Origin of the sequence: Cellulomonas sp. SLBN-39, assembly GCF_006715865.1 — a bacterium.
GTDB lineage: Bacteria > Actinomycetota > Actinomycetes > Actinomycetales > Cellulomonadaceae > Cellulomonas.
The window spans coordinates 1377776-1831223 of sequence record NZ_VFOA01000001.1; the positions used below are offsets into that span (position 1 = coordinate 1377776).

452 protein-coding genes, 3 tRNA genes, 2 pseudogenes and 3 riboswitches (2 of these 460 cut by a window edge) are annotated in these 453448 nt (G+C 75.3%); of the genes and pseudogenes, 203 read left to right on the plus strand and 254 right to left on the minus strand.

Features of this window, described 5'->3' with window-relative positions; translation table 11 throughout:
* On the minus strand, positions 1–3 hold the start of the coding sequence (locus FBY24_RS06240) for a rhomboid family intramembrane serine protease (protein ID WP_370510973.1). 903 nt of this gene lie to the left of the window's left edge; the window shows 3 of its 906 coding nt (coding positions 1–3); it begins with the start codon at positions 1–3; its stop codon lies off the left edge, out of view.
* Positions 4–32: 29 nt separating this feature from the next.
* Entirely contained in the window at positions 33–572 is a 540-nt protein-coding gene (locus FBY24_RS06245; protein WP_140458261.1) for a peptidylprolyl isomerase, read from the minus strand.
* 114 nt (positions 573–686) lie between these two features.
* Between FBY24_RS06245 and FBY24_RS06250 the strand changes: the two genes are divergently transcribed.
* Together FBY24_RS06250 and FBY24_RS06255 are read left to right on the plus strand one after the other, a co-directional pair.
* The gene (locus FBY24_RS06250) at positions 687–1601 is read left to right on the plus strand and encodes a hypothetical protein (protein ID WP_142159002.1); all 915 of its coding nucleotides are present in this window, start codon (positions 687–689) and stop codon (positions 1599–1601) included.
* A 200-nt stretch (positions 1602–1801) separates the two neighbouring features.
* The gene (locus FBY24_RS06255; protein ID WP_142159004.1) at positions 1802–4213 is read left to right on the plus strand and encodes a glycoside hydrolase family 9 protein; all 2412 of its coding nucleotides are present in this window, start codon (positions 1802–1804) and stop codon (positions 4211–4213) included.
* Between the two features lie 221 nt (positions 4214–4434).
* Here FBY24_RS06255 and FBY24_RS06260 read toward each other — a convergent pair whose 3' ends face one another.
* From FBY24_RS06260 to FBY24_RS06270, 3 genes are read right to left on the minus strand one after another with little or no spacing between them, the layout of a single operon-like run.
* Positions 4435–5253 carry an ABC transporter permease gene (locus FBY24_RS06260; RefSeq protein WP_142159006.1) on the minus strand — a complete coding sequence of 273 codons (819 nt, stop codon included), beginning with the start codon at positions 5251–5253 and terminating at the stop codon, positions 4435–4437.
* On the minus strand, positions 5250–6098 hold the full coding sequence (locus FBY24_RS06265; RefSeq protein ID WP_142159008.1) for an ABC transporter permease: 849 nt from the start codon (positions 6096–6098) through the stop codon (positions 5250–5252). The genes FBY24_RS06260 and FBY24_RS06265 overlap by 4 nt, the downstream gene beginning before the upstream one ends.
* Complete coding sequence (locus FBY24_RS06270; protein ID WP_142159009.1) at positions 6095–7033, minus strand: ABC transporter ATP-binding protein; 939 nt, start codon at positions 7031–7033, stop codon at positions 6095–6097. The genes FBY24_RS06265 and FBY24_RS06270 overlap by 4 nt, the downstream gene beginning before the upstream one ends.
* An 82-nt stretch (positions 7034–7115) precedes the next feature.
* Between FBY24_RS06270 and FBY24_RS06275 the strand changes: the two genes are divergently transcribed.
* Entirely contained in the window at positions 7116–7889 is a 774-nt protein-coding gene (locus tag FBY24_RS06275; protein WP_142159011.1) for a GNAT family N-acetyltransferase, read from the plus strand.
* Positions 7890–8020: 131 nt separating this feature from the next.
* Complete coding sequence (locus tag FBY24_RS06280; RefSeq protein ID WP_142159013.1) at positions 8021–8575, plus strand: hypothetical protein; 555 nt, start codon at positions 8021–8023, stop codon at positions 8573–8575.
* Between the two features lie 58 nt (positions 8576–8633).
* Here the strand turns inward: FBY24_RS06280 and eat are convergent, their stop codons facing one another.
* Together eat and FBY24_RS06290 are read right to left on the minus strand one after the other, a co-directional pair.
* On the minus strand, positions 8634–10067 hold the full coding sequence (gene eat / locus FBY24_RS06285) for an ethanolamine permease (protein ID WP_142159015.1): 1434 nt from the start codon (positions 10065–10067) through the stop codon (positions 8634–8636).
* A 106-nt stretch (positions 10068–10173) separates the two neighbouring features.
* On the minus strand, positions 10174–11232 hold the full coding sequence (locus FBY24_RS06290) for a phosphotransferase enzyme family protein (protein WP_142159017.1): 1059 nt from the start codon (positions 11230–11232) through the stop codon (positions 10174–10176).
* Positions 11233–11542: 310 nt separating this feature from the next.
* Between FBY24_RS06290 and FBY24_RS06295 the strand changes: the two genes are divergently transcribed.
* The gene (locus tag FBY24_RS06295) at positions 11543–12880 is read left to right on the plus strand and encodes an aspartate aminotransferase family protein (protein ID WP_142159019.1); all 1338 of its coding nucleotides are present in this window, start codon (positions 11543–11545) and stop codon (positions 12878–12880) included.
* A 53-nt stretch (positions 12881–12933) separates the two neighbouring features.
* On the opposite strand, the gene FBY24_RS06300 is transcribed toward FBY24_RS06295, so the two are convergent.
* Genes FBY24_RS06300 through FBY24_RS06310 form a run of 3 tightly spaced genes read right to left on the minus strand, consistent with a single transcriptional unit; the run spans position 12934 to position 15056 of the window.
* Positions 12934–13779: an SDR family NAD(P)-dependent oxidoreductase gene (locus FBY24_RS06300; RefSeq protein WP_142159021.1), complete on the minus strand. Its 846-nt coding sequence runs from the start codon at positions 13777–13779 to the stop codon at positions 12934–12936.
* A gap of 35 nt (positions 13780–13814) precedes the next feature.
* Entirely contained in the window at positions 13815–14180 is a 366-nt protein-coding gene (locus tag FBY24_RS06305) for a DoxX family protein (RefSeq protein WP_142159023.1), read from the minus strand.
* A 48-nt stretch (positions 14181–14228) separates the two neighbouring features.
* Positions 14229–15056 (minus strand): SDR family oxidoreductase, encoded by an 828-nt coding sequence (locus FBY24_RS06310; protein WP_142159025.1) that lies wholly within the window; start codon positions 15054–15056, stop codon positions 14229–14231.
* A gap of 87 nt (positions 15057–15143) precedes the next feature.
* Between FBY24_RS06310 and FBY24_RS06315 the strand changes: the two genes are divergently transcribed.
* Both FBY24_RS06315 and FBY24_RS06320 read left to right on the plus strand, forming a co-directional pair.
* The gene (locus FBY24_RS06315) at positions 15144–15764 is read left to right on the plus strand and encodes a TetR/AcrR family transcriptional regulator (RefSeq protein ID WP_142159027.1); all 621 of its coding nucleotides are present in this window, start codon (positions 15144–15146) and stop codon (positions 15762–15764) included.
* Between the two features lie 59 nt (positions 15765–15823).
* Positions 15824–16573 (plus strand): GntR family transcriptional regulator, encoded by a 750-nt coding sequence (locus FBY24_RS06320; protein ID WP_142159029.1) that lies wholly within the window; start codon positions 15824–15826, stop codon positions 16571–16573.
* A gap of 98 nt (positions 16574–16671) precedes the next feature.
* On the opposite strand, the gene FBY24_RS06325 is transcribed toward FBY24_RS06320, so the two are convergent.
* The 12 genes from FBY24_RS06325 to dnaA all read right to left on the minus strand — a co-directional run bounded on the left by FBY24_RS06325 (position 16672) and on the right by dnaA (position 30113).
* A complete protein-coding gene (locus tag FBY24_RS06325) occupies positions 16672–17013 on the minus strand; it encodes a hypothetical protein (protein WP_142159031.1) in 342 nt (113 codons plus the stop codon).
* A 439-nt stretch (positions 17014–17452) separates the two neighbouring features.
* Positions 17453–17525, minus strand: a tRNA-Ala gene (locus FBY24_RS06330).
* Positions 17526–17553: 28 nt separating this feature from the next.
* Positions 17554–17673, minus strand: a complete 120-nt coding sequence (locus tag FBY24_RS19220; protein ID WP_218887003.1) for a DLW-39 family protein — start codon at positions 17671–17673, stop codon at positions 17554–17556.
* Positions 17674–17715: 42 nt separating this feature from the next.
* Positions 17716–17789, minus strand: a tRNA-Ile gene (locus FBY24_RS06335).
* 112 nt (positions 17790–17901) lie between these two features.
* Positions 17902–18867: a DUF3566 domain-containing protein gene (locus FBY24_RS06340; RefSeq protein ID WP_142159033.1), complete on the minus strand. Its 966-nt coding sequence runs from the start codon at positions 18865–18867 to the stop codon at positions 17902–17904.
* Complete coding sequence (gyrA, locus tag FBY24_RS06345; RefSeq protein ID WP_142159035.1) at positions 18864–21473, minus strand: DNA gyrase subunit A; 2610 nt, start codon at positions 21471–21473, stop codon at positions 18864–18866. The genes FBY24_RS06340 and gyrA overlap by 4 nt, the downstream gene beginning before the upstream one ends.
* Before the next feature lie 71 nt (positions 21474–21544).
* Entirely contained in the window at positions 21545–23626 is a 2082-nt protein-coding gene (gyrB, locus tag FBY24_RS06350) for a DNA topoisomerase (ATP-hydrolyzing) subunit B (protein ID WP_142159037.1), read from the minus strand.
* 196 nt (positions 23627–23822) lie between these two features.
* Positions 23823–24437 (minus strand): DUF721 domain-containing protein, encoded by a 615-nt coding sequence (locus tag FBY24_RS06355; protein WP_140458245.1) that lies wholly within the window; start codon positions 24435–24437, stop codon positions 23823–23825.
* Entirely contained in the window at positions 24427–25620 is a 1194-nt protein-coding gene (recF, locus tag FBY24_RS06360; RefSeq protein ID WP_142159039.1) for a DNA replication/repair protein RecF, read from the minus strand. Before recF ends, FBY24_RS06355 begins: the two co-directional genes overlap by 11 nt.
* A 7-nt stretch (positions 25621–25627) precedes the next feature.
* Positions 25628–26557 (minus strand): phosphogluconate dehydrogenase (NAD(+)-dependent, decarboxylating), encoded by a 930-nt coding sequence (gene gnd, locus FBY24_RS06365; protein ID WP_142159042.1) that lies wholly within the window; start codon positions 26555–26557, stop codon positions 25628–25630.
* A 133-nt stretch (positions 26558–26690) separates the two neighbouring features.
* The gene (gene dnaN, locus FBY24_RS06370; RefSeq protein WP_142159044.1) at positions 26691–27821 is read right to left on the minus strand and encodes a DNA polymerase III subunit beta; all 1131 of its coding nucleotides are present in this window, start codon (positions 27819–27821) and stop codon (positions 26691–26693) included.
* Positions 27822–28505: 684 nt separating this feature from the next.
* Complete coding sequence (gene dnaA / locus FBY24_RS06375; RefSeq protein WP_142159046.1) at positions 28506–30113, minus strand: chromosomal replication initiator protein DnaA; 1608 nt, start codon at positions 30111–30113, stop codon at positions 28506–28508.
* A gap of 539 nt (positions 30114–30652) precedes the next feature.
* Here dnaA and rpmH point away from each other — a divergent pair.
* The 8 genes from rpmH (at position 30653) to FBY24_RS06420 (ending at position 37978) form a co-directional block, all read left to right on the plus strand.
* Complete coding sequence (gene rpmH, locus FBY24_RS06380; RefSeq protein WP_043601468.1) at positions 30653–30790, plus strand: 50S ribosomal protein L34; 138 nt, start codon at positions 30653–30655, stop codon at positions 30788–30790.
* Positions 30791–30801: 11 nt separating this feature from the next.
* Positions 30802–31170 carry a ribonuclease P protein component gene (gene rnpA / locus FBY24_RS06385; RefSeq protein WP_142159048.1) on the plus strand — a complete coding sequence of 123 codons (369 nt, stop codon included), beginning with the start codon at positions 30802–30804 and terminating at the stop codon, positions 31168–31170.
* A 10-nt stretch (positions 31171–31180) separates the two neighbouring features.
* Complete coding sequence (yidD, locus tag FBY24_RS06390; RefSeq protein ID WP_142163251.1) at positions 31181–31477, plus strand: membrane protein insertion efficiency factor YidD; 297 nt, start codon at positions 31181–31183, stop codon at positions 31475–31477.
* A gap of 19 nt (positions 31478–31496) precedes the next feature.
* Positions 31497–32570: a membrane protein insertase YidC gene (yidC, locus tag FBY24_RS06395; RefSeq protein WP_142159050.1), complete on the plus strand. Its 1074-nt coding sequence runs from the start codon at positions 31497–31499 to the stop codon at positions 32568–32570.
* Positions 32571–32616: 46 nt separating this feature from the next.
* Positions 32617–33120: a R3H domain-containing nucleic acid-binding protein gene (locus FBY24_RS06400; protein WP_142159052.1), complete on the plus strand. Its 504-nt coding sequence runs from the start codon at positions 32617–32619 to the stop codon at positions 33118–33120.
* Between the two features lie 499 nt (positions 33121–33619).
* Entirely contained in the window at positions 33620–34303 is a 684-nt protein-coding gene (gene rsmG, locus FBY24_RS06405) for a 16S rRNA (guanine(527)-N(7))-methyltransferase RsmG (RefSeq protein ID WP_255432260.1), read from the plus strand.
* Positions 34304–35570: 1267 nt separating this feature from the next.
* Entirely contained in the window at positions 35571–36584 is a 1014-nt protein-coding gene (locus FBY24_RS06415) for a ParA family protein (RefSeq protein WP_255432261.1), read from the plus strand.
* Positions 36581–37978, plus strand: a complete 1398-nt coding sequence (locus FBY24_RS06420; RefSeq protein ID WP_142159054.1) for a ParB/RepB/Spo0J family partition protein — start codon at positions 36581–36583, stop codon at positions 37976–37978. The genes FBY24_RS06415 and FBY24_RS06420 overlap by 4 nt, the downstream gene beginning before the upstream one ends.
* A 184-nt stretch (positions 37979–38162) precedes the next feature.
* Here the strand turns inward: FBY24_RS06420 and FBY24_RS06425 are convergent, their stop codons facing one another.
* From FBY24_RS06425 to FBY24_RS06460, 8 genes are all read right to left on the minus strand, one after another.
* Positions 38163–39131, minus strand: coding sequence for a D-alanine--D-alanine ligase (locus FBY24_RS06425; protein WP_142159057.1), 969 nt, complete (start codon positions 39129–39131; stop codon positions 38163–38165).
* 1 nt (position 39132) lies between these two features.
* Positions 39133–40479 (minus strand): PLP-dependent aminotransferase family protein, encoded by a 1347-nt coding sequence (locus tag FBY24_RS06430; protein ID WP_142159059.1) that lies wholly within the window; start codon positions 40477–40479, stop codon positions 39133–39135.
* 55 nt (positions 40480–40534) lie between these two features.
* Positions 40535–40876, minus strand: a complete 342-nt coding sequence (gene trxA, locus FBY24_RS06435) for a thioredoxin (RefSeq protein ID WP_142159061.1) — start codon at positions 40874–40876, stop codon at positions 40535–40537.
* The gene (trxB, locus tag FBY24_RS06440; protein ID WP_142159063.1) at positions 40873–41907 is read right to left on the minus strand and encodes a thioredoxin-disulfide reductase; all 1035 of its coding nucleotides are present in this window, start codon (positions 41905–41907) and stop codon (positions 40873–40875) included. The genes trxA (FBY24_RS06435) and trxB overlap by 4 nt, the downstream gene beginning before the upstream one ends.
* Positions 41908–42029: 122 nt before the next feature.
* Positions 42030–43868 (minus strand): protein kinase family protein, encoded by a 1839-nt coding sequence (locus FBY24_RS06445; protein WP_142159065.1) that lies wholly within the window; start codon positions 43866–43868, stop codon positions 42030–42032.
* 53 nt (positions 43869–43921) lie between these two features.
* Positions 43922–45580, minus strand: coding sequence for a murein biosynthesis integral membrane protein MurJ (gene murJ / locus FBY24_RS06450; protein ID WP_255432262.1), 1659 nt, complete (start codon positions 45578–45580; stop codon positions 43922–43924).
* Positions 45577–47895, minus strand: a complete 2319-nt coding sequence (locus FBY24_RS06455) for a DUF6049 family protein (RefSeq protein WP_142159067.1) — start codon at positions 47893–47895, stop codon at positions 45577–45579. Before FBY24_RS06455 ends, murJ begins: the two co-directional genes overlap by 4 nt.
* On the minus strand, positions 47892–48446 hold the full coding sequence (locus FBY24_RS06460) for an NUDIX hydrolase (RefSeq protein WP_142159069.1): 555 nt from the start codon (positions 48444–48446) through the stop codon (positions 47892–47894). The genes FBY24_RS06455 and FBY24_RS06460 overlap by 4 nt, the downstream gene beginning before the upstream one ends.
* A gap of 94 nt (positions 48447–48540) precedes the next feature.
* Between FBY24_RS06460 and FBY24_RS06465 the strand changes: the two genes are divergently transcribed.
* Positions 48541–50076, plus strand: a complete 1536-nt coding sequence (locus tag FBY24_RS06465; protein WP_255432263.1) for a CCA tRNA nucleotidyltransferase — start codon at positions 48541–48543, stop codon at positions 50074–50076.
* A 4-nt stretch (positions 50077–50080) separates the two neighbouring features.
* Here FBY24_RS06465 and FBY24_RS06470 read toward each other — a convergent pair whose 3' ends face one another.
* Entirely contained in the window at positions 50081–51799 is a 1719-nt protein-coding gene (locus FBY24_RS06470; protein WP_142159073.1) for a SpoIIE family protein phosphatase, read from the minus strand.
* Positions 51796–53109: an MFS transporter gene (locus FBY24_RS06475; RefSeq protein ID WP_142159075.1), complete on the minus strand. Its 1314-nt coding sequence runs from the start codon at positions 53107–53109 to the stop codon at positions 51796–51798. The genes FBY24_RS06470 and FBY24_RS06475 overlap by 4 nt, the downstream gene beginning before the upstream one ends.
* Before the next feature lie 14 nt (positions 53110–53123).
* Between FBY24_RS06475 and FBY24_RS06480 the strand changes: the two genes are divergently transcribed.
* From FBY24_RS06480 to FBY24_RS06495, 4 genes are all read left to right on the plus strand, one after another.
* The gene (locus FBY24_RS06480) at positions 53124–53816 is read left to right on the plus strand and encodes an RNA polymerase sigma factor (protein ID WP_255432264.1); all 693 of its coding nucleotides are present in this window, start codon (positions 53124–53126) and stop codon (positions 53814–53816) included.
* On the plus strand, positions 53809–55062 hold the full coding sequence (locus FBY24_RS06485) for a hypothetical protein (RefSeq protein WP_142159077.1): 1254 nt from the start codon (positions 53809–53811) through the stop codon (positions 55060–55062). The genes FBY24_RS06480 and FBY24_RS06485 overlap by 8 nt, the downstream gene beginning before the upstream one ends.
* Positions 55063–55147: 85 nt before the next feature.
* Positions 55148–55681 carry a sigma-70 family RNA polymerase sigma factor gene (locus tag FBY24_RS06490; protein WP_255432265.1) on the plus strand — a complete coding sequence of 178 codons (534 nt, stop codon included), beginning with the start codon at positions 55148–55150 and terminating at the stop codon, positions 55679–55681.
* The gene (locus FBY24_RS06495; protein ID WP_142159081.1) at positions 55674–57179 is read left to right on the plus strand and encodes a hypothetical protein; all 1506 of its coding nucleotides are present in this window, start codon (positions 55674–55676) and stop codon (positions 57177–57179) included. The genes FBY24_RS06490 and FBY24_RS06495 overlap by 8 nt, the downstream gene beginning before the upstream one ends.
* A 114-nt stretch (positions 57180–57293) precedes the next feature.
* Here the strand turns inward: FBY24_RS06495 and FBY24_RS06500 are convergent, their stop codons facing one another.
* Positions 57294–58388 (minus strand): inositol-3-phosphate synthase, encoded by a 1095-nt coding sequence (locus tag FBY24_RS06500; RefSeq protein WP_142159083.1) that lies wholly within the window; start codon positions 58386–58388, stop codon positions 57294–57296.
* The gene (locus tag FBY24_RS06505) at positions 58385–59023 is read right to left on the minus strand and encodes a PadR family transcriptional regulator (RefSeq protein WP_142159085.1); all 639 of its coding nucleotides are present in this window, start codon (positions 59021–59023) and stop codon (positions 58385–58387) included. The genes FBY24_RS06500 and FBY24_RS06505 overlap by 4 nt, the downstream gene beginning before the upstream one ends.
* A gap of 260 nt (positions 59024–59283) precedes the next feature.
* On the opposite strand from FBY24_RS06505, the gene FBY24_RS06510 reads away from it, so the two are divergent.
* The 13 genes from FBY24_RS06510 to FBY24_RS06570 all read left to right on the plus strand — a co-directional run bounded on the left by FBY24_RS06510 (position 59284) and on the right by FBY24_RS06570 (position 73399).
* Entirely contained in the window at positions 59284–62118 is a 2835-nt protein-coding gene (locus FBY24_RS06510) for an MMPL family transporter (protein ID WP_142159087.1), read from the plus strand.
* Positions 62115–64115, plus strand: coding sequence for a YhgE/Pip domain-containing protein (locus FBY24_RS06515; RefSeq protein ID WP_142159089.1), 2001 nt, complete (start codon positions 62115–62117; stop codon positions 64113–64115). Before FBY24_RS06510 ends, FBY24_RS06515 begins: the two co-directional genes overlap by 4 nt.
* Before the next feature lie 18 nt (positions 64116–64133).
* Positions 64134–64832 (plus strand): response regulator transcription factor, encoded by a 699-nt coding sequence (locus FBY24_RS06520; protein ID WP_142159091.1) that lies wholly within the window; start codon positions 64134–64136, stop codon positions 64830–64832.
* A gap of 1 nt (position 64833) precedes the next feature.
* Positions 64834–66210 (plus strand): cell wall metabolism sensor histidine kinase WalK, encoded by a 1377-nt coding sequence (locus FBY24_RS06525; RefSeq protein ID WP_142159094.1) that lies wholly within the window; start codon positions 64834–64836, stop codon positions 66208–66210.
* Positions 66211–66453: 243 nt separating this feature from the next.
* The gene (locus tag FBY24_RS19650; RefSeq protein ID WP_142159096.1) at positions 66454–67128 is read left to right on the plus strand and encodes a hypothetical protein; all 675 of its coding nucleotides are present in this window, start codon (positions 66454–66456) and stop codon (positions 67126–67128) included.
* 236 nt (positions 67129–67364) lie between these two features.
* The gene (locus FBY24_RS06535) at positions 67365–69833 is read left to right on the plus strand and encodes a transglycosylase domain-containing protein (RefSeq protein ID WP_142159098.1); all 2469 of its coding nucleotides are present in this window, start codon (positions 67365–67367) and stop codon (positions 69831–69833) included.
* A 256-nt stretch (positions 69834–70089) separates the two neighbouring features.
* The gene (rpsF, locus tag FBY24_RS06540; RefSeq protein WP_140458208.1) at positions 70090–70383 is read left to right on the plus strand and encodes a 30S ribosomal protein S6; all 294 of its coding nucleotides are present in this window, start codon (positions 70090–70092) and stop codon (positions 70381–70383) included.
* A 101-nt stretch (positions 70384–70484) separates the two neighbouring features.
* Positions 70485–71030 (plus strand): single-stranded DNA-binding protein, encoded by a 546-nt coding sequence (locus tag FBY24_RS06545; RefSeq protein WP_142159100.1) that lies wholly within the window; start codon positions 70485–70487, stop codon positions 71028–71030.
* Positions 71031–71102: 72 nt separating this feature from the next.
* Positions 71103–71339 (plus strand): 30S ribosomal protein S18, encoded by a 237-nt coding sequence (rpsR, locus tag FBY24_RS06550; protein WP_135972172.1) that lies wholly within the window; start codon positions 71103–71105, stop codon positions 71337–71339.
* 14 nt (positions 71340–71353) lie between these two features.
* Entirely contained in the window at positions 71354–71803 is a 450-nt protein-coding gene (gene rplI / locus FBY24_RS06555; protein ID WP_140458206.1) for a 50S ribosomal protein L9, read from the plus strand.
* A gap of 167 nt (positions 71804–71970) precedes the next feature.
* Entirely contained in the window at positions 71971–72237 is a 267-nt protein-coding gene (locus FBY24_RS06560; RefSeq protein WP_142159102.1) for a hypothetical protein, read from the plus strand.
* Between the two features lie 68 nt (positions 72238–72305).
* Positions 72306–72638: a hypothetical protein gene (locus FBY24_RS06565; protein WP_142159105.1), complete on the plus strand. Its 333-nt coding sequence runs from the start codon at positions 72306–72308 to the stop codon at positions 72636–72638.
* A 128-nt stretch (positions 72639–72766) separates the two neighbouring features.
* Positions 72767–73399: a hypothetical protein gene (locus FBY24_RS06570; RefSeq protein ID WP_142159107.1), complete on the plus strand. Its 633-nt coding sequence runs from the start codon at positions 72767–72769 to the stop codon at positions 73397–73399.
* Positions 73400–73414: 15 nt separating this feature from the next.
* On the opposite strand, the gene FBY24_RS06575 is transcribed toward FBY24_RS06570, so the two are convergent.
* Entirely contained in the window at positions 73415–74851 is a 1437-nt protein-coding gene (locus FBY24_RS06575; protein ID WP_142159109.1) for an MATE family efflux transporter, read from the minus strand.
* 356 nt (positions 74852–75207) lie between these two features.
* Here FBY24_RS06575 and dnaB point away from each other — a divergent pair, with 356 nt between their 5' ends.
* Positions 75208–77784 (plus strand): replicative DNA helicase, encoded by a 2577-nt coding sequence (dnaB, locus tag FBY24_RS06580; RefSeq protein WP_142159111.1) that lies wholly within the window; start codon positions 75208–75210, stop codon positions 77782–77784.
* A 182-nt stretch (positions 77785–77966) separates the two neighbouring features.
* On the opposite strand, the gene FBY24_RS06585 is transcribed toward dnaB, so the two are convergent.
* From FBY24_RS06585 to FBY24_RS06630, 10 genes are all read right to left on the minus strand, one after another.
* Positions 77967–79781 carry an ABC transporter ATP-binding protein gene (locus tag FBY24_RS06585; RefSeq protein WP_222117213.1) on the minus strand — a complete coding sequence of 605 codons (1815 nt, stop codon included), beginning with the start codon at positions 79779–79781 and terminating at the stop codon, positions 77967–77969.
* Complete coding sequence (locus FBY24_RS06590; RefSeq protein ID WP_142159113.1) at positions 79778–80161, minus strand: hypothetical protein; 384 nt, start codon at positions 80159–80161, stop codon at positions 79778–79780. Before FBY24_RS06590 ends, FBY24_RS06585 begins: the two co-directional genes overlap by 4 nt.
* 17 nt (positions 80162–80178) lie before the next feature.
* Positions 80179–82086: a TOMM precursor leader peptide-binding protein gene (locus FBY24_RS06595; RefSeq protein ID WP_140458199.1), complete on the minus strand. Its 1908-nt coding sequence runs from the start codon at positions 82084–82086 to the stop codon at positions 80179–80181.
* Positions 82083–83711: a hypothetical protein gene (locus FBY24_RS06600; protein WP_142159115.1), complete on the minus strand. Its 1629-nt coding sequence runs from the start codon at positions 83709–83711 to the stop codon at positions 82083–82085. The genes FBY24_RS06595 and FBY24_RS06600 overlap by 4 nt, the downstream gene beginning before the upstream one ends.
* Positions 83708–85108, minus strand: coding sequence for a SagB family peptide dehydrogenase (locus FBY24_RS06605; protein ID WP_140458197.1), 1401 nt, complete (start codon positions 85106–85108; stop codon positions 83708–83710). The genes FBY24_RS06600 and FBY24_RS06605 overlap by 4 nt, the downstream gene beginning before the upstream one ends.
* Positions 85101–86165, minus strand: coding sequence for a lantibiotic dehydratase C-terminal domain-containing protein (locus FBY24_RS06610; protein ID WP_142159117.1), 1065 nt, complete (start codon positions 86163–86165; stop codon positions 85101–85103). The genes FBY24_RS06605 and FBY24_RS06610 overlap by 8 nt, the downstream gene beginning before the upstream one ends.
* A complete protein-coding gene (locus FBY24_RS06615; RefSeq protein WP_142159119.1) occupies positions 86162–87076 on the minus strand; it encodes a lantibiotic dehydratase C-terminal domain-containing protein in 915 nt (304 codons plus the stop codon). The genes FBY24_RS06610 and FBY24_RS06615 overlap by 4 nt, the downstream gene beginning before the upstream one ends.
* On the minus strand, positions 87076–89553 hold the full coding sequence (locus tag FBY24_RS06620; protein WP_142159121.1) for a hypothetical protein: 2478 nt from the start codon (positions 89551–89553) through the stop codon (positions 87076–87078). Before FBY24_RS06620 ends, FBY24_RS06615 begins: the two co-directional genes overlap by 1 nt.
* Before the next feature lie 274 nt (positions 89554–89827).
* Entirely contained in the window at positions 89828–90001 is a 174-nt protein-coding gene (locus FBY24_RS06625; RefSeq protein ID WP_239072854.1) for a thiomuracin/GE37468 family thiazolyl RiPP peptide, read from the minus strand.
* 361 nt (positions 90002–90362) lie between these two features.
* A complete protein-coding gene (locus FBY24_RS06630) occupies positions 90363–91214 on the minus strand; it encodes a HEAT repeat domain-containing protein (RefSeq protein WP_140458193.1) in 852 nt (283 codons plus the stop codon).
* Positions 91215–91269: 55 nt separating this feature from the next.
* Here FBY24_RS06630 and FBY24_RS06635 point away from each other — a divergent pair, with 55 nt between their 5' ends.
* The 3 genes from FBY24_RS06635 to FBY24_RS06645 all read left to right on the plus strand — a co-directional run bounded on the left by FBY24_RS06635 (position 91270) and on the right by FBY24_RS06645 (position 94145).
* A complete protein-coding gene (locus tag FBY24_RS06635; RefSeq protein ID WP_160158448.1) occupies positions 91270–92025 on the plus strand; it encodes a MerR family transcriptional regulator in 756 nt (251 codons plus the stop codon).
* Between the two features lie 231 nt (positions 92026–92256).
* Positions 92257–93144, plus strand: a complete 888-nt coding sequence (locus FBY24_RS06640; protein WP_142159126.1) for an expansin EXLX1 family cellulose-binding protein — start codon at positions 92257–92259, stop codon at positions 93142–93144.
* Positions 93145–93287: 143 nt separating this feature from the next.
* A complete protein-coding gene (locus FBY24_RS06645; protein ID WP_142159128.1) occupies positions 93288–94145 on the plus strand; it encodes an NAD(P)-dependent oxidoreductase in 858 nt (285 codons plus the stop codon).
* Between the two features lie 71 nt (positions 94146–94216).
* Here the strand turns inward: FBY24_RS06645 and idi are convergent, their stop codons facing one another.
* From idi to FBY24_RS19415, 3 genes are all read right to left on the minus strand, one after another.
* Entirely contained in the window at positions 94217–94747 is a 531-nt protein-coding gene (gene idi, locus FBY24_RS06650) for an isopentenyl-diphosphate Delta-isomerase (protein ID WP_142159130.1), read from the minus strand.
* Positions 94748–94822: 75 nt separating this feature from the next.
* Positions 94823–95053, minus strand: a complete 231-nt coding sequence (locus FBY24_RS19410; RefSeq protein ID WP_255432267.1) for a hypothetical protein — start codon at positions 95051–95053, stop codon at positions 94823–94825.
* 23 nt (positions 95054–95076) lie between these two features.
* Positions 95077–95265 carry a hypothetical protein gene (locus FBY24_RS19415; protein WP_255432268.1) on the minus strand — a complete coding sequence of 63 codons (189 nt, stop codon included), beginning with the start codon at positions 95263–95265 and terminating at the stop codon, positions 95077–95079.
* 106 nt (positions 95266–95371) lie between these two features.
* Between FBY24_RS19415 and FBY24_RS06660 the strand changes: the two genes are divergently transcribed.
* Together FBY24_RS06660 and FBY24_RS06665 are read left to right on the plus strand one after the other, a co-directional pair.
* Positions 95372–95611 (plus strand): helix-turn-helix domain-containing protein, encoded by a 240-nt coding sequence (locus tag FBY24_RS06660; protein ID WP_142159132.1) that lies wholly within the window; start codon positions 95372–95374, stop codon positions 95609–95611.
* The gene (locus FBY24_RS06665; protein ID WP_142159134.1) at positions 95604–96842 is read left to right on the plus strand and encodes a type II toxin-antitoxin system HipA family toxin; all 1239 of its coding nucleotides are present in this window, start codon (positions 95604–95606) and stop codon (positions 96840–96842) included. The genes FBY24_RS06660 and FBY24_RS06665 overlap by 8 nt, the downstream gene beginning before the upstream one ends.
* 5 nt (positions 96843–96847) lie before the next feature.
* Here the strand turns inward: FBY24_RS06665 and FBY24_RS06670 are convergent, their stop codons facing one another.
* The 11 genes from FBY24_RS06670 to FBY24_RS06720 all read right to left on the minus strand — a co-directional run bounded on the left by FBY24_RS06670 (position 96848) and on the right by FBY24_RS06720 (position 105872).
* The gene (locus FBY24_RS06670; protein WP_222117214.1) at positions 96848–97345 is read right to left on the minus strand and encodes a macro domain-containing protein; all 498 of its coding nucleotides are present in this window, start codon (positions 97343–97345) and stop codon (positions 96848–96850) included.
* Positions 97346–97477: 132 nt separating this feature from the next.
* Positions 97478–99400 carry an ATP-binding cassette domain-containing protein gene (locus FBY24_RS06675; RefSeq protein ID WP_142159139.1) on the minus strand — a complete coding sequence of 641 codons (1923 nt, stop codon included), beginning with the start codon at positions 99398–99400 and terminating at the stop codon, positions 97478–97480.
* Positions 99397–100590 carry a peptidoglycan-binding domain-containing protein gene (locus tag FBY24_RS06680; RefSeq protein ID WP_142159142.1) on the minus strand — a complete coding sequence of 398 codons (1194 nt, stop codon included), beginning with the start codon at positions 100588–100590 and terminating at the stop codon, positions 99397–99399. Before FBY24_RS06680 ends, FBY24_RS06675 begins: the two co-directional genes overlap by 4 nt.
* Complete coding sequence (locus tag FBY24_RS06685; protein WP_142159144.1) at positions 100587–101480, minus strand: hypothetical protein; 894 nt, start codon at positions 101478–101480, stop codon at positions 100587–100589. The genes FBY24_RS06680 and FBY24_RS06685 overlap by 4 nt, the downstream gene beginning before the upstream one ends.
* Positions 101481–101549: 69 nt before the next feature.
* Positions 101550–102044 carry a peptidase inhibitor family I36 protein gene (locus tag FBY24_RS06690; protein ID WP_142159149.1) on the minus strand — a complete coding sequence of 165 codons (495 nt, stop codon included), beginning with the start codon at positions 102042–102044 and terminating at the stop codon, positions 101550–101552.
* A 377-nt stretch (positions 102045–102421) separates the two neighbouring features.
* The gene (locus FBY24_RS19755; RefSeq protein ID WP_142159150.1) at positions 102422–102655 is read right to left on the minus strand and encodes a hypothetical protein; all 234 of its coding nucleotides are present in this window, start codon (positions 102653–102655) and stop codon (positions 102422–102424) included.
* Between the two features lie 59 nt (positions 102656–102714).
* On the minus strand, positions 102715–102972 hold the full coding sequence (locus FBY24_RS06700) for a DUF1905 domain-containing protein (protein ID WP_142159152.1): 258 nt from the start codon (positions 102970–102972) through the stop codon (positions 102715–102717).
* 104 nt (positions 102973–103076) lie between these two features.
* Positions 103077–103685, minus strand: a complete 609-nt coding sequence (locus tag FBY24_RS06705; RefSeq protein ID WP_142159154.1) for a hypothetical protein — start codon at positions 103683–103685, stop codon at positions 103077–103079.
* A gap of 115 nt (positions 103686–103800) precedes the next feature.
* The gene (locus FBY24_RS06710; protein ID WP_142159156.1) at positions 103801–104202 is read right to left on the minus strand and encodes a cupin domain-containing protein; all 402 of its coding nucleotides are present in this window, start codon (positions 104200–104202) and stop codon (positions 103801–103803) included.
* 25 nt (positions 104203–104227) lie between these two features.
* Entirely contained in the window at positions 104228–105244 is a 1017-nt protein-coding gene (locus FBY24_RS06715; RefSeq protein ID WP_142159158.1) for a zinc-dependent alcohol dehydrogenase family protein, read from the minus strand.
* A gap of 67 nt (positions 105245–105311) precedes the next feature.
* Positions 105312–105872, minus strand: a complete 561-nt coding sequence (locus tag FBY24_RS06720) for a cyclophilin-like fold protein (protein WP_142159160.1) — start codon at positions 105870–105872, stop codon at positions 105312–105314.
* 184 nt (positions 105873–106056) lie between these two features.
* Here FBY24_RS06720 and FBY24_RS06725 point away from each other — a divergent pair, with 184 nt between their 5' ends.
* The 3 genes from FBY24_RS06725 (at position 106057) to FBY24_RS06735 (ending at position 108781) form a co-directional block, all read left to right on the plus strand.
* Positions 106057–106935: a helix-turn-helix domain-containing protein gene (locus FBY24_RS06725; RefSeq protein ID WP_142159162.1), complete on the plus strand. Its 879-nt coding sequence runs from the start codon at positions 106057–106059 to the stop codon at positions 106933–106935.
* A 225-nt stretch (positions 106936–107160) separates the two neighbouring features.
* A complete protein-coding gene (locus FBY24_RS18950; protein WP_160158450.1) occupies positions 107161–107511 on the plus strand; it encodes a helix-turn-helix domain-containing protein in 351 nt (116 codons plus the stop codon).
* Complete coding sequence (locus FBY24_RS06735; protein ID WP_142159166.1) at positions 107495–108781, plus strand: HipA domain-containing protein; 1287 nt, start codon at positions 107495–107497, stop codon at positions 108779–108781. The genes FBY24_RS18950 and FBY24_RS06735 overlap by 17 nt, the downstream gene beginning before the upstream one ends.
* Before the next feature lie 64 nt (positions 108782–108845).
* Here the strand turns inward: FBY24_RS06735 and FBY24_RS06740 are convergent, their stop codons facing one another.
* Genes FBY24_RS06740 through FBY24_RS06750 form a run of 3 tightly spaced genes read right to left on the minus strand, consistent with a single transcriptional unit; the run spans position 108846 to position 111202 of the window.
* Complete coding sequence (locus FBY24_RS06740; protein WP_142159168.1) at positions 108846–109454, minus strand: hypothetical protein; 609 nt, start codon at positions 109452–109454, stop codon at positions 108846–108848.
* A 36-nt stretch (positions 109455–109490) separates the two neighbouring features.
* A complete protein-coding gene (locus FBY24_RS06745; protein ID WP_304515636.1) occupies positions 109491–110495 on the minus strand; it encodes an alpha/beta hydrolase in 1005 nt (334 codons plus the stop codon).
* A complete protein-coding gene (locus FBY24_RS06750) occupies positions 110492–111202 on the minus strand; it encodes a TetR/AcrR family transcriptional regulator C-terminal domain-containing protein (RefSeq protein ID WP_255432269.1) in 711 nt (236 codons plus the stop codon). The genes FBY24_RS06745 and FBY24_RS06750 overlap by 4 nt, the downstream gene beginning before the upstream one ends.
* Positions 111203–111302: 100 nt before the next feature.
* Here FBY24_RS06750 and FBY24_RS06755 point away from each other — a divergent pair, with 100 nt between their 5' ends.
* Genes FBY24_RS06755 through FBY24_RS06765 form a run of 3 tightly spaced genes read left to right on the plus strand, consistent with a single transcriptional unit; the run spans position 111303 to position 114014 of the window.
* The gene (locus FBY24_RS06755) at positions 111303–112010 is read left to right on the plus strand and encodes a DUF4386 domain-containing protein (protein ID WP_142159171.1); all 708 of its coding nucleotides are present in this window, start codon (positions 111303–111305) and stop codon (positions 112008–112010) included.
* A gap of 38 nt (positions 112011–112048) precedes the next feature.
* Positions 112049–113242 (plus strand): formate-dependent phosphoribosylglycinamide formyltransferase, encoded by a 1194-nt coding sequence (gene purT / locus FBY24_RS06760; RefSeq protein WP_142159173.1) that lies wholly within the window; start codon positions 112049–112051, stop codon positions 113240–113242.
* 49 nt (positions 113243–113291) lie between these two features.
* Positions 113292–114014, plus strand: coding sequence for an aminoglycoside phosphotransferase family protein (locus FBY24_RS06765; protein ID WP_142159175.1), 723 nt, complete (start codon positions 113292–113294; stop codon positions 114012–114014).
* A 10-nt stretch (positions 114015–114024) separates the two neighbouring features.
* Here FBY24_RS06765 and FBY24_RS06770 read toward each other — a convergent pair whose 3' ends face one another.
* Both FBY24_RS06770 and FBY24_RS06775 read right to left on the minus strand, forming a co-directional pair.
* Complete coding sequence (locus FBY24_RS06770) at positions 114025–115497, minus strand: hypothetical protein (RefSeq protein ID WP_142159177.1); 1473 nt, start codon at positions 115495–115497, stop codon at positions 114025–114027.
* A gap of 136 nt (positions 115498–115633) precedes the next feature.
* A complete protein-coding gene (locus tag FBY24_RS06775; RefSeq protein WP_142159178.1) occupies positions 115634–116905 on the minus strand; it encodes an ATP-binding protein in 1272 nt (423 codons plus the stop codon).
* Between the two features lie 184 nt (positions 116906–117089).
* On the opposite strand from FBY24_RS06775, the gene FBY24_RS06780 reads away from it, so the two are divergent.
* The 4 genes from FBY24_RS06780 to FBY24_RS06795 all read left to right on the plus strand — a co-directional run bounded on the left by FBY24_RS06780 (position 117090) and on the right by FBY24_RS06795 (position 119478).
* Positions 117090–118088 carry an alpha/beta hydrolase gene (locus FBY24_RS06780; RefSeq protein WP_142159180.1) on the plus strand — a complete coding sequence of 333 codons (999 nt, stop codon included), beginning with the start codon at positions 117090–117092 and terminating at the stop codon, positions 118086–118088.
* Positions 118085–118522 carry a contact-dependent growth inhibition system immunity protein gene (locus FBY24_RS06785; RefSeq protein WP_142159182.1) on the plus strand — a complete coding sequence of 146 codons (438 nt, stop codon included), beginning with the start codon at positions 118085–118087 and terminating at the stop codon, positions 118520–118522. The genes FBY24_RS06780 and FBY24_RS06785 overlap by 4 nt, the downstream gene beginning before the upstream one ends.
* A 171-nt stretch (positions 118523–118693) precedes the next feature.
* The gene (locus FBY24_RS06790) at positions 118694–119140 is read left to right on the plus strand and encodes a hypothetical protein (RefSeq protein WP_142159184.1); all 447 of its coding nucleotides are present in this window, start codon (positions 118694–118696) and stop codon (positions 119138–119140) included.
* A 140-nt stretch (positions 119141–119280) separates the two neighbouring features.
* Positions 119281–119478, plus strand: coding sequence for a hypothetical protein (locus tag FBY24_RS06795; protein WP_142159186.1), 198 nt, complete (start codon positions 119281–119283; stop codon positions 119476–119478).
* A 31-nt stretch (positions 119479–119509) separates the two neighbouring features.
* On the opposite strand, the gene FBY24_RS06800 is transcribed toward FBY24_RS06795, so the two are convergent.
* Both FBY24_RS06800 and FBY24_RS06805 read right to left on the minus strand, forming a co-directional pair.
* On the minus strand, positions 119510–120793 hold the full coding sequence (locus FBY24_RS06800) for an MFS transporter (RefSeq protein WP_255432270.1): 1284 nt from the start codon (positions 120791–120793) through the stop codon (positions 119510–119512).
* Between the two features lie 223 nt (positions 120794–121016).
* Positions 121017–122549 (minus strand): cellulose binding domain-containing protein, encoded by a 1533-nt coding sequence (locus FBY24_RS06805; RefSeq protein ID WP_255432271.1) that lies wholly within the window; start codon positions 122547–122549, stop codon positions 121017–121019.
* A gap of 261 nt (positions 122550–122810) precedes the next feature.
* Between FBY24_RS06805 and FBY24_RS06810 the strand changes: the two genes are divergently transcribed.
* A complete protein-coding gene (locus tag FBY24_RS06810; protein WP_142159190.1) occupies positions 122811–123392 on the plus strand; it encodes a hypothetical protein in 582 nt (193 codons plus the stop codon).
* A gap of 6 nt (positions 123393–123398) precedes the next feature.
* On the opposite strand, the gene FBY24_RS06815 is transcribed toward FBY24_RS06810, so the two are convergent.
* Both FBY24_RS06815 and FBY24_RS06820 read right to left on the minus strand, forming a co-directional pair.
* The gene (locus tag FBY24_RS06815; RefSeq protein WP_160158451.1) at positions 123399–124073 is read right to left on the minus strand and encodes a GAP family protein; all 675 of its coding nucleotides are present in this window, start codon (positions 124071–124073) and stop codon (positions 123399–123401) included.
* 78 nt (positions 124074–124151) lie between these two features.
* Positions 124152–124742, minus strand: coding sequence for a hypothetical protein (locus FBY24_RS06820; protein WP_142159194.1), 591 nt, complete (start codon positions 124740–124742; stop codon positions 124152–124154).
* A gap of 54 nt (positions 124743–124796) precedes the next feature.
* Between FBY24_RS06820 and FBY24_RS06825 the strand changes: the two genes are divergently transcribed.
* Genes FBY24_RS06825 through FBY24_RS06835 form a run of 3 tightly spaced genes read left to right on the plus strand, consistent with a single transcriptional unit; the run spans position 124797 to position 126627 of the window.
* On the plus strand, positions 124797–125621 hold the full coding sequence (locus FBY24_RS06825) for a hypothetical protein (RefSeq protein ID WP_142159196.1): 825 nt from the start codon (positions 124797–124799) through the stop codon (positions 125619–125621).
* Positions 125618–126004, plus strand: coding sequence for a GntR family transcriptional regulator (locus FBY24_RS06830; protein WP_142159198.1), 387 nt, complete (start codon positions 125618–125620; stop codon positions 126002–126004). The genes FBY24_RS06825 and FBY24_RS06830 overlap by 4 nt, the downstream gene beginning before the upstream one ends.
* Positions 126001–126627 (plus strand): 4'-phosphopantetheinyl transferase superfamily protein, encoded by a 627-nt coding sequence (locus FBY24_RS06835; RefSeq protein WP_142159200.1) that lies wholly within the window; start codon positions 126001–126003, stop codon positions 126625–126627. Before FBY24_RS06830 ends, FBY24_RS06835 begins: the two co-directional genes overlap by 4 nt.
* A gap of 37 nt (positions 126628–126664) precedes the next feature.
* Here the strand turns inward: FBY24_RS06835 and FBY24_RS06840 are convergent, their stop codons facing one another.
* A complete protein-coding gene (locus FBY24_RS06840; RefSeq protein ID WP_142159202.1) occupies positions 126665–127537 on the minus strand; it encodes an LLM class F420-dependent oxidoreductase in 873 nt (290 codons plus the stop codon).
* Positions 127538–127653: 116 nt separating this feature from the next.
* Here FBY24_RS06840 and FBY24_RS06845 point away from each other — a divergent pair, with 116 nt between their 5' ends.
* Together FBY24_RS06845 and FBY24_RS06850 are read left to right on the plus strand one after the other, a co-directional pair.
* Positions 127654–128250 (plus strand): TetR/AcrR family transcriptional regulator, encoded by a 597-nt coding sequence (locus tag FBY24_RS06845; RefSeq protein WP_142159204.1) that lies wholly within the window; start codon positions 127654–127656, stop codon positions 128248–128250.
* Between the two features lie 82 nt (positions 128251–128332).
* A complete protein-coding gene (locus FBY24_RS06850) occupies positions 128333–128956 on the plus strand; it encodes a sugar O-acetyltransferase (protein ID WP_142159207.1) in 624 nt (207 codons plus the stop codon).
* 42 nt (positions 128957–128998) lie between these two features.
* On the opposite strand, the gene FBY24_RS06855 is transcribed toward FBY24_RS06850, so the two are convergent.
* Complete coding sequence (locus tag FBY24_RS06855; RefSeq protein ID WP_142159209.1) at positions 128999–129820, minus strand: alpha/beta fold hydrolase; 822 nt, start codon at positions 129818–129820, stop codon at positions 128999–129001.
* Positions 129821–130025: 205 nt separating this feature from the next.
* Here FBY24_RS06855 and FBY24_RS06860 point away from each other — a divergent pair, with 205 nt between their 5' ends.
* Positions 130026–132272 carry a helix-turn-helix domain-containing protein gene (locus FBY24_RS06860; RefSeq protein WP_160158452.1) on the plus strand — a complete coding sequence of 749 codons (2247 nt, stop codon included), beginning with the start codon at positions 130026–130028 and terminating at the stop codon, positions 132270–132272.
* A gap of 22 nt (positions 132273–132294) precedes the next feature.
* Here FBY24_RS06860 and FBY24_RS06865 read toward each other — a convergent pair whose 3' ends face one another.
* The 7 genes from FBY24_RS06865 to FBY24_RS06895 form a co-directional block, all read right to left on the minus strand.
* Positions 132295–132663 (minus strand): metalloregulator ArsR/SmtB family transcription factor, encoded by a 369-nt coding sequence (locus FBY24_RS06865; protein WP_142159213.1) that lies wholly within the window; start codon positions 132661–132663, stop codon positions 132295–132297.
* Positions 132664–132683: 20 nt separating this feature from the next.
* On the minus strand, positions 132684–133937 hold the full coding sequence (locus tag FBY24_RS06870) for an MFS transporter (protein ID WP_142159215.1): 1254 nt from the start codon (positions 133935–133937) through the stop codon (positions 132684–132686).
* A 105-nt stretch (positions 133938–134042) separates the two neighbouring features.
* Positions 134043–134465, minus strand: coding sequence for a PPOX class F420-dependent oxidoreductase (locus tag FBY24_RS06875; protein ID WP_255432272.1), 423 nt, complete (start codon positions 134463–134465; stop codon positions 134043–134045).
* A 123-nt stretch (positions 134466–134588) separates the two neighbouring features.
* Entirely contained in the window at positions 134589–136088 is a 1500-nt protein-coding gene (locus FBY24_RS06880) for an NAD(P)/FAD-dependent oxidoreductase (RefSeq protein ID WP_142159217.1), read from the minus strand.
* Positions 136085–138643, minus strand: a complete 2559-nt coding sequence (locus FBY24_RS06885; protein WP_142159219.1) for a bifunctional FO biosynthesis protein CofGH — start codon at positions 138641–138643, stop codon at positions 136085–136087. The genes FBY24_RS06880 and FBY24_RS06885 overlap by 4 nt, the downstream gene beginning before the upstream one ends.
* Positions 138644–138739: 96 nt before the next feature.
* Entirely contained in the window at positions 138740–139186 is a 447-nt protein-coding gene (locus tag FBY24_RS06890) for a YciI family protein (protein WP_142159220.1), read from the minus strand.
* A 108-nt stretch (positions 139187–139294) separates the two neighbouring features.
* Positions 139295–140308, minus strand: a complete 1014-nt coding sequence (locus FBY24_RS06895) for a LacI family DNA-binding transcriptional regulator (protein WP_142159222.1) — start codon at positions 140306–140308, stop codon at positions 139295–139297.
* A gap of 148 nt (positions 140309–140456) precedes the next feature.
* Here FBY24_RS06895 and FBY24_RS06900 point away from each other — a divergent pair, with 148 nt between their 5' ends.
* The 6 genes from FBY24_RS06900 (at position 140457) to FBY24_RS06925 (ending at position 147916) form a co-directional block, all read left to right on the plus strand.
* Positions 140457–141980 (plus strand): alpha-N-arabinofuranosidase, encoded by a 1524-nt coding sequence (locus tag FBY24_RS06900; protein WP_142159224.1) that lies wholly within the window; start codon positions 140457–140459, stop codon positions 141978–141980.
* A 331-nt stretch (positions 141981–142311) separates the two neighbouring features.
* Positions 142312–143262, plus strand: a complete 951-nt coding sequence (locus FBY24_RS06905) for a carbohydrate ABC transporter permease (protein ID WP_142159226.1) — start codon at positions 142312–142314, stop codon at positions 143260–143262.
* Positions 143259–144188, plus strand: a complete 930-nt coding sequence (locus FBY24_RS06910) for a carbohydrate ABC transporter permease (RefSeq protein ID WP_142159228.1) — start codon at positions 143259–143261, stop codon at positions 144186–144188. Before FBY24_RS06905 ends, FBY24_RS06910 begins: the two co-directional genes overlap by 4 nt.
* A 144-nt stretch (positions 144189–144332) precedes the next feature.
* Complete coding sequence (locus FBY24_RS06915; RefSeq protein WP_142159230.1) at positions 144333–145709, plus strand: ABC transporter substrate-binding protein; 1377 nt, start codon at positions 144333–144335, stop codon at positions 145707–145709.
* A complete protein-coding gene (locus FBY24_RS06920) occupies positions 145706–146530 on the plus strand; it encodes a glycerophosphodiester phosphodiesterase family protein (protein ID WP_142159232.1) in 825 nt (274 codons plus the stop codon). Before FBY24_RS06915 ends, FBY24_RS06920 begins: the two co-directional genes overlap by 4 nt.
* Before the next feature lie 123 nt (positions 146531–146653).
* The gene (locus FBY24_RS06925) at positions 146654–147916 is read left to right on the plus strand and encodes a TIGR03862 family flavoprotein (protein ID WP_142159234.1); all 1263 of its coding nucleotides are present in this window, start codon (positions 146654–146656) and stop codon (positions 147914–147916) included.
* Here FBY24_RS06925 and FBY24_RS06930 read toward each other — a convergent pair.
* The 3 genes from FBY24_RS06930 to FBY24_RS18955 all read right to left on the minus strand — a co-directional run bounded on the left by FBY24_RS06930 (position 147913) and on the right by FBY24_RS18955 (position 149185).
* Positions 147913–148578 (minus strand): hypothetical protein, encoded by a 666-nt coding sequence (locus FBY24_RS06930; RefSeq protein ID WP_142159236.1) that lies wholly within the window; start codon positions 148576–148578, stop codon positions 147913–147915. The two genes, FBY24_RS06925 and FBY24_RS06930, sit on opposite strands and share 4 nt — an antisense overlap.
* Before the next feature lie 18 nt (positions 148579–148596).
* The gene (locus FBY24_RS06935) at positions 148597–148908 is read right to left on the minus strand and encodes a hypothetical protein (protein ID WP_142159238.1); all 312 of its coding nucleotides are present in this window, start codon (positions 148906–148908) and stop codon (positions 148597–148599) included.
* Between the two features lie 124 nt (positions 148909–149032).
* Positions 149033–149185, minus strand: coding sequence for a hypothetical protein (locus tag FBY24_RS18955; protein ID WP_160158453.1), 153 nt, complete (start codon positions 149183–149185; stop codon positions 149033–149035).
* A gap of 129 nt (positions 149186–149314) precedes the next feature.
* Here FBY24_RS18955 and FBY24_RS06940 point away from each other — a divergent pair, with 129 nt between their 5' ends.
* On the plus strand, positions 149315–149824 hold the full coding sequence (locus FBY24_RS06940) for a helix-turn-helix domain-containing protein (protein ID WP_142159240.1): 510 nt from the start codon (positions 149315–149317) through the stop codon (positions 149822–149824).
* A gap of 9 nt (positions 149825–149833) precedes the next feature.
* Here the strand turns inward: FBY24_RS06940 and FBY24_RS06945 are convergent, their stop codons facing one another.
* From FBY24_RS06945 to FBY24_RS06960, 4 genes are all read right to left on the minus strand, one after another.
* Complete coding sequence (locus tag FBY24_RS06945; RefSeq protein WP_142159242.1) at positions 149834–150307, minus strand: CoA-binding protein; 474 nt, start codon at positions 150305–150307, stop codon at positions 149834–149836.
* Positions 150308–150401: 94 nt separating this feature from the next.
* Complete coding sequence (locus FBY24_RS06950) at positions 150402–152081, minus strand: ribonuclease J (RefSeq protein ID WP_255432273.1); 1680 nt, start codon at positions 152079–152081, stop codon at positions 150402–150404.
* A gap of 30 nt (positions 152082–152111) precedes the next feature.
* A complete protein-coding gene (locus FBY24_RS06955) occupies positions 152112–153689 on the minus strand; it encodes a peptide chain release factor 3 (protein ID WP_142159244.1) in 1578 nt (525 codons plus the stop codon).
* A 78-nt stretch (positions 153690–153767) separates the two neighbouring features.
* Complete coding sequence (locus FBY24_RS06960; RefSeq protein WP_142159246.1) at positions 153768–154154, minus strand: metalloregulator ArsR/SmtB family transcription factor; 387 nt, start codon at positions 154152–154154, stop codon at positions 153768–153770.
* Between the two features lie 104 nt (positions 154155–154258).
* Here FBY24_RS06960 and arsM point away from each other — a divergent pair, with 104 nt between their 5' ends.
* A complete protein-coding gene (arsM, locus tag FBY24_RS06965) occupies positions 154259–154993 on the plus strand; it encodes an arsenite methyltransferase (RefSeq protein ID WP_142159248.1) in 735 nt (244 codons plus the stop codon).
* 30 nt (positions 154994–155023) lie between these two features.
* On the opposite strand, the gene FBY24_RS06970 is transcribed toward arsM, so the two are convergent.
* The 10 genes from FBY24_RS06970 to FBY24_RS07015 form a co-directional block, all read right to left on the minus strand.
* A complete protein-coding gene (locus FBY24_RS06970; protein ID WP_142159250.1) occupies positions 155024–155401 on the minus strand; it encodes a CrcB family protein in 378 nt (125 codons plus the stop codon).
* The gene (locus tag FBY24_RS06975; RefSeq protein WP_142159252.1) at positions 155398–155832 is read right to left on the minus strand and encodes a CrcB family protein; all 435 of its coding nucleotides are present in this window, start codon (positions 155830–155832) and stop codon (positions 155398–155400) included. Before FBY24_RS06975 ends, FBY24_RS06970 begins: the two co-directional genes overlap by 4 nt.
* Positions 155829–156365 carry a universal stress protein gene (locus FBY24_RS06980; protein WP_142159254.1) on the minus strand — a complete coding sequence of 179 codons (537 nt, stop codon included), beginning with the start codon at positions 156363–156365 and terminating at the stop codon, positions 155829–155831. The genes FBY24_RS06975 and FBY24_RS06980 overlap by 4 nt, the downstream gene beginning before the upstream one ends.
* A gap of 200 nt (positions 156366–156565) precedes the next feature.
* On the minus strand, positions 156566–157033 hold the full coding sequence (locus FBY24_RS06985) for an arsenate reductase ArsC (RefSeq protein ID WP_142159256.1): 468 nt from the start codon (positions 157031–157033) through the stop codon (positions 156566–156568).
* Positions 157034–157064: 31 nt separating this feature from the next.
* Positions 157065–158132 (minus strand): metalloregulator ArsR/SmtB family transcription factor, encoded by a 1068-nt coding sequence (locus tag FBY24_RS06990; protein WP_142159258.1) that lies wholly within the window; start codon positions 158130–158132, stop codon positions 157065–157067.
* Positions 158129–159259, minus strand: a complete 1131-nt coding sequence (gene arsB, locus FBY24_RS06995; protein ID WP_142159260.1) for an ACR3 family arsenite efflux transporter — start codon at positions 159257–159259, stop codon at positions 158129–158131. The genes FBY24_RS06990 and arsB overlap by 4 nt, the downstream gene beginning before the upstream one ends.
* Entirely contained in the window at positions 159256–159609 is a 354-nt protein-coding gene (trxA, locus tag FBY24_RS07000) for a thioredoxin (RefSeq protein ID WP_142159262.1), read from the minus strand. Before trxA (FBY24_RS07000) ends, arsB begins: the two co-directional genes overlap by 4 nt.
* A 117-nt stretch (positions 159610–159726) precedes the next feature.
* Positions 159727–160485, minus strand: a complete 759-nt coding sequence (locus FBY24_RS07005) for a potassium channel family protein (RefSeq protein WP_142159264.1) — start codon at positions 160483–160485, stop codon at positions 159727–159729.
* A gap of 45 nt (positions 160486–160530) precedes the next feature.
* Positions 160531–161496 (minus strand): LLM class flavin-dependent oxidoreductase, encoded by a 966-nt coding sequence (locus tag FBY24_RS07010; RefSeq protein WP_142159266.1) that lies wholly within the window; start codon positions 161494–161496, stop codon positions 160531–160533.
* Between the two features lie 65 nt (positions 161497–161561).
* Positions 161562–162428, minus strand: coding sequence for an oxygenase MpaB family protein (locus tag FBY24_RS07015; protein WP_142159268.1), 867 nt, complete (start codon positions 162426–162428; stop codon positions 161562–161564).
* Between the two features lie 110 nt (positions 162429–162538).
* Between FBY24_RS07015 and FBY24_RS07020 the strand changes: the two genes are divergently transcribed.
* Genes FBY24_RS07020 through FBY24_RS07030 form a run of 3 tightly spaced genes read left to right on the plus strand, consistent with a single transcriptional unit; the run spans position 162539 to position 164227 of the window.
* On the plus strand, positions 162539–162898 hold the full coding sequence (locus tag FBY24_RS07020) for a helix-turn-helix transcriptional regulator (protein ID WP_142159270.1): 360 nt from the start codon (positions 162539–162541) through the stop codon (positions 162896–162898).
* Positions 162899–162902: 4 nt separating this feature from the next.
* The gene (locus FBY24_RS07025) at positions 162903–163958 is read left to right on the plus strand and encodes a permease (protein ID WP_255432274.1); all 1056 of its coding nucleotides are present in this window, start codon (positions 162903–162905) and stop codon (positions 163956–163958) included.
* Between the two features lie 23 nt (positions 163959–163981).
* On the plus strand, positions 163982–164227 hold the full coding sequence (locus FBY24_RS07030) for a thioredoxin family protein (protein WP_142159274.1): 246 nt from the start codon (positions 163982–163984) through the stop codon (positions 164225–164227).
* 39 nt (positions 164228–164266) lie between these two features.
* On the opposite strand, the gene FBY24_RS07035 is transcribed toward FBY24_RS07030, so the two are convergent.
* The 3 genes from FBY24_RS07035 to FBY24_RS07045 form a co-directional block, all read right to left on the minus strand.
* A complete protein-coding gene (locus FBY24_RS07035; protein ID WP_142159277.1) occupies positions 164267–164728 on the minus strand; it encodes a hypothetical protein in 462 nt (153 codons plus the stop codon).
* Positions 164725–165321, minus strand: coding sequence for a helix-turn-helix domain-containing protein (locus FBY24_RS07040; protein ID WP_142159279.1), 597 nt, complete (start codon positions 165319–165321; stop codon positions 164725–164727). Before FBY24_RS07040 ends, FBY24_RS07035 begins: the two co-directional genes overlap by 4 nt.
* Positions 165322–165391: 70 nt before the next feature.
* Entirely contained in the window at positions 165392–165784 is a 393-nt protein-coding gene (locus FBY24_RS07045; RefSeq protein ID WP_142159281.1) for a low molecular weight phosphatase family protein, read from the minus strand.
* 76 nt (positions 165785–165860) lie between these two features.
* Here FBY24_RS07045 and FBY24_RS07050 point away from each other — a divergent pair, with 76 nt between their 5' ends.
* Positions 165861–166475 carry a YdeI family protein gene (locus FBY24_RS07050; RefSeq protein WP_142159283.1) on the plus strand — a complete coding sequence of 205 codons (615 nt, stop codon included), beginning with the start codon at positions 165861–165863 and terminating at the stop codon, positions 166473–166475.
* Here FBY24_RS07050 and FBY24_RS07055 read toward each other — a convergent pair.
* Positions 166448–166813 (minus strand): VOC family protein, encoded by a 366-nt coding sequence (locus FBY24_RS07055; RefSeq protein ID WP_142159285.1) that lies wholly within the window; start codon positions 166811–166813, stop codon positions 166448–166450. The genes FBY24_RS07050 and FBY24_RS07055 overlap by 28 nt on opposite strands.
* Before the next feature lie 181 nt (positions 166814–166994).
* On the opposite strand from FBY24_RS07055, the gene FBY24_RS07060 reads away from it, so the two are divergent.
* Together FBY24_RS07060 and FBY24_RS07065 are read left to right on the plus strand one after the other, a co-directional pair.
* Positions 166995–167465 (plus strand): GyrI-like domain-containing protein, encoded by a 471-nt coding sequence (locus tag FBY24_RS07060; protein WP_142159287.1) that lies wholly within the window; start codon positions 166995–166997, stop codon positions 167463–167465.
* Positions 167466–167521: 56 nt separating this feature from the next.
* The gene (locus tag FBY24_RS07065; protein WP_142159289.1) at positions 167522–168445 is read left to right on the plus strand and encodes an NADP-dependent oxidoreductase; all 924 of its coding nucleotides are present in this window, start codon (positions 167522–167524) and stop codon (positions 168443–168445) included.
* 143 nt (positions 168446–168588) lie between these two features.
* On the opposite strand, the gene FBY24_RS07070 is transcribed toward FBY24_RS07065, so the two are convergent.
* Entirely contained in the window at positions 168589–169890 is a 1302-nt protein-coding gene (locus tag FBY24_RS07070) for an ABC transporter permease (protein ID WP_142159291.1), read from the minus strand.
* Positions 169887–170564 carry an ABC transporter ATP-binding protein gene (locus FBY24_RS07075; protein WP_142163268.1) on the minus strand — a complete coding sequence of 226 codons (678 nt, stop codon included), beginning with the start codon at positions 170562–170564 and terminating at the stop codon, positions 169887–169889. Before FBY24_RS07075 ends, FBY24_RS07070 begins: the two co-directional genes overlap by 4 nt.
* Before the next feature lie 231 nt (positions 170565–170795).
* On the opposite strand from FBY24_RS07075, the gene FBY24_RS07080 reads away from it, so the two are divergent.
* The gene (locus FBY24_RS07080; protein ID WP_142159293.1) at positions 170796–171920 is read left to right on the plus strand and encodes a sensor histidine kinase; all 1125 of its coding nucleotides are present in this window, start codon (positions 170796–170798) and stop codon (positions 171918–171920) included.
* On the plus strand, positions 171917–172612 hold the full coding sequence (locus FBY24_RS07085) for a response regulator transcription factor (RefSeq protein ID WP_142159295.1): 696 nt from the start codon (positions 171917–171919) through the stop codon (positions 172610–172612). The genes FBY24_RS07080 and FBY24_RS07085 overlap by 4 nt, the downstream gene beginning before the upstream one ends.
* A 78-nt stretch (positions 172613–172690) precedes the next feature.
* Here the strand turns inward: FBY24_RS07085 and FBY24_RS07090 are convergent, their stop codons facing one another.
* From FBY24_RS07090 to FBY24_RS07135, 10 genes are all read right to left on the minus strand, one after another.
* The gene (locus tag FBY24_RS07090; RefSeq protein ID WP_142159297.1) at positions 172691–174958 is read right to left on the minus strand and encodes a glycoside hydrolase family 9 protein; all 2268 of its coding nucleotides are present in this window, start codon (positions 174956–174958) and stop codon (positions 172691–172693) included.
* Positions 174959–175116: 158 nt separating this feature from the next.
* The gene (locus FBY24_RS07095; protein WP_142159299.1) at positions 175117–175848 is read right to left on the minus strand and encodes a carbon-nitrogen hydrolase family protein; all 732 of its coding nucleotides are present in this window, start codon (positions 175846–175848) and stop codon (positions 175117–175119) included.
* A gap of 202 nt (positions 175849–176050) precedes the next feature.
* Positions 176051–176731 carry a response regulator gene (locus tag FBY24_RS07100; RefSeq protein ID WP_140458120.1) on the minus strand — a complete coding sequence of 227 codons (681 nt, stop codon included), beginning with the start codon at positions 176729–176731 and terminating at the stop codon, positions 176051–176053.
* Positions 176728–179280, minus strand: coding sequence for an ATP-binding protein (locus FBY24_RS07105; RefSeq protein ID WP_370511023.1), 2553 nt, complete (start codon positions 179278–179280; stop codon positions 176728–176730). The genes FBY24_RS07100 and FBY24_RS07105 overlap by 4 nt, the downstream gene beginning before the upstream one ends.
* 50 nt (positions 179281–179330) lie before the next feature.
* Positions 179331–179906, minus strand: coding sequence for a potassium-transporting ATPase subunit KdpC (kdpC, locus tag FBY24_RS07110; protein ID WP_142159301.1), 576 nt, complete (start codon positions 179904–179906; stop codon positions 179331–179333).
* Between the two features lie 20 nt (positions 179907–179926).
* Positions 179927–182008 (minus strand): potassium-transporting ATPase subunit KdpB, encoded by a 2082-nt coding sequence (gene kdpB, locus FBY24_RS07115; protein WP_142159303.1) that lies wholly within the window; start codon positions 182006–182008, stop codon positions 179927–179929.
* Positions 182005–183621 carry a potassium-transporting ATPase subunit KdpA gene (gene kdpA, locus FBY24_RS07120; protein WP_222117280.1) on the minus strand — a complete coding sequence of 539 codons (1617 nt, stop codon included), beginning with the start codon at positions 183619–183621 and terminating at the stop codon, positions 182005–182007. Before kdpA ends, kdpB begins: the two co-directional genes overlap by 4 nt.
* A 44-nt stretch (positions 183622–183665) precedes the next feature.
* Positions 183666–183758 (minus strand): K(+)-transporting ATPase subunit F, encoded by a 93-nt coding sequence (gene kdpF / locus FBY24_RS07125; RefSeq protein ID WP_142159307.1) that lies wholly within the window; start codon positions 183756–183758, stop codon positions 183666–183668.
* 261 nt (positions 183759–184019) lie between these two features.
* Positions 184020–184238, minus strand: coding sequence for a CDGSH iron-sulfur domain-containing protein (locus FBY24_RS07130; protein ID WP_142159309.1), 219 nt, complete (start codon positions 184236–184238; stop codon positions 184020–184022).
* Positions 184231–185370: an iron-containing redox enzyme family protein gene (locus FBY24_RS07135; RefSeq protein ID WP_142159311.1), complete on the minus strand. Its 1140-nt coding sequence runs from the start codon at positions 185368–185370 to the stop codon at positions 184231–184233. Before FBY24_RS07135 ends, FBY24_RS07130 begins: the two co-directional genes overlap by 8 nt.
* A 143-nt stretch (positions 185371–185513) precedes the next feature.
* Between FBY24_RS07135 and FBY24_RS07140 the strand changes: the two genes are divergently transcribed.
* Positions 185514–185831: an Lsr2 family protein gene (locus FBY24_RS07140; RefSeq protein ID WP_142159313.1), complete on the plus strand. Its 318-nt coding sequence runs from the start codon at positions 185514–185516 to the stop codon at positions 185829–185831.
* Between the two features lie 32 nt (positions 185832–185863).
* On the opposite strand, the gene FBY24_RS07145 is transcribed toward FBY24_RS07140, so the two are convergent.
* Positions 185864–186325, minus strand: coding sequence for an ATP-binding protein (locus tag FBY24_RS07145; RefSeq protein ID WP_222117215.1), 462 nt, complete (start codon positions 186323–186325; stop codon positions 185864–185866).
* 231 nt (positions 186326–186556) lie between these two features.
* On the opposite strand from FBY24_RS07145, the gene FBY24_RS07150 reads away from it, so the two are divergent.
* The gene (locus tag FBY24_RS07150) at positions 186557–188587 is read left to right on the plus strand and encodes a SpoIIE family protein phosphatase (protein ID WP_142159315.1); all 2031 of its coding nucleotides are present in this window, start codon (positions 186557–186559) and stop codon (positions 188585–188587) included.
* Positions 188588–188612: 25 nt separating this feature from the next.
* On the opposite strand, the gene FBY24_RS07155 is transcribed toward FBY24_RS07150, so the two are convergent.
* Together FBY24_RS07155 and FBY24_RS07160 are read right to left on the minus strand one after the other, a co-directional pair.
* Positions 188613–189746 (minus strand): ATP-binding protein, encoded by a 1134-nt coding sequence (locus FBY24_RS07155; protein WP_160158454.1) that lies wholly within the window; start codon positions 189744–189746, stop codon positions 188613–188615.
* A 140-nt stretch (positions 189747–189886) separates the two neighbouring features.
* Positions 189887–190759, minus strand: a complete 873-nt coding sequence (locus tag FBY24_RS07160) for a LysR family transcriptional regulator ArgP (protein WP_142159319.1) — start codon at positions 190757–190759, stop codon at positions 189887–189889.
* A gap of 70 nt (positions 190760–190829) precedes the next feature.
* Here FBY24_RS07160 and FBY24_RS07165 point away from each other — a divergent pair, with 70 nt between their 5' ends.
* The 4 genes from FBY24_RS07165 (at position 190830) to FBY24_RS07180 (ending at position 195880) form a co-directional block, all read left to right on the plus strand.
* Complete coding sequence (locus FBY24_RS07165; protein ID WP_142159321.1) at positions 190830–191468, plus strand: LysE/ArgO family amino acid transporter; 639 nt, start codon at positions 190830–190832, stop codon at positions 191466–191468.
* Positions 191469–191574: 106 nt separating this feature from the next.
* Positions 191575–192063, plus strand: a complete 489-nt coding sequence (locus FBY24_RS07170; protein WP_142159323.1) for a YbjN domain-containing protein — start codon at positions 191575–191577, stop codon at positions 192061–192063.
* Positions 192060–193928, plus strand: coding sequence for an HSP90 family protein (locus FBY24_RS07175; protein WP_142159325.1), 1869 nt, complete (start codon positions 192060–192062; stop codon positions 193926–193928). The genes FBY24_RS07170 and FBY24_RS07175 overlap by 4 nt, the downstream gene beginning before the upstream one ends.
* Entirely contained in the window at positions 193925–195880 is a 1956-nt protein-coding gene (locus FBY24_RS07180) for a hypothetical protein (RefSeq protein ID WP_142159327.1), read from the plus strand. Before FBY24_RS07175 ends, FBY24_RS07180 begins: the two co-directional genes overlap by 4 nt.
* A 32-nt stretch (positions 195881–195912) precedes the next feature.
* Here FBY24_RS07180 and FBY24_RS07185 read toward each other — a convergent pair whose 3' ends face one another.
* Both FBY24_RS07185 and FBY24_RS07190 read right to left on the minus strand, forming a co-directional pair.
* Complete coding sequence (locus FBY24_RS07185; protein ID WP_142159329.1) at positions 195913–196233, minus strand: hypothetical protein; 321 nt, start codon at positions 196231–196233, stop codon at positions 195913–195915.
* Entirely contained in the window at positions 196230–196562 is a 333-nt protein-coding gene (locus tag FBY24_RS07190; RefSeq protein WP_142159331.1) for a PadR family transcriptional regulator, read from the minus strand. The genes FBY24_RS07185 and FBY24_RS07190 overlap by 4 nt, the downstream gene beginning before the upstream one ends.
* Positions 196563–196777: 215 nt before the next feature.
* Between FBY24_RS07190 and FBY24_RS07195 the strand changes: the two genes are divergently transcribed.
* On the plus strand, positions 196778–198550 hold the full coding sequence (locus tag FBY24_RS07195; RefSeq protein WP_304515637.1) for a carbohydrate-binding module family 20 domain-containing protein: 1773 nt from the start codon (positions 196778–196780) through the stop codon (positions 198548–198550).
* A 71-nt stretch (positions 198551–198621) separates the two neighbouring features.
* Here the strand turns inward: FBY24_RS07195 and FBY24_RS07200 are convergent, their stop codons facing one another.
* Positions 198622–199200, minus strand: a complete 579-nt coding sequence (locus FBY24_RS07200) for an NADPH-dependent F420 reductase (RefSeq protein WP_142159335.1) — start codon at positions 199198–199200, stop codon at positions 198622–198624.
* A gap of 91 nt (positions 199201–199291) precedes the next feature.
* Between FBY24_RS07200 and FBY24_RS07205 the strand changes: the two genes are divergently transcribed.
* Positions 199292–199843 (plus strand): MarR family winged helix-turn-helix transcriptional regulator, encoded by a 552-nt coding sequence (locus tag FBY24_RS07205; protein WP_142159337.1) that lies wholly within the window; start codon positions 199292–199294, stop codon positions 199841–199843.
* Here the strand turns inward: FBY24_RS07205 and FBY24_RS07210 are convergent.
* The 7 genes from FBY24_RS07210 to FBY24_RS07240 all read right to left on the minus strand — a co-directional run bounded on the left by FBY24_RS07210 (position 199827) and on the right by FBY24_RS07240 (position 205157).
* On the minus strand, positions 199827–200444 hold the full coding sequence (locus tag FBY24_RS07210) for a cysteine hydrolase family protein (RefSeq protein ID WP_142159339.1): 618 nt from the start codon (positions 200442–200444) through the stop codon (positions 199827–199829). The two genes, FBY24_RS07205 and FBY24_RS07210, sit on opposite strands and share 17 nt — an antisense overlap.
* A 49-nt stretch (positions 200445–200493) precedes the next feature.
* Positions 200494–201408, minus strand: a complete 915-nt coding sequence (locus FBY24_RS07215; protein WP_142159341.1) for an ABC transporter substrate-binding protein — start codon at positions 201406–201408, stop codon at positions 200494–200496.
* Entirely contained in the window at positions 201408–202112 is a 705-nt protein-coding gene (locus FBY24_RS07220; protein WP_370510974.1) for an ABC transporter permease, read from the minus strand. Before FBY24_RS07220 ends, FBY24_RS07215 begins: the two co-directional genes overlap by 1 nt.
* Entirely contained in the window at positions 202112–202783 is a 672-nt protein-coding gene (locus tag FBY24_RS07225; RefSeq protein ID WP_142159345.1) for an ABC transporter permease, read from the minus strand. The genes FBY24_RS07220 and FBY24_RS07225 overlap by 1 nt, the downstream gene beginning before the upstream one ends.
* The gene (locus FBY24_RS07230) at positions 202780–203595 is read right to left on the minus strand and encodes an ABC transporter ATP-binding protein (RefSeq protein WP_142159347.1); all 816 of its coding nucleotides are present in this window, start codon (positions 203593–203595) and stop codon (positions 202780–202782) included. The genes FBY24_RS07225 and FBY24_RS07230 overlap by 4 nt, the downstream gene beginning before the upstream one ends.
* Complete coding sequence (locus tag FBY24_RS07235) at positions 203592–204575, minus strand: zinc-binding dehydrogenase (RefSeq protein WP_142159349.1); 984 nt, start codon at positions 204573–204575, stop codon at positions 203592–203594. The genes FBY24_RS07230 and FBY24_RS07235 overlap by 4 nt, the downstream gene beginning before the upstream one ends.
* 147 nt (positions 204576–204722) lie before the next feature.
* Complete coding sequence (locus FBY24_RS07240; protein WP_142159351.1) at positions 204723–205157, minus strand: MarR family winged helix-turn-helix transcriptional regulator; 435 nt, start codon at positions 205155–205157, stop codon at positions 204723–204725.
* A gap of 220 nt (positions 205158–205377) precedes the next feature.
* On the opposite strand from FBY24_RS07240, the gene FBY24_RS07245 reads away from it, so the two are divergent.
* Complete coding sequence (locus tag FBY24_RS07245) at positions 205378–207204, plus strand: carbohydrate-binding module family 20 domain-containing protein (protein ID WP_142159353.1); 1827 nt, start codon at positions 205378–205380, stop codon at positions 207202–207204.
* Positions 207205–207607: 403 nt separating this feature from the next.
* Positions 207608–208180, plus strand: coding sequence for a hypothetical protein (locus FBY24_RS07250; RefSeq protein ID WP_142159355.1), 573 nt, complete (start codon positions 207608–207610; stop codon positions 208178–208180).
* 61 nt (positions 208181–208241) lie between these two features.
* On the opposite strand, the gene FBY24_RS07255 is transcribed toward FBY24_RS07250, so the two are convergent.
* Positions 208242–209375: a 6-phosphofructokinase gene (locus tag FBY24_RS07255; protein ID WP_142159357.1), complete on the minus strand. Its 1134-nt coding sequence runs from the start codon at positions 209373–209375 to the stop codon at positions 208242–208244.
* Between the two features lie 314 nt (positions 209376–209689).
* Between FBY24_RS07255 and FBY24_RS07260 the strand changes: the two genes are divergently transcribed.
* Positions 209690–209989 (plus strand): hypothetical protein, encoded by a 300-nt coding sequence (locus tag FBY24_RS07260; protein WP_142159359.1) that lies wholly within the window; start codon positions 209690–209692, stop codon positions 209987–209989.
* Between the two features lie 37 nt (positions 209990–210026).
* Here FBY24_RS07260 and FBY24_RS07265 read toward each other — a convergent pair whose 3' ends face one another.
* Positions 210027–210890, minus strand: a complete 864-nt coding sequence (locus FBY24_RS07265) for an AraC family transcriptional regulator (RefSeq protein WP_142159361.1) — start codon at positions 210888–210890, stop codon at positions 210027–210029.
* A gap of 35 nt (positions 210891–210925) precedes the next feature.
* Here FBY24_RS07265 and FBY24_RS07270 point away from each other — a divergent pair, with 35 nt between their 5' ends.
* From FBY24_RS07270 to FBY24_RS07285, 4 genes are all read left to right on the plus strand, one after another.
* Positions 210926–211510 (plus strand): maleylpyruvate isomerase family mycothiol-dependent enzyme, encoded by a 585-nt coding sequence (locus tag FBY24_RS07270; RefSeq protein ID WP_142159363.1) that lies wholly within the window; start codon positions 210926–210928, stop codon positions 211508–211510.
* Between the two features lie 135 nt (positions 211511–211645).
* Positions 211646–212179 (plus strand): Dps family protein, encoded by a 534-nt coding sequence (locus tag FBY24_RS07275; RefSeq protein WP_140458091.1) that lies wholly within the window; start codon positions 211646–211648, stop codon positions 212177–212179.
* A 42-nt stretch (positions 212180–212221) separates the two neighbouring features.
* A complete protein-coding gene (locus FBY24_RS07280) occupies positions 212222–213151 on the plus strand; it encodes a DMT family transporter (protein WP_142159365.1) in 930 nt (309 codons plus the stop codon).
* Entirely contained in the window at positions 213148–213783 is a 636-nt protein-coding gene (locus FBY24_RS07285) for a GntR family transcriptional regulator (RefSeq protein ID WP_142159367.1), read from the plus strand. The genes FBY24_RS07280 and FBY24_RS07285 overlap by 4 nt, the downstream gene beginning before the upstream one ends.
* Before the next feature lie 30 nt (positions 213784–213813).
* On the opposite strand, the gene FBY24_RS07290 is transcribed toward FBY24_RS07285, so the two are convergent.
* Positions 213814–214488, minus strand: coding sequence for a LysE family transporter (locus FBY24_RS07290; RefSeq protein ID WP_160158455.1), 675 nt, complete (start codon positions 214486–214488; stop codon positions 213814–213816).
* A gap of 148 nt (positions 214489–214636) precedes the next feature.
* Between FBY24_RS07290 and FBY24_RS18960 the strand changes: the two genes are divergently transcribed.
* Both FBY24_RS18960 and FBY24_RS07295 read left to right on the plus strand, forming a co-directional pair.
* Complete coding sequence (locus FBY24_RS18960) at positions 214637–214786, plus strand: hypothetical protein (protein ID WP_160158456.1); 150 nt, start codon at positions 214637–214639, stop codon at positions 214784–214786.
* Between the two features lie 41 nt (positions 214787–214827).
* Positions 214828–215397 carry a helix-turn-helix transcriptional regulator gene (locus FBY24_RS07295; protein WP_142159372.1) on the plus strand — a complete coding sequence of 190 codons (570 nt, stop codon included), beginning with the start codon at positions 214828–214830 and terminating at the stop codon, positions 215395–215397.
* A 22-nt stretch (positions 215398–215419) separates the two neighbouring features.
* Here the strand turns inward: FBY24_RS07295 and FBY24_RS07300 are convergent, their stop codons facing one another.
* Positions 215420–215968, minus strand: a complete 549-nt coding sequence (locus FBY24_RS07300) for a GNAT family N-acetyltransferase (protein ID WP_142159374.1) — start codon at positions 215966–215968, stop codon at positions 215420–215422.
* Between the two features lie 114 nt (positions 215969–216082).
* Here FBY24_RS07300 and FBY24_RS07305 point away from each other — a divergent pair, with 114 nt between their 5' ends.
* Complete coding sequence (locus FBY24_RS07305; protein WP_255432276.1) at positions 216083–217408, plus strand: AI-2E family transporter; 1326 nt, start codon at positions 216083–216085, stop codon at positions 217406–217408.
* A 79-nt stretch (positions 217409–217487) separates the two neighbouring features.
* Here FBY24_RS07305 and FBY24_RS07310 read toward each other — a convergent pair whose 3' ends face one another.
* From FBY24_RS07310 to FBY24_RS07320, 3 genes are all read right to left on the minus strand, one after another.
* The gene (locus FBY24_RS07310; RefSeq protein WP_142159376.1) at positions 217488–219086 is read right to left on the minus strand and encodes a non-reducing end alpha-L-arabinofuranosidase family hydrolase; all 1599 of its coding nucleotides are present in this window, start codon (positions 219084–219086) and stop codon (positions 217488–217490) included.
* Between the two features lie 67 nt (positions 219087–219153).
* Positions 219154–220668, minus strand: coding sequence for an endo-1,4-beta-xylanase (locus tag FBY24_RS07315; protein WP_142159378.1), 1515 nt, complete (start codon positions 220666–220668; stop codon positions 219154–219156).
* Between the two features lie 484 nt (positions 220669–221152).
* A complete protein-coding gene (locus FBY24_RS07320) occupies positions 221153–222691 on the minus strand; it encodes a sigma-70 family RNA polymerase sigma factor (RefSeq protein WP_142159380.1) in 1539 nt (512 codons plus the stop codon).
* A 208-nt stretch (positions 222692–222899) separates the two neighbouring features.
* Here FBY24_RS07320 and FBY24_RS07325 point away from each other — a divergent pair, with 208 nt between their 5' ends.
* Entirely contained in the window at positions 222900–223628 is a 729-nt protein-coding gene (locus FBY24_RS07325; RefSeq protein ID WP_255432277.1) for a PadR family transcriptional regulator, read from the plus strand.
* 2 nt (positions 223629–223630) lie between these two features.
* Here the strand turns inward: FBY24_RS07325 and aroD are convergent, their stop codons facing one another.
* The 3 genes from aroD to FBY24_RS07340 form a co-directional block, all read right to left on the minus strand.
* The gene (aroD, locus tag FBY24_RS07330; RefSeq protein WP_142159382.1) at positions 223631–224428 is read right to left on the minus strand and encodes a type I 3-dehydroquinate dehydratase; all 798 of its coding nucleotides are present in this window, start codon (positions 224426–224428) and stop codon (positions 223631–223633) included.
* The gene (locus FBY24_RS07335) at positions 224425–225021 is read right to left on the minus strand and encodes an ATP-binding protein (protein WP_222117216.1); all 597 of its coding nucleotides are present in this window, start codon (positions 225019–225021) and stop codon (positions 224425–224427) included. The genes aroD and FBY24_RS07335 overlap by 4 nt, the downstream gene beginning before the upstream one ends.
* A 149-nt stretch (positions 225022–225170) precedes the next feature.
* Positions 225171–226643 (minus strand): NAD(P)/FAD-dependent oxidoreductase, encoded by a 1473-nt coding sequence (locus FBY24_RS07340; protein ID WP_255432278.1) that lies wholly within the window; start codon positions 226641–226643, stop codon positions 225171–225173.
* Between the two features lie 187 nt (positions 226644–226830).
* On the opposite strand from FBY24_RS07340, the gene FBY24_RS07345 reads away from it, so the two are divergent.
* Positions 226831–227730, plus strand: coding sequence for an LLM class flavin-dependent oxidoreductase (locus tag FBY24_RS07345; RefSeq protein WP_142159384.1), 900 nt, complete (start codon positions 226831–226833; stop codon positions 227728–227730).
* Positions 227731–227850: 120 nt separating this feature from the next.
* Entirely contained in the window at positions 227851–228702 is an 852-nt protein-coding gene (locus FBY24_RS07350) for an SDR family NAD(P)-dependent oxidoreductase (RefSeq protein WP_142159386.1), read from the plus strand.
* Positions 228703–228706: 4 nt separating this feature from the next.
* On the opposite strand, the gene FBY24_RS07355 is transcribed toward FBY24_RS07350, so the two are convergent.
* The gene (locus FBY24_RS07355; protein ID WP_255432279.1) at positions 228707–229357 is read right to left on the minus strand and encodes a GNAT family N-acetyltransferase; all 651 of its coding nucleotides are present in this window, start codon (positions 229355–229357) and stop codon (positions 228707–228709) included.
* A gap of 327 nt (positions 229358–229684) precedes the next feature.
* Between FBY24_RS07355 and FBY24_RS07360 the strand changes: the two genes are divergently transcribed.
* The 6 genes from FBY24_RS07360 to FBY24_RS07380 all read left to right on the plus strand — a co-directional run bounded on the left by FBY24_RS07360 (position 229685) and on the right by FBY24_RS07380 (position 234658).
* Entirely contained in the window at positions 229685–231655 is a 1971-nt protein-coding gene (locus FBY24_RS07360) for a penicillin-binding transpeptidase domain-containing protein (RefSeq protein WP_255432280.1), read from the plus strand.
* 64 nt (positions 231656–231719) lie between these two features.
* Positions 231720–232697: an aldo/keto reductase gene (locus tag FBY24_RS07365; protein WP_142159390.1), complete on the plus strand. Its 978-nt coding sequence runs from the start codon at positions 231720–231722 to the stop codon at positions 232695–232697.
* 87 nt (positions 232698–232784) lie between these two features.
* Positions 232785–233396 (plus strand): 1-acyl-sn-glycerol-3-phosphate acyltransferase, encoded by a 612-nt coding sequence (locus tag FBY24_RS07370; protein ID WP_142159392.1) that lies wholly within the window; start codon positions 232785–232787, stop codon positions 233394–233396.
* Positions 233397–233455: 59 nt separating this feature from the next.
* Positions 233456–233626 carry a CsbD family protein gene (locus tag FBY24_RS07375; protein ID WP_142159394.1) on the plus strand — a complete coding sequence of 57 codons (171 nt, stop codon included), beginning with the start codon at positions 233456–233458 and terminating at the stop codon, positions 233624–233626.
* 196 nt (positions 233627–233822) lie between these two features.
* Positions 233823–233897, plus strand: a riboswitch (cyclic di-GMP riboswitch).
* Between the two features lie 16 nt (positions 233898–233913).
* The gene (locus FBY24_RS18965; protein ID WP_160158457.1) at positions 233914–234051 is read left to right on the plus strand and encodes a hypothetical protein; all 138 of its coding nucleotides are present in this window, start codon (positions 233914–233916) and stop codon (positions 234049–234051) included.
* A gap of 226 nt (positions 234052–234277) precedes the next feature.
* Positions 234278–234658: an SHOCT domain-containing protein gene (locus tag FBY24_RS07380; protein WP_255432281.1), complete on the plus strand. Its 381-nt coding sequence runs from the start codon at positions 234278–234280 to the stop codon at positions 234656–234658.
* A gap of 46 nt (positions 234659–234704) precedes the next feature.
* Here the strand turns inward: FBY24_RS07380 and FBY24_RS07385 are convergent, their stop codons facing one another.
* Positions 234705–237281: a lysylphosphatidylglycerol synthase transmembrane domain-containing protein gene (locus FBY24_RS07385; RefSeq protein ID WP_142159396.1), complete on the minus strand. Its 2577-nt coding sequence runs from the start codon at positions 237279–237281 to the stop codon at positions 234705–234707.
* A gap of 244 nt (positions 237282–237525) precedes the next feature.
* Between FBY24_RS07385 and FBY24_RS07390 the strand changes: the two genes are divergently transcribed.
* Complete coding sequence (locus FBY24_RS07390) at positions 237526–238110, plus strand: HdeD family acid-resistance protein (RefSeq protein WP_142159398.1); 585 nt, start codon at positions 237526–237528, stop codon at positions 238108–238110.
* Positions 238111–238117: 7 nt separating this feature from the next.
* On the opposite strand, the gene FBY24_RS07395 is transcribed toward FBY24_RS07390, so the two are convergent.
* Entirely contained in the window at positions 238118–238870 is a 753-nt protein-coding gene (locus FBY24_RS07395; protein ID WP_304515648.1) for a CPBP family intramembrane glutamic endopeptidase, read from the minus strand.
* Between the two features lie 158 nt (positions 238871–239028).
* On the opposite strand from FBY24_RS07395, the gene FBY24_RS07400 reads away from it, so the two are divergent.
* Genes FBY24_RS07400 through FBY24_RS07415 form a run of 4 tightly spaced genes read left to right on the plus strand, consistent with a single transcriptional unit; the run spans position 239029 to position 241770 of the window.
* Positions 239029–239685, plus strand: coding sequence for a hypothetical protein (locus tag FBY24_RS07400; RefSeq protein WP_142159401.1), 657 nt, complete (start codon positions 239029–239031; stop codon positions 239683–239685).
* On the plus strand, positions 239682–239987 hold the full coding sequence (locus FBY24_RS07405; RefSeq protein ID WP_142159403.1) for a transcriptional regulator: 306 nt from the start codon (positions 239682–239684) through the stop codon (positions 239985–239987). The genes FBY24_RS07400 and FBY24_RS07405 overlap by 4 nt, the downstream gene beginning before the upstream one ends.
* On the plus strand, positions 239984–240988 hold the full coding sequence (locus FBY24_RS07410) for an ABC transporter ATP-binding protein (protein ID WP_142159405.1): 1005 nt from the start codon (positions 239984–239986) through the stop codon (positions 240986–240988). Before FBY24_RS07405 ends, FBY24_RS07410 begins: the two co-directional genes overlap by 4 nt.
* Positions 240985–241770: an ABC transporter permease gene (locus FBY24_RS07415; RefSeq protein WP_142159407.1), complete on the plus strand. Its 786-nt coding sequence runs from the start codon at positions 240985–240987 to the stop codon at positions 241768–241770. The genes FBY24_RS07410 and FBY24_RS07415 overlap by 4 nt, the downstream gene beginning before the upstream one ends.
* A gap of 179 nt (positions 241771–241949) precedes the next feature.
* Here FBY24_RS07415 and FBY24_RS07420 read toward each other — a convergent pair whose 3' ends face one another.
* From FBY24_RS07420 to FBY24_RS07430, 3 genes are all read right to left on the minus strand, one after another.
* Positions 241950–244376 (minus strand): heavy metal translocating P-type ATPase, encoded by a 2427-nt coding sequence (locus FBY24_RS07420; protein ID WP_142163284.1) that lies wholly within the window; start codon positions 244374–244376, stop codon positions 241950–241952.
* 65 nt (positions 244377–244441) lie between these two features.
* Positions 244442–244675: a heavy-metal-associated domain-containing protein gene (locus FBY24_RS07425; RefSeq protein WP_140458069.1), complete on the minus strand. Its 234-nt coding sequence runs from the start codon at positions 244673–244675 to the stop codon at positions 244442–244444.
* A gap of 27 nt (positions 244676–244702) precedes the next feature.
* Positions 244703–245041 carry a metal-sensitive transcriptional regulator gene (locus FBY24_RS07430; RefSeq protein WP_140458068.1) on the minus strand — a complete coding sequence of 113 codons (339 nt, stop codon included), beginning with the start codon at positions 245039–245041 and terminating at the stop codon, positions 244703–244705.
* 87 nt (positions 245042–245128) lie between these two features.
* Here FBY24_RS07430 and FBY24_RS07435 point away from each other — a divergent pair, with 87 nt between their 5' ends.
* Complete coding sequence (locus FBY24_RS07435; RefSeq protein ID WP_142159409.1) at positions 245129–245587, plus strand: Rrf2 family transcriptional regulator; 459 nt, start codon at positions 245129–245131, stop codon at positions 245585–245587.
* A 214-nt stretch (positions 245588–245801) separates the two neighbouring features.
* The gene (locus FBY24_RS07440) at positions 245802–246800 is read left to right on the plus strand and encodes a sulfite exporter TauE/SafE family protein (protein ID WP_142159411.1); all 999 of its coding nucleotides are present in this window, start codon (positions 245802–245804) and stop codon (positions 246798–246800) included.
* Positions 246801–247499: 699 nt separating this feature from the next.
* Here FBY24_RS07440 and hemL read toward each other — a convergent pair.
* The 6 genes and pseudogenes from hemL to hemE form a co-directional block, all read right to left on the minus strand.
* Positions 247500–248843 (minus strand): annotated as a pseudogene (hemL, locus tag FBY24_RS07445) (glutamate-1-semialdehyde 2,1-aminomutase); the annotation flags it as partial.
* Positions 248840–249850 (minus strand): porphobilinogen synthase, encoded by a 1011-nt coding sequence (hemB, locus tag FBY24_RS07450; RefSeq protein WP_142159413.1) that lies wholly within the window; start codon positions 249848–249850, stop codon positions 248840–248842. The gene hemB and the pseudogene hemL, both read right to left, overlap by 4 nt.
* Entirely contained in the window at positions 249847–250866 is a 1020-nt protein-coding gene (locus FBY24_RS07455) for a uroporphyrinogen-III synthase (RefSeq protein ID WP_142159415.1), read from the minus strand. The genes hemB and FBY24_RS07455 overlap by 4 nt, the downstream gene beginning before the upstream one ends.
* Positions 250863–251876: a hydroxymethylbilane synthase gene (gene hemC, locus FBY24_RS07460; protein ID WP_142159418.1), complete on the minus strand. Its 1014-nt coding sequence runs from the start codon at positions 251874–251876 to the stop codon at positions 250863–250865. The genes FBY24_RS07455 and hemC overlap by 4 nt, the downstream gene beginning before the upstream one ends.
* A 168-nt stretch (positions 251877–252044) precedes the next feature.
* A complete protein-coding gene (locus FBY24_RS07465) occupies positions 252045–253595 on the minus strand; it encodes an NAD(P)/FAD-dependent oxidoreductase (protein ID WP_174243473.1) in 1551 nt (516 codons plus the stop codon).
* A gap of 8 nt (positions 253596–253603) precedes the next feature.
* Positions 253604–254668 carry a uroporphyrinogen decarboxylase gene (hemE, locus tag FBY24_RS07470; protein ID WP_142159420.1) on the minus strand — a complete coding sequence of 355 codons (1065 nt, stop codon included), beginning with the start codon at positions 254666–254668 and terminating at the stop codon, positions 253604–253606.
* 45 nt (positions 254669–254713) lie between these two features.
* Between hemE and FBY24_RS07475 the strand changes: the two genes are divergently transcribed.
* Positions 254714–255988, plus strand: a complete 1275-nt coding sequence (locus tag FBY24_RS07475) for a glutamyl-tRNA reductase (protein ID WP_142159422.1) — start codon at positions 254714–254716, stop codon at positions 255986–255988.
* A 346-nt stretch (positions 255989–256334) separates the two neighbouring features.
* Here FBY24_RS07475 and FBY24_RS07480 read toward each other — a convergent pair whose 3' ends face one another.
* The 3 genes from FBY24_RS07480 to FBY24_RS07490 all read right to left on the minus strand — a co-directional run bounded on the left by FBY24_RS07480 (position 256335) and on the right by FBY24_RS07490 (position 259452).
* The gene (locus FBY24_RS07480) at positions 256335–257198 is read right to left on the minus strand and encodes a hypothetical protein (protein ID WP_218886997.1); all 864 of its coding nucleotides are present in this window, start codon (positions 257196–257198) and stop codon (positions 256335–256337) included.
* A gap of 200 nt (positions 257199–257398) precedes the next feature.
* Positions 257399–258871: an adenylosuccinate lyase gene (gene purB / locus FBY24_RS07485; RefSeq protein ID WP_142159424.1), complete on the minus strand. Its 1473-nt coding sequence runs from the start codon at positions 258869–258871 to the stop codon at positions 257399–257401.
* A 62-nt stretch (positions 258872–258933) separates the two neighbouring features.
* Positions 258934–259452: a M15 family metallopeptidase gene (locus tag FBY24_RS07490; RefSeq protein WP_255432283.1), complete on the minus strand. Its 519-nt coding sequence runs from the start codon at positions 259450–259452 to the stop codon at positions 258934–258936.
* A gap of 467 nt (positions 259453–259919) precedes the next feature.
* Here FBY24_RS07490 and FBY24_RS07495 point away from each other — a divergent pair, with 467 nt between their 5' ends.
* From FBY24_RS07495 to FBY24_RS07525, 7 genes are all read left to right on the plus strand, one after another.
* Positions 259920–260768, plus strand: coding sequence for a DUF4129 domain-containing protein (locus FBY24_RS07495; RefSeq protein ID WP_142159426.1), 849 nt, complete (start codon positions 259920–259922; stop codon positions 260766–260768).
* On the plus strand, positions 260765–261283 hold the full coding sequence (locus FBY24_RS07500; RefSeq protein ID WP_142159428.1) for a hypothetical protein: 519 nt from the start codon (positions 260765–260767) through the stop codon (positions 261281–261283). Before FBY24_RS07495 ends, FBY24_RS07500 begins: the two co-directional genes overlap by 4 nt.
* Positions 261280–262266, plus strand: a complete 987-nt coding sequence (locus tag FBY24_RS07505) for a MoxR family ATPase (RefSeq protein WP_142159430.1) — start codon at positions 261280–261282, stop codon at positions 262264–262266. The genes FBY24_RS07500 and FBY24_RS07505 overlap by 4 nt, the downstream gene beginning before the upstream one ends.
* Positions 262263–263621, plus strand: a complete 1359-nt coding sequence (locus tag FBY24_RS07510) for a DUF58 domain-containing protein (RefSeq protein WP_142159433.1) — start codon at positions 262263–262265, stop codon at positions 263619–263621. The genes FBY24_RS07505 and FBY24_RS07510 overlap by 4 nt, the downstream gene beginning before the upstream one ends.
* Positions 263618–264187 (plus strand): hypothetical protein, encoded by a 570-nt coding sequence (locus FBY24_RS07515; RefSeq protein ID WP_142159435.1) that lies wholly within the window; start codon positions 263618–263620, stop codon positions 264185–264187. The genes FBY24_RS07510 and FBY24_RS07515 overlap by 4 nt, the downstream gene beginning before the upstream one ends.
* Positions 264188–264287: 100 nt before the next feature.
* Positions 264288–264605 carry a hypothetical protein gene (locus FBY24_RS07520; protein ID WP_142159437.1) on the plus strand — a complete coding sequence of 106 codons (318 nt, stop codon included), beginning with the start codon at positions 264288–264290 and terminating at the stop codon, positions 264603–264605.
* Entirely contained in the window at positions 264602–266167 is a 1566-nt protein-coding gene (locus tag FBY24_RS07525; protein WP_142159439.1) for a hypothetical protein, read from the plus strand. The genes FBY24_RS07520 and FBY24_RS07525 overlap by 4 nt, the downstream gene beginning before the upstream one ends.
* Here the strand turns inward: FBY24_RS07525 and FBY24_RS07530 are convergent.
* Entirely contained in the window at positions 266151–266525 is a 375-nt protein-coding gene (locus tag FBY24_RS07530; protein ID WP_142159441.1) for a phage holin family protein, read from the minus strand. The two genes, FBY24_RS07525 and FBY24_RS07530, sit on opposite strands and share 17 nt — an antisense overlap.
* Before the next feature lie 63 nt (positions 266526–266588).
* On the opposite strand from FBY24_RS07530, the gene FBY24_RS07535 reads away from it, so the two are divergent.
* The 6 genes from FBY24_RS07535 to FBY24_RS07560 all read left to right on the plus strand — a co-directional run bounded on the left by FBY24_RS07535 (position 266589) and on the right by FBY24_RS07560 (position 273348).
* The gene (locus FBY24_RS07535) at positions 266589–266960 is read left to right on the plus strand and encodes a tRNA-dihydrouridine synthase (RefSeq protein ID WP_142159443.1); all 372 of its coding nucleotides are present in this window, start codon (positions 266589–266591) and stop codon (positions 266958–266960) included.
* 1 nt (position 266961) lies between these two features.
* Positions 266962–268176, plus strand: coding sequence for a glutathionylspermidine synthase family protein (locus FBY24_RS07540; RefSeq protein WP_142159445.1), 1215 nt, complete (start codon positions 266962–266964; stop codon positions 268174–268176).
* A gap of 71 nt (positions 268177–268247) precedes the next feature.
* Positions 268248–269315, plus strand: coding sequence for a histidinol-phosphate transaminase (gene hisC / locus FBY24_RS07545; protein ID WP_142159447.1), 1068 nt, complete (start codon positions 268248–268250; stop codon positions 269313–269315).
* Positions 269316–269542: 227 nt separating this feature from the next.
* Positions 269543–270703, plus strand: coding sequence for a pyruvate dehydrogenase (acetyl-transferring) E1 component subunit alpha (gene pdhA, locus FBY24_RS07550; protein ID WP_142159449.1), 1161 nt, complete (start codon positions 269543–269545; stop codon positions 270701–270703).
* On the plus strand, positions 270700–271761 hold the full coding sequence (locus tag FBY24_RS07555) for an alpha-ketoacid dehydrogenase subunit beta (RefSeq protein ID WP_222117217.1): 1062 nt from the start codon (positions 270700–270702) through the stop codon (positions 271759–271761). Before pdhA ends, FBY24_RS07555 begins: the two co-directional genes overlap by 4 nt.
* A gap of 54 nt (positions 271762–271815) precedes the next feature.
* Entirely contained in the window at positions 271816–273348 is a 1533-nt protein-coding gene (locus FBY24_RS07560; protein ID WP_142159451.1) for a dihydrolipoamide acetyltransferase family protein, read from the plus strand.
* A 59-nt stretch (positions 273349–273407) separates the two neighbouring features.
* Here FBY24_RS07560 and FBY24_RS07565 read toward each other — a convergent pair whose 3' ends face one another.
* Positions 273408–274280: a helix-turn-helix domain-containing protein gene (locus tag FBY24_RS07565; protein WP_142159453.1), complete on the minus strand. Its 873-nt coding sequence runs from the start codon at positions 274278–274280 to the stop codon at positions 273408–273410.
* A 198-nt stretch (positions 274281–274478) separates the two neighbouring features.
* On the opposite strand from FBY24_RS07565, the gene FBY24_RS07570 reads away from it, so the two are divergent.
* The 8 genes from FBY24_RS07570 to FBY24_RS07605 all read left to right on the plus strand — a co-directional run bounded on the left by FBY24_RS07570 (position 274479) and on the right by FBY24_RS07605 (position 285150).
* The gene (locus tag FBY24_RS07570; RefSeq protein ID WP_160158458.1) at positions 274479–275162 is read left to right on the plus strand and encodes a copper resistance CopC family protein; all 684 of its coding nucleotides are present in this window, start codon (positions 274479–274481) and stop codon (positions 275160–275162) included.
* A 27-nt stretch (positions 275163–275189) separates the two neighbouring features.
* Positions 275190–277289: a cytochrome c oxidase assembly protein gene (locus FBY24_RS07575; RefSeq protein ID WP_142159457.1), complete on the plus strand. Its 2100-nt coding sequence runs from the start codon at positions 275190–275192 to the stop codon at positions 277287–277289.
* 149 nt (positions 277290–277438) lie between these two features.
* Positions 277439–279523, plus strand: a complete 2085-nt coding sequence (locus FBY24_RS07580) for a PhoX family phosphatase (protein ID WP_142159459.1) — start codon at positions 277439–277441, stop codon at positions 279521–279523.
* Positions 279524–279607: 84 nt separating this feature from the next.
* On the plus strand, positions 279608–281728 hold the full coding sequence (locus FBY24_RS07585) for a prolyl oligopeptidase family serine peptidase (RefSeq protein WP_142159461.1): 2121 nt from the start codon (positions 279608–279610) through the stop codon (positions 281726–281728).
* A gap of 186 nt (positions 281729–281914) precedes the next feature.
* On the plus strand, positions 281915–282145 hold the full coding sequence (locus tag FBY24_RS07590) for a DUF6458 family protein (RefSeq protein ID WP_142159463.1): 231 nt from the start codon (positions 281915–281917) through the stop codon (positions 282143–282145).
* A gap of 116 nt (positions 282146–282261) precedes the next feature.
* A complete protein-coding gene (locus FBY24_RS07595) occupies positions 282262–283281 on the plus strand; it encodes a hypothetical protein (RefSeq protein WP_142159465.1) in 1020 nt (339 codons plus the stop codon).
* 48 nt (positions 283282–283329) lie between these two features.
* Complete coding sequence (locus FBY24_RS07600; protein ID WP_142159467.1) at positions 283330–283548, plus strand: hypothetical protein; 219 nt, start codon at positions 283330–283332, stop codon at positions 283546–283548.
* A gap of 162 nt (positions 283549–283710) precedes the next feature.
* Positions 283711–285150 (plus strand): diguanylate cyclase, encoded by a 1440-nt coding sequence (locus tag FBY24_RS07605; RefSeq protein WP_255432284.1) that lies wholly within the window; start codon positions 283711–283713, stop codon positions 285148–285150.
* A 54-nt stretch (positions 285151–285204) separates the two neighbouring features.
* On the opposite strand, the gene FBY24_RS07610 is transcribed toward FBY24_RS07605, so the two are convergent.
* From FBY24_RS07610 to FBY24_RS07630, 5 genes are all read right to left on the minus strand, one after another.
* On the minus strand, positions 285205–287139 hold the full coding sequence (locus FBY24_RS07610; RefSeq protein WP_142159469.1) for an NHL domain-containing thioredoxin family protein: 1935 nt from the start codon (positions 287137–287139) through the stop codon (positions 285205–285207).
* 123 nt (positions 287140–287262) lie between these two features.
* Complete coding sequence (locus FBY24_RS07615) at positions 287263–288315, minus strand: lytic polysaccharide monooxygenase (RefSeq protein WP_142159471.1); 1053 nt, start codon at positions 288313–288315, stop codon at positions 287263–287265.
* A gap of 187 nt (positions 288316–288502) precedes the next feature.
* A complete protein-coding gene (locus FBY24_RS07620; protein ID WP_255432285.1) occupies positions 288503–289795 on the minus strand; it encodes an RNA methyltransferase in 1293 nt (430 codons plus the stop codon).
* 4 nt (positions 289796–289799) lie between these two features.
* The gene (locus FBY24_RS07625; RefSeq protein ID WP_140458035.1) at positions 289800–290408 is read right to left on the minus strand and encodes a TetR/AcrR family transcriptional regulator; all 609 of its coding nucleotides are present in this window, start codon (positions 290406–290408) and stop codon (positions 289800–289802) included.
* Between the two features lie 108 nt (positions 290409–290516).
* Positions 290517–291371 carry a DUF4190 domain-containing protein gene (locus tag FBY24_RS07630; RefSeq protein WP_142159473.1) on the minus strand — a complete coding sequence of 285 codons (855 nt, stop codon included), beginning with the start codon at positions 291369–291371 and terminating at the stop codon, positions 290517–290519.
* Between the two features lie 212 nt (positions 291372–291583).
* Here FBY24_RS07630 and FBY24_RS07635 point away from each other — a divergent pair, with 212 nt between their 5' ends.
* The 4 genes from FBY24_RS07635 to FBY24_RS07650 all read left to right on the plus strand — a co-directional run bounded on the left by FBY24_RS07635 (position 291584) and on the right by FBY24_RS07650 (position 295970).
* Positions 291584–292846, plus strand: coding sequence for a GAF domain-containing protein (locus tag FBY24_RS07635; protein ID WP_142159476.1), 1263 nt, complete (start codon positions 291584–291586; stop codon positions 292844–292846).
* Between the two features lie 241 nt (positions 292847–293087).
* Complete coding sequence (locus FBY24_RS07640) at positions 293088–293657, plus strand: DinB family protein (RefSeq protein ID WP_142159478.1); 570 nt, start codon at positions 293088–293090, stop codon at positions 293655–293657.
* Positions 293658–293831: 174 nt separating this feature from the next.
* Positions 293832–294677, plus strand: a complete 846-nt coding sequence (locus tag FBY24_RS07645) for a hypothetical protein (RefSeq protein ID WP_142159480.1) — start codon at positions 293832–293834, stop codon at positions 294675–294677.
* Between the two features lie 75 nt (positions 294678–294752).
* A complete protein-coding gene (locus FBY24_RS07650; protein WP_142159482.1) occupies positions 294753–295970 on the plus strand; it encodes an NAD(P)/FAD-dependent oxidoreductase in 1218 nt (405 codons plus the stop codon).
* A 38-nt stretch (positions 295971–296008) separates the two neighbouring features.
* On the opposite strand, the gene FBY24_RS07655 is transcribed toward FBY24_RS07650, so the two are convergent.
* Both FBY24_RS07655 and FBY24_RS07660 read right to left on the minus strand, forming a co-directional pair.
* The gene (locus FBY24_RS07655; RefSeq protein WP_142159484.1) at positions 296009–296932 is read right to left on the minus strand and encodes a transglutaminase family protein; all 924 of its coding nucleotides are present in this window, start codon (positions 296930–296932) and stop codon (positions 296009–296011) included.
* The gene (locus FBY24_RS07660) at positions 296929–299637 is read right to left on the minus strand and encodes a circularly permuted type 2 ATP-grasp protein (RefSeq protein WP_142159487.1); all 2709 of its coding nucleotides are present in this window, start codon (positions 299635–299637) and stop codon (positions 296929–296931) included. Before FBY24_RS07660 ends, FBY24_RS07655 begins: the two co-directional genes overlap by 4 nt.
* A 114-nt stretch (positions 299638–299751) precedes the next feature.
* On the opposite strand from FBY24_RS07660, the gene FBY24_RS07665 reads away from it, so the two are divergent.
* Together FBY24_RS07665 and FBY24_RS07670 are read left to right on the plus strand one after the other, a co-directional pair.
* Entirely contained in the window at positions 299752–301002 is a 1251-nt protein-coding gene (locus FBY24_RS07665) for a YibE/F family protein (protein ID WP_142159489.1), read from the plus strand.
* Positions 300999–302339: a YibE/F family protein gene (locus tag FBY24_RS07670; RefSeq protein ID WP_255432286.1), complete on the plus strand. Its 1341-nt coding sequence runs from the start codon at positions 300999–301001 to the stop codon at positions 302337–302339. The genes FBY24_RS07665 and FBY24_RS07670 overlap by 4 nt, the downstream gene beginning before the upstream one ends.
* A 12-nt stretch (positions 302340–302351) precedes the next feature.
* Here the strand turns inward: FBY24_RS07670 and FBY24_RS07675 are convergent, their stop codons facing one another.
* From FBY24_RS07675 to rpmB, 7 genes are all read right to left on the minus strand, one after another.
* Entirely contained in the window at positions 302352–303779 is a 1428-nt protein-coding gene (locus FBY24_RS07675) for an ATP-binding protein (RefSeq protein WP_142159491.1), read from the minus strand.
* 200 nt (positions 303780–303979) lie between these two features.
* Complete coding sequence (gene rpmF / locus FBY24_RS07680; protein ID WP_142159493.1) at positions 303980–304168, minus strand: 50S ribosomal protein L32; 189 nt, start codon at positions 304166–304168, stop codon at positions 303980–303982.
* Positions 304168–304290 (minus strand): type B 50S ribosomal protein L36, encoded by a 123-nt coding sequence (gene ykgO, locus FBY24_RS07685; protein ID WP_034625243.1) that lies wholly within the window; start codon positions 304288–304290, stop codon positions 304168–304170. Before ykgO ends, rpmF begins: the two co-directional genes overlap by 1 nt.
* Complete coding sequence (locus tag FBY24_RS07690; RefSeq protein ID WP_142159495.1) at positions 304287–304553, minus strand: type B 50S ribosomal protein L31; 267 nt, start codon at positions 304551–304553, stop codon at positions 304287–304289. Before FBY24_RS07690 ends, ykgO begins: the two co-directional genes overlap by 4 nt.
* A 28-nt stretch (positions 304554–304581) precedes the next feature.
* A complete protein-coding gene (rpsN, locus tag FBY24_RS07695; RefSeq protein ID WP_140458025.1) occupies positions 304582–304887 on the minus strand; it encodes a 30S ribosomal protein S14 in 306 nt (101 codons plus the stop codon).
* Between the two features lie 3 nt (positions 304888–304890).
* Positions 304891–305061, minus strand: coding sequence for a 50S ribosomal protein L33 (gene rpmG / locus FBY24_RS07700; RefSeq protein WP_142159497.1), 171 nt, complete (start codon positions 305059–305061; stop codon positions 304891–304893).
* Positions 305061–305297 carry a 50S ribosomal protein L28 gene (gene rpmB / locus FBY24_RS07705; RefSeq protein WP_140458023.1) on the minus strand — a complete coding sequence of 79 codons (237 nt, stop codon included), beginning with the start codon at positions 305295–305297 and terminating at the stop codon, positions 305061–305063. The genes rpmG and rpmB overlap by 1 nt, the downstream gene beginning before the upstream one ends.
* A gap of 106 nt (positions 305298–305403) precedes the next feature.
* Between rpmB and FBY24_RS07710 the strand changes: the two genes are divergently transcribed.
* Entirely contained in the window at positions 305404–306507 is a 1104-nt protein-coding gene (locus tag FBY24_RS07710) for a GTP-binding protein (protein ID WP_255432287.1), read from the plus strand.
* Positions 306508–306534: 27 nt separating this feature from the next.
* Here the strand turns inward: FBY24_RS07710 and FBY24_RS07715 are convergent, their stop codons facing one another.
* From FBY24_RS07715 to FBY24_RS07745, 7 genes are all read right to left on the minus strand, one after another.
* Positions 306535–308565, minus strand: a complete 2031-nt coding sequence (locus FBY24_RS07715) for a PP2C family protein-serine/threonine phosphatase (RefSeq protein ID WP_142159499.1) — start codon at positions 308563–308565, stop codon at positions 306535–306537.
* 174 nt (positions 308566–308739) lie between these two features.
* The gene (locus FBY24_RS07720) at positions 308740–309243 is read right to left on the minus strand and encodes a hypothetical protein (protein WP_142159501.1); all 504 of its coding nucleotides are present in this window, start codon (positions 309241–309243) and stop codon (positions 308740–308742) included.
* Between the two features lie 526 nt (positions 309244–309769).
* Positions 309770–310138, minus strand: a complete 369-nt coding sequence (locus tag FBY24_RS07725; RefSeq protein WP_142159503.1) for a hypothetical protein — start codon at positions 310136–310138, stop codon at positions 309770–309772.
* Positions 310139–310414: 276 nt separating this feature from the next.
* A complete protein-coding gene (locus tag FBY24_RS07730) occupies positions 310415–312067 on the minus strand; it encodes an ABC transporter permease (protein ID WP_142159505.1) in 1653 nt (550 codons plus the stop codon).
* Positions 312064–312963, minus strand: a complete 900-nt coding sequence (locus tag FBY24_RS07735) for an ABC transporter ATP-binding protein (protein ID WP_142159507.1) — start codon at positions 312961–312963, stop codon at positions 312064–312066. The genes FBY24_RS07730 and FBY24_RS07735 overlap by 4 nt, the downstream gene beginning before the upstream one ends.
* A 12-nt stretch (positions 312964–312975) precedes the next feature.
* Entirely contained in the window at positions 312976–313674 is a 699-nt protein-coding gene (locus tag FBY24_RS07740; RefSeq protein WP_142159509.1) for a TetR/AcrR family transcriptional regulator, read from the minus strand.
* Between the two features lie 84 nt (positions 313675–313758).
* Positions 313759–314217: a PASTA domain-containing protein gene (locus FBY24_RS07745; protein WP_142159511.1), complete on the minus strand. Its 459-nt coding sequence runs from the start codon at positions 314215–314217 to the stop codon at positions 313759–313761.
* Positions 314218–314857: 640 nt separating this feature from the next.
* Between FBY24_RS07745 and FBY24_RS07750 the strand changes: the two genes are divergently transcribed.
* The 5 genes from FBY24_RS07750 to FBY24_RS07770 all read left to right on the plus strand — a co-directional run bounded on the left by FBY24_RS07750 (position 314858) and on the right by FBY24_RS07770 (position 318587).
* Positions 314858–315271, plus strand: a complete 414-nt coding sequence (locus FBY24_RS07750) for a hypothetical protein (RefSeq protein ID WP_142159513.1) — start codon at positions 314858–314860, stop codon at positions 315269–315271.
* Positions 315272–315365: 94 nt separating this feature from the next.
* Positions 315366–316001, plus strand: coding sequence for a hypothetical protein (locus FBY24_RS07755; protein WP_142159515.1), 636 nt, complete (start codon positions 315366–315368; stop codon positions 315999–316001).
* A 171-nt stretch (positions 316002–316172) separates the two neighbouring features.
* On the plus strand, positions 316173–317444 hold the full coding sequence (locus FBY24_RS07760) for an aminotransferase class I/II-fold pyridoxal phosphate-dependent enzyme (protein WP_142159517.1): 1272 nt from the start codon (positions 316173–316175) through the stop codon (positions 317442–317444).
* 133 nt (positions 317445–317577) lie between these two features.
* Positions 317578–318003, plus strand: coding sequence for a hypothetical protein (locus FBY24_RS07765; RefSeq protein WP_142159518.1), 426 nt, complete (start codon positions 317578–317580; stop codon positions 318001–318003).
* Positions 318004–318098: 95 nt separating this feature from the next.
* Positions 318099–318587 carry a hypothetical protein gene (locus FBY24_RS07770; RefSeq protein ID WP_142159520.1) on the plus strand — a complete coding sequence of 163 codons (489 nt, stop codon included), beginning with the start codon at positions 318099–318101 and terminating at the stop codon, positions 318585–318587.
* A gap of 33 nt (positions 318588–318620) precedes the next feature.
* Here FBY24_RS07770 and FBY24_RS07775 read toward each other — a convergent pair.
* A tRNA-Gly gene (locus FBY24_RS07775) sits at positions 318621–318691 on the minus strand.
* A 113-nt stretch (positions 318692–318804) separates the two neighbouring features.
* On the opposite strand from FBY24_RS07775, the gene FBY24_RS07780 reads away from it, so the two are divergent.
* On the plus strand, positions 318805–319419 hold the full coding sequence (locus tag FBY24_RS07780; protein WP_370510975.1) for a GNAT family N-acetyltransferase: 615 nt from the start codon (positions 318805–318807) through the stop codon (positions 319417–319419).
* Here the strand turns inward: FBY24_RS07780 and FBY24_RS07785 are convergent.
* From FBY24_RS07785 to fepB, 4 genes are all read right to left on the minus strand, one after another.
* Complete coding sequence (locus FBY24_RS07785; RefSeq protein ID WP_142159522.1) at positions 319364–320215, minus strand: ABC transporter ATP-binding protein; 852 nt, start codon at positions 320213–320215, stop codon at positions 319364–319366. The two genes, FBY24_RS07780 and FBY24_RS07785, sit on opposite strands and share 56 nt — an antisense overlap.
* On the minus strand, positions 320212–321300 hold the full coding sequence (locus FBY24_RS07790; protein WP_255432288.1) for an iron chelate uptake ABC transporter family permease subunit: 1089 nt from the start codon (positions 321298–321300) through the stop codon (positions 320212–320214). Before FBY24_RS07790 ends, FBY24_RS07785 begins: the two co-directional genes overlap by 4 nt.
* The gene (locus FBY24_RS07795) at positions 321297–322259 is read right to left on the minus strand and encodes an iron ABC transporter permease (RefSeq protein WP_255432289.1); all 963 of its coding nucleotides are present in this window, start codon (positions 322257–322259) and stop codon (positions 321297–321299) included. The genes FBY24_RS07790 and FBY24_RS07795 overlap by 4 nt, the downstream gene beginning before the upstream one ends.
* Before the next feature lie 143 nt (positions 322260–322402).
* Positions 322403–323407, minus strand: a complete 1005-nt coding sequence (gene fepB / locus FBY24_RS07800; RefSeq protein WP_142159524.1) for a Fe2+-enterobactin ABC transporter substrate-binding protein — start codon at positions 323405–323407, stop codon at positions 322403–322405.
* A 68-nt stretch (positions 323408–323475) separates the two neighbouring features.
* On the opposite strand from fepB, the gene fes reads away from it, so the two are divergent.
* Positions 323476–324768 carry an enterochelin esterase gene (gene fes, locus FBY24_RS07805; protein ID WP_160158459.1) on the plus strand — a complete coding sequence of 431 codons (1293 nt, stop codon included), beginning with the start codon at positions 323476–323478 and terminating at the stop codon, positions 324766–324768.
* 3 nt (positions 324769–324771) lie between these two features.
* On the opposite strand, the gene FBY24_RS07810 is transcribed toward fes, so the two are convergent.
* From FBY24_RS07810 to FBY24_RS19225, 4 genes are read right to left on the minus strand one after another with little or no spacing between them, the layout of a single operon-like run.
* A complete protein-coding gene (locus FBY24_RS07810) occupies positions 324772–325902 on the minus strand; it encodes a GNAT family N-acetyltransferase (protein ID WP_142159528.1) in 1131 nt (376 codons plus the stop codon).
* A 50-nt stretch (positions 325903–325952) separates the two neighbouring features.
* Positions 325953–327062: a hypothetical protein gene (locus tag FBY24_RS07815; RefSeq protein WP_142159530.1), complete on the minus strand. Its 1110-nt coding sequence runs from the start codon at positions 327060–327062 to the stop codon at positions 325953–325955.
* Positions 327059–327673: an ABC transporter ATP-binding protein gene (locus FBY24_RS07820; RefSeq protein WP_222117218.1), complete on the minus strand. Its 615-nt coding sequence runs from the start codon at positions 327671–327673 to the stop codon at positions 327059–327061. Before FBY24_RS07820 ends, FBY24_RS07815 begins: the two co-directional genes overlap by 4 nt.
* Positions 327674–327687: 14 nt before the next feature.
* Entirely contained in the window at positions 327688–328671 is a 984-nt protein-coding gene (locus FBY24_RS19225) for a peptidoglycan-binding protein (RefSeq protein WP_142159534.1), read from the minus strand.
* 312 nt (positions 328672–328983) lie between these two features.
* On the opposite strand from FBY24_RS19225, the gene FBY24_RS07830 reads away from it, so the two are divergent.
* From FBY24_RS07830 to FBY24_RS07840, 3 genes are read left to right on the plus strand one after another with little or no spacing between them, the layout of a single operon-like run.
* The gene (locus tag FBY24_RS07830; protein ID WP_142159537.1) at positions 328984–329232 is read left to right on the plus strand and encodes a hypothetical protein; all 249 of its coding nucleotides are present in this window, start codon (positions 328984–328986) and stop codon (positions 329230–329232) included.
* Entirely contained in the window at positions 329229–329837 is a 609-nt protein-coding gene (locus FBY24_RS07835; RefSeq protein ID WP_142159539.1) for a hypothetical protein, read from the plus strand. Before FBY24_RS07830 ends, FBY24_RS07835 begins: the two co-directional genes overlap by 4 nt.
* The gene (locus tag FBY24_RS07840) at positions 329825–330301 is read left to right on the plus strand and encodes a hypothetical protein (RefSeq protein WP_142159541.1); all 477 of its coding nucleotides are present in this window, start codon (positions 329825–329827) and stop codon (positions 330299–330301) included. The genes FBY24_RS07835 and FBY24_RS07840 overlap by 13 nt, the downstream gene beginning before the upstream one ends.
* Before the next feature lie 66 nt (positions 330302–330367).
* Here the strand turns inward: FBY24_RS07840 and FBY24_RS07845 are convergent, their stop codons facing one another.
* Positions 330368–331438: an aldose 1-epimerase gene (locus FBY24_RS07845; protein WP_142159543.1), complete on the minus strand. Its 1071-nt coding sequence runs from the start codon at positions 331436–331438 to the stop codon at positions 330368–330370.
* A gap of 34 nt (positions 331439–331472) precedes the next feature.
* Positions 331473–333941 (minus strand): GH36-type glycosyl hydrolase domain-containing protein, encoded by a 2469-nt coding sequence (locus FBY24_RS07850; RefSeq protein WP_142159545.1) that lies wholly within the window; start codon positions 333939–333941, stop codon positions 331473–331475.
* Between the two features lie 300 nt (positions 333942–334241).
* On the opposite strand from FBY24_RS07850, the gene dcd reads away from it, so the two are divergent.
* From dcd to FBY24_RS07875, 5 genes are all read left to right on the plus strand, one after another.
* On the plus strand, positions 334242–334817 hold the full coding sequence (gene dcd / locus FBY24_RS07855) for a dCTP deaminase (protein WP_142159547.1): 576 nt from the start codon (positions 334242–334244) through the stop codon (positions 334815–334817).
* 2 nt (positions 334818–334819) lie between these two features.
* Positions 334820–335974, plus strand: coding sequence for a hypothetical protein (locus FBY24_RS07860; protein ID WP_142159549.1), 1155 nt, complete (start codon positions 334820–334822; stop codon positions 335972–335974).
* A gap of 61 nt (positions 335975–336035) precedes the next feature.
* Positions 336036–336491, plus strand: a complete 456-nt coding sequence (locus FBY24_RS07865) for a hypothetical protein (RefSeq protein ID WP_142159551.1) — start codon at positions 336036–336038, stop codon at positions 336489–336491.
* Positions 336492–336577: 86 nt separating this feature from the next.
* Positions 336578–337378 (plus strand): SDR family NAD(P)-dependent oxidoreductase, encoded by an 801-nt coding sequence (locus FBY24_RS07870; RefSeq protein ID WP_142159552.1) that lies wholly within the window; start codon positions 336578–336580, stop codon positions 337376–337378.
* Between the two features lie 46 nt (positions 337379–337424).
* Entirely contained in the window at positions 337425–337976 is a 552-nt protein-coding gene (locus tag FBY24_RS07875) for an NUDIX domain-containing protein (RefSeq protein ID WP_142159554.1), read from the plus strand.
* A gap of 24 nt (positions 337977–338000) precedes the next feature.
* Here the strand turns inward: FBY24_RS07875 and FBY24_RS07880 are convergent, their stop codons facing one another.
* Positions 338001–339767, minus strand: a complete 1767-nt coding sequence (locus FBY24_RS07880; RefSeq protein ID WP_255432290.1) for an ABC transporter ATP-binding protein — start codon at positions 339765–339767, stop codon at positions 338001–338003.
* A gap of 134 nt (positions 339768–339901) precedes the next feature.
* A riboswitch (guanidine-III (ykkC-III) riboswitch) is annotated at positions 339902–339967 on the plus strand.
* 13 nt (positions 339968–339980) lie between these two features.
* Between FBY24_RS07880 and FBY24_RS07885 the strand changes: the two genes are divergently transcribed.
* Positions 339981–340295 carry a multidrug efflux SMR transporter gene (locus FBY24_RS07885; RefSeq protein ID WP_140457992.1) on the plus strand — a complete coding sequence of 105 codons (315 nt, stop codon included), beginning with the start codon at positions 339981–339983 and terminating at the stop codon, positions 340293–340295.
* 69 nt (positions 340296–340364) lie between these two features.
* Here the strand turns inward: FBY24_RS07885 and FBY24_RS07890 are convergent, their stop codons facing one another.
* From FBY24_RS07890 to FBY24_RS07900, 3 genes are all read right to left on the minus strand, one after another.
* A complete protein-coding gene (locus FBY24_RS07890) occupies positions 340365–341990 on the minus strand; it encodes a methyl-accepting chemotaxis protein (RefSeq protein ID WP_142159556.1) in 1626 nt (541 codons plus the stop codon).
* A gap of 137 nt (positions 341991–342127) precedes the next feature.
* Positions 342128–343744 carry a methyl-accepting chemotaxis protein gene (locus tag FBY24_RS07895; RefSeq protein ID WP_142159558.1) on the minus strand — a complete coding sequence of 539 codons (1617 nt, stop codon included), beginning with the start codon at positions 343742–343744 and terminating at the stop codon, positions 342128–342130.
* 86 nt (positions 343745–343830) lie between these two features.
* Positions 343831–345756 carry an ABC transporter ATP-binding protein gene (locus FBY24_RS07900; protein WP_142159560.1) on the minus strand — a complete coding sequence of 642 codons (1926 nt, stop codon included), beginning with the start codon at positions 345754–345756 and terminating at the stop codon, positions 343831–343833.
* A 115-nt stretch (positions 345757–345871) separates the two neighbouring features.
* Between FBY24_RS07900 and FBY24_RS07905 the strand changes: the two genes are divergently transcribed.
* A complete protein-coding gene (locus FBY24_RS07905) occupies positions 345872–346348 on the plus strand; it encodes a MarR family winged helix-turn-helix transcriptional regulator (protein WP_222117219.1) in 477 nt (158 codons plus the stop codon).
* Between the two features lie 163 nt (positions 346349–346511).
* On the opposite strand, the gene FBY24_RS07910 is transcribed toward FBY24_RS07905, so the two are convergent.
* Positions 346512–347123: a PIN domain-containing protein gene (locus tag FBY24_RS07910; RefSeq protein WP_142159562.1), complete on the minus strand. Its 612-nt coding sequence runs from the start codon at positions 347121–347123 to the stop codon at positions 346512–346514.
* Positions 347120–347497, minus strand: a complete 378-nt coding sequence (locus tag FBY24_RS07915) for a helix-turn-helix domain-containing protein (RefSeq protein WP_142159564.1) — start codon at positions 347495–347497, stop codon at positions 347120–347122. The genes FBY24_RS07910 and FBY24_RS07915 overlap by 4 nt, the downstream gene beginning before the upstream one ends.
* An 81-nt stretch (positions 347498–347578) precedes the next feature.
* On the opposite strand from FBY24_RS07915, the gene FBY24_RS07920 reads away from it, so the two are divergent.
* Both FBY24_RS07920 and FBY24_RS07925 read left to right on the plus strand, forming a co-directional pair.
* On the plus strand, positions 347579–347995 hold the full coding sequence (locus tag FBY24_RS07920; protein WP_142159566.1) for a VOC family protein: 417 nt from the start codon (positions 347579–347581) through the stop codon (positions 347993–347995).
* A gap of 52 nt (positions 347996–348047) precedes the next feature.
* Entirely contained in the window at positions 348048–348842 is a 795-nt protein-coding gene (locus FBY24_RS07925; RefSeq protein WP_142159568.1) for an alpha/beta hydrolase family protein, read from the plus strand.
* 92 nt (positions 348843–348934) lie between these two features.
* Here FBY24_RS07925 and FBY24_RS19760 read toward each other — a convergent pair.
* Positions 348935–349285 (minus strand): annotated as a pseudogene (locus FBY24_RS19760) (GtrA family protein); the annotation flags it as partial.
* A 195-nt stretch (positions 349286–349480) separates the two neighbouring features.
* Here FBY24_RS19760 and FBY24_RS07935 point away from each other — a divergent pair.
* From FBY24_RS07935 to FBY24_RS07965, 7 genes are all read left to right on the plus strand, one after another.
* Positions 349481–350923, plus strand: coding sequence for a pyridoxal-dependent decarboxylase (locus FBY24_RS07935; RefSeq protein WP_142159570.1), 1443 nt, complete (start codon positions 349481–349483; stop codon positions 350921–350923).
* On the plus strand, positions 350920–352269 hold the full coding sequence (locus FBY24_RS07940; protein ID WP_142159572.1) for a lysine N(6)-hydroxylase/L-ornithine N(5)-oxygenase family protein: 1350 nt from the start codon (positions 350920–350922) through the stop codon (positions 352267–352269). The genes FBY24_RS07935 and FBY24_RS07940 overlap by 4 nt, the downstream gene beginning before the upstream one ends.
* Positions 352266–353171: a GNAT family N-acetyltransferase gene (locus tag FBY24_RS07945; RefSeq protein ID WP_255432292.1), complete on the plus strand. Its 906-nt coding sequence runs from the start codon at positions 352266–352268 to the stop codon at positions 353169–353171. The genes FBY24_RS07940 and FBY24_RS07945 overlap by 4 nt, the downstream gene beginning before the upstream one ends.
* Positions 353168–355060, plus strand: a complete 1893-nt coding sequence (locus tag FBY24_RS07950) for an IucA/IucC family siderophore biosynthesis protein (RefSeq protein WP_142159574.1) — start codon at positions 353168–353170, stop codon at positions 355058–355060. The genes FBY24_RS07945 and FBY24_RS07950 overlap by 4 nt, the downstream gene beginning before the upstream one ends.
* A gap of 1 nt (position 355061) precedes the next feature.
* Positions 355062–357416 carry a penicillin acylase family protein gene (locus FBY24_RS07955; RefSeq protein ID WP_142159576.1) on the plus strand — a complete coding sequence of 785 codons (2355 nt, stop codon included), beginning with the start codon at positions 355062–355064 and terminating at the stop codon, positions 357414–357416.
* The gene (locus FBY24_RS07960; protein ID WP_222117220.1) at positions 357413–358006 is read left to right on the plus strand and encodes a GNAT family N-acetyltransferase; all 594 of its coding nucleotides are present in this window, start codon (positions 357413–357415) and stop codon (positions 358004–358006) included. The genes FBY24_RS07955 and FBY24_RS07960 overlap by 4 nt, the downstream gene beginning before the upstream one ends.
* 385 nt (positions 358007–358391) lie before the next feature.
* Positions 358392–359735, plus strand: a complete 1344-nt coding sequence (locus tag FBY24_RS07965) for a hypothetical protein (RefSeq protein ID WP_142159578.1) — start codon at positions 358392–358394, stop codon at positions 359733–359735.
* A gap of 307 nt (positions 359736–360042) precedes the next feature.
* Here FBY24_RS07965 and FBY24_RS07970 read toward each other — a convergent pair whose 3' ends face one another.
* The 4 genes from FBY24_RS07970 to FBY24_RS07985 form a co-directional block, all read right to left on the minus strand.
* Positions 360043–361203, minus strand: a complete 1161-nt coding sequence (locus FBY24_RS07970; RefSeq protein ID WP_142159580.1) for a Fic family protein — start codon at positions 361201–361203, stop codon at positions 360043–360045.
* Between the two features lie 175 nt (positions 361204–361378).
* Positions 361379–363592 (minus strand): (Fe-S)-binding protein, encoded by a 2214-nt coding sequence (locus tag FBY24_RS07975; protein ID WP_142159583.1) that lies wholly within the window; start codon positions 363590–363592, stop codon positions 361379–361381.
* A 10-nt stretch (positions 363593–363602) separates the two neighbouring features.
* Complete coding sequence (locus tag FBY24_RS07980) at positions 363603–364238, minus strand: NADAR family protein (protein WP_142159585.1); 636 nt, start codon at positions 364236–364238, stop codon at positions 363603–363605.
* Positions 364239–364296: 58 nt separating this feature from the next.
* A complete protein-coding gene (locus FBY24_RS07985) occupies positions 364297–365379 on the minus strand; it encodes a fatty acid desaturase (protein WP_370510976.1) in 1083 nt (360 codons plus the stop codon).
* Between the two features lie 321 nt (positions 365380–365700).
* Between FBY24_RS07985 and FBY24_RS07990 the strand changes: the two genes are divergently transcribed.
* Genes FBY24_RS07990 through mnhG form a run of 6 tightly spaced genes read left to right on the plus strand, consistent with a single transcriptional unit; the run spans position 365701 to position 372460 of the window.
* Entirely contained in the window at positions 365701–368868 is a 3168-nt protein-coding gene (locus FBY24_RS07990) for a Na+/H+ antiporter subunit A (protein ID WP_142159587.1), read from the plus strand.
* Complete coding sequence (locus tag FBY24_RS07995) at positions 368865–369365, plus strand: Na(+)/H(+) antiporter subunit C (RefSeq protein WP_142159590.1); 501 nt, start codon at positions 368865–368867, stop codon at positions 369363–369365. The genes FBY24_RS07990 and FBY24_RS07995 overlap by 4 nt, the downstream gene beginning before the upstream one ends.
* On the plus strand, positions 369362–370942 hold the full coding sequence (locus tag FBY24_RS08000) for a Na+/H+ antiporter subunit D (RefSeq protein ID WP_142159592.1): 1581 nt from the start codon (positions 369362–369364) through the stop codon (positions 370940–370942). The genes FBY24_RS07995 and FBY24_RS08000 overlap by 4 nt, the downstream gene beginning before the upstream one ends.
* On the plus strand, positions 370939–371532 hold the full coding sequence (locus FBY24_RS08005; protein ID WP_142159594.1) for a Na+/H+ antiporter subunit E: 594 nt from the start codon (positions 370939–370941) through the stop codon (positions 371530–371532). Before FBY24_RS08000 ends, FBY24_RS08005 begins: the two co-directional genes overlap by 4 nt.
* Positions 371529–371981 carry a monovalent cation/H+ antiporter complex subunit F gene (locus tag FBY24_RS08010; protein ID WP_142159596.1) on the plus strand — a complete coding sequence of 151 codons (453 nt, stop codon included), beginning with the start codon at positions 371529–371531 and terminating at the stop codon, positions 371979–371981. The genes FBY24_RS08005 and FBY24_RS08010 overlap by 4 nt, the downstream gene beginning before the upstream one ends.
* Positions 371978–372460 (plus strand): monovalent cation/H(+) antiporter subunit G, encoded by a 483-nt coding sequence (gene mnhG / locus FBY24_RS08015; RefSeq protein WP_142159598.1) that lies wholly within the window; start codon positions 371978–371980, stop codon positions 372458–372460. Before FBY24_RS08010 ends, mnhG begins: the two co-directional genes overlap by 4 nt.
* Here mnhG and FBY24_RS08020 read toward each other — a convergent pair.
* The 5 genes from FBY24_RS08020 to FBY24_RS08040 form a co-directional block, all read right to left on the minus strand.
* Complete coding sequence (locus tag FBY24_RS08020; protein ID WP_142159600.1) at positions 372449–373717, minus strand: Dyp-type peroxidase; 1269 nt, start codon at positions 373715–373717, stop codon at positions 372449–372451. The two genes, mnhG and FBY24_RS08020, sit on opposite strands and share 12 nt — an antisense overlap.
* Positions 373714–374325 (minus strand): copper chaperone PCu(A)C, encoded by a 612-nt coding sequence (locus tag FBY24_RS08025; RefSeq protein ID WP_142159602.1) that lies wholly within the window; start codon positions 374323–374325, stop codon positions 373714–373716. Before FBY24_RS08025 ends, FBY24_RS08020 begins: the two co-directional genes overlap by 4 nt.
* Positions 374326–374372: 47 nt before the next feature.
* Positions 374373–375836: a PepSY domain-containing protein gene (locus tag FBY24_RS08030; RefSeq protein ID WP_142159604.1), complete on the minus strand. Its 1464-nt coding sequence runs from the start codon at positions 375834–375836 to the stop codon at positions 374373–374375.
* Positions 375837–375984: 148 nt separating this feature from the next.
* Positions 375985–376596, minus strand: coding sequence for a hypothetical protein (locus FBY24_RS08035; protein WP_142159606.1), 612 nt, complete (start codon positions 376594–376596; stop codon positions 375985–375987).
* Positions 376597–376651: 55 nt separating this feature from the next.
* Positions 376652–376942, minus strand: coding sequence for a DUF4235 domain-containing protein (locus FBY24_RS08040; protein ID WP_255432295.1), 291 nt, complete (start codon positions 376940–376942; stop codon positions 376652–376654).
* Between the two features lie 137 nt (positions 376943–377079).
* Here FBY24_RS08040 and FBY24_RS08045 point away from each other — a divergent pair, with 137 nt between their 5' ends.
* Positions 377080–377301 carry a helix-turn-helix domain-containing protein gene (locus tag FBY24_RS08045; protein WP_142159608.1) on the plus strand — a complete coding sequence of 74 codons (222 nt, stop codon included), beginning with the start codon at positions 377080–377082 and terminating at the stop codon, positions 377299–377301.
* Positions 377302–377308: 7 nt separating this feature from the next.
* Here the strand turns inward: FBY24_RS08045 and FBY24_RS08050 are convergent, their stop codons facing one another.
* Entirely contained in the window at positions 377309–377746 is a 438-nt protein-coding gene (locus FBY24_RS08050; protein ID WP_142159610.1) for a hypothetical protein, read from the minus strand.
* 68 nt (positions 377747–377814) lie between these two features.
* Positions 377815–377937, plus strand: a riboswitch (TPP riboswitch).
* 76 nt (positions 377938–378013) lie between these two features.
* On the opposite strand from FBY24_RS08050, the gene FBY24_RS08055 reads away from it, so the two are divergent.
* The 6 genes from FBY24_RS08055 to FBY24_RS08080 all read left to right on the plus strand — a co-directional run bounded on the left by FBY24_RS08055 (position 378014) and on the right by FBY24_RS08080 (position 384030).
* Positions 378014–379090, plus strand: a complete 1077-nt coding sequence (locus FBY24_RS08055; RefSeq protein WP_142159612.1) for a thiamine ABC transporter substrate binding subunit — start codon at positions 378014–378016, stop codon at positions 379088–379090.
* A 1-nt stretch (position 379091) separates the two neighbouring features.
* Positions 379092–380819, plus strand: a complete 1728-nt coding sequence (locus tag FBY24_RS08060; protein WP_142159614.1) for an iron ABC transporter permease — start codon at positions 379092–379094, stop codon at positions 380817–380819.
* Between the two features lie 40 nt (positions 380820–380859).
* A complete protein-coding gene (locus FBY24_RS08065) occupies positions 380860–381897 on the plus strand; it encodes an ABC transporter ATP-binding protein (protein ID WP_142159616.1) in 1038 nt (345 codons plus the stop codon).
* Positions 381898–381942: 45 nt separating this feature from the next.
* A complete protein-coding gene (locus tag FBY24_RS08070) occupies positions 381943–382689 on the plus strand; it encodes a hypothetical protein (protein ID WP_255432296.1) in 747 nt (248 codons plus the stop codon).
* A 162-nt stretch (positions 382690–382851) separates the two neighbouring features.
* Positions 382852–383634, plus strand: a complete 783-nt coding sequence (locus FBY24_RS08075; protein WP_142159618.1) for an SRPBCC domain-containing protein — start codon at positions 382852–382854, stop codon at positions 383632–383634.
* 93 nt (positions 383635–383727) lie between these two features.
* Complete coding sequence (locus tag FBY24_RS08080) at positions 383728–384030, plus strand: DUF4287 domain-containing protein (protein WP_142159620.1); 303 nt, start codon at positions 383728–383730, stop codon at positions 384028–384030.
* A gap of 6 nt (positions 384031–384036) precedes the next feature.
* On the opposite strand, the gene FBY24_RS08085 is transcribed toward FBY24_RS08080, so the two are convergent.
* Entirely contained in the window at positions 384037–385119 is a 1083-nt protein-coding gene (locus FBY24_RS08085; protein WP_142159622.1) for a GNAT family N-acetyltransferase, read from the minus strand.
* A gap of 102 nt (positions 385120–385221) precedes the next feature.
* Between FBY24_RS08085 and FBY24_RS08090 the strand changes: the two genes are divergently transcribed.
* Both FBY24_RS08090 and FBY24_RS08095 read left to right on the plus strand, forming a co-directional pair.
* A complete protein-coding gene (locus FBY24_RS08090; protein ID WP_142159624.1) occupies positions 385222–385857 on the plus strand; it encodes a YgjV family protein in 636 nt (211 codons plus the stop codon).
* Positions 385858–385965: 108 nt separating this feature from the next.
* The gene (locus tag FBY24_RS08095) at positions 385966–387246 is read left to right on the plus strand and encodes an Nramp family divalent metal transporter (RefSeq protein ID WP_142159626.1); all 1281 of its coding nucleotides are present in this window, start codon (positions 385966–385968) and stop codon (positions 387244–387246) included.
* A gap of 7 nt (positions 387247–387253) precedes the next feature.
* Here the strand turns inward: FBY24_RS08095 and FBY24_RS08100 are convergent, their stop codons facing one another.
* The 4 genes from FBY24_RS08100 to FBY24_RS08115 form a co-directional block, all read right to left on the minus strand.
* Positions 387254–388525: an RNA polymerase sigma factor gene (locus FBY24_RS08100; RefSeq protein ID WP_142159628.1), complete on the minus strand. Its 1272-nt coding sequence runs from the start codon at positions 388523–388525 to the stop codon at positions 387254–387256.
* Positions 388522–388863, minus strand: a complete 342-nt coding sequence (locus FBY24_RS08105) for a YciI family protein (protein ID WP_142159631.1) — start codon at positions 388861–388863, stop codon at positions 388522–388524. Before FBY24_RS08105 ends, FBY24_RS08100 begins: the two co-directional genes overlap by 4 nt.
* Positions 388860–389225, minus strand: coding sequence for a YciI family protein (locus FBY24_RS08110; RefSeq protein ID WP_142159633.1), 366 nt, complete (start codon positions 389223–389225; stop codon positions 388860–388862). Before FBY24_RS08110 ends, FBY24_RS08105 begins: the two co-directional genes overlap by 4 nt.
* Before the next feature lie 117 nt (positions 389226–389342).
* On the minus strand, positions 389343–390653 hold the full coding sequence (locus FBY24_RS08115) for an MFS transporter (RefSeq protein WP_142159635.1): 1311 nt from the start codon (positions 390651–390653) through the stop codon (positions 389343–389345).
* Positions 390654–390744: 91 nt separating this feature from the next.
* Here FBY24_RS08115 and FBY24_RS08120 point away from each other — a divergent pair, with 91 nt between their 5' ends.
* Together FBY24_RS08120 and FBY24_RS08125 are read left to right on the plus strand one after the other, a co-directional pair.
* A complete protein-coding gene (locus tag FBY24_RS08120) occupies positions 390745–391254 on the plus strand; it encodes an NUDIX domain-containing protein (RefSeq protein WP_174243475.1) in 510 nt (169 codons plus the stop codon).
* Complete coding sequence (locus tag FBY24_RS08125; RefSeq protein ID WP_142159637.1) at positions 391251–391856, plus strand: bifunctional 2-polyprenyl-6-hydroxyphenol methylase/3-demethylubiquinol 3-O-methyltransferase UbiG; 606 nt, start codon at positions 391251–391253, stop codon at positions 391854–391856. The genes FBY24_RS08120 and FBY24_RS08125 overlap by 4 nt, the downstream gene beginning before the upstream one ends.
* Here FBY24_RS08125 and FBY24_RS08130 read toward each other — a convergent pair.
* The gene (locus tag FBY24_RS08130; protein ID WP_142159639.1) at positions 391843–392226 is read right to left on the minus strand and encodes a hypothetical protein; all 384 of its coding nucleotides are present in this window, start codon (positions 392224–392226) and stop codon (positions 391843–391845) included. The genes FBY24_RS08125 and FBY24_RS08130 overlap by 14 nt on opposite strands.
* A gap of 172 nt (positions 392227–392398) precedes the next feature.
* On the opposite strand from FBY24_RS08130, the gene FBY24_RS08135 reads away from it, so the two are divergent.
* Positions 392399–393121: a DUF5701 family protein gene (locus tag FBY24_RS08135; RefSeq protein ID WP_142159641.1), complete on the plus strand. Its 723-nt coding sequence runs from the start codon at positions 392399–392401 to the stop codon at positions 393119–393121.
* Positions 393122–393130: 9 nt separating this feature from the next.
* Here FBY24_RS08135 and FBY24_RS08140 read toward each other — a convergent pair whose 3' ends face one another.
* The 4 genes from FBY24_RS08140 to FBY24_RS08155 all read right to left on the minus strand — a co-directional run bounded on the left by FBY24_RS08140 (position 393131) and on the right by FBY24_RS08155 (position 396934).
* Positions 393131–393775 carry a hypothetical protein gene (locus tag FBY24_RS08140; RefSeq protein WP_142159643.1) on the minus strand — a complete coding sequence of 215 codons (645 nt, stop codon included), beginning with the start codon at positions 393773–393775 and terminating at the stop codon, positions 393131–393133.
* Between the two features lie 99 nt (positions 393776–393874).
* The gene (locus FBY24_RS08145) at positions 393875–394423 is read right to left on the minus strand and encodes a DinB family protein (protein ID WP_142159645.1); all 549 of its coding nucleotides are present in this window, start codon (positions 394421–394423) and stop codon (positions 393875–393877) included.
* An 83-nt stretch (positions 394424–394506) separates the two neighbouring features.
* The gene (locus FBY24_RS08150; RefSeq protein ID WP_142159647.1) at positions 394507–395640 is read right to left on the minus strand and encodes a winged helix DNA-binding domain-containing protein; all 1134 of its coding nucleotides are present in this window, start codon (positions 395638–395640) and stop codon (positions 394507–394509) included.
* A 43-nt stretch (positions 395641–395683) separates the two neighbouring features.
* Entirely contained in the window at positions 395684–396934 is a 1251-nt protein-coding gene (locus tag FBY24_RS08155; protein WP_222117221.1) for an MFS transporter, read from the minus strand.
* 177 nt (positions 396935–397111) lie between these two features.
* Between FBY24_RS08155 and FBY24_RS08160 the strand changes: the two genes are divergently transcribed.
* Positions 397112–397456 carry a GNAT family N-acetyltransferase gene (locus tag FBY24_RS08160; protein WP_370510977.1) on the plus strand — a complete coding sequence of 115 codons (345 nt, stop codon included), beginning with the start codon at positions 397112–397114 and terminating at the stop codon, positions 397454–397456.
* Positions 397457–397465: 9 nt separating this feature from the next.
* Here FBY24_RS08160 and FBY24_RS08165 read toward each other — a convergent pair whose 3' ends face one another.
* Positions 397466–398128, minus strand: coding sequence for a DUF4241 domain-containing protein (locus FBY24_RS08165; RefSeq protein ID WP_142159652.1), 663 nt, complete (start codon positions 398126–398128; stop codon positions 397466–397468).
* Positions 398129–398166: 38 nt separating this feature from the next.
* Positions 398167–399924, minus strand: a complete 1758-nt coding sequence (locus FBY24_RS08170; protein WP_160158460.1) for a bifunctional diguanylate cyclase/phosphodiesterase — start codon at positions 399922–399924, stop codon at positions 398167–398169.
* Positions 399925–400045: 121 nt separating this feature from the next.
* On the opposite strand from FBY24_RS08170, the gene FBY24_RS08175 reads away from it, so the two are divergent.
* Positions 400046–400831, plus strand: coding sequence for an SDR family oxidoreductase (locus FBY24_RS08175; protein WP_142159656.1), 786 nt, complete (start codon positions 400046–400048; stop codon positions 400829–400831).
* A 15-nt stretch (positions 400832–400846) separates the two neighbouring features.
* On the opposite strand, the gene FBY24_RS08180 is transcribed toward FBY24_RS08175, so the two are convergent.
* From FBY24_RS08180 to FBY24_RS08190, 3 genes are all read right to left on the minus strand, one after another.
* Positions 400847–401818 carry a DUF2332 domain-containing protein gene (locus FBY24_RS08180; protein ID WP_255432297.1) on the minus strand — a complete coding sequence of 324 codons (972 nt, stop codon included), beginning with the start codon at positions 401816–401818 and terminating at the stop codon, positions 400847–400849.
* Between the two features lie 5 nt (positions 401819–401823).
* The gene (locus tag FBY24_RS08185) at positions 401824–402102 is read right to left on the minus strand and encodes a hypothetical protein (RefSeq protein ID WP_142159659.1); all 279 of its coding nucleotides are present in this window, start codon (positions 402100–402102) and stop codon (positions 401824–401826) included.
* Between the two features lie 73 nt (positions 402103–402175).
* Positions 402176–402598: a hypothetical protein gene (locus FBY24_RS08190; protein ID WP_142159661.1), complete on the minus strand. Its 423-nt coding sequence runs from the start codon at positions 402596–402598 to the stop codon at positions 402176–402178.
* Between the two features lie 49 nt (positions 402599–402647).
* Here FBY24_RS08190 and FBY24_RS08195 point away from each other — a divergent pair, with 49 nt between their 5' ends.
* On the plus strand, positions 402648–402818 hold the full coding sequence (locus FBY24_RS08195; protein ID WP_142159663.1) for an SDR family oxidoreductase: 171 nt from the start codon (positions 402648–402650) through the stop codon (positions 402816–402818).
* A gap of 20 nt (positions 402819–402838) precedes the next feature.
* On the opposite strand, the gene FBY24_RS08200 is transcribed toward FBY24_RS08195, so the two are convergent.
* The 5 genes from FBY24_RS08200 to FBY24_RS08220 form a co-directional block, all read right to left on the minus strand.
* Positions 402839–403123, minus strand: a complete 285-nt coding sequence (locus FBY24_RS08200) for a hypothetical protein (RefSeq protein ID WP_142159665.1) — start codon at positions 403121–403123, stop codon at positions 402839–402841.
* Between the two features lie 118 nt (positions 403124–403241).
* Positions 403242–403925, minus strand: coding sequence for a cation diffusion facilitator family transporter (locus FBY24_RS08205; RefSeq protein WP_142159667.1), 684 nt, complete (start codon positions 403923–403925; stop codon positions 403242–403244).
* Positions 403922–404251, minus strand: coding sequence for a helix-turn-helix transcriptional regulator (locus FBY24_RS08210; protein ID WP_142159669.1), 330 nt, complete (start codon positions 404249–404251; stop codon positions 403922–403924). Before FBY24_RS08210 ends, FBY24_RS08205 begins: the two co-directional genes overlap by 4 nt.
* Positions 404252–404331: 80 nt before the next feature.
* Positions 404332–404733, minus strand: coding sequence for a DUF2809 domain-containing protein (locus FBY24_RS08215; protein ID WP_142159671.1), 402 nt, complete (start codon positions 404731–404733; stop codon positions 404332–404334).
* Positions 404730–405272 (minus strand): hypothetical protein, encoded by a 543-nt coding sequence (locus FBY24_RS08220; protein ID WP_142159673.1) that lies wholly within the window; start codon positions 405270–405272, stop codon positions 404730–404732. The genes FBY24_RS08215 and FBY24_RS08220 overlap by 4 nt, the downstream gene beginning before the upstream one ends.
* A gap of 207 nt (positions 405273–405479) precedes the next feature.
* Here FBY24_RS08220 and FBY24_RS19230 point away from each other — a divergent pair, with 207 nt between their 5' ends.
* From FBY24_RS19230 to FBY24_RS08245, 6 genes are all read left to right on the plus strand, one after another.
* On the plus strand, positions 405480–406223 hold the full coding sequence (locus tag FBY24_RS19230; protein ID WP_222117222.1) for a hypothetical protein: 744 nt from the start codon (positions 405480–405482) through the stop codon (positions 406221–406223).
* A gap of 29 nt (positions 406224–406252) precedes the next feature.
* Positions 406253–406681 carry a hypothetical protein gene (locus FBY24_RS19235; RefSeq protein ID WP_222117223.1) on the plus strand — a complete coding sequence of 143 codons (429 nt, stop codon included), beginning with the start codon at positions 406253–406255 and terminating at the stop codon, positions 406679–406681.
* A 175-nt stretch (positions 406682–406856) separates the two neighbouring features.
* Complete coding sequence (locus tag FBY24_RS08230; protein WP_142159676.1) at positions 406857–409214, plus strand: glycoside hydrolase domain-containing protein; 2358 nt, start codon at positions 406857–406859, stop codon at positions 409212–409214.
* Positions 409211–409885 carry a hypothetical protein gene (locus tag FBY24_RS08235; RefSeq protein ID WP_142159677.1) on the plus strand — a complete coding sequence of 225 codons (675 nt, stop codon included), beginning with the start codon at positions 409211–409213 and terminating at the stop codon, positions 409883–409885. The genes FBY24_RS08230 and FBY24_RS08235 overlap by 4 nt, the downstream gene beginning before the upstream one ends.
* Before the next feature lie 142 nt (positions 409886–410027).
* Positions 410028–411284 carry a sensor histidine kinase gene (locus tag FBY24_RS08240; RefSeq protein WP_142159678.1) on the plus strand — a complete coding sequence of 419 codons (1257 nt, stop codon included), beginning with the start codon at positions 410028–410030 and terminating at the stop codon, positions 411282–411284.
* Positions 411281–411952: a response regulator transcription factor gene (locus FBY24_RS08245; RefSeq protein ID WP_142159679.1), complete on the plus strand. Its 672-nt coding sequence runs from the start codon at positions 411281–411283 to the stop codon at positions 411950–411952. Before FBY24_RS08240 ends, FBY24_RS08245 begins: the two co-directional genes overlap by 4 nt.
* A 2-nt stretch (positions 411953–411954) precedes the next feature.
* Here the strand turns inward: FBY24_RS08245 and FBY24_RS08250 are convergent, their stop codons facing one another.
* Both FBY24_RS08250 and FBY24_RS08255 read right to left on the minus strand, forming a co-directional pair.
* Positions 411955–412491 (minus strand): phosphoribosyltransferase family protein, encoded by a 537-nt coding sequence (locus FBY24_RS08250; protein WP_142159680.1) that lies wholly within the window; start codon positions 412489–412491, stop codon positions 411955–411957.
* A 9-nt stretch (positions 412492–412500) separates the two neighbouring features.
* Positions 412501–412806, minus strand: coding sequence for a hypothetical protein (locus FBY24_RS08255; RefSeq protein ID WP_186343255.1), 306 nt, complete (start codon positions 412804–412806; stop codon positions 412501–412503).
* A 188-nt stretch (positions 412807–412994) separates the two neighbouring features.
* Between FBY24_RS08255 and FBY24_RS08260 the strand changes: the two genes are divergently transcribed.
* Positions 412995–413897, plus strand: coding sequence for a LysR family transcriptional regulator (locus FBY24_RS08260; RefSeq protein ID WP_142159681.1), 903 nt, complete (start codon positions 412995–412997; stop codon positions 413895–413897).
* A 25-nt stretch (positions 413898–413922) separates the two neighbouring features.
* The gene (locus FBY24_RS08265) at positions 413923–414564 is read left to right on the plus strand and encodes a maleylpyruvate isomerase N-terminal domain-containing protein (protein ID WP_142159682.1); all 642 of its coding nucleotides are present in this window, start codon (positions 413923–413925) and stop codon (positions 414562–414564) included.
* 134 nt (positions 414565–414698) lie between these two features.
* On the opposite strand, the gene FBY24_RS08270 is transcribed toward FBY24_RS08265, so the two are convergent.
* The 6 genes from FBY24_RS08270 to FBY24_RS08295 all read right to left on the minus strand — a co-directional run bounded on the left by FBY24_RS08270 (position 414699) and on the right by FBY24_RS08295 (position 420163).
* Entirely contained in the window at positions 414699–415187 is a 489-nt protein-coding gene (locus FBY24_RS08270; protein ID WP_142159683.1) for a GNAT family N-acetyltransferase, read from the minus strand.
* A gap of 246 nt (positions 415188–415433) precedes the next feature.
* Positions 415434–416291, minus strand: coding sequence for a sulfite exporter TauE/SafE family protein (locus FBY24_RS08275; RefSeq protein WP_255432298.1), 858 nt, complete (start codon positions 416289–416291; stop codon positions 415434–415436).
* Positions 416292–416442: 151 nt separating this feature from the next.
* Entirely contained in the window at positions 416443–416670 is a 228-nt protein-coding gene (locus FBY24_RS08280) for a helix-turn-helix transcriptional regulator (RefSeq protein WP_142159684.1), read from the minus strand.
* Positions 416670–417167, minus strand: a complete 498-nt coding sequence (locus tag FBY24_RS08285) for a DUF2975 domain-containing protein (protein WP_142159685.1) — start codon at positions 417165–417167, stop codon at positions 416670–416672. The genes FBY24_RS08280 and FBY24_RS08285 overlap by 1 nt, the downstream gene beginning before the upstream one ends.
* A gap of 157 nt (positions 417168–417324) precedes the next feature.
* Entirely contained in the window at positions 417325–419022 is a 1698-nt protein-coding gene (locus FBY24_RS08290; RefSeq protein ID WP_142159686.1) for a cellulase family glycosylhydrolase, read from the minus strand.
* A gap of 157 nt (positions 419023–419179) precedes the next feature.
* A complete protein-coding gene (locus tag FBY24_RS08295) occupies positions 419180–420163 on the minus strand; it encodes a YafY family protein (protein ID WP_142159687.1) in 984 nt (327 codons plus the stop codon).
* Positions 420164–420266: 103 nt separating this feature from the next.
* Between FBY24_RS08295 and FBY24_RS08300 the strand changes: the two genes are divergently transcribed.
* The gene (locus FBY24_RS08300) at positions 420267–420689 is read left to right on the plus strand and encodes a VOC family protein (RefSeq protein WP_142159689.1); all 423 of its coding nucleotides are present in this window, start codon (positions 420267–420269) and stop codon (positions 420687–420689) included.
* A gap of 63 nt (positions 420690–420752) precedes the next feature.
* On the opposite strand, the gene FBY24_RS08305 is transcribed toward FBY24_RS08300, so the two are convergent.
* A complete protein-coding gene (locus FBY24_RS08305) occupies positions 420753–421310 on the minus strand; it encodes a hypothetical protein (protein ID WP_142159691.1) in 558 nt (185 codons plus the stop codon).
* On the opposite strand from FBY24_RS08305, the gene FBY24_RS08310 reads away from it, so the two are divergent.
* Both FBY24_RS08310 and FBY24_RS08315 read left to right on the plus strand, forming a co-directional pair.
* Positions 421311–421973 carry a hypothetical protein gene (locus tag FBY24_RS08310; RefSeq protein WP_142159693.1) on the plus strand — a complete coding sequence of 221 codons (663 nt, stop codon included), beginning with the start codon at positions 421311–421313 and terminating at the stop codon, positions 421971–421973.
* Positions 421974–422043: 70 nt separating this feature from the next.
* Positions 422044–422247, plus strand: a complete 204-nt coding sequence (locus FBY24_RS08315; RefSeq protein WP_142159695.1) for a hypothetical protein — start codon at positions 422044–422046, stop codon at positions 422245–422247.
* A 66-nt stretch (positions 422248–422313) separates the two neighbouring features.
* Here the strand turns inward: FBY24_RS08315 and FBY24_RS08320 are convergent, their stop codons facing one another.
* Positions 422314–422946, minus strand: coding sequence for a winged helix-turn-helix transcriptional regulator (locus FBY24_RS08320; protein ID WP_142159697.1), 633 nt, complete (start codon positions 422944–422946; stop codon positions 422314–422316).
* A gap of 59 nt (positions 422947–423005) precedes the next feature.
* Between FBY24_RS08320 and FBY24_RS08325 the strand changes: the two genes are divergently transcribed.
* Both FBY24_RS08325 and FBY24_RS08330 read left to right on the plus strand, forming a co-directional pair.
* Positions 423006–423899: an alpha/beta fold hydrolase gene (locus FBY24_RS08325; protein WP_142159699.1), complete on the plus strand. Its 894-nt coding sequence runs from the start codon at positions 423006–423008 to the stop codon at positions 423897–423899.
* The gene (locus tag FBY24_RS08330; protein ID WP_142159701.1) at positions 423896–424243 is read left to right on the plus strand and encodes a TfoX/Sxy family protein; all 348 of its coding nucleotides are present in this window, start codon (positions 423896–423898) and stop codon (positions 424241–424243) included. Before FBY24_RS08325 ends, FBY24_RS08330 begins: the two co-directional genes overlap by 4 nt.
* Positions 424244–424263: 20 nt before the next feature.
* Here the strand turns inward: FBY24_RS08330 and FBY24_RS08335 are convergent, their stop codons facing one another.
* Positions 424264–424815, minus strand: a complete 552-nt coding sequence (locus tag FBY24_RS08335; protein ID WP_142159703.1) for a GNAT family N-acetyltransferase — start codon at positions 424813–424815, stop codon at positions 424264–424266.
* 163 nt (positions 424816–424978) lie between these two features.
* Here FBY24_RS08335 and FBY24_RS08340 point away from each other — a divergent pair, with 163 nt between their 5' ends.
* Positions 424979–425722, plus strand: a complete 744-nt coding sequence (locus FBY24_RS08340; RefSeq protein ID WP_142159705.1) for a DinB family protein — start codon at positions 424979–424981, stop codon at positions 425720–425722.
* 16 nt (positions 425723–425738) lie between these two features.
* Positions 425739–426260: a DUF664 domain-containing protein gene (locus FBY24_RS08345; RefSeq protein ID WP_142159707.1), complete on the plus strand. Its 522-nt coding sequence runs from the start codon at positions 425739–425741 to the stop codon at positions 426258–426260.
* A gap of 22 nt (positions 426261–426282) precedes the next feature.
* Here the strand turns inward: FBY24_RS08345 and FBY24_RS08350 are convergent, their stop codons facing one another.
* From FBY24_RS08350 to FBY24_RS08355, 3 genes are all read right to left on the minus strand, one after another.
* Positions 426283–427242 carry a hypothetical protein gene (locus tag FBY24_RS08350; protein ID WP_142159709.1) on the minus strand — a complete coding sequence of 320 codons (960 nt, stop codon included), beginning with the start codon at positions 427240–427242 and terminating at the stop codon, positions 426283–426285.
* An 80-nt stretch (positions 427243–427322) separates the two neighbouring features.
* Positions 427323–427493 (minus strand): hypothetical protein, encoded by a 171-nt coding sequence (locus tag FBY24_RS18970; RefSeq protein WP_160158461.1) that lies wholly within the window; start codon positions 427491–427493, stop codon positions 427323–427325.
* Between the two features lie 148 nt (positions 427494–427641).
* Positions 427642–428241, minus strand: coding sequence for a TetR/AcrR family transcriptional regulator (locus tag FBY24_RS08355; RefSeq protein ID WP_142159711.1), 600 nt, complete (start codon positions 428239–428241; stop codon positions 427642–427644).
* A 74-nt stretch (positions 428242–428315) separates the two neighbouring features.
* Here FBY24_RS08355 and FBY24_RS08360 point away from each other — a divergent pair, with 74 nt between their 5' ends.
* Complete coding sequence (locus FBY24_RS08360; RefSeq protein WP_142159713.1) at positions 428316–429053, plus strand: DUF2306 domain-containing protein; 738 nt, start codon at positions 428316–428318, stop codon at positions 429051–429053.
* A 13-nt stretch (positions 429054–429066) separates the two neighbouring features.
* On the opposite strand, the gene FBY24_RS08365 is transcribed toward FBY24_RS08360, so the two are convergent.
* The 6 genes from FBY24_RS08365 to FBY24_RS08390 form a co-directional block, all read right to left on the minus strand.
* The gene (locus FBY24_RS08365; protein ID WP_142159715.1) at positions 429067–429897 is read right to left on the minus strand and encodes a hypothetical protein; all 831 of its coding nucleotides are present in this window, start codon (positions 429895–429897) and stop codon (positions 429067–429069) included.
* Between the two features lie 4 nt (positions 429898–429901).
* The gene (locus FBY24_RS08370) at positions 429902–430624 is read right to left on the minus strand and encodes a hypothetical protein (RefSeq protein ID WP_142159717.1); all 723 of its coding nucleotides are present in this window, start codon (positions 430622–430624) and stop codon (positions 429902–429904) included.
* Positions 430621–431256: a helix-turn-helix domain-containing protein gene (locus FBY24_RS08375; RefSeq protein ID WP_222117224.1), complete on the minus strand. Its 636-nt coding sequence runs from the start codon at positions 431254–431256 to the stop codon at positions 430621–430623. The genes FBY24_RS08370 and FBY24_RS08375 overlap by 4 nt, the downstream gene beginning before the upstream one ends.
* A gap of 62 nt (positions 431257–431318) precedes the next feature.
* On the minus strand, positions 431319–431723 hold the full coding sequence (locus FBY24_RS08380) for a GNAT family N-acetyltransferase (RefSeq protein ID WP_255432299.1): 405 nt from the start codon (positions 431721–431723) through the stop codon (positions 431319–431321).
* Between the two features lie 40 nt (positions 431724–431763).
* Complete coding sequence (locus tag FBY24_RS08385) at positions 431764–432306, minus strand: GNAT family N-acetyltransferase (protein ID WP_255432300.1); 543 nt, start codon at positions 432304–432306, stop codon at positions 431764–431766.
* Entirely contained in the window at positions 432306–433361 is a 1056-nt protein-coding gene (locus FBY24_RS08390) for a hypothetical protein (protein ID WP_142159719.1), read from the minus strand. The genes FBY24_RS08385 and FBY24_RS08390 overlap by 1 nt, the downstream gene beginning before the upstream one ends.
* Positions 433362–433518: 157 nt before the next feature.
* Between FBY24_RS08390 and FBY24_RS08395 the strand changes: the two genes are divergently transcribed.
* A complete protein-coding gene (locus tag FBY24_RS08395; RefSeq protein ID WP_142159721.1) occupies positions 433519–433857 on the plus strand; it encodes a YnfA family protein in 339 nt (112 codons plus the stop codon).
* 34 nt (positions 433858–433891) lie between these two features.
* Here FBY24_RS08395 and FBY24_RS08400 read toward each other — a convergent pair whose 3' ends face one another.
* The 4 genes from FBY24_RS08400 to FBY24_RS08415 all read right to left on the minus strand — a co-directional run bounded on the left by FBY24_RS08400 (position 433892) and on the right by FBY24_RS08415 (position 438137).
* A complete protein-coding gene (locus tag FBY24_RS08400) occupies positions 433892–434716 on the minus strand; it encodes a tryptophan-rich sensory protein (protein ID WP_142159723.1) in 825 nt (274 codons plus the stop codon).
* Positions 434717–434779: 63 nt separating this feature from the next.
* Positions 434780–436306, minus strand: a complete 1527-nt coding sequence (locus FBY24_RS08405) for an SDR family oxidoreductase (RefSeq protein ID WP_255432301.1) — start codon at positions 436304–436306, stop codon at positions 434780–434782.
* Positions 436307–436417: 111 nt separating this feature from the next.
* Positions 436418–437368 carry an SDR family oxidoreductase gene (locus FBY24_RS08410; protein ID WP_142159725.1) on the minus strand — a complete coding sequence of 317 codons (951 nt, stop codon included), beginning with the start codon at positions 437366–437368 and terminating at the stop codon, positions 436418–436420.
* Positions 437369–437393: 25 nt separating this feature from the next.
* Positions 437394–438137 (minus strand): DUF3159 domain-containing protein, encoded by a 744-nt coding sequence (locus FBY24_RS08415; protein WP_160158462.1) that lies wholly within the window; start codon positions 438135–438137, stop codon positions 437394–437396.
* Between the two features lie 186 nt (positions 438138–438323).
* Between FBY24_RS08415 and FBY24_RS08420 the strand changes: the two genes are divergently transcribed.
* Entirely contained in the window at positions 438324–439163 is an 840-nt protein-coding gene (locus FBY24_RS08420) for a helix-turn-helix transcriptional regulator (protein ID WP_142159729.1), read from the plus strand.
* Between the two features lie 27 nt (positions 439164–439190).
* Here FBY24_RS08420 and glsA read toward each other — a convergent pair whose 3' ends face one another.
* From glsA to FBY24_RS08440, 4 genes are all read right to left on the minus strand, one after another.
* Positions 439191–440129 (minus strand): glutaminase A, encoded by a 939-nt coding sequence (gene glsA / locus FBY24_RS08425; RefSeq protein WP_142159731.1) that lies wholly within the window; start codon positions 440127–440129, stop codon positions 439191–439193.
* The gene (locus FBY24_RS08430; RefSeq protein WP_255432302.1) at positions 440126–440809 is read right to left on the minus strand and encodes a hypothetical protein; all 684 of its coding nucleotides are present in this window, start codon (positions 440807–440809) and stop codon (positions 440126–440128) included. The genes glsA and FBY24_RS08430 overlap by 4 nt, the downstream gene beginning before the upstream one ends.
* 122 nt (positions 440810–440931) lie before the next feature.
* Positions 440932–441801 carry a hypothetical protein gene (locus FBY24_RS08435; RefSeq protein WP_142159733.1) on the minus strand — a complete coding sequence of 290 codons (870 nt, stop codon included), beginning with the start codon at positions 441799–441801 and terminating at the stop codon, positions 440932–440934.
* A 38-nt stretch (positions 441802–441839) separates the two neighbouring features.
* Positions 441840–442751: a hypothetical protein gene (locus FBY24_RS08440; RefSeq protein ID WP_142159735.1), complete on the minus strand. Its 912-nt coding sequence runs from the start codon at positions 442749–442751 to the stop codon at positions 441840–441842.
* 502 nt (positions 442752–443253) lie between these two features.
* Between FBY24_RS08440 and FBY24_RS08445 the strand changes: the two genes are divergently transcribed.
* Positions 443254–443676: a hypothetical protein gene (locus FBY24_RS08445; protein ID WP_142159737.1), complete on the plus strand. Its 423-nt coding sequence runs from the start codon at positions 443254–443256 to the stop codon at positions 443674–443676.
* A gap of 136 nt (positions 443677–443812) precedes the next feature.
* Here the strand turns inward: FBY24_RS08445 and FBY24_RS08450 are convergent, their stop codons facing one another.
* The 3 genes from FBY24_RS08450 to FBY24_RS08460 all read right to left on the minus strand — a co-directional run bounded on the left by FBY24_RS08450 (position 443813) and on the right by FBY24_RS08460 (position 446948).
* Positions 443813–445108, minus strand: a complete 1296-nt coding sequence (locus FBY24_RS08450; RefSeq protein WP_142159739.1) for a cellulose binding domain-containing protein — start codon at positions 445106–445108, stop codon at positions 443813–443815.
* Positions 445109–445272: 164 nt separating this feature from the next.
* Positions 445273–446601: an aspartate aminotransferase family protein gene (locus FBY24_RS08455; protein WP_142159742.1), complete on the minus strand. Its 1329-nt coding sequence runs from the start codon at positions 446599–446601 to the stop codon at positions 445273–445275.
* A gap of 47 nt (positions 446602–446648) precedes the next feature.
* Positions 446649–446948, minus strand: coding sequence for a DUF1905 domain-containing protein (locus FBY24_RS08460; protein WP_142159744.1), 300 nt, complete (start codon positions 446946–446948; stop codon positions 446649–446651).
* Between the two features lie 97 nt (positions 446949–447045).
* Here FBY24_RS08460 and FBY24_RS08465 point away from each other — a divergent pair, with 97 nt between their 5' ends.
* Together FBY24_RS08465 and FBY24_RS08470 are read left to right on the plus strand one after the other, a co-directional pair.
* The gene (locus FBY24_RS08465) at positions 447046–447759 is read left to right on the plus strand and encodes an HAD family phosphatase (RefSeq protein ID WP_142159746.1); all 714 of its coding nucleotides are present in this window, start codon (positions 447046–447048) and stop codon (positions 447757–447759) included.
* Positions 447760–447795: 36 nt separating this feature from the next.
* The gene (locus FBY24_RS08470) at positions 447796–450309 is read left to right on the plus strand and encodes a glycoside hydrolase family 65 protein (RefSeq protein ID WP_142159748.1); all 2514 of its coding nucleotides are present in this window, start codon (positions 447796–447798) and stop codon (positions 450307–450309) included.
* A gap of 27 nt (positions 450310–450336) precedes the next feature.
* On the opposite strand, the gene FBY24_RS18975 is transcribed toward FBY24_RS08470, so the two are convergent.
* From FBY24_RS18975 to FBY24_RS08490, 4 genes are all read right to left on the minus strand, one after another.
* Positions 450337–451458, minus strand: a complete 1122-nt coding sequence (locus tag FBY24_RS18975) for a signal peptidase I (RefSeq protein WP_160158463.1) — start codon at positions 451456–451458, stop codon at positions 450337–450339.
* Between the two features lie 86 nt (positions 451459–451544).
* Entirely contained in the window at positions 451545–452135 is a 591-nt protein-coding gene (locus FBY24_RS18980; RefSeq protein WP_160158464.1) for a hypothetical protein, read from the minus strand.
* A 108-nt stretch (positions 452136–452243) separates the two neighbouring features.
* Positions 452244–453035 carry an SRPBCC domain-containing protein gene (locus tag FBY24_RS08485; RefSeq protein WP_142159750.1) on the minus strand — a complete coding sequence of 264 codons (792 nt, stop codon included), beginning with the start codon at positions 453033–453035 and terminating at the stop codon, positions 452244–452246.
* Positions 453032–453448 carry the 3' portion of a helix-turn-helix domain-containing protein gene (locus FBY24_RS08490; RefSeq protein ID WP_142159752.1) on the minus strand. It continues 162 nt past the right edge of the window, so the window shows 417 of its 579 coding nt (coding positions 163–579); its start codon lies off the right edge, out of view; its stop codon occupies positions 453032–453034. The genes FBY24_RS08485 and FBY24_RS08490 overlap by 4 nt, the downstream gene beginning before the upstream one ends.

Sequence of the window (453448 nt, forward strand, 5' to 3'; positions counted from 1 at the left end):
CACGGACGGGCCCGGGGCAGGCGTGCTGATGATCAGTCCTCGACGGTGACCGACGTGAGGACGACGTCCTGGACCGGACGGTCGCCGGGGCGCACGGGCGTCGTCGCGATCGCGTCGACGACCGCACGGCTCGCGTCGTCGGCGACCTTGCCGAAGATCGTGTGCTTGCCGTTGAGCCACGTCGTGGCCGCGACGGAGACGAAGAACTGCGAGCCGTTGGTGCCGCCGACCTTGCCGGTCACGGGGTCCATGCGCTTGCCGGCGTTGGCCATCGCGAGCAGGTAGGGCTCGTTGAAGCTGAGCTCGGGGTGGATCTCGTCGTCGAAGGTGTAGCCCGGGCCGCCCCGGCCGTTCCCGAGCGGGTCGCCGCCCTGGATCATGAAGCCCTCGATGACGCGGTGGAACACGAGGTCCTTGTAGAGCGGGTCGGTGCGCGGCTGGCCGGACGTGGGGTCGGTCCACTCGATCGTGCCCTGGGCGAGACCGACGAAGTTCTCGACGGTGCGCGGGGCGTGGTTCTCGAAGAGCTCGACCCGGATGTCACCGGCGGAGGTGTGGATGGTCGCGAACATGCGCCCAGTCTCCCATCGTCGGCGTGCTGCGCGCGTGCGAAGGGCGAAGTCAGGCCCACGGTGGCAGAGTGGGAGGTCACAGCCCCAGGACCGTACGACCCGTCGGGAGTGGCCATGAGTTTCACCCATCGTCCGAAGATCGACGTCGACACCGAGCGCCTCAAGGGCCAGGCGGCGGACCTCGGCGCGACGTTCGCCGACGCCGCGTCCCACGCCCGGGAGGGCGCCAAGGACGCCGCGGTGCGCGCCTCGGACGCAGCAGGGCACGCCAAGGACTGGACGACCCCGCGCGTCGAGGCGTTCATCGACTGGTTGCTGCCCCGCATGGAGCACCTCTACAAGGAGTCCGTGAAGGCGACGGCGCCGCAGGTCGAGAAGGCCGCGCAGAAGGCGACGCCGGCGATCGACACGGCGCACGACAAGCTGGTCGACGAGCTCATCCCGAAGGTGGTCGCCGCCCTCAACGAGGCCGCGGTCAAGGCCGGGGCCACCGTGGAGCACGCGTCGGGGGCCGCCGCCGCGGCCGCGACGAAGCACTCCGGCAAGGTCGCCAAGAGCGCGAAGAAGGCCGCCAAGCGCGCCGGCAAGGAGGCCCACAAGGCCGCGAAGGCCGCGCAGAAGGCCGACCGCTCGCACTCGGGCACGAAGGTCTTCCTCGTCGTCGCGGGGATCGTCGGGGCCGGTGCCGCGGCGTTCGCGTGGGCGCGGTCGCGCTCGACGACCGACCCGTGGGCCGAGCCGTGGGAGCCCGCCGAGGGCGCCGACTCGCTGCGGGCCCGCGCCCAGCACGCCCGCGAGGACCTGACGGACGCCGTCGGTGACGCCGCGGACGCCGTGGGCGAGGCCGCCGGTGCCGCGGTGACCAAGAGCCGTGACGCCGCGAAGAAGGCCGGCGAGGCGCTGAGCACCGCGTCGGAGGACCTCGCGGAGAAGGTGCACGAGGCCAAGGACGCCGCCGAGGAGACCGCCCGCAAGGTCACCCGTCGCTCGTCGCCCAAGACCCCGGACGCCGGCACCGACGCGTCCTGACCTGCACGCCCGACGGCCCCCGACGCACCCGCGTCGGGGGCCGCCCCGTGTCCGCGGCGAGGGCCTAAACCTTTCGGGCGTTGACCCGCGGGGGTGCGCGTCGGGACGATCCGGCGAGACCTGACCGCGACGACGCCGAGGTCGCCGGCGGCAGGTGGGAGCGCTCCACGCGCTCGTCGACCGTCACGGAAGGCCCCGCCATGCCCCGTCCTGCCCCCGCCCGACGACGCCTCTGGGCCGGCACCGTCGCCGCCGCCCTGGCCGTCGCCGGCCTCGGCGTGCCGCTCGCCACCGGTGCCGCGGCCGCCCCCACGTACAACTACGCCGAGGCGCTGCAGAAGTCGATGTTCTTCTACCAGGCGCAGCGCTCCGGCGACCTGCCCGACGACTTCGCGGTGAGCTGGCGCGGGGACTCCGGCATGGCCGACGGCGCCGACGTCGGCCACGACCTGACCGGCGGCTGGTACGACGCGGGCGACCACGTGAAGTTCGGCCTGCCGATGGCGTACACCGCGACGATGCTCGCCTGGGGCGCGCTCGAGAGCCCTGCCGGCTACCAGCAGGCCGGCCAGATGGACGAGCTCAAGGACAACCTGCGCTGGGCCACCGACTACTTCGTCAAGGCGCACACCGCGCCGAACGAGCTCTACGTGCAGGTGGGCAACGGCGGCGACGACCACAAGTGGTGGGGTCCCGCCGAGGTCATGACCATGGCCCGCCCGGCGTACAAGATCACCGCGTCCTGCCCCGGCTCGGACGTCGCCGCCGAGACGGCCGCCGCGCTGGCCTCGGCGTCGATGGTCTTCAAGGCCGACGACCCGGCGTACGCGAGCACGCTGCTCACGCACGCGCGCCAGCTGTACACGTTCGCCGACACGTACCGCGGCGCCTACTCCGACTGCGTGACCGACGCGCAGTCCTACTACCGCTCGTGGTCGGGCTACCAGGACGAGCTCGTGTGGGGCGCGTACTGGCTGCACGCGGCGACGGGGGAGGCGTCGTACCTGGCCAAGGCGGAGTCCGAGTACGCCCGGCTCGGCACCGAGAACCAGAGCACCACCAAGTCCTACAAGTGGACCCTGGCCTGGGACAACAAGCAGTTCGGCACCTACGTGCTGCTGGCCCGGGCGACCGGCAAGCAGGTCTACGTGGACGACGCGAACCGGTGGCTCGACTACTGGACGGTCGGCGTCAACGGGCAGCGGGTGCCGTACTCGCCGGGCGGCCAGGCCGTGCTCGACACCTGGGGCTCCCTGCGGTACGCCGCGAACACGGCCTTCGTGGCGCTGGTCTACGCGGACTGGACGAGCGACGCGACCCGCAAGGCGCGCTACCACGACTTCGGCGTGAGCCAGATCGACTACGCGCTGGGCGACAACCCGCGCAACTCGTCCTACGTGGTCGGCTTCGGCACCAACCCGCCGAAGAACCCGCACCACCGGACCGCGCACGGCTCGTGGTCCGACGCGATCAGCACGCCCACCGACAACCGGCACGTGCTCTACGGTGCGCTCGTCGGCGGTCCCGGCTCGGCGAACGACGCCTACGTCGACGACCGGCAGGACTACGTGGCCAACGAGGTCGCGACCGACTACAACGCCGGCTTCACCGGGGCGCTCGCGCTGCTGGTCGAGGAGTACGGCGGCACGCCGCTGGCCGGGTTCCCGACGGCGGAGACGCCGGACCAGGACGAGCTGTTCGTCGAGGCCAAGCTCAACCAGCCGCAGACCGGTGCGTTCACCGAGGTCAAGGCGATCATCCGCAACCGCTCGGCCTTCCCGGCCCGGTCGCTGAGGGACGCGTCGATCCGGTACTGGTTCCGGCTCGACGGGGGTGCGGCGCCGTCGACGGTGTCCGTGTCGACGAACTACTCCGAGTGCGGTGCGCAGCCCAGCGCGGTGCGGCACGCCGGCGGTGACCTGTACTACGCCGAGATCGCCTGCGCGGGCCAGAACATCCACCCCGGTGGCCAGTCGCAGCACCGCCGGGAGATCCAGTTCCGGGTCACGGGGTCCTCGACGTGGTCGGCGGCGAACGACCCGTCGTTCACGGGCCTGCCGGCCACCGGCGACCCGGTGAAGACGGCGGCGATCACCCTCTACGAGGGCGACGACCTGGTCTGGGGCACGGAGCCCGACGGCACGGTGACCCCGACGCCCACGCCGACGCCGACCGTCACGCCGACGCCCACCCCGACGCCGACGCCGACCGTCACGCCGACGCCCACGCCCACGCCCACGCCCACCGTCACGCCGACGCCCAGCCCGACCCCGACGCCCAGCCAGACGCCGGGCACGGCGAGCTGCGCCGTCACCTACGCGACGAGCTCGTGGAACACCGGGTTCTCGGCGAACGTGAAGCTGAAGAACACCGGCACGGCGCCGGTGACCTGGACGCTGCGGTTCACGTTCCCCGCCGGTCAGCAGCTCACGCAGGGGTGGAGCGCGACGTGGTCCCAGACCGGGTCGCAGGTGACCGCCACGGGCGCGGCGTGGAACGCGACGCTGGCCCCGGGCGCTACGGTCGACCTGGGCTTCAACGGCTCGCACACCGGCCAGAACCCGTCCCCGACGGCGTTCACGGTCAACGGCTCGACCTGCACGGTCGGGTGACCTGACGGGTCCCGACCCGGCTCGACCTCCGAGTCGCCGGGTCGGGACCGATCACGCCGGGCGGCCCGTATCCGCCCGGCCGGCGTGTCCCGCGCGGGGGTGCAGGGACACGCCCGAGGGGCGTCGCGCGCGAGCGCGGCGCCCCTCGCGCACGCCCGGGCCCGCCGGGTCTCACCCGGTCGGGGTGCACCCCGTCGAGGAGCAGCCGGTCGAGGAGCCGCTCAGTCGAGGAACAGGGTGCGCAGGCGACGGGTGGTGACGACGACGCCGGCGCCGATCATCACCAGGAAGTACGCCACGTGGACGAGCAGGTCGGCGGACAGCCCGGAGAGGGTCAGGCCGCGGACCAGCTCGACGGCGTGCCAGAGCGGGAACGCCTGGATGACCACCTGCACGGGCTCGGGGTAGACCGACAGGGGGTAGAACGTGGCGGAGAAGAGGAACATCGGCAGCATGACGATCTGGATCCAGTCCATCTGCTGGAAGGTCGTCATGTAGCTGGTGACGGCCATGCCGACCGCGGCGAACCCGAAGGCGACGAGCAGCACGGCGGGGACGGCGAGCACGGCGGTCCAGGACAGGTTCAGCCCCATGACCTGCATGACCGTGAGGAACCCGGCGGCGTAGAGGCCGCCGCGCAGCAGCGCGAACGCGATCTCGCCGAGCGCGACGTCCAGCGGGCCGAGCGAGGTGGTGAGCATCGCGTCGTACAGCTTGCCGAAGTGCATCTTGAAGAAGACGTTCCACGTGGAGTCGTAGACGGCACCGTTCATGGCCGACACCGCGAGGAGCGCGGGCGCGATGTACGCCGCGTACGGCACGGGGCCGGCGGGGGTGTCGACGTCGCCGACGAACTGCCCGAGGCCGACGCCCATGGCGAGCAGGTAGAAGACGGGCTCGAAGAACCCGGACGCGATGATGACGGCGTTGTTGGTGCGGGTGGCACGGATGCCGCGGCCCACGACGGCGCCGGGGTTGCCGGCCCACAGGGCCCGGACGCCGCCGCGACGCGTCCGGGACGGGGTGGTCGTGGCGGTCATCCGCGCAGCCTCCTGCCGAACGCGCGCCGGGCGAGGACCCAGCCGCCGGCCGCCAGCACGAGGAGGACGGCGACGTGCACGCCGACGGGCCATGCCCCGGGCGGGGACCCGTAGCTGACGGAACGGCCGAGCTCGCTGGCGTGCCAGAGCGGCGAGACCCACCCGACCCACTGCAGCCAGCCCGGCAGGGAGTCCAGCGGGTAGAAGGTGCCCGAGAACAGGAACATCGGCGTGAAGACGAAGCGCTGCACGACCGCGAACTGCCCCGTGTCGTCGGCCAGGCTCGCCGTGAAGGCCAGCAGCGGCAGGCCGAAGGCGAGACCGCCGAGCACCCCGACGAGCGGCAGCGCCAGGCCGGCGACCGGGTCGCCCACGGCGCCGAACGCCACCACGAGCGCGTAGTAGACGACGACGGTGAGCAGCATGCGGGCCACGACGGCGAGGACGACGCCGGACATGAGCTGGCCGGGGGAGACCGGTGAGGCGTTGATCCCCCAGTACATGCGCCGCCACTTGAAGCCGGCCATGACGGCGTAGGTGAACTCGTCCATGGCCACGCCGACGGCCGCCGAGGCCATGAGCGCGGGGGCCACGAACCAGACGTAGCTGACGGGCCCGTCGGCGCCGTCGGCGACGGACTGGTCGAGGAACGCGGCCAGTCCGAGCCCGATGCCGAGCAGGTACACGAGCGGGCTGCCGACGGACCCGACGACGATGGTCCAGCCGTAGGCGCGCATGGACCGGATCTGATGCTCGGCGACGTACCAGGCGCCGAACCGGCGCGGCAGGACGCCGCCCGCGCGCGCGTCGGCGGCGGGGTCGTCCACGAGGGTCGGGTCGCTCACTCGATCAGGCTCCGCCCCGTGAGGCGCAGGAACACGTCCTCCAGGCTGGAGCGGCGCACCAGGCTGGTGGTGGGCTCCAGGCCGGTGCGCGCGACGTGCTCGAGCACGCCCTCGCCGTCGTCGGCGTAGAGCAGCACCCGGTCGGGCAGCACCTCGGTGCGCTGCACCTGGCCGTCGAGGGCGGTCCGCAGCCGCTCGGCCGCCTCGGCGTTGCGGGAGGCCCCGAACCGCAGCTCGACGACCTCGCGCGTGGAGTGCGCGCGGATCAGCTCCGACGGGGAGCCCTCGGCCATGACCCGGCCGTGGTCGACCACGACGAGGCGGTCGCAGAGCTGCTCGGCCTCGTCCATGTAGTGCGTGGTCAGCAGCAGGGTCGTGCCCTGCTCCTTGAGGCGGAACAGCCGGTCCCACAGCACGTGCCGGGCCTGCGGGTCGAGGCCGGTGGTCGGCTCGTCGAGCATGAGGATGCGGGGGCGGTTGATCAGCGCGCGGGCGATGGTCAACCGCCGCTTCATGCCGCCGGAGAGCTTGTCGACCTTCTCGCGGGCCTTCTCGGTGAGCTGCGCGAACTCCAGCAGCTCGTCGGCGCGCTCGGCGCAGGTGCGCCGCGGCAGGCCGAAGTAGCGGCCGTACACGAGTAGGTTGTCGCGCACGCGCAGCTCGGTGTCGAGGTTGTCCTCCTGCGGCACGACGCCCAGGCGGGAGCGGATCTCCGGCCCGTGGGTGTCGGGGTCGAGGCCGAGGACCGTCAGCTCGCCCGCCGTGCGCGACGACACGGCCCCGATCATCCGCATCGTCGTGGACTTGCCGGCGCCGTTGGGGCCGAGGAAGCCGAAGGACTCGCCGGGCGCGACGTCGACGTCGATGCCGTCGACCGCCGCGAGGTCGCCGAAGGTCTTGCGCAGGCCACGGGTGTGGACGACAGGAGCGGGCACCCGCCCACGGTAGGGCCCACCACCGACGCGCGGCTCCTTCTTTGCGGTTGACCTGCCCGGACGTCCGCGCCAGGCTGCGCGGATGACGACGGACCCCGCGCCGACCGACGCTGCACCGACCACGCCTGCGCCCAGCACGCCGGAGCCGTCCACGCCGGCGCCGACCGACGTCGCCCCGGCGGGAGCCGCCCTGACGGACGCCGAGATCTGGCCGCTGACCGGGCTGCGCGTGCGCAGCGGGGACCTCGAGCTGCGCGCGCCGGACGACCGCACCCTGCTCGACCTGGCCCGCCTGGCGGCGCAGGGCGTGCACCCGGCCGACTACATGCCGTTCGTCGTGCCGTGGACGCGCGGCACCCCCGCGCAGGTGGCACGCAGCGTGATGACGTACCAGTGGGGCCTGCGCACCCGCACGACCCCCGACGACTGGGCGATCGAGCTCGCGGTGCTGCACGACGGCGTCCCGGTCGGCACGCAGGGCATGTACGCCAAGGGCTTCGCGGTCACGCGCAGCGCCGAGACGGGCTCGTGGCTGGGCCTCGCGCACCACCACCGCGGCATCGGCACGCGCATGCGCCTGCTCATCCTGCACCTGCTGTTCGAAGGGTTCGGTGCGCAGCACGCGACGTCGTCGGCCTTCGTCGACAACCCGGGCTCGGGCGGTGTGAGCCGCAAGATCGGCTACCGCGAGAACGGCGTGCTGCACCAGGCGCGCGAGGGGCAGCCGGTCGTCAGCCAGCAGTACGTGCTGGACCGCGCCGACTGGGACGCGCGGCCGGACCACCTGCGGCTCGACGTGACGATCGACGGGCTGGACCCGGTGCTCGACCAGCTGGGGCTGGCGACGGCGGGCTGAGCACGGGGGTCGCGGCGACGTCCGACGTGGTGCGCGCCACGTCGGACTTGATCCGTACATGACCTCGACGTGGCAAGAAGCGGACCCAAGTCCCTCCCTGCCGACCGCCCGACGGGAGTAGCGTCCCGGCCATGCTTCTCGCCGACCTGCAGGCCCGTGTGCGCATCGCGCTGACCACCACGCTCGTCGACGAGTGGACGCTGTTCGCGCCCGCCGCCGGCACCAGCCGCCCCTCGGAGCGCACCGTCTCGTTCCAGCTCGGCTGGGCCCTGCGCGCGACCGTGGACCACACCTGGGACACCGACGCCGAGTACGACCGCTCCGGCATGACGCTCGAGCCCGCCGTGCGCCTGGGCGCCGACGCCGACCGGCCCCCGCACCTGATCCTGCACCGCCGCGGGCGCCTCGGCCCCGAGGACAACCTGCTGCTCGTCGAGCTGACCACCGACGCGGCCTCCGCGCCCGTCGTCCCCACCCTGGCCGCGTCGCAGGGCATCCAGCGCCGGTTCGGGTACCGGTACGCCGTGCTGCTCGACCTGCGGCTGTCCGACGAGGCCGACCAGGCCGTCGTCCACCCGCACTGGCACTGGGCGACGCTCGAGGACGGCCCGGAGACGCCGGGGCCCGTCCCCGTCTACACCGACGACGTGCTGGCCGACGTGCTGGCCCGGGCGCGGCGGCCCTGACGCACCGCACCGGTGCGCCGCGCGAGTGCGCGGCGCACCGGTGGTCGGCGGGACGGCGTCAGCGCAGGTCGGCCTCGGCCGCCGCGATCGAGTCGAACTCCTCCTCCGGCGCGTTCGCGACCAGGCGGTGCCGGCTCCAGAACCAGAAGTAGGCGAGGAACGCCACGAAGATCGCGGCCGTGATCCCCGCCGCCACCGGGTCGACGACGAACGTCGCGACGACGGCCACGACCGACAGCACGAGCGCGACCGACGTGGTGACGACGCCGCCGGGCGTCCGGTAGGCCCTCGGCAGGTCGGGCTCGCGCACGCGCAGGACGACGTGCGAGAGGTTGAGCAGCACGTACGACACCGCCGCCCCGAACACCGCGATGTTGATGAGCTGGTCGCCGTTGGCGATGACGACCGCGAGCACGAAGCCGATCGTGCCGGGCACCACCAGCGCCCACAGCGGCGTCTGCCGGGACGACGTCCGCGAGAGCCACCGCGGCAGGTACCCCGCGCGCGACAGCGCGAAGAGCTGGCGCGAGTACGCGTAGACGATCGAGAAGAACGACGCGACCAGCCCCGCGAGCCCGGCGTAGTTGACGAAGGTCGCCAGCCCGGTCTGCCCGACCGCCTCCAGCGCGTCCGGCAGCGGGCTCGCCGACGACCCCATCGCAGCGCTGCCGGCCCCTCCCGGGGCGAGCACCAGCACGAGGGCGCCGGTCACGACGAGCACGCCCATCGCCACGATGATGCCCTTCGGCATGTCCTTGGCCGGGTCCGTCGCCTCCTCGGCGGCCAGCGGGACGCCCTCGATCGCGAGGAAGAACCAGATGCCGAAGACCAGCGCGGCCATGGCCCCGGAGTACCCGAACGGCAGGAACGTCGACGCGCCGGCGGCGTCCGTCGGCACGATGTCGAAGAGGTTCGCGACGTCGAACGAGCCGATCATCCCGACGGCGAACACGACCAGCGCGACCACGGCCACCGCGGAGATGGCGAACATCGCCTTGAGCGCCTCGCCGACCCCGACGAGATGGATGCCGATGAACACCACGTAGCAGGCCAGGAACACCGGCCACGAGCTCGTCAGCCCGAACAGACCGAGCGACTCGACGTACCCGCCGATGAACACCGCGATGGCCGCCGGCGCGATCGCGTACTCGATGAGGATGGCCATGCCGGTCGCGAACCCGCCGAGTCGGCCCAGCGCGCGGCGCGCGAACCCGTAGCCCGCACCGGCCGTGGGCAGCGACGACGACATCTCGGCGAGCCCGAAGACCATGCACGTGTACATGACCCCCATCAGCACGAACGCGATCAGGAGCCCGCCCCAGCCGCCCTGGGCCAGGCCGAGGTTCCAGCCGGAGAAGTCCCCGGAGATGACGTAGGAGACGCCGAGACCGGCGAGCAGGACCCAGCCGGCCGCGCCGCGGCGCAGCCGTCGTTCGGCGAAGTAGTCCGCGTCCGCGGTGCCCGACGCCTCGGGTCGTTCGGTGACAGCCATGACGGTTCCTTCCGGGAGGGGGCACGCCGGTGGGCGGGCCGCGCAGGTGCGGGACGTGCCGTGCGGGAGGTGCAGGGGGTGCCTGTGCCGGACCTGGTGGTGCCGGTCAGTCGAGGAGCCACGTGGGGGAGACGAGGAACCGGCGGGCGACCTCGACGGTGCCGGGCAGCTGCGCGGCGTGCAGGCCGTCGGGGAGCGCGTCCGCGCGGTGGTTGGTCGTCCAGCCGAGCATCGTCAGGCGGCGCAGCATCGACAGGGCGCTCGCGTGCCGCAGGTCGTCGGCGGTCAGGGGTGCGAGCTCGGTGTAGCCGTCGACCCAGGCGCGGGCCATCGCCGGGGCGTACGGCTCGTGCTCGACGAACGACAGGGCGGCGGCGTAGTCGTACAGGTAGTACCCGAACCCGCAGTCGTCGAAGTCGATCACCGTGAGGGTCTGCCCGTCGGTCATGATGTTCGACGGCCGCAGGTCGGCGTGGATCAGGCCCCACGTGCGCTCGTCGCGCGGCAGGTCGGCGAGCAGCGCGAACGCCCGTGCCTGCGCCGCGGCGAGCAGCGCGTGCTCCTCGGGGTCGGTGACGGCGTCCTCCCACCGGCCCCAGCGGCACGTCGGGCCGACCATGTCCTCGAGGGTCCACGTGAAACGGGTGAAGCCGAACGGCGGCGTCCACGTGCGCGCGTGCTGGTGGAAGGCCGCGCTCCACCGGCCGATCACGCGGTAGAACTGCGCCGGGTCGGGCAGGTCCTCGAGCACCTCGCCGGTGATGAACCGGGTGCTGACGCACGCCCAGCCGTTGCCGCGCGTGTCCTTGACCACCGCGGTGAAGGGGCCGCGGATGGTCGGGACGGGGGAGATCAGGCTGACCTCGTCGAGCTCGTGCAGCGCACCGAGCCAGGCCAGCTCGGACGCGATCGCCTCCGGCCCGCCGACGTACCCGGGCTGGCTGACCCGCACGACACCGACGGGGGTGCCGTCGAGGTCGAGCCGGAAGGTGGCGTTCTCGGAGACGGTGATGAGCGGCATGTCGACCCTGCCCGGCTCCAGGCCCCACGCCGCGCAGACGCCGCGGTGCAGCCAGTAGGGCGCTGGCGCGCCGCGCGACAGGGCCGCGAAGGCGGCGAGCGAGACGTCCTCGCTGGGTCGTTCCGTCGTGGTCTCGATGGTCATGGGGTCCTCGCTCGGGTCCGCCGGGATGGTGCGTGCGGGTGGGGGTCGAGACGAGGGGAGCGGGCGGCTCGGGGCGAGCGTCCCGCGCCGCGCCGGGCGACGACAAGACGTCGCCAGGGCACGAAACGGGGGTTTTACACGACGGTGGGCGTGTCACCGACCGTTTACGTGCCGCTGCCCGACAGTGACCAACCGTTTACCGACGGCCCTGGGCGGGGGCCTGCCGCCCGCGCAGGATGGTGGGCCTCACGAGGCGGAGCCGGGCGGCCCTGCGCGCGAGGAGACCGGCGCACGAGGAGAGGACGGCACGGTGGCGACACGCTCGACGATCATGGACACCAACAGCTTCCGCCCCGAGGAGGCGTCGGGGCTGAGCCCCGCCACGCTCGCGATGACGCGCCGGCGCGAGGAGCTCCTGGGCTCCGCGTACCGCCTGTTCTACCGGGACCCGGTGCACCTGGTCCGAGGCCAGGGCGCGCACCTGTACGACGCCGACGGGGCCGAGTACCTCGACGTCTACAACAACGTCGCGTCCGTCGGCCACGCCCACCCCCGGGTGGTCGAGGCCGTCGCGCGGCAGGCCGCCACCCTCAACACCCACACCCGCTACCTGCACTCCGCGGTCCTCGACTACGCCGCGGACCTGCTCTCGACGATGCCGGACGAGATCGGCCGGCTGATGATGCTGTGCACCGGGTCGGAGGCCAACGACCTCGCGGTGCGGGTGGCGCAGGCGTTCACCGGCCGGCGGGGCGTGATCATCAGCGCCGAGGCGTACCACGGCAACACCGCGATGGTGTCGCAGCTCTCGCCCGCCCTGGGCAGCGCGCAGCCGCTCGCCGACTGGGTGCGCCTGGTGCCCGAGCCCGACCCGCGGCACGCGGCGGCCGCCGGGATGCCGCTCGGGGAGTGGTTCGCCGCGCAGGTGCAGACCCAGGTCGACGACCTCGAAGCCGCGGGCCACGGCTGCGCGGCGCTGCTGGCCGACTCGATCTTCTCCTCCGACGGCGTCTACCCGGACCCCGCCGGCTACCTCGCGCCCGCGGTCGAGGCCGTGCGCCGCGCGGGCGGGGTCTTCATCGCGGACGAGGTGCAGCCGGGTTTCGGGCGCACCGGGCAGGCCTTCTGGGGGTTCGCCCGGCACGGCGTCGTCCCCGACCTGGTCACGACCGGAAAGCCGATGGGCAACGGGATCCCCGTCTCGGGCATGGCCGCCCGCCCCGAGGTGCTCGCCGCGTTCGCGGACCACCTGCCGTACTTCAACACCTTCGGCGGCAACCCGGTGTCGGTCGCGGCCGCGCAGGCCGTGCTCGACGTCCTCCGTGACGAGGACCTGCAGCTGCACGCCGACCGCGTCGGCACGGACCTGCTCGCCGGGCTGCGCGGGCTCGACCACGCGGCCGTCGGCGAGGTCCGCGGCGCAGGCCTCTACATCGGTCTGGAGGTCGTGGACCCGGCCGACGGCACCCCGTCCCGGCAGGTGGCTCTCGACGTCGTCGAGGAGCTGCGCGCACGCCGCGTCCTGACCTCCGTGTGCGGCGGCGGCGGCAACGTCCTCAAGCTGCGCCCACCGCTGGTGTTCGACGACGACGACGCGGCCCGCCTGCTCACCGAGCTCGACGGGGCGCTGCGCAGCGTCGCCGGGTGATCACCCACGACGGTGCGCAGCCCCCTCGCGCGGGGCGATGTCGGCGGACGAGGTCAGACCAGGCCCGTGAGGCCGACCAGGTCCGCGCTGCGCTGCCACAGCCCTTCGGCCAGTTCCGCGTCGCGGACCTGCGGGTTCACCTTGTCGGTGAGCTTGCGCTGGTCGTAGTAGCGGCCCGAGTGCCAGGTCGTGCCGGGTTCGCCCTCGATGAACCAGGCGAGGGTGGCGCCACCCTTCTCCGGGCTGATCAGGGTCAGGTTCAGCAGCGGCGTCCGATAGGTGAACCGCATGGCACTGGTGGTCTCCGCAGCGAAGTTCGTGCGGACGACCCCCGGGTGGAAGGCGACCGCGCTGATCCCCTCGTCGCGCAGCTTGGTGTGAAGGCTCACGGTGAACAGGACGTTCGCGAGCTTGGCGTCGCCGTACGCCTTGTTCGCGTTGAAGTCACGGCGGTTGTCGAGGTCGTCCAGGTCGATCTTGCCGAAGAACCGGTGACCGATGCTGGACGTGTTGATGATGCTCGCGCCTCCCTGCCGCAGCTGCGGCAGGAGCAGGCCGGTCAGCAGGAACGGTGCGAGGTGGTTGACCTGCAGGGTCTTCTCGAACCCGTCCACGGTGGGCGTCGGGTCGCCGAAGATCCCTCCCGCGTTGTTGGCGAGCACGTCGATGCCCCCGGGGCCGACCGCCGACGCGATCTGGGCGGCAACGGCCCTGACGTCGTCCAGCCGGGCGAAGTCGGCTACGAACACCTCGGCCCCGGTCTGGCGGGCGACCGCCTCGGCCTTCTCCCTGGACCTGCCGAGCAGGATCAGCCGGTGGCCCCGGTCGGCGAGGATCCGCGCCGCAGCGGCACCGATGCCGTCCGACGCCCCGGTGATGACGATGGTCTTCTGTGTCATGGCACTCCTCGAGCGATGGTCTGACGGGGACGACCTCACGCGTGCGCGACGACCGCCAGGACGAGCGTCACCAGGGCGATCAGCAGGACGACCACGTCGGCCGTCACACCGCTGCGCTGCTGCGCACCCCCCGCCCGGAGCCTGGTGACGATGGCGCCGGCCATGAGCAGGACGACGCCGCCCGCAGCGGCGACGCCGGCCAGGGGTACCCAGATCCCGAGCACGAGGGCGGCGACGACCACACCCTCGAACGCCCCGATGGCCCTCCACCGGCCGGGCGGGACGTGCAGGCTGTCACGGATGGCGTGGGAGGAGGCGGACCCGGCGATCTTGCCCCCTCCGGTCGTGAGCAGGAGCGCCGCGAGGAGCACGCTCAGGACGATGTGGGCGACAGCAGGCATGGGGGCTCCTCGCGGCGACGGCTGGGGATGGCGGGTCGTGCGGTGAGGTCAGTGACCGTTCGACTGGAGCGAGAGCTCCTTCCAGGACTCCCAGGTGGCGAGCCGGTCCTGGTAGATGCCGGGGACGATGAGCGTGGGCATCGTGCCGAAGAAGACGCGCAGCGGCGGCTCGGGAGCGTCGACGAGCGTGAGGATCGCGCGACCTGCGGCCTCGGGGTCGCCCGTCATCTCGGGCGGCGTCCGACGGGCACCTTCCGCCATCGCCTGACGGACGCCGTCGTACTGCGGCTGGGGGTCGGCGTGCACCGCGCTGGAGCCGGACCAGTCGGTCGCGAAGCCCCCGGGCTCGACGAGGGTGACCTTGATGCCGAAGGGGGCGACCTCCTGGGCGAGCGACTCGGAGAGCCCCTCGAGCGCCCACTTCGAGGCGTGGTAGCCGCCGAGGTTGGGGAACGCGGCGACGCCGCCGACGGTCGAGATCTGCACGATGTGGCCGCTTCCCTGCGCCCGCAGGATCGGCAGCACGGCCTGCGTGACGTGCAGGACCCCGAAGAGGTTGACCTCGAGCTGGTCGCGCAGCTGCTGGGCGGAGATCTCCTCCACGGTCCCGAAGAGGCCGTAGCCCGCGTTGTTGACGACGACGTCGAGGCGGCCGAAGCGCTCGTGCGCAGCCTGCACGGCCACGGTGACGGCCTCGGCGTCGGTCACGTCGAGCGTCAGCGGGAGCACCGCCTCGCCGTGCTCCTCCACGAGGTCGTCGAGCGCGCGGATGTCGCGGGCCGTGGCGGCGACGAGATCGCCGCGCCCGAGGGCCTGCCGGGCGAACTCCTTGCCGAACCCACGGCTGGCGCCGGTGATGAACCAGGTCTTCTGCATGGTCTGCTCCTCACGTCGAGATGTGCCATCACCATACGCCACTTCTGACACTGAGTGCCACAAGTGGCGCACTGGTAGGGTCGTCACATGTCGTCGCCCACCTCCGAGAGCCTGCGGGCCCGTACGCGTCGAGCCGTGCAGAACGAGCTCCTCGACGCCGCCCAGGAGCTCTTCGCCCGGGACGGCTACGAGCACGTGACGATCGAGCAGATCGCCGAGGCCGTGGGTGTCTCGCGACGGAGCTTCTTCCGCTACTTCCGCAGCAAGGAAGCCGTCGTCCTGGGCAAGTACGAGCGCCAGGGCGAGCAGTTCGCCGAGGCGCTCGACGCCCGGCCTGCGGACGAGCACCCCTGGGTGTCCCTGCGACGGGTGTTCGACGGTCCGGTCGCCTACATGTCCGACCCGGTCCTCGGCCCGCGGGCCGAGGAGATGCAACGGATCATCGACTCGTCCGAGACCCTGCGCGCAGGGTTCCTCGAGCGCATGCAGCGTGCGCAGGACGTGCTGGTGGATCGTCTGGTCGCGCGGGCGCAGGCCCGTCGGGAGGACGTCGGTCGCCTCGAGGTCGCCGCGCTCGTCGCCGCAGCTTTCGCTGCCATGACCGTCGCGCGCAGCCACGCCCAGCGGGCCGGCATCCCCTTGGACACCGCCGTGGACGACGCGATGGACGCCGTGGCCCGAGGCGCGGTCCCCGTCGGCGTGAGCTGACCGCCGCACCCCGAGAGCCGGGGTACCTCCGGGGTCCCCGACGCCCTACGGTGTCCGCCATGAGGGTGGCGCCGCACGAGCAGACCGTCGCCGCCGCGGCGACCCTGCGGGCGATGATGCGCCGCCAGGAGCTGCGCCCCGGCGACCGGCTCGGCGACGAGCGCAGCCTGGCCGCCGAGCTCGGCATCACCCGGTCCCGGCTCCGCGAGGCCCTCGAGCTGCTGCAGGCCGCGGGCCACGTGCGCCGGCGGCTCGGACGCGGGGGAGGGGTGTTCGCCTCCGACGGGCGGATCGAGCGGAACCTCAACACCATCGAGGGGCTGCCGGACATCACCCGCGTGCAGGGCGTGCGGCTCGTCACGACGGTGCTGCGGGTCGAGCTCGTGCGTGCCGGCCCCCTCGACCGCCGCCTGCTGCGGCTGCCCGCCGGTGCCTCCGTCTACCACCTGCAGCGCCTGCGCCGCACCGACGACGGCGCCGGTCTGAGCCTGGAGGACACCCGCGCCCCCGCGTCCCTGTTCCCCGAGCTGGACGCCCAGGACCTCACCCAGCTCTACCGCTGCTTCCGCGAGACCTACGGCGTGACCCCGGCCGTCTCCGACGAGAGCATCGAGGTCGCGTACGCCACCGCGGGCCAGGCCGAGCTGCTCGACGTCGACCCCGGCACCGCGCTGGTCCGCCTGTCGCGGCTCACGCTCGACGACCAGCAGCGCCCGGTCGAGATCGGCACCGAGCTGTTCGTCGCCGACCGCATGCGCTTCCACCTGCGCCGCTACGGCGTCGTCGGCAACCCCCACCGCCCCGGCTGACCAGCCCGGTCGCCCGCGACCGGGCTCCCGCTCACGCCTCAGACCCCCGAGCCGCGCACCAGGTCCCGTTCGCCGACCGTCGGGATGGTCGACAGGCCTCAGACCCCACCGCGGGCTCGTCGCCAGATGCCCTCGAAGTCCGCTGCATCGATGACAGCGACCGTGAACTGGGGATCGGCCGCGATCTCCTCCGGTCGCGGGATCGGTACCTGGCCGAGGCCGGTGGTCTCCGTCTCGTGCTGATCGTCAGCCCACGCCAGACGACCGTCGGCGAACTCGTCGACCTTGCGCACCTCCCAGCCGTCGACGATGTGCGACCACAGCACCACGGGGTCCTCGGCGTCATCGTGGTGCCAACGAACACGCTGGAAGTAGCCGGCAGTCACCGCCTGATCGTGGCACGTCGCAGGCACCACAGCACCGAACGGGCTCTGGCTCACGGGTCAGGGCCGTGAACCGTGAGCCAGAGCCCGCTCGGCGGCGGGGGACGCTGTGAGGGCGACCGGGAACCAGGGGACCGGGGCCGGGGCCTCGGCCGAGGGTCTGGTGAGCATCCAGCGGAGGACCGCGCTCGCCTCCGCGTGGCTCGGGAGCAGGCCGCGGCTGTTCGTGCAGGTCCCGAGGGCGGTGGCGACCTCGTCGGCGTACCCGTGGCAGTGCCACGAGTGCAGGTCGAACCAGTCGTCAGCCCCGACGACCTCCCAGCCCAGGACGCGCTGCGCCGGGCCGACCGGCTCCTGCCGACGGAGGACGGCCGGGACGCAGCACCGGCGGCAGCGCGGTGGGAGTGACGAGGACCCATCCGGCAGCGACGAGCGGCGGGGCGGGCACCCGCCCATCATGGCCGGGCGAGCCGCCAGGGTCCTCCGGATTGCTGGGTGGAGCCAAGGGGACTCGAACCCCTAACCCCCTGCTTGCAAAGCAGGTGCGCTACCAATTGCGCCATGGCCCCTGGTCGCGGCGCTCGCGCCGCGGGGAGGTCACTCGAAGGTGTCGGTGACCTCGGCCCACAGGTCCCGCTCGTCGCGGTCCTGCACGTACTTCTGCCAGGCGACATATCCGACGACCGCTGCCGCCGTCAGGAGAAGGAGCTTCTTCATCGTTCTCCCGTCATCGGGGTGGTACGGCATCACCGTGCTGCGTGGGCCTAACAGGACTTGAACCTGTGACCTCTTCCTTATCAGGGAAGCGCTCTAACCGTCTGAGCTATAGGCCCGCCGTGCGCCCACCGGTGACGGTCCACCCCGAGGGGCGGCGTCCGGCGTGCGCGACGGTCGAGGGTACCGCAGGGGGCGCCGTGGTCCCAAACCGCCGGCGCCCACCGCGACTCACTCGTCCGTCATGGTGACGTGCACGCCGCCGACCAGCGACGCCACGATGTTGTAGAGGAACGCGCCGATGGTGGCCAGCGCGGTCAGCAGGAACACGTCGATGACCGCGACGAGCGTCGCCGCCGAGATCGTCTTGCGGAACGAGACGTACTCGTTGATGTCGATCGGCGTCTCGGTGCCGGCGATCTGGCGGATGAGGCCGTCGATGTCGGCGAACACCCGCAGACCGTCGAGCGTGAACCACACGACGGCCGCCGCGACGACGATCATGATGCCGATCGCGACGGAGAGCAGGAACGCGAGCTTCATGACCGACCACGGGTCGACGCGCGAGATCGCGAGCCGCACGCGTCGCGGGGCGCCGACGGCCGGCGTGCGACCGGTGGCGGGACGGACCGACGAGGTGGCACCGGTGGTCGGACGCGGGGCGGCGGCGCGCTCCTGCGTCGACGTCGGGGAGGCCGACGTGGCAGTCATCTGGGCGTCCTCGGTCCGGGGGCGTGTCACCGAAGCGTACGCCCGGCTGAGGCTCGCACCGGTGGAACTCGCCGCCTTCTTCAGCCACTCCGTCGTCCCGTCGACGGCGGTGACCAGCGGAGAGGGCTCGTCGGCTCGCGGAGCGGGGCCGCCCGTGCCCGCAGAGCCGGCGGGGAGCGGGTCCTCGACCGTGCCGATGACGCGACGGTCCTCGCCCGACGACCCCGTGGGGGTGGACGTCGTCGTCGAGGTGCCGCCCGACGAGCCGCCGGTGCTGCGTCCCGTCGTCGACGTCCGCGCCGTGTACGTCGGAGGCGTCGAGGAGCCCGACGACCACGCCCCGTCGTCGGACTTCTCCGAGGCCGCGGGACGCTCGGCGTCCTTCACGGTCTCGGTGCCCGTCGAGCCTCCGGGACGCGCCCCGGACCCACCCGCAGGCGGGGTCGGCCGCTTGCGCGGGGGGATCGAAGGGGGGGTCTCGCTCATGCGTCCTCCGCGGTTCGGTGGCCGGTGTCGTCGGTCACCGCTCCGGTCGGGGTGGTCGACGTGTCGGGGACGTCGGCTCCGTCGGTGTTCTGACCGTTCTCGCCCACGGTACCGGCATCGTCGCCCAGGTGTCGCTCACTGTTGCGGGCAACCGCGATGATCCTGTCGCCGTTGTCGGGCTTGGCGAAGATGACGCCCTGGGTGGTGCGCCCCGTGGCCTTCACCTCGGCCGTCGCGGAGCGCACGATCTTGCCGCGCTCCATGATGACGAGCACCTCGTCGTCCAGGTCCGTGACCAGGGCGCCGACCAGGTCGCCGTTCGCCTCGGGCAGGTTGGCGACCTTGATGCCCAGGCCGCCGCGGCCCTGCTGGCGGTAGTTCTCCACCGTCAGCGCGGTGCGCTTGGCGATGCCGCCCTCGGTGACCGTGAACAGGTATGCGTCCTCGCGCACGACGTCCATGGCCAGCAGGTCGTCGTCGCCACGGAACTTCATGCCGGTGACGCCGCTGGTGGCACGGCCCATCGGGCGCAGGGAGTCGTCCGAGGCGGTGAAGCGCAGCGACTGCCCCTGGCGCGAGACCAGCATGACGTCCTGGTCGGAGTCCACGAGACGGGCCGAGACGAGCTCGTCGGGCCGACCCTCCTCGTCCTCGCGCAGGTTGATCGCGATGACGCCCCCCGACCGGTTGGAGTCGTACTCGCTCAGACGCGTCTTCTTCACCAGCCCGCGGCGGGTCGCGAGCACGAGGTGCTCGGCCTGCTCGTAGTCGCGCAGGTCCAGCACCTGGGCGATCTGCTCGCCCGGCTGGAACGCCAGCAGGTTCGCCACGTGCTGGCCCTTGGCGTCGCGGCCGCCCTCCGGCAGCTCGTAGCCCTTGGCCCGGTACACGCGCCCGAGGTTGGTGAAGAACAGCAGCCAGTGGTGCGTGGTGGTGACGAAGAAGTGGTCGACGATGTCGTCCTCGCGCAGCTGGGCGCCGCGCACCCCCTTGCCGCCGCGGCGCTGGGCCCGGTAGGCGTCGACCCGCGTGCGCTTGGCGTAACCGCCGCGCGTGATCGTGACGACGACCTCCTCCTCGGCGATGAGGTCCTCGACGTTCACCTCGCCGTCGAACGGCAGGATGTGCGTGCGGCGCTCGTCGCCGAACTTGTCGACGACCGTCGCGAGCTCCTCGCTGACGATCTGGCGCTGGCGCTCCGGCGACTCGAGGATCGCGTTGAGCGCGACGATCCGGGCCTCGAGCTCGGCGTGCCGCTGCATGATCTCCTGCCGCTGCAGCGCGGCCAGGCGGCGCAGCTGCAGGTTGAGGATCGCCTGGGCCTGCTGCTCGTCGATCTCCAGCAGGTCCATCAGCCCGTTGCGCGCCGTCTCCGCGTCGGGGGAGCGGCGGATGAGGGCGATGACCTCGTCCAGCGCGTCCAGCGCCTTGAGGTAGCCGCGGTAGATGTGGATCTCTTCCTCGGCGCGACGCAGGCGGAACCGCGTCCGACGCTGGATGACCTCGATCTGGTGCGCCGTCCAGTGCCGCACGAACGCGTCGATGCTCAGCGTGCGCGGCACGCCGTCGACCAGGGCGAGCATGTTCGCGCCGAACGTGTCCTGCAGCTGCGTGTGCTTGTACAGGTTGTTGAGCACGACCTTGGCGACCGCGTCGCGCTTGAGCACGATGACCAGGCGCTGGCCCGTGCGGCCCGACGTCTCGTCGCGGATGTCGGCGATGCCCTGCACCTTGGCGTCGCGGACCAGGTCGGCGATCTTCTTCGCCAGCGAGTCCGGGTTCACCTGGTACGGCAGCTCGGTGACGACCAGGCACTGGCGGTTCTGGATCTCCTCGACCTCGACCACGGCACGCATCGTGATCGAGCCGCGGCCCGTGCGGTACGCGTCCTCGATGCCGCGCCGGCCCAGGATCGTCGCCGCCGTGGGGAAGTCGGGGCCCTTGATCCGCTCCAGGAGCGCCTCGAGCAGCTCCTCGCGGGACGCCTCGGGGTGGTCCAGGTGCCACTGCACGCCCGCGGCGACCTCGCGCAGGTTGTGCGGCGGGATGTTGGTCGCCATGCCGACCGCGATGCCGGCAGAGCCGTTGACCAGCAGGTTCGGGAACCGCGAGGGCAGGACGACGGGCTCCTGGGTGTGCCCGTCGTAGTTGTCCTGGAAGTCGACGGAGTCCTCGTCGATGTCGCGGACCATCTCCATGGCCAGCGGCGCCATCTTGCACTCGGTGTACCGCGGGGCGGCCGCCGGGTCGTCGCCGGGGGAGCCGAAGTTGCCCTGGCCCCACACCAGCGGGTAGCGCATCGACCAGTCCTGCACGAGGCGGACCAGGGCGTCGTAGATCGCCGTGTCGCCGTGCGGGTGGTACTTGCCCATGACGTCGCCGACGACGCGCGAGCACTTGGAGAACTGACGGTCGGGCCGGTAGCCGCCGTCGTACATGGCGTACAGCACGCGCCGGTGGACGGGCTTGAGGCCGTCACGCACGTCGGGCAGGGCGCGGCCCACGATCACGGCCATCGCGTAGTCCAGGTACGACCGCTGCATCTCCAGCTGCAGGTCGATCTGGTCGATGCGGCCGTGCTCGATCTCGCCGGGTGTCTCGGTCACGTGCGGGTCACTCCACTCACCAGGTCCGTCAGTTGCGCGTCGTGCGCGCCGGCCGGGGCCGGCGGCGTGCGTCAGATGTCGAGGAAGCGCACGTCCTTGGCGTTGCGCTGGATGAACGCCCGGCGGGACTCCACGTCCTCACCCATGAGCACCGAGAAGATCTCGTCGGCGGCCGCGGCCTCGTCGAGCGTCACCTGCAGCAGCGTGCGGTGCTCGGGGGCCATGGTGGTCTCCCAGAGCTCCGTGTAGTCCATCTCGCCCAGACCCTTGTACCGCTGGATCGCGTTCTCCTTGGGGAGCCGCTTGCCGTTGGCCCGGCCCTCGGTGACGAACGCGTCGCGCTCACGGTCCGAGTACACGTAGTCGTGGTCCGCGTTGGTCCACTTGATGCGGTACAGCGGCGGCTGCGCCATGTACACGTGGCCGTGGGTGATGAGCTCGGGCATGTACCGGAACAGCAGCGTGAGCAGCAGCGTGCGGATGTGCTGGCCGTCGACGTCGGCGTCGGCCATCAGCACGATCTTGTGGTAACGCAGCTTCGAGATGTCGAAGTCCTCGCCGATGCCCGTCCCGAAGGCCGTGATCAGCGCCTGGACCTCCTGGTTGCCGAGCGCGCGGTCCAGCCGCGCACGCTCGACGTTGAGGATCTTGCCGCGGATGGGCAGGATCGCCTGCGTGCGCGGGTTGCGCCCGCGCACGGCCGAGCCGCCGGCCGAGTCGCCCTCGACGATGAAGACCTCGCACTCGGCCGGGTTGTTGGACTGGCAGTCCTTGAGCTTCCCCGGCATCGAGTGCGACTCGAGCAGGCCCTTGCGACGGGTGGCCTCGCGCGCCTTGCGGGCGGCCAGGCGCGCGGCGGCCGCCTGCATGGACTTGCGGATGACGTCCTTGGCCTCGGACGGGTGCGAGTCCAGCCAGTCGCCGAGCTGCTCGTGCACCACGCGCTGCACGTACGTCTTGGCCTCGGTGTTGCCCAGCTTCGTCTTCGTCTGGCCCTCGAACTGCGGCTCGCCGAGCTTGACCGAGATCACCGCGGTCAGCCCCTCACGGATGTCGTCGCCCGTGAGGTTCTCGTCCTTGTCCTTGAGGATCCCCTTGTCGCGCCCGTAGCGGTTGATGAGCGCCGTCATCGCCGCACGGAATCCCTCCTCGTGCGTGCCGCCCTCGGTCGTCGAGATCGTGTTGGCGAAGGTGTGCACGGACTCGGAGTACGCGGTGGTCCACTGCAGCGCGATCTCGACGGCGATGCGCCGGGACGGGTCCTCGGCCTCGAAGTCGATCACGTCCGGGTGCACGAGCTCGACCTTCTTGGCCGCCACGAGGTGCTTGACGTAGTCGACGAGGCCCCCGTCGTACTTGTAGGTGATCGTGCGTGCGGCCGAGCTCGCCGTCGCGTCCGTGCCGGCGACCTCGTCCTCGGTCCCGGTGTGCTGCGGGCGCTCGTCGGTGAGCGAGATCTTCAGGCCCTTGTTGAGGAACGCGTACTGCTGGAAGCGCGAGCGCAGCGTCTCGAAGTCGTACTCGACGGTCTCGAAGATCGTGGGGTCGGCCCAGAAGGTCTGCGACGTCCCCGTCTCGTCGGTCGCCGCGCCCTTCTGCAGCTCGCCGACCGGCTTGCCGCCGTCAGCGAAGTCCTGCTGCCAGAGGAAGCCGTCCCGCTTGACGCGCGTCTCGACCCGGCGCGACAGCGCGTTGACGACCGAGATGCCGACGCCGTGCAGGCCGCCCGAGACCGCGTAGCCGGCGCCGCCGAACTTGCCGCCCGCGTGCAGGATCGTCATGACGACCTCGACCGTGGGTCGCCCCTCGGTCGGGTGCACCGCCACGGGGATGCCGCGCCCGTTGTCCGTCACGCGGACGCCGCCGTCGGCGAGCAGCGTGACCTCGATCGTGTCGCAGTAGCCGGCCAGCGCCTCGTCGACCGAGTTGTCGACGACCTCGTAGACGAGGTGGTGCAGGCCGCGCTCACCGGTCGAGCCGATGTACATGCCCGGACGCTTGCGGACGGCCTCGAGGCCCTCGAGGACGGTGATGGCGCTGGCGTCGTACGCGCCCGGCGCGGGAGAGCTGCTCGAGCCTGCGGCCGGGGCGGCGACCTCGGCGTTCCCCTCGTCCGAGTCCTGCGGTTCGCGAGAGGTGCTCTGGTCGGCCACGGGCGACGCTTCTCCTCGGTGCTGGGCGCGCGCGGGGCGCGTCGTGAGCGGCTGCGCGCCGCCGGGAGACCGGATCACCCCATGAGGCTGGAGTTCTCGTCTCTCACGGGCCCGCAGACGCCTGGAATGACCTCCCCAGTCTACCCGGTCACCACCTCGCGCACCGTTTCCCTCGCCGTGGCCTGTGCGCGGGCCGTCAGCCCCACGTGTCGCGCGGGCCCCGGCCCTGCACCCGGCGTGGGCCGCGACCGAACCCCGGTGTGCTCGGCCCGAGCACCTTGACCTCGAGCACCGTGTCCTCGCCGAACGCCTCGGAGAACCGGGCGAGCATGGTCGGGCTGTACATCCGGACGGTCGCGGCCCAGGTCGTGGAGTCCGCGCGCAGCGTCAGCAGCCCCTGCTCCAGGGAGACGAACTCGCAGTGCTCGGCCACGTCGCGACCCACGAGCTCGCGCCACCGGTGCTGCACCTCCCCGACGACCAGGCCCGGCTCCCACCCCAGGTCACGGGCCAGGGACTGCGCCGTGGCCCCCAGCAGCTGCGGGTCGCGGGCACCGGGTCGCGCACCGCTGGACACCGCCGGCGTCGCGCGGCCGCGGGGTGCTGCCCCGGGGTACAGCCCGCGGGCGCGGGCGGCGGCCTTCGCCCGTGCGAGGGCCGCACGGGCGACCTGCTCGGGCGGCGTCAGGTCGACCAGCTCGCCCACGGGCACGCCGTCGGGCACCACGGGCGGGCGGGGGATCAGCGCGCCCGACGGGTCCTCGTCCTGCGGGTCCGGCCCGCGCCGGCCCGGGCGGCCGTCAGAGGACACGGGTGACCTCGCCGCCCATGACGTCGACGCGTGCGCCGGCCAGGGGCTCGGGCACGTCCTGCGGCACGGCGGCCGTCACCAGCACCTGCCCGGCCGTCGAGACCAGCTCGGCGAGGCGGGTGCGGCGGCGCGTGTCGAGCTCGGCGAAGACGTCGTCCAGCACGAGCACCGGCTCGCCGTCCGGGCCCCAGTCGGCGGACCACGCGTCGGTCTCCTCGACGCCGTGCGTGAGCAGCCCGTAGGAGCCGAGGCGCAGCGCCAGCGCCACCGACCAGGACTCGCCGTGGCTCGCGTACCCCTTGGCGGGCAGCTCGCCCAGGCTCAGGACGAGGTCGTCACGGTGCGGGCCCACGAGGCACACGCCCCGCTCGATCTCCTTGCTGCGCAGCCGCCCCATCGCCTCGAGCAGCTGGGCCTCGACGAGCGGGGCGGGCGCCGGCTCGGCGGCCGCCCCCGGGTCGAGGTCGAGGGCCGCCTCCAGCGACGTGCGGTAGACCAGCCCGAGCTCGCTCTGCCCCGAGCTGACCTGGCGGTAGGCGTCCGTCGCGCGGGGTCGCAGCGCGGCGACGAGCGCGCGACGCGCGACGACGAGCTGGGCGCCGACCTGCGCGAGCTTGGCGTCCCAGACGTCGAGCGTGCGCAGGTCGGACCCGCTGCGCGAGCCGCGGACGGCGGCCCCGGCGCTCTTGAGCAGCGCGGACCGCTGCCGCAGGACCCGGTCGTGGTCGCCGATCACCCCGGCGATCCGCGGGGTCAGCTGGACCAGCAGGTCGTCGAGGAACCGCCGGCGGCCGTCCGGGTCGCCCTTGACGAGCGCGAGGTCCTCGGGCGCGAAGAGCACGGTGCGCAGAATGCCGAGGACGTCGCGCGCGCGCCCTGGCGAGCCGCCGTTGACACGCGCGCGGTTGGCCTTGCCCGGGGTCACCTCCACCTCGACGAGCGTGCTCCGCGCCTCGCGCACGACCTTCGCGCGCACGACCGCCCGGCTCGCGCCGTGCCGCACGAGCGCCGCGTCGCTGGGCACGCGGTGGCTGCCCAGCGTCGCGACGTACCCGACGGCCTCGACGAGGTTCGTCTTGCCCTGCCCGTTCGGGCCGACCAGCGCGGTGATCCCCGGCTCGAGCGGCAGCTCGACCTGGTGGTACGACCGGAAGTCGGTGAGCGAGAGGTGGGCGACGTGCACGGGCGGCTCAGGCCTCCGAGGTCGGCGGCGCCGTGGGCGTGACCGTGTCGGCGCCCGCGGCGCGCACCGCGTGCCCGCCGAACTGCTGGCGCAGCGCCGCGACGGCCTTCATCGCGGGGGACTCGCCCTGGCGCGACGAGAACCGGGCGAAGAGCGACGCGGCGATGACCGGCGCGGGCACGGCGAGCTCGATGGCCTCGTCGACCGTCCAGCGGCCCTCGCCGGAGTCCTCGACCCAGTCGTCGATCTCCGTGAACGCCGGGTCCTGCTCCAGGGCCTGGACGAGCAGGTCGAGCAGCCAGGAGCGCACGACGGTGCCCTTGCTCCAGGCCCGCATCGTCGCCTGCACGTCCGTCACGAGGTCCTTGGCCGCGAGCAGCTCGTAGCCCTCCGCGTAGGCCTGCATGAGCCCGTACTCGATGCCGTTGTGCACCATCTTGGCGTAGTGCCCGGCACCCACCGGGCCCGCGTGCACGAAGCCGTCGGCGCGCTCGCCCTCGGGCCGCAGGGCGTCGAACACGGGCATCGCGCGGGCCACGTCGTCGGCCGCTCCGCCGACCATGAGGCCGTACCCGTTCTCCAGGCCCCAGACGCCGCCGGAGACCCCGGCGTCGACGAAGCCGACGCCGTGCTCGGCGAGCAGCGCCGCGTGGCCCGCGTCGTCCTGGTAGTAGGAGTTGCCGCCGTCGATGACCAGGTCACCGGGGGCGAGAAGGCCGGCGAGGTCGGTGACTACCGCGTCAGTCACCGCTCCGGCGGGCACCATGACCCACACGACACGCTCGCCCTGGGGCAGGGCCTGCACGAGCGCCTCGAGCGTCGGCACGTCCGTGACGTCGGGGTTCCGGTCGAACCCGGTCACCTCGATCCCGGCGCGGCGCATCCGCTCGCGCATGTTCGCGCCCATCTTGCCCAGGCCGACCAGTCCGATGTGCATGCTTCGCCCTCTCGTCGTGCGCGGTTCCGCCGGTCGTGCGCCGTCGCACCGTGCACCACTGTGCCGCAGCCCGGGGGCGGTCGCCCGGGCGGCGAGGACTCCTCGTGCCGGCCCCGACGGACGGGGCCCGGCCTCAGCTCGCGAAGCGGATCGGGACCAGCAGGTAGCGGTAGTCCTTGAGGTCGTCGCCCTCGAGCGACTCCTGCCCCGTGAACTCCACCGGCTTGTTCGGGTGCGTGAACGACAGCCGGACGAAGGTCGTGTCCAGCGCGCCGAGCCCGTCGAGCAGGAACTGCGGGTTGAACGCCACGGAGATGTCCTCGCCGACGAGCGTCGACTCGAGCGCCTCGGACGCCTGCGCGTCGTCGCCCTGACCCGCGTCGAGCACCAGCTGCCCCTCGGCGAACGACAGGCGGATGGGCGTGTTGCGCTCCGCGACGAGAGCGACACGCTTGGCGGCCTCGGCGAGCTGCTGGCGGTGCACGATCGCGTGGATGGGCGTCTCGTCGGGGAAGAGGCGTCGCACGGCCGGGTAGTCGCCGTCGACGAGCAGGCTCGTGCTCTGCCGGCCGCCTGCCTCGAACCCGATGAGGTCGACGCCGCCGCCGGTGGACAGCGCCACCGACACCGAGCCGGCGCCGCCGAGCGACTTCGCCGCGTCGGACAGCGTGCGCGCACGGACCAGGGCCACGGCGGACAGGTCGGGGGTCGCGGGCTTCCAGGTCATCTCGCGCAGCGCGAGCCGGTACCGGTCCGTGGCGAGCAGCGTGACCTTCTCGCCCTCGATCTCCACGCGGACACCGGTGAGCAGCGGCAGGGTGTCGTCACGGCTCGCGGCGACCGAGACCTGCGCGACCGCGTGGGTCAGGTGCTCGCCGTCCACGGTGCCGGTGACGGGGGGCATCACGGGGAGCGCGGGGTAGTCCTCGACGGGCATGGTCAGCAGCGTGAAGCGGCTCGCCCCGCACGTGACCTGGACCTTGGTGCCGTCGAGGACCACGTCGACCGGCTTGGCCGGCAGCGCACGGGAGATCTCGGCCAGCAGACGCCCGGAGACCAGGACCGTGCCGGGCTCGCTGACGTCGGCAGGGAGCTGCGCACGCGCCGAGACCTCGTAGTCGAAGCTCGAGAGCTGGATGGTCCCCGTCGTGTCCGCCTCGATGCGGACACCGGCCAGCACCGGGACGGGCGGCCGTGTGGGGAGGCTGCGTGCGGTCCACGTGACGGCGTCGGCGAGCACGTCACGATCGACCCGGAACCTCATGCGTCACCCCTCGTCGTCGTCGCCCGTGCGGGGCACCGTCCCACCGCTCACCAGGCTCCTGCGAAGACTACGCGACGTCCTCTGCCCTGCAGCGCAGGTGGTCGGCACCGGCCTGCGCGTCGTCGGTCGCCGGCCCAACGTCGGTGGTCTGCCCCCTTCATCTCTCTGTCCCGTCATCGTCATAGGGGTTGTGAATCCTGTGGATCACGGGTCTTGGTGCAGGTCAGGGCCACTTTCGCTTGTGGAGCCCGCCTGTGGGTGACGAGGGGTCTGCTGGGGACGCCTGGGGACGGCGCGGAGTTCGTCCCCAACCGTCCCCAGATCGGCCCTGTGCCCTCCACAGGAACGGAGGGGGTCATCCACCGCCGTCCACAGGTCTGTGCACAGGTGTGAGTAGTCATCCCATGCCCGATTTCTGCTGGTGGCGCGTTCCTCCTGCGGACACCCGATGTTCTCGCGGGGAGGGGGTGCCGGCGTCCGCCCGCACCCGGGGGACCGGCTGGAGGGGCGCTGACGCGACGACGTCGTCGCAGGTCAGGCCCGGGGGCAGCCGGGGACGACGAAGCGCAGGATCGCGCAGGGAGCACGATCCCGGGGTGTGACCTTCGTCCCCAGGCCGTGGGGAAACCTGTGGATAAACACCCGCTCGCGGTGGACGACGGGTGAGGGCACGGAGGCGGCGGATCAGCCGCGGTGCTGCTGCTTGATCCGGTTCGTGAGCTCCGTGACCTGGTTGTAGATCGACCGTCGCTCGGCCATCAGCTCGCGGATCTTGCGGTTCGCGTGCATGACCGTGGTGTGGTCGCGGCCGCCGAACGCCTGCCCGATCTTGGGCAGCGAGAGGTCGGTCAGCTCGCGGCACAGGTACATCGCGATCTGCCGCGCGGTCACCAGGACGCGGGAGCGGCTCGACCCGCACAGGTCCTCGATGCTCAGACCGAAGTAGGCGGCGGTCTGCCCGATCACCGTCGTCGCGGTGATCTCCTGCGTCTGGTCGTCGGTGATCAGGTCCTTGAGGACGATCTCCGCCAGCGTGACGTCGACCTGCTGACGGTTGAGGTTCGCGAACGCGGTGACCCGGATGAGCGCACCCTCGAGCTCACGGATGTTGGTCGAGATCTTCGACGCGATGTACTCCAGCACGTCGTGCGGGGCCTGCAGGCGCTCGCTCGCCGCCTTCTTGCGCAGGATCGCGATGCGGGTCTCGAGGTCCGGCGGCTGGACGTCGGTGATCAGGCCCCACTCGAAGCGCGACCGCATCCGGTCCTCGAAGCCGTTCAGCTGCTTCGGCGGCACGTCGGAGGTGATCACGACCTGCTTGTTGGCGTTGTGCAGCGTGTTGAAGGTGTGGAAGAACTCCTCCATCGTCTGTTCCTTGCCCTGCAGGAACTGGATGTCGTCGATGAGGAGGACGTCCACCTCGCGGTACCGGCGCTGGAAGGCGCCCGCCCGTCCCTCGGAGATGGAGTTGATGAAGTCGTTGGTGAACTCCTCGGAGTTCACGTACCGCACGCGCACGGCCGGGTAGAGGTTCTGCGCGTAGTGGCCGATCGCGTGCAGCAGGTGCGTCTTGCCCAGCCCGGAGTCCCCGTAGATGAACAGCGGGTTGTAGGCCTTGGCCGGGGCCTCGGCCACCGCGACCGCCGCCGCGTGGGCGAAGCGGTTCGAGGATCCGATGACGAAGGTCTCGAAGAGGTACTTCGGGTTGAGCCGTGCCGGCTCGGCGGTCGCGGTGCGCCGCGCCGGGCTGAGGTCCTCGACGGCGCGCAGCGTCGCGCGGTCGCCCGGCAGGGGCCCGCGCCCGTCGTGACGGTCGTCGTCGTCGAACGCGTCGTCGCGCCCGTGCAGCGGCCGGGGCTGGCCGGCGTGCTGCTGGGGGAGGTGCGGCTGACCGTTGCGGCCGTCGTGAGAGCCGTCGTGCCCGTCGTGGCCCAGCCGGACCGGGGCCCCGCGCTCGGACGTGAGCGCGTCGGACGCGCGGACCGGTGGAGCGGGGACGACCCGCAGCGCCGGCGGGACGTCGCTGGCGATCTCAGGGTCGACGGTGATCGCGAACCGGGCCTCGCGGTCGAGCGCCTGGCTGAGCGCCCCGGTGACCTCGTCGCGCACGCGCGTCTCGAGGTACTCCTTCGTCAGGTCGTTGCCGACCGCGAGGATCATGGTGCCGTCGAGGATGCCCAGCGGGTGGGCGAGACGGACGAACGCGAGCTGGCGCGGCGTGATGTCCGGGCTCGCCTCGAGGGTCTGCACGACGTGCCCCCACACGCGGGCGGGTTCTTCGTCCTGTGACACGTCCTACCTCGGGGTGCTCGTCCAGCGGGCTGCGAGTGTGGCACCGCCCGGCGTTGTCCACAAAGTTGTCCACACCTGTGCGTTCGCCGACGAGCGCCGTTCCGGGCTGCTGCGGAGGCGCTCCGGACCGGCGGTCGGCCGGTGGCCGGCTCCGCACCGCCGACCGGTCGGGCGCCGCCCAGGGTGGCACGTCGTGCGCGGACCGCGCGAGCCCCCGGGGTGACGAGGACCGATGCTAGACCCCGCGGAGTGGGTGAAGAAGCCCGCGCACGGGTGAGTCAGCCCGGACGTCCGGGCAGGTCGTGGTGCCGTGCACGGTGGGGGAGCGCCGCAGGTCGTCCGACCGTCGACTCGGTCACACCGCCTGCGTTTGACCGGCCGCCGAAGGCTCGCGTAACGTGGCCCAGCCTCATGACGGCTCCTCTCGGCGCGCCCAGACGCCAGCCCGTGCCTCGGCAACGGGTTCCCGGAGCGGTCGACCGGCACATGGACCTGGTCGCGCACCCCTGGGCGGCCGTACCGAGACCTTGGAGACCGTCGTGACCAAGCGCACCTTCCAGCCGAACAACCGGCGCCGCGCCAAGACCCACGGCTTCCGCCTGCGCATGCGCACGCGAGCCGGCCGCGCCATCCTCGCGGCGCGCCGCCGCAAGGGGCGCGCCGAGCTCTCGGCCTGACACCCCGCCCGGTGCTCCCCGCAGCGCACCGGATGCGCCGGTCTGCCGACTTCGAGCAGACGGTGCGTCGCGGGGCGCGCGCCGGACGCGACACCCTCGTCGTGCACCTCACGACCACGACCGACCCCGGCCCGCCGGTGGTCGGTCTTGTCGTGTCCAAGGCCGTCGGCAACGCCGTCGTCCGCAACCGCGTGAAGCGCCGGCTGCGGGCACTCGTCCGGCCGCGTCTGGACGCGCTCGGCGCCGGAACACTCGTGGTCGTCCGTGCCCAGAGCGCAGCGTCGGTCGCGACCTCGGACCAGCTGGCACGTGATCTCGACGGCGGGATCGCGCGGGCGCGCGATCGCGCCACGCGGCGCGGCACGGGGCACGGTCGCTGACGTGACGGGGATGACCGGGCGCCGGGCGCTGGCCGTGGTGCGACGACTCCCCGCGGTGGTCCTGCTCGCGCTGCTCCGGGTCTACCAGGTCGTGGTGTCGCCGATGACGCCGCCGACCTGCCGCTTCTACCCCTCCTGCTCGCAGTACGCGGTCGTCGCCGTCCAGCGGCACGGCGCGCTGCGGGGCACGTGGCTGGCGACCCGCCGGCTGCTGCGCTGCCACCCCTGGAACCCCGGCGGCGTCGACGACGTTCCACCGGCGCGCCCTGCGCACCGCCACCACGACGCGGCCACGCCCGCTCACTGAGCTCCGAGGAGCCTTCTTCATGGACTGGATGGACGGCCTGCTGTTCCCGATCATGGCGGTGGTCGCCTGGATCATGGTGCAGTTCCACGACCTGCTCAGCGCCGCCGGCCTCGACCCCGCGGGCGGTGCCGCCTGGGCGCTGTCGATCGTCGGGCTCGTCATCGTGATCCGGATCCTGCTGATCCCGCTCTTCTTCAAGCAGATCAAGGCCTCGCGCGGGATGCAGCTCATCCAGCCCGAGATGCAGGCGCTGCAGAAGAAGTACAAGGGACGCACCGACCCGGCGTCCCGCGAGGCGCAGAGCCGCGAGATGATGGAGCTCTACCGCAAGCACGGCACGAACCCGTTCGCGTCCTGCCTGCCGCTGCTGCTGCAGTCCCCGATCTTCTTCGCCCTGTTCCGCGTGCTCTACGAGCTCCCGCGGCTGGCAGAGGGCACCTACCCGCGGGCCGACGCGATCGGACCGATGACGCAGGAGCTGGCGGCCCAGGCCGAGCAGGCGACGATCTTCGGAGCGCCTCTGGCCGGCACCTTCATGCAGGCGAACGGTGTCTGGCAGATCCAGCTGGTCACGGTGGTCCTCATCATCGCGATGTCGGCGACCACGTTCCTCACGCAGCGCCAGCTCACGATGAAGAACATGCCGCCTGCCGCGCTGGAGGGGCCCATGGCCCAGCAGCAGAAGGTGCTGCTCTACGTGCTGCCGCTGATCTTCGCGTTCTCTGGCGTGAACTTCCCGATCGGCGTGCTCATCTACTGGACCACCACCAACCTGTGGTCGATGGGCCAGCAGTTCTACACGATCCGGCGCATGCCGGCGCCGGGCTCCGCTGCCGAGGCGGCGCTCAAGGCCCGCAAGGCCCGCAAGGCCGCCTCCCGCGGCGAGACCCCCGAGACGGTCGAGGGCACGACCACTGCGGTGATCGAGGAGCGGCCCCGCAGCGGTCAGCGGCAGCAGCCGAAGCGCAAGGATCGTGCCAAGGGACGACCGCAGACCGGCGCCGGGCAGGCCTCCGGCACGGAGACGAACGGCAGCGACGACGCGGGACCGACCGCGGGCGACGACGGCACCACGCCCACCGGAGGGCGTTGACGTGACGACGGACCAGAGCGCGCAGGCGCGACGAAACGGAGATGAGATGGGTGCGACGCAGCCTGAGGTGGCCGCAGACGTGAAGCGCCTCGAGGAGGAGGGCGAGATCGCCGCCGACTACCTCGAGGAGCTCCTGGACATCGTCGACGTGGACGGTGACATCGAGATCGACGTGGAGCACGGTCGGGCCGCCGTCGAGATCGTCTCGGAGGAGTCGGAGGACCGCAGCCTGCGCCGTCTCGTGGGCCCGCACGGCGAGGTGCTGGACGCTCTCCAGGAGCTGACGCGTCTCGCGGTCCAGGCGCGGACGGGCGAGCGCAGCCGTCTGATGCTCGACGTCGCGGGCCACCGCGCCGCGCGGCGGACCGAGCTCGTCGCGATCGCGGAGGAGGCGATCGGCCGCGTGCGCTCCGACGGTGCCCCCGTGGCGCTGCGTCCGATGAACCCGTTCGAGCGCAAGGTCGTCCACGACACGGTGGCAGCCGCGGGCCTGGTCAGCGACTCGGACGGCGTCGAGCCTGATCGTCACGTGGTGATCCACCCGGCCTGATCGCGCACCTGAGGCTCGACGGAGGCGGGCGACCCCAGAGGGTCGCCCGCCTCCGTCGTCCATGGGGTCGGTCCGCGCCGTGGTCACTTCTCGACGCCGTTTCACGTGAAACCGTGGTCGTCGTTGCCTCGTCCGGACGCTTCGGGAGCGACACGACCCACTCGGGCTGCGGGGCAGCGCCCCGAAGCGATGCGTTCGACGCGGCCCGGGCGAGCCCGTCTCGACATGCGCAGCGCTGGGCGCGGTCCTGCTCGCGCCCGGGGACCGCGGGCGCCTGTGCGGGCTGGCCCATGTTTCACGTGCAACGGTCATCTGCCTCCTCGGAGGCCACCAGACGCCGCGGAGATCGGACCATTCGCCCACCTGCGGTTCTTCGCGCGCGTGGCGCCGGGTCCGGAGTGCGACGCGCGGTACCGTGGGCGGACGCCGAGCGGCGTCTGTCGCCCCTGGCAGAGGCGTGCGACTGCAGCGGTGTTTCACGTGGAACCGAGGAGGATGCGTGGTCGAGGCGTCGACGAACGGCGGGATCGACGACGTCGAGGTCGATCCGTGGATCGGCGACCCGCGCCTCGAGGCCTTCTTCGGAGCGGCCTGGGCAGCCGTCGACGGCTTTCACCGGATGCTGGCCACCGAGGGGGAGCTGCGTGGACTGATCGGGCCTCGTGAGGTGTCACGGCTGTGGGAGCGGCACCTGCTCAACTCCGCGGCCGTCGTGCCGTTCCTCCCGCAGCGTGGGGTGATCGTCGATGTCGGCTCGGGGGCCGGTCTGCCCGGGATCGTGGTCGCGGCGATGCTGCCCGACGCGGAGGTCGTCCTGCTGGAGCCGATGGAGCGTCGCGTCGTCTGGCTCGGAGACGTGGTTGCGGCCACGGGGCTCAAGAATGTCGAGATCCGGCGAGGGCGCGCGCAAGAGATGGAAGAGGGCGTCGCCGATGCGGTCACCGTCCGTGCCGTCGCCTCGCTCGACAAGCTCTACCGGTGGACCGCTCCGATCCTCCGGGCGGGGGGGATGCTTGTCGCGCTCAAGGGCGAGCGGGCCGACGACGAGGTGCTGGCCGCTGCGCGCGCGGCCAAGGAGACAGGCATGATCGGAGCACAGGTGCGCGCGTCGGAGACCATCCCCGGGGTCGCGGGTGCGCGTGTGGTCACCGCCGAGCGGGGGAGGCCCGGTCGTGTTCGGTAGGAAGAAGCGGCAGGAGCAGGAGCGTCTCGAGCAGGAGCGCCTGGAGCAGGAGCGCCTGGAGCAGGAGCGCCTGGATCAGGAGCGCCGGGAGCAGGTGAGGGTCGCTGACGAAGCCCGGCGCCTGCAGGAAGCACCTGAGGAGAGCGGTCCGAGCGGCGGGGCGATGTCCGCGACGGGGGATCCCCTGGCGCCGGGACGAGTGACACCGGGGCCGCCGACGGAGGTGTCCGGGCTGCAGCCTGATCCCGGGCCGGATGGCGATGGGCGAAGGCTTGGGTCCGCGTACGGACCGGCGGCAGCGTCTCGCCGGCCGGCGGTCGGCGCGGATCCGGAGGCGGGTAGCGCGGGCGAGCACGGGAGCGGGTCCGCTGAGGACGGACGGATCCGACCCGAGACGCGCGGGGGGCTCGGAGATGGACCCGTCGGGGTTGCCGATGTGGGGACGTCCGACCTCGCCGGCGGTGAGTGGCGGCCGCGCGGGGGAGCGGTGGCGCCATCGTCGACGAGCGCAGGTCAGCCGCGCGCCGGGGCGTCCTCACCCGTCGACGGCGGGAGCGAGGGCGACCCGACGCCGACGGGAGTCGACCGATGGGCGTCAGCGGCGGCTGGCGTGCGGCAAGGGGGGGAGGGCGGCGGCACCGAGACCCTCGCCGCTGCTCACGACGCTGTTTCACGTGAAACCGCGCGCGCCTGGAGCGCGCCTGACGCGGCGAGATCGGCGGGCGGCGGGTCCCAGGCTGTGGGGTACGACGCGACGCGTCCGGCAGGCTCGCCGCCGGACGGCCCCGTTGCGCCCGCAGAGACGCCCCGCGCAGCGCAGGATCCGGGCGACACCGCTGATGTTCCACGTGAAACCGCCTGGGCTGCCGCCGTCGTCGACGCGGACGCCCGCGATGTTCCACGTGAAACGGCAGCGGTCTCCGAGGCGGCGACCTCGGACGGAGAAGGGGAGAATCCCTTCGGGCACCCCGGGGAGGCTCGCCCACGACGGACCGGCGGACGACCACAGCCCGTCTCGGTGGCCCAGCTCGGAGCCGCATACGCGTGGCAGACTGAGGCAGCGCTCGACGAGTCGGAGCCGGCGGCCACGCCGCCCCCGCCGAGCGATCATGGCGGATCGCACGACGCCCCCGCTGCGCTGCAGCCCGGGCCGATCGTGGGATCGACCCCCAGCGAGACGGACAGAGGAGACGCGGCCCGCGCCGCCGAGGTCGACCGTGAGGCCGGGAGCCTGGTCGATGCGAGCGACGCCGGGCCTGTGACCAGCATGAATGCTTCGATCGACGCGGACGACGCCCGTCGGGCCGCCCTTGTGCAGAGCCTGCCTGCCGCCGACGCGGACACCCCGCTGATGGCCGAGCTGCAGCTCGACGCCCGCCGCCGGATCGAGCTGCGCGGCCGACGCTTCCCCCGCCCGCCGGCGACGCGAGTCATCACCGTGGCGAACCAGAAGGGTGGCGTGGGCAAGACCACCACGACGGTCAACCTCGCCGCCGCGCTCGCGCAGGCCGGTCTGCAGGTGCTTGTGCTCGACAACGACCCCCAGGGGAACGCGTCGACGGCGCTGGGCATCGAGCACCGGGCGGGCACCCCCTCCATCTACGAGGTGCTCGTGGACGGCGCCCCGATGCACGGTGCGGTCCAGGAGAGCCCCGAAGTGCCGGGCCTGTGGTGCCTGCCGGCGACCATCGACCTCTCGGGCGCCGAGATCGAGCTCGTCTCGATGGTGGCGCGCGAGACCCGTCTGCGCACCGCGCTCGAGCAGTACCTGCAGTGGCGCAGAGACAACGGTCACGAACCGATCGACTACGTGTTCGTCGACTGCCCCCCGAGCCTCGGGCTGCTCACCGTCAATGCGTTCGTCGTGGCGCGGGAGGTGCTCATCCCGATCCAGTGCGAGTACTACGCGCTCGAGGGGCTCTCCCAGCTGCTCAAGACGATCGACCTCATCCAGGCGCACCTCAACCCCGCGCTCGAGGTGTCGACCATCCTGCTGACCATGTACGACGCGCGCACCAACCTCGCGCAGCAGGTGGCGGACGAGGTACGGACCCACTTCCCCGAGCGGACGCTCCGGACGACGGTGCCGCGCTCGGTACGGATCTCCGAGGCGCCCAGCTACGGCCAGACCGTGATGACGTACGACGCCGGGTCGTCCGGGGCGCTCGCCTACCTGGAAGCGGCGCGCGAGCTCGCCGAGCGCGCCGCGCCGGGCACCGGCAGCACGAACGAGACCGTCGGTGCGACCGCAGCCCCGGCCGCGACGCAGGAGGACATGTGAGCGAGAAGCGCCGTGGACTGGGCCGAGGGCTCGGTGCACTGATCCCCACCGGGCTCGACGGCAGCCGGAGCACCGGCGCCGACCGGCCCGTGGATGTGTTCTTCCCCGACAACCGCAAGGCTGCGGCCGCCGCGCAGGCGGCCGAGGACCAGGCGGCCGTGGAGGCGACCGAACCGCCGGCCGACGGTGCTGTGCGCACGGACGTTCGTGCACCCGAGGCCGCCACGGCGGATGGTGTGCCGGCCACAGACGCGGAGCGGGGAGTGGCTGCGTCCACCGAGTCCGTGCCGGCAGCGAAGGACGAGGGCGTCGTCGCGGACGCGCGGACCGCGGACGCCGTCGCGCAGGAGCGCGACGGTGGACGCGCGACCGGCAGCCAGCGCGAGGACGTCGCGGCCGTCACCGGTGCGCCGGCGGTCGACCCCACGCAGGTCTCCGGCCCGAGCGGTGCATCGGCCCTGGTCAGCAGCTCGGGAGAGGCCGCGTCACCCACCGGCACCGCGTCCGGCGGCGACGGTCATGTCGCGGCTCCCGCGTCGGACGACTGGAAGGCGGACGTCGCCGATCTCGTGCCCGTGCCGGGCGCGCGCTTCGCCGAGCTGCCCGTCGACGCGATCCGGGCGAACGCACGGCAGCCGCGCCAGGTCTTTGACGACGACGCGCTCGAGGAGCTGGTCGGCTCGATCCGTGAGCTCGGCGTGCTCCAGCCGATCGTCGTCCGTGACGTGGGTGACGGGTACGAGCTGATCATGGGGGAGCGCCGCTGGCGCGCCACCCAGCAGGCCGGGCTGGAGACCATCCCGGCGATCATCCGCGAGACCGACGACGCGGACATGCTGCGGGACGCGCTCCTGGAGAACCTGCACCGGGCGCAGCTCAACCCCCTCGAGGAGGCCGCCGCCTACCAGCAGCTGCTCGACGACTTCGGGTGCACGCACGACGAGCTGGCCACCCGGATCCACCGCTCGCGGCCGCAGATCTCCAACACGCTGCGTCTGCTGCGCCTGCCTCCGCTCGTCCAGCGGCGGGTGGCGGCCGGCGTCATCTCCGCAGGTCACGCGCGGGCGCTGCTCGGGCTGAGCGACGGCGCCGCCATCGAGCGGCTGGCCCAGCGCATCGTCGCCGAGGGGCTGTCCGTGCGGGCCGTCGAGGAGATCGTCGCGCTCGGCGGGGACGAGACGGCTCCGACACGGCGGCCTCGTGCCCGCGCGGGAGTGCGCAACGAGGCGCTCGACGAGCTGGCCGGGCGCCTCTCCGACCGGTTCGAGACGCGCGTCAAGGTCGACCTGGGCAAGACGCGCGGACGCCTGACCGTCGAGTTCGCCTCGGTGCAGGACCTCAACCGGATCCTCAACACGCTCGCCCCGGACGACCCGGGGCTGCTCCGAGGCTGATCCGCGGCCCGGGCGCACGCGGTCGGCACGACGGGCGGCGGTGGGCGTCGCCTGCGGGGAGAGTGCCGCCGACCGCAGCGTGCCGCCCGTCGGCTGTGTGACCACCCGGCGGAGCGTGGCGACCAGGCGGAGCGTGGCGACCCGGCGGAGCGTGGCGACCGGTCGCAGCTCGCTGACCGACGGGTCAGTCGGTGGCGACGGGTGCTTGCACGGCGGCGTCGACCAGTGCGCGGTAGAGCGTGCCGAGCCCGTGACCTGCAGCGACGGCCGACTGGGGCAGCAGGGACGTCTCGGTCATGCCCGGCGCGACGTTGACCTCCAGGAACCAGGGCGTGCCCGCCGCGTCGACGACCAGGTCGGTACGGGAGAGCCGTTCGAGCCCGAGAGCCCGGTGCGCGCGGACGGCGACGTCCTGCACGGCCCGTGTCGTCGCCTCGTCGAGCCGCGCCGGGGCGAAGTACTGCGTCCGTCCCGCGTTGTACCGGGCGTCGTAGTCGTACGGCCCGTCGGTGACGATCTCGACCGGCGGCAGCGCGAACGGTCCGTCGCCTGTGTCGAGGACGCTGACAGCGACCTCGACGCCCACCACCGCCCGCTCGACCAGAGCCGTGTCGGTGTACGAGAAGCACGCGATCATCGCCTGCGGCAGGTCCTCGCGCCGTTCGACCAGCGTGACCCCGAGGGCGGAGCCGCCGCGTGAGGGCTTGACGACCAGAGGCAGCCCGAGGCGCGCGACGAGCATGTCGAGGACCGCCCCTGCGCCGAGCTCGCGGAACAGCGACTGCGGCAGCGTCGCGAAGTCCGGTGTCGCGATGCCGTCGCGGGCCACGACGGTCTTGGCGATCGGCTTGCTCCAGGCGACGCGCGAGGCGCGCGGACCCGTCCCGAGCACGCGCAGGCCCATCATCCGGACGACGTCGCGGACCGAACCGTCCTCGCCGCTGGCGCCGTGCAGCACGGGCCAGACGACGTCGGGGGAGAGCTGGCGCAGCGCCGGGACGAGGTCGGCGTCGACGTCGTGGACGCTGACCTCGGCACCCGTCGATCGCAGGGCCTCGGCCACGCGGCGGCCGCTGCGCAGCGAGACGTCGCGCTCGTGGGACAGGCCGCCGGCCAGGACCGCCACCCGAGGTGCGCGTGCAGGTGCGTCCACGTCAGGAGACGTCCGGTCCGGGGGTCTGCACGTCCCCGTCGGCACGGTGCGCCCCCGGGCCGAACAGGTCGACGAGCTCGCTCTCACCTGCGACGACACCGGCGAGGCGGCGCACGCCCTCCCGGATGCGCTCGGGCGTGGGGTAGCAGAACGACAGCCGCATGTGGTCGGCGCCGCGGCCGTCGAAGTAGAACGCGGTGCCCGGCACGTAGGCGACCAGGGCGGTGACCGCGCGAGGCAGCATCTCGCGCGCGTCGAGGCCGTCGGGCAGGCGGACCCACGTGTAGAAGCCGCCGTCGGGCACCGTCCACGAGGCGGTCGGCATGAGCTCGGCGAGCGCACCGACCATCGCGTCGCGCCGCTCGCGGTACATCTCGCGGTAGTCCTTGATCTGGGCGCGCCAGTCGCACGTCTGCAGGTACGTCGAGACGGTCAGCTGCGACGCGTTCGACGGGGAGAGGATCGCGGACTCGCTGGCCAGCACGAGCTTCTCGCGGACCGCGTGCGGCGCCACGACCCAGCCGACGCGGTAGCCCGGGGCGAACGTCTTGGAGAACGAGCCGAGGTACAGCACGCCCTCGTCGTCCATCGAGCGCAGCGCCGGGCGCGGGTCGCCCTCGAACCCGAGCAGGCCGTACGGGTCGTCCTCGACGACGAGGACCCCGTGCCGCCGGCAGACCTCGAGCACCCGGGGACGGCGCTCGAGGGCGAGGGAGACACCCGCGGGGTTGTGGAAGTTCGGCACGGTGTACAGCAGCTTCGCCCGACGGCCCGCAGCGGCGAGCGCCGTCAGCGTCTCGTCGAGGGCCTCGGGGACCAGCCCGTGCTCGTCGATCGGCACGTGCACGACGTCGGCCTGGTACGCCCGGAACACGCCGAGCGCACCCACGTACGACGGCGCCTCGGCGACCACGACGTCGCCCGGGTCGCAGAACACGCGGGTGACCAGGTCCAACGCCTGCTGGGAGCCCGTGGTGACGACCACGTCGTCCGGGTGCGCGTCGATGCCCTGCAGGCGCATGACCTCGAGGATCTGCTCGCGCAGCGTCGGGTCGCCCTGCCCCGAGCCGTACTGGAGCGCCACGAGCCCGCGCTGCGCGACGACCCGCTGCGCGATGTCGGCCAGCACGTCGAGGGGCAGCCGGTCGAGGTACGGCATGCCACCGGCGAGCGACACGACCTCGGGTCGGTTGGCCACGGCGAACAGGGCGCGGATCTCGGAGGCGCGCATGCCGTGCGTGCGTTCGGCGTAGGCGCCGAACCAGGGGTCGAGACGGGTGCCGGCTGCGGCCGCGGACGTGGGGGTGGGTCCCGACGTCGTGCGGTCGGGCTCGGTCACGGAGGTCATCCCCTGAGTGTGGCACGCCACACCCGCGGGATGACCGGACGTCCCACGCCCGGAGTCAGGCCGGCGGGGTCCGATCCGGGACGATCTCCTCGATCTTCTCCCGGAAAGCGGCCTTCGGGCGGGCGCCGATGACCGAGTCGACCATCTCGCCGCCCACGAAGAACCCGATGAACGGGATCGACTGCACGTGGAACTGCTCGGTGAGCGCCGGGTTGGCGTCGGTGTCGACCTTCACGACACGGACGCGACCGTCGTACTCGGCCGCCAGCTCGTCGAGCACGGGCGAGACCATGCGGCACGGGCCGCACCAGGTCGCCCAGAAGTCCACGACGACGGGCAGGTCGGACTCCAGGACCTCCGCGCCGAAGGTCGCGTCGGTGACGTCGACGACGCTCATGCGCCCGCCTCCGCGCCGGTCGTCACGAGCGCCTCGCCGGGGACCTGCGGGTCGACGACGTCCGTGACCAGGCCGGACAGGTAGTGCTGCGCGTCGAGGGCGGCGGCGCAGCCGGAGCCGGCGGCGGTGATGGCCTGCCGGTACCGGTGGTCCACCACGTCGCCCGCGGCGAACACGCCGGGGATGTTGGTCAGCGTGGTGCGCCCCTGGACGACGACGTAGCCGTTCTCGTCGAGCTCGACCTGGCCGACCAGCAGCTCGGTGCGCGGGACGTGGCCGATCGCGACGAACACACCGCCGGCCTCGATCTCGCGGGTCTCGCCCGTGACGGTGTCGCGCAGCGTGAGGCCGGTGACCTTGTCCTCGCCGTGGATCGCGACGACCTCGGAGTTCCACGCGAACTCGATCTTCGGGTCCGCGGCGGCGCGGTCCGCCATGATCTTCGAGGCCCGCAGCGTGTCGCGGCGGTGGACCATCGTGACCCGACGGCCGAAGCGCGTGAGGAACGTCGCCTCCTCGACGGCGGAGTCGCCGCCGCCGACCACGACGATCTCCTGGTCGCGGAAGAAGAACCCGTCGCAGGTGGCGCACCACGAGACGCCGTGGCCGGACAGGCGCTTCTCGTCGTCGAGGCCCAGCTCGCGGTACGCGGAGCCGGTCGACAGGATCACCGAGCGCGCGCGGTAGACGTCGCCGGAGCCGGTGGTGACGACCTTGACGTCGCCCGTGAGGTCCAGCGAGGTCGCGTCGTCCCAGAGCACCTCGGCGCCGAACTTCTCGGCCTGCTTCTGGAGGGAGTCCATGAGCTCGGGGCCCTGGACGCCGTCGGGGAAGCCGGGGAAGTTCTCGACCTCGGTGGTGTTCATGAGCGCACCGCCGGCGGTGACGGAGCCGGCCACCACGACGGGCGCGAGCCCGGCACGGGCGGCGTAGATCGCCGCGGTGTAGCCCGCGGGACCGGAGCCGACGATGACGACGTCGCGGACGACGGCGTCGGTGCGGGGGGTCTGGTCGGTCGTCTCAGCGGTCACGGGGTCCCTCGGTCGGTCGGTGCCCGCGGCGGCGGGCGGCGGTGGTCGGTGGTCCTGGCCTCGTCAACCGATGGTAGGCGCCGTGTGTTCCGGGACGGCGACGCAACGGTGGACGGCAGGCGTCAGCCGACCTTGACGTCGTTGACCTCGAGCCGGAACTTGCCCTCGGAGTTCGTCGGCAGCTCGGTGAACCACAGCACGATCGTGCTGGTGTCGACCGGCTCGTCGAAGGTCAGCACGGTCTGGGCGCCCAGCGTGCCCGAGGCCAGCAGGTCGCCCTCCGTCGGTGCGGCCATGGTGGTCGCGCGCACCTCGACGTTGCCGCCCGTGCCGTTGACGCCGAGCGTCACCGAGCTGACGGACGCCGTGTCGCGGAGCGTCACCTCGAGGCCGACGGCCGGCTTGAGGCCGCCGAAGTCCGGGCGGTTGTACGTGAACGTGTACCAGAAGGTGCTCGGGTCGTTGTCGATCGCGAGCGGGACGAGCTCTTCCTTCTCGCCCTCCGGGCTGTTCGGGTCGATCGAGCGGATCGAGGCGACGGCGGGAGGGTCCGTGGACACGGCGGGCTCGGACGGCTCCGGCGACTCCTCGGCCGACGGGCTCTCGTCCGTGCCCGGGTCCTGCGGCTGGGTCGACGTCCCGCCGGCGGGGTCGGCCGTCTGGTCGCCGGTGCCCGCGAACAGCGAGCTCGCGGCGAAGACGAGGCCGATGAGCAGCACGACGCCCACCACGACCAGGACCAGCGCGGTCGGGTCGAACTTGCGCTCGCGCGGCTGCTCGTCGTCGGCGAAGGGGAACGGGTCGCCGGTGGTCGGCGCGCCGGGACCCCAGCCCTGGCCGTCGTCGCCGCCCGGGGGGATCGCGGCCGGCGGGCCGGCGGTGCGCTGCGGGTGAGCGGGGGGGCGACCTGCCGCGACGGGCGGCAGCGACGCGGGCACCTCGGGCGGGGCGAAGGCACCCGTCTGGGTGTCCGTCCAGCTGGCGGCGGGCAAGCCCGTGCTGCGCGCAGGGGCGGCCGGCGGGGGGGTGCCGGGCCGGGCGGCCCCGGGGGGCAGCTCGTCGAACGCCGCCCGTACCGACTGGCGGGCGACGCGCACGGGCTGCGGGGGAGCGACGGGCGGCGCGATCATCGTCGCCGCCGGGTCGGTGGCCATGTACGCGGCCGTCGGCTGCTCGACGGGCTGCCCGATGCGGATCTCGCCCCACGGCTCCAGCTCGCGCACGAGCTCGGCGGGGGAGTGCGGGCCGTCCTCGTACGGGCCGAGGGTCACGCTGCACAGCGTGTCGAGGTCGTTCGGCACGCCCATGACGATCTCGGCGGGCGGCACGGGGGAGCCGTCGAGCACGGGTGCCGGCTGCAGGTCGCGCACGGGGGTCGTGTCGTCGTGGAACATCGGCCAGCGGCCGGTCAGCGCGGTGTAGAGCACGCGCACGAGGTCGACGGTGTCGGCGCGGCTGGTCGCGCGCGCGTCGCCGACCGGGCTGCCGACGAGCGCGGCGTCCAGCGCCAGGCCGGACACGAGCACGCGCCCGTCGGTGGAGACGTGCACGACCGAGGGCCGCAGCGCGAGGTGGTGGACCCCGCGGCGGCGGGCGACCTCGAGCGCGGCCGCGGCCTCGCCGACGACCGCACGCGCCTGCTCCGGCGTCAGGGGGCCCCGCTCGACGAGCTGGGCCAGCGTCACGCCGGCGATCTGCTCGGTGATGACGTAGCCGACGCCCTCGTGGGTGCCCACGTCGAGCACGCGCACGAGCCGGGGGTCGGTGACGAGCGCCGCACGGCGGGCGGCGTCCAGGGCCGGGGCGACGGCGCCGGAGCCCAGGACGCGCACGCGCACGCCGCGGTCGAGGATCTGGTCGGTCGCCTGCCACACGTCGACGCCGTCCAGGTCGGTGGGCAGCGGGTCCAGCACGCGGTACCGCCCCGCGAGCACGGTCCCCCGTCCGACGACGTCGACCACGTCCCACCTCCGTTCGAGCGACCACCGATGTGCACGGCGCGTGCGGGGCCATGCTAGACGGGTCGGGAGCCCCCACGGCCGAGCTTGCGCAGGAGCGGACCCGCGAGCAGGTCCAGCTCGCGCACCCGGAGCAGGCGCAGCACGACGAGGTAGACCAGCCCCACGACCGCGGAGACGGCCAGGCACTCGAGGGCCGCGTCGCCGACGCCGCTGCCCAGCACGTCGTCGAGCAGGCGGCGCGCACCCCACCCCGCGCCGAACGCGGCGGCCGCGGCCAGTCCCGCGAGCAGGTGCGTCTTCAGGATCGCCGGGGCGTCCACGGTGCCCAGGTGCCCGCGCAGGCGCAGCATCGCCAGCACGGTGCCGACGAGGTACGACGCGCTCATCGCCAGCCCGATCCCGACGACCCAGCTCGAGCTGGGGAGCAGTGCCCTGCCGGCGAGGGTGCCGCCGACGACGACGACGGCCATCGCGACCTGGATCGGCACCATGCCCTTGGCGTCCTCGTACGCGTAGAAGACGCGCTGGCACATCGACCACGCCCCGAAGGCGGGCAGGCCGACGGCCATGGCAGCCACGATCGGCGCCGTGGCGGCGACGCCCGCACCGCCCTCACCGACCAGCAAGATCCGGGTGACGGGCTCCGCGAGCACCACCAGCAGTGCGGCGGCGACCAGGGTGAACACGCCGACGACACGGACACCGACGGAGAACGTCGCGCGTGCGGCGTCGACGTCCTTGTCGCTCGCCTGCGCCGACAGCCGGGTGAACAGGGCTGTCGCCAGCGACACCGTCACCAGCGAGTGCGGGAGCATGAACAGCATGAACCCGAACTCGTAGGCCGCGTTGCCGGCGACGTCCCGGGCTCCCTGCGGAGCCTGCGAGGCCACCCGTGAGCCGATCAGGTAGCCGAGCTGACCGATGGTCAGGCCGGCGAAGGTCCACGTGGCGACGGACCCCGCACGGCCCAGGCCGGATCCGCGCAGCCCCCAGCGGGGTCGGTAGCTCACACCCGTCGCGCGCAGGGCGGGGATCAGCACCAGCGCCTGGGCCACGATGCCGAGGGTCGCGGCACCCGCGAGGACCCCGACCTGGAGGCCGCTCCAGCCGGTGGCGCTGATGACGTCCGGGTTCGACGCCCCGCCGAACACGGCGATGAACAGGCCGAAGCCCACGATGGAGACGACGTTGTTGACCACGGGCGCCCACATGTACGGGCCGAACGAGCCGCGCGCGTTGAGCACCTGCCCGAGCAGGCCGTAGACGCCGTAGAAGAACATCTGCGGCACGCACCAGTAGGCGAACGCGGTGGCGAGCGCGACCTGCGCGGGGTCGCCCGGGTCGGCGTAGAGGCGCACGAGCAGCGGCGAGGCGATCGTGAGGAGCAGCGTCGAGCCGGCGAGCAGGGCGAAACCCAGGGTGAGCAGCCGGTCGACGTACTCCTGCCCGGCGTCCCGCTTGTACGCGCGCACGACCTGCGGCACGAGGACCGCGTTGAGCGCCCCGCCCGCGAGCAGCATGTAGAGCACGTTCGGCAGCTTGTTGGCCACGGCGAACGCGTCCGCCGCCTGCCCGGTGACGCCGACGGCCGCGATCAGCACCATGGCCCGCACGAACCCCAGCGCGCGGGACACGGCGGTGCCCGACGCCATGAGGGCGGCACCGCGGAACAGATCGCCTCGGGGGCTCTGGGACACCGTCGCCTCGCTCACTTCTCGTCCTCCGGGGTTCCGCCGAGCACCGGCAGCGTTCGAGCCTGCGACTCGTGCACGAGCCGCGCCCCGCGGCGCGCGCTCTGCCCGCGCCGCACCGTGCGCACGATGCCCAGCACGAGGCCCACCAGCAGGAGCACACCGACCACGGCGGTGCCCACGGACTCGATGGTCGGCGTGACGCTCGCCTGGAACGTCAGGGTCGGCGACACGGGGGTGCCCGCCGACGTGGTCACGACCGCCTCGACCTGCACCTCGCAGTTGGCGACGGCGTGCAGGGGCACCGGGACGACCCGCTCGGCGCCGGGCTCGAGCGTGACGAGCTCGCTCGGCTCGGTGCTCAGGCACGCCTTGCGCGGGCTCGCGACGATGCGCACGGACGCCGGCACGTCCAGCTCGTTGCGGACCGAGAACCGCAGGTCCCCGCTCGCGCTGATGATCCGCTGCGTGCTCAGCGGGGCGATGGACAGCCCGGTGCGGCGCGCGTCGACCGCGGCGACGACCCCGTCGACGACCGTCTGACGTGCACCGACGTCCGACCGCCACGCCACCGAGAGCGGGGCGAGGACCGCGTCGTCGAGCCCGGTGAGCAGCTCGGCCGCGTCGTCGCTGACCTGGGCGAAGTCGATCGCCGCGGAGCGTGCGTCGTCGAGGCGGCGGACCTGCTCGGGCGCGAGCTCGGTCTCCGCGGTCGCCGACGCGGGCAGGGGCGTCCGCTGCTCGGTGCCCGACGTGGTGCCGAGCAGCGCGGTCAGCGGCGTCGTGCGCGACCACGGCGACTCCTGCACGCCGGTGAGCACGGCGGCGACCAGGTCGGGGTCGGCCTGCCACGTGCGGGGCGTGGTCACGAGCACGTGCGGCGGGGCCAGGGTGCCGGCACGGGCGATGACGGACAGCTCGGCCAGGGTGCGGGCGAGAGCGGTCGCCGGCGTCGCGGCGGGGTCGAGCACGGTCGGGTCGGTGAGCAGCTGCGACAGCACCGGGTCCGGTGTCAGGGTGGTCAGCGCGCCGGTGCCGGTCGTGACCTCGGACCGCGCGCCGACGGTGACGTCGCCAGTGGCGGCGAGGTCGCCCGCGGCGGTGACGAGGACCTGCGCCCCGGCCTCGGCGGCGAGCTCCGCGGTGGGCTGGTCGGTGCTGGGACCCGGCGCGAGCAGCACGTCCGTGCGGGCGCCCGCGAGCCCCAGGGCGTCGGCGCGCGCGGCGGTGGCGTCGGTCGCGGCGGCGAGCAGCGCGGTGTCGCCGGCGTGGGCGAGCGCGGCCAGGTCGGGGTCGGACCACGGCAGGGCGACGACGTCGCGTCCCGCGGCGAGCGAGCGCAGGTCGTCGGCCCAGCCGGGCGAGACGCCGCGGGCGTCTTCGGCGTCGTCCGACGCGTCGGACGTGCCCTCGTCCGGCGCGGACGTCCCCGTCGGCCCGGTCGCCGTGGGTGCGGGCGTCGTGGGCTCGGGCGTCGGGTCGGCCGTGGCGTCGTCGTCGGGGCCTGGCGCGGTCCCGACGCCGGCCGGCGGTTCCGCGACGTCCGCGAGCAGGGCCGGGTCGACGGCCAGGGCGAGGTCGTCGAAGGGCCGCACCGCGTCGAGCAGCGCCGTCAGGCGGCCGTCCGGGGCGGTGAGCTCCGCCGCGGTGGGGCCGGGACCGTCGACCTCGACGCCCTCGGGGACGGTGGCACCCCCGACGACCGGGGTGACGACGGAGACCCGGGCCTGCGTGTACTGCCCTTCGGGCGCCCACAGCACGAAGGTGCGCTGCAGGCCGACGCGGGAGCCGCCGTCGGTCGCCTCGACGGCGAGGCCCCGGGCGCCCCAGACGTCGGGCCGGTCGAGCAGGCCGACGTCCTGGGCCCGCACGGTCGCGACCAGCTCGGTCTGCGCGCCGGGGGCGAGCGGAACGTCGGACGTCGCGGACGCCGCGTACGCGCCGACCCGTCCGCCCGCGTCGGTGGGGGAGTCGAGCCACGCCTGAAGCTCCGCGCGGGTGCCGGGGCGGATCCGCTCGATCCGGACGGTGGCCCCAGGGCGCTCGATCGCGGTCGTGCCGTCGTTGGTCAGCCGGACGCGGACCACGAGGTCCTGGCCGGGCCGCAGGACGGTCGGCGCGACGTCGAGCACCTGGACCGTGACGGGCAGCGCGCGCGTCGTGCTCGCGGACGCGGCGCCCGTGGCCGTCGTGGTCGCCGCGTAGGCGGGTGCCACCGCGCCGAGCAGGCCGAACGCGAGCACCGCCGCTCCCGCGAGCAGGCGCAGGGCGGCGGGGCGCTGCCGCACCGTCGGGCGCCGCCGGGCGACGGGCCGGGCCGAGGGGGTCGGCGTCATGCGTCGTCGCCGAGCACCGTGCGGGCGGTGTCGGCCAGGCGGCGCTCGTTGGGGTAGGCCAGCCGCTCGGAAAGCGCGTGCACGGCGACCCACTCCACGTCCTCGGCCTCGCCGTCCGGGTCGTTCTCGACCGTGAGCTCGCCGTGCACGGCGCCGAGCAGGAAGTGGTGCACCACCTTGTGCACGCGGTGCTCGTCACCCGAGAACCAGTAGTCGATGACGCCGAGGCGGCGCAGGACCCGGCCGGTGATGCCGGTCTCCTCGGCGATCTCGCGGACCGCAGCCTGCTCGGGGGTCTCGTCGCCCTCGAGGTGGCCCTTGGGCAGGCACCACTCGAGGCGGCCCGCACGGTTGCGGCGGGCGATGACGGCGGCCTCGTACAGGCCGTGCCGACGGGTGACGACGAGGCCGCCCGCGGAGGTCTCGTCGACGACGGGCATGGCGGCCGGGGCGGGACGCTGGGTGAGGCGTGAGGGGTCGATCCGCAGGGCGTGACCGCCCGGGGGCGCCGGCACGCGCCCGGGCACGGGCGGGCGGGCGGCGCTGGGCATGCGGACAACTGTAACGAGTCCACCACCGCCGGATCGCCGGTGCGCGGGCCGATCTGGTGCCGGTCGGGCCGCGCACCTCTGGCACCCTGGTGCGGTGCCCACCAGCCCTGACGACCACCGTCCTGCCCTGAACCAGCTGCAGCGCCGTGCGATCGAGGTCCTCGCGACCGTCGCGCCCGACGCCCTCGCGCTGGGGGAGCGGTTCAGGGACCAGGGTCACGAGCTGGCCCTGGTCGGCGGTCCGGTGCGCGACGCCTTCCTCGGGCGGACCAGCAACGACCTGGACTTCGCGACGTCGGCGTCGCCGGACGAGGCGGAGCCGCTGCTGGCGTCGTGGGGCGACGCGCACTGGGACATCGGTCGGGAGTTCGGCACCGTCGGCGCGCGTCGGTTCGCCGGGCGGCACGGCGCCGGGTCGGCGGACGTCGTGGTCGAGGTGACGACGTACCGCACGGACGAGTACGACCCGACGTCCCGCAAGCCCGTGGTCGCCTTCGGCGACACCCTCGAGGGCGACCTGTCGCGCCGGGACTTCACGGTCAACGCGATGGCGCTGCGGGTGCCCGACCTGGTGTTCGTCGACCCGTTCGACGGGCTCGGCGACCTGGCGCGCCGGGTGCTGCGCACGCCGGTGGACCCGCGGCAGTCGTTCGACGACGACCCGCTGCGCATGATGCGCGCGGCACGGTTCGTCGCGCAGCTGGGCTTCCGGCTCGACGACGACGCGCGGGCCGCGATCGTCGACATGGCCGAGCGGATCACGATCGTGTCGGCCGAGCGGGTGCGGGACGAGCTGACCAAGCTGCTGATGGCGGAGCACCCGCGGGCGGGCCTGGAGGTGCTGGTCGACACCGGGCTGGCGGACCACGTGCTGCCCGAGCTGCCGGCCCTGCGGCTCGAGATCGACGAGCACCACCGCCACAAGGACGTGTACGAGCACTCGCTCATGGTGCTGGAGAAGGCCGTGGCGCTGGAGACGGGCCCGGACGGCGCGGTGCCGGGCCCTGACCTGGTGCTCCGCCTCGCGGCGCTGCTGCACGACATCGGCAAGCCCCGCACGCGACGGTTCGAGGAGGGCGGGGGCGTGAGCTTCCACCACCACGAGGTCGTGGGCGCCAAGATGGCGGCCAAGCGGCTCAAGGCGCTGCGGTTCGACAAGCAGACGGTGCAGGACGTCGCCCGGCTGACCGAGCTGCACCTGCGGTTCCACGGGTACGGCGAGGGGGAGTGGACCGACTCGGCGGTGCGGCGGTACGTCACGGACGCCGGACCGCTGCTCGAGCGGCTGCACCGCCTGACGCGGTCGGACTCCACCACGCGCAACCAGCGCAAGGCCCAGCGGCTGTCGCGCGCGTACGACGACCTCGAGGTGCGGATCGCCCGCCTGCGGGAGCAGGAGGAGCTGGCGTCGATCCGTCCGGACCTGGACGGCACGCAGATCATGGCCGCGCTCGGCGTCGGCCCGGGGCGCGTGGTCGGCGAGGCCTACCGGTTCCTGCTCGAGCTGCGCCTCGACCGCGGCCCGCTCGGCGAGGACGCGGCCCGCGCCCTGCTGCAGGAGTGGTGGGCGGCGCGCTCGACCGACTCGGGCGTCAGCGACGACCGACTCGACGGTCAGCCGACTGACTGAAGAGTCAGTCGGTGTGGTTCCCCCGCACCACGAGCAGGCACACGTCGTCCTCCTGCTGCCCGTCGACCAGCGCGGCGACCAGCGCGTCGCGCACCTGCGCCGCGCTCCCCCCGGCCGGGGCCGTGGCGAGCGCCGCGCGCAGGCGGGCCACGCCGTCGCGCAGCCCGCGGTCCCGGCGCTCGACCAGACCGTCGCTGTAGAGCACCAGCGTCGCACCCGGCGGGACGTCACGCCCCGCCTGCGTGCCCGCCCCGGTGCCGTGCACCCCCACGGGCGTCGTCCGCCCGCCGTCGAGGTCGACCACCGTGCCGTCGGGGAGCCGCAGCAGACCCGGCGGGTGCCCCGCCGACGCCCAGCGCAGGTGCGCGCCCCCGGCACCGTCGGGCTCCCAGCGCATCAGCACGCACGTGGCCAGGTCCGGCAGCTCGAGACCGCGGACCAGCTCGTCGAGCCGGGCCAGCGCGGCGCCCGGGCCCTGCGACGCCCACACCGCGGCGCGCAGCAGCGACCGCATCTGGCCCATCGACGCCGCCGCCCGCAGGTCGTGCCCCACCACGTCGCCGACGGCCAGGCACACCGCGCCGTCCGGCAGGGCGAACGCGTCGAACCAGTCCCCGCCCACCTGGGCCATTCGTGCCGACGGCAGGTACGTCGCCGCGACGTCCAGCCCGGCGACGTCGCCGATCACCGGCAGCAGGCTCCGCTGCAGGGTCAGGGCGGCCTCCCGCTCCGCGAGGTACAGGCGCACGTTCTCCAGCACCACGCCGGCCCGACGGCTCAGGTGCGCGGCCGTCACCTCGACGTCCCGGGTGAACCCGTCGGGGCGCTCGTGCACCAGGACGAGCACGCCGAGCGCCCGGTCGCGCGCCCGCAGCGGCACCACCAGCGCGGAGCCCAGCCCGAGGCGCTCCAGCAGCTCGAGCTGGCGCGGCGTGGTGCGCCCCGGCAGTGACGCGTGGTCCACGACGTCGACCTGTGCCACGTGGTCGGGCCCCGAGGCCAGCGCCTCCTGCACCCGGGGCGAGTAGATCAACCACTCCGGTCCGTCCTCGCCGAGGGCGCGGGCGTCGTCGGCCCGGGCCGGGTCGGCCGCCACGACGTGCACGCGCTCGAACCGGCCGTGCTCGTTCGTCACCGCGACGAACCCCCACGTCGCGGTCCGTGGCACGACGATCTCGGCGAGCGCGTCGACCGCACCCGCGTACTCCAGGTGCCGCGTCAGCTCGTCGCTCACCTCGGCGAGCAGCGCCAGGCGGGCAGCCGTCTGGCGGGCCAGGGCCAGCTCGGTGTCGCGGGCCGCGTCGCCGACGGACCGGGCCGTCGCGTCCACCTGCACGCCGACGCGGTGCGTGACCACGCCGTCCGCGTCGCGCAGCTGCGTCACCGCCAGCTGGTTCCAGAACAGCGACCCGTCCTTGCGGGCGTTGAGCAGCAGCTCGACGGCGTCCTCGCCCGCGGCGAGCGCGTCCCGCAGCCGTGCGACCGCCACCGGGTCTGTGCCCGCGCACTGCAGGAACCGGCAGTTGCGACCCACGACCTCGGCCGACGTCCAGCCCGTCATCCGCGTGAACGCGTCGTTGGCCCACACCACGGGGTCGTCCGGCAGGCGCGGGTCGGAGACGACGACGGCGAGCTGCTGGTCGAGCAGGATCCGCCGGGCGAGCTCGCCGGTGAGCACCGCCTCGCCCGTGACGGGGACCGACGGTGCGGGCGCGCGCCTCATGCGACGGGCTCGCGCGCGGCAGGCGCGGCGACCACCACCGGCTCGCGCGGGGCGAGCGCGAACAGCACGGCGCCGACCAGGTAGGCCGCCGCGAGGCCGGCGAACACCGGTCGGGACCAGCCCGTGTCGGGCAGCGTCAGCGCCGCGAGCGCCGCGGCGCCGACGAACGCCGCGTTGTACATGACGTCGTACAGCGCGAACGCCCGCCCGCGGAACGCGTCGGCGGTGTCGCGCTGCACGATCGTGTCCACCGCGATCTTCGCGCCCTGCGCCGCCAGGCCGAGCGCCCCGCCGGCCGCGAGCACCGCGACCCGGTCGACCGTCACGACGAGCAGCAGCTGGCTGACCACGGCGAGCAGCAGGCAGCCCACCACCCACGCGTGCGGCCCGACCCGCGGGACCAGCAGCGGCGTGAGCACCACCGCGAGGGCGAACCCGACGGCGCTGGCGGCCAGCACCGTGCCGAACGTCTCCAGGCCCGCCTGGGCGTCCGCGGGGTCGGCGAGCAGGTTGCGGGAGATGAGGATGCTGGCGATGAAGACCGCGCCGTAGCAGAACCGGTGCAGCGCCATGATGCCCAGGGCCTGGGCGGGGGTGCGGCGCGCGACGAGGTACCGGGCGCCCTCGCCGAGACCCCGCGCCAGCGAGACGAACGCCGCGCGCACCTGCGCCCCGTCCGCACGGTCCTCGGGCCCGAGCTGGTCACGCCCCAGCCGTGTGGCCAACGCGGACGCACCCGCCATGACCGCTGCGGCCACCAGGAGCGCCGTCGCGTCGCGCACCCGCCCGGCAGGCAGCACCAGGCCGAGCACCAGGCCGACGCCGCCGCCGACGCCGGCCGCTGCGGCCCCGAGCGTCGGCGTGACGGCGTTGGCGGTGAGCAGCAGCGGTCCGTCGACGACCTTCGGCAAAGACGCCGACAGCGCGGCCAGCAGGAACCGGTTGACCGAGAGCGTCACCAGCGCCAGCACGTAGACGGCCGGCCCGACGCCCACGGTCGCCATGAGCGCGGCGATCGTCAGCGTCAGGGCCACCCGCACGAGGTTGCCGACGAGGAGCACCTGCCGGCGGCGCCACCGATCGAGCAGCACGCCCGCCCACGGGCCGACGATCGTGAACGGCAGCAGCAGCACCGCGAACGCCGTGGCCACACCCGTCGCGGTGCTCGCGTTCTCCGGCGAGAAGAAGAACAGGGTCGCGAGCCCGACCTGGAACATGCCGTCCGCGGTCTGGCTGACCAGCCGCACGGCGAACAGGCGCCGGAAGCCGGTCAGCGGCCAGAGCGCCCGGAGGTCGGAGATCACCTGCACCGACCCAGGCTACGGTGCCCGCCACGACGCGCCCCTCGACGCCTGCGTCCGACCGGGCGACCCGGTCCCGACCCCACCCCAACCTCGTCGCCACCCACGTCGTTCTGCACCCCGACACCCGCGACGACCAGGAGGACCGCGTGCCGGACGGATGGGAACCGATGCTGGAGGCGCTGGTGCGCGAGCGCTGGCCGGCGCTGCTCGCCCGCGCGCGGATGCTCGCCCGCGACCCGCGCGACGCGGAGGACCTCGTGCAGGAGGCCCTCGTGGCCACCTTCCGCGGCCGGGCGCGGTTCGCGTCGCTGCCGGAGGCCGAGCAGTACGTGCGGCGTGCGGTTGTCTCGCGGTTCTACGACCAGGCGCGCCGGGCGCAGCGCGAGGGGGCCGCGTCGCGGCGGCTCGCCGCGCGGCCCGTGCCCGACGTGCCCGGGCCCGACGTGCGGGCCGCGGGCCTCGCCGACGAGGTCGAGGCAGCGCTCGCCGAGCTCGCGCCCCGCGAGCGGGCGTGCGTGGTGCTGCGGCACCTCGACGACGTGTCCGTGCGTGACACCGCCCACCTGCTCGGCCTGAGCGAGGGCGCCGTGAAGCGGTACACCTCCGACGGCGTGCGTGCCCTCGCCGTCCGGCTGGGCGTGCCCGCGCCGTCCGAGCCCGCCGGCGCACCCGTCCGCCTGGTCCCGACCGTGAAGGAGGCCCGCCGTGGCTGAGCGACCTGACGACCTGCACGACCTGCTGCGTGCGGCGGCGCACCAGCGGGAGACCTCGCTGGCGGCCGCGAGCCCGACCGACGGCGTGCTGCCCCGCACGGTGGCCCGGGTCCGCCGGGCCCGCCGCGGTGCCGTCGCGGCCCGGGTGCTGCTGGTCGCCGCCCTGGTGGTGGGGGTCGCCGGCGCCGCGTGGTGGGTGCCGTCCCCGCAGGTCCCGCAGCCGCCCGCGTCGCCGAGCCCGGCGACGTCGCCGACCCCCACCCCTTCGCCGGCAGGCGCCGCCACCGTCGACGTGCCCGGCCTGGGTCCGCTCGTGCAGGCCGGGCGCGGGGACGTGGAGGACGCGGCCGAGGGGGCCGTCCTCGCCCTGTGGCGTGCCCCGGCAGCCGAGGACGACGTCCGACTGCTCCTCGTCCGGCCGGACGGTGACGTCCTGCACGTGGTGCGGGCCCCGGACGGTGCCCGGGACCTGCGCGCCTGGGACGGCGGCGCCGCGGTCGTCTGGTCGTTCGGTGCGCAGGAGGCCCAGGCGTTCCGGGTCGACCTCCTGACCGGGGCCGCCCGGGAGGTCGGGTCGGACGCCGGCGCCGGGACGACCACCGACGGGCGCCCGGGCGAGCGGTCGCCCGACGGCACCGCGGTGCTGGTCCGCGGCGAGGACGGCACCGTCGTGGTGGGCGCGGACGGGGTGCGGACGCTCCAGCTGCCGGGGCCGTGGTGCCAGGTCGTCGGGTGGAGCGACGCGGCGCACCTGCTCGGCACCTGCACCGACGCGCCCGCCGCGGGCGCCGTGCCCCACGCCGCCGACGGCCCGACCGTGCACCTCCTCGACGCCACGTCGGGGCAGTCGGTCGCGCAGCAGGCGCTCGGGGCCGGCGACCCCTTCCCCGTCGGTCGCAGCGTGCTCACCGAGGTCGGGCTCGTCGTCCTCGCGGCACCCGTCGCCGCGACGTCCGCGGACGTGACCGCCACCGGTCCGGTGTGCGCGGGGTCGCTCGTGACCTTCGACGGGCTCGACCCCGCCGGCCCGCTGCCCGTCGACCGGTCCGCACGCCTCGACGGCTCGCACCTGACGTCGGCGCCGGGCCGCGTGCTCCTCGCCGGGCGTGATGCGTGCACCGACGCACCCGGGCCGACGACGCTGGAGGCCGTCGACCTCCTGACCGGCGACGTGTCGACCCTGCTGCCGGCACCGACCGACGGTGCGGAGGGCGACGGGCTGCTGTCGTGGGTCGGCCGGGGGTGAGCACAACCCCGCGCCGGGCTGCTCCGTTGTCCTCACGGCTGCTCACGACGACGGAGGAGGCGGAGTGCCACGACCATGGGAACCCGTGCTGGACGCACTGGTCCGCGATCGCTACCCGCGGCTGATCGCCCGTGCGGTGCTGGTGACGGCGACGCACGCGGACGCGGAGGACCTCGTGCAGGACGCGCTGGTGGCGACCTTCTCGAGCCGGGCGCGGTTCACGCACGTGGCCGCGGCGGAGCAGTACGTGCGCCGCGTGATCGTCACGCGCTCGGTGGACCGGGCCCGGACCGACGGCGCCGAGCGCCGGGCGCTGGCCCGGACGGCGGCCGAGCCGGTGCCGTCGGGCGAGGTCGTGCTGCAAGGGCTGGAGCGTGACGTCGTGGCGGCGCTGCGCGATCTCGCGCCACGCCAGCGGGCGTGCGTCGTGCTGCGCCACCTCGACGACCTCTCCGTCGCCGAGACCGCGCGGCTGCTCGGGATCGGCGAGGGGTCGGTCAAGCGGTACACCGCCGAGGGCGCTGCACGGCTGCAGCAGCGGCTCGGTGCGCAGGCCATGGACGAGCCGGAGCGGGTCCGCGTGGACCTGGTGGGCAGCGAGGAGGGGCGACGTGACTGATCTGGGAGACCTGCTGGCGGCGGCGGAGGACGGCGTGGAGCGTGCTCACGGCGGCGCGGCGGGCGCGGCGGGCGTGCTCGTCGGGGCCCGCCGGGCCGTCCGACGGCGACGCGCCGCCCGTCTCGCGCGCGAGGCCACGGTGGGTGCCGTCGCGACCGTCGCCATCGGGGCGGTCGCGTGGTGGGGGGTCGGGGGCGGGCCCGGCCCGACGGCGCCGGCGGCCACGGGGACGGCGACGCCCACCGCGACCGCGGCACCCACGCCCACCACCACCGCGGCCGCGCGGGGCGACGCGCTCCAGGTGGTGGACCCCGTCCCCGGGGCCGCCGACCTGCTCGCGGCGACCGGGGAGGGCTGGACCATGGTCGGCACCTGGCAGTACCGGGTGGGCATCGACGAGACCGGGGTGATCGACCCGGCCGACATGCGCTCCACGACAGCGCTGCAGGCTCCCGACGGCACGGTCACGACGCTGTTCGATGACCGGGCGTCCGCGGGGGCCTCGATCGTCGCCTGGCAGCCGGGGAGCCCGCTGGCCGTCGCGATCGCCAGCGACGCCGACGACCAGTACGTCGTCGGCACGCTGGACCTGCGCACCGGCGTGCTCGAGCCGACCGAGCTGATGTGGGACAACCAGCCGCTCGGTGCGTCGGTCACCGGCGAGACGCTCTGGGTGAGCACGCCGCTGCCCGCCGACCTCGCGGACGGCAGCAGGACGGGCAACTACCGGCCGGCCGGCCCGGGCTCACGTGTGGCCCAGGACCCGGCGCTGCTCGCCGAGGTCTACGGCGGGGACGTCGCCGAGCACTCCGGCACCCTGCTCACGCTGGGCACCGACGGCTCGGTGCGCGACCTGGGGGAGGCCACGCTGCCGAACTACCTGCACCCGCTCAGCCCCGACCGCACGTGGCTGGCGCTGCGGGGCGAGGGTGGCGGCTGGGTCGGCGTGGACGTGCGCGACGGCGCGCGGCACGACCTGCCCCGCTGGCCGGCCGACGAGAGCTGCCGGCCCGTCGGCTGGGTCGACGACGCGCAGGCCGCCGTCTCGTGCCCGCGCGCCGACGGCTCGTGGGAGCTGTGGGCCGTGGACGTGTCGCAGGACGCGGAGCCGCGGTCGCTCGCGGTCTCCGACGTGCCGCTGCGCGACGCGTGGCCGCTCGGTGACGGCCGGGTCGCGATCGGGCGGGTCGTCATGCCGGCGCCGTGCGACACCACGTCCGACCCTGCGGTGCTCGAGGGCGGGCAGATCCGCTCGCTGACCACGGGCTGGTCGCCGTCGGAGCACGGCGGGGACCTGACGGTCGTCGACGGGAAGATCCACACGTCGCTCAACCCCTGCTACGCGGGCGGGCGCTCCGACCCGCAGCGCACGGTGCTCGTCGACCCGGACACCGCCGAGGTCACGACCCTCGCGTGGCTCGAGAGCCACCGCCCCGGCCAGGTCGTCGTCGACGGTGAGTGGCGCGTCGCCACGTGGGGGTACGTGACGAACCGGTGAGCCGGTCCGCGCGCGGAGGGCGCGTCGGGCCCAGCAGGACGGCCGAGGGGCCGGTGAGCGTGTGCTCACCGGCCCCTCGGCCGCGGTCAGGCCGGGCGAGCCCGGCGCTGGGTGTCAGCGCTCGATCTCGCCGCGGATGAAGGCCTCGAGCTGCGCCCGGCCCTTCGTGTCCTCCATCTGCACCGGCGGCGACTTCATGAAGTACGTCGCGGCGGACAGGATCGGGCCGCCGACGCCGCGGTCCTTGGCGATCTTCGCGGCGCGGAGCGCGTCGATGATGACGCCGGCCGAGTTGGGGGAGTCCCAGACCTCGAGCTTGTACTCCAGGTTCAGGGGGACGTCGCCGAACGCGCGGCCCTCGAGGCGCACGTACGCCCACTTGCGGTCGTCGAGCCACGCGACGTAGTCCGACGGGCCGATGTGGACGTTGCGGTCCTCCTTCTTGCCCGCCAGCGGGCCGTCGTCGATGTTCGACGTGACGGCCTGCGTCTTGGAGAGCTTCTTGGACTCCAGGCGCTCGCGCTCGAGCATGTTCTTGAAGTCCATGTTGCCGCCGACGTTCAGCTGGTACGTGCGGTCGAGGATGACGCCGCGCTCCTCGAAGAGGCGGGCGAGCACGCGGTGCGTGATGGTCGCGCCGACCTGCGACTTGATGTCGTCGCCGACGATCGGCACACCGGCGGCCTCGAACTTCGCGGCCCACTCCGGGTCGGACGCGATGAACACGGGCAGCGCGTTGACGAACGCCACGTTGGCGTCGATCGCGGCCTGCGCGTAGAACTTGGCCGCGTCCTCCGAGCCGACGGGCAGGTAGCAGACCAGCACGTCGGCCTGCGTGTCCTTGAGGACCTGCACGACGTCGACCGGCTCGGCGTCCGACTCGTCGATCGTCGCCGAGTAGTACTTGCCGAGGCCGTCGAGGGTGTGGCCGCGCTGCACCGGGACGTCCAGCGGCGGGACGTCGGAGATCTTGATGGTGTTGTTCTCCGAGTTGAAGATCGCCTCGGAGAGGTCGAAGCCGACCTTCTTCGCGTCCACGTCGAACGCGGCGACGAACTCGATGTCGCGGACGTGGTAGTCGCCCATCTGGACGTGCATGAGGCCGGGGACCTTGGCCTGCGGGTCGGCGTCACGGTAGTAGTGCACGCCCTGGACCAGCGACGCGGCGCAGTTGCCGACGCCGACGATGGCGACGCGGATGGAGGTCATCCTCGCTCCTTCTCGGTGTGCGCCTCGGTGCGACCCTCGGCGTCGTTCTCGGGGGCGGCCGGGCGGCCACCCCCGTCGGGGCGGGCGCGGCGGATGCCGCGCTCGTTGTCGATGAGGTCGTCCAGCCAGCGCACCTCGCGCTCGACGGACTCCAGCCCGTGACGCTGCAGCTCCAGCGTGTACTCGTCCATGCGCTCACGGGTGCGCAGGAAGGACTGGCGGACCAGCTCCAGCCGCTCGGTCAGCCGCGACCGCCGGCCCTCGAGGATCCGCAGCCGCGTCTCGGCGTCGGTCTGCCCGAAGAACGCGAACCGCACGTCGAAGTTCTCGTCCTCCCAGGCCGCCGGGCCCGAGGAGGAGAGCACGTGCTGCAGGTGCTCCTTGCCCTCGGCGGTGAGCTGGTACACGATCCGGGCCCGCTTGCTGGCCACGGTGCGGTCGTCCGGCGACTCCGTGCCGACGATCAGCCCGCGGGCGACCAGGCTCTTCAGGCACGGGTACAGCGACCCGTACGACAGGGCGCGGAACGAGCCGAGCACGAGGTTGACGCGCTTGCGCAGCTCGTAGCCGTGCATGGGTGACCCGGCGAGCAGGCCGAGGATGGCCGGCTCGAGCACCTCGGTGCGTCCGCGCACGCCGTCCTCCTCACCGTCCGTCGGGCCGGGCCCGTGGCGTCCGTGCGCGTCCGACGCGCCGGCGGTGTCCGGATCCGATGTATCAACTCGATACATCCGGAGAGTAGATCGGCTGCGACGTCCGCACAACCGTGACGCGCCGGCGGGCCGCGCCCGCGGGTCGTCAGGCAACCGTCAGGCGCCCGGTCGGTGCCGCGTCAGGTCCGTGACCTGGGATCGGGGCCGGCGCGTGAGGGTCGCGCGCCCCACCCGGAGGACCCGTGTCGCTCGCCCTGTACCGCCTCGGCCACGCCGTCGGCCGCCACCGGCTCCTCGTCGTCGGCGCCTGGGCCGTCCTGCTGCTCGTCGTCCTCGGCCTGGCCCGCACCCACGGCGGGGAGTACGACGACGACTTCTCCATCCCCGGCACCGAGTCCGAGCAGGGCATGGACGTGCTGGCGCAGCGGTTCGGGTCGGCCGCCGTCGGCGCCAACGCCCAGGTGCTCTACCGCGCGGACGACGTCACGGCGCCCGACGCGTCGGCCGCCGTCGAGGCGTCGCTCGCCGCGGTCGAGGCGGTCGACGGGGTCGCGGGTGTCACCGCCGCCGACAAGGTCGACGTGACCGACGCCCACGACGCCGCCCTCGCGACCGTGCAGCTCGAGGACGCCGAGCCGTCCGACGCCACCCTCGACGCGCTGCGCGAGGCGGCCGTCGTCGACGCCGCGGGCGTGACGTCCACCGTCGGCGGCAACGCGTACGGCGGCGGCGGCGGCGCGGGCGCGAGCCACACCGCCGAGGCCGTCGGGCTCGGCGTCGCCCTCGTCGTGCTCGCCCTCACCTTCGGCTCCCTCGTCGCCGCCGGCCTGCCGATCCTCACCGCGCTGCTCGGCGTGGGCGCCACCCTCGCCGGCCTGCAGCTCGCCGCGTCGGCCGCCACGATCTCGACGACCACGCCGTCGTTCGCGTCGATGCTCGGGCTGGCCGTGGGCATCGACTACGCGCTGTTCGTGCTGTCCCGGCACCGCGCGCAGCTCGCCGACGGCATCGAGCCCCGGGAGTCCATGGCCCGCGCGCTGGGCACCGCGGGCAGCGCCGTCGTGTTCGCCGGCGCGACGGTCGTCGTGTCCCTCGTCGGGCTCGTCGTCGTCCAGATCCCCGTGCTGACCTGGATGGGGGTGGCCGGGGCGCTGGCCGTGACGCTGGCCGTGGCCGCCGCGCTGACGCTGCTCCCCGCGGTCGCGCTGCTCCTCGGCACCCGCCTGCGCCCCCGCGAGCGCCGCCCCCGTGCCCTGCGGCCGCGTCCCGACCGGCTGCGCCCCGACCGCCCCCGTCCGGCCCGCGCGGGGCGACCGGCGCTCGCGGCGCGCTGGGTCGCCCTGGTCACGCGTGTGCCGGTGCTCACCGTGGTCGTGGTCGTGCTCGGCCTGGGCGTCGCCGCCCTGCCCGCCGCGGACCTGCAGCTGTCGCTCACCGGCGGGCAGGGCGGGGCGCCCGGCACGCCCGAGCGGGCGCACGCCGACGCGGTCGCGGACGCCTTCGGCGCCGGGTCGGCCGCCCCGCTGCTGATCACCGCGGACATCCTGGCCGGCGACGACCCGCGCGGCACGGTCGAGGACCTGGCCGCGGCGGTCGGTGACGTCGAGGGCGTCGTCGAGGTCACCGCCGCGACGCCGAACGCGGCGGCCGACACCGCCCTCGTGCGGCTCGTCCCGCCCGGCGGTGCGTCCGACCCGGCGACGGTCGACCTGGTGCACCGGCTGCGCGAGGCCGCCCCGGCGATCGAGGCGCGGACGGGGGCGACCGACCTCCTCGTCACCGGCAGCACGGCGGTGACGGTCGACACGCAGGAGCTGCTCGCGGACGCGGTCGTGCCGTTCGGCGCGACCGTCGTGGGGCTCTCCCTCGTGCTGCTGGCCCTGGTCTTCCGGTCCGTGGCGGTCCCGCTCAAGGCCACGGCCGGGTTCGTGCTGTCCGTCGGGGCGTCCCTCGGGGCGATCGTCGCGGTGTTCCAGTGGGGCTGGGGCGCCGACCTCGTGGGGGTGGCCGAGCCGGGGCCGGTGGTGAGCTTCCTGCCGGTCCTCGTCATCGGCGTGCTCTTCGGCCTCGCGATGGACTACGAGATGTTCCTGGTCAGCCGCATGCGCGAGGAGTACACGCACCACGGCGACGCGCGCGCGGCGGTGCTGGCCGGGTTCACGCACTCGGCGCCCGTCGTCGCGGCCGCCGCGCTCATCATGGTCGCCGTCTTCGCGGCGTTCGTGCCCGGCGGGTCCACCACCCTCCAGGCCATCGCGTTCGGCCTGGCCGTCGGGGTGCTCGTCGACGCGTTCGTCGTCCGGATGACGCTCGTGCCGGCCGCCCTCGTGCTCCTCGGCGACCGGGCGTGGTGGATGCCCGGGTGGCTCGCCCGGCGGCTGCCCGTGGTCGACGTCGAGGGCGAGGCGGTCGTCCGGTCCCTCGCCGCCGCCCGCGCCGCGGCCGCCCCCGACGCCCCGGCGCTCCGCGCCCGCGGGCTCGTGCCCCGGCCGGGCGACACCGCCCTGGACGTCGACGCCCCGGCCGGCGCCGTCACGGTCGTCACCGTCGGCAGCGACGCCGCCGCGGACGCCGCGGCCCGCGCCCTGACCGGCCGGGCCCGGGCTACCGGCGACGTCGCCGTCGGCGGGCTCGTGCTGCCCGAGCAGCGCGAACGGGTGCGGTGCACCACCGCCGTCGTCGCCGCCGACCCGCCCCTGCGGGCCGGCACCGTCGAGCGGCACGTCGCCCGGGCGCTGGCGCTGCTCGGCACCCCGCGGCGCCGACGCCCCGCCCTCCTCGCGCGGGTCGGGCAGATCACCGGCCTGCACGGCCCCGTCGACGCCCTGACCCGGGACCAGCGGCGGCTGCTCGTCGCCGCGGTCGCGCACGTGCACGGCGCCCACGTCCTCGTCCTGCCCGGACCCCCCGACACCGACGTGGCCGCGGTGCTCGTCCGGCACGGCGCCACCGTCGTCCTGCTCACCCCGCGGGCCCCCGCACTCCCGCAGGACCACCCGTCGCCCACGGCCCCGCCCCGCCCGGCGCCGCACGTCGCGACCCCCGCCCCCGCCGTCGCCCAGGAGGCGCACCGATGACCCCGCGCACCCCGACCCGCACCCGCCGCCGCACCACCGCCCAGGTCCTCGTCACCGGCGTCCTGCTGCCCCTGCTCACCGGCGGGCTCCTCGCCTGGTCCTGGAGCGGCCGCACCGACGCCGTCGACCAGGTCCCGCTCGCGATCGTCAACGAGGACACCATCGTCACCGGCGACCAGCCCATGGCCGCCGGCCGCGCCCTGACCGCCGCGCTCGTGCACCCCGACGACGGCACACCCGCCCTCGGCTGGCAGACCACCGACGCCGCCACCGCCGAGGCCGGCCTCGCCGACGGCACCTACCACGCGGTCCTCACCATCCCCGAGGACTTCTCCGCCGCCGTCCTGTCCGCCGGCACCGACGACCCCGAGCAGGCACGCCTCGACCTGCAGACCGACCCCACCAGCACCGACGTCGCCACCCTCGCCGCGCAGGCCGTCACCACCGCCGCCGCCGACACCCTGGGCGACCAGGTCACCACCGCCTACCTGGAGAACGTCCTCGCCGGCGTCGACACCCTCGGCACCTCCCTGGGCACGGCCGCCGACGGCGCCGGCGCGCTCGTGGACGGCGCCGGCAGCCTGGCGGACGGCACCGCCACCCTCGCGGACGGCACCGCCCGCCTCACCGAGGCCACCGGCACCCTCGCCGACGGCACCGACCAGCTCACCACCGGCGCCGCCGCGCTCGCCGACGGCCTCGGCACCCTCGCCTCGTCCGCCACCACCCTGGCCGACGGCGCGACCGGCCTCGCCACCGGCACCGCCGGTCTCGTCGACGGCACCGCCGCCCTCGCCGACGGCGCCACCGCCGCCGCCACCGGAGCGACGTCCCTCACGCAGGGCGCTACCGCCGCGGCCGACGGCGCCACCGCCCTGGCCACCGGACTCGCCCAGCTCGACGCCCAGTGCCCCCTCGCCTCGCCGTCCGCCGCGTTCTGCGCCCAGCTCGACGCCGCCGCCACCGCGAGCGCCGACCTCGCCACCGGCACCCAGACCGTCGCCGACGGCACCGCCACCCTCGGCGGCAACCTCACCGGCCTCACCGACGCCACCACCCGGCTGGCCGCCGCGGCCGTCCAGGTCGACGCCGGCGCCGACCAGCTCGCGTCCGGCACCGGCGCCCTCGCCACCGGCGCCGACGGTGCCGTCGACTCCGCCCGCACCCTCGCCGACGGCACCGCGACCGTCGCCGGCGGCACCCATGACCTCGCCACCGGAACCCAGGACCTCGCCGAGGGGGCCCAGCAGCTCGCCGACGGCGCCGACGACCTCGCGAGCGGCGCCGACGACCTCGCCGACGGCCTTGCCGAGGGCGCCTACGCCGCACCCGCCACCACCACCGCGCAGCAGGAGCAGACCGCGTCCGTCGTCAGCCGCCCCGTCGGCGTCACCACCTCACCCCTCGCCCCGGTCGACGGCCGCCTCGCCGCCGCGTCCGCCGCCGTCGCCCTGTGGCTGGGCGCCCTCGCGACCCTCCTCGTCGGCCGCCGCGGCCTGCGCCCCGACGACCTCGACGCACCCACGGCCACCCCCCGGCTCCTGCGGGCCGTCCTCGCGCCCCGCCTCGCCGTCGCCGCGCTGCAGGGCGTCGTCGTCACCGGCGCCGTGGCCGCGCTCGGCGCCGACCCCGACCGTGCGCTCGCCGTGGGGGCCCTGAGCCTCCTCACCGCCCTCGCCCTGGCGCTCCTCGCCACCGGCGCCATCCTGCGCGGCGGCCGCACCGGCGTCCTCGCCCTGGCCGTCCTCACCGCGCTCCAGCTCGCCGCCCTCGGCGGCCTCGTCCCCGTCGAGACCGCACCCGCACCGCTGCGCACCCTCGCCGCCCTGCTGCCGCTGGGCGCCTACGGCGACGCGGCCACCGCCCTGTCCGACGGGCACCCCGTCGACCCCGGTGCCGTCCTCGTCGTCGTCGCCTGGGGCCTGGCCGGCCTCGCGCTCGCCGGCACCGGCCTGCGCCGCCGCCGCACCGCACCGTTCGCCGCCGTCCCGGCATGAGCGCGCGATGATGCCCGCATGAGCCCGCGCGTCCTCGTCGTCGACGACGACCCCGACGTGCGCGAGATGCTCGTCCAGGCGCTCACGTTCTCCGGCTTCGACGTCACCGACGCCCCCGACGCGGGGGCCGCGCTCGCGGTGCTCGGGTCCGACGGGACGGACGTGGTGCTGCTCGACGTGATGATGCCGGGGCTCGACGGGTTCGACCTCGTGCAGCTCGTGCGCCGCCGCGAGCCCGACCTGCCCGTGCTGTTCCTCTCGGGGCGCGACGCCGTCGACGACCGGGTGCGCGGCCTGCGGCTGGGCGCCGACGACTACGTGACCAAGCCCTTCAGCACGGTCGAGGTCGTCGCCCGCATCGAGGCCGTCCTGCGCCGCCGCACCGCACCCGGCCCGCCGCCCGACGCCGACGACGGGGTGCTGCGCTGCGCGGACCTGCTGCTCGACCCCGCGCACCACCGCGTCGAGCGCGGCGGCGCACCCGTCGCGCTGTCGCCCACGGAGTTCCGGCTGCTCGCGCTGCTGCTCGAGCACCGCGGCCGCGTCGTGTCCAAGGGGCAGATCCTCGACCAGGTCTGGGGCTACGGGTTCGGCGGCGAGACCAACGTCGTCGAGCGCTTCGTGTCGAACCTGCGGCGCAAGGTCGACGACGGGCACCCCGCCCTGATCCGCACGGTGCGCGGGTTCGGGTACGCGGTCCGCGCCCCGGAGGCCTGAGGTGGGCTCGATCCGCCGCCGCCTGACCGTCGGCATGGTCGCCGCGATGGCCGTCGTGGTGCTCGCGTTCGCCGGCGCGACCACGCTCATCGTGTCCCACGTCCTGGCCGACCGGTCCCGCGACAACCTCGCCGCCACCGCCGAACGCACCCGCGGCGCCCTCGCCGCCGTGGACGGCATCACGCTCGACGACGACGACCTGCGCGGGCTCGTCGGCGGCCAGACCGGCCTGCGGGGCGTGGTCGTCGTCGGGTCGGGCGGCACCGTGCTCGCCAGCTCCCAGGTCGACCCCGCCGACGCCGACGTGCTCGCCGCCGTCGACGCCACCGAGCCCGCGCCCGCCGCCGGGCACTACCTCGCCGTCGGCATCCCCACCGCCGACCTCGACCTCGCCCTCGAGCGCGACGGCACCGCCACCCAGGTCGTGCACGTCGTCCTCACCGTCGACACCACCGAGCAGGAGGCGGTCGTCGACGCCTTCGTCACGCTCGTCGCGGTGGGCGCCGTCGTGTCGATCGCCGTCGTCGTGGCGTCCGCCGTCGTCATCGTCGGACGCGGGCTGCAGCCGCTGCGCACCATGGCCGACCGCGCCGACGCCGTCGCGGCCGGCGACCGCACCCGCCGCCTGCCCGTCCAGGACCGCGACGACCCGGCCATCGCCCGCCTCGCCCGCACCGTCAACGCCGCGTTCGACGCCCAGCAGGACGCCGAGCACCGCGTCCGCGCGTTCGTCGCCGACGCGTCCCACGAGCTGCGCAGCCCGCTGACCGCCGCGACCGGCTGGGTCGACCTCGACCTGCAGGGAGCCCTCGACGACCCCGCCCGGCGCGAGCACGCCATGCAGCGCGTCGCCGCCCAGCTCGCCCGCATGGGCACCCTCGTCGACGAGCTCGCGACCCTGGCCCGCACCGACGCCGGCACCCCCCTCGCCGCCGAGCCCGTCGACCTGGGTGCCCTCGCCGCCGAGGTCGTCGAGGACGCGCGCGTCGTCGACCCCGACCGCCGCATCCGCCTCGTCGCCGCCCCCGCGCCCGTGCTCGGCGACCCCACCCGCCTGGCGCAGGTGCTGCGCAACCTCGTCGCCAACGCCACGACCCACACGCCCCCCGACGCCGCCGTCACGGTCACCGTCACCCCGGGCGCCCTGCGCCACCAGGTCACGGTCGCCGACACCGGCCCCGGCATCCCGCTCGCGCACCTGCCGCACCTGTTCGAACGCTTCTGGCGGGCCGACCCCGCCCGCGGGCCCGGCGGCTCCGGCCTCGGCCTGGCCATCGTCCAGTCCCTCGTCGAGGCCCACGGCGGCACCGTCGCGGTCACCAGCACCCCCGGCACAGGCACCACCGTCACCCTCACCCTCCCCACCCACACCCCCTGACCCCCCGACCCCACCCCCGCCGACCCCACCCCGCCGACCCCGTCATCGGTGCCGCCCCGCCCACCCCAGCCGTCACGGATGACGGTCTCGCCACCACCCGGCTGGGTCCCTCCCACCCGCCGACCCCGTCATCGGTGCCGCCCCGCCCACCCCGCCCGTCACAAATGACGGGGTCGGCAGGTGGGGAGGGGATCGTCAGGTGGTCGTCATCGGGGTGGCAGGTGGGGGTGGTGCGATGCGGGCATGGACGCCGCCCAGCACGTCACCGACCCCACGCACGTCCCCACCAGCCGGCGGACGTGGCGTCGGCGGACCGTCGTCGTCGCGGCCTGCGCGGGCGTCGTCCTGCTGCTCGTGGCCGCCGGAGAGGTCGCCGCCCGCGGCGCCCTCGCCGACCGCCTCGACCAGGCCCGGGACGCGCTGCCCGCCGGCGCCGACGTCCGACCCGGCCCCAGGCCCGCGCTCTGGCAGGCGCTCACCGCCACCGCCGACCTGCGCGTCACCCTCGCGCCCGACGCCCTCGCCGACGCCCTGACCTGCACCACCGGCCGCGACGACCTCCAGGTCACCACCGCCGGCGGAGTCGTGACGGTCGCCGCACCCGTCGCCGTCGGTGACCGCGAGGTGCCCGCCGAGCTCGACCTGCTCGCGACCGCCGAGGACGGGGCCCTGGTCCTGCGCGCCCAGGCCGTGCGCGTCGCCGGGTTCGACGTGCCGCCGCGGGCGCTCGCTGGGCGGGTCCCGGAGGTCGGGCGTCTCGTCGACGGTGTGCGCGTGGGTGGCCGCGACGGGCTCGTCGTCGCGTCGGTCCGCACCGCCGACGACGGCCTCGAGATGGGCGTCCAGGCGTCCGCGCCGGGCGGCGGGGCACCGCGCGCGAGCACTCCCGGGGGCGGCGCGGGCTGCCTCGGCGGCTGACCGGACGCCCGCTGTGCACCGGCTGTGCGCGGTGCCGCCGTCCTGCGACGACCGCGTCGCGGGCGGGTGCCGATGGTGTGAAGGTGCCACGAACGCGGCCGTCGAAGGAGCAGGTTCCACCCGGGCGGTCGTCCATACTGGGCCGTCGGGCACCCGTGTGCCCGCGCACCGCCTCCTCCCCAGGGCCGCGAGCCCCGCCGGGCGTGGGCGGGCGTCGTCGGCAGAAGGGCAGCTCGTTGGCAGGCACCTCACGTCGCGCGGCACCACCGCGTGCCCGTCGTGCGACCCGCGGCACGTCGTCGTCCGCAGCGGGTCGCTCGACCAGGGCTCCCGCGAAGAAGAAGTTCTTCGACTACCCGCGCTCCGGGTACACCGGCCTGCACCGCTGGCTGCCCTCGTGGCGCGTCGTGGTCGGCACGTTCATCGCCTTCCTCTTCCTCGGCGTCGGCGCGCTCGTCGGGCTGTACCAGTTCACCGAGATCCCGGACAGGCTCGCCGAGGCGGAGTTCGAGACGACGACCGTCTACTACGCGGGTGCGACCCCGGATCAGCCGGGCGAGGTGATGGGCCAGTTCGCCGAGCAGCGCCGTGAGCGCGTCGACTACGACACCCTCCCCCCGTACATCGGCCAGGCCGTGGCCGCCGGTGAGGACCGCACCTTCTTCTCCAACCGCGGGATCTCGGTCAGGGGCATCGTCCGTGCGCTCATCAACAACCTCAGCGGCGGTCAGCAGCAGGGCGCCTCGACGCTCACGCAGCAGTACGTCGAGCGCTTCTACATGAACACGACGAAGTCCTACCTGGGCAAGGCCCAGGAGGCGATCCTCGCGCTCAAGCTGACCCGGAAGGAGAGCAAGGAGGAGATCATGGAGCGGTACCTCAACACGATCTACTTCGGCCGCGACTCCTACGGCATCCAGACCGCCGCGCAGTCCTACTTCGGCAAGAACGCCGCCGACCTCACCGTCGCCGAGATTGCCGTCATCGCCGCCCTCATCCCGTCGCCCAACAACTGGGACCCGGCCGTCAACCCCGACGAGTCCGAGCAGCGCTGGAACATCATCCTCGACAAGATGGTCGAGGAGGGCTGGCTCGACGCGGGCGAGCGCGCCGGCCTGGAGTTCCCCCAGACCGTGGAGTACGAGCGCTCGCAGACGTACGCCGGCCCCAACGGGTACATCCTCGAGATGGTGCGCAAGGAGCTCATCGACTCGGGCGCCGTCAAGGAGGAGCAGCTCTCCACCGGCGGCCTGAAGATCGTCACGACCATCGAGAAGGACGTCCAGGACCAGGCCGTGGCCGCTGCCGCGGCTCTGCGCAGCGGGGAGATGTCGGGCGGGGCCACGCCCGCCGAGGGGATGAAGATCGGCATCACGTCGGTCGACCCCGCCACGGGCGCCATCGTCGCGATGTACGGCGGCGCGGACTACCTCACCGACTTCAGCAACCGGGCGACCACGGCGATCCAGGCCGGGTCGACGTTCAAGCCGTTCACGCTCGTCGCGGGCCTCGAGAACGGCGTCAGCCTGTCGAGCCGGTACGACGGGAACTCCCCGCAGCGCTTCCCGGAGTGGGAGGGCGGGCAGAAGGACGTCTCGAACTTCGGCAACGACTCGTTCGGCAACATCGACCTCGTCGACGCGACCGCCGACTCCGTGAACACGGTCTACGCCGCCCTCAACATCGAGATCGGCCCGGACAAGACCGCGGACGTCGCCAAGCGCGCCGGCGCCAAGGCCGAGCCGCTCGTCGTGCCGTCCAACGTGCTCGGCTCGGACGAGGTGCGGCCGCTCGACATGGCGGCCGCGTACGCCACGTTCGCCGCCCAGGGCATCCACCACGACCCGTACCTCGTCCACCAGGTCACGTGGCCCGAGGGTGAGGTGGCGTACACCGGGTCGTCGCAGGCCGAGCAGGTCTTCGAGGCAGACGTCATGGCCGACGCGACGTACGCGATGACGCAGGTGGTCGAGCGCGGGTCCGGCGAGGGGTGGATCAAGCCGATCGGGGTTCCCGTCGCCGGCAAGACCGGCACCTCGACGAGCAACCTCTCGGCCTGGTTCGTCGGGTACACCCCGACGCTCGCGACATCGGTGGCGCTCAGCCAGGTCGGCGCCGACGGCATCAGCTTCGAGACGATCACCCCCTTCGGCAACAACGCCCGGGGCCAGGCCCTCACGCAGGTCACGGGCTCGACGTGGCCCGCGGCGCTCTGGGCCCGGTACATGGACCCGGTGCTGGACATGCCCAAGTACGCCGCCGTGCGGGACTTCCCGCCGCGGGCGAACGTCGGGCCCACGCCCACCGCGACGGCGCGGCCGACGCAGACGGCGGAGCCCACCCAGGAGCCGACCGAGGAGGCGCCTGCCGAGGTGCAGGTGCCCGGCAACCTGGTGGGGCGCATGTCCGGCGACGCGGAGTCCGCGATCATCAACGCGGGTCTCGTGCCGGCCATCCGGACAGAGGAGTCGGAGGACGTCCCGCAGGGCCTCGTCATCCGGGTCGAGCCCGGATCGGGCTCCACGCTCCCCACGGGCCAGACGGTCACCATCGTCGTCTCCGCCGGCCCGCCCGAGCCCGAGTGGACGCCCGAGCCCGAGCCGACCCCGACGCCCACACCCACGCCGACGCCCACACCGACCCCGTCGCCGACGGTGGACGGGCAGGGGCAGGGCAACGGGAACGGCAACGGCGGGAACGGATGACCCGACGGGCCCGTCTGCCGCGCGAGCGGGCGCGGCGGGTGTGACGCAGGCGATCCCCGTGCAGCGGCCCGGCCGGTAGGCTGGGCCGCTGCCGTCTGCCAGGCGGTACCGAAAGGCCTGCACGACCAGCACGACAGCCAGCACCCTCACCCGGCACCCGCCGGGGCCGCCCTCCCGGGGTCGGCGGGTGCGGGCCGACGCACGAGACCCTCCTGCCACGGACCGACCGTGGCCGCGAAGACCAGAGGAGGTGGGTATGAGCCTGCGTCAGTACGAGATCATGATCATCCTCGACCCCGAGATCGAGGAGCGCACCGTCGCCCCGTCGCTCGACAAGTACCTGACGGTCGTCAAGACCGAGGGTGGCACCGTCGACAAGGTCGACGTCTGGGGCCGCCGTCGCCTCGCCTACGACATCCAGAAGAAGTCCGAGGGCATCTACGCCGTCGTCGACTTCTCCGCGTCGCCGGCGACCGCCAAGGAGCTCGACCGCCAGCTCGGCCTCAACGAGGTCGTCCTGCGCACGAAGGTCCTGCGCCGCGAGGCGTGAGCCCGCACCGGTTGTGGGTGAGCCCGGCTAGGTTGCGGGCAGCCCACCACCGACGCGGCTGACGCCGCAGTCGATCCGAACGAACGAGCGAGGAGGCCGTCATGGCCGGCGAGACCACGATCACGGTGATCGGGAACCTGACCGGGGACCCGGAGCTGCGCTTCACCCCGTCGGGTGCAGCGGTCGCGAACTTCACGGTCGCGTCCACCCCGCGCACGTTCGACCGCCAGAGCAACGAGTGGAAGGACGGCGACACGCTGTTCCTCCGCTGCTCGATCTGGCGTGAGGCGGCCGAGTCCGTCGCGGAGTCCCTGACCAAGGGCACCCGCGTCATCGTGACCGGACGGCTCGTGCAGCGCTCCTACGAGACCCGCGAGGGCGAGAAGCGCACCGTGTACGAGCTCCAGGTCGACGAGGTCGGCCCGTCGCTGCGCTACGCCACGGCCAAGGTCACCCGCGCCCAGCGCTCGGGCGGCGGCGGTGGCTTCAACGGTGGCGGCGGTGGCGGAGGCGGCTACTCGGGCGGGGGTGGCGGCGGAGGCTTCTCCGGCGGCTCCTCGTCCTCGGGTGGCGGCGGCCAGGCCGACGACCCGTGGGCGACGCCCGGTGGTTCGTCGGGCGGCTACTCCGACGAGCCCCCGTTCTGATCGGCACACACATCTAGCTGCACATCCCCGAGCACGGCAACGCTCGGGGCTCCACAGACAAGGAGCACCGCGATGGCCAAGCCCGTCGTCCGCAAGCCCAAGAAGAAGCAGAACCCCCTCAAGGCCGCCAAGATCGACACGGTGGACTACAAGGACACGGTCCTGCTCCGCAAGTTCATCTCCGACCGCGGGAAGATCCGCGCCCGCCGGGTCACCGGCGTGTCGGTTCAGGAGCAGCGCGCGATCGCGCGTGCCGTCAAGAACGCCCGCGAGATGGCCCTGCTGCCGTACTCGTCGTCGGCGCGCTGAGGAAGGACCGACTCATGGCGAAGATCATCCTGACCCACGAGGTCACCGGCCTCGGTGCCCCCGGCGACGTCGTCGAGGTGAAGGACGGGTACGCCCGTAACTACCTCATCCCGCGCAGCCTGGCCACGCCGTGGTCCAAGGGTGCCGAGAAGGACGTCACCGCGATCCGTCGTGCCCGCAAGGCGCGCGAGATCGCCACGCTCGACGAGGCCAAGGCCGTCCGCGACTCGCTCCAGGCGAACGTCGTGACCGTCTCGGCGACGTCCGGCGAGTCCGGCCGCCTCTTCGGCGCCGTCACCACGGCCGAGATCGCCGACGCGATCAAGGCCGCCGGTGCGCCGTCCGTCGACAAGCGCAAGATCGAGGTCGCCCAGGCGATCAAGTCGCTCGGCGAGTACACGGTGCAGGTCCGCCTGCACCCCGAGGTCTCGGCGAAGGTGACCGTCAAGGTCGTCGCCGCCTGACCGTTCGCACCCGCGAGCTCACGAGGCCCGCACCGCTCCGGCGGTGCGGGCCTCGTCGTCTCTCCGTCCCGGGACGGAGGCGCAGGATCGGTCCCGGGACGGTGGGCGCGCGGGACCGGCGTCCCTAGCCTGGTGGTGTCACCCGGACCACCAGGAGGAGATCGACGATGAGTGCCTCGCAGCCCCAGGACGCGCAGCCCCGGCAGGCCGGGACGGCGGCGGCAGCGGGTTCCTTGCTCGCGGTCGGGGCGCCGTTCCTCTCGGTGGGGACGATCTTCCTGGCGCAGGGGTCGCTCGCCCTGGGCCTGCCTTTCCTGGTGCTGGGCATGGTGTTCGTGGCCGGGTCGGCCGGCCGGTTCGCCGCGTACGCACGGCGCCGCACCGAGGCCGGTGCCGCAGGGCCGGACGCGCCCGTGGACGACGCGCAGCCGTGAACGACGGCCCGGCCGCGGGCCGACTCGACGACCAGCTCGAGGACCCACGGTCCGGCAAGGGAGCCGCCATGAGCACCGACGACAACCCCCCGCGCGACAAGGCGAAGGACGAGCGCGGCGCCTTCCTGGCGATCGGGTTCGTGTTCGTCATCCTCGGGCTGTCGGCGATGGGCTCGGACAACCGTGGCTCGCTGGTGGTGTTCTTGTCGGTCGGCGTCGTCTTCATCGCGCTGTCATGGGTCGGCGGCCAGGGGCGCCGCACGGGCGCTGTCGACGCCGCTCCCGTCGCCGACGGGTCGACCCCGACCGAGGGGACCGACGCGGGTGCCGGGCCTGCACCGGCTGTGGACGACGCGTCCCACGGCGGGAATCCCGCCCCGCGCCCCTCCCCGGAGCCGTAGCCTCGGACCTGCCGTGCGCTGAGCCCGTCCAGGGTGCGTCGCCGGCGCGAGCGCGGCCATCAGGCAGCGAGCGCGGGGGAGACGAGGGGGCGCAGCGCCCCGAGGCGTCAGAGACCCGGAGGTCGTCGGTGGACGGGCGGGACGCGGCGCTCGATCGTCGGTGGAGCGTCGGCGTGGTGGCGGCTGCGCCGGGGCTCGTGGCCGCTGTCGTGTACGCCGGGCTTGTCGTGGTCGCGGCTCGCCTCGTGCCGGACGTCCTCGCAGACGCCGTGCAGTCGAGCCGCGTGCCCCGCCCGGTGATCTTCGGCAGGGACGCCTGGGTGCAGTACCTGCTCGCGCTCGGCTGGCTGGTCCCCTGGACTCTCGCGCTCGGCGTCGTGCTGGGTGTCCTGAGCCGTGCGGGGGCGATCGCCTGGGTCCTGGTGCCAGGCTCGGCCGTCCTGCTCCTGCAGCTCGCCTGGATCGTCCTGCTGGTGGCCTTTCACGTGCTGGTCTACTCGTGGGAGGAGTCGACGCTCGCGCTCACCCTGCGCGCCGACCAGACGATGCTGCTGGCCGGCCACGCGGTCGCGCTGGTCGGGTCGAGGTACGTGTGGCGTCGGCGCACCAGCTCGACGGATCTGGAGCGGACGGACCTCCTGCGCGTGTGCACGGGAGCCCTGCTGCGGATGCTCGCCGTGCTCGGGGTCTACGCGGGTCTCGCGCTCGCCCTCTGGCTGACGACCCCCTGCACGGGCTCGGGCGGTGCGCTCTGCACCTGAGCCGGGGCTCCGCGGTCAGGCGCCCGTGACCATCCAGGCGGTGCCGCGGGCGCGCCAGCCGGTCGTGACCGCGCGGGCCGCCATGAAGACCCCGGCGAACGCGATCCACAGCCACGCCAACCCGGTCGCATCGGCCGGCGCCCAGGCGTGCACGGCGAGGGCCGCGGGCACGTAGGCGACGAGGGTGAGGACCCCGGCCCAGGCCAGGTAGCGGCCGTCACCGGCGCCGATGAGCACGCCGTCGAGCACGAACACCCAGCCGGCCATCGGCAGGGTGACCGCGGCGACGACGAGGGCGGCCGTCGCCGCGCGCTGGACGTCGGGGTCGGTGCTGAACAGGCGGACGTACGCGGGCGCGAGGGCGCCGACGAGCACGCCCATGACCGCGCCCGCGGCAACGCCCCACTGCAGGGTCCGGCGCAGCAGCGCCCGGGTGCGCGCGACGTCCGAGGCGCCGAGGGAGTGGCCGACGAGCGCCTGCGCGGCGATCGCGAGGGCGTCGAGCGCGAACGCGGTGAGCCCCCACACGGACATCGCCACCTGGTGCGCGGCCAGCGACGCACCGCCGAGACCGGTGGCGACCCAGACGGTGACGAGGATCGCCACGCGCAGCGTCGCGGTGCGTACCAGCAGCGGCACACCCGCCCGGACGTTGGCCAGGATCCCCCCGGCCGCGGGCCGCAGCTGCGCCCCGTGACGGCGTGCGCCGCGGACCACGACGACGACGAGCGCCACGGCCATCCCGATCTGCGCGACCGCCGTCCCCAGGCCCGACCCGGCGATGCCCATGCCCGCGCCGTAGACCAGGGCGACGTTGAGGACGGCGTTGGCGACGGCCCCGGCCGCGGCGACCACGAGCGGCGTGCGGGTGTCCAGGAGGCCGCGCAGGGCCCCCGTGGCGGCCAGCACGAGGAGCATGCCGGGCAGGCCCGGCAGCGACCAGCGCAGGTACGTCACGGCCTGCGCGGCGACGCCGCCGTCGGCGCCGAGCGCTCCGACCACCCACGGCGCCGCGACCCACGTGGCGGCGGCGAGCACGACGCCGAGCCCGACGGCCAGCCACAGGCCGTCGACGCCGGTCTGCAGCGCGGCACGCGTGTCACCGGCACCGAGCCGGCGGGCGACCGCGGCGGTGGTGGCGTACGCGAGGAAGACGCACAGCCCGACCATCGTGACCAGCACCGTCGAGGCCAGGGCGAGTCCGGCGAGGGGCTCGGTGCCGAGGCGTCCGACGATCGCGGAGTCGACGAGCACGAATAGCGGCTCGGCGACGAGCGCCCCCAGGGCGGGTACGGCGAGCCGGACGATCTGCCGGTCCACACCATCCACAGGTGTGGAGGAGGCGCCGTCGGTCGAGGCTGTGGACGGCTCGGTGGACCCGTGGACGGTGGGCTCCTCCGGGGGTCCGGCGGGCCCGGGGGAGGGGGTGGGCGAAGCGTCCGGACTGTCCATGGAGCGGCTCAGGCGTCCGTCTGGTGAATGGTCGGCCAAGTTTCTTCGTTCCACAGCACGTGTACAGCGTAAGGGCAGGTGAGCGGCCCGGATCGGCCGTCTCACCCACGTTGTCCACAGGCCTGTCCACCGCCTGTGCACACAGGCTCGCCGGGGATGTCCACAGGCTGTCCACCGGTCTGTGCACAGGGCCGTTTGGGGCCCGCGCCGCCGGGGCCTAGCCTGCGCCAGGCGGGGGTGGACGCGTCGTGCGCGGCGCCGGGACCCGCCCCGGAGGGTCGGCGGCCGATTGTCACCGACCCCGGGTAGAACGTCCCTCGGGGGACGGGTGCAGGACGAGCGGAGTGGGTGACGGGTTGACCATCGAGGACCTCGAGTACGGCGCACCGCCGGACGCGCGCGGCGGGTTCGACCGCACCCCTCCGCAGGACCTCGACGCGGAGCGCTCGGTGCTCGGCGGCATGATGATCAGCAAGGACGCCATCGCCGACGTCATCGAGCAGCTGCGCGGCACGGACTTCTACCGCCCCGCGCACGAGGCGATCTACGACGCGATCCTCGACCTGTACGGGCGCGGCGAGCCCGCGGACGCGATCACGGTCGCCGACGAGCTGACCAAGCGCGCGGAGATCACGCGCATCGGCGGCGCGCCCTACCTGCACACCCTCATCTCCGCCGTCCCCACGGCCGCGAACGCCGGCTACTACGCGCGGATCGTGCGCGAGCGCTCCATCCTCCGCAAGCTGGTCGAGGCCGGCACCCGCATCGTCCAGCTCGGCTACGGCACCGACGGCGGCGACGTCGACGAGCTCGTCAACAACGCGCAGGCCGAGGTCTACGCCGTCACCGAGCGGCGGGCGTCCGAGGACTACCTGCCGCTGTCGGAGATCATCGGCGGCACCGTCGACGAGATCGAGGCCGCCGGCCACCGCGGCGAGGGCATGATCGGCGTCCCCACCGGCTTCGCCGACCTCGACCGCCTCACCAACGGCCTGCACCCCGGCCAGATGATCGTCCTCGCCGCCCGGCCCGCCATCGGCAAGGCGCTCGCCCTCGACACCCCGCTGCCCACGCCGCACGGCTGGACGACGATGGGCGAGGTCCGCGTCGGCGACGAGCTGCTGGCTGCCGACGGCAGCCCGACGCGGGTCGTCGCCGCGACCGAGGTCATGCACGACCGCCCCTGCTACCGCGTCACGTTCGACGACGGCTCGACGATCGTCGCCGACGCCCAGCACCAGTGGCAGACCCGCACGCGGGCCGAGCGCCGCACGGGCGCCGAGGGGCAGGTGCGCACCACCGAGGAGCTCTCCGCCACCGTCCGCTGCGCGACCGCCGACGCGCGCGCGAACCACTCCGTCGACACCGCCGCCCCGCTCGACCTCCCGCACGCCGACCTGCTCGTCGACCCCTATGTGCTCGGCGTCTGGCTCGGCGACGGCAACTCCGCCTCCGCCCGCTTCACCAGCGCCGACCCCGAGATCGCCATGCGCGTCGAGGGCCGCGGCTACGAGGTCCGCGCCGCGGGCCACGCCGGGGCAGCTGATCTCTACTCGATCGCACTCCCGCGTCCTGCTGTCATTGCTCGGCTCTGCGAGGTCTGTGGCGTCTCGTTCGTCCCCGCCCGTTCCCAGGTACGGACGTGCGGGCGATCGTGCGGCGGCAAGGTGAAGACGCTCTCGGCACCCGTCGCCGTGCCGACGTGCCCTGACTGCGGGGTCGCGACCACGGGGCTGGTGCGCTGCCAGGAGTGCCACGACCGCGTCGGGACCGTTCAGGCGCGGCTCAGGACGATCGGTGTGCTGGGCCGCAAGCACATCCCGTCCGTGTACCTGCGGGCCAGCGAGGTGCAGCGGCGGGATCTGCTCGCCGGGCTCCTCGACACCGACGGGACCGTGAACCCGACGGGGTCGGTGCAGATCGCGCTCACCGACGAGCGGCTGGCCCGTGACGTCCGCGAGCTCGTCCACTCCCTGGGGTACCGCACGGGATGGTCGACGAGGCCGGTCCGTGGACGGTCGGCCGCGTCCTCGACGTGCTTCACGATCACCTTCACCACGGATGACGACGTGTTCGCGCTGGAGCGCAAGAAGCTCGTGCACAAGGAGCGCCGCCGCCCGAGCACGCCCCGTCTGCGGCAGCGATTCGTCGTCTCCGTCGAGCGCGTCCCGTCGGTGCCCGTGCGGTGCGTCGAGATCGCGCACCCCACGCACCTGTACCTGGCCGGCCCGGCGATGATCCCGACGCACAACTCGACCCTGGGCATCGACATCGTCCGGTCGGCCGCGATCAAGCACAACATGGGTGCTGTCGTGTTCTCGCTCGAGATGAGCCGCAACGAGATCACGATGCGTCTGCTCTCCGCCGAGGCGCGGGTGCACCTGCAGAAGCTGCGCACGGGGCAGATGGGCGAGGAGGACTGGGCCAAGATCGCCGGAACCATGGGGCGCATCTCCGAGGCGCCGCTGTTCATCGACGACTCGCCGAACATGTCGCTGATGGAGATCCGCGCCAAGTGCCGGCGCCTCAAGCAGCGCCACGACCTCAAGCTCGTCGTGATCGACTACCTCCAGCTGATGACGTCCGGCAAGCGCGTCGAGTCCCGCCAGCAGGAGGTCTCGGAGTTCTCCCGTGCCCTCAAGCTGCTCGCCAAGGAGCTCGAGGTCCCGGTCATCGCGATCTCCCAGCTGAACCGTGGCCCCGAGCAGCGCACCGACAAGCGCCCCGCGATGAGCGACCTTCGCGAATCAGGCTCGATCGAGCAGGATGCTGACATGGTGATTCTGCTGCACCGTGAGGACGCGTACGAGAAGGAATCGCCCCGAGCGGGCGAGGCCGACCTCATCGTGGCCAAGCACCGTAACGGCCCCACGGACACCATCACGGTGGCCTTCCAGGGCCACTACTCCCGCTTCGTCGACATGCAGATGTAGTGGCGCCAGCCCCGACTGGCCCCGGCCTCACCAGGCGTCGGTGAGGTCCGAGATGCGCAGGCTGCTGGCGCCCCGCCCGTCGGCCGGTGGGCGCATCGCGGTGGGCTTCTCCCTCGCGGCGGTCACCGTGACGGCCGGAGACGCGGCATCCGGCCGCCGCCCCACCGCGTGACCCGCGGCTGTCACACCAGCAGCTGGTGCTCCGCGAACGTGCGGTACAGCGCACATCGCTCCACGAGCTCAGTGTGCGTGCCGACGTCCAGGACTCTGCCGTTCTCCAGCACCACGATCTGGTCGGCGGTGACCACCGTCGACAGGCGGTGGGCCACGATGACGGTGGTCCTGCCGCGGGACACCTCGTCCAGCGCCAGCCCCAGGAGGCTCTCGGTGGCGGAGTCGACGCTCGACGTCGGCTCGTCGAACAGGAGGAGCTGCGGATCCTGCAGCAGCACGCGAGCCCACGCGAGCCGCTGACGCTCGCCCCCGGACAGCACGGAGCCGTTGTCGCCCAGGTCGAGGTCGAGGCCCGCGTCCTGGCGGGCGATCAGACCGTCGAGCCCGACCGCGCCCAGGACGCGCCGCAGGTCCTCGTCGGTCGCGTCGGTACGGACGAGGCGGAGGTTGCCCGCGAGGGTCCCGCCCAGCGCAGGAGCCCCCTGTTCGACATATGCGACGTGGCGGCGGTAGCTGTCGAGGTCGACGTCCCGCAGGTCGTGCCCCAGGCTGCGGACCACGCCGGCGTCCGGGTCCATGAATCCCTCGAGCAGCGCGAGCACCGTCGACTTGCCCGCACCGGACGGCCCGACGACCGCGGTGCGTGACCCCACGGGCACCGTCAGCGAGACGCCACGCAGGACGGGCTCGTCCCCGTAGCCGAAGTGCACGTCCTCCAGGACGACGGCCGGCTCCGACTCGGTGGGGCCGACGACGTCCGTGCTCCCGCCGGTGCGTTCGGCCGGCATATGCAGGACCTGCCGGATCCGGTCGTACGACGCGAGCCCGAGCTGGATCTGCGTGTACGCACTCATCGCCTGTGTCACCGGCATGACGAGCAGGAACAGGTACATGATGAACGCCATCAGCTCGCCGACGGTCAGCACGCCTGAAGCGACGCGCAGGCCGCCGACCGCCAGCACCAGGAGGAACGCGCCCTGGATGCACAGCGACATGACGGGCTGCACCCACGCCTGGATGCGGGCCATCCGCACGCCTGACGCCTCGGCGCGGCGCGCGTACCGGGTGACGAGCTCGACCTGCTGCTCCGTCGCCGCACTCGCGCGAATGAGCACGACCGACGACAGGGCGCGGTCCGCGGCGGACGTCATGCGCGCCACCTCGGCCTGCGTCACCTCGCTGGTGCGGCGCATGCGGGCCCCCATGAAGGTGATCCCCACCCCTCCGAGCACCACCCCGCCGAGCGTGAGAGAGAACAGGACCGGGTCGAGCGTCACCATCAGCACCACCGCGGCGCCGAACATCAGGACGGCGGAGACGAGCTCGAACAGGCCGGAGGTCACGATGGTGCGGACCTGGCTGGTGTCCGCGCCGAGCCGGCTGATCCACTCGCCCTTGGGCGTAGCCGAGTAGGCGGCCATCGGCAGCCGCAGGACGCGCGCGATGAGCGAGCGGCGCAGACCGCCGACGAACGCCTCGCCGGTGCGCTGCAGCACGAACGACTGCGCGCCGCGCAGCACCCCCTCGCCGAGGGTGACACCCACCAGCCACCACACCCACGGGTTCTCCGCGCCGCTGCTCGCGGCGTCGATCATCCGCTGCATCATCAGCGGCTGCGCGACGCCGAGGATCGTGGCGACCACGGACACGACCCCGACGAGGACCAGTCCCGTGCGGTGCTCCCGCATCGTGTGCAGGAAGCTCCGGAACGCGCCCTTCGGGACGGTGACCTGCGGGCGACCAGGTCGCTGGCGGCCGGGCGCACCGCCTGCGTCGTGCGCCGCGACCGGCTCGTGCGTCGTCGTGCTCGTCGTGGTGGTCATGCGTCCTCCGGGGTGCGCTCGCGCTGGTCGGCCGGGTCGGCCGGGTCGGACGCGGCGGCCAGGAGGTCGTCGAGGTCGGCGTCGCCCCGCACGGTCCGTTCCAGGACGTGCCACCGGACCCGGTCCGGGCGCACGCCGATCGGCCCGGTGCGGTCGCCGACGGTGCGCGGCAGCCGGTCGTCGTCGAGCGCGTGCGGGTCGGTGAGCAGGTACACCGCGCCCCAGACGTTCGCGTGGGGGTCGGAGTACCAGGACTTGAGCGCCATGCCGGGCAGGCCCTCGTACGCCACCGCGCCCGGCCCTCGCGCCCACGCGCGGAGCGTCTCGACGGGCACACCGTGCCGCTCCAGGTCCCACTCGGCCATGACGACGAACTGCATCTTGATCCGACCTCCGGTCACGGGAACGGGTGCGGCAGCACGGGCTCGTCCGGGGACCACGCCGAGGCCAGCCCGAGGCGTGCCGGCACCGTCCCGAGGCGCTCGATCCCCTCGATCCTGCGCAGGTGGTGGCCGAAGGTCATGGTCAGGCTGCCGGTGACCAGCACCTTCACGCATGACAGGCCTGCCGCACGGTGCTCGTCGGTGGTCTGGTCGACGACGATCACGTCCTGCCCCTCGGCGAGGAAGCGGTCCACCATCTCGCGGACGTCGTCGGCCATCGACGCGTGCGTGAACTGGCCGTCCCGCTCCGCCTCGGCGAACGAGACGCTCGGGCCGGCGTCGAGGAAGTCGAGGTGGTGCCGCATGCGGGGGGAGCCGAAGTACGTCGAGTGGTCCGCCATGGTGCGCACGAGCCCCGGGTCGTCCACCATGCGCTCGGCGTCCTGCGCCAGGGTCGGGAACCGGCCGATGAAGTCGTTGAGGAACGGGCCGATCTCGCTCAGCGCGTTGAGCGCGGCCTTCTCGAGCGAGGGGTGGGCGCCAGCCGCGCACACCTGGGTGGGCCGGTCGGTGACCGACGGGTCCGGGTGCCGTGCGATCGCCCACACCGACGGGATGCCGTTCTCGGTCGTCTGGTCGTGGAGCCGGACCTGGTAGCCGGTCTCCCGCTCGACCGCCCGCAGCTGCGCCGAGACGGGATGGTGCCTGGCGGTGTCGACGCGCAGACGCGGCAGGGCGAGCCGCCGGTACCAGGCCATGAGGAACGCATCGCGCTCGGCCACCTCCAGCAGTGCGTGGAAGATCGCCTCCTCCATCGCGGAGCCCAGCGCGCAGCCGTTCGATACCTCGTACAGGAACGGGCCTGGACCCTCGTCGTGCGCGACGTAGTAGTACGCCTGCTCCTGGAGCACCAGCACGGGTCGTTGCTGGGCGAACGAGTACGCCCACACCCACCAGTACGGGGTGTGGGGGTCGAAGTCGCGGTAGTGGTTGCCGGGGTCGGCGTACGTGCTCGCCGGGTGGACGCCGAACAGGCGGGGGTCGACGGCGTCGTCTCCCAGCGCGGCGAACGACGACCGGACGGTGGTCCGCCGCCCGCCGGGCTGGACGCCGCCGTAGCGTTCGAGCGCTTCGAGGATCGCCGTCGCCTCGCTCTCCTCATAGCTGCGGCTGCGGCCGAAACCCGGTTCGATCCACTCGTGCCGCCGCAGCTTCATCAGCGCACCGGCGACGGCGAGCCCGCCTTGCGTGTCACGCTGCAGCGAGTGCAGGAGGCCGCAGAACGGGTCGACGTACAGACGCTTCAGCGTCTCTAGACGCGAGACCGGGTCCTCGTACCGGTAGCTGCGAGGGTCCGGCTTGGTCCGGTGCTCCAGCACGAGATCGGCGGACTCGGGCGAGTCGTCAGGAAGCGTTCCGCACGTCGCGCACAGGGGGTCAGGCAAGAACCGGTGGGACGCGAGCTCGAGCGTGCGCGCGTCGACGCGGACGACGGTCCGGGTCGGTGTCGGCTGCTCGGCGGTCTGCGCGATGAGGGTCCGGGCGGCCGCCACGACGGTTCGTGCCAGGACGTCGGGGTCCGCCGGCTCGGAGACGACAGGGTCGAGGTCCACCCACCGCTCCTCAGCCCGCTCGATGTCGACGGACCTCGGCGTCGCCAGTCGGTGACGCGTGAGCAGGCAGGTCGGGCAGCCGGGTTGCCGCGCGTCGTGCGTCGTCACCAGTGCGGCGCCCGGGCGCAGCAGCACCACGACCTGCCCGGCGGCGGACGCTGCCTCGTCGTCGGGCGTGCCGGTGACGTGCACTCGCAGACGCCACGGGTGGACGGCCGGTGCGGCCTCGTCCCACGCGGCCCGGAGGTGCTGCTCGACGGCCCGGCAGTGAGCGGACCACGTGCGGACTTCGGACAGGACAGCGGTCACGGTCGGGAGCCTCCGGGGGCGAGCAGGACGAGGACCTGGTGGGGGAGCACCGCGTCGACGGACGGGCCGCCGGACAGCGGGACGACGAGCGGTGTGCCGTGCCGTCCGAGCAGGGCGGCGAGCGAGGTGACGTCGGGGACGCCGTCGCTCGTCGCGGCCGGTGGACGGTACGTCCGCGGCGCCGCGACCCCGTTGCCGGGGCTGCGGGACTGGTGGCGCAGCAGCGCCTGGACGACCGCCGCCTCCGCGGCGTCCCGTGGACCGTGGTCCGATGCGCCCATGACGACGGCGTCCGGTGCGACCCGCAGCGCGACGAGGTCGAAGGGCAGCCCCTGCGCGACCAGCATCTGGTCGCACTCCTGATCGGTCGCCAGGAGGTCGGCACCGGTGGTTGACGGCGGCAGCGGCGCAGGGTGCCAGGTCACCTGCGGGTCCGTCGCCGCGAGGCGCGCGGCGAGCTGGACCGCCGCCGCGTGCGCGGCGTGGTGCGCTGTCGCACCGAGCGACGCGACACCGCCGGACCCGGCCGTCGCCCGCAGGACGTCGTCACGGCGGAGCACGACGGGCGCGCCAGGGCGGCTGCCCTGTGCGAGCGGCTGAGCGGTGACGCTCGGGGACAGGCGGGAGAGGCCGTAGCGCAGGACGGCCTGCCCGACCGCGTGGCCGCGCGCGTGCTCGAGGGTCCACCCGTGGCCGAGCACCACCTCCCGGCTGCCGTCCGCGTGTCGGACCGTCGACCCGGAGAGCTGCAGCGGTAGCTGACGGAGCCCGGCTTCCGAGGGGACGCCCACGGGGCTCGTCACGTCGTCGACCAGATGCGCGCAGCGCCGCGAGATCACCAGCGGGTCGCTCAGGTCCTCGACCGCGCCGACGCCGCCCGGCACCCGGTCCCCGTCGGTCCGCACGAGGCGGTGCTCGTGCACCGCGAAGGGGTCGACGGTGAGCCGGACACAGCGGTCCGCGCCGGACGCGTCCGCGCGGGCCGTCGCGGCCAGCGTCCGGGCCACCCACGGCAGCCAGGCCTCGGCGCCGTGCGCCGCGCCCGGCAGGGCGGCGGCGCCCGACGCGCCCAGGTACCGCAACAGCTCCTGCGCCCCGGCGGCGCGGTCTGCGGCGTCGCCGCGGAAGAGGCCCAGCCACACGTCCTCGCTCCGCAGGACGAGCCGGAAGCCGACGGCGCGCTCGGGGGCGTCCGCCGGGTGCACGTCGCCGTCGACGACGGCGAGCCCGGGCGAGAGGGCCGCTGCGGGCCGGGGGAGCACCACGCCGTGACCCTCAAGGAGCGTTGCCAGCGCCTGCGCGGCGCGGTGGCCGGCGGGCCCGGTGCGCAGGCCGGCGTGCAGCGTCCTCGTCGCGGACGCGTCGGAGCGCTCCACGGTGATCGCACCCCGCGCGACGAGCGAGTCGACGAGCCGCCCCATGCGCGCGCGGTTCCCGTCGGGGAGCGGCGCCAGCAGGCTCGCCGGGTCGGTCGGCTCGGTGAGCCGCTCCCGGATCCAGGCCACGGGCCGCTCGAGCCCTGAGCCGCGGAGCTGGTGGACCCCGCGCTCGTCGTGGACGAGCACGCCCCAGTCGTGCGTGGTCACCACCGCGTCGTCCGACCATCGCAGCACGTCGGTGCTCATGCGGGACGCTCCTGGAAGGTGTCGGAGGGGTGCGGCGTGCCGAGCAGGAACTCCCCGACGGTCGTGCACTCCAGCGGGTCCAGGCCGGTCGCGCGGGAGAACAGGTCGCTGTCCCCGCTGCCGATCGCGCAGGCGGCGAGCCCCATGTCGGTGGCGACCAGGTACATCGTCTGCATGAGGACGCCGACGTGCTTGAGCATCACGGCGTAGCCCATCTGCTCGTACTTCCACAGGATCCGCCCGAACCGCGGTGCCATGAGCACCGTCACCTGCGGCGGGGTGTCGACGGTTGACGAGTGGGTGGCCTCGCGCAGCAGCGCCGCTACGTCGGGGTCTGCCAGCCCGTCGCGCACAGGGGCCAGCCCGTGCGCGGTCGGGTCGTACACCCACAGGCCCGGGTCGATCCCTTCGACGTGCCGCACGAGCAGGTACAGCTCGATCTCGTACACGGACCCGCCCGACGGGTACGGCTTGCTCGCGTACTCGACGCCGTCCACCTCCTGCGCCGCGCGGAGCCGCGCGGTCCGGTAGAGGAACTCGCCAAGGCGCTCGCTGGTCAGCGGGGCGTCGTCGTCGTGGCGCCGCGTCGAGCGGCGGTCTTCGAGGACGGTGTGCAGGCTCGACGAGCGCTCGCGCCAACGCTGCGGATCCGCGGTCACGAAGGGCACGGTGACGCCCGCGCCGGGCGGGCGCAGCGGCGGGGGCGCGAACGTGCCACGCGCCCAGAACGTGCCGCCGAACCCGCGCTCACGTCCATAGCGTCGCGACCGCTCGTGGAACCACAGCTCGTGGGCGGACCACTGGCGGTGCCGGAGCTCGGCGGCCTCTGCGTCCGGCTCGACGAGCACGCCGCACCACGCCAGCACCTGCTGCTCGAGCACGTCCACCTCGCGGCCGTCCGGGTCGAGGCACCGGCTCATCCCGGTGACGTCCGAGAACGTGACGTCTCCCCAGGAGTGCGGAGCCTCCACGCTCCACCCGTCCGCGGTCGGTACCGCGACGACGTGCCGGGACGGGGTCAGGCGTCGCCGGTGCGCGGGGACGTCGCGGGCTGCCGGCGGGCGCCGTGGGACGACGGTCATGACGTGCCCTGACGTGCGCTCGACGGTGACGGTCAACCATCCGTCGTCGAGCAGCCCGGCGAGGACGTCGTCGGTGCCGTGCCCCGTGAGCACGGCGGCATCGACCTCGACGCCCCGCGGGTCGGACAGCTGTTCGACGAGTGTCGCCGTCGGCTCGTCCCACGCGCCGAGGGAGCGGCTGCGCGGCCAGCGGACCAGGACGGCGAGCTCCGGGGACCGCGCGAGGTACACGCCGGGCGCCAGGGCGAGACGCAGCGTCGTCCCGGACGAGGGCGTGGGCGTGCGCGCGGTGGAGGGCAGGGTGAGCTCAGGCACGGTCGAGGCCTCTCACGACGTCGGCTGCGGTGGTGCTGGTCAGGTCCTGCGCCGCCCGGGTGAGCAGGTAGCAGGTGTAGAAGCGGTGATGCGGCGTCAGGCCCAGCTTCGTGAGGTGCAGGTACGCGAGGTTGAGCACGAGCCGGTACCGCGCGAACCAGGCGCTGGTGCGGACCTCGTCCTGCCACCCGCGGTTCGCGGCCAGCGCGGTGTGGAAGGCCGATCCCCGGAACAGGTCCTGCGTGGCGGGGAGCGCACTGCCCCCGAAGAGCGCGAGCGGGTCCGTGGCGTCGACGACCGAGCCGAGGGTCATGACGGTGGCCGCGGTCGCTGCCGGCGGCGTGCCCGAGGCCGCCTGCTCGGCCGACTCGGCGAGCAGCCCGGTGAGCGTGGGACGGTGGAGCTCGTATGCCCGGTCCCAGCGCTCGCGCGTGCCGACCACGGCGTCCGTGCCCAGGTAGGCCTCCGCGTGCGACGCGAACGACGGGTACGTGGCGCGCAGGTCGGAGTCGGTGAACCAGGTGGCGATGCTCGCCAGCAGATGCACTGCGTACGCCTCGACGCGCAGGCGGCCGGCCGAGATCTCCCCGAACAGGTCGCACTCGGGCACCCGCAGCGCCAGGTGGCTCGCCCGGACGGTCCGCGCGAGGGCCTCGTCGGTGCCGTCGACGTCCCGAGCCGCCAGCGGCCGCAGACCGACGCTGCCGTCCGGCAGCCACGGGAAGAGCGGCCGGGCCCGCCGCTCGTAGCGCGCGAGGCGCTCGTGCAGGTCGACGTGCTGCCCGGGCTCTACCTTCGCGCCCGGGCCGAGCGCCGCCAGGAGGTCGGACGCGCGCTCCACCAGTCCGTCGGCCTGCAGCGCGGCGACGGCTTCGTGCGACGCGCAGAAGCACATCGAGACGTGCGGTCCCCGCCACCAGTCGGTGTCGACGTAGAAGGGCCGGCGCCCCAGCAGGCGGTCGCCGGCGAGCGGCCGCACGACCTCCTCGACGACCCGTGCGGCGTCGCCGTCCCAGCGCACGAGGTACAGCTCCCACCACGGCTCCGGCGTGCTCATCGGGCCGCCCAGACGTTCGCGGGTGCCTCGTCGGTGAGCAGGTCCCAGGCGATCCGGCGGACCGTGACCTCCTGCTCGAGGGTCAGGCCGAGCCGGTTGCACAGCAGGTGGTGACACACGTCCGACCCACGGGACCGGTCGGCGGGCGGCACGTCGGCGGCGAGCAGACGCACGTGGAGGCGCTCGAGGGACGTCCGCCACTCCTCGCACCAGGGGTCGGCGCCTGAACGGGCGCGTGACAGGAGCCCGCGCAACATCTCCGCGGCGGCGCGCGGTGGCTTGCGACGGTCGAGCGGTGTCGCCGACGCCCAGCGGTCGACGAGCTCGTCGCGGGGTCGGGCCGACGGGCCGACGTCCTCCCGGACCCACCCGGTGAGCACGAGCAGGGTCGCGACGGTGAGGACCTGGGTGGGAGCGGGACGACCGAGCAGCACGCGAGCAGCGAGCGCCGAGGACTCCTCGAAGTGCTGCTCGTACGCCCGCAGCGACGCCCCGTCGCCGTACTTGTCGACCTCGGGCACGTACGGCTGCTCCCAGACGTGCCCGTGGGGCTGCCAGCCGAGCACCTCACGGTCCTCACCCTCGCGTGCCGCGAGCCGACGGGCGATCTGGTCGTAGACCTGCTCCGGGGCGGGGTACCGGGGGTCGTGCTCGGCGAGCCACGCGCCGGCCCGATCGCGCACGAGGGCCACGGCGTGCTCGCGGTCCGTCGGGCGCAGGGCCAGCCGCAGCCGCACGTGAGGGCCGCCCTCCCAGTAGCGCAGGTAGAACCAGGCGGTCCCGGGGTCGCGCTCCTGCAGATCGTCGACGACGTCGACGATCACGGTCCGCAGCAGCTCGTCGGTGTCCCCGTCGCACCGCACGTGCAGCGATGTCCAGGTGCGCTCGGCGCCGGTATCGGGGGCGGGCATCAGGCGGCCCTCCGCATCTCGTCGTCCACGAGGTGCGCGGGCACCTCGATGAGGAGCTCGACGGCAGGCGCGTCCGGGTGCCGCCCGAACGGGTCAGGCAGGGCCTCGTCCAGCACGACGAAGTCGGCACCAGCGCTGTGCCGCAGAAGCTCCCACACGGTCCACCACGAGTCGAGGTCCAGCAGCATCGGCTTGCGTGACTTCGCCTTGTCCCCGCGCAGGTCGCGACCCCAGGCGCGGGCGTAGCTCGTGGCGGGCAGGTCGCGGTCGCTGAGCCAGCCCTGCAGGTCCTCGAGGTACGTGGCGTGGGATCGGTCGGTCCGCGGGCGTGGGAAGTCCGCGGCGGGCACGATCCACCGGCGACGCTGGACGACGAGGTCCTCCACCTGCACGCGCGGGATCCTGGTGATGCCGGCCAGGCTGCCGAGCGCCAGGTCCGACGCGAACGGCGGGCTGCTCGGGTGCAGCAGGTAGGCGTCGCCGAAGACGCGTTCCATGAACCGCGCGAGGGGCGGGAGCTGGTAGTCGGCGAGCATGCCGACGTGCGTCGGCTGGACGCGTGTGCCGTCGCGGGCATCGACGAGCTCCACGAGTCCCGTCGCGCCGGTTCGCACGTGCAGCCGGCCGACCGGGAGCCGCTCCTGGCCCGGCGCGGGACCCGTGGTGCAGGGGTAGTCGATCGCTGCCGGCAGCGTGGCGCGTCGGGCGTTGAGCGACGAGCCGTGCGTCCCGGTGTACTCGGCGGGCAGCGTGTGCGTCCCGCGGGCGACGCTGACGGGTGCCGGGTCGAGCCCAGCACAGCGCATGAGGTGGTCGGTCCGCGCGCGGCCGCGCCCGTGCCCGCCGTGCACGACGTTGACGACCCACCGGGCGTCGGTGGTGCTCGCGGCCTGCAGGTACACGGCCGCGGGCCCCGTGCTCCGCAGCCGCTCCGGCCGGGTCCGCAGTTGGTCCGCGACCTGCTGGAGGCTGAGTCTCGTCACGCCGTCGCCGTGCTCGGACGGCCGCGGGACCAGCTCGGTGCACCGTTGCCGCTCATGAAGGAGCTCCAGCAGCGGTGCGGTGAGCTGGGTGGCTCGCGTCGACGGGCCCGGCTGGACGGGCACGGGTGAGAACCACGTGCGCAGGTGATCCGCGAGCGGCCCCTGGCCGCGCTGCAGCTCCTGGTGCACCGCCTGGTAGAACTGGAGCAGCGGGACCGACCGGCCCGGCGGGACGACGGCGGCGGCGTACGTGGAGACGGCGAGCCGTCCGGGCCACTTGACGTCGAGGACGGCGAGCCACGACCGCGCGGCCGAGACGGTGGCGAGGTCCGCAGCGGACGGCCGCTCCGCCGCCGGCACCGTGACGGGTTCGGTGAGCACGGCCGACTCGTGGACGAGCACCAGGTCGGGTCCGAGGTCGTCTGCCGACCGGCCGAGCATCGCGAGCAGCTCGCGGACGGCGGCGTCGAGCAACCGGTGCTCGGTGCGCAGGCGCTGCGGATCGGTCGGGGACGGGCACTCGGCGAGCACGGTCGCCAGGCGCCGGAGCGTGCCGAGGTACGGCACGTCGGAGGCGACGCCGTGCTGCTCGATCCACGCGACGAGGTCGCCGACCGGCTGGTCGACGCTCTCGGAGACGGGGCAGACGGCCTCCAGGACGCCCGAGCGCAGCAGCGTCTCCACGGTGTCCGCAGCCGGGGTGCTGTCGTCGGCGCACCCGGCGACGCGTCTCGACCAGGTCGTGGCCGCTGCGGTCCGCGAGGGAGCCTCGTGCACCAGGCGGATCGCGGGGTGGTCCGGGAAGGAGCGCAGCTGTTCCGCGGGGGGAGGCCCGAGCAGCACGAACCTCTCGAGAGCCTCGACCCAGGTGAGCGAGGGGTTGGGGCGCAGGTCCCACCTGGCGGCGACCGCGGGGCGCTCTGCCAGGTCGTGGATGAGCAGCGCCCAGATCTTGCCGTCGAGCTGGCGGACGAGGCGCGTCGAGCCGGGGTCGGGGGTCGTCGATCTGCCGGCACTGCCCTCGGCCCCGGGACGGCCGGTACAGGTGAACGTCGAGAACGGGCTGGTCTTCGCGGCGGCGCGGTAGACGAACTGGGCGACGCGTGCGGCGCGCTTGTCGGAGGCCATGCGTTGCGGCCAGTCGTCGGAGTCGACGAGGTCCTCGAGCGACGGGGCCGACTGCAGCACGCCGTTGCGCAGCAGGGGCGCCGTGACGTGCTCGGCAAGCAGCTCACGGGTCCGCGCGCGGTCCGCCGCGAAGGCGGTCTCGACCTGGACACCCTCCTGGAGATGGCGGGCGAGCGCGTCGTCGACGCGGCGCAGCGCGTCGGCCAGGGGTGCCGGCAGCGTCGTCAGGACGTCCTCGCCCGGCACCCGGCCGCGTCCGAGGGCGCGCTTGATCCGCAGGAGGTTCTTCTGGCGCTGCGGGTCGATCCCCTGAGCGCCGATCGCGCGGAAGAGCTCAGCCGCAGCCGCAGCGGTGCAGCGATCCACCTGCGCGCGGGAATCCGCGCGTGCGTCGAGTGCGGTGCGGGTGTGGGTGAAGCGCAGTTCTTTCAGGGTTCTCGCAGGCAGCGCGGAGAGGCGGACGTCGAACACGGCGTCGTCATCGGGACCGTCACCTGGAAAAGTCTGGCGAGAGTGGGTCGTGCCCATTCCTGAGTTCCTTTCCCGGAGGTCGGTCGGCTCGGTCGGTGCCGGGTCGGTGGGGTGGCCGGGCGCGTCCGCCGGCGACCACCCCACCGGTCGTCTCAGGCGCTCCTGGACGTCAAGCGCTGCTGGACGGCGCCGAGCAGGAGCAGCAGGGGTAGCAGAAGCAGTTCGTCGACGCCCCGACCTCGGTCATGCCGTGGCCGGCGGTCAGGGAGGAGACGTCCATGCTCTGGTCCTCGAGCTCGAAGACGTCCATGGGCAGGTCCCGAAGGGCGTTCTGGTTGCTCACGATTTCTCCTGTCGATCGGTGTCGAGAGCAGTGCGTGCTCGGAGCGGTCCGGAACTGGCCGAGCAATCAAACTGCCCATCGGGTGGAATACCCGACATCAAGGAAGTTGCCGGTCCCGGATGGCTCTGGCAACCTCTTCGGCGCGTCAAGAAAGTGATTGAAGAATGCACAAAAAATACCCTTCGCGAGGGTATGAAAATGGGACCGACCGGATGCTTTCCGATCGGTCTGGCACGGTGGTCGTGACGCGCTCGACGAGACGCGGCGCCGCGGCGCAGGGACGGGCTGTCGACGTCACCCCGGAGCGCCGACAGCTGCGGGACGGGCGTCGGTCCGGCGGCGGCCGCCGCCGGACCGGGCGTCACCCCCCCGCGGCGCGCCGTCGGTCGGCCAGCACCCGCGCTGCGGTGCGCCGTCCACCGGTCTGCCTCAGCCCTGCACGGCGCGCGATCTCACGGACCCGCGGGTCCTGCGTCCGCGTGTCCCGGCTGAGCGCGTCCAGCGCGGCCGGGGTGCCCAGGTCGAGCAAGGCCATCGCCGCCGACACCCGCACCGTCCCGTCCGGGTCGTCGAGCGCCTCGGAGAGCGCGTCGGTCGCACCCTCCGCACCAGGACCCATGAGGCACAGGACCTCGGCGGCGTGGCGACGGTTGTCCGTCGCGCCGCTCGCCAGGACCGCGACCAGCGCGGGCACGGCGACCGCGCCGAAGGACGCGAGGTCACGGGTCACGCCGTTGCGGACGGTGTCGTCGCCGGCCGCCAGGTGGGCCACGACCGCGGGGACTCCCCGGGGGTCCCCGAGACGGGTCAGCGCCCACCGCGCCTTCGCGGCGACGTGCGGGTCGGCGTCGGACGTCAGCGGCAGGATCGCGTCCAGCGTGGCCGGGTCGGCGACCTTGCTCAGGACGTGCAGCGCCCGCTCTCGCGTGCCGGGGTCGGTGCTTGCCAGGGCCTCGAGCAGGAGGGGCGTGGCGCTCCGGACGCGCGTGATCGCCCAGGTGAGCGTCTCCCGGACGAACGGGTCCTGCTCCGACCACAGCCGGGCCACCAGCTCCGGTGCCGCGCCCGGGTGGGCGAGCTCGCCGACCCTCAGAGCGGCGGCCTGACGCACGTCGCGGTCGAGGTGCGTCAGGGCGCCGAGAGCGTCGTCCACCTGGGCGTCGCCGGTGGGCGAGAACGTTGCCGTCATCACGAACGTCTGCTCCGGTTCCATGTCGGGCACACTAAAAGTTGACGTTGCGAGAAGGTCAACGAGGGGGTGCTCGACCGTGCGGTACTCGATCAGCCAGGTCGCCACGATCTCCGGTGTCTCGGCCCGGACCCTGCGGCACTACGACGAGATCGGGCTGCTCGCGCCGCAGGAGGTCTCCGCCAACGGGTACCGCTGGTACGGCCGGAGCCAGCTGCGCGTGCTCCAGCGGATCCTGCTGCTGCGCGACCTCGACGTCCCGCTCCCGCAGATCAAGGCGATCCTCGCAGGGGAGGACGACGAGGCCGCCGCGCTGCGCCGCCACCTCCGGCTCGTCACGGCCGAGCGCGACCGCCTGGACGCGATCGCCGGCACGATCCGCCGGACGCTGGACGATCTCGAGGGACGTCGCAGCCTGCCCGACGGCGAGTTCTTCCGCGGTCTGCAGGAGCGCCGGGCCCAGCTCGCCGCCACCCTGCGGAAGAAGTTCGGCACCGCGCTCCCCGCGCACGACCCGTGGCCGTCCGGCTGGACGAGGGACGACTACCACGAGGCCGAGTCCGAGGCCCGGGACCTCTACAGCCAGCTGTCGCGCGCCCGCCGGGCCGACCTGGACCCGACGTCCTCCGCCGCGCTCGACATCGTGGCGGCGCACTACGAGGCCGTGCGCGCCACGTGGCCGGCGAGCCCCGAGGCGTACCACGCGCTGGCGGACCTCATCGAGTCCGACCCCGCGCAGCGTGTCGTCGTCGGCGGCGACGACCCCGACCTGCCCGCCTGGCTGGCTGCGGGGGTCCGGGCGTACGCGGTGCGTCGCCTGGGCCACCGACCCTGAGCGCGCTGCCCGGCGCACCGCTGCAAGGTCGGTGGGCCGGGCGGTACGGCAGGTCGCTGTCGTCGGCGTGCGCGGCCCGCTCGTCGGGCAGCACCGCCTTGACGGCGGCGACGGACCGCTGCCAGGGTCACGTCCGACCCGGCGGCCGGCCCGCACGGTGTCCCACGCCGAGCGCGAGCCGGACGGCTCGACACCTGCACGGCGCCACCCGTCCGGCACCCGGAGGGCACGATGAACGACGTCCCGGGCGGGCGCATCGCCCGACGCTTCGCGGTCGCGGCCCTCGTGGCGGTGGCGGTCGTCCTCGGGGCGCTGACCGCGTGGTCCCTCGCCGGGCCCGACGAGCGGCCGGGTCGGCCGGCAGCGTCGCGGTCGCCTGCGGCCTCCCCGACCGCGACGACCACCCCGACGCCCATCCGCACGTCCGCACCCACCAGCACCCCGACGCCCGCACCGGCACCGACGCCGACCGCCGCCCCGGAGGCGTCGCCGAGCCCAGCGCCCCCCGCCGCACCGACGACCCTGGGCGACCCGGTCACCGGCGTCGCCACCTACTACACGGCCGCCGGGCCGGCCGGGGCGTGCATGCCCCTGACCTTCCCCGCGAACGGCTACACCGCCGCCGCGGGTCCGGCGCTGTTCGACGAGGGCCGCGGCTGCGGGTCGTGGGTCGAGGTGACGGGCGCCCGCGGGACCGTCCTGGTGAAGGTCGACAACCTCTGCCCCGAGTGCGAGGCGGGCCACCTGGACCTCAGCACCGAGGCGTTCGCCGCCGTCGACGACCCGGCGAAGGGCGTCGTCCCGATCGTCTTCCGGGTGGTGCGCGACCCCCCGGTCGCCGACGGCCTGGCGTTCAAGGTCAAGGACGGGTCCTCGCCGTGGTGGCTGGGGCTGCACGTCGACAACGTGGGCAACGCGGTGGCGTCCGTCGAGGTCGCCGACGGGGAGGGCGCCTTCCGGCCTCTCACCCGGCAGTCGTGGGGGTGGACCCTGGAGAGCAGCCCGGGCGCCGGGCCGTACCGCGTCCGCGTCACCGACGTCCACGGTCGGTCCGCCGTCGCCGACGGACTCACGCTGAGCCCGGGCGTGCTGCAGACGACCACGGTCCGGCTGTACTGACCGCCCCGACCGGCACCGGCGGTCGACCCCTGGGCCCCGGCCGGTGCCCCGCAACGGCACGTGGCCCGGTCACCCGTGGTCTGATGGGGTATGAACCTGCCCGACCACGCCCCCGGCACGCCGTCGCGCGGACGGCTCGGCGCATGACCCGCGTCGTCGTGACCGGCGGGAGCGGCAAGCTCGGACGTGCGGTCGTCGAGCACCTGGCTGCGCACGGGTACGACGTGGTCAACGTCGACACCGCGCTCCCGCCGGACGGTCAGCCGGCGGTGTTCAGCCGGGTCGACCTCACCGACCTGGGCCAGGTGACCGAGGCGCTCACCGGCATCGACGACCGGTGCGACGGCGTCGACGCCGTGGTGCACCTCGCGGCCGTCCCCGCACCGGGTCTGCGCCCGAGCGGCGCGACGTTCGCGAACAACGTCGTCGCGACCCACCACGTGTTCAGCGCCGCCCGCCGCGCGGGCATCAGGAACGTCGTCTGGGCCTCCAGCGAGACCGTCCTCGGTCTGCCCTTCGACACGCCGCCGCCGTACGTCCCGGTCGACGAGGAGTACGCCGTCCGCCCGGAGAGCACCTACTCGCTCGGCAAGGCGGTCGAGGAGGAGATGGCCCGGCACTTCGCGCGCTGGGACCCGGACCTCAAGCTCATCGGCCTGCGGTTCTCGAACGTCATGGAGCCGGGTGACTACGCCGCGTTCCCTGGTTTCGCCGCCGACCCGCGCAGCCGGATCTGGAACCTCTGGGGCTACATCGACGCCCGCGACGGTGCCCTCGCCGTCCGGCTCGCCCTCGAGAGCGACCTGCGCGGGTTCGAGGCGTTCATCATCGCCTCGCCCGACACGGTGCTCGACCGCCCGTCGGCCGAGCTCGTCGCCGAGCACCTCCCCGACGTCCCCGTGACGCGCCCGCTCCAGGGCCGGGAGACGCTCCTGTCGATCGACAAGGCCCGTCGCCTGCTGGGCTACGACCCGCAGCACACCTGGCGCGACGAGGTCTGACCGGGTCCTGCGTCGTCCCCGCTGGGGGGCAGCAGTCTCGGGGTGCAGGGCAGGTCGTCGGCGTCGGCCCCCTATGCCTCCAGGAACCCCGCGATCCGGTCGAACGAGCTCACGAGCCACGGGCTCATCGCGAACGGGGCGCCCTCGACGGCCTGGCGCAGCTGCGCGGGTGTCAGCCAGTGCAGGTCCATCACCTCGTCCGGGTTCGCCACGGGGGCCAGGCCGGTGCGCGCGACGTAGATGGGGCACATCTCGTTCTCGACGATCCCGGACGCGTCCACCGCCCGGTAGCGGAAGTCGGGGTCGACCAGCTCGACCTCGGTGAGGGCGAGCCCCAGCTCGTCGACGCCCCGCCGCCTGACCGCGTCCGCCATCGGCTCGTCCGGGGCGGGGTGCCCGCAGAAGCTGTTCGTCCACACGCCCGGCCACGTGCGTTTGTGCAACGCGCGGCGGGTCACCAGGACGCGCCCGTCGTCGTCGATCACGTGGCACGAGAACGCGAGGTGCAGCGGTGTGGCCGTGGTGTGCACCTCGGCCTTGTTCGCCACGCCGACGTGCCCGCCGGTCTCGTCGAGCAGGACGACCTTCTCCTCAGTGATCACTGATGACGTTCCTCTCCGGGCGACGTGCGCCCAGGTGCTGGTCGAGCGGTGGTCGGGCCGACGGGGTCGTGCGCCTCACGCGGGGGCCGCCCTGAGCAGCCGTCGCACCGCGATCATCGCGCCCGCCAGCACGGCAGGGATGCCGCCGCCAGGATGCACGGACGCGCCCACCCGCCACGGCCAGGGCCGCCACGGGTCGGAGTACGACGGACGGTGGAACGGTCCGCTCAGCCTCGGCGGCCGGGCCGCGCCGTACAGCGCGCGGTGCGGCTCGCCGAGGGTGCCGTAGTACCGCGGGTCGAGCACGACGTGCTCGTCGAGGTGGTCGGTCAGGGGGAGTCGAGGCCGAGGGCGGTCGAGATCCGCTCGACCTCGCGCCGCACGAACGGGTGCTCCAGAGTGTGGTGCCCGCCGTCGGCCGGGGCGGTGAGGAGCAGGCCGACGGAGGACGGCCTGGGAGCGGCGCTGCATGTGCTCGCATCGCTGGAGGTGACGAGCGGACCGCCGGGGCGGGTCATCGGGCACCAGAAGACGGATGACGCGTATTTCGTAGTCACTGTCCTTGACTACCGATAGGTAGTCGATCAGTCTGACTACTCAGACGTAGTCGAGCGGAGGTCCGGCATGGCGGTGCGAGGCAAGGTCACGAGCCCGGAGTCGCTCGGGCGGATCCTCCAGCAGGCGCGGCTGCTCAACGGGTGGAGCCAGCGCGAGCTGGCGGCCCGGATCGGCACGTCGCAGCGCTACATCTGGGAGATCGAGGCCGGCAAGCCGTCGATCTACACCGACCGCCTCTTCGCCGTCCTGCGCGAGACGGGCACCGAGCTGTCTGCGACGATCGAGCCGCGGACCGACCGTGAGTGACCTGGTGGTCGAGCTGTACGGCTCGACGATCGGGTGGCTGACCGGGCGGGGCCCGACCTTCGACTTCGTCACCTCGCCGGACGCGATCGACGAGTTCGGCCTCGACTCCCTCGTGCTCTCCGTCGCGGTGCCGTTCGCCGCCGTGCCTGCCCGGGGCGGGCGGGCGAGGCGTCAGAACTTCTTCCGCGAGCTGCTGCCCGAGGGGCAGATGCTCGTGCGGCTCGCGCAGCAGGCCGGCGTGCCGCTGTACGACGTCGTCGGGATGCTCCGCGCGTACGGTCGGGACGTCGCGGGAGCGCTGCAGATCCGGGACCCCGAGGCCCCCGGCGAGCCGCGGACCCCCGCACTCGAGCCGCTCTCGCAGGTGGAGGTCGGTGCGCTGCTGACGGACGTCGCGTCGTACCCGCTGGCCAACAAGCCGCCCACGGGCGCGTCGACGCTCGCCGGCGTGCAGGACAAGATCCTCCTGGTCCGCACGGCAGAGGGGTGGGCGCGCGCCCTCGACGGCTACCCCTCGACGCACATCCTCAAGCCCGTCTCGCGGGACCACCCGACGATCATCTACGACGAGGAGTACGGGGCCCGGCTGGCCCGCGCGCTCGGGCTCACGTCCTTCGCCACGACGATCACCGAGTTCGACGGCGTCCCGGCGCTCGTCGTCGAACGCTACGACCGTGAGGTGGCCGCCGACGGGCCGCCGCGACGGATCCATCAGGAGGACCTCAACCAGGCGCTCGGCCTGCAGGGCGACCAGAAGTACCAGCGGTACGGCGGCAAGGCGTCCCTGGCGCGGGTGGCCCACCAGCTCACCGTGCTCGGCGACCGCGCGGCCGTGCGCCGTCTGGCGCGCATGACGGTGCTCGCTGTCGCCACCGGCAACCTCGACATGCACGCCAAGAACCTGGCACTCGTCCACCGGCGCGACGGGACGGTCGACCTCGCACCCGCCTACGACGTCGTCCCCCAGACGCACCTGCCGAACGACGGCGAGCTCGCGCTCGCGGTCGACCGGACCTACCGCCACGCTGCAGTCACACGGGCGAACCTCGCCGCGGAGATCGGCGCGTGGGGCGTGCGTGACGCCGACGACCTCGTGGAAGCCACGCTCGACGAGATGCGCGACGCCGTCGCCCGCGAGGCGCCGCACCCGCGCGCCCACCCGGCCCTGCGTGACGACATCGCGCGCTTCGTCTCGAACCTCCTCGAAGGGCACGAGGCGGGACGCGGGTAGAGCGGCTACCGCGCCAACGCCCGTTCCCAGAAGCGGGCGGTCTTCAGGTCGAGCGCGACGAGCAGGCAGCGTCGGACGGTCGTGGTGGCCGATCGCAGCGCCCGGACGCTGACGTCGCAGGCCTGCATCCGCGGGTACTGGAACGCGCCGGTCGACAGCGACGGGAACGCGATGGACTCGGCGCCGACCTGGTCCGCGAGCGCCAGGCTCGCGCGGTACGCGCCGGCGAGCAGCTCCGCGGCGGGTTCGTCGACGCCGTACCGCGGGCCGACGGCATGGACGACGTGGCGCACCGGCGGCGGGAACCGGAACGCGGGCGTGATGACCGCGCCACCCACCGGGCACGGCGCCAACGGGCGCAGCGCCTTGAGCAGCTCGGGCCCCGCGACCCGGTGGACGGCGCCGTCGACACCACCCCCGCCGATGAGCGGGCTGTTCGCCGCGGTGACGACGACGTCGACCTCGACGCTGGTGATGTCCGCCTGCACGACCTCGATCTCCACGACGACACTCTGCCGGTCCCGCACAGGTCCGCGCGCCGACCGTCGAGGGCGATCGTCAGGTGGCACGGCTGAGTGCCAGGTCGAGCCCACGCGGGGCGTCGACGACCGACTCCGGGGCGCGGGACCAACCGATCAGCTACGGAGGGCCTCGCTGGGTTGGATGCGGCGCGCGCGGACGGATGCGGCGACGCCGCCGATCATGCCGACGGCGACCCCGCCGAGCAGGGCGAGGGGGATGTGTCCGACGTCGAGAACGGGCGTCCAGCGGCGGGCGATCGTGATGGCGAGGAGGGCGAGGACACCGATGGCCGCGCCCGCGGCGCCGCCGGTCGCTCCGACCAGCGCTGCCTCGGTCATCACGAGCGAGCTGACGTCGCGGGCGCGGGCGCCGATCGCTCGGCGCATGCCGAACTCGCGCGAGCGTTCGAGCACCGACATGGTCATGGTGCTGGTCAGGGACACGACTGCGGCGAGGATCGCGACACCCGTCAGGACGAGCAGGATGGTGCGGACGTCGCTCTCGACCTCGCCGCGCAGGGTCGCGGGGTCGGGCGGGACGGTGAGGACGAACGAGTCCGGGGCCTGGGGGCGAAGCACGAGCGGCGCCTGCTGGGCGACCTGGCGGGCGGCGCCGGTGGCCGTCACGAGGTAGACGTCCTGGGTGCCGGCGCGGCGGATGCCGGTGGCGACGTCGGCGGTGGTGATCACCGACTGGGCGACGTTGGTGACGCGGATCCCCAGGTCGACGATGCCGCGCACGACGTACGAGCGACCGTCGATGACGACGGCGGGCCGGGCGTCGAGGGGGCCGAGGTCGAGGGCGTCGGCCACGGTCTGCCCGAGGAGCACCTCGTCGTCGCGCAGCGCCGTCGGGGCCCCGCCCGCCCAGCGGACGTCGAGCTCGGCGGCCTGGGCGATGTCGGGCGTCGCCCCCATGAGGAACACGGAGATGCCGGTGGTCAGGCCGCCGGGCAGGGCGACGTCGACGGAGTCGTGGTGCGTGAGCAGCGCGGCGTGGTCGACGCCGGGCAGGTCCTGGAGCGCGGCGAGCGCGTCGGGCGGTACGCCCTCGGCGGTGCCGTCCGTGACGACCGGCATGCCGGCCGCGGGGTCCGGAACCTCGAGGGTGAGGGTCACCGCGCGGTTGACCCGGGCGTCGAAACGCTCGGAGACCTGTGCCTGCGCCGATCCGGCGAGCCCGACGGTCGTCAGGGCGAGTGCGACGCCGACGGCGACCGACGAGGCGAGGGCCGCCGTGCGTCCCGGGCGGGAGGTGAGCGACGCGAGTGCGTCGCGGGCGATCGAGAGCGGCGACAGACCACGCCGCGGGGCCTGGGTCGTGACCGGCTCGGGCGTCTTCCGGGGTGGGGTCGTCGGGGCGGCACCAGGCCCGGAGACGATGAGCCCGTCGCGGACCAGCACCCGCCGGGGGGCGCCGGCGGCGATCTCGGGGGAGTGCGTCACCAGCACGACCGTCGTCCCGGCCTGGTGCAGCTCGCGCAGGAGCCCCAGGATCGTCTGGCTGGTCTCGGTGTCGAGGTTGCCGGTGGGCTCGTCGGCGACGATGACACCCGATCCGACGGAGAGCGCGCGCGCGATCGCCACCCGCTGGCGCTGCCCGCCGGACAGCTCGCTCGCCCGGCGGTGCGCGGTGCTCGCCAGTCCGACACGGTCGAGGGCTGCCAGGGCGCGCTCGCGCCGGACGTCGGCCGGCACGCCCGCGTAGTACATGCCGAGCTCGACGTTGTCGACGACCGTGCGGTGGTCCATCAGGTGGAAGCCCTGGAAGACGAACCCGAAGATCTCCCCGCGCAGCCGTGCCCGGTCGCGCTCGTCGAGGTCGGCGGTGTCCTGCCCGTCGATGAGGTAGCGCCCGCCGGTGGGCGCGTCGAGCAGGGCCAGCACGTTGAGCAGCGTCGACTTGCCGCTGCCGGAGGGGCCCTCGACGACCACGAAGTCCCCCGGCGAGATCGTCAGGTCGATCCCGCGCAGCGCGTGCACGGGCTCCGCGCCGGGGTAGGTCTTGGTGATGCCGAGGAGCGTGAAGGTCGTCAACCGACCTTCACCTGGTCCCCTGCGGAGAGGGTGCCCGCGGTCACGGGCTCCACGGCGCTCGTGCCCCCGAGCCTGCCGGTCTCGCGGACCTCGACGTCGACGAACGTGCCGTCGTCCTCCTGGCGCAGGACGGTTGCCGTGCCGTCCGCGTGCAGGGTCACGGCGCGGGCCGGGACGCGCAGGGCCTCCTCGGCGACGGACGTGACGGTGATCGTGGTCAGCACGTTGGTGCCGAGCCACGCCGCGTCGATGGGCCCGGTGCTGAGGGTGATCTCGACCTCGGGCGCCTGGTCGGCGCCGGTCGGTGGTGCGGGGATCGGTCCGAGCGTGCCGTCGACGAGCGTGCCGTCGCCGCCCACGAGGGTCACGGCCATCCCTTCCGTGAGTACCGGCAGGACGGAGACGGCGACCTTGGCCTTGGCGACGATCGCGCCTTCGCCGACGGTGAGCGTGGCGTTGTCCGCGGTCAGCACCGTGCCGAGCCCGGGTGTTGCGCTGACGACGCCGGGCAGGGATCCGACGACGACGAGCTCGCTGCGCGGGACGACGACGAGCGTCTTCGGCGCCACGGGTGCGGCCGGTGCGGCCTCCCCCTCCGTGGCGGCCGCACTGTCCGTCTCGGTCGTCGCGGGGGGCGCATCGGCGGACGCCTCGCCCTCCCGCTCCAGCGGCTCGTACCCGGCGGCCCGGTAGAGCTCGCGCACGGCCCGCGCGGTCTGCGGCCCGAACGGCCCGATGCCCCCGGTGGAGAACCCCCGGCTGACCAGGAAGCGCTGCAGCTGCTCGACGTCGGGCCCGGTGTCGCCCTCGACCATGTCGCGGTAGTAGGGGAACGCACCTGTCGTCGCGATGACCGGGCGGCCGTTCACCTCGAGGGCCGACGCTCCTGCCGTGAGCTCGGACCCGGGCGGGACGCTGACCTCGGTGACCACGCTCTGCGGGTCGGCGCCCAGCGTGATGCCGACGGTCGTCGCTGACGCGCGCACGACGTCCGACCGTGCGGTGATCTGCTCGGACAGCTCCCCGAGCGTCACCGCGGCGAGGACGTCGCCCGGCGGCGGCGGGGCCGCGTTCGCGGCCACCTGCGCGGGCGACTGCAGCGTGGTCGCCGCCCACCACCCGCCGCCGAGCGCGCCGACGACCACGACCGCGACCACGAGCGCGGTCGTCCCGCGTCGACGTGCCCTCATCCCAGACCGGCCTCGCGCATGACCTCGTCGACCCGGGCGAGGTAAGCCGTCTTCTCTTCCAGCAACCTGGCGAGCGCGTCCTCGTTGTCCTCGACGATGCTCACCTGCCGGCTCCACTCGGCCTCGTAGAGAGCGTCGGCGTAACCGGAGCTCTCCTGGCACTCGGCGTCGAACGTGGCGATCCGGATCTCCTCAGCCTGCTGCTCCGGCGTCTGGGACTCCTCCATGCCGTCGGTGACCCATCCGAACGTCGCGGCCATGGCGTCGGTGGGCATCCCGCCGTCGTCGCTGTTGGGGCTGGAGGGGAGGTCGCTGAACCCGAGCGGCTGCATGCACCGGACCCACTCCTGCGCAGCCGCCACGACCTCCGGCGCACTCTTGGCGCCCGTCCATGCGGACATCCCTATGCTTGCTACGGTGCTGTCGATCCTGGCCCAGTCCTCGGGCAGCACCTCGCGCGCCTGCGCCGTGCAGGCACTGAACTGCTCGTGCTGCTCGGGCGACCAGGTCATCGCGTCGGCCTGCGCCGCTCGGATCTTGTCGACGTCCGGATCGGGCGCGCTCCCGTACCCCCACTGCGCAGCGGTCTCGGTGTTGAAGAGGCTGCGCTCGCTCGCACTCATGGTCGGGGAGCTCCGCGTGACGTCGACGTCGGGCCTGTCGTAGGCGAATCCGTTCTCACGCATGCACGGCTCGACCAGCACGTGAGTGACGTAGCCGTACTTTCCCGGGATCGTGTAGGTGTCGAGAGGCATGGACCACTGCATCCGGTTCTTCTCGACCCCGGTGCCCGCAGTCGCGGCGCTGCTGCCGGTCTCCGAGCTGTCTACGGGCCCGTCGGTGACCGTGCAGCCAGACAGGGTCGCAGCAAAGATGACCGCACCGGTCACGGCTCGGACCGACACTAATGATCTCATTCACCATCTCCTGGTGGAAATTTTCAGCGTTTCGGCCGGTGACTACTCGCAGTCGGTGTCGAACGATGCGAACCTGGCCGACGAGATCTTGTCGTTGAAATTCGCCGGAGCGTTCCCCGACGAGTCGCCCAGGTTCCCGTCGCCCGATCCATAAGGAAGCGGGAAGAAGAGGCCGCGGTACCGCGCATCTACGTAGTAGTAGGCCGGGTCATGCTGTCCCTTGTTGGAGACCGAGCTTGCACGGTCGTTGGCGGCCGAGCTCGTACCTGACCAGGTGGCGGTCTCGAGATCGCGGTAGCACTGATAGAACCTGACCAGCCGGTTCTCGACCGAGTCGGTGCGGTAGCCGGTGTCGCCCCAGAAGCACGAGTATCCCGACGGGCAGTCTGCCGTTGCTGCTGATGCTGGCGTTGCGAGACCCGTGGTGCCCAGTACGAGAATTGCCGCCGTCATGCCCGAGGCGAGCGTTCGGCGCAGGGTGCGACCAGTGTGACTTGCGGGGAAGCTCATCGTTTTTCCCGTCATCTCGAGCGTCACGCTCATTCGTGAGCGGGTCAACATCGTGTCTCACCAAGGCACCTCCCGGGGGGGGTTGAAGTGTGATGTGGGTCACCTCCAGAGGCCATTCCCGCGGGTGTGATGCAGGGCCTGTTCACCTGACGACGTTCTGCCGCCTGGACGGGCCCGGCCTGCTCGTGCTCGCCCAGGACCTGCGCTCGGATCGGGCGGTGTCTGCTGGCCAGGTTGTCGATGACCCGGCCGGGCTCGACCGGTGGTGCCGACAGTGCAGTTGCGAGGGCCGCGCGCGCGACAACGCGACGCGGCCACTGGTGCACGAGCGTTGGGCTGGCGGCCTACGACGTCCAAGGTCACGATCCGCCGCTACCAGTGCTTGCTCGCCGTCGCGTCAGGCGTCAAGACGCCTCTCGTGCCGCAGGGCCGCGCGCCAAGCTGTCCCGAACCCGCCGCGGTGGACACTGGTCGGGTTCGTCTCTCGGCATCTGACGGTCGCCCGCTTCGCCCAGGCACTTGCCGTCTGGGACCGCCAGCGACAGCAGGTCCGCTGCGGGTTCGTCGACGCCGTACCGCGGTCCGACGACGTCCACCTCGACGCTGGTGATGTCCGCCTGCACGACCTGGATCTCCACAGCGACACCCTGCCCGTCGAGGAGCGGTCCCGTCCGCCTGAGGGTGACGGGCGGGTCGGTCAGGCGGGAGTGTCGAGGGTGAGGTCGACCTCGACCTCGTCGCCCGCGGCGATCCCGGACTCCTTGCGACGGTCGCTGCTCAGGGGCAGGAGGCGGCGGCCGTCACGGGTGCCGACGGTGGTGCGGTAGGTGAAGGAGCCGATGGTGACGACGACCTTGGGTCGACCGCCACCACCGAGGGCCTGCATGACCTCCTCGGGCACGGGGATGCCCGTGGTGGTACCGCCGGTGGCCAGCACGGTCGTGCGGTAGATCATGGGTCCTCCCGGTCCGTGACTGGTGCGATCGTCGCACCGTGGCGGTCCCCTTGTCTCGTCCTGGCGGGCCGCGAGGACGCCGTCGGGTGCTGGCCCCGCCGGGATCACCCGCCGGGGCAGTCCCCGCTGGTGCCGAAGCAGACGCCCGGCTCCTCGATCGGCATCGGGACGTCGTCCGTCAGCGTCGGGATCCCCTCGACCAGCCGGTCGGCCTCTCGCTCCCCGCGGACCGGCACGACGTCGTCGGGGCACCCGACCTGCTGGGTCGTCACGGTCCCGCGTGCTCCGACGTCGCCGTCGGCGTCACCCGCGGTGGCGGTGACCTCCAGGCATGCGCCGAGGACCTCGTCGCCGTAGGAGCCGTCGGCGTCGACCTCCTCCATCGCGATCGGCGCGACGAGGTGGATCGTCCCGTCGTCGTCGGCCCAGACGTCGTGCGGCTCGACGCCGATCTCGGCCCGGAGGTCCTGGACGACCGTCGCGACGGAACCCTGGGGGTCGCGCGACCGGACCGTCAGCATGCTCCGCTGGACGCCGTGCACGACGGCGAGGAGCTGCAACCCGCCCTGGTCCTCCACGCTGCCGGCGGCCTGGCCGCCGCTGCTGGCGCCCTGCGCCGACGTGCCGGGCTCCTGCTCCGCGCAGCCGGCGACCAGGCCGCCGGTCAGCACGAGCCCGAACATCAGCGTGACGGGCACCGTCGTCCGTGCCACAGGTCCCCCCTGGTCGCCACGGCGCTCGCGGGTGCGAAGCCCTGTGGTCGGGCGACCGTACCGCGGACCCGCCGACCGGGGAGGCCGTTCGGCCCCAGGGCCGCACGCCACGTGGTCAGATCGTCGCGGTGCCGTACTCCGCGTCCGTCACGTGCTCGAGCCAGGTGACGACCTGCCCGTCGGCGTCGGCCTGGTGCAGGGCGACGTGCCCCATGAAGCGGTCGGGGGCGGCGCCGTGCCAGTGCTCCTCGCCGGGCTCGACGACCACGACGTCGCCGGGGCGGATCTCGACGGGCCCGGCCCCGCGGCGGGCGACGAGACCCACGCCGTCGGTCACGTAGAGGGTCTGCCCGAGCGGGTGGGAGTGCCAGGCGGTGCGGGCGCCGGGGGAGAAGCGCACGTGCGCGCAGCCGACGGCGGTCTGCTCGTCGGGGGTGCGGACCGTGTCGACGAGCACGTCGCCGGTGAACCAGTCGGCGGGGCCGCGGGCGGTCTGCCCGTCACGGGTGATCTTCACGGGGTCTCCTCGGGTGTCGGTCGGGTCAGGGCTGCAGCAGGACCTTGATCGCGCGGCGCTCGTCCATGGCCCGGTACGCCTCGGCGGCGTCGGCGAGGGGGAGCGTGAGGTCGAAGACCTTGCCGGGGTCGATCTGCCGGGTCCAGATGAGGTCGACGAGCTGGGGCAGGAACCGGCGGACGGGGGCGGGGCCGCCGTGCAGGTGGACGTGCGAGAAGAACAGCTCGTCGCCGGGCAGCGCGACGTCGTGCGCGACGCCCACGTAGCCGACGTGCCCGCCGGGGCGGGTCGCGCGGATCGCCTGCATCATCGACTCCTGCGTGCCGACGGCCTCGATGGTGCTGTGCGCGCCGAGCCCGCCGGTGAGCTCCTTGATCCGCGCGACGCCCTCGTCGCCGCGCTCGGCGACGACGTCGGTCGCGCCGAAGTCGCGGGCCAGGGCCTGCCGGTCGGCGTGCCGGCTCATCGCGATGATCCGCTCGGCGCCCAGCTGCCGGGCCGCCAGCACGCCGAGGAGGCCCACGGCGCCGTCGCCGACCACGGCGACGGTCTTGCCCGGTCCCGCCTCGGCGGCGACGGCGGCGAACCAGCCGGTGCCGAGCACGTCCGACGCGGCCAGCAGCGAGGGGATCAGGTCGGGGTCGGGTGTGCCGGGGGTGGCGACGAGCGTGCCGTCGGCCAGCGGCACGCGCATGAGCTCGGCCTGGGACCCGCCGACGAAGTCACGGTGCACGCACGACGTCTGGTACCCGGCGCGGCACGTCTCGCACGTGTTGTCGGACGCGAAGAACGAGCCGACGACGAAGTCGCCGACCTGCACGGTGCGCACGTCCGCGCCGATCTCCTCGACGACACCGACGTACTCGTGGCCCATCGGCCGGGGCTCGGCGAGCCGCTCGATCCCGCGGTAGGGCCACAGGTCCGACCCGCACACGCAGGCCGCGGCGAGGCGGATCACAGCGTCGGTGGGCTTCTGGATCGTCGGGCGGGGCAGCTCCTCGACGCGGACGTCGCCGGGGGCGTGCAGGACGGTGCCGAGCATGGGTTCTCCTGGTGTCGTCCCGCGGGCCCGGGGGCGGGCGCGCGGCGGGGTGGGGTGGTGGCGCCCGTCAGGGGGCGCGGTCGATCGTGACGGGGGTGCCGTCGGGCAGGTCGACGAGCGCGTCGACGCTGCCGTCGACCTGCCCGAGGACGGCGATGCCGGGGTAGTACCCGACGTCGGCGTAGTAGAGGACGACCCCGTCGGACGGCGCGTAGTAGCCGATGGTGCCGACGTCGGGGTCCGCGCCCTCGGGCATCTGCTCCATGGTCAGCGGCCGGGGCGGGCTGCCGATCTTCTCCTGCCCGCCGAAGTCGTCCATGGTGATCGTCACGGGGAGCTGGTCGAGCAGGGAGCGGGCGGCGGGGTTGTCGTCCAGGTGCGCGTCCAGCCGCAGGCCCTCGGCGACGATGACGATGCGGGTGCTGCCCACGGTGTCCTCCGGGGTCGTCGGGGTGGGGGCGGGCGGCGTGGCGGGCTGCGTCGCGGGCGCGCCGGTCGGGCCGTCGTCAGCCGTCGTCGGTGCCGTCGGCCCGGGCGCGCAGCCCGCGCCGGACACCAGGGCGGCGACCAGCACGGCCGCCGCCCGGACGGGTCGGCTCCTGCGGGTCGGGCTCTGCGCGTCGTGCACGGCTGCTCCTCGCTGCGGTCGGGTCCCCTCGATCGTGCTGCCGCCGGCCCCGCTCCCGCCAGCCGGGTGCGGGGCCCTGTCGGACCCCCCTCTGCCGCGGCCCCGGCACCTGCGCCCGTCGGTCGCAGCGGGGGGTCTGGCGCACCCCTGTCTGCCCGGGCGTCGCGTGCCTACGCTCGAGGGCATGGACCCCCGCGACGAGCTGCGCGACCTGCTCATCAGCCGGCGCGCGCGCCTGACCCCGGAGCAGGCGGGCATCACCAGCGTCGGTGCGCGGCGGGTGCCCGGGCTGCGCCGGGAGGAGGTTGCGATGCTCGCCGGCGTCTCCACGGACTACTACACGCGGCTCGAGAAGGGGAAGGTCGGCAACCCGTCGGAGTCCGTGCTCGAGGCGGTCTCGCGGGCCCTGGGGCTGGACGAGGCCGAGCACACCCACCTGCTGGACCTGGTCCGTGCCGTCACCCGGGCCCGCCCCGCCGCCCCGCGCACCCGCCCCGGCGGCCCGGCCCCGCGTCCGAGCCTGCAGTGGATGGTCGACGCGATGACGGAGGCCGTGGCCTTCGTCGGGAGCCCCTTCCTCGACGTCGTCGCGATGAACCACCTGGCCCGTGCGCTGTACTCGCCCATGCTCGACAGCGCGGGCGACCGCCGCCCGAACTTCGCGCGGTTCGCGTTCCTCGACCCCGCCGCGCGGGACTTCTACCCGGACTGGGACGGTGCCGCACGCGTCTCGGTCGCCCTGCTGCGCATGGCCGCGGGCCAGCACCCGCGCAGCCGCGCGCTCTCAGGCCTGGTCGGCGAGCTGTCCACCCGGAGCGAGGACTTCCGGGGGCTGTGGGCGGCCCACGAGGTCCGCCTGCACCACGCCGGGACCAAGGTGTTCCACCACCCCGTGGTCGGGGACGTCGAGCTCAGCTACCACCAGCTCGACCTGCCCAGCGACCCCGGGCACGCGCTGACCGTCTACAACGCCGTCCCCGGCACGGCGTCCGCCGACGCCCTGCGCCTGCTGTCCGCGTGGGCCGCGACCCGCGACGTCGCCGAGGTCCACGGGACCGCCTGACCCTGGGTGACCTCACAACGGCGCTCGACCGTGCCGCACCGGCGCAGGCTCCCTGTCGAACGCGCGCGCCGCGGGGGGCGTGGACTCCTCCGACCAGGAACGACCATCGGGGTGGGCGTCCGCGCTGACGGCGTGGCAAGGACACCGTACTGTGTCGTGAACGAGGAGCCACCGAACGGTGGCATTCTGCCTGTGGCACCGTACGGAGGCCTGAGGGGTGGCATCGTGAACATCGTGAGCGTGCGGGACCTGCAGGTTCTCGTGCGGAACCGTCGTCAGGAGCGGGGTCTGACGCAGGCCGAGCTGGCCGAGCGCACGGGCGTGTCCCGCAAGTGGGTCTACGGGTTCGAGAACGGTGCACCGGGGCGGGTCGAGCTGGCCCTCGTCCTGCGCGTGCTGGCCGCGCTCGACGTCACGATCGACGCGCGCGGTGCCGAGGACGAGCCCGTCGCGCCGGGGGTCCGGCCGGTCGCCGTCCCGGACCTGGCGGACCACCTGGCACGCGTCGCGGCCGAGGCCCGACGGGACGCCCGCTCAGGCGGAGAGGACGGCAGCAGCGATGACGAGGGCGCCTGACGAGCTCGCGGTCGTCATGGAGGGCCAGCACGCCGCAACGATCAGACGGGTGCGAGGGGCCGTGCGACTGACCTACGAGCGGGAGTACGTCGCACGGGGAGGTACGCCGATCTCGGTCGGCATGCCGCTGTCGCCGGCCCCGTACGGCAATGCGACCGTGGCGCCGTGGCTGGATGGGCTTCTCCCCGACAGCGAAGCCGTGCGCAGGTCGTGGGGGCGCAGGTTCTCCGTCAGCGCGTCGTCACCCTTCGCGCTGCTGTCGACGCCGGTCGGTGAGGAGTGCGCGGGCGCGGCGAGGTTCGTCCCGCCGGAGCGGCTCGAGGAGGCACTGGCAGGCGCCGGTGACGTCCGGTGGCTCTCGGAGGCCGAGGTGGCCCGACGGCTCCGCGACCTGCGGCAGGACGCGTCGACGTGGTTGGGCACCGAGGTCATGGGCAGGTTCTCGCTCGCGGGCGCGCAGGCCAAGACCGCGCTCCTGCGGGACGACGCGTCCGACCGTTGGGGCGTCCCGTCGGGTGCCGCAGCGACCAGCCACATCCTCAAGCCCGCGATCGCCGGTCTCGACCAGCACGACCTCAACGAGCACCTGTGCCTGCGGGCCGCAGCCCTGGCCGGGCTCGTGGCTGCTCCGACTCGCGTCGTGCGGTTCGAGGACGTGTCGGCGGTCGTGGCGACGCGCTACGACCGGGCACCAGGATCCCCGTGGCTCCGGCGCATCCATCAGGAGGACGTGTGCCAGGCCCTGGGACGCGCGCCCTCCGAGAAGTACGAGAACGAGGGCGGACCGTCGACCACGGACGTCTGCGCGCTGCTCCGGTCGGTGCTGCCGGCCGACCAGGCGCTCGAGGGGGTTCGCCGATTCTTCGACGCCGTCACCTTCAACTGGCTGATCGCGGGCACCGACGGGCATGCCAAGAACTACGCCCTGCTGCTGGCGGGGCCGCAGGTCGCGTTCGCACCCCTGTACGACGTCGCGTCCGTGCTTCCGTACGAGGACGCGACCCTGCGCAAGGTCCGCCTGGCGATGCGGTACGGCAAGGACTACTCGTTGCTGAGCCGGAGCCCGACGATGTGGCCCAAGGTCGCGGCGGAGTTCTCCCTGACCGTCGACGAGGTGCGCGACCGAGCCGCGAGCCTCATGGATCGTGTACCCGGCGCGTTCGCCGCTGCGGCCGACGACGACGACGTCCGTGCCCTCGGCAGCGACCTCCCGGAACGCCTGACCGAGCTCGTCACCCGTCGCATCCAGCGGTGCCGGCAGTCGCTCTGACGGCGGGCGACCGCAGCACGGTCCCAGTTCGGACTCGGATCGGTCGGGGTGCGGTCCGTCCCGGTCAGGCCAGCCAGGCCGCACGGGCGGCGTCCGGCGTCGGGAGGTGGATCGAGGCGAGGACCAGGCCTGGTGCGAGGGGTTGCCACCAGTGTGCGGGTGCAGGCACGTGGACGACGGTGCCGTGCAACGACGACGGGTCGACCCCGCGCTCGGCGGAGACCTGGGCCACGACGTCGGACAGGGCACCCAGATGCCGGGAACGTGCGGCGAAGGCGTCCTCGTGCGCCGCGGCGAGGTCGGAGCGGTCCACGGCCCGCGCGGCGTCCTGCAGCTCCGGGGTGCCGGCGAGGGCCGCGAACCCGTCGAGCGGCTGCCCGACGTGCCGGCGGCGTGCCTCGCGGGCGGTCGCCCACGCCATCATGGCGGCGGGGTCGTCGGGGGCGGGGTCGGCGTGGTCCTCGACGACGAGCCGGAGCAGGTCGCGCCACCAGTGCAGCCACGCGGCGGCCAGGCCGTCGGAGGGCCGCGGTGGTGCGGGCGTGGTGACCGGGGGAGGGACGTCCTCGGCGGTGACGACCAGGCCGAGGGTGTCGCGCACGAGCAGGGCGGTCGTCAGGAGCGGGTCGTCGCCCTGGCTCAGGCTCCATGACCGGTGTGCGGCAGCGTGCACGGTGACCTCACGGGGTGTGCGGGTGGCGCTCCCCGGTCACGCTACCGGTGCCGCCTCCTCGCCGGACGGGCGCGCCACGCCGAGCCGGGCAGCCAGCCAGTCCTCGGCGCGGGTGCGGTACTCGCGGGAGACCGGGGCGTCGGCGGCGAGCGACTCCAGCGCGTGCGGGCCGCCGGGCACGACGTCGAGGACGCAGGGCACCCCCGCGTCCGACAGGCGGCGCGCGTAGTCGGCGTCCTCGGCGTGGAAGAGGTCGACGTCGCCCACGCCCACCCAGGCGGGCGGCAGGCCCGACAGGTCGGTGCGCCGCGCGGGCGCCGCGTACGCCGGCACGTCGTCCCCGCCGGGTGCGTCGCCGAGGTACGCGGACCACCCCGCCCGGTTGGACGCGTTGTTCCACACGTAGTGGCGCACCGCGTCGTGCGAGCGGTCCGCGGCGGTGCGGTCGTCGAGCATCGGGCAGAACAGCCACTGCGCCGCCGGCTGCGGACCGCCCTCGTCGTGCACGCGCAGCACCAGCCCCGCGGCCAGGCCGCCGCCGGCGCTCTGCCCGCCCACGGCGACGCGCGCCGGGTCGACGCCGATCTCGTCCGCGTGCTCCAGCACCCACGTCCACGCCGCGTGGACGTCGTCGAGCGGCGCCGGGTACGGGTGCCCGGGTGCGAGGCGGTACTCCGCCGAGACGACCACGAGGTCGAGGTCGCGCGCCAGCGCCACGCACCGCGCGTGGTCCTGCGCGGCGCTGCCCACCACCATGCCGCCGCCGTGCACCCACAGCACGGCCGCGCGCGGGCGCGCTCCCGCCGGGGTGAACACGTGCACGCCCGCGCCCCGCCCGTCGGCGAGGTCGACGTACCGGTGCCCCACGCCCTGCAGCACGCGTGGCGGGCGTCGGCTGGAGCCCCCGGCCTGCATGAGCGCCAGCGTCCACCGCCGCCGCACCGGCGGGTTCGGCACCAGGCGGAACGTGCGCCGCAGCTGCGGGTGCAGGTCGGTGGCCCGCAGGCGCTGCGCGCGCGGGGGCTGCTCGGAACCGGTCACGGGGTCACCTCGGGTGCCGTCGGGGGAGGAGGGGTCCAGCCCTGCGCGTGCCGCAGCGCGATGCCGTCGAGCACCAGGTCCAGCGCGAACTCGAACTCGGCCTGGTCGTCGCAGCCCGGGCCCACCACGGTCGCGCCGTCGTGGCGGGCGGGGGCCGCGATCGCCGCGACGTTCGGGAACCGCTCCATCACCGCCCGCAGCATCTCCGGGTCCGGGGGAGCCGCCGGCGCGGGGGCGACGAACAGCTCCTGCGTGAACCCCCACACCCGGCTGCCGAGCGCGTGCATCACGTGGTGCGTCAGCTCGTCCGAGAACCCGTCACGACGCAGCACCGCGATCGTCGCGTCCAGGTACTCGAGCACCGCGGGGGTCTGCGTGGTCCGGGTCTCCAGCACCCGCCGCGCCCACGGGTGCCGCAGCAGCGCGCCGCGGGCCGACAGGGTGCGCGCGCGCAGCGCCGCCCGCCAGCCCGCGTCCGGGTCCGGGGCGTCGATCTCGGCGATCACGTGCTCGACCATGCCGTCGAGCAGCGCGTCCTTGTGCGCGACGTGCTTGTACAGCGCCATCGGCACCACGCCGAGGTGGTCCGCGAGGCGCCGCATGCTCAGCGCGTCCACGCCCTCGGCGTCGGCCAGGGCGACCGCGGCGGCGAGCACGCGCTCGCGGTTCAGACGCTCGCGGCGCGGCGACGTGCCGGGTGCTCCCACGGTCACGACCTCCGTCCCCGCCCTTGACTGGCGTACGCCGTACACCCTACGGTCCCGTGACGAAGGTGTACGCCGTACACCTCGCGATGAGGGAGCCACCATGACCCCCGACCGACGCACCGCCGCGCTCGCGGGCGCGCTCTACCTGCTGACGTTCGTCTCCTCGATCCCCGCCCTCGCGCTGCTCGCGCCCGTGCTCGTCGGCGGTGACTACCTCACCGGCCCCGACGCCGACGCGCGCGTCGTCACCGGCGCCCTGCTCGACGCGGTCAACGCGGCCGCGTGCATCGGCACCGCCGTCGTCCTGCTGCCCGTGCTGCGCCGCACCACCGAGGTGCGCGCGGTCGGGTTCGTCACGTCGCGGGTGATGGAGGCCGCGATCATCCTCGTCGGGGTGCTCAGCGTGCTCGCCGTCGTCACGCTGCGCGGCGTCGCGGCGGCCGGTGGCGCCGACCCTGCCCTCGGCGCCGTCGCCGACGGTCTCGTCGCCGTCCGCGACCAGACCTTCCTGCTCGGCCCCGGCCTGATGTCCGCGGTCAACGCGCTGCTGCTCGCGTCCGTCGTGCTGCAGGCCCGCCTCGTGCCCCGCGCGATCCCGCTGCTCGGGCTCGTCGGCGCCCCGCTCCAGATCGTCTCCGTGCTGGCCACCGCCTACGGCCTCAACGAGCAGACCTCGCCGCTGTCGATGGTCGCGGTGCTCCCGATCTTCCTCTGGGAGCTCTCGTTCGGCCTGTGGCTGCTCCTGCGCGGCTTCCGGTCGTGGTCCGCCGCCGTGCCGCTCGACCGGTCCGTGGCCCAGGCCCGGTAGAGGGTCGGGCGACGCCGGGGCCCTGCCAGGATGGCGGCATGACCGTGCGCCTCGGGACCCCGCTCACGCCCACCGCCACCCGCGTGCTGCTGCTGGGCGCCGGCGAGCTCGGCAAGGAGGTCGCGATCGAGCTGCAGCGGCTCGGGGCCGAGGTCGTCGCCGCCGACCGGTACGCCGACGCCCCGGCCATGCAGGTCGCGCACCGCGCGCACGTGCTCGACATGCTCGACCCCGTCGCGCTGCGGGCGGTGGTCGACGCCGAGCGCCCGCACGTGGTGGTGCCGGAGATCGAGGCCATCGCCACGCAGGTGCTCGCGCAGGTCGAGGAGGAGGGGCTGGCGCGGGTCGTGCCGACGGCGCGCGCGACGCGGCTGACGATGGACCGGGAGGGCATCCGCCGCCTCGCCGCCGAGGAGCTGGGCCTGCCGACGTCGCCGTACCGGTTCGTCGAGGACCTGGAGGGTCTGCGCGAGGCCGTCGCCGCGCTCGGCGTGCCGTGCGTTGTCAAGCCTGTCATGTCGTCGTCGGGCAAGGGCCAGTCGGTCGTCCGGTCGGCCGACGACGTCGACGCGGCCTGGCGCGCCGCCGTGGAGGGCGGGCGCGCGGCGGGGCGGCGCGTCATCGTCGAGGGGTTCGTGGACTTCGACGACGAGATCACGCTGCTCACCGTGCGGCACGCGGGCGGGGTCACGTTCCTGCCGCCGGTCGGGCACGTGCAGGTCGACGGCGACTACCGCGAGTCGTGGCAGCCGCACCTGCTGGGCGCCGACGTGCTCGCCGAGGCCGAGCGCGTCGCCGGTGCCGTCACGCAGGCGCTCGGCGGGTGGGGCGTCTTCGGCGTCGAGCTGTTCGTGCGCGGCGGCGAGGTGCTGTTCTCCGAGGTGTCCCCGCGCCCGCACGACACCGGGCTGGTCACGCTCGTCTCGCAGGACCTCTCGCAGTTCGCGCTGCACGCCCGCGCCATCCTCGGGCTGCCCGTGCCCGCCGTGCTGGCGCTCGGCCCGGCCGCGTCCTGCGCGGTGCTCGCCGAGGGCACCGGCGTGCCCGTCTTCGCCGGCGTCGACGCGGCCCTCGCCGAGCCGGGCACCGACCTGCGGCTGTTCGGCAAGCCCCGCGTCGACGGCCGCCGCCGGGTCGCCGTGACCCTCGCCCGCGGTGCCGACACCGCCGCCGCCCGCACCCGCGCCCGCGCGGCCGCCGCCGCGCTGCGCGTCGAGCTGGTCGAGCCGTGACGCCGGTCGGGGTGCGCGCGGGCGCCCTCGCGGGCGACGGAGGAGCGGCATGACCGACGAGGTCGAGCTCGGGGGCGGGAACGTCAACCGGGTCGTGCGGGTCGGGGACACCGTCCGCCGCACGGCCGGCCCGTGGACGCCGACGGTGCACGCGCTGCTCGCGTGGGTGCGTGCGCAGGGCGTCGACGTGGTGCCCGCACCCCTGGGTGTGGACGCCGACGGGCGCGAGGTGCTCACGTGGGTGCCCGGCGAGGTCGGCGGGTGGCCGGTGCCGGCCTGGGTGTGGGACCCGGCGGTGCTGCGGGACGCGGGGCGGACGGCGCGCCGCTGGCACGACGCCACCGTCGGGTTCGCGCCACCAGCCGCCGTGTGGAGGTCCCCGGTGCGCGAGCCCGCCGAGGTGGTCTGCCTCAACGACCTCGCCCCGTACAACATGGTCCACGCCGACGGTCGCCTCGTCGGGATCATCGACGTCGACATGGCCTCGCCCGGCCCGCGCGCGTGGGACCTGGCCTACCTCGCCTACCGCATGTGCGGCTGGTGCGAGGACATGCCCGCCCCACCGGGCCCGACCCCGGCCGAACGCCTCGGCGTGCTGCTCGACGCGTACGGCACCGACCGCGCACCCGAGCCCGCGGCGGTCCTCGTCACGATGCGCGAGCGCCTGCTGGACCTGGCCGCCTGGACCGACGCGCACGCCGACGCCACGGGCCGCCCCGAGCTGCACGACCACGCGGCGATGTACCGCCGCGACGCCACCCGCCTCCCGTGACCGCGCCCTCTCAGAGGTAGCCCCCGGCGGGCTCCTCCGACTCCTTCACCTTCGCGAGGACGCCCTTGACCAGGAGGGCCTCGCGACCCGGCGTGCGCACCGCGAGCCACGGCGTCCGCGAGATCGGGCACTGGTGGCTGGTCAGGTCGGAGTCGGCGATCGCCGGCGTCAGGCCCGCGATCTCGGGGGACGCCTCCACCAGGTGCTGCGCCAGGTACCTCTCGGTCTCGACCCCGCGCATGCCGACCGCTGCGACGCAGACGCACTCGCGCGTGTGCTTCACGCTGTCCTCGCGCAGCCGGTCCACCCACCGCGCGGACTCGCGCTCGAGGACGCGCCGTCCGAGCCGCGCCCCGCCCGCGCCTCCGAGCAGCCCGAACATCGTGGCGAGCGGCCAGGCGATGCCGTCCGCCGTCGCCGGGTTGTCCACGAAGTACGGGTACCAGGGTCCCTCCTCGATCGCGATGGCGATCGCGATGACCGAGAAGATGAAGCCCAGCACGAGCCCTCCCAGACCGAGGACGAGCTGGCGTAGTCCGGAGAACCTCGTGCCCACGTCGGGGCCGATGCCCCGGACGTCCTTCAGCACCTTCGCGTCGGCACCGTTCAGGGCCTTCTCGCGCGGCGTCGGCGAGTGCAGCCACGCGGAGCTGGCCGCCACCACGGCGACGCTCGGCAGGAGCGCGTCGATGCCGGCCGCGATGCAGTACGCCGCCACGGCGACCGCCCCCGCGGCCGCGAGGACGCGCAGCCCGACGACCCGCCACCGGGGGTGCGTGGGTGCGCGCTCGGCGAGCATCGCTCGCACACCGGTCGCGCCGGGTCGGAGCCGCGACAGCGCCTCGAGCACGAGCCACGCCCCGTCCGCGTCGCCGCGCGCCTCCAGCCGCTCGACCACGTCCCGTGTCGGGCGCAGGTCGTCCTCGGGCATCGGGACCATGTCGGCGAGGCTGCGTGCCGCCGTGCCCACGGCGGCGCCCGCGTCGCCGTCGTCGGTCGTGGACCGGTGCAGGACCGCGGCGACGCGGGCGCGTCGCTGCACGAGCATGGTCGGAGAGTCGGTCTCGGACAGGGCGCGCCACACCCCGTCGGCGAGGTCGTGCTGACCGATCTGCTCGGCGGCGCGCGCGAGGAGGTAGGCGTGCGCGACGGCCTGAGGCCCAGGCAGCCCGTGGCCCAGCCGGACGAGCGCGGCGAGCGCGTCGTGGTCGCCGTCCGCAGCCCAGGCCGCCATCGCGACGACGTCCTTCCAGGTGTGCTCGTCGGCGTCGAGGACGTCCCGGTCGACGTCCGCGAGGAGGCCGGCGGCGAGGGCCGGGCGACCGGCGAGGACCGCTGCCCGTGCGCGTGCGACGAGGAGGTCGTCGTCCGCGGCGCCCTGGGCGGCGGCCTCCAGGAGGTCCGAGACGGTGACGAACTCGTCCATGCGGGCGGCGCTGTCAGCCCATCCGCTGAGCAGTGCCTTGGGGTCGATCCTTGCCATCGCGTCCTGCCGTCGTGTCGTGCCGGGACGCGGGTCGCCCGGGCGCACAGGAATCTCTCAGGAGCCCCGGTGCGGGTGGCACCGTTTACCGCCATGTCCGATGTGAGACCCGTCACACATGCCCGGATGCCGGTGCTCAGGGGCCCAGGAGTGCGAGGGGCACCACGGCGATGCCGTCCGGGCGGCGGTACGCGAACGGCCCGGTCGTCACGACGACGCTGTCGGCCAGCCGGTCACCCAGCTGCTCACCCAGCCAGAGCAGGTGCCGCACGTCCTGGTCGCCGACCGTCGCAGCGAGCTTCACCTCCATCGCCACGGCGCGCCGGTCCGACCCCTCGACCACGAGGTCGACCTCGTGGTCGGTGCCCTTGGTGCGCAGGTGTCCTACCTGCGCATCCGCGGCCGTCGCATAGACGCGGACGCTCTGCGTCACGAGGGACTCGAAGAGCGCTCCCAACCACGTGCCGGTCTGCGCGGCGACCCGGGTGCCGTCGCCGCGCAGCAGGCCGTCCGCGCCGACGCCGACGAGGCGCGCGGCGATCGCCGGGTCGACGAGGTGGTGCTTGGGTCCGCGGGTCAGCCGCCGGAGCGGGGCGAACGTGGGGGACCACGCAGGTAGGGGGTCGAGCACGAAGAGCCGTTCCAGGTGGTCACGGTAGGTGTCGACGGTCTGCCGGGCGGGCTTCTTGGTCTCCCCCGCGGTCGCGGCGTCGAGAATGGTCGACCAGGAGGCGTCCGTCGCTGTCGCCGCGCCGTACGCGGCGAGCCAGGCGCGCAACGTCCGAGGTCGGCGGACGGCGACCCCGTTCTCAGGGAGCTCACGGTCGACGATGCGGGTCACGTAGCTGTCGAGCTGGACCTGGCGCGCGCGCTGCGGAAGGTCGCGGATCCCGGGGAAGCCCGAGCGCAGGATCTCCTCGGTGTAGGTCGCGAGGTCGACGTCCGTCGCTCCGTCGACGTCCGGCCGTCCGCCAGCGAGGAGCGCGCGCAGCGAGACGGTCGGCTCCCCGAGGCCCCTCTCGCTCACGGCGAGCGGACGCATGGGGAGGCTGACGATCCGGCCGGCTCCGGAGTGGATGCGGGTGCCGGGGGCGGGCCCGGCGGAACCTGTGAGCAAGAACCGTCCGCCCGTGCCGTCGTCGTCGACCGCGTGCCGGACCCGGTCCCAGATCGCCGGGACGAGCTGCCACTCGTCGACGAGCACGGGCGCAGGCGCGGCGGTCACGAGATCGAGATCGGCCTCCAGGACCTCGCGGCGTCGTGGGTCGGTGAGAGTGAGGATCGTGGCTGCGCGCTGGGTCGCCGTCGCGGTCTTGCCGACTCCCTTGGCGCCTTCGAGCGCGATCGCGCCGAGGTGCTCGAACAGCTCGTCGATCAGGTCGTCCACGACGCGGCGGCGATACACCATGCCGCCAATCTAACAGCTGGACGGGCTTCTATCTAACAAACGGACGCGTTCCTATCTAACAGACGGACGTCATCGGATCATGCAAACGGACGACAGCCCGCCGGTGGCAGCCGCAGCGGCCCGTCTGGCGTCGCACGTGCGACAACAAATGCTCAGCATGCTGAGCGATCGGTAGAGTGCTCGGATGACCGCCGCGCCGTCCAGCCGCCTCCCTGGCGACCAGCCCGCTCCGACCCGCTCCCTCGCCCGGCGGGCGGGCCTCGGCCTGCGCGCCCTCGTCGGTGCTGCCCTCGTCGTCGCACCCGTGGCCGTCGTCGCCAGCACCGGCGACACCGTCGCCCACCAGCACCCCGCGCTCGCGGTGCTGCTCGCCGTCAGCCTGCTGGCCGGGGTGCTCGTGCTCGTCCGCGGCGTCGTGCTGGCCCGCCGCCCGGCGCGACCTGCCGGGCGCCGCGTCCTGCGCGCCGTCGGCGCCGTCGCCGGGTACGGCGCGCTCGCCGTCCTCGCAGGCGTGGCGTGGTGGCTGCGGCCGTTCCCCGCCACGGACGTCGCGCTCGCGGCCCTGGCGCCGGACGACGCCGTGGACGTCCAGGAGACCGCCGGCTGGTACGCGTTCGTCCCGCAGGGCACCGAGCCCACCACCGGCCTCGTGTACTCCCCGGGCGCCCGCGTCGACGTCCGCGCCACCGCCGCCGTGCTCCGCCCGCTCGCCGAGGCCGGGTACCTGGTGGTCGCGCTCAAGGAGCCGCTGGGCATCGCGCTGACCTCGCCCGACCAGTCCGCGCAGGCGATGGCCGCGTTCGACGGCGTCGACCGGTGGGCCGTCGGCGGGCACTCCCTGGGCGGGGTCGCCGCCGCGCAGTTCGCCGCCGGCCACGACGACGAGGTCGACGGCCTGCTGCTGCACGCGTCGTACCCGATCGGCGACATGAGCGGCGCGGACCTGCTGGTCACGTCCGTGTGGGCGGGCGAGGACGGCCTGACGACGGCTGCGGACGTCGAGGCGTCGCGGGCGAACCTGCCCGCCACCACGCGGTTCGTCGAGGTGCCGGGCGCCGTGCACGCCTTCTTCGCGGACTACGGCCCCCAGCCGGGCGACGGCACGCCCCTCGTCCCGCGCGAGCAGGCCCAGGCCGAGATCCTCACGGCCGACCTCGCCCTCCTCGCCTCCGTCGCCGGGTGACACGCCCCGAGCACGCGTCGTGGGCCCACGGGCCGACGCTCGACGAGCTCGATCCGCCCGCCTCGCCCGCGGCGCCGCCCGACGCCACGCGGCTGGTCAGGCGTGCCCACGAGCTGCGGACCGTCCCGGTCGAGCAGCTCACGACCGAGGACCTGCGGCTGCTGCTCGGGCAGCGCGTCGCCCCGGCCGTTCTCGTCCCGCGGGCGCTCGACCTGCTCGCCGACGACCCGTGGTGCGAGGGGCACATGTACCCCGGCGACCTGCTGAGCGCCGTGCTTCGGCTGCCTGCCGACCACTGGGCCCGGCACCCGGAGGACCTCGTCCGTGTGCGGGGCGTTCTCGTGAGGGTCGACCCGGGGCACCCTGAGCACCCGGGCACGGACGGGCCGCTGGGGCAGGCGTTGGTGGCCTGGCAGGAGCCCGGCGGCCGTTGACCGGGCAGCCGTCGCAGGTCCCGGTGTTGCGGGCGGTGGTGTGACGCACGGCAGGTCAGCCCCGAGGCGGGGCGTGAGAGGGCCTCTGACCTGGGCAGACGTCGGTCGGGCCTCGTCGGGACCGGGACGATCGGCGTTCCGCGGGGCGTGCCGCGGACGTAGGCTCGGCGCGTGGCCACCTTCTCCGCTGTGACGCGTCAGCACATCCTCCAGGCGATCGCGGAGTACGACACCCGGGGCCGGGACGACTTCCTCGGGGTCTACGGCTTCACGCCCTCGACGGCGGCGACGTTCGAGCACGAGGGCCGCTCGTACGACTCCGGCGCCGTGCTCGGCGTCGCGCACCGGCACGCGACGGGCCGCCTGGCCACGTCGGACGAGTTCGCCAGCAGCGTCGACGCCGCGTCGTCCATCCTGCGCAAGCGCGGGTTCGAGGTCACCGCCCCCGCGGCCCGCCCCGCCGCGCCCGTCCGCGCCGAGCCGCGCAAGCGCACCCAGAGCGCGCAGCCCGCCAAGCCGGCGCGCAAGTCCAACGCCGCCCCCGAGGCCCCGCCGGTCCTGTGCCCGACGTGCTCGATGGTCCTGCCGGCGACGGGCTTCTGCGACTACTGCTCCTGATCGAGTCTCCGTCTACTCCTCACGGCGTAGGCAGGACGGTCCCGCGGGATGACGCGCACCGGGGTCTGCGTGGCGCACGATCGACGCAGACGCCGCGCAGCACCCTGCCCGGCACACCGCCCCCGACGACCGGAGACGCCATGAGCCACGACGTGCGCACCGCCCCGCCCCGCCTGCGGCCCGCCGTGCCCCCGGTCGCGCACCCCGTCGGCCACCCCGCCGCCGCTCCGGGCGCCGATCGCGGCACCGTCCGCTACGTGCTCGTCACGGCCCTGCTCGTCGTCGCCGCGGTGACCTCCGGCGGCCTGCTCTCCGCGGTGGCGCTGGCTCTGCCCTGACCCGACCGGCCGCCCGCGGGCGCCCGCCCGGTCAGCGGCGCGTGCGGCGCGCCCAGGCGAGGACCGGCAGGAGCAGCAGCGACAGCGCACCGCCCGCGAGGGCGAGGGCCGTCCAGCTCGTCGCCTGCATCACCAGGCCGGACGCGACCCCGCCGCCGGCGCCGCTGAGCGCCACGAGCACGTCGATCGACCCCTGCGTCCTCGCCCGGTCGGCCGGCGTGGTCGCGTCGACGACCAGCGCGGTCCCGGCGATGAGCCCGATGTTCCAGCCCAGCCCGAGCAGCGTCAGCGAGAGCAGCATCATCGGCGTCGAGCCCGTCGGCGCGAGCGCTCCGGTCACCCCCGCGAGCAGCAGCACGACCGCCGCGGAGACGGCCATCGGCGTGCGGCCCACGCGGTCGACGAGGCGACCCGTGACGAGCGACGGCAGGTACATCGCGCCGATGTGCACCGAGATGACCAGGCCGATCGTCGACAGGTCGTGGTGGTGGGTGCGCATGTGCACGGGCGTCATCGTCATGATCGCGACCATCGCGATCTGCGTGAGCACCATGACGGTGGCGCCGACGGTCGCTCCCACGCCGGCCCGGGGCGCGGCGCGGGGCGTCCCGTCGGGGTGCGCGTCCGCGTCCGTCGCGGCGGTCTGCTCGTCGAGGTGGCGGGCGACGAGGAACGGGTCGGGGCGCAGCAGCGCCAGCAGCACAGCACCCGCAGCCAGGTACGCGACGCCGGCGAGCACGAACGGGCCCGCCAGCGCGGGCAGGCCGGCGCGCTCGGCGAGCACGCCCAGCGGTCCGACGAGGTTGGGCCCCGCGACCGCGCCGAGCGTCGTCGAGACCAGGGCGACCGACACCGCCGTGCCCCGGCCCTCCGCGGGCGCGAGGTCGGCGCCCGCGTACCGGGCCTGCAGGTTGGTGGCCGACCCGGCTCCGTAGACGAGCAGCGACACCAGCAGCAGGGGCACGCTCCCGGTCGCCGCCGCGGCCACGACCCCGAACGCTCCGAGCCCGCCCGCACCGAACCCCGCGGCCAGGCCCGGGCGGCGTCCGGACCGCTGCGTCAGCCGCCCCACGCCGAACGCCGTGATCGCCGCCCCGAGCGTGAACAGCGCGATCGGCAGCCCGCTGAGCCCGGGCACGCCGAGCATCTGCTCCGCGAGCAGGGCACCGACCGTGATCCCCGCCGCGAGTCCCGCCCCGCCGAGCACCTGGCTGGCCACGACCACGGCGAGCGTCCGCCGCTGCAGCGCACCGCGCGCACCCGGGTCGGCCCGCAGGAGCTCGGCGGTGCGTGCGACGGCGTCGGGCGACGGCACGGCTGCCTCCCGGCGGTCGGGCGGCGCACGCTGCGCCGCGGGACGTGGTCTGCCCCGGAGCAGACCACGCCGCCGCCCTCCCGGTCCACCCTGGCCCCTCGTCTGCCCGGAGGTCTGCCGACGAACGGGCTCCTGCTCACGGTTCGAGACCCGCTGGCGTGAGCCGGAGCCCGGTCGTCGCCGCCCGGTCAGGGGTGGGCGGGCGCAGGCTGGGTGGGTGGGGTCACGTGGCCGCGCAGGTCACCGTGCCGGAGGTCGGGGCGGGGCCGGTGCCGAGGAAGCCGAACGCCGTCGACGCACCTGCGGCCAGGCGGCCGTTCCACGCCACGTTCCTGGCCGTGACGGTCGTGCCCGAGGTCGTGACGTCCGCCGACCACGCCTGCGCGACGGCGCCGCCCGTGGGGAGCGTGAACGTCGTCGACCAGCCGTCGACCGCCGACGTCCCGGCCGTGACGGTCACGGCCGCCTGGTAGCCCCCGGGCCAGCTGCTGACCACCTGGAGCGTCGCGCGGCACGTGGGACCGGCGGGCGTGGGCGACGGGCTCGGCGTGGGTGTCGGGGTCGGCGAGGAGGTCGGTGTGGGCGTGGGCGTCGCGGTCACCGTGGGCGTGGGCGTGGGCGTGGGCGTGGGCGTGGGCGTGGGTGTCGGGGTCGGGCCGGTGCCCAGCGGCAGGTCCGCCAGGACGTCGGTCAGGCTCGCGGCGATGCGGCGGTGGTCCGCCAGCGAGGGGTGCCAGTGGCAGCCGGTGAGGTCGAGCGGGACGGCGCTGTAGTCCCAGTGCACGACGCGGTCGTCACCGGCGGCGACCTCCGCGTCGACGACCTGCTGCACGAGCCCCGGCAGGTCCGGGCCGCCGTAGGTGGTCGAGCTGAGCACGAGGTGCGTCTGCGGGCCGTACCGCGCGCGCAGCGTGTCGACGAAGCCCGCGTAGGCGTCGAGGTACGCCGCGCGCAGCGACGCCGCGGTCCACGGCTCGCCCGCGCCCACCGGCGTGGAGAAGTCGTTGACGCCCAGGCCGACCACGACGACGTCGGGCTGCCAGCTCGCGGGCCGCTGCCACACGTCGCCCGCGACGGCCAGCAGCGCGCGGTCCGCGTACGTCCGGTAGCTGGTGCCGGGCTCGCCGCCGCCGTAGTTGCGCACCATGCCGCGGCCCGAGAACGCGTTGACCTGGTAGTCGGCCCCCAGCTCGCGCGAGGCGATCGCGCCGAACGACAGGTCCGCGTTGGTGGTGCGCTGCACCTGGTCGCCCGTGCAGTCGCGACTGGTGGACTCGTTGCCGTAGCCGGCGGTGAGCGAGTCGCCCACGAGCTCGATCTGCAGGTCCCGCGGCGCGGGCGCGGGCAGCACCTCGCCGCCCGGCACCGCGACGAACCCGCCGAACGTGCTCGTGGCCCACGGGCTCTCGCTGCGCTTGACCACCCGGATCGTGTGCGCGGTGTCCGCCAGGCCGCTGACCTGGTGCGTCGTGCTCCCGGGCGTCACCAGGGTCTCGACGCGCACACCGTCGACGACGACGTCGTAGTCGTTGACCGCGTCGTCGAGCACGATGCCGACGCCCGTGCCGCGGAACCGGCCCTCGAACGAGACCCCCGGCCAGCTGTACCGCAGCACGCCGTCGCCGGGCACGACCCGACCGGCGGTGTGCACGGTCGCGGCCAGGTCGTCGGTCGTCGCGGCGGGCGCCGCCGCCGCCGTCCCGGTGAGCAGCGCCCCCGCGGCGGCCAGCGCCGCCAGGCCCGTCGTGACGCGCACGTGTCGCACTCCCGTCTCCTCCCCGCGGGCCCCGCCCGCGCCTCGGCGGCACCGCCGCGTGCGCGACGTGCCACGGACGTCGTACCGCGCGGCGCAGTCGGGGTGCACGAGGTGAAGCGTTTCTGCCCGTCGACCGGCTGAGGCGTCCTCGTCGCGACGGGGTACCGCGAGCGCCCGCTGTCGGCCAGACTGCCGGACGGGGGCCGTGACCTGCCCCGACGCGGGCCGACGGCGGCGCCGCCGACACCGCCAGGGGGACCCGTGACCACGACCGAGCAGACCGGCACCCGCGCAGGACGCCCCGGCGCCCGCCGACGGCTCGTCGTGGGGGGAGGGGTGCTCGTCGTGCTCGCCCTCGTTGCGGCCGGCGCGTTCGCGACAGGGGTCGGCAGGCCCGCCGAGCCCGTGACCGGTGACCTGGTCCGCGTCCTGGCGACCAACGGTCGTGAGGGCTACGTCCGCAGCGACGACCTCCAGCCCCCGGAGCTCGTCCCGGCGAACCCTGAGGAGGCTGGCGCCCTCCAGGCGGCACGGGACGAGGCGTCGGGACGGGCGTTCGTCGCCTCGCTCGCCGAGGGCCTCGGCGCGGCGGTCGACGTGGAGGACGAGATTGCAGGGCGGGCGTACGACGAGACCCGTCGAGCCGTGTATCGCGGCAGCACTGCTGCCGCGCTCGCGGTGCTGGAAGACCGCCTGGGTCTCGACCCGGACCGGCTCGCGTCCGGGGACGTGCGGGCGCTGCTGGACGAGGCGGTCCTGGCGGGTGAGCGGGCGGTGCAGCGGGAGATCCCGGTGTACGACGACGACCGGACCACGCGCATCGGCGTGTTCGTCGTCGGGTAGCGGCGGTCAGCGGCCGAGGCCGTCGAGGCCGCCGCCGAGCACGTTCGCGCCGATGAGCACGAGCACGGCGGCCGTGAGGGCGGCGCTGTGCGTGACCATGAGCGCGCGCGTGCGGTCGAGCGCCGCGGCGCCGGCGGTGCCGCCGACGAGCCCCACCGCCACGGCGGCGAGCACGGTCGACGACGCGAGGAGCACGAACACCCCGACCGCGACCGCGAGCGTCGCGCCCCGCACGCCCGTCTCGACGACGGCCGCGACCGCCGCGGACGCCAGGACGAGGTTCTTGGGGTTGGCGCCGCCCAGCAGCAGGCCCGTCCGAAGGGCGCCGCCCGGGGACGCGGTGGCCAGCGAAGCCATCCACGCCGGTGGCTCCTTGGGGCCGTCGCCGGCGCGGCGCAGCCAGGTGCGCACGCCGAGCACGACGAGCGCGGCGCCGGCCAGGACGCGCGCGACGTCGACGACGGTGGCGGTGGTGCTCGCCGCGTCCGCGGCCCCGGAGAGCAGGAGCACCGCCAGCGCCGTGGCCGCACCGAGCCCGAGCAGCCACCCGAGCGCGAACGCCGGCCCGGTGCGGCGCCCGTGCGTGCCGCTGACCACCACGACGACGCCGATGACGGGGAACGGGCTCAGGGCGACCGCGAGCGCGGGCGTCAGCACCGCCCCGAGCGCCTGCAGCAGCACGGCGACCACCCCCGCGCCGACGCTACCGCCGGCCGGTGCGTACCGCCGGGAGGCCGGGTGCGGGCCGGGGCGCCGGTGTCACGCGTCCGTGCAGGCCACGGACGCGGGCGAGGCGAGATCGGGCAGCGGGGTGTCGATCGCGAGCCCGACGGCGGTGCGGATGCGGGCGACGGGTGCGACGGCCTGCTCCTGCAGAGCCGCGCAGTCGTCGACGTCCCAGAGGACGACGAGCCAGCCGCCGTCGCCGGCCTCGGAGCGGGCGGGCAGGGGTTGGGCGTCGCCGAGCGGCGAGCCGGGGGCGGGGGTGCCGGGTCCGCCCGGACCGAAGGGGTCGTCGTCGGGGGCGCCGGCGGGCGTGGTCTCGAGCCACGCACCCAGCACGCGGGCACCCGGCACGTCGTCGACGCCGAGGACGTCGACGGGGCCGACGCCGCCGCGCTCGAGCACGACGCCGACGAGGACGCGCCCGTCGCCGAGGTCGTCGGCCGCGCCGCCGCCGCTGTGCGCGTCGGTCAGCCGGGGGACGGGTGCGGTCGACCACCAGGCGCCGACGAGCAGCAGGGCGGAGAGGGCCGCGGTGAGCGCGACCGTGCGCCGGCGGGGTGCCGGGACGAGGCCGAGCACCTGCGGGTCGGCGGTCGAGCCGGGGGTGGTGGGGTCGGACGTCATTGGCCTAATGTACTGTGCCAATGGTTCGAACGGAACGACACCGGAGGTGATGGCGTGGGATCCGCCGTCCTGCTCGTCGTCCCCCTGCTGCTGCTGGCCGTCCTGGTCGCGGCCGCCGCGCGGGTCCGCCCCTCGCCGCACGACGTCGCCTGGCTCGCCGGGGGCTCCCTCGTGCCCGCCGACGAGGAGACCGTCGTGCGCCGGTACCTCGCACGGCACCGCACGCACCGGCTCGTCGGAGGGCTGCTCGGCGTCGCGCTGGCCGTTGTCGTCGGCATCCGCTGGTACGGCACCGTGCGGGTGGGCGTGGGCGACCTCAGCCCGCTGGCCGACGTGCTCTTCCTCGGCGTCGCCGGGGTGGTCGTCGGTGCCCTGGTCGCCGAGTCGTTCCGGCTGCCGCGGGTGCGAGGGCCGGTGAGCGCGTCCCTCGCGCCGCGCGAGCCGCTGCCGGGTGCGCCGCACGTGCGGGTCGCGCGCGGCGTCGCCACGGGTGCGGTCGCCGTCACGGTGCTCGCGCTCGCGCTCGGCAGCACCGGGCCGGTCGTCGCGTGCGTGCTGGGTGTCGCGGTCGTGGGGCTCGCCGAGCTCACGCGCGCCCGCGTCGTCGGACGCCGCCGGCCGGTCCTCACGCCGCGCGCGGAGCGGCTCGACGCCCGGCTGCGGGCCTTCGCGGCGGGCTCGGTCGCGCACCTCGAGCTCTCGACGGCGGTGCTCACGCTCACCTGGGTCGTCTCCACGGCCGTCACCGCCGACGCCGCGTGGTGGGGGCCCGTCCAGGTGGTGGCCGTGCTCGCCGGGCTCGTCGTGTCCGTCGTCCAGCTGCTCGCCGCGCGCCCGCGCCCGCCGCGCGGCTGGGAGCCGGGGTGGGCGCCGGCGTGATCGTCCAGGTCGACCCGGCGTCGTCCGTCCCGGTCTTCGAGCAGCTCCGCGAGCAGGTGGCGCGCCTCATCGCGTCCGGTGCGCTCCCCGTGGGCGCCCGGCTGCCGACGATCCGGCACCTGGCCGCCGACCTGGGGATCGCGCGCGGCACCGTGCAGCGCGTCTACGACGAGCTCGCGCGCGAGGGGTGGGTGCGCTCGGCCGGGCGCCACGGCACCGTCGTCGCCGACGCCCGCCCCGCACCCGACGCCGGGGCGCTCGACGAGGCGGCCGACCGGCTGGCGCTCGTCGCCCTCCAGCTCGGCGTCGCGGGCCCCGACGTGCACGCCGCGCTCGACCGCGCGCTGGGCCGGCTGGGTACCGACGACGTCCGCCCGTCGTGACCGCGACCGTCCAGGTGGTGCGGGCCGGGCGGGCGCAGGCCCGTGCGGTGCTGCACGACGTGCTCGCCCGCGTGCTCGGCGTGCCGGCCGACCAGGTCGTCGTCGAGCGGGAGCCCTGCGTCGGCTGCGGCGGGCCGCACGGGCGCCCCGTGCTCGCCGGGGGGCACGGCGACGTGCACTTCTCCCTGTCGTCGGGCGGTGGCCTGGTGCTCGTCGCGGTGGCCGACGTGCGCGTGGGGGTGGACGTCGAGGCCGTCCCGGACGCGGCGCGCGCCCGGGCGGTGGCGGAGGTGCTCCACCCGCGCGAGCGTGCGCGCCTGGCCCTGGTCCCGGAGGCCGACCACCCGGCGGCGCTGGCCCGCGCCTGGGTCCGCACCGAGGCGTACCTCAAGGGCCTCGGCACGGGGCTGCAGCGCGACCCCGGCGCCGACGACCTCGACGACCCGGCCGGCGACCCGCCGGGCTGGACCCTGCACGACGTCCCCGTCGGCCCGTCGGCCCGCGCGGCCGTCGCCCTCCACCTCCCGGGCGCCCCACTCCCGACGACCACGTGGTTCGACCCGGAGGCCACCACCCGACCCGACGTGCGCGGCGTCGGGACCGCCCCCGGGGCCCGTGGATGACGGGGTCGCGGGGCACGGACCCCGCGACCCCGACGGGTCAGCCCATCGACCGCAGCCGGGGGACGAGGTCGGTGACGACCTGCTCGGTGAACGCGACCGGGTCGCCCGCGGGCGTGACCTGGACCTCCGTCACGCCCAGCGCCGCGTACCGCTCGGCGGCCGCCAGCGTCGCGTCGACGTCCGCCAGCACGGGCCCGCCCAGCAGCACGGTCTTCGTGATCGCGTCGTAGTCGCGGCCCTCGGCGTCGCAGTGCGCGCGCAGCACGTCGAGCTTGTGCGCGACCTCCTCGGGCGAGGTGCCGAACAGGTTGCACGCGTCGCCGTACCGCGCGACCAGCAGCAGCGTCTTCTTCTCGCCGCCGCCGCCGACGAGGATCGGCGGGTGCGGCCGGGTCAGCGGCTGCGGGGAGCTGAGCGTCTCGGCGAGCTGGTAGTGGGTGCCCGTGTACGGGCCGTCGTCGTCGCTCCACATCTGCAGGCAGATCTGGAGGGTCTCCTCCAGGCGCTCGAACCGCTCCGCCACGGGCACGACCGGCACGCCGAGGCCGCGCTGCTCGCGCTCGTACCAGGACGCGCCGATCCCGAACCGGGTGCGCCCGCCGGAGAGCACGTCGACCGTGGCGACGGTCTTCGCGAGGATGCCCGGGTGGCGGTACATCACGCCCGTGACCAGCAGGCCGAGGGTCATCCGTGACGTCACGCCAGCGAGGAAGCCGAGGGTCGAGTACCCCTCGAGCATGGGCTCCTCGGCGGGCGCCATGCCGTCCATCTGGAAGAAGTGGTCCATGACGGTGAAGCTCGCGACGCCGCCGGCCTCCGCGACCTGCGCCGTGCGGGCGAGGGTGGGGGCGATCTGCGCCGTCGGGCCCGGGCTCGAGAAGCTCCAGTAGTGCACTCCGAGGTCGACCACGGCGGTCTCCGTCTCGTCGGTGGGGGCGGACCGGGCGGCCCGTCGCCACGCTAAGCGAAACCTGGACTGAGTACAAGATTGCACCGCGTCGTCCGACTCCGTGGGACAGTCCTCCCATGGAGGAGCCGACCCCCGGGCTGCGCGCGCGCAAGAAGCAGGCCACGTGGACCGCGCTGCGCCGCGCCGCCCTCGACCTGTTCCGCACGCACGGCTACGACGCCGTCACCGTCGAGCAGATCGCCGCCGCCGCCGGCGTCTCCCGCAGCACCTTCTTCAACTACTTCGCCGGCAAGGAGGCCGTCCTGTTCGACGGCGCCCCCGGCGAGCCCGCCGCCTGGCGCCCCCTCCTCGAGGCCCGGCCCGACGACGAGCCGACCTGGGACGCCCTGAGCGCCGTGCTGCTCGGCGTCAGCGAGGGCCGCGCCGACCGCATGGACCTGGTCCGCGCGCTCAAGCAGACCTCGCCCGCGCTGATCGCCTACTCCTCGGACCTGGGCGCCCGGTTCGCCGACGACCTGCGCCGCTGGGTGACCGACCGCGTCCCGCCCGCCGAGCGCCCCGCTGCCGCCCTCGCCGTGAACCTCGCGCTCGCCGCGCAGCAGACCGCGTACGAGCTGTGGGAGCCGGACGCGCCGTACGACGACTACCTCGCCGCGCTGCGCGCCTGCCTCGACCAGGTCCGCACCGGCATGGCCGGGCCGCGGCCGGGGTGAGCGCCCGCCCGCCCACGGCGGCCCGTGCCACGATGTGCTGCGCCCGCGACGCCGCGGTCGCGGCCGAGCCGAGGAGCGCTGCATGACACCCGAGCACGACGACGTCCGCGCCCGCATGAACGCCGGCGCGCTGTACCGCGACTTCGGCCCGGGCCTCGAGGCGCTCGAGGCCGAGCGGGTGCAGGGCAAGGAGCTCGCGCACGACTACAACGTGACGCGCCCCTCGCAGACCGCCGAGCGACGGGAGATCCTCGACCGGCTCTTCGGCACCCTCGGGCGCGAGGCCTGGGTCGAGCCGCCGCTGCACGTCGCCTACGGCTCGCACGTGCACGTCGGCGACGACTTCTACGCCAACTTCGGCACGACCTTCGTCGACGACGCGGACGTGCACGTCGGCGACCGCGTGATGTTCGGCCCCCACGTCACGATCACGACGGCCGGGCACCCCCTCGACCCCGACCTGCGTGCCACGCTGCAGCAGTACTCGCTGCCCGTGCGGATCGAGGACGACGTGTGGCTCGGTGCGCACGTCGTCGTGCTGCCCGGCGTGACCGTGGGGCGCGGGTCCGTCGTCGGCGCGGGGTCGGTCGTGACCCGTGACGTCCCGCCCGGCGTCGTCGCCGCCGGCGTGCCCTGCCGGGTGCTCCGCCCGCTCGGGCCCCAGGACGCCGACACCCGTCCGCGCGCACCTCGCGGGCCGGCCTGACGGCGGTGCCGCGGACCCGGGGGCCCGCGGCACCGCGGCACGTCAGTCGGCCAGGAACTCCAGGACGTCCGCGAGGAACGCCTCCTGGTACGCCCCGACGATGCCGTGCGGGGCGCCCGGGTACACGCGCAGCGTGCCCAGCCTCACCAGGTCGATCGCGCGGTACGCCGCCGCCGCGATCGGGACGATCTGGTCGTCGTCCCCGTGCGCGATCAGGATCGGCACGTCGAGCGCCTTCAGGTCCTCGGTGAAGTCCGTCTCGGAGAAGACCTTCACGCAGTCGTACGCCGCCTGCAGCCCCGCCAGCATGCCCTGCCGCCAGAAGTCGTCCCGCTGCCCCTGGGACACCGTCGACCCCTCCCGGTTCGCGCCGAAGAACGGCACCGCGAGGTCCTGGTAGAACTGCGACCGGTCGGCCAGCACCCCCGCACGGATCCCGTCGAACGCCTCGATCGGCGTGCCCTGCGGGTTGGCGGGCGACTGCAGCATCACCGGCGGCACCGCACCGGCCGTCACGACCTTCGTGACCCGGCCCGCGCCGTGGCGCGCCGCGTACCGGACGACCTCGCCGCCTCCCGTGGAGTGGCCGATCACCGCCAGGTCCGTCAGGTCGAGGGCCTCGACGAGCGTCGCGAGGTCCGCCGCGTAGGTGTCCATGTCGTGCCCGGCGCTGGTCCGGGTCGACCGGCCGTGACCGCGCCGGTCGTGCGCGATCGCGCGGTAGCCGTGGTCGGCGAGCACCTTCAGCTCGTGCTCCCAGGCGTCCGAGCACAGCGGCCAGCCGTGGCTCAGCACGACGGGGCGGCCCTGGCCGTGGTCCTGGTAGTAGATCTCGGTGCCGTCGGCCGTGGTGATCGTGGGCATGCGGGTCTCCTTCGCCAGAGAGGACGGTCGACGGGCCGACCGGCGCAGGGGCTGGAGCCGTCGCCGGGCTGGAGGTCACGGCCCCCACGGGGCCGTGTACCCCGCGTCGCCGTCCTGGCACGATCGAACCGCGCAGTGCCGCGCGCCCACCAGGAAGAACACCGGCAGGACTGGCGACGGACCTGCCCCGGCGAGAGGGGGCGGTGTGGACGAGGACCGGCTCGGCGCGCTGCTGCGCCAGCACCGGCAGGACGCGGACCTGACGATCGAGCAGCTCGCGCAGGCCTCGGGCGTCAGCGACCGCGGCATCGGCGACATCGAGCGCGGGGTCAGCCGTGGCCCCCAGCACCGGACCGTCGTCGCGCTCGCGGACGCGCTCGGCCTCGACGGCGACGCCCGGACGGTCCTCCTGCGCGCCGCCCGGGCGGGCCGGCGCCGGTCGCCCGCCCCGGCCCTGCAGGCCCTGCCGCTGCCGCGGCCCGTGGCCGACTTCACCGGGCGCGGGCGCGAGCGGCAGGTGCTGGGGACGGCGCTGCGCCGGGCCGCCCCGGGCGGGCCGTCGCCCCTCGTCGTCGTCACCGGCCCGCCCGGCTACGGCAAGACCACCCTCGGCGTGCAGGTCGCGCGGGACGTGCGGGACGGGTTCGACGACGCGCTCTTCGTCGACCTGCGCGGCGTCGACGAGCTGCCCGTGCCCGCGGACGAGGTGGTCCGCCGCGTCGGCGAGGCCCTGGCCCCCGGGACCACGCCCGTCGACCCCGTGGCCGCGGGCCGGCAGGTGCAGGCGCTGCTCACGGGCCGCCGGGTGCTCCTGGTGCTGGACAACGCCGCGTCGGAGGCGCAGGTGCGTCCCGTGGTGCCGCCCGAGGGGCCGGCGGCGGTGCTGGTCACCAGCCGGCGCACCCTCGCCGGGCTCGACGGCGTGACCCGCGTGGTGCTCGACCGGCTGGCCCCGCCGGACGCGGTGGCGCTGCTCGACCGGATCGCCCCCGGCCGCGGGGAGCCGGGCGACCTGGAGAGGCTGGCGGCGCTGTGCGACGGGGTGCCGCTCGCGCTGCGGGTGGCCGGCAACCGCGTCACCGCCCGGCCCGGGTGGGGCGTCGCGCACCTCGTGCAGCGCCTCGGCGCCGACGAGCGCCGCCTCGACGGGCTCGCCGCGGGCGACCTGCGCGTGGCCGCGGCGTTCGTCACCTCGTACGAGCAGCTCGGGTCGGGTGCGCAGCGGCTGTTCCGCCGGCTCGGGCTGCTCGACGCCCCGGACGCGGGGCCGGAGGTCGCGTCCGCGCTGGTCGGCGCCGACCTGTGGCGCACCGAGGACCTCCTCGACGAGCTGGTCGACCTCAGCCTGCTGCAGCACCGCCCCGGCGACCGCTACCAGCTGCACGACCTGCTGCGCCTGTTCGCCCGGCACGAGCTCGACCGCCAGGAGGGGCCGGACGGGACGGCGCAGGTGCGCGCGGCGCTCGACGCCCGGGTGCTCGGGGCGGTGGTCGCCCTGGGGCGGTGGTTCGAGCCCGACCTCGAGCCGGTCGCGTCGGACGACGACCTCGTCGCCGCGCGGGGCCCCGACGACGCGGGCGCGTGGCTGCGCGCCGAGGCCCCGACGTGGACGGCCGCGCTGCGCCGCGCGGCCGCGCACGGCGACCACGCCCGCGTCGTCGAGGTCGCCGACGCGCTGCACTGGTTCTCCGACCTGTGGGCCCACGGCGGGCCGTGGCTCGAGGTCTTCTCGCTCTCGGCGGCCGCCGCGCACGCGCTGGGCGACGACCGGCTCGTGGCGGTGCACGAGGGCTACCTCGCCTGGGTGCACCTGGAGTGCCGCAGCGACGTGACGACGGCGCTGGCCCACGCGGAGCGCGCCGAGCGGGCGGCGACCGGCACCGGGGACGACCGGGTGCTGGGGTGGGCGTGCCACTACCTCGCGTGGATCCGCTCGCGTGCCGGCCACCTCGAGAGCGCGGCGGTCGACGCCCGCCGCGCGGTCCACCACCTCGGCGCCGCGGGCGACCGCGAGGGTGTCCCGCAGGCGATGCTCGCCCTCGCCGGCGTGCTGGTCCGGCAGGGCGACGTCGAGGGGGGTGTCGACGTCGTGCGGCGCACGATCGTCACGCTCGAGGACCCCCGGACCCGGCCGCGCGCGCAGGTGGCGGTCTTCACGGACGGCAGCGCCCAGCTGTACCTGGCCGCGTACCTCGCGCTGCTGGGGCGGTGGGACGAGGTGCACGCCGCGGCGACGCGGGGTCTGGAGGTCGCGGCCGAGCTCGGACTGGTCCGCACGGCGGCGGGGGGCCACCTGCACCGGGGCTGGGCGGCGCTCGAGCAGGGCGACCCGGCGGCGGCCGCGGTCGACCTGCGGGCCGCGCTCGCGCTGCGCGAGCAGATGCGCGACGAGGTCGGTGCGACCCGGGCGGCCGAGCTCCTGGCGCGTGCGGAGGCCCTGCTCGGGGCGTGAGGCGCGCGGACCCGGCGGCCCGTCAGCCGGTGCGGTGGTGCGGCGGCGTCTCGTAGAGGGCGTGCTCGGTGTGCTGCAGCACGTTGGTCACGAGGGCGGCGACGTGCTCGTCGGGCTGGCCGTACCAGACGGTGGTGCCGTCGCGGCGGGCGGTGACGAGCCGGCCCGCACGCAGGCGGGCGAGGTGCTGGGAGACGGCCGGGACGGGGCGGTCGAGGGCCTCGGCGATCGCGGTCACGGACATCTCGGTGCCGTCGAGCATGGCCAGCACCGCGAGGCGGGTGCGGTCCGCGAGCAGGCGCAGCACGTCGACGGCGTGCGCGAGCTCGACGTCGGGCGGCACGGCGGCCGTCGGCGGCGGCGGCGCGGCGTCCGTGGTGTGGGTGTCCACGCCCCCATGCTGGCACGTGCTCACGCGCGGGCGGCGGCCGGGGCGTCGTCCGGCGCGGGGGCGACCGCGGGTGTGCGGGGCCACAGGGACGCGCCGAGCGCGGTCGCGGCGGCGGCCACGACCGCGGCGACCGCCGCTGCCGTGCCGGGTCCGTGCACGCCGACCCACCCGACCAGCGGGTAGGTCACCAGCCAGCAGGCGTGCGAGAGCGAGAAGTGCGCGGCGAACGTCGCCGGCAGGTCGACGGGCGCGACGCTGCGGCGCAGGATGCGCCCGGCGGGCGTCTCGACGGCGGCCCAGCCGACGCCGACCAGCGCCCAGAGCGCCCCGACGGCGACGAGCCCGGCGGGTGCGGGCGGGGCGAGCAGCACCGCGGCGGCGGCGGCCGTGGTGACGGTCAGGAGGGCCGCGCCGGTGAGCATGACGACGCGGTCGCTGCGACGGCGCAGCACGCGCGGCAGGGCCACCGCGGCGGCCATGGACCCGGCGCCGTGCACGGCGAGCAGCACGGCGACGAGCGCCTCGGGCCGCTCGAACGTGGTGCGCACGACCACGACGGTCTGCACCAGCACGAGCGCGCCGGCGGCGGCCACGGCGAGGTCGAGGGCGAGCATGGCCCGCAGCTCGGGGGTGCGGGCGAACAGCGCGACGCCGCGGCGTGCGGCCTGCCCGAACGGCACCGGCCCGCCGTCGGCGCCGCCGCCGACGCGCGGCACCGCTGTGGCGGCCACGAGCACGGCCGACGCGGCGAACCCGAGGGCGGTGCCGCCGAACAGCGCCCCGGCCGGGACCACCAGCAGGAGCGCGGCGGCGAGCACGGGGGACAGCACGGCCTCGAGGTCGTACGCGAGCCGGGACAGCGAGAGGGCGGCGGTGTAGTCGTCCTCGTCCGTCAGCACGTCGGGGATCACCGAGCGGAACGTCGGCGTGAAGGTGGCCGACGCGGCCTGGAGCACGACGATCAGCAGGTAGACGTGCCAGACCTCGGAGACGAGGGGCAGCGCGGCGGCCGCGGCCAGGCGCAGCAGGTCGGCGCCGACCATGACCGTGCGGCGGGGAACGCGGGCGAGGGCGGCCGTCGCGAGCGGCGCGACCAGCACGTACGCGACCATCTTGACGGCCAGCGCGGTGCCGAGGACGGCGCCCGCCCCGGCGGGGTCGAGCGCGTAGGCGAGCAGCCCGAGGGCGACGGTGGCCAGCCCGGTCCCGGCGAGCGCGACGACCTGGGCGACGAAGAGCCGGCGGTACACGGGGTGGGCGAGGGCGCGCAGCACCGCCCGATCATGGGCCTTGTTTGCGTCTGTGCGCAACTAGGCAATCACCGGTCGCGCGGCGGCCGGGACGTGGCCCCGCCGTGACCGGGCGCCCGCTGCCGGGTGTCAGCGCACGATGCGCAGCAGCACGCGGTCCTGGGTGCGCCCGCGCAGCCGCCCGACGGCGGAGATCGCCCGGTACCGCCACCCGTACTTGCGCGCGAGGGCCGCCTCGGCGGACGGTCCCGCCTCCTCGGGCGTCAGCACCTGCGCCCGTGCGCGGACCGCGGGCACCGCGGGGTCGACCCGGCCGCGCACCGTGCAGGGCCGCAGCTCGACCCGCGGGTCGTGGGCGAGGCGCTTGACCTTGCCGCTCTCGCCGTCGGTCGTCACGACCAGGGCGTCGCCGTCGCGGGCCACCCACACGGGCGACGGCACGCGCGTGCCGGAGCGGCGGAAGGTCACGAGCTGGACGTACGTCTCGTCGCCGAGCGCCAGGAGCGGGGCAGGGCTGGGACCGGGCACAGGATCGGGTGCGGGAGGGGGCACGGCGGGATACTTGTCTGACGTCTGCGCGGAGTCAACCCCCCTGCGACGTGTGTCGACACGGATGAGCACAGGGCGGGTGCGTGGACGTCGGAGGACCCGCTCCCACGGTCCGCCGCTCCTCGGTCACCCGACCAGGTACGGATCCGGCGAGAACGTGCCGTTGGCCTCACGGAACTCCTGGGTCGTGCCGGGCCACAGCAGCGTCAGCCGCCCGCTGCGCGGGTCCACGTACCAGGAGCGGCACCCCGTCATCCACACGGTGCCGCGGGCCATGGCGTCGATGCGCTCCGTGTACGCGGCCTCGGCCTGCGCGCTCACCTCGAGCACCGGCGCGCCCGGGGCCGTCAGGTGCCGCACCGCGCCGAGCACGTAGTCGATCTGCGCCTCGATGAGCGCGACGCCCGACGAGTGGCCCAGCGCCGCGTTCGGCCCGTCGACGAGGAACATGTTGGGGAACCCGTGCACCGCCGTGGACGCGTGCGCCGTCATGCCGTCCGCCCAGTGCTCGGCCAGGGTCCGCCCGCCGCGGCCGCGGACCCGCGGCGCGTACGGCGGGTCCGCCGCCGCGAACCCGGTCGCCAGCACCAGCACGTCCAGCGCGTGCGCCGCGCCGTCGGCCGCCACCACGTGCCCCGGCCCGACGCGGGCCAGGGGCGAGGGGTGCAGCCGCACGTGCGGGCGGCGCAGCGCCGGGTAGTAGTCGTCCGAGAGCAGCACGCGCTTGCAGCCGACCTCGTGGTCCGGGGTCAGCGCGTCCCGCAGCGGGCCGGGCGGCACCTGGGCGTGCAGGTGGTCCAGGGCGCGCCCGCGCAGCGCCGCGACCGCGTCCGGCTCCCGCCGCCGCGCCGCGTGCCCGGGCTCGAGCACCGCGGCCTCGCGCTCCCGCAGCGCCGTGATGGCCCCCGGGTCGGCCGCGAACGCCGCCCGCTCCGCCGCGCTGTACGGGCGGTCCTCGCGGGGCACCACGTACGGCGCGGACCGCTGCAGCACGACGAGCTCGCGGGCCCGGGCGGCCAGCGCCGGCACGAGCTGCACCGCCGAGGCGCCCGTCCCGACGACGCCGACCCGCGCACCGTCGACGGGCACGTCGTCGTCCCACCGCGCGGAGTGCACCACCGGCCCGCCGAACGTGTCGAGGCCGGCCACCGCCGGCAGCCGCGGCTCGGTCAGCCGGCCCGTCGCCAGCACCAGCACGCGCGCGTCGACCCGGCCCGTCGGGGTGTCCACGTGCCACCGGCGGGCGTGCGCGTCCCACGTCATCCGCTCCGCCGGGCTGCCCAGCCGCACGTGCTCCAGCACGCCCTCCTCGCGCGCGACCGTGCGCAGGTACTCCTGGATCTCCGCGCCCGGCGCGTACGTGCGCGACCACCCCGCGTGCGGCGCGAACGACAGCGCGTACAGGTGCGACGGGATGTCGCACGCGACCCCCGGGTACCGGTTGTCGCGCCACGTGCCGCCCACGTCGTCGGCGCGCTCGAGGACGACGACGTCGGTCAGGCCCGCGCGCCGCAGCCGGGTGACCAGACCGATCCCGGCGATCCCGGCCCCGACGACCACGACGTCCGTGGTCGTGGCGCGCGGGGCCGCCGTGACCGCCCGACGCTCGACCGTCGGCGCGCTCACCGGGCGGCCCCCGGCGCAGCGACCCGCGCGGCGACCGGCGCCGTCGTGGTCGTCGGCGTGCCGTACGTCGTCGACCGCCGCCGCACGCGCCGCCCCAGCGTCGCGGCCACCCGGGCCACGTCCGCCTCCGTCAGCTGCAGGCCCTGCTCCGGCCCGGCGTCCGGGCGCAGCGTCCCGTCGAGCAGCACCCCGCCCAGGTCGTCCGCGCCGCCCGCGAGGACCGCCAGCGCCCCGTCCACCCCGAGCTTGGGCCAGGCCGCCTGCACGTGGTCGACCCGCCCGTGCAGCGCGAGGCGTGCCACCGCGTGCACGGCCCGCGTCTCGCGCGGCGTCGGCCCGCCCCGGGTGAGGCGCGCCACGTGCGGCGGCGCGTCGCCCGGCACGAACGGCATGGGGATCAGCTCGGTGAACCCGCCCGTCTCGTCCTGCAGCGCCGCGAGCAGCCGCAGGTGCCGCACCACGTGCGCCGGGCCCTCCAGGTGCCCGTAGACCAGCGTCGACGTGGACCGCAGCCCCGCCCGGTGCGCGGTGGCGACCAGGTCCAGCCAGTCCGCGACCGAGACCTCCTGCCCGTCCGAGAGCACCGCCCGCAGCGCGTCGTCGAGGATCCGCGCGCCGGTGCCGGGCACGGTGTCCACCCCCGCGTCCCGCAGCGCTGCCGCGTACGCCGCCCGCGTCATTCCCGTCCGTCGGGCGCCGTCGTCGACCTCCGCCGGGCGGAACGCGTGCAGGTGCACCCCGGGCCGGGCGGCCTTCACCGCCCGGGCGAGGTCGAGGTACCCCTCGGGGCCGGCCGACGCGGGCACCGCCCCCTGCGCGCAGATCTCCGTGGCACCGAGCGACCACGCCTCCTCGACGAGCGCCGCGACCTCGGCCGGGCCCAGCGCGTCGGGCCGCTCGTCGCCGACGCCCCGCCACAGCGTCGCGTCCAGGTTCCGGTTCACCACGTACGTCAGCTCCGCACCGACGACGTCGGCCCGCACCGCGTCGGCCAGCACCGTCAGCGCGTCGAGGTCGGCGCCGTCCGCGCCCAGCAGCGTCGCGTACTGCGCGTCGGTCAGCCCCGCGGGGTCGTCCTCCGCGCGGGCGAGCGCCCGGCGCACGTCGTCGACGAGCACCGCCGTCCCGCCCGTCGCCGTCCCGTCCGGCCCCGTCCCGTCCGGCCCCGTCCCGTCCGGCCCCGTCCCGTCCGGCCCCGTCCCGTCCGGCCCCGTCCCGTCCGGCCCCGTCCCGTCCGGCCCCGTCCCGTCCGGCCCCGTCCCGTCCGCCGTTGCGGACAGCACGACCGGTCGCCACGGCACGCCCCGCACGGGCGCCTGCTCGTCGGCGAGGCCTGTCGCGTCGGCGTGCGCGGCGACGTGCGGGTGCAGCGCCGGGTCGAGCCAGCGCTCGCGGTCGCGCACGTACGGCGCGTGCACGGTCAGCCGCTGCCGCAGCGTGAACCCGCTCGCGGCGGTCAGGCGGGCGAGGTCGTCCAGGTGCGGCCAGGGCCGCTCGGGGTTGACGTGGTCGGGCGTCAGCGGGCTGACCCCGCCCCAGTCGTCGACGCCGGCGCGCAGCAGCAGCGCGAGCTCGCCGGCGTCGGTGAGGTTGGGCGGCGCCTGGACGACGGCGTCGGGGCCGAGCAGCAGGCGGGTCACCGCGACGGCGGCGACGTACTCCTGCGTGCCCAGGTCGGGCGCGCCCTGCATCGCCGTGCGGGGCTTGGCGCGGAAGTTCTGCACGATCGTCTCCTGCACGTGCCCGAACCGGGCGTGCACGTCGCGGATCGCCAGCACGGTCTGCACGCGGTCGGCGTACGTCTCCCCGATGCCCAGCAGCAGGCCGGTGCTGAACGGCACGCGCGAGCGGCCCGCGTCCTCGAGCACCCGCAGCCGCACCGCGGGGTCCTTGTCGGGGGAGCCGAAGTGCACGTTGCCGCGCACCGCCCACAGGTCGCGCGACGTCGTCTCGAGCATCATGCCCATCGACGGCGACACCGGGCGCAGCCGCTGGAGCTCGCCCCACGTCATGACGCCGGGGTTCATGTGCGGCAGCAGGCCCGTCTCGGCCAGCACCCGCGTGCCCAGGTGGTGCAGGTACTCCACCGTGGAGGCGTACCCGCGCGCGTCGAGCCAGTCCCGGGCGGCGGGCCAGCGGTCCTCGGGGCGGTCGCCGAGCGTGAACAGCGCCTCCCGGCACCCGAGCTCCGCCCCCTGCGCGGCCAGCGCGACGACCTCGTCGGCCTCCATGTAGGGCGCGATCCCGCGGCGCGCGAGCCCGCCGGGGGTGTCGACGAAGACGCAGTAGTGGCACCGGTCCCGGCACAGGTGCGTGACCGGCACGAACACCTTGCGCGAGTACGTGACCACGCCCGCGCGCCCGCGGGCGGCGAGCCCGGCGTCGCGCACGCGCCCGGCGGCGTCGAGCAGCCCGTCGAGGTCGTCGCCGCGGGCGTGCAGCAGGACCTCGGCGGTCGCGGCGTCCGGCGCGGTGCCGTCCGCGACGGCGGCCAGGGCGTCGGCCAGGGCGGCGGGCGCGGGCGGGGTGACGGGGGAGGGGAGCGGAGTGCGCACGGGCAGGCCTCGGCGGGGTCGGGGACGACGGCCGGGCCCAGTCCAGGCCCTTGCGGGGACCCAGGACCAGGCCCCATCTGCGGACTCCCGGCCATCCTAGGCGCCGCCGGTCCCCCCGCCGTCGGCGAGCCACAGGTCCATCTCCTCGGCCGTGGCGGGTGCCGTTGTCGGGAAGGGGCGCACGTGCACCGGCTGCCGGGTCGCCACGCCGCCGCGCCCGGGCACGGCGGACACGCGCGCCGCGATCTCCAGCGCCCGGGCCTCGTCGGCGACGTCGACGACGTGGAAGCCCGCCAGCCACTCGTGGACCTCGGCGAACGGGCCGTCGGAGACGTCGGTGGCGTGCCCGTCGGAGCGGACGACCCGGGCGCGGCCGGGCAGGGTCAGGACGGTCAGGGACACCAGCTCGCCGGACGCCCGCAGCTCGTCGTTGAGCGCGTCGTAGTACGCCAGGTGGGCGTCGACCTCCGCGGCCGACCAGAGGTCCATGGGCGCGGGGTCGTCACCGGGGGCGAACGTGACGCCGATCAGGTACCGGGGCATGGCCTCTCCTCCGGGGCCCGGCGGGACGGAGGCACCGTCGGGTCGGCCGGACCCTCGGGGTCATGACGCGCGGGCGCGCGCGATCTCGACAGGGCCCGCGCGGGTCCGTCAGCGGGTGCTCGCGCGCTCCAGCAGGCGGACGGGGAGCACGAGGTGCTCGGGGTCGGCGCGGTCGCCCGACGCACGCCGGTCGAGCAGGCGCAGCGCGTGCTCGACGAGCAGGTCGTGCCGCGGGTCGACGGTGGTCAGGGCGGGCCAGAGGTGCTCGCCGAGGCTCAGCGCGTCGAAGCCGACGACCTGCACGTCGCCCGGCACGGACCGCCCGTGGCTGTGCAGGGCGGCGAGCGCGCCCATCGCCACCTGGTCGGTCACCGCGAACACGGCGTCGAGCGCGAGGCCCTCGGCCAGCGCGCGGTCGACGGCGGCCCGCCCCTGCGCCATCTCCAGCGCGGGCGCGGGCAGCACCAGGCGCTCGTCGACGGGCACGCCGGCGGCCTCGTGGGCCTCGCGCCAGCCCTGGGTGCGGGTGCTGGAGACGCCGGGCTCCTCGTCGAACGCGCCGCCGACGACCGCGACGCGGCGCGCCCCCCGGGCCAGCAGGTGCGCGGTGGCCAGGCGCGCGCCCTCGACGTTGCCGAGCATCACGTGGTCGAACCGCGCGGGCATGGGCCGCTCGCCGAGCAGCACCAGCGGCAGGTCGCCCTGGAGGCGTTCGACGTCGGCGTGCTGGAGCCCGACGACCGAGAGGAGCACCCCGTCGTACATCTGCAGCCGGGCCTGCGAGAGGGCGGTGAGCTCCCCCTCCTTGGAGGCGCCCGTCTGCTCCAGGACGAGGTGGCGGCCGCCGGGTGCCAGGGCCGTGGCGAACCGGGCGGCGAGGTCCCCGAAGTACGGGTGGTCGAGGCGCGGCACGGCGAGCGCGATGGTGCCGCTGCGGCCGGCCCGCAGCCGGCGGGCCGTGAGGTTGACCTCGTAGCCGAGCGCCTCGACGGCGTCGAGGACGCGCTGCCGGGTGGCGGGCGCGACCCGGGGGCGGCCGTTGACGGCGTTCGAGGCGGTCATGACGGAGACCCCGGCGGCGGCCGCGACGTCCTTGAGCGTGGGGACGCCCCCTGCCCTCATCGCGTGCCTCCCGGTCCTGCCCGGCCTCTTGACGAGCCGGTGCGGTCCCGAGCATATTCGGACCTGCACACCGTGGTGTATCGATACAGCACGGTGTGCGCGTCCCCGGGGCGTGCACCGGCACCCCCTCGTCTAGCCAGGGAGCCCCGTGCCCACGCTCACCGCCGTCATCGACCTCGACCTGCCCGGCGCCACCATCAGCCGGCACGTCTACGGCCACTTCGCCGAGCACCTCGGCCGCTGCATCTACGGCGGCTTCTGGGTGGGGGAGGACTCGCCGGTCCCGAACGTGCGGGGCATCCGCTCCGACGTCGTCGAGGCCCTGCGCGCCCTGCAGATCCCCAACCTGCGCTGGCCGGGCGGCTGCTTCGCCGACGACTACCACTGGCGCGACGGCACCGGCCCCCGCGACCAGCGGCCCCGCATGGTCAACTCCCACTGGGGCGACGTCGTCGAGGACAACTCCTTCGGCACCCACGAGTTCATGGACCTGTGCGAGATGCTCGGCGCCGAGCCCTACGTCAACGGCAACGTCGGCTCCGGCACGGTGCGCGAGATGAGCGAGTGGGTCGAGTACCTCACGCGCGGCGACGACTCCCCGATGGCCGCGCTGCGCCGGGCGAACGGGCGCGACGAGCCGTGGCGGGTGCCGTTCTTCGGCATCGGCAACGAGCCCTGGGGCTGCGGCGGCAACATGTCCGCCGAGCACTACGCCGACCTGGCGCGCCAGTACGCCACGTACGTGCGCAACCACGGCGACAACACCGTCTACAAGATCGCCGCGGGGGCCAACTCCGACGACTACGCCTGGACCGAGGCGCTGATGAAGGTCTCGTCCAAGCTCGGCTGCGGCTGCGACCCCCGCGGGTTCTTCCAGGGCGTCTCGCTGCACTACTACACGATCAACGGCGACTGGGACGACAAGGGCGACGCCACCCGGTTCAGCACCGACGACTGGTACGTGACCATGAAGCGGGCCCGGCGCATCGAGGAGCTCGTGCGCGGCCACGCCAACGTCATGGACGCCTACGACCCCGAGCGGCGCATCGGCCTGGTCGTCGACGAGTGGGGCACCTGGTGGAACGTCGAGGAGGGCACCAACCCCGGCTTCCTGTTCCAGCAGAACACCCTGCGCGACGCCCTCGTCGCCAGCGTGCACCTCGACGTCTTCCACCGGTACGCCCACCGGGTCTCGATGGCGAACATCGCCCAGACCGTCAACGTGCTCCAGGCGATGCTCCTCACCGACCCCGAGACCGGCGCCCTCGTGCTCACCCCGACGTACCACGTGTTCGCCATGAACACGGGCCACCACGACGCGGGCGCGCTCGACGTGCGGTTCAAGGGCGAGGTCCCCACCCGCACGGTCGAGGGCGCGCAGGTGCCGCTGCTCTCGGCGTCCGCGTCGACCAAGGACGACTCCGCGCTGGTCTCGCTGTCCAACCTCGACGCCGACGAGGCGACCACCGTGGTGCTCGACCTGCGGGGCCGCGACGTCACCGGGCACACCGCCCAGGTGCTCACCGCCCCCGCCCTGCAGGCGCACAACACGGCCGAGCAACCCGACGCCGTCGCCCCCGCGCCGCACACCGGCGTGCGCCCGCACCCGCGGGGCCTCGAGGTCGACCTGCCCGCGCACTCCTACGTGACCGTGCAGCTCGCCCTCGCCTGACGTGCGGGGCGGTCCCGCGCCCCTGCGCGCGGGACCGCCCCGGCGCCCGCCGTGGGCCGGGTGACCGCGGGGTGACCGCCGCGTGGCGGTCCGGAAGGCACGGGGCGACGGGCGGCCGACGGCTCGGTGACCTGCGTGAACGTTGGTCGAACGCGTCGGCAACGTTCCCGGTGGTGGGCGATTCGTCCGGTGCGGTGTGGCTACGTTCGGCGAGGTCGGACCACCCCCGGGCAGCACCCGCAGGGCGGTCGGACCCGGTGCGCGGAGCCTCCCGCACCGCCCGCGCCGGTCAGCCGGCGCCGGATCCCCAGCCCGCACGGAAGACACACCCATGGCCGCCGTCCTCGCACCACCCGGCACCGGCGCCGTCACCCCGCCCCGCCCCGCGCCCCGGCGCACCGGCGCCACCCGGCGCCGCCGCGCGCTGGGGTGGTTCGCGCTGCTCGCCGGCCCGAACGTCGCCCTGCTCGTCCTGTTCGTCTACAAGCCGCTGGTCGAGAGCTTCTACCTGTCGACCATGCAGTGGAACCTCGGCTCGCCCGTCGCCCGGTTCGTCGGGCTCGGCAACTACGTCGAGTGGTTCACCGCGGACTCGACGGCGCAGGTGCTCACCACCACCGCCGTGTTCACGGTCGTCACCGTCGGGGGCGCGCTCGCGCTGGGCCTCGGCCTCGCGCTGCTGCTCGACCGGCGCCTGCCGGGCCGCGGCCTGGCCCGCACCGTGGCGTTCGCGCCCTACGTGCTGTCCGGGTACGCCGTCGGCATCCTCTGGCTGTTCATCTTCGACCCCCGGTACGGGCTCATGTCCACCGTGCTCGGGTGGTTCGGCGCCACCTCGCCCCAGTGGTACACGGCCGAGCCCTGGCCGCTGGTCATGATCGTCGTGGTCTACCTGTGGAAGAACCTCGGGTACGTCGCGCTCATCTACCTGGCCGGGCTGCAGGGCGTGCCGCAGGACCTGCGCGACGCGGCCGCCCTCGACGGCGCCACGCCCGCCCGCACGCTGCGCTCGATCGTGCTGCCGCTGCTCGCCCCGACCAGCTTCTTCCTGCTCGTCACCATGATGCTCGCGTCGCTGCAGTCCTTCGACGTCATCAAGGCCATGACGCAGGGCGGGCCGCTGGGCAGCACGACCACGCTGATGTACCAGATCTACCAGGAGGGCTTCGTCAACGGCCGCGCCGGGTACGCCTCGGCCGGGGCGACGATCCTGTTCGTCCTGCTCCTCGCGGTGACCGCGGTCCAGATGCGCCACCTCGAGCGGAAGGTGCACTACGCATGAGCCTGCAGACCGTCCCCCGCCCGGCCGCCGACCCGGCCGAGCCGCCCCGCCCGGCCGCACCTGCCCCGCGCCCCACGGCCCCCGGCGCCCGCCGCCGCACCCCCCGCGCGCTGCTCCTCGACGCCACCGGCTGGGTCACCATGACCCTGGCCTCGCTCGTCCTCGGCGCACCGCTGCTGTGGATGCTGCTCGCCAGCCTCAAGGCCCCCGACGAGCTGTACCGCCTGCCCCTGCAGTGGCTGCCCGAGAGCCTCGACCTGGCCAACTACGCGCAGGCCGCCGGCACCGTCCCGCTCGGCCAGCTCTTCGCCAACAGCGTCGGCCTGACCGTCGTCGGCGCGGGCCTCAAGGTCGTCCTCGGCCTGTGCTGCGCGTACGCCCTGGTGTTCCTCGACGTGCCGTTCCGGCGCACCGTGTTCTACGTCGTCATCGCGGCCCTCATGATCCCGCCGCAGATCACGATCATCCCCAACTACACGTTCGTCGCGAGCCTCGGCTGGCTCAACACCTACCAGGGGATCCTCGTGCCGGGCCTGGCCAGCGCGTTCGGCACCTTCCTGTTCCGGCAGCACTTCCTCTCGCTGCCGGCCTCGGTGCTCGAGGCCGCCGAGCTCGACGGCGCCGGGCACTGGCGGCGGCTGTGGCGCTTCGTCGTCCCGATGTCGCTGCCCACCCTCGCCGCGGTCGGGCTCGTCTCGGTCGTCAACGAGTGGAACGACTACCTGTGGCCGTTCCTCGTCGTCGACGACGCCCGCAAGATGACCCTGCCGGTGGGCCTGACCCTCCTGCAGAACATCGACGGCATGACGAACTGGGGCGTGCTGCTCGCCGCGACCGTCGTCGTGACCCTGCCGATCCTCCTCGTCTTCCTGCTCCTGCAGCGTCGGCTCGTCGCCGGCCTGACCACCGGAGCCGTCACCGGCTGACGCCGACGACCCGGGCACCCGCCCGTCCACCGACCCCGGGCCGCACGGCCCGGCAGGTCGCGCGCGCCCCCAGCCGTGCGCGACCACCCCGCAGGACCTCGTCCCGCAGTCCCACCCCGCACGACCACACCCGAGGAGACCCCCGTGTCCCACCCCGTGCCGACCCGCCGCCGCGTGCGGCGTCCGTCGACCCTCGTGCTCGGCGCGCTCGCGGCCGTCGGCGCCCTGACGCTCACGGCCTGCACCGCGCCCGGCCTCGCCTCCGACGGCGAGACCCAGGCCGGCGAGACCGAGGCCGTCGACTGGTCGCAGGTCGAGCCCGCCTCCGAGATCACCTGGTGGAGCAACCACCCGGGTGCGTCGCAGGAGGTCGAGGAGGAGCTCATCGCCCGGTTCGAGGCCGAGCACCCCGAGATCTCGGTCAACCTGGTCACCGCCGGTGCGAACTACGACGAGGTGGCCCAGCGCTTCCAGGCCGCGTCGCAGACCGACGCGCTGCCCGACCTGGTCATCTCCTCCGACGTCTGGTGGTTCCGCTACCACCTGAACGACCAGATCATGCCGCTGGACGACGTGTTCGAGCACCTGGGCTCCGACACCGACGACTACGTCTCGGCGTTCTACGGCGACTACGAGTACGAGGGCCAGCACTGGGCCGCGCCGTACGCGCGCTCCACGCCGCTCTTCTACTACAACAAGGACATGTGGGAGGCCGCCGGCCTGCCCGACCGCGGCCCCGAGACGTGGGCCGAGCTCGCCGAGTGGTCCGCGGACCTCGAGGGCCAGGTCGCCGCGGACTCCAAGCCGTTCGGCCTCTCCACCGGCCCGTCGTGGGCCGCGTGGTGGTTCGAGAACATGATCTGGGGCCAGGGCGGCCAGTACTCCGATGAGTGGGAGACGACGCTCGACACCCCCGAGGCGATCGCCGGCGGCGAGTTCCTGCGCGACCTGTTCCACGGCGACGACGCGATCGCCACGGTCTCCGAGGACTCCACGGTCGACTTCTCCGCGGGCGTGGTCGCGGCGACGATCGGCTCGACGGGCTCCCTCAAGGGCATCCTCGACGCGGCGGACTTCGAGGTCGGCACGGCGTTCCTGCCCGACGGCCCCGACGGCGGCGGTGTGCCGACCGGCGGCACCGGCCTGGCGATCCCGGCCTCGCGGACCCCGGAGCAGCAGCTCGCGGCGGCGATGTTCCTGCAGTTCATCACCGACACCGAGCAGACCGCGTACTTCTCGCAGAACACCGGCTACATGCCCGTGCGCACCTCGGCGATCGAGTCCGAGGAGATGCAGGCCGTGTACGAGACGACCCCGCAGTTCCGCACCGCGGTCGACCAGCTCGGCGAGAAGGCCCGGTCGCAGGACTGGATCCGGGTGTTCGTGCCCGGCGCAGACCAGATCCTCACCGAGGGCATCGAGGAGATCGTCCTGCGCGGCACCGACCCGAAGACGGCGTTCGAGCAGATCACGCCGGACATCGAGACGGCGTACCGTGAGAACGTGGAGCCCTACCTGTGACCCTGGTCGTCGCGCACCGCGGGAACTCGTCCGTCGCGCCGCAGAACACCCTCGTGGCGTTCGAGGCGGCGTGGGCGGCGGGCGCCGGGTCGATCGAGCTGGACGTGCAGCTGACCGCTGACGGGCACGTCGTCGTGATCCACGACGACACGCTCGACGCCACGACGGACGGCACGGGGCGCGTCGACGCCACCGACCTCGCCGCCGTGCGCGCCCTCGACGCCGGCGCGTGGTTCGCGCCCGCGTACGCGGGGCAGCGGGTGCCGACGTTCGACGAGGTCCTCGACCTGCTCCTGCACCGCCCGGGCATCGACCTGCTCATCGAGCTGAAGGACGCCTGGACGCCCGAGGACGTCCGCAAGGTCACCGACCCCGTGCTGGCCGCGGGGCTCGGCGACCGGGTGGTCGTGCAGAGCTTCTGGCCGCAGACCGTCGCCGCGCTCCGGGACGTCGCTCCCGGCCTGCGGCGCGGGCTGCTGATCGGCGAGGTGCGGGACGACCTGGTCGAGACGTGCCGCGAGCTCGACGTCATGACGTGCAACCCGCACGGGCTGCTGCTCGTGCTGCACCCGGACCTCGTGGCCCGTCTGCACGCCGCCGGCCTGCAGGTCATGGTGTGGACGCTCGACGAGCCCGACCAGTGGGAGCAGGCGCTCGAGCTGGGGGTCGACGCGATCATCACCGACCGCCCCGACCGCCTGGTCGGCTGGCTCGCGGCGCGCACCCCGGCGCTGGCCGCCGTCCCGGACGTCGTCGTGCTGGACGCGACGGACGACGAGCCGGACGCGCTCGGCCCGGACGACGTGACGGTCGTCGCGTAGCACCGCACGAGCACCGCACGACCGACGGCGCGGGCCCCGCAACGGGGTCCGCGCCGTCAGCTATGTTCACCGGGTGCCGCCCGCCCACCCCGCCCGCCCGGCCCGATGAGCACCGCGGAGCCGATGAGCACCGCGCAGCCGACGAGCACCGCGCAGCCGACGGGCACCGCGCACGTCGTCGGCGGCGGACCCGCGGGCCTCATGGCTGCGGAGGTCATGGCCCGCGCCGGGGTCGCGGTCACGGTGCACGACCGGATGCCGTCGGTGGGCCGCAAGCTGCTGGTCGCCGGCAACGGCGGCCTGAACCTCACGCACAGCGAGGACCGCGCCCGCTTCGTCACCCGCTACGGCGCGTCGGCCGGGCGCATCGCCCCGATGCTCGACGTCTTCGGCCCCGACGACCTGCGCGCGTGGTGCGAGGGCCTGGGGGAGCCGACGTTCGTCGGGTCGAGCGGCCGGGTATTCCCGCAGGCGTTCCGCGCGATCCCGCTCTACCGCGCCTGGCTGGCCCGCCTGGCCGACCTCGGGGTGCGCATCGAGACACGGCAGCGCTGGACCGGCTGGTCGCCCGACGGTGCGCTCCGGTTCACCGGCTCCGACGGCGTGCCGTTCGAGGTGACGGCCGACGCGACCGTCATCGCGCTGGGCGGTGCGTCGTGGCCGAGGCTCGGCTCGGACGGCGGCTGGGTCGAGCCGTTCACCGCGCGCGGCATCGCCGTCACGCCGCTGCGGGCCGCCAACGTGGGCGTCCGCGTGGGCTGGGGCGAGCGGTTCGCCGAGCGCTTCGCCGGCACGCCGCTGAAGAACGTGGCGCTCACCGTGCACGGCCACCCCGGCCGCGTGGCCCGCGGCGATGCCATGGTGACGACGGGCGGGGTCGAGGGCGGCCCGGTCTACGCGATCGGCGCCACGATCCGCCAGGCCCTGGACGCCGACGGCCGATGCGACCTGCGCGTCGACCTGCGCCCCGACCTGACCGCCGCCCAGCTCGAGGAACGGCTGGCCCGCCGCCGCCCCAAGGAGTCGGCGTCGACCTGGCTGCGCCGCGCCGTCGGCCTGGACCCCGTCGGCACGGCCCTGCTGTGGGAGGCCGCGGGCGCGCTGCCCGCCACCGCAGCCGAGGCCGCGGCCCTCATCAAGGCCGTCCCGGTCGAGATCACCGGCACCATGCCGATCGACCGCGCCATCTCCACCGCCGGGGGCGTCGCGTGGTCCGAGGTCGACGACGACCTCATGCTGCGCGCGCTGCCCGGCACGTTCCTCGCCGGCGAGATGCTCGACTGGGAGGCCCCCACCGGCGGCTACCTCCTCCAGGCCTCGTTCAGCACGGGCGTGGTCGCCGGCCGCGCGGCCACCCGCCACCTGGGCTGCCAGGCGCGGACCTAGGGTTGCCCGTCGGCGCGGGTGACGCGCAGGAGGTTCGCCTGCGCGGCCTCGCGGCGTGCGACGTCCTCGACGGACTCGACGACGACGGGTGGCCCGTCGCCGCGGAGGCGTTGCACGGCGCGCAGGACGTCCGCGCGTGCCGCGTCGCTCGGGGCCGCGCCGGTCGGGACGCCGGCCTCGTCCCGGGCCCGGACGGCCCGGAGGGCCAGGCCGGACCCGGCTGACAGCACGAGCGGGGGGCCAGGGGGCGCGGGCCAGGACGTGAGCAGGTACTGCTCGACAGGCTCGTCCGCGACGAGGTCGTACCCGGTGTCGCGGTGGCGGGCGTGCACCCGCAGGCGGAACGACTCCGCGTCGGGCGGGTCGATGCGCAGCGACGGGCCGGGTGCGTCGTCGTACGGCCCAGCGACCAGGACGGGCCGCTCGACGGCGAGGCAGGTGACCTCGACGATGTCCTCCCATCCGTCCTCGACCTCGGTGGGCGACCCGGCACGGACGTCGACGGTGATCCTCACCGGGCCGGCGACGACGCCGGTCCGCAGCAGGAGCCGACCATCGTGCCGACGCCCCACGACCCCGGCGACCGACGTGTCGGCGCACGGTGCTCCCGTCACGCCCCGCAGCTCCACGCACCTGTCGTCCGCGCGCGTCACGTACTCCATGTCACCACCACGCGGACGTCATCCTTCGGGCGGTTCCCAGCCGAGGTCGTCGCAGGCGGCCACGACGTCGGCGGCGAGGTCGGCCCTGTCCGCGTCGGTGGCACCGGCCAGCGCGTCGCCCGCCGCCGCGAGGGCGTCGTGCTCCGATGCCGACAGGTCCGTGGCGGCCTGCGTCACGGACCGGTCGACGAGGGCCGGGTCCTGCCCGCCGACGATCCACGCGTCGATCGTCGTGCAGGCGTCACGCTCGTCGGGGCCCAGACCGCTCGCGCAGGCGCCCAGCGTCAGCACCGCACCGAGCGCCGAGGCCGCCGCGAGTGTCCGTCGCACGATGCCGACGGTAGTCGGCCCCTCCCGCACGCCACCACCGGGGCGTGCGCCGCCATGCCCGAGGCCGGCGGCAGCCACGTCGGTGGTCCGCGCCTGCCGCGCCCGCGCACCGGGCCAGGGACGGCTACTGCGCTTTCCGGCGCCTACTCAGGATGAGCCAGACCTGCGCGGTCCCGATGATCGCCAGGGCGACGCCTGCGACTCGCGTGGCCGCGCCCTCGGCGACGATCACCATGGCAGCACCGATGAGGGCGAGGAGTACGTTGACGACCAGCATGTCGCGACTCCCTCGGCGGGCGCTCGACAGCCCGTGGGGGACGGTACGGGATCCCGCACGGCGTCGCACGTGGCCGCCAGGGCAGGGCGGAGCGAGGGCGCCCGAACGGATTCCCTGGAGGTGAGGCTGATGGGCGGTGCGCAGGTGCTGCGGGCGGCGCGGCGGCGGCCTGGCCTGACGCAGGCGGAGCTGGCCAGGCGTGCGGGCACGTCGCGCGCGACGCTGTCGGCATACGAGTCCGGCCGCAAAGCACCCACGATCACGACCGCCGAACGTGTGCTCGCGGCAGCCGGGCACGAGCTCCGCAGCGAGCCCGTGGTGCACTTCACCGACGTCGCCTCCGGCCGTGGACGGACCGTCGCCGTCCCCGACCGGCTGCCACGGCTGCCCCTCGATCGCGCCTTCGCGCGGATCACGTTGCCGTTGCACGTCAGCTGGTCCGACCCCGGCCGGGTGCTCGACCTTGCCGTCCGTCGGGAGCGTGCCCGCGCGTACGAGCTGGTGCTGTCCGAGGGGACCGCGGACGACATCCTCGGCGTGGTCGACGGCGCGCTCCTGGGGGACCTGTGGCCCGACCTGGTGCTTCCCGCGAAGGTGCGTGCGGCCTGGGCCCCGCTCGTCGAGGCGGTCGCGCCGTGACGGCGCTGGTCAGACGGTGCGGGGGACGCGGCCCAGGAGGGTGAGCAGGCGGCACATGACGCGGTGGGTGCCGTCGGCGACGTCGCCGAACATGAGCGGGCAGCCGCCGTCGATGACGGTGGCGCCGTGCTCACGCCCGTACGCGACCGCGTCGGGGTCGACGCTGCCGGCGTCGACCGAGCGGTGCATCCAGATCTTCGTGATCCCGAGGTCGACGGCCTCCGCGACGGTGGCGCCCGCGTGCCGGGGTGCGGTGGCCACGACGACGGCCTCGACACCGCCGGGGATGGACCGCAGGTCGGGGTAGGCCGGGTCACCCATCACCGTCTCGGCGTTCGGGTTGACCGCGAACACCTCGTACCCGCGGTCGCGCAGCCGCTCGTAGACGACGTCGCTGCCGTGGCTGCCGGGCGTGCGCGAGACGCCGGTGACGGCGATCCGCCGGCAGGCGAGGAAGTCGTGCGCGGCGTCGGCGGTCCTCATGGTGTCCCCCTGCGGACGGGTGCGGTGGCCGCCGCCCACGCTGCTCCGTCACCGGGCGCTGCGCACGGGACCGACGTCCCGTGCGCAGCGGGCGTCACGCCTCGACGGTGACGGCCACGACCACCGGCTGCGGCCCGCCGCGGCGGCGCAGCACGCGCTCGGCGGCGCGACGCACGAGCTGGTCGAGCGCGTCGGTGTCCGTGAGGGTGGCCGGGGTGGCCTTGGACAGCGCGGTCCGCACCGAGCGGTCCACGGCACCCTGCGCGTCGGCCGCGTGCACCACGCCGGTGCTCAGCAGCTCGACGGGCTCGGCGAGCGTGCCCGCGGTGCTGTCGATGACGGCGACCACGGTCACGACGCCCCCGTCACGCAGCGCGCGCCGCTGGGCCAGCAGGCGCTCGTCGGTGCGGCCGACGACGCCGTCCTCGACGTAGACCTCCTCGGCGGAGACCTGCCCGACGACCTTGACCTTGCCGTTCATCAGGTCGACGACGGCGCCGTCGCGGACCACCACGACGTTCTCGGGCGCCATGCCCGTGCTCAGCGCGAGGTCGCCGTTGGCCCGCAGGTGCTTGGCCTCGCCGTGGATCGGCATGACGTTGCGGGGGCGCAGCGTGTTGTAGAGGTACACGAGCTCGCCGGCACTGGCGTGGCCGGACACGTGCACGCGGGCGTTGCCGCGGTGCACGACGCGCGCGCCGCGGTCGGTGAGGCGGTTGATGACGCGGTAGATCGCGGTCTCGTTGCCCGGGATCAGCGACGACGCGAGGAGCACGGTGTCGCCCTCGCCGACGTCGATCTGGTGCTCGCCGCGCGCCATCCGCGACAGCGCGGCCAGCGGCTCGCCCTGCGAGCCCGTGCACACGAACGTCACCTGGTCGTCGGGCAGCTTGTCGAGCTTGTCGGGCTCGACGACGACGCCCTCGGGGACCGTCAGGTAGCCGAGCTCCTGCGCGATCCGCATGTTCTTGACCATCGAACGGCCCACGAAGCCGACCTTGCGGCCGTGCGCGGCGGCCGCGTCGACGACCTGCTGGATGCGGTGCACGTGGCTGGCGAAGCTCGACACGATCACGCGCCGCCGCGTCGAGGCGAAGACCTCGCCGATCGCGGGGGACAGGTCGCGCTCGGAGATGGTGAACCCGGGCACCTCGGCGTTGGTGGAGTCGACGAGGAACAGGTCGATGCCCTCGTCGGCGAGCCGCGACAGGTGCCGCACGTCGGTCAGGCGGCCGTCCAGCGGGAACTGGTCCATCTTGAAGTCGCCGGTGTCGACGATCATCCCCGCGGGGGTGCGCACCGCGACGGCCAGGCCGTCGGGGATCGAGTGGTTCACCGCGACGAACTCGAGGTCGAACGAGCCGACCTTGCGCCGGTCGCCGGCCGCGACCTCGACCGTCTTGGGCACGATCTTGTGCTCGGTGAGCTTGGACGTGATGAACGCCAGCGTCAGGCGCGAGCCGACGACGGGGATGTCGGGGCGCTCGCGCAGCAGGTACGGCACGCCGCCGATGTGGTCCTCGTGCCCGTGCGTGAGGACGATCGCGTCGATGTCCTTCCAGCGCCCGGCCAGCGACGAGAAGTCGGGCAGGATCACGTCGACGCCGGGGTGCTCCTCCTCGGGGAACAGCACGCCGCAGTCGAGGATCACGAGACGGCCGGCGTGCTCGACGACCGTCATGTTGCGGCCGATCTCGCCCAGCCCGCCGAGCGGGGTGATGCGCATGGCGCGGGGGTTGAGGGCCGGCAGGCGGCCCGGGGTGCTACGGCTCATGGGTGTACTCCTTCAGGGGGTCACGCTCCGTCAGGACGGCGTGACGAGCAGCTCGGGAAGCTCCAGTGCGGGGCGCTCGCGGCGCAGCGCCGCCAGGTGCCAGCGGTCGCGCACGAGCGCGAGCCGGGCCCCGTCGGCGCGGGTGACGACCTCGACGTTGCGGGCGCCGGCGAGCAGCTCGGCGTCCGACCCCGTGACGAGGCGGGCGATCTCGTAGGGCAGTCTCTGGGTGCGCAGCGGGGCGTTGAACTCGTGCTCCATGCGGAACCCGACGACCTCGAACTGCAGGGGGCCGACGGCGCCGAGCACGGGTTCGCCGTCGCCGCGGTCGGGCGAGATCAGCAGCTGCACGACGCCCTCGTGGGCGAGCTGGGCGATGCCCTTGCGGAACTGCTTGGCGCGGCCGGGGTCGGCGGCGCGTGCGGTGACGAAGTGCTCGGGCGCGAACGCCGGCATCGGCGGGAACCGCACGGGCGGCCCGTCGGGGTCGTGCAGCGTGTCGCCGACGGCCAACGACGTGGCGTTGACCAGGCCGACGACGTCGCCGGGGTAGGCGAGGTCGATGACCTCGCGGTCGCGGCCGAACACGGTCGCGGCGTACTTGGTGGCGAACGTGCGCCCGGTCTGCGCGTGGATCACCGGGGCGCCACGCTCGAAGACGCCGGACTGCACACGCAGGAACGCGACCTGGTCGCGGTGCTGGCGGTCCATGCCGGCCTGCACCTTGAAGATCACGCCGCTGAACGGGGCGTCGACCGCGCGGACCCCGCCGTCGGCGGTCGGTCGCGGGCCGGGCGCCGGGGCGAGCCGCACGACGTTCTCCAGCAGCTGGTGCACGCCGATGTTGGTGAGCGCGACGCCGAACATCAGCGGCGTGGTGCGCCCGGCGAGGAACGACTCCACGTCGACCTCCGGCAGCAGCCCGGCCTGGTCGCGCGCGTCCTCGACGACGTCGCCGAGCTCGGCGGTGGCCTCCTCCGGCGTCAGGTGCCGCTCCTCGGCGAGCGTCGCGCCGCCCGGGGCGCGGTGGTACGTGGTGACGGCGCCCGTGGTCGGGTCGAGCAGGCCGCGCAGGTCGCCCGCGTGCCCGACGGGCCAGGTCACCGGGGTCGCGACCAGCCCGGTGCGCTGCTCGATCTCGTCGCAGAGCTCGAGCGCCTCCTTGCCGGGGCGGTCCCACTTGTTGACGAACGTCAGCACCGGCACGCCGCGCGCCTTGCACACGGCGAACAGCTTGAGCGTCTGCGGCTCGAGGCCCTTGGCCGCGTCGAGCAGCATGACCGCGCAGTCCACCGCGGTGAGCACCCGGTAGGTGTCCTCGGAGAAGTCCGCGTGACCCGGGGTGTCGAGCAGGTTGATGACCGTGTCCTCGAACCGCAGCTGGAGCGCGGCCGAGGAGATGGAGATGCCGCGCTGCTGCTCGATCTCCTGCCAGTCGGAGACGACGCCGGCGCGGCCGGACTTGCCGTGCACGGCCCCGGCACGGCTGATCGCCCGGGCGTGCAGCGCCAGCGCCTCGGTGAGCGTGGACTTGCCGGCGTCGGGGTGGGAGATGACGGCGATGCTGCGCCGCGGCGCGGGCGCGCCCTCGTGGTCCTCGGTGCTCAACTGCCTTCTTCCGTCGCGTCGTGCCGGCGGGCGATCTCGGGTACGCAGCTCGCCGGCGAGCGCCTCGGCGGGCCGAGTCTACCGGTGCCCGTCCGTCCGGCCCGCCGCGGTCGCGGTCGGCAGGTGCGCCAGCACGTGGTCGGTGACGTCGGCGACGGCCGACGGGACCAGCGCGTAGTACGCCCAGGCGCCGCGCTTGTCACGGGTGAGGAACCCCGCGTCCGTGAGGACCTTGAGGTGGTGGGACACCGTGGGCTGGCTCAGGCCGAGCGGCTCGGTGAGGTCGCAGACGCACGCCTCGCCACCGTCGTGCGCGGCGATCAGCGAGAGCAGCCGAAGCCGGGCGGGGTCGGCGAGCGCCTTGAGGGTGCGCGCGAGACCTTCGGCCTCGTCGGCCGTGACGGGGGTGCCGGTGACGGGCGTGCAGCACCCGGGGGCGGCCAGGGGCAGGAGGGTGCGCGGCATCCGCCCATGATGACCGACGCATCCATCGATGTCGATATTGACGGATGTCGATGACCGTGCGAGGGTCAGGACATCGACATCCATCGATCCGACAGGGGAGTGCCATGGACGACATCCGCGAGCAGGTCCGGGCCCGGTACGCCGAGGCCGCACGCAGCGTCGGGGGCGGGTGCTGCGGCCCCGCCCCGCAGACGCTCACGCTCGACGGCCGGTTCGGCGCCGGCCTGTACGACGCCCAGGACGCCGACGACGTGCCGGCCGAGGCCCTCGCCGCGTCGCTGGGCTGCGGCAACCCGATGCTCGTCGCCCAGCTCGGCCCGGGGGAGCGCGTGCTCGACCTCGGCTCCGGCGGCGGCATCGACGTGCTGCTCTCGGCCCGCCGCGTCGGGCCCACCGGCTTCGCGTACGGCGTCGACATGACCGACGAGATGCTCGACCTCGCGCGCGCCAACGCCGCCCGCGCGTGTGCCGAGAACGTCGAGTTCCGCCGCGGCACCATCGAGGACCTGCCGTTCGACGACGCCTCCGTCGACGTCGTCATCTCCAACTGCGTGGTCAACCTCTCGCCCGACAAGCCCGCCGTGCTCGCCGAGGCGTTCCGCGTGCTCGTGCCCGGCGGCCGCCTCGGCATCTCCGACGTCGTCGCCGAGGACCGTCTCACGCCCGCCGACCGGGCCGAGCGGGGGTCGTACACCGGCTGCATCGCCGGGGCGCTCTCGCGCGGGGAGTACCTGGCGCACCTGGCGGACGCGGGCTTCCTCGACGCCGAGGTCGAGCTCACCCACGAGGTCGCCGACGGCATGCACGGCGCCATCGTCCGCGCCCGCAGGCCCGCCTGACCGGCTGCCCCGGGGGAGACCCCGGGGCGGTCAGCGGGCCGCGAGCGTGACCAGCGCGATCCCGGCGGCGGTCGCCGCGACGCACAGCACCAGGCTGCCCAGCGCGTTGGCCCAGGCGGCGCGCACCTCACCGGCCTGGACGAGCCGGACCGTCTCGACAGACGCGGTCGAGAACGTCGTGTACCCGCCGCACAGCCCCGTGGTCACGGCCGTGAACCACGGCGGGCCGAGACCCAGGTGCAGCTGCGCGCCCACGAGCAGGCCGATCAGCAGCGAGCCGCTCACGTTGACGACGACGGTCGCGAGCGGGAACGCCCCCGTCCAGCGGCGGCGGACCTCGCCGTCGACGACGAACCGCAGCGCGGCGCCGAGGCCGCCGAACACCGCCACGAGCAGGGCCGCCGTCACGAGGCGTCCTCCGTGGTGGCCCGGGCACGGCGTGCCGCCACGGTGATGCCGGCGAGCGCCGCGACGGCCCCCGCCGCGACGCTGACCAGCGCGTACGCGGCGGCCAGCCCCGGGCGACCCGCGGCCAGCAGCCGCTCGGTCTCCAGGGCCAGCGTGCTGTACGTCGTGAACCCGCCCAGCACACCCGTACCCAGCCCGAGGCGCACGCGGCGCGCCCAGGCGTCCTCCGGCCCGCGGCGCAGCAGCGCCTCCAGCAGCAGGCCGAGCGCGAACGCCCCGACGACGTTCTCGACCGTCGTGGCCACGGGCCACCCGTCCGACGGGCCGACGGCGCTGCTCAGCGCGTACCGGGCGCTGCTGCCGACCGCGCCCCCGGCGGCGACGAGCAGCACCAGGCCCCACCGGCGGTGCGCGGGCCGGGGAGTGCTCACCGCCACGTCCGCTCCGACCAGTCCACGACCCGCAGCGGCACCACGAGCACGGGCCGGTGCTGGTGCCGGGCCAGCCCCACGGCGACCGAGCCCTCGACCATCTCCCGCATGCGGCCCCCCGCCCCGGGTGCCCGGGTGCCGACGACGAACGCGGCGGCGTCGACGGCGCGCGCCAGGTGCGTCAGCGCCCGGTCCGGCCGGCCGGCGAGGTAGCGCACGTGCCACGTGACGCCGGTGCCGGCGAGCACCTCCTCGCAGGACGCGCGCAGGTCGGCCTCGCGGGACCGCCAGCCGTCGTCGTCCGCGTCGGCGTCGATCGGGGCGTGCCGCACCGACCCGTCGCGGTGCTCCTCCACGACGTGCCGGGAGGGGTCCGCGTACGCGCAGTGCAGCGCGCCGCCGGTGGCCGCGGCCCACGCGGCGGCGGTCCGCAGCACGAGGGCTGGCTGCCCGGGCACGACGCCCACGACGAGCGGGTGGCCCCGCGGCTCGACCATGCGCTCGTCACCGGGCTGGGGGACCTGCCGGACCATCGCCGCCTCCACGTCTCGCGCGCCCCGCCACCCTCGGAACCCGCTCGTGGCGCGTGCCCGACGATATGCCCCGCACCAGGTCGGCCCCGCGCAGCCTGCCTGACACCGCCTACTTTTGTGCGTGATCGCCTACTTTTGTGCGCGATCAGCACCGGGTCCGACCTGGGCGGGGACGCGGCGGGCCGACCGTGGTCGGTGGGTCAGATCTCGACGGGGGTCGCGCCCAGCTCGCCGAGGAGGGTGAGGATGCGGGCACGGATCTCGTCGCGGATCGGGCGGACCGCCTCGACGCCCTGGCCAGCCGGGTCCTCCAGCACCCAGTCCTCGTAGCGCTTGCCCGGGAAGAACGGGCAGGTGTCGCCGCAGCCCATGGTCACGACGACGTCGGACGCCTGGACGGCCTCGGTGGTGAGCACCTTGGGCTTCTCGGCGCGGATGTCGATGCCGAGCTCGAGCATGGCCTCGACGGCGGCGGGGTTGATCTGGTCCGCGGGTGCGGAGCCCGCGGAGCGGACCTCGACCGCACCGCCGGACAGCGCGGTGAGGAACCCGGCGGCCATCTGCGAGCGGCCCGCGTTGTGCACGCAGACGAACAGGACGCTGGGGCGGTCGGTGCCGGTGGTGGTCTCGGTGCCGGTGGACTCGGTGGTGGTCGTCGTCTCGGTCATGGTCGCTCCTCGGGTCGGGCGTCGGCGGGGGTCAGGGCTGGGGGACGGGCGTGGTGCGCAGGTCGGGCAGCAGGTCGGCCACGAGGGCGCGGATGCGGGCGTCGATGTCGTCGCGGATCGCGGCGGCGCCCTCGGCGGAGGCGAGGGCCGGGTCGCCGACCACCCAGTCCTCGTAGCGCTTGCCGGGCAGCACCGGGCAGGTGTCGCCGCAGCCCATGGTGATGACGACGTCGGCGGCCCGCACGGCGTCGTCGGTCAGGGGCTTGGGGAAGACCTCGTCGGCGTCGACCCCGAGCGCGGCCAGCAGGGGCTGCACGGTGCTGTGGACCGACCCGGCCGGGGTGGATCCGGCGGAGCGGGCGATCACACGGTCGCCCGCGTGGTGCCGCAGCAGCGCCGCGGCGAGCTGGGAGCGCCCGGCGTTGGCGACGCAGACGAACAGCACCTGCGGCACGTCGTCGGTCGTGCCGGCCTGCGTGCGGGTGGCGCGCTCGAGGTCGGTGAGCCGCTGGCGGGCGAACCGCTCGGCGGTGACGACGAGGTGCGCACCGACGCCCGCGCCGCGGGCGAGCGCCGTGTACGAGTCGCGCACGGTGCGCAGCACGAGGGCCGGGTCGAGCAGCGGGAACCGGGGGGCCAGGTCGTCCGCGACGCGGGTGAGCTGGCCGTCGACGTCGGCGAGCGCGGTCAGCACGGGCGCGGTGCCGGCGTGGGCGGCGACGGCGGCGGGGGCGAGCTGCTCCAGCAGCGCGGTGACCGCGGCCCGCATGCCCGGGACGACGCGGTAGTACACCCACGTGCCGCGGCGCTCGCCGGTGAGCACGCCGACGTCCTTGAGCACCTTGAGGTGGTGCGAGACCGTCGGCTGCGAGACGTCGGCGACGGTCGCGATGTCGCACACGCACGCCTCGCCGCTCGCGCTCGTGGTGAGGAACGAGAGCATGCGCAGCCGCAGGGGGTCGGCGAGGGCCTTGAGCACGCCGGCGACCTGCCCGGCCGCCTCGGTGCCCATCGCGTGGGTCTGCGGCGTGGGGGCGCAGGTGGCGCCGTCGGGCGTCGTCGTGACGGGCGTCGTCGTGACGGGGACGGTGGTGCTCATGCGCGGACCTCCTCCGGGTCGGCCGCCCGCGCCGGGTCCGGCAGCGGTGCCGGGGCGGGGGCGGCGTAGGGGTCGGTCGCGAACCAGCGGCGCGCGGCCCACAGTGAGACGTAGACGAGCCCGACGAGCACGGGCACCTCGATGAGCGGCCCGACGACCCCGGCCAGGGCCTGCCCGGACGTGGCGCCGAACGTGCCGATGGCGACGGCGATCGCGAGCTCGAAGTTGTTGCCGGCGGCCGTGAACGCGAGCGTGGTGGACCGGGCGTACCCGAGCCCGAGCGCCCGCCCGGTGACCATGCCCACGCCCCACATCACCGCGAAGTACACCAGCAGCGGCAGGGCGATCCGGACGACGTCGAGCGGGTTGCTCGTGACGGCCTCGCCCTGCAGCGCGAACAGCAGGACGATCGTGAACAGCAGCCCGTACAGGGCCCACGGCCCGATCCGCGGCACGAAGGTCTCCTCGTACCACTCGCGCCCGCGGGCCCGCTCGCCGACCCACCGCGACGCGAACCCGGCGGCCAGCGGCACCCCGAGGAACACCAGCACGTTGACGGCGATCTGCCCGACGGAGACGTCGAGACCCTGCGTGTCCAGGCCCAGCCAGCCGGGCAGCACGGTGAGGTAGAGCCAGCCGAGCACCGAGAACGCGACGACCTGGAACACGGAGTTGACCGCGACGAGCACCGCGGCGGCCTCGCGGTCCCCGCAGGCGAGGTCGTTCCAGATGACGACCATCGCGATGCAGCGGGCCAGGCCCACGATGATCAGGCCGGTGCGGTACTCGGGCAGGTCGGGCAGGAAGACCCAGGCGAGCGCGAACATCAGCGCGGGCCCGACGAGCCAGTTGAGCACCAGCGAGCTGACGAGCAGGCGCCGGTCGCCGGTGACGGCGGCGACCCGGTCGTACCGCACCTTGGCCAGCACCGGGTACATCATCACGAGCAGGCCGAGGCCGATCGGGATGCTGATCCCGCCGACCTCGAGGTCCGCCAGCACCTCGCCGAGGGCCGGCACGAACCGGCCGAGCACGAGGCCCGCGACCATGGCCGCGCCGATCCAGACGGGCAGCCACCGGTCGAGGGTGGACAGCCGGCGGGCCGCGACCTGCGCGGGCGCGCTCACGCGCGGTCCTGGGCGGCGGTGCCGACGGACTCGAGGACCTGCTCGATCTCGGCGGCGATGGCCGGGCGCGGCTTGGCGCCGATCAGAGAGCGGACGAGCACGCCGTCGACGTAGAAGCCGAGCGTCGGGATCGACACGATCCCCGCGGCGGTCACGGCCTCGGGGTTCGCGTCCGCGTCGACCTTGACGATGCGGACGCGCCCGGCGTACTCCTCGGCGAGCTGGTCGAGCACCGGGGCGACCTGGCGGCAGGGCCCGCACCACGTGGCCCAGTAGTCGACGACGACGGGGAGCGGGGACTGCAGCACCTCGGCGTCGAACGACGCGTCGGTGACGGCGGTGACGGGCATCGGGCTCTCCTCGGACGTGCGGGTCGTGCTGGTGATTCGACAGTCTTCTATATCGACACCCATCGAATCAAGCGAACGGCAGGTGAACGCCGCACGAGCGGGCGACGCCCCGGGAGGTCAGCCGCGGCCCGGACCCTCCGCCGTGCCCGTGCCCGTGCCCGTGCCCGTGCCCTCGAGCTCCTCGCGCAGCCGCCGGACCTCCTCGTGCAGGGCCGCCACCTGGGCGCGCGTCGCGGCCTGCTCGAGCTCGTTCTCCTCGGCCACGCGCTCCACCAGCCACGAGGCCAGCGTCGCGGTGACCGACCCGAGCAGCGCCAGCCCGCCGGTCATCAGCGTCGCAGCCACCACGCGGCCCGTCGCCGTCACGGGCACGAGGTCGCCGTAGCCGACCGAGGTGATGGTCGCCACCGCCCACCAGAGCCCGTCCCCGAGGTTCGTGATGCTCGCGCCCGGGGCGCCGCGCTCCGCGTCCGTCACCGCCAGCGCCCCCAGCAGGACGAGCAGGAGCGTCCCCCCGGACGCGTAAGCCACGACCCGCACCCGCCAGGTCGACGCCCCGACCCTGCGCACCACGGACAGCACCGTGACCAGCCGCAGCAGCCGCAGCGGGCGCAGCATCGGCACCACCAGCACCAGCAGGTCCAGCACGTGCGACCGGACGAACGCCCGGCGGTCGTCCGCCAGCGCCACGCGGACCACGTAGTCGACCCCGAACAGCGCCCACGCCCCCGCCATGAGCACCGCGCACGCCTGCACGACGTCCGGCGGCAGGTCCGGCCACGCGATCGGTGCGGCGTACCCCACGAGGAACACGACCGCGGCGACGAGGAGCGGGGTCTCCGCCCGCTGCTCCCAGGTCTGCCGCCTGCTGCGCACGAGCGCAGGCTACGGCGCGGCCCCGTGCCGCCGCGCGCGCCGCGCTCAGAGGATGCGGGCCAGCTCGACCAGGGCGTCCATCGGGTCGCCGGCGGCGGGCAGCAGCACCGACACGTCCAGGCCCGCCGCCGCGCGCGCGGCCAGCGCGGCCCGGACGTCGGACGGCGTGCCAGCGAGCGACAGGTGCGCCACCCACGCGTCCGGCATGCGTGCGGCGAACTCCTCCCGCGTCGCGCACGCCGCCCGCAGCCCGGCGAGCTCCGCGCCGAACGGCACCGGCGCCAGGTGCGGGGCCCAGTCGGGCTCGCCGATCCACGCCAGCGCGGGGCGCACCCGGGCCAGCGCCGCCGTGGCGTCGTCGTCGACCGCCGCCACGTCGTAGCCCACGAGCCGGTGCGGACCGGTCGCGCCGATCTGCGCCCGCGCCGCCTCCACGTACTCCGGTGCGCACGGCTCGGCCAGGACCGTGCCGTCGGCCACGCGGCCCGACATGGCCAGCGAGCGCGGGCCCCGCACGCCCGCGAGCAGCCGCGGCGGGGTGCCCGGCACGGCCGACGGGTCCAGCCGCACGTCCGTCAGCGGCCCCTGGCCGCCCGTGCCCTCCGTCGTCACGGCCTCCCCGCGCAGCAGCGCCGTCAGGGCGGACAGGTGCTCCTCCAGCAGGCCCAGCGGGCGCGCCGGCCACGCGCCGACCGCGCGCATCCACCCGGGCATCCCGTGCCCGACGCCGACGTCCACCCGCCCGGGGAACAGCTGGGCGAGCGTCGCGACCTCCATCGCCGCGAACGCCGGGTTGCGCACCGCCGCCGGCAGGATCCCGACGCCGACACGGATTCGCCGGGTCGCCGCGAGCACGGCCGCCGCCTGCGCGACGCCCCCGCGGAACCCCAGGTCCTCCACGACCCACAGCTCGTCGAACCCGAGCTGCTCGGCGCGCCGCGCGAACGGCAGCACCTGGTCGGCGGGCAGGTCGCGCGGCAGGAGCGCCGCGACGGCAAGAGGACGGGTCATGGCACGCTCCGGCGTCGATGCAGGTCGGACGCCCCGACCCTACGGCGCGGACGGGCTCGCGGGGATCAGCCCGTCGGCTGGCCTGCCAGGAGCCAGCGGACCGTGCGGGTCGCGCCGTCGCCCGCCCACAGGGCCGCGCGCGAGCGCACCGGACCCGGGACGCGCAGGCCCAGCTCCGTGACGGCCCAGGCGGGCAGGCTCGCGACCGCCGCCTCGGCGAGCGCCGAGTACCCGGCCCGCAGCGCCACCGGCACGGGGGGCTCGCGCAGCAGGAACGTGGCCGCGTCCAGGGCCGCGGGCGTCGCGCGCAGCACCGGCCGGTAGCCCTCGATCGTCGCCTCCAGGTCCGCGACGGTCTCCGGGACGTCCGTCGCGCCCAGCGCCCGGCCGATCCGCGCGGCCTGCGCCACGTACTCGTCCGCGCGCTCCGGCGTCAGCGGGCGCTCGCCCCAGCGGCGGTGCGCGTCGAGGAAGCTCTCGATCTCCGTCACGTGCACCCAGCGGAGCAGGTCGGGCTCGTCCGCCACGTACGGCACGCCGTCGTCCGTGGTGCCCCGGACCCGGCCGTGGATCGTGCGGACCGCGTCCACCGCCGCCTGCGCGTCGTCGGCCGTGCCGAACACCGTCACCGCGAGGAACGTGCTCGTGCGGGCCAGGCGCCCCCACGGGTCCGCGCGGTACCCCGAGTGCTGCGCGACCGCCGTCATCGCCACCGGGTGCAGCGACTGCAGCAGCAACGAGCGCAGGCCGCCGACGAACATCGACGCGTCGCCGTGCACCTCGCGGATCGCCGCGTCGGGCGCGAACCACCGCGGGCCGGGGCGGTGGTGGATCCGCTCGCGCGAGCGGATGCCGTGCGGCCCCGCCACCCGCAGGAACAGCGCGGTGCCCGCACGCGCGCGCCACTGCCGGACCGGGGTCACCAGGCTCATGCGCACACCGTACGGATCGGCACCTGAACGCCCGCTGAGAGCGGTCGGCGCCCGTGGGCCGAGGACGAAGGTCCGTGGGACCCGGCCGCTGCCGGGCGGACGCTTCAACCATGGTTGAGGCGACGGCCGTCGAGCCGACGCAGGACGGGACCGCGGCGGGCGATGCGACGCGTGCCGCGGACGCGCTCGCGGTGCTCCAGGCCGCCGCCGACCCGGTGCGGTGGACCGTGCTGGACCGTCTCGCGGCCGGGCCGGCCTGCGTGTGCCACCTCCAAGAGCACGTGACCGTCGCGGGCAACCTGCTCAGCTACCACCTGCGCGTGCTGCGCGAGGCCGGGCTGGTCACGGCGAGCCGGCGCGGTCGGTGGGTCGACTACGCGCTCGCCGAGGATGCGCCCGCACGCCTGCGGGCCGCGCTGCCGGGGTCGGGCGTGGCGGCGTCGTCCGGCGGCTGCGGGACGGGCCGGTGACGTCGTGAGCCTCGCCGAGCACCTGCGGGCCCGCACCCCCACCCGCCGGTGGGTCGGGCTGGGCGTCGCCGCGGCCGTGTGGACCGGGCTGTACGCGGCCAACGCGCCGTTCTGGGACTGGCTGCTGCTCGACGTCGTCGGCCTCGACGAGGGCACGCGCCTGGGCTCGGGCGTGCACTTCTTCGTCTACGACACCGTGAAGATCGCGCTGCTGCTGGTCGGGATCATCTTCGTGGTGACCGTGCTGCGGTCGTTCATGAGCGTGGAGCGCACGCGCGCGATGCTCGGCGGGCGGCGCGAGGGGCTGGGCAACGTCCTGGCCGCCGGGCTCGGGGTCGTCACCCCGTTCTGCTCGTGCAGCGCCGTGCCCGCGTTCATCGGGTTCGTCGCCGCCGGTGTGCCCCTCGGCGTGACGATGAGCTTCCTCGTCGCCAGCCCGCTGGTCAACGAGGTCGCGATCGCCCTGCTGCTCGGGCTGTTCGGCGTCGGGCCCACCCTCCTGTACGTCGGCGCCGGGCTGACGGTCGCGGTGGTCGCGGGCCTCGTGCTCGGGCGGATGCGCGTCGAGCGGTGGGTCGAGCCGTTCGTCTTCGAGACCCGCCTCGGCGGACGTCCCGTCGACCCCGCCCTCGGACTGACCTGGGACGACCGCATCCAGATGGGCGTCGAGGAGGTCCAGACCATCCTCCGCAAGATCTGGCCCTACCTGCTGGTCGGCATCGGACTCGGCGCGGTGATCCACGGCTGGGCGCCCGACGACCTCTTCGCCCGCTACGCCGGCGCCGACAACCCGTTCGCCGTCGTCGTGGCCGTCGCCATCGGCGTGCCCCTGTACTCCAACGCCGCGGGAGTGCTCCCGCTCGTCGAGGCCCTGCACGACAAGGGCCTGCCCATGGGCACCCTGCTCGCGTTCATGATGGCCGTCGTCGCGCTGAGCCTGCCCGAGCTGATCCTGCTGCGCCGGGTGCTCAAGCCCCGCCTGATCGCGCTGTTCGTGGCGGTCGTGGCCACCGGCATCGTCGCCACCGGCTACCTGTTCAACGCCGTCCTCGGCGTCTGACCCACCACCACGAAGGAGCTGTCATGGACATCGCGATCCTCGGACCCGGCTGCGCGAACTGCGTGAACCTCGAGCGCGTCACGCGCGAGGCCGTCGCCGACCTCGGCATCGCCGCGACCGTCGAGAAGGTCACCGACTACGGCGCGATCGCCGGCTACGGCGTCATGTCGACCCCCGCGCTGGTCGTCGACGGCGAGGTCGTCCTCTCCGGCCGCGTCCCCACCACCGCCCAGGTCGCCGACCTCCTCGCCACCCGCACCACGGCCTGACCGACGCGCCGCCCGGTCGAGGTCGACCGGAGACTGACTTCAGTACGGCGGCATGTGCCCCAGGACCTTCGCGGCCGCGTCGACGATCGCCCGGCAGAGGGGGAGGTCGGCGAGCACGTCCTCCGTCGTGGAGGTGATGTCGTCGAGGTAGTCGCCCGCGTTGCGGATCCGTCGGATCCGCGAGTACGGGGCCACCACCTTCCCGAGAGGCGGGTCGAGCTGGGCGCGAGCGGCCTCGTGCACCGCGGTGTGACCACCGGCGCGGGTCGGACGAAGCCCTTGCGCGAGGAGCACAGCCGTGAGCGCCTTGCGGTTGGCCGCGTGCAGCGCGTCGTACGCGAGGACGACGTCGCTCGGCGCCAGGGTCTCGGCGGACACCAGGTGCCGGCGCGCCTGCGCGATCATCGACGCGGCGGCGTCGGCGTTGACGGGCACACGTTCCAGCTGTCCCTGGCCGACGAGCGTGTCGACGGTCGTGATCCCTTGCGCCCAGGGGCTCACGACGCCACCTGTCCCCGACGGTGGACGTCGAGTCCCACCAGCGGACGTGAGCGGACGTGCTGCACGAAGGGGTCGGTGGCATCGGCCCAGCGGGACGGGCTGGCGTAGGTCACGTTCACCTCGCGCCCGAGCGTCGCGTCGAGGCCGTCGAGCGCATCGTCGACCTGGGCGCGGTCCGGAGCCCCGACCACGAGGACGTCCACGTCGCCGGGTGGCGGCCCGGGCTCGCCGTGGAACCGCGCGGCCCAGGAACCGTGCACGTACGCCTCGTCGATCCCGGCGATGCCCGTCAGTGCCCGCTCGACCGCCTGCGCCGGACCGTAGGTCACGACGAGGAGCTGGCGGAGTGGCTCGGTCGCGGGATTGTCCGTCGCGGGGTGCAGCACCACGGCGCGGCCGACGCGCTCGCCCCGCAGCAGACCGGCGTCGAGCAGGCGACGAACCTCCCGCGAGACCGTCGTCTCCGGTGCCCCGAGCGTGTGAGCGAGGTCTGCGGCGGTGCTGGTGCCGGGAGTGGTGAGCACATGGAGCAGGAGACGCGCCTGGAGCGCCGAGCGGAAGATCGGCATGAGAGCGGGCGCCTCAGATCTCATATGACGCACGATAACACTCGTCAAACGAGTCTTTCCCTGGTCGGCGACGATGGGCGCCGCTGCCCGGACGTCAGCGGCTGCGGAGCTCGTCGACGAGCTCGGCCACGCGGGACCGCAGGTGGTCGCGCAGGGGGCGGATGCCGTCGACGTCCCAGCCCGCGGGGTCGGGCAGCGGCCACGTGCGCACGTCCGGGTGGTCCGGCAGGTCCAGGCCGGGCTTGAGGGCGACGACGACGTCCGCCGCGGCCATCGTCGCCGGCGTCAGGAGCGTCGGCACCTGGTCGCTGCGGTCGATCCCGAGCTCGGCCAGCGACGCGAGCGCCTCGGGGGAGACCCGGCCGTCGGGCGCCGTGCCCGCCGACAGCACGCGGACGTCGTCACCGGCGTGGGCGGCGGCCAGGCCCGCGGCCAGCTGCGAGCGGCCCGCGTTGTGGACGCAGACGAACAGGACGGTCGGTGCCACGCGGATCTCCTCGTCTGGTGCCGGCGGCGCCGAGCATAGGACAGGCCGTGTCCGCGACCGCCCCTACGGTGGCCTCATGACGGGCTCCGGGGGCAGGGCGCAGGGTGCGGCGGTCGAGCCGTTCGTCGTGGCCGACGTCGGGGCGTGGCGGGCGTGGCTCGACGCGCACGAGGACGCCTCGGACGGGGTGTGGCTCGTGCTCGCGAAGAAGGGCACGGTCGAGCCGACGAGCCTGACCTACGCGCAGGCGCTCGACGAGGCGCTGTGCAGCGGGTGGATCGACGGGCAGAAGCGCAGCCACGACGCCGCGACGTTCCTGCAGCGCTTCACCCCGCGGCGGGCGCGGTCGATGTGGTCGCAGCGCAACGTCGAGCACGTCGCACGGCTCGTCGCCGAGGGGCGGATGCGCCCGCGCGGGCAGGTCGAGGTCGACCGTGCCCGGGCCGACGGCCGCTGGGACCGGGCGTACGCCGGTTCGGCGACGATCGAGGTGCCCGACGACCTGACGGCCGCGCTGGCCGCGGTGCCCGGTGCGGCGCAGGCGTTCGCGGCGCTCAGCAGCCAGGCTCGGTACTCCGTGCTGCACCCCGTGGTGACGGCGGCGACGGGCCCGACGCGGACCCGCCGCATCGAGCGCGCCGTCGCCGCCCTCGCGGCCGGCGCTCAGCCCCCGGCGGGCGCGGACTCGTAGAGGCCCACGTGGTTGCCGTCCGGGTCGACGAACACCGCCCACGCGCTGGTCTCGTCGATGGGTGCGCGCTCCATCAGCACCGTCCCACCGAGCTCGCGCACCTGGGCCAGGGTCGCCTCGATCGAGTCGACCTCGACGTAGCTGCGAGGCTGGGCGAAGCCCTCGCTGCGCGGGGCCAGGCCGCCGCCGCTGATCTTGTTGGGCGCCTGCCACATGGGGTAGCCCTCGAAGCCGGGCATCTCGGCGATCTGCCAGCCGAACAGGTTGCCGTAGAAGCGGGTGGCGGCCGCCATGTCCGCCACCGGGATGTCGATGTGGGTGATGTCTCCGTGCGCCATCGCACGCCCCCTCGGGTCGTCGGCCCGTGCGCGGCTCGCCGGGCCGTCGGCACGACGCTAGCGACGCCCGCCCGCACCGGCTACGGGCCCGGCCCGACGTTCGGCCGATGAGTCCGGGGCGCGGGACCGGTCGGTGGTGGTGAGGGGTGCACGGGGCGCCCGGCGTGACGAGGAGGACGACATGGCCGAGCAGGTGGAGCTGCCCACGACGTCGTTGGCGGCCGTCCGGCGCACGGTGCCGATGACGGAGCTGGTGACGTTCTTCGACAGCGCGTACACCGCGGTCGCGAGCGCCGCGCAGCAGGAGGGGTGGACGATCACCGGACCTGCGGTCGGATGGTTCCCGGTCAGCATGCCGACGGGCCCGACCGAGATCACCGCCGGGTTCGCGGTCGACGGCGTGCCGCCCGGGGCGTCGTCGGGGGACGTCACCGTGCTCGACCTGCCGGGCGGTCCGGCGCTCGTGGCCACGCACCTCGGCTCGTACGACGGGCTGCCGGACGCCTGGGAGAAGCTCGAGCAGGAGCGGGTCGCCCTCGGCGTCGAGGGGCGCGGGGACTTCTGGGAGGAGTACGTGTCCGAGCCTTCGCCGGGCGGCGACCCGTCGGGCAACGTCACGCGGCTCGTGCTGCCGCTGCGCGCGGCGTCCTGACCCGGCCCGGGCGGTCGGAGGGAACACCGGACCGCCCGGGCGTGGTTGCGCCTGGCATGCGAGCCATCACCTACTCCCGCTACGGCGGCAGCGACGTCCTCGAGACCACCGAGCAGCCCACCCCCAAGGTCGGCCCCGACTCGGTGCTCGTGCGCGTGCGCGCCGCGTCCGTCAACCCCGTCGACTGGAAGATCCGCGCGGGCTACCTCGACCAGGTCATGGACGTGACGTTCCCGGTGGTGCCGGGCTGGGACGTCGCCGGCGTCGTCGAGCGCGTCGGCCTCGACACCCCCGAGCTGCAGGTCGGCGACGAGGTCTTCGGGTACGTGCGCAAGGACTGGGTGCAGGGCGGCACGTTCGCCGAGCTCGTCTCCGCCCCGGTGCGCACGCTCGCCCGCAAGCCCGCCTCCCTGACGTTCGAGGAGGCCGCGGCGGTGCCGCTCGCGGGTCTGACGGCGTACCAGACGATCGAGCGCACGGAGGTGCGTGCCGGGCAGACCGTGCTCGTGCACGCCGCGGCCGGCGGCGTCGGGCAGTTCGCCGTGCAGATCGCCGCCGCGCGCGGCGCCCGCGTGATCGGCACCGCGTCCGAGGGCAACCACGCGTACCTGCGCGACCTCGGCGCCGAACCCGTGACCTACGGGGACGGCCTCGTCGAGCGGGTGCGGGCGCTGGCGCCCGAGGGCGTCGACGTCGTGCTCGACTACGGCACCCCCGACCTGGTTGCGACCACGCGTGCGCTGCTGGCCCCCGGCGGCACGGTCGCGTCGATCACGGACGCGGCCGCCCGCGACGAGCTCGGCGGCCACTACGTGTGGGTCCGCCCCTCGACGGCCGACCTCACCGCCCTGGCCGAGCTCGCCGACGCCGGCGTCCTGCGCGTCGACGTCGCGCAGGTCTTCGACCTCGCCGACGCGGCCGCCGCCCACGACGCCAGCGCCACCGGCCACGTCCGCGGCAAGGTCGTCGTCCGCGTCTGACCCGACCCTGCCCGAGGGCGGGGTCGGTGATGCCCCGGTGGGCGTGTTCGAAAACCGATACCCCTGACGGAATCTCGACAGACGGCCCTGTCCTGGCGCTCGCGCCGGTCGCACCCCGGTGAAGGGTGCGGCCGGCGGCGGGGTCACTCGTAGCGGAGGGACTCGATCGGGTCCTGGCGGGCGGCGCGCAGCGCGGGCAGGGTGCCGGCGAGGAACGCGATCGCCATGACCCCGACCACCACGGCGGCCACGGACACCGGGTCGAACGCCACCAGGGTCAGGCCCGGCAGGTCCGCGAGCAGCGTGCTCGCCAGGGCCGTGCTGATGAGCTGCGCCGCGCCCATCGCCGCGAGCACCCCGACCGCGCTGCCGACCAGCCCGATCGTCACCGCCTCCAGCGAGAACAGGGCGAACACCCGGCCGCTGGCCAGGCCCATCGCCTTCATCAGGCCGATCTCACGGGTGCGCTCCTGCACCGACATGAACAGCGTGTTGATGATGCCGATGCCCGCGGCCACCAGCGCGATGATCGCGAACCCGTTGAGCACCAGCACGATCGTGTCGATCACCGACGTGAACGTGCCGAGCTGGTCCTCCAGCGTCGTGGCCGTGTAGCCCGCGTCGTCGAGCGCCTCGACCACCGCGGCCTGGTGCTCCTCGCCCGCGGTCGCGTCGAACCACACCGACGCGGACGCGTACGTCGGCTCCTGGTCGTCCGGCACGCCGACCTGCTGCAGGTCGGCCAGCGCGAGGGTCAGCGCGTCGTTCGGCACCGCACCGGTCAGGGAGACCAGCCCGGGCGCCGCCACGCCGACGACCGTCGCGTCGAGCGTGCTCTGCGTGCCCTCGGCGTCCGTGACCGCCAGGGTGACCGTCGCCCCGACGGCGTCCTCGGCCGAGCCGAACCCGAGCGGGTCCACGTACGACTCGGGCAGCACGACCTGGGGCTCGGAGCCCTCGAGGTCCACCTGGTCGCCGGCCTCGAGCTCGACCTGCATGCCCGCGACGATCGGGGACAGCGCCAGCTCGTACCGCGTCCCGTCGTCGTGCTGCACGTAGTCGACGCCCACGGAGCGGGTCGGCTCGACCCGCTCGACGCCCTCCACGTCCCCGATCGTCGCCAGGTCGTCCTCGGTCAGCGGGTCCGCCTGCTCGGCGAACGGGTCGCCCCCCGCCCCCGGGTCCTGCGCGGCCGCGTCCGGGTCGTACTCCTGCGGTCCGTCCGTCGGGGCGCTCGCCTCGACCGTCCGGGTCACCGTCAGCACGTCGTCCGCGCCGATCGACGCCACCGTGTCGTCGATGTACGCGTTGATGCCCGTGCCGACCCCGTTGGTCAGCGACAGCGTGAACGCGCCGATCGAGATGGCCAGCACCGTCAGGCTGGTGCGGAGCTTGGCCCGGAACGTGCCGGCGACCGCCTGGGTCACCACGTCGACGGTCCTCATGCGGCCACCTGCTCCCCGGCCACCAGGCCGTCGCGGATCTGGATGCTGCGGTCGCAGCGGGCGGCGAGGTCCTCGTCGTGCGTGACCACCACGAGGGTGATGCCGCGCTCCCGGTGGAGGTCGAAGAGGATGTCCTCGACCATGCCGCCGGTCGTGGAGTCGAGGTTGCCCGTGGGCTCGTCGGCGAAGATCACGCGGGGCTCGTTGATGAGCGCCCGGGCGATGACCACGCGCTGCTTCTGCCCGCCCGACAGGTCGTTGGCCTTGTTCGACGCCTTGTCGTCCAGACCGAGCTGCGCGAGCGCCGCCATGCCACGCCGCCGCCGCTCGCCCCGCGGCACGCCCGCGATCGTCAGCGGCAGCACCACGTTGTCCAGCACGCTGGCGCGCGGGTTGAGGAAGAACTGCTGGAACACGAACCCGAACGCCCGGTTGCGGGTCGCGTTGACCTCCTTCACCTTCAGCCGGGACGTCTCGACGCCCTCCAGCGTCAGCGACCCCGCCGTGGGCCGGTCGAGCAGCGCCAGCAGGTGCATGAGCGTCGACTTGCCCGAGCCGCTCTTGCCGAGGATCGCCAGCGACTCCCCGGCCGCCACGTCCAGGTCCACGCCCCGCAGGGCCTCGAAGGCGCCGCTGCCCGACCCGTAGGTCTTGCGCAGCCCGCGCACGCTCATCAGTGGTCCGTCCACCGGGTGCCTCGTTCTCTCGTCCGTCGCCGGCCCGTCGCCGACGTGACCCACCGTCCCCCGCGGACCCCGGCCGGCGCGTCGCCCCACGGCTCGCACCCGCGTACCGCCGTCGCGGTACGCCGCCTCCCGCGCGGGGCGGACGTGCCGCCCGCCGCCCGTGCGCGATGCTGGTCGCGACGCGGGGGAGGGGCTGTGGACGACGGGCGGGGACGAGCGGTGCGGTGGCGACGGGTCGGCGGCGACGTGTTCCTCGCGTCCGTGATCGTGCTGTCCGGCAACCTCGAGCCCGGCGCCCGAGGGCACGACGTCGAGCCCCGGTTCCGACCCGACGTGCTCGTCGTCAACCTCGTCGCGATCGCCGTGCTGCTGCTCAGCCGCCGCTACCCTCGCGCGGCCCTCGGTGCGCTGCTCGGCCTCACGGTGCTGACCGTCCCCCTGGGGCTCTACAACATCGGCACCGTCACGGCCGTCGCCGTCGCCGTCTACGTGGTCAGCACCCGCACCGACCGGCGCACCGCCACGCTGCTGACGATCGGCGTGGCGGTGCTCGTCACCGGCCTGGCCCTCGTCGTGGGCGTCGCCGGGCCGCAGTTCCTGCTCGTCGTGTGCCTCGGCGGGGCGCTCGGCGACGCGATCCGCACGCAGCAGGCCGCCATGGCCGCCGTCACCGAGCGCGCCGAGCGCGCCGAACGCACCCGCGAGGCCGTCGCCCGCCAGCGGGTCGCGGAGGAGCGGCTGGCGATCGCCCGCGACCTGCACGACGTCGTCGCCCACCAGATCGCCGTCATCAACCTGCACGCCGGCGTCGCCGCGGGTGCCGTGCGCACCCGCCCCGACGACGCGGAGCGGGCGCTGGCCACGATCCGGCAGGCGTCGCGCACCGTGCTCTCCGAGATCGGCGACCTGCTGGCCACCCTCCGCGAGCCCGGCGCCGCGGCTGCCGTGGGCCTCGCGCACCTCGACGACGTGGTCCGCGGCCTGGCCGCCGACGGGCTCCAGGTCACGGTCCGCCGCGACGGCGACCTCGACGCCCTGCCCAGCGCCGTCGACGTCGTCGCGCTGCGCGTCGTGCAGGAGGCCCTGACCAACGCGCACAAGCACGGCGCCGACCGGCACGCCCACGTGCGCCTGCAGCACCACGACCAGACCCTGACCGTCACCGTCACCAACGCCTGCACCCCGCAGACCACCGGCCCCGGCACCCGGCACGGGCTGCTGGGCATGGCCGAACGCGTCGAGTCCGTGCGCGGCACCCTCACGGCCGGCCCCACGAGCGGCACCTGGACGGTCCGGGCGACCCTGCCGACCAGCACCTCCGACGTCGAGGAGCCCGCGACGTGACCACCGACCCCGCCACGGCCCCCGCGGTCCGGGTGCTCGTCGCCGACGACCAGGCCCTCATCCGCGCCGCCATCGCCGACCTCGTCACCTACGCCGACGGCCTCGAGCTCGTGGGCCAGGCCGCCGACGGGCGCGAGGCCATCGCGCTCGCGGGCCGGCTGCGCCCCGACGTCGTGCTCATGGACATCCGCATGCCCGGCGTCGACGGGATCGCCGCGACCCGCAGCATCTGCACCGACCCGGCGCTCGCGGCCGTGCGCGTGCTGGTGCTGACGACGTTCGAGGAGGACCAGTACGTCGTCGGTGCCCTGCGCGCCGGGGCCAGCGGGTTCATCGGCAAGGGCGCCGAGCCGGCCGACATCGTCGCGGCCGTGCACGCCGTGCACCGCGGCGACGCCCTGCTCTCGCCCACCGCCACCCGGGCGCTCATCGACCGGTACGTGCTGCCGGTGGCCGCGACGTCCGCCGCCCCGCACCCCGACCTCGCCGAGCTCACCGAGCGGGAGGTCGAGGTGCTCACGCTCGTCGGCACCGGCCTGTCCAACGCGGAGGTCGCCGACCGGCTGGTCATCTCCCCGCACACCGCCAAGACCCACGTGAACCGCATCATGGCCAAGCTCGGCGCCCACGACCGCGCCCAGCTCGTCATCGCCGCCTACGAGAACGCCCTGGTCCGCGCCGACCCGCGCTGACCGGTGCACGGCGACGGCCGCCGGTCACGGGGACCGACGGCCGTCGTCAGGCCCGGGTGCGTCCCGGGCGTGCACCGCTCAGGAGCAGGTCGAGCCGTTCACGGTGAACGCGGTCGGCGCGGCGTTCGTGCCGCTGTACGAGCCGTTGAACCCGATCGTCGTCGACCCGCCCGGGGCCAGCGCACCGTTCCAGGCGGCGCTCGTCGCGGTCACGGCCTTCCCCGTCTGGGCCCACGTGGCGCTCCAGCCCTGGGTGACCTGCTGGTCGCCCGGGAACGTGAAGCCCAGCCGCCACGACGACCACGCCGTGCTGCCCGTGTTGGTCACGGTGACCGCGGCGGTGAAGCCGGACGTCCACGAGCTGGCCGTGTACGTGACCTTGCAGGTCGCGGAGGACGTCGGCGTGGGCGTCGGGGTCGGCGTGACCGTGGGGCTGGGCGTGGGCGTCGGCGTCACGGTCGGCGTGGGGGTGGGCGTGACCGTCGGGGTCGGCGTGGGCGTGGGCGTCGGGGTGGGCGTCGTGCCCCCCGCCTGCTCGGCGGCCCACGCGGTCAGCCACACGAGGGCCGAGTTCCAGTTGATCGCGACCTCGTTGACCGAGTACGCCTCGATGTGGTCCACGAAGCACTTCTGCGCCGCGCACCCGGCCAGCTGGGATGCCGCCAGCGGGTCCTGCAGCTCGCTGTTGGGACCGCCGGAGAACGACCCGGGCGGGGCGGTCGGCAGCGACGCGTCGGCCTGGTTGGCCCAGAACCGGTGGTGCACGTTGCGCACGGCCTTCTCGCCGTAGCCCGCGACGTACGACTGGTTCAGCGGGTTGCGGCCCTGGAAGTAGTCGAGCGCTCCGAACACGGCCGTGCGGTACTTGGCCTCACCGGTGAAGTCGTGCGCGAGGGCCAGCACGTTCGCGTTGTTCGCGACCTGCCCGTTGGAGCCCCAGTAGTAGACGTTGCCCGCGTTGTTCGGTGCGGGGTACGCCTGCGTGGCCAGGCGGGCGAGCGCCGCGTCCGCGAACCGCACGATCGCGGCCCGGGTCGCGGTGACGTCGGCGGCGGGCAGGCCCGTCGGGACGAGCGCGAGGGTCGTGTCGCCGAGCCCGCCGGTCCAGCCCCAGTCGTACCCGCGCTCGGTGAAGCTCGTGCCCCGGTAGAACGACGAGCCCGTGACGTCGGCGCGGTACCCGGCCTCGCCGGTCGTCGCGTACAGCTCGGCCGCGGCCCAGTAGAACTCGTCGGTGACCGTCTTGTCGCCGTAGGCGCCGCCGCCGGTGCCGTCGGTGTCCGACGCGATGCGGTTCGGGTTGGCCTTCGCCGCGGCGTACGCGGTGCGCGCGGCGGCCAGCGCCCGGGTCGAGAACGCCGGGTCGTACGTCGCCCACAGGCGCGACGCCTGCGCGGCCACGGCTGCCATGTTGAGCGTCGCGGCCGTGCTCACGGGGGCCAGCACGCGGCGCTGGGCGTCCTGGGCCGGGATCGTCGGGATGCCCGTCCAGCTCTCGTCGTGCATCTTGTGGTGCACCATGCCGGCGTCGGTGCGCCCCGCGGGCACCTGCATCCGCAGCAGGAACTCCAGCTCCCAGCGGGCCTCGTCGAGCACGTCCGGCACCCCGTTGGCCTGCTCCGGGATCGCGGCCGTCCCGTCGCCGAGCGCCGCGCGGTCGGCGCCGGCCACGTGCAGGGTCCGCTCGTACGCGTTCTGCAGCTGCCACGTCGCGATGCCGCCGTTGACGACGTACTTGCCGTGGTCGCCGGCGTCGTACCAGCCGCCCCGCACGTCCAGGCTGTACCCGCACGACGTGCGGCACGGCACGCTCGTGTCGCCCTGGTTGGGTGCCACGCCCAGGTGCCCGGCCGCCCGCGCGTACGTGCTGCCGACGTACCGGGACTCGATCGCGATGCCGGAGCGCTGGTGGTAGAAGAACGCCAGCGAGTCGGCCTTCAGCCGCTCCAGCGGGTCGGCCGAGATGTCGAACGGCAGGCTGCTCGCCCCGCCCGCCGACAGCACGTACCCCGTGCCCGGGGTGTCGTACGCCGAGAAGTCCACGCGGTGCGTGCGGTCGCCGGACAGCGCGTCCGCGCCCTGCACCGTGGTCGTCCCCTCGGCGACCGTGCGGCCCGCCGCGTCGCGCAGCGTCCACGCGACCGGCGTGGTCGACGTGCTGACGAGCGTCGCGACCTTGGCGACGCCCGGCACGTACGCGACCTGGTTGACCTTGACCGCGGTGCCCGGGTCGGGCGCCGCGACGGCGGCGGGCGCGCCGACGCCCGCGACGGTGAGGGCGGTGGCGACCGCGAGACCGGCGGCCCAGCCGCGGCGCAGGGCACGCCGTGGGGTGATCGGAGACATGGCAGTCCTCGGGTGGGAGCGGACGAGGCGGCGGCGCCCGGCAGCGGCCGCCCGACGCTGGGTCGAGCCGCTGCGGCACCGCTCCCAGCACCCTAGGACGACCGCTCGTCGCCCCGACCCCCTGCGCGGCGACGGAAACGATTAGGGCGTGCGCTGCGTCAGGGAACCGGCACGACGAGGAGCTCGTCGTCACGCCCTACCGCGGTCCGCACGGCCGAGCCGTCGGGCGCCCAGACCCCCGAGCCGCCGGCGGAGCGCTGACCCAGCGGCCGGCCCGCGGTGTTGGCCGCGACGACGGTCATCGCGTGGTCACGGGCGCGTGCCGCCATGCGCCCGGCCAGGAGGGACTCCTCGCCCTGGGTGTACAGGACCGAGGTGGCATAGACGTCGGCGCCTGCCGCACGGGCGGCCGCCGCGTGCTCGGGGGCCGCCGTGTCCGCGCAGACGGCGAGCGCCACGCACCAGCCGTCGACGTCCAGCGTCGTCGGACCGGCCCCAGGGTCGAACCAGCGGACCTCCTCACCGTGGAGGTGGGTCTTCGGGGCGACGACCGTCGACCCGTCCGGCGCGAGCACCACCGAGGCCAGGTGATGCGCGGCGCCGGTGTCCACGGGCGCGCCGACGACGGTCCACACGCCCCGGTCCGCGCTCAGTGCCCGCAGGCGGTCGAGGCGTCCGTCGTCCGGCGTGAACCACAGGGTCGCGTCGGCGAGTGCCGCGAGGTCGTACCCGGTCAGCGACAGCTCGGGCAGGACGACGAGCGCCGCACCGGCGTCGGACGCCCGCGTGACGACGTCGACCGCGCGTGCGATGTTGCCCGTCACGTCGCCGACCGCGGAGTCGAGCTGCGCGACGCCCACGACGAGGGGACGGTCGGGGCGCTGCGTCATGCCGGCACCGTCCGGTCACGGGTCACGACCGACCTCCGCGTTCACCGCGTGCCGACCGTCCGGCGCGCTCCTGCGCGGCGGCCCGGCGGGGCCGTCACGACGGTCCCCAGGGTAGGCGGGACGGCCGTCCACCGGGTGCGGATCGGCCCGCCGCGTCCGGTGCCGTCGGGCGGTCGCGCAGCCGAGCGCACCGGCGCAGCGGTCAGGGCTGGAGGCGGTAGCCGAGGCCCGGTTCGGTGAGCAGGTGGCGGGGGTGGGCCGGGTCGGGCTCGAGCTTGCGGCGCAGCTGGGCCATGTAGACGCGCAGGTAGTGGGACTCGCCGTCGAGGTGGGGGCCGCGCAGCTCGGTGAGCAGCTCGCGGCGGCCGACGACCTTGCCGGCGTGCCGGGCGAGGACCTCGAGCATGTGCCACTCGGTGGGCGTGAGGCGCACCTCGGTGCCGTCGGCGGTGGTGACGACGTGCCGGCCCAGGTCGACGGTGAACGCGGAGGTGGCCACCACGGGCGGGGTCTCGTCCTGGGGGCGGCGGCGCACGGCGGCGCGGATCCGCGCCAGCAGCTCGTCCATGCCGAAGGGCTTGGTCACGTAGTCGTCGGCGCCCGCGTCGAGGGCCTCGACCTTGTCGTCGCTGGTCTGCCGGGCCGAGAGCACCACCACGGGCACGCCCGACCAGGAGCGGACGGTGCGCAGCACGTCCATGCCGTCCAGGTCGGGCAGGCCCAGGTCGAGCACCACGACGTCGGGGCGCCAGGACGCCACCGCGTCGAGGGCGGTCGCGCCGGAGTGGGCGACCGTCGCCTCGTACCGGTGGGCGCGCAGCGTCACCGCCAGCGCACGCGCCAGCGCGGGCTCGTCGTCGACGACGAGGACTCGCGTGCTCACGCCCCACCTCCCGGTCCGCGCCCCGGCAGCGGGAGCGTCAGCACCATGGTGAGGCCTCCGCCGGGGGTGTCCTCCGCCTCCAGGGTGCCGCCGTTGGCGCGGACGAACCCCTGCGCGACCGCCAGGCCCAGGCCCAGGCCGTGCCCGCGGGGCGCGTCGCCGAGACGCTGGAACGCGGCGAACATGCGGTCCTTGCGGTCGTCGGGCACGCCCGGGCCGTGGTCGACCACCCGCACCACCACGGCGTCCGGCACCTCCTGGGCCACCACGCGCACCGGGCGGCCCGGCGGGCTGTGCCGCACGGCGTTCTCCACGACGTTGGCCAGCGCGCGCTCCAGCAGGCCCGCGTCGGCGTCCACGAGCGGGAGCTCCTCGGGCACGTCGACGTCGACGGCGCCCTCCGGCACCGCCCCGAGCGCGCGCAGCACGACCTCGTCGAGCGTCACGGGGTCGGCGTGCACGGCCAGGGCGCCCGCGTCGAGGCGGCTCATGTCGAGCAGGTTGTCCACCAGGTGCTGCAGCCGGTCGCTCTGGTGGTCCACGTCCGCGAGCAGGTCGTCGCGGTCGGCGGGGGAGATGCGGTCGCCGACGCTGCGCAGCGCCGTCACGCCCGCCTTGATCGCCGCGAGCGGCGTGCGCAGGTCGTGCGAGACCGCCGCGAGCAGGGCGGTGCGCATCTCGCCGCGCTCCCGCTCCGCACGGGTCAGGCGCGCCTCCGAGCGCAGCCGGTCACGCTCGACGACGGCCCGCAGCTGCTGCCCCACCGCGGCCACGAACCGCACGTCCTGCGGCGCCAGCGTGCGTCCGCGCAGCGCCAGCAGCAGGTCGTCGTCCACGGGCACCGTCGCCGTCGCGTCGTCCGCACCCGCCGGGGCGTCGCCCGCCGACGTGCCCCGCAGCTCCCACCGCGCCGGCGGGCGCCCGTCGCCGGACCGGCCCAGCAGCGCCACGCCGTCCAGGCGCAGCGACTCCCGCAGCTGCTCCAGCACGGCCGGGACCGTCTCCGGCACGGTCAGCACCGCGCCCGCGATCGCGGTCAGCGTGTCCGCCTCCGCCCGGGCGCGGGCCGCCTCCACCGTGCGCCGCGCGGCGAGGTCCACGACCGTCGACACCCCCACCGCCACGGCCAGCAGCACCGCGATCGCCAGGGCGTTGCGCGGCTCCGCGATCGACAGCGTGTGCAGCGGCGCCACGAACAGGAAGTTGCCCAGCAGCCCGCCCAGCACCGCGCTCAGCAGCGCCGGCCGCAGCCCGCCGACCAGCGCCACCCCCACCGTCAGCGCCAGGAACAGCATGAGCACCGTCGGCAGCGTCTCGATCCCGCCCGCCGCCCGCAGCAGCGCCGCCAGCACCGGCGGACCCAGCCCCGCCAGCGCCCACGCCAGCGCGACCCGGCGCACCGACAGCACCCCCCGCGGCCCCGGCCCCCGCACCCCGCGGCCCGCCTCCTCGTGCGTCACCACCAGCACGTCCGTGTCGCCCGAGCCCTGGATCACCCGCGCCGTGATCCCCGGCGACAGCGCCGCCGCGACCCGCCGCCGCCGCGTCGCCCCCACCAGCACCTGCGTCGCGTTCACCCCGCGCGCGAAGTCCAGCACCGCCTGCGCCACGTCGTCGCCGAGCACCGTGTGCCACGACCCGCCCAGCTGCTCCACCAGCGCCCGGTGCCGCCCCAGGGAGTCCGGCGCGACCCCCGTCAGCCCGTCGCCGCGCAGCACGTGCAGCGCCAGCAGCTCCCCGCCGCTGCCGCGCTGCGCGATCCGCGCCCCGCGGCGCACCAGCGTCTCCGTCTCCGCACCGCCCGTCACCGCCACCACCACGCGCTCGCGCGCCGGCCACGCCTCGTCGATGCCCTGCTCGCGCCGGTACGCCGCCAGCGCCTCGTCCACCCGGTCCGCCGTCCACAGCAGCGCCAGCTCCCGCAGCGCCGTGAGGTTGCCCACCCGGAAGTACTGCGTCAGCGCCGCGTCGACCTTCTCCGCCGCGTACACGTTGCCGTGCGCGAGCCGGCGACGCAGCGACTCCGGGCTCATGTCGACCAGCTCGATCTGGTCCGCCCGGCGCACCACGTCGTCCGGCACCGTCTCCTGCTGACGCACCCCCGTGATCGCCTCGACCACGTCGTTCAACGACTCCAGGTGCTGCACGTTCACCGTCGTCACCACGTCGACGCCCGCCGCGAGCAGCTCCTCGACGTCCTGCCACCGCTTGGCGTGCCGCGACCCCGGCGCGTTGGTGTGCGCCAGCTCGTCCACCAGCACCAGCGCCGGGCGCCGCGCCAGCACCGCGTCGACGTCCATCTCCGTCAGCGTCGCCCCGCGGTGCAGGACCGTGCGCCGCGGCACCACCTCCAGGCCCTCCAGCAGCGCCGCCGTGTGCACCCGCCCGTGCGTCTCGACCAGCCCCACCACCACGTCGACGCCCCGCTCGGCCCGCCGGTGCCCCTCGTCGAGCATCGCGTACGTCTTGCCGACGCCCGGCGCCGCACCCAGGTACACCCGCAGCCGCCCGTGCGGGGACGACCCGTCACCGCGCGCCGCCGCCTGCACCGAGCCGACCTCCTCCGTCGTCGCCGCGCCCCGCACGGGACCGGCGCCCCTCACCCGAGCGCCGCCAGGGACGCGTTCAGCTCGACCACGTTCACGCGCGGCTCGCCCAGCACCCCCAGGTCGCGCCCCGCGGTGGCCTGCCCGACGAGCGTACGGACGGTCGCCTCGTCGAGCCCGCGCTCGCGGGCGACACGCGGGACCTGCAGCTCCGCGTACGCGGGGGACACGTGGGGGTCGAGGCCGGACGCGGACGCGGTGACGGCGTCGGCGGGCACGAGCGCGGGGTCGACACCCTCGCGCGCGGCGACCTCCGCCCGGCGGGCCTCGACCTCCGCCAGCAGGTCGGGGTTCTCCGGGCCCAGGTTCGACGCGCCCGAGGCCAGGCCGTCGTACCCGTCCCCGGCGGCGGAGGGGCGCGGGTGGAACCACCCGGGCCCGTCGACCGCCTGGCCGAGCAGGTGCGAGCCGACGACCTGCCCGTCGACCTCGATCAGGGAGCCCTCGGCCCGGTCGGGCACGAGGCGTCCGACCGCCCAGACGGCGGTCGGGTAGAGCACGCCGAGCACGAGGGTCAGCGCGAGCATCAGCCGCAGCCCCGCGAGGGACTGGCGCAGGAACGGGGTCATGGTCGCAGGCTCCAGGGGGTTCACAGGCCGGGCAGCAGGGAGACGACGAGGTCGACGGCCTTGATGCCGACGAACGGCACCATCAGCCCGCCGACGCCGTAGACGAGCAGGTTGCGCCGCAGCAGCGACGCCGCGTCCTGCGCGCGGTAGCGCACGCCCCGCAGCGCGACGGGCACGAGCGCGACGATGACGAGCGCGTTGAACACCACCGCGGAGAGCACGGCCGACTGCGGCGAGTGCAGACCCATGACGTTCAGCCGGTCGAGCTGCGGGTACAGGCCGCTGAACATCGCCGGGATGATCGCGAAGTACTTGGCGACGTCGTTGGCGATGGAGAACGTGGTGAGCGCGCCGCGCGTGATGAGCAGCTGCTTGCCGATGGCGACGATCTCGATGAGCTTGGTCGGGTCGGAGTCGAGGTCGACCATGTTCCCGGCCTCCTTGGCGGCCGAGGTGCCGGTGTTCATGGCCACCCCGACGTCCGCCTGCGCGAGCGCGGGGGCGTCGTTCGTCCCGTCGCCCGTCATCGCGACCATCCGCCCGGCCGCCTGCTCCCGGGTGATCAACGCGAGCTTGTCCTCCGGCGTGGCCTCGGCGAGGAAGTCGTCCACGCCGGCCTCGTCGGCGATCGCCCGCGCCGTGAGCGCGTTGTCGCCGGTGATCATCACCGTCCGGATGCCCATGCGGCGCAGCTCGGCGAACCGCTCGCCCAGGCCGTGCTTGACGACGTCCTTGAGGTGGATGACGCCGACGGCCCGCGCGGGCTCCCCGGGCACCTGCTCGGCGACCACGAGCGGCGTGCCGCCGGCGGCGCTGATCGCGTCGACGGTGCGGGCGACGTCGGCCGACGGCTCGCCGCCGTTCTCGCGCACCCACGCCTGCACCGCCGACGCGGCGCCCTTGCGCACGCGCCGCAGCCCGGCGTGCTCGGTCACGTCGACCCCGCTCATGCGCGTCTGGGCCGTGAACGGCACGAACGTCGCGTGCGGCAGCTGCGTGCGGAACCCCGTGCGCAGCCCGTAGCGCTCCTTGGCCAGCACGACGACCGATCGGCCCTCGGGGGTCTCGTCGGCCAGCGACGACAGCTGCGCGGCCTCGGCGAGGTCCTCCTCGCGGACGCCCTCGGCGGGCACGAGCTCGACGGCCTGCCGGTTGCCGAGCGTGATGGTGCCGGTCTTGTCGAGCAGCAGCACGTCGACGTCGCCCGCCGCCTCGACCGCGCGGCCCGAGAGCGCGAGCACGTTGCGCTGCACGAGCCGGTCCATGCCGGCGATCCCGATGGCCGACAGCAGCGCGCCGATCGTGGTCGGGATGAGGCAGACCAGCAGCGCGACCAGCACGACCAGCGGCTGCGCCTGCCCGGAGTAGACGGCGAACGGCTGCAGCGTGACGACCGCGAGCAGGAACACCAGCGTCAGCGACGCCAGCAGCAGGTTGAGGGCCACCTCGTTGGGCGTGCGCTGGCGCGCGGAGCCCTCGACGAGGCCGATCATCCGGTCGAGGAACGTCTCGCCGGCGCGCGCCGTGATCCGCACGACGACGCGGTCGGACAGCACGCGGGTGCCGCCCGTGACGGCGCAGCGGTCCCCGCCGGACTCGCGGACCACGGGCGCGGACTCGCCGGTCACGGCCGACTCGTCGACGCTCGCGACGCCCTCGACGACGTCGCCGTCGCCGGGGATCGTCTCGCCCGCCTCGACGACCACGAGGTCGCCGACCGCCAGCGCCGGGCCGGGCACCTGCTCCTGCGTGCCGTCGGGCAGCAGCCGGCGGGCGAGGGTGTCGGTGCGGGCCTTGCGCAGCGACGCGGCCTGGGCCTTGCCGCGGCCCTCCGCGACGGACTCGGCGAGGTTGGCGAAGACCACCGTGGCCCACAGCCAGGCCGCGATGGACCACGCGAACACGGAGGGGTCGAGGACGGCCAGGACCGTGGTGGCCACGGACCCGACCCACACGACGAGCATGACGGGCGTGCGGACGAGGTGCCGCGGGTCGAGCTTGCGCAGCGCGTCGGGCAGGGCCGTCAGCAGCAGCGCGGGGCGGAACGCGCCCGCGCGGACACGGGGCTCGTCGGTGGTGGGGGGCTGGTCGGTGAGCGTCACAGCAGGGCCTCCGCGACAGGGGCGAGAGCGAGAGCGGGGAAGAAGGTCAGGCCGGCGACCACGACGACGACACCGGCGAGGAGCACGGCGAACACCGGTCCGTGGGTCGGCAGGGTGCCGGGCCCGGCGGGCACGCGGTCCTGGCGGGCGAGGCTGCCCGCGAGCGCCAGCACGAGCACGATCGGCACGAACCGGCCGAGCAGCATGACCAGGCCGAGGGCCACGTTCTGGTACGGCGTCCCGGCGGAGAACCCGGCGAACGCGGAGCCGTTGTTGTTGGCCGCCGACGCGTAGGCGTAGAGGATCTCGGACAGCCCGTGCGCGCCGGGCTCCTGCACGGACGCGGCGGTCAGCGCGGGGATGCCGGCGGTGAGGGCGGCCCCCACGAGCACGAGCGTCGGCACCGCCAGCACGTACAGGGCGACGAGCGTGACCTGCCGGCGGCCGATCTTCTTGCCGAGGTACTCGGGTGTGCGGCCGACCATGAGCCCGGCGAGGAACACCGCGAGCACGGCCATGACGAGCATGCCGTAGAGCCCGGCGCCGACCCCGCCCGGGGCGACCTCGCCGAGCATCATGTTCAGCATCGCGGTGCCGCCACCGAGCGCGGTGAGCGAGTCGTGCGCGGCGTTGACGGACCCGGTGGACGTCCCGGTGGTGGAGACCGCGAACAGCGCGGACGCGGCGGGCCCGAAGCGGACCTCCTTGCCCTCGAGCGCCGCACCGGCGGCCTGCGGCACCGTGCCGAGCGCGTGCGTCTCCGCCCACGTCGTCACCGCGACGGCCGCCGCCCACAGCCCGCCCATGACGCCGAGCACGGCGAACCCCTGGCGGCGGTCGCCGACCGCGCGGCCGAAGGTCCACGGCAGGCTGAACGGGATCGCGAGCAGCAGGAACACCTCGAGCAGGTTGGTCCAGGGGCTCGGGTTCTCGAAGGGGTGCGCGGAGTTCGCGTTGAAGAACCCGCCGCCGTTGGTGCCGAGGTCCTTGATCGCCTCCTGCGACGCGACCGGTCCGAGCGGGACCTGCTGCGTGGCGCCGGAGAGCGTCGTGACCTCCTGCGGGCCGGAGAACGACTGCACGACGCCGCCGAGCAGCAGCACCACCGCGGCGACGAGCGCCAGCGGCAGCAGCACGCGCACGGTCGCGCGCACGACGTCGACCCAGAAGCTGCCGACCCGGTCGGCGGCGGAGCGGGCGAACCCGCGCACGAGCGCCGCGGCGACGGCGAGCCCCACGGCCGCGGAGACGAAGTTCTGCACGGTCAGGCCGGCGGCCTGCGCGAGGTGGCCGAGCGTCTGCTCGCCGGAGTACCACTGCCAGTTGGTGTTGGTGACGAACGAGACGGCGGTGTTCCAGGCGCCCGCGGGCTCGACGCCCGGCATGCCGAGCGCGAGCGGCAGGTACGCCTGCAGCCGCAGCAGGGCGTACAGCAGCAGCACCCCGACGGCCGAGAACGCCAGCAGCGAGCGCGCGTACACGGGCCAGGTCTGCTCGGCGTCCGGGTCGATGCCGCCGGCCCGGTAGAGCACGCGCTCGACCCGCAGGTGCCGGGGGCTGGTCCAGGTGCGCCACAGGTGGTCGCCGAGCGGCACGTGCACCGCGGCCAGCATCAGGACGAGCAGGCCGACCTGCAGCCACGCGGCCAGGGTGGCGCTCACTCGAACCGCTCCGGCGCGAGGAGGGACGCGAGCAGGTAGGCGGCGAGAACCACCGCGACGACGAGGGCGACGACGTGCTCCGCGCTCATCGCTCCCGCACCGCCGTCACGAGCAGGGCGAGCAGCGCGAAGACTGCGCAGGTCAGGGCCACGAGGGCGAGGTCGGCCACAGCAGGGGCTCCCGTCGGTTCTCACGCCGACCGGCGCGCCGGCGGCGGGCGGCCCCGCGGCCGCCGTCCGCCATTCACCTCCCGCCCGGGTGGGACCGGCGTCCGTCCTGACGCTCCCCGGACGCCCGCCGCGGTGATCCGGACGCGCCCCGGACCCCGTGCCGTCAGGGGCCGTGCGGCGTCAGCCGGAGTCCCCGCTGCGGTAGCCGTTGACCTTGTGGGTGCCGTCGCACCAGGGCGGGATCCCCGTGCCGCCGCACCGGCACAGGGCCACCGTGGCGCGGCGCCGCTCGACCTCACGGCCCTCGCCGTCGACGATGCGGGCGGGGCCGCGCACCAGCAGCGGCCCGTCGGGGCAGGCGGTCACCGTGACCGGGGCCCGGTCACGGGCGTCACCCACGGGTGCCGCCCGGGACGTCCCGCCACGGGCCCTCCAGCGCGGACCGCCCGGCGGCCCACCGCTCCAGCGCGTGGGCGGCCACGTCGCCCTCGACGGCCAGGCACACCGCGGCCCCGAGCGCCACGTCGTCGGCGAGCGCGGGCTCGTCCTCGACGAGGCCGCCGGCGAGGTCGCGGGCCGCGATCTGCTCGTGCACCGCGTCGGCCTCGACGTGCTCGTCGAAGTACCCGGTCGTCGACGCGTCGTGCCCGAGCCGGCGCAGGCCGTTGCCGTACAGCCGGCTCGGCACCGACGACGTCATCTCGAACGCGGCCAGGTGCCCCACGGCGGCGCCGCGCAGCCGGCGGTGCAGCCCGAGCAGCGACATGGTGTTCAGCGCGACCAGCACCGGGACGGGGACGACGTCGACGTACCGGCCGTAGGTGTCGTCGAGCCCTGCGCCGCGCATCGTCGCCGCGAACAGCTCGGCGTGCATGCGGCCGGCCTGCCCGCCGCCGTACTCGTCGGCCTGGATCTCCACCAGCGCCGCCTTCGGCCCGCCGGCCAGGCGCGGGACCGCCCACGTGTGCTGGTCCGCCTCGGCGAGCTGGTAGAGCGACTTCAGGACGAGCAGCTCGCGGACCTGCTCGGCGTCGGCGTGCCGGGCCACGTACCGCGACAGGCTCGGCCCGTCGTCGGCGGCCGCGAGCGCGAACAGGTGCCGGGCGACGTCGGCGGCACCCGTGGCGGGGCCGCGGGGGTGACCGGCCCGGGCGCGCAGGGCGGCCTCGAACGGGCGCTCGAGCGTGCGCCGCAGGTGCAGCAGCGCGGGCTCCCACTCCCAGGCGTCGTCGACGCCCTCGACCCCGCGGTGGTGCAGCGCGTAGAGGACGGCGAGGGCGAGCTGGACGTCCGCGTCGTGGAGGACCTCGTCACCGGCCCGTGCGGCCGTCGTGGCCAGCGTCTGCGCGGTGGCCAGCCGGTCGTGCGCGTCGTCGTCGGGCGGCCCGGCGGGCAGGACGGCGAGGAGCGCGGCGCTCAGGGGACCCCGGGGGGCGGGGACGGGCAGGCGGGGCTGGTGCCGGTCGGCGGTGCCGGCGGTGGGGCGGGTGGCGGGGCGGGTGGCGGGGTGGTCGTGCAGGGTCGAGCTCATCACGGGCTCCTCGTCGGGGGGCGGAGGCGCCCGTGCTCGACGCCCCTGCCATCGTGCGCGTCGTCCGTCCGGTCCGCGACCGGGACGGTGCCGGGGACGGGCGTCGGCGGCGGTGGTGCCCGGCGTGGGGGAGGATCCTGCGCATGGCCCAGCAGACGCGCGTGATCATCACCGACGACATCGACGGCACGGAGGGCGCCGCCACGTACCGGTTCGCCTGGCAGGACACGGTCTACGAGGTGGACCTCAACGACGAGCACCGCGACGAGCTCCTGCGCGCCCTCCAGCCGTACATCGCCGCCGGTCGCCGGGCGGAACGGCCCGGGCGGCGTGCCGCGGCCGCGACCGTGGACCGTGACCAGTCGAGGGCGGTCCGCGCCTGGGCGCGCGAGAACGGGCACAAGATCACCGACCGGGGGCGCATCCCCGCGTCCGTGCTGGAGGCGTACGAGAACCGCTGACGTCCGGCCCGCGGGTCGGGGCGGGCGGGCGGTCAGGTCAGCGGCATCAGGGCCCAGACGTGCTTGGTCGTCTCGGTCGTGTACCAGCCGACCTCCTGGGAGAGCTTGCGGGCGATCTGCAGGCCGAACCCGCCGCTGCCGACCGCCCGGTCACCGGCCGGCACCGGCCGCGTCGTCAGGTCGTGGTCGGCCACGTCGACGAGGTACGCGTCGTCGCCCGTGAAGAGGCGGACGATCGTCGGGGGGATGCCGTGCAGGAGGGCGTTCGTCGCCAGCTCGGTGGCGATGAGCACCATCCGCTCACCGATCTGGTCGAGCGCCCCCGGGGTGCGCCCCGTGGCCAGCGTGAGGTCGCGGCGCAACGACGACAGCTGCGCCGTGGTCTCCAGCCGCCAGGTCTCGACGAGCGCGTAGCCCTCGGGCATCGGTTGGGTGCGCAGGCCCGCGTCGACGTTCGGTCCGTCGGTGGCGCCTGCTGCGCTGGTCCCGGTCACACGTGCCCCTCGGTCGGTCTCGCTCGGTCTCGGTGCGGTCGACCGCTCGGCCGCACCGCTCCACGGTAGGTGCGCCCGCGGAGGTCCGCGCGTCGGGGGAGCGCACTCCGCCGGGGTGCTCCCGGACCGGTGTCCAGCGCTCCCCGTGCCGACCGCGGGCACCCCACCTACGATCGTGATCGTGATGATCGAGCGACGGACCCGCCACCAGGCCTGGGGTCGGAGCGGCCGGTGACCCCGGTGCCGCCGGCCTACGGGCCCGCCGCCGTGCTGCTCGTGGACGCGCTCACCGACGAGGTCGTCTACGCCAACGGCGTCGCCCTGCGGATGTCCGGCGCGGTGCACGTGCCGCTCGCGGCGGGGTCCTGGGTCAAGTCCGCCGGGGTGCGCCTCGCGGACGGCACGCGCCTGGACGACGCCGACCACCGGCTCGTCGACCTGCTCTCCGTCGACGGCGTGCGGCTCGTCGCCCGGCCCGACGCCACGGAGGGCGGGGCGCACGACGCGACGCTGTGGGGCATGGCGACCCGCATGGAGGGGGCACCGGGCACGCTGGACCGGCACGTGCTGGTGGTCCTCCTGCCGCAGCGCGACGACGCCGAGGACGGCGACGGCGCCGACCTGCAGCGGCGCGCGGCCCTCGCGAGCGACCTGGCGTTCACCATCAGCGACCCCCAGCTCCCGGACGACCCGATCGTGTGGGTCAACCCGTCGTTCACGGCCGTGACGGGCTACACCGCGCAGGAGGTCGTCGGACGCAACTGCCGGTTCCTCCAGGGCGAGGGCACCGACCCGGAGGCGGTCGCGCGCATCCGCACCGCGTTGTCCGCGGACGTCACGATCGGCGAGACGCTGCTCAACTACCGCAAGGACGGTTCGCCGTTCTGGAACCAGGTGGTGATCAGCCCGGTCTTCGACGAGCTCGGCAACGTCACGCACCGCGTGGGCGTCCAGGCCGAGGTCACCGCCCGCGTCGAGGCCGACGCGGCGCGGCGTCGCGAGCTCGTCGAGGTGCGGGACGAGAAGGACCGCCTCGCCATGATCGCGGGCGTGACGCGGCGGCTGAGCGAGCTGACCGAGCCCGACGCGATCCTGGCCGAGCTGCCTGCGCTGCTCGCCGCGCACTTCGGCGGCTGGGCGCACGTCGTCACGGTGGGCCGCCGCTCCAAGCCGCGGGCGGTCGTGCGCACGGCCGACGCCGGTGCGGTCGACGCCGCGGCGATGCTCTCGCGGTCGCCGGAGTGGGCGTTGGAGTCGCTGCCGGTGCTGGACGTGCTGCGCGGCGGCACCCGGTTCACGCTGGCGCCCTTCGACATCGGCGGCGACCTGCTGGCCGTGCACGGGTCGGCCGAGCAGCGGGCCGCGATGGTGCTGCTCGGGCTCGGCTCGGCGATGGTCGTGCCCCTGCGCGCCCGGCACGAGGTGCTCGGGTCGGTCGCCGTCGTCTCCGCCAGGCCGGGGGCGTTCAGCGCGGCCGACATGGCCACCCTCGCCGACATCGGTCACCGGGCAGGCCTCGCGTACGACAACGCGCGCCTCTACGTCCAGGAGCGGCAGGCGGCCACCGCGCTGCAGGACCGGATGCTCCCGCGCCTGACGCCCGTGCCGGGGCTGCAGACCGCGGCGACGTACCTGCCGGCGTCCCGCCTGGCCGCGGTCGGCGGCGACTGGTTCGACGTCATCGCCCTGCCCGACGGCAGCACGGGGCTGATGATCGGCGACGTCGTGGGCCACGACATGCACGCCGCCGCGTCGATGGGGCAGCTCCGGTCCGTGCTGCGCACGCTGGCCTGGGAGGGCCGTGAGCCGGTCGACGTCGTCGACCGCCTGGACGACCTCGTGCGGGCCCTGGACATCGGCGACCTGGCCACGCTCGTCGTCGCGCGCCTCACCGGCGAGCCCGGGACCGTGCGCCGCCTGGCGTACGCCCGCGCCGGCCACCTGCCGCCGCTGCTGCGGCTGCCCGACGGGCGGCTGCAGGTGCTCGACGGGGCCCTGCGCACCCCCGTGGGGATCCGACCGATCGACGCCCTGACCGAGCGCGTCGTCGACGTGCCGCCCGGTGCGCTGCTCGTGCTCTACACCGACGGCCTCGTCGAGCGGTACGACCGCTCGCAGCGCGACGGGCTGCACCTCCTGCAGGACGTGGTCGCCGGGCTCCCGGCCGGCGTCGACGCCGAGGAGGCCCGCCGCCTCGTCCTGGCCGCGATGGTCGGCGAGGCCCACGACGACGACCTCTGCCTCCTGGTGGTCCGCGCCTGACCCGTGCTCGTGGCCGCGGGCGTTCTCATCCTTCGCCGTGACGGCGGTTGATGTACGAGGCCATGTGCGGGACGGTGAACGCCAGCTCCGCACGGGCCGACGCGTAGATGAGGCCCTTGGAGATCAGGTCACGGCGCGCGACGGAGAGATCGGACGGCTTGCGCTTGCGCAGTCGCTCGACCAGGTCGGTCAGGAGGCTCGGTGTGTCGTGGTCGGCGGCCATGGCACGCATGAACCGCTGCTCGGCGCGCGTCGCCCGCTCCCACCGCGCTCGGAAGAACCCGGCGTCGAGAGCGTCGATGCCCGCTGACGCCGCGAGTCGTGCGTCGTCGTCCGTGATGAGGTCGGGGCCAGGGGCGAGCTGCCAGGCCTGGAAGCCCAGCTCCTGGATGAAGTAGGGGTAGCCGCCCGACGCGTCGACCAGGAGCTTGAGGGCCTCCGGGGTGAAGGAGGCGCCGGCGGTCCGGGCGGGCCCGGCGAACGCCTCGGTGGCGTCGTCCGCGCCCAGGCGGTCGATGCTGCGGTACTCGAACTGCCGCTCGGCATACGAGCGTGCTTCGGAGAGGACGGCAGGGACGCTGGGAAGGCCCGCGCCGAAGACCGAGAACGGCCAGCCCCGCTGCGCCGCCTGGTGCTGCACAGCCAGCAGCGCCGTCAGCGTCGATGCCTCGAGGTCCTGGATCTCGTCGACGAAGACCGCGAGCCCGATGCCCGCGTCGCGCAGTGCCGGCGTGAGGTCCTCCACGAGCTCGACCAGATCGAGCTCGAGCACGCCTGTGTCGGCCCGACCCCGAGCCGGCTGCAGGTTGGCGCCGAGCGTGACCCCCGCTCCCACCGAGAGGCTGAACGAGGTGAGGGTCGACAACGCCGACGCGAGGGTGTCCGACAGGCGCTCCGAGCGGCTGGCCAGGCGCCTTGCACCGGCCAGCAGCCCTCGTTCCAGCTGCTGCCGGGCGAGTGCCCGAGCATCGGGGTCCCGTTGCGCCTCGACAGCCACCGTCAGCCACCCACGACGGTCGAGCTCGTGCTGGAGCGCGCGCAGCAGGACGGTCTTCCCGACCCCGCGGAGCCCATGGAGCATCAGGCTGCGACCAGTGAGCCCGTTCCGGGTCCGCACGGCGAGCACACGCGCGGACTCGATCTCGCTCCCCCGTCCCACCAGGGCGACGGGGGTCGCCCCGGCACCAGGGGTGTAGGGGTTCGTCTCGGCGTCGATGATGACGTCCTCTCACATCAAATCATGAATTTCTTAGATCAATTCATACACTGTGAGACCTGCGGGGGCCAGCACGAGGGTCGTCAGGTCAGTGCGCCACGTGCTGCGGTGCGGACGTGGTCGGCGACGGCGTCGAGGGCCGCGGTGCGCAGCGACCACTGCTGCCAGTGCAGGGGCACGTCGATCCAGTCGTCGCCCGCGATCGGGACCAGGCGGCCCGCCGCCTCGTCGGCGCCGGACTGCTGGGCGGGGAGCATGCCCCAGCCCCAGCCGAGCCGCACGGCCGTCGCGAAGTCCGCGGACGCGGGCACCAGGTGCCGCAGAGGGGCGGCCGGGTCGACGCCCTGGGCGCGCAGCCAGCGGTCCTGCAGGCGGTCGTCGGCGTCGAACACCACGACGGGCGCGGCGGCCAGCGAGGCCGCGTCGACGCCCGCCGCGAACCACCGGGCCACGAACGCGGGCGTGGCCAGCGGCCGGTAGCGCATCGTGCCCAGGGGCTCGGCGGTGCACCCCTGCACGGCGCGCGCCTGCGTCGTCACCGCCGCCATCGCCCGGCCGTCCCGCAGCAGCTCGGCCGTGACGTCCTGGTCCTCGCGCACGATCTCGATCGCGACGTCCGCGGCCAGCGGTGCCAGGGCGGGCAGCACCCAGGTGGTGAGGGAGTCGCCGTTGACCGCGAGGGTGACGCGCGGGGTGCGGGCGGCGACCAGGTGCCGGGTCGCGTCGGCCGTGAGCGCGTCGACCTGCCGGGCCAGGCGCACGAAGGGCTCGCCGGCCGGCGTCGGGCGCACGGGCCGGTCACGGTGCAGCAGCACGGCGCCGGTCTGCTGCTCCAGGGCCTTGATCCGCTGGCTCACCGCCGACGGGGTGACGTGCAGCGCGCGGGCGGCGGCATCGAACGTGCCGAGCTCGACCGCGGCGGCGAGCGCGCGGAGCTGGCCGAGGTCCCAGTCCATGAAGCCACGCTAACGGCACGTCAGGAACTTTCGCTGGCCTGCACCCGTGGCGGCACCTAGCGTCGTCGCCATGGGAACGGGGTGGACGTCCGCGCTGGCCGGGCTCGTGTTCGGGCTCGGTCTGATCGTGGCGATCGGCGCGCAGAACGCGCACGTGCTGCGGCAGGGGCTGCGGCGCGAGCACGTCGCCGTCGTCGTGGCTGTGTGCGCGCTGTCCGACGTCGTGCTCATCGCCGTCGGCACCGCCGGGGTCGGGGCACTCGTCGCCGCCAGCCCCGTCGTCACCGCCGTCGCCACGCTGCTCGGCGCCGCCGTCCTGCTGGTCTACGGCGCACTCGCGGCGCGGCGTGCGCTGCACCCCGGTGCGCTGGTCGCCGACGACGACCGGCCGGCGGGCGCCACCGCCCCCGTCGTGCCCGTCCTGCTGGTGACGCTCGCGCTGACGTGGCTCAACCCGCACGTGTACCTCGACACCGTCGTCCTGCTCGGGGCGGTCTCCGCCGGGCACGGGGACGCCCGCTGGTGGTTCGCCGCCGGGGCCGCCGTGGGCAGCGTCGCGTGGTTCAGCGCCCTCGGCTTCGGTGCGGCCCTGCTGCGCCCGGTGTTCGCGCGCCCCGGGGCGTGGCGCGTGCTCGACGCCGGTGTCGCCGTGGTCATGGTCGCGATCGCCGCCGGCCTCGTCGTCGACCTCGTCGCCGGTGCGCACTGAGCCCGGTCCGCCGGACGTGTGAACGGGACGGACGGGACATAGCGGTCCGGGCTACTCTCGACGTCGGCCGTTCACGGCCCCTCCAGCAGCCGACGGACGAGGACCCATGGGATTCTTCAACAAGCCGACCGCCACCCCCGGCAGCGCCCTGCCGCCCCTGAGCGCCGAGCGGATCACCGCCTGCCTCGACGCGCGCGAGATGCGGTACGGCATCGACGACGACGGTGACGTCGGCGGGTACTGGGACGGTCACCTCTTCTACTTCTTCCGGATCGGCCAGGACCAGGAGTACCTCCAGGTCCGCGGGCGCTGGAACCGCCAGGTCGGCCTCGACGAGCTCGCCACCGTCAGCGCCAAGGTCAACGACTGGAACGCCGACCGCCTGTGGCCCAAGGTCTACGTGCGCGTCGAGGACGACCGCCTGGGCGTCTACGCCGAGCACACGGTCGACTACGAGCACGGCCTGACCGACGAGCAGCTCGACGTGCACCTCGCGTGCGGGATCAGCACCGCGCTCTCGTTCTTCGAGGCCCTCGACGAGGCGTACCCGGAGCAGGCCGCCGCCGCGAAGGCCGCCGAGGCCGAGCAGGAGTGAGCACCGCCCCCGCAGCGGGGGGTGACGAGCTCGGGCAGGCGTTCCAGGTCGACCTGCGCGGCGTCGTCGACCTGCTCGCCCGCCACCTGTACTCCGGGCCGCGCGTGTACGTGCGCGAGCTCCTCCAGAACGCCGTCGACGCGGTCACGGCGCGCCGGGCCCACGAGCCCGGCGCGCCGGGCCGGGTCCGGCTGCGCCCGCTCGACGGGGGTGGCCTCGAGGTCACCGACACCGGCGTCGGCCTGACGCCCGACGACGCGCGCGAGCTGCTCGCCACCGTGGGGCGCAGCTCCAAGCGGGACCTCGACCTCGGGGTCGGGCGCACCGAGTTCCTCGGGCAGTTCGGCATCGGCCTGCTGTCCGCGTTCATGGTCGCCGAGCGCATCGAGCTCGAGTCGCGCTCGGCCACCGACCCCGACGCCCCGGGCGTGCGGTGGGTCGGGCACCCCGACGGCACGTACGACCTCACCGTGCTGCCGCGCGACCCGTCCGACCCGGTCGGCTCGACCGTGCGGCTGCACCCGCGCCGCGACATGGAGCACTGGACGGCCGCCGAGACGGTCGCGGCGCTCGCCACGGAGTACGGCGCGCTGCTGCCGCTCGACGTGGCCGTCGAGGTGCCGCTCGGCAACGGCGAGACGGCCTGGCGCCGCGTCACCGAGCACGAGCTGCCGTGGCGTGCGACCTACGCGGACGACGCGGCGCGCTCGGCCGCGCTCGTGCGGTACGCGGAGCGGACCCTGGGCTTCACGCCGCTCGCGCACCTCGACCTCGACGTGCCGCTCACCGGCCTGACGGGTGTCGCGTACGTGCTGCCCGCCGCGGTGCCGCCCGGCGGCGGCAGCACCCACCGCGTGCACCTCAAGCGCATGCTGCTGGGCGAGCGCGTCGACACGCTGCTGCCCGGCTGGGCGTTCTACGTGCGCTGCGTCGTCGACGCCGACGGCCTGCGCCCCACGGCCTCGCGCGAGGCGCTGTACGACGACGAGGCGCTGCTGGTCACGCGCGACGCGCTGGCCGCGCAGGTGCGCGCCTGGACCCTGGCGACGCTGCAGGCTGGCGGCCGGCTGGCCCAGGAGTTCGTCCGCACGCACCACCTGGCGCTGCGCTCGCTCGCGCTCGTCGACGACGAGGTCCTCGACATCGCCGCGCAGGTGCTGCCGTTCGAGACGACGGACGGCACGCGCACCCTCGCCGAGGTCCGCGACGCGGTCGGCACGGTCGTGCACACCACCAGCGTCGAGGAGTTCCGCCGGGTCGCGCCCGTGGCCCGCGCGCAGGGCCTGCTCGTGGTCAACGCCGGGTACGTCTACGACGGCGACCTGCTGGCCCGACTCACCGGGCGGCGCGGCTGGGACGTGCGCGCGCTGCGCACGCAGGACGTCGCCCAGGTGCTCGGCACGCTCGAGCCCGAGCGGGAGCTCGAGCTCATCGACGTCGTCCCCGCCGCCACCGCAGCCGTGCGCGACCTCGACTGCGAGGTCGTCGTGCGGCGCTTCGAGCCCGACGACCTGCCCGCGGTGATGCTCGACGACCGCGAGGACCAGCACCGGCGCGAGGTCGAGCGGACCGTGCAGGAGGCCGACGACCTGTGGGGCGGCGTCCTCGCCGGGTTCTCCGGCACCCCCGCGGCCGCCCGCCGCCTCGTGCTCAACGACGCCAACCCCACCGTGCGCCACCTGCTGGCCGGCGCGCACCGCCCCGAGGTGTTCGCCGCGGGGCTGCGGTCGATGTACGTCACCGCGCTGCTGCTGGCCGGCGAGCCGCTGCGCGCGCGGGACGCCCAGACCATGACCACGTCGATGTCGGTCCTGCTGCAGGCGGGGCTCGGCGCGACGGACCCGGACGAGGAGGACGCGCGGTGAGCCGCACGCTGGACGAGGTCAACCGCGAGATCGCCCGGATCCGCTCGCTGCCCTACGGGGTCGCGCGCACGCAGGCCGCGGAGCTGCAGGCACGCCTGGTCGAGGCCGAGGGCCCGGACCAGGCGCGCGCGTACGCGCTGTCGGTGCTCGTGGAGTCGATGGTGTGGGCCGGCGAGGTCGACCGCGCCTACCTGCCGTTCACGCAGCTCGTGCGCTGGTGGGACGAGCACCCGGAGCACTTCGACGAGGTCGACAAGCACGCGATGTTCTGGTCGTTCAAGTGGATGGTCGGCCACCTCGGCGACTTCCCGAGCGTGCCCGCCACGCAGATCGGGGCCACGCTCGACGACATGGAGCGCCGGTACGCGCTCGCCGGGCTCGGTCGCGACGCCGTCGCCTACTCGCGGTTCGCGTGGGCCGCCCGGCGCGGCGCGCCCGACGTCGAGGACCTGTACGCCACCTGGGTGGCGACGCCGCGCGACGAGTACTCCCAGTGCGAGGTCTGCGACCCGGGCGACCGGGCGTCCTACCTGTTCGAGACCGGCCGCACGGCCGAGGGCGTCCGGCTCGTCGAGGAGACCCTCGACCGTGGCCTGACGTGCGCGACCGAGCCCGCGGACATGCTCGCCGGCCTCGCGCTGGCGTACCTGGACCTGGGCCGGCCGGCCGACGCGGTGCGGACCCACCGCCGTGCCGTCGCCGCCCTCGCCGAGACGAGCAGCGACATGGCCGCGGCGCGCGGCGAGCGCATCGAGCTGCTGGGGCGCGCGGGCCACCCCGCACGCGTCGTCCGCGCCGTCGAGCAGGACCAGCGCCTCCTGACCGGTGCCGACACCCCGCGGGCGCGCCTGGACCTGCTGCTCGGCGTCGTCGCCGGGACCGCGGCCCTGCTGCCCGCCCACGCGGACGTCGCCGTGCGTCTGGCGGACGTCCCGGCCGCGACCCTCGGCGAGCTGCACGCGTGGGCCGCGGCGCAGGCCCGGACCCTGGCGGAGGCGTTCGACGCCCGCAACGGCAGCACCCGCATGGCCGGCAAGCTCGCCGACGCGCTCGCGACGCAGGGCGAGCCCGAGCCGCTCGACCTCGACGTCGTGCGTCTTCCCGCCGCACCGGTCGAGGTCGGTCCAGGTGCGACCGCCGTGGCGGAGCCCGACGGTCCCGCTGCGGCACCCGTCCCGACCGGGGGCGCCCCCACGGACGAGCCGGCCCTGGCGCGTGCCGAGCGGCTGCTGGCCGCGGGCGACACGGAGGGCGCCGCCCAGGCGTACGTCGAGGCCGCCGGGCAGGCCGAGGCCGCCGGACTGCTGGTCGACGCCGGCTACGCGCTCGCCGAGGCGGCCGCGTGCGCGCAGGTCCTCGGCGACGAGGACACCTCCGCGCGCCTGTTCGAGCGGGGTGCGGCCCGGCTGCGGGCCGGCGGCGCGGACCCTGTCGACCTGGTCCCCGTGCTGGTGGCGTGGGCGCCGGCGGCGGGCACCACCGGTGAGGTGGACCCGTTCCTCGCGGCCGTCGACGCGACGCGCGCGACCCTCGTCGAGGAGCCCGAGGCCGACGCGGCGCCGGAGCAGGCCGCCCTGGCGGAGCGTCGCAAGGGCGACCGGCGCCGCGCGCTGGCCGACGTGGACGACGCCGCCGCCCGCGTGCTCGCCACGACCGGCGGCGACGAGCGGCTGCAGGACGCGGTGGTGCGCGCCGGCCGGGCCGCGGAGGCGTACGCCGGGGTCGGTGCCGTGGCGGACGCCGCGCACGCGTTCTGGCTGGCCGGGCGCCTGCTCGACTCCCTGGACCGCACCGAGGACGCGGCCTGGCACCTGGAGTCGGCGGTCGAGGGCTTCGGTGTCGCCCGTGCCCGCGAGCCCCGCACCCAGGCGGCCGACGACCTCGTCGCGCTCCTGCGCCGCACGGGCCATGACGACCGCGCCGAGGAGATCCTCCGCTCCCTGACCCGCTGACGGGCACGCCGGGCGGAGCCGGGCCGGAGGGCTCAGCCGAGCCCGGCGAGCAGGAGGACCAGGCCCGCGAGGAGCGTGAGGGTCAGCACCGCGGCGAGCACGACGGGTGCGCGGCCGTGCGGGCGCCGGTGGCGCAGGGCGATGGCCAGGGGTCCGATCGGTTGCACGGCTGCTCCTCGGGTGCGGGTGGTCCAGGCGGTGCGCCACGCGGCGGTGGCGACGGAGAGCGGGCTGACCTCGACCTCGGCGGCGCCGTCGACGTCCGCGAGCCACTCCTCGCGCCGTCGGGCGCGTTCGGCGGCCGGCGCGAGCGCGGCGGCGGCCCGGACGAGCGCCCGGGCGAGGCCGCTCATGCCGTCCCCTCCGCGGGTGCGGCGGCCGCGCCCGCGCGGGCGGTGCGCCCGGCGGCGACGGTGCGGGACGTGACGATCTCGAGGGCGGCGGCGGCGCCGTCCGGCGTGAAGCGGTAGAGCCGCCGCCGGGGGCCGGGCCGCGCGTCGTCCTGCTCCCAGTCCGAGGTGAGCCACCCGGCGCGCTCGAGCCGTTCCAGCACGGGGTAGACCGTCCCCGCGGGGCGCTGCGACAGCTTGACGACGCGCAGGCCCCAGACGTCGGGGCCCTCGGCCCGCAGCGCCCGGAGCACGTCGACGGTGGCGGGGGTGACTCTCGTGAGCTGCTCCACCCCTCAAATCTATCTATATAGAGATGGAGTCGCCAGAGGGCGCCCGTCCCGGGTCGACCGGCTCTCCGGGCCATCAGGGCCCCGGGCGCGCCTGGGCGGGTGGTGTGGAGGTCCTGTGGTGTCCGGTGTCCGTTACGTCCCTTCTGCGAAGATCCGGGCTTCGTGACGTGCGCCGCCCGCGGAGCGGGTCAGGACCAGCACCGAAGGAGACGACCGTGTCGTTGCAGCACCCCTCACCGCCCCCCGCCCGGCGGTCCGCCGGCCGCCTGACCGCCGCGGTCGCCGTGCTCGCCGTGGCCCTCGCCGGTGCCTTCGGCCTCGCCACCGCCGCCCCCGGCACCGCCGCGGAGCCCGGCGACGGCGAGGGCGACGTCATCCTCACCATGTTCCAGTGGACGTGGGACGCCGTCGCCGACGAGTGCGCGACGGTCGGGGAGGCCGGCTTCGGCTACGTGCAGGTCTCGCCCCCGCAGGAGAACCTGCGCGGGTCGGCGTGGTGGACGTCGTACCAGGTGGTCAGCTACCAGGTGGAGTCGAAGCTCGGCACGCGGGCCGAGTTCGCGGCGATGGTCGAGCAGTGCCGCGCGGCCGGCGTCGGCGTGATCGCCGACGCCGTCATCAACCACACCACGGGTGCCGACATGGGCTCCGGCACGGGCGTCGCGGGCTCGGCCTACGGCATCGACAGCGCCCCGGCGGTCCCGTACGGCGCCGGCGACTTCAACGCCTGCCGCACGAACGTCGCGGACTACCAGGACGCGGCCGAGGTCCAGGGGTGCCGCCTGGTCGGGCTGCAGGACCTGCGCACCGGCTCCGAGCACGTGCGCGACGCGATCGCCGCGTACCTCGACGACCTGGTGGACCTGGGTGTGGCCGGGTTCCGCATCGACGCGGCCAAGCACATCCCCGCCGCGGACCTCGCGGCGATCAAGGGACGCATGGAGCACCCAGACGTCTACTGGGTGCAGGAGGTCGTCGGCTCGTCCCCGGGCATCGCGATGTCCGACTACGCCGGCACGGGGGACGTGCACGAGTTCTCCTACGCGACCCGCCTGCGGTCGGCGTTCGAGGGCAGCCTCACCAGCCTGCGGACGATCGGCCAGGGGCTGCTGCCGTCCGCGCAGGCCGGCGTCTTCGTCGACAACCACGACACCGAGCGCAACGGCGAGACGCTGAACTACACCGATGGTGACGCGTACCTGCTGGCCAACGTCTTCATGCTCGCCCACCCGTACGGCGCCCCGGCGGTGTACACCGGCTACACGTTCACCGACAAGGACGCCGGCGCCCCCGGCGCGACCTCCACGTCGGTGCCCGACGCGAGCTGCGACGACGCCGCGTGGACGTGCACGCACCGGATCCCCGAGATCGCGGGCATCGTCGGCTTCCACGACGCGGTCGCGGGCACCGCGCTGACCGACTGGTACGACGACGGCGTGGACCTCGTCGCGTTCGGCCGCGAGGACCGCGGGCACGTCGTCATCAACGACCGCGACGGCTCCCAGGTCCGCACGTTCACCACGGCGCTGCCCGACGGCACGTACTGCGACGTCGTCGCGTCGGCCACGTGCTCGCGCACCGTCACGGTCGCCGGCGGCCGGTTCACCACCGTGGTCCCGGCGCACGGCGCGGTGGCACTGCACGTCGACGCCCGCACGGGCGCCTCCCCGATGCCGACGCCGTCCGCGACCGCCGCCACGGGCCTGGGCTTCGCCGCCGACGTGACGACGGTCTGGGGCCAGAACGTCTTCGTGGTGGGCGACGTGCCCGAGCTCGGGGCGTGGGAGCCGACGGAGGGTGTCGCGCTCTCGTCGGCGACGTACCCGGTCTGGCGGGGGAGCGTCGTCCTCGCGCCCGGGACCCGCGTCGAGTACAAGTACGTGCACCTCGACGAGACGGGGAAGGTGACCTGGGAGACGGGCGCGAACCGCGTCGTGACGGTTCCGGCGTCCGGCGTCCTCACCCTGACGGACACCTGGCGCGACTGAACGTGGCGGGGCGCGGCGGTCCTGCCGCTGCGCCCCGCCACCGTGGCCGAGGTGCCCCCGGCCGACGCTCGTCAGCGCGCGACGGCGAACCCGCCCGTCCACGGCAGCTTCTCGCCCACGGCGAGGGTGAGCTGCAGGAAGCCGATCGCCTCGAGCTCGTGGGCGCGGGAGAGCGCACCCGCGTCGACGGCCCCGACGCCGGCGGCCGTGACGGCCGCGACGAGGGTCTCCTTGGCGGCCGCGTCGTCGCCGGCGACGAGCACGGTCGTGGGTGCGTCGCCGACCTGCTTGCTCGCGAGCGTCGCGGCGAAGTTCGTGTTGAACGCCTTGAGCACCGAGCTGCTGGGGAGCTTGGCCTGGATCTGGGCGGCCGCCGAGCTGCCCGCGGGCACGACCAGCGAGTCGAACGTGCTGAAGTCGAGCGGGTTCGTGATGTCGACGACGACCTTGCCCGCCAGCTGGTCGCCGTACGCCGCGAGCACGGAGTCGACGGCCGGGTAGGGGATCGCGAGGACGACGACGTCGCCCGTCAGGGGTGCGCTGCCCACCTGGTCGTGGCTGACGTGCGTGACGTCGCTGCCGCCCGCGGCGAGGAGCCCGCCGATGGCGCTGCCCATGCTGCCTGTCCCGATGATCGTGAAGCTCGTCATGGCCAACCTCCAGATAGATGCCGAGGAATGCTTGTAGCCACAACCATACAACTTCTAGTTGAAGATGCAACTACCCCTGTAGGCTGCGGCCATGGACGGACTGGGTCGCGCCGAGCAGGCGGCCGTGGAACGGGTCAACGCGCTGCTGGAGCTCCTCCCACCGGCGCTCGACCGGCACCTCGCGCCTACGGGTCTGACCCTCTTCGAGATCACGCTCCTCGGCCGGCTCCACGCGAGCGCGCAGCGGCGGCTGCGGCTGACCGTGCTGGCTGCGCGCACCAGCGCCACGCTGCCGCGGCTGTCCCGGGTGGTCACCCGGCTGGAGCGCCGAGGCCTGGTCGTGCGTCGACCCTGCGAGGAGGACGCCCGAGCCACGAACGCGCTGCTGACGGACGCGGGCGCGGCGGCCTACGAGCGCGCACAGCTCACCTATCACGCGGTCGTCCGCGACCTGATCCTCGGGGGGCTCTCCGCCCAGGACGTCGAGCGGCTCGGGATGCTCGCCCACACCCTCGTCTCGAGGCTGGAACCCCAGGAACCCGCGCGTGCGCAGGGTGGCGCCGCACGGCAGCCCTGGGAGCCGGCCTCGGGCGGTGCGGGATCCTCCTCCCGCACCGCCCGAGGGGTCACGGGGCCGGGGTGAGCGCTGCGACGACCTCGGCGGTGGTTGCGACGGTGACGATGTTGGTCAGGGCGAAGCCGAGCGCAGCCTCCTGCCACTGCGCGTTGATCGACGACGTCGCGTCGGACACCACGACCACCTCGTACCCGAGGTCGGCCGCGTCGCGTGCGCTGTGCTCGACCGCCATGTTCGTCCACACGCCGGTGACGACCACGGTGGTCACGCCGAGGTTGCGCAGGATCGTGTCGAGGGACGTGCCGTGGAAGGCCGACATCCGGATGCGGTCGAGCACGATCTCGTCACCCACGGGCTCGGCACCCGTGATCGGGTCGGCGCCCCAGGTGCCCAGCAGCAGGGACTCCGGGCCGAGCATGCGGAAGATCGGTGCGTTCGTCCCGCCGGTCGGTCGGCCCGGGTAGACGACGATCCGGTTGTGGACCACGGGTGCGGACGCCGCGCGGGCGGCCGCGAGGATCGCGCCCACGTGCGCCACGACGTCCTGCTCGGCGGCGTGGTCGGCCGCACCCGTCGCGGCGAACGCGCCGTCGGGGTGGAGGTTGTCGTTCTGCATGTCGATCACGAGGACCGCGGTGGTGGTGGGGTCGAGCGTCAGGTCGGTCATGGGGTGTCCTTCTCCTCGGGGTGGAGACGTGCGTGCGGGCCGGCGGCGGTCAGTCCAGGCCCTTCTCGGCCAGCCAGTCGGCGGCGATGGTGGCGGCGGGGAGCTGCTCGTCGACGCTGCGGGCGTTGAGCGCGACGAGGTCGGCGGCCGACATGGCTGCGCTGACCTCGTCGATGACTGCCGCCGCGTCGTCGTCCACCCGGTCGCTGACGAGCGGGACCACGTGCGAGGCGAGGAACAGCCCGGCCGTGTCCTCCAGGGTGACCAGGTCGTTCTCGGCGATCGACGGGTCGGCGGTGTAGATGATCGCGAGCTGGACGGTGCCGTCCTGGAGCGCCTTGACGGTCAGCGGGCCGCCGCCGTCCTCGATCGGCGTGAACGCGACGTCGACGCCGTAGGCCTTCTTCAGGCCGTCCGGGCCGTTCGGCCGGTCGAGACCCTCGGAGTTGCCGCCCAGGGTCAGCGGCACGGTGACGTCGGCCAGGTCGGCGACGGTGGTCAGGTCCCACTCCTCGGCGAACGCGCGGGTGACGGTGTAGGAGTCCTGGTCGGTCGCGGGCGACTGGTCGAGCACGCGCAGCCCGTCCGGCGTCGCCTCCTGGAGCGCGGCGTACACGTCGTCGGCCAGGCGCGCCTCGGTCTCGGGCTGCCAGTACTGCAGCACGGGGCCGGTGTACTCCGGGAACACGTCGATCTCGCCGGCCTCGATCTCGGGCAGGTACGCCTCCCGCTGCCCGATCCGGAGCTCCCGGTCGACGGTGCGCCCCGACGCCTCCAGGGCCTGGGCGTAGACCTCGGCGAGGATCTCGTTCGAGTAGTAGTCCTGCGAGCCGACCACGAGCACGTCGTCGGAGCCGGTGGCGTCGCCCGTCGTGCTCAGCGGGTCCGTGGTGGCGCAGGCGACCAGGGCGAGCGCCGTCCCGGTGAGCACGGCCGTGCGTGCGAGGTGTCGTGCGGGATGCATCAGGGTTCCTCTCGTGGGGTGGCCGGGCGCTGCGCGCGCCGGCGGCCGGGGGAGCGGCGACGTGAGGTCGCCGCGCGGTGGATGCCTGCGACGAGGCCGTCGACGGCAAGGGCGAGGACGATCACCACGAGGGCGCCGGCCAGCATCTGGGGGTAGTCGCGGGACTTCAGCCCGCCCATCACGTAGCGGCCGAGCCCGACGTCCGCCACGTAGGCCACCAGGGTCGCGGTCGCGATGACCTGGAGCGTCGCGGCACGCACCGCGCCGACGACCACGGGCGCGGCGAGCGGCAGCTCGACGCGCACGACGACCTGCCCCTCGGTGAACCCGCTCGCCCGGGCGGCGTCGACCGCGACGGGGTCGACGCCGCGCACGCCCGCCGCCGTGCCGGCGAGCAGCGACGGGACGGCAAGGACGACGAGCGCGACGAGGGGTGCGCCCACGCCGATCCCGAGGGCCAGGGCCAGCAGCGTCAGCAGACCCAGCGTCGGCACGGCACGCGCCGCGCCCGCGAGGGCGACCACCACCAGCCGGCCGCGCCGGGTGTGCCCGACGGCGACGCCGACAGGCAGGGCGACGGCCGCCGCGACGAGCATCGCCACCGCCGTCACGAGCAGGTGCTCGCCCGCACGGACGGGCACGGAGCCGTCGCCGACCCACCGGGCGGGGTCGGCGAGCCACGTGAGCGCGTCGAGGAGCAGCATCACCCGGCACCGCCGTCGCGGGCCCTGGACCGGTGCGGTGCCGGACGGTCCCACCGGGTCAGCGCACGACCGACGAGCGCGCACGTGCCGTCGAGCGCCAGGCCGAGCGCGACGGTGGCGAGGATGCCGGTGACGATCTCCGCGGGGATCCCGCGCTGGAACCCGTCGGTGAACAGCGTCCCGAGCGACGGCACCCCGACGAGGGCGCCGATCGTCACGAGGCCGACCGTGCTCACGCACAGCACGCGGGCCCCGGCGACGAGCGCGGGCGTGGCCAGCGGCAGGTCGACGTGCCACCACAGCGACCACCGGGAGTGGCCCACGGCCTCGGCCGCCTGCCGCACACCCGGGTCGACCGCGGTGAAGCCGTCGGCGGCGGAGCGGACCATGAGCGCGACGCCGTAGCAGGTCAGGGCGGCGACGACGGTCGCGGACGAGCGCAGCGGCGTGCCCAGCACGACGGGTATCACGACGAGCAGGGGCAGCGCCGGGATCGCGTAGAGGACCGACATGGTCGACGTGACGGCGGCGCCGAGGCGTGGCCGACGGGCGGCGAGGTAGCCGAGCGGGACGGCGAGGACGACGCTGGCGACGACGGCCAGGGCGGACAGCGCGAGGTGCGCGCGGCCGAGGTCGAGGACCTGGGGCCACGCGTGGGTCAGCCACGTCACGTCGCGAGCACTCCCGCCGGGTGCCCGGCCCCGTCGACGAGGACCGTGACGCCGTCGACCACGGCGGTGCGCAGCGCGCGCCGGTCGTCGTCCAGGCCGACGAACCGGCGGACGAACCCGTCGGCCGGGTGCGCCATGATCTGCGTCGGCGACCCGGCCTGCGCGACCTGCGCGCGCTCGCGCAGGATGACGACGTCGTCGGCCAGGGCGAACGCCTCGTCGACGTCGTGCGTCACCAGCAGCACGGTCTTGCCCAGGTCGCGCTGGAGGCGACGCAGCTCGCCCTGGAGCTCCCGGCGCACGATGGGGTCGACCGCGCCGAACGGCTCGTCCATCAGCAGGATGTCGGGGTCTGCCGCGAGTGCCCGTGCCACGCCGACGCGCTGCTGCTGGCCGCCCGACAGCTCCCCGGGGTACGCGTCCGCACGGGCGGGGTCGATGCCGACGAGGTCGAGCACCTCGCGGGCGCGGCGCGCGACGCGGGCGCGGTCGGGGCGCCGCTCGAGGAGCGGCACCGTCATGACGTTCTCCAGCACGGTCCGGTGGGGGAGCAGCCCGCCGGCCTGCAGCACGTACCCGACGGACCGTCGGAGCCGGACCTTGTCGACCGTGGCGACGTCGACGCCGTCGATCCGCACGCTGCCGGCCGTCGGGTCGACCATGCGGTTGACCATCCGCAGCAGCGTCGTCTTGCCCGAGCCGGACGAGCCGACGAGGGCCACGGTGGTGCGCGACGGCACGGTGAGGCTGAAGCGTTCGACCGCGACGGTGCCGTCCGGGTAGGTCATCGAGACGTCGTCGAGCTCGATCACAGGAGCACCACGCCCTTGCCCCCGACGACGCCGGCCTCCATGTCGCGGTGGGCGTCGGCGATCTGGTCGAGGCGGTACACGCGTCCGAGCGGCACGCGGGCGCGCCCGGCGGCGACGGCGTCGAGGAACTCCTGCAGCACCGCGGCGGGCAGGTCGGCGGCCTCGCCGGAGTACGCCGTGAGGCGCACACCGTTGGGCAGCCAGTCCATCGGGTAGAACTCCGGGACGGTCCACCGGTCGGAGAGCATGCCCGTGAAGCAGACCGTCCCCCCGGGGCGGACCGCGCGGAGCGTGTCGTGGAGGGTGTCGACCCCGACCAGCTCGACCGCACCGTCGGCGCCGCCCGGGACGAGCTCGCGCACCTGCGCCGCCAGATGGCCGTCGTCGACGAGGACGTGGTCGGCGCCGACCTGCTCCAGGAGCCCTCGACGGGCGTGCGAGCGGGTCGTCGCGAGGACGGTGAGGCCCTGCAGCCGCCCGAGGACGATCAACGCCATGCCGACCGAGGACGTCCCGCCCCGGACGAGCAGGGTCTGCCCGGGCTCGGGTCGCACGCCGACCGCGAGCGAGCCGTGGGCGGTCTGCAGCATCTCGGGGACCGCGCCGAGGACCTCCCACGGGAGGTCGCTGACGAAGGGGATGACCTGCGTGGCCGGCACCACCACGCGCTCGGCGTAGCCGCCGTCGCGCGTGCGGCCCATCCCGCCCATCATCGTGACGACCTGGGAGCCGACGAGCTGCTCGTTCCCGGGGGCCTCCTCGACGACGCCGGTGGCCTCGATGCCGGGCACGCGCGGGAACGAGCCCGTCGAGGCCTGCCCGCGGCGGAAGTGCAGCTCGGACCGGTTCAGCCCGCTCGCGCGCACGGCGACGAGCACCTCGCCCGGTCCGGGACGCGGTGCGGGGACCTCGCGGACGGTCAGCACCTCCGGCCCGCCGGGGGCGACGACGACGGCGGCGCGCATCGTCGCGCGCGTCATCGGGCGGTCCGGGTCGGCGTCACGTCACCCGACGGGACGAGGGGGTGGGCGTCCCACGCAGCGGTGTCCATGGCCACCCTCAACCGCATGCATCAGAAGTATATTCCGCGGCATCCATCTGCGCCCGGAAGGTGGCCGGGCGGGGCGTCAGGCGGGCGTGCCGTCCAGCCGCGAGAGCAGGCGGGACAGCAGGGCGCCCGCCGCGTCGAGGCCGGGCTCGCCCGCCAGGTGCGCGGCCAGCATCGCCTCGAGCGCGGCGAGCCCTGCGCTGCGGGCCTGCGCACCGGTGCGCGTGAGCCCGACGAGCGACGAGCGGCGGTCGTGGGGGTGGGGGGTGCGGACCACGTGGCCGTCGCGCTCCAGCCGGTCGACGACCTTGCTCGCGGCCCCCACGGTGATGCCGAGGTCCTGGCGGATCTCCTGCACGCGGCACGAGCCTGCGTGCCGTCCGACGACGTCGAGCGTCATGAGCGTGGGGAGCGGGACGAGGCCCTCCGTGCGCAGCTGGGCGTCGAGCTGGTTCCACAGGCGCGTCTCGTACCGCACGAGGGTGGCGAACAGCTGCAGGTCGGAGGTGGCCATGCGGGGACCGTAGCCGCACCGCACCGCGCGTCGACGGCGTGCGGGGTCACGGCTGCGCGTGTCCGCCGTCACACCACCCCCTCGACGCGGCGCGCGCGGGTTGGTACGTTGCGTGCAAGCGCGCTGAGAACTTGCAGAGAAGCCTTGCAGTCCCGACGTGGGGACCGCGCCGACGGGCGCACGCGGGGCTCTGCGACCAGCCACCGAGAGGGAGCCGACGATGACGTCGCACCACGCACCACCGCGCCCCGGGGCGCTCACCGCACCCCGCGGCACCCGCCGCAGCACCCCCGTGATCGCCGCGCTCGCCGCGCTGGCCACGGTCCTGGCCGGGCTCGTCGGCGTCGTGAACGCCGACCGCAGCCGGGCGTCGGCCCCCGTCAAGGGTGACGGGGACGTCGTCCTCAACATGTTCCAGTGGACGTGGGACGCCGTGGCCGCCGAGTGCGCGACCATCGGCGACGCCGGGTTCGGCTACGTGCAGGTGTCGCCCCCGCAGGAGCACGTCACCGGGGCGCAGTGGTGGACCTCGTACCAACCGGTCAGCTACCGCGTGGACTCCAAGCTGGGCACGCGCGCGGAGTTCGCCGCGATGAACGCCGCCTGCGAGGCGGCCGGCGTGGGCGTCATCGCCGACGCCGTCATCAACCACACCACCGGCGCGGACCGCGGGTCGGGCACCGGCGTGGCCGGCACGGCCTTCGGCGTCGACTCGTTCCCCGGCGTGCCGTACGGGCCGAACGACTTCAACGACTGCCGCACGAACATCACGAACTACAGCGACCGCTACCAGGTGCAGAACTGCCGCCTGGTCTCCCTGCAGGACCTGCGCACGGGCTCGGACTACGTGCGCGGCAAGATCGCGGCCTACCTCAACGACCTCATCGGCCTGGGCGTCGACGGGTTCCGCATCGACGCGGCCAAGCACATGCCCGCCGCCGACCTCGCGGCCATCAAGCAGCGGCTGTCCCGGCCGGACGTCTACTGGGTGCAGGAGGTCATCGGCGCCGCGGGCGAGCCGATCCGCCCCGCCGAGTACGTGGGCAGCGGCGACGTGCACGAGTTCGACTACGCGCGTCGCCTCAAGCAGCGGTTCGACGGCAGCATCAAGGACCTGCGGACCGTCGGCGACGGTCTGCTGCCCTCCGCGCAGGCCGGCGTCTTCGTCGACAACCACGACACCGAGCGCAACGGCGAGACCATGACCTACGCGTGGGGTGCCAAGTACGTCCTGGCCAACACGTTCATGCTCGCCTACCCCTACGGCTCGCCGTCGGTCTACACCGGCTACCGGTTCACCGACAAGGACGCGGGCGCACCCGGCGCCACCGCGACGACCGTGCCCGACGCGAGCTGCGCGAACAGCCAGTGGACGTGCACGCACCGCATGACCGAGGTGCGGGGCATGGTCGGCTTCCACAACGCCGTCGCCGGCACCGACCTGACGAACTGGTGGGACGACGGCGGCAACCTCGTCGCGTTCGGCCGCGGCGCCAAGGGCCACGTGGTGCTCAACAACACCGCGTCCGCGCAGAGCCGCACCTACACGACGTCGCTGCCCGACGGCACGTACTGCGACGTCGTCGCGTCCAGCACGTGCGCGCGCACCGTCGCCGTCTCCGGCGGCCGGTTCACCGCGTCGGTGCCGGCCTACGGCGCGCTCGCGCTGCACGTCGGCGCCCGCAGCGGGTCGACGCCCACGGCGACGCCGACCGCCACGCCCACCGCGAGCCCGACCCCCTCGCCCACGGGCGCCACCGGTCTGGCGTTCGCGGTGAATGCCACGACCGTCTGGGGCCAGAACATCTACGCGGTCGGCGACCAGCCGGCTCTCGGTTCGTGGAACCCGTCGTCGGGTGTCGCGCTGTCCGCATCCACGTACCCCGTCTGGCGGGGGACCGTCACGCTCCCGCCGGGCACCCGGGTGGAGTACAAGTACGTCCGCATCGACGGCTCGGGCGGCGTCACCTGGGAGACCGGGGCCAACCGGGTGGTCACCGTGCCCGCCTCGGGCAGGCTCACGCTGAACGACACCTGGCGCGGCTGACCAGCGCCACCGCCCCCGCGCCCGGTCGCGGCCGCTCTGCACGGCGGCCGCGACCGGGCGTCGCGCGTCGCACCCCAGGGACGGAGGTCCCAGCGGGCCCGACGAACCCCTCCCGGCTGCTCCGACCGGGTGCATGACGTCCGTCACGTGCCCCTGACCTCGTGTGCTGCGCGGCCCGCGCCGATGTAACGTCCACGGGCTGCCGTCGGACCACGGTCCGCCGGCCCGGCGCCACCGCACCGCCCCACGGGCGGGCACGCGCCGCCGTGCGACGGTCCGCCGTCGCCGACCCCGTGGTCGCCCACCGTCGTGCCTCGTCCCCCCGGGGGACGGGGTCGTCGTCGTGCGTCCACGACCAGCACAGGCCACGAGCGAGGATGTCCACGAGATGCGAACGACGAGCGTGACCAGGGCCGCCACCGCGGCTGCGGTCGCCCTGGTGACCCTGACCCTGACCGCCTGCGGCGGCGACGCCGTCGCCCAGGGTTCCGACCGGCAGCCCACGGTCGCCCAGCACACGCAGAGCTCGACGGAGGCGCCCGTCACCGTCGCGCCCACGGCCGAGGAGGTCGACGCCGTCACCCGCGTCGACGCGTCCGGCCCCGGCGAGCACGCGTTCGTGCTCAGCGACGGCCGCGAGGTCCTCGTCGTCGACGGCGAGCCCCTGCCCGAGGAGGTCGTCGCCGACGTCCTCGCCCCCGTCCTCGCGGCGGAGGAGGAGCTCGGCGAGCGCCCCGACGTGAACGGCGTGCTCGAGGCCGCGGCCCGTGAGGCGGTCGCCCGCATCAACGACGGCACCGGTGTGCAGGCGGTCGTCGCGTACCACGGCGCCGACGCCGCCGGGGCGTACTACGTCGCGCTCGACGTGGCCGAGCCCACCCGCTCGCGCGGCGAGGCCCTCACCGCGGCCCGCACGTTCATCGACGGCCAGGCCGACCCGTCCGCGTGGGTCCTGCTGGACGCCACGGAGGACTGACCGGACGGGGGCCGGGCGCGCGCGGCGCGACCCGGCCCGCCCTCCGCCGTGGCGGAGGCCGTCAGTCGCCCAGGCCGGTGCCGACCTGGCGGGCGGCCTGGATCCAGGCGTGGTCCAGGGGCACGAGCTTGACCTTGCCGGCCACGTCCTCGAGCGGCACGGCCTCGGTGCTCTCGCCCCGGGCGGCGACCATGACACCGAACTCCCCGCGCGCGACGAGGTCCGCGGCGGCCGCGCCCAGGCGGGTCGCGAGCAGCCGGTCGGCGGCGCAGGGGGTGCCGCCGCGCTGCACGTAGCCGAGGATCGTCACGCGCGACTCCAGGCCCGTGGCGGCCTCGAGCTCGCGGGCGAGGCGGAACGAGTGCTCGCGCTGGGCGTCCTCGACGTGGGCGAGGTGCGCCTTGGCGGCGCGCTTGGCCTCGGGCGTCTTGGCGGCCTTCACCAGCAGCTGCGCGGCCTGGTAGTCGGACGTGTCGTCGACGTCGCGGGCGCCCTCGGCCACGGCGATCACGGAGAACGAGCTGCCGCGGGCGGTGCGGGCCTTGATCGTCTCCGCCACCGACTCCACCGTGTACGGGATCTCGGGGATGAGGACGATGTCGGCGCCGCCGGCGAGGCCCGCGGCCAGCGTCAGCCACCCGGCGCGGTGCCCCATGATCTCGGTGAGGATGATCCGGTGGTGGCTGTGCGCCGTGGAGTGCACCCGGTCCACGGCGTCCGTCGCGATCTCCGTGGCGGTCGCGAAGCCGAACGACGTGTCGGTCTCGGCGATGTCGTTGTCGATGGTCTTGGGCAGGTGCACCACGTTGAGCCCGGCGTCGAGCAGACGCTTGGCGTTCTTCGCAGTGCCGCCGCCGCCCAGCATGATCAGCGCGTCCAGGCCCAGCGCCCGGTAGTTCTCCACGACGGTCGGCACCATGTCCTGCGGCTCGCCGTCGACCGGGAAGCGGTGCACCTTGTCCCGGCTCGTGCCGAGGATCGTGCCGCCGACGGTGAGGATGCCCGACAGGGCCTTGCCGTCGAGCTCGACGTACCGGTTCTCGACCAGGCCGGTGATGCCGTCGCGGAAGCCGAACAGCTCCATGCCGTAGTGCCCGATCGCGGTCTTGCCGAACCCGCGGATCGCCGCGTTGAGGCCGGGGCTGTCCCCGCCCGCGGTGAGGATGCCCACCTTGCGGGTCGTCGTGCGTGCCATCGTGCGCCTCCGCTGCTCCGAGCGTCGGCGGTGTGCGCCGACCTGTTCGCGCACACTCTCGTGCACGCGCACCACCTGGCACAACGCGCGCGCGGACGGGCACGGGCGGCGCCCGGCGGCGTGTCGCCCGCCGGACGGCGCCCGTGCGCCGCATGATCGTGCGGGAGAGGGCCCGTGGGGCCGTCCCGGTGAACGTCTGCTTCATCCTGTGCCGAGCTCGCCCGACGGGTCTACCGTGGTCGTGCGCGGGCGGTGCCGTCCGCGTCCGGGGCCGGGCGACGACGCCCGCGACCGGCTCGCTCGGGGGGGTTCGGGTGGACACGTCGTACGAGACGCAGACCGATCCGGTGCTGGCGTCGCTGCTCCAGGAGGTCGCACGGACCGCGTCCGCGGTCGACCTCGCACGGTCGGAGGTCGAGCGCCACCAGGGCGCCGGCAGCTACTCCGAGCTGCTCGCCCTGCGCACGTTGCAGGGTGCCGAGGCCGCGCACCGCGCTGCGGTCGACAGCTACGGGCGCCAGCTCGAGAGGGTCGAGCGCGCCCGCGCGGGCGGCGCCGCGCACGCACCGGTGCGCGCGGCGGTACCGCGACGCGGCGTCACCGGGGTGGCGTAGACCTCGACGGCACGGCACCGCCGGGCCGGCGGGTCGGTCAGGCGTGCCCGCCGAATCGGGCGGAGAACGCGCCCGGCGTCATGCCGGTGACGCGGCGGAAGTCGCGGGAGAGGTGCGCCTCGTCGGCGTAGCCGAGGCGCGCGGCGACCTCGGCGAGCGTCGTGGTGCGCCCGCGCAGCGCCCCGGCGGCCTCGTGCAGCCGGCGGCGCTGCACGAGCCACCGGGGCGTGATCCCCAGCCGTCGGCGGACGAGACGCTGGAGCGTGCGCTCCGGCGTGCCGAACCGCTCGCACAGCTGCGCGACCCGGACGATCCCCGGGTCGTCCTCGACCGCGGCGACGACGGCGTTGACGAGCAGGCCCTCGTCGTCGACGGGCAGCCACCGGCGCAGGAGGTCCCCGACCAGGTCCGTCGCCGCGTGCTGGCGGACGGGGTCGGCGGGCCCCGGCGTCATCGTGGCGCGGACGGCGGCGACGCACGTCTCGAGCACGGTGCGCGGGGCGGTCGCGGCCAGCGTGTCGACGATCGGCGCGTGCCGCCCGGCCCACCCGGCGAGCGGCCCGCCGAGCAGCAGCGCACCCGCCGCGGGGCGCAGCATCACCCCGACCGCCCACCCCGTGCCGCGCAGCGTCGTCGTCGACAGGCCGGGCGTCACGCCGTACAGCCGTGCGTACGAGTCCGCCACGACGAGCAGGCACGCGGGGTGCTGGAGGACCTGCTGCTCGGCCTCCTGCCCCGCCGGCACCGACCAGGTCGGCACCCAGTAGCGACGCACCAGGTCGCGCAGGTCGTCGTCGGGGGCCCACCGGCCGATCCGGTAGGTGCGGTCCGCGGGGTCGACGAGGTGCGCGCGCTCGACGTCGTCGTGCCGCGGTGCCGTCGCGGTGTCGGGTTCGTTCAAGGCGCACCTCCTGCCACCCGCCTAGCGTGCCTGCCATGACCGGAACCGCACCCGCCCCCACGCCGCAGGCCGTCCGCGACGCGTACGCCGACCGCTCCGCCGGCCTGCAGGCCGTGCTCGACGCCGTGCGCCCCGCCGCCTGGGACGCGCCGTCGCCGTGCGACGGCTGGACCGGCCGCGACGTCGTCGCGCACGTCCTCGACACCCAGCGCGACTTCCTCGCCGGCCACGGCGTCGACCTCGGGCCCCGGCCGGACCTCGCCGACCCGGCGGACGCGTGGCGGTCGCACGCCACGGCCGTCCAGGCCCTGCTGGCCGACCCGGCGCTCGCCGCGCGCGGCTACGACGGCTTCACCGGACCCACGACCGTCGGCGCCACGCTGCACCTGTTCTACGGCTTCGACATGGTCGCGCACCGGTGGGACGTGGCTGCCGCCGACGGCCGGTCGCACGTCTTCACGGACGCGGACCTCGACGTCCTCGAGGGCATGGTCGCCGCGATGGGCGAGCACCTCTACGGCGACGGCGTGTGCGCGGCACCGCTCGACGTCCCCGCCGACGCCGACCGCCAGACCCGGGCGCTGGCCGCGCTCGGCCGGCGCGCCACGGTCCCCGCCTGAGGGGACCCGCGGACCCTGCGTCCCCGCCGTGCGGGAGCGCGCGGACAGGCCTACCGTCGGGAGGACGCGGGGCCGGCGGCCGGGCGTGGGCGGTGCCGGGACGACCCCGGCCGAGCCCACGACCAGGAGGTAGCCGTGACCAGCACCACCGACCGCCCCGACGTCCCCGTCGACGTGCCGACCGACCTGCAGAACGCCGAGAACGGCTTCACCGCCTCGACCCGGCTGGGCGACCACCTGCAGGCCGTGCTCGCCGACCTCGTCGAGCTGGCGAACCTGGGCAAGCAGGCCCACTGGAACGTGGTCGGCCCGAACTTCCGCGACACGCACCTGCACCTGGACGAGATCGTCGAGGAGGCGCGCGAGCACGCGGACGTCGTCGCCGAGCGCATGCGTGCCCTGCACTTCGTGCCCGACGGGCGCACCGCGACCGTCGCGCAGACCACGACGGTGGCGCCGTACCCGGCGGGGGAGGTGTCGACGCGGCAGACGGTGGACCTCGTCACGGCGGCAGTCGAGCGCACGGTGCAGACGATGCGCCGGGTGCACGACGACGTCGACCAGGAGGACCCGACGTCGGCCGACCTGCTGCACGCGGCGATCGCCGAGCTCGAGAAGCTCGCGTGGATGCTCGCGGCGGAGAACCGCACCCCGGACCCCGTCGAGTGACCGGCGGACGAACGCACGGCGTGATTGTGTAACAATCGCGCCGTGCGCCCCGTCCTCGCCGTCCTCCTCGCGGCGGTCTGCTTCGGCACGACCGGCACCGCCCAGGCCCTGGGCCCCGACGCGCCCGCGCTCGCGCTCGGCGCCGCCCGGATCGCCGTCGGCGGGCTCGCGCTCGGCGCCGTCGCGCTGGTCCTCGCCCGACGCCGGCCCCCTGCCGTCCCGGTGCCCGCCCCGCTGCCCGTCCCCGCGGCCGCCCGCGCGGCCGCGGTCGTCGTCGGCGCGCTCGGGGTGCTCGCGTACCAGCCCGCGTTCTTCGTCGGCACGGCCCGCAACGGCGTCGCCGTCGGCACCGTCGTCGCGCTCGGTGCGGCCCCCGTGATCACGGGACTGCTCGCCTGGGCGCTGCGCCGCGAGCGGCCCGGTGCGTCGTGGATGCTCGCCACCGCGCTCGCGACGGCCGGTGTCGCGGTGCTCGGGCTCGGCGGGGGAGAGGCCGCCGCCGCGGGCGCGGTCGACCCCGTCGGCGTCCTCGCGTCCCTGGGCGCGGGCACCGCGTACGCCGCCTACACGCTGGCCGGCAAGGCGCTCATCGACCAGGGCTGGGACGCCACCAGCAGCATGGGGACGATGTTCGGCACGGCAGGGGTGGTGAGCGTGGGCGTGCTCGCCGCGGGGGACACGTCCTGGCTGGTCGACGGCCTGGTCACGGTGCTCTGGCTCGGTCTGGTCACCACCACCGGCGCCTACGTGCTCTTCGGGTACGGCCTGGCCCGGCTCGCGGCACCGACGGTGGCCACCCTCACCCTCGCGGAGCCGCTCACGGCCACCGTCCTGGGCCTCGCGGTGCTCGGGGAGCGGCTGTCCGTGGCGTCGGTGCTCGGCCTGGGCGTCCTCGCGGCCGGCCTCGTGGTGCTCGCCCTCGGGGCGCGCCGCAGGTCGCCGCTGCCCGTCGTCGCCGGGACCGTCGCGTGAGCCCCGCCCGCGCCACGTCGGCCCGTGCGGTCGCCGAGGCCGTCCGTGCCGACGTGCTGGCCGGGCGGCTCGCTCCCGGCACGCCGCTGCGCGAGGAGGCGCTCGCCGCCGCGCACGGGGTCTCCCGCCACACGGTGCGGTCCGCGCTCGCGGTCCTCGTCGCTGAGCGCCTGGTCACCTACGAGGAGTTCCGCGGCGCCCGGGTCGCCCGGCTCGACGACGACGAGGTGCGCGCCCTGCAGGACCTGCGCGCGGCGCTCGAGTGCGAGGCCGTGCGCCTGCTCGCCACCCGGCACCCGGACGGCTGGCCGCCGTCCGTGACGCAGGTGCTGACCGCGGCGGTCGACGCGCTCGGCGCGACGGACCCGGACGACTGGCCCGCCGTCGAGCGTGCCCACGCGCAGGTGCACGTCGCGCTGGTCGAGGCCGCGGGCTCGCCGCGGATCACCGAGGCGTACCGGGCGCTGACCGCCGAGATGCACCTGCTGCTGCTGCACGCGCGCCGGCACTACGACGTGCCCGCCCTGGTCGCCGAGCACACGGCGTACCTGGCCGACGTCCGGCGCCGCGGCCCGGCGGCCGTGCGCGAGCACCTCACGCACCTGGCCGCGCTGCTGCGCACCGGCCGCTGACCGCCGCCGTCACCGGTCAGCCCGGCGCGGTCAGCCCAGCGCGGTCCGGACGGCGAGCACCAGCACCACGGCTGCACCCACCAGGCCTGTCCACCGCCGCCCGCGGGGCCCGGCCAGCAGGGTGCCACCCCACCCGCCGGCCGTGCCGAGCACGAGCTGCCACGCCGCCGACGCGACCAGGGCCCCGACGGCGAACGCCGCGCGCTGCCCACCCGTCGTCAGCGTCGTCGTCGCCGACCCCGCGGTGAGGGCGACGAAGTAGACGACCGTCGTCGGGTTGACGACCGTCGCGCCCAGGACGAGCCAGAACGCCCGGGCCGGCGTCATGGCGCGGGTCGCGACGCCTGCCGAGGGGGCGGCGCCCGGTGCGGCGGGTGCGCCGTCCGCCGGGGTGGACGGGTCGGCGGCGTCGGCCGCGGGGGAGCGCAGGAGCAGCGCCGCCACGACGACGAGGACGGCCGCCGCGAGCCACCGGACGGCGTCACCGGCCTGCAGCAGCACCGGGGCCAGCGCGGCGCCGGCCACCACCGCGACGGTCGCGTACGCGCCGTCGACGACCGCGGCCCCGAGCCCGCCCGCGCAGCCGGTGCGCCACCCGTGCCGGGCGCCGAGGAGCACGATCATCACGCTGACGGCACCGACGGGCACGGCGATCGCCCAGCCGGCGAGGAGCCCGGCGAGGGCGGCGGGGGCGAGGTCGGGCACGGCACGAGGATGGCGCCCGGCACGGGCGTGCGTCACGCGCAATGACCGTGCAACACCTCTTGCGCAACAACCATTGCGCAAGAGGTGTTGCACGCGTAGGGTCGGTCCTGCCGCCGCACCCGGCGACCAGGAACGAGAGGGGACCGCCATGCACCGCCCGCCGCGCCGCACCCGCACCGCTCGCACCACCGACCGCACGACCGACCGCCGACCCGGCTTCGACCCCGTCGCCGAGCGCGACGCCCTCCGCCGCGACCGGCTCGCCGCCGAGGCCCAGCTCCGCCACCGCCCGTTCTGACGCCCCCGCCCCGACACCCACGCCCGAGGAGCGCCCGACCCGTGGCCGACCCCGCCCGCACCCTGCAGACCTCCGACCCCGCGGTCCTCCGTGCGCTCGCCCACCCCCTGCGCGTCGAGATCCTCGAGCTCCTCGACGACGACGGCGAGCTCACGGCCAGCGACGTCGCCGCCCGCACCGGCCACACCGTCGCCAACTGCTCGTTCCACCTGCGCCAGCTCGAGAAGGCCGGCTACGTGGAGCGGGCGACGCCCCGCGGGCGCGAGAAGCCCTGGCGCGCCGCGCACGCCCAGCGCCGCATGCAGGCCGACGTGGACGACCCGGCCTCCGTGGCCGGCGTCGCCGCCGTCGCGGCGCTCGTCGTCCAGCGCGAGGCCGCCCGCCTCGTCGACCACTTCGCGCACCCCGAGGACTACGACCCCGACTGGGTCAGCGCGACCACCCTCACCACGGCCCGGTTCTGGGCCACCCGGGACGAGCTCGCGGAGCTGTGCCGGGCCGTCGAGTCGCTCACCGAGCGGTTCGCCGGCCGGTCCGACGACCCCGCGCTCCGCCCGCCCGGCGCCCGCCCCGCCCGCCTGTTCGCCGCCGCCCACCCCGAGGACGGCTGACGCATTCCAGGCGCGGCGCGCGTCAGGACGCGTCCGCGGGCGGGACCCCCGCACCCGGGCCCAGCGCGCGCTGCACCTTCGTCACGTCGCGCCACGCCCCGAGCTTCCAGCCCACCGCGCGGAACGTGCCCGCGGGCTCGAAGCCCAGCGACGCGTGCAGGCCCGCGCTCGCCGGGTTCGGCAGGGTGTAGCCCGCGACGACCTGCCGGAAGCCCCGCTCGGTCAGCCGGTCCAGCAGCGCCGTGTACAGGATCCGGCCCAGCCCCCGCCCGCGGGCCGCCGGGGCGAGGTACACGCTCGTCTCGCACGCCCACCGGTACGCCTCGCGCGCCGCGTACGGGCCCGCGTACGCGTAGCCGACCGTCACGCCGCCCACCTCCGCGACGAGGAACGCGTGCGACGCGAGCGCCGCCCCCACCCGTCGGGCCATCTCGTCGACGCCCGGCGGCTCGACCTCGAACGACACGGTCGTGCCCTCGACGTACGGCGCGTAGATCGCGGCGCACGCGGCCGCGTCGGCGGTCGTGGCGTCGCGCACCACGACGGGCTCGTGGCCTGCGGGGCTGCTCATGGGCGGCAGGGTAGCCGCCCCGGGCGCGGCACGGGCCCGCCTCCACCGGCGGTGCGGGCGCCGGTCCTAGGGTGGGCGCACCGGTCGAGGACCGGCCCGCGCGAGGAGGACCACGTGACGCCGCAGGACGACCCCCAGCACCGACCGGCCGCCGAGCCGACCGACCGGCCGGCCACCCCGCCGGCCACCCCGGGCGCGACGGGCACCGCCGTCGACGACGCCCCGGCACCCGCCCCGATGATCGGCGCCCCCGCCGCACCGGGCGACGAGGGGACCCGTCCCCTGCAGCACGACGCCCGCCGCCCGCCGCGCTGGTGGGGCAAGGGGCTGGCCATGGCCGTCGCGGCCGTGTTCGTCGGCGTGTGGGCGTGGGGCGCGGTCGCCGCGCTGCAGGGCCTGCTCGTCAACCTGCTCATCGCCGCGTTCATCGCCCTCGCGCTCGAGCCGATCGTCGTCTGGCTGGTCCGGCACGGCTGGAAGCGCGGGGCGGCCGCGGCCGTCGCGCTGCTCGGCGGCCTCGTCGCCGTCGTCGTGGTGCTCGCGCTGTTCGGCAACCTGTTCGTGCAGCAGCTCGTCCAGCTCATCCGCAACGTGCCCGACGCGTACGCGGGCGTGCAGGACCTGGTGCGCGACCGCTTCGGCGTCGAGGTGCCGCGCGTCGAGGACCTGCTGCAGCAGGCGGCCGAGGAGTGGGGCTCCGAGGTCGCCGGTCAGGCGCTGGCCATCGGGTCGAGCGTGCTGGGCGCGGTCTTCGCGTCGCTGACGATCGGCCTGGTGACGTACTACCTGCTGGCCGCGGGCCCACGGTTCCGGGCGTCGATCTGCCGCTGGCTCACCCCGAACCGGCAGCAGGAGGTGCTGCGGCTGTGGGAGATCACGCAGGTCAAGGTCTCGGACTTCATCAACACCCGCATCGTGCTGGCCGCGATCTCCACGGTCGCGACGTTCGCGTTCCTCGCCGTGCTCGGCACCCCGTACTCCGTGCCGCTCGCGGTGTTCGTCGGCCTGACCTCGCAGTTCGTGCCCACGATCGGCACGTACCTGGGCGGTGCGCTGCCCATCGTCGTCGCGCTGACCTCGCAGGGCGTGCCGCAGGCGGTGGCCGTCCTCGTGTTCGTCGTGGCGTACCAGCAGGTCGAGAACCTGTGGCTGTCGCCGAAGATCTCCGCGCGTGCCCTGGAGATGAACCCGGCGGTGTCGTTCGTGGTCGTGCTCGCGTTCGGCGCCGTGTTCGGTGCGCTCGGTGCGTTCCTGGCCCTGCCGGTCGCGGCGACGATCCAGGCCGTCGCCAACACGTACGTCCAGCGGCACGAGCTCGTCCAGTCCCACATGCTCCAGGATCCGGTGGGTGACGGGCCGCCGCGCGAGCGCGGCGACGCCGGCAAGGCGCGTGCCGCGGCCGACGAGGTCGAGCGACGCAGGACCGACGACCAGCGCTGAGCGGGCCGACCGCCGCAGGACGGACGAGCCCGCCCCGGCCGTGGAGGTCGGGGCGGGCTCGTGCGCTGCGGGGAAGGCGTCAGCAGGTGGAGTTCGTCTGCGTGAGCAGACCCATCCGCCAGGGCAGGAGCAGGTAGTCGCCCGAGGCGGACGGGCTCTGCCCCTGGTAGACGTACTGCAGCCGGCACGGGCTGATCGGCAGCGTCTGGTCGTTGCCGGACCGCACGAGCTCGCCGTGGCTGATGTCCTGCGTCCACGTGCCCTCGGGGAAGGTCACGTTGGCGCGGCCCGCGAACGGGTTGGACTCCGTGGCGGCGAGCGGCGTCCACGCGCCCGTCAGGCTCGTCGCCGTCCAGGACCGGAAGTAGCGGCGGCCGGTGGAGCCGATCGCCTCGACGACCATGAGGTACTGGTTCTTCCCGGCGACCTTGTAGACGTTGGCGCCCTCGAAGTTGTTGTTCGGCTTGTCGGTCATGACGATCTGGACGTTGCCGAAGCCGTTCGGGAAGTTCGCCAGCGCCGTCTGGGCCCGGTACGTGTGGCCGTTGTCGTCGCTGAAGAACAGGTAGCAATTCTGGGCGTCGCAGATGTTCCAGAAGTCGATCCAGGTGCCGTTGCCCTTGTTCTGCGACACGATCGCGGGCTCGTTGGCGATGAGCTTCTTCGGCGCGGACCACGACAGCGGGTCGGCGGGGTTCTTCGTCGTGGAGTAGGTCGGCGGACCGGTCTGGTAGACCATGTACCACAGGTCCTGCGGCGCGAAGTAGAACACCTGGGGAGCGGCGCGGTAGCCGGCCCCGATGCCCGAGCGGTCGAGGTACGTGTGCGTCGCGGACGACGCCTGCGACCAGTCGCTGAACGCGTAGTGCACCAGGCCCCAGCCCTTGCTGCTGGCCGTCGTGGCGTACACGTGCCACTTGTCCTGGTAGCGGATCACGGAGAAGTCCTTGACCGCGACCGCGGGGTGGCTGGCGTCGGGCTTCGGGCCGGCGAGGACGCCGCTGGAGCTCCAGCGGAAGCTCGACGGGAGCGACCCGGTGGCCGTCGGTGCGGACGCCGAGGCCGACGGGGACGGCGTCGGAGCCGGGCTGGTGGCCGTGCCGACGCGGACGAGCTGCCACTGCTGGTTGGTGCCGCCCCAGCTGTCGTACTGGACGACCGCGCCGCCGTCGGCGGTCGAGGCGCCCTGGACCTCCAGCGCCTTGCCGGAGTTCCGGTTCTGCAGCGTCACGTAGCCGTTGCTCGTGTCGACCAGCCGGAACTGCTGGTTGGTCTGGTTGCGGTCCGTGTACTGGGTGATCGCGGCGCCGTTGGCGGTCGAGAAGTTCAGGACGTCGAGGACCTTGCCCGACAGCCGCGACTTCAGCCGGTAGTAGCCGCCCCCGGAGTCCACGAACTGCCACTGCTGCTGCGTGCCGTCGTTGCGCGACCACTGCACGATCTTCGCGCCGTCGTTCGTCGCCATGTTGTACACGTCGAGGGCCTTGCCGCTGCCGCGGTTGACCAGCACGTACGACGCGGACGTGTCGACCGTCGCGGCCGAGGCGTCCTGCGCCCGCACGAGCCCCACGGCGCCCACGACCGCCACCGTCGTCACCGCCACCGCGGCCACGAACCGCCGTGACACGCGCCCCGCGTGGAACCGCGGCGGGCGGGACCTGCTCCCTGCTGAACTCATCGTCGTCTCCTCGAAGGGTGCGGGTGCCGGGTGCCGGCCGCCCCTCGCGGCCGGCACCCGGCGGGGGTCAGCCGACCTTGACCAGCTGCCACTGCTGGTTGGCGCCGCCCCAGTTCTGGTACTGGACGACGGCGCCGCCGTCGGCGGTCGACGCGCCCATGACCTCGAGGGCCTTGGTGCTGTTGCGGTTCACGAGGGTGACGTGCCCGCTGGACAGCGTGGTCAGGCGCCACTGCTGGTTGGCCTGGTTGCGGTCCGTGTACTGGGTGACCGCGGCGCTGTCGGCCGTCGAGAAGTTGGTGACGTCGAGGACCTTGCCCGACAGGCGGGACTTCAGGCGGTAGTAGCCGTCACCGGAGCTGACGAACTGCCACTGCTGCTGGGTGCCGTTGTTGCGCGACCACTGGACGATCTTGGCGCCGTCGTTGGTGGCCAGGTTGTAGACGTCGAGCGCCTTGCCGCTGCCGCGGTTGACCAGCACGTACCAGGCCGAGGTGTCGACGGCGCCGGTGCCGGGGGCCGGCGTGGTGGGCGTCGGCGTGGGGGTCGTGGTGCCGCCCGCGTTGAGGGCGTTCAGGACCGCGGTGTACGCGGCCTTCTTGTTGCCCGAGGAGTCGAACAGCAGCGGGTTCTTGCCGGTGCGCCACGAGTCGTTGTCGCGGATGCCCCACACGGTGATGCCGGTGCAGCGGCTCACGGCCAGGCACGCCTCGGTGACCTGCTTGTACGCGTTGGCCTGGTTGGAGCCCTGCTCGATGTCGAGCTCGGTGATCTGCACGTCGACGCCCAGGTCGGCGAACCGCTGCAGGTTGGCCTTGTAGTCGCCGGGGATCGTGGTGCCGAAGTGCGACTGGAAGCCGACGCAGTCGATCGGGACGCCGCGCGCCTTGAAGTCCTTGACCATGTTGTACACGGCCGTCGACTTCGGGTTGATCGAGTCGGTGTTGTAGTCGTTGTAGCAGAGCTTGGCGCCCGGGTCGGCGGCGCGGGCGGCGCGGAACGCGGCCTCGATCCAGTCGTTGCCGGTGCGCTGCAGGTTCGAGTCGCGGCGGGCGCCCAAGGTCCCGTCGGCGAACGCCTCGTTGACGACGTCCCAGGTGTGGATCTTGCCCTTGTAGTACGTCGCGACCTTGGTGACGTGGTTCATCATCGCGCTGCGCAGCGCCGTGCCGGACATGCTCTGCGCCCACGAGGGCTCCTGCGAGTGCCACAGCAGCGCGTGACCGCGGACCTTCATGCCGTTGGCCCGGGCGTGGTTCACGATCCGGTCGCCGGACGTGTAGGAGAACTGGCCCTGGCGGGGCTCGGTCGCGTCCCACTTCATCTCGTTCTCCGCCGTGACGGAGTCGAACTCGCGGTTGAGGATGCCGGTGTAGACCGGGTCGCTGAGCTTGTTCGCCGCGATGGCCGCCCCGAAGTAGCGGCCCTTGGCGGCCGCCGAGTCGTCGAGGGTGGTGGCCGCCTGGGCGGGGCCGGCGACCGAGAGCAGGGTGGCGGCGAGCGCGACCGTGGCGAGCGCACCGCCGATCTTCCGGCGTCGTCCGAGGGCGCCTCGGGCGGACCGTGACGTGCTGGTGGACATGTCGTTCCTCTCATCCGTGACACGGGTCCTGATGAGCCATCAGGTGTCCGACGAGCCGGCCGCGGGGAGCAGACGATGTGCGCCCTGACGGGGCGGCCCGGGGTTGTCGCGAATGACGCTAGACGATCCGCACGTGCCGGAAAGGATTCGTTGCAGAAGTCTCATGGAATGCATCTGCGCAGGTCGGAAGGCGCTTTTGGGCCAATGCAAGAATGCCGCCGCGCCCGTTGCGGGCCGGCGTTGCGGTGCTGCATTGTTCAATGGTCGGCGAGGGCGCGCCGGGGCGAGCGGTGCTCGTCGCGGCGGTCGTGGTGCGCGTGGCGCCTCGTCCGGGTGCTCTCCTGCTGCGTGCTCCTGCCGTGCTCGTCCTCGTGGTCGGTGGTCGGAGCCGCGTACGGCTCGTCCCCCGGAGGAGGAGACGCGCAGGAGGGGGAGGGCGTAACGAAAAGTGCGCCCGGTGCGCCGGCGGGTGCGCCGGGCCGGCTCAGGGCGCGGGAGGCGGGCGCAGCACGAAGGACGCCTCGCCGGCGGCCTCCTCCTGCGCGTCGGGCACGTCGACCCACACGCCGTCGTCGCGCACGTGCACGACGAGGTACTCGTAGTTGCTGGTCCGCAGCGTCACGGTGCCGTCCGCGGAGCCCGGCTCCGGGCAGAACGTCGCGTCCTGCCGGAAGAGCTCCGTGCCGTCGGCGGGCTCGACCCGCAGCTGCAGCTCACGGTGGCGCAGGTGCTGGCCGTCGGGCGCCGTGAACGTCGTGCACGACGGGTCCGCCAGGCCGGGGCCGGCGACGAAGGTCGCGGCCTCGCGGGTCGCGGCGTCGGACGCCGGGACGGGCTGCAGCGCCACGGCCTGGCCCGCGTCGACGAGGAAGAGGCCGGGGCTCTGCACCGACTCCAGCCACCACGTCCCCGCGGGCACCAGCCCGGTCGGCTCGGGCGACGGGGAAGGGGTCGGGGACGGCGTCGGCGGTGCCGCGGGTGCGGAGGTCCGCGGCGCCGGCGCGGGCGTCGCGGTGGGTGTCGGCGCCTCGACGACGACGGGCGGCGGCTCGGGTGCCGGCTCGACCACCTGCGGGACCACCACGCCGGCGACGACCAGCGCACCGGTGGCGGTGCTGGCGGCCGGGTGCGCCGCCACGAGCTGCGCGAGGCGGCCCAGCAGCGAGGCGGCCGGCTCGGCGGCCGAGGCCGCGGCCCCCGACGCGGCGGCGACCTGGGCGGCGGTCGCACCTTCTGCGCCCAGCCGCGCGGCCAGGGCCGCCGGGACGACCACCGGGGCGAGCCCGGCGAGCAGCCGGTCGGGAGACGTGCGCCCGGCGCTCGTGGCCAGGCACACCGGGCAGCCGCGCGCGTGGCGGTGGATCCGCTTGCGCCACACCGGCGCCGGGCGGCCGTCCCACCGGGCCAGGAGGCCGTCGAGCTCGGTGCACCGCGGCGTCGCCTCCAGCGCGGCGACCACGTCGCGCGCCACGACGAGCTGCTGGCGCACGCGCTGGCGCCGCACCCGCAGGTGCGCGCCGCTCGCACCCGCGGCCTCCGCCACCTCGGAGCGGGTCAGCCCGCCCGCCTCCTCCTGCACCCACAGGGCGAGCAGGGTGCGTGCGCCGTCGTCGAGCCAGCGCGTCGCGGCGAGCAGCTCGCGGCGCTGCTGCGCCAGGTGCAGGCGGCCGACGACGTCGCCCTCCACGTCGTCCTCGGCGGGCACGGCGTCGGCCTCGGGCAGCGGGGCCAGGGTGTCGAGCGCGCTCCGGCGCCGCCGGTGGTGGCTCGCGACCTGGCGGACCGTGATCGCGACCAGCCAGGAGCGGAACGACTCCGGCCGCCGCAGCCGCGGCAGCTCACGGACCGCCCGCACGAAGGTGTCCTGCACGACGTCGTCGACGTCCGCGTGCCCGCCGAGGGCCCGGGCGACGATGCCGTAGACCAGCGGCAGGTGCTCGGCGACGAGCCGGTCGAGCGCCTCGTCGTCGCCCGCCTGCGCCACGACGACGAGCTGCAGGGTGGCTGTGTCGGTCGTCGTCATCGCGGCCTGCTCCGCCCTGTCCGATCGGTCCCGCGGCGCCGGCGGTCGAACGGCCGGTCCGCGCGGGACTCTAGCCCACGGGGTGCGGGTGCCCCGGCTCGGCTGCGGCCCGCTCGGGTGGGGGTGGCGCACCGGAGCGAGCAGGCGTACGGTACCGATATATCGGAACGCATCACAAGGGCGCGTCCGCGACGAGAGGGCACCTCCCATGAGGGCGAACGACATGCGACACCTGCTCGGCGGCGACGGTACCCGCCGCCCCCGCCGCGGCCCCCGGCCCGGCGACGACGCACCCGGTGGCGGGGACCCGCGCGGCGGGCACGGGCACGGGCGCGGCGACCACGACGGCCTCCACCACGACGGCCCCCACCGGGGCGGTCGCGGGCGGGGCCCCGGTTTCGGACCGGGCTTCGGCCCCGGCTTCGGACCGGGCTTCGGACCGATGGGCGGCGGCCCCGGCCACGGCGGCCCGCACGGGCCGCGGGGTCGTGGACGGGCGCGCCGCGGTGACGTCCGGGCCGCGATCCTCGCGCTGCTGGCGGACGGGCCGTCCAACGGGTACGGCCTGATCAAGGGCATCGCCGAGCGCACCGGCGGGGTGTGGCGGCCCAGCCCCGGCTCGGTCTACCCCACGCTCCAGCAGCTCACCGACGAGGGCCTCGTCGCGCCCGTCGACCCGACGAGCCCGCGGACGGACCACGCGCTGACCGACGCCGGGCACGCGTACGTCGCCGAGCACCCCGACGAGCTCGAGGCCGCGTGGGGCCCGGCCGCGCAGCGCTGGGAGGAGCACGGCGAGCTGCTGGCCGCGTCCGGCAAGCTCTTCGGCGTGCTCCGCCAGGTGCAGGCCGAGGGGTCGACCGACCAGCGGGCCCGTGCGGTCGCCCAGGTCGACGCGCTGCGCCGCGAGCTGTACCGGATGCTCGGCGAGGAGTGAGCTCAGGCTCCCGGGGAGGACGGCGCGCCGTCGGCCGCCAGGGCGCCGTGCACGAGCGCGAGCACGCCGTGCAGGGCGGTCGCGTCGACCTGGCCGGGGGCGCTCGCCGCGCCCACGGACCCGAAGGTCAGCGCCGAGCCGACGACCTCGCCGGCCAGGCGCGTGACCACGCCCAGCCCGCCCATCGCCATGGTCGCCGCCGGGCGCGCGGCGTCGCGCGCGAAGTCCGCGGTCGCGCCGAGCAGCGCGAGGACGTCGTCCACGTCGCGCGGCATGACGGCGATCTTGCACAGGTCGGCGCCCGCCGTGGCCTGCTCCCGCAGCAGCGCGAGGAGCCGCTCCCGCGGGGGTGTCGCGGCGAAGTCGTGGTGCGAGAGCACGACCGCGGCACCGGCGTCGTGGGCCCGCCGCACCAGGTCGGCGCGGTGCGCTGCGGCGAGCTCGACGTCGACGGCGTCGGCCTGCCCGCCCGCGAGCACGGCCGCCACGAGGGCGGCGTAGGCGTCCTCGTCGGCGGGCTGGACGCCGCCCTCACGGACCGTGCGGAACGTCGCGAGCAGCGGGGTGCCGTCCGGCAGGGCTGCCCGCACGTCGGTGACGGCCCGCACGGCGACACCGGGGTCCGTCGCGCTGCCGGTCAGGTGGTCGAGACGCAGCTCGACGACGTCGGCGGCACCCGCCGGGAGGGCGGCGACGCCCCGGGCCGCGTCCGCGGGCGTCCGCTCGACGACGGGCACGCACACGGCCGGCCGGCCGGCGCCCAGCGTGACCGAGCGCAGCGTCAGCGTGGGGGTGCTCACCGCCGCCGGGGCCCGGAGAACGTCGCCCACACGTGCTTGAGGCCGGACTCGGTGTACCAGCCGACGTCGAGGGACAGGCGGCGGGCGATCTGCAGGCCGAACCCGCCCTCGCCCGGCCCGCGGCCCTCGGCCAGGTGCGGGTGGTGCGTCAGGTCGGAGTCCGTGACGTCGAGCAGGAAGTCGTGGCCGTGCTGCCACAGGCGCACCTGGGTCGGCGGCTCGCCGTGCGCGAGGGCGTTCGTCGCCAGCTCGGACGCGACGAGGACGACCTTCTCCTCGATGTCGCCGAGCGTGCGCGAGCCGTCGGACGTCGCCGCGGCGAGCTGCTCGCGGAGCTCGCCGCGCAGGGCGCGCAGCTCGGCGGCGCCCGCGAGGACCCACCGGCGCACCGCGACGAACTCCTCCGGGGGCCGGGCGGCGGGCAGCAGCCGGCCGCGGGGCGAGGGGACCGTCGGGTCGTCGGACGGCAGCTGGGCCGGGGCGGTCGTACCCGCCTCGGGGTCCGTCGCCGGGTCGGAGACCACGGGTGCGGGCCGGGCCAGCGTGGCGGGCGGCGCGACGGGTGCCGGTGCCGTCCGCTGGTCGTCCGTCACGCGCCGTCTCCGTCCGTTTCGGCAGGCGCCGCGGGCCCGGTGCCCACGGCTCTCCTCACGACGGTAGGCGTCCGGGTTCGATCGCACCACAGGCCGTGGTCCGCCGCCCCTGGTCTGGACGGACGTTCACCCGGAGGAACCGCCGCGGGTCATGGTGCCAGACGCGGGGTGGTGCCGACGTCGAACACCTGCCGCAGGGCGCGTCGGGCCGCGAACCAGCCGGGCATCCCGTGCACCCCCGGACCCGGCGGTGTCGCGGACGAGCACAGGTACACGCCCTCGGCGAGTCGGTAGGGGTCCGGGGCCGCCGTGGGGCGCACGACGACCTGCCGCAGGTCGACCGCGCCCGCCGAGATGTCGCCCCCGACGTAGTTCGCGTCGTGCTCGGCCATCCGTGACGCGGGGATGCAGCGGGACGCCACGACGAGGTCCCGCACGCCCGGCGCCGCGCCCTCCAGCTGGTCGAGCACCTGCTCGGTGACGTCCATGTCGGACCCCGCGGGCACGTGCGCGTACGTCCAGAGGGGGCGCAGGCCGCCGACGACGCGGCCCGGGTCGGCGACGGAGGGGTCGCTGACCAGCACCACCGGGGCCGCCGCGTGGCGCCCCGCCGCGACGTCGGCCTCGGCCGCGGCCAGCTGCGCGCGGGTGCCGCCGAGGTGCACGGTCCCCGCCAGGCCCACCTCCGGCGCCCGCCACGGCACGGGCCCCGACAGCACGAGGTCGACCTTCGCGGCGCCGTCGCCGTGCCGGAACCGGCGCAGGGCCCGGGCGGTGCGCGCGGGCAGCCGATCGCCCAGCAGGTCCGCGGCGGCACCGGCGCCGGTGCTGAGCAGGACGCAGCGGGCCGGCGGCAGGTCCGCCCACCCGCGCACGGGCCGGTCGGTGAGCACCCGGCCGCCGTGCGCCTCGAGGTCGGCGCGCAGCGCCGCCACGATCGCTCCCGAGCCCCCGCGCGGCACCGGCCAGCCGTCGCCGGCGTGCGCGAGCGACGCCAGCAGCAGGGCCGTGCCCGCGGCGGCGGGCGACGGCAGCCGGCTGATCGCGTGCGCACCCACGCCGGTCAGCAGCGCGGGGGCGACGTCGTCGACGAACCGGTGCGACCACAGCGCGGTGCCCTGCTCGAGCACCCCGCGCGCCAGGTGCAGCGCCGTGGGCACCCCGCGCGGGAGCACACCGGCCGGGACGCTGCGCTTGTCGCCCAGCGTGAGCGCCACGAGGGTGCCGACGTCGCGCACGAGCGGCCCGAGCAGGCGCCGCCACGCCGTGCCGTCGACGCCCAGGTGCTCGGCCGTGCGGTCGAGGTCGCGGTACGCGACGCCCGCCCGCCCGCCGGGCAGCGGGTGCGCGTACTGCGCCGGCGGGGTGAGCAGGTCGACGCCCCGGGCCGGCAGGTCGAACTCCTGGAAGAACGGCGACGCCCACGCCAGCGGGTGCACCGCCGAGCAGATGTCGTGCACCACCCCGTCCGCGAGGCCCAGGTCGAGCGTGCGGGCGCCGCCGCCGGCGGTGGGCTGCTCCTCCAGCACGAGCACCCCCAGCCCGGCGCGGGCGCACGTCACCGCCGCCGCGAGCCCGTTGGGCCCCGACCCGACCACCACCACGTCCACCGGTGCGCCCACCGTGCTCCTCCCGTCGGTCCGCCCCTGCCCCACCCTGCCCCACCCCGTGCCGCCCCGCCGCCGTGCCCGCCGTCCCGTCGGACCCCGCCGCGTCGTCCGGGCACGGAGGCGGGTGTCGGCGGCCCGTCCTACCGTGGCGCCAGGGGTGCGGCACGGGCGCGGCACGTGGACGACGAGGGGGACGACGGTGCGGATCGGGTTCGTCGGGAGCTTCGGCACGGTGCACGAGGTCGTGCAGATGGCGGTCGAGGCCGAGCAGCACGGCTGGGACGGGTTCTTCACGTGGGACGGCGTCGACCTCGGCGGCGCGATGGGCGACACGTCCTTCCCCGTCTGGGACCCCTGGGCGGTGCTCGCGGCGGCCGCCGTGCGGACGGAGCGGATCACCCTCGGCGCGCTCGTCTTCGCGGTGCCGCGCCGCCGCCCCTGGGTGCTGGCCAAGCAGGCCGTCACCGTCGACCACCTCTCCGGCGGGCGGCTCGTGCTGCCGGTCGGCCTGGGCGTCCCGGACGACCGCGCGGTCGCCGGCGTGCGCGGGGAGGCCGTCGGCGTGCGGGAGCGGGCGGAGCGCCTCGACGACGCGCTCGCGCTGCTCGACCGCTCGTGGGGCGGCGAGACGTTCGACCTCGACGGCACGCACCTGCACGTCGAGGGCATGCGGCTGCTGCCGCGTCCGGTCGAGCGGCCCGACGGGCGGCTCCGGATCCCGGTGTGGCCGGTCGCGGCCTTCCCCAGCGCGCGGTCCATGGGCCGGGCCGTGCGCTGGGACGGCGTCGTGCCCCAGCTGCGCGGCGACCGCGCCATGGACCCGATGAGCCCGCAGGACGTCGCCGAGGTCGTCGCGTGGTCGCAGGAGCACCGCGACCCGGCGGCCGGTCCCTTCGACGTCGTCGTGCAGGGCGTCCTGCCGGACGACCCGGCGGAGGCCGCCGACCTGGTGGGCGGGCTCGCGCAGGCCGGTGCGACGTGGTTCGTCGACTCCCGGTGGGACCCGCAGACCGCGACGCCCGAGCAGCTGCTCGCACGTCTGCGCCTCGGCCCGCCCGACCTCGGCCCGTCCGACCCCGCCCCGGTCACGTCGGGCTGAACCGCCGCGGCCGAGCCGGTCGGGGCGTGCGCGTCGGCGTGCGCCGGCCCGCGACCTCGCGCACCATCACGGCACGGCCCCGGGACCGGGGCCGGTCGGGGCACGAGGCCGGAGGCGTGGATGAGCGGCAGGACGATCGTGGTCACGGGGGCCAGCGACGGGATCGGGGCGGCGGCGGCACGGGCGCTCGCGGCGGACGGGCACACCGTCGTCGTCGTGGGCCGGTCGCCGACGCGCACCCGCCAGGTCGCCGCCGAGGTGGGCGGGCCGGCGCACGTGGCCGACTTCGCGCGCCTCGACGAGGTCCGTGGGCTGGCCGCCGACCTGCTCGCCGCGTACGAGCGCATCGACGTGCTCGTCAACAACGCGGGCGGGGTGTTCGGCGAGCGCACCGTCACCCCGGACGGCCTCGAGGCGACCTTCCAGGTCGACCACCTCGCGCACTTCCTGCTCACGAACCTGCTCATGGACCGGCTGCTGGCCTCGCGCGCGACCGTCCTCGCCACGTCGAGCGTCGCGTCACGGGCGTCCCGCATGACCGTCGAGGACGCGCGCCGGGCCGGCGAGCCCGCGCCGGAGGGCCGGTACTCGTCGCTGCGCGCGTACGCCGACGCCAAGCTGGCGAACGTCCTGCACGTGCGCGAGCTCGACCGGCGGTACGGCGACGCGGGCCTCGCCACGGCGGCCGTGCACCCCGGCGGCGTCGCCACGAGCTTCGCGGCCACGTCCGCCGACCTGTCGGGCTGGTTCTACCGCTCCCGGCTCGGGAGGCGGCTCATGCGCACGCCCGAGCAGGGTGCCGCGACGCTCGTGCGCCTCGCCCGCACCACGCCCGGCGTGGACTGGCCGACGGGCGGCTACTGGTCGGACGACCGTCCGGCCCGCGGCAACCCCCGGGCGCACGACCCGGCGCTCGCCCGCGCCCTGTGGGAGCGCAGCGAGCAGCTCGTGGCCGCGTCGGTCACGGGCTGAGCGCTCACCCGGCGGCTGTGCCGGCGGTGCCGTGCTCGTCCGCCGCGGGGCGCGTCATCGGGTAGATCCACGGGCCCTGCGACGAGATCGGCACGTGCTCGCCGATCTCGTCGTACCCGCGCGCCAGGTAGTAGCCGACGTTGTCGGGCTTGGTGGTCTCCAGGTACGACGGCTCGCGCCGCCCGTCGGCGAGCTCGCCGAACGCCCGCATGAGGACCGACCCCCGGCCCTCGCGCTGCCGGTCGGGCCGCACGCCGAACGCCTCGACGTACCAGGCGTCGCGCGGCACGCCCTTCGACGTCAGGGCACCGAACCGGATGATCCCCGGGCTGTGCTCGCGGGCGATCACCGCGATCCGCAGCACCCGGTGCGCCTGCCGCACCCACCGCCACCAGGCCATCGGGTAGGCGCCGGGGCCGTAGAGCACCAGCACGCCGGTGATCTCCCCGTCGTGGCTGGTCACGAGCACGTGCCCGTACCGCAGCGCGTCCGCGAGCGTGAGCCGGTACACCGCGCGCAGCTCGCGCTGACGGCGGGCCGGGTCGCGGAAGATGTGGCTGAACCCCGGGTCCTCACCCAGTGCCGCGGCCAGCACCGCGGCCGCCTCGGTGCGGTCCTGCGGTCTGAGCCGGCCCACCTGGTCGGGTGGTGGCATGCGTGCGCCTGCTGGGCGTCCCCCTGCGTCCATGTCCGGATCGTCGTCCGGACGTGCGTCCAGGTGCAACCGCGCGGGCGTGTCGGGGCGGGTGTCGGCCGGGTGAAATCTCCTGGTTGCCGCCCCGCGACCCCCCCTGACGGCCCGTGACGACCCGGACGACCCCGACGTGGCCTGGGGAGGACGCGTGAAGATCGGCGCGGCCCGCCCCGGGGCCCGCCCGACGCTGCCAGGCTGCATGACCGCAGGACCAGCGACGACGAGGGGGCACGGGTGCGCGACGCGACGGCACGGGCGACGGACGGACGAGCAGGCCACGCGCGGGGGGTGCCCGGCTCCCGACCGGTCCGTGGGCTGCTCGTCACGCTGACCGTCGGCGCCCTCGGCACCGTCGGCCTCACGGCCTGCACCCCCGACCGCCCCGACCCGGCGCCCGCCGTCCAGGCCCTCGCCGACGCGCTCGTCGCCGGCCAGTTCGACGACGTCCCGCTCGACGCCCGGTCCGCGGGCGCCGACGCGATCGAGGCCCGGCGCGCCGAGGTCGTCGCCGGGCTGGGCGAGGCCACGGCGGCCGTCGCGGCGGGCGACGTCACCGTCGCGGAGGAGGGCGAGAGCGCGACGGCGCCCCTCACCGTCACGTGGGACCTGCCGGGCACCGACGAGGACTGGAGCTACGAGGCGACCGCGAACGTCGTGCTCGACGACGAGGACGTGTGGCGGGTGGTGTGGCAGGACGCGCTCCTCGCGCCCGACCTCATGGACGGCGAGACCCTGCGCCTGACCCGCACGACCGCCGAGCGCGGCCGCGTGCTCGGCGCGGACGGCGCCGTGGTCGTCGAGCCGCGCGCCGTGAAGCGTGTCGGCATCGACAAGACCCGCGTCGAGGCCGGGCAGGCGGGGGCCGCGGCGACCGCGCTCGCGCAGGCCCTGGAGATCGACCCGGCCGAGTACGCGACCCGCGTCGAGGGCGCGGGCGAGCAGGCCTTCGTCGAGGCGATCGTCGTGCGCGCCGACGACCCCGCGTACGACGTGGCCGCGCTCGCGGCGCTGCCCGGGGTTCTGGTGCAGGACGACGAGCTGCCGCTGGCGCCGACGCGCACGTTCGCCCGGCCGCTGCTCGGCACCGTCGGGCTGGCGACCGCGGAGATCGTCGAGGACTCGGCCGGGGAGATCGCGGCGGGGGACCTGACCGGTCTGTCGGGCCTGCAGCGCCAGTACGACGACCTGCTGCGCGGTGCGCCCGGCGTCACGGTCGAGGCCGTGCCGGCCGAGGGCGACGCGGTCCGGCAGCTGTTCACCACGGAGCCGGTCGCGGGCGGCGACCTGCGCCTGACGCTCGACGTCGGGCTGCAGGAGCGCGCGGAGGCCGTGCTCGCGGGCGTGGCCCCCGCGTCGGCGGTCGTCGCGATCCGCCCGTCGACGGGCGAGGTCGTGGCCGCGGCCAGCGGTGCGGGCGGCGAGGGGCTGTCCACCGCGACCGTCGGGCAGTACCCGCCGGGCTCGACGTTCAAGGTCGCGTCCGCCCTGGCGTACCTGCGCGGCGGGCTCACGCCGGACGCCACGGTGAGCTGCCCGGCGACCGTGACGGTCGACGGCCGCACGTTCCAGAACTTCCCCGGGTACCCGGCCGCGGCGTCCGGCGACGTGCCGTTCCGCACGGCGTTCGCCAACTCCTGCAACACGGCCTTCATCGGCGCCCGGGACACGACGACCCCGGCCGGCATCGTCGAGGCGGCGCGCTCGCTCGGCCTGGAGCCGGACGTGCAGCTGGGCTTCCCCGCGTTCCTCGGCGAGGTCCCCGCGGACGCGTCGGGCACGGCGCTGGCGGCGACGGTCATCGGTCAGGGCCAGGTGCTCGCGTCGCCGCTCGGCATGGCGACGGTCGCGGCGTCGGTCGGCGCGGGCCGCACGGTGACGCCCGTGCTGGTCGTGGAAGCGGCCGGCGGCGCTGCGGGTGACGACGCGACGGGCGAGGCCGCGGACGCGCCCACCGAGACCGCCGCGCAGGAGGCCCCGTCGACCCCGGCCACGCCCCTGACGGAGGACGAGGCGGCCGCGCTGCGCGACATGATGCGGGCCGTCGTCACCGAGGGCGGCGCGACCCTGCTCGCCGACGTGCCCGGGGGGCCGGTGATCGCCAAGACCGGCACGGCGCAGTTCGGCACGGGCGACGACCTGCGCAACCACGTGTGGATGATCGCGGTCCAGGGTGACCTCGCGGTGTCGGTGTTCGTCGCCGAGGGCGACTACGGTTCGACGACGGCGGGCCCGCTGATGCGCGCGTTCCTCGTCGGCTGACGTCGACGGCGCGCCCGGCCGCGGGCGCAGACGGACGACGGCAGGCCCTGAGACGGAGACGACGATGCCCGTACCCCACGTGCCCGGCGGTGCCGGGTGGATGCGCCCCCTGCCCGGGACGTCCCTGACGGTCAGCGCCCTCTGCCTGGGCGGCGGGCCGCTGGGGAGCATGCCCGAGCTGTTCGGCGAGGACGTCTCCCCGGAGCGCGGCATCAGCACGGTGCTCGCGGCCCTGCGCAGCGACGTCCGCTTCGTCGACACGTCCAACGGGTACTCCGGCGGCGAGAGCGAGCGGCGGATCGGGGCCGCGCTCACGGCGCACGGCGGGCTGCCCGCGGACGTCGTGGTCGCCACCAAGGTGGACCCGGAGGGCTCGGACTACTCGGGCGAGCGCGTGCGCCGCTCCGTCGACGAGTCGCGGCGCCGCCTGGGCCTGGACCACCTGCCGCTGGTGCACCTGCACGACCCGGAGCGGCACGAGTTCGACGACCTCACGGCGCCGGACGGTGCGGTCGAGGCGCTCGTCGAGCTGCGGGAGTCCGGTGCGGTGGGGGCGATCGGCCTCGCGGGCGGGCGCGTGCAGGAGATGGCCCGGTACCTCGCACTCGGGGTGTTCGACGTGCTGCTGGTCCACAACCGCTGGACGCTGGTCGACCGGTCCGCCGACGCGCTCGTGGCCGAGGCCCGCGCGCGCGGCATGGGGGTGCTCAACGCCGCGGTGCTCGGCGGCGGCGTGCTCGCCCACCAGGAGGGCGGCCCCACCACGTACGGCTACCGCCCCGCCCCGCCCGAGGTGCTCGACGCCGTCGCGCGCATGCGTGCGGTGTGCGCCGCGCACGGCACGGACCTGCGCACGGCCGCCCTGCAGGTCTCGCTGCGCGACGACCGGTTCACGTCGACGATCGTGGGGATGTCCCGCCCGGAGCGGGTCGCCCAGACGCTCGCCGCGGCGGCGACGCCGCTGCCGCAGGAGCTGTTCGACGAGCTCGCGACGCTCCTGCCCCCGTCGCGCACGTGGCTCGACGCGCCCTTCGACGCCTGAGCGACGCGCCGGGCCGGACGACGCAAGGGGCGTCGGTCCCATCGGCTAGCGTCCCTCTCACCTGACCCCTGCTGCGACGGGACCACGATGAGCACGCGCACGACCCTGGCCCGGGCGTACTGGGCGGTCAGCCGCTGGACGCTGCGCACCGAGCGGCTGCCCCGGGACGGTGCCGGGGTGCTCCTCGGGGCGCCGCACACCTCGAACTGGGACTTCGTCCTGATGCTCGCCATCGGCGCCGAGCAGGACCTGCCGTTCCGGTGGCTCGGCAAGCACACGCTGTTCCGGGGGATCGGCGGCCCGGTCATGCGCGCGCTCGGCGGCATCCCCGTGGACCGCCGCGACCCGGCGGGGCTGGTCGACGACCTGGTCGCGCGGATCGCGTCGGGGGAGCGGTTCTACCTCGTGGTGACGCCGGAGGGCACCCGCTCGGGCAGCGGCTGGAAGTCCGGCTTCTACCGCATCGCGCGGGCGACGGGGCTGCCGGTGACGCTCGGCTACGTGGACCGTACGACCATGACGACGGGCCTGGGCCCGACGATCACGCTCACCGGCGACGTGCGGGCCGACATGGACGTGGTCCGTGCGTTCTACGCCGACAAGTCCGGGCTGGTGCCGGCGCGTCGCACGGAGCCGCGCCTGCGCGACGAGCCGTCGGGCCCGCCCGCTCCGGATGCGGACGGCGCCCCGGCCGCCTAGCGTCGTCGGGACGCGCCGCGACGACCCTCGCGCACGGCGCACCGACGAAGGAGGCCGCCATGGGACTGGACGACAAGGCGAAGCACGCTGCCGAGGAGACCGCGGGCAAGGCCAAGGAGGCCTGGGGCAAGCTCACGGACGACGAGCGCCTCGAGGCCGAGGGCAAGGCAGACCAGAGCAAGGCCAACCTCAAGCAGGCCGGCGACGACGTCAAGGACGCCGTGCGCTGAGCGCTGCCGCAGCATCCTGCGCCCCGCGGACCTGCTGGTTCGCGGGGCGCGGTGCGTCCGGGGGACCCCGGACGGACCTGTGCACGCTTCCGGCCCGGCGTGTCGGTCCCCCGTGCGGGTGAATTGGGCGGCGGTCCAGTATTTCCCCGGGTGGACTCTTCCCACGGTCGTCGCGGCCGGGCTAGGGTCGACGACGTCAGCGAAACGGCAAACCCTCCGCAAGGCGGGGACGCAAAGCCACGGGACCTACTGGGTCAGCCGGGCTACCGAACGATGAGAGGTCGATCATGGACCAGCGTGGATCTGCGGCGGACAAGTCGCGCACCGATCTCCCCACCACCCGCCTGAGCGCCTGGGCCGCCCTGGCTGCCCGCCTCGAGGCGTCCGCGACCATCCCCGTGCAGCGCGAGAGCATGGCCGCCTGAACCCAGCACCACCCGTCGAGCGCCGTCCCTGCCGGGGCGGCGCTCGACGCGTCTGAGGGCTCGTCGGGGGGCGCGTCGGACGGCACCGACGAGGTCGCCTCACGGCGTGGCGTGCCGCGACACGCCGTGATTCCGCGCGCGTCCCTGTAGTGCCGACCCCCTCGGTCCTAGTGTCGCGAGCATGGCGCCCGCCTACGGCGCGGGCGATGAGCCGGGGGGTTCGACCGTGGACACGCTGTGGGAGTGGTTCCTCGTCCTGATGTACTGGTTCTTCTTCTTCGCCTACCTCGTCATCCTGTGGCAGATCCTCGGTGACCTGTTCCGCGATCGCGAGGCGAGCGGGTGGGCGAAGGCCGGCTGGGTCGTCTTCCTCATCGTCCTGCCGTACCTGGCGGCTCTCGTGTACCTGATCGCCCGCGGCAAGGGCATGGCGGAGCGGCACGCGCAGGCCGTGCAGCAGGTCAGGGCGGAGACGGACCAGTACATCCGCACCGTGGCCGGCACGTCGCCGGCCGAGCAGATCGCCACCGCCAAGCAGCTGCTGGACTCCGGGGCGATCGACGCCGCCGAGTTCGCGCAGCTGAAGTCGCGGGCGCTGGCGGCCTGACACGACCGGCGCGGGCCCGGGCGACGCGTCCGGGCCCGCGCCGGTGTCAGAGCTCGCCGACGCGCTGCAGGTACCGCATCGCCACCCAGCCGAACGGGATGCGCAGCCAGAAGGTCATCACGCGGAACAGGATCGCGACGGTCCCCGCGACACCGGCGTTGACCCCGGCGGCCGTGGTCAGGCCCAGGGCGAGCGCCGTCTCGACCGTGCCGATGCCGCCCGGGGTGGGGATGAGCGCCCCGCCGGCGTTGCCCGCGAGGTACACCAGGGCGACCTGCACGAGGCTCGCGCTCTGGCCCAGGGCCGCGAGCGCCGCGTCGAAGGCCAGCACGTAGCCCATGGTCATGAGCACGTTGCCGCCGAGGGCCAGCGCGAGGCGCCACGGCTGTCCGAGCACCTCGATGAGCCGGGGGAGCGTCTGGCGGACCGTCGGCCCGACCTTGGCGGTGACCCACGCGCGCACCTGCGGGAACAGCAGCGAGGCCCCGACGAGCAGGGCCACGACGGCGAGCGCGACGAGCGCCGCGGGCGGGACCGTGAACGGGTCGTCGGAGCCGACGCCCGAGGTCAGCGTGAGCACGAGCAGCAGCAGCAGCGTGACGACGAACTGGCTGACCTGCACGAGGGCGACGGTCGCGGCGGCCAGCGACGACGAGACGCCGCGCCGCGTGAGCATCCGCAGGTTGAGGGCCGCCGGGCCGATCCCGGCGGGGGCGGCCAGCGCGACGAAGGTCGCGGCGGTCTGCACGAGCGTGGCGCGCCAGACGGGCAGGCGTACGGGGGAGAACGCGACGAACGCGAGCGCCGCCCCCAGGAGCGTGACCAGCCCGAACGCGAAGGACAGCGCGCTGTAGCGCCAGTCGCTCTCGGCCAGCACCTCGGTGATCGTCGCGACGTTGATGGTCGCGAGGATGATGAACACCGCGACGACGGTGACGAAGATCGTGAAGATCGTCCGCGCACCGAACCGGACGACCTGGACCGGCTCGAGGTCGGCGGCGGCGGGCAGCCGCTCGATGAGGACGGTGCGCAGGTCGGCGAGGACGTCCCGGTGCGCGCGCAGCTCGTCGCGGGTGCGGCGCGGCAGCGTGACGGTCTGCAGCAGGGGGCCGACCCCGGCGAGCTCGGTCTCGGTCAGGGCCCGCGCCGCGGACGCGACCGTGCGGGAGGCGCCGACCCGCAGCGCGAGCAGGGCCACGAGCTGGGTCACGTCGAGGCGCCGGGCCAGCTCGGAAGACGCGACGTCGCCGAGCTCCCAGCCCGTGATCCACACCTGCGGGCCGTCGGGCGTGCGCTCGACGAGCACGACGTCGCTGGTCAGGGCGCGGTGCGCGAGGCCGGCGGCGTGCGCGCGGCGCAGCTGGACCCAGATCTCGTCGAGCTCGCGGTCGTCGAGGTCGTCCAGCTCCGAGACGGGCACGGCGTCGCCGGGTCGCTCCTGCACGAGCAGCAGCGAGTCGTCGACCTCGGCGATGCGCAGCAGCTGCGGGGTGCGCACGCCCGCGGCGGCGGCCGCGTACGCGAGCAGGGCGGCGCGCTCGGTGGCCTGGCGCAGCGACAGGGCCGACCGGCCCTCGATGCCGCGCAGGCGCAGGCTGCGCCACAGGCGGGTGAGCATGCCCACGACCTGGCGGTCGCCGTCGAACGCGAGCAGGTCGAGCTCGCGCCCGTCGGCCGTGGTCAGGGCGTACAGCCGGTCGCCGGACGAGCGGGCGAGCGCGAGCCGTGCGGGGGAGGGGGTGGGGAGCGCGGCGGACCCGGGCGCGGGCTCGGCACCGGCGGGGTCGTGGACGCGGTGGATCCGCGCCGGCACGAGCCCTGCGCGCCGGACCCCGAGCACGAGGGCGTCGCCCTCGGCGCGCTCGGTGGTCACGCCCGACGCGTACCGGACGGCGAGGCCGACGGTGCGTCCGAGCAGCAGGGCGAGCGCGACGCCCGGCAGCGACACCTGCGCGGTGATGAGCAGGACGCCGATGGTCACCCAGAGCAGGTTCCACGACCACGCGACCGACCGGCGGCGGCTGCGGGGGCCGCTGAGGGTGAGCAGGGCCGCGAGCATGGCCATGTAGCTCGGGATGGTCAGGACCCACGCGCCGCCGAGCCGCACGGACAGGCCGACCTGGACGTGCGGGCTGCCGAGGGTCTGCACGACCCAGTGCACGGCGGTGGTGACGAGGATCGCGGCGGCGGCGGCGATCAGGCCCTCGAGCAGCTGGCGGCCGAGCCGGCGCACGGCGAGCTCGGTGAGCACGGCGATCGGCACGACGATCGTCGTGAACGCCTCGAGGAACGAGACGGGGACGAAGAGGATCCGGCGGAGCAGGTCGGCGAAGCCCTGGACGTCCTCGGCGACACCGGTCGTGGTGTTCTGCGCGTAGGTGGCCAGGACCACGACGAGGGCGGCGCCGAGCGCGGTGGCGACCAGCGCCAGGAGGTCGCCGGGGTGGTGGACGCGGGTCGTCGGGGTGTCGAGCACGTCGACCGGGGGCGGGACGTCGCGGACGTCGTCGGTGCCGGGCGTGCGGGTCGTGGGGTCGGCGGGGGGCTGCGCCGTGCGTCCTGCGGGGGTGCCGGGGCCCTCCTCGACGGCGCCGTCCGGCGCTGACGACGGCGGGACGGGCATGCTGGCGAGTCTAGGCAGCGTGCCCCGTCGCGCTCGTCAGCCTCGCGGTGGGGTTCGGCACGTCGTCCCCTCCGCCCTGCGACGGAGGACCGCTCGCGTCGGCGCGGGGGCCTCCGTGCGGCGGCGGCGTGGTCGACCCGTCGCGTCTCGGCGGGTGCGGGAGGTCCGGCGGCGCTACGTTCGGCGGAGGGGGTGCGTCGCACCGGGCCGTCGGCCCGCACGCACCCGCGGACGGAGGTCCCTCATGGTCGACGACGTGGCCCACGAGGTCTCGAAGGTCCTGCGGTCGGTGTGGTGGCTTCCCGTGCTGCGTGGCGTCGTGCTGCTGGTGCTCGGCATCGCCCTGCTGGCGCAGCCCACGGTCACGACGTCGGCGATCATCTGGCTGTTCGGCCTCTTCGCGGTCGTCGACGGTGTGCTCGCGGCGGCGCAGGGCCTGGCCAACCGGGGCACGCCCGGGTCGGGGTGGTGGGTCGTCGAGGGGCTGGGCGGCGTGCTGGTCGGCGCCGTCGTCATGCTGTGGCCCGGGCCGACCGTGCGTGTGCTGTTCTTCCTGCTCGCGGCCTGGCTGCTGGTGCTCGGCGTCGTGTCGATCATCGCGTCGGTGGCGATCTCCCGGTCGCGCGACGTGGGCTGGCACTGGCCGTTCGCGCTCGGGCTCGTCTCGACGCTGTTCGCCCTGCTGCTGGTGGTGCGGCCCCAGCAGTCGCTCGCGGTGTTCGCGGTGCTGCTCGGGCTGTTCGCGTTCGTCAGCGGCGCGCTCAACGTCGTCGGCGGGTTCGCCGTGCGGTCCCTGGCCCGCGAGCTGGAGAGCCGCCCGGCGGCCTAGCGGTGCGTCACCCGACGCCGATCGCCTCGAGCCACTCCTCGGGCAGCATCGCGTAGCCGACGAACGCCACGACGTCGAGCGCGGTGTGCGCGGCCACCAGGGGCATCACGCGCCGTCGGCGCACGTAGTACAGCGAGAAGACGACGCCCATCACGACGTTCCCGACGAACGGCCCCCACCCCTGGTACAGGTGGTAGGAGCCGCGCAGCAGGGCGCTCGCGGCGACGACCAGGGGCGTGCTCCAGCGCATCTCGCGCAGGCGTTCCATGAGGTATCCGACCGCGACGACCTCCTCGAGCAGCGCGTTCTGCAGCGCCGAGAGGATCAGCACGGGCACCGTCCACCACGCGGCGTTCAGCGCGGCGGCCTGCACCTCGACGGTGATGCCCAGCGCCCGCCCGGCCACGTACAGGCCGAGCCCGGGGATCCCGATGACGGCGGCCAGCCCCAGGCCGACACCGAGGTCCCGCAGGGGCCGGGCGGCGTCGAGCCCGATCCGGCGCACCGCCGAGCGGCCGTTCGCGGAGAGCAGGTACAGCGCGAGGGCCACGGGCACGAGGGCGAACCCGATGGACAGCAGCTGGTACGTCAGGTCGAGCCACGGTCGCGGCGAGCGGCTGGCGTTGAGGGTCGTGGTCTGGTCGGCGAGGGCCGGCCCCGCGGTGAGCGCGGCCAGCAGCGAGACGACGGCGTACACCGCGGACTTGCCGAGCGAGAGGCCCAGCACGATCCAGATCTCGGCGGTCAGCCGGCGGCGCACCGCGGCCTGCTCGGGGGCGGGGGCCCGCTCGGGGCGCCCGGGGGCGTCGACGTCCGGCCTGCTGTCCACGTCGGCAGCGTACGGCGCGGCGCTGGGAGCGGGCTGCGCGGCCACAGGCGCCTTGACGCGGGTGCTGCCGCGGGAGCAAAGTAGTTTGCGTGACAAAGTCGCTGCCCGACCAGCCCGCCCCCGACGCCCCGGAGGACGACGAGCCGCTCGACCTGCGCGCCGGCCTCGCGATCGTCGACGCCCAGCGGCGCGCCGTGCGCAACGCGACCGTCGACGACCGCCTGCTCTTCACCGTCTGGGGCCTGGCCTGGGTCGTCGGGTACGGCGCCCGCTGGTGGGGCGCCACGCAGGACGCCGGCGGGCCCGCCGAAGGCGTCGCCGCCGCCGTCTTCGGCGTCTGCCTCGTCACCGCGCTCGTGGTCACCCTCGTCCACGTGCTGCGCGCCACCCGCGGCGTGCGGGGCGTCAGCAGGTCCACCGGCGCCATGTACGGCTGGGCGTGGTTCCTCGGGTTCGCCGCCCAGGGCACCATCGTCGGCGGCCTCGCCCGTGCCGGCGCCGACGACGTCGTGCTCACCACCGCCGCCAACGGCATCGCGCTCCTCGTCGTCGGCCTGCTCTACCTCGCCGGCGGCGCGCTCTGGCAGGAGAAGCCCCTCTACGCCCTCGGCGCCTGGATCCTCGTCATGACCGTCGTCACCAGCCTCGTCGGCCTGCCCGCCGGGCACCTCGTCATGGCCGCCGGCGGCGGGGGCGGCCTGCTCGTCGGCGCCGCCGTGGCCGCCTGGCAGCGGCGGGCCGCATGACCGAGGCCGAGCTCGACCCCGTCATCCACTCCGCCTCCCGGCTGCGGGTCGTCGCGACCCTCGCGGCGCTCGGCACCGGCGACTCCATCGCCTTCCCCCGGCTGCAGAAGCTCCTCGACATGACGGCCGGCAACCTCTCCACCCACCTGCGCCGCCTCGAGCAGGCCGGCTACGTCACCCAGACCAAGACCCACGAGGGGCGCACCCCCGCCACCTACGTCGAGCTGACCACCGCCGGGCGCCACGCCTTCGAGCGGTACACCCAGACCCTCACCGCGCTGCTCAAGGGAGCCCAGCCATGACCGCACCCCCCGTCGCCGACCACCCGCCCGTCCTCGTCGAGCACGCCACCCGGCGGTTCGGGGACGTCGTCGCGCTCGACGACGTCAGCCTGCGCGTCGACACCGGCGAGATCGTCGGGCTGCTCGGCCCCAACGGCGCCGGCAAGACCACCCTGCTCTCCCTGCTGTCGGGGCTGCGCCGCCCCGACAGCGGCGTCGTCCGGCTCTTCGGCAACGACCCCCGCGACCCCGCGTCCCGCACCCGTCTCGGCACCACGCCGCAGGACACCGGCCTGCCCGAGACCCTCAAGGTCCGCGAGGTCGTCGACTTCGTCGCCGGCCACTACGCCGCCCCGATGCCCGCCACGGAGGTCCTCGAGCGCTTCGGCATCGCCGACCTCGCCGACCGGCAGACCGGCGGCCTGTCCGGCGGCCAGCGCCGTCGCCTCGCCGTCGCGCTGTCCCTCGTCGGCCGGCCCGGCCTCGTGCTCCTCGACGAGCCCACCACCGGTCTCGACGTCGAGGCCCGCCACGTCCTGTGGCAGGCCCTGCGCGACTACCACGCCGACGGAGCCACCGTCATCGTCACCAGCCACTACCTCGAGGAGATCGAGGCCCTCGCCGAGCGCGTCGTCGTCGTCGGGCAGGGACGCGTGCTCGCCGACGACACCCTCGACGCCGTCGTCGACCTCGTCACCGTCCGTCGCGTCACGCTCACCGTCCCCGACGCGACGGCCGGGCCCGGCAGCGCGCCCACCGCCGACGGCGACCCCGCCCTGCCGGCGCGCCTCCGGGCGCTCCCCGGCGTCCAGGACGTCCTGCCCGCCGGCCCCGGCCGCGACGGCAGCCGCTGGACCCTGCTCGCCTCCGACGCCGACGACGCCGTCCGCGCGCTCGTCGCCCACGACCTGCCGTTCCGCGACCTCGAGGTCCGCGGCGCGTCCCTCGAGGAGGCGTTCCTCGCCCTGACGGCGCGCACCGACCCCGACCCGGGGACCCCCGCCGAGGAGGCGCACCGATGACCACCGCCCACGCCCCGCGCACCGCGCTCCGGCCCGCCTGGTCGCTGACCTGGCTGCACGCCCGCTACCAGTTCCTCGAGACCACCCGGGTCCCCATCGCCGTCCTCGGCAACATGCTCTTCCCCGGACTGGCGCTGCTGTTCTTCATCGTCCCGCAGAGCGCCGTCGCCGACGACCCCGTCGCCGCCACCGCGGCCGTCGCCCAGCTCGGCACCTTCGCCATCATGTCGGCCTGCATGTTCACGCACGGCGCCGGCGTCGCGGAGGACCGCGCCAAGCCGTTCGACACCTACGTGCGCACCCTGCCCGCCCGCCCCGCGCCGCGCCTCGCCGGGCGCGTCCTCAACGGGCTGCTCTGGGCGTACCTGTCGCTCGTACCGCTCGTGCTTGCCGGCGTCCTGCTCACCGCCGCCACGCTCAGCCCCCTGCAGGTGCTCGGCGCCGTCGCGATGGTCGTCGGCGTCGCCGTGCCGTTCACCCTGCTGGGCCTGGCGATCGGGTACGGGCTCTCGGTCAAGGCGGCGCTCGCGGTCGTGCAGGCCACGCTCTTCCCGCTGGCGTTCGCCGGGGGCCTGTTCATGCCGCCGCAGTTCTTCCCCGGCTGGCTCGACGCGGTCTCGCAGTGGCTGCCGTCGCGTGCGGCCCGTGACCTGGTCGTCCAGGTGACGACGGGCGAGCCGGCGGGCGCCCTGGCCCTGCCGGTCCTCATCGGCTGGACCCTGGCCTTCGCGGCCCTGGCGGCCTGGGCCCTCCGCAACGACGAGGGCCGCCGCTTCCACTGACCCCGCCGCCCCGCTCACCACCCGCCGCCGACCCGCCATCGGTGACGTCCAGCGGCCCCGGTCCGCGACTGATGACGGGGTCGGCGGGACCGGGACGAGCGCGACCCCGTCATCCGTGGTGGGCGCCCGGGGGTGGGGCGGCACGGATGACGGGGTCGGCGGGGAGGGGTGGGGAGGGGTCAGGTGAAGCGGCGGAGGCGGAGGGAGTTCGTCACCACCAGGACCGAGGAGAAGGCCATCGCCGCACCCGCGATCATCGGGTTCAGCAGACCCAGCGCGGCCAGCGGGATCGCCGCCACGTTGTAGGCGAACGCCCAGAACAGGTTCTGCCGGATCACGCGCAGCGTGCGCCGCGCCAGCCGGATCGCCTGCGGCGCCGCCGCGAGGTCGCCGCGCACCAGCGTGAGGTCCGCGGCCTCGATCGCGACGTCCGTCCCGGTGCCCATCGCGAGCCCGAGGTCGGCGGTCGCCAGGGCGGCGGCGTCGTTCACGCCGTCACCCACCATCGCGACGCGCGTGCCGGACGCCTGCAGCCGCTCGACGTGCGCGACCTTGTCGGCCGGGAGCACCTGCGCGAGGACGTCCTCGTCGGCGATCCCGACGGCGCGGGCCGTCGCGAGCGCCGCGCCCCGGTTGTCGCCGGTCAGCAGCACCGGGCGCAGGCCCAGCGACCGCAGCTCGGCCACGGCCGCGGCCGAGGTCGGCTTGACGGGGTCGCGCAGCACGAGCACGCCGCGCGCCCGCCCGTCCCAGGCGGCGACGACGGCGGTCGCGCCGTCCGTCTCCGCGGCGTCCACAGCGGCGGTGACCGACGCGACGTCGACGCCCTGGTCGGCGAGCCAGCCGGCCCGGCCGACGAGCACGCGACGGGCCAGGCCCACGCCGGAGTGCGCGGTCCGCACCACGCCGCTCACGCCGTGCCCGGCGTCGGCGCGGAACTCCCGCACCTCGTCGGACCCGACGGGTACGCCGTCCGCACCGGTCGGGACGGCCTCGGCCCCGGCACCCTGCTCGGCCGCGGCGGCCGCGACCGCACGGGCGACGGGGTGCTCGGCGAGCGCCTCGACGGCTCCCGCCAGCTGCAGCACCTGTGCCGCGTCCTCGCCCGGCGCGGGGACGACGTCGACGAGCGCCATGCGCCCCTGGGTCACCGTGCCCGTCTTGTCGAGCACGACGGTGTCGACGCGGCGCGTCTCCTCGAGGATCTCCGGGCCCTTGATGAGCACGCCGAGCTGCGCGCCGCGGCCCGTGCCGACGAGCAGCGCCGTCGGGGTCGCCAGCCCGAGCGCGCACGGGCACGCGATGATCAGCACCGCGACGGCGGCGGTGAAGGCGGCCTGGGCCCCGCCGCCGGCGAGCAGCCACACGACCAGCGTGCCGACGGCGAGCGCCAGCACGACCGGCACGAAGACGGCCGAGATGCGGTCCGCGAGGCGCTGCACGGGCGCCTTGCCCGTCTGGGCGCGGGACACGAGCCGGCCGATCTGCGCGAGCCGGGTCTCCTCGCCCACGCGGGTGGCGCGCACGACGAGGTGCCCGGAGGTGCTCACGGTCGCGCCCGTGACCTCGTCGCCCGGGCCGACGTCGACGGGGACGGGCTCCCCGGTGAGGAGCGAGGTGTCGACGGCGCTGGTGCCCTCGACGACGACGCCGTCGGTGGCCACCTTCTCGCCCGGGCGCACCGCGAACAGGTCGCCCACGGCGAGCGCGCCGACGGGGACGCGCTGCTCGACACGCCGGCCGTCGGGGCCGGTGACGATCTGCGCCACGTCCTTGGCGCCGAGGTCGAGCAGGGCCCGCAGGGCGTCGCCCGCCCGGCGGCGCGAGCGGTGCTCGGCGTACCGGCCGAGCAGCAGGAACGTCACGACGACGGCCGCGACCTCGAAGTACAGCTCCGGCATCGACGTGCCGTGCCCCGCGCCGGCGGCGGGGAGCAGCGTCGGGGTCATGCGCATGCCGAGCATGCCCGCGCCACCGAGCAGCAGCGCCCACAGCGACCAGCCGGTCGCCGCGACGACACCGATCGACACGAGGGTGTCCATGGTCGACGCCCCGTGCCGGGCCGCACGCGCGGCCGCCCGGTGGAACGGCCACGCGGCCCAGGTGACGACGGGCAGGGCGAGCGCCGCGACGAGCCACTGCCAGCCCGTGAACTGCGTGGCCGGGACCATGCTGAGCACGACGACGGGCGGGGTGAGGACCGCGGCGACGCGCAGGCGGCGGCGCAGGTCGGCCCCGCGGGCGTCGACGGGCGAGGACGTGTCGTCCTCCGCGGGGGCGTCGGTGAGGCTCCCCGTGTCCGTGTGGTCGTGCGCGCCGTGCGCGTGCGTCGCCGGCGCGTCTGCGTCGGTGGCGTGGGCTGCGCCGTGGAGCCCGTCGTGCTGCTCGTCGGTGTGCGCGGCCGGCGCCGGGGTGCTCGTCGCGCGCGCCTCGTACCCGGCCGCGCGGACGGCGGCGAGCAGGTCGTCGACGCTCGCGAGCGTGCCCTCCTCGGCGGGGCGCAGCTCGACGTGCGCGCTCTCGAGCGCCAGGTTGACGGTCGCGCTCGCCCCCGGGACGCGGTTGAGCCGCTTCTCGACGCGGGCCACGCACGACGCGCAGGTCATGCCCTCGACGGCCAGGTCGACGGTCGCGACCTGCGGGTCCGCCGCGCCGTGCGGCGCCGGGGCGGTCACAGGAGCGACCTCGGCGGGGTCACGGCGTACCCGGCCTCGGCGACGGCGGCGCTGACCGCGGCGTCGTCGAGGGGGCCCTGCGACGTGACCGTGACGGGCGAGGCCCCGCCGGTGACGAGCTCGACCTGGACGTCCTCGACGCCGGGCAGGGCGGTGAGCTCCTCGGTGACCGAGCTGACGCAGTGGCCGCAGGTCATGCCGTCGACGCGGAAGGTGGTGGTGTGGCTCATGGTGGCTCCTCGGTGGGTGGGTGGTGGTCAGCTGCGGACGAGCCGGGCGATGGCGGCGGAGGCCTCGCGGACCTTCTCGGCGCCGTCCTCGGGCGAGCGGCGGGCGGCGTCGACGACGCAGTGGCCGAGGTGGTCCTCGACCAGGCCGATGCTCACGGCCTGCAGCGCCTTGGTGACGGCGGCGACCTGCGTGAGCACGTCGATGCAGTAGACGTCCTCCTCGACCATGCGCGCGATGCCGCGCACCTGGCCCTCGACGCGACGCAGCCGGCGCAGGTACTCGTCCTTGGCGGACGTGTACCCGTGCGGGCCCGCGTGGGCGTCGTGCTCGTCGGCGGTCGGCGGGGTCGGCTCGTCCGTGCTCATGACGCGAACATACCCCCGGGGGGTATCTGCTGCAAGCGCGCCAGCGGTCCCGCGCCGACGCCGCCCGCGGCACGGGAGAATCGGCGCATGCGGGTCTCGGCGAAGGCGGACTATGCGGTGCGCGCGTGCGCCGAGCTGGCGGCACGGACCGACGGGGAGTCGGTGCCCACCGACCTGCTCGCGTCCGGGCAGGGGATCCCGGTGAGCTTCCTCGAGCGGATCATGGGCGACCTGCGTCGGGCGGGGGTCGTGGCCAGCGTCCGGGGCCGCTCGGGCGGCTACCGCCTCGTGCGGCCTGCTGCGGAGACGACCCTGGCCGACGTCATCCGCGCCGTCGACGGGCCCCTGGTCACCGTGCGGGACGAGCGGCCGCCGAGCCTGACCTACGACGGCTCCGCGGCCGCGCTGCTGGAGGTGTGGGTCGCGCTGCGCGCCTCGGTCCGCGACGTCCTCGACGTCGTGACGCTCGCGGACCTGGTCGCCGGCCGCTTGCCGGCCTCGGTGCACGACCTGGCCGCGCGCGCCGACGCGTGGGAGAACGCCTGACGCACCCGGTCGCGCCGCCGCCGTGCGGGGCCGCACGCCCGGCCACCACCTCGGACACCTGTCCGACTCATGAGACGCGTCTCACCAGATGACACGCGTCTTGTAAACCGACTAAGCCGGTCGGAATTATCGTCGGCACAAGCTGGCCGACCGCGTGCCCCGCACGCCCGACCGACGCACGGACCCGCCGCGCGTCATCCCGAGGTGGTCCACCGTGCCCTCCCTGATCCTCCTGGCCCTCGTCGGCCTCGCCGCCCAGCTCGTGGACGGGGCCCTCGGCATGGCCTACGGCGTCACGTCCACCACGCTGCTGCTCGCCATCGGCACCAACCCCGCGGCCGCGTCGGCGACCGTGCACCTCGCCGAGATCGGCACCACGCTCGCGTCCGGCGCCGCGCACTGGCGGTTCGGCAACGTCGACTGGAAGGTCGTCCTGCGCGTCGGCGTGCCCGGCGCCATCGGCGCGTTCGTCGGCGCCACCTTCCTCACCGGGCTGTCCACCGAGCAGGCGGGCCCCGTGATGTCGCTGGTCCTGCTCGGCCTCGGCGTCTACCTGCTGGGCCGGTTCACGTTCAAGGGCCTGCGGACCGACCGGCTGCACCTGCCGCTGCGCAAGCGGTTCCTGGCACCCCTCGGGCTCGTCGCCGGGTTCGTCGACGCGACCGGCGGCGGCGGCTGGGGGCCGGTCGGCACGCCCGCGCTGCTGGCGTCCGGGCGGCTGGAGCCCCGCAAGGTCGTCGGGTCCATCGACACGTCCGAGTTCCTCGTCGCGGTCGCGGCCAGCGTCGGGTTCCTGCTGGCGCTCGGCACGGCGGGGATCAACATGGCCTGGGCGCTCGCGCTGCTCGTCGGCGGGCTGATCGCCGCCCCGATCGCCGCCTGGCTCGTGCGGCACGTGCCCGGGCGCGTGCTCGGGTCCGCGGTCGGCGGCGTCATCGTCCTCGTCAACACCCGCACGCTGCTGCGCTCGGACTGGATCGGCCTGAAGGACACCCCGCAGGAGGCGACGACGCTCGCCGTCATCGCGCTCGTCTGGGTCGCCGCCGTCACGTGGTCCGTGCGCGCCTACCGCGCCGACCTGCAGGCCGCCCGCACGGCCGACGACGCGCCGGCGGCCGGTGCCGCGGCCGGGGAGACGGACGACCCGGAGGCCGGGTCGGCGACGACCGGCGTGCCGGCAGGGACCGCCGGGGGGTCGACGACGGGGGCGTGAGCCGACCGACCGGCGCGGGGCGTGCGAGGCCCCGCACCACCCGTGCCGCCCCGACCGACAGGGGCGGGCGGCACGGACGACGGGGCCCGCGGTGCGTGAGCACCACGGGCCCCGTCGGCGTCCGTGCCCGGGTCCCGGGCCGCCGCGACCGGCGGCCCGGGACGGGCGTCAGCGCTGCTCGTCCGGCGTACCGGCTCCCGTCGGCGGCCACTGCCACGCCGTGCGCGGCTCGGGGGACTCCGACGGCGCCGGCCACGGGGTGCCGGGCTGGTGCGTCTCCTCGGCGGGCACCTCGTCGGGCTCGTCCGGCACGAGCTCGATGCGCACCGGCTCCATCACCGTCGTCGTCTCCGCCGAGGACGCCTCCTCGGTCCACGCCGCGGGCGGCGCCTGCTCCGCCTCCGGCGCCGGGGCGGGCGCGGACGGCCGCGAGAAGAACGCGGCCGCGGCGGGGACCTCGTGGTGCGCGGTGTCGCCCGGGTCCGCGACCGGCGCGGCGCCGTCGAGCGGCCCGTCCGTGACGGTCGCGTCCGGACCGCCCTCGCCCGTGCCGTCGGCGTCGGCCGCACCGTCGGCGTCGACCTCGGTGCCGACGTCGGGGTCCCCCGGCGCGTCGTCCGCGGCGGTGCCCTCCGCGTCGTCGGCCCCGGTGGCGAGGCCGGCGACCGCGATCGTCGTCGACGCGGCCTCGTCCTGCGGCGCCTGCGCCTCCGCAGCGGCCCGCGCGGCGGCCGGCAGGGCCGCGATCACCCGGTCGAGGGCGGCCTCGTCGTGCGACGCCGAGACGAACCATGCCTCGAACGCCGACGGCGGTGCCGAGACGCCCGCGTCGAGCAGCGCGTGGAAGAACGGCCCGTACCGCCAGTGCTCCGAGGCCTGCACCGCCGCGTAGTCGCGGGCCCCGCGCGTGGCGGCCTCCTCGCCGAAGACGACGGAGAACAGGCTCCCGGCCCACTGGACGGCGTGCGGCACGCCCGCCTCGGCGAGCGCACCCGTCAGGGCACGGCGCAGGTGCGCGGCGGCGGCGTCGACATGCACGTACACCTCCGTGTCGGCGGCGCGCAGCGTCGCCAGGCCCGCGGCGGTGGCCACGGGGTTCCCCGACAGCGTGCCGGCCTGGTAGACCGGGCCGCGCGGGGCGAGCAGGTCCATCACCTCGGCGCGCCCGGCGACCGCGGCGACGGGCAGCCCGCCACCGATCACCTTGCCGAAGGTCAGCAGGTCCGGCGCCCAGTCCTCGACCCGGCCCTCCAGCCCCCACCAGCCGGCGGGGCCCACGCGGAACCCGGTCATCACCTCGTCCTGCACGAGCAGCGCACCGTGCCGGCGGGTGATCTCGCGCAGCGCCTTGTTGAAGCCCGGCAGCGGCGGCACGACGCCCATGTTCGCCGGCGCCGCCTCGGTGATCAGCGCCGCGATCCGGTCGCCGTGCTCGGCGAACGCGGCCTCGACCGCGGCCAGGTCGTTGTAGGGCAGCACGATCGTCTCGGCGGCCTGGGCCGCGGTGACGCCCGCGGAGCCCGGCATCCCGAACGTCGCCAGGCCCGAGCCGGCCTGCGCGAGGAGCGCGTCGACGTGCCCGTGGTAGCAGCCCGCGAACTTCACGACGAGGTCGCGGCCCGTCGCGCCGCGCGCCAGGCGCACCGCGGTCAGCACGGCCTCGGTGCCCGTCGAGACCAGGCGCACGCGCTCGGCCGCGGCCACGCGGGCGCGGATCTCGTCGACGAGCTCGACCTCGGTGGTCGTCGGGGCGCCGAACCCGAGGCCGCGGGCGGCCGCCTCCTGCACGGCCGCGACGACCGCGGGGTGCGCGTGGCCCAGGAGCGCCGGGCCCCAGGACCCGACCAGGTCGACGTACTCGCGCCCGTCGACGTCACGGACGAAAGGTCCCTGCGCCGAGGCGATGAACCGGGGTGTGCCGCCGACCGCGCCGAACGCGCGCACCGGGGAGTTCACCCCGCCGGGGATGACCTCCTCCGCGTGCGCGAACGCCGCGGCGCTCGTCGACGACCAGGTCGTCGCGTCGGTCTCGGTCTGCGTCATCGTCGCTCCTCCACGAGCCATGCGGCCAGCTCGGTGGCCCAGTAGGTCAGCACAACATCGGCACCTGCACGTCGGATGCTGAGGACCGACTCGGTGACTGCACCCCGTCGGTCGATCCACCCCTGCGCGGCGGCGGCCTCGATCATGGCGTACTCACCGGACACCTGGTAGGCGAACACGGGCACGGATGACGTCGCCGCGACGTCCGCGAGCACGTCCAGGTAGGACATCGCGGGCTTCACCATGACGACGTCCGCGCCCTCGGCCACGTCCGCCGCGACCTCGCGGGCGGCCTCCCGGCGGTTCGCCGGGTCCATCTGGTACGTGCGCCGGTCGCCGTGCAGCTGGGACTCGACGGCCTCGCGGAACGGGCCGTAGAACGCCGACGCGTACTTCGCGGCGTAGGCGAGCAGCGCGACGTCGGTGCGCCCGGCGGCGTCCAGGGCGTCGCGCGTGGCGGCGACCTGACCGTCCATCATGCCGCTGAGGCCGACGAGGTGGGCGCCGGCGTCGGCCTGCGCGAGGGCCATCGACGCGTACCGCTCGAGCGTCGCGTCGTTGTCGACCGTGCCGCGCGGGGTCAGCACGCCGCAGTGGCCGTGGTCGGTGAACTCGTCGAGGCACAGGTCGGCCTGCACGACGAGGGCGTCGCCGACCTCGGCGACGACGTCGGCGATCGCGACGTTGAGGACGCCGTCGGGCGCATCCGCCTGCGACCCGGTGGCGTCGCGGTGCTCGGGCACGCCGAACAGCATGATCCCGCCCACGCCGGCCTGCGCGGCCTGGGCGGCGGCGCGCCGCAGCGAGTCGCGGGTGTGCTGCAGCACGCCCGGCATGGACGACAGCGGGCGCGGCTCGGTCAGGCCCTCACGGACGAAGACGGGCAGCACGAGGTCGGCGGGGTCGACGCGCGTCTGCGCGACCAGGCGGCGCATCGCCGGGGACGTGCGCAGCCGGCGCAGACGCGTGCGGCCCGGGACGGGCACGGGGCCGGGGGTGGGGGTCACGGGTGCTCCTCGGAGGGGGTGGCGACGGCGACGAGCGCCGTGACGAGGCCGGCGAGCGACTGCTCGCGGGCCACGGCGTCGACGCGCAGCCCGCTGCGACGGGCCTGGACGGCGGTGCTGGGGCCGATGACGACGACGAGGGTGCTGGCCGGCGGCGGGCCGAGGTGGTCGACGAGCGAGCGCACGCTCGACGCCGACGTCAGCAGCACCGCGCGGATCGTGCCGTCGGCCCACGCCGTCGCGACGTCGGGCGGGGGCGGCTCGGCCGGCACGGTGCGGTAGGCGACGACGTCGTCGACCTGCCAGCCCGCGGCGGCGAGACCGTCGGTGAGCGTGGGTGCGGCCAGGTCGCCGCGGGGGACCAGCACGCGGCCGGTGGTGGGCGTCGGCGCGGCGGGCCACGGGCCGCGGGTGAACGCCGACCCGGCGGGCGGCTCCGGCGCGCGGGCGGTGCCGGGGGCCGGGAACGCCGCGACGAGGTCGGCGGCGGTCGACCGCACGGGCGGCACGAGCGCCACCGGTACGTCGAGGGCCTCCAGCGCGCGCCGGGTGCCGGGGCCCACCGCGGCCACCTGGGCACCGCCGCGGCGCACGATCGCGGCCAGCGGCTCGTCGGCGTGGGCCGCGCGCTGCGCGAGCACCGCGACCGCGGCCTGGCTGGTGACGGCCAGCCACTCGTACCAGCCGGCGCCCAGCGCGAGCAGGGCGTCGTCCAGCGGTGTCGGGTCCTGCGCCGGCACGGTCCGCACCAGCGGCACGACCACGGGCACGGCCCCGACGGCCCCGAGCGCGACGACCGCCGGGCTCGCGGCCCCCCACCCGGCCGGCACCGCGCCGCCCGGCACCGCGCGCGGGGCGCCGACCGGGCTCTCGAGCACGGTCCGGGCGGTCGAGGCGTGAGCCACGTCCCCCTCGTCGGGTGCGGGCGCGGGGGCGGGATGGGGGATGAGGGCGTCGGCGGGTGGCTGGGGGACCAGGACGTGCCAGCCCGCGAGGGGGTCCGCGGGGGGTGTCACGACGACGTCCCGAGGGGGGCGAGGTCCGCGGCGCCGTCGTCGACGAGCTGCTGCGCGAGCGCGACGCCGAGGGCGTGCGCGGCCGCGTCGTCGGGCGCCGGGCCGGACGCGCTGCGGCGCAGGACGCGCGTGCCGTCGGTCGCGCAGACCACCGCGTCGAGCACGAGGGCGCCGGCCCCGTCGAACCGGCCCCAGGCGCCCACCGGTGCCGCGCAGCCCGCCTCGAGGCGCGCGAGCACCGCGCGCTCGGCGACGACGGCCCGGCGGGTGGGGGCGTCGTCGAGGGCACGCAGGGCCTGCGCGAGCGGGCTCGCGGCGTCCGCGTCGGCGGTGCGGACCTCGACGGCCAGGGCGCCCTGGCCCGGTGCTGGGGCCAGCAGGTCGGGGTCGAAGAGCTGGGTGACGGTGCCGAGCCGGCCGAGCCGGCCCAGCCCCGCCGCCGCGAGCACGACCGCGTCGAGGTCGCCGCGCGGTCCTGCGGCGGCCGCGCCGGCGTCCGGGGCGGGCGGGGCGTCGGACGCGGGGGTGACGACGAGCCCGCGCACCCGGCGCAGCCGCGTCTCGACGTTGCCCCGCACGTCGACGACGTCGAGGTCGGGGCGGGCGGCGCGCAGCTGCGCGGCCCGCCGGGGGGACCCCGTGCCGACGCGGGCCCCCGGCGGCAGCGTGGCGAGCGTCAGGCCGTCCCGCGCGCACAGGGCGTCGCGGGCGTCGGCGCGCGGGGGGACGGCGGCGACGGTCAGCCCGGGCGCCGGCTGCGTGGGCAGGTCCTTGAGCGAGTGCACCGCGACGTCGCACCGGCCGGCCAGGAGCGCGTCGCGCAGCGCGGTGACGAAGACGCCGGTGCCGCCGAGGGACGCGAGCGGTGCGGCGACGCGGTCACCCTCGGTGCGCACGCGCACGGTCTCGACGGCGAGGTCGGCCAGCGCCGCGAGGGCGTCGGCGACGTGGCCGGTCTGCGTGAGGGCGAGGGTGCTCGCACGCGTGCCGACGCGGACGGTCTGGGGCATGGGCCCCAGTCTCTCCCGTCGTGCAGGATGGCGAAAATCCGACGTCCTGACGCGGTGTCAGGAAATGCGCGGAGGCGTCGCCGACGGTCGAACTGACAATCGGTCAGAAAAGCGTCCGGGCGAGGCGGCACGGACCCGGCAGAAATGTGACCCACGCCATTGTGCGCGTCATTCTGCGCCCGCGTCGACCGCCGTGGGCGCGAGCACGGACGCGGCAGCTGCGCGCGCGTCCGGCACCACCGACGCGAGCCCGTTGCCCGCCACCCACGCGCCGCACACGGCGACCCCCGGCATCGCCGGCACCGCCGCCCGGACGCGCGCCACGGCGGCCTGGTGCGCCGCGCTCGGCCGGGGCAGGGACTGGGTCCACCGCACCACCGCGTGCGCGCGCAGCGCCTCGGCGGGGATCGTCACGCCGAGCAGCCGCGACGCGTCCCGCAGCGCCGTCCGCACCGCGTCGGGCAGGTCGTCAGGCACGTCGTCGGGCGGGGCGCCGACCGCCGTGGTCGTGGTCCCCGCGGCCGCCGTCGCCGCCACCGACGGCGCGGGGGAGGACGGCGCGGGTGCGGGGTCGCCGGCGCGGCCGTACGAGAGGCGGACCACGTGCCGGCCCGGCCCCGCGGCCTGCGCCAGCCACGCCCACTTGGCGGTCGCGTGCGTCAGTGCCTTGGCACCGACGTCGTCCGCACCGGGACCCACCAGCACCCCGGTGCCGCGCGGCGCCGCGTCCAGCGCGGGCAGGTCCAGCACCAGCGTGACCAGGCCGACCGGCATCCCGTCGTCGGGCACGACGCCGGCCAGGTCCTGCCCGTCGAGCCCGTCGAGCAGCCCGGGCACGGGGGCGGCGAGCACGAGGCGCGCGGTCCGCACCGTGCGGTCGTCGCCCGCCGCGCTGCCGCGGCGCGTGCTCTCCAGGCGCACCCGCAGCGCACCGTCGGGATCCCGGGTCACGGCCGCGGCCCGGGTGCGCGGCAGCACCACGCCGCCGTGCGCCGTGACGTGCGCGACCAGCGCGTCGACCACCCGGTGCATGCCGCCGTGCACGCCCTGCACCGCCGCGCCCGCGGGCGCCCCGGCGCGCAGCGAGCCCACCGCGCGCGCCAGCGATCCGCGGCTGCGCCCCATCGCGGCGGTCAGGCCCGGGGCGGCGGAGTCGACCGTGACGTCGTCCGGGTCGGCGGCGTGCACCCCGCCGACCACCGGGTGCACGAGGCGGTCCACCACCGCGGACCCCATGCGGGCCCGCACGAGCGCCCCCAGGGTCGGCGCACCCGCCCCGACGCGTGCGGGCAGCACGAGGTCGAGGCACGCGCGCAGCGCCCCGGCCAGGCCGAGCGTGCGCCGCACGTCCGGCGCCCACGGGCGGGCCGGGACGCCCAGCAGCCCGGTCGCCGGCAGGGGCCCGTCGCGGTCGGTCAGGTGCACCCACGAGCCGCGCGGCTCGGGGGCGACCACGTCGTCCGCGAGCCCCAGCTCGTCGAGGAGGGGCACGACCGTGCCGCCCCGGGTCGCGTACGACTCCGCGCCGGCGTCGAGCCGCAGGCCGTCGACCTCGTGCGCGCGCACCGCGCCCCCGGGGGCGTCGCGGGCGTCGAGCACCAGCGTGCGCAGCCCGGCGAGCGCCAGGTCACGGGCGGCGACGAGCCCGCCGACGCCCGCCCCCACGACGACCGCGTCCCAGGGGGTGTCGACGACCGCCTCCGACCCGTCCGCGCCCACGGTCGCGCTCAGAGCTCGTGCGCGAGCGCCACGAGGCGGGTCAGCACGTCGGGGTCGGTCTCGGGCGGCACGCCGTGCCCGAGGTTGAGCACGTGGGACGGCGCCGACCGGCCCCGCTCGAGGACGTCGCGCACGTGCGCCTCCAGCACCGGCCAGGGGGCGCCGAGCAGCGCGGGGTCCACGTTGCCCTGCAGCGGCGTCGCCCCGCCCAGGCGTGCGGACGCCTCGTCCAGCGGCACCCGGTAGTCGACGCCCACGACGTCGGCCCCGGCGTCGCGCATCGCCACCAGCAGCTCGCCGGTGCCGACGCCGAAGTGCACGACCGGCACGCCCAGGGCGCGCACCCCGGCCAGGACCTGCGACGACGCGGGCGCGCAGCCGCGCACGTAGTCGGCCTTCGAGAGCGCCCCGGCCCACGAGTCGAACAGCTGCGCCGCGCTCGCACCCGCACGCACCTGCGCCTGGAGGAACGCGCCGCTCACCTCGGCGGTCCACGCCATGAGGGCGTCCCAGGCCGCGGGGTCGGCGTGCATCAGGCGGCGGGCGGCCAGGTGGTCGCGCGACGGGCCGCCCTCGACGAGGTACGCGGCCAGCGTGAACGGCGCCCCGGCGAACCCGATCAGCGGCGTGCCGCCGAGCGCCGCGACGGTCCGCGCGACGCCCGCCGCGACGGGGGCGAGCCGCTCGTCGTCGAGCGGGCCGAGGTCGCGCAGCCGCCGCACGTCGTCGAGCGTGCGCACGGGCGTGCCGAACACGGGGCCCACGCCGGGCTTGATGTCGACGTCCACGCCCACCAGGCGCAGCGGCACGACGATGTCGGAGAAGAAGATCGCCGCGTCCACGTCGTGCCGGCGCACGGGCTGCAGCGTGATCTCGGACGCCAGCTCCGGGTCGAGGCACGAGTCGAGCATCGCGACCCCCGCACGCGAGGCCCGGTACTCCGGCAGCGACCGGCCGGCCTGTCGCATGAACCACACCGGCTGGCGCTCCGGGCGGGTGCCGGAATAGGCCGTCACCAGTGCTGAGGCGGAAGTGCGGCCGTCGACGAGCGGGTGCTGGGCGGGAAGCGTCACCGGACGATTGTGCCGGACATTTCCAGGGATGATTCAATCGGCCCCGTGGTGCTGCTGTCCCTCGTCGCCAGCCATCACGATCTCGACCTGACGGTGCTGGAGCGTCTGCAGACGGACGTGCACGCCGTCGGCCGTGAGCTCGTGGGCGCGACCTCCCCCGTGGCCGGTGCCGTCGTCCTCGCGACGTGCAACCGGTTCGAGCTGTACCTGGACGTCGACGACGCCGACCGGGCGCCGCTCGCGCGGGCCGCCGTGGCCGAGGCGATCGCGGCGCGCTCCGGGTACGCCCCGGACGAGGTCGGCGGGCACCTGCACCCGCTGCTGGGCACCGACGTCAGCGCGCACCTGTTCTCCGTCGCGTCGGGGCTCGAGTCGATGGTCGTGGGGGAGCGGGAGATCGCGGGCCAGGTGCGCCGTGCCCTGACCACGGCCCGGCGGGACGGCACGACGACGTCCGCGCTCGAGGCCCTCTTCCAGGCGGCGTCGCGGGCCTCGCGCGCCGTCGAGACGGGCACCGGCCTCGGCGGCACCGGTCGCTCGGTCGTCGGCGTCGCGCTCGACCTCGCCGAGCGCACCCTGCCGTCGCGCGACGGGCGCCCCGACTGGTGCGGCACCCGCACCGTGCTCATCGGCACCGGCTCCTACGCCGGCGCGAGCCTGGCCGCGCTGCGGGCCCGCGGCGTGCAGGACGTGCTCGTGCACTCCCCGAGCGGCCGGGCCGCGGCCTTCGCGAGCGCGCGCGGCGCCCGGGCCCTGCCGTCCGGCGACGACCTGCTGGCGGAGGTCGCCCGCGCCGACCTGGTGGTCGCGTGCAGCGGCGCGGCCGGGGCCGTGCTCGGCGTGGAGGCGCTCGCCGCCGCGCGTCCCGCCGGCGCGCAGCCGCTCACCGTGGTCGACCTGGCGCTGCGGCACGACGTGGACCCCGGGGTGCGGACCCTGCCGGGCGTCGCCCTCGTCTCGCTGCAGACGGTCGCCGACCACGCGCCCGCCGAGCACGCCGCGCTGGAGCACGCGCGCGAGATCGTGGACACGGCCGCGCGGGACTTCGAGGCGGAGCGGCGCGTGCGGGAGTGGAACCCGGCGGTCGTGGCCGAGCGGGCCCGCGTGCTCGGGGCGCTGGAGCGGTCCTTGGCGGCGGTCCCCGACGAGGTCCGCGACGAGCGGGTGGAGCGCTCGCTGCGTCGGCGCACGCGGACCGCGCTGCACGCGCCCACCGTGGCGGCACGCGAGGCCGCCCGCGCCGGTGACGCGGCGGCCTACGCGCAGGCCCTGGCGGCCCTCGCGGCGGTCGAGCACCCCCCGGTCCCGGCCTCCGCCTGACGCCGCGGTCCGACGCCCACCGCCCGGCCGCGGCTGCGACGAGAGGCCGTCGGGACCGGGTGCGACCGAGCGGCATCCGACCGACCGATGTCCGGTGGAGCCATGTCCGATCGCGTCCGCTTTGTCCCGCATCGTGAGACGGCGGGCCCGCTGCCGACCGTCGGGCCGGGACGCACGAAGGCCCCCGCCGTCCGGCGGGGGCCTTCGCACTGCTCTGACGGGCGCACCGGGCCTGGTCGGGGGGGAGGACCAGGCCCGGTGCGGTCCGTGGGGGCCACGCTCGTGCAGCGTGTCCCGTTCCCCGGCGGCGAGCGCCAGGGCCTCGAGCTAGTTCATGGGGTCGGGCTCACGAGTGGGCCCAGTACTGCTGCTGCTGCTCTGCGGCGGCCGGTCCAGGGGTCCAGGTGTGCGGCACGACCTGGTTGGTCTGGATGTCCGTCAGCTCAGCAGCGTAGACGATCGCCTCGTACACGCCAGCCTCGATGCGCTCGAGGTGCAGACGCTCCGCACGCTCGATGTCGTCACCGAGGTGCGAGATGCGCGCGACGACGTACCGCTGAGCATCCTGCCACTGATCGACGACGCGCACGGACAAACCGTTCCACCGGGCCGTCAGGTCGAGCTCGAAGAGCTCGCTGACGTCCTCCCGGGCGACGCGGCGGAACCAGCGGCCCGAGGGCGACTGCTGGAACCCGGTCTCCGCGAGCGGCGGGTTGGCGAGCGCGAGCACCACGGTCCGACCGCCGTCGACGACGTCCGCCTCGAGGTACGCCCCGTGCCACTTGGCCACGGGACCCACGCAGCGCGACAGCGACGCGAGCGACGGGCGCGGGGCCCCCAGCTGCGTCACGGTCCACCCGGAGCCGACGTCGCCGTAGCGGGCCAGCAGCGTGGAGGAGCCGTCGTCGAAGACGCGGATGAGCTCGGCACCCGGGGGGATGCGCGAGTGGCGCAACCACCACAGGGGCACGATGTACCCGGGCACGTCGCGGTACTGCAGCTGCGGCGACGACTCGAACCGCAGGATGTCGATGTACCGGTCGTAGGGGCTGAAGGGCGAGCCCGGGTAGCCCAGGCCGTGCACCTCGAAGAGCTGGGCCGGCGTGGTGGCGAACGCGACGTCCTCTGCACGGACCACGTAGCCGGCGATGCGGTCGTGACCCTGCGTGAGGTGCGCGTGCGTCAGCGACGGCGTGATCGCTTTCTGCATCAACGTCACAGGGGGTTCCTTGCCGTATCGGATGAAGGGGAGGATTCCGACGGACAGGACGATTCTTACCCCCAGCCGGGCGGCTGTCCAGGTCTCGCGGCCAGTCATCCGTGACCGGTCCCACCTGCGGGCGCACGGTTGAGCCGAACGGGTGAATCCGTGCCCCTGTCAGGGGCCGCGAGACCGGGCGAACCGGACGCTCAGTCGTCCAGACGGGTGACGAGCTCGGCCGCGAGTCCCACGTAGGTCGCCGGTGTCATGGCGGCCAGGCGTTCCGCGACGTCCCCCGGGAGGCCCAGTCCCGCCACGAACGAGCGCATCTCGTCCCCCGTCAGACGGTGCCCGCGCGTCAGCTCCTTGAGCCTCTCGTACGGGTTCTCCATGCCCGTGACCCCCGCGACCGACGCCGCGCGCATCGCCGACTGCACGGCCTCGCCCAGCACCTCCCAGTTCTGGTCGAGCTCGCGGGCCAGCAGCGCCTCGTCGACGGACAGGGCGCGCAGGCCGCGGCGCACGTTGTCGATCGCCAGCAGCGAGTGCCCGAACGCGGGGCCGATGTTGCGCTGCGTCGTGGAGTCCGTGAGGTCGCGCTGCAGGCGGCTCGTCACGAGGGTCGCGCCGAGGGTGTCGAGCAGCGCGCACGACACCTCGAGGTTCGCCTCCGCGTTCTCGAAGCGGATCGGGTTGACCTTGTGCGGCATCGTCGAGCTGCCCGTGGCCCCCGCGACGGGGATCTGCGTGAAGACGCCGCGCGAGATGTACGTCCACACGTCGGTCGCCAGGTTGTGCAGCACGCGGTTGTAGCGGGCGACGTCCGCGTAGAGCTCGGCCTGCCAGTCGTGCGACTCGATCTGCGTGGTCAGCGGGTTCCACACCAGTCCGAGGTGCTCGACGAACGTGCGGGAGACCTCCGGCCAGTCCGCGCCCGGCACGGCCGCGACGTGCGCGCCGTACGTGCCCGTGGCGCCGTTGAGCTTGCCCAGCACCTCGTCCGACGCGATGCGGCGCAGCTGGCGGCGCAGGCGGTGCGCGAGCACGGCCAGCTCCTTGCCGAGCGTGGTCGGCGTGGCCGGCTGCCCGTGCGTCAGCGCGAGCATCGGCACCTGCGCGTGCTCGCGCGCCAGGTCCGCGACGTCGTCGGCCAGCGCGGCCGCCGCCGGCAGCCACACCTCGTGCACGGCCCCGCGCACCATCAGCGCGTAGGACAGGTTGTTGACGTCCTCGCTCGTGAGCGCGAAGTGCACGAGCTCGGCGACCTGCGGCAGCACCGTGCCGGCGCGCAGCGGCTCGGGGGCGGCGGCGATCCGGCGCTTGAGGAAGTACTCGACGGCCTTCACGTCGTGCACGGTCGTGCGCTCGATCTCCGCGAGCTCGGCGATCTCGTCGGCGCCGAAGGACGCGACGACCCCTCGCAGGTACGCGACCTCGTCGTCGGCGAGCACGGGTGCACCCGGCACCACCTGGTGCGTGGTCAGGTGCACCACCCACTCGACCTCGACCGCGAGCCGGGCGCGGTTGAGCGCCGCCTCGGAGAGGTGGTCGACGAGCGGGGCGACGGTGCCCCGGTAGCGGCCGTCGAGCGGGCCGAGGGCGATCGACGGGCTGACGTCGGCGAGCCGGACGCGCTCGGCGGGCAGCGGCGACGGGGTGCGGGCGGGGTCGGGCGTGGCCATGCCCCGATCCTCCCAGAGGGTGACGGGCGCGCGGCGCCGTGTCCGACGCCGGCCGCCCGCGGTCACCGTCCTGTCGTCGAGAAGTGCTGGTAGTCCGTCGGCGACGACCAGTGCCCGCCCCACGCCCACCCGTGCGCCGCGAACGCCCGCACCACCACGTCACCGTCGTGCACCACGCCGGGCGCGTCGGGCCGGTCGACGAAGGCGGCTCCCGCCGGCGGCAGGACCGTCCCGCCCCGCACGTACGGGTTCTCGACGGGGTTCACGTCGACCGCACGCCCGTACGCGTGCTCGGACCAGCCGCTCCCGCCCGTCACGGCCCGGCAGTTGAACGCCGACGTGTTGTCCGCCGCCATCGACGCGTCGTCGTCGGCGCCGAAGTCGTCGACGAGCCGCACCGACGTCAGCGGGAACCGCGCGTCGAAGAGCGCGCGGAACACCTCGACGAGCCCGTCGGCGACGTCGGCGTGCACCACGAGCTCGCCGGTGACGACCGCGCCGGTCATGTCGTGGTGGCGGACCGTGACGTGGCGCAGGTCCTCCAGCGGGACGGGGCACCCGGGACGCCACGACGCGTGCATGCGCGCGGCCAGCTCCGGGGTGATCGGCCCGACCGACGCTTCGAACGCGGGAGGCTCCGGGCTGGGGCTGGGGCTGGGGCTGGGGCTGGGGCTGGGGCTGGGCGTCGCGGTCGGGACGGGCGGCGGGTGCGTGCGCGTCGTCGTCGGACGGGTGCCCGGACCCGACGCGGCCGGGGCGGACGCGGCGGTCGGCCCTGGCGGCGCGGCGTCACCGGGCGGCACGGCGCACCCTGCTGCCGCCCCGAGGGCGAGAGCCGTGACGAGGAGCAGGCGCCGCACCGGAGCGTGCGTCCCGGTGCGGGCCGTCCACCTGGTCCCGTGCTTCCCGCCGTCCCCGCCCACCGGACGAGCATCGCCGTGCCCGGCGGCCCGCGCCAGCGCGCGGCGCCTCGCCCGCCCGCCGCCCTGCCGGCCCCGCCGCCGCGTCCGCGCGGCTAGCCTGACGCGGACGACGACCAGGGGGTGCAGTGACGACGACGCGCACGGGCGCCGCGGTCCCGGCCGCCCTGGCCGGCGGGCTCGTCGTCCTCGCCGTCCTCGGTGCTGCGCTGGCGGGACCGCTCGACCTGCGCACGGTCGGGCGCGACGGCACGGGCCCCGACCTGCGCGCGACGGCACCGCCGGTGTCGCAGCCGCCGCTGCCGACGAGCTCCGTGCAGGGCCCCCCGCAGGTGCCCGGCGCCACCGAGATCGCCCCGTGGATCCTCGTCGTCGTCGGACTCGTCGTCGTCGGGCTGCTCGGTGCCGCGCTGGTCGCGGCGCTGCGCCGGCTCGTCGAGAGCCGCGGCGCGACCCCGCCCGAGGACGACGGGGTGGTCGCCCCGGGCGAGGACCCCGGGGGGAGCGTGGACGACGAGGCGCTCGCGGTGCTGCGGGAGGGCGTGCGCGCTGCCACCCGCGAGCTGGACGACGACGTGCCGCCGGGCGACGCGGTCGTCGCCGCGTGGGTGGCGGTCGAGCGCGCGGCGGCCGCGACCGGCGTCGAGCGGGACCGCGCGCAGACCGCCACCGAGCTGGCGCTCGCGGTGCTGGGCGCGACGCGCGCCGACCCGGGGTCGACCCGCGAGCTGCTGGGGCTGTACCTGGCGGCGCGGTACGGCGCCGAGCCGGTGTCCGGGCCGGACGTGGCCCGCGCCCGGGCGCTGCTCGCGGTCGTCGCCCAGGGCCTCGCCGCCCGCCAGGACGCGCCCGCACGGGTCGGTCCCGACGTGACTCCTCCCGACGTGCCGCGCACCGACGTCCCGCGCACCGACGTGACGTCCGCCGACGTGACGTCCGCCGACGTGCCGCGAACCGACGACGGGCCGCTGCCGTGAGCCCCGCCGCCGCGCTGCGGGCGGTCGGCGCGCGGGTGTGGCGCCCGGCGCTCGCGGCCGCGATCGTCGGCGTGCTGTCGACGGTCGCCGGCATGGCGGTCGGCGCAGCCGTGGTCCTCGCGGCGGGTGCGGCGGCGCTCGTCGTCGTGGCCGAGCACGTCGACCTGCGCGCCGAGCCCGCGCCCGAGCGGCACCGCACGGCGCGCCGCGACGGCAGCCGCGGCGAGGTGCTGGACCTCGCGTGGTCGATGGTCGGCCGCGACGGGCGGGCGGGGGAGCGGTCGTTGCGGCGGCTGCGCGCGGCCGCCGCCCGCCGCCTGGCCCGGCACGGCCTGGACCTCGCCGACGCCGCGGACGCGGACGCGGTCCGCGCCCTCGTCGGTACCCGTGCCCACGCGACGCTGACCCGCACGACCCACCCGCTGCCGTCGCTCGGCGACCTGCAGCACACGCTGACGGTCCTCGAGGGCCTCGGCGCCGACCGCCGGACCACCGGCACCGCGAGGAGCTCATGACCACCGCAGCCGACGCCGGCCCCCTGACCGTCCGCGAGGTCGCCGTGCGCGGCCAGGCCGTGCTCGACGAGGTCGCGACGGCCGTCGTCGGCATGGCCGGCCCCGTGCGCCTGGCGCTGGCCGCAGTTCTCGCCGGCGGGCACGTGCTGTTCGAGGACGTGCCCGGGCTCGGCAAGACCCTCGCGGCGCGCAGCCTGGCGACCGCGCTGGGCCTCGACTTCAGCCGCATCCAGTGCACCCCCGACCTGCTGCCGTCGGACGTCACCGGGTCCAGCGTCTACGACCCCGCGACGCAGGCGTTCACGTTCCGCCCCGGCCCGGTGTTCACCGGCCTGCTGCTGGCCGACGAGATCAACCGCACCGCCCCCAAGACGCAGTCCGCGCTGCTCGAGGCGATGGCCGAGCGGCAGGTCAGCGTCGACGGCACCACGCACGCGCTGCCCGCGCCGTTCCACGTCGTCGCCACGTCCAACCCCGTGGAGTACGAGGGCACCTACCCGCTGCCCGAGGCGCAGCTCGACCGGTTCATGGTGCGGCTCGCCGTCGGGTACCCCGAGCGGGCCGCGGAGGTCGACGTGCTCGCCCGGCGCCTGGGCCGCCGTCGGGAGGGCGCCACGGTGCGGAGGGTCGTCGACGCCGCGACGCTGCTGCGCATGCAGGCGGGCGTGGAGGACGTCGCGGTCGACGACGACGTGCTCGCGTACTGCGTGGACCTGGCCGCCGCGACCCGCGCGCACCGGGCGGTGGAGGTCGGGGCGTCGCCGCGCGGGTCGCAGGCGCTCGTGCTCGTCGCCCGCGGCCTGGCCGTGCTCGACGGGCGCGCGTACGTCACGCCGGAGGACGTCAAGGCCGTCGCGGTCCCGGCGCTCGCGCACCGGCTGTCGCTGAGCCCGCAGGCGTGGGCGGCGGGCCTGGCGCCGCAGTCCGTCGTCGAGGAGGTCCTCACCCAGGTGCCGGGCCCGACCACCGCCCGGCGCGGATGACGCCCCCCGGGCAGGGCGCGGCCGGGCACCGCCCCGCCGTCGACGCGACGCCCTGGGCACCGACCCTCGCGGTCGCCACCGGTGCCGTCGCGGGCGTGCTGGTGCTGGTGCTGGCCGTGCTCGCCGGCCGCGGCGACGTCGCCGTCGTCGTGGCCGCTCCGCTGCTCACCGCCGTCGTCGTGCGGCACCGCCGCCCCACGGGCTCGGTGCGGGCCTGGTTCGCCGGCCCGGCCGACGAGGCCGGCGACGACGGGCGCGACCTCGCCGGGCCCGACGGCACCCTGCGCGCCGCGCTCTGGCTCGACGCGCCCGCGGGCGCCGCCGCGCACGTGGCCCTCACCCGGCAGGGCCGCGCCGTCGCCGACGCGCTCGTGCACGTCGACGGCACCCGACGCCTGCCCGTCACCGCCCGCACCGTGCGCACCGGCCCGCAGGAGGTCGCGACCGCGGTCGTCCAGGGCGTCGGCCCCGGCGCCGCGTCCGTCGCCGACCCCGCCGACGCCGTCGACCGCCGCACCGTCGTGCTGCCCCGCGCCACCCCGGTGCGCGAGGTGCCCCTGCCGCCCCGGCTGCGCGGCACGACCGGCGCGCACCCCGCCCGCCGTCCCGGCGAGGGCGGCGACCTGCGCGACGTGCACCCCTGGGGCCCCGGTGACCGCCTGCGCCGCATCGACTGGCGCGTCACCGCCCGCCGCTCGCCCGACCTGCGCGATCTGTACGTCCGCCGCGAGCACACCCTCGCCGAGGCCGTCGTCGTCCTCGTCGTCGACTCCCGCGACGACGTCGGCCCCGACCCCCGCACGTGGCGCGGCCCGGTCCCGCCCGACCCTGCCGACGCGACGTCCCTCGACCGCGCCCGCGAGGCCGCCGCGACCCTGGCCCGCGCGTTCCTCGACCAGGGCGACCGCGTCGGCCTCGACGACCTCGGGGTGCGCCGCCGGCCCCTGCCGCCCGGCGGCGGGCGCCGCCAGCTCCAGCGGGTGCGGCACGCGCTGGCCGGCACCCACCCCGCCGGCGACCCGCCCGTGCGCGTCCGCGCGCCGCGCCTGCCGTCGGGTGCGCTCGCGGTGGTGTTCTCCACGTTCCTCGACGACGAGGCCGCGGCCGTGGCGACGCAGTGGCGCGCCGCCGGGCACCGCGTCGTCGCCGTGGACGTCCTGCCCGCCCTGCGCAGCGCCGACCTCTCGGTCCGTGAGCGGCTGGCCGTGCGTCTGGTGACGCTCACGCGCGAGGACCGCGTCGCCGAGCTCGCCGACCAGGGCGTCGAGGTGGTCGCGTGGCGCGACGACCCGGCCGTCGCGCTGCAGGTGCTCGCGCGCCGCGGCCGCCGGCACGCCGGGGCGGGGGTCGTGTGACCCGCGTCCCGCTGCCTGGCGCGGCCCGCGAGCCGGAGGTCGAGATCGCCACCGGGCCGGCCGTCCCCGCCCTCGTGCTGCGCGCGGCGGTGGCGCTGCTGGGCGCCGCGGTCCTGGTCCTCGCCGCCCTCGCGCCCGGGGGACCGGTGGCCCCGGGTGCCGTGCCGGTGCTCGCTCTGCTCGGGGTCGTCCCGGCGATCCGGCCCCGCGCGGGCCTGGCAGCCCTTGTCGTCGCCGGAGCCGCCGTCGCGCTGCTCGCGGCCGACCCGCTGGGCGGCTGGCACCTGGCCGGGCTCGTGCTGGCCGTGCACCTGCTGCTGTGGCTGGCGGCGGTCGCCGCGCGCACCACGCTGCGCACCCGCGTCGAGGTGGCCGTGCTGCGCGCCGACCTCCCGCTCGTCGCCGGCCTCCAGGCCGCCGCCCAGGTGCTCGCGCTGGCCGTCGGCGTCCTCGCCGGGGCCACCGCTGGCGGCGACGCGTGGCGCCTGCTCGGCCTCGCGGCGGCGGTCGGCGTCACCGCCGTCGCCCTGCGCCGCCCCGCGCAGCCCTGGTGGCAGGGCCGCTGACCTGACGAGCCGACCACAGCCCGCGGCCGTGACCTGCGGGGACGCGGGCAGGGGCGGATGGCGGACGGGTCGGCAGGGAGGCGCCTAGCGTCCCGGTCCCATGACCTTCGCCCTCGTCGACCACCACGTCGACGCCGCCCGCCAGGAGATCGCGTCGGCCGCCGCCGTGCTGGGCGGGCTCGGGGACCTGTGGTGGACCGGGCCGGCGGCGACGGCGTTCGCCGACCGGCGGGCGGAGGTCGCCGCGCTGCTCGTGCGGACGGCCCGGTCGCTCGACGACGTCGACGCCGCGTCGCGGACCGCGCGGGCGGGGGCCCTGTGCGTCGCGCCGGGGACGGGCACGGGGTGGGCGCCCGCGCCGCCCGTGCTCGCGCCCGCGCCCTCGGCCTGGCCGCCCGCGCCGGTGGCCCCCTGGTGAGCGTCGACCACGGCACGCAGGTCCGCATCGACGCCGGCGGCACCCGGGTCGTCGACACCGACGCCCTCGCCGCGGCAGCCGCCGCGCTGCGTGTCGCGGCGCGGCACCTGGATGCGGCGCACGCGGACCTGGGGGCGGCGCTGGCGGCGGCGCAGGGCGCGGCGGGGGACTCGCCGGCGGGCCCTGCGCTCGTGAGCGCGGTGCAGCAGGCGCGCTCGGGGCCGGTGGCTCCGTGGTGGGTCGCGCAGGACGTGCGCGACCTCGCCGACCGGCTGCGGGACGCGGCGACGACGTACGACGGCGCCGAGACGGCCGCGGACGGGTTCGTGCGGGGGGCCGCCGCGGGTGCGGGGTGGGCGCTCGCGCTGACGTCGCCGACGTGGCTGCTCGGGGTCGTGGGGGTGGGTGCGACGGCGCTGGCCGTCGACGCGGGTGCCGTGCTGCTGGTGCGTTCCGTGCTGTGGCTGCCGGGGGACCCGTCACCGCTGGCCGCGACCGGTGACCACGTGCAGGACCGGGTCGCGTGGTTGTCGGCGTCGGCGGCCGCGGCGCCGTTCGTGCAGCTCGTGGCCGGGGGGCTGCGCGCGTCCACCGGCGGGCTGGTGCCCTCGGCCGAGCCGGTGCCGGGGTTCGCGGGTCGGGTCGGGTCGCTGCTGCCCGTGCAGCCGACACGGCTCGTGCCCCGGCTCGACCCGCCGCAGCTGCCCGCGCCGCGCGGGGTGGCGGACCTCGTCGCGGGCGTCGGGGTGTCCTACGGTCACGACGACGCACCGGGCGCCGCGGCCACGCCCCCGGCGACGCTGACGATCCAGCGGCTCGACCACCCGGACGGCACGGTCGCGTGGGTCGTCACCGTGCCGGGCACCCAGTCGGCGGGGTTCTCGGGCGACCCGCTCACGCACAACGGCACCAACCTGCGGGCCGTCGCAGGGCTGCCGGACGCGATGTCGCAGTCGGTGCTGGCCGCCATGGCGACCGTCGGGGTCGGGGCGGACGAGCCGGTCGCGATCGTGGGGCACAGCCAGGGCGGGATGGTCGCCGCGAGCGTGGCCGCGACCGCGCTGGCGACCCGCACCTTCGACGTGCGGACGGTGGTGGCCGCCGGGTCGCCGGACGTGCCGGCCGCGCTGCCGGCCCGCGTGCCCGTCGTGCGGCTGCAGCACGACACCGACCTGGTGCCGCTGCTCGACGGGCGTCGCGAGGTCGCCCCGGCGCCGAACGTGCTCAGCGTGACCCGCGACCTGCGGGCCGACGGCACCACCCCGACCGTCTCGGGCTCGCACGGCGTCGCGGAGTACACGCGCACCGCGGCCGCGCTCGACGACGCGCTGGCCGGCGCCCCCGCCACGGACCCGCACCGGCGTGCGCTGGCCGCGGTGCTGGGCCCGGAGGGCACGACGTCGCGCACGTGGCAGCTCACGGCCGTCGTCGACGTGCCGGAGCCCGCTCCGTCCGGGGGACAGGTCGGACCCGGCCTCGGGGAGCCGGCGGCGTTCCCGCCGCCCGTCCCGGTGCTCGGGCCGGTCGCGTCGCCGTTCGCCGACGTCAGTCGCGCGAGGTGACCGCCGAGAGCACGAAGCTGACCACCGCGACGATCAGCCCGCCGAGCACCGCGGTGCCGAAGTCCTCGATGCGCAGGCCCCACGACGTCTGCTCGGTGATCCACGCGGTGAGCATGAGCATCAGCGCGTTCACGACCAGCGTGAACAGCCCGAGCGTGAGGATGTACAGCGGGATCGACAGGACGTTCACGATCGGCTTGACGATCGCGTTCACGAGCCCGAAGACGAGGGCGACGAGCAGGATCACGCCGATCTCGCCGCCGGTGGAGTCCCCGCCGATCACCGTCAGGCCGGGCAGGAGGAGCGTCGCCAGCCAGATGGCGACACCGTTGATGAGGACGCGCACGACGAATCCCATGCCCCGATCCTGCCACTGCGCACGACCGCTGACCTGGGGGCGCGCGTCTCGGTACCCTGCGCCGTGCCCACCCGCAGGTCCTCCACCGTCGTCCTCGGCGTCAGCGCCGCCCTCGCCCTCGTCCTCAGCGGGTGCTCCTCGACGAGCGACTACCAGGGGGTGTGCGTGGAGAAGGCGTCGGGCACCCGGCTCGACGACGCGGACTGCGACGACGACGACGCGGGCTACACCGGCGGCACGCACGGCTGGTACTACCTGCCGCGCGGGGCGAGCGCGCCGCCCGTCGGCGAGGCCGTCAGCGGCGGCACCACGACCGTCCCGTCCGACCGGACCGCCGTCCGCGGCGGCGTCTCGGCGGGCGGGGAGACGTCCGTCAAGGGCGGCAGCGTGTCCCGCGGCGGGTTCGGCGGCACGTCCTCGCACGTCGGCGGCTGACGTGCAGCGACTGCCCAGCACCCCGCGACCGGGGTACCGCGACCTCGTCGGCGCCCAGGGCCTGACGTACCCCGACACCCCGCTGCCCGGCGGCGGCACGGTGCCCTACTGGTCCGAGGACTCCTGCTACGTCATCTCCTCCGACGAGGCCGACCACCTCGAACGGGCCACCGAGGAGCTGCACGCCATGAGCCGTGAGGCAGCCGCGTTCCTCGCCACCGGCGCCATGGGCGACCTTGGGCTGCCCGACGGCACCTTCGCCCTGGTGCGCGACAGCCTCGCCGCGGAGCCCGTGCACCTGTACGGCCGGTTCGACCTCGCGTTCGACGGCACCGGCCCCGCCAAGCTGCTCGAGTACAACGCCGACACGCCGACCGGTCTGGTCGAGTCCGCGGTCGTGCAGTGGTTCTGGCTGATGGACACCCACCCCGACCGGGACCAGCTCAACTCCGTGCACGAGCGGCTCGTGCGCCGCTGGGCCCAGCTGGCGCCGCGGCTGCCCGGCGACCGCGTCCACGTGGCCCACGTCGACCACGACACCGCCTACGAGGAGTGGGCGACCGCCGCGTACCTGATGGACACGGCGCAGCAGGCCGGGCTGCGCACGGTCGGGCTGCGGGTCGACGAGATCGGGCTCGACCACGACCACGACGAGCTCGTCGACCTCGCGGGGGAGCGCATCGACACCTGCTTCAAGCTCTACCCCTGGGAGAACATGCTGCGCGAGCCATTCGGCGCGCACGTCATGGCCGACCCCGACGGCGTGCGGTGGGTCGAGCCGCTGTGGAAGGTCGTCGTCTCGAACAAGGCGCTGCTCGCGGCGCTGTGGCACCTGTACCCCGGGCACCCGCACCTGCTGCCCGCGTACCTCGACGACCCCGGTCCGCTGACCGCGTGGGTCGCCAAGCCGCTGCACGGCCGCGAGGGCGACGCGATCCGCGTGCACGCACCCGGCGTCGAGCTGACCACCCCCGGCACCTACGGCGGCGAGGGGCTGTGCTACCAGGCGTGGAACCCGCTGCCGGACCTCGACGGGCACAAGGCGGTGATCGGTTCGTGGGTGGTCGGCGACCACGCCGCGGGCATCGGCGTACGCGAGTCCGACGGCTGGGTCACCGACTGGTACGCGCGCTTCGTGCCCCACGTCGTCGACACGCCGGCCCCGACCGACGCCCAGCGCACCGCCTGGCTCGACGCGGACGCGCCCAGGCCCTGAGGCCGCCCGGGCGATGAGCATGGGGACGGACGGTCCGGGAGGGGTGCGGGACCGGGTGGCATGCTGGCGCCGTGGCCCGCGTCCCCCTCCGCCCTGCCGTCGCCGACCTGCCCGCCTACGTCCCCGGTGCCCGGGTGCCCGTGGGGGCGGCGGCCTACAAGCTCTCGTCCAACGAGAACCCGTACCCGCCGCTGCCGTCGGTCGTCGCCGCGATCGCTGACGCCGCCGTCGACGTCAACCGGTACCCGGACATGTACGCCACCGAGCTCGTCGAGCAGGTCGCCGAGCGCCTCGGCGTGCCCGCCGCGGGCGTCGTCGCCGGCTGCGGGTCCGTCGCCGTGCTCGGGCACGTGCTCCAGGCGGTGTGCGGGGCCGGCGACGAGGTCGTCCTGCCGTGGCGCTCGTTCGAGGCCTACCCCATCGCGATCTCCCTGGTCGGCGCCACGGGCGTGCGCGTGCCGGTGCGCCCCGACGGGCGTCTCGACCTCGAGGCGATGGCCGACGCGATCACGCCCCGCACGCGCGCCGTGCTGGTCTGCACCCCCAACAACCCGACCGGCCCGGCCGTGCACGACGACGAGCTGCGCGCCTTCCTCGCCCGCGTGCCCGGTGACGTGCTCGTCGTGCTGGACGAGGCGTACGTGGAGTTCGTGCGCGACGCCGCGGCGCCCGACGCGCTCGCGGTGCACGCCGACCACCCCAACACGGTGCTGCTGCGCACCTTCTCCAAGGCCTACGGGCTCGCGGGCCTGCGGGTCGGGTACGCGGTGGCCCGCCCGCGCCTGGCGGCGGGCATCCGTGCGGCGTCGACGCCGTTCGGGGTCTCGCACGTCGCGCAGCTCGCGGCGCTGGCGTCGCTGCGCGCCGAGGGTGAGCTGCTGACCCGGGTCGAGGCGATCGTCGCCGAGCGCTCGCGCATGATCGACGGGCTGCGCGCGCAGGGCTGGACCGTGCCGGACTCGCAGGCCAACTTCGTGTGGCTGGCGCTGGGCGACCACGCGTCGTCGTTCGCGGAGCGCTGCGCCCGCGCCGGGGTGCTGGTGCGGCCGTTCGCCGGCGACGGCGTGCGCGTCTCCGTGGGGGAGAAGGAGGCGACCGACCTGTTCCTCGAGGTCGCCGGGGAGCACGCCCCGCGCTGAGGGCGTGCGCCGGGGCGCGCGGCGGTGTGGGGTCTCCACAACCGGGGTCCGGAGCGGGTTGTGGGGGAGGGCCTTGCCTAACCTACGGTGCCGTAGCCTACGCTGACGTAGGTTCGCCGGCCCGACCGGTCGGCGGACCCGGCGGCGCGACCCCACCACGGTCGCGCCGCTCCCGGCCACCCGGACCGCACCCGGTCCCGCCCCCGGCGCCAGCGAAGGAGGACCGCGTGACCCAGCCCGGACCGCGCACCGGCGGGCCCCTCACCGACGAGGGCCTCGTCCAGCTGCTCACCCCCACCGGCGAGCGCGTCTCGCACCCCGAGTACGACGCGTACGCGGCCGACCTGGACGCGGACCGCCTGCGGGCGATGTACCGCGACATGGTGCTGACGCGCCGGTTCGACACCGAGGCCACGTCGCTCCAGCGGCAGGGCGAGCTCGCGCTGTACGCGCAGTGCCTGGGGCAGGAGGCCGCGCAGACCGGCTCCGGCCACGCGCTGGCCCCGCAGGACCACGTGTTCCCCAGCTACCGCGAGCACGGCGTCGCGCAGGCCCGCGGCCTGGAGATGACGGACGTGCTGCGCCTGTTCCGCGGCATCGACCACGGCGGCTGGGACCCCGCGGAGCACAACTTCCACCTGTTCACCCTCGTGATCGGCTCCCACGCCCTGCACGCGACGGGCTACGCCATGGGCGTGCAGCGCGACGGGCTCGTCGGCACGGGCGACCCGGACCGCGACACCGCGGTCGTCGCGTACTTCGGCGACGGCGCGACCGCGCAGGGCGACGTCAGCGAGGCCCTCGTCTTCGCGTCGGTGAACCAGGCGCCCGTCGTGCTGTTCTGCCAGAACAACCAGTGGGCGATCTCCGAGCCGACGACGAAGCAGTCGCGCGTGCCGATCGCGGACCGGGCCCCCGGGTTCGGCGTCCCCTCGGTGCGGGTCGACGGCAACGACGTGGTCGCGACGTACGCGGTGACGCGGCAGGCGCTCGAGCGGGCCCGCTCCGGCGGCGGTCCGACGTTCGTCGAGGCGTTCACCTACCGCATGGGCGCGCACACGACGTCGGACGACCCGACGCGGTACCGCTCGCGCGAGGAGGAGGAGCACTGGCGCCGCCGTGACCCCATCGAGCGCCTGCGGGTGCACCTGGAGTCGGTCGGCGAGCTGCCCGAGGTGTTCCAGGCCGAGCTCGCGGGCGAGGCCGACGCGTTCGGTGCGCACGTGCGCGACACGGTGCGCGCCATGGGCCGCCCGTCCGCGGCCAGCATGTTCGACCACGTGTACGCCACCCGGCACGGCGTCGTGGACGCCGAGCGCGAGTGGTTCGCCCGGTACGAGGCGTCGTTCACCGACGCCGGCCAGACCCCCGCAGGAGGCCACCGATGACGGTCACGAGCGAGCGCACCACCCCGGCCACCCCCGCCGAGCCGCCCGCGGCGCCGACGGGCGTGCAGCGCCTGCCCATGGCGAAGGCCCTCAACCTCGGCATGGCCCGTGCCCTGGCGGACGACCCGCGCGTGCTGCTCATGGGCGAGGACATCGGCCGCCTCGGCGGGGTGTTCCGCGTGACCGACGGGCTGCAGGCGCAGTTCGGCGAGGACCGCGTGGTCGACACCCCGCTCGCGGAGTCCGGGATCGTCGGCACCGCGATCGGCCTCGCGCTGCGCGGGTACCGCCCGGTGGTGGAGATCCAGTTCGACGGGTTCGTGTTCCCCGCGTTCGACCAGATCACCACCCAGCTGGCCAAGATGCACTACCGCTCCCGCGGCCGCCTGCAGCTGCCCGTGGTCATCCGCATCCCGTTCGGCGGCGGCATCGGCGCGGTCGAGCACCACAGCGAGTCCCCGGAGGCGCTGTTCGCGCACACCGCCGGCCTGCGCGTGGTCAGCCCGTCCACCCCGGCCGACGCGTTCACGATGATCCAGCAGGCCATCGCGTCGCCCGACCCCGTCATCTTCCTCGAGCCGAAGGGCCGCTACTGGGAGAAGGGCGACGTCGACCTCGACGCCGCGCTGCCCACCCCGCACGGCGGCCCCGGCGACCTCGACCACGCGCGTGTCGTGCGCACCGGCACGGACGTCACGCTCGTCGCGCACGGCCCCACGGTCGCGACCGCGCTGCGTGCCGCCGAGGCCGCCGCCGCCGAGGGGCGCAGCGTCGAGGTGATCGACCTGCGCACGATCTCGCCGCTGGACACGGCGACCGTCGCGGCGTCCGTGCAGCGCACCGGCCGCTGCGTCGTCGTGCACGAGGCCCCGGTGCTGTACGGCACGGGTGCCGAGGTCGCGGCGCGCATCACCGAGGAGTGCTTCTTCCACCTGCAGGCGCCCGTGCTGCGGGTCGGCGGGTTCCACACGCCGTACCCGGTCGCCAAGATCGAGCACGACTACCTGCCCGGCCTGGACCGCGTGCTCGACGCCGTGGACCGCGCGCTCGCGTTCTGAGCGGCCGCCCGCACCCCGCGCGGCAGCCCGCGCAGCACCGAGGAGGACCCGACCGTGCCCACGTACCAGCAGTTCCCGCTCCCCGACGCCGGTGAGGGCCTCACCGAGGCCGACATCGTCACGTGGCACGTGCAGGTCGGCGACGCGGTCGAGGTGAACCAGACGATCGTCGAGATCGAGACCGCGAAGTCGCTGGTCGACCTGCCGTCCCCGTGGACGGGCGTGGTCAGCCGGATCCTCGTCGAGGTCGGCACGACCGTCGACGTCGGCACCCCGATCATCGAGATCGACGTCGACCCGACGGGCGCCCCCGCCGCCGGCGACCCGGCGTCCGCGGCCGGTGCGCCGGGCGCGGGGGACGGCGTGCGCGCGCACCAGCCGCACCCCAGCCGGGCGTCCGAGGAGCCCGGCGGCGCCGACGAGGTGCACGAGGCCCGCGACGCCGACGGCGGCTCGGGCGCGGTGCTCGTGGGCTACGGCACGGCGGACGCCGGCACGGCCCGCCGTCGGCGCACGGTCCCCGCGGCGACGTCGGCACCTGCTCCCGCACCCGCCCGGGCCGCGGCACCCGCCGCAGCCCGCCCGACGGCGACCCCGGCACCCGCACCCGTCGCACCGGCGCCCGCCGCGCCGGCCCCCGTCGCCCCCGCGCCCGCCGTGACGGGCGGCCGGACAGGGGTGCCGACGCACGCGCTGGCCAAGCCGCCGGTCCGCAAGCTGGCCCGCGACCTCGGGGTCGACCTCGACTCGGTCGCCGGCACGGGCCCCGGCGGGATCGTCACGCGCGAGGACGTGCTCGCGCACACCGCCCGCGCGGGGGCGCGCGAGCTCGCGACCTACCCGGGCGACGAGCCGTGGCTCGCCAGCGGCTCCGTCACGCCCGACGGACGCCAGACGCGCGTCCCGGTGAAGTCGGTGCGCAAGCGCACCGCCGAGGCCATGGTGTCGAGCGCCTTCAGCGCCCCGCACGTGACGGTGTTCCACACGGTCGACGTGACGCGGACGATGAAGCTCGTCGAGCGGCTGCGCACCGACCGGGAGTTCGCCGACGTGCGCGTCACCCCGCTGCTGATCGCCGCGAAGGCGCTGCTGCTGGCCGTGGACCGGCACCCGGAGATCAACGCGTCCTGGGACGAGGCCGCGCAGGAGATCGTCTACAAGCACTACGTGAACCTCGGCATCGCGGCGGCCACCCCGCGGGGCCTCGTGGTGCCGAACATCAAGGACGCGCACCGCCTCGACCTGCTGGGCCTGGCGACGGCGCTCGGCGAGCTCACCGCCACCGCGCGTGCCGGGCGCACGTCCCCGGCGGACATGTCCGACGGCACGATCACGATCACGAACGTCGGCGTGTTCGGCATCGACACCGGCACCCCGATCCTCAACCCCGGCGAGGCCGCGATCCTCGCGTTCGGGGCGATCCGGCAGCAGCCGTGGGTGCACAAGGGCAAGGTCAAGCCGCGCCACGTCACGCAGCTGGCGCTGAGCTTCGACCACCGGCTCGTCGACGGCGCCCTCGGCTCGCGCCTGCTCGCCGACATCGCGGCCGTCCTGGCCGACCCGGCCCAGGCGCTCGTCTGGGGCTGAGCCCGTCCCGCGCACGCCCGGCCCGTCGTGGGCCGGGCGCGCGCAAGCTGCCGGACGGGTCAGGCCGGCTCCGGCTCGACGGGCAGCCAGAGCTCGGCGTCGGCGGTGCCGTCGTCGTGCCACTGCGTCCGCAGCAGCTCCGGCCCGGGGCGGGTGCGCCACGGGTTGGCCGGGAACCAGCCGGCGTAGGCGTCGAGCCACATCTGCTGCAGCCCCTCCGGGTAGGTGCTGCGGCGGGCGCTCAGCACGAGCCAGGCGCCCGCCGGCACGCGCAGCTCTTCCAGGTCCGCCGGCGCGGGCGCCGACGTGACGGCCGCGTGCCAGTAGTCCAGCTCGGTGCCCTCCTCGCGCGGCCCGTCCCGCACGTCCGTCACGGACACGACGCCGGCGGGCTCCTGGTCCGACAGCGCCTCGATCCGGGCGGCGACCGCGGGCGCGATGCCGTCGACGAAGTCCTCCATCGCGGCGTTGCGCCCCCGGTGCACCAGGGGGATGCGGGCCCGCAGGCCCACGACCCGCAGCTCGGGCTTGTCGATGATGCGGTACTCCATGCTGCTGCTCCCTTCGACGGTGAGGTGGAAGGAGACCCGGGGCTGGGAGACCAGGGGTGGACGGGTGCGCCGGGCCTCCCCGGCCCCCACGCCGTGGACGGCACGGAACGCCCGGCTGAACGCCTCCGTCGAGCCGTACCCGTGGCGCACCGCGACGTCGAGCAGGGGGCGCCCCCCGGCGAGCACGTCCGCGGCCGCCAGGGTCATGCGCCGTCGCCGCGCGTACTCCCCGATCGGGAACCCGGCCAGCGACGAGAACGTGCGGCGGAAGTGGTGCTCGCTCGTCCCCGCCCGTCGGCTCACCGCGGCGACGTCCACCGGCTCGCCCGCCCGCACCGCCTCCTCGACCAGGTCGAGCGCGGCGTTGAACCTCTCCAGCACCGTGGTCCTCCTTCCCGTGACACGTCCATCGTCGGCCGGTGCACGTCGTGCGGCCCGACCTTTCCGGTGCCGGTCCGGTCGTCCGGCCGCGAGTCCGCCCCGCGTGTCCGACGTCGCACGCCCGCCGCTGGGCCTGGCGCCGCCCGGGGTGGTGGGATGGTCGGGGCGGTGCACGAGGCGCCGGCCCGGGAAGGTCACATGCGCTCCTCCGCCCTGCACCCGCACCGCGCGCCCGTCGTGCGTGCCGCGGTCCTCGCCGCGCTCGCGACCGTGCTGCTCATGCTCGTCGGCACGCCGCCCGCGTCCGCGCACAACGCGCTGCGGGGCAGCGACCCCGCCGACGGCGCGACCGTCCCGGCGGCGCCTGACCGGGTCACGCTGACGTTCGACCAGCCCGCGATCGAGCTGGGCTCCGAGGTCGTCGTCACCGCGCCCGACGGCACGGTCGTCAGCGAGGGGCCTGTGCAGGTCGCCGAGAACGACGTCGTGCAGATCCTCGCCGACGAGCGGCCCGCGGGCGAGTACCAGGTGGCGTGGCGCGTGACCTCGGCCGACGGCCACCCCATCAGCGGTGCTTTCGCGTTCACCGCCGCCGAGGGGACGGGCGAGCCGGAGCCGACGATCGAGCAGACGGCCACCCCGACGCCCGGGCCGACGACGCCGCCGGCGGCCACGCCCACGGACGCCTCGACCCCGGCACCGACCGCCGCGCAGACCGCGGCCCCCGCCGAGCGGGACGTCGCCACCTCCGGGACGCCCGCGTGGCTGTGGGCCGCCGGTGCCGCCGCCGTCGTCGTGGCCGCAGCGGTCGCCGTCGTGGCCGCCCGCCGCCGCACGTCCGCGGCCCGTGGCGGCGCGACGGCCGGCGACGGGGACCGCTGACGGCCCGTGCCCGCCTACGCTGACCGGGTGGAGGCAGCGAGCACGACGACCGCACCCGCCGACGTGCGCGCCGCGGCGTCGGTCCGGACGCGCGCGCTCGTCCTGCTGCCCGTCGCCGGCGCGGTCGCGGTAGTCCTCGGCCTGACGTACACGGGGGCCGCCGCGCCCACCGTGGTCGGCGACCCCGGTGCCGTCGTCCGGTGGGGCCTGCCCGTCGTCGAGACCCTCGCCGAGCTCGCGGCGTCCCTGACGCTCGGGGCGCTCGTCCTCGCCGTCTGCCTGCTGCCGCGCCGCGCGGCGTCCACCGCCCCGGTGCGCGGCGGCACCCGCCCCCGGCCCGACGGGTCCTTCGCCCCGGCCGACGGCGGTGCGTACGCGCGCAGCCTCGTGCTCGCCGCCGCGGCAGCCGGCACCTGGACGGTCCTCGCGCTCGTGCAGCTCGTGCTCACGTACGCGTCCGTCGCGGGCCGGTCGCCGACGTCGCCGACGTTCGGCGACGAGCTCGCGCTGTTCGTCACGCAGATCGACCTGGGCCGCACCCTGCTGTCCGTCGTCGCGCTCGCGGCCGTCGTCACGGTCGTCGCGCTGCTCGTCGCCACCCCCACGGGCGCGGCGTGGGCGGCCGTGCTCGTGCTGGTGGCGCTGTGGCAGCAGGCCCAGACGGGCCACGCCGCCGGGGCTGCGAGCCACGAGGTCGCGACCCAGTCGATGGTGCTGCACCTGGTCGGCGCCGCGGTGTGGATCGGCGCGCTCGCCGCGCTCGCGGTGCTCGGCGGCCGGCTGGGCACCGACGTCGCGCCCGCCGTGGCCCGGTACTCGGTGGTGGCGGGCTGGTGCGTCGCGGGCGTCGCGCTGTCGGGCGTCGTGAACGGCGTCGTCCGCCTCGGCGGCTGGGACGGCCTGACGACGACGTACGGGCTGCTGCTGCTGGTCAAGGTGGCGCTGTTCGTGGTGCTCGCGCTGCTCGGGCTCGCGCACCGCCGCCGCACCGTGCCGCGGCTGGCGCAGGTCGCGCCCGCGGGCCGGTGGCTGCTGTGGCGGCTCGTGCTCGTCGAGGTCGCCGTCATGGGTGCCGTCTCGGGCGTGGCGGTGGCCCTCGGGTCCACGGCGCCGCCCGTGCCGGACGAGCCGCTGGCCGACACCTCGCCGGCCGTGCTGGTGACGGGCCACCCGCTGCCGCCGGAGCCGGACCTCGCGCAGTGGGTGCTGCAGTGGCGGTGGGACGTGCTGACCGCGTCCGCGGCGGCCGCGGGGCTCGTGGTCTACCTGCGCTGGGTGCACCGGCTGCGCCGCCGCGGCGACGCGTGGCCGTGGGGCCGCACGGCGTCCTGGGTCGTCGCGATGCTGACGTTCGTGTGGACGACGTCCGGCGGGCCGGCGATGTACGGGCACGTGCTGTTCAGCGCGCACATGGTGCAGCACATGGTCCTCGCCATGGTCGTGCCGATCTTCGTGGCGCTGTCGGCGCCCGTGACGCTGGCGCTGCGCGCGCTGCCGGCCCGGTCCGCGCAGGTGCGCGACGACGTCTCGCGGGGGCCGCGCGAGTGGATCCTCGTGCTCGTGCACTCCCGGTGGGGCACGTTCCTCGCCCACCCGGTGGTCGCGGCCGTGAACTTCGCCGGCTCGATGGTCGTCTTCTACTACTCGGGCGTGTTCGAGTGGGCGCTGCGCACCGAGGTCGGGCACCTGGCGATGATCGTGCACTTCTCGCTCGCCGGGTACCTGTTCGTCAACGCCCTCGTCGGCGTCGACCCCGGCCCGACCCGCCCCGCGTTCCCGATGCGGCTGCTGCTGCTGTTCGCGACCATGGCGTTCCACGCGTTCTTCGGCGTCGCGCTCGTCGGCGGGGAGTCGCTGCTCGTCGCGGACTGGTTCGGGCTCATGGGCCGCCCGTGGGGCGACTCCGCCCTGCGGGACCAGCAGGTCGGCGGGTCCGTCGCGTGGGGGATCGGGGAGATCCCGACGGTCGCGCTCGCGATCGTCGTGGCGGTGCAGTGGACGAAGGACGACGAGCGGGTGGCGCGGCGCCGCGACCGCCGGGTCGACCGGGACGGCGACACCGAGCTCGACGAGTACAACGCGATGCTCGCGGGCCTCGCCGACCGCGACGCCGGCCCGACGCGCTGACCGGCACGGCTCACCCGGTCGAGGGACCTGCGTCCCGCGGCGGGAGAGTTCGTCGGGCGTTCACCCGGTGCTCATCGTGCGTGGTCCCGCCCGGATCGTCCGGTTGCCACGCTGGTGCTCCCCCACTCGCACCGTGGAGAGAGGCACCCATGACCACCCTCGACGACCGCGACGCCGCCCCCGGCGTCGCCCGCCGCTCGCTCCTGCCCCTGCTGCCCATGGCCGGGCACGCCCGGGGCAAGCGGTCGCCCGTCACCTGCCACCTCAAGTGCGGCGACGCGTGCTCCCAGCCCGTGCCGAACACGTCCGGCAACCCGTACTTCCGCGACGTCGTCGACGCCGCGCTCTCGCGCCGCGCCGTGCTCGCCGGCGCGGCCGTCGCCGGTGCCGCCCTCGTCATCGGCAGCACCGTCGGCGACCCTCTGCCCGCCGCCGCCCACGACTCCCGCGGGGGTCGCCTGCCGTTCCGGCCGATCGCCCCCCAGCCTGCGGCGACCGACGCGTTCACGGTGCCGTCGGGGTACCGGTGGCGCCCGATCGTGCGCTGGGGCGACCCGCTGTTCTCGACGCGCGACGCGTTCGACCCCGCCACGGTCACGCCTGAGCAGGCCGCGCGCCAGCTCGGCTACAACTGCGACTACGTCGACGTGCTCGAGGACCGCGGCGGGCGCACGGGCCTGCTCGTGGTCAACCACGAGTACACCAACGAGAACCTCATGTTCCCGCCGGCGACGACGCCGGCCGAGGTCGAGCGGCAGCGGCGCGTCGGCATGGCCGCGCACGGCCTGTCCGTGGTGGCGCTGCAGCGCTCGCGCACCGGCGAGCCGTGGTCGTACCGGGTCGGTGCCCGGCAGAACCGGCGGATCACCGTGAGCACGCCGTTCGCGTTCTCCGGACCCGCGGCGGGCTCGCCCCTGCTGCGCACGGTCGACGACCCGGCGGGCACCACGCCCGTGGGCACGCTGAACAACTGCGCCGGCGGCACCACCCCCTGGGGCACGGTGCTGTCGGGCGAGGAGAACTTCAACCAGTACTTCCGCACCGCGGGCACCAGCGCCGCGGACCGCCGGTACGGGCTGGCCGACCGTGCCACCACGCGCGGCTGGGAGCAGGTCGAGCCCCGGTTCGACGCGCGCACGCCGGGCTACGAGAACGAGCCGAACCGCTTCGGGTGGATCGTCGAGGTCGACCCGCAGGACCCCACCAGCACGCCCGTGAAGCACACGGCGCTCGGCCGGTTCAAGCACGAGGGTGCCAACGTCATCGTGGGCCGCACGGGGCACGTGGTGGCGTACATGGGCGACGACGAGCGCTTCGACTACGTCTACAAGTTCGTCTCCAAGGAGCGCTACAAGGAGGGGGCGCGCCACCGCGAGCACAACAAGCGCCTGCTCTCGGCGGGCACCCTCTACGTCGCACGGTTCACCGGCGACTCGCCGGCGGCCGAGCTCGACGGCACCGGCACCCTGCCCTCGGACGGGCAGTTCGACGGCACGGGCGAGTGGATCCCGCTCGTCGTCGACGGCGTGAGCAAGGTCCCGGGCTTCACCACGGACCAGGTCCTGGTGCACACGCGCCTGGCCGCCGACGCCGTGGGCGCCACCAAGATGGACCGCCCCGAGGACGTGGAGCCCAACCCGGCGACGGGGCGCATCTACATCGCCTGCACCAACAACACCGACCGGGGCGCCGCGGGCAAGGAGGGCGCCACCGAGCCCAACCCGCGGGTGCAGAACCGGTACGGCCACGTCGTGGAGATCACCGAGTACCGCAACGACGCGACGTCGACGCGCTTCGGCTGGAGCATCCTGCTCGTCTGCGGCGACCCCGCGACGACGCAGAACACGTACTTCGCGGGCTTCCCGCCGGAGAAGGTCTCGCCGATCTCCTGCCCGGACAACGTCGCGTTCGACTCCACGGGCAACCTGTGGATCTCGACCGACGGGCAGCCCGGCACCATCGGGTACTGCGACGGCCTGTTCAAGGTGCCGCTCACGGGCCGCGAGCGCGGGCACGTGCAGCAGTTCCTCGCCGTCCCGCGCGGGGCGGAGACCTGCGGGCCGGTGGTCCGGGACCGGCAGGACATGGTCTACGTGGCCGTGCAGCACCCGGGCGAGGACGGGTCGTGGGCGGCGCAGCAGTCGTACTTCCCCGACTACGTCGCACCCGGGACGCTCGCCCGCGGACGCTGGGGCGGGCCGCGCCCGAGCGTCGTGCAGGTCTGGAAGGACTGACCGCCCGGGCCGCGTCCTGCGCTGGGCCGATCGGGTGAACCGACGCCCGCCGTCGTGGTCACCGCACCGTGGTAGACCGGTGCGGTGACCACGACGAGCACCGAACCCACCCCCGAGAAGCCCGAGACGCCGTTCCACGACCTGGACGCGTACAACGCGCTGCCGCGCACCGGCGGCCTCGTCCTCTCGCCCGACGGCACCCGCCTGGTGACGTCGGTGCAGACGCTCGACAAGGACGCGACCCGCTGGGTCACCGCCCTGTGGGAGGTGGACCCCGCCGGTGAGCGCCCCGCGCGCCGGCTGACCCGCTCCGCCAAGGGCGAGTCCGGCGCCGCGTTCACCCCCGCGGGCGACCTGCTGTTCACCAGCGCCCGCCCCGACCCCGACGCAGCCTCCGGCGACGACCCCGTGACCGCCCTGTGGCTGCTGCCGAAGGACGGCGCCGAGGCGCGCGTCGTCGCGCAGCGCACGGCCGGCCTCGGCGGTCTGCGCGTCGCGTCCGCCGCGCCCGTCGTCGTCCTCGGCTCCGCCGTCCACCCCCGGGCCGCCGACGCGGCCGACGACGACCGGCTGCGCAAGGAGCGCAAGGACAAGAAGGTCGCGGCGATCCTGCACGACACCTACCCGGTCCGGTACTGGGACCACGACCTGGGCCCGGCCGCGACGCACGCGTTCGTCGGCACCCTCACCGACGCCGTGCTCGCGCCCGCCGCCGGGGAGGCCGACGCCCGTCTCGAGCTGCGCGACGTGACCCCCGACGCGCCCGTCCCCGCGCTGGCCGAGCAGAGCCCCACGATCAGCCCCGACGGCACGACCGTCGTCACGGCGTGGTCCGCGACCCTGGCCCGCGCCGACGTGCGGGCCCACCTCGTCGCCGTCGACGTCGCCACCGGGGAGCGCCGCGTGCTGCTCGCCGAGGACGACGCCGACCTGGGTGCCCCCGTGGTCTCGCCCGACGGCACGCTGGTGGCGTACCTGCGCGAGTCCGTCGCGACGCCGCGCACCGCGCCGCGCGTCGAGCTGTGGGTCGTGCCGCTCGCCGGCGGGCAGCCGCGCCGACTCGCGGAGGGCTGGGACCGCTGGCCGCACGAGCCGGTCTGGCTGCCGGGCTCGGACGCGCTGCTGACCGTCGCCGACGACGACGGCCGGGCGCCCGTGTTCCACGTCGACCTCGCGTCGGGGCAGGTCACGCGCGTGACCGCCGACGACGCCGCGTTCTCCGACGTGCAGGTGGCCCCCGACGGCGCCACGGCCTACGCGCTGCGGACGTCCTACGCGGCCCCCGCGCACCCGGTGCGCATCGACCTCGCCGCGGCCCTCGCGGCCGGTGCGCCCGTCGAGGCCGTCGCCCTGCCCGCCCCCGCGCCGCTGCCGACCCTGTCCGGTCGGCTCGAGGAGGTCGAGGCCACCGGCACCGACGGCACCCGGGTGCGCGCCTGGCTCGCGCTGCCGCACGGCGCGAGCACCGACACCCCGGCGCCGCTGCTGCTGTGGATCCACGGCGGCCCCCTCGGCTCCTGGAACGCCTGGTCGTGGCGCTGGAACCCGTGGATCCTCGTCGCCCAGGGCTACGCCGTGCTGCTGCCCGACCCGGCCCTGTCGACCGGGTACGGCCAGGAGTTCGTCCAGCGCGGCTGGGGGGCGTGGGGAGCCGCGCCCTACACGGACCTGCTGGCCGTCACCGACGCCGCCGAGGCCCGGGCCGACGTCGACGAGACCCGCACCGCCGCCATGGGCGGCTCGTTCGGCGGGTACATGGCCAACTGGGTGGCCGGGCACACCGACCGCTTCCGTGCCGTCGTCACGCACGCGAGCCTGTGGGCCCTCGACCAGTTCGGGCCCACGACGGACGGCGCCTACTACTGGCGCCGCGAGATGACCCCGCAGATGGCCCTCGAGAACAGCCCGCACCGGTTCGTCGAGCAGATCGTCACGCCCATGCTCGTCATCCACGGCGACAAGGACTACCGGGTGCCCATCGGCGAGGGCCTGCGCCTGTGGTACGAGCTGCTCGCGCACTCCGGTCTGCCCGCCGACGACGAGGGCCGCAGCCCCCACCGGTTCCTGTACTTCCCCGACGAGAACCACTGGGTGCTCACCCCGCAGCACGCCAAGGTCTGGTACGGCACGGTGCAGGCGTTCCTCGCCACCCACGTGCTCGGCAGCACCGGCGACGACACCGCGTACCCGGAGCTGCTCGGCTGACGTCCCCCCAGGTCAGGGCCCTCCTCTGGGCTCGGCGAGGCGCGGCACCCACCCCGGGTGCCGCGCCTCGCGCGCACCCGCCCCGCGCGCCGGGCCGCCCGCGCTCGACGTGCGGGACCGCCCGACCGGCACCAGACTCGCCAGCCAGGCCGGGGCGACGGGCACCGGCAGGGACGAAGGAGCGACATGGGTATCGGTGGCGGCATCGCCCTCCTGGTGATCGGCGCGATCCTCGCGTTCGGGGTGTCCGACGTGATCGAGGGCGTCGACCTGTCGGTCATCGGCTACATCTGCATGGGCGCCGGCGCGCTCGCGCTGGTCCTCGTCCTCGCGCTCAGCAGCCGCCGGTCACGTACCGCGCACAGCGAGGTCGTCGTCGAGCGCCACGACGACCGGCTGCCCCCGCCGGCCGTCTGAACCGCCCCGCCCGGGCCGCCCCCACCGTGCGTGTGGGCGGCCCTCGGCACACTGGGCCACGCGCCGGCCGCCCGGCGCGCGACGCACGCGGCCCGGCCGCACGAAGGGGGAGGCGGATGGACCACGACGAGGCACGCCAGGCCAAGACGCACGCGCTGGGGCTCGCCCGCGAGCTCGTCGAGCGGCACGTGCGACCCGCCGGGCTCGACGACCGGCCCATGGTGCCGCTCGCGCTGGGGCTCGCCCCCCGCCCGGACGGCGGGTACGCGCTCGCCGTGCGGTACCGGCTGGGCGTCCCGCAGGTGCGGGCCCTGGCCCGCCGGGTCGCCGCGGACGCGGGTCCCGGTGCCGACGTCCGCCGCACGGGGCGTGTGCGCCCGCTCGCCGGCGGGGCCCCGCGCCTCGCGGGCGGCCCCGGCCCGCGCCCCCGCCCCCCGGTCGTCACCGCCCGGGCCGTCGGCGAGACGGGCCGCGTCCGGCCCCTGCGCCCCGGCGTCTCCGTCGCGCACGTCGACGTCACCGCCGGCACCCTCGGCGCGTTCGTCACCGTCGGCGGGGTCCTGCACGCCCTGTCGAACCACCACGTGCTCGCCGGCGCCCCCGGCGCGCGGGTCGGCGACCTCGTCCTGCAGCCCGGCCCCGCCGACGGCGGCACCGCGCCCGACGACCGGATCGGCACCCTGGCCGCCTCGGTCCCGCTGCGGGCCGGTGTCACGGCGCACGTCGACGCCGCCCTCGCCCTGCTCGACACGCAGGACGTCGACCCGACCTACCCCGTCGGCCGCGTCACCACCACGGCCACGGCCCTCGGCGGCGAGCGCGTCCTCAAGACCGGGCGCACCACCGGCACCACCCGCGGCCGGGTCACCGCGATCGAGCTCGACGACGTCGTCGTCGGGTACGGCGACGATCTCGGCGACGTGCGGTTCGACGACCAGATCGAGGTCGAGGGCCTCGGCCCCGACCCGTTCTCCCGCGGCGGCGACTCCGGCTCCCTCGTGGTCCGCGAGGACGGCGTCGCCCTGGGCCTGCTCTTTGCCGGGTCCGAGACCGGGGGGGAGAATGGTCGCGGGCTGACGTACGTCAACCCGGTCGACGCCGTCCTCACCGCCCTCGACGCCTCGCTCCTGGGCTGACGCGGTGGACGACGTGACGAGCGCACCGCACGCCCGGGAGGTGCACGCATGGCGGACCTCGAGCAGGCCCGCGCCGCCAAGCGCGAGCTCCTCGTCGCGCTCGCGGGCCGACCGGGCCTCGCGGTCGGGATCGCGCCCGACGCCGACGGGTACGGGCTGCTCGTCCGCGACACCCGCGGCGGGCCGACGCACCCCGACGTGCCCCACGACGTGGACGGGGTCCGGGTCCGCGTGGCACCGGGCGGTCCCGTCACCCCGCAGGGCTGAGCCGTGGACCCCGGGGACGGCCCGCAGGGCGTGGGGCGTCCCCCGTCGCGCCGCCGGCTCCGGGCAGACCGGACGAACGCCCAGGAATCGGTTGCCCGGGCGGGCGATCTCACGGATCTCTCACCTCCCGGGAGTCGTGCGGACGTGATCCCAGGGTCGATGATGAGCAGCGTGACGCGTGGAGGCTCTGCCACGACGGGTGCGCACCGGGAGGGCCTCTCCGCTGCGGACCTCCGTGGCGTGCGCGGGCTCGCGCTGGCGGCCTACCGGCTGGACCGGTGCCGCGACGTCGACGACGTCGTGGGGGTCGCCACCCGGCTGGGCCTGTCGGTCGTGGACGCCGACGTGTGCCTGCTCGTGCGCGTCGAGCAGGGCGCGGCACGCATCCTGCACCTGGAGCCGGCCGACGCCCCGGCACGCGAGCCGTGGGTCACGCGCACCACCACGACCGTCGACGAGCGCCCCGCGCTGCGCGCCCTGCTGCGCGACCGGCGGTCCTGGGTCGCGCACACGGTCGACGCCGACGGCACCCCGCTCGCCCCCGGAGACCCGGACGGCGGGGACCCCGCGGAGGTCGAGACGCTCCGCGCGACCGGCAGCCGCAGCGTCGTCACCGCACCCGTCGTCGTCAACGACGCCGTCTGGGGTCAGCTCACGCTCGCCCGGCGCGACCCCGCGCTGCCGCGGTTCGGCGAGGACGACATCGCGACCGCCGACGTGCTCGCCGCGCTCGTCGCCGGCGCCGTCGCGCGCGTCGACCTGGAGCGGCAGGTCCGCCACATCGTCGCCGACGACCCCCTGACGGGCCTGGCCAACCGCCGCGTCGCGGACTCCGCCGCCGACGCCGCCCTGTCCTCCGGGCAGGAGACCTGCATCGTCATGTGCGACGTCGACGGCCTCAAGCGCGTCAACGACGAGCTCGGCCACGACGCGGGCGACGACCTGCTGCGCGCCGTGGCGGACGTGCTGCGCCGTGCGGCCGACGCGCTGCCCGGCGCCACCGCCGCGCGCATCGGCGGCGACGAGTTCTGCCTCGTCACGGCCGGGCACCCGCGCCGGCTCGTCGCGGAGACCATGGCGCTGACCGTGAGCCGGTTCCCGCTGCCGCACGGCGCAGCGATCTCCTACGGCGTCGCGTCGACCGCCGTCACGGGCGCGGTGCACGCCCGCCACCTGTTCCGTCGCGCCGACCAGGCGCAGTACCGCAACAAGCGCGCCCGGGCCCGGGCGCGTGCCCGCTCGGTGCCGCTGGCGGCCGACCCCGCCGTGACCGCGGAGCGCCTGGTGTCCGCCGGGTCGGTGGCGATCGGGCAGGCGCAGACCGGTGTGGTGCCGCGCCTGTGCGCGTTCGCCGCGGCCGCGACCGAGACGCTCGGCGGCGAGGAGTGGACCGTGCTCGCCCGGCAGCCCGGCAGCGACGTCCTCGGGGCCGTCGCGCGCGGCGGCAGCCCGTCGGACGCCGGGCAGGCGACGACGACGCTCACGGTCGAGCGCGACGACTGGGTCGTCGAGATCGGGGCCGCGGAGTCCGTCGGCACCGGCCGGCAGGTCCGCACCGCGCTGGCCGCGCTCGCCGCGATCGCCGTGCTCGACGCGGGCTGACCCGCACGCCGGCCCCGCGGTGCCCGCCCGCGAGGTGCGGGCGGGCAGCCGCGCTCAGCCCAGCAGCGGCAGCGTCAGGGTGTCGGCCGCGCCGGCGGTGATGCGGACCGGCACGCCCCAGTCCTGCGCCGCCAGGTGGCACGCGGGGTGCTCGATCGCCGGGTCGCCGTCGCAGCTCGCCGCCCGGGCGGTCACGTGCAGCACGCCCTCGCCGACCGCCGGGTCGAGCCGCAGCGTCCGCACCAGGTCCACGTCCGTCCCGGCGCCGTCCAGCAGCAGCTCGGGCGGCGTCGCGGACACCTGCAGCGACGTCGACGGCCCCCACCGGGTGTCGAGCTTCTGCCCCGGGGCGGGCGTGAAGACGACCTCGAGCCGGACCTCACCGCCGGCGACGTCCGTCACCGGCCGTCGGGTGCGGTGCGCGCCACCGTCGACGTGCGTGCCGGTCGCGTCCGCGGGCAGCGCCACGCGCGTGAGCCGGTGCGCGGCGGACTCCACGACGAGCACGTGCCCGGCATCGCCCGCCGGCAGCACCAGCCCGCTCGGCTCGGCGAGGTCGGTGGCCAGCGTCGTGACCTGGCCGGCGCCGCCCTCGGGGTCCGGCGCCCACCGGCGCAGCGCCCCGTTGTACGTGTCGGCCACCAGCACGGAGCCGTCGGGCAGCACCGCGACGCCCAAGGGGTGCTGCAGGCGCGCCTCGTCGGCCGCACCGTCCCGGTGCCCGAAGTCGAAGAGCCCCTCGCCGACGACGGTGCGGACCGTGGCGTCCGCCGGGTCCGCGCCGGCGGCGTCGAGCCGGCGCAGCGCCGACGTCTCCGAGTCCGCGAGCCACACGTGCTCGCCCGCCACGGACAGGCCGGACGGCTGCGCGAACCACGCGTCCGCGGCGGGGCCGTCGACGAGGCCCTCGTTCATCGTCCCGGCGACGTGCCGCACGGTGCCCGCCACCGGGTCGAACGTCCACAGCGTGTGGTGGCCGGCCATGGCGACGACGAACACGCCCCACGGCTCGAACCAGGTCACGTCCCACGGCGACGACAGCCGCACGTCGCGGGCCGGCCCGGCGTAGGCGAACCCCGAGCGCTCGGTCCGCGGACCGTCCGCGTCGTCGGGCCGCACGTTGTCGACCGCACCGACCATGAACTGCTCGCCCGTCCCGGCGACCGTCGTCACGTGCCCGTCGGCCAGGCGCACGCCCCGCAGCGCGTGGTTGACGGTGTCGGCGACGAGCACGTCGTAGCCCACCTGCGCGCGCAGCGCCTCGGGCACCAGCGCCAGCCCGTTCGGCTCGCTCAGGCGCGCCTCGTCCGGGCCGCCGTCGACGAGCCCGCGCTCCCCGGTGCCGATCCGCCGCACCAGCGTCTCGCCGTCCGCGGCCACCTCGGTCAGCGCGTGGTGCCCCGCGTCCGCGACCAGGTACGTGCCGCCGGGCAGCTCGACGGCCTTGGCGGGGAAGCGCAGCGTCGTCGGCTGCGGCGTCGGCGGCACGTACGGGCCGTCGCCGCGGTGCAGCGTGCCCTTCGCCTCGTGCTCGGCCACGAGCTCGCGCACCAGCGCCTCGACGGCGTGCGCGTGCCCCTCGCCGGCCATCTGCGCGACGACGTACCCCTCGGGGTCGATGACGACCAGGGTCGGCCACGCGCGCGCCGTGTACGCCTGCCACGTCACCAGGTCGGGGTCGTCGAGCACCGGGTGGTGCACCTCGTACCGCTCGACCGCGGCCGCGAGGGCCGCCGGGTCGGCCTCGTGCGCGAACTTGGGGGAGTGCACGCCCACGATGACGAGGACGTCGCGGTGCTCGGCCTCGAGCTCGCGCAGCTCGTCGAGCACGTGCAGGCAGTTGATGCAGCAGAAGGTCCAGAAGTCGAGGACGACGACCTTGCCGCGCAGGTCGGCGAGCGTCACGTCGGCGCCGCCGGTGTTGAGCCAGCCGCGGCCGACCAGCTCGGAGGCGCGGACACGGGGGAGTCGGGTGCTGCTCGTGGTCACGGACCAAGTCAACACCGTCCGCGCCGCGCGCAGTCCCGCCGTCCGTCGCTCGACCGGGACCCGTGCCGCACGCAGGCCCTGCCCGGGAGGGGCAGGGCCTGCGTGGTGGTGCTGCGGGTCAGGTCAGGCCGGGGCGCACGTGGCGGTCAGGCCCGTGGGCGAGCCGGAGCCGAGGAACCCGGCCGTCGCGGTCTGGCCGGCGTTCAGGTGGCTGTTCCACCCGACGCTGGTGATCGTCGTCCCGCTGACGGTCCCGTTCCACGCCTGGGTGATGGTGGCGCCGGGGACGGACGCGGTCCATCCGTGCAGGCCGCCCGCGCCGGCCGTGACGACGACGTCGGCCTGGTAGCCGCCGGGCCAGGTGTTCACGACCTTGACCGTCGCGGTGCATCCACCGGCGGTCGGCGTCGGCGTGGGGGTCGACGTGGGCGTCGGGGTCGGCGTCGGCGTGACCGTCGGCGTCGGCGTCGGGGTGGGCGTCACCGTGGGGGTCGGTGTGGGCGTGGGGGTCGGCTCCGTGCCGTCGCCGCCGATGTTGATGTCGGAGCACAGGTAGTACGGCTGGTCGGTGTGGCTGGCCTGCCAGATCGTGTAGAGGATGGCCCGGCCCTCGCGCCCGGTCAGGTTGACGTCGGTCTGGTACAGGCCCGTCGTCGGGTAGCTCCCGGTGACCTTGAGCAGCTGCATGTCGTCCCAGCCGGGTGCCTCCGCCGTGGGGTCGAAGCCGGGCTTGGTCACGTAGATGCGCAGGTAGTCGGCGCCGTGCTTGGCGCTGTCGGTGAGCGTGAGCTGGAACTGCTCCGGCACGTCCGTCATCTTCCAGGCGCCGGGGGTGTCGAGGGAGTTGTAGCGCCCGCCCTCGGTCTGGCCGCCCGAGCAGAGCTGGCCGTCGGGGATGAGCTCCTCGTGCCGTCCGCCGATGCCCTCGTGGTAGAGCCCGTTCCAGTTCCACATGGCGTTCGGGTCGTCCTGCCACGCCTGCCAGCACATCGGGTCGAGCTGGGCCATGTTCGGGTTGAGGTGGTCCGCGCCCCACACGGACCAGCAGCGGTAGTTGCGGGTCGGGGGGTCGGTGACGGTGCCGTGCGCCGAGGCGCCGGTGGCGACGAGGCCGGCACCCACCAGGGCGATCGGCAGCGCCACCGCCAGGCGGCGCAGTGCGGTACGGACGGACATCGCGGTCTCCGTTCAGGTCGGGAGCGATCGGCTCGCGCCGCACCGGCCGTCGGCTCCCACCCCCGGGCCGCGCACGGTCGGCGTCGACGCGTGTCAGGAGACCGTCACCCGGGAGCCCCGAGGGGCGCCAGGCCCCGAAACGTTTCCGTCGGGACGCAGGTCCCGCCCGGCGCACGCGACCTGCGCGTCAGCGCCGGTCGAGCACCCAGAGGCGCGGGTGGTGCCCCTTGGCGAAGACCCGCACGGGCTCGCGCGCCCCCCACAGCGCCGTGGCGTCGGCCACGACCCGCTCCATCACGCGCACCTCGTGCGTCAGCACCACCAGGCGCGCGCCGGGTGCCGCGACGGCGTGCGCTGCCCGCAGCAGGCCCGCGTGCAGCGCGGGGCTCGCCGCGTGCGACCCGTGCCGGGTGCCCCACGGCGGGTCGGCGAGCAGCAGGTCGGCCCCGTGCCCGTCGAGCGGCCCGGCCAGCGCCGCCGCGAGGGCCGCGGGGTCGGTGGCGTCGGCGGCGAGCAGCGCGGGCGTCGGTGCACGGCGCAGCCCGGCGGCGTCGAGGTTCTGCCGCGCGGCGTCCCGTGCGGTCGGCGAGGTGTCGACGCCGATGCCGGCTGACGCGGGGCCCGCGAGCAGGCGCTCGACGAGGAGCGTGCCGGAGCCGCACATGAGGTTGACGACCCGGTCCGTCGGCACGATCCCCCCGAGCCGGCTCATGGCGGCGGCGATCGTCGCGTTGGCGGCGCCCGGGTAGTCGACGACGCGCCAGGTGCGGGCCGAGAGCGGGCGCGGGCCGACGCGCACGAGGACGTCCCAGCCGGGGTCGGTGGCCCCGGTGCGCCCGGAGCCGGTGCGGTGGACGCCGCGCCGCACGCGAACCACGAGGTCGCCGTCGTCGGGGGCGTGCCGCAGCCCGGTGGCCTCGTGCAGCAGGTCCGCCAGGCGGGCGAACACCGCCGAGTCCGACCCGGCGGCCTCGAACCGGAAGCTCGACGACCCGGCCACGCGCAGCGACGCGTACGCGGCGTCGACGATCCGCTGGAGGTGCTCGGGGCTCGCGAACGTCTTCGGCCGCGGCACGTCGAGGTGCACGACGACCCACGCGGCGACGGGGGTGCGCAGCGTGGCGACGGGGGCGAGCGGCCCGGGCAGGTGCAGCTCGACGGCGTCGGTGCGGCCGGGCACGTCGCGCAGGCCGTGCGCCGCGGGCAGCAGGGCCGCGACCTCGGCCGCGACGACGTCCCGCAGGCCGGGCAGGTAGGTCAGCTCGACGGTGCTGGCGGCGGGGCGACGCGGCCGGTCGGCGGGGCGCCGACCGCGGTCCTCGTGCCGGGGCGTGCCCGTGCGGCCGGCCTGGCCGGGGCGCGCGGGCCGGCCGCCGCGCACCGGCTGCTCGGCGCGTGCGGTCCGCCCGCCGCGTGCGGGCCCGCCGGCGCGGCCGCCGGACCCGCCGTCGGCCGGGCGGGGAGGTCGTCGTCCGGGCACGTCGTCAGGCCGCGACGGTGACGGGTGCGCCGACGGCGCGCAGCACGAACGCCTCGGTCTGGGCGAGGGCGTGGTCGCGCTCGGGCCCGTCCTCCTCGGGGATGCCGCGGCCGGTCAGGCACGCGTGCACGAGGGGGACGGTGGTCTCGAGGTCCTGCTCGGGGAAGGCGCCGGAGGCGATGCCGGCGGCGAGGACGTCGCGCAGGATGCGCTCGACGACGAGCACGTGCTCGCGGACGCGCTGCTGGGCCCCGCGCGAGAGCACGGCGCGCAGGTCGGGGCCGGGGGCGACGTGGTAGACGCGACGCAGGCTGGCCTGCTGGCGCACGTAGGTGCGCAGCTGCTCGACGGGGTCGTCGGTGCCCTCGATGGAGGCCTGGAGCCCTGCGGCGTACTGCTCGGTCTCGTGGGTGATGAACCCGAGCAGGAGCGCCTCCTTGTCGGGGAAGTGGTTGTACACGGCGGTGCGGCCCACACCGGCGGCGGACGCGATGTCGGCCAGCGTGATGGCGTCGAAGCCGCGCTCGGCCATCAGGGTGCCGAGGGCGCCGAACAGCCGGAGGCGGGTCTGCTCGCGGTGCTCGTGCAGGGATCCGCCGATGATCTTGGGCATGCTGACATCCTCGCACACCGCGTCAGAAACCATGCCGCCCGTGCCCCGGACGGACCACGGGCGGGCCGGGTGCCGCAGCACCCGACCCGCCCGCGGGTGGTGGACCTGTCAGAGGTCGAGGTCCACGCAGTACGCGTCCGTCTCCTGGCGGTTGCCGCACGTGCCGCCGAAGCTCTCGTACTCGCTGCCCGGCTCGGACTCCATGTAGAGGTCGTCGCACGAGGCCATGTCGCCGCCCTCGCACGCGTCCCACAGGGCGTCGAGCGTGGCGTCGTCGCCGTAGGTGAACGCGCTGCCCTCGGTCGTGCCCTCGTCGGTGCCGGGGTCGACCGGGCCGAACTGGCAGGAGCCGCCCGAGCCGGCCGGCATCGTGCCGCCGCAGGTGTCGGCGACCTCGTCGACCTCGCCCGTGAGCGACGACGTGATGGCCAGCGTGTCGCACGCGGTCATGTCACCGGCGGAGCAGTCGTCGCGCAGGCCCTGCGACTCGCTGTTCACGGCCGACAGGCCCGCCACGACTGTGACGATCAGGATGATGTACGCCACGATCTGCAGCGCACCGAGGACGATGCCGGCGATCGCGAACCCGCGGCCGGACGTGCCGTTCTTCTTGGTGCGGTTCAGGCCGAGGATGCCCAGGATCAGCGGCACGATCGCCAGGCCGAGGATGCCGGTGACGAGGGCGGCGATCGAGACGCCGTCGGTGCCGGGGCCGGTCGGCGCGGCGTACGGGGAGGCCGCGGCGTACGCCGGCGCGGACCCGTAGCCGGGGGCGGCGGGCGCGGCCGGTGCGCCGTAGGCGGGCGCCTCGGGCGTGGTCGGCGCGGTGCCGTAGGTCGGGGCGGCGGGGGGCTCGGGTGCGCCGGCCGGCGGGGCCGGGGGCGGGGTCGGGACCGCGTACGGGTCGGTCGGGCCGCCCGCGTTGTCGGGGCCCGGCTGCGGCGTGCCGCTCGTGTCGCTCATGACGTCCTTCGCTGGGGGTTCCCCTGCGCGCGCAGGGGCGAGGAGACCTCGGTGATGTGGGTGCGCGCGGCAGCGTAACGGGGCGGTGTGACACGCCGGCAGGTGCTCGCGGGTGATGTCTGGAGTCAGAACCGGACAAAACGTGTGATTCAGGTCACGTCGGATCTGCGTGCTTCGCCTAGGATGCTCCCAGCGCGCCCCGACGGAGCACCATGAGCCGACACGCCCACGCCGTCCCCGACGGCAGCACTGGCACGGACGAGGCACCCCCGTGCCCGGAGACTGTCGCGCGCGTGCGCGAGGCCCACGAGTCCTTCGTGCTCAGCGGCACCGACCCCGGCGCGCGCGTCCGACGTTTCGTCGCCGACTCCTGGCGCCGCAGCCGCCGCGTCGGCGTCGACCCCGAGCTGCCGACCCCGCCCGTCGACCTGTCCGACCCCGACCTGCGCGCGCTGCGCGAGGAGCACCCCGTCTCCGGCGCCGTGCCGGTGGTCCGTCGCCTCCTCGTCGAGCCCGGCGCCTCGTGGGTCGCGGCGCTCACCGACGAGTCGGGGCGCATGCTCTGGGTCGACGGCGACAAGGAGGCCCGCCGCCGCCTCGAGCAGGTCGGCTTCGTCGAGGGCGCCACGTGGCGCGAGGACAGCGTCGGCACCAACGCGCTCGGCACCGCCCTGGCCACGCGGCGCCCCCTGCAGGTCGTCTCCGCCGAGCACTGGGCGCGCGTCGTGCACCCCTGGAGCTGCGCGGCGGCCCCCGTGCGCGGCCCCGACGGGCGCGTCGTCGGGGTCCTCGACGTCACGGGCCGCGACGAGGTGTCCACGTGGATGGCCCTCGCGCTGGTCCGGGCGACCGTCGCGGCCGTCGAGGCCACCATCGCCGGCGGGCCCGCCCCGCCCACCCTGCGCCTGGACGTCCTCGGGCCGCACGGCGGCACCCTGCACACGCCCACCGGGCGGCGGCGCCTCACCTGCCGGCACGCGGAGATCCTGCTCCTCCTGGCCGAGCACCCCGGCGGCCTCACGGGGGACGAGCTCGCGGTCCTGCTCTCCGAGCACGAGCTGTCGGAGGTCACCGTCCGGGCCGAGATCTCCCGGCTGCGCCGCCTCGTCGGGCCGCTGCTGTCGGAGTCCCGCCCCTACCGGCTGACCTCGCCCCTGCCCACGGACCTCGACCAGGTGCGGTCCGCGCTGGCCATCGACGACGTGCCCGCGGCCCTCGCCGCGTACTCCGGGCCCGTCCTCGTCCGGTCCGCCGCACCGGGCGTCGCGCGCCTGCGGGAGTCGCTGCGCACCGACCTGCGGTCCTCCGCGCTGGCGTCCCGCGACGCGGATCTCGTGGGCCGCTGGACCACGCAGGAAGAGGGGCTCGACGACTGGGAGGCGTGGCAGGTGCTGGCCCGCGTCGCGCCGATCGGCTCCGCCGCGCACCTGCGCGCGCACACCCGTCTCGCCCAGCTCGACCGCAGCCTGCGCTGACCCGCCCCGGACCCCGCGCGCCGGCCCGTCGCACCTGTCCTGACCTGGACGTACGTCCAACGGGCGAATCGCGCCGCCGCCCCGCGGCGTGCAACGGTCGTGCAACGTGCGGCTCGCTAGCGTGCCCGCCAGTGGCACCGCAGGGGTGCGCCCCGCGAGGGACGTGCAACGGTGCCGGCGGGCGGCGCGCAGGAGGGGGCGCGCCGCCCGCACCCTTTTCTCCCGCGCTACCGTGACGGGCGTGGACGAGACCGCACGCACCGCGCCGGACGACGCACCGACCGCCCGGCCCCCGGCCGTCGAGCCCGACGTCAAGGACTGGACCTGGGTCCTCGAGCGTCGCTGCCCCGAGTGCGGGTTCGCCGCCGCCGACGTCGAGCCCGCCGAGATCGGCGCGACCGTCCGCGACCTCGTGCCCCGCTGGGTCGCGGTCCTGCACCGCCCCGACGCCCGCGAGCGGCCCGCGCCGTCGACGTGGTCGGCTCTGGAGTACGGCGCCCACGTGCGCGACGTCATGCGCGTCTTCGACGAGCGGGTGCGCGCCATGGTCGAGGAGGACGACCCCCTCTTCGCCAACTGGGACCAGGACGCCACCGCGCTGGAGGACCGGTACGACGCGCAGGACCCGGTCGTCGTCGCCGACGAGCTCGCGGCGTCCGCCGAGCGCACGGCCGCCCGCTTCGACGCCGTGCAGGGCGACCAGTGGGCACGCCCCGGCCGCCGGTCCAACGGGTCGGTGTTCACCGTGCGCACCCTCGGGCAGTACTTCCTCCACGACGTGGTGCACCACCTCGACGACGTCCGCGGCTGAGCCGCGCACCACCCGCCCGGGCGGCCGCCGGCCGGGCGGGGCAGGGGCGGTCGGGGCCGGTCCGTCCGCAGGGTGGGACGTCGGGCGCAGCGAAACACATCCGCAGCATTCACCCGCTACGTTCGCGCCATGCCAGAGCCGGCTGCGGTTCCTGCTGACCTCGACGGACGGCACGTGATCGCGCTCCCGCGCGGGACGGACGTCCTCGTGCTCGCCACGGCCTGGTTCCCCGCCGCCCGCTGGAGCCGCGAACCCGGCCGTGCCACCGCCGCGCGCCCGATGGCGGGCGCCCGGTTCCGCGGCATGGCGGCGACGACCGCCCCCGGCCCGGGGCTGCTGGACCTCGACGGGGCCACCGAGGTCGTCGGTCCGTTCCCCCTCGCCGCCGCGGACGCCCGCGCGGCCGGCCTGCCGCCGCGCGAGAGCGACCTGTACGGCGTCCCCGTCACGGGCCTGGGCGACGTCGCCGCGGGGTGGGCCACCGCCGTCGCCCGACGCACGGGCGGGGCGATCCTGCCCGCGGACCGCTCGCGCGCGCTGGTGCCCGACCCGCACGCGTCCGTCGACCTCACGCTCTGGTCGCCGGTGCCGGTGCCGCCCCGCGACGCGCTCCCGCTGCTGCGCCCGTCGCTGAGCGGGTCGCGCGTCGGGCCGGTCGAGACCGCGGGACGTCCCGACGGCCCCGCGGAGTTCTCCCTCACCGCCTCCTACGAGTACGACGGGCAGGTCGTCGTGCGGTGCACCCGCTCGCACGAGGTCCCGGCGGTGCTCTCGACGCTGGACTGGCGGGCCCACGGCCCGTGGGCGTACCGGGTCTCGTGGTTGCCCCCGGACCCGGTCGAGCTCGAGGTCGAGCAGCCCTCCCAGCTCCACGTGATCGCCCGTCAGCGCGTCACGCCGGGCATCTGCCGCGTCGTCGCGACGCTCTGGCGCACCGCGGGCGGCACCGTCGTGGACGCGGGCGGCTTCGTGGTCACGCCCGAGGAGCTCGACGAGCGCGTCCGCACCGCCCGCCGCTGAGACGCCCGGCCCCGGCCCGTGGCCCGGCCCGTCCTCGCCGTGCGGGTCGCAACGCCGCGCCCTACCGTCGAGGCCATGACGATCCCCGCGACCCCGACCGAGACCTTCGACGTCGTGCTGGTGGGCGCCGGCATGGCCTCCGACGCCGCGGCGCGCGGCGTCCGTGAGCTCGACGCGGACGCGACGATCGCCGTCGTGGGCCGCGAGGACACCGCGCCCGTGGAGCGGCCCGCGCTGAGCAAGGGGCTGTGGACGGACCCGGAGACGACGCTGGAGGGCGTCGCGCTGGGCACCGCCGAGGCGACGGGGGCGACGCTGCTGCTGGGCACGAGCGTCGTGGCGGTCGACACCGCCGCACGCACGGTGACGACCGACGACGGGCGCACGCTCGGGTACGGGCGCCTGCTGCTCGCGACGGGCGGCCGGCCGGTGCACTTGCCGGGCGTCGAGGAGTCCGGGCGGGTCCTGTACTACCGCTCGGTGCGCGACTACGAGCGCCTGCGGGAGGTCGCGGGTCAGGGCCGGCACGTGGTCGTGGTGGGTGGCGGGTACATCGGCACGGAGGTCGCGGCGGCGCTCGCGCAGAACGACACCCGCGTCACGCTCGTGGTCAGCCAGGACGTTGTGCAGGGGCACGTGCTCCCGGCGGGGCTGGCGGCGCGCGTCGACGCGCGGTTCGTCGAGGCCGGTGTCACGGTCGTCCGTGGCGCCCGGCTGGCCTCGGCGGACGCCGACCCCGACGCCGTCCGGGTGCACCTGGAGGACGGTCGGACGATCGACGCGGACGCGCTCGTGGTGGGCGTCGGGATCGAGGTCGAGACGGGCCTCGCGCAGGCGGCGGGGATCACGGTCGACGACGGCGTCGTCGTCGACGAGCAGCTGCGCACCTCGGCCGAGGACGTGTGGGCCGCGGGCGACCTCGCCCAGTACCCGGACCGGCTGCTGGGCCGGCGTCGCGTCGAGCACGTGGACCACGCGCAGTCCTCCGGCCGGCAGGCGGGGCGCAACATCGCCGGGGCCGGCGAGCCGTACACGCACACGCCGTTCTACTACTCGGACATGTTCGACCTGGGGTACGAGGCCGTGGGCCGGCTGGACGCGTCGCTGGACACGGTCGAGGACTGGCACGGCGACGAGCCGTACGCGCAGGGCGTCGTGTACTACCTCGACGGCGGCCGCGTCGCCGGGGTGCTGCTGTGGGACGTGTGGGACCGCACGGACGCGGCGCGCGACGTGATCGCCCACCAGACCGACGTCTCGCCGGACGCCCTCCGCGGCCGCATCACGGCCTGACCGGGTGAGCCGGGCCGGCGCTCGGACGAGGCTGGCGGTCAGACGAAGGGGTCCGCCCCGGCGGGCACCAGGTCGACCTCGACGCGCGGCGCGCCGCCGCGGCCCTCGGTGAAGATCACGCCCCGCAGCGGCGGCACGTCGTGGTAGTCCCGGCCCCAGCCGAGCACCACGTACCGGTCGTCGACGAGCTGGTCGTTGGTGGGGTCGGCCTCGAGCCAGCCGTGGCCCGGCAGCCATGCGGAGACCCACGCGTGCGACGCGTCCGCGCCGCGCAGCTTGGGTCGCCCCGGGCGCGGACGGGTCTCGATGTACCCCGACGCGTACCGGGCGGGCAGGCCGTGCACGCGCAGCGCCGCGATCATCAGGTGCGCGAAGTCCTGGCACACGCCGGCCCCCTGGGCCAGCAGCTGCGCCTGGGTGGTGTGCACCGTCGTCGAGCCCGAGCGGTACGTCAGCTCGGTGCGGATGCGGTGCACGAGCTCGAGCAGCACGTCGGCCAGCGGCCGGTCGGCGGCGAAAGAGGGCGCCGCCCACGCGCGGACCTCGTCGACGAACGCGACGTGCACCGACGGCAGCACGGCCTCGCGCAGCGCGACCAGGCCCGCGGCGTCCGTGCGCAGGGTGCCCAGGTCGCCCGCGGCCAGCGCGCGGGCCACGGCCTGCCAGCCGACGTCGGGCAGGTCCGCCCGGGCCGGTGCGGTGCGGGCGACCTCGATCGTCGAGCGGGTGGTGACGACCAGCCGGGTGTGCGGCGTCGTCACCCCGAAGTAGGTCGAGGTGTTGCCGTGGAAGTCCACGTGCCGGTCCGTGTCCGCGGGTGCGGGGTCCACCTCGACGGCCGTGGTGAGCACGTGCTGGTCGGGCAGCTCGCGCGGCGTCGTCGTGGTGCGCCCGTAGGAGTCCGTCACGGGCTGGGCGTACTCGTACGTGGTGCGGTGCACGAGGTCGTACGTGCGGCTCACGGGGCCACCTCCTCGACGTCGACGTCGGCCGTGCCCGGGGTGCCCGCCCCGTCCGACGACGGCTGCCACGGCGAGCCGGACGTCGAGCCCCACAGGTCGTCCAGCGCCCGGCTCGGGCCGGGCCGGGCGAAGTGCACGCGCTCGATCTCGTCCGCCGCGGCCCGCAGCCGCCACTGGATCGACTCCAGCGCCTCCGCCAGCCGCACGCGCCGCCCGTCGTCGGACACGACGGAGCCCACGGCGACGGTGTCGAGCTCGGCGACGAGGTCCGTGACGCCCTGCAGCAGGTGGTCGCGCTGCCCGGCCGAGCGCCACGGCGGCGGCACGGCCTCGAGGTCCGCGAGCAGCCGGTCCAGGCAGAAGGCCAACGAGCGGGGGTTGGTGCGGTCGTGGACGAGCAGGTCCAGCACGCCCGTCAGCGTGGTGCCCGACGGGTGCCGCCGCCGGTACGTGATCGCGGACTCGGTGGCCAGCAGCACCGACTCCAGCACCAGCTCCTCGACCTCGGGCGCGTGCCGCACCACGACGGTCGCCGCGAGCGTGCCCACGAGGCTCTGCGCCCGCTCGATGCGGCGGCCCGCGTCGAGGAAGTGCCAGCCCGCGTCCCGCGTGAGGCCCTCGGCGGCGACGCCCGAGAGCGCCAGCAGCCCTTCGAGCACCCGGTCGAGCGTGGGGCGCAGACCCACCGTGACGGCGGCCGCGTCGTCCGGGCGGCCCGCGGGGTCGTCCCCGCGGCGCCGGGCCCGGTGCCGCTCGTCGCGCAGCGCGCGCTCGATGCGGCCGAGCGGCGCGAACGTGTCGGTCGAGAGCTGGTCGCGCACGGCCGCGGCGGCCGTGGTCAGGCGCTTGACCGCCCGCGCCACCGACCCCCGCGTGCGCCGGTCCAGCAGCAGGTCGCGCAGCGCCGGGACGGGCGGGGCGGTGACCGTGGCGTCGGGCTCGCGGGCCGCGGCGAGCGTCGCCGCCTCCCCGCCGTCGGGCAGGGCGGCGGGCGTCAGCGCGGCCAGCAGCACCGCCAGCGCCCGCCCGCCCGCGGACGCCGGGCGGTGCCGGTCGTCGTCCCAGCGGTCGGCGACGGCCCGCAGCACGCGCACCTCGTCCTCGGCGCGCTCCGCGTACCGGCCCATCCAGAACAGGTTCTCCGCGGCGCGCGGGGAGATGCCGTGCCCGCGCCACGCCCGGGCCGTCACCAGCGTCTCGTCCCGGCTCGGCGCCGCGGGCTCCGCGGCGGCGGACGGGTCGAGCACCCACACGTCCTTGGCCACGGCGCCGCGCGACGACGAGACGACGAGGGAGTCCGCCACGCGCGCGAGCCCGCCGGCCATCACCGTGTAGGAGCCGGCGTGCGCGACCGCGTAGGCGCGCAGCACCGCGGCCCGCGGCCCGAGGTCGACGGGGCCGACACCCGTGCCCGGCCCGTCCGTCGTCGTGGTGCCGTCCGTCCCGACACCCACGGCGCCGACCTCGACGGGTGCGGCCGCGTGCGGCCCCACGGGTTCCTGCCCGACCCACGCCCAGGGTTCCGCCGCGACCCGCGCGGCCAGCGCCGCCCGCTCCTCGTCGCCCAGCGTCCAGCCCAGCACGGGCTCCGCCCCGGGCGCGGTCGGCTTGAGCACCAGCCGGTCGAGGCGCCCGAGCACGTGCCGCAGCGCGCGCTCGTCGCCGCACCACCACGTGGGCGCCGACGGCAGCGCCAGGTCCTGGTCGAGCACCTCGCGGGCCAGGCGCGGCAGGTACGCGGCCAGCGCCGGGCTCTCCAGCACCGAGACGCCCAGGGGGTTGACCAGCGACACCGACCCGCCGCGCACCGCACGCACCAGGCCCGGCACGCCCAGCCGCGAGCCCGCCCGCAGGTCCAGCGGGTCGCACCAGTCCGCGTCGACGCGGCGCAGCACCACGTCCACCGGCTCCAGGCCGTCGATGCCCTCCAGGTGCAGGCGCCCCTCACGGACCAGCAGGTCCGAGCCCTCGACCAGCGGCAGGCCCAGCATCGACGCCAGGTACGCCTGGTCGAACGCCGTCTCCGACGCCGGCCCCGCCGACAGCAGCACCGCGCGCGGCTCGTCGCCCGCCGACGCCGGCGCCACGTCGCGCAGCGCCTGGCGCAGCGCGTGGAAGAACGGCCCGAGCCGGGCGATCGTCGCCTGCCGGTACACCGGGGCCAGCACCTGGGCCACGACCCGCCGGTCCTCCATGGCGTACCCCAGGCCCGACGGGGCCTGCGTGCGGTCCGCGACCGCGCACCACGCACCGTCCGCGTCGCGCACCAGGTCCGTCGCCGTCAGCACCAGCTCCCGACCGCCCGGGGTGCGCAGCCCGTCGACCGCCCGCACGAACCCCGGGTGCGAGAGCACCGCCGACGGCGGCAGCAGCCGGTCCGTCAGCAGGCGCCGCGGCCCGTACAGGTCGTGCAGCACCGCGTCGAGCAGCTCGGCTCGCTGCACCAGCGCCGCGTCCAGCCGCACCCACTCGGGCTCGTCGACGACCACCGGCTCCGGGTCCAGCCGCCACGGGCCCGCCCCGCCGTCCGTGCGGTCCGCCCCGTAGGTCACCCCGTGCTCGGCGAGCACCTGCTCGGCCTGCCGGCCCGCGCGCAGCAGGTCCTCGGGCGTCGGCGCGTCGGCCGGCTCCGTGAGCCAGGACCAGTCCGGACGGTGCGCGACCACCGCCCCGTCGGGGCGCGGCGAGGAGAGCAGGTCGGTCACCCGGTGCAGTCTGTCGCACCCGCGCCCCCGGCGGCCCCCCGGTCCACCGTGCGCCGCCGCGCCGGCGGGTGTGTCGGGTCCCGGCGGGCCGCCCGGGGCGGCGATGCTGGGGGCGTGCCGCACGCCCACGCCCCCGCCGGACCGCCCGCGCCGCCCGGCCCCGCCGCCCGCGCGACCGCGACCCGTGCCCGCGCGCTGCTCGCCGCCGTCCTCGTGCCCGTCGCGCTGCTCACCGCCGTCGGCGCCTGGTGGCTGTGGCCGTCCGCCGACGCCCGCCCGCCCGTCATCGAGACCGACGGCCCCGGCGTCACCTACGTCCGGGCCGACGTCGTCACCGTCGACGCGACCGACGACGGCATGGAGCAGGCCACCGTCCTGCTGCCCGACGGCGCGCAGGCCCCCGCGCACGTCCCGCCCGAGTACGTCCCCGAGCTCAGCCCCGGCGACACCGTGCGCCTGGCCCGCATGGAGCTGCCCGCCACCGCCGTCGACCCCCTCGCCGACCCCGAGGCGACCACCACGACCTACGTGTTCGTCGACTTCGTCCGCGGCCCGCCGATGGTGCTGCTGGCCGTCGTGTTCGTCGTCCTCGTCGTGCTCGTCGCCCGCTGGCGGGGGCTCGCCGCGCTGGTCGGCATGGTCGTCGGGCTCGGTGTCGTCGTGGGCTTCACGCTGCCAGCCCTGCTCCAGGGCCGGCCCGCCGTCCCCGTCGCGCTCGTCACCAGCACCGCCATCATGTTCGCCGTCCTCTACCTCGCGCACGGCGTCTCGGTCCGCACGTCCACCGCGCTCGCGGGCACCCTGGTGGGGCTCGTCGCCACCGCCGGGATCGCGGCCTGGGCCGGCGGCGCCGCGCACCTGACCGGGCTGTCGGGGGAGGACGCGCTCGACCTGATGTCCGTCGCGCCCGAGGTGCGGCTGCGCGCCGTCCTCGTCTGCGGGATCGTCCTGGCCGGGCTCGGCGTGCTCAACGACGTGACGATCACGCAGGCCTCAGCGGTGTGGGAGCTGCACGCCGCCCGCCCCGGCAGCACGTGGCGGCAGCTGTTCGGCCAGGGCATGCGCATCGGCCGCGACCACATCGCCTCGACCGTCTACACCATCGTCTTCGCGTACGTCGGCGCGGCCCTGCCCCTCGTGCTCCTCGTCAGCCTCTCCGACCGCGACCTGCTCGGCGTCCTCGGCAGCGGCGAGGTCGCCGAGGAGGTCGTGCGCACACTCGTCGGGTCCATCGGCCTCGTCCTGGCCATCCCCGTGACGACGGCGCTCGCGGCCGCCCTCGTGCGCCTGAGCCGCGCGGGCGGGGAGGTCGACGCGGTCGACGCCGGGCCGACGGTCGTGCGGTCTGCCAGCATCGACGCGTGAGCACCGACCCCTCCCCGCCGGTCCCCGCCCCCCACGACCCCACCGCCCGCCGCGCCGCCGCCGCGTACGGCGCCGTCCCGCCCGAGCCCGTGGAGCCCGCGCACGGCCGGCACGGCGGCGGACGCGGGCCGGCGTGGCTGCTCGGCGCGGTCGTCGTCGTCCTCGGCCTCGCCGCCCTCGTCGGCGTCGCGCTCACCTGGCCCGACGGCGAGACCACCGCCGGTGCCGGCCTCGTCGACGTCGACGTGCAGTACCTGCGGGCCGACGTGACGGACGCCCGCTGGACGACCTGCGACGGCACCATCGAGGACGTCGCCCCGGACGGCACCGTGCCCGAGACCGTCCAGTGCCTCCAGGTCGACGCCACCGTCACCGGCGGCTCCCTGGCGGGCACGCAGGTGCAGGTCCTCGCGACGTCCGGCGTGGGCGTCGACGACGTGCCCCCGGGTACCGGCATCATCGTCGAGCGCTACCCCCCGATCGACGGCGCCGCCGAGGTCTGGGCGTGGGGCGACTACCAGCGCGGCCTGCCGCTGGGCACGTTCGCGCTCGTGTTCGCGCTCGTGACCGTGCTGGTCGCGGGCCTGCGGGGGCTGCGGGCGCTGATCGGGCTCGCGTTCGCGTTCGTCGTGCTCGCCGTCTACCTCATCCCGGGCCTCGTGCAGGGGCAGAGCGGGCTGGTCGTCGCGCTGTGCGCGTCCACGGTCATCGTCGTCGTGGTCCTGTACCTCGCGCACGGGGTGTCCCTGCGCACCACCACCGCCCTCGTCGGCACCCTCGCCGGCCTGGCCATGGTGACCGGCCTCGGCGTCCTCGGCGCCGAGCTCGCGCACCTGCAGCCCGGCTCCACGGAGGAGACGTACCGCCTGGCCCGCCTGCTCGGGGACGACGGCATCCAGATCCTGCGCGGGGTGTTCCTCTCGGGCGTCGTCCTGGCCGGCATCGGCGTGCTCAACGACGTCACGATCACGCAGGCCGCCGCCGTGTTCGAGCTGCGGGCGTCCGACCCCGACGCGTCCTGGCGGCGGCTGTTCGAGCGCGGCATGCGCATCGGCCGCGACCACATCGCGTCCACGGTCTACACGATCGCCTTCGCCTACGCCGGGGCGTCCCTGCCCGTGCTGCTGCTCCTCGAGCTCTACGCCCAGCCCCTGACCCGCACGCTGACCACGGGAGAGTTCGCCGAGGAGATCGTCCGCACCCTCGCCGGCTCCGTCGGCCTGGTGCTCGCGATCCCCCTGACCACGCTGATCGCGGCCCTCGCCGCCGTCACCGTCCACGACCCCGCCCGCCTCGCCGGCACGGGCCACACCCACACGCACCGCCACGTCGGGTGACGGGCGGGCCCGTCAGGGCCAGGCGGTGAGGAGGTCGTCGGCCGTCCACACCTGGGCGAGGCGGGGGTCGGGCTCGGCGCCCGCGGGGCAGACGCCGACGAGCGGCGTCGCCGCCGTGACGCCGGGGACTGCCGTGGCGTCGGTCGCGAGAGCGGTCACGTCGGCGGCGGTGAGCGGTGCCGACGACCGCCACTTGACGGTGCCGACGAACGCGATCTCGGGGGCGGGCCGGTCGTCGGTGCCGACGAGGTCGATCTCCGGGCGGTTGGTGCGCGGCCACCAGCCGCCCACCCTGCGGACGTCCGGCCACCGGTCGTCGGGCAGCAGGCGTGCGAGGGCGTCGCGGACCAGCGGCTCGACCGCGCGCCCCCGCCACGCGGCGTACCCGCGCGCCACCCGGTCGGCAGCCAGGTCGGGGCGTCCCCGGTCGATGTCGCCCAGCGCGGGCTCGACCATCGCGAGCCAGAACCGCAGCGCGGGGTCGGCGACGCGCCAGCGGCGGTCCTTCGTGTTGCGGCGGGCGGACAGCGGCTCGTCGGCGGCGACTGCCCGCGCACGGAGCAGCGTGTCCAGCGCCCGCGTGAGCGTGGTCGCGTTGACCCCGTCGCCCACCGCGCCCAGCACGCCGGTGAAGGTGCGTTCGCCACGCCCCCCGATCGCGGTCAGGACGTCGCGCGGCCGCCCGCCTGCCGGCAGCTCGCCGTCGAGGACGCGGGTGCCGGAGACCACGAGCGCGCTGGTGGCCCGTTCGAACGACCTCCGCACGAACGCGGACGGTGGTTCGCCGGGCTCCCACTCCTGCACGACGAGCGGCTGACCGCCGGTGATGAGGTGGGCGTCGAACGCCTCGACGCCGGTCAGCCCCGTCATCCGGGCGACGTCGGCGGGGGAGAGCACGTCCAGCACCATCGGGGTCGCGCGACCGTGGAACGGCTGGTCGGGGCCGTCGAGCGCCTCCATCATCGCCAGGTCGCTGCCCAGCAGGAGCAGCAGGACCGGCCGCTGCGCGAGGTCGCGGTCCCAGGCGCGCTGCAGCTCCCCGGCGCCACCGGGCAGCTGCTCGAGCAGCCACGGCAGCTCGTCGAGGACGACCACGGCGGGGGCGTCCTGCGGCAGCGCGCGGGCGAGCAGGCGGAGAGCGGCGGTCAGCGAGGCGGGCCGTTGACCGGTGGCCACCTCGGCGTCGGGGAGGTCGGAGGTCGCGATCTGCTCGGCCAGCAGCGCGAGCTCGTCCTCCACCGGTGCGTGCCGCGCGGCCTGGAAGTACACGCTCGGCAGACCGCTGCGCCGGATCAGCTCGGTGGCGAGCCGGGACTTGCCGACGCGCCGACGGCCCCGCAGCAGCACCGCGCTGCCCGCGTCGGCGCGCCCGCCGCGACGGACGGTCGCGAGCATCGCCTCCAGGTCACCGAGCTCGCGCTCGCGGCCGACGAAACCCATGGCACCCCCCTCGACGTATCATCAAAGTTACTATCATCAATGATAGTAACGCGGGGATGAGTATCAAGGGTCCGTCGCGGGACAGGCGCGCCTCGTGAGGACGAGGTCGCGCGGCCGGCGGCACCCCGGGTTCGCCGGCCGCGCGTGCACCCGTCCTGGCGTCCGTCGCCGGTGCAGGTTCCGGCGACGAGCGACGACGCTCAGGCCGGGGCGTCGGGGAGCGTCGCGGGGTCGACCAGGCCGCGACGGACGGCGGCGACGAGGCGCCGCGGCACGGCGACGGTGCGACCGTCGACGCGCAGGGGGACGAGCTCGACGGGGGTCGCGACCCACCGGGCGCGGCGCGAGCGGGTGCGGGAGCGCGACGTCTTGCGCTTGGGGACGGCCATCAGCCCTGCCTGGCCTTCCAGCGCGGGTTGCGCTTGTTGATGACGTAGGTCTTGCCGCGGCGGCGCACGACGATGGACCCGTCCTTCTTCTTCAGCGACGCGAGCGACGCGCGGACCTTCATCGGGTGCCCTCCTCGGGCCGGCTGCGGCCGTAGCGGCGGTTGAACTTCTCGACGCGGCCGGCGGTGTCCATGACGCGCGCGTTGCCGGTCCAGAAGGGGTGGCTCGCGCTGGAGATCTCGACGTCGATGACGGGGTAGGTGTTCCCGTCCTCCCACTCGATCGTGGCGGACGACGTGGCCGTGGACCGCGTGAGGAACGCGAAGTCCGCGGACCGGTCGCGGAAGACGACCGGGTGGTAGTCGGGGTGGATGCCCTGCTTCACGGGTGGCTCCTGGGGGTGGGGGTGCTGGTCACCAGCTGGACTTGGTCACGCCGGGCAGCTGGCCGCGCAGCGCCATCTCGCGGAACCGCACGCGCGACAGGCCGAACGTGCCGAGGTGCCCGCGGGGGCGGCCGTCGACGACGTCGCGCCTGCGCAGGCGCACGGGGCTGGCGTCGCGGGGCTGGCGGTGCAGCTCGGCGCGGGCGGCCTGCCGCTCGTCCTCGGTGAGGTGGGGGTTCACGGACGCGGCGCGCAGCTCGGCGCGTCGGGCGGCGTACCGCTCGACGACCTGCCGCCGCTGCTCGTTGCGGGCGATCTTGCTCTTCTTGGCCACGGCTCAGCGCTCCTCGCGGTAGTCGACGTGCCGGCGCACGACGGGGTCGAACTTGCGCAGCACGAGCCGGTCCGGGGTGTTGCGGCGGTTCTTGCGGGTCACGTAGGTGTGCCCGGTGCCGGCGGTGGAGCGCAGCTTGATGACGGGGCGCAGGTCCGCGCGCCTGCCGGCCATCAGAGCTTCTCCCCGCGGGCGAGGATCTCGGCCACGACGGCGTCGATGCCGCGGCGGTCGATGGTCTTGATGCCGTCGGTCGAGACGCGCAGGGTCACGTGGCGCCGCAGCGACGGCACCCAGTACCGCTTGCGCTGGATGTTCGGGTCGAACCGGCGCGGGGTGCGGCGGTGCGAGTGCGACACGGACCGCCCGAAGGACGGCACCTTGCCGAGGACCTGGCAGTGACGGCTCATGGACCGGAACGGTAGTTAGTGATTATCGTTCTCGTCAACTGTCGAGAACCGATCTCAGTCGAGCCCGCGCCGCGCGGCCGGCTGACCGTCGCACCGAGGAGCACCGTTGAGCCGTCGCAGCCGCACGCCCGTCGTCGTCCTGTCCTCCCTCGACCCCGTCGAGAGGGACGCGGTCGTCGTCGGGCTCCTCATGGACTCCCCGCGCGTCGTCGCCGTCCGCCACGACATCCACGACGACGAGGACGGCGGCCAGATCCGCCGCGTCGTCGCCGACGCCACCGGCACGGTCGAGGACGAGACGGTGCCGCTCGAGCACGCCTGCCTCTCGTGCGCGGTCCGCGAGGACGCGCTGCCCACGCTCGCCCGCCTCGCCGCCGACGGCCGGTGGGACGCGATCGTGCTCGCGCTGCCCGTCAGCGCCGAGTCGCTGCCCGTCGTCCGCGCGCTCGGCTGGGCCATGCGCCCGCGCGAGCCGCTCGCCCGCCTGCGCCTCGCCGACGTCGTGACCACCGTCGACCTGGCGACGTTCGAGCACGACCTGCTCGGCGACGACCTGCTCGACGAGCGCGAGCTCGCCCTCACGCTCGACGACCGCCGCTCGGTCGGCGAGGCCCTCGCCGCGCAGGTCACGCACGCGGACGTCGTGCTCGTCAGCGGCGAGGACTCGCGCGTCGCGTCCGACCTGCTCGACCACGTGCGGGCCGCGGACTCCCGGCGCGTCGACGGGCGCTACGGCGTCGACGTCCACGAGCTCGTCGCGCGCGAGCACCGCGTGGTCGAGGGCGAGCGCCGGCTCGACCCCTGGTACGCCGCCCCCGTGCCCGGCACCCCCACCGCGCACGGCGTCTGGACCCTCGACCTGCGCTCCGACCGCCCCCTACACCCCGAGCGGCTCGTGCACGAGGTGCACCGGCTCGGCGACGGGCCCTTCCGCGCGCGCGGCCGGTTCTGGGTGCCCAGCCGCCCCGACACCCTGTGCGTCTGGGACGGCGCGGGCGGGCAGCTGAGCATCGGCGCGGCGGGCCCGTGGGGGCGCAGGGCGCCCGAGACGCGGATCGTCGTCACCGGGACCGGCGACGAGCGGCCCGCGCTGCGCGAGGCGTTCGAGGAGATCCTGCTGACGCCGGCCGAGATGAGCCGCGGCCTGGGGGAGTGGCTCGGGCGGCCCGACGTGCTCGCCCCCTGGCTCGGCGACCGCACCGCCGCCTGACCCGGGCCGCCCGCGGGCCGCGCGCCGTCAGAGCGCCCGCGGGCACCGGCGCACGGCCAGCAGCGCGACGTCGTCGTGCCGGTCGGTCGGCAGCAGCCGGTGCAGCACCGCGTCGCACAGGTCGTCGAGGCCCAGGGTGTGCGCGTGCAGCGACGCCAGCGCCTGCTGCAGGTGGGCGATGCCCTCGCGCACCGGCATGTCCCGCCGCTCGACCAGGCCGTCGGTGTAGAGCAGCAGCGTGGCGCCCGGGCGCAGCGGCAGCTCGCTCGTGGTGCGCGGCCGGTCCGGCAGCACCCCCAGCAGCGGCTCGGGCGCGGCGGCGCTCAGCAGCCGCACCGTGCCGTCGGGCTCGACGAGCACGGGCGGCGGGTGCCCCGCGTTGGACCACCGCACCGTCGTCGGGCCGTCGACCGTCGGGTCGTCCAGCGCGCCGACGCTCGCCACCACGGCGGTCGCCATCGCGTGCGAGCCCAGCGTGTGCAGCGCCCGGTCCACCTGCGTGAGCAGCACCGACGGCGACGTCTGCGTGGCCACCGCGATCCCGCGCAGCAGGGCGCGCACCTGCCCCATGTCCGCGGCGGCCTTCACGTCGTGGCCCACGACGTCGCCGATGACCAGCGTCGTCGACCCGTCGGCCAGGCCGAACGCGTCGTACCAGTCCCCGCCGACCCGGGCGACCTGCGAGGCGGGCGCGTACCGCACCGCCGTCGCCAGGCCCGGCACGTGCGGCGGGTCCGTGAGCATGGAGCGTTGCAGCTCCTCGGCCACCCGCAGCTGGGCGTGGTAGAGCCGGGCGTTGTCGAGCGCCATGCCCGCGCGCCCGGCCACGTCGCGCAGCAGGTCGACCTCGACGTCCGAGACCGGGCCCCGGTCGGCGCCGTTGAACAGGCTGATCGCGCCGACCGTGCGCCCCCGCCCCCGCAGCGGCAGCACGACCGCCGACTCCGGGGCGAGCTCGGTCAGCAGGTCGCGCGCCCGCCCCGGCTGCACGACGTCGAACGGGTCGGGCAGGTCGGAGGACGTCACGCGCACGACCTCGCCGGTGCGCAGCGCCTGCCGCAGCGGCGCGTCCTGGGTGAGCGAGGCGAGCCGCACCCGGGCGTACTCCGCGACGAGGGCGCGGCGCTCGGGGTCGACGTGCCAGGTGCCGACGTCGCGGGTGCGCGGGCGGGCGCCGGGGTGGTCGGAGTCGACGAGCGTGACCACGCACCAGTCGCCGACGGCCGGGACGACGATCGTCGCCAGCCGCGCGACGGCCTCGTCCGCGTCGAGGGTCTCGGACAGCTCGGTGGCGACCCGGGCCCGGACCGCGGCCCGGCGGGTCGCGGCCGCGACCGCCTGCTCGGCGCGGACGCGGTCGTCGACGTCGGAGAAGTAGATGGACAGCCCGTGCGGCCCCGGCCAGGCGTGCACCTCGTACCAGGCGTCCAGCGGCGCCGGGTGCCGGGCGGTGAACGTCACGGGCCGCCCGGTGCGCAGCGCCAGCCGGTACTGGTGCTCGAACGTCGTGCCCCCCACGGCCGGGAACGTCTCGAGCAGACCGCGGCCCACGAGCGTGTCGCGCGTGCGCTGGAGCAGCTTCTCCGCGGCGCCGTTGACGTAGCGGACGGCCAGGTCGTGGTCGAGGGTCACGAACGCCGTGGGCATGATCTCGAGCTCGCGGGCCACGGTCGCGTCCATGTCGGCGATCTCGGTGGCGTCGTAGGCGGCGCCGACGAACCGTGCCGCGGCACCGTCCGCGCCCGCGAGGACGCGTCCGCGGCCGATCACCCAGCGCGTCGCCCCGTCGGGTCGCACCACCCGGTACCGGGCGTCGTACTCGCCGCAGGCCTCGAGCGCCGCGGTGATCGCCCGGCGCACCCGGGTCGCGTCCTCGGGGTGGACCAGCTCGACCAGGGCCTCGAGGGTGCCGTCGAAGGCGGCCGGCCCGACGCCGTAGACGTCGTGCATGCGCTCGTCCCAGACCAGGCGGTCCGCCTGGACGTCGTACTCGAACAGCCCGATGCGTGACGCCTCGAAGACGTCCGCACCGACCTGTCGGTCGTGCTCCCGTGCCATGTCATCCCCCGCCCCCGCTCGAGGAGCGGGCCGCCCCCATCATGGCCTGCCGATCGTCCGCAGTCGCCTACCTGCGGGGGTGGTTCCTCCCGGTTCTGGGTGCCAGGACCTGCTGGTGCCGGTCCGGGTGGGGCGCGGCCGGCGGCACCTGGCACGCACCGGCCGCGCCGGGGCTCACCCGGTGACGACCAGCGGCTCGTAGCCGACCAGCGCGGGGGTGATCTCGAGCCGGAGGCTCTGGGGGTCGACGACGGTCCACGCGAGCTGGAACGTGGTCGTCGCACCGGCGGGGGCCGCGTGCGGCGGGCCGGTGAGCTCGAGGCCGAGCTCCGGGTCCCAGACCGTGGCTGCGGGGCCGCCGTCGGCGGTCGCGACGGTGGCGAGCGTCGCGGGCTGGAAGGGCTCGGTGGTGCCGTTGTCCACGCGGACCTCGACCCGCACGGGCGTCCCGGTGCCGGTCGTCTCCGCCGAGGGGGACGGCGCGAACGCCTCGGGCGCGCCGACCGTGACCGCGAGCCCGTCGTCGTAGGTGAACGTGCCGCCGAACGGCACGCTGCCGCCCGCGAGCGCGGCGGGGGAGGCCTGGGGGTCGGGTGCGGCGGAGGAGGGGCCGCCGCGCAGCGCCAGCGCGACGACGGCCGCCGTGACCGCGACGGCGACGAGTCCCGCGACGACCACGGCGCTGCGTCGACGGCGCGGGCGGCGTCCGGGTGCGGGCGGCGGTTCCGGGCCGGGGTCCGTGCCGGCGGGTGGCGCGGCGGGCGCTGGTGCCGGGGCCGGGGGTGGTCCGGCCAGCGGCAGGGTGGTGGTGGGCGGTGCGATCGGGCGCGTTCGCGCTGGTGAGAGCGCTCCCATGGCGCTGTCGCGGGCGTCGGGCACGTGGGCTCCTGGCGGGAGAAGGGGCGGGCGTCCGGCGTGACCGGCGCGCGCGGTGCCGCGGCGGTCGGACGACGGGCGCGCCCGGCCGGGCGCGATCGGCGTCCCGGGGGCGGCGCCGACGACGTTAGGCACCCCGCCGCCCGCGCGTGCGGCACGAAAGGTTTCGTCTGCCCCCGCCTGCGGGTCTGCCGGCCCCCGCCCCTGGCTCGTGCCGGGGGCGGGGCCCGCCCGGCAGGGTCCGGCGACGGCGCGAGCCCGGCCGCGACGGGTGGTCGGGGCCGGGCTCGGCGGGTCGGCCCGTGGTGCGGGCCGGGTCAGGTGGCGCTCAGGAGCGCGGGTCGTCCGTGCGAAGCACCTCGAGCACGACGGTGGAGCCCGACGCCACGGTGCCCGTCTCAGGGTCCTGCGCGACGACGACCCACTGCGTCGGGTCCTCGACCATGCGGCCCTGGCCGGTCACGTCGACGACCTCGACGACGAGGTCGCGGGCCTCGAGGGTCTCCTGGGCCGAGACGAGGAGGATGTTGGTCTGCGAGATGACGTCGACCATGCCGCTGGTGCCGCCGTCGGCGGTGAGCGACGGCGACGGGGTGGACTCCGTGGTCCCGGGGGTGCCGCTGCTCGAGGCGCAGCCGGCGAGGAGGGTGGCGGCCGCGACGAGGGCGACGGACGTCCGCAGGGCGGTGGTACGCATGATGGTGCTCCCCCAGAGGGTCGTGGTGGGATCGGCGGCGTCGCCGGGCGCGCCGACGTCGGGTGGACGTCGCCGCAGAGGTGTTTCCAGCACGTTACGTCGCGCGGCCCGGGGTTGTCGCATCGATTCGGGTGAGCCTCACCACGGGAGCGACGGAGCGGATGAGTTGTCCGTGACGTGCCTCACGACGGGATCCGTCGTCCAGGGTCGTTCGGCCCACGCCCCCGACCCGACCCGACGCGGACGGCTGCACCGGGTCGGGTGGCGTGCGCCCCGTCAGGCCCGCAGGTCGCGGCGGCGGTGCAGCACCAGCGCCACGCCCAGCAGTGCGGCGGCACCGGCGCCCACGCCCAGCACCGGTGCGAGGTCGAAGGCCTCCGCGGGCAGCGCGGGCACCAGCCCGAACGGCGCGGCGTCCAGCACCGCAGCCGGCAGGTCGAGCAGCGGGCCGTACAGCCCCACGACGATCGACGCGACGAGCGTCGCCCACGTCGTCCACGACGGCAGCCCCGCGCCGTGCACCGCCGCGGCCAGCGCCGTGAAGAGCGCCACCGTCGGCAGGTGGACCAGCGCGGCCAGGGTGAGGTCGACGGCGAGCCCGGCGTCCCCGACGGACCCGGCCGCCCCGGCGCCGAGGGTCGCGCCGCACACCAGCAGCAGCACGGTGCCGCCGCCCAGCGCGACGCCCACGTGCGCCAGCAGCCACCGCGGGCGGCCCACCGCCGACGCGAGCACGACGCCCGCACGCCCCGACGACTCCTCGCGCCCCAGCCGGTGCACGGTCACCACCGCGAACACGGCGACGGCCATGGCGAAGAAGCCGAGGAACGCCGACAGGGTGCCGCGCAGCAGGTCGTCCCCGGACGCCCCGAAGACGGTCGCGAGCTCGGGCCGGGCGGCGAACGAGTCGACGATCCCCGGCGACATCGAGCCGGTGAGCAGGCCGAAGACGCCCAGCCCCGCGGCCCAGGAGATCGTCGCGGTGCGCTCCAGGCGGGCGGTCAGGCCGAGCGGGGTGCGCAGCCACGCGGCGGCCGTGCCGCGCCCGGGGCGCACGGTCAGCAGGCCCGCGCCGACGTCGCGCCGCCCGACCAGCGCCCAGGCGCCGGCGAGCAGCACCACGGCCAGCAGCGCGTGCAGCGCCAGCGGCCACCAGCGCAGGTCGACGAACGCCCGGGTCTGCTGCGCCCACCCGATCGGCGACGCCCACGACAGCGTGCTGCCCCCGGTCTGCTGCGCGTCCCCGATGCCGCGCAGGAGGTACGCCAGCCCCACGAGGGCGCCGGCCGAGCCGGTGGCGGCCCGTGCGGTGCTCGCCACCTGCGCGGTCAGCGCGGCGACGCCGGTGAAGACGACGCCGACGCCCGCCACGCCCAGGGCCACGGCCACCGACCCGTCGACCGCCAGCCCGGTCCCCACGAGCGCGCCGACGAGGGCCAGGGCCACCGCGGCGTTGGCGACCAGAGCGTCGAGCACGCCGGCGGCCAGGGTTGCGTGCCGGCCCACCACGCCGGCGCGGACCAGGTCCGTGCGGCCGATCTCCTCCTCCGCGCGGGTGTGGCGCACCACGAGGAACGCCGACATGAGCGCCGCGGCCACCGCGAGCATGCCGAGCATCTCGTTGGTGACCATCGCGCCCATCGTGTAGTCGTCGAGCCCGTAGCCGGGGCCCGAGAGCAGCGCGCCGGACGGGTCGCGCATGATCGCCGCGCGGGTCTGGCGCGCGGCCGCGTCGGGGTACGCCACCGGGATCGCCACGGCGAAGTACCCGACCAGGCCCGCGATCGACGCCACCCACACCGGGATCCGCACCCGGTCGCGCCGCAGCGCCAGCCGCAGCAGCCGGCCGGTGCCGGTCAGGGTCGACGCGCGGGGGGCGGTCGGCGCCGGGGCGTCGGGGGCCGTGCGCGCGTGCGTGGCGGCGGTCACCGGTCCGCACCCGTCGTGCCGTACTGCGAGACGAAGAGCTCCTCGAGCGACGGCGGCGTGGCCGTCAGCCCGCGCGCACCGGTCCGTGCCAGGTGCGCGAGCAGCTCCGGCAGGGCGTCGTCGTCGACCTGCAGGTGCACGCGCTCGCCGTCGTGGCGCACGTCGTGGACGCCCGGGAGCGACGCGACGCCGTCGGCCGGCGCCACGGCGGTGACGGCCGTGCGGTGCAGGGTCCGCAGCTCCGTCAGAGAGCCGTCGAGGACCGCCCGCCCGTCGCGGATGATCGTCACGCGGTCGCACAGGCGCTCCACCTCCGCGAGGATGTGGCTCGACAGCAGCACGGTGCGGCCCGCCTCCGCCGCCTCGCGCACGCACTCCTGGAACACGAGCTCCATGAGCGGGTCCAGGCCGGACGTCGGCTCGTCCAGCACGAGGAGCTCGACGTCGGAGGCGAGTGCTGCGACGAGCGCGACCTTCTGCCGGTTCCCCTTGGAGTAGGTGCGCGCCTTCCGGGTCGGGTCGAGGTCGAAGCGCTCGAGCATCTGCGCGCGCCGGCCCGGGTCGGCGCCGCCACGCAGCCCCGTGAGCACGTCGATCGCCTCGCCGCCGGTGAGGTTGGGCCACAGCGTGACGTCCCCGGGCACGTACGCCAGGCGCCGGTGCAGCGCGACCGCGTCGTCCCACGCGTCGCCGCCCAGCAGGCGGGCCGTGCCGGAGTCGGCGCGGATCAGGCCCAGCAGCACGCGCAGGGTGGTGGACTTGCCGGCCCCGTTGGGGCCGAGGAAGCCGTGCACCTCACCGGCCTCGACCCGCAGGTCGAGGCGGTCGAGGGCGCGGACGCGGCCGAAGCTCTTGGACAGCTCGTGGACGTCGACGACGGGCGTGGTGCTGGGCATGACGGTCTTCTCTCAGGGCGTGGGGTCTCCGGGCGGGGTGGGGCCGGGCGTGCCGGCGGGCGGGTCCGTCACGTACATCAGGTAGGCGTCGAGCATGCGGCGGTCGGTCAGCAGGCCCTCGGTGTAGAGCTCGAGGGCGGGCAGCGCGAGGCTGTCGAGGTAGGCGCGCAGGCGGGGGCCGAGGCCGGCGGGGTCGTCGAGCGGGTCGACGGCCAGCGCCACGAGCATCCCGCCCAGGCCCTGCAGCGTCAGCCACCGGGCGCGGGCCGCCTCGTCGCGGCTGGGGCGGATCGTGCCCGCCGCCACGCCCTCCCGCAGGTACGCCTCGGCGTCCGCGACGAAGGCGTCGAGGAACGTGCGGGCCAGGTCGCCGCCGTGCTGGATGCTGCGCAGCACGTACGCCACGAGCGGGGCGTAGCCCTCGACCTGGGCCAGCTCGACGAGGAGGTGGTCGGGCCCGGACGGGCCGAGGGCGTCGGCCTTGTGCTCCTTCACGGTCGCCAGCACGTGCTCGTCGCAGGCGGCGCGCAGCCCGTCCTTGGAGCCGAAGTGGTGCAGCACCAGCGGGGCGCTGACCCCGACGTCCTGGGCGATCGTGCGCAGGCCCACGCCGAAGCCGTCGCGGCCGAACCGCGCGATCGCGGCGTCGCGGATCCGGGCCCGGGCGGTGAGGTCGTCCGGGCGGGGCGACGACGACGTGGCTGACCGCATGTTCAGCAGGCTAACCACTCGTTCAGGGCGGGTGCAAGAGAAGCGCCCCCGACGACGGTGTCGGGGGCGTGCAGGGGCGGTGCGTCAGCCGTTGACCTCGTCACGGTGCAGCACGTTCAGCACCACGAACGAGCCCTTGACGACGACGCCCGCCGGCGGGTCCTGGGCGACGACGACCCACTGGTCCTCCTGGTCGACCATCCGCGACTGGCCGGACGCGTCGACCGCCTCGACCGTGAAGCCGCGCAGCTCGAGGCTCGCCCGCGCCGTGGTCAGCAGGATGTTCGTGTACGACGGCACGTCGAGGGTGCCGGACTCGCCGCCGTCGGCGATCTCCAGGTCGTCGGCGGAGACGTCAGCCGGGTCCGCGCTCGTCGGCTCGGGCGTCGGCTCCTCGCTCGGCACGGCGGGGGCGGACTCGACGCCCGCACCGGCCTGCGCAGCCGACGTGGTCGTGGTGCTCGGCGGCGCGCCGGCGCAGGCGGTGAGCGTGAGGGCGACCGTGGCGAGCACGACGGACGAACGGACGAGGGCAGAGCGCATCGCAGAATCCCTGGGTGTGGGGGGTGGGGGTGTGCGGCGACGGCGCCGCGGGTGGCAGGGGCCGGATGGGCGCCCGCCACGGACGTCCCTCGACGTTACGTGCCTGTTACGGCTCTCGGCATCGCCCACCGCCGGTGATCCGTACCACTCGGTAGCTTCGGAACACGGGTACTCACCCGGACGGGCGACCCCCTGGGCCCATCGTCCGGTTCCTCCCGTGGCGCCCGTCACGCCCCCTCCCCGTCCGGCCGCCACCCACCCGGGTGCTCCTCGCCCGCGACGCTCCCGGCACGCGAGACGTCACCGTCTCCGCCCTGCGACGATGCGCGCGTGATGCGTCTGCGGCGGGTCGCTCGGCGCTCCGGCGGAAACCTCGGGACCGCGGACGCAGCCGGCGTGAGTAGTCCAGTGCTCACGTGAGTCCTGGAGTGCTCGTGCGGTCCTGATCGTGGTCGACGGTGGCGCTGCTACCGGCTGCTGCGGTCGTCGTGCTCGCCACCAACCCCGGACGAGCAGCGAGGAGGTCGCGGCGGAGGGCGTCGTCGTCCCCGTCGGGGCGGGTGCCCTCGTCGACCGGGGCACACTCGCTCGCGGTGTCGCCGTCGCGCACCCTTGCCTTTCCTCGCAGCAAGATGGCGCTGTGGACGTGGGGTTCGAGAAGGCCAAGGACGGTGCGCCGTACGCCCGACTCGGTCCGGGCTGGGTCGGGTTCGAGCAGACGCTCGACGACGCCGTCGGCTCGTTGCCACCGCGCGGCTCGCGCGAGACGTCCGTGTCGACGTACTGGATCGACCGGGCCCTCGCGCGGGTCCGCCAGATGGTGGCGTCCGGCGAGACCGGTCCCTTCCAGGGGGGGAACGCGACGACGCTGTCTCTCATCGAGGGGCGGGTCGTCGCGAGCTCGGACTACGAGCTCTTCGACCCGGAGGCGATGTCGGGCGAGATGTTCGCGGACATCTTGCAGGCGTGGCGCGGAGAGGTCGTCCGCGTCCGTGACGAGGAGTGCCCGCGCATTCCTGACACCTACCGTGGCAACCCCTATCCGGACCAGTAGAGAAGGGACACGGTGCGCGTCGCTGAGCTGTGCTCTGCGACGTCGAGAGGGGCGTGCCCTCGACACCGCGCCGAGCGGCTGGGAGCCTCGACCCGTGCACTCCTCACTGGCGCTGGCGGCCTCCGACGGTGCGGACCGGGACGAGATGCGGAGAGCGATGCAGCGCTACCAGCCACCCGAGAACGCGGTCGCCGGAGTCCTCCCGGGCGTGCACGTGCTCGCCCGGACCGACGACGTGGCCGTGGTCCTGCAGACCGTCCGCTGCTACGCCGAGGGCCTGGAGCTCGAGATGCGGATCGCGCTGCGGACCGCCCGGGCCAGTCGCGGCATGCGCGACGAGACCTGGGAGGCCGTGCAGCAGGCGTGGGTCGGCGTCGGGCTCGCCGACGGCACGCGCGTCGTCTCGGCGCCCTTGCGGCACGGGGGCGGTGACCCGACGGACCCGTCCGCCCACACCCTCCACAGCTCCGGCGGGGGCGGTGGTGGACGCACCTTCGCGATGTCGTACTGGCTGACTCCCGCGCCGCCCGAGGGCGACGTCCTGGTCGTGGTCGCCCTGCCCGGGCTCGGCCTGCCCGAGGCGAGCCTCGTGCTGCCGGGGGAGGCGCTAGCCGCCGCGCGGGCCGAGGCTGTCGAGCTGTGGCCGTGGGAGCCCGACGCCGAGCCCGAGCCGCAGCCCGAGGTCGTCGAGGTGCCCGCCGGAGGCTGGTTCGCCGAGACGGCCGGCTGACGGGTCCGGTGCGCCGGGCCCCTTCGAGGAGACGCCGATCCTGCGCCTGGGCCGGTGGCGCGGGCGGCGCGGCCCCGGTCCAGGGACCTGCCCGACGAGGCCCCGCACGGCACGGCACGACCTCCACCGTCACGAGGCCGGCGCCACGCGCGCCGGAGTAGGGTCGCGACCGTGACCACGACACCTCAGGCTGCGGCGCTGGTCGCGGCCCTGCCTGACGTCCGGCGTGCCTACGAGGAGCTCCGCGGCCGCGGTCTGCGGCTCGACCTGACGCGCGGCAAGCCCTCCGCGGAGCAGCTCGACCTGTCGAACGCCCTGCTCACGCTCCCGGGTGCCGGCGTGACCCACGACGAGACCGGCGTGGACGTCCGCAACTACGGGGGTCTCGAGGGCCTGCCCGCGCTGCGGCGGATCTTCGCCGAGCTGCTCGGCGTGCCGGTGGCCCAGCTCCTCGCCGGCGGGAACAGCTCGTTGACGATGATGCACGACACGTTCGTGCACGCGTTCCTGCACGGTGTGCCCGGGTCGCCGCGGCCGTGGTCGCGCGAGGAGGTCGTGCGGTGGATCTGCCCCGTGCCGGGCTACGACCGCCACTTCGCGATCTGCGAGTCGCTGGGCATCGAGATGGTGCCGGTCCCGATGACGCCCGACGGTCCGGACGTCGACGCCGTCGCGGCCCTCGTCGCGCAGGACCCGACCATCAAGGGCATGTGGGTCGTCCCGACGTACGCCAACCCGGACGGTGCGGTCGTGACGGAGGAGGTCGCGCGGGCCCTCGTGCAGATGCCGACCGCCGCGCCCGACTTCCGCATCCTCTGGGACGACGCGTACGCGTTGCACCACCTCACCGACGACGAGGTGACGAGCGCGCGCGCGATCGAGCTGGCCGCGCAGGCGGGTGCGCCCGACCGTGTCGTGCTCGTTGCGTCGACCTCGAAGATCACGTTCGCCGGGGCCGGGGTCGCCTTCTGGGCGTCGTCGCCGGCGAACGTCGAGTGGTTCGTGCGGCACCGGTCGATCGCCTCGATCGGGCCGGACAAGGTCAACCAGCTGCGCCACGCGCTGTTCTTCGGCGACGCCGAGGGGGTGCGCGCGCACATGCGCCGGCACCGTGCGGTGCTCGCGCCGAAGTTCGCCGTCGTCGACGAGGTGCTCACCGAGCGGCTGGAGAAGTACGGCGTCGCGTCCTGGTCCCGCCCTCGCGGCGGCTACTTCGTGACGCTGCGGACGCCGCCGGGCACGGCCGCACGGGTCGTGCAGCTCGCCGCGGACGCCGGCGTGGTCCTCACGCCCGCGGGCGCGCCCTTCCCGTACGGGCGGGACCCCGAGGACGCGACGATCCGCCTCGCTCCCTCGATGCCCCCGCTGCCCGAGGTGCGCGCCGCGGTCGACGTCGTCGCGACGTGCGTGCTCCTCGCCGCCGCGGAGCGCCAGGCGGGCTGACACCGGCCCACTGGCGGTTGACGTCTCGTGGTCCGGGACGGGAGCGCAGGCGACCTGGCAGTGCCCCCTGCCCCGGGCGGCCGGCACCGCAATCCCGTCGACCAGGTCCCCGATCGCCTCTAGCGTCGGCCTCGTGCTCCGTCAGACCGCTCACCTGCGCGCCGCTGCCGGCCTCGTCGAGCAGGACCTCCGCACGGCCCTCGGGCCGGCGTGGTCGTGCGTCCTCGAGGACGACCTCGTGCTGACCGTCACCGACGGCACCCGGACGGAGCGCTCGATGCTCCCGGCGGAGGTGTCCGACGAGTCCTGGTACGTCAACAGCGCGTGGAGCGAGTCCGAGCAGCAGGCGGTGCTCGAGTCGGAGGCCATGGAGGTCGTCGCCCTGGAAGTCCAGGAGATCCTCGACGTGCTCGACCGCGTGCGCCTCGCGTGCCCGGAGCACCACGGCGACCTGGAGGCGTGCACGCACGTCTGGTACTGCCGCGATGGCCACGACGTGGCCCTCGTCGGGCGTCTCGGAGCACCGGACCCGTGGGGCACGGGCGACGCGGGGCCGTGAGCCCGGTGGCAACGTGCTCGGGCGAGCCGTGCTGCCGCCGCTTCGGTCCGCGGCCCGTCGGTCGCACCGCCATGCTATGCGACGTGGAGATGGCGATGAATGCCGCGATGGAGCCGATCTTCCGGGCCGTGGCCGAGGATGGTCGCGAGTGCGTCCTGCCCCGTGCGCTGGAGGAACGGATCCGCGCCGGGCTCGTCCGCTCCGGTGGACGGCTCCGTCTCGTGCGTCCGGAGCACAGCACGCCACCACCTGGGCACCTCGACGACCTCGGGGCCGAGCTGTGGGTGAACAAGCTCCACCTCGACACCGAGACGCCCGCGTCCGACCCGGCCTGGCGCGCCGAGCTGCTCCGACACGGGCTGACCGTCGCCAGGCGTCTCCTGCCGCAGGCCGTCACGCTCTCGTCGCTGCCCGCGCGGGTGCTCATCAGCCTTCAGTCCGCGCCCGGCACGATCGACCCCACATCCGACTTCGCCACGGGGGCCGTCCACCTGTTCCTCGTCCGTTCGGCACACGAGGACGTCGCCGCGTGGGTCGAGGACGTCGAGGAACCCGTCCTGGCCCTGACCACGACCGCGAGGTGAGTGCCGGCGAGGCCCGGCCTGGGGAGATGACGGAGCGGGTGACGGGAATCGAACCCGCGCTCTCAGCTTGGGAAGCTGAAGTTCTACCATTGAACTACACCCGCGCGACGCCCCTGGTGCAGGCGTGCGGCTGCGATCCTACCCAACTCCGCAGGCCGGTCGCGACGTGATCCGCGGACGGGTGCCACGACGGCCGTGCCGGTGGCAGGCTCGGGGGGTGCCCACCGACGTCGCACCCGCCGTCCTGCGCCCGTTCCACCCGTCCGACCTGGCGGGGATGTACCGGGTGTGCCTGCGCACCGGCGACGCCGGGGGCGACGCGACCGGCCTGTACCGGCAGCCCGAGCTGCTGGGTCACCTGTACGCCGGGCCGTACCCGGTGGCGGACCCGGGGCTGACGTTCGTCGTGGTCGACGAGCAGGGGGTGGGCGGGTACGTCGTCGGCACGGCCGACACCGCCCGCTTCGACGACTGGCTGGAGGAGCGCTGGTGGCCGCCGCTGCGGGCCGCGCACCCGCGGGTCGGCGACCCCGACGACGGGACGCAGGACCACGTGCTCGTCGAGCGCGTGCACGCCTGGGAGCGCGTCGTGCCGCCGGAGGGGTTCCCCGCGCACCTGCACGTCGACCTGCTGCCGCACCTGCAGGGGCAGGGCTGGGGACGCCGGCTGATCGGGGCGCTCGCGGACGCGCTGCGCGAGCGCGGCGTGCCCGGGCTGCACCTGGGCGTCTCGGCGGCCAACGCCTCGGCGATCGCGTTCTACGAGCGGCTGGGGTTCACCACCGAGACGGCGTACCCGTGGGGGCGCCGGATGGTCCTGCCGCTGCGCTGACGGTGCGGGTGCGGCGTCTGTCGAGGGGCAGGACCAGCGGTGCGCCCGTCACGGGGTCCTCGACGACCCGGCAGGGCAGGCCGAAGACCTCCTCGACGCGCTCGGCGGTGACGACCTCGTGCGGCGGGCCCTCCGCGACGACCCGGCCGTCCCGCATCGCGACCAGGTGCGTGGCGTAGCGGGCGGCGTGGTTGAGGTCGTGGAGCACGGCGACGACGGTGCGGCCCTGGTCCTCGTGCAGGTCGCGGCACAGGTCGAGGACCTCGATCTGGTGGGCGACGTCGAGGAACGTCGTCGGCTCGTCGAGCAGCAGGATGCCGGTGTCCTGCGCGAGGACCATCGCGAGCCAGACGCGTTGGCGCTGCCCGCCGGACAGCTCGCCCGCCGGCCGGTCGGCGAGGTCGGTGACGCCGGTCGCGGACATCGCGCGCCGCACGGCCTCCTCGTCCTGCACCGACCACTGCCGCAGCAGGCCCTGGTGGGGGAAGCGGCCGCGGGCGACGAGGTCGACGACGGTGATGCCGTCGGGCGCGGTCGGCGCCTGGGGGAGCATCGCGAGCCGGCGGGACGTCTCCTTGGCCGGGCGCGAACGGATCGGCGCGTCGTCGAGGTACACCTCGCCGCCGGCCGCGCGCAGCAGCCGGGCCAGGGCGCGCAGCAGGGTGGACTTGCCGCAGGCGTTGGGGCCGACGACGACCGTGAAGGAGTCGTCGGGCACGTGCACGGTCAGGTCGCTGGCCACGACGCGCTCGTCGTACCGCAGGGTCACGCGCTCGGCGCGCAGGCGGGAGGTCATCGGGGGTCCTTCCGGGACAGGAGCCAGACCAGGTACAGGCCGCCGAGCAGCGCCGTCGCCAGGCCCACGGGCACCGACCACGCGAACGGCAGGTGCCGGGAGAGGAGGTCGGCGGCGAGCAGCAGCGCGGCGCCGAGGCAGGCGGACGGGCCGAGGTGCGCCCCCGTGGCGCCGGTGAGCCGGCGGACCAGCTGGGGTGCGGCGAGCGCGACGAACGCGACGGGACCGGCCGCCGCCGTGGCGACGGCGGTGAGCGCGACGCCGAGCACGACCTGGGTGCGGCGGGCGCGTGCGGCGACGACGCCGAGCTGCGCGGCGGTCTCGTCGCCCATCTCCAGCACGTCCGCGTCGCGGCGCACCGCGGGGAGCAGGGGCAGGACGACGGCGAGCACCACGAGCACGGGCACGGCCTGCTGCCACGACCGGCCCGCGAGGCTGCCCTGCAGCCAGATCTCCGCCTCGAGCGCCTGGTCGAGCTCGGCGCGGGTGAGCAGCACGGACGAGACGGCCTGGAGGAACGCGCCGACGCCGATGCCGACCAGCACCATCCGGTACCCGCCGCCGGAGCGCCCGGTGCGGGCGAGCGCCTGCACGACGACGGCGGTGGCGGTGCCGCCGAGCACGGCCGCAGCACCCACGGCGAGCGGCCCGGACGTGCCGCCGCCGAGCACGATCTGCAGCACGGCCCCGGTGGCGGCACCCGTGGTCAGGCCGATGAGGTCGGGGGAGCCGAGGGCGTTGCGGGACAGCGACTGGAACAGCGCCCCGGCGACGCCGAGCGCCGCGCCGACGCCCAGGCCGGTGACCAGGCGCGGCAGGCGGATGCCGAGCACGACCCGCTCGACCGTCCGGTCCTCGGCGGCCCCCGTGAGGGCGCCGAGCACCTGGGCGGGGGTGAGCGCGATCGTGCCGTCGCCCATCGCGATCACGGCGAGGGCAGCGGCGGCGGCGAGCAGGGCGGCGCAGACGGCCCAGGTGCGCGGGTGCCAGCGCACGGACGACCCGCCCGCGCGGAGCACGCGACCGGGGAGCGGGACCGGGTCGTGCACGGGCGCGTCCGCGGCCCGTGGCGCGGTGCCGCTCACAGGCCCGCCACCCGACGGTTGCGCACGAGGTGCACGAAGACGGGGGCGCCGACGAGCGCCGCGACGATCCCCGCCTGCACCTCCGACGGCACGGCCACGACGCGGCCCACGACGTCGGCGGCGAGCAGCGTGCACGCCCCCAGCAGCGCTGACGCGGGCAGCAGCCGGCGGTGGGCGGGCCCGGTGAGCGTCCTGGCGGCGTGCGGCGCGGCGAGCCCGACGAACGCGATCGGTCCGGCCGCGGCCGTCGCTGCGGCGGACAGGACGACCACGGCCACGGCGGTCAGCACCCAGGTCCGACGCACGGACGCGCCGAGCGCGGCCCCGGTGTCGGCGCCGAGCGCGAGCGCGTCCAGCGACCCGGCGACGCCCAGCGCCAGCAGCAGGCCCGCCAGCACCAGGGGCGCGGTCACGAGCAGCACGTCCGTGCCACGTCCCTGCAGGGAGCCGACGACCCAGAGGCGGAACACGTCGAAGACGTCGGGCTCGTTGATCGTGACGGTCGACGTGTACGCGGCCAGGACGACGCTGATCGCGGTGCCCGCGAGGACGAGCTGGACACGGCTGCCGCCGCCGGGCCCGCCGCCGCGCAGCCCGCCGCCCAGCGCGAGCACGAGGGCTGCCGCGGCGGCGCTGCCGGCGAGCGCGAACGGCAGCCGGCCGAGCGGGGTCGAGACGCCGAGCGTGAGGATCGCGGTGACGACGGCCGCGGCGGCGCCGGCGTTCACGCCGAGCAGTCCCGGCTCGGCGAGGGGGTTGCGGGTCAGGGCCTGCACCAGCGCGCCCGCGGTGCCGAGCGCGGCGCCCACGAGCACCGCCAGCGCCGTGCGGGGCACCCGCAGCGTCCGCACGACGAGCTGCCCGTCGTCGGCGGGGTCGAACGCGACGACCGCGTGCCACGCGGTGCCGAGCGGCACGGGGTGCGAGCCGACCGCGAGGCTGAGCAGCGCGAGCAGCACCAGTGCGACGAGCGCGCCGGCCAGCCCGGCGCCGCGCAGCGTCGGGCGTCCCGTGCCGCCGCGGCGTCCGGGTGCCCCCGGTGCGCGGACGCGCCCCGCGCCCCGGGCAGGTGCGGTGCGCGGGGCGGCGGTGCGTGCCTCGGTCAGGAGAACAGCTCCTCGACGGTGTCGACGATCTCCGACGCGGAGTAGTAGTCGATCCGGAACGAGTTCGGCCCGAGCGGGTGCACCTGCCCGGACACCACCGCCGGGGCGTTGGCCAGCACGGGCTCGGCCAGCAGCGCCTCCTTCTCGGCCGTGCTGCCGTTGACGAGGAACACCGTCTCGGCGGTCAGCGCCTGGACCGTGTTCTCCAGCGACACGAACGCGAAGTCGGTGCGCGCCTGCTCTGCGGTGTCGAGGGCCTCGTCGGCACCGACGACGTCGAAACCGAGCGAGGCCAGCAGCGTGCCGTGCGACCCCTCCGGCTTGGCGAAGGCCGTGTCGGTGCCGTCGCCGTAGAACACGACCGCGTTGGTCGTCCCCTCGGGCACGGTGATCGCGTCGGCGACCTCGGCCACGCGCGCGTCGAACTCGGCGACGGTCGCCTCGGCCTGCTCCTCGAGGCCCGTGGCCTCGCCGAGCTCGAGCGCGACGTCCTGCCAGGTGGCGGCGGAGTAGTCGACGGCGACGGTGGGTGCGATGGCGGACAGCGCGTCGTACTGGTCGGCGGTCGCGTCGGCGCCCGTCGTCGAGACGAGGATGAGGTCGGGCTCGGCCGCGATCACGGCCTCCTCGTCGTACTCGATGTTCTGGTACAGGACCTCGACCCCGCGATCGACGGCGATGTCGGCCCACCAGTCGAAGAAGCCGGTGTTCTGGTTGGTCTCGGCCGGCGTCGTCGCTGCCGACGCCACGACGGGCGCGTCGATCGACAGCAGGATGCCGGTGAGCGTGACGGACGTGGACACGATCCGCAGCGGCTCCGCCTCCACGACCGTCTCGCCGAGCTCGTGCGTGATCGTGCGGGGCCAGGTGCCGTCGGACGCGGCCGCGGGGGCGGTCGCGTCCGCTCCCGTCGTGTCACCGGTGGCGCCTGCTGTGCACGCGGCGAGCGTCAGGGCCGTGATCGTCGCGAGTGCGCCGATCCGCAGGTGAGAGCGCTGCATGGGCGTCCTTCGAGTGGTCGGGGACCCGGTCGCCCGGGTCGGAACGAAGGTGAGGCTAACCTATCCTGGTGCCTCCTCGACCCGGTCGTTCGTCCCGCCTCGACCTCCCGCCCGGCACCGGTCGGCGCCCCGACGCCGACACCCGTGCCGCCCGCGCCCTCGCCCCGGGCGTGATCGGCTCCGCCGCCTGGTGGGACGCCGTCCGCGCCCTCGGCGCACCCCGCTGGTTCCCCGCCGGCCTGCCTCGCGACGACGGACCGCCCGACGGCGTCCCGACCGTCGTCCTCGTCCACCGCGACGCCGAGCACGCGCACGTCTACGCCGACCTCAACGGGCTCACCGACCGCTCCTACCTCGCCGCCGGCACCCTGCACCACGTGCCCGGCACCGATGTGCACGTCGGCGCCTTCGGGGTCCCGCCCGGGTACGTCGCGTCCTACGCCTTCGTCCCGACCGACGCACCGCTGGTCTCGCCCGCGGCGCGCGACACGGACACCGCCCGCACCTGGTGGCTGTCCGTCCTCGCCGCCGCCCGGCCCGACCCGCTCCACCCCGGCGAGCACCTCGTCGACTCCCGGGGGGCCGTCCGCAGCGTCGTCGACCTGCCGGGCCGGGGCGGCACCCGTCTCGTCGACCCGCCCGGCGTCCCCGACCGCCACGAGCGCACGGTCGCGCTCGTCTGGGACCGCCCGGACGGCGTCGCGCAGCCCGTGTGGCTGCACCTGCCGCCCGGCGACGCCCACGACGTCGGCGCCGTCGTCCTCTTCGACGGCCGGATGTGGGCCGAGCGCGTCCCGCTCGCCCCCCACCTCGACGCGCTGCACGTCCGCGGCGACGTCCCGCCGACCGTCGCCGTGCTCGTCGACTCCGTCGACCCCGACCGCCGCGCCGCGGACCTCGCCGGCGGCGACGCCTACCTCGACCTGCTCGCCGACGACCTGCTGCCGCGCGTGGTCGCGCCCGTGCTCGCGGGGCGGGGCCTCCGGCTCGTCGACGACCCCGCCCGCACGGCGGTGGCCGGCCAGTCGTACGGCGGCCTCGCCGCGTTCCGGCTCGTCGCGCACCGTCCCGACCGGTTCGGCGCCTCGGTCAGCCAGTCCGGCTCCTTCTGGTGGCCGGACCTCGAGGACCCCGCGGGTCGCGCCACGGCCGCCTGGCTGCGCACCGCGCCGCCGCGCGACGTCCGCACCGTCGTGCAGGTCGGCGCCTACGAGGGCGACCTGACGGAGGCGAACCACGAGCTCGTGGCGCTCGTCCGGGCCCGCGGGGAGCACGTCGACGCGCTGGAGGTGCCCGGCGGGCACGACTGGGCGTGGTGGCACCGGCACCTGCCCGCCGCGCTGGTCCAGGCGCTGGGCTGACGCTCAGGCGGGTGCGGTGCGCTGCCAGACGGCGGAGACGCCCGACGGGCGGAAGCCCATCGCCACGTTGATCGCCAGCATGTGCGCGTTCTCCTGCGCGTTCCACGTGTGGATGCGCAGCGCGTCGGGGCGCATCGCGGTGAACGCGTCGAGGTTCACCGTCTTGACCAGCATGCCCAGCGCGTGGCCGCGGTGCTCGCGCAGCACCAGCGTGTCCTCCTGGAACGCGAACGGCACCGGCGCCGTCGGCACCTGCAACCACGAGAACGCGACGAGACGCCCCGACGCGACGTGCTCCGCCACGGTCATGAGCACGTGCTGGTGGCTGGCGCGCAGGCGGTCCAGGTGCTCGCGCACCCGGACGGCGTCCCACGGGTCCTCGGCCTGCTCGACGGCACCGTGCGGGGTGTCGGTGCTCATGCGCGTCCACAGCACGGCCAGGTCGTCGAGGCGGCCCGCGGGCAGGTCGTCGAGCCACGTGTGCGTGCGGTACTCCGCGCCGGCGCGGGCGCGGGCCTCGTCGCGCAGGCGCGCCAGCCGGGCGGTGTCGCCCGGCAGCTCCAGCACGGACGCGCGCGCGACCTGCTCGAGGGCGTACCCGTGCCGGTGCGCGAGCCGCACGGCGCGGTCGTGCCGCGGCACCCGCCCCGAGCCGGTGGGTGGCTCGAGCGCGTCGGGGCCCGCGGGCGGCTCGGGCGCGTGCGGGGAGAACGCCTGCAGCACCGTGCGGCCGTGCGCCGCGGCGTGCTCGTGCACCCGCGCGAGGAGCGCCGCGCCGATGCCGCGACCCTCGTGCCGCGGGTCCACGACCACGCCGTGGACCGCCGTGGTCTCGTTGGCGGTCAGCGGCAGGTGCACGCTGGCGTACCCCACGACGTCGTCGGCGGACCGGCCGTCACCCTCGACCGCGACCCAGACGGCGGTCTCGCCGTACGGCGACGGGCGCAGCATCGGCAGCCGCACGGCGAGCGGCGCCCACGTGTCGGTCCACCCCCACACGGCGGCGGTCGCGCGCCGCGACACCTCCGTCAGGCCGGCGTAGGCCCACACGTCGGGGTGGTCGAGGGCGTCGGGGACCGGGGGAGCGGGGCGGACGGTCCACGGCCGGGCGGTGCTTGCGTCGATCGGTGTCACCTGCACCACTCTGGCCCCCTGCCCGCCCGACGTCGCGGGGATTTGCGACGTCAACGGTCCTTGAGGCTCGCCAGCGTCGGGGGCTGCCACAGACCGGCCGCCACGACGACGAGCGAGGCGACGGCGAACGCCAGGGCGCCGCCGCGGACCGCCAGGTCCACGGCGAGCGGCGCGGGCACCCCGAGTGCCGTCACCGCCGTCGTCGCCGCCAGGCTCGTGCCCCACACCGTCCCGAGGAGGGCGATCCCGAGCCCCTCGACCCAGCGCACGAGCACACCGCCGGCCCACGGCACCCCGAGCGAGGCGTAGAGCGCCGCTCGGCCGCGGCGGGTCCACGCCACGACCGCCCACACCAGCCCGACGACCGCTCCGACGGCTCCGCCGACCCAGCGGGTCACGCGATGGTCGTACGCGGAGGCCGGGTCCTGCGCGAGCGCGCCCGCCGGCAGCCGGTCGGAGACCGAGACCGGGCCGGCCGCCGTCTCGCCCAGCACCGCGGGCAGCGCGGCCCTCAGGTCGTCGCGGTACTGCGGGTCGATCCGGACGAAGCAGGCCTGTGCGTCGCCGATCGGTGCCGCCAGGACGAGGACGCCGGTCGAGGCTCCCTCGGACAGGCGGGCGAGATCGGCCACGGCCTCGACCGTGAGCACGCCGGTGGGGAGCCCGGCGGTCGACTCGCGCGGCACGAGCTGCAGGTGCGAACCCGCGGCCCACTCCCACCGGTCGGCCAGCCCGGCAGCCACGACGACGCCGTCCGGCCTCGGTGCGGGCAGGTCGAGCACGTCGAGCACGCCGTCGGTCGCCGTCACCACGGTCTGCTCCGCCGCAGGGCGTCCGACGATGCCCGCAGCGCCGGGCGCGACGGTCACGGCGGCGCTCGCCCGGACCCCGGTGGTGCCGGCGACGGCGACGCACCGCGCGGCGTCGATGCTCCCGTCGTCGCCCGCCTGGGCGACCAGCAGGTCGCCACCTGCCGCGAGGTAGCCGGACTCCGCCTCGACGACCGCGTGCGCGGCCCGGACGTCCACCAGCAGGCCGGCTGCCACGAGAACTGCGGCCAGGCCCACGAGGACGGCGCCGAGCACGCCGCTCTCGCGCAGGTTCGTCGCACCCTCGGCGAAGGACGCGCGGGCCCGCCAGGCGCCCGTCCTGCGGCTCATGCGGGCACCACGACACCGTTCTCGATCCGCACCGTCCGGTCGCAGCGCTCGGCGACCTCCGGGTCGTGGGTGACGATGACCATGCCTGCGCCTCCCGTCCCGGTCAGCAGCGCGTCGAGCACCGTGTCGGACGTCGCACGGTCGAGCTGCCCGGTGGGTTCGTCGGCGAGCACGAACGGACGTGCGGTTGCCAGGGCCCGTGCGATGACCACGCGCTGGAGCTCGCCGCCGGAGAGCAGCCGGACCTTCTCGCCGGCGCGGTCGCCGAGGCCGACGGCGTTCAGCCGTGCGGCGGCCTCGGCGCGTGCGGCAGCGCCGTCCAGGCCGCGCGTGAGCGCGCCCACCGCCACGTTGTCCAGGGCGCTCCGCTCCGGCAGCACGTTGACGGTCTGGAGCACCCACGACGTCACGTCACGGACCGGGCGCGGGGCGCCGTCGCCCTCGTCCTCGACGCGGACGGTCCCGGACGTCGGGCGCACGAGACCGCCGAGGACCGACAGCAGCGTGGACTTCCCCGAGCCCGACGGGCCGAGGATGGCCACCGTCCTGCCGTGGTCCACGTGCAGGCTCGCGCCGGTGAGCACGTCCTGGCGCGCACGCGGGTAACGCACCGTGACCTCGGAGGCTACGAGCCGCACGGGTGTGCCAGGTCGACGCGTCCCGGGTTGGTGAGCACCTCGTCGAGCTCGAGGTCGGACGGCAGCTGCGCGGACCCGACGCCTCCGCCGACAGGCGTCACCGCGACGGGTCGCGCGTCGGGCGACCCGTACAGGCAGACCGTGCCGTCCGCGCCCTGCACGAGCGCGGACGCCGGGACCACGGCGACCGGGCGGGCCTCGACAGCGCTCACCCGGGCGACACCCTCGGTGCCGGGTGCCAGCGCTTCGCTCACCGCGGCGACGTCCGCTGCGGACTCGACGGCGCCGGACCCCGGCACGTAGGGCACCTCGACGTCGGCGACGGCCAGGGTTGCGCCGCCGGTGAAGTCACCGAGCCCCGCGACGCCGCCCTGCGGCTCCGTGACGGTGACCGCGTCCGGCCGGGCCGGTCCGCGGGCGACCGCCGTGCCCGGCGCGGTCGACGCGCCTGCGGTCGTCAGGACCTCGTGCACCGTGAGCGGGTCCGGCCCGACCCACACGACCGTCGCGGGATCGAACGCCGGCACCCGGCGGCCCAGCCCGGCATCGGTGTTGAACTTCTCCACGGCCCGGCGCAGGCCGGCGCCGAACGTGCCGTCGGGCGCACCGTCGTAGTACCCGAGGGTCGCCAGGTGCTCCTGCAGGCGGACGACGTCCGGTCCTGTGTCGCCGGCGGACAACGCGCGCCACAACGGGGCGTCCGCCACCATGGCGCGGATCGGCCGGTCGTCGACCCGGAGGACCTCGGCGCCTGCGTCGAGCACCGCTCCGACCGTCGGCGGCGTCGTGACGGTGCCCTGGCCGGTCACGGTGAGCTCGAAGCCCGGGGCCTCGCCGAGCGCGACGGACACCGATGCCTCCGCGCGGACGTCCTCCCGCGCCACGGGCACGACCACGGCGGCGACAGGGGCGGCGGCGGCGGTCCTGTTCTCGGCGGCCGCGACCAGCCACCAGCCGGTGAGGACAACCACGGGTAGCACCAGGAGCACGGTCAGGACGAGCCACGGTGCGGCCGACCCGTCATCGCCCCGGCGTCGACGCATCCGTCCCCCTGTCGTCGCGATCCGCAGGCCGTCATCGGCGTGCAGCGGGCTGACACTAGCGCCCATGACACGCGTGGTGCCAGGGCCGACGGGCTCATTGACCCACCAGCGTGGGAGCGCTACCGTTCCCGCGTCTCGGGGGGCGGGACGCCCGCAACGATGCGGCAGCCTCGCGAGGGCAGGGGGAGATCGATGAAGAAGACTCTCGCAGGTGGCTGTGCCTTGCTCGTTGCCGCGGGCATGGCAGTGACGACCGCGGCCCCGGCCTCGGCCGCGTCGTGCATCGTGTCCGCCTACCGCTCGTACTCGTCCGACTATGCACGGACGACGGACGCCTCGGGTGGGTGCTCCGTCGTGCGGGTCGGCCACTACTTCTCGCCCGCGGGCATCAGCTCGACGATCTACACGGGGACGTTCTCGTCGTCCGGCGATGCCGTCCAGACGGGGAGTGCGGCCGAGCTGACCTCCTCGAACCACTCCGGCTCGTGAGGAAGCGCGTCGCCACGGGGGTGGTGCTGGTGCTGTCCCTCGTGGCGGCGTGCGGGTCGCCCGCGCAGCCCGAGACCGAGACGGTCGACGACGCGTTCGCGGGGATCGTGGCCGAGGCGGAGGCCGCGGGCGCGGACGAGGAGCAGCTCGACGCGCTGGCGGACGGGGTCGTGACCTACGACGAGTACGAGACGTCGATGCAGCGGGCGTTCGCCTGCATGCGTGACCAGGGCTTCACCGTGACCGTGAACGGCACGAAGGAGAGCCGCGGCGTCACGCTGCTCGACTTCCAGGTCGCCGGCACGACGGCGGCGACGGACCTCGCCACGGACGCCGGGCGTGCGCTCATGGAGGACTGCACCGAGCGCCACAGCGCGGCCGTCGACACCTCGTGGCAGGCGCTCAGCCCCGACGCCGTCGCGTTCAACGACCGCCTCGAGGCCGCGCTCGCGCCACCGCTCCTCGAGTGCCTGCGGGGCTACGACGTCGACGTGCCCGACGACGCGACGATGCACGAGCTCGTCCTGCACTCCCAGGACCTCCTCGTCCGGGACGAGTCGAAGGACTGCCTCACAGACGTCGGGTACTTCACGTGGAACGGCTGAGGCGCGGTGCGGCTGCCGGGGTCGCGCTGCTGCTGCTCACGGCGTGCACGACGTCCGTCTCCGTCCCGACGCTCGCCGACGTCGGGGCCGGCGACCTCGCGGGGCAGAACGGGGCGGCGCTCGACAGCCGGTGCGCGACGCTGCCGCTGCCGGAGACGACGGTCCTCACCGACTGCGCCGAGGCCGGACCCGGGTCGGGCTCCTTCGAGATCGACGTCCAGCCCGGTGCGTACACGCTCGTGCTGCTGTGCGACGGTCCGACCGCATACGTGCTCGGGCTGGGCGATCTGCCTGTCGAGCCGCCGGCCGCCGACGTCGAGGTGCCCTGCGCGCAGGGTCCGGACCCCGCCGTCGCCCACGCGTTCACCGTGGACGAGGCCGGGCAGGTCACGGTGCGCGGCTCGGCCGAGGGCTCCGGGTACTACGCCGCGATCCTCGTCGGTCCGGACCACGCCCCCGCCTGACCGACTGCGGCTCCCGCGGCCCGGGTCCCGCCGAGACCGCGGACGCGGCACGGCGGGCCCGTCGGGTCAGCTGCGGGTCGTGACCGTGAACGTGCCGGTGCGCTGCTCGCCCGGCTCCAGGACGAAGACGCCGGTGCCGGGCACGCCCGCCTCGTGCAGGGCGAAGCCGTCGTTGACGTTCGTCACCGGCTCGACCGCGAAGTAGCAGCGCTTGCGGGGTGCGTAGATCACCAGGTGGCTGAACGTCTCGTCGGGCTGGATCTCGACGACCACGCCGTCCTCGGGGTACGTGACGCGCACCGGCCGGCCGGGCTCGAGGTCGGTCAGCACGTCGTCGACGAACGCGTTGCCCAGCAGCCGCGGCATGCGGAAGTCCGCGCGCGCGGGCACGCGGCCGGCCGGGCCGTCGGGGATCGCCCGGTGCAGCCGGTACCCGGCCCGGGCCGGGACCTCCAGCAGCGGGCCGGCGCTCAGCGGGTACTCCGCGACCGGAGCCTGCACGGGCAGCAGGGCCCGGCGCAGGTACGGGTGGTGGCCGAACCCCGCGGGGAACGGCTCGCGGTCCGCGTTCTCGACCGTCGTCGTCACCGCCATCGTCGGGCCGTCGACGGCGTAGGTGATGCGGGCCCGGAACCGCCACGGGAAGTTCGAGCCCACCCACGCGCCCGAGTCGTGCACGAGGCTCACGTGCGACGGGCCGAGGTCGTCGATCTCCCACGTGGCCTGGCACACGGCGCCGTGGATGGCGGTGCCGTCGGCCGCGTTGCGCTGCAGCTGCCACGACCGCCCGCCGAAGCGCAGCACGCCGTCGCGCACGCGGTTCGACCACGGGATCATCGGGAAGCTCGCGCAGCGCTCCGGGTCGCCCAGCGCGGTGCGCCGGGTCGGGCGCAGCAGGTCGCGCCACACCCCGTCGGCGGTGCGGACACGCCCCGCGGACAGCGCGGCGCCGCTGCTGGGCACCACGTCGAGCTCCCACGCCGACGAGCGCAGCGTCAGCACGTGCGGCGCACCCTCGTCGGGCGCGTCGGGGTACGTCCGCGGCCCGGAGATCGCGGACGCCAGCGGCCCCGACGTCGCCGCCGCGCGCGAGCGCGACGGCGACGTCAGGATCTCGACAGGTTCTACGGTGGTCATCTCTCGCCCCCTGCGGTCAGCTGAGCGCGAGCGCTCAGAGCGTGACCTCGACGCGCACCGTGGACCCTGCCGGCGCGTACGGGACGACGTTCCCCTCGACCGCCGCCCCGTCCACGACCAGGCGCCCGCGCGCACCGCGGGCACCCGAGTTCGTCACGGAGATCTCGTACGTGGCCCCGCGGGCCACGCGCGTCACCGTGAAGGTGGGAACCTCCGGGCCGATCTGCGGGTCGACGACCAGGCCGTCGTACCCGGGTCGCACGCCCAGGAGGTGCTGCGACACGGCGACGAAGTTCCACGCCGCCGTGCCCGTGAGCCAGGAGTTCTTCGCCTCGCCCGCGCGCGGCGCCTGCTTGCCCGCGATCATCTGCGCGTACACGTACGGCTCGAGCCGGTGCACGTCGGAGATGTCCTCGCGGTAGGCGGGCGTGATCCGCTTGTAGTAGTCGAACGCGCGGTCGCCGCGGCCGAGCACCGTCTCGCCGATGATCACCCACGGGTTGTTGTGGCAGAAGATGCCACCGTTCTCCTTGTACCCGGGCGGGTAGGTGGAGACCTCGCCGAGCTCGATCTTGTACGTCGTGTAGGCGGGGTACTGCAGCACCATGCCGTGCGGCGTGCCGAGCATCTCGCCGACGGAGTCCAGCGCGCGGACCGCCGGTGCGTCGGTGTCGTCGGGGCCGGAGCCCACGCCGACGCCCGCCATCACGGCGAAGCCCTGCGGCTCGATCCAAATCTTGCCCTCGTCGTGCTCGTCGGTGCCGATCTTGTTGCCGTAGAAGTCGTACGCGCGCAGGAACCAGTCGCCGTCCCACGCGTGCGTGAGGATCGCCTCGCGCATCGCCTCGACCGCCGCCCGCGCCTCGGCGGCGACGTCCGTCAGCCCCCGCCGCTCGGCCAGCTCGGCGTACTCCGCGCCGTAGAGCACGAACTGCGCGGCGATGAACACCGACTCCGCGACCCCGCCGGCCTGGTTCTCCGTGGTCTGGAACGACTCGCCCGGCTCGGAGGAGAAGCAGTTGAGGTTGAGGCAGTCGTTCCAGTCGGCGCGGCCGATCAGCGGCAGGCCGTGCGGGCCGAGGTGGTCGACCGTGAACCGGAACGAGCGCGTCAGGTGCTCGAACAGCGGCTCGGCCAGCGACTCGTCGTTGTCGAACGGCACCTGCTCGTCGAGGATCGAGAAGTCGCCCGACTCCTTGATGTACGCCGCCGTGCCCGCGATCAGCCACAGCGGGTCGTCGTTGAAGCCCGAGCCGATGTCGTTGTTCCCACGCTTGGTCAGCGGCTGGTACTGGTGGTACGCCGACCCGTCCGGGAACTGCGTCGCGGCGATGTCGAGGATCCGCTCGCGCGCCCGCTCGGGGATCAGGTGCACGAAGCCCAGCAGGTCCTGGTTCGAGTCGCGGAAGCCCATCCCGCGCCCGATGCCCGTCTCGAAGAACGACGCCGAGCGGGACATGTTGAACGTGACCATGCACTGGTACTGGTTCCAGATGTTGACCATCCGGTCGAGCTTCTCGTCGCCCGAGCGCACCGAGTACGTCGAGAGCAGGTCCGTCCAGTACGTGCGCAGCGCCTCGAACGCGTCGTCCGCCTGCGCGGGCGTCGCGAACCGGCCCAGCAGCGCGTGCGCCCGCTCCTTGTTGACGACCTGGTGCGCGTCGTCCGCCCACTTGGCGTCCTGCGGGTTCTCCAGGTAGCCGAGCACGTACACCAGCTCGCGGGACTCGCCCGGGGCCAGCGTGACCTTCACCGAGTGCGAGCCGATCGGGTACCAGCCCGACGCGACCGAGTCGCCCGAGACGCCCGAGCGCGGGACCGCGGCCTCGCCGAGCCCGTTGTACGGGCCGACGAACGTGTCGCGGTCCGTGTCGAAGCCGTCGGCGCGCGTGCTCACGCCGAACACGGCGTAGTGGTCGCGGCGCTCGCGGTACTCGGTCTTGTGGTAGATCGCCGACCCGTGGGGGCCGTCCTGCTCGACCTCGACCTCGCCGATCGAGAGGTTGCGCTGGTAGTTCGTCTGGTCGTCCTGGGCGTTCCACAGGCAGAACTCGACGAACGAGAACAGCGTGACCGTCTTGGCCGCGTCGGACGTGTTGGTGACGGTCACCTTCTGCACCTCGGCGTCCTCGCCGAGCGGCACGAAGAACAGCGTCGAGACGCGCAGCCCGCCGCGCTCGCCGGTGATGCGCGAGTAGCCCAGGCCGTGCCGGGTCTCGAAGTGGTCGAGGTCGGCCTTGACCGGCAGCCACGACGGCGTCCACACGTCGCCCTCGTCGTGCACGTACAGGTACCGGCCGCCCGCGTCGGCGGGGATGTTGTTGTAGCGGTAGCGCGTGAGGCGACGCATCTTGGCGTCGCGGTAGAACGAGTACCCGCCGGCCTGGTGGGAGAGCAGCGAGAAGAACCGCTCCGACCCCAGGTAGTTGATCCAGGGGTACGGGGTGTGCGGCGTCGTGATGACGTACTCACGCGCCGTGTCGTCGAAGTGCCCGAACCGCATCGCTTGCCTCTCGCCGTGCTCGTGGGCAGCGGGCCGCGGTGGGCGTCGTCCCGGCCGGCGGGAGGTGCGCCCAGGTCTGTCGGCAACGCTGCTCGGTACCTGGTCGTCGTGCTCGTCAGAGCGGTGCGTGGTCGTTGCGAGAGCGCTCCCACGCGGCCACGGTCGACAGCATAGCCGGACCGGTCGCCCGTCCGGAACCGCCCGACACCTTTCACCGTGCACCCGGTGCGACCGTCCCGTCGGTCCGTCCGTCCCGGCCATCGGCCTCGCCCCGCTCCCGGCCGCACTACCGTTGCCCCCGTGCTGCTCTCCGACCGTGACATCCGCGCCGAGCTCGAGCAGGGCCGGGTGCGGCTCGACCCCTACGAGCCCGCGATGCTCCAGCCGTCGAGCATCGACGTGCGCCTCGACCGGTTCTTCCGGCTGTTCGACAACCACAAGTACCCGGTCATCGACCCCGCGCAGGAGCAGCCCGACCTCACGCGCCTCGTCGAGGCCGAGCCCGGCGAGCCGTTCGTGCTGCACCCCGGCGAGTTCGTCCTCGGCGCGACCTTCGAGCAGGTCACGCTCCCCGACGACGTCGCCGCACGGCTCGAGGGCAAGTCCTCGCTCGGACGGCTCGGGCTGCTGACGCACTCCACCGCCGGGTTCATCGACCCCGGGTTCTCCGGCCACGTCACGCTCGAGCTGTCGAACGTCGCGACCCTGCCCATCCTGCTGTGGCCCGGCATGAAGATCGGCCAGCTCTGCTTCTTCCGGCTGTCCTCGCCCGCCGAGAACCCGTACGGCTCCGCCGCCTACGGCTCGCGGTACCAGGGGCAGCGCGGCCCCACCGCCTCCCGGTCGTGGCAGGGCTTCGTCCGGACGGAGGTCTGACCGTGGCCGAGCCCTCCACCGAGACGCTGCCGCCGCTGCCCGTCGGCGACGCGACGCTGCGCGACAAGCACCTGCTCGGCCTGCCCGCCGGGGTCGAGCACTACGAGGTCGAGGTGCTCGCCGCCAGCCGCTTCCGCAACGTGCGCTGGGAGGTCACCGGCGCCGAGGCCGCGACCCGCACCGGCCTCGTGCCCGCCGTCACGGCCGCGCTCGGCATCCGCGCCGTCAAGGCGTCCGCGCGCGCCCTGCGGCTCGGCCGAGCCGCCACGCTCGTCGGCCCCTGGGCGACCACCGCCGAGGACGCCGTCGCCGTCGGCCTGCCCGCGTCGACGACGGTCGTGTGGGTGCTGGACTGCCCCGTCGAGCGCGGCGAGAAGCCCTGGCCCGGCGGCGACCGCGACGGCCTCAAGCGGGCCTTCCCCGACGGCATGCCCGTGCGCGGCGAGGAGCGGTACCTGCAGTGGCTCGTCGCCGTCGCCCGCCGCCTGCGCGGCGCGATCCGCACCTCCACCGGCGCCGTCCTCACCCCCGACCCCGACGCGGCCACCGACCTCACCGTCCTGGCCGACCACTGGGTCGAGCCCGCCGAGGTCCTCGAGGTCGTCCAGCGCGTGCACGCCGGGGCCTACCTGTCCGAGCCGGACGCCGACGGCTGGCGCGGCCCGAGCAGCGGCGTCGGGCGCGACTCCCAGGGCGCGGTCGGCGGATCGCCCGAGGCCGGCGGGTCCGGGCTGCGTGCCGCCCTCGAGCAGCACGGCGTCGCCGACGAGGACGAGCGCCGCCGCCTGTACGCCGAGGCCGCCGCCTTCGACGAGCACATGCTCCAGAACCCTCCGCCGTCCGAGGGGTTCGGCGTCCTCGTCGACCTCGGCGTCGACGGGATCCTCGCGGTCGAGGTCGCCGCCGCCGAGCCGCAGCTGCTGCCGCCGCTGATCGCCGAGCTGCCGTGGGCCGCGGACGGCGTCGTCGCCTACCGCGTCCGGTGGGAGCCGTTCTCGATCGAGGAGATCGAGGCCGAGAAGCCGTCGTTCGAGCACCGGGTCGCGCGCGCGCGGTCCGCGCCGAAGATCCAGGCCATCGCGAAGGCCGTGCACGGGCTCGTGGGCGGCGAGATCGCCGACGAGGCGGACTTCCTGGTCCACCCCGACGACCTCTGAGCGCCGGGTCAGGCGCCCCGCTCCAGATGCCGGGCCGGCCGACCGCGGGTAGGAACGACGCATGGGAGATCTCGTGCGGTCCGCCGCCCTCGGCCTGGCCACCGGCGGCCGCTCGTCCGTCGCGTTCGCCGTCCCGGTCGTCGTCGCGACCCGCGGACGGGACGACGCACCGTCGCGGGCCCTGCGGGCGCTCGCCCGCGCCGCGGTGCTCGGCGAGGTCGTGACCGACAAGCTCCCCGTGACGCCCAGCCGGCTGGGCTCCCCGCAGCTCGCGGTGCGGCTCCTCGCCGGCGCCGCCGGTGCGCTCGCGCTCGCGGTCGTCGAGAGGCGAGGGCCGGCTGCCGTCGTGGGCGCACCCGTGGTCGGTGCGCTCGGGGCCTTCGTCGGGTCGGTGGTCGGGGCGTCGTGGCGCGAGCAGGCCGCCGCGTCCGGCGTCGCCGCCCTGCAGCCCGACCTGCGGGCCGCCCTGGTCGAGGACGCCGTCGTGCTCGCCACGGCCGCCGCGCTCACCGCCTGAACCGCCCCGCCGGGGACGCCCCGGCACGCCGACGGTCCCGCGGGCGGGCCGCTCGTCGCCCGCACCCGACGCCCGCCGGAGGACGCATGGACCTGGGGATCACCGGCCGCACCGCGCTCGTCACCGGAGGGGACTCCGGGATCGGCTGGCACACCGCGCGGCTCCTGCTCGACGAGGGGGTGCGCGTCGTGCTCACCGACCAGGACCCGCAGGCCCTGGCCGAGGCCGCCGACCGGCTGGGTGCCGGCGCGGACGCGCTGACCGCCCGCGCGGCGGACCTGACGCGGCCCGCGGACGTCGACGCGCTCGTCGCGCACGCCCGCGCCACGCTCGGCGACCCGACCGTGCTCGTGCACGCCGCGGGCGTCACGGGGGCGCAGGGGCTGTTCCACGAGATCGACGACGAGGGCTGGCAGCAGACCCTCGAGGTCGACCTGCTCGCGGCCGTGCGCGTGGTCCGCGCGTTCCTGCCCGCCATGCGCGCCGCCGGCTGGGGGCGGGTGGTGCTGCTGGCGTCCGAGGACGCCGTCCAGCCGTACCCCGACGAGCTGCCGTACTGCGCGGCCAAGGCCGGCGTCCTCGCGCTGTCCAAGGGGCTGTCGGCCACGTACTCCGGCGAGGGGGTGCTGACCAACGCGGTCTCGCCGGCCTTCGTCGAGACCCCGATGACCGACGCGATGATGGAGAAGCGGGCGGCCGAGCGGGGCACCGACCTCGACGAGGCCGTGCGCAGCTTCCTCGCCGAGGAGCGCCCGCACATGGAGCTCGGGCGGCGCGGCCGGCCCGAGGAGGTCGCCGCCGTGATCGGGTTCCTCTGCTCCGAGCGTGCGTCGTTCGTCACCGGGTCCAACTACCGGGTCGACGCCGGCTCGGTCGCCACGATCTGAGCCGGGCCCGGCCGTGGGGCGGCTGCCGGTGCCCTACGGTCGGGGGGTGCCCTGGCAGACCGTCTCCTCGCGCGTCGTCTACGAGAACCCGTGGATCACGGTCCGGGAGGACGCGACCACGACGCCCGACGGCCGCCCCGGCGTGTACGGCGTGGTCGAGCTGCGGCCGTCGGTGTTCGTCGTCGCCCTGACGGACGACGACGAGGTGGTGCTGGTGACCGTGGACCGCTACACGACCGGTCCGGGGTCGCTGGAGGTGCCCGCCGGCGGCACCGACGGCCAGGACCCCCTCGTCGCCGCGCAGCGCGAGCTCGCCGAGGAGGCCGGGCTCACGGCGCGGGAGTGGACGGCCGTCGGCACGACCGAGGCGCTCAACGGCATCGCCCGCGCGGTCGAGCACGTGTTCGTCGCGCGGGGTCTGGAGCCGGTCGGCGACGTCGCCGCGACCGCGCACGAGCAGGGCGTCGAGGGGATCACCGCGGTCCGCACGGTGCCGTTCGGGGAGGTCCTCGCCATGGTCCGGGACGGCCGGGTCCGCGACGGCGAGACGGTCGCCGCGCTCGCCCTCGCGGCCCTGCACCTGGGCCGGCTGGCCTGAGCGGGACCCGCGGGGACGACCCGGTCAGACCCGCTGGGCCCGCTCCAGGCGGGCGTAGCGACCGTCGGCGGCCATGAGCTCGTCGTGGCTGCCGACCTCGACGACGCGCCCGTGGTCGAGCACCACGATGCGGTCGGCGCCGCGGATCGTCGAGAGGCGGTGCGCGACGACCAGCGTGGTGCGGCCCCGCATGAGCCGGGCCAGGGCGTCGCGGACGAGGGCCTCGGACTCCGGGTCCAGCGCCGAGGTGGCCTCGTCGAGCAGCAGCACGCGCGGGTCGCGGACCAGCGCGCGGGCGATCGCGAGCCGCTGGCGCTGGCCGCCCGACAGGCGCGCCCCGCGCTCGCCGACCACGGTGTGCCACCCGTCGGGCAGGTCGTCGACGATCTGCGCGGCGTTGGCGTCCTCCAGCGCGGCGCGCACGCGCGCGTCCGGCACGTCGCCGAGCCCGTAGGTCACGTTGTCGCGGATCGACCCCTCGAACAGCACGGACTCCTGCGGCACCACGGACACGTGCCGGCGGTACGTGCGCAGGTCGAGCGTCGCCGCGTCGACGCCGTCGAGCAGCACCCGCCCGGACGTGGGGCGCAGGAACCCGAGCGCCAGGTTGAGCAGCGTGGACTTGCCCGACCCGGACGGCCCGACGAACGCCACCGTCTCGCCCGGGCGCACGTCGAGGTCGACGCCGTCGAGAGCGTCGGCGTCCGCGTCGGCGTAGCGCACGTGCACGCCGTCGAGCACCAGGCGGCCCTCGACCGCGGTCACGTGGGCCTTGCCCTCGTTCTCCTCCAGGTCGGGCTCGGTGAGCACCTCGGCCACCGACCGGACCGACTCCAGGCCCTTGGCGGCCACGGGCAGGAGCATGAGCAGCGCCGTGACGCCGCCGGTGATGAGCGTGAAGTTCGACGACAGCAGCACCACCTGGCCGGCGGTCACCGGGAACCAGCCGCTGACGGACGCGGTGGCCGCGAGCACGAGGCACGCCACGCCGAGCAGCTGCAGGCCGACCCACGAGAGCGACGCGAACCGGCCGTTGAGCACGTCGAGCTCGTACCCGGAGGTCCGCACGCCCTCGGCGCCCTCGGCGACCCGGTCGCGCGCGGTCTCCTCCAGGCCGTGCGCGCGGGTGATCGGCATGAGCGTGGCCATCTCGCCCACGCGGGCGGAGAACCGCTCGACCTGCCGGCGGAAGTCCTCGTTGCGGGCGCGCGAGCGGCGCGCCAGGGCGTGCCGCAGCAGCACGGCCAGCGGGATGGTCAGCGCGTACACGGGCAGGAACTGCGGCACGGACGTCGCGGTGGTCACGACCGCGCCGACCACGACCATCGTGGACGACAGCAGCGGGTGCGTGACCTGCTGGAGCATGAGCTCGACGTTCTCGACGTCGCGGACCACCTTGGTCTGCACGATCGAGGACGACACGCGCTGGTGGAAGCCGATCGACAGGCTCTGGAGGCGCGCCGCCAGGGCGTTGCGCAGGTCGGCGCCGATCTGCCGCACGGCGCCCATGTAGAGCTTGGTGTAGGCCACGTGGTTCGGGTAGTTCTGCGCGAGCGCGACGAGCGCGATCCCCGCCCACAGCCACAGCTCGCGCAGCGGCCCGCCGGCGACGACCACGTCGATGACCCGTGCCGTGATCAGCGGCATGAGCCACAGCGGCGTGTCCTTGAGCGCGAAGAACCCGACAGCTGCGGCCACGCGGCGCCGGTGCATGCCGAGCAGCCGCAGGACCGAGCGCAGCGGGTGCTGCCCGTCGACGTCGACGGACCGGCACCGGGGGGAGGAGGTCACCCGTCCATCCTTGCCCGCGCGCACCGACGGAGGGAAGGCGCTTGCCAAGTTCACCCACCCGGTCCTCCGTCGTGGTGCGGCCGTCCGCCGACGCCTGGCCGCGGGCCGACGGGTGTGCGAGCCTGGGGGAGAGCGAGGCGCTGGACCGCCCGCTCCCGGACGAGCGGCGCCGTACCCGGAGTGCGACAAGACGGCGACCTGCGGAGGTCTGCCATGTCCTGGCTCGTGCTCGTCCTGTCCGGTGTCCTCGAGGCCGTCTGGGCCACCGCCCTCGGCCGCTCGGAGGGCTTCACCCGCCTGGCCCCGACGGTCGTGTTCGGCGTCGCGCTGATCGGCAGCATGGGCGGCCTCGCGTGGGCGATGCGCGAGCTGCCCACCGGCACCGCGTACGCCGTGTGGGTCGGCGTCGGTGCGTCGCTGACCGTCGCCTGGGCCATGCTCACCGGCGCCGAGCCCGCGAGCCTGGTCAAGGTGCTGCTGATCCTCGGGATCGTCGGCTGCGTCGTCGGACTCAAGCTCGCGCACTGAGCGCTCTTGCGGCCCGGCAGCACGACGGCGCCGCGACCCGTGGGGGTCGCGGCGCCGTCGGTGCGGGTGTCAGACGCGGAAGCGGCTGACGACGGTGGCGAGCTCGGCGGCCATGGAGGCGAGCTCGTTGACGCCCTGCTGCGACTGCGACACGTTGCTCGTGGTGGTGCCGGCGGCCTGGGCGACGCCGGAGATGTTCGCGGCGATCTCGCCGGAGCCGGAGGCGGCCTCGGTGGCGGAGCGGGAGATCTCCTGGGTCGTGGCGGTCTGCTCCTCGACGGCCGAGGCGATGGTCTGCTGGTAGCCGCTGATCGAGGCGATGATGCCGGAGATGCCGGCGATGGCCTCGACGGCGCCGTCGGTGTCGGCCTGGATGGCCTCGACGCGGCGGGAGATGTCGTCGGTGGCGCGGGCGGTCTCCTGGGCGAGCTCCTTGACCTCGCCGGCGACGACCGCGAAGCCCTTGCCGGCCTCGCCGGCGCGGGCGGCCTCGATGGTCGCGTTCAGGGCCAGCAGGTTCGTCTGCTCGGCGATCGAGGTGATGAGCTTGACGACGTTGCTGATCTCGCGGCTGGAGTCGCCCAGGCGCTGGATGGTCGAGGTGCTGGTCTCGGCGGCCTCGACGCCCTCCTGGGCGACGCGGGCGGCCTCGCCGGCGTTCTGGGCGATCTCGCGGATCGAGGCGCCCATCTGCTCGCTGGCTGCGGCGACGGTCTGCACGCTGCGCGAGACCTGCTCGGCGGCGGCCGAGACGACACCGGCCTGGGCGGCGGTCTCCTCGGCGCCGGCGGCGATCTGCTGCGTGTTCGCGGACAGCTGCTCCGAGGCCCCGGCGACGGAGCCGGACGACGACTCGATCGTCGCGATCACGCCACGCAGGTTGACCACGGCCGCGTCGAGCGCGCTGCCCATCTGCCCGAGCTCGTCGCGCGAGGTCAGGCCGGAGGTGACGGTGAGGTCGTTGCGCTCGAGCGCGTCGGCCACCCGGCGCACGTCGGCGACGCTGCGGACGATGCCACGGGCCACGAACCACGCCAGCGCGATCGCCGCGACGAGACCCACCACGAGCACGACGATGAACGTGGTCCGGTTCGACGCGTACGCGGCCTGCGAGGCCGCGACCGAGGCGCTCGCCTGCGCGGTCTCGCTCTCCACGAGGCTCGTCGTGGCGGCGGCCATCGCCTCGATGAAGGGGCCGGACTGCGTGTCGCGCGCCTCGATCCACTCGGCGTACGCGTTCCGCTCGCTGATCGGGTAGAGGACGTCGTCGCGGACCTGCGCGTAACCGTCGAGGGCGGCGAGGAACTCCTCGACGACCGTGGTCTCCTCGGGGGTCGGGCCGAGCGCGAGGTAGCCGGCCGCCGCGTCGCGCACCGCCTGCTCGTGCTCGGAGACGTTCGCGGCCTGCTCGCTCATCGCGGCCTCGTCGGCGGCGAGCGCGTGGTTGGTCACCGACAGCCGCATCTTGGCCGCGCCGCTGTCCATCTGCTCGGCGAACCGCACCCCGGCGAGGCTCTGCTCGTACATGGACTGCGTCGCCGCGGACGACGAGGAGAGGCCGCTCAGGCCCAGCAGGCCGACGACCAGGGCGACGACGGCGGCGACGCCGACGGCCGCGAGGATCTTGACGTTGACGCTGACGTCGGCGAAGCGGAACCTGCGCGGCGCGGCGGACGTGGGGGCGACGATGCTCATGTGTGGGCTCCGGGTGCGGGCGGCCCGGGACGGGTCGCGTCCTCCGTCCTCTCGGCCGCCCGGCGCCGTCGATGAGGCGCGGCGCCCGGATTCACCCGGTTCAGGACGGGCGTCCAGGTCGGGTCACCCAGGTCGGCTCACCTGCGGAACGTGCCCACCAGCGCCGAGAGCTCGACGGACATCGCGGCCAGCGCGCTGACGCCCTCCTGCGACTGCGCCACGCTCATCGTCGTGGTGGCCGACGCCTCGGCGACACCGGCGATGTTCGCGGCGATCTCGCTCGACCCCGTGGCGACCTCGGCGGTGGACCGGGAGATCTCCTGCGTCGTGGCGGTCTGCTCCTCGACGGCCGACGCGATGGTCTGCTGGTAGGCGCTGATCGAGGCGATGACCTCGGAGATGTGCTCGACGGCGTCGACGGCCTCCTGCGTGTCGCCCTGGATGGTCTCGACACGGCGCGAGATGTCCTCGGTGGCGCGGGCGGTCTCCTGCGCGAGCTCCTTGACCTCGCCGGCGACGACCGCGAAGCCCTTGCCGGCCTCCCCGGCGCGCGCGGCCTCGATGGTCGCGTTGAGGGCCAGCAGGTTCGTCTGCTCGGCGATCTGCGTGATGAGCTTGACGACGTTGCCGATCTCGCGGCTGGAGTCGCCCAGGCGCGAGATGGTGGTCGTGCTGGTGGCGGCAGCCTGCACGGCCTCCTCGGCGACGCGGGCCGCCTCGCCGGCGTTCTGCGCGATCTCGCGGATCGACAGGCCCATCTCCTCGCTCGCGGAGGCGACGGTCTGCACGCCGCGCGACACCTGCTCGGCCGCGGCGGAGACGACCTCGGCCTGCACGGAGGTCTCCTCCGCACCGGCGGCGATCTGCTGGGTCGCGGCCGCGAGCTCCTCGGACGCGCTGGCCACGGACGTCGCGGACTCGTCGATCGTGCCGACGACGCCCCGCAGGGTGGCGACGGCGGAGTCCAGGGCGGTGCCCATGCGGCCGACCTCGTCGCGCTGGGTCAGGCCCGCGGTGACGGTGAGGTCGCTGCGCTCCAGCGCCGCGCAGACGTCCTGCACGCGGCGCAGGCTGCCGACGATCTGCCGCGCGACGACGACGCCCACGCCGACGGCGGCGGCGATGCCGAGCGCGAGCAGCGCGAGGAACACGGCGCGGTCGGTGCGGTACTCGTCGTCGGCCTCCACGACCGCGACGTCCGCGTCGGTGCGTGCTGCCTCGGAGAGCTCGTCGAGCGTGGTCTCCATCTGCTCGGCGAGGGGCTGGGCCTGATCGTTCCGCGCCGCCATCCACTCGTCGTACGCGTTGACCGCGCCGAGCGGGACGAGCACCTCGTCGCGGACCTGGTCGTAGGCGTCGAGGGAGGCGAGGACCTCCGCGAGCGACGCGGCCTCGGAGGCGTCCGCCAGCTCGGCGTACTCGTCGGCGTAGCTGCGCAGGGAGGCCTCGGCCTCGGCGACGGCCTCGAGGCTGGCGGCCATCTCCTCGTCGGTCTGCGAGAGCGCGTGGTCCGCGACGGCCAGGCGCATCTCCAGGAGGGCGACCTCCATGAGCAGCGAGTCGTGCACGGCCTCCAGGTCGTGCTCGGCGATCGCGTGGGTGCGCTCGGCCGAGTCGTGCAGGCCCTGCAGCCCGAGCGCACCGACGCCGATCGCGACGGCGGCGGCGACGCCGACGGCGGTGAGGACCTTCGTCTGCACGCCGAGGTCGGCGAACCGGCGGCGGCCGGCGGCCGTGGTCGCGGGTGTCGTCATGAGAGGGCTCCTGGGCGTGCGTCGTGGGACCGGTATGTCTGGACGGTCGTCCGGCTGGTGCCGGTCACGAGCACTTCTGCCCGAGTTCACCCCGCTCGGACGCGACCTCCACCCGTCTGCGCTCCCGCCACGTCCGCGAACTGCGTGCGGTACAGGTCGGCGTACAGCCCGCCGGCGGCGAGCAGCTGAGCGTGCGTGCCCTGCTCGACGACGCGCCCGGCGTCGAGGACGACCACGAGGTCCGCCTGCCGCACGGTCGAGAGACGGTGCGCGATCACGAGCGACGTCCGCCCGGCCAGCGCGGCGTCGAGCGCGACCTGCACGGCGGCCTCGGACTCGGAGTCCAGGTGCGCGGTGGCCTCGTCGAGCACGACGACGTCGGGCGCCTTGAGCAGCAGGCGCGCGATGGCCAGGCGCTGGCGCTCCCCGCCCGAGAGTCGGTAGCCGCGGTCGCCGACGACGGTCTGCGGCCCCTCGGGCAGCGACGCGACCAGGTCCCACACGTGCGCGGCGCGCAGCGCGTCCGCCAGCTCGGCGTCGGTCGCGTCGGGGCGCGCGAGCCGCAGGTTGCCGGCGATGGTGTCGTGGAAGAGGTGCGCCTCCTGGCTGACGACGCCGACCGTCGCCCGCAGCGACGCCGCGGTGACGTCGCGCAGGTCCTGCCCGGCGATGCGCACCGCGCCGCCCGTGGGGTCGTACATGCGCGTGACGAGCTGGGAGATCGTCGTCTTGCCCGCCCCCGAGGGGCCGACGAGCGCGACCATCGACCCGGCCGGCACGGTGAACGTCACGTCGTGGAGCGTGTCGGCGACGGGGTCGTGGCGCAGCGCGGCGACGGACTCCAGCGACGCGAGCGACACCTCGTCGGCGGCGGGGTAGCGGAAGTCCACGTGGTCGAGCTCGACGGACGCCCCGCGCGTGCCGACGGCGGCGCGCAGGTCGTCGGCGTCGGGCTTCTCGGCGACCATCGGCTCCAGGTCGAGCACCTCGAGGACGCGCTCGAACGAGACCAGGGCGGTCATGACGTCGACCTGCACGTTCGACATCGCGGTCAGGGGCCCGTAGAGCCGCCCGAGGTAGGCGGCGAGGGCGACGACGACGCCGACGGTGAGCTGGCCGCTGATGGCCATGAGCCCGCCGAGCCCGTAGACGACGGCCGTGGCGACCGCCGCGACGGTGGTCAGGCCGATGCGGAACCACGTGGAGTACAGGGCCATCCGCACACCGATGTCGCGCACGCGCCCGGTCTGCTCGGCGTAGGCGGCGGACTCGCGCGCGGGGTCGCCGAACACCTTGACCAGGTGCGCCCCGGCGACGTTGAACCGCTCGGTCATGGTCTGCGACGCGTCCGCGTTGAGCTCGTAGCTCTCGCGCGTGATGTCGGCGATGCGGCGCCCGAACCAGCGTGCGGGCAGCACGAACACCGGCAGCAGCACCAGCGAGACGAGCGTGAGCTGCCACGACATCGACAGCATCGCGGCCAGCACGAACACGACCGTCAGGGAGTTGCTCACGACGTTGGAGAGCGTGGACGTGAACGCCTGCTGCGCGCCGAGCACGTCGCCGTTGAGCCGCTGCACGAGCGCGCCGGTGCGGGTGCGGGAGAAGAACGCGAGCGGCATGCGCTGCACGTGGTCGAACACGGCGGTGCGCAGGTCGTGGATGAGGCCCTCGCCGATCCGTGCGGACACCCACCGCTCGCCGACGCCGAGCACGGCCTGCACGACCGCGAGCAGGGCGATCACGGAGGCCGTGCTCACGACGAGGCCGGTGTCGCCCGTGGCGACGCCGTCGTCGATGAGGCGCTGGACGAGCCACGGCGAGGCAGCGCCGGCGGCTGCGCCGAGGGCGATGAGGGCGAGGAACACCCCGAGCTGCGGGCGGTAGGGGTGCGCGAAGCGCAGGACGCGGCGCAGCGTGCCGCGCTGCAGGCGCTGGTGGACCACGGACCGGTCGGTGCCGAATCCGCGCATCATCGGGTTGCCGCCGCGCGGCATGCCGGTGGGGCTCATGGGGCCTCCTGGGGGCGGAGGGGCGGGACGGCGCGCGGGCGAGCGACGCCGATGCTGAGGTTACCTCACCATGAGCGTCATTCACCTTCGGGATGTTCCCGGGTAGCCTGCGCCCGTGGGCGAGCACGGGTGGTCGGACGGCGAGGGGCGCGGCGACGGGTGCCCCCCGCCGCGGACTGCCGACCCCTCCGAGGAGTTCCTGGGCCTCCTGCACGACGTGCTGCGCAGCGTCCGCCGCGAGGCGTCGACGATCCTCGGCCACGACATCACCCCCGGCCAGCTGCGCCTGCTCCGCACCCTCGACCACGCGGGCGAGCCCCGCCGCCTGGGCGAGCTCGCCGAGGCGCTCGACGTCGCCCCCCGGTCCATGACGTCCAAGGTCGACCAGGCCGAGGCCGACGGCTGGGTCCGCCGCGTGCCCGACCCCGCCGACCGCCGCGCCACCCTGGTCGAGCTCACCGACGCCGGCCACGAGCAGCTCGCCCGCCTCTCCGCCCGCCGCCAGGAGGGCGCCCGCGCCCGCCTCGACGTCCTCGCCCCCGACGAGCGGGCCGCCCTCCTGCACCTCCTGCGCCGCGTCGCCCGCGGCTGACGCGCCGAGAGTGCCGGCGCGGGCGCCCTTCGGCGTCAAGGTGCCTCTCCACGTCGTCGACGGCGACCTCCAGGCATGGCGCGAGCCCCGGGCCCTGCCGTCCGGCAGGTTCTCCCGAGGCTCACTTCCGACACCACCTCGATGGTGCGGCGCGCCCAGCACTCTACGGCGGGGGCCGGCTCGTCGAGGTCGATCGCGCCTGGACGAGCTCGCAGACCAGTGCGGCGGTGCGCGGTGCGCCGGCGCGCCCCAGCGCCGCGATCGTCGAGTCGTCGCTCGCCCCTCGAAGTCGTGCGACAGACGTGGCGTGCACCCGGTGCATCGTTGTCGGGAACTGTCGGACGAGGCGTGCCAGCAGTGCATCTGGCGTCATCACGTGCACGCCCAGCGGGGTCGTGACCTCCTCGGGGAAGTCGCGCACGTTGGAGGTGCAGAGCACGGTGGCCTCGGCGGCAACGGCTGCTGCGAGGACATGGCGGTCGTCCTCGTCGGGAATCGCGGCCTCGGCGACTGCAGCGCGCGCCTCGTCCGACGGGGTGGTCTCCGCGTACGGGAATGCACGGTTCATTGCCGTCACGAGCCGCTCCCCGGACTCGTGGGTGAAGCCTGCGACGTTCTCGACGAGGTGCTCGGTCATCTCGCGCAGGATCTCGGGGCTCCATGTCACCGAGATGACCTCCTCGTCCGCCGCGTACAGCAGGTAGTCGCGCAGGACGCGCGAGTACAGGACGTTCGCGTCGGCGAGGACGATGCGCGGTGGTTCTAGAGCCGTCACTCGGTCAGGCCGAGGTCGTCCTGAAGCTGTGCGAGGTCGGCGAGCGCCGAGCGGCGGCGATCCCGCTCGGCGTCGAGGAACGCGTGGATCGACTCGACGCTGACCCTGTGGTGGCTCCCGACCATGCGGGAGTCGAGGGCGCCCCGGTCGATGAGCTTGCGCACCTGAGCCCGGGACATCCCCATCAAGGACGCGGCCTCGTTCGGGGTGACCTCGGGGGCGGTGACCAGAACCCGCTCTCCCCGGGCGTGCGCGTCGACGAGGCGTGCGAGCAGCTCGGCAGTCTCGCGCGAGACCGCCACGTGGATCTCGTCGCCGGAGGCCTCCAACGCCCGGTGGAGTGCGGCGGCGTCCCGCTCGAGCGTCCTGACCACGTGGCCTCCATCTGCTGTATCTGCTGTATCTGTCGCAACTGTAGCAGTCGTGGTCCGGCCGGCTGTCGCGGAGGATGAGGCATGGCTGACGACGCGCCCCCGCGGATGCGGGCGACCTCGGTGAGCATCGGCACTCCCCGTCCGCGGCAGGCGGCGGCGTTCTACGCGGCGCTGCTGGGGTGGCGGGTGACGGCGGACGACGGGCCGGGGCCGGGGGAGCCGCCCGAGGCCGGGTGGGCGCAGGTCGCACCGCCGCGGGGCGAGACGGGCCTGACGATCAACCTGGAGCACGAGCGGCACTTCGTGGCGCCGGTGTGGCCCGCGCGGCCCGGGGAGCCGCTGGCGTCGCAGCACCTCGACGTGCAGGTCGACGGCGACCTCGACGCGGCCGTGGCGCACGCGCTGGCGTGCGGGGCGCGGCTGGCGGACCCCCAGCCGCAGGGCGACGTGCGGGTGATGCTCGACCCGGACGGGCACCCGTTCTGCCTGTTCGTCTGACGGGTCCCGGGGGCGGCGGTACCGTGCGGGGGACCCTACGGGAGGACCGGCGATGGCGCTGCTGACCTGTCACTTCTTCTCCGAGGCCCTGCAGGAGAGCACCGCCATGACGGTGATCCTGCCGGAGCCCGCGCACGGCCAGATCGGCATGGGCGGGGCCACGGGCTCGGAGCCGCCGCCGGTGCTGTACCTGCTGCACGGGCTCTCGGACGACGAGTCGATCTGGCTGCGGCGCACGTCGGTCGAGCGGTACGTGGCCGAGCTCGGGCTGGCGGTCGTGATGCCGCGCGGCGGGCGGTCATTCTACGCCGACGAGGCCTGGGGGAGCGCGTACTGGACGTTCCTGCACGCCGAGCTGCCGGAGGTCGTCGGGCGGTTCCTGCGGGTGTCGCAGCGGCGGGAGGACACGTTCGTCGCCGGCCTGTCGATGGGCGGGTACGGGGCGCTGCGGTGGGCGCTGCGCGAGCCGGGGCGGTTCGCGGCCGCCGCGAGCCTGTCGGGCGCGCTCGGCATCACGGACGCGGCGTCGGCGCAGGCGCGTGACGCGCTCGTGCCGCAGGTGTGGGCGGGCGCGGACCCGGCGGGCGGCGACGACGACCTGCTCGCGCTCCTCGACCGCGCGGACCCGGCAGCGCTGCCCGCCCTGTACGCGACGTGCGGCGCGGACGACCCCCTGCTGGGGTCGCAGCACGCGTTCGCCGCGCGGGCCGCGCAGCGCGGGGTGGCGCTGGAGCACCACGTGCACCCGGGCGTCCACGACTGGGCGTTCTGGGACCGGCACGTGCAGGACGTGCTGGCGTGGCTGCCGCTGCGCGGACGGGCGGCCGGGGGTGCGTCGGGCGCGTAGCCGGGCCGGGGCGTCACGGGCGTCGGACCGCCGACGACGCGTCGCATGACGACGAAGCCGATCATCCCGACGAGCGCGTTGGTGACCTGGGCGACCACGACGTCGGAGAACCGGTGCGCGTGCGGGGCCGCGTGGTGCCAGGCGGTGAGCGTCGCGCTGCTCAGCACGAGCCCGGTGGTCGCCGTCGCGGCGCCCGCGGCCTGGGTGCGCCGCCACGACGTGGTGGCGGTGGCGCGGAACGTGTAGCGGCGGTGCAGGGTGCTGCCGACGACCGTCGAGACGATCGTGCCCAGCAGGTGCGCGAGCAGCGCGGGCAGCGCGCGGCCGGTGGCGACGGCGACCACGAGCGCGTAGACGCCGCTGGCGGCGGTCCCGGTGGCGGCGTACCGCGCGACCGCAGCGGTCGCGGAGGTGCCGGGGCGGGTGCGCACGGGTTCCTCCACGACCGGTCCAGTCGACGGCGCGGGGCCGCACGTGCGCGGTCGGGCGGGGTGAACCGTGCCAGCGGGCGGGACCTGCGTCCCTGGCGGCTTGACCCGTCGTCCGTTTGGCGTATGTTAGGCGTGGCTAAGTTAGGTAGACCTCACTCGCTGGGCGCGCGTCCAGCTCAGGGGGTCGCTCTCGAGGGGGAGCCCCACGTGCACGAGCTGCTGTCCGCCGCGTCCGCCGACGCCTACGCCGAGGCCCTGCGGGGCACCGTCGACCGGGTCGCCTCGCGGTTCCGCACCACCACCCAGCCGTTCTCCGGCGCGAGCCGCGACGAGCTCCAGGCCCTCGTCGACGTCGTCGACCTCGACGGCCCCGGCCAGGGCACCAACGCCGCGCTGCGCGAGATCGACGAGCTCTTCGCCCGGCACGCCGTGTACTTCCACGACCCCGGCTACGCCGCGCACCTCAACTGCCCGGTCGCCGTGCCCGCCGTCGCCGCCGAGGCCGTGATCGCCGCCGTCAACGCCAGCGTCGACACCTACGACCAGTCCACGGTCGGCACCCTCATGGAGCGCCGGCTGGTCGCCTGGACCGCCGGCCGCCTCGGGTTCGTCGACGGCGGCGGAGTCTTCACCTCCGGCGGCACCCAGTCCAACCTGCAGGCCCTGCTCGTCGCCCGCGAGCGCGCCCTCGCGCACGCCCCCGGCGCCCACCCCGACGACCTCGTCGTCCTCGCCACGGCGTCGGGCCACTTCTCCGTGCGCAACGCCGTGCGCCTGCTCGGCCTGCCCGCCGACGGCGTCCGGCTCGTCCCCGTCGACGAGGACGGGCGCATGCGCGCCGACGCCCTCGCGATCGCCCTGCGGCACGTCGAGCGCGACGGCCGGCTGCCGATGGCCGTCGTCGCGACCGCCGGCACCACCGACCGCGGCTGCGTCGACCCGCTCGCCGCGATCGCCGACGTCTGCGACGCCGCCGACGTCTGGCTGCACGTCGACGCCGCCTACGGCTGCGGCCTGCTGGTCAGCCCCACGCGCCGGCACCTTCTCGACGGCGTCGAGCGCGCCCGCTCCGTCACCGTCGACTTCCACAAGGCGTTCTTCCAGCCCGTCTCGTCGTCCGCGCTCGTCGTGCGGCACGCCGCCGACCTGCGGCACGTCGCCCACCACGCCGACTACCTCAACCCCGAGGACTCCGACGAGCCCAACCAGGTCGACGTCTCCCTGCAGACCACGCGCCGCTTCGACGCCCTCAAGCTGTGGGCCACGCTGCGCGCCCTGGGCCCCGACCGCATCGGCGAGATGGTCGACGCGACCATCGACCTGACCGCCGCCGTCCACGACCTCGTCGAGCGCGACACCGAGCTGCACCTGCTCGCCCGCACCGACCTGTCGACCGTGCTGTTCCGCTACCAGCCCGACGGTGTCGACGACGAGCAGGCCGACGCCCTCGTCGCCGGGGTGCGCCGCCGGCTCTTCGACGCCGGCCGGGCGCTGGTCGCCCGGACCGTCCTCGACGGACGGCCGTGCCTCAAGCTCACGCTGCTCAACCCCGAGACGTCCGTCGCCGACGTGCGGCACGTGCTGGAGCTCGTGCGCGCCGCCGGCGCCGCCCTGCTCGCCGAGCAGCGGCTCGCGGAGGTGGCCCGGTGAGCGCCGCGGGGCACGTGCACGACGTCGTCGGCGTCGGCATCGGACCGTTCAACCTCGGCCTCGCCGCGCTCGCGGACCCCCTGGACCTCGACACGGTCTTCCTCGACCGGGCCGAGGAGTTCCGCTGGCACCCGGGCATGATGCTCGACGGCGCGACCATCCAGGTGCCGTTCCTCGCCGACCTGGTGACGATGGCCGACCCGACCAGCCGGTACTCGTTCCTCGCGTGGCTCAAGGCCACCGGTCGGCTGTACGCGTTCTACATCCGCGAGAGCTTCTACCCGCTGCGCGCCGAGTACGACGCGTACTGCCGGTGGGTCGCCGACCAGCTCGGCTCGCTGCGGTGGGGCCGCACGGTCACGTCCGTCGAGGTCGACCCGGACGACGAGGACCTGTACGTCGTGCACGCGCGCACCGCCGACGGGGTCGAGCGGTACCGGACGCGGCACGTCGTGCTCGGCGTGGGGACCCAGCCCGTGGTCCCCGAGGCGCTGCGCGGGCTCGACGGGCCCGCGATCCACACGTCGCAGTACCTCGACCGGCGCGCCGAGCTGCAGGCCGCCGGGTCGATCACCGTGGTCGGGTCGGGGCAGTCCGCGGCCGAGGTGTACCGCGACCTGCTCGACGGCGCCCGCACCCACGGCTACCGGCTGGACTGGGTGACGCGCTCGCCCCGGTTCTTCCCCATGGAGTACACCAAGCTGACGCTCGAGATGACGTCGCCGGAGTACACCGACCACTTCCACGCCCTGCCCGAGGCGCTGCGCGACCGGCTCACCCGCGAGCAGCGCGGCCTGTACAAGGGCATCAGCGGCGACCTCGTCGACGAGATCTACGACACCCTGTACCGCATGAGCGCGACCGGCCCCGTGCCGACCACCCTGCTGACGGACACCGAGGTGACCGCCGCCGCCTGGGACGGCGAGGAGTACACGCTGCGCCTGCGCCACGGGCAGCTCGGCACCGAGCACGAGCGGCGCACGCAGGCGCTCGTGCTGGCCACCGGGTACGCCGCGCAGGTGCCCGACGTGGTGCTCGGCATCGCGCACCGCCTCGACTGGGACGCGCGCGGGCGGCTCGACGTGGCCCGCGACTACTCCGTCGACGGCGGCCGCCGCCGGGTGTTCGTGCAGAACGGCGAGGAGCACACGCACGGCCTCACCGCCCCCGACCTGGGCTTCGGCCCGTGGCGGTCGTCGGCGATCCTCGCCGCGGTCTGCGGGCGCGAGGTCTACCCCCGCGAGCAGCGGATCGCGTTCCAGGACTTCGGCGTCCCCACCGGCGCGCACCCCGCACCGGCCGGGACGGTCGCACCGGCCGGGGTGCCTGCGGAGGCCGGCCGGTGACCGGTCGCCACGTGCGCCTGGGCGCCCCGACCACCGGCACGGACGACCCGGCCGCCCCCGGGGACGCGGCGCGTCCGGCGGACGGGCCGCGCGTCCCGACCCCGGCGGGCGACCCCGCGCCGCGTCCCGTCACCGGGCCCGGCGTGCCCGTGCTGCGGCCCGTGCGCCGCAGCGCCGAGACGACGATGCTGCCCACCGCGACCGCCCCCGCCGAGGCGTGGCGCCGCATCGGCCCGATCCGCCTGGACCGGGTGGTGCCGCACCGCGACGCGCTGCTGCTGCACTCCTGGCTGACGCACCCGGCGTCGCGGTTCTGGCAGATGGACCACCTCGGGCTGCCGGAGATCCTCGCCTACGAGCTCGCGCTCGCCGCCTCCCCGCACGAGCACGCGTGGCTCGGGCGGGTCGCGGGGCGGCCGACGTTCATGGTCGAGACGTACGACCCCGCGCGGGTGCTGCTCGACGAGGTGTTCGACGCCCGCCCGGGCGACGTGGGCATGCACCTGCTCGTGGCCCCGCCCGAGGCCGCGCCGCTGCACGGCCTCACCGACGCCGTCATGGCCGCGACCCTGCGGTTCTGCTTCTCCACCCTGCACGCCGACCGCGTCGTCGTCGAGCCCGACGTGCACAACGCCCCGATCGCCGCGAAGAACGCCGCCGGCGGGTTCCGCGTCGTGCAGGAGGTGCAGCTCGGCACCAAGCGGGCCGCGCTGTCGGTGTGCACGCGCGAGGACTTCGCGCGCTCCCGCCTCGGGCAGCCGCCCCTGCCGCCCGCCGCCGCGAGCGTCGGCGCCGTCGGCCCCCGCCGTCGCGCCCGGGCCCGCCGCCGGGCCGCCGAGCCGCCCGCCGCCCCGCCGGGCCTGCCGCTCGCCCCGCCCCGAACCACCGAGGACCCGTCATGACCGCAGCACCCACCGTCGCCGAGCCCGCCCTGACCGGGCCGGGCCCGCGCACGACGAGGCACCCCGCACCCCACCCGGCCGCGCACCTGACGCCCGAGGCGATGGCCGCGGCGCAGCGCCACCTCGTGGCCAAGGCGATCGCCGAGCTGACGCACGAGCGGCTGCTGGCGCCGTCCCGCGACCGCGCCGCGTCCGCCGACGGCGCCTACGTCCTCGCGCTCGACGCCCTGGACGGCGGCACCGTGACCTACCGGTTCCGGGCCCGACGCCTCGCGCTCGAGCACTGGGCCGTGGACGAGGACAGCCTGGTGCGCGACGTCGACGGCACGCCCGCACCGCTGGACGTGCAGGAGCTCGTGCTGGAGCTGCAGCCGCTGCTGCGGATCCCCGACGACCTGCTCGCCCTGTACCTGGAGGAGCTCGCCGCCACGCTGGCGTCGGCCGCGTACAAGCACCACCGCGGCGGGCCGAGCGTCGCCGAGCTGCTCGACGCGGACCTGGCGACCGTCGAGGCCGCGATGACCGAGGGGCACCCGGGCTTCGTCGCGAACAACGGCCGGATCGGCCTGGGCGTCGGGGAGCACGACGCGTACGCGCCCGAGGCGGCGCGGCCCGTGCGGCTGGTGTGGCTGGCGGCGCGCCGGTCGCTGAGCCACGTGGCCACGGGCGACGGGCTGACCGAGGACGCGCTGTACCGGCACGAGCTCGGCGACGCGACGCTCGCGGCGTTCGCCGACCGGCTGCGCGCGCTCGGCCTCGACCCCGCCGAGTACCGGTACCTGCCCGTGCACCCGTGGCAGTGGGAGCACAAGGTGGCGGTGACGTTCGCGCCCGACGTGGCGCGCCGCGACCTCGTGCTGCTCGGGGAGTCCGACGACGAGTACCGCGCGCAGCAGTCCGTGCGCACGTTCCTCAACGTGTCCCGGCCCGACCGGCACTACGTCAAGACGGCCCTCGGCGTGCAGAACATGGGGTTCCTGCGGGGGCTCTCGCCCGCGTACATGCGCGCGACGCCCGCGATCAACGACTGGGTCGCCGACCTCGTCGAGAACGACCCCGAGCTGGTCGCGTGCGGCGTGCGGGTGCTGCGCGAGCGCGCGTCGATCGGGTACACGGGCGACGCGTACCACCGCACGGCCCGCCCCAACGCGCACCGCAAGCTCATCGCGGCGCTGTGGCGCGAGCAGCCCCTCACGCGCGTGCCCGCCGGTCACCGTCTGGCGACGATGGCCGCGCTGCTGCACCGCGACGGCGCCGGGGACGCGTACGCCACGGCCGCTGTCCGGGCGTCGGGCCTGGCGCCCGCCGACTGGCTGCGCGCGTACCTGCGGGTCTACCTGCGGCCCCTCGTGCACTGCCTGCGTGCCCACGACCTGGCGTTCATGCCGCACGGCGAGAACGTGATCCTCGAGCTCGCCGACCACGTGCCCGTCGGGGCGTTCCTCAAGGACATCGGCGAGGAGGTCGCCGTCCTGTCCGAGCGGCCCGTGCTGCCCGCTGCGGTCGAACGGGTCCGGCACCCCGTCGACGACGCCGAGAAGGCCCTGGCGGTCTTCACCGACGTGCTCGACGGCGTGCTGCGGCACCTCGCCGCGATCCTCGTGCTCGACGACGTCATGACCGAGGGCGAGTTCTGGGGCGTCGTCGCCGAGACGATCGACGGGCACCTCGCCGACCACCCCGACCTGCCGTCGGGCGTGGACCTGCGGGCCGCACGGTTCGCGCACTCGTGCCTCAACCGGCTGCAGCTGCGCAACACGCTCCAGATGGTCGACCTCGCCGACCAGTCCTCGTCGCTGATCTACGCCGGCACGCTGGCCAACCCGGTCGCGCGCGGCGCGGTCGCCGGGCAGGAGCCGGACGCCGCGGGCGTGCACGAGACGTCCTGACGTGAGGTTCGAGGTCTTCCGGGACGCCCAGGGCGTCCCGCACGTGCGCGCGTCCGACGAGCGTGCGCTGGCGTACGGGCAGGGCTGGGTCACCGCGCGCGACCGGGCGTGGCAGGTGCAGACCGACCTGTGGCGCGCCGAGGGGCGGATGGCCGAGCACATCGGCCCCGCGGGCGTGGCGTGGGACGTGCTCGCGCGCCGCGCCCGGTTCGGCTCCACGGCGCGGCGCGCGTACGCCGCCCTCGGCGAGGACGACCGCGCCTGGGTCGACGCGTACGTCGACGGGGTCAACGCCGGCCTCGCGGACGCCGGGCCCGGTGGCGGTCGCGCGGTGGCCGAGGTCGTCGAGCTCGACCGGGTGCTGGGCGGCACCACCGGCTGGGACCCGTGGCCGGCGTGGGCGCCGCTCGCCGTGTTCCTCGTCAACCACGCGCTGTTCTCGTCCGCGCCGCGCGTGCTCTGGCACGACCACCTGGTGCGCGCCGCCCGCGCGTCCGGGCACCCCGGCCTGGCCGGCACGGACCCGCTGGACCTCGTGCGGCTCTTCGAGCCCGCGGCCGACGACCCGGGCAGCGGCTCCAACGCGTGGGCCCTGCACGGGTCCCGCACCGCGTCCGGGCGCCCCCTGCTGGCCGGCGACCCGCACCGCGTGCTCGAGCTGCCGGGCGTGTACCAGCAGGTACGCCTCGCGTGCGACGCGTACGACGTGCTGGGCCTCGCGTTCCCCGGCGTGCCGGGCGTGCCGCACTTCGCGCACACCGGCACGGCCGCGTGGGGCATCACCAACGCGGTCGCGCACTCCGGCGAGGTGGTCCGCGAGCTGCTGCGCCGCACCGGTGGGCGGCGCGACGGCCGGTGGGAGGCCCGCGGGCCCGGCGGCTGGGAGCCGTGCGACGCGACGACGGAGCAGGTGCTGGTCCGCGGCGGCGCACCCGTCGACGTCGAGGTGCTGGAGACGGCCCGCGGTGTCGTCGTCGTGCGCGGCCTGGACCCCCACGACCCGGCGTGGGCGGGTGCGCACGCACCGGGGCCGAGCGCGGCGACGACCGCGCAGGGCGACGGGTCGCAGGACCGCTCACCCGCCGACCCTGCCCCCGCGGACGACCGGCCCGAGGGTGAGCAGGAGACCGTGCCGCTCGTCGCCGTGCACCTCGAGGCCGGGTACGCGCTGCGCCTGCAGGCCCGCGTCGACGACGACCTCGGGTTCGGCTGCCTGCGGCCCCTGCTGCGCGCCCGCACCGCGCACGACGTGGCCGCGGCGCTGACCGGCTGGGTCGACCCGGTGAACCGGGTGCTGGCCGCCGACGCCGACGGCACCGTGCTGGCGTTCGACGCCGGCCGGGCCGCCGACCGCCCGCCCGAGCAGCGCCTCCTGCCGCTCGACGCCTGGGACCCGGCGCACGCACCCCGCCCCTGGCGTCCCCTGGCCCCGCCGACCGCCGTGACCGACCAGGCCGCCGACGCCAACGAGCGCCCCGCCGACCCGGCCCGCGACCACGGCAGCGTCTACGCGCCCCACCGCAGCGACCGCGTCCGCGCGCTGCTCGCGGAGCGCCGCGACCGCCCCCTCGGGCCGCCGGACATGGCGGAGATCCACGCCGACACGCACCTGGCCGGTGCGGAGCCCCTGCTGGCGCTCGTCGCGGACGCCGGCGCGCCCGGCTCCGCGGCCCTGAGCGCCGCCGCCGCCGCCGACGTGCGCACCCGCCTGCTGGCCTGGGACCGGCACATGGACGCCGGCTCGGTCGGTGCCGGGCTGTTCGCCGCGCTGCGGTCCGCGCTCGTCGTGCGCCTGTGCGCCGAGCCCGGCCTGGCGCCGCTCGTCGCACCGCACGGCCTCGGCGAGGCCTGGGACGCGTGGTTCGGCCTGCGCGGCCGCGTCGCCGCGGTCCTCCCCGGACTGCTGGCCCGCCCCGACCTCGTGGGCGACGGCCCCGCGCACGTGCGTGCCGCGCTCGAGCAGGTCGCCGGCGCGCACGAGGGCACCTGGGGCGACCGGCACACCGTGCGCCCCACCCACGTGCTCGCCGAGGTGCCCGGTGCCGCCGTCCCCGTCGTCTCGCCCGTGCCGCTCGGCGGCGACCAGGACACCGTCCGCTGCACCGGCACCGTGCCGGGCGTCACCGACCGGGCGTTCCGCGGCTCGGTGGCCCGCTGGGTGTGGGACCTCGCCGACCGCGACGCCAGCCGCTGGGGCGTGCCGTTCGGCACCGCCGGCGACCCGGCCTCGGAGCACTTCGCCGACCAGCACCCCGGCTGGGCCGCGGCGCAGACGGTGCAGGTCGTCACCGCGTGGGACGCCCTCACGCGCGAGCACGCCTCCGACCACCCGGACGACGCGGGGGACCGCCCGTGACCGCGACCGTCCCCGACCGCGTCACGGCCCACCTGGCCGCCCTCGGCCGCGGCGGGACGGTCGACGAGCGCGACCTGCCCGGGCTCGGCACCCTCACCACGACGGTGCTCGACCCGGACACCGAGCTCGACGTGCTGCACGCGTGGGTCACGGCCCGCGGCACCCAGTTCTGGGGCCTCGCGGAGCTCACCCGCGAGGAGCTGCGCGACACCTACGCCTACGTCGACGACCTCGACCACCACCATGCGCTGCTCGTCCGCCTCGACGGCGTGCCGGTGGCGCTCCTGCAGGTCTACGAGCCCGCGCTCGACCCCGTCGGCGAGGTGTACGACGTGCAGCCCGGCGACCTCGGCCTGCACGTCCTGCTCGGCGGCCGCCCGCCGCACGTGCGCGGCACCGGGTGGACCACACGCCTGTTCACCGCGCTCGCGGACGTGCTCCTCGACCAGCCGGGCGTCCGCCGCCTGGTGGGCGAGCCCGACACTCGCAACACGCCCATGCTGCGCCGCGCGCTCCTGCTCGGCGCCGAGCTTGGCCCTGAGGTCGACCTGCCCACCAAGCGCGCCCGCCTGTTCTTCGTCACCCGCTGACCGCGCGCTACCGGGTCGACGAAGGCGGCTAGTTGCTAGGACACCCATTAAACCGGACCCACCCGCCGCGACGCGGCCGGGTAGCCTCCGACTATGCCCGACGAGGTCTCCCAGCTCGCACTGCCGCCGAGCTTGCAGAAGGCAGACTCCGGGCGTCCATGCCGCACAAGCGAAAATCGCACTATAGGTCTCGCGCATGGCGAGCCGGATAGGCACTACCGCCAGCGACCGCGGCACCCCCGCGCTGAAGCCGCGCCTGCTCACGCACACGGTGGCCAGCACCTGGAACTCACCCGTGCGGCCACTGCCACCAGTTGCCGTACTCCATCGAGCTGAACACCGGGAACCACGGCCAAGCGGATCGCCGACGAGAGAGGATCAGTTTATGCATGAGCATCTGATCGGTTGCGCTGCGTCTGGTACATGCCCGTCACCAACAGCACACCTGCGCCTCGACGAAGTTCACACTTTCTGGCACAGGTGCCTGGACAACTATCAAGAGCCGAATCTCTTCCGGACAGACCTGAACGCAGGAATCCAAGCCATCCGCAATGTGACTTTCGCCCTTCAAAAAGAGATGCGTCACATCGAGGGCTTCACCGAGTGGTACACGCCGTGGCGTGACGCGATGACGCGTACACCTGTCCTAAAATGGCTCGTCCAAGCCCGGAATCAGATCGTCAAGGAAGGCGACCTGGTCACCCACAGTAGGCTGCGAGCCAGGCTTGTATTCGACTACTATGCTGCGGCAGCTATCGCGGAAGAGCGAGCGCACGAGTTCGCTCTTGAGCCAATTGAAATAGAGTCGGAGGTCTTGGCAAGCCTGGAGGAAGTCCGCGCCAACGTCGAAGAGTTGAGACTCCCGGACGCTGTCCTCGCTGACGGCATAGTCGTACTGGAGCGGCGCTGGGTAGCAGAGGGATTCCCAGCGTCTGAACTACTGAATGCTATTGCTTATGCATTCTCGTTTCTCGCCAGCCTTGTGCTTGACGCTGATGTGCAATTCTCCGCCACCAGGCCAGATCTTGAGTTGGACCCGGACACCATTGGAACGGTCGGCTGCCGATATCCGGCCGCTCTACGACCGCCGTGCATGGTGAGCACGCATAGGGCCCGCACAGCATCCTTTCGGTATGTCGACGGGGATTCGAACGTGGGCGGCTTTACGTCGGCGATCGAATTCGACCCGGAAGCTCTCAAGGCGGCCGCAGGGAAGTACGGGCCGCCGATGCAGGTAATTGGCGCCCGTAGCGCCCTCGACTACGTCAAACCGTACGCCGCGCTGGGAGAGCAGATCTTGCGGAGCGGCGAGGATCACGGGTGGTTTCACTTCTTCTACCGCGGTGGCGAGCGACTTCATACAGAGTTCGTGGCCGCGCGCGATAGGGCGGACAAGTTCGCACTTTCTCAGCAACTTGCCGAACTCGCTATTCGGATTGGCGCCGACGGAGTCCTGCAGGTCGCTGAGGTCTGGATCGGAAGGTTGCCGGAGGAAGGGCAAGCTCTCATTCCGCCTGCGCTGCAACCAGACCGCACCGAGGCGCTCCAGATATATGCTGAAATCTCTTCTGGCGAGACCCGCGGGCTAATTATTCCGTTCTCTCGCTCGGCATTTGGTGGCGTGCAGATTGGTGAGACAATCGAAGAGAGCCATCCGTCGAACTTCCTTCTACCGCTAAGAGCAGCCTGGCGAGCCGGACGACGGGGTGCGCCGGAGGCGGGCTCTTGACTTGAAGTAGCAACGTAACTCGGGAGGCGACCACAGCGGTTCGAGGGCAAGGGGCGCAGCGCCCGCAGCCCGCTCTGCGGGCGAGGACGAACGGTCCCGCGGCAGCGCCTCTGAACGGGTGACCTCGTTGAGGTGAGCCGCACGCCTGTGGTTGGGTGCGGGCACTGCGTCCTGAAACCACAACGAGACACATGCCAGCGACGGGTCTGTGAGGGGCGCCCCAGGAACCCTCCCGGTGAGCCCGTCGCCCCCACACGAGACAACGAACGCGCGCAGCGTCCCCGGTCGTCATCCCGGTGGCGTGTGGTCACGTCAGGGCATCCAGCGGGGCCTGCATGATCTGGTGCACGTCCTGCGCTATCCAGTAGTCACGCCCCGACATCCGACCGACCTTCGTCAGCCACCCCCTCGCCACAGCGTCCCCGACGAGGTTGCGCGCACCCTGGTTCGACAGGCCGGAGGCGCTCTGTGCCCTGGCCACCGTCATGATCGGGTTCTGGAAGACCAGGTCGGCGATGACGGAGAGGCGGCCGCGACTCGTCGACGCCTCGGAGAGGTACTCCTCACGCTTCTGGACGAGGAGCCGGGCGCGCGTCGCGCCGTCCACGGCCTGCCGCTCGACCGCGGTCAGGAAGAACTGGAGCCACTCCTGGATCTCGCCGCGCTCCCGCACGGCCTGGAGCCGGTCGTAGTACTCGGACCGCCGCGCCTCCAGGTAGCCCGAGAGGTACAGGATCGGAGCAGGGAGCCGCCCCTCCTGCATCAGGTAGAGGGAGACGATGAGCCTGCCGATCCGCCCGTTGCCGTCGAGGAACGGGTGGATGGTCTCGAACTGGTAGTGGAGCAGCCCTGCATGGATCAGCGGGGGGTAGGGGCTGGGCTCGTTGGCGAAGAGCTCGAGGTCGGTCATGAGGTCGGGCAGGTCGGTGTGCAGCGGTGGCACGTACTGCGCGGTGTCCGGGGTGTCGGTGGCGGAGCCGACCCAGACGGGTGACCGGCGCAGCTCACCGGGCATCCGCTCCTGCCCGCGCACACCGGACAGCAGCTTGCGGTGGACCGAGGTGATGAGGCGCTGGCTCAGCGGGAGTGCGGTGATGAGCTCCATGCCGAGCCGGGCGGCGTCGATGTACTGCCACACCTCCTGCGTGTCGACGGTCGCCTCGTCGAGGTGCGCCTCGGAACGGAGGACGTCGTCGAGGGTCGTCTGCGTGCCCTCGATGCGGGTGCTCGCGAGCGCTTCACGCCGCAGGTACGGGCCGATGAGCATCTCGGGGTCGCGGACCAGATGCCCGAAGCCGGTGAGCAGTCCGATGGCGTTGTCGGCACGCGAGAGGGCGGCGATCGTCGGGAGCGTCAGGTCGAGGTCGCGGGGGATCGGGCGTGGGCTGTAGTACCAGAACGCTCGGCGGTCACCGGGGGTGCGGTGAGGGCGGCCGAACACGGTGTCGGCATACAGCAACGGATCCATGATCCAAGTCTATGACCCACAAAGTGTGGGCTTGAACCCACTCCAGGCCATTGCTAGTTGGATTCTCGACCGCTCGATCCAAGTCTGCTGGGGAGCAAGCGTCTGTGATCCCAGTGAAGCGCCGGCAGGCTAGGAAGCGCGGCATAGGTGGGGCGACCAGAGCGCGGTCGGCGGATCAGGTCCGGTCGAGGCGGTCGCGCAGGAGGACGGCGATGTCGGCGACCTCGGGGACGCCGACCTGCGCGGGGACCGGCACGGGTGCGGGTGCCGTGTCGTCGGGGGCCGACGCGCGGGTGTGCGCCGCGACGCCGTCGCCGATCATCACGGTGCAGAACGGGCAGGCGGTGGCGATGGCGCTCGCGCCGGTGGCGACGGCCTCGGCGGCGCGGGCCGTGCCGATGCGCTCGCCGATGGTCTCCTCCATCCACATGCGCGCCCCGCCGGCGCCGCAGCAGAACGACGTCTCGCGGTTGCGCGGCATCTCGGCGAGGGTGACCCCGGCGGCGGCGAGCAGGTCCCGCGGCGGGGTGTACACCTGGTTGTGGCGGCCCAGGTAGCACGGGTCGTGGTAGGTCACGGTGGTGCCCGTGCCGTCGTCGCCGGTGCCGGGGGCGAACCGCAGCCGGCCCTCGGCGACGAGGGTGTCGAGCAGCTGGGTGTGGTGCAGCACCTCGTAGCGGCCGCCCGCGGCGGGGTACTCGCGGGAGATGGTGTTGAAGCAGTGCGCGCAGGTCACGACGATGCGCTGCGCCCCGACCTCGTTCAGCGTCTCGACGTTCTGCGCCGCGAGCATCTGGTAGAGCGCCTCGTTGCCGGCGCGCCGGGCGGGGTCGCCGGTGCACGTCTCGCCGTCGCCGAGCACCGCGAACGTGACGCCCGCGGCGTGCAGCAGCTCCGCCACGGCGCGGGTGGTGCGCTTGGCGCGGTCCTCGAACGCGCCGGCGCAGCCGACCCAGAACAGCCAGTCGACGTCCGCGGCGGACTCCACGTCGGTCCCGACCACGGGCACGTCGAAGTCCAGGCCCTTGGCCCAGTCGAGGCGCTGGCGGGCGGGCAGCCCCCACGGGTTGCCGCGCCGCTCCATCTTGGTGAACGTGCCGCCGAGCTCGGCGGGGAACGCGGACTCCATGAGCGACTGGTAGCGGCGGATGTCGACGATCGTGTCGACGTGCTCGATGTCGACCGGGCACTGCTGCACGCACGCGCCGCAGGTGGTGCACGACCACAGCACGTCGGGGTCGATGACGCCCGACGCGACGAGGTCGACGCCCAGGTGCGGGTCGGCCTGCGCCTCGTCGGTGGCGCCGGCGGCGCGGGCCGCCCGCACGTACGGGGCGGTCGCGGCGGCGTGGTCGCGCAGCGCGAGCGTGAGGAGCTTGGGGCTCAGCGGCTTGCCCGTCGCCCACGCGGGGCACTGGTCCTGGCAGCGCCCGCACTCCGTGCAGGTCGCGACGTCGAGCAGGCCCTTCCACGGCAGGTCCTCGACCGCGCCGACGCCCAGGCGCGCGTCGTCGGGCAGGTCGTCGACGGCCGTCAGGTCGAGGGGGTTCCCGTCGCCGTCGCGCAGCGGGGCCAGCGGCCCCAGCGCCGGGCCGCCGTCGGGCTCGCGCCGGGCGTACACGTTGACGACGGCGAGGAACCGGTGCCACGCCACACCCATGGTGGGCTGCAGGCCGACGACGACGAACCACGACATCGACACGAGGATCTTCACGGTCGCGACGACCAGCACCCACGCCTCGAGCGTGGCGCGGTCCGCCCCGACCCACGCCTGCCCGAACCACGCGGTCAGCGGGAAGTGCAGGGCGCTCGCCCACGGCTCGCCGTCCTGCACGGCGAGGGCGTACTCCAGCCCGCGCAGCAGCACCACGGCGACCACGACCAGCAGGATCGTCGCCTCCACGACGTACGCCCACGCGAAGTTCGACCCGAAGAACCGCGACCGGCGCTGCTCGACCTCCGGCTGCGACGCCCGCGGACGCGTCCGCACGCGCAGCACCACCAGGCCCGTGATGGCCACGAGCCCGAGCCACGCGAACGCCTCGACGGCCCACTCGACGGGCACCCAGTGCCCGATCAGCGGCAGCCCGTAGGCCGGGTCGACGAGCTGCCCGTACCCGGTGAGCAGCGTGAGGAACAGCACCGGGAACGACAGCATCACCACCCAGTGCGCCGCCCGCACCGCCGGGCGCTGGCGGAACCGCTCGTGCCCGAGCACCTCGCGCGCCAGGGTCCGCAGCCGCGCGCCCGCCGGCGCCCACCGCCCCGGCAGCGGCCGTCCCACGCGGATCGTCCGCACGATGACGACGACGCCGCGCGTGAACACGCCGACGCCGACGACCGTCGCGACGACGACGAGACCGATGCACACCACCTGGAGCCAGCCCACGGCGGACACGCTAACGGGCGCCACCCCCGCGCGACCGCACCGAGGTCCCACCGACGTGCCCCGCGGCGCGTGCCGCCAGCACGGCGCGCGCCTCCATGAGCGCGAACCCGAGCAGGTTCAGCCCGCGCCACCGGGCCGGCACGCCCGCGTCCGGGTGGTCCACCGCCAGCCCCACGCCCCACACCCGGTCGACGGGCGACGCCTCGACCAGCACCCGCGACCCCGTCGCCAGCAGGTAGGCGCGCAGCGCGTCGTCCGCGTCGAACTTCGCGACCGAGCCGGCGACCACCACGTCCCACCGGTGCGCGGCCCACACGTCCTCGTCGAACCCCCGGACCTCGCGCCCCAGGGCCTTGGCGTGCGCGGGGGAGCGGGCCGCCAGCACCTGCTCCGCACGCTCCGCGTCGTCGAACAGCACGGCCTTGCGCCACATCATCCAGTGCTCGGCCGAGGCGAACGTGCGCCCGTCGACCTCGAACGGCGACGGCCACCACTGGCTGAAGCACCCCCGCCCGAGCGACCCGTCGGGCCGCGGGCGGTGCCCCCAGAAGTGCACGAACCGCGGCACGCCGCCCTCCGCGCACGCCGCGACCAGCGCCGCGACGGACCGCGCCGCGAGCACCCTGTCCTGCGCGACGACACCCATGGGCGTCATCGTGCCCGGGCAGGACACGCGCGACGCAGTCCTTTCGCGTCGAGCGGCGTCAGCGGGCCGAGCGGTACTCCGCGGTGAGGGGGCACTGGAACGGGTCGCGGGCCGCCAGGCCGACGCGGTTGAGGTGCTCGACGACGATCTGGTACGACCGGGCCAGGCTCGTCTCGGTGTAGCGGATCCCGTGCTCGGCGCAGAACGCCTTGACCGCCGGCTGCACCTTGCGCAGGTTCGGGCGCGGCATCGACGGGAACAGGTGGTGCTCGACCTGGTAGTTCAGGCCGCCCATGAACAGGTCCGTGGCCCGGCCGCCGCGCACGTTGCGGCTCATGAGCACCTGGCGGCGCAGGAAGTCGATGCGCGAGTCCGGCGGCACGATGGGCATGCCCTTGTGGTTGGGCGCGAACACCGCCCCCATGTACAGGCCGAACAGCCCGAGCTGCACGCCCAGGAAGGCGAACGCCATGCCGACGGGCAGCAGCCAGAACACCAGCGCCAGGTACCCGCCCAGGCGCAGCGTCACGAACGCGATCTCCACCGGGCGCCGCTTGACCGGGCCGCGGCCGAAGATCGTCTTGATCCCCGAGATGTGCAGGTTGAGGCCCTCGAGCAGCAGCAGCGGGAAGAACAGCCAGCCCTGCCGGGCCGTGAACCAGCCGACCAGACCGGAGCGGGGCTTCTCGAGGTCCTCGGTGTGGAACACGAGCGCACCCGTCTTGATGTCGGGGTCGGCACCGACCTGGTTGGGCTTGGCGTGGTGGCGCGAGTGCTTGTGCTGCCACCACCCGTAGCTCATGCCCGCGTACAGGTTCGCGATCACCAGGCTCGCCCAGTCGTTCCAGCGGCCCGACTCGAAGATCTGCCGGTGCGCGGCGTCGTGCCCCAGGAACATGACCTGGCCGAAGAGGACGGCCAGCACGGCCGCGACGACCAGCTGCCACCACGACGGGCCGATCAGCACGAACGCGGCGAACGTCCCCGCGATCAGCGCGGTGAGGACGGCGAACGTCGTCCAGTAGTACCCGTACCGCCGGCGCATCAGGCCGGACTCCTGCACGGTGCGGGCCAGGGCGGTGAACGTGCTGACCTGGCGCTCGCGGACCGAGCCCGCGGCCTCGCTCGACACGGCGGTCACCGGGTCGGTCCGGACGTGGGCGGGAGGGGCGGGCGACGATCGGTCATCGGGGCTCCTTGGACGTGCCGGGCGACGTGCGGTGCCGACGGGTCGCGCCGCGTCCCTGTGGCCCGGCCCACTCTAGGGGCACGGCGGGCCGCCGGGCCGGTTCCGGGGCCCGTTGTTAGGATCGACGCGTTCCCTCGTCCATCACGACGGCGCTGACCTGCGTCGCCGTGCGTGGTCGCACCTTCACACCGACCACACCCCGTCGCCGCCCGGCCGGAGCCGGACGCGGCGCCCACCGACCGACCACCGCCCCCGACCAGGACGGAGCCGGACGTGCTGCTGCTGCTCGTCGTGCACCTCGCAGCGGCTCTCGTCGCGCCCGCGCTCATCGGCTGGCTCGGCCGGCGCGCGTTCTGGATCCTGGCGCTCGTCCCCGCGTCGGCCGTGGCCTGGGCGCTGTCGTGGACGACGGAGGTCCGGTCCGGGCACGGGCCGGTGCAGGTCGTGGAGTGGATCCCGACGCTCGGCCTCGAGCTGTCCTTCCGGCTCGACTCCCTGTCGTGGCTCATGACGCTCGTGGTCGGCGGTGTCGGTGCGCTGGTGCTCGTGTACTGCTCCGCGTACTTCAAGGAGGGCGCGTCGGGCCTCGGGCGGTTCGGCGGGGTCTTCACCGCGTTCGCCGGCTCGATGCTCGGTCTCGTCACGGCCGACGACATGCTCCTGCTGTTCGTGTTCTGGGAGCTGACGACGGTCACGTCGTACCTGCTCATCGGCCACTACGCGGACCGCAAGCCGAGCCGTCGCGCGGCCATGCAGGCGATCGTCGTGACCACGGCCGGCGGTCTGGCGATGCTCGTCGGCCTCGTCGTCCTCGCGCACGCGGCCGGCACGTACTCCCTCTCGGCCGTCGTCGCGGACCCGCCGGAGGCGAGCGGCGTGGTCGTCGTCGCGGTCGCGTGCCTGCTCGCCGGCGCCGCGACCAAGTCCGCGCTCGTGCCGTTCCACTTCTGGCTGCCCGCCGCGATGGCCGCCCCCACGCCCGTCAGCGCCTACCTGCACGCGGCCGCCATGGTGAAGGCCGGCGTCTACCTGGTCGCCCGGTTCGCCCCGGCGTTCGCCGACCTGCCCGTGTGGCGCTGGACCGTCGTGGTGCTGGGCAGCACCACGCTGCTGCTCGGCGGGTACCGCGCGCTGCGGCAGCACGACCTCAAGCTCGTCCTCGCGTTCGGCACGGTCTCCCAGCTCGGGCTGATCATCCTGCTCGTCGGCCTCGGCACCCAGGCGACCGCGCTGGCCGGCGTCGCGATGCTCGGCGCGCACGCCATGTTCAAGGCGTCCCTGTTCCTCGTCGTCGGCACCGTGGACTCCGCGACCGGCACGCGCGACCTGCGGCGCCTGTCGGGCGTCGGCCGCGCCCTGCCGTGGACCGCGACCGCCGGCGGGCTGGCGACCGCCTCGATGATCGGCCTGCCGCCGTTCGCCGGGTACGTGGCCAAGGAGGCCGGCCTCGAGGCGGTGCTGCACCTCGAGGGCGGTGCCGCCGGGTGGGTCGTGCTCGTCGCGTTCGTGCTGGGCTCCGCGCTGACCGTCGCCTACGGCCTGCGGTTCTGGTGGGGCGCCTTCGCGACGAAGCCCGCGCTGCTGACCCAGCAGGCCACCGAGGACGGCGACGGCGGCGCCACCAGCACGAGCCTCGCGGAGGGTGGCGAGACCTCGGTCGCCCCCGCGAGCGTGTCACGCCCGTCGCTGCTGCTCATGTGGCCCGCCCTCGTCCTCGCCGTGCTGGGCGTGGCCGTCGCGCTCCTGCCGCACCTCGGCGAGGACGTGCTCGCCCCCTACGCCGCCACGGTGCCCGCGGGGGAGCCCGGGCACCTCGTGCTCTGGGCCGGCCTCACGCCCGCGCTCGGGCTGACCGTGCTGATCCTCGCCGGCGGCGCCGCGCTGTTCCTCGCCCGCGACCGCGTCGAGCGCTGGCAGGCCCGCGTGCCGACCGTCGCCGAGGCCGACCGCGTCTACCGGCGCTCGATGCGGCGCCTCGACGACCTCGCCGCCGACGTCACCGCCGTCACGCAGCGCGGCTCCCTGCCCCTGTACCTCGGCGTCATCCTCACCACGTGGGTGGTCGGCGTCGGCACCGCGCTGGTCACCGGCACGTCCCTGCCCACCGAGGTGCGGCCCTGGGACTACACCGCCCAGATCGCGTTCGGCGCGGCGACCGTCGCGTCCGCCGTGCTCGCCGCACGCGCCCGCCGCCGCCTCAAGGCCGTCATCCTCATGGGCGTGGGCGGGTACGCGGTCGCCGGCATGTTCCTGCTCTACGGCGCCCCCGACCTCGCGCTCACGCAGGTGCTCGTCGAGACCATCACGCTCGTCGTGCTCGTCCTCGTCATGCGCCGCCTGCCGCCGTACTTCTCCGACCGGCCCCTGGCCGCGTCCCGGTGGGTGCGCCTGGCCCTCGGGCTCGCCGTCGGCCTCACGGTCGCGGGGATCGCGCTCGTCGCCCCCTCCGCCCGGGTCCACGACCCCGTCTCGACGGACTTCGCGACCGAGGCCTACGAGTACGGCGGCGGGAAGAACATCGTCAACGTCACCCTCGTCGACATCCGCGCGTGGGACACGATGGGCGAGATCTCCGTGCTCCTCGTCGCCGCCACCGGCGTCGCGTCGCTGGTGTTCCTCTCCGCCCGCTCCGGCCGGATCTTCCGCGAGCGCGAGGCGCCCGTCGACCGGGCCGTCTGGGGCGGTGCGCCCGACCCCATGGCGGCGCTGCGCCGTGCCGGCGACTCCGTGATGATCCCCGGGCCCGCCGGAACCCCCGACCGGGCGCAGGCCGGCACGGGTGAGCCGCCGCGCGGGGCGTGGGCCAGCTCGCGTGCCCGGGAGTGGCTGCGCGGGGGCCGCACCCTCGCACCGCAGCGGCGCTCGGTGATCTTCGAGGTCGTGGTGCGCCTGCTGTTCCACACGATGATCGTCTACTCGGTGTTCCTGCTGTTCTCCGGGCACAACCAGCCGGGCGGGGGCTTCGCGGCCGGGCTGGTCACGGGCATCGCCCTGGCCGTCCGGTACCTCGCGGGGGGGAGGTACGAGCTCGGCGAGGCCGCCCCCGTGCAGCCGGGTGTGCTGCTGGGCCTGGGGCTGTTCCTGTCCGCCGGCGTGGGCATGCTCGCCATGCTGGAGGACGGGGTGGTGCTGCAGTCCGCGATCCTCGAGTTCACGGTGCCGGTGTGGGGCGACGTCAAGCTCGTGACCAGCCTGTTCTTCGACATCGGCGTGTACCTCGTCGTCGTCGGGCTGGTGCTGGACATCCTGCGCAGCCTCGGGGCCGAGATCGACCGGCGGGCCGAGACGGGCGAGGACGAGGTCTCCGGCGACGCGGTCGGCGGCGAGGAGCTCCTGACGACGTCGTCGACGACGGTGGCGGACGAGGTGCGGGCGCTCGCCGTCCCGCGCGGCGGTGGCGACCGGGACGACCAGGGCGACCGGCCGGAGGTGACGCCGTGAACGCGCTCGTGACGAGCCCCAACCTCGTCTTCGTCGTGACGATCGCCGTGCTGTTCACGGTCGGCGTGTACCTGGTGCTGGAGCGCAGCCTCACCCGCGTGATCATCGGGGTGGCGCTGCTCGGCAACGGCACGAACCTGCTGATCCTCGTGGCCGGCGGACGCGCGGGCGGCCCGCCGATCGTCGGGGTCACGCCCGAGGGCGAGATGAGCGACCCGCTGCCGCAGGCGCTGATCCTCACGGCCATCGTCATCACGCTCGGTCTGACGGCGTTCCTGCTGGCCATGGCGTACCGGTCGTGGCAGCTGCACCGCCACGACGAGGTCCAGGACGACGTGGAGGACCGGCGCATCGCCCGGCTGGCCGCCCGTGACGAGCGCGCGTTCGAGGACGCGGACACCGACGGCGACACCCAGACCCTGGACGAGGAGGCGGCGCTGACCCGCGACGAGACCGACGAGGCCGAGCCGGTCCCGACCCCGGAGGCGGGCCGATGACCGACTGGAGCTGGCTGGTGCCGCTGCCCGTGGTGCTGCCGCTGTCCGCGGCCGGCCTCACGCTGGCGCTCTACCGGCGTCCGCGCGTGCAGCGGGTCGTCACGGTGGTCACGCTGACGGCGGTGCTCGTGGTCGCGGCGGCGCTGCTGGTGCTCGCCGACGGTGCGCCGCTCGTCGTCGAGGTCGGCAACTGGGCCGCGCCGGTGGGCATCAACCTCGTCGCGGACCGGCTCTCGGCGCTGATGCTCACGGTGTCGGCGGCCGTGACGCTGTGCGTCCTGCTGTACTCGCTGGCGCAGGGCCAGGCGGACGGCGAGAACGAGGCGCCGATCTCGATCTTCCACCCCACGTACCTGGCGCTGACCGCGGGGGTGTCGAACGCGTTCCTGTCCGGCGACCTGTTCAACATCTACGTCGGCTTCGAGATCCTGCTCGCCGCGTCGTACGTGCTGATCACGCTCGGCGGCACGGGGGAGCGGATCCGGGCGGGCACGATCTACGTGGTCGTCGCGATCATCAGCTCGGTGCTGTTCCTCGTGGCGATCGGGGCGGTCTACGCCGCGACGGGGACGGTGAACCTCGCCCAGCTCGCGGTGCGGCTGCCGGAGATCGACCCGGGCGTGCGCCTCGTGCTGCAGGTCATGCTGCTGCTCGCGTTCGGCATCAAGGCGGCGATCTTCCCGTTGTCGTCGTGGCTGCCCGACTCCTACCCGACGGCGCCGGCCCCCGTCACCGCGGTGTTCGCGGGCCTGCTCACCAAGGTCGGCGTGTACGCGATCATCCGGACCCAGACGCTCCTCTTCCCCGAGGGGCGGCTCGACGACGTGCTGATGTGGCTGGCGCTGGCGACGATGCTCGTCGGCATCCTCGGTGCGGTGGCGCAGGACGACGTGAAACGTCTGCTGTCGTTCACGCTGGTCAGCCACATCGGCTTCATGGTCTTCGGCATCGCGCTCGGCTCGCAGGCCGGGTGGACGGCCGCGATCTTCTACGTCGCGCACCACATCACCGTGCAGACGGCGCTGTTCCTCGTCGTGGGCCTCGTCGAACGCTTCGGCGGGACGACGTCGCTGGACCGGCTCGGCGGGCTCGCGAAGACGGCACCCCTGCTGGCGGTGCTGTTCTTCGTGCCCGCGATGAACCTGGCGGGCATCCCGCCGCTGTCCGGGTTCCTCGGCAAGGTCGGGCTGCTGGAGGCCGGCGTCGCGCAGGCCACGCCGCTGGCGTACCTGCTGGTCGCGGGGTCGGTCGTGACGTCGCTCCTCACGCTGTACGCGCTGATCAAGGCGTGGAACAAGGCGTTCTGGCAGACCCCGCCGGCCGAGCTGCCGCGCACCCCGGTGCCGACGTCGATGGCCGTGCCCGCCGGGGCGCTCGTCGCCGTCGGGCTGGCGCTGACCTTCCTGGCCGGGCCGCTGTACGCGTACACCGAGCGCGCCGCCGTGACCCTGGCCGAGCGCGACCCGTACGTGCGCGCGGTGCTGCCCGACCTCGAGCGCGGGCAGGGCGAGTCCGCGGACGTCGCCGAGCAGGCCGCCGAGCAGGACGAGGTGCCGGTCGGGGGTGAGGACGGATGAGCCTGCACCCGCGCCGACGCTCGGTCCTGCGCAGCCACGGCGTGACCGTCGTGTGGCTGACGGCCGTCTGGGTGCTGCTGTGGGGCGACGTGACCTGGGGCAACCTCGTCAACGGCGTGCTGCTGGCGGTGCTCGTGGCCTTCGGGCTGCGCATGACGCCCGTCGACTTCCACGGCCGTGTGCACCCCGGTGCGCTGGCCGTGCTCCTCGGCACCTTCGTCGTCGACCTCGTCCGGGCGTCGTTCGAGGTGTCGATGGTCGCGCTGCGGCCCCGGCACACGCCCCGCGGCGCCGTGGTGTGCGTGCAGCTGCGCAGCCACTCCGACCTGTACCTCACGCTCACCGCCGAGCTCGTCTCGCTGGTGCCGGGCTCGTTGATCGTCGAGGCGCACCGCCTCACCGGGCGCCTGTACGTGCACGTGCTCGACGTCGAGACGTCCGGCGGGATCGAGGCCGCGCGCCAGCACGTCCTCGACCAGGAGGCACGCCTGCTGCGGGCGCTGGCCTCCGACGCCGAGCTCGAGGACGCGGGTCTGCGCCGCCGCCCCGAGCGGGGCCGGCCCGGCGGACGCCTGGAGGTGCAGCGATGAGCGTGTTCGACGTGGTCGTGCCCGTGTGCGCCGTGCTGCTCGGGCTCGGTGCGACGTTCGCCGTGATCCGGGCCGAGAAGGGTCCGTCGATGCTCGACCGGACCGTCGCGCTCGACATCGTCGTCACCGTGGTGATCGCCGCGCTGGCCCTGTACGCCGCGGTGCGGCAGCGGTCCGACGTGGTGCCGATCCTCGTGGTGCTCTCGCTCGTCGGGTTCGTGGGGTCGGTGACGATCGCCCGGTTCGCGGCCGTGGAGCCCGAGAGCGAGCGCCGCGTGCGCACGCGCGAGGAGGTCGCCGCCGAGGAGGCCGCCCGGCGCCTGCGCGAGCAGGAGGAGGAAGAGGCCCGCCGCGGGCGCCGGCACGTGCCGGAGAGCGCGGCCGACACGGTCGAGGAGGCCCCCGACCCCGAGCACCACGGCGGCGGCGCCGAGGGGGAGGTCCGATGACGGCGACCACGTGGACCACCGTCGCGGACGTGGTGGCGGTCGTGTGCCTGCTCGGCGGGGCGTTCTTCGCGTTCGCGGCCGGCGTCGGCGCGCTGCGGTTCCCCGACCTGCTCTCACGCATGCACGCGGGTACCAAGCCGCAGGTCCTGGGCCTGGTGCTCGTGCTGATCGGGCTGGCGCTGCGGCTGCGCGAGGGCGGGGCCGTGTGGGCGCTCGTGCTCGTCGCCGTCTTCCAGATGCTGACCGCGCCCGTGGCGGCGCACATGGTCGGCCGGGCCGGGTACCGCACGGGCAAGGTCCGCCACGACCTGCTCGTGGTCGACGAGCTGACCCGCGACCTCGACGCGATCACGGCCCGCGACGAGCAGGCGGCCCGCGACGAGCAGGCGGCCCGCGACGAGCTCGCCGCGCAGGACGCGCCCGGCCCCGCCGCGCCGGAGCGCTCCGACGGCGGCGAGGCCGGCACCTCACGCGAGTAGCGCCTGCCCGAGGACCTCGCCCTCGCGCGCGCCGGGCAGCACCGCGAACACCGCCGAGCCGACCGGGGTGGTCCACAGGTTCATCAGGTCGGCCTCGGCCAGCCGCTCCTGCACGGGGACGAGCTGGGCGACGGGGTCGGCCTGGAACGCGACGAAGAGCAGCCCCGAGTCCGACAGGGCGCCGGTCGGCGGGGCGTCGTCGTAGCTGTACCCGCGCCGCAGGAACCTGTGCGCAGGGTCGTCGGTCCGGGCCCGCCGGATGTGCGCGGCGTCCGAGATCACGGTGAACCCGAGGGCGTCCCGGGCGTCGAGGTCGGGCTCGTCGTGCTCGTGCGTGCCGGTCAGGGGCGCGCCGTCGGCGAGACGTCGGCCGACGGCGTTCTCCCGGCCGGCCCGGCCGAGCTCGTCCCACGTGTCCAGGTCCATCGCGATGCGCCGCACCACGACCGACGAGCCGTCGCGCACCCACGGCCCGGCGTCGTCGACCTGCCAGACCAGCTGCGGATCGGCCTCCGGGTCGACGTTGCGGGTGCCGTCGACCTGCCCCATGAGGTTGCGCATCGTCGTCCCCGGGGCCACGGTTCCGGGGCTGTTGCGGAACCCCCGCTGCACCCACCGGACCCCGGCGAACGTGCGGGCCTCCTTGGTGAGCACCCGCACCGCGTGCGCGACCGTCACCTGGTCGTCGGCGCACACCTGCAGCAGCAGGTCGCCCCCGCACCAGCGGTCCTCGAGCCGGTCCACCGTGAACGCGGGCAACGGGGCGAGCCACGAGGGGCGCCGGTCCTCGATCCCCGCGGCCGTGAACACCCCCGGCCCCCACGCGACCGTGACGGTCAGCGCGGCGGGCACCTGCGCGAGCTCGGGCTCGGTGTCGGCAAGGCCCGGCCGGCCCGCCATGAGCCGCTCGACGTCGTCCGTCCAGATGCGCATGAGCCGCGTGACCGCGTCCCGGTCGGTCCCGGCGACGAGGTCGAGGGCGACCAGCGCGACGAACGCCTGCGGCGGGGTCGACACGCCCGCCTGCCGGGCGCCGCGGAACGGCACGGTGACCCGACCGGCCGCATCGGGCGCGACGGGTGCCGGGGCGGGCGTCGCGGCCGTTGCGTCCCACGCGCCCCGCCCCGCCAGGGCGGCGGCCGCGCCGCCGGCCGCCGCCGCGCCGAGGCGCAGCAGCGACCGGCGGCTGGGCCCGGAGCCCGGGCGGGCGTCGTCCGACGACGCCGCGCCCGGGGCACCTGCTCCCGCGGTGGTCACTCGTCGTGCCCCTCGTGGTCGCTGTGGGCGCCCTCGGTCGCCGTGCCGTCGTCCATGTCCATGTCCATGTCCGTGTCGCCCTCGCCGACGTACTCCTCCTCGGCGCCGGCGAACGACCGGGCGGGTGCGGTGAGCTCGAACGTCGACCCGTCCTCGGCCGTGAGGGTGAGGGTGACCTCGTCGCCGGGCTCGACCGGTGCCGTCAGGTCCATGAACATGATGTGGTCGCCGTCGGGTGCGAGCACGTGGCTGCCGCCGGCCTCGACGACGAAGCCGCCCTCCTTCTGCTGCATGACCATCGCACCGGCGGCGTCGGTGGTCATCTCGTGCAGCTCCATCGTGGACAGCTCGGTGGTCGCCGAGACGATCCGCACGTCCTGGTCCGAGGAGTTCTCCAGGACGCCGAACGCGGCGGTCATGGGTTCGTCGGTGGCCTTGACCCACGGGTCGGTGATCGTGAGGGCGTCGGCCTGGGCGGCCGTGGCCGACGGCGTGGCCGCGGGCGTCCCGGCGGACGAGCAGGCGCTCACGAGGCCGAGCGCGAGGAGCGCGGTGGCGCCGGTGCGCAGCGGGACGAGCGAGCGGCGGGCGGGGGTCGAGACGGTCATGGCAGTCCTCTGGCGGTGTCGGTCGGTGGTCGGGCGGGGTGCGGCGCTCACGGGCGTCGCGCGTGCCGTCGGGCGCGGGCCGCGAGGGCCACGTCGACGGCGAGGAAGGCGATCAGGGGGATGCCGAGCAGCGGCACGTACCAGCCGACGAGGGCCGTGACGGCGAGCAGCAGGACGGTCAGCGGGACGGGCAGGCGGCGCAGCGCGCCCGGCGGGAGCCACGCGCCCGGCGCCCCCGCGCGGGTGGGGCGGCGCAGCCACCACATGCGGTACCCGAGCAGCACGAGCGCGATGAGCGCGATCGCCAGCGCGGCGAGCACGAGCTGGTTGACCACGCCGAACAGCAGCCCCATGTGCGCGTCGATCCCCCAGCGGGTCAGCTGCGCGGCGAGCGGCTGGTCGGCGAAGTCGACGCGGTCCACCACGGCCCCCGTGGCGCCGTCGACGGCGATCTGGTCGGCCTGCGTCGGCCAGGAGCGCTGCGCCTCGGCGACGACCCAGGCGCTGTGCTCGTCGGCGGGCGGTGCGAGCCGCAGCGGGTCGCGCAGCCCTTCGCCGCGTGCGGCGGCGAGGACCCCGTTGAGGCCGGCGCCGGCGGTGAGCTGCGCGTCGTCGGCGCCGGCGCCGGGACCGTGGTCGTGGCCCCCGCCGCCGTGGTCCGCGGAGGCGTCCGCGGGCTCGAGGGCGGTGTCGACGGACACGGTGGTCCAGCCGAGCGCGGTGCGGAGATCGCCGATGCTCGCGCCCGCGTACGTCGACCACGTCAGGCCGGTGGCGGAGAGCACGAGCAGGCCGAGCGCGGCGACCAGGCCCACGGGACCGTGCCACGAGAGCAGGCGGCGACGGCCGCGTGCGGAGGTCTCGGGCACCAGCAGGCGCGACCAGCGTCGCCGCCGGGCCGTGCGGGTCACCCACAGGGCGACACCCCCGAGCACCACGACCCACAGCCACGACGCCGCCAGCTCGGAGTACAGCCGGCCGGGCTCGCCGAGCAGGAGGTTGCGGTGCAGGTCGTCGAGCGTCCAGCGCACCGGCAGCCACTCGCCGTACGTCGTCAGGGCGCCCCGGACCTCGAGGGTGTACGGGTCGACGAACACGGTCCGGGCCTTGCCCTCGGGCACGTCGTCGACCGTGAGCACGACGCGCGTCGTGCCCGTCGGGGTGGCCGCGGGGCGGATCTCGCTGACGCGGCCCTCCGGGTGGGCGGCGCGGGCGGCCGCGACCTGCTCGTCGAGCGCGAAGGTGCGCGGGCCGACGGCGTCGACCGTCAGCTCGTGCCCGTGCACGACCTGCTGCAGCTGGGGTGTGGTGGTGTACAGCAGCCCGGTGGTCGCGGCGACCAGCAGGAACGGGCCGACGAGGACGCCGGCGTAGAAGTGCAGCCGCAGCAGCAGCGGCTGCAGCAGCGACCAGGTGGAGGGGCGGGCGGGCGGCGGGTCGGCCACGGGTGCCGGGCCGGGCGGTGGGCCGTCGGCCGGCGGGCGCGACGGCGTGGAGGCGTTCGTGGGCATGCGAGGTCCTCGCTCGTGGTGCACGCGGCGGCGCACGGCACCGTCAGCGGTGCCGTGCGGGCGTGCGGGGGTCAGGGCTGCGGGCTCGGGCGTGCCGGGTCGGGCACGCGGGCGCGGCCGTGCCCCGGCCCCCGGGGTGGGGAAGGGGTCAGCAGCCGGCCGGGAGCGCCCGCGGCGGGCCGCGACGCCGTGCGTCGCGCACCACGAGCAGCGCGCGGGGCCGGACCGTTCCGGCAGGCTCGACGGGCACCCGCGGCGGGGTGACGACGGCCGTGACCACGTGCCGCAGCAGCGGGACGACGCGGGAGAGGGTGCGCACCACGGCGTGCGCCCCGGCGTCGGCGCCGAGCATCAGGGCCGCGACGAGAGCGACCGCGACGACGTGCGCCGCGACCATCCCGGCTGACGAGTGCGACGCGTGGCCGTGGCCGGCGCCCGCCTCGATGACGAGGTGGCCTGCACCGTGGGCGGTGTGCGTCCCGGCCGCAGCCACCGTGCCCGCAGGGCTGAAGAACGTGAACCCGGCGTGCAGCACGATCTGCAGGACGCCGAGCACCGGCACGAGCGTGACCGCCCGCAGGCGTCGACGGGCGACCGCGGCCCCGGCCAGCAGGGCGACGGCCCCGAGGAGTGCGGCGCCCAGCGCGTCGGGCAGCGCCCCGCCGGCGGCAGCGTGGGCGGCGGCGGTCACGGCGAGGGACGTCGCGGCGACCGTCACGGCGCGTGCGACGGGCAGCGCGCCGCCCGGTCCCTCGCTCACACGCCGCACCCTACCCGGGACGAACGTCCTGCCCCACGCGCAGGGTGCGAGGGGGTCAGCGCGTGGCGCGACCCACGAGCCGTGCGGTCCCGCGGGTGGCGACGACGCGGCTGAGCGCGACGAGCGCGCCGGTGATGACCGCGGCGGCGGCGACCTCGGAGAACTTGATGTCCTCGTCCGTCGAGTCCGCCTGCGGCGGCTTGTGCCCGCGGGTCTTCTCCCAGGCGGTGTCGATCGCCTTCTGCACGACCCACGCCGCGGCCAGGGTCACGCCGAGGCCGACCATCTTGGCCACCATCGACTGGTCCTTGTCGCCCACCGCGTCCTCCTGCTGCTCGTCGGTCACGTCCTGGGCCGACGCTAGTGCGGCCCCGACGGATCCGCAGGTCGGCGCACTGCGTGAGCGGATATCGACGCACGTGAGCATGTGCTGATAACGTCCCATGTGCACGTGAGAGAAAATCGGCTCATCGGAGGTGCGGGATGACGGCATGGGCCCACGTGCGCGGCCCGAGCGACCTCGGCGGCTTCCTCCGCGAGATGCGCGAGCTCGCCGGCCTCACCCAGGAGGAGCTGGCGGAGCGGATCGGCGTCGACCGCCGGTACGTCTACCAGCTGGAGCAGGGGGGCGGGACGCTCTACATCAACCGGCTCTTCGAGGTCATGCGCGAGCTGGGCGTCGAGATGCGGGTCGAGCAGCCGTAGCGGCCCGCTAGTCATCACCCGAAGGGCGGAGCTCGTGGAGGGCGCAGGCCAGGGTGAGCGCGCCGACGCCCAGCACCGCCGGCGCGTTCCACGGGGCCTCGGTGGTGAGCACGGCGGCGTGCGTGACCAGCGCCGCTGCCGCTGCCGTGACCGCCACGGCCACGGCACGGGCCGCCCGCGGCGGTGTGCGCCGACGCACGAGCTGCCGCACCAGGGCGTGAAGCACGGACCGCAGCAGCACGCCCGCGACCGCTCCGGCGGCGGCGCCGATCGCCACGGCGAACGGCAGGAGGCCGCCGACGGGTCCGGTGGGCTGCGTGAGCTCCGGCCACACCAGCGCCCACGCCCCGGCCCACGCGCCCGCGAGGGCGCCCGCGGCCGCCGCCAGGACCACGCCACGCGCCGACCGGGGGATGCGCGGGGCGACGGCCGGGACGGGTTCCATCACCGCACCGTAGCGAGGCCCGGGCGGGCAGGCGTCGGACGGGTGTCCGGGGGAGGGCTAGGATCGGCGGCGAACGACAGGGGAGCGTCGGGCGTCCGCGAGGACGTGCTGGACGCTGAGAGTGCGGACCACCGCAGACCCTCGAACCTGATCCGGCTCGCACCGGCGTAGGGAGTCGGGCTTCTCTCCTCCCGCGGTCGGCGTGCTCCCGCGGGCGCGTCGGGGCGCGGGGGCCCTCCGCGACGACGACGGAGGACGCACCACCTCATGGCACCCACCCACCACCGCACCCGCACCGCTGCCCTCGGGCTGGCCGGGGCGCTCGCGCTGACCGGCTGCTCGGCCGTCGGCGGCGGCACCGACGCGGGCGAGGGCACCGACGGCGGCACGGTCACGCTCGTGACGCACGAGTCGTTCGGCCTGGCCGAGGGGATCCTCGAGCAGTTCGAGCAGGACACCGGGCTCACGGTCGAGATCGTCCAGCAGGCCGACTCCGGGGCCCTGGTCAACCAGCTCGTGCTGACCAAGGACGCGCCGCTGGGCGACCTGGTCTACGGCGTCGACAACACGTTCGCGTCCCGGGCGCTCGACGAGGGCGTCGTCGTGCCCGCCGAGGTCACGGCCCCGGCCGCGCAGGACGCCGCCGCGTACGCCGTGCCCGGCGACGACGGCGCGCTGACCGCGATCGACGTCGGCGACGTCTGCATGAACGTCGACCTCACGTGGTTCGAGGAGCAGGGCGTCGAGCCGCCGGAGACGTTCGAGGACCTCACGGCGCCGCAGTACGCGGACCTGACCGTGGTGCCCGACCCCGTGACGTCGTCGCCCGGCCTGGCGTTCGTGCTCGCCACGATCGGGAGGTTCGGCGAGGACGGGTGGCTCGACTACTGGGCCGACCTGCGCGACAACGGCCTGCAGGTCGCCGACGGGTGGAGCGAGGCGTACTACACCGACTTCAGCGGCGGCGGGGGCGAGGGCCCGCGGCCCGTCGTGCTCTCGTACGCCTCGTCGCCGCCGTTCACGGTGCCCGAGGGCGGTGACGAGCCCACCACGGCCGCCCTGCTCGGCACGTGCTTCCGGCAGGTCGAGTACGCGGGCGTGCTCGCCGGCGCCGACAACCCCGAGGGGGCCGCGCAGCTCCTCGACTTCCTGCTGTCCGACGAGGTCCAGGCCGACATCCCCACGTCGATGTACATGTACCCGGTCAGCTCGTCCGTCGAGCTGCCCGAGGACTGGGCGTCGTGGGCCCCGCTCTCCGACGAGCCCTACGACGTCGCGCCGGCCGACGTGGCCGAGCACCGCGAGGCGTGGCTCGAGGACTGGTCGGCGACGGTGGTCGGCTGACATGACGCTGCTCGACCGGCGCGTGACGCCCGCCGCCGCCAGGGGGCCGGCGGCGGACCGTCGCGCGTCGGTCGGGCGCACGCTCGGGTGGGCCGCAGCGGCCGGCGTCCCGCTGGCGTTCCTCGGGGTCTTCTTCGCCTGGCCGGTCGCCGAGATCGTCGGGCGCGGCTTCGTCACCGACGGCGTGCTCGACCTCAGCGGCGTCGGCGAGGTGCTGGGCCGGCCGCGCACGTGGCGCATCCTCGGCCAGACCCTCACGCAGGCCGCCCTCGGCACCGCCGGGTCCCTGCTGCTGGGCATCCCCGGCGCGTACCTGCTGCACCGGTGCCGGTTCCCCGGCCGGGACGCGCTGCGCGCCGTCGTCACCGTGCCGTTCGTGCTGCCGACGGTCGTGGTCGGCGTCGCGTTCCGCTCGCTGCTCGTCGACGGCGGCATGCTCGGCGGACTCGGTCTCGACGGCACCCTCGCCGCGATCGTCCTCGCGCTCGTGTTCTTCAACTACGCCGTGGTCGTGCGCACCGTCGGCGGGCTGTGGGAGCGGCTCGACCCGCGCGCCGAGCAGGCCGCCCGGTCCCTCGGCGCGTCGCCGTGGCGGGCGTTCCGCACCGTCACGCTGCCCGCGCTCGCCCCCGCGATCGCCTCGGCGGCCTCGCTGACGTTCCTGTTCTGCGCCACGGCGTTCGGCACCGTCCTCGTGCTCGGCGGGCGGCGGTTCGGCACCGTGGAGACCGAGATCTGGGTGCAGACCACCCAGTACCTCGACCTGCGCGCCGCGGCCGTGCTGTCGGTGCTGCAGCTCGTCGTCGTCGCCGGCGCGCTCGCCGCCGCCGCCCGGGCGCGGGCGCGCACCGAGCGGGCCCTCGACCTCGGCGAGCCCGTCGGCACCGCCCACCCGGTGCGGTGGCGCGACCCCGTCGACGTCACGGCCGTCGTCGTCACGGCCGTCACCGTGGTCGGGCTGCTCGCGCTGCCGCTGGTCAACCTCGTCGTCCGGTCGCTGCGCACGCCGACCGGCTGGGGCCTCGACCACTACGCCGCGCTCGCGCTGCCCGCCGACACGCTGCGCGTCACGCCCCTGGCGGCGGCCGTCACGTCGCTGCGGGTCGCGCTCGACGCCACCGTCATCGCCCTCGTCGTGGGCGGCCTCGTCGCGCTGGTGGTCTCGCGCCGCCCGCGCCGCCCGGTGCTGCGCCGCGCGGTCGGCGGCCTCGACGCGGTCATGATGCTGCCGCTCGGCGTCTCGGCCGTCACCGTCGGGTTCGGGTTCCTCGTCGCGATGGACGCCCCGTTCGGCCTCGACGTGGACCTGCGCACCAGCGGCGTGCTCGTGCCGGTCGCGCAGGCCGTCGTCGCGGTGCCCCTGGTGGTGCGGACCGTGCTGCCCGTGCTGCGCGCGGTCGACCCGCGGCTGCGGGAGGTCGCGGCCACGCTCGGCGCCCCGCCGGGCCGGGTGCTGCGCACGGTCGACCTCGCGATGGCCGTGCGGTCCCTCGGCCTGGCGCTCGGCCTGGCGTTCGCCGCGTCGCTCGGGGAGTTCGGTGCGACGTCGTTCCTCGCGCGCCCCGAGAACCCCACGCTGCCCGTCGTCGTCTTCCGCCTCATCGGGCGGCCCGGTGCCGAGAGCTACGGGACCGCGCTGGCCGCGGCCGTGCTGCTCGCGGCCCTCACCGCGGCGGTCGTCGCGGTCTGCGAACGTCTGCGCACGCCCGGCGTCGGGGGCTCCTGGTGAGCCGCCCGCGCCGGACGGCGCCCGCACCCGGAGGTGAGCCGTGAGCGACGGCCTGCAGGTCCACGACGTCGTCGTCCGGTACGGCGCCGGCCCGGCCGTGGTCACCGCGGTCGACCACGTCGACCTCGACGTGCCCGCGGGGGAGGTGGTCGCGCTGCTCGGCCCGTCCGGGTGCGGCAAGTCGTCGCTGCTGCGGGCCGTCGCGGGCCTGGAGCCCGTCGCCGCCGGCGACGTCGCGTGGGACGGGGTCTCGGTGGCCCGCACCCCCGTGCACCGGCGCGGGTTCGGTCTGATGTTCCAGGACGGGCAGCTCTTCGGGCACCTCGACGTCGGCGCCAACGTCGCGTACGGGCTGCCCCGCGGGCGCGGCGCCCGACCGGCCCGCGACGCCCGCGTCGCCGAGCTCCTCGACCTCGTCGGGCTGCCCGGTCTGCAGCGCCGCGACGTCGCCACCCTGTCCGGCGGCCAGCGTCAGCGCGTCGCCCTGGCCCGCGCGCTCGCGCCGCGCCCCCGCCTGCTGCTGCTCGACGAGCCCCTGTCGGCCCTCGACCGCACGCTGCGCGAGCGCCTCGCGCTGGACCTGCGCGACGTCCTCGTCGCCACCGGCACCACGGCGCTGCTCGTCACCCACGACCAGGACGAGGCGTTCGCCGTCGCCGACCGCATCGCCGTCATGGACGCCGGCCGCCTGCTGCAGGTCGCCGCACCCGCACGGCTGTGGGCCCGCCCCGCGGACCGGCGCACGGCCCAGCTGCTCGGCTACGAGGCGTTCCTCGACGCGCTCGACGCCGACGCACCCGCCGTGCGGGCCCTGGCCGCGCACGTGCCGCACCCCGGCGTCGTCGCGCTCGCCGCGGGCGCCTTCGTCGTCGTGCCGGACGACGACGCGACCGCCGGACCCGCCGGCGACGTCCACGTGCAGCGCTCGCGGCGCGGCCGCACCGAGGTCGTCGTCGACGTGGCCGGCGTCGGCCGCGTCACCGCCCTGGCACCCAGCGCGTGGTCCGCGGCGCCCGGCACCCGCGTCGCCCTGCGCGTCGACCCCGCCGGGGTCGCGGTGCTGCCCGCGGGCTCGTAGCGTCGGAGGGGCCGGAGCCGTCGTCGTCCCCGAGGAGCGCCCGCCATGCCCGCGAAGCCCACCGTGCCCGTCGCGCGCCGCACCGTCGTCGAGGTCGACGTCGCAGCACCCGCCGCGACCGTCTGGGCCCACGTGCGCGAGCCGCACCTGATCCGCCGGTGGTTCGGCTGGGACTCCCCGGGCCTCGACGCCGAGATCCGGCAGATCTTCGTCGACCTGCCGGCCGTCGGGCAGCACGAGGACGGCACCCGCACGCTGACGTGGCCGCACGGCCACGACGTGCTCGCCGTCCACCCCGGCGGCGAGGGCCCGACGCGGGTCGCGGTGACCCGCGCCAGCCACGACGGCCTGTCGTCGTACGACGGCGTGTTCGACCCCGTCGACGAGGGCTGGATCACGTTCCTGCACCAGCTCCGCTTCGCGCTGGAGGTGCACCCGGGCGAGGACCGCGTCAGCCTCGTCTCGACCGGCATGGACGCGGGCGGCCGCGACGACCCGCTGCTGTTCCGCGCCGGTCTGCACGGCGTGCGCGGCACGCCCGTCGGCTCGCACGTCGAGGCGACGCGCCCCGACGGCTCCCGCGTCGGCGGGACCCTCGTGCTGCGCTCCGAGCACCAGATCGGCATCCACCTGCACGGCATCGCCGAGTCGTTGCTCGTGCTCGTCGAGGAGCCCGCCGCCCGGCGCCCGCCGCACGGCGTCGTCGACGCGTACCTGTCCACGTACGGGCTCGACGACGCCATGCTGGCCGAGGCGCGCCGCCGCTGGGCCGGGTGGTGGGGCGCGGCCTGACGGGTGACGGGCGCTGCGCCGTCCGGGCACCGAGCCGGATGAGAAGGTCCGGCGGACCGGCACCGAACGGACATCCGGCAGTGCCCGTCCGGGCGCGACCGCTCGCGCCGGGCCGCGGCCGTCCGATCCCTTGTCCTGACGACAGGATGATCGGAGCCCGCCATGACCCTCCTCCACCGCCCCCTGGTGACGCTCGACATCGAGGCACCCCCGGCCACCGTCTGGGCGCACCTGCGTGACGCCCGGCTGATCCGCCGCTGGTTCGGCGGGGAGCGGCCCCACCTCGACGAGGAGATCCGCGCGACGTTCTTCGGCGACCGCGTGCGCGTGGTGCGCGCCGAGCACGACGCGGGCGCGATCCACGCGATCTCGTGGCCGCGCCGCGGCGACTCGCTCAAGGTCGTCGGCCACCCCGGCAACCCGATGCGCACGCGCGTGACGTTCACGCGCCGGCCGCAGGAGATGCAGGCCCGCCACGACGGCGTCTACTGCCCGGCGGGGGAGGCGTGGATCGCCGCGCTGCTGCGGCTGCAGCACGCCCTGGAGGCGCACCCCGGCGAGGACCGCATGGTCCTGGCCGTCTGCGAGCAGGACGCCGGGCCGGCGGAGGCCCCGCTGCTCGAGCGCGCGGGCCTGGCGGGCCTCGGCTCGGTGCCCGTCGGTGTGCACGTCGCGGGGATCCGGCCGGACGGGACGCCCGTCGGCGGGCAGGTCGTCTTCCGCTCCGAGCACCAGGTCGGGGTCGCGCTCACCGGCACGCCCGCCCTGCTGCACGTGCTGGTCGCCCCGCCCGCGCACCGTCCCCCGTACGGCCTCGTGACCGCGACCCTCTCCGTGTACGGCCTTGACCGTGACGGCCAGGACGAGGTCGCCCGACGCTGGGAGACGTGGTGGGCCGCCGCCGAGGTGCCCGTCCTGCAGCCCGCGTCCGTGCAGCACGCCTGAGCCCCGGCGGCGTCCCGGGCACCCGGGGGTGTCGCCCGCGCGTCCGGCGGCGGAAGATGGGCGGACCCTGCCGTCGTCCCCCCGGGAGCCGCCATGTCCTTCCAGGCCTACCTCGACGCCGTCGAGAAGAAGACCGGCCTGACCCCGCGCGAGCTTCTCGCGCAGGCCACGGAGCGGGGCTTCGGCCCCGGGACGAAGGCCGGCCCCGTCGTCGAGTGGCTCGCCGCCGAGCACGGTCTCGGTCGCGGGCACGCCATGGCGATCGTCCACGTCGTCACGAAGGGCGACCGCATCGCGTCGACCCACGTCGGCACCAGCGGCACGCACCGCGACGCGAGCGACCGGCTGTGGCTCGACGGCGTCGCGACGCGCCCCGCGGACTGGCCGACGGCCTGACCGGCGTCAGGCGAGCGGGCGCTGCCACTCGCCGGCGCCGCCCGCGGGGCGGAAGCCGAGAGCCACGTTGATCGCGAGCATCCAGCGGTTCTCCTCGGCGTTCCACGTGCTCACGCGGCGCACGTCGGGCCGCTCGGCCGCCAGCCGCTGCAGCTGCACGGCCTTGACCAGCATCCCCAGGCGGTGCCCGCGGTGCGCGGCTGCCACGAGGGTGTCGTCCTGCCAGACGAACTGCGTGCTGCGCGCGGGTGCGTGGAACGACGAGTACGCCGCGAGCTCCCCGCTGGGCAGGTGCTCGACCGCGGTGGTCAGCAGGTGGTCGCCGCGCTCGGCGATCACCTGCTCCTGGGTGCGCACCCGCTGCGCGTCCCACCCGTCCTCGCCGAGGTCGAGGCCGCCGACGGGTGCGTCGGTGCTCATGCTCTGGACCAGCCGGGCGTAGGAGTCGACGTACGCGTCGGGGCAGACGTCGGTCCAGGTGACCACCCGGTAGTCGGGCCCGGCGGCGCGCTCGGCGTCCGCGCGGAACGCGGCGAGCCGGTCGGGGTCGACGGGCACGTCGAGGCGCGAGTGCCGCTCCACCTGCTCCAGCGACCAGCCGTGCGCGCGGGCGAACCGCACGCCCGGGTCGTCGGCCCGCACCCGGCCGACGCCGGTCGACGGTGCGAGCGTGCCCGGCCCCTCGGGCGGCTCGACGGCCTGGTCGACGCTGCACATCAGGGTGGTTCGGCCGGCCGCGCGCGCGGCGTCGAGGGCCGCGCCGTGCAGGGCCGTGCCCAGGCCCCGGCCGCGGTGGGCGGGCACGACGCCGAGGTCGAGCCAGCCGGTGTGCGTGTTGTCCCGGACCGGCAGGTCGAGGCTCGCGTAGCCGACGACCTCGTCGTCGACCACCCCGACCAGCCGCACGCGCCCGGTGTACTCCTGGTGCGCGAGCTGGGACAGCACCTCCGTCTCGGACGTGCAGAAGTCGTCGGTGCCCCACCGGTCGACCACGACCGCGTCGGCCGCCGCGACGAGCCCGCGCACGAGGGCGGGGTCGGGGTGCTCGGGGGTGATCGCCCGGATCGTCCACGTCGTCGTCGTGACCATGGCACCACCGTGCGCCCGGTCGGGTGTGCCGCGCGACTCATTTGCGCCGCCGGCCCGGGTGGTCCCGCGGGCGGGCCGGTGCGCGACCGCTACCCTCTGTCGGTGCTGTGGCTGGAGATCGTGGGGTGGACGGGGTCGGTCCTCGTCGTCGTGTCGTTGATGCAGGCGCGCGTGTGGCGCTTCCGGGTGATGAACCTCGTGGGCTCGGTGATCGCGACGGCCTACAACGCGGTCATCGAGATCTGGCCGTTCGCCGCGATGAACGCGGCGATCGCGCTGATCAACGTGTACTGGCTGTGGCGCCTGAACCGTGAGCGCGGCGACGCCGCCGTGTACGCGGTGGTCGAGGTCGCCCCCGACGACGCGTACCTGCACCACGTGCTGGCGGTGCACGCCGACGACGTCGCCCGGTTCCGCACCGTGCCCGTCGCCGCCGACGCGGTGCCGGCCGCCGACGAGCTCGCGTTCCTCGTGGTGCGCGGCGACGAGACCGTCGGGGTGGTGCTCGTGCGCCCCGCGGGCGACGGCAGCGGCGTCGTGGTGCTCGACTGGGTGACGCCCCGGTTCCGGGACTTCACGCCGGGCGAGTTCGTGTACCGGCACAGCGACGTCTTCGCCGCGCAGGGCCTCGACCGGCTCGTGGTCCCGACCACCCCGCCCAACGCGCGCGCCTACCTCGACCGCGTCGGCTTCCGCCCGCTGCCCGACGGCTCGTGGGAGCGCCCTGTCGCCGCCTGACCTCGCCTCGCCCCGCACGGCGCCGCACCCTGGGAGAGGGTGCGGCGCCGTCGTCTTTCGCGGAACCGTCGGCGTAGAGTTCGGACGGCCGAACTTCGGAGGTGGGGCATGCGCGACAACGGGTCGCCGGTGGGTGTGGCGGACGGCACGACGGACGCGCCGAGACGAGGCCCGCACGGCCGGCCGGCAGGGCGCATCCCCGTGCTCCTCGGGCCCGCGTTCGTCGCCGCGGTCGCCTACGTCGACCCGGGCAACGTCGCCGCCAACCTCACCGCCGGCGCACGGTACGGGTACCTGCTGCTGTGGGTGCTCGTCGCCGCCAACGCCATGGCCGTGCTCGTGCAGTACCAGTCCGCCAAGCTCGGGCTCGTCACCGGCCGGTCGCTGCCCGAGATCCTCGGCGACCGGCTCGGGCGCCGCAGCCGCCTCGCGTTCTGGGCGCAGGCCGAGCTCGTGGCCGCCGCCACCGACGTCGCCGAGGTCGTCGGCGGCGCCATCGCCCTGCACCTGCTCTTCGGGGTGCCGCTGCCGCTCGGCGGCGTGATCGTCGGCGCCGCGTCCCTGCTGCTGCTCGCCACGCAGGACCGGTACGGCCAGCGCCGGTTCGAGGCCGTCGTCGTCGCGCTCCTGCTCGTCATCACCGTCGGCTTCCTCGCCGGGCTCGTGCTCAGCCCGCCCGACGCCGGTGGCGTCCTCGCCGGCCTCGCGCCACGGTTCGACGGCTCCGACTCCGTGCTGCTCGCCGCGAGCATGCTCGGCGCCACCGTCATGCCGCACGCGATCTACGTGCACTCCGCGTTGGTCCGCGACCGGCACGGGCGCGCCCCCGAGGGCGAGGGACGGCGCCTGCTGCTCCGGGCGACCCGCTGGGACGTCGCCACCGCGCTCGCGGTGGCCGGGGCCGTGAACATCGGGCTGCTGCTGCTCGCGGCCTCCGCGCTGCAGGGCGTCGAGGGCACCGACTCCATCGAGGGCGCGCACGCCGCGATCGTCGCGTCCCTCGGGCCGGCGATCGGCGTGGTCTTCGCCGTCGGGCTGCTCGCGTCCGGGCTCGCGTCCACGTCCGTCGGCGCCTACGCGGGCGCCACGATCATGGCCGGCCTGCTGCACCGCCGGATCCCGCTGCTCGTGCGCCGCGTCGTGACGATCGTGCCCGCCGTCGTGCTGCTCGCCCTCGGGGCGGACCCGACCTGGACCCTCGTGCTCAGCCAGGTGGTCCTCAGCTTCGGCATCCCGTTCGTCATGGTCCCGCTCGTGCGGCTGACCCGGGACCGGTCGGTCATGGGCGCCGACCGCAGCGGGCCGGTCGTGCACGGCGTGCTGTGCGTCGTCGTCGCGCTCGTCGTCGCGCTCAACCTCGCCCTGCTGGGCCTGCTCGTCGTCGGCTGACCCGTCCTCACCCCGGGGTGCGCGCATCCGCCAGGCGCTGACGCAGGTGGTCCTGCTCGGCACCCGCCGGTGCCAGCGCCAGCGCCCGCTCCAGCTCGGCGGCCGCCTCCGCGGCCCGGCCCGCCCGCAGCAGCAGCTCGCCGCGGACCGCCGGCAGCCGGTGGTGGTGCGCCAGGTCCGTGTCGAGCCCGTCGAGCAGCCGCAGGCCCGCCTCCGGCCCCGTACCCTCCGCCACCGCCACCGCACGGGCCAGCCGCACCACCGGCGAGCCGGTGCGGGCCTCGAGCTCGGCGTACCGGGCGGCCACCACGTCCCAGCGGGTGTCCTGCGGGCGGGCCGCCGTGGCGTGCTCCGCGGCGGCGAGCGCCTGCAGCCGGTACTCCTCGGCGCGCCCGTCGCCCGGCGGGACGGTGCCCAGCAGGTCGACGGCCTGCGCGATCTCGTCGTGGTGCCAGCGCGTGCGGTCCTGGTCGGGCAGCAGCACGAGCGCGCCCGCCGCGTCCAGGCGCGTGTCGCGGCGCGAGTGCTGCAGCAGCATGAGCGCGAGCAGGGCGCGCAGGTCGGCGCGGCCCGGCAGCAGACGGTCCAGCTCGCGGGTCAGCCGGATGGCCTCGTCGGCCAGGTCGACGCGCAGCCCGCCGGGGGCGTCGGACGGCTGGTACCCGGCCGTGAACAGCAGGTACAGCACGGTCGTGACGGCGTCCATGCGCTCGTCGAGGCGCTCGGGCGGTGGCACGGTGAACGCGATGCCGGCGGTGGCGAGGCGCTTCTTGGCCCGGGTCAGCCGCGCCGACATCGCGGTGTGCTGCACGAGCTGCAGCCGGGCCACGTCCTGCGTGCGCAGCCCGACCACGAACCGCAGGGTCAGGGCCACCCGGTCGGCGACCGCCAGCGCCGGGTGGCAGCACGTGAGCACGAGCCGCAGCTGGTCGTCGGGCACGTGCGCCCCCGGGTCCTGCGTCTGCGCGGCCACGGCGCGCAGCTGCTCGTCGACGATGAGCAGCGGCTCCTTGCGCCGGTGGACCGCGCGCGAACGCAGGCGGTCGAGCACGCGGCGGCGTGCCGTGGTCAGCAGCCACGCCCCGGGGTTGTCCGGCACCCCGGAGCGTGGCCACGTGCGCGCGGCCGCCTCGAACGCGTCGGCCACGCCCTCCTCGGCCAGGTCGGGGCTGGCGAACTGGCCCACGAGCAGCGCGACGAGGTGCGACCAGTGCGCGCGCCACGCCGCGGCGAGCGCGGCGTCGACGTCGGCGTCCGTGCCGGCCGCGGGGGTGCTCACAGCGCCGCGACCGGTCGCACCTCGAGGGTGTACTCCGGCAGCAGCCCGAGCGCCCCGGTCACGGCGTCGAGGTCGGGCGCGTCGAGCACGTACAGCCCGCCGAGCTGCTCCGCGGTCTGCGCGAACGGCCCGTCCGTCAGCGTGACGTCGCCGCCCCGGCGGCGGAACGTCGTCGCGGCGTCGACGCCGTGCAGGACCTCGGTGGCCACGAGCTCCACGCCTGCGTCCCGCAGCCCGGCGTCGAAGGCCGCGTGCTGGGCGGTCCACCGCTCCCGCGCGGCGTCGTCGGCCTCGAGCCACACCCGCTCGTCCTGGTAGACGAGCACGACGAACCTCATGCGTACGTCTCGACGGGTCGGATCTCCACGGTGCCGGTGCCGACGACGATCCCGACCAGAGCGGTGAGCCCGGCCAGGTCCGCGGTCCGCACCGCGTAGTACCCGCCGAGCTGCTCCACGGCCTCCGCGTACGGTCCGTCGGTCACGGTGAGGTCGTCCGGGTCGTCGCCGCGCCGCACCACCCGGGCCGTGGCCGCCGGTGCGAGGGCGTCCCCGCCCACGATCTCGTGCCCACCCGCCGCGAGGGCCTGCGTGAACCGGTCGTGCTCCGCCATCGCGGCGGCCACGGTCGCCTCGTCGGCGTCCGCCCACTCCTCCTCGCGCCCCCACAGCAGCACGAGGTACGTCGTCGCGTCGCTCATCGTCGTCCCCTTCGTCGCGGCACCCACTGTGCCCGTCGTGACGGGTGACGGTCGAGAGGTCCCGTTTTCGACAGCGCGACGCGGCGGGCGTGGTGCGGTCCATCGGGCGGCGCCGCCCTATGCGTCCTCGGCACCCCTGACGGGCATCCCGGGCGTGGCGACCGCGGGGACGGGGTCGGTGGGTGCCGCGCGGTCGGGGTGCGGGGCGTCCTCCATCTCGTCGATGCGCGCGGCCGTGATCGCGGGCAGCAGCAGGAGCGTGACGACGGTGAGCGCGGCCGAGGCGACGAGCACGATGCGGATGCCCGCGAGCTCGGCGAGCGCCCCGCCGACGGCCGCGCCGATCGGGATGGTGCCCCACGCCAGCAGGCGGTAGGCGCTGTTCACCCGTCCGAGCAGCCGGTCCGGCGTCAGCCGCTGGCGCAGGGAGACGACCGTGACGTTCCACAGGGCCATGCCCAGGCCGGCGGCCAGGTAGGAGGCGCCCACGAGCACGATCTGCGACGTCACCGCGGGGACGGCGAGCATCGCTGCGCTGGCCAGCACCGACAGGGCGAGCGTCAGGGTCAGGCCGGCGCGGTCGGCGACCCGCGCGGCGACGAGCGACCCGCCGACGGCCCCGACGGCCAGGGTGGTCCCGAGCAGGCCGTACCCCGGCTCGCTGAGGCCGAGCGCGGAGCCGGGCCCGACGGCCCACAGCACGAACACCGCACCGCCGGCGGTCGAGGCGAGGTTCTGCAGCCCGGTCATGAAGGCGAGCGAGCGCAGCGCGGGGCGGTTCCACAGGAAGCGCAGGCCCTCGGCGACGTCGGCGCGCAGCGACGTGCGGGGTGCGGACGTGTCGACGGGTGTGCGGAACGTGCCGCGCACGGCGACGAGCGCGACGACGGCCAGCGCCCACGCCCCCGCCGGGACCCCGAACGCGAGCCCGACGCCCGCCGCGGCGAGGAGGCCGCCGAGCGGCGGGCCGACGAACTGGTTGGCGGTGAGCTCGGCGGCCATGAGCCGCCCGTTCGCACGGGGCAGCGCGTCCCGCCCGACGACCTGCGGCAGGATCGACTGCGCGGTCGTGTCGTAGAAGACCTCGGCCACGCCGACGACGAGCGCGGCCGCGTACAGCCACGCCATGCTCGCGTGGCCGGCCATCGCGACGCCGAGCACGACGACGAGCACGAGCGTGCGGACGGTGTTCGCCACGAGCATCGTCTGCCGCCGGTCCCACCGGTCGACCAGGGCCCCGGCGGGCAGCGCGACGAGCAGCCAGGGCAGCCCCATGGCGAGGCTGAGCCCGGCGATCTGCGCGGGGGAGTCGGTGTAGCGGAGCGCGACGAGCGGCACGGCCATCTTGAGCACGCCGTCGGCGAGGTTCGACAACGCGGAGGACGTCCAGAGCCACCAGAACGCCCCGGGTGTGCGGGGGGTGGGCATGTCACAAACCGTATCAACTCAACAGGTCGACTAAAATGACTAGCGTCCGGTCCAGGACACGAAACGGTCACGATCGTCGGCGCGGTGCGCGATGATCGACCCCGTGCCGCCCACCAGCGCAGGACTGCTCCTGCACCACCGCGGGCCCGCGCCCCGCCTGCTCCTCGCCCACACGGGTGGTCCGTTCTGGGCCCGCAAGGACGCGCGGGCGTGGTCCGTGCCCAAGGGTCTCGTCGAGCCCGGCGAGAGCCACGAGCAGACCGCCCGGCGCGAGTTCGTCGAGGAGATCGGCGTCCCCGTGCCCACGGGCCCGCTCGTCGAGCTCGGTGCGTTCCGCTACACGTCCGGCAAGACCGTCGTCGTCCTCGCGCTGGAGGTGCCGGCCGACCTCGTCGGCTCGGACGAGGACCCCGCCTGCGAGGACCTGACGCAGCGCGCTGTCAGCACCGTCGAGGTGACGTGGCCCCCGCGGTCCGGCCGCGTCGTCGTCGTCCCCGAGGTCGACCGCGCCGCCTGGTGGGGCTACGACGAGGCCCGTGAGAAGCTCGTCGCCGGCCAGGTCCCCGTCGTCGACGCCCTGGTCGCGGCGCTGGCCCGATGAGCGACGACCGGCGCTGGAACCACAACACCCACTACCACCGGCTCGTCCTCGCCGCCGTGCCCGCAGGGGCGCGGACCGCGCTCGACGTCGGCTGCGGCGAGGGCATGCTCGCCCGGCGGCTCCGGCAGGTCGTCCCGGACGTCACCGGCATCGACCTCGACGCCGCGGGCCTCGACCAGGCCCGCCGTGCCGGCGGCGGACCCGCCTACGTGCAGGGGGACGTGCTCACGCACCCGCTGCCCCTCGGCGGCTTCGACGTCGTCGCGTCGGTCGCGACCCTGCACCACCTCGACGCCCGGGAGGGCCTCGCGCGGATGGCCGCGCTGGTGGCTCCCGGTGGCCGGCTCGTCGTCGTGGGCGTCGCGCGCTCGGACTCGCCCGCCGACGTGCCGTACGAGATCGGTGCGGTCGTCGCCCATGCCGTCGCCCGGCGTGCCCGCGGCTACTGGGAGCACCCGTCGCCGACCGTGTGGCCGCCGCACGAGAGCTACGCGTCGATGCGCCGCGTCGTCGCCGAGGTGCTGCCCGGTGCCCGGTGGCGCCGGCACCTCTACTGGCGGTGGTCCCTGGTCTGGACCCGCCCGGCTGTCACCGGCGCATGAGCTGCTGCATCTCCGCCATCAGGGCGGGGTCGCGCTGCTCCGGCCAGCCGTAGCCCTCGGCGTCGTCCCACGGCACCGGCTCGCCGTCCACGTGCGCCTCCCACACGGCGTCGGGCAGCGCGCGGCGCATGTCCGTCAGGGCCTGGCACCAGTGCGCCAGCCCCAGGAACGTCGCGAACGGGTCGGCCGAGGGCAGCTGCGTCGAGCCCTGCAGCACGGGCCCGTCCTGCTGCGGGGGATCGATCTGCAGCGTCTGCGCGTCGTAGGCGAACGACGCGTTGTGCGCGGCGACGAGGCCCCGCAGCTGCGCCTCCTCGGCGGACGACAGCGCGTGGCCGCGCGAGGCGGACCAGTGCAACGAGACTCCCATGCGCCGGAGGATACGGGGCAATCCGGGCATCCCGGGTGGCGAACGTGTTGCGATCCGGCAACCACTGACGGGCGCGCACCGCACCCGTCCGGGCCTGCGACCTGCGAGGGAACACGCGTCGTGCCGACGGCGTTGGACCTTCTCCGCTCCCGCACCCCTCCCGGAGGTCCGCATGGGTGTCCCCGTCGTCGCCGTCGACCCCGCACTGCCCACGGTCCTCGCGGAACCCTCGCCCGCGGCGGCCGCCGTCGACCCCGCCGCCCCGCACGCCGACGAGCTCGACCGCCAGGTGCGGGCGCTCGTCGAGAGCGGCGTCGCCGCCACCCTCGGCTGGGACGCCGACGCGCTCGGTGCCCGGGCCGACGCGCTGCGCCAGCACCTCGACGCCCTCCCGCAGCCCGGCAGCACCGCCTGGGCGGGTGCGCCGGACGACGCGGTGCCGTTCGTCCTCGTCCTGCCCGCCCTCGACGTCAACGCCGTCGCCCCCGCGATGCGACGCGGCGGCCGGCTCGGCGTCAGCGTGGTCCCGCCCGACGAGGCCGCCGCCTACCTGCCCGCGCACGGCGTCGAGGTGCCCGCCGAGCCGTACCTGCTCGTGGGCGTCGACACCGGGTCCACGTGGTGCGGCACCGCCCCCGAGCAGGCCACGGCCGCGGTGCTCGACGCCGGCCGCACCCCGCTGACGATGCTCGAGGGCGTGCTCCTCACGGTCGTGCGCCCCGACGTGCTGCGCCCGAACCGCTGCTACTCGCTGGCGGGCTCGCGGACCGGCACGAACCAGCGCGTGCCCGCCGTGTGGATCAGCGAGCGGCGCGCCAAGCTCGGCTGGTGCTGGGACCGCAACCCGCACACCTGGCTCGGCCTGGCCTCCGCGACGACGCGCCTGAGCCCCTGACCTGGTGCGTCATGCCCGAGGCGGGCGCGGGCCCTGCGCCCACCGTCGGCCCGGGCCGCCCGCGGTCGGCCCCACGCGCCGCAGCGTGCCCGTCACCGAGACCGGACCCGTGCGCGTCGCCGCTGCGGCACGGCGCGCCGCGGAGGCCGACCGCTCCCACGCGTCCCCGTCGGTCGCGTGCACCCGGCCGCCCGACGGCGACGCCTTCCAGGCCTGGACGAGGAAGAGCTCGTCGAGCGGCTCGCCCGGCAGCGGCCCTGCGCCGTCCCACCGCAGGTTCCGTCCGCGTGCGTGGACACGCAGGCGCCACCATCCTGTGCGACCGTCGCTCAGCGCGGGCGGCTCGGCCTCACCGGCGAGCCCGGCCGGAGCGATCACGCGTGCCGGGCCGTCGGTGCCGACGTGCACCGACACGTCGACGACCGCTTCCCATCCTGGCTCGACGAGCGCCGGCGGGCCGTCGAGCTGCTGCGTCGCGACGCCGACGCCACCGGTGTGCACGCCGGTGGCGATCGTGACCGCGTAGTGCTCCGGGTCGTGGTCGTCCTCGTGCACCAGGCCTTCTGCCCCGTCCAGGTCGGCCAGGTCGCGCACCCCGTGCAGGCCGAGCCCGTGGTACCAGGCGCTCAGCCGTACGAACGCGTGCTCTGCCATCCGACCGTCCCCCGCTGTCCGTCCGTCCCGGCGACGGTACTGCCGCGGCCCGTCGGTCGGGGACTGCTCGGTGAAGAGTCACCCGACCGGCGGCGCCCGCTACTCGCCGGTGGTGCCGTCGACGGCCTCGCGCAGGAGGTCCGCGTGGCCGTTGTGGCGGGCGTACTCCTCGACGAGGTGCACGAGGATCCACCGCAGCGAGTAGTGCTCGCCGGTGCCGCGCTGCGGCCGCACCGACACCTGGCCGAGGTCGCCGCGGGTCAGCGCGTCGGCCACGACCTGCTCCGAGCGCGCCACGGACCGGGTGAACAGGTCCCGCAGCTGCTCGGGGGAGTCGTCGACCGCGCTGTGCCACTCCCAGTCCGGGTCGGCGTCCCAGTCGGCCGACGCCCACGGCTCCACCGGCGGCAGGCCCAGCAGCACCACGTGCAGCCAGTGGTGCTCCACGTACGCCAGGTGCTTGAGCAGCCCGCCGAGGGTCATCGTCGACGGCGCGAGCGCCTGGTCCAGGCCGGCGGCGTCGAGCCCGTCGGCCTTGAGCAGCAGCGTGCGGCGGTGGTAGTCGAGGAAGGTCAGGAGGGTCTGCGCCTCGGAGCCGCTCAGCGGCGGGTCGGTGCGTTCGACCGTGATCGTGCCGGGGGTGTCCATGGGGTGAGCATCCCGCGCCCGTGGCCCGACCCTCAGCACATTTCCGGCCGCAGCACCGGTGGCTCGCTCCACCGGGTCGGCCGTCAGCCGGGCAGGACGCGCCGCTGCCCGTCCGCGGGCAGGGACGCCCACCAGTGGGTGTGCCGGGCGTAGAGCGCCGGGTCGCGCGGGGCGGCCCAGGCGAGCAGGCGTGCGGCCTCCTCCGCCAGCCCGTCCCACGCGTCGTCGGGCAGGGGGTCGAGAGCGGTCGCCTCGACGCCGTCGTCGACGAGCCGCCACACCCCGGCCACGCGCCCGTCGACCAGCAGGGTCGGCAGCACGTCGCCGTTGCGCCGGGTCACGTGGGCGCGGTGCTGCGGCGGCACGACCCGGCTGCGGTCGTGGTGGGCCAGCAGCACGCTGTCCCACATGCCCAGCAGCCGTGGCGGGGCGGGCGTGCGGCCGTCGGGGCGCGGGGCGTCGGGCAGGTCGAGCAGCGGCCGGCCGTCGGGCCCGGTGACCTCGACGAGCGCGCCCGGCACCGCGTCGAGCGCGGCGCGCACGTCCCCGCGCCGCACCATCGCGGCCTGCGCGACGTCGGCCACCGTGCCGGGCCCGAACGCGGCGAACCAGCGCAGCGCGTACGCCGCGAGGGCCGGCGTGCGGTCCGGCTCGGCGTCGTCCCCGGTGGCCGCGTACGTGCGCCGGCGCGCGAACGCCCAGGTCGACCCGTCGGGCACGTGGCGCAGGCGCGCGAACCGCCGCACGGCCCACCACGCCGCCGGTGCGGCGTCGGGGCCCACACGCTCGCGCAGCCACGCGTCGATCTCGTCCTGCGTGCGCGGCACGGCCGTCAGGGCGCGCAGCCCGGCGACGACGTCGTCCGCGTCGGCCGGGGTCAGCCCGCTCACCGTGAACCGCGGGTCGTTCAGGCACGACGCCCGCAGCGTCGGCAGCACCGCGGCGTGCAGCGTCGGGTGGTCGTCGGCGTGCACCGTGTGGATGGTGATCCGCAGCAGCGTCGAGCGGACCAGGCGGGCCGCGGCGTAGGCGGCGTCGACGGCGGCGGGGTCGAACGCCGCGACCCGGTTGGCGAGCGCCACGTACGGACCCGCGGCGTCCTGCGCCTGCAGCGCCAGCACCCGGCGCACCGCGTCCTCGACCGGCACGTCCTCGCGGGCGAGGAGCATCTGGCGCGCCAGGGTCGCCCGGTTGAGGTCGTCCGCCGTGAGGGTCACGGTCCCACTCCACCGCAGGGCACCGACACCGGCGACCGCGGCGTCAGTCGTCCGACGGCGGCGGTGCGGCGTCGGTGTGCGCGACGTGCCGCAGCTGGCGCCAGATCAGGACGACGAACACCGCCGACCCGACGAACGCGAACCAGAACGGTGCCGTCACCCCGAAGGCCTGCGCGAGCGCCCCGCCGATCGCCGCGCCGACGACCAGGCCGCCGTAGACCCCGACGAGGTTCACGGAGTTGACCCGCCCCTGCAGGTGCGTCGGCACCGCCCGCTGCCGCACCGTCACCGACGTGGTGCCCCACACGAACGCGTGGGCGCCGAACACGAAGAAGATCCCCAGCGCCAGCCACGCCTGCGTCGTCAGCGCCAGCGCCAGGTGCGTGACCGTCTCGATCACCAGCCCGATCCGCAGCAGCCCCGCGAGCGAGACCCGCGCCGTCAGCCACCCGTAGGCGGCGATCCCGACGAGGCCGCCCGCGGCCTGCACGGTGGTGACCAGGCCGAACCCGACGTCGCCCAGCCCGAGCCGCTGCTGGGTGTACAGCACCAGCACCGACCACGCGGCGCCGAACGTGACGTTGAAGATGAGGATGGTCAGCACGAGCGTGCGCACGGCCGCGTGGTGCCACGTCCACCGCAGCCCCTCGGCGACGTCCGCCAGCACGTGCCGGCGCTCGCGCGGCGGCCCGTCGGGTGCGGGCAGGCGCAGCCGCGAGACCAGCACGGCGCCGGCCGCGACGAGCAGCGCGTCCGCGGCCAGCGGCAGGGCGTGCCCGGCTGCGAACAGCGCCGCGCCGAGCGGCGGGCCGGCGAGCTGGTTCAGCGTGACGAACCCGGCCTGGAGGCGGGCGTTCGCCACGGCCAGGTCGTCGCGCCGCACCAGCATCGGCGTCAGCGTGCCCGCCGCGTTGTCCGCGAACGTCTCCGCGGTGCCCAGCACGAACAGCGCGACCAGCACGAGCGCGATCGGCGCGGTGTCGACCGCCACCGCCGTCGCCAGCGCCGCCAGCACCGCGACGCGCACCACGTTGACGCCGACCACGAGCCGCCGCCGGTCGACGCGGTCGGTGACGACGCCCGCCCAGAGGCCGAACAGCAGCGGCGGCAGCCACTGCAGCAGCGCGGCCAGCGCGACGAGGAACGCGTCCTCGGTCCGCGAGGCCACCAGCAGCGGGCCGGCGGCCAGCAGCAGCCCGTCGCCGAGGTTCGTCGACCACGACGAGGCGACGAGCCACCGGAACGCCGGCCCCAGGCGCGCGGGCAGGGCGGTCTCGAGAGCACGACGGAGCACCGACGCACCCTAGGTGCAGTCCCGGCGTCCTCCCAGCCTTATTGACCTGAGGTCGTCTCATCTCCAACGGAGAGAGCGACCTCAGACCGACAAGGCCGGGCGTGTGGATCCCGTCGACAACCCCGCACGCCTCATGCCGGTGCGTCGTCGACCTCCCCCCGCAAGTCGAGCCGGCTCGTGAGCCGCCTGACCGCGGCGACCGGACGGAAGTGGTCTCATGGGCGCATGACGGACGTCGAGGTGCGGGACGTGCCTGAGCGGCACCGGTACGAGGCATGGGTCGGCGACGAGCGGGCCGGGGTGGCCGTGTACGTCGCGCGGGAGGACGGCGCCCGGGTGCTGACGCACACGGTCGTCGAGGACGCGTGGGAGGGGCGCGGCGTCGGGTCGGCGCTCGCGCGGCGGGCGTTCGACGACGCACGCTCCGGCGGCTACCGGGTCGTGCCGCAGTGCCCGTTCATGGCGGCGTGGGTCGGGTCCCACCCCGACCACGCGGACGTCGTCGCCGACGCCACGCCCTGACGCCAGGTCTCAGACGACGACCTCGCCGACCACCCGCAGGTCGATGTGCAGGCCGAGGAGCCGGCCCGTCGCGTCGTGCGTGACGACCACCGGGTAGAAGCCGTCGCCCCAGCCGGAGCGCGTCATCACGACGTTCTCCCCGGCGGGCGCCGACGGCAGCACGATGTCCGCCATGCCCGGGCGCGGCACCGCGTCCTCCATGCGGTTGAACCACGAGTCGGGGCCGGCGTGGTCCACGACCTCGTCGTACCAGGTGCGCGGGTCTGCGGGCATGCAGCGCGTGAGTGCGCCGAGGTCGACCAGCGCGACGCTGCCGGTGTCGACGCCCACGCCCCACACCTCGCCCTCGGGTGCCGGTCCCTCCGGGTGGGCGTCGGCGTACGTCACCGCGGCGGGCGTGCCGTCGGCGACGACGAGCGTCAGGTAGGCCTCGCGCAGGTGCGACCCGTCCAGCGCGGGGGAGACGTCAGCGATCGTCACGCGCACCGGGTGGTCGCCCGGCGGGACCGCGAACACCGGGCCGTCCTCGAGCGACATGAACGGGTCGCACGCGCGGACCAGGCCGGACGGCACCCGCAGCGTGCCCACGTCGTGGACCGTGAGCGTCGCGGGGCGGCCGTCGGTCTGGGTGGCGGCGCCGGTGCGCAGCGCGGAGAAGGTCGTCACGTCCATGCGCGCAGGATGGCGCACGGCTCCTGCACGGCGAGACGTCAGCCCGGCCGGCGGACGGGCGGTGCCGTGGTCCGCACCGGGCCGGCCAGCGCGAGCTCGGCGACCGGCGCCGGTCGTCCGAGCAGGAAGCCCTGGGCCAGCGGGCAGCCCAGCGACCGCAGCAGCGCCGCCTGGTCGGCGGTCTCGACGCCCTCCGCCACGGCGTCGATGCCGAGCTCCTGGCACAGACCGAGCAGGGCCCGGACCATCGCGGTGCGGCGCGGCGAGGACGTGACGTGCGTGAGGAACGAGCGGTCGAGCTTGAGGTGGTCGACCGGCAGCTCGTCGAGCCGGCTGAGCGACGACCAGCCCGTCCCGAAGTCGTCGACGGCCACGCGGATGCCGAAGCTGCGCAGCCGCGCCAGCTCGCGCAGGGCCACGAGCTGCGACGCGTCGACGACGCTCTCGGTCACCTCGAGCACCAGCTGGGTGGGGGGCCACCCCACCTCGGCGAGGGTCGCCCGCAGGCGCTGCCCGTACCCGTCCTCCACGAGCTGGCGCCCGGAGACGTTGACCGCGAGGTCCACCGGGCGTCCCCACCGGCGCTGCAGGTCGAGCGCGTCGGTGCACGCCTGGCGCAGCACGGCCTCGCCGAGCCGGCCGATCAGCCCGGACTCCTCCGCCACCGCGACGAAGTCCGTCGGGGGCACGGCGCCGTGCTCCGCGTGCTGCCAGCGGGCGAGCGCCTCCACGCCCACGACCTGGCCGGTCGCGAGCTCGACGATCGGCTGGAGCGCGACGCCGACCTCGCCGCGGTCCAGCGCGAGCAGCAGGTCGCGCGACAGCCCGTGCCGCGGGCTCGACGACAGGACGGTGCGGCCGCGGCCCGCCGCCTTGGCGGCGTAGAGGGCGGAGTCCGTGCGCCGCAGGAGCTCCGACGCGGACTCCCCGGGCACGTGCTCGGCCACGCCGCAGGACGTCGCCACCGGGGCGCCCGCGCACAGCGTCTCCGCCAGGACGCGGGCCTGCTCGCCGCGCAGCCCGGGCATGAGGACCGCGAACTCGTCGCCGCCCCGCCGGCCGAGCACGACGTCGGACGGGCCGTCGTGGACCCACGCGGCGGCGATCGCCTGCAGCAGCGCGTCGCCGGCGGCGTGCCCGCGCTCGTCGTTGACGACCTTGAAGTGGTCGACGTCGACGAGGGCCACGGACAGCGGGTCCCCGCGCCGGGTGGCGCGGTCGATCGCGTCCTCCAGCGCACCGTCCCACCCGCGCCGGTTGGCCAGGCCGGTGAGCGCGTCGACCCGTGCGCTCGACGCCTGCCGCGCCAGCACCCCGACGGCCCCGGCGATGCCGAGCCACAGCACGGCCAGCGCGGCGCACACCAGCCACGGCACGTGGTGCACGGCGACGAGCGCCACCACCTGGAGCGCGATGGCGCCCACGACGTGGCTCCACCCCTCGCGCCAGCCGAAGAACAGCATCGCGTGGACCGACACCAGCACCGTCATCGCCGCCGCGGCGACCGCGACCACCGGGTCCGGCGCGAGGAACGTGCCGGCGCCCAGGGCGAGCGCAGCCACGGCGACGACGGCGCTCAGCGTCCACCGCGGCAGCCGGGCGCCGAACCCGGCGAGCAGCGGAGCCTGGGCGATGGCGCCGAGAGCGACGACGAGCAGCAGGACGCCCCGCGGGGCACCCTGCCGGATGAGCTCGACCGACATCAGGGTCCCGCCGACGCCCCCCACGGCGTACAGGTACGCCGTGGTCCGCACCAGGACGCGGATCGTCCCGTCGCGCGCGGGTGCGGAGGTCATGCACCTCTCATCGGCACGCGGGGTCCTGGACGGAAGCCCTGCGGCGACCTCGGACGCGTGACCGCCGTCGCACCGCGCATGTGCCCGTGCGCCTCGGCGGGCGGCCGGGGAGGATCGCCCGATGACGAGGCGTGCGCTGGACGGCAGGGTCGTGGTCGTGACGGGTGCGAGCCGGCGCATCGCCATCGGTGCGGCGGTCGCCCGGCGCGTGGTCGCCGACGGCGGTGCGCTGCTGCTGCACTCGTGGGCCCCGCACGACGCGGAGCAGCCGTGGGGCGCGGACGCCGGTGGCGCCGAGGCCCTCGTCGACGAGCTGCGGGCCGCCGGCGGGCGCGTCGAGCACGTCGCGGCCGACCTGGCGGACCCGGCGGCCCCTGCCGCGCTGGTGGACGCCGCGCGTGACGCGTTCGGGCACGTCGACGCCGTCGTGGCCAACCACGCCCGCTCGAGCGCGCAGACCCTGGAGGACCTCACGGCCGCCGAGCTCGACCTGTCGTACGCCGTGAACACCCGCGCGAGCCTGCTGCTCGTGCAGGCGCTGGCGGCGCAGCACGACGACGCGCGCCCCGGCGGGCGGGCGGTGCTCTTCACGTCCGGCCAGTACCACGGCGCGATGCCGGGCGAGCTGCCGTACATCGCGTCGAAGGCGGCGCTGCACGAGGTCACCCGCAGCCTCGCGGTGCACCTCGCCCCGCGCCGCATCACCGTCAACTGCGTCAACCCCGGCCCCAACGACACGGGCTACGCCGACGACGAGGCGCGTGCCGCGATCGCCGCCCTCAACCCCGGCGGCCGCTGGAGCACCCCGGCCGACACCGCGCGCCTGGTCGGGTGGCTGCTCGGCGACGAGGCCGACTGGGTCACGGGCCAGACCATCGCCTCCGACGGCGGCTGGTCCTCCCGCTGACCTCGGCGGGCCGGGTCAGCGGGGGAGCGGGTCGAGCGCACGCCCGTGGGGGTCGGCCAGCGCGACCGGTCGACCGTCGAGCGCGACGACGAACCGGCTGTCGTCGTCGCCGGAGCCCGGCAGGTCGAGCACCCGACGGCCCTCGTTGCTGAGCCAGTGACCGGGCAGCGCCGTCACCGTGCTCGCGAACGCACGGCGGGCGCCCGGCTCGACGTAGGCGAGGACGGCGCTGTGCATCACCACGAGCGTCGCCTCGGGCGGTGCCGTCGCCGCCAGCGCCGGGAGGCCGTGGAGGAGGTCGCCCCGCACGACCGGGGGCGGGGCGAGGCGCGCGACGTCGAGTGCGGCCTCCAGGCGTACCCGCCGGTCGTCGTGCTCGGGCCAGACGAGTGTGCGCAGCCAGGCGCACGCGTCGGCGTCCGTCACGTCGACGGGTGCCAGGTCGAGGCCGGCACGCCACACGACCTGCGGCATCGCGGCCGGTGCCTCGACGCCGGGTCCCAGCGTGCACGGCAGCACGACCGGCGACGGGCCGTCGGCCGGGTCCAGGTGCGTCCCGTCGTCGTAGCGGTACGACCACCGGTCGGGCAGCAGGCACAGACCGGCCGAGGCGCCGACCTCCAGCAGCGCGAGCGGCTGCGGCAGGCCGGCGAGGACCGGCAGGAGCGTCGCGCACCGGCCCGCCTCGTTGGTCTGCGTGGTGCGGTGCAGCACCGTCGCGCGCACCCGCTCCCACTCGTCGAGGAGGGTGCGGCGGAACGCCGCGTACGGGCCGTCCGCACCGTGGAGGCGGGCCGCGGCGAGCACGAGGTTCGGCTGACGCCGTCCCGGCGGCAGGGTGGCGAGGAGGGCGAGGACGGACTCGTCGTTCGCGATCCCTGCCGCCCACTCCTCGTACGACGCGGACGAGCCGCGGGCCTCCACCTGCGCGAAGGCCGCGTAGGCCGCCGCGAGAGGGACGTGGCCCAGATGGAGGTCCGGGTCCACGGGCGTCAGCGCCCGGGCTCGTCGAGGGCGCGGCGGGTGACCATCTGCTGGCCGATGATCAGCAGCGCGAAGCCGAAGATCGCGTACCGCTGCGACGCCGCCTCGGCGCTCGCGACCATGATGTCGTGGGCTCCGGCCGACTGGGCGAAGCCCTTCTGGATCGCGTTCCAGTTGAGCGCCGCGACGAGGTTGCCGAGGCCGATCGCGGTCACGGCGCCGCCCCACGACATCCACCGCATCACCCACCGCTTCCACCAGCCGGCCCGCACCTGCTCCTGCTCCACCGTTGCTCTCCCCCCTCGCCCGTGCGTGCCGAGCACGCCTGCGCCGACCGTAGCGTCCCGGGGAGCGCCGCCGTCACGGTTCCGAGGCTCTGGGCTCCTGCGTCGCCACCAGGCGTCTGACCTGGTCAGCGCGGGGGCGTGCGCCTTCGGAGGTCAGGCGCAGCACGACGGAGCGGGGTGCGTCCTCGACCGACCTCAGCACAGCAGCCGTCTCCGCCGGCGTCATCTCCGTCGTGCTGCCGTCCAGGTCCCGTTGGTGCACGCCGACCAGGCCGTCGACGACGAGAAGCTGCAGGACGGCCCCGCACTCGTCGGGCACCCAAGGTCCGTGCTCGACGCGGGACCCGTCGACGCTGTGGGTGACGACCCTGCCCGGGACCTCAGCGACGGGCGACTCCTCCTCCGCGGCCCACAGCAGCATGGTCACCAGGTCGTCGACCTGCTCGTCCGACATGGACGCGACGGGCAGCGCGACGGAGTCGGCGGGCGGCGTCATCCGGGCAGCATGACGCAAGGTCGACCCTCAGTCGTCGTGGCAGCCGTCGGTGCAGGTGGGGGTGCTGTCGTCGACGAGCACGATCGCCGCGCTCAACCCCGGCGGCCGCTGGAGCACCCCCGCCGACACCGCGCTCCTGGTCGGGTGGCTGCTCGGCGACGAGGCCGACTGGGTCACGGGCCAGACCATCGCCTCCGACGGCGGCTGGTCCTCCCGCTGACCCGGCGCGCCGGTCGCCCGTCAGGTGCCCGGCACGTCCCGGGCGCGGCGGGTGACCATCTGCTGCCCGACGACCAGCAGCGCGAAGCCGAAGATCGCGTACCGCTGCGACGCCGCCCCCGACGCCATCGCGGTGGAGAGAGACTCTCCCGCCGCCTGGCTCTTGGCGATCGCGTTCCAGTTCAGCGCCGCGACGAGGTTGCCGAGGCCGACCGCGGTCACGGCACCGCCCCACGACAGCCACCGCCGCTGCCATCGCGCCCGCCAGCCGGCCCGCACATGGTCCTGCTCCACCGTCGCTCCCACCCCTCGTCCGTGCGTGCCGCGCACGCCTGCGCCGACCGTAGCGTCCCGCGTGACGCGGGCGTCGCCGTCGTGACGGGCGGGCGTGCCGCGTCCGTGCCCTCCAGCTCGCAGGGGGCGCTCAGTCGCCGCAGCAGCCGTCCGTGCACGCTGCGGGGGTGGCGCCCTCGACCAGCCGGCCGACGGGGGTGCAGCAGGTGTCGCCGCGCCACGCCTCGAGGCCCTCGCGCACCGCGAAGCCGGCGATGACGAGCGCGGCGACGGGGTCGGCCCACCACCAGCCGAGGGTGCTGTGGAGCGCGAGGCCGACCAGCAGCACCGCCGAGAGCCACGCGCACAGCAGCGTCTGCTTCGAGTCCGCGACGGCCGACGCCGACCCGAGCTCGCGGCCGGTGCGCCGCTCGAACCACGACAGGCCCGGCATGACCACGAGCGAGACCGCGGCGAGCACGAGGCCGACCGTCGAGATCTCGGGGCTGGACGCACCGAGCAGCGCGCGCACCGCCTCGACGGACACCAGGACGGCGAGCCCGAAGAACGACACCGCGATCAGCCGGGTCGCGGTGCGCTCGCGCCGCTCCGGGGCCGGCGCGGCGAACTGCCACGCGACCGCCGCGGCCGACAGCACCTCGACGAGCGAGTCCAGGCCGAACCCGACCAGTGCCGCGGACGAGGCCGCCGTCCCGGCGGTGAGGGCGATGACGGCCTCGACGACGTTGTAGGCGATCGTCGCCGCGACGACGAGGCGGACCCGCCGGGCGAGCACGGACCGGCGGGCGGGCGTCGGTGCGGTCGCGGCGTTCATGCGCACGTGCACGCGGGGCCGCAGCACCCGGGATCGACGGCGAGGACGAGCCGCAGCAGGTCGTCGAGCGCGGGGGCGAGGTGCGGGTCGGCGAGCCGGTACCAGGTGCGCCGCCCGTCGGGGACCGCCTCGACGAGGCCGCACCCGCGTAGGCACGCCAGGTGGTTCGACATGACCTGACGGCTGACGCCGAGCGCGTCGGCGAGGTCGGCGGGGTAGGCGGGCGCCTCGCGCAGCGCGAGCAGCACCCGGGTGCGCGTCTCGTCGGACAGCGCGTGCCCGAGCCGCGCGAGCGCCGCGGTGTGCGTCGTCGTGACGGTCTCCACCGGGCGAGAGTACAGCGAAGCGTGTACTCATGGTGGTGCGGTGCGTGGACCGCTCCCGCCCCGGGCCGACGGCGCGGTGCTCAGCGGGCCTTGCGGGTCGCGTCGATCGCGGTGAGCGCTGCGACGCCGGCGGCGTAGGCGGGCAGGTCGCGGGCGGAGAACGTGCTGCCCAGGACGTAGTGCAGCGGCGCCCAGGCGTCGACCGCCGTCGCGGGCAGGCCGGTGAGCTGGGCGAGCTCGACGACCCAGCACAGCCCGAGCGCCACGGCGCCGGCGACGAGCGGCCGGGTGCGGGGTGCGGCGAGCAGCACCAGCAGCTGCACGAGCACGGCGTACAGGGCTCCGCCGGCGAGGTCCGCGGCCAGGCCCGTGCCGCGCGAGACGAGCAGCCCCGCGACGAGGGTGCCGACGACCGCCGCGGCGAGCACGGTGCGTCGGCGCGGGGGAGCGGCCTCGGGGGCCGGGGGCGCAGGGCGGCTCACTGGGCCGGGACGCACCCGCCGTCGCCGATCATGCCCTCGCTGGCGACCTCCACCCCGGCGGCGTCGATCTGGCCGACGATGCAGACGGCGGTCTCGGTGCTGCTCACGATCACCTCGACCTGCTCGGGGGCGTCGCGGTCGCCCACGGAGACGACGCTGGCACGGTCCTCGTCGATGCCTGCAGCGGTCAGGGCGTCGGCGACGCTCGCGCCGGTCCAGGGCGTGTCGACGAGTCCCGTGAGCGCGGCCTCGACGGCGGCGCGCTCGGGCTCGGCCGCGGCGACCTGGTCGGCGCTGACGTCCATGCGCTGGCGGTAGGCGTCGTTGAGGGCCATGTTCGCCTCGACGTCGACGGGGATGCACTCCGGCGGGAGCTCGACGCCCTCGACCATGGCGCAGGCGATCGTGCCCGTCGGCGGTGCGGCCGGGTCGGTGACCGCGCTGACCGGCCCGCCGGGCGCGCGTCCGGCGCACGACGCGAGCGTCGCCGTGACGGCGAGCGTGACCAGGACGTGCGTGACCGTGCGCGGTGCCCCCATGCCGGCGACCCTGCCACGGCCGGTCCGTACGCGGGGGCGTGTTCACAGGATCCACCACCCGATCGTGTGGAATGCGCTCTCCGAAACGATTCACGGGGCTCTCGCGACGGTCGCGCCGCCCTAGCCTGCGAGCGGCTGCCCGCCCCGGGCGTCCAACGGGGGGCGTACCCGCGTCGGGCCGGCGGCCCCGTCGAAAGGTGGTCCCTCATGGCACCCGCCCTGCGTACGACGCCGTCGCCCGCGACGTCCCTGCCCGCCCGGCGCCGACCGCGGGCGGCGCTGCTCGCGGCCCTCGCGTCCGTGGCGCTGGCCGCGACGTCGCTCGTCGCGACCGCGGCCCCCAGCCAGGCCGCGGGCACGTCGTGCACCGGCTCGACCGTGCACGGCGCCGCCGTCCAGGACGGCAGCACGTGGCGCGCGTACCGCGGCTCCACGCAGCTGTACGCCGGCGGCGACATGCTCACGGCCATCAACACCGCCATCGGCGGGCTCGACGCGGGGCGCACCAGCAAGCAGCGCGTCGTCGTCAACGGCTCGGGCACCATGAGCGCCAACGCGCGCATCACGCTGCCGAGCTACACCACGCTCGAGTCCTGCGGCACGATCCACGTCACGGGCACCGGCTCCGGCAACGTCGCCGGCGTCTACATGCGGGGCGCCACCGACATCGAGGTCGCCCGGCTGCACCTGACCGGCACCCCGGTGTACGGGATCTTCGCGCGCAACGTCGACAACCTGCGCCTGCGCGAGATCGACATGCGGCTGTCCGGCGGCGGCATCGGCGTGCGGATCGACAACCTCGGCGACACCAGCAGGTACGCGCGCAACATCACGATCGACTCCGCGTACGTCTCGGGCGCCGGCTCGCACGCGGTCGAGACGTACGGGGTCGACGGGCTGACCGTCGGCACGGTGACCGCCCGCAGCGTCGGGAGTCGGGGCTGCTGCTGAACGCCACCATCAACGCGCGGATCAGCGTGGTGGACGCGCAGAACGCGGGCACGGGCACCGGCTACGCGGCGTTCCGGATCGCGAACCGTGCCGGGCGGGTCGGGTCGTCGTACCCGACGAACATCGAGGTCGGCACCGTCCGGGCGTCCGGCGGCGGGCGCGGGATCTTCTGCGTGTCCGAGAGCGGCGGCCTGCGCGTCAACAAGGTCGAGCTGACGAGCACCGGCAACAACCCGGTGCTCATCGAGAACTGCTACAACGTCAGCCTCGCCACCACCAGCGGCACCATCGCCGGAGCCGGTGACGTCCGCCTGTCCGAGCGCGCCGAGTTCGCCGGCAACCGCGACATCACGCTGCGCAACCTCAAGCTCTCCGGCGGCGCCCGCGTCGTCGAGAAGCCCTGCGCGGACAACCTCGTGATCAGCAACGTCACGGGCGGCACGATCACCCGCTGCTGACCGGCGCCGAGGCCGTCGCGACCGCTCACGCCGGCCGGTCGCGGCGGCCTCGTCGTCCCCTTCCCGCGCAGGTCCGGACGCTGACGCACCGACCTGGACGCTCGGCCCAGACGCCGACGGCAGGTAGCCTCCCCCGCACGGTCGACGACGCCCGGTCGTCGGAGGGGGCTGACGCATGGCAGACGCAGGCGTACGCGCGGTGCAGGAGTGGTTCAACGCCACGTACGCCGACGTGCCCGGGATCGCCCGGCTCGCCGTCGACGGCGTCGCCGGGGCCGCCACCGTCCGCGCCCTGACCCGCGCGCTGCAGCACGAGCTCGGCATCACCGCCCTCTCGGACGCCTTCGGGCCCGCCACCGCCACCCGCCTGGCCGCCCACGGCGACGTCGGCCCCGCGTCCGACGCCCGCATGGTCGCGCTCGTCCAGGCGGCCCTGACGTGCAAGGGCTACGGCGCGGGCGCCCTCGACGGCACCTGGTCGGCCGCCACCGCGCAGGCCGCCCGCCAGAGCACCACCGACCTCGGGCTCGACCGCGCACCCGATGCCGGCGTCGCCCCCAAGGTCGTGAAGTCCCTGCTGACGCTCGACCGGTACCTGCTGCGGCCCGGCGGGCGCACCGCCGTACGCGTCGTGCAGCAGTGGGTCAACCGCACCTGGTTCACCCGGTCCCTCGACCTGCTGCCCTGCGACGGGATCGCGTCCCGTGCCCTGCAGCGCGCAGTCCTCGTGGCCGCCCAGTACGAGTTCGGGCTCTCCGACGCCGACGCCACCGGCACCTTCGGCCCGACGACCCGGCAGCGGCTCGCCGGGCAGGCGCCCGTGCGCGAGGGCTCGACCGACACCGGCGCGCGCTGGGTGCAGCTGTTCACCGCCGCGATGGTGCTGAACGGCCGACCCGTCACCCTCGGCGCCACGTTCACCGCCGCGCTCACCGAGCAGGTGCGCCGGTTCCAGGAGTTCAGCGCGCTGCCCGTCACCGGTGAGGGCGACTACCCGACGTGGGCCGAGCTGCTCGTCAGCACCGGCGACGTGACCCGGACGGTCACGGCCGCGGACTGCATCACCGAGATCACCCCCGCCCGCGCCGCCACCCTGCGGGCCGCCGGCTACCGCACCGTCGGGCGGTACCTGACCAACGCCCCCGTGCCCGGCGCCATCGACAAGCGCCTGCGCACCGGCGAGCCAGCCGTCATCCTCGACGCCGGGCTCACGCTCTTCCCGATCTACCAGGAGGACGCCGCCGGCCTGGGCAGCTTCACCGAGGCCGCCGGCCGCGCCCAGGGCGGACGCGCCCACGACGCCGCCTGGGGGCACCGGCTGCCGCCCGGCACGACCCTCTACTTCGCCGTCGACTACGACGCCGTGCCCGCCGACGTCGAGTCCGCGGTCGTGCCGTACTTCCGCGGCGTCGCCGCCGCGCTGCGCGAGCGCGGACGCGTCTACGCCCCCGGCGTCTACGGGTCGCGCGCCGTGTGCACCGGCGTCAGCCGCGCCGTCCTCGTGCCCCACGTGTTCGTCGCGGGGATGTCCACCGGCTACACCGGCAACGCCGGCCACCCCCTGCCCGGCAACTGGGCGTTCAACCAGGTGCAGACCGTCACGCTCGGCGCGGACGGACCCGCGGACGCGGCTGTCGAGATCGACCGCAACGCCGCCTCCGGGCGCGACCCGGGCGTCACGCGGCTGTCGACCGACGGCACCGTCGTCGACCCCCTCCTCGCGGTCCTCGACGTGCTCCAGACCGTCGCGGCGGCCCGCCTGCGCGGCGCACGCGACCGCGGCCCCGTCGCGGCCGCCCGCCTCGCCCTGCGCTGGTTGCGGGCCGACCAGGGCACGCCGTTCTGGTCCACGCCCCTCGACGACGGCGACACCCGGTTCGGCACCGACGCCGACGCCGGACTCGCCGCCGCGGGCCTGACCCGCCCGGCCACGTTCGTCGACCCGATGACGTTCGACACCCTCCCGGTAGCCCGCTGGGCCGCCGCCACGGAGGCCGCCCTGCTCCTGCCCGCCCGTTGGCGCAGCCCTGCCGTCCAGGCCGGCGACCTCGGCGGCTGGGCCGGGGACCTCGTCGCGCTCGCGGGCGCCTGGTGGGCGGAGCGGGCGGACGCGCCGGACCCCGCCCCGTGGGTGGTCGAGCACCTCGGCCGCACGGACCTGGTGACCGCGCTCGACCACCGCACGCTCGTCGCCGACCTCGACGGCCTGCTGCTGGCCACGCGCGTCCGCGCCGGTGCGGACCTGCCCGCCGCGGTCCGCCTGCTGGCGCTGCCCGCCCGCCAGGGCCAGACCCCCGTCGCAGCCCGCCGCTACAGCACCGTGCTGTCCGAGCGGTTCCGGTCCCGGCGGCAGACCGTCGCCGACGCCGCGCTCGCCGCGCTCACCGACCCGTCGTGGAAGGCTGCGCGCGCCGCGCTCAGCCCGGCCACGGACTGGCCCACGGCCCTGCAGGACCGGCACCGCCCCGCCCTGCGGACGTTCTGCGGCGCGTTCGCCGACGTCCTCGTCGCCCGCGCGCAGGAGGAGTCATGACCCCCGCCCCGCACCGCCGCACCGTCCCGGCCGGACCCGTCGTGGCCCGGCGCACCGTCCTGCAGGTCGGACTCGGGCTGGGCGTCGCCGCCGCCCTGCCCCTCGACGCCCGGCCCGCGGCCGCCGCGCCCGTGCGACGCGCGGCCCCGGCCGTCGCCGTGGCCACCGTCGCCGTCGAGGGCAGCGGCGCCCGCACCACCCTCCAGACGGGCGCCGCGACGACCGTGCTCCTGCACGTCGCCCGCCGCTTCCACTACGAGGTGCGGCCCGTCGACCACGCCGTCACCGGCTACGCCGACATCGCCCCGGACGCCCCCGCGCACGAGGCGCACCACCTCACCGGCACCGCCATCGACATCGACCCCGGGGCCTTCCCGCCCGGCGCCCGCGACGGCCTGTACCCGCACGAGCTCACCGTCGTCCGCGACGTCCTCGCCGACTGCGAGGGCCTGGTCTGGTGGGGCGGCGACGCCACCGACGTACCCTGCGAGGGGCACTTCCACCTCGTCGCCGCCCCCGACGACCCCGCCGTCGCCCGGCTCGCGCAGCGCCTCGTGCGCTCGCACGGCCGGCCCGGCGGCGCGGGCACCGGCGAGGACCTCGTCTTCACGCCCGACCGCCTCGCGCACGCCCGCGCGGTCAGCCTGGACCTGTCCGCCCGCACCTTCTGACCGCCTCTCGCGGGACCGAGGGTGCACCGTCGGGCGGTGCAGCGGCCGGACGTCCGGCGGGCGCCGGGTGCGCCGCGCGGCGGAGCCCGTCCCCTCCTCACGTCGGTGGCCCCCGTGGTGCTCGCCCGGGGACGATCGGAGCGTGACGACGACGCAGGCACCGCAGGTGCGCATGCAGGACCGGCCCGACCTCGGGGCGTGGTGGCGCCGGTGGGGCGGCACGGTCGTCGCCGCGGCGGTGGTCGCGGCGTTCCTGCTCGTGACGCGGGCCCAGGGGTACTCCCAGGGGAATCCCGACGGGTCGTACACGACGGTCGGCATCGTCGCGCTGCTGCCAGGTGTCCGCCTGCTGCTGGTGGTCGCCGGGACGGTCTCTGTCCTCAGCGTGCTGCTGTCGCGGGTCTGGCCGCTGCGCGCCACGGCGCTCGCACTCGCACCGTTCGGGGTCGTCCCCTGGACGCAGTGGTTCGTGTGGGGCTGGCTGCTCGCCCTGCTGGCGATCATGGTGCTGGTCGCGGCCCGTCGCCCCGTCCAGGCGCTCGCCCCCTACGCAGCCGCCCTCGGCGTCGCCGGGTGGTTCTGCGGCTCGTCGGCCGCGGCGCAGACACCGATCGGCGCCGTCACGGCCGGCGGGTCCGGCGCGGAGTACGAGGTGCTCACCCTCGTCCTGTACGCCTTCTGGTTCACCGCGACGCTCGCAGTCGCGATCGCCGTCGGGGCCGCCGGCCGGAGCCGGCAGCAGCAGCGGGCCGCGGTGGTGCAGGAGCGGCGGGCGCGGGACGTCGAGCAGCTCGTGCAGGAGCGGGCGCGGATGGCGCGCGACCTGCACGACGTCGTGGCCCACCACGTCTCGCTCATCGCCGTGCGGGCCGAGTCCGCGCCCTACCAGCACCCCGACCTCGACCCCGCGGCCCGGCAGGTGCTCGTCGAGATCGCCGACGACGCCCGCGCCGCGCTCGGCGAGCTCCGCCAGGCCCTGAGCGTCCTGCGCCGCACCGACGCCGACCCCGGCGAGCTCGCGCCGCAGCCCGACGCGTCCGCCGTCGACGGCCTCCTCGCCACGGCCGTGAGCGCGGGGCAGCGCGTCGACGTCGTCGGCTCGTGGCAGGGTGTGCCCGCCGGCCCCGGCTACGTGCTGTACCGGGCTGTGCAGGAAGGGCTGACCAACGCGCGCCGGCACGCACCGGCCGCCACGGTCCGGGTCGAGCGCACGCAGGACGACGGCAGGGTGGGGTTCACGATGACGAACGACGCACCGGGTGCCACCGCGGTGGTGGTGGGGCGGGGGCTGCTGGGCATGCGCGAGCGCGTCGAGGCGCTGGGCGGCCGCGTCGAGGCCACGGCGACCGGGGAGCGGTTCGTGCTCACGGTCGACCTGCCCGAGCAGGCGGCCCCGTGACGCGGGTGGTCGTCGCCGACGACCAGGCGGTCGTCCGGGCCAGGTTCGCGGCCATCCTCGACTCGGCACCCGACCTCACCGTGGTGGGCGAGGCGGCCGACGGCGTCGAGCTCGTCGACCTCGTCGCGCGGCACGGGCCGGACGTCGCCGTGGTCGACGTGCGCATGCCGCGCCTCGACGGCATCGCCGCGACCCGCGCGGTCGTCGCCGAGCACCCCGGCACCCGCGTGCTCGTGCTCACCACGTTCGACCTCGACGAGTACGTGTACGACGCGCTGCGCGCCGGGGCGTCCGGGTTCCTGCTCAAGGACGTCACCGCGCCGCGGCTGGTCGAGGCCGTGCGGCTCGTCGCCGACGGCTCCATGCTGCTGGGCCCGTCGGTCACCCGCCGGCTCGTCGAGGACTTCTCCCGCCGCACGGCGGCGCCCGCCGAGGACGTGCCGCTGCACCTGCTCACGCCCCGCGAGCGCGAGGTCCTCGTCGCCGTCGCCCGCGGCCTGTCGAACGCGGAGATCGCCGCCGAGCTGTTCGTCTCCGAGCCGACCGTGAAGTCCCACGTCTCGGAGGTGCTGCGCAAGCTGCGCCGCCGCGACCGCGTCCAGCTCGTCGTCACGGCCTACGAGACGGGCCTCGTCGGTCCGGGAACCGCCGCCGCGCGGGCGGGGTGACCTCACAGGTCCCGGACGTGGACCAGGGCGCGCAGGTCGACGGCCCGGCGCACCTGCGGACGCTCGCACCCGTCGACGACGACGGCCGCACCGACCCACTGCGCCCCGCTGCGTCCCACCAGTGCGCGGCACGCCTCGACCTGGGCGCCGGTCGCGACCCAGTCGTCGACGAAGAGGACCCGGTCGCCCGCCTGCAGCAGCGTCTTGCGCATCCCGAGGCGCAGCTGACGGTCGCGGTAGTCGGGCGGGGTCATGACCTCGAGCCAGGCGTCGGAGTCGGCACTCCTGCCGGGATCCTTCTCGATGGCGACGAACCCCGTCCCGACGTGCGAGGCGACGAGCGGGCCGAGGAGCGACCCGTGCGACTCCGGCCCCACGACGACGGTCGGCGACGCCTCGGGGAACAGCGCCGCCAAGGCCGGGCCCAGGAGCGCGAGCGTCTCGGCGTCACGCCACCAGCCCGTGGTGTCGGCCCGGAGGTCGGGGTCGGTCCGGTCACCGAGCCAGCGGATCGACCTCTTCAGGCGCGCATCGAGCACCGCCTGAGCCTAGATCCCCGCGGAGCCTGAGTGGGCGACGTCCACACGGCTGGCGTCGAGGCCGGCGGGCCGCGTACGACGCCGCAGCAGCACGAGGCCGGCGTGCAGGGCGACCGCGGCCCAGACGAGGTTCGTCACCACCGACGGCCAGACGCCGCTGCTCGCCGCGACCGTGCCGAGCATGAGCCCGCTGAGCACGTTGGCCAGCTGGTAGCGGCCCGACGTGGGCGACCAGCGGCCCTGCGTGACCAGGACGTACGCGGTCAGGCAGGTGACCGCGCCGATCCATCCGAGCGCGGTGACGACGACGGGCACGAGCGGGCTCCTTCGGGCGTGACGAGAGCGCGTCCGTGGGCGCACGGACGCGGGGGGACGAGCGGTGGGGGTGCCGCCTCCGACGTCGACGGCGGGCTGCGGCACGCCCAGTGTGGGCCCCGCAGGAGTTCAGCACAATCGAACAAACCTGCACCAGGGGTTCAGCAGAACTGAACTAGTCTGACCGGGTGACCACCGATCCGCGGCGCCTCGCCGTGCTGCTCGCCGTCCACCGCGCCGGCGGCGTCCTCGCCGCCGCCGACCTGCTGCGGGTCACCCCGTCCGCCGTCTCCCAGCAGATCGCCCGGCTCGAGGCCGAGGAGGGCGTGCCCGTCCTCGACCGCGGCCCCCGTGGCGCCACCCTGACCCCCGCCGGCCGCATCCTCGCCGACGCCGCCGAGCGCATCGAGGCCGAGCTCGTCGAGGCCCGCAAGCAGCTCGCGACCCTCGGCGGCGAGCTCAGCGGGCGCGTCACCGTCGCCGGCTTCCAGACCGCCATCCGCGCCGTCGTCACGCCCGCGCTCGCGGACCTCGCCGAGCACCACCCGGGGGTCGAGCTCGTCGTCGAGGAGCGCGAGCCCGCCGACGCGCTGCGCCGCCTGCGCGAGGGCGACGCCGACGTCGTGCTCATCGAGCGCGACGAGGACGCCGACGGCCACACCCCCCGCGGCCAGCGCGACGTGGTGCTGCTGGAGGAGCCCTGGCGGGTCGTCCTGCCGCCTGCGGTGGCCGTCCCCGCGCAGCTGTCGGACCTGGCCGGTGCGACCTGGGTGGCGGCCGAGCCGGGCACCGCGGCGGCGCGGGCGCTGGCGCGTGTCGCGTCGATGGTCGGGCCGCTGACCACGCGGCACGTCTACTACGACTTCGACGTCGCGCTGGCGCTGGTCGCGGCGGGTCAGGGCGTCGGGATGCTCCCGGCGCTCGCGTTGCAGGGCGAGCTGCCCGACGGCGTCACCGTCGCGACCGTGCCGGGCCTCGGCTCGCGACGCCTGGTCGCCCGGCACCGTGCGACCCGGCACGAGCCCCGCCCCACCGTCACGGCGGTGCTGGACGAGCTGATGGCGGTCGCCGCGGGCCTCGACCTCGTCTGACCGCGACCGTGCCAGACTGCCGCGCATGAGCGCTGCCGCGGACCGGTACGACGACGCCTTCCTCACGGCCGCGCAGGTCACGCGCGACCTGCTCCGCCTCCCGCAGCTCGCGCCGGCGTGGGGTGAGCCCAGCGCGCTGCCCGGGCTGAGCGTCGGGGCGCTCGCGTGCCACCTGGGCAACCAGGTGGTCCGTGCCGCGCAGCTGCTCCCGCAGCAGGACGATCTGCCCGTGCTCGGCTCGGTCGACGAGCACTACCGCCGGGCGGCGTGGGTCACGGCACCGCCGGACGACGCGGTCAACGACCGCAGCCGCGACGAGGACGAGGCCCGCACGGGGCACGCCGCCCTCCTCGACCGGGTCGACGGCGCGGACCGCACCGTGCGGGCGCTGCTCGCCGACGGGTCCGCGCGCGACGTCGTCCCCGTGCCGTGGCAGGGCTGGTCGCTGCGCCGCGACGACTTCCTGCTCACGCGGATGCTCGAGATGGTCGTGCACTCCGACGACCTCGTCGCCAGCCTCGACGTGCCGGCGCCGCCCCTGCCCGACGCGGTGCTCGACCCGGTCGTGGCCCTGCTCGTCCGGCTGTCCGTCGCCCGCCACGGCCAGTCCGCCCTGGTCGCGACCCTGACCCGCCGCGAGCGCGCGCGCGAGATCTACGCCTTCTGACCGGCGCCGGACAGCCGGAGGAGTGCCCGGGGCGGGCCGGGCTACCGCTCGGTGGGTCCCCAGAGGGCCTGCCTGGCCATCGTCGTGCCGATGACGACGAGGAGCGCCGCGAACAGCCGGTCGCGGCGGGGTGATCAGGCGGCGGCGGAAGGTGGTGGCACGAGGGGGCGGACCATGATCAGGCAGGGTGAGTCCTCGCCCCAGAGGTCCGTGACCTCGAGGGGCAGGAAGCCGACGGCCTCGTAGAAGAGGCGCGTCTGCGCGTAGCCGACGTCGGGGTGCGACGCCGCGAGGGTCTTCACCTCCAGCAGCAGGACGCCGCGTCCGCGTGAGTCCTCGACGAGCGCGTCCACCAGTGCCCGACCGATGCCTCGCCCGCGCAGCGCACGGTCGACGGCCATGAGGTGGATCTCGGCGACGTGCGGGAAGTGCCGGGCGACGAGCGCGACGCCGACGACCCGGCTGTCGTGGTTCCGGACCGTCCAGGTCTCGAGCCGGGTGGCGTCGTCGACGTACTCCGCCGTGGCGGCGGGGATCCCGAACCACTCGGGCAGCCCGGCGAGCAGTCGCGCGACGTCCTGCGGCACGCACAGGTCGGCGGCGGCGCTCCAGGTTCCTGTCACACGCCGACCCTGCCCGACGCGACCACGTCGTCCCACTTCATTTCGAGCCCGCCGACCCCGTCATCCGTGCCACGCCCCACAGGTCCGGCGTCACCGATGACGGTCTCGGCGGGGGGGGGGGGGGGGGGGGGGGGGGGGGGGCTCACGGTCGGACAGGCTGATCCGTCTCGACGAACCCGTCGTCGATGGCGCTTCCTGTCCGGATCGGGTCAGGGATGACGGGGTCGGCGGGCGGGGCGGGTCGTGTCAGCGGGTGCTGGCGGGGGCGGAGCCGGGCGTCGTGGGGGTGCGGCGGAGGGCCTGCCTGGCCATCGTCGTGCCGATGACGGCGAGGAACGCGGCGAACAGAACAGCGGCGGCGCGCGGCGGGATCGCGTGGGCCGTCCACGCGCCCAGCGGGCTGGTGAGCAGCGACGCCGCACCGACGACCGCCCCGGCGCGCACGTCGACGTTGCGCCGCCGGAGGTTGGCCGTGAGCCCGGACAGCACGCCGGGCACCATCATGACCAGTGACGCACCCTTGGCGACCAGGTCGCCGACGCCGAACACGAGCATGAGCGCGGGCACGACGACGCCCCCGCCGCCGATGCCCAGCAACGACGAGAGGACCCCCGCGAACAGCCCCAGCGCGACGAGCCCGGCGATGCGGACGGGGTCGAGCACGAGGTCCTGGCCGCGGTCGGGCACGGTGAGCACGAGCTGCACGACCATCACGACGGTCAGCGCGACGAATCCCCACTGCACGGCCCGGCGCGGCACCGTGAGCAGGACCCGCACGCCGATCTGCGCACCCGTCACGGCGCCCACGGCGAGCAGCAGCCCGGCCCGCCAGTCGACACCGCCGCCCACCGCGTAGGAGCCGACGCTGACGAGGATCGCCGGCAGGATCGCGACCAGCGACGTCCCCACGGCCCGGCGCTGGTCCATCGCCAGCAGCACGACCAGGGCGGGGACGATGATCAGCCCGCCGCCGATCCCGAACAGCCCGGCGAAGAACCCGGACGCCAGCCCGACCCCGAGCAGCGCCACCACGGACCTCCCGCCCGTCAGCGCGGTGCCTCCGGCGGGCTCCGTCACCTGCACGCTCGTCGCCCGCTCGTCCACCCGCCGAGGCTACGCCCCGGCCTCCGGCTCCCCGTGGTCCGCTGGTCCCGGTCGCGCCCCGGCCGGCTGCCGACCCCGTCATCCGTGTCGCACCCGGCCGGCGACGCGTCGTCGATGACGGGGTCGGTGAGCGGGTGGGGTCGGGAGGGGGTCAGGGGGGTGGGGGTGCGGGGGTGTCGGGGACGTGGCGCAGGAGGTCGCCGGGCTGGCAGTCGAGGACCTCGCAGAGGGCGTCGAGGGTGGTGAAGCGGACCGCGCGCGCCCGGCCGTTCTTGAGCACGGCGAGGTTCGCGGGGGTGATGCCGACGCCGTCGGCGAGCTCGCCGACGGTCATCTTGCGGCGCGCGAGCATGACGTCGACGTCGACGACGATGGGCATCAGATGACCTCGTCGAGCTCGGCGCGCAGCGTCGTCGCCTTGGTGTCGAGGGCCACGGCCTGCGTGAGCAGGAGGCGCAGCACGAGCACGAGCAGGGCGATCCCCGCGCAGCCCATGGCGCCGACGCCCACGAGCAGCACGACGCCGGGGGCGACCGCCTCGCCCGGCGCCAGGACGAGCCCGAGCGCCACGGCCAGCACGGCGCCGGCGACGGCGCAGCCGATGACGACGTCGACCCAGCGGAACGCGGCAGGCGAGAACACGGTGTCGCGGCGCACCATCGTCAGCAGCCGCCACACGCACACCAGCGCGACCTCGACGGCCAGGATCCCCAGGATCCCGATGACCGCGACCACCCACCCGGTGGTCGCGAGGTCGGGCGACTCCTCGCGCGCGTCGGCCGCGAGCAGCGGCATCATCACGGCCTGGACGAACAGCATCCCGGCGACCATCAGCACGATCACGACGCGCAGCGCCAGCACGGCCCACCGCCCCACGGCGACCTCCTCTGTCGAAGAACGACAAGAACCTACCGACTATCGATAGATGACGCCATCTCCCCCACCCCCAAGACGCCGCCGAGCCCGTCATCCGTGACGTCCCCCCACGCGGCGGGACGACGGATGACGGGCTCGGCGGTGGGCCGGGGGAGGGTCAGGGGGTGCCCGTGACCTCCGTGCCCGTGCGGGTGACCTCGTACGTCACCGTGCGGCCCGACCAGAAGTGGAACGTCAGCGTCACCGGGGCGCCGTCCGTCACCTCCGCGAAGAACGCCGGGCGCAGCACGATCCGCCCCGCGTCCTCGTCCGGCGCGAACGTCACGTCGTACTCCTTGTACGACGTCCACCCGTGCGGACCGGCGTTCGTCCCGTCCGCGTACCGCGCCTCCATCGTCGCCAGCCGGTCGCCGTGGAACGCCGTCGGCACCGCGAAGTCCGCGGTCGTCCCCGTCGCCGCCTGCAGCACCGGCGCCGTCGCCGCGACCACCTCGACCCGCCACGGCAGCCCGCCGCCGTACCGCACGAACAGCTCCGCGCGCGTGCCCGTCGGGCCGTCCCCGACCAGCCGGTCCAGCAGGGACGCGTGCAGCGTCAGCGCGGTCCCGCTGATCGCGTAGTCCCGCCCCTTCTTCAGCTGACGGCCGTCCAGGCGCAGGTCACGGAACTTGCGGCCGTTCGGCTGCAGCGTGATCGTCTGGTCCGTCGCCGCCCCCGGCTCGACGAACACCTGGTCCGTCGACGCCACGCCCGAGCGCCCCGACCAGCTCGAGCTGATCTGCGCGAACAGCGCCGGGTCGCTCCACGCGAACGACGTGCGGCCCAGGTGCTGCCCGTTGTCCCACAGCATCGTCGTCACGCCCGCGGCGCGCGCCTGGTGCCCGAGCTCCTCGAAGAACTTCAGCTTCTCGCCCTGCTCGATCGTGCCCGTGTGCCGGTCGAAGCCCAGCAGCCCGTACTCGCCCAGGACCACCGGCACGCCCTGGTCGACGAACGTCTCGCGCACCCGGTCGAAGGTGCCCGTCATGTCCGCCAGCGCCGTCGCGTCGAAGCGGGTCCCGCCCGCGACGTTCACGCTGAACGGCCAGTAGCCGTAGTAGTGCACCGTCGCCGCGAGGTTCGCGTCGTCGAGCGCGTCGATCGTGCCCGCGAGCGCGTCCAGGCGCTCCTGACCGGCGTTGGTGTGCAGCGTCGGCAGCACCAGCACCCGGTCCGCGTTGCCGCCGCCGGACCCGCGCACCACCTCGTGGAACACCCGGTTGAGCTCGTCGAGCAGCACGTCGCCCGCCGCGTCGTCGACGCCCGCGAACTGCGGCTCGTTCAGGCTCTCCAGCAGCAGCGTGCGCGGGTGGTCGCGGAACCGCTCCGCGATCTGCTCCCACGTCGCGCGGAACTGCGCGACCACCTCGTCGTGGCGGGTGGGCATCTGGTGCGCCCACATCCACGAGTCGTGGTGCACGTCGAGCAGCACCACCAGGTCCTCGTCCAGGGCGAGGTCGACGACCTCCTCCACGCGGTCCATCAGCGCGGGGTCGACCGTGTAGTCCGGCGCCGGGCCCGTGCGCTGGCCGAACGTCACCGGGACCCGCACGCTGCGGAAGCCCGCGTCCTCGACGGCGTCGAACAGCTCGCGCGTCGCGCGCGGGTTGCCCCACGCCGTCTCGTCCGCGCCCACCGCGTCGAGGGTGTTGCCGAGGTTCCAGCCCGGCTGCATGCCGGCCACGACCTGCGCGGCCGACGGGGTGCGGACGGGTCGGTCGCGGCCGGGGCCGGCGCTCGCGGGTGCGGCGGCCGTGACGGCGAGGGCCGTGGCGGTCACCAGGGCGGCGAGCCCGGTGGCGAGGGTGCGTCTCATGCGGGGGTGCCCTTCGTCGGCGGGAGCGCCCGGGCGTGCGTCGGCTCGCCGTCGAGCGCCGCGCCCCGACGGCGTCGTCGAAGCGCTTCGCCACGGTAGCCGTCGACGTGCCGGGCGGCACCGGACGGAAACGTTTAGGTGCGCCGCACGGGGTCGGTCAGGCGGTGGGGGACTCCACCGCGCCGTGCGTCGCCGCGGCACCGAGCCGGTCCGCCACCTGGGCGAGCGTCGCGCGCAGCTCCGGCGGTGCGACGACCGTGAACGGCTCGCCCACCAGCGCGAGCGCGGCCGCCGCCCACCGCAGGTCGTCGACCTCGAGGCGGACGCGGCAGCGGCCCGGCCCGTCGTCCTCGGCGGCCAGCCACGACACGCGCTGCCGCACCGTGGCGGCCGTCGCCTCCACCAGGGCCTCCACGCGGTGCCGCTCGGGACCGCCGCTCAGGCGGTCCCGCACGAACGTCGCGACGTCCTCCGCCGGCAGGGCCCGGGGCGCGAACCGGGCACCCGTGCCGCGCGGGTCGCGCACCCGGTCCAGGCGGAACACCCGCCAGTCCACGCGGTCGAGGTCCCACGCGACGAGGTACCAGCGGGAGCCGAGGGGCACCACGCGCACCGGCTCGACCTGGCGGGACGTGGTCGGGCCCTCCGCGCCGGCGTACGTGAACGCGAGCCGCTCCTCGTCGCGGCACGCCAGCGCGACGACGGTCAGGACGCCGGGCTCCACGACCTCGTCGACGCCCGCTCCGCCCCACGTCGCCGGGACCGTCATGGCCCGCAGGGCGTCGACGCGCCGCCGCAGCCGCGCCGGCATCACCGCGACGACCTTCGCCAGGGCCTGCACCGACGCCTCCGTCAGCCCGGCCACGCCCGTCGCCGCCGCCGAGAGACCCACAGCGAGCGCGACGGCCTCGTCGTCGTCGAGGACCAGCGGCGGGAGCGCCGCCCCGGGCGCGAGGGCGTACCCGCCGTCGATGCCGCGGCGGGCGGCCACGGGGTAGCCCAGCTCGCGCAGCCGGTCGACGTCCCGGCGCAGGGTCCGCAGCGAGACGCCCAGCCGTCCCGCGAGCTCGGCCCCGCCCCAGTGCCGCCGCTGCTGCAGGAGCGACAGCAGACGGAGCGTGCGCGTGCTCGTGACGGCCATGCCCCAGTCTCCCGCGCATTGCGGCCGAGAAGTGGCACCTAGGTCTCCTAGCGTCGTGAGGACCGGGCAGCGCGCCGCGCCGCCCCCGGCACCAGGAGTCCTCATGAGCATCAGCACCGTCACCCACCTGAACTTCCGTGGTCACGCCCGTGCCGCCCTGGAGCACTACCGGTCCGTGTTCGGCGGCGAGCTCGTCGCGATCACCTACGCCGACGCGGGTGCGGTGCAGGACCCGGCCGAGGCCGACCAGGTGATGTGGGGGCAGGTCGTCTCGGACGCCGGCTTCCGCGTCATGGCCTACGACGTGCCGTCCGGCCGCGCCCACGCCCGGGGCGAGGACCCGTTCTTCGTCTCCGTCCGTGGCGACGACGCCGACGAGATCACCCGGTACTGGCAGGCGCTGGCGGCCGGCGGCACGGTGGTCCAGCCGCTCGCGCCCGCGGGGTGGGCGCCCCTGTACGGCATGGTCACCGACCGGTTCGGGGTCACCTGGGTGCTCGACGTGGCTCCGCGCCACGCCGGCTGAGCCCGGGCCGTCGCGTGGCCTGCGTGCGTCCGGCCGAGGCGTCTGACTACCCTGGACCGACGTTCAGGAGCGGTCGGAGGTGACGTGCGCGCAGGTGCTCGGTGGCGACGCGCCCTGCTGACGGCCGCCGCGGCAGCCGGCCTGTGGGCCGGGGGTGCCGTGCTCGCCGCCCCGGCGCATGCTGCCGAGCCGACGCCCGCGGGCCGTGCGGCCGGCGCACTCGACGTCGCCGTCGCCGAGCTCTCCCGGGGCGTCGACCAGGTCCTCGCGGGCGTCGACCAGGTCCTCGCGGGCGTCGACCAGGTCGTCGCGCCGGTCGCCGAGCAGGTGACCGAGCCCGTCGCCGAGCAGGTGACCGAACCGGTCGCCGAGCAGGTGACCGAACCGGTCCTCGAGCAGGTCGCCTCGCAGGTGACCGAACCGGTCGCCCAGCAGGTCGCCGAGCCCGTCGTCCAGCCGGTCGGCGTCCTCGTGGAGCCGGTCGCCAGCGGGGTCGGCGATGCCCTCGAACCACTCGGTGCTGCGCTCGAGCCGGTCGAGACGGCGGTCGGTGAGGTCGTCGACCCGGCGGTGCGTCCCGTCGGTGCAGCGCTCGCGCCGGCGGGCCGCGGTGCCGCGCACGTGGTGACGCCCGTCCTCGGGGCGGCGGCCCCGGTCACGGGCCCGCCGCTCGCGGGGCTGACGCCGGTGACCGGGCCCGTGCTCGGCGCACTCGCACCGGTGACCGTGCCGGTGGGCCGGCTGCTGGCGCCGGTGACCGTCCCGCTCGGCCCAACCGTGCCGGCTCTCGGGCAGGTGCTCGGCGGCGTCGGCGCGCCGCTGACGGACGCCCTGCTCCCCGCGGAGGTCGAGCCGGGTGGTCCGTCGACGACAGTGCCGCAGCGCCCGCCGTCGAGCGCTGCGGTGCCGGCCCCCGAGCTGCTCGTGGCTGCGACCGTCGGCGTCGCCCCAGCACCCCCGGGAGCCGGCACCGGGCTCGTGGCCGCGGACGCCCGCGGCGCGTCGCCGGTCGGCGGTGCGGGTCGGGCCGACGTCGTGGTCGTGGCCGGTGCGCCGGCCGTCCCCGAGAGCGACCCGGTCGCGCCGTCCGGGCCCCATGGGCGTGGCGCCGGCTGCCCGGCGACGACCGGTGGTGCCGCGTCACCCGCGCCGGCGCCGTCGGCCGACGCCGCGGCCGTGCCCGGCGCCCCCCGTGGTCCCGCCGCCACGAGCGCGGCCGGCCGCGCGGCGGACGACGCCGTGCCTCCCGCCCTGGCCCTCCGCCCCGGGGCGCGCCCCGACTGACCCTTCCCCGCTCCGGACCAGCCGCCCGCACCCGGGCCGGCACCCAGGACCGAGGAAGGACCCCTTGCGCATGCACACGCCCTGGAACAGCACGCCCGGCGCCGACGACCCGCACGCCGGCGACCCCGCCCGGCCCGGCGCCGACCCGTTGCGCGGGCACGACGAGCCCGACCCGTGGCGCGCGACCCGCGCGCTCGACACCTGCTGCACGATCCGTCCGGTCGACGGCGAGCTCCTGCGCTGGGCATGGGGCCAGCGCGAGCGCCGGGTCTGAGCCCGCGCCCCGGGTGCGACCCGCACCCGGGGCGCCGCCGCGCAGGACGCCCCGAGCCCGTGGTCGTCAGGCGTCCGGCACGCCCAGGGCAGCGGCCACGGCGGCACGGTCGCCCGTCACGGTGCCGGCGGCCAGCAGCCGGGGGAGCGGTACGGCACCGGAGGCGGCCCCCAGGAGGAGCGGGCCCGGGGCGCGGAGCGTGGCGTCGGGGGCCCGGCCGTCGGGCGCGGTCCCGCCCGTGACGACCATGCCGTCCGGTCCGGCGCTCACCGTGCCCTGCCACCCGTCGGCGTCCAGGGCCAGCGTGACCGGCGTGGCCGTGCGCACGTCGTGCAGGAGGGCGTCCAGGGCGACGGCGAGCCACTGCGGCTGGAAGGTGTCGTCGGCGGCCGGGCCGCCCGACATGGTGCGGGCGCTCCAGCGCACGAGCTCGCGCACGACGCCGCGCAGCTCCTCGCCCCAGGGGGTCAGGGCGTAGACCGTGCCGCGGTCGGCGAGGCGTCGCTCGACCACGCCGGCGTCCTGCAGCGCGGTCAGACGGCGGCTGAGCAGGTTGGGGGCGATGCCCGGCAGACCGGCGCGCAGGTCGGTGAACCGCCGGGGGGCGACGAGCAGCTCGCGGACGAGCAGCAGGGTCCACCGCTCGCCGACGACGTCGAGGGCCCGGGCGACGCCGCAGAACTGGCCGTACGTGGACACGCGCACCCCTCGGTGGTTGACTTTCTGTACCACGGTGGAGACTATCAACCGGAGGGGCCGTGACCGACCCGCACTGGCTCGACCGCACCACCTACCCCTGGGCGACCCGGACCGTCGAGGTCGACGACGCCGTCGTGCACCTCGTCGACGAGGGCACCGGGCCGCCCCTGCTCCTGCTGCACGGCAACCCCACCTGGTCGTACGAGTGGCGCGACGTCGTCGCCCGCCTGCGCGCGGACTTCCGCTGCGTCGCCCCCGACCTGCCCGGCCTCGGGCTCAGCACGGCCGGTCCCGGCTTCGGCGGGTCGCCCGCGGAGCACGCCCGCGTCGTGGCGGACGTCGTCGCCGCGCTCGGCCTGGACGCCTGGACGCTCGTCGCCCACGACTGGGGCGTCCCGATCGGGCTCGCCGCCGCCCGCCGAGACCCCGGTCGGCTGGCGGGGCTCGTCGTCGCCAACAGCTGGGCCTGGCCCGTCGACGACGACCGGCACTTCACGACGTTCTCCCGCGCGATGGGCGGACCGGTCGGTCGGCTCGGTGCGCGGCACGCGCACCTCGTGGTCCGCGCGATGCTGCCGCTCGGGCACCGCAGGCGCCGGCTCACCCGCGCCGAGATGCACCACTACCTCGCCCCGCTCGGCACTCCCGACCGCCGCGCGGTGACGTCCCGGTTCGCCGCCGAGATCGTCCGCTCCACGCCGTTCCTCGCGGACGTCGCCCGGACGCTGCCCGCGTTCGCCGACGTGCCCGCGCTGCTGCTCTGGGCGGACCGCGACATCGCCTTCCGCGAGACCGAGCTCGCGCGCTGGCGGGCCGAGCTGCCCCACGCCGACCTGGTCCGGCTGCCCGGCGCCGGGCACTTCGTGCCGTCCGACGCCCCTGCCGACGTGGCCGACGCCGTCCGCGCGTGGCACCCCGCCGGTCGGTCCTCCGTGCACGGGGCGCCCTCGTGAGCGCCCCGCCCGTCGACGCCGCCGCCCTCGCAGCGTTCGAGGAGGTGCTGGCGGAGCTCGAGCCTGCCGGAGCCCGGCGTGCGCAGATGATGGGGCGGCCGATGCTCGCGCTCGACCGGCGGATGTTCGCCTGCCTCGAGGGAGACCGCCTGGGCGTGCGCCTGGGCGCGGGCACGGCCGAGCACGCCGCGGCACTCGCGCTGCCCGGCGCCGACCTGTTCAGCCCCGGCGCCCGGGGGCGCTCCTTCCACGGCTGGGTCGAGGTCCCGGTCGAGCACGCCGACCGCTGGCCCGACCTCGCCGCCGCAGCCCTGGCGCACCTGCGCGTCCACCCCTCCCGATGAGCCTCCCCCCGGTGCAGGCGTCACCGGCGGGCCGGCACCTCGTACACGATCTCCAGGCCGTCCTCGTCGTCCCACTGCTCGCCGACCCGGACGAAGCCCTCGGAGAGCGCGAGCGCCGTGGACGCCGCGTTGTCCGGGCTGATCGACACGCGCACGGTCCGCACCCCGGGCTCGGCCGCGGCCCGCCGCAGCAGCGCGACCAGCGCGGCCCGCGCGTAGCCCTGCCGCCGGTGCTCCGGCTCCACCGCGTAGCCGATCTCGACCATCCCGTCGTCGTCGGGCGGTCCGTGGAAGCCCGCGCGACCCACCGCCAGGCCGCGGTCCTCGTCCCAGACGACGCCGGTCACCCAGGCCGCCGCGCCCGGGTCCTCGTCGACCTGGGCCGCGCGCCGGCGCCACACGCCCCGCCAGTCCGGCCCGGCGAACGACGCCGGCAGCGGCACGGGCGACGCCGCGGCGACGGCGGGGACGTCACCCGCGGCCAGCGCCCGGAACGTCGGCCCGTCGAGGTGGACGATCCGCACGCGCGGCGTCGTCGCAGGGTGCGCCGGTGCGGCGCCGTCGGTGCTCATGCGCGCGATCGTGGCACCACGGTCGCGGACCCGACGAGGCATTTCGGCACGACGGGCGCGCGCCCGGCGGAGGGGACCCCCGTCGTGCCGGTGTGGGCGGTGTGCGCGAGCCTGTCCGGGAGACGTGGCGGGTGCCGCGTGCGGCGAGGCACGAGGGGGAGCGATGGTGACGTTCGACGGCACGGACGACCTGACGGCGGCGCAGTTCGTCGACGCGGACCTGACCGGTGCGCGGTTCGTGCGCGCGCGGCTCGCGGGCGTGGTGATGCGCGGCGTCGACCTGCCCGGCGCGGACATCGACGCACCGTGGCTGACCGACGACCGCCTGCTGGTCAACGGCGTCGACGTCGTGCCCTACGTCGAGGCCCAGCTGGACCGACGGTTCCCGGGGCGCGAGCAGCGGCGCGCCGAGGACCCGGACGGGCTGCGCGCCGCCTGGGCCGCGGTCGAGCGCACCTGGGAGGCCACCCTCGCGCGCGCCGCGACGCTCCCGGCGGGCGCGGTGGACGTGCAGGTCGACGGCGAGTGGTCGTTCGCCCAGACCCTGCGGCACCTGGTCTTCGCCACCGACACGTGGCTGCGCCGGGCGGTCCTGCAGATCGACGGCCCGCCGCACCCGTTGGGCCAGCCGAACGTCGAGTACGCGACCGACGGTCACGACACGTCCGTCTTCATGCCCGGGACCCCGCCGTACGCGGACGTGCTGGCCGCGCGCGCCGACCGGGTCGCCCAGGTGCGGGACTTCCTCGCCGACGTCACCCCCGAGCAGCTCGAGCAGGTGCGCACCAACCCGTGGGCCCCGGACCGGACCGAGTCGGTGCGGCAGTGCGTGCACGTGATCCTCGAGGAGGAGTGGGAGCACCACCGGTACGCCGTCCGCGACCTCGCCCGGCTCGCCCCGGGCTGACGCTACGGTGGCGCGCATGGCCGTCTCCGACGTCGAGCCCCGGGTCGACTCCGCCGACCCTGCCGTCCAGATGGTCGCGTACCTCGACTACTACCGCGCCGCCGCCGCCCGCAAGGTCCTCGGCCTGGCACCCGACCAGCAGCGCACGTCGCTGCTGCCGTCCGGGTGGACGCCGCTGGAGCTCCTCAGCCACCTGGTGCACATGGAGCAGCGCTGGTTCGCGTGGGGCTTCCACGCCGAGCAGGTCGACCAGCCGTGGGGCGACAAGGCCGGTGGCACCGACGCCGGGCGGTGGCACGTGCCCGACGACGTGACCGCCGCCGACCTGGCCGAGCGCCTGCACGCCGGCGGCGAACGCACGACGCAGATCCTCACCACCGTGCCGTGGAGCACCCGGGGAACCATCGGAGGGCGCTTCACCGCCGAGCCGACGCCGACGCTCGCGTGGATCGCGTTCCACGTGCTGCAGGAGTACGCCCGGCACGTCGGCCACCTCGACGTCGCCCGCGAGCTCGCCGACGGCACGACGGGCGAGTAGCCACCTCCCCGGGCCACAGCTCTCAGCGAGCTCCCGCCGCGCGCTCACGTGTCGCGGGCTCGCAGTCGTCCGCAGCCTCCGCCAGGTACGACGAGAGGTCGCCAGGACGCAGGCGGACGAGCGCCCCGAGGTACGAGCCGCGTGCTCGCGAGTGCGGGGTGACCTCCCAGGCCCGCGCGAGCGCCGGCAGGGCGGGCCGGTGCCCGAGCCGGCCGAGCGCGTCGGCGTAGACCTCCGTCCGGCACCAGTCCCCGTCGGCGACCGCACCGTCGAACCACGTGAGCACCGCTGCGGCGTCGGGCCGGTCCCCGTGGCCGGCGACGATCGCACGGCCGATCGACCGCAGCCACGGGTCCGGCTCCTCCAGCCAGGTGCGAGCACGGGGCAGCGCTGCCGCGCCGAGGTCGAGCGTCGCACCGGCGAGCCACGCGTGGCCCCCGTCGGCCCGCAGCGCGTCGTCCTCGGCGAGGTCCAGCACGACGGTGTCGCGCCGCCTGCCGAGCTCGCGCGTCGCCCACAGCCGCAGGGGTGCCGTGGCGTGACGGGCCACCCGGCGGAGGTCGTCGGTGGTCCACATGCCCAGGGCGTGCGCTCTCCGGCCCGCCCCGCGGCCGGGCTGCGGGGCGGCGGGGCCGTGTCCCGCGTCGTCCGCCACGTCGTACCAGGTCCGGAGCATGACGTTGGCGTCGGGCGAGCCGCGGCGCGCCATCGAGTCGAGCACGTCGAACGCGAGCGTCCACCGCGCCTCGGGATCGCCGACGTCGACGTCGAGGTCTGCCACGGGTACTCGCAGGTCCATCAGGAGCCGGGCGTAGCAGTCGGCGCGCTCCTCCGTCTGGCGGTCCCAGCGCGGGTCGTCGGCGACGCACCCGAGCACCAGTGGTGCGGCGTCCGGTGCGTCCAGCGCCCGCTGCACGCCGCGCCCCCGCCCGCGCTGCAGCTGCCCGAGCAGTGAGCCCGGGTCGGCCAGGTCGTCGTCCACGGCTGCAGTCTGCTGGTTCGTCCAGGACGGTGCGACGGCATTCTCGCTGGTCGCGCCGGTGTCGCTCGACCGCCGCCGGCTCAGTCCCTGGCCGCCCGGCGGGCATCGGCGCGTCGGCTGCGCCACGTGTCGACGACGATCGCTACGGCACCGAGCGCGGGGCCCGCGGCCGTCCAGCCGCTGCCGATCCACAGTGCTGTCACGGCGAGCCCGACGAAGATGACGAGCACCAGCATCCGTTCGGGCGTCATCTGCTGCCGTCCTCCCTGGGCCCCACAGGCCCCGAGCAGGCCTGCTGTGAGTGACGGGCCGCCGGACGCGGTCCCCGGGCATGCCTACCGCACCCGGTGGCCCCACGTCTGGGACGTGCGGGTGCGACACCGCGCGTCCCGGGTGCTCTCACCTGGTCGCCAACGAGAACGCGCTCGCGACGAGCGCCTCCGGGGCGTCGTCGAGCCCGAGCTTGGCCAGCCCGCCCTGGCCGCCGAGCACGGCGAGCCCGTGCAGGGTCGCCCAGAGCGTGCGGGCGAGGACGCGCGGGTCCGTGGCCGGGGGCAGCACGTCGGCGGCCTGTGCCGCGAGGATGGCCTGGACGAGCGGGTCGAACGTCGGCCGGCCGGCCTCCGTCACGGCCTCGCCGCGGTTCGCGAACATCACGGTGAAGACGGCCCGGTGCTCCGCGGCGAACCGCAGGTAGGCGACGCCCAGCGCGTCGAGCCGGGCGCGCGGGTCGTCGGTCGAGCGTGCGGCGCGGTCGAGCGCGGCGCCGAACTCCTCGTAGCCCTCGACGCAGAGGGCGTCGATCAGGGCGTCGCGGTCGGCGAAGTGCCGGTAGGGCGCTGCGGTGCTCACGCCGAGGTGCCGCGCCAGGGCGCTGAGGCTGAACCCGTCGAGGCCGCGCTCGGCCAGCATCTCGCGTGCGCCGGTCAGGAGCGCGTCGCGCAGGGCGCCGTGGTGGTAGGCCGCACGCCGACCCGGGGATCGAGGACTGGACGGCATGTTGACGACCCTAACATCGGGCCATATGTTGACACCGCTCACAATGTAAACGGCTCTCGCATCAAAGGGGTCCCATGACCACGCCGCACGCCGCTCCGCAGGTCCCTGCCCACCGCCGGGTCGGCCTGGCGGTGGTCGGCGTCCTCGCGCTGGCGATCGCCCTCGTCTCGCTCGTCACCTACGGCGCCGCCAGCCTCGACCAGCTCGCCGAGGACGGTGGCGGGCTGGGCGGGGGCTACGCGGACGCCCACCCGTTCTTCCAGGGCGCCCTCTACGTGCACATCGTCACCGCGTCGCTCGCCCTGCTCCTCGGCCCCGTGCAGCTCTCGCACGCCCTGCGGCGCCGCGCGACCGCCCTGCACCGCGCCACCGGCCGCGTGTACCTCGGTGCGGTCGCGCTCGGCGGGCTCTCCGGCCTGGCGATCCTGCCCGTCAACACCGCGGGCCTCGTCGGGGTGTTCGGCTTCGGGGCGCTCGCGGTGCTGTGGGTCGTGACCGGGGCCCGGGCCCTCGCTTCCGTCCGCACGGGCGACCTCGCCGGGCACCAGGCGTGGATGCTGCGCAACTACGCGCTGACCTTCGCCGCGGTGACGCTGCGCCTGTGGCTCGGGGTGCTGGTCGGGGCGCAGGTGGTGGTCGGCGGGCCCGGGCTCGACCCCGACGCAGCGTTCGCCAACGCCTACGCCGCGGTGCCGTTCCTGTGCTGGCTGCCCAACCTGGTCGTCGCCGAACGCCTCGTCCGCCGCCGCGGCCTGCCCTCGTACGCCCTGCCGGCCGCGCCGGTGCTGCGGGCGGCACCCGAGCAGGGCTGAGGTGGAGCCCGTCTCACGGGGCCGGCTCGACGTGGTGGGCGTCGTAGGGGAAGACGTCACCGTGGTCGACGACCGTGCTGCACCGGTGACGGACGATCCCGGTCATCGCGGCGGCGTCGATCTCGTCGGGCTCGACGTGCCTCCCCTCGCCCAGCGCCTCGTCAACGTTGTAGTGCAGCAGCCCGTCGACCAGGTAGTCGCGACGGAAGCCGGTGGTCCACTGCGAGCGCGAGCCCCAGCCGGACGAGAGGTCCTCGGTCGGGCGCCCCGGGCGGAGGAACGTCCAGTAGAGGGTCGAGCGGTCGGCCACCCCGTGGACGAGGTGGTGTGCACCTGCCCTGACCACGACGCCCGTCCGGACGAGCACCATCGCGTCCATGAGGTGCCCGGGCCACCGCTCCTCGAGGATGGTCGGTTCCTCGTCCGGGTCGTCCGACGGCACCACCTCGACGACCTCGTGGAAGAAGGGGTGGAAGGGGCGGTCGCCGATCGGGGTGGCACCGAGGCTCGCGCAGAACGCCGGGAACGTCTCGGCCCGCGCCGCCGGTGCAAGGCCCGGAGGCACCAGGTCGGCACGCGGCGCACGGTCGACGAGCAGGACGTCGAGGACCCGCCCGAGGGCGTACAGCCGTTGCGACGTCGTGTACGCGCCGGGCTCCGGCACGCCGAGGGGCCGCCCATGGTTGTCGGGGTGCCCGGCCCGCTGCACCTCCTCGACGTGGCGGCGGTGCCGGGGGAGCCAGCGATCCAGCACGGGCCGCACGTCCTGGCCCGTCTCTCGCGCCTCCTGCAGCTCCACGAACAGCCGCTGCCACCCGGAGCCGGAGACGAAGTTCTTGTCCATGTCGTCAGGTGTCCAGCGCTGTGCGGAGGGCGGCGAGACCGTCCTCGGCGCCGTCGACGGTCAGCACGGCTCGCCGGTCGTCTCCGATGGTGGCCAGCATGCCGGCGAGGTAGCGGCGGTCGCGGGCGTCGGCTGCCTCGACATGGTCCTCCGGCTCGATCAGCGTCGTCAGTACCAGGAAGTCGAGGACGTGGCGGCGCCGCGCCGGGTCCAGCGAGACGGTGTTGGCTGCGGCCTTGGCGACAAGTGCCCCGAGGAGGCTCGGGCGCCGGACCATGCCGTCACGGTCTCCGACGGTGACCGTGACATCGCGAGACCGTCTGAGCGCCTGCTGTGCGCCCGGCGTCTCCAGCGTCGTCCCACCGCTGACGCCCTTGCGGCCCGCAGCGCGACCACCGAGATGCCTCGGGATCAGCACGTCGATCTGTGCGTTGTCTCGCACCCATCGGTGCTGATGCCCGTTCCACGTCTCGCCCTCCGGCCGGAAGCCCATGTCGCGCAGCGCCGTTGTGAACGTCAGCAAGGCGTTCGGCTCTGCTCGAACGTCCAGCACCGCGTCGAGGTCGTCGGTCGGGCGGGTCGGTGCGGTGCCACGCTCGGCGCACCACAGGTGCACCATCTGGCCGCCGACGATCGTCCAGCCGGTCGGGTAGCGGTCATGGAGGTCGAGGATGGCGAGCCAGGCCTGCCGCTGGGCGTCTCCCATGGCCCGCAGCGCGATGCTCATGAGCAGAGCTCCTCGCGGATCAGCTCGCGAGCGCGGGACAGCTCACGTGGCTGGTCGTGCTCGGCGAGATCGGCTGCGACCATCAGCGGCGGCACGGGGTCGGGCGGCAGTCGCGGCACGGCGTGGAGGACCACGTTGGGGCTCGACCGCCCTGGGCGCAGCAGGTGTGCGCGGACGATGTCGTCCAGGTCCTCCACCAGGACGTAGGCCTCCGCGAAGTCACCCGAGGCGATTCCCGCTCGTGGGTCCGACAGGCCGGACCTGACGAGACGGCTGTCGGCGAGGACGTGTTCGGGGTGTCGCGACGTGAAGACCTCGCGGCGGGCGCGGGATGCGACCCAGGAGGTGAGGAGGCGTTCGGGCTCGCCGTCGCGCGCGAGCCTGTCGCGACGCTGACGCCGGCGGTAGGCGGCCTCAGGGCGGGCGTCCGGCGCATCGCTGCTGAGGAACGACCATGCGGAGCTCGGGCTCATCGGTCGGCTCCGTCGGGGCTCGCTCGGCAAGGAGGCCGCGTCAACGAGCCATCGACCGGCGACCCGGCGCGCGCGTACCCGCCCCGCGCTGATGAGGGCGCGGACGCGTTGCTGCGAGACGCCGAGCGCGTCTGCGGCTTCGGCGGTGGGGATCTCCATGATCACTACCATAGCGCTAGCGCAACACTAGTGATCATCCGTTGCGGCGTGGTTCGTACCCGTTACACGAGCCGGAGGAGGCCTGCGTCGGTGGGTCGCAGACCGCACGCGCCCTCGTAGAAGTCGGTGAGGTGCGGCGCGTAGTCGGCGTGCAACCAGTGGCAGCCCGCCCGGCGCGCCTCGTCGGCGGCCACCCCGACCAGCGCCCGGCCGACGCCCCGCCCACGCACGTCGGCGGCGACGCACGTGTCCAGCAGGATCGCGTGCACCCCTCCGTCGCCGACCACGTTGACGAAACCGACGAGCCGGTCGTCGAGCCGGGCCGTGACCCACGTCAGGCTGTGGTCGGCGAGCCGCCTGCGCCACGGCGCGCCCGCGGGCGGCAGACCGAACGCCGCCGCGTGCAGCAGGTCGAGCTCACGGTCGGTCAGGTCTCCCCGGACGTGCAGCGTGATCGAGTCGTCCACAGATCCATGCTGCAGCGACGACGGGTCGCGGGTCGCGGGCTCAGCCGTCGGTGGCCAGTCGCGCCAGAACGAGCGAGTCGCGGCGGGCGCCGCGGACGAGGCGGTCCCCGCGCAGGTGGCCCTCGTGCTGCAGGCCGGCCTTCTCCAGGACGCGGACCGATGCCGTGTTCGCCGGCGCGCATGTCGCGGCGACACGGGCCAGGCCCAGGTCGTCGAACCCGATCCGTAGCAGGGCCCGGGCGACGAGCGTGGCGTACCCGCGGCCCCAGTGGTCGCGGTGCAGCACGTAGCCCATCTCGCCGCAGCGGTCGGACCGGCTGGTCGTCCACACCGACGCCGAGCCGATCACGTGGCCGTCGCGGACGATCGCGAGCAGCACCGTCCCGGGCTCGGGACGGCACGCCTGTTCCACGAACGCCCGGGTGTCGTCGGGCGTGTTGGGGCCCCAGGTCGTGTGCTCGCAGACCACGGGGTCGGACGCGAAGGCGTGGACGTCGTCGACGTCCTCCGGGACGAACCGCGCGAGCTGCACGGGTCCCAGGTCCTCGACGACGTCCCGCGGTGCCGCCGGGGCATGCGCCACTAGGCGAGGCCGGCGGCGTCGCGGGTCCGGGCGGCCTCCCGCCGGGACGCGGCGAGGGTGGGCATGTGGGTCGCCAGGTAGTCGGCGAGGGCCTCGGTCTCCTGCTGCGCCGTCTCGGCGGACGCCACGAAGGGCGTGCCGTCGAAGTAGCGCGGGGACGTGCCGGGGCCGTCGGGGCTGCCGTGGTCGGCGTCGATGGACTCGCGCCACTTCTCGGCGTGCTCGCGCCACTCCTGCTGGTCGACGATCGCGGGCTCGGTGAACCAGACGTTCCAGGTCAGCACCGTGCCGGGGGTCAGCAGGTTCCCCGAGGAGCGGTTGAACACGTCCATCACGAGGTGGTTGAAGTCGTCGACGACCGCCTCGCCGGTGCTGGCGATCGGGCCGATCTCGACCTCGACGTTGCCGACCGTCCACGCGACGTCGTGGTGCTGGGCGAACGACGGGCTATCGAACGCGGTGCCCTCGCCCGCGCGGACCGGGAACACCGGCTCGGTCGGCTCCCCGCTCCGGTGCGTCGAGACGCGGATCGCCCGCGCCTTGTCCGCCGGGAAGAGCAGGCCGTTGTCGGCGAACAGCGTCCACAGCAGCCGCACAACCGGGCTCTGCTTCGCGCTCGGGCTGAACCAGACCTTCGCCTCGACGGTCATGTCGGCCGCCAGGGTGCGCGTCGTCTCGTCGACCCAGCCGCGCTGGCCCGTCACCGACACCTCCACGTTCAGGGCCCCGAACGACGGGGACACCACACCCTGCTGCGGGCAGATGACCGAGTAGATGCGCCCGGCGTCGGTGTAGCCGACGCGCGAGATGTCGGGCGCGAACATCTGGAACGCCCGGGACGCGGGGTCGCCGGGCACGGTCAGCCAGCTGAACTCCGGCCACAGCACGGCCTGCTGGCGCTGCAGCAGCCCGATGTTGTCCATGTTGCCCAGCAGCGGCAGCGACGACAGGTCCGGCTCGGGGTACGCGAACGCGGGGTCGGACTGCGCGAACCCCCCGACCCAGCCCGGCGGGACGACGGCAGCAGGATCGACGGGCATGGCGGTGCTCCTCACGGTCGACATCCCCCCAGTGGCGACGTGCACGACCGACGCTAGACCCGCCGGGGGCACCGGTCCACGGATCGGCGTCGCCGCGTCGACGGCCGCCGCCTAGGCTCGGCCGTCCTGCCGTGCCTGCTGGGTGCCGGCGACCATCCCGAGGAGGCCCCCGGTGACGACGTCCCGCTCGATCGTGCTCTTCGTCGCCGCGGCCCTGCTCGAGATCGGCGGCGCCTGGCTCGTGTGGCAGGGCGTCCGGGAGCACAAGGGGTGGCTCTGGATCGGCGCGGGGGTCATCGCGCTCGGCGCCTACGGGTTCGTCGCGACGCTCCAGCCGGACGCGAGCTTCGGCCGCATCCTGGCCGCGTACGGCGGGGTCTTCGTGGCCGGGTCGCTGCTGTGGGGGATGGTCGTCGACGGGTTCCGCCCCGACCGGTGGGACGTGACGGGCGCGCTGATCTGCCTGGTCGGCGTCGCCGTCATCATGTATGCGCCGCGCCCCGGCGCCTGACGTCCGGCGGCCGGGCAGGTGCCACGGTCTCGGGTCAGCGGCGGCGGGCGGACAGGGTGGTCGCGATCGGGGACACCAGGGCGATCGCGGCGGCGACGAACGCGGAGGCGGCGACGGTCTGGTCGACCACCGGGCCCTCGGTGCGGCCGATGCCGATCCACGTCAGCCCCCAGGCCATCGCCAGGCCGACGGGCACGACGAGGGTGGGCCGGCGGCGGCCGAAGACGGCGTAGGCCACGGAGAGGGTCGCCGCGGCGGCCAGGACGACGACGGACCAGACGGTCGCGCCGAGGCCGAGCTCGCCGACGCCGGCGACGGCGAGGAACGCGGTGATGTTCGCGAGCGTCGCGACGCTGACCCAGCCGAGGTACAGCCCGACGGTGACGTCCGTGACGACGGAGGTCGCGGTGCCGGTGTGCGCGAGGCGGACGAGCCGCACGTAGATCGTCGCCAGCACGGCGAGCAGGGCGAGGATCACCAGGACGCTGCCGCCGACCGACCCGGCCTGCACGACCGCGATCCACACGGCGTTGAGCAGCATGGACGCCAGCACCCACCACGACACGGCCCGCAGCCGCGGGTCGGAGCCCTGGCGCGGCAGCGCCTGGACGACCGCGAAGACGGCTAACGCGGTGTAGATGACCGACCAGATCGAGAACGCCGGGGTGTCCGGCGCGATCGGGGTCGCGGTCGCGGACAGCGCGCCGCCGGCGGCCTCGGCGATCGGCTGGCCGCCGAACGCGCCCGCGCCGATCGCGGCGCCGACGATCGCGACGACCGCGCCGACGAGGACCGTGACCTGCCGGACGCGGTCGCGTGAGGTGGTGGGGGCGGCCTGCGCCGTGCGCGTCGTCGTCATGGACCCAGCATGGCGATGCTCAGCGTGCTGAGCATCTCGAACGGCGGTGCTGGGCGCGGGAGGTCACCACTGCGAGCGGGCGTAGTCCTTGAGGAAGCAGCCGTACAGGTCTTCGCCGGCCTCGCCGCGCACGATCGGGTCGTACACGCGCGCGGCGCCGTCGACCAGGTCGAGGGGGGCGTGGAAGCCCTCCTCGGCGAGCCGCACCTTGGTGGGGTGCGGGCGCTCGTCGGTGATCCAGCCCGTGTCGACCGCGGTCATGAGGATGCCGTCGGTGAGCATCTCGGCCGCGCTGGTGCGGGTGAGCATGTTGAGCGCGGCCTTGCTCATGTTGGTGTGCGGGTGCCCGGGGCCCTTGTAGCGCCGGGAGAACACCCCCTCCATGGCGGAGACGTTGACGATGTACGTGCGGCGCGCGGGCGACGCGGCCAGCGCCGGGCGCAGGCGGCTGATGAGGATGAACGGCGCCGTCTGGTTGCACAGCTGGACCTCGAGGAGCTCCATCGGGTCGACCTGCTCGACCGTGGCGACCCAGCTGTTGGTCTCCGCGGCGTCGGGGATCAGACCGCCGGCGTCGATGGACGTGCCGGCGACGAGCCGCTCCAGGCTCGCGGCCTGCGCGGTGAGGGACTGCGCGACGAGGTCGTCGGCGGCCGCGCGGGCGGCGCGCTCGATGGCCAGGGCCGGGCTGGTGAGCTCGCTGACGGACCCGGCGAGCGCGCGCGGGTGCGCGTCGCTGGTGTGCCCGAACGTGGTGATCATGCGTGCGCCCTCGTCGGGCAGCGGTGCCTGCTCGGCGTCCGCGATCCGCGAGTACGCGCCCGGGGAGCGGCGCACGGTCTGCGCGGCGTTGTTGATGAGCACGTCGAGCGGCCCCTGCGCGGCCACGTGGTCCGCGAGGGACACCACCTGGGCGGGGTCGCGCAGGTCGATCCCCACGACGTGCAGGCGGTGCAGCCAGTCGCCGGAGTCCGCCATCGCGCTGAACCGCCGGACCGCGTCGCGGGGGAACCGGGTCGTGATCGTCAGGTCCGCGCCGTCACGCAGCAGCCGCAGGGCGATGTACATGCCGATCTTGGCGCGCCCGCCGGTGAGCAGCGCCCGCCGGCCGGTCAGGTCGGTGCGGGCGTCGCGCTTGGCGTGGTGCAGGGCCGCGCAGGCGGGGCAGAGCTGGTGGTAGAACGCGTCGACGACCGTGTAGTCCTGCTTGCACACGTAGCAGGGCCGGGCGCGCAGCAGGGTGCCGGCGGTCGCGGCCGTCGTCGACGAGGTCAGCATCAGGCCGTTCGTCTCGTCGTCGATGCGCCCGGGGCTGCCGGTGGCGGTCGCGGCCACGACGGCGGCGTCGGCCTCGGCCTCGAGGCGCCGCTTCTCGCCGCGACGGTGCTTCTTGGCCGCCTTGAACAGCCCGGACGCGGCGCGACGCGCAGCCGTGTGCTGCGGGTGCTCCTGGGGCAGCACGGCGACCTGGTCGACGACCCGCAGGAACGTCTCGAAGTCCGCAGCGCTGACGCCCGGCAGCCCGGCGGGGCCGCCGGCCGCGTCGGGGGTGTCGCCGTGCCGGTCCGGCGTGGTCGTCTGCGCGCTCATGCGCCGTCCGTCCTGCGTGGGGGAGAGGCCCGTCGCGGTCGCGCGGGGCCCGAAAGATGGTACGCGGCCCGCCCGGGGAGCCGGGGTCCCCGGGCGGGTGACCTCAGCCGCTCACCGCACGGGCGCCGCGTCGAGCGGGACGCCGACGAGCGCCTCGGAGACGGTCCACACCCGGGCGGCCTCCGCCGCGTCGCGCAGGGGCCGGTACAGGGCGTGCGCGGTCGGCGCGCCGCCCAGGTTCCCGAACCCGGCGGGGCCGAACAGCCGCCCGCCCGCCGGCTCCGGCGTCGTCGCGGCCAGCAGCGCGGGCAGCGCGGCGCTCTCGGGGGTGCCCAGCAGGATGCCCGCGGCGGACAGCCGCCGGATCATCCCGATCTGCGGGGTGTCACGCTCGCGCCCGATCTCCGCCCGCGCCCCGAGCAGGCTGGTCGGCGCGACCCCGGGGTGCGACAGGTTGCTCGTGACTCCCCAGCCACCCGCGCGGCTGCGGCGGTCCAGCTCGAGGCCGAACAGGCCGAACGCGATCTTTGACTGGCTGTACGCGCGGCGGCCCTCGTAGAACCTCTCCCAGTTGAGGTCGTCCCAGTGCATCGACCCGCTGCGGGCCGCCACGCTGATCTGCGACGTCACCCGGGCCCGGCCCGCGGACAGCAGCGGCAGCAGGTGCGCGACGAGCGCCACGTGCCCGAGGTGGTTGGTCCCGAGCTGCAGCTCGAACCCGTCCACGGTGGTCTGGCGCTCGGGCGGGGTCATGACCCCGGCGTTGGCGATGAGCAGGTGGATCGGGCGCCCGTCGGCGCGCAGCTCCTCGCCCAGGGCGGCGACGGAGCGCAGCGACGCCAGGTCCAGGTCGTGGACCGTCACGCGGGCGGCGGGGTGCTCGGCGCGGATCGCGTCGGCCGCGGCCTGCCCCTTCGTGCGGTTGCGGGCGGGCAGCACGACGTCGGCACCGGCACCGGCGAGCCGTCCGGCGATGCGCAGGCCGATCCCGTCGGAGCCGCCGGTGACGAGCGCCCGCCGGCCGGTCAGGTCGGGCAGGTCCAGGTGAGGGGTACGAGGCATGGTGGTCTCCAGGGTTCGAGAAGGGTCAGCGGGACGAGGGGGCGGGTGCGGGGACCGTGAGCGACCCCGCCGCCCGGCGGGCCGCGACGAGCGTCACGGCGAAGTGCACGGCGAACGCCGACGTGGCCGTCACCTGGATCGCGGCCAGGACGGCCGGCTCGTCGGCGAGGTAGAACACGACGCGGACGACGAGGTTCACCGCCGCCATCGCCAGCCCGACGAGGGAGCTGACGACGTAGACGCGGCGCAGGTCCGGGTACGGGCGCCAGTCCCGGGGCCCGCCCGACAGCGGGTGGACCATCAGGCTGGTCAGCGGACGGCCCATCGCCAGCGAGACGACGTAGGCGACGACGAAGACGACGGGCAGCAGCATGCTCGGCAGGAAGAACGCCCGCGCCTCACCCGCCAGCGCGGCGACACCCGCGCAGACCCCGGCGACGACCAGGCCGGCGACGGCGGCGCCCGGCGGCTCGCGCCGGGCCAGCCGCACCGCGAAGGCCAGCACCGCGGTGACCCCGAGGGCGACGAACGCCGCCTCCAGGCCGGCGGCGGCGTCCGCGGCGACGAAGGCCACGGTCGGAGCGACGGCCACGGTCAGGCCGACGGGTCCGCCGACACGTTCGAGGGCGCGCTGCGTCGCGGCACGTGCCTCGGACTGCTCGGGCAGCTCGGGCAGGCCCAGCACCCGGCGGGCGGCGGCGCTGACGCCGACGGCGGTGCCGACGGCGTCCGTGGGGCGTCGGGCGTCGACGGTCGGGGGACGGTTCACGGGTTCCTCCTCGGGTCGGGCGGGCTGTGCAGCCAGCGTCAGCCGCGGGGCGGGCCCCATCCAGGGCCTCCCGATCCGCCCCTCGCGCCGCAGCACTGCCGTGCCAGAGGGGGATCAGCAGGCCGTGGATGCGCCCGGCGCGGCACGGTAGGAACAGGGGGTGCTCAACCGACGGGGAGTGGTCGCGTGATCGACAGGGCAGGGCTCGCGGAGTTCCTCCGCCGCCGCCGGCAGGCCATGCAGCCCGAGGACGTCGGGATGCCCCGCGGGCCGCGGCGCCGGACCGCGGGGCTGCGCCGCGAGGAGGTCGCAGCCCTGTGCCACATGTCGACCGACTACTACGCCCGCCTCGAGCGCGAGCGCGGACCGCGCCCGTCCGAGCAGATGACCGCCGCGATCGCGCAGGGCCTGCACCTGACCCTCGACGAGCGCGACCACCTGTTCCGCCTCGTCGGGCACCAGCCCCCGCCCCGCGGCGCCCTCAGCGAGCACGTCAGCCCCGGCCTGCTGCGCATCCTCGACCGCCTGGAGGACACCCCGGCGGAGATCGTCACCGAGCTCGGCGAGACCCTGCGGCAGACCCCGCTCGCCGTCGCCCTCACCGGCGACGCCACCGCGCACACCGGCCCCGCGCGCAGCATCGGGTACCGCTGGTTCACCGACCCCGCCACCCGCGCCCTGTACCGGCCAGACGACCACGCGCACCTGTCCCGCGTCTACGCCGCGCACCTGCGCCAGGTCGTCACCCTGCGCGGCCCCGGGTCACGGGCCGCGGTGCTGGCCGAACTGGCGCTCGCGGCCAGCGCCGAGCTGCGCACCCTGTGGGAGGCGCACGAGGTCGGTGTCCGCCCCGACGAGCTCAAGCACGTCGTGCACCCCGTCGTCGGCGAGATCGAGCTGCACTGCCAGACCCTGCTCGACCCGCAGCAGTCCCACCGCCTGCTCGTCTACACCGCCGTGCCCGGCACCGAGAGCCACGACCGCCTCCAGCTCCTCGCCGTCCTCGGCACCCACGCCCTGGCGTGACGTCGGTGCCTGGTGCGGCCGGGACCGTCAGGCGCCCCGGGAGCCGAAGACGTGCAGGTCGAGGTCGGCGCTGAGGGCCTCGCAGGCGAGGCGGCCGCGCACGCTGGTGCCCTGCTCGTCCAGCGGGGGACTGACCACGGCAGCACCGAGCACGCCCGGTGCGGACAGCACGATGCCGCCCGACACGCTCGACTTGGCCGGCACGCCGACGCTGCGCATCCACCGGCCCGAGCCGTCGTACACCCCGCACGTCGCCATCACCGAGACGACGTCCCGTGCGACCCCGGCCGGCACCACGCGTTCGCCGGACACGGGGTTGACGCCCCCGCACGCCAGCGTCGCGCCCATCACGGCCAGCGCCCGGGCGTCGACGAGCACCGCGCACGCCCGGGCGTAGACGGCGACGGCGTCGTCGGCCCCGACCTCCAGCGTCCCCTCGGCGCGCATGAGGTGCGCCAGGGCGTGGTTCCGGTCGCCGAGCAGGTGCTCGCTGCGGGCGACGTCCTCGTCGACCTCGAGGTCCTGCCCGGCGAACGCGGACAGCCCCCGCAGGATCCGGTCGGTCCGGCCCTCGACGTCGCCACCGTCGACGAGCGCGGCCGTGAGCAGCGCACCTGCGTTGACCATGGGGTTCGGCGGGCGCCCGGTGCCCGCTTCCAGCTTGATCGCGTCGAACGCCTCGCCCGTCGGCTCGATGCCGATGAGGTCCAGCGCGCGCCCGCCGGTGTCGAGCAGGGCGAGCGCGAACAGGAACGGCTTCACCGCGGACTGCACGCTGAACGGCACGTCCGCCTGTGCACTGGCCCGCACCGTCCCGTCGGGCAGCACGAGCGCGAGCCCGCACAGCTCCGGGTCGGCCGCCGCGAGCTGGGGGATGCTGTCGTCGACGGCGCCGCCCCGCTCGCCGAGCACCCGCTCCCGCAGGACGTCGAGGTCGTACGTGCGGGCGTCGGGGGTGCGGCTCATCGGCCCATGCTCGCCCGCCCGGGTGACGGCGGCGCGGCGAGGGGTGCGTCCGGGGTCACCAGGGGTGCGAGGACCACCAGCGCCGCGGCCGCCGCGACGTGCCACACGGCGTGCCCCTGGAGCAGCGACGACGGGTCGCACCACGGCCCGCCCGTCCGGGACAGCGCACCGACGGTCCCGCCGGCGGCCAGCAGCGCGCACGCGGCGGCGACCCGTGCCCGCTCGGCAGGGACGCGGCTTGCCCGCCACGCCAGCAGCAGCGCCGCGACCACGGCCACCCCCACCTGCGCGAGGTCACCGGCCCGCGGCCACACCACCACCGGCACCATGAGCGCTCCCGTCGGGACGGCCCACCACCACCAGCGGCGCGCCCGGCCGCTCAGCACGCCTGCGGCGTCGGCCGCGAGGAAGCACAGCACCCCGGCGAGCGGCAGGTCGTGCGCCGCGTCCGACCAGGCCGGGTCCGGCCCGTGCTGCACGAACGATCCGACGCCGACGCCGGCCACGAGCGCTACGTACGCCACCGGCACGGGCCGGTGCGCCCGCCGTCGCCGCACCACCACGACCAGGGCAGCGAGCACGAACACCCACGACGTCACCGCGGAGACCGGCTCGACGAGCGGCCCGTCCGCCACCCACTCGCACCCGGGCCCGCGCTCGACCACGACGGCGCCGTCCACACCCCCATCCCACCGGCCTCCCGTCCCGCTGTCATCCGCTGCGGCGCCGGCGACCGCCCTCGACGGCGGCGTCGAGCGGTGCGCCGCCGGCGGCGGGCGGGCGCAGGGCGGTGGTGCGGTGGTCACCGGCACTGCCCGAGGCGGCCGAGCCCGGCGGTGACCAGCGGGCGCCCGCCGAGGGACCCGGACATCACGTCCACCTGCGCGTTGTCGACGCACACGAGGTACTCCGCGACGTCGATTCCGTGCAGCAGCACCTGCGTGCTGCCCTCGAACCGGGCCGAACCGCCCACGGTGACCTTGAACGCGTCGGGGTGCAGCGGGCAGCTGTTGACCGTGTACAGGGGGAGGCCGATGTGCACCCGGTCGTGGTTCCGGACGATGAGGTGCTCCTCCAGGGCCACGTCACACAAGCTCACGCCCCCGCCGGCCTTCACCGTCAACCCTCGGGCGGTGACGGTGCTGAGGGTCGTGGGGCCGTAGCTCCTGGACGGCACGTTGATCCATCCGTCGACGGCGACACGTCTCAGGGTCGTCGTGTGCGTTCCGGCGACGTTGAGCGACCCACCGAGCGTCACGTCGGCGAGGTGGACGAAGTCGGCCTCGCCCCGGACCGGGCCCGAGAGCGTCGAGTAGTCGGCCCGCATGATCCCGACGCGGTCGAGCCACGTGCGGCCGTGCACCGTCGTCTCACGCACCTCGAGGGACCCTGCGCTGACGATGGCTCCGTGGACGGTCGAGCGCTGAAGCCGCAGGCTGGCACGTCGGTCGACGAGGAGGTCACCCGTGATCTCCGACATCGAGACGGTGCACGAGATCCCGGCCGGTACGCGGACGTCGCCGACAACCTCGCCCTGGAGAATCCCGTCGCACAGCACGGGGCCGTCGTCTGTGGCTCCGGCGGCGGACGCCGTCGCGCCCGCCGCGGTCATGGTCAGGAGCAGGACAGCGGCGCACACCGTGCGCGCCACCCGGTTCGTCGTCGTTCCCATCGGTCCTCTTCCCTCCCCTACGACGTCGGACGAGGCGTTCAGCCCAGGTCGACGCACTGGCCGCGTCGTCCCACGCCCGCGGTGACGAGGGGCTCGTCCGGGCCGTCGCCCGGGTCGAGCCGGACCTCGTCGTTGCCCACGCACGCCAGGTGCTCGGCCACGTCGAGGCGGCGCAGGCGGATCGTCCCGTTGCCGTCGAGCAGCGCGGACCCGCCGACGCTCACCTCGTACGCGCCCAGGCCCCAGCCGGGGCGCCGGCCCATGCAGGAACCACCGTCGTCGTTGGGGTAGCCCATCGCGACGCTCTCCACGTTCCGCACCACGAGGTGCTCGGCGAGGTGCACCTCGCACATCGACAGCCATTCGGCGTCGCGGACGGTCAGCCCCTGCCCCTCGACGTCGCTGATCTGGAGGGAGGCCTGGGGCCTGGTCGGCAGGTTCACCCAGCCCCCGACGTCGACCCCGCTCATGTAGACCCGGGTCAGGGCCGAGACGTTCAGCGAGCCGCCGATGCTCGACCCGTACAGGTCGAGCGCGCCCGCCCGGCCCTTCACGGACCCGAGGATCGTCGCGCCGTCCGTGCCGAGCCGGTACGCGTCGTCGAGCCAGACCCGCCCCTCCACGGTCACGGTGTGCCCCAGCCGCACGTACCCCGAGCTGATGACGTCGCCGACCACGGTCGACGCCACCACGCGGACCTCGCCGCCCGGGTCGACGAGCAGGTCCCCGCCGACCTGGGACAGGTAGATCCTGCACATCCGTCCGGTCGGCACCCGGACGTCCCCGTCGGTCTCCTGCCCCTCGAGGTCTCCCCGGCACACCACGGTCTCGGTGCCGGTCGACGCCGGTCCGGGGTCGGCACTCGCCGTGGAGGCGCCGACCACCACGGTCGTCGTCGCGAGCGCCAGCGCGACCACGGCGCGGGCGAGGCGTGCTGATGCAGATGTCATGGCGGTTCCCCCCGCGGCGCGCGGCGTCGCGCGCCAGTCTGTTCGGGGGACGCCATCCACCGCCGGACCGGCTGCGGGCAGCCGCGAGGGCGCCCTGCACCGGCGAACCCGGCGGAGGACCGGTGGCGCGCGACGCCCCCCACGTCGGTCGTCCACGGTCCCGACCAGTGTGCGCCCCACGCCCGCCCGGCACCACGCCCGGCTCACGTCTGGACGGCCCGCCCGCCGGGCGAGCCCCACCGCCGAACGGGCTCAGGCTCTCGTCTCGGCCGCCCGTGGCGTGAGCCAGAGCCCGTTCGCCGCCGCGGATGTCAGCCGCTCGGTCACGGGAGCGGGCCCGGTGGGGGTGGGGGTGCGCCACGATGGGGGGATGGAGCAGCGGGCGGGGCAGGGGCGTCGTGGGTGGGTGCCGCGGCAGGCGCACGTGCGAGCCGTCGCAGCGGCAGCGGGTCTCGGGCTCGTCGTGGTCGTGGGCGGCTCGACCGTCACGGTGGGCGGTCCGATGGACGTCGAATCCGGCGGAGTGGTCTGCGCGCCGCTGCCGGCTCATGGGCACGCGGCCCACGGGGTCATCCTTCCCACCGGGGTGCCCGACGGCGTCACCATCGACGCCGTCTCCCTGGTCGCGCCGGACGGGATCACCCGGGGTGCCGTCCGGCTCATGACCGTCCCCGCCGGGCACGTCCGGCTGATGCTCGACGCGTACCCGCCCACCGGGCAGTTCCCCGACCTGTGGCCCGACGCGGTCGAGGCGATCGGCGCGACGGTCCCGGCCGGTGCCGCCGTCGACCTCGTGGTCGAGCTGGAGGCCACCGGTGACGAGGCGTCGATCGACGGCGTCGAGATCGTCTACACCGCCGGCGGGCGCACGTACGTGACGCGCTCCGACCTCGCGCTCACGCTGCGCACGGGCGGGTGCGTCTGAGGGCGGCGTCGGAGCACGGCCGCACGCACCCGAGGCCGACGCGCGCAGCCGCCACGCAGACGACCGCCGGCGCCGCCCGAGGAGGACGACGCCGGCGGAGGTGCTCAGCGGGACGGACCGCCCCGCCGCAGGCAGGTCAGGAGCTCGTGCAGGTCAGTGCGCCCGTCGGCGGGGTGCCCGAGCCGAGCATCCCGAACGTCGTCGTGCCACCGGCGGCGAGGTTCCCGTTCCAGGCCGCGTTGCGCACCACCGTCAGACCGCCCTGCGTGCTGAGCGTCCCGTTCCACACCTGGTCGACGCGCTCGCCGGCCGGGCGCCAGCTCACGCTCCACGACGTCGCGGGCGACCCGGCCCGGACCGTGACCTCGCCCTGGAACCCGCCGGACCAGGAGTTCACCGTGCGGTACGTGGCGGTGCAGGCACCCGCAGGCGGCGGGGTGGTCGGCGTCGGCGTGGGGGACACCGTCGGCGTCGGGCTCGGCGTCGGCGTCCTGGTGGGCGTCGGCGTGGGCGTCGGGGTGGCGGTCGGCGTCGGGGTGGGCGTCGTCGTCGACGTCAGCGACGTGAAGAACCGCCAGACCTCGCCGGGCACCCAGGACTGCTGCGCCCCACGGTCGCGCGGGTCCCACCAGTGCCCGCTGTCGGACGCGATCCACACCACGGGGTACCCCGCGCGGCAGGTGTAGTCGGTGCGCACGTGCGTGCCGCTGCCCGCCGCAGGCTCCGCGGCCTGCTTGGCCTGGCAGCCGTTGTTGCGCAGCGCCCGGTCGCGCAGGGCCCGGCCCTGGGAGATGTTCAGGACGTCGTCCGTGACGCCGTGCGACCCCAGGTACGCGATCGGCTGCGTGCCGCCCGAGCAGCCGGAGAGCTGGGCGCCGTTGAGCACCGCGACGGCGCGGAACACGTCCGCCCGGGCGCAGGCCAGCGCGTTGCTCATGCCGCCGCCGTAGCTGAACCCGGTGGCGAAGCGCTGGGTGGTGTCGATGCACAGGGCGGACTCGACGGCCCGCAGCACGTCGTCCACGAACGTCACGTCGCGCCCGTTGGTGTTCGGCCAGGCGTTGTCGATGCCCTGCGGCGCGACGTACACCGTGGTCGCGCCCGAGAGCGGCTTGAGGCCGTAGAAGCCCTGGTTGACCACGTCCGCGGCGGTGCCGTGCCACCAGTGCAGGCCGACGACGAGCCGGTACGGGCGGCTCGGGTCGTACCCGGCGGGCACGTCCAGCCGGTACGTGCGCTGCACGCCGCCGCTGGTGATCGTGTGCGTACCGGTCGCCAGGCCGGCCGGTCGGCCGCAGCCGGCGGTCACGGCCGTGGGCGCGACCCCCGTGGGCTGCGCGGACGCGGGAGCGGTCAGACCTCCCAGGACGAGCAGCGCGGCCGCGGCGGCCAGCAGGCCCCGTCGGACCCGGCGCGGTGCGGACTGGTGCATGGTCTCTCCCCTCCGGGCGGATCCGCCGGCGACGCTGCCGGAGGACGAGGCCCGCGGGACGACGCCCGCCGGCCCCGGTGACGCTACCGAGGGCGCTCGGCGGGCCGGAACCACCACGAAACGATTCATACCGACCCCGGGGGGCCGGTCGTGCCGCCAGCCCGTCAGACGGCCGTCTCGGCCAGGGCCTGGTCGAGGATCTCGACGCCCAGGTCGATCTCCTCCTCCGTCGCGGTCATCGGCGGCGCGATCCGGAAGGTGCCGCCCCAGCCGGGCATCTGCACGACGTTCATGTGCAGCCCGAGCTCCAGGCAGCGCCGCGTGACGGCGGCACCGAGCGCGTCGGCGGGCTCCTTGGTCACCGGGTCGGCCACCAGCTCCAGGCCCTGCAGCAGCCCGTGGCCCCGCACGTCGCCGACGGCCGGGTGCCGGGTCTGCAGGTCCCGCAGGCCCGCGTGCAGACGTGCGCCCAGCACCGCCGACCGCTCCACCAGCCCGTCCCGCTCGACGACGTCCAGGACGGTCAGCCCGACCGCCGCCACCAGGGGGTCCGACACGTGCGTCGTGTAGAAGAGGAACCCACGCTCGTGCGCCCGCGCCTCGAGCTGCGCCGACGTCACGACCGCCGCCAGCGGCAGACCGGCACCGAGCGTCTTGGACAGCGTGAGCACGTCGGGCACCACACCCTCCCGCTCGAACGCGTACATCAGCCCTGTGCGCCCCACCCCGGTCTGCGCCTCGTCGAGGATCAGCAGCATCCCGCGCTCGTGGCAGCGGTCGGCCAGCGCCCGCAGGTACCCGGGCGGCGGCACCACGACGCCCGCCGACGACAGCACGGGCTCGACGAGGCACGCGGCCAGCGCACCCGTCGACTGGGCGTCGACGAGCGCGAACCCGAGATCGAGCTGGCGACGCCAGTCGAGCTCGCCGTCCGCGTCGACGACGTCGGGGCGGTAGCGGTTGGGCGTCGGGATCACGAGGTTGCCGGGCGCGACCGGTCCGTACCCCGTCCGGCGTGACGAGTACGTCGCGGCCGCCGCACCCTGCGTCATGCCGTGCCACGACGCGGAGAACGACACGACCTCGTGCCCGCCCGTGACGAGCTTGGCCAGGCGCAGCGCCGCCTCGTTCGACTCGGCCCCCGTCGTCAGCAGCAGGACCTTCTCCAGCGGGTCGGGCAGCGTCTGCGCGATGCGGCGCGCGAGGTCCACGACGGGCCGCGACAGCATCCCCGAGAACAGGTGGTCGAGCTCGCCGACCTGCCGGCGCACCGTCGCCACGACATCCGGGTGGGAGTGCCCCAGCACGGCGCTCATCTGCCCCGACGTGAAGTCCAGGATCCGCCGGCCCTCGGCCGTCACGACCCACGAGCCCTCCGCCCGCTCGACGATCTCGGGCGTGAACGTCCCGCCGTAGCGCAGCAGATGACGGTCGGCGTCGCGCCAGAACGCGGCGGTCTGCGGGTCGGTGACGCGGCTGTCGCGGGTCGGCACGCACGCACCGTAGGTCCCCGGCCCCCGGGGCGTCGAGGGGGCGGGGATCACGCGTCGCCGGGTGCGTCCACCACGACGACCAGCGCGACGTCGTCGCCGAGCTCGACGTCCTCCGCCCGCCGTGCCGCGACCTTCAACGGCACCCGGAAGCCACCGTCCTTCGGGAAGATCGACGTCGTGAACGTCGTCGACCCCAGCGTGACGGTCGCCGGGATGCACCCCCACCCGTACGTCACGTCCGCCGCGACGGCCCGCAGCCGCTCCGCCTCGGGCTCCGGCAGCACCACGAAGTGGAACGGCGCCGGGCCGCGCCACCAGACGACCTCACCCCTGAACCGCAGCTCCACCGCACGAGCATCGCAGCGGCCCCCGGCATGCGGAACCCCGGCGCTGCCGGACGGCTGACCAGTCGCCGCACCACGCGCCCGGCCGTACGGTCGGGGCATGCACTGGGGGGATGCGCAGGCGGTGCTGTTCGACCTCGACGGCGTGCTGACGTCGACGGCAGCCGTCCACATGAGGGCCTGGGACGCCATGTTCCGCGACTGCTTCGCGGCGCTCGGCGTCGCCGAGCCGTACACCGACGCCGAATACTTCGCGCACGTCGACGGGCGCTCGCGGGTCGACGGGGTGCGGGCGGTGCTCGCGTCCCGCGGCGTGGTGCTGCCCGACGGCGACCCGACGGACCCGCCGGGCACGGCGACGGCGCACGGCTGGGGCAACGCGAAGAACGCGGTCGTGGAGGGGTTCTTCGCCCGCGAGGGCGTGGCGGCGTACCCGGGGTCGGTCGCGGTGGTGGCGGACCTGGCGGTGCGCGGCGTGCCCCGGGCGGTGGTGTCGAGCTCGCAGAACGCGGTGGCGGTGCTCGCGGCCGCGGGCTACGGCGGGCAGTTCCCGGTGGTCGTCGACGGGGTCGTCGCGGCGAGGGAGCGGCTGCCGGGCAAGCCGGCGCCCGCGATGTTCCTGCGCGCCGCGCAGCGCCTGGGCGTCGACCCGGTGGTGGCGGCGGTGGTGGAGGACGCGGTCCCGGGGGTCGCGGCGGCGGCCGCCGGCGGCTTCGGGCTCGTGGTCGGCGTCGACCGCGGCGCGGGCGCGGACGCCCTGCGGGGAGCAGGCGCGCACGTGGTCGTGCAGGACCTGGACGAGCTCCTGCGCTGAGCGCAGGATCCGGCGCGACGCGCGAGGGGGTGGGCGATGAGCAAGGTCGCCAGGCACAGGCGGTACGTGGGCGGGCCGGACCCGTTGGACCGGTCGCGCTTCGCGCTGGACCCGTGGCGCCTCGTGGAGCGCCGGGTCGAGCCGGCGGACCGCGGGACCACCGAGACGCTGTTCGCCGTCGGCAACGGGTACGTCGGGGTGCGCGGGACGCCCGAGGAGGGGCGTCCCGCCCACGAGCACGGCACCTTCGTCAACGGCTTCCACGAGACGTGGCCCATCCAGCACGCCGAGGCCGCGTACGGCCTGGCGGAGGTCGGCCAGACGATCGTCAACGTGCCCGACGCGACGGTGCTGCAGGTGTACGTCGACGACGAGCCCCTGGTGCTGGGCGAGGCCGAGCTGCTGGCGTACGAGCGGACCCTCGACATGGCCGACGGCGTGCTGCGCCGCGACCTGGTGTGGCGCACGCCGACGGGCAACCGGGTGCGCGTGCGGTCGACCCGCATGGTGTCGTTCACCCAGCGGCACCTCGTGCTGGCGAGCGTCTCGGTGACCCTGGAGGACGCGTCGGCGTCCGTCGTGGTGTCGTCGCAGGTCGTCAACCGGTACGCCACCGCCACGCCGGAGGACGCGCCCGCGGGTGCGGTGCCCGGCGCCATGGCGGACCCGCGGCGCGGCGAGACCCTGGGCCACCGCGTGCTCCAGCCGGTGCTCCACCGGCAGGAGGGTGACCGGGCGGTGCTGGCGTTCCGGTGCGCGACGTCGGGCATGACGCTGGCGGTCGCGGCCGACCACCTCGTCGAGGGCGACGCCGAGACGACGACGAGCACGGTCGTCACCGAGGACGTCGCGACGACCGACGTGCGGGTCCAGGCGCTGCCGGGCCAGACCCTCACGGTGACGAAGCTGGTCAGCTACCACACGTCCGACGCGGACCCGGCGGCGGAGCTCGCGGCCCGTTGCGGGCGCACGCTCGACCGGGTGCGGGCGCAGGGCGTCGCGCAGCAGCTCGCGGACCAGCGGGCGTGGCTCGACGCCTACTGGACGCGCTCGGACGTGGAGGTCCCCGGGCAGCCGTCGGTGCAGCAGGCGGTGCGGTGGAACCTGTTCCAGCTCGCGCAGGCGTCGGCGCGGGCCGAGGGGCACGGCGTCCCGGCCAAGGGGCTGACGGGGTCGGGGTACGGCGGGCACTACTTCTGGGACACCGAGATCTACGTGGTGCCGTTCCTGACGTACACGTCGCCGACGGCCGCCCGCAACGCCCTGCGGTTCCGCTCCGCGATGCTGCCGGCCGCGGAGTCCCGCGCGCGGGACCTCAACGAGGGCGGGGCGCTGTTCCCGTGGCGCACGATCAACGGGGCGGAGGCGTCCGCGTACTACGCCGCCGGCACCGCGCAGTACCACATCAACGCGGACATCGCGTACGCGATCGCGGGGTACGTCGACGTCACCGGCGACGAGGAGTTCCTGGCCCGCGAGGGCATCGACGTGCTCGTCCAGACGGCCCGGCTGTGGGTGGGGCTGGGGTTCTGGCGGGGCGAGGGGCCCGGGTCGTTCCACATCCACGGCGTCACCGGTCCCGACGAGTACACGACGGTCGTCAACGACAACCTCTACACGAACGTCATGGCGCGGATGAACCTGCGGGCGGCGGCCGCCGCGATGGCGCACCTGGCGGCCGAGTGGCCCGCCGAGCACGCCCGGGTCGTGGCGCACCTGGGCGTCGACCCCGGGGAGGTGGCCGAGTGGGTCCGGGTCGCCGACGCCATCGCCATCCCGTACGACGACGTGCTGGGCATCCACCCGCAGGACGCCCAGTTCCACGAGCGCGAGGTGTGGGACCTCAAGAGCACCCCGTCGGACCGGCGGCCCCTGCTGCTGCACTACCACCCGCTGGTCATCTACCGGTTCCAGGTGCTCAAGCAGGCCGACGTGGTGCTGGCGACGTTCCTGCGCGGCGAGGACTTCACGCCCGAGCTCAAGCGGGCGGACTTCGAGTACTACGAGCCCATCACCACGGGCGACTCGAGCCTGTCGGCGGTGGTGCAGTCGATCATGGCCGCCGAGGTGGGGTACCACGAGCTCGCGCTCGACTACTTCCACGACGCCCTGTTCGTGGACCTCGCCGACCGGCACGGCAACGCGGTCGACGGGGTGCACGTGGCGTCCGCGGGCGGGGTGTGGAGCGCGCTCGTGCACGGGTTCGCCGGGATGCGCCGGCGCCCGGGCGGGCGCACGTCCTTCGACCCGCGGCTGCCCGCGACCTGGCAGGCCGTGACGTTCCGGGTCGCCCTCGACGGCACGCGCCTGGCGGTCACGGTCCGTCAGGACGCGGTCGAGCTGGTCGCGCAGACCGGCCCGGGCGTCGTCGTCGACGTGCGCGGCCGCACGTACGAGGTCGCCCCGGGGGCGCCCGTCGTCGTCCCCCTCGACGGGCAGGGCCCCCGGATCGACGGCAAGCCCGAGCCCCGCGCGCTGCGCGACACGGTGCGCCCCGACGGCTCCGTGGTCACGGCGTCGGTCCCGCCGCTCGCGGGGACGACCGACTAGCGCCGGGCCGGCCCGCGCCGGCGCCGCTCAGCCCGTCGCGCAGCGGTACAGCCGGAGGATCTCCGCGGACGTCAGCGCCCGCGACCAGACGGCGGCCTCGTCGATCTCCCCGCGCAGCGGCGACGTGCCGTAGCTGAGGGTCAGCGGCGGGGTGACCGTGCGGGGCGTGCCGGTCCCCGCGAGCGTCCCGCCGACCGCCCCGTCGACGTACACGCGCAGGTGCGCGCCGTCCCAGGTGGCGGCGAGCATGTGCCACTCCAGGTCCTGGGGGACCGGTGCCGCGACCTCGTACGAGCCCGTCGTCGTGGTGGTCAGCGCCCGGATGCTCAGGCCGTCGGAGGAGAAGGCCAGCATGTAGTTGGTCGTGCCGTTCGGGTCCCGCTTGGTCACGACGCGGGCGAGGGAGTTCTGCGGCAGGCTCGTCGCCCGCACCCACGCCAGCACGGTGAAGCTCCCGGCGATGTCGTGCGCGGGCACGGCACCAGCCTGCAGCAGCTCGGGGAAGGGCGGCGCCTTGATCGCCGCGTTCGACTCGCTGCGCAGCGCCCCCGGGCGGGAGAACGCGGTGCCGGAGCCGATCGTCAGGGGTGCGACGCCCATGGTGTCCGCCGCGGTCGTCCCCCCGGTCTCGTCCAGGCGCCAGTAGCTGACCGGCCCGGACCGCACCACCGCGTCACGGTAGAAGCGCGACGAGGTGCCCAGCGACTGCGGCCCGTTCGTGCGCTGCGCGACGAACGCGGCACCGGTGGTGCCCGCCCCCGACGCGTCGGCGCCGCCCCGCACGGCCACGGCGGGCAGCCCGACCCACGGCACGAGGGCCCGCACGCGTCCGACGAGGTCCTCCCGGTGGACCACGGTGCTGTCGGTGACGGGGTTCGCGTCCCCGCGGGTCACGTACCCGTCGGCCGTCACCTCGGCCACGCGGTGCGTGACCAGCCCGTCGTCGGCCGCGCGGAACGTGACGACGGACCCCACGACGACGTCGTCAGGATCCGGCTGGACGAGGACCACGTCCCCGGGCCGGACCAGCGGGCCCATCGAGCCCGACGTGACGACGAGCGGCTGCCAGCCCCAGGCCAGGGGCGCGAGGGTGAGCAGCAGGAGCGTGAGCAGGGCACCGGCACCGGCGCCGGTCACGAGCGTGGTCACGTCCGACGCGAGCCGTCGCGCCGCTCCCGGTGCCGTCCGCTCCGGTGCGGGCCGCCCGTCGGGCGTTCCCCCGGCGGCCGGCACGGTCAGCCCGTCGCTTCCCAGACGAGGTCCGCCGTGGCCTGCGCACCCTGCGCCGCGGACACGGGCTGCACGGTGACGGTGAACCGGTAGACCCGGGTCGCGCCGGTCGTCGCCGGCTCCCAGGGGCCGAGACCGGACGCACCGTCGTGCGCGACCGTCGCCAGCCCGGTCAGCGTCCCGCTGTAGAGCGTGCGCGACGGGACGAACGCCGCGCAGCTCCGGCCCGCCCCGGTGCCCTCCTCCACGACGACGTCGAGGTACGGCGCCAGCGCACCGGTCGCCGTGGCGTACAGCCGCACGGCGACGCCGGACGTGATCGTCCCGGTGTAGGTGACCGTGAGGCAGCGCGTGAGGGTGTCCCCGCCGGTCAGCAGGCCGTCCCCGCCGGGGACGCCGCCGCCGTAGCTCGTCGTCGCGAACAGCGCGCTGCCCGTGCTGTCGTCGTCCAGCGAGACCGAGCCCGTCTCCCACGCGTTGTCCGGGACCCGGGTGTCCGCGGTGAACACGGCCTCGGACGTGCGCAGCACCATGCCGGTGCACAGCACGGCGCCGAGCAGCGCGCCGAGCGCCGCGAGCCGTGCGGTCCGGGTCATCGGGTCCCCTCCGGGTGGTGCGAGCAGTCGGCTGGTGATCGACCGCCCGGCACCCCGTCCTGACGCGCACCGGGGGGTGAACTGCCCGGCGCAGGAGGACGGACCGGGTCAGACCGGGACCGGCAGCCCGCGCAGCCACTCCTGCCAGGCCGGCTCCTCGCGGCGCGCGTGCTCGGGCGCGTCGGGGGAGAACAGGTACGCGCGCACCGCGACGGTGGCCCGGTCGTCGGCCTCGCCGTACGCGAAGACGCTGAGCATGCCCGGGACGGGTGCGGTCAGCCGCACCAGCACCTGGCGGGTGCCGACCCGCTCCACGGTGCCGGTGGACCCGCGCACGTCGAGCGTCGTGCCCGCGTCGCCCACGCCCAGCGTCCCGACCACGGTCGACCACAGGGTGGCGACGTCCACGGGGTGCGACGCCGAGGCCTCGACCTGCGTGGCCTCCTGCCCGGTGAAGTGCGCGAGGTACACGCGCAGGTGGTCGAAGTAGGGCCGCCACTGGTCGCCCATGTCGTCCCACCACTCCTGCTCCCAGTCGGCACCCGTGCCGAACCCGCTGGTCGTGACGCGCACGACGCACGTGCCGCCGGACCGCGCCTCGACGACGAACTCCGACGTCATGGGGCTGAGCTCGGTGGGGTCCTTGCCCATGAGGGCGGCCCAGTCCTCCTCGTAGACGAGCCGCTGCGGCGGGTCCCACCGCACGACGTGGCCGTCGGAGCCCATGCCGGGCCCCATGGCGAAGTGCAGCGCACCGCCCTCGCGCTCCTCGATCTGCGTGGGCAGGAACCACGCGCTCATGCCCTGGGCGGTGGCGACGGCCTGCCAGACCTGCTCCGGGGTGCCGGGCACCTCGACGGCGATCTCCAGGCGGTACGGGACGTGGGTGGTGGTGGTCACGGGGTCTCCTCGGGCAGCGGGTGGGCGGCGACGACGAGCCGGTGCGGGCGCCCGTCGTCGTGGTGGTAGCGCGCGGCCAGCTCGAGCACCGCGGCGGTGAGGTCGTCCGCGAACGCCGCGCGGTCGGCGGCGGTGCGGAACCCGATCTGCGTGTCGACGGTCAGCGTCGGCAGGCGGCGTCCGGTGGTCGAGGCCTGCCGGGCGAGCGCGCCGACCTCGCGCACGACCCGGCCGGCGAGCGCGACGAGGTACCCGGCGGACATCCGGTCGGCGGCGGCGTCCGGGTCGGCCGCCGACGTGCTGACCGCGGCGGGGGAGACGACGTACGACGCGGCCGACGCCCGCAGCACGCGCTCGGTGATGCCCCCGTGCCGTCGCTCCTCGGCGAGCTCGACCAGCCCCACGGCCTCGAG

Coding starts and splice junctions, on each gene's coding strand:
- FBY24_RS06245 (WP_140458261.1), bottom strand. CDS start 572: ATGTTCGCGACCATCCACACCTCCGCCGGTGACATCCGGGTCGAGCTC.
- FBY24_RS06250 (WP_142159002.1), top strand. CDS start 687: ATGAGTTTCACCCATCGTCCGAAGATCGACGTCGACACCGAGCGCCTC.
- FBY24_RS06255 (WP_142159004.1), top strand. CDS start 1,802: ATGCCCCGTCCTGCCCCCGCCCGACGACGCCTCTGGGCCGGCACCGTC.
- FBY24_RS06260 (WP_142159006.1), bottom strand. CDS start 5,253: ATGACCGCCACGACCACCCCGTCCCGGACGCGTCGCGGCGGCGTCCGG.
- FBY24_RS06275 (WP_142159011.1), top strand. CDS start 7,116: ATGACGACGGACCCCGCGCCGACCGACGCTGCACCGACCACGCCTGCG.
- FBY24_RS06280 (WP_142159013.1), top strand. CDS start 8,021: ATGCTTCTCGCCGACCTGCAGGCCCGTGTGCGCATCGCGCTGACCACC.
- eat (WP_142159015.1), bottom strand. CDS start 10,067: ATGGCTGTCACCGAACGACCCGAGGCGTCGGGCACCGCGGACGCGGAC.
- FBY24_RS06290 (WP_142159017.1), bottom strand. CDS start 11,232: ATGACCATCGAGACCACGACGGAACGACCCAGCGAGGACGTCTCGCTC.
- FBY24_RS06300 (WP_142159021.1), bottom strand. CDS start 13,779: ATGACACAGAAGACCATCGTCATCACCGGGGCGTCGGACGGCATCGGT.
- FBY24_RS06305 (WP_142159023.1), bottom strand. CDS start 14,180: ATGCCTGCTGTCGCCCACATCGTCCTGAGCGTGCTCCTCGCGGCGCTC.
- FBY24_RS06310 (WP_142159025.1), bottom strand. CDS start 15,056: ATGCAGAAGACCTGGTTCATCACCGGCGCCAGCCGTGGGTTCGGCAAG.
- FBY24_RS06315 (WP_142159027.1), top strand. CDS start 15,144: ATGTCGTCGCCCACCTCCGAGAGCCTGCGGGCCCGTACGCGTCGAGCC.
- FBY24_RS06320 (WP_142159029.1), top strand. CDS start 15,824: ATGAGGGTGGCGCCGCACGAGCAGACCGTCGCCGCCGCGGCGACCCTG.
- FBY24_RS19220 (WP_218887003.1), bottom strand. CDS start 17,673: ATGAAGAAGCTCCTTCTCCTGACGGCGGCAGCGGTCGTCGGATATGTC.
- FBY24_RS06340 (WP_142159033.1), bottom strand. CDS start 18,867: ATGAGCGAGACCCCCCCTTCGATCCCCCCGCGCAAGCGGCCGACCCCG.
- gnd (WP_142159042.1), bottom strand. CDS start 26,557: ATGCACATCGGACTGGTCGGCCTGGGCAAGATGGGCGCGAACATGCGC.
- dnaN (WP_142159044.1), bottom strand. CDS start 27,821: ATGAGGTTCCGGGTCGATCGTGACGTGCTCGCCGACGCCGTCACGTGG.
- yidD (WP_142163251.1), top strand. CDS start 31,181: ATGACCGGGCGCCGGGCGCTGGCCGTGGTGCGACGACTCCCCGCGGTG.
- yidC (WP_142159050.1), top strand. CDS start 31,497: ATGGACTGGATGGACGGCCTGCTGTTCCCGATCATGGCGGTGGTCGCC.
- FBY24_RS06400 (WP_142159052.1), top strand. CDS start 32,617: ATGGGTGCGACGCAGCCTGAGGTGGCCGCAGACGTGAAGCGCCTCGAG.
- FBY24_RS06415 (WP_255432261.1), top strand. CDS start 35,571: ATGAATGCTTCGATCGACGCGGACGACGCCCGTCGGGCCGCCCTTGTG.
- FBY24_RS06430 (WP_142159059.1), bottom strand. CDS start 40,479: ATGACCTCCGTGACCGAGCCCGACCGCACGACGTCGGGACCCACCCCC.
- trxA (WP_142159061.1), bottom strand. CDS start 40,876: ATGAGCGTCGTCGACGTCACCGACGCGACCTTCGGCGCGGAGGTCCTG.
- FBY24_RS06455 (WP_142159067.1), bottom strand. CDS start 47,895: ATGACGCCGACCCCCTCGGCCCGGCCCGTCGCCCGGCGGCGCCCGACG.
- FBY24_RS06460 (WP_142159069.1), bottom strand. CDS start 48,446: ATGCCCAGCGCCGCCCGCCCGCCCGTGCCCGGGCGCGTGCCGGCGCCC.
- FBY24_RS06470 (WP_142159073.1), bottom strand. CDS start 51,799: ATGAGGCGCGCGCCCGCACCGTCGGTCCCCGTCACGGGCGAGGCGGTG.
- FBY24_RS06500 (WP_142159083.1), bottom strand. CDS start 58,388: ATGACCTCCATCCGCGTCGCCATCGTCGGCGTCGGCAACTGCGCCGCG.
- FBY24_RS06515 (WP_142159089.1), top strand. CDS start 62,115: ATGACCCCGCGCACCCCGACCCGCACCCGCCGCCGCACCACCGCCCAG.
- FBY24_RS06520 (WP_142159091.1), top strand. CDS start 64,134: ATGAGCCCGCGCGTCCTCGTCGTCGACGACGACCCCGACGTGCGCGAG.
- FBY24_RS19650 (WP_142159096.1), top strand. CDS start 66,454: ATGGACGCCGCCCAGCACGTCACCGACCCCACGCACGTCCCCACCAGC.
- rpsF (WP_140458208.1), top strand. CDS start 70,090: ATGAGCCTGCGTCAGTACGAGATCATGATCATCCTCGACCCCGAGATC.
- FBY24_RS06545 (WP_142159100.1), top strand. CDS start 70,485: ATGGCCGGCGAGACCACGATCACGGTGATCGGGAACCTGACCGGGGAC.
- rpsR (WP_135972172.1), top strand. CDS start 71,103: ATGGCCAAGCCCGTCGTCCGCAAGCCCAAGAAGAAGCAGAACCCCCTC.
- rplI (WP_140458206.1), top strand. CDS start 71,354: ATGGCGAAGATCATCCTGACCCACGAGGTCACCGGCCTCGGTGCCCCC.
- FBY24_RS06560 (WP_142159102.1), top strand. CDS start 71,971: ATGAGTGCCTCGCAGCCCCAGGACGCGCAGCCCCGGCAGGCCGGGACG.
- FBY24_RS06565 (WP_142159105.1), top strand. CDS start 72,306: ATGAGCACCGACGACAACCCCCCGCGCGACAAGGCGAAGGACGAGCGC.
- FBY24_RS06575 (WP_142159109.1), bottom strand. CDS start 74,851: ATGGACAGTCCGGACGCTTCGCCCACCCCCTCCCCCGGGCCCGCCGGA.
- FBY24_RS06585 (WP_222117213.1), bottom strand. CDS start 79,781: ATGACCACCACGACGAGCACGACGACGCACGAGCCGGTCGCGGCGCAC.
- FBY24_RS06590 (WP_142159113.1), bottom strand. CDS start 80,161: ATGCAGTTCGTCGTCATGGCCGAGTGGGACCTGGAGCGGCACGGTGTG.
- FBY24_RS06600 (WP_142159115.1), bottom strand. CDS start 83,711: ATGAGCACCGACGTGCTGCGATGGTCGGACGACGCGGTGGTGACCACG.
- FBY24_RS06610 (WP_142159117.1), bottom strand. CDS start 86,165: ATGAGCACGCCGGAGCCGTGGTGGGAGCTGTACCTCGTGCGCTGGGAC.
- FBY24_RS06615 (WP_142159119.1), bottom strand. CDS start 87,076: ATGCCCGCCCCCGATACCGGCGCCGAGCGCACCTGGACATCGCTGCAC.
- FBY24_RS06630 (WP_140458193.1), bottom strand. CDS start 91,214: ATGGAACCGGAGCAGACGTTCGTGATGACGGCAACGTTCTCGCCCACC.
- FBY24_RS06640 (WP_142159126.1), top strand. CDS start 92,257: ATGAACGACGTCCCGGGCGGGCGCATCGCCCGACGCTTCGCGGTCGCG.
- FBY24_RS06645 (WP_142159128.1), top strand. CDS start 93,288: ATGACCCGCGTCGTCGTGACCGGCGGGAGCGGCAAGCTCGGACGTGCG.
- FBY24_RS19415 (WP_255432268.1), bottom strand. CDS start 95,265: ATGACCCGCCCCGGCGGTCCGCTCGTCACCTCCAGCGATGCGAGCACA.
- FBY24_RS06660 (WP_142159132.1), top strand. CDS start 95,372: ATGGCGGTGCGAGGCAAGGTCACGAGCCCGGAGTCGCTCGGGCGGATC.
- FBY24_RS06680 (WP_142159142.1), bottom strand. CDS start 100,590: ATGAGGGCACGTCGACGCGGGACGACCGCGCTCGTGGTCGCGGTCGTG.
- FBY24_RS06700 (WP_142159152.1), bottom strand. CDS start 102,972: ATGATCTACCGCACGACCGTGCTGGCCACCGGCGGTACCACCACGGGC.
- FBY24_RS06715 (WP_142159158.1), bottom strand. CDS start 105,244: ATGCTCGGCACCGTCCTGCACGCCCCCGGCGACGTCCGCGTCGAGGAG.
- FBY24_RS06725 (WP_142159162.1), top strand. CDS start 106,057: ATGGACCCCCGCGACGAGCTGCGCGACCTGCTCATCAGCCGGCGCGCG.
- FBY24_RS06735 (WP_142159166.1), top strand. CDS start 107,495: ATGACGAGGGCGCCTGACGAGCTCGCGGTCGTCATGGAGGGCCAGCAC.
- FBY24_RS06755 (WP_142159171.1), top strand. CDS start 111,303: ATGACCCCCGACCGACGCACCGCCGCGCTCGCGGGCGCGCTCTACCTG.
- purT (WP_142159173.1), top strand. CDS start 112,049: ATGACCGTGCGCCTCGGGACCCCGCTCACGCCCACCGCCACCCGCGTG.
- FBY24_RS06765 (WP_142159175.1), top strand. CDS start 113,292: ATGACCGACGAGGTCGAGCTCGGGGGCGGGAACGTCAACCGGGTCGTG.
- FBY24_RS06770 (WP_142159177.1), bottom strand. CDS start 115,497: ATGGCAAGGATCGACCCCAAGGCACTGCTCAGCGGATGGGCTGACAGC.
- FBY24_RS06775 (WP_142159178.1), bottom strand. CDS start 116,905: ATGGTGTATCGCCGCCGCGTCGTGGACGACCTGATCGACGAGCTGTTC.
- FBY24_RS06780 (WP_142159180.1), top strand. CDS start 117,090: ATGACCGCCGCGCCGTCCAGCCGCCTCCCTGGCGACCAGCCCGCTCCG.
- FBY24_RS06795 (WP_142159186.1), top strand. CDS start 119,281: ATGAGCCACGACGTGCGCACCGCCCCGCCCCGCCTGCGGCCCGCCGTG.
- FBY24_RS06820 (WP_142159194.1), bottom strand. CDS start 124,742: ATGACGTCCGACCCCACCACCCCCGGCTCGACCGCCGACCCGCAGGTG.
- FBY24_RS06845 (WP_142159204.1), top strand. CDS start 127,654: ATGGAGGAGCCGACCCCCGGGCTGCGCGCGCGCAAGAAGCAGGCCACG.
- FBY24_RS06850 (WP_142159207.1), top strand. CDS start 128,333: ATGACACCCGAGCACGACGACGTCCGCGCCCGCATGAACGCCGGCGCG.
- FBY24_RS06855 (WP_142159209.1), bottom strand. CDS start 129,820: ATGCCCACGATCACCACGGCCGACGGCACCGAGATCTACTACCAGGAC.
- FBY24_RS06890 (WP_142159220.1), bottom strand. CDS start 139,186: ATGCCCCGGTACCTGATCGGCGTCACGTTCGCCCCCGGTGACGACCCC.
- FBY24_RS06895 (WP_142159222.1), bottom strand. CDS start 140,308: ATGAGGGCAGGGGGCGTCCCCACGCTCAAGGACGTCGCGGCCGCCGCC.
- FBY24_RS06905 (WP_142159226.1), top strand. CDS start 142,312: ATGGCCGCCGTCCTCGCACCACCCGGCACCGGCGCCGTCACCCCGCCC.
- FBY24_RS06910 (WP_142159228.1), top strand. CDS start 143,259: ATGAGCCTGCAGACCGTCCCCCGCCCGGCCGCCGACCCGGCCGAGCCG.
- FBY24_RS06925 (WP_142159234.1), top strand. CDS start 146,654: ATGAGCACCGCGCAGCCGACGAGCACCGCGCAGCCGACGGGCACCGCG.
- FBY24_RS06930 (WP_142159236.1), bottom strand. CDS start 148,578: ATGGAGTACGTGACGCGCGCGGACGACAGGTGCGTGGAGCTGCGGGGC.
- FBY24_RS18955 (WP_160158453.1), bottom strand. CDS start 149,185: ATGCTGGTCGTCAACGTACTCCTCGCCCTCATCGGTGCTGCCATGGTG.
- FBY24_RS06940 (WP_142159240.1), top strand. CDS start 149,315: ATGGGCGGTGCGCAGGTGCTGCGGGCGGCGCGGCGGCGGCCTGGCCTG.
- FBY24_RS06945 (WP_142159242.1), bottom strand. CDS start 150,307: ATGAGGACCGCCGACGCCGCGCACGACTTCCTCGCCTGCCGGCGGATC.
- FBY24_RS06950 (WP_255432273.1), bottom strand. CDS start 152,081: ATGAGCCGTAGCACCCCGGGCCGCCTGCCGGCCCTCAACCCCCGCGCC.
- FBY24_RS06960 (WP_142159246.1), bottom strand. CDS start 154,154: ATGCCGCGCACCCTCCTGCCCCTGGCCGCCCCCGGGTGCTGCACGCCC.
- arsM (WP_142159248.1), top strand. CDS start 154,259: ATGGACGACATCCGCGAGCAGGTCCGGGCCCGGTACGCCGAGGCCGCA.
- FBY24_RS06980 (WP_142159254.1), bottom strand. CDS start 156,365: ATGGTCCGGCAGGTCCCCCAGCCCGGTGACGAGCGCATGGTCGAGCCG.
- FBY24_RS06985 (WP_142159256.1), bottom strand. CDS start 157,033: ATGACCGAGACGACGACCACCACCGAGTCCACCGGCACCGAGACCACC.
- FBY24_RS06990 (WP_142159258.1), bottom strand. CDS start 158,132: ATGAGCACCACCGTCCCCGTCACGACGACGCCCGTCACGACGACGCCC.
- trxA (WP_142159262.1), bottom strand. CDS start 159,609: ATGCCCGTCACCGCCGTCACCGACGCGTCGTTCGACGCCGAGGTGCTG.
- FBY24_RS07010 (WP_142159266.1), bottom strand. CDS start 161,496: ATGACCCGTCCTCTTGCCGTCGCGGCGCTCCTGCCGCGCGACCTGCCC.
- FBY24_RS07015 (WP_142159268.1), bottom strand. CDS start 162,428: ATGAGCCTGGTGACCCCGGTCCGGCAGTGGCGCGCGCGTGCGGGCACC.
- FBY24_RS07020 (WP_142159270.1), top strand. CDS start 162,539: ATGGTTGAGGCGACGGCCGTCGAGCCGACGCAGGACGGGACCGCGGCG.
- FBY24_RS07030 (WP_142159274.1), top strand. CDS start 163,982: ATGGACATCGCGATCCTCGGACCCGGCTGCGCGAACTGCGTGAACCTC.
- FBY24_RS07040 (WP_142159279.1), bottom strand. CDS start 165,321: ATGAGATCTGAGGCGCCCGCTCTCATGCCGATCTTCCGCTCGGCGCTC.
- FBY24_RS07050 (WP_142159283.1), top strand. CDS start 165,861: ATGACGGGCTCCGGGGGCAGGGCGCAGGGTGCGGCGGTCGAGCCGTTC.
- FBY24_RS07055 (WP_142159285.1), bottom strand. CDS start 166,813: ATGGCGCACGGAGACATCACCCACATCGACATCCCGGTGGCGGACATG.
- FBY24_RS07060 (WP_142159287.1), top strand. CDS start 166,995: ATGGCCGAGCAGGTGGAGCTGCCCACGACGTCGTTGGCGGCCGTCCGG.
- FBY24_RS07065 (WP_142159289.1), top strand. CDS start 167,522: ATGCGAGCCATCACCTACTCCCGCTACGGCGGCAGCGACGTCCTCGAG.
- FBY24_RS07070 (WP_142159291.1), bottom strand. CDS start 169,890: ATGAGGACCGTCGACGTGGTGACCCAGGCGGTCGCCGGCACGTTCCGG.
- FBY24_RS07075 (WP_142163268.1), bottom strand. CDS start 170,564: ATGAGCGTGCGCGGGCTGCGCAAGACCTACGGGTCGGGCAGCGGCGCC.
- FBY24_RS07090 (WP_142159297.1), bottom strand. CDS start 174,958: ATGTCTCCGATCACCCCACGGCGTGCCCTGCGCCGCGGCTGGGCCGCC.
- FBY24_RS07095 (WP_142159299.1), bottom strand. CDS start 175,848: ATGACGCAGCGCCCCGACCGTCCCCTCGTCGTGGGCGTCGCGCAGCTC.
- kdpC (WP_142159301.1), bottom strand. CDS start 179,906: ATGACCCCGTTCCTGCGCCAGTCCCTCGCGGGGCTGCGGCTGATGCTC.
- kdpA (WP_222117280.1), bottom strand. CDS start 183,621: ATGCTGGCCGCGGTGCACGTGCCGCTCGGCGACCACCTGTGGCGCACC.
- kdpF (WP_142159307.1), bottom strand. CDS start 183,758: ATGAGCGCGGAGCACGTCGTCGCCCTCGTCGTCGCGGTGGTTCTCGCC.
- FBY24_RS07135 (WP_142159311.1), bottom strand. CDS start 185,370: ATGAGCTCGACCCTGCACGACCACCCCGCCACCCGCCCCGCCACCCGC.
- FBY24_RS07140 (WP_142159313.1), top strand. CDS start 185,514: ATGGCCCAGCAGACGCGCGTGATCATCACCGACGACATCGACGGCACG.
- FBY24_RS07160 (WP_142159319.1), bottom strand. CDS start 190,759: ATGGACTGGGACCTCGGCCAGCTCCGCGCGCTCGCCGCCGCGGTCGAG.
- FBY24_RS07165 (WP_142159321.1), top strand. CDS start 190,830: ATGGGAACGGGGTGGACGTCCGCGCTGGCCGGGCTCGTGTTCGGGCTC.
- FBY24_RS07170 (WP_142159323.1), top strand. CDS start 191,575: ATGGGATTCTTCAACAAGCCGACCGCCACCCCCGGCAGCGCCCTGCCG.
- FBY24_RS07185 (WP_142159329.1), bottom strand. CDS start 196,233: ATGAGCGGCCTCGCCCGGGCGCTCGTCCGGGCCGCCGCCGCGCTCGCG.
- FBY24_RS07200 (WP_142159335.1), bottom strand. CDS start 199,200: ATGACGAGCTTCACGATCATCGGGACAGGCAGCATGGGCAGCGCCATC.
- FBY24_RS07205 (WP_142159337.1), top strand. CDS start 199,292: ATGGACGGACTGGGTCGCGCCGAGCAGGCGGCCGTGGAACGGGTCAAC.
- FBY24_RS07210 (WP_142159339.1), bottom strand. CDS start 200,444: ATGACCGACCTGACGCTCGACCCCACCACCACCGCGGTCCTCGTGATC.
- FBY24_RS07215 (WP_142159341.1), bottom strand. CDS start 201,408: ATGCATCCCGCACGACACCTCGCACGCACGGCCGTGCTCACCGGGACG.
- FBY24_RS07220 (WP_370510974.1), bottom strand. CDS start 202,112: ATGCTGCTCCTCGACGCGCTCACGTGGCTCGCCGACCCCGCCCGGTGG.
- FBY24_RS07235 (WP_142159349.1), bottom strand. CDS start 204,575: ATGACGCGCGCGACGATGCGCGCCGCCGTCGTCGTCGCCCCCGGCGGG.
- FBY24_RS07240 (WP_142159351.1), bottom strand. CDS start 205,157: ATGGCCACCTCCGACCTGCAGCTGTTCGCCACCCTCGTGCGGTACGAG.
- FBY24_RS07245 (WP_142159353.1), top strand. CDS start 205,378: ATGACGTCGCACCACGCACCACCGCGCCCCGGGGCGCTCACCGCACCC.
- FBY24_RS07255 (WP_142159357.1), bottom strand. CDS start 209,375: ATGGCACGCACGACGACCCGCAAGGTGGGCATCCTCACCGCGGGCGGG.
- FBY24_RS07270 (WP_142159363.1), top strand. CDS start 210,926: ATGACCGGAACCGCACCCGCCCCCACGCCGCAGGCCGTCCGCGACGCG.
- FBY24_RS18960 (WP_160158456.1), top strand. CDS start 214,637: ATGCACCGCCCGCCGCGCCGCACCCGCACCGCTCGCACCACCGACCGC.
- FBY24_RS07300 (WP_142159374.1), bottom strand. CDS start 215,968: ATGAGCAGCCCCGCAGGCCACGAGCCCGTCGTGGTGCGCGACGCCACG.
- FBY24_RS07310 (WP_142159376.1), bottom strand. CDS start 219,086: ATGAGTTCAGCAGGGAGCAGGTCCCGCCCGCCGCGGTTCCACGCGGGG.
- FBY24_RS07315 (WP_142159378.1), bottom strand. CDS start 220,668: ATGTCCACCAGCACGTCACGGTCCGCCCGAGGCGCCCTCGGACGACGC.
- FBY24_RS07320 (WP_142159380.1), bottom strand. CDS start 222,691: ATGACGACGACCGACACAGCCACCCTGCAGCTCGTCGTCGTGGCGCAG.
- FBY24_RS07325 (WP_255432277.1), top strand. CDS start 222,900: ATGAGGGCGAACGACATGCGACACCTGCTCGGCGGCGACGGTACCCGC.
- FBY24_RS07350 (WP_142159386.1), top strand. CDS start 227,851: ATGAGCGGCAGGACGATCGTGGTCACGGGGGCCAGCGACGGGATCGGG.
- FBY24_RS07355 (WP_255432279.1), bottom strand. CDS start 229,357: ATGCCACCACCCGACCAGGTGGGCCGGCTCAGACCGCAGGACCGCACC.
- FBY24_RS07365 (WP_142159390.1), top strand. CDS start 231,720: ATGCCCGTACCCCACGTGCCCGGCGGTGCCGGGTGGATGCGCCCCCTG.
- FBY24_RS07370 (WP_142159392.1), top strand. CDS start 232,785: ATGAGCACGCGCACGACCCTGGCCCGGGCGTACTGGGCGGTCAGCCGC.
- FBY24_RS07375 (WP_142159394.1), top strand. CDS start 233,456: ATGGGACTGGACGACAAGGCGAAGCACGCTGCCGAGGAGACCGCGGGC.
- FBY24_RS18965 (WP_160158457.1), top strand. CDS start 233,914: ATGGACCAGCGTGGATCTGCGGCGGACAAGTCGCGCACCGATCTCCCC.
- FBY24_RS07385 (WP_142159396.1), bottom strand. CDS start 237,281: ATGCCCGTCCCGCCGTCGTCAGCGCCGGACGGCGCCGTCGAGGAGGGC.
- FBY24_RS07390 (WP_142159398.1), top strand. CDS start 237,526: ATGGTCGACGACGTGGCCCACGAGGTCTCGAAGGTCCTGCGGTCGGTG.
- FBY24_RS07405 (WP_142159403.1), top strand. CDS start 239,682: ATGACCGAGGCCGAGCTCGACCCCGTCATCCACTCCGCCTCCCGGCTG.
- FBY24_RS07410 (WP_142159405.1), top strand. CDS start 239,984: ATGACCGCACCCCCCGTCGCCGACCACCCGCCCGTCCTCGTCGAGCAC.
- FBY24_RS07415 (WP_142159407.1), top strand. CDS start 240,985: ATGACCACCGCCCACGCCCCGCGCACCGCGCTCCGGCCCGCCTGGTCG.
- FBY24_RS07420 (WP_142163284.1), bottom strand. CDS start 244,376: ATGACCTGCGCGTCGTGCGTGGCCCGCGTCGAGAAGCGGCTCAACCGC.
- FBY24_RS07425 (WP_140458069.1), bottom strand. CDS start 244,675: ATGAGCCACACCACCACCTTCCGCGTCGACGGCATGACCTGCGGCCAC.
- FBY24_RS07430 (WP_140458068.1), bottom strand. CDS start 245,041: ATGAGCACGGACGAGCCGACCCCGCCGACCGCCGACGAGCACGACGCC.
- FBY24_RS07435 (WP_142159409.1), top strand. CDS start 245,129: ATGCGGGTCTCGGCGAAGGCGGACTATGCGGTGCGCGCGTGCGCCGAG.
- hemC (WP_142159418.1), bottom strand. CDS start 251,876: ATGCCCCAGACCGTCCGCGTCGGCACGCGTGCGAGCACCCTCGCCCTC.
- FBY24_RS07480 (WP_218886997.1), bottom strand. CDS start 257,198: ATGCAGAAAGCGATCACGCCGTCGCTGACGCACGCGCACCTCACGCAG.
- purB (WP_142159424.1), bottom strand. CDS start 258,871: ATGGCCACGCCCGACCCCGCCCGCACCCCGTCGCCGCTGCCCGCCGAG.
- FBY24_RS07490 (WP_255432283.1), bottom strand. CDS start 259,452: ATGCACGCGTCGTGGCGTCCCGGGTGCCCCGTCCCGCTGGAGGACCTG.
- FBY24_RS07505 (WP_142159430.1), top strand. CDS start 261,280: ATGACCACCGCAGCCGACGCCGGCCCCCTGACCGTCCGCGAGGTCGCC.
- FBY24_RS07510 (WP_142159433.1), top strand. CDS start 262,263: ATGACGCCCCCCGGGCAGGGCGCGGCCGGGCACCGCCCCGCCGTCGAC.
- FBY24_RS07520 (WP_142159437.1), top strand. CDS start 264,288: ATGACCTTCGCCCTCGTCGACCACCACGTCGACGCCGCCCGCCAGGAG.
- FBY24_RS07530 (WP_142159441.1), bottom strand. CDS start 266,525: ATGGGATTCGTCGTGCGCGTCCTCATCAACGGTGTCGCCATCTGGCTG.
- FBY24_RS07555 (WP_222117217.1), top strand. CDS start 270,700: ATGACGGTCACGAGCGAGCGCACCACCCCGGCCACCCCCGCCGAGCCG.
- FBY24_RS07570 (WP_160158458.1), top strand. CDS start 274,479: ATGCGCTCCTCCGCCCTGCACCCGCACCGCGCGCCCGTCGTGCGTGCC.
- FBY24_RS07580 (WP_142159459.1), top strand. CDS start 277,439: ATGACCACCCTCGACGACCGCGACGCCGCCCCCGGCGTCGCCCGCCGC.
- FBY24_RS07590 (WP_142159463.1), top strand. CDS start 281,915: ATGGGTATCGGTGGCGGCATCGCCCTCCTGGTGATCGGCGCGATCCTC.
- FBY24_RS07595 (WP_142159465.1), top strand. CDS start 282,262: ATGGACCACGACGAGGCACGCCAGGCCAAGACGCACGCGCTGGGGCTC.
- FBY24_RS07600 (WP_142159467.1), top strand. CDS start 283,330: ATGGCGGACCTCGAGCAGGCCCGCGCCGCCAAGCGCGAGCTCCTCGTC.
- FBY24_RS07605 (WP_255432284.1), top strand. CDS start 283,711: ATGAGCAGCGTGACGCGTGGAGGCTCTGCCACGACGGGTGCGCACCGG.
- FBY24_RS07615 (WP_142159471.1), bottom strand. CDS start 288,315: ATGTCCGTCCGTACCGCACTGCGCCGCCTGGCGGTGGCGCTGCCGATC.
- FBY24_RS07625 (WP_140458035.1), bottom strand. CDS start 290,408: ATGCCCAAGATCATCGGCGGATCCCTGCACGAGCACCGCGAGCAGACC.
- FBY24_RS07630 (WP_142159473.1), bottom strand. CDS start 291,371: ATGAGCGACACGAGCGGCACGCCGCAGCCGGGCCCCGACAACGCGGGC.
- FBY24_RS07635 (WP_142159476.1), top strand. CDS start 291,584: ATGAGCCGACACGCCCACGCCGTCCCCGACGGCAGCACTGGCACGGAC.
- FBY24_RS07650 (WP_142159482.1), top strand. CDS start 294,753: ATGACGATCCCCGCGACCCCGACCGAGACCTTCGACGTCGTGCTGGTG.
- FBY24_RS07675 (WP_142159491.1), bottom strand. CDS start 303,779: ATGGGTTTCGTCGGCCGCGAGCGCGAGCTCGGTGACCTGGAGGCGATG.
- rpmF (WP_142159493.1), bottom strand. CDS start 304,168: ATGGCCGTCCCCAAGCGCAAGACGTCGCGCTCCCGCACCCGCTCGCGC.
- ykgO (WP_034625243.1), bottom strand. CDS start 304,290: ATGAAGGTCCGCGCGTCGCTCGCGTCGCTGAAGAAGAAGGACGGGTCC.
- rpmG (WP_142159497.1), bottom strand. CDS start 305,061: ATGGCCGGCAGGCGCGCGGACCTGCGCCCCGTCATCAAGCTGCGCTCC.
- rpmB (WP_140458023.1), bottom strand. CDS start 305,297: ATGAGCCGTCACTGCCAGGTCCTCGGCAAGGTGCCGTCCTTCGGGCGG.
- FBY24_RS07715 (WP_142159499.1), bottom strand. CDS start 308,565: ATGGCACGGGAGCACGACCGACAGGTCGGTGCGGACGTCTTCGAGGCG.
- FBY24_RS07725 (WP_142159503.1), bottom strand. CDS start 310,138: ATGCGTACCACCGCCCTGCGGACGTCCGTCGCCCTCGTCGCGGCCGCC.
- FBY24_RS07735 (WP_142159507.1), bottom strand. CDS start 312,963: ATGCCCAGCACCACGCCCGTCGTCGACGTCCACGAGCTGTCCAAGAGC.
- FBY24_RS07740 (WP_142159509.1), bottom strand. CDS start 313,674: ATGCGGTCAGCCACGTCGTCGTCGCCCCGCCCGGACGACCTCACCGCC.
- FBY24_RS07745 (WP_142159511.1), bottom strand. CDS start 314,217: ATGCGCTCTGCCCTCGTCCGTTCGTCCGTCGTGCTCGCCACGGTCGCC.
- FBY24_RS07770 (WP_142159520.1), top strand. CDS start 318,099: ATGAATGCCGCGATGGAGCCGATCTTCCGGGCCGTGGCCGAGGATGGT.
- FBY24_RS07785 (WP_142159522.1), bottom strand. CDS start 320,215: ATGACCTCCCGCCTGCGCGCCGAGCGCGTGACCCTGCGGTACGACGAG.
- fepB (WP_142159524.1), bottom strand. CDS start 323,407: ATGCAGCGCTCTCACCTGCGGATCGGCGCACTCGCGACGATCACGGCC.
- FBY24_RS07815 (WP_142159530.1), bottom strand. CDS start 327,062: ATGAGCCGCAGGACGGGCGCCTGGCGGGCCCGCGCGTCCTTCGCCGAG.
- FBY24_RS07830 (WP_142159537.1), top strand. CDS start 328,984: ATGGCAGTGACGACCGCGGCCCCGGCCTCGGCCGCGTCGTGCATCGTG.
- FBY24_RS07845 (WP_142159543.1), bottom strand. CDS start 331,438: ATGACCACCGTAGAACCTGTCGAGATCCTGACGTCGCCGTCGCGCTCG.
- FBY24_RS07850 (WP_142159545.1), bottom strand. CDS start 333,941: ATGCGGTTCGGGCACTTCGACGACACGGCGCGTGAGTACGTCATCACG.
- FBY24_RS07865 (WP_142159551.1), top strand. CDS start 336,036: ATGGGAGATCTCGTGCGGTCCGCCGCCCTCGGCCTGGCCACCGGCGGC.
- FBY24_RS07870 (WP_142159552.1), top strand. CDS start 336,578: ATGGACCTGGGGATCACCGGCCGCACCGCGCTCGTCACCGGAGGGGAC.
- FBY24_RS07885 (WP_140457992.1), top strand. CDS start 339,981: ATGTCCTGGCTCGTGCTCGTCCTGTCCGGTGTCCTCGAGGCCGTCTGG.
- FBY24_RS07890 (WP_142159556.1), bottom strand. CDS start 341,990: ATGAGCATCGTCGCCCCCACGTCCGCCGCGCCGCGCAGGTTCCGCTTC.
- FBY24_RS07895 (WP_142159558.1), bottom strand. CDS start 343,744: ATGACGACACCCGCGACCACGGCCGCCGGCCGCCGCCGGTTCGCCGAC.
- FBY24_RS07900 (WP_142159560.1), bottom strand. CDS start 345,756: ATGAGCCCCACCGGCATGCCGCGCGGCGGCAACCCGATGATGCGCGGA.
- FBY24_RS07920 (WP_142159566.1), top strand. CDS start 347,579: ATGGCTGACGACGCGCCCCCGCGGATGCGGGCGACCTCGGTGAGCATC.
- FBY24_RS07925 (WP_142159568.1), top strand. CDS start 348,048: ATGGCGCTGCTGACCTGTCACTTCTTCTCCGAGGCCCTGCAGGAGAGC.
- FBY24_RS07950 (WP_142159574.1), top strand. CDS start 353,168: ATGACCGCAGCACCCACCGTCGCCGAGCCCGCCCTGACCGGGCCGGGC.
- FBY24_RS07965 (WP_142159578.1), top strand. CDS start 358,392: ATGCATGAGCATCTGATCGGTTGCGCTGCGTCTGGTACATGCCCGTCA.
- FBY24_RS07970 (WP_142159580.1), bottom strand. CDS start 361,203: ATGGATCCGTTGCTGTATGCCGACACCGTGTTCGGCCGCCCTCACCGC.
- FBY24_RS07980 (WP_142159585.1), bottom strand. CDS start 364,238: ATGGGTGTCGTCGCGCAGGACAGGGTGCTCGCGGCGCGGTCCGTCGCG.
- FBY24_RS08000 (WP_142159592.1), top strand. CDS start 369,362: ATGACCGACTGGAGCTGGCTGGTGCCGCTGCCCGTGGTGCTGCCGCTG.
- FBY24_RS08005 (WP_142159594.1), top strand. CDS start 370,939: ATGAGCCTGCACCCGCGCCGACGCTCGGTCCTGCGCAGCCACGGCGTG.
- FBY24_RS08010 (WP_142159596.1), top strand. CDS start 371,529: ATGAGCGTGTTCGACGTGGTCGTGCCCGTGTGCGCCGTGCTGCTCGGG.
- mnhG (WP_142159598.1), top strand. CDS start 371,978: ATGACGGCGACCACGTGGACCACCGTCGCGGACGTGGTGGCGGTCGTG.
- FBY24_RS08025 (WP_142159602.1), bottom strand. CDS start 374,325: ATGACCGTCTCGACCCCCGCCCGCCGCTCGCTCGTCCCGCTGCGCACC.
- FBY24_RS08030 (WP_142159604.1), bottom strand. CDS start 375,836: ATGCCCACGAACGCCTCCACGCCGTCGCGCCCGCCGGCCGACGGCCCA.
- FBY24_RS08045 (WP_142159608.1), top strand. CDS start 377,080: ATGACGGCATGGGCCCACGTGCGCGGCCCGAGCGACCTCGGCGGCTTC.
- FBY24_RS08050 (WP_142159610.1), bottom strand. CDS start 377,746: ATGGAACCCGTCCCGGCCGTCGCCCCGCGCATCCCCCGGTCGGCGCGT.
- FBY24_RS08055 (WP_142159612.1), top strand. CDS start 378,014: ATGGCACCCACCCACCACCGCACCCGCACCGCTGCCCTCGGGCTGGCC.
- FBY24_RS08060 (WP_142159614.1), top strand. CDS start 379,092: ATGACGCTGCTCGACCGGCGCGTGACGCCCGCCGCCGCCAGGGGGCCG.
- FBY24_RS08070 (WP_255432296.1), top strand. CDS start 381,943: ATGCCCGCGAAGCCCACCGTGCCCGTCGCGCGCCGCACCGTCGTCGAG.
- FBY24_RS08075 (WP_142159618.1), top strand. CDS start 382,852: ATGACCCTCCTCCACCGCCCCCTGGTGACGCTCGACATCGAGGCACCC.
- FBY24_RS08080 (WP_142159620.1), top strand. CDS start 383,728: ATGTCCTTCCAGGCCTACCTCGACGCCGTCGAGAAGAAGACCGGCCTG.
- FBY24_RS08085 (WP_142159622.1), bottom strand. CDS start 385,119: ATGGTCACGACGACGACGTGGACGATCCGGGCGATCACCCCCGAGCAC.
- FBY24_RS08095 (WP_142159626.1), top strand. CDS start 385,966: ATGCGCGACAACGGGTCGCCGGTGGGTGTGGCGGACGGCACGACGGAC.
- FBY24_RS08105 (WP_142159631.1), bottom strand. CDS start 388,863: ATGAGGTTCGTCGTGCTCGTCTACCAGGACGAGCGGGTGTGGCTCGAG.
- FBY24_RS08110 (WP_142159633.1), bottom strand. CDS start 389,225: ATGAGCGACGCGACGACGTACCTCGTGCTGCTGTGGGGGCGCGAGGAG.
- FBY24_RS08115 (WP_142159635.1), bottom strand. CDS start 390,653: ATGCCCACCCCCCGCACACCCGGGGCGTTCTGGTGGCTCTGGACGTCC.
- FBY24_RS08120 (WP_174243475.1), top strand. CDS start 390,745: ATGATCGACCCCGTGCCGCCCACCAGCGCAGGACTGCTCCTGCACCAC.
- FBY24_RS08125 (WP_142159637.1), top strand. CDS start 391,251: ATGAGCGACGACCGGCGCTGGAACCACAACACCCACTACCACCGGCTC.
- FBY24_RS08130 (WP_142159639.1), bottom strand. CDS start 392,226: ATGGGAGTCTCGTTGCACTGGTCCGCCTCGCGCGGCCACGCGCTGTCG.
- FBY24_RS08135 (WP_142159641.1), top strand. CDS start 392,399: ATGGGTGTCCCCGTCGTCGCCGTCGACCCCGCACTGCCCACGGTCCTC.
- FBY24_RS08140 (WP_142159643.1), bottom strand. CDS start 393,775: ATGGCAGAGCACGCGTTCGTACGGCTGAGCGCCTGGTACCACGGGCTC.
- FBY24_RS08145 (WP_142159645.1), bottom strand. CDS start 394,423: ATGGACACCCCCGGCACGATCACGGTCGAACGCACCGACCCGCCGCTG.
- FBY24_RS08165 (WP_142159652.1), bottom strand. CDS start 398,128: ATGGACGTGACGACCTTCTCCGCGCTGCGCACCGGCGCCGCCACCCAG.
- FBY24_RS08170 (WP_160158460.1), bottom strand. CDS start 399,924: ATGACCTCCGCACCCGCGCGCGACGGGACGATCCGCGTCCTGGTGCGG.
- FBY24_RS08175 (WP_142159656.1), top strand. CDS start 400,046: ATGACGAGGCGTGCGCTGGACGGCAGGGTCGTGGTCGTGACGGGTGCG.
- FBY24_RS08190 (WP_142159661.1), bottom strand. CDS start 402,598: ATGACGCCGCCCGCCGACTCCGTCGCGCTGCCCGTCGCGTCCATGTCG.
- FBY24_RS08205 (WP_142159667.1), bottom strand. CDS start 403,925: ATGAACGCCGCGACCGCACCGACGCCCGCCCGCCGGTCCGTGCTCGCC.
- FBY24_RS08220 (WP_142159673.1), bottom strand. CDS start 405,272: ATGGGGGCACCGCGCACGGTCACGCACGTCCTGGTCACGCTCGCCGTC.
- FBY24_RS19230 (WP_222117222.1), top strand. CDS start 405,480: ATGGCACCCGCCCTGCGTACGACGCCGTCGCCCGCGACGTCCCTGCCC.
- FBY24_RS08230 (WP_142159676.1), top strand. CDS start 406,857: ATGGCAGACGCAGGCGTACGCGCGGTGCAGGAGTGGTTCAACGCCACG.
- FBY24_RS08235 (WP_142159677.1), top strand. CDS start 409,211: ATGACCCCCGCCCCGCACCGCCGCACCGTCCCGGCCGGACCCGTCGTG.
- FBY24_RS08265 (WP_142159682.1), top strand. CDS start 413,923: ATGAGCGCTGCCGCGGACCGGTACGACGACGCCTTCCTCACGGCCGCG.
- FBY24_RS08280 (WP_142159684.1), bottom strand. CDS start 416,670: ATGCCCATCGTCGTCGACGTCGACGTCATGCTCGCGCGCCGCAAGATG.
- FBY24_RS08290 (WP_142159686.1), bottom strand. CDS start 419,022: ATGAGACGCACCCTCGCCACCGGGCTCGCCGCCCTGGTGACCGCCACG.
- FBY24_RS08295 (WP_142159687.1), bottom strand. CDS start 420,163: ATGGCCGTCACGAGCACGCGCACGCTCCGTCTGCTGTCGCTCCTGCAG.
- FBY24_RS08300 (WP_142159689.1), top strand. CDS start 420,267: ATGAGCATCAGCACCGTCACCCACCTGAACTTCCGTGGTCACGCCCGT.
- FBY24_RS08315 (WP_142159695.1), top strand. CDS start 422,044: ATGCACACGCCCTGGAACAGCACGCCCGGCGCCGACGACCCGCACGCC.
- FBY24_RS08335 (WP_142159703.1), bottom strand. CDS start 424,815: ATGAGCACCGACGGCGCCGCACCGGCGCACCCTGCGACGACGCCGCGC.
- FBY24_RS08340 (WP_142159705.1), top strand. CDS start 424,979: ATGGTGACGTTCGACGGCACGGACGACCTGACGGCGGCGCAGTTCGTC.
- FBY24_RS08345 (WP_142159707.1), top strand. CDS start 425,739: ATGGCCGTCTCCGACGTCGAGCCCCGGGTCGACTCCGCCGACCCTGCC.
- FBY24_RS18970 (WP_160158461.1), bottom strand. CDS start 427,493: ATGACGCCCGAACGGATGCTGGTGCTCGTCATCTTCGTCGGGCTCGCC.
- FBY24_RS08355 (WP_142159711.1), bottom strand. CDS start 428,241: ATGCCGTCCAGTCCTCGATCCCCGGGTCGGCGTGCGGCCTACCACCAC.
- FBY24_RS08360 (WP_142159713.1), top strand. CDS start 428,316: ATGACCACGCCGCACGCCGCTCCGCAGGTCCCTGCCCACCGCCGGGTC.
- FBY24_RS08365 (WP_142159715.1), bottom strand. CDS start 429,897: ATGGACAAGAACTTCGTCTCCGGCTCCGGGTGGCAGCGGCTGTTCGTG.
- FBY24_RS08370 (WP_142159717.1), bottom strand. CDS start 430,624: ATGAGCATCGCGCTGCGGGCCATGGGAGACGCCCAGCGGCAGGCCTGG.
- FBY24_RS08375 (WP_222117224.1), bottom strand. CDS start 431,256: ATGGAGATCCCCACCGCCGAAGCCGCAGACGCGCTCGGCGTCTCGCAG.
- FBY24_RS08400 (WP_142159723.1), bottom strand. CDS start 434,716: ATGACGACGACGCGCACGGCGCAGGCCGCCCCCACCACCTCACGCGAC.
- FBY24_RS08405 (WP_255432301.1), bottom strand. CDS start 436,306: ATGAGCGCGCAGACGACCACGCCGGACCGGCACGGCGACACCCCCGAC.
- FBY24_RS08410 (WP_142159725.1), bottom strand. CDS start 437,368: ATGCCTCGTACCCCTCACCTGGACCTGCCCGACCTGACCGGCCGGCGG.
- glsA (WP_142159731.1), bottom strand. CDS start 440,129: ATGAGCCGCACCCCCGACGCCCGCACGTACGACCTCGACGTCCTGCGG.
- FBY24_RS08435 (WP_142159733.1), bottom strand. CDS start 441,801: ATGGGAACGACGACGAACCGGGTGGCGCGCACGGTGTGCGCCGCTGTC.
- FBY24_RS08440 (WP_142159735.1), bottom strand. CDS start 442,751: ATGACATCTGCATCAGCACGCCTCGCCCGCGCCGTGGTCGCGCTGGCG.
- FBY24_RS08445 (WP_142159737.1), top strand. CDS start 443,254: ATGGACGTCGAATCCGGCGGAGTGGTCTGCGCGCCGCTGCCGGCTCAT.
- FBY24_RS08450 (WP_142159739.1), bottom strand. CDS start 445,108: ATGCACCAGTCCGCACCGCGCCGGGTCCGACGGGGCCTGCTGGCCGCC.
- FBY24_RS08465 (WP_142159746.1), top strand. CDS start 447,046: ATGCACTGGGGGGATGCGCAGGCGGTGCTGTTCGACCTCGACGGCGTG.
- FBY24_RS08470 (WP_142159748.1), top strand. CDS start 447,796: ATGAGCAAGGTCGCCAGGCACAGGCGGTACGTGGGCGGGCCGGACCCG.
- FBY24_RS18980 (WP_160158464.1), bottom strand. CDS start 452,135: ATGACCCGGACCGCACGGCTCGCGGCGCTCGGCGCGCTGCTCGGCGCC.